Below are 461373 nucleotides of genomic sequence, written 5' to 3'. Positions count from 1 at the left end.
GGCCCGAGGTGAGGACGACGCGGGAGAGTGCCATGGTCGGCACTTTAAGACGCTGGTGCATGCGGGTCTTTCGATTTTCGGGCGCGTGCGCGGGAGGGCGTGGGGGGGGGCGGGGAGAGAGGAAGGGGAGGGCCGGCCGGGCCTCAGCGGGCGGTCAGGCGCGCGGCCGACGCGATCGTCGCGCGTGCCTCGCGTTCGGACAGGCCGGTGGCGCGGGCCGCGTCGACCAGGGGTTCCACCAGTTCGGGGCCGATGCCGTTCTCGTAGGCACGGCAGGCCGCCCAGAACAGGCGGGTGTTGCGCTGGCCCTCGTGCGCCGCGAGGACGAACTGGACCAGGCCCTGGCCGTGGTCACCGGCCGACGGGGGCGTCGGGTGGTGGGCGCGGGGCGGCGGCAGGAGCAGGCGCAGCAGGGTGGGAGGGCAGGGCGCGGGGGCCAGGCCGGCGGTGCCGGGCGCGGCCCGGTACGTGCCGTGCTCCGTACGGGAACCGGGGCCGACGAGGTACCCGCCCGCGCCGCGGATGTCGATGCCGGGGGCGAGGCGGCCGGCGGAGTTGGGGACGACGACGTCGGGCGGGCCGCCGAGCCACAGGTGGCGGCCGCCGCTCGGGGTGAGGACGACCACCGTGGGCGGGACGGTGAAGCCGTGCCGTGAGGCGAGGGCGCGCAGGGCGCCGCCGGGATCGGTGCCGTTCTTGGTGTCGAGGTCGACGCCGACGAGGTGGTGCGGGGGCAGACCGCAGGCGATGCCGTAACCGGTCGCGCGGGGCGCGGCAGCGAACAGGGCGCGGATGCGCGTCGGGTCGGTGGTGGCGTCGTACACGCCGTGGCCGAAGCGGCCGCACTCGCCGCGGCAGGGCGGGTGGGAGGGGTCGTCGCGGTGGGGGGAGCGCAGGGCCGGGAGCTTGGTGCGGGACAGCGGGATGACGGCCAGCCCGCGTTCGGCGGCTGACAGGGCGTGTGCGAGGGCCAGCGTCGTGGCCTGCCGGTCGGTGGTGGCCATGGTCCTATGTTCGTACGTATGTTCGAAGAAGGGAAGGGGGTGAGAGGTGCCACCCAGGGGGTGAGAGGTCCGGCCGGGCGGACGCAGAAACGCTTCCGCCCTTGGGGTGCCGGGATCGTCACCACCCCGGGGCGAACAGGCCCCGAATCAGGGTCGACTCGGGGTTTATCGGCGTCTTCTCACGCTTGCGTGCGAATCACGGCTTCCGAGGTGGTTCCGCGGCGTCCGGTGGGCAATCCTGATCTTGCGACGTCGTGCACAGCGCCAGGGCGGGGGGCCAACTTCCCTGGTGAAAGCCGTAGTTCACGCATGGACGGCCTTGACCCGGTGCGTCCTTGGTTCTGGAGGGAACACAACATGGCAACCATCCGTACCGCCCGTGTCATCGCCGCCGCCGCCGCTCTCCCGCTCGCGGCCGCGCTCTTCGCGGGAGTCGCGACGGCGGACAACGGCGTCGGCGCCCTCGGTACCGGAGTCGGCGGGGACAACTTCGGGAACTCCGCCACCACACAGCAGCAGGCCGTAGGGGCCGGCGCCGAGAACGAGAGCAACACCGCCCAGGTCAACGGCTCCGCGTTCACGACCGTCAACCAGGGCGAGGACAACGTGGCCGTCAGCTTCGCCCCCTTCTGGTGGCCGGCGCTCTGACCGCGTAGGCAGGGGGGAATCCGGGGGGGGAAGGGGGATGCCGGACAGGGGGAGGACGTCGGTCGCGGCGGCGCTTCGGCGCCGCCGTGCCGGACGGCCGGTCATCAAGACGGCGCGCCGTGCGTCAGGGGGGACCCGCAGGACCCCTCATCCGCTCGTCCACCTCTGGGAGGTGAGGCGGGCCCCACCCCTACAACCTGAGGGGGACCCGGCTTCGGGACCTGCGGGCGATCCGCCGGGCGGGCCCCGCTCCTAGCGTGGACGACATGACCACACCCGTCTGCACCAGCGCTTCGAACGCCGCCGCCCCGGCGACGCAGACCCTCCCGTACGCGTCGTTCTCGTCGTACATGAGGGCCCGCCAGCCGGTGCTCCTGCGGACCGCCCGGTCGCTGACCGGAAACCCCAGCGACGCGGAGGACCTGCTGCAGACCGCGCTCGCCAAGACGTACGTCGCCTGGGAGCGGATAGAGGACCACCGGGCGCTGGACGGCTACGTCCGCCGGGCGCTGGTGAACACGCGCACCTCGCAGTGGCGCAAGCGGAAGGTCGACGAGTTCGCCTGCGACGAGCTGCCCGAGCCGGACCCGCTGCCGGCCGGCGACGACCCCGCCGAGCAGCAGGCCCTGCGGGACGCGATGTGGAGAGCGGTCATGCGGCTGCCCGCGCGTCAGCGGGCGATGGTCGTGCTGCGGTACTACGAGGACCTCAGCGAGGCGCAGACGGCAGAGGTGCTCGGTGTATCGGTCGGGACGGTGAAGTCGGCCGTGTCGCGGGCGCTCGGCAAGCTCCGCGAGGACGCTGAGCTGGGACTTGTTCGTGGTTGAGAGGATATGAGCGGGTCCTGACGGAAAATGTCGTCCGCCGGAGGGTGATCGATCATCCGCTCCCCTAGTGACATACCGCGCGGTATGTGCGCAGAATCAGCGCACACCGTACCGACGCCAGGCAATGTCGCCCAGGAGGACGCCGTGCTGAGCACCATGCAGGACGTACCGCTGCTGATCTCGAGGATCCTGACCCACGGGTCGTCGATCCACGGCACTTCGCAGGTGATCACCTGGACCGGCCAGGGGGACCCGCAGCGCCGCTCCTACGCGGAGATCGGCTCCCGGGCCGCCCAGCTGGCGCACGCCCTGCGCGAGGATCTCGGCGTCCGCGGCGACGAGCGGGTCGCCACCCTGATGTGGAACAACGCCGAGCACGTCGAGGCCTACTTCGCGATCCCCTCGATGGGCGCCGTGCTCCACACCCTGAACCTGCGCCTGCCGGCCGAGCAGCTCGCGTGGATCGTCAACCACGCCGCCGACCGCGTGGTCATCGTCAACGGCTCGCTGATCCCGCTGATCGCCCCGCTGCTGCCGCACCTCAAGACCGTCGAGCACGTCGTCGTCTCCGGACCCGGCGACCGCTCCGCCCTGGCCGACACCCACGTCCAGGTGCACGAGTACGAAGAGCTGATCGCCGGACAGCCCGTCGCCTACGACTGGCCGGAGCTGGACGAGCGGGCCGCCGCGGCCATGTGCTACACCTCCGGCACCACGGGTGACCCCAAGGGCGTGGTCTACAGCCACCGTTCGATCTACCTGCACTCGATGCAGGTCAACATGACCCAGTCGATGGGCCTGACCGACCAGGACACCTCCCTGGTCGTCGTCCCGCAGTTCCACGTCAACGCCTGGGGCCTGCCGCACGCCACGTTCATGACCGGCGTCAACATGCTGATGCCGGACCGCTTCCTGCAGCCCGCCCCGCTCGCCGAGATGATCGAGGGCGTGCAGCCGACGCACGCCGCCGCCGTCCCCACCATCTGGCAGGGTCTGCTCGCCGAGCTCACCGCCCGTTCACGGGACGTCTCCTCCCTCACCCAGGTCACCATCGGCGGCTCCGCCTGTCCGCCCTCGCTGATGGAGGCGTTCGACAAGCTGGGCATGCGGGTCTGTCACGCCTGGGGCATGACGGAGACCTCCCCGCTCGGCACGATCGCCCGCCCGCCGGCCCACGCCGTCGGCACCGACGAGGAGTTCGCCTACCGGCTGACCCAGGGCCGCTTCCCGGCCGGCGTCGAGGCCCGCCTCACCGGCCCCGGCGGCGAACGCCTTCCCTGGGACGGCGAGTCCGCGGGCGAGCTGGAGGTGCGCGGCCCCTGGATCGCCGGCGCCTACTACAACGGCCCCGACGCCGAACCGCTGCGCCCGGCCGACAAGTTCAGCGCGGACGGCTGGCTCAAGACCGGCGACGTCGGCACCATCAGCGCCGACGGCTTCCTCACCCTGACCGACCGCGCCAAGGACGTCATCAAGTCGGGCGGCGAGTGGATCTCCTCGGTGGAGCTGGAGAACGCGCTGATGGCGCACCCGGACGTCGCCGAGGCCGCCGTGGTCGCCGTCCCCGACGACAAGTGGGGCGAGCGCCCGCTCGCCACGGTCGTCCTCAAGGAGGGCGCCGCCGCCGACTTCGGCACGCTGCGCGCCTTCCTCCAGGAGGAGCGGAAGATCGCCAAGTGGCAGCTGCCGGAGCGCTGGACGGTGATCGAGGCGGTGCCCAAGACCAGCGTCGGCAAGTTCGACAAGAAGGTGCTGCGCCGCCAGTACGCCGAGGGCGCGCTGGACGTCACGCAGCTCTGACCGACGCCCGGTCCCGGACACGCGCCGGGCGGTGAGCGCGACACCCGCGCCCACCGCCCGGCGCGGTGCTGTCCGTGCTGTCCGTGCTGTCCGTGCCCACGGCCCGTACCCGGACCGTCAGTTGGTTCCGATCCGCGAGAGCAGGTCGACGATCCGCTCCTGCACCTCGGCGCTGGTGGACCGCTCCGCGAGGAACAGCACCGTCTCGCCCGAGGCCAGCCGCGGCAGGTCCGCCGCGTCGACGGCGGCCGTGTAGACGACGAGCGGGGTGCGGGTGAGCTGACCGTTCGCCCGCAGCCAGTCGATGATCCCGGCCTGTCCGGCCTGGCGGTGCACCTGCATCAGGTCCATCACCACCAGGTTCGGCCGGAACTGACCTGCCAGCGTCACCGCGTCGGCGTCGCTCGCGGCCCGTGCGACCTGCATCCCGCGCCGCTCCAGCGTGCCGGTCAGGGCCAGCGCGATCTCCGCGTGCTCCTCGATCAGCAGGACGCGCGGCGGGTGCTGCTCGCTGTCACGCGGCGCGAGCGCCTTCAGCAACACCGCCGGGTCGGCGCCGTAGGCGGCGTCGCGGGAGGCCTGGCCGAGTCCGGCCGTGACCATCACCGGCACCTCCGCCACGCCCGCCGCCTGACGCAGCGACTGCAGGGCGGTACGGGTGATCGGCCCCGTCAGCGGGTCGACGAACAGCGCCGCCGGGAAGGCCGCGATCTGCGCGTCGACCTCCTCACGGGAGTGCACGATCACCGGCCGGTAGCCGCGGTCGCTCAGCGCCTGCTGCGTCGACACGTCCGGCGCGGGCCACACCAGCAGCCGGCGCGGGTTGTCCAGCGGCTCCGGCGGCAGTTCGTCGTCCATCGGCTGCGGACGCGGCGTGTCCGCGACCTCCACGGCCCCGCCCGGACCGTCCAGCGGCTCGGGACCCTCGGCGGCGTCCGCGTCCGGGGCCCCTATCGCGTACGAGCGTCCGGCGGCCTCCGTGGCCGGCGCGAGCCGGGACTGCCCGGCCGGCGTCGCCGTCGGCTGAGCCGCGGGCTGGGCGAGGGCGGCGGCCGGGGTGAGGTCCTGCTGCGGCGCGGGAGCCTGACCGGCGGGCGGTACGGGCTCGGCCTGCTGCGGGTGCGGGCGGGCCCCCTGGACGGCGCCGGGAGTCTGCCCGCCGGAGGTCTGGCCGTTCGCCGCGGCCTGGTCGTTGCGGGTGCCGAGCTTGCGACGGCGTCCGGAACCGCCCGGCTGGTGCGGGGGCGGCGTGGCCGACGCCGACGGCTGCTGGACCTGGGCGGCCTGCCGGTTGAACGGCACACCCTGCCCCAGCGTCCGCACGCTGATCGCACGGCCCTGCGTCGAGTTCGGGTCCACCGGCGCGGCGGCCTCGGCGGGCAGCGGCTGGGCGGCGGGCCTGGCCGACGCGGGCGCGCCCTCGGGCGGCAGCGGGGTGCCGCCGGACGGCGTGGGCTGCGGCGCGTTCGGTACGGGCGCCGCACCGGCGCCGGAGGTGTCACCTGCGGCGGGCCACTGCTGCGGGGCCGGCGTCCCGGCGGGCGGGGCGGCAGCGCCCGGCGAGGGCTGGGCGGGCTGCGCCGTGCCCTGGGCGGTCGGGGCCTCGGCGGGCAGCGGCTGGGCCGGAGGGAGCGGGGCCGCGGTGCCTTGCGGGGGCGGCGCCCCCCACTGTTCGGGAGCACCCGGCGCCTGCGCGGCATCGGCCGGCGGGGCGACCGCACGCCGACGGCGTCCGGTGGGCGCGCTGGTGGGGTGCGGCTGCGGCGGGGTGTGGTCCTCGGACTGGTCCACCGGCACGGCGTCGTGCTGCCCGGCATCGGCGGCGGGTCCGCCCTGCGGCGCGGGAGCGGGGGCGGGGTGCGCGGCCGCCTGCGGCGCGGGAGCGGGTGCGGGGTGCGCACTCGCCTGCGGCGCGGCTGCACCAGGCTGCTGCGGCTGTGCGGTGGCGTCGGCGGGCTGCGGGGCCGGCGGGTTCGGGTTCGGGTCAGGCGGTACGACCGGCGGAGCCTGCGCGGCGGCGGCCGGCTGGGGACCGGGCGCGGCGGGCTGGGGTGCGGGCTGGGCATGAGGACCGACGGGCTGAAGTCCCGGTCCGGCCGGCTGGTGCGCGGCCGGCTGCGGTGCCTGCGGGTTCGGCGGGACCGGCTGCGCGTTGGGGCCGACGGGCTGGAGGTTCGGCCCGGCTGCCTGGGGCGCGGCCTGCTGGTTCGGCGGTACGGGCTGCGGAGCCTGCGGATTCGGGCCCACGGGCTGGAGGCCCGGCGCTGCGGGCTGAGGCGCGGGCCCGGCGGCGGGTGCGTTCTGCGGCACGGGCTGCGCGTCGGGCTGAGGCGCGGTCTGCTGGTTGGGCAGCACGGGCTGCCGCCCGTCGGGCGCGGCGGGCTGGAGGTTCCAACCGGCGGGCTGGGGCGCGGCCGGCTGCGGTGCATGCCGGTTCGGCGGCACCGGCTGCCCGTCGGGCCCGGCCGGCTGAGGCGCGCCCGCAGCCGGGGCGTTAGGCCCGGCGGCCTGCTGGTGCGGAGGTACGGCCTGACCCGCGACGGGAGCCACAGGATGCGGAGCCGGACCGGCAGCCACGCCGTTCGGCGCGGCACCCGGAGCCACCGGAACGCCCCCCTGGGCACCCGGAAGCTCCTGGGCCCCCGGCACCTGACCCGGAGCCACCGGCGCGCCCCCCTGGGCACCCGGAGGCTCCTGACCGGCCGGCACCTGACCCGGCGCCACAGGTGCCTGCCCCGAGACCTCGGCCTGCGCGGGCTGCCCGGCGGTCTGCCCCGCCTGTTCGTCCTGGTCCGCCCCGGCCGGAGCCGCCGGCGGCAGCGCGAACACCGTGCGCGGCGCGGCCTCCTGCGCCGCCGCCCGCTCGTTCGCGGCGGCCAGCGCACGCCGGCGCCGTCCGGTCGGCTGCGGCTGCTGGTCCGGTCCCGCGCCCTGGGCGGGCACGTGCACGGCGACCGCGCCGGGCGCGCCGTTCGCCTCGCCCCCCGCGGGCAGCGCCGGCGCGAGCGCCTGCTGCTCACCGGCCGCGCGCCGGGCCCGGCGTCCGGACGGCGCGGGCACACCCTGCGGCGGTACGGTGCCGCCCAGCGCGGTGTTGGAGGCCGCGGCGCCCGCCGCGTGCTCGGCCGCGGTGACGACGGCGCCCTCGGACACCCCCGCCCCTGCCGCCGCACCGGCGAGTTCGACCTCGGCGCCCGCCGCGGGGGCCGCGCCCTCGGCGGGACGGCCACGTCGCCGCCCGGTCCCGCCGGACGCGGCCGCGCCCTCACCGGACGCCTGCGCCGGAAGCTGTGCCTGCGGCGCCTGCGCGGGCTCGGCCGGAGCCGCCCGCCGCCTGCGCCGCCCGGTGGGCTGGGGCGCCTCCGCGGCCGGAGCAGCCGGGGCCTCGCCGTCACCGCCGGACGCGTCGCTCTCCAGGAACGCGTCGACGGAAGCGCGCCGCGCCCGTCGCCGGCCTCCGCCCGTCGCGGGCTCGACGGGAGCGGAGGCCTCCTCGGCCTGCGGAGCCGCCGCCTGCGGTACGGATCCCGCCCCGCCGCCGATCGGCACCTCGAGGACGAACGCGCTGCCGCTCATCCCCGGCACCTCGTGCGTCTGGAGCACCCCGCCGTGCGCCCGGACGATCCCGCGCACGACCGGCTCGTGCACCGGGTCGCCGCCGCCGTACGGGCCGCGTACCTCGATGCGGACGACCTCGCCGCGCTGGGCCGCCGCGACGACGACCGTGTTGTCCAGGTAACCGCCTGCCGACAGGGGCGTGTTGCCGGTCGCGTCGACGCCCGCGACGTCCGCGACGAGATGGGCGAGGGCGGTCGCGAGCAGACGCGGGTCCACCTCGGCCTCGATGGGCGGCGCGTGCACCGCGAACTGCACCCGGCCGGGGCCGATCAGCTCCACGGCGCCGTCGACGCCGGCCGCGACGACCGCGTCGAGCATCACCTTCGTACGGGCGATCTCCTCGGTGCCGGCGTCGAGCCGCTGGTAGCCGAGGACGTTGTCGATGAGGGTGGTGATGCGGGAGTAGCCGGCCGACAGGTGGTGGAGCACCTGGTTGGCCTCGGGCCACAGCTGGCCCGCGTCGTCCGCGGCCAGCGCGGCCAGTTCACGGCGCAGTTCGTCGAGCGGGCCGCGCAGGGAGCGGCCGAGGAGGGTGAGCAGCTGCTCGTGGCGAGCGGCGAGGGCCTCGTAGCGGTCCTTCTCGCGCTCGCCGAGGGCCGCGTACCGCTCCTCGTGCGCGGCGAGTTCCTCCGCGTGCTTCTCGCGGAGCTCCTCCACCTCGGTGACATGGCTCTGGCGCAGGGCGGTCAGCTCGGAGCCGTGCTCCTCGGCGAGCCGCTCCAGCTCCTCGGCGTGCTCCCGCTCGGCGTCCTCCTTCTCCTTCAGGAGGGCGTCGTAGGGGCGGCGGTCGAGGAACGTCATCACGGCGCCGACGAGCTGGTCGCCGTCGCGCACCGGGGCGGTGGTGAGGTCGACCGGCAGCTTGTCGCCGTTCTTGGCGTAGAGGACCTGGCCGCGCACGCGGTGCTTGCGGCCGGAGCGCAGGGTGTCGGCGAGCGGGGACTCGGAGTACGGGAAGGGGGAGCCGTCGGCGCGTGAGTGCAGCACCAGGGTGTGCAGCTCGCGGCCGCCGAGTTCACCGGCCCGGTAGCCGAGGATCTGGGCGGCGGCCGGGTTGACCAGGACGATCCGTCCGTCGGTGTCGGTGCCGACGACGCCCTCGGAGGCGGCCCGCAGGATCATCTCCGTCTGCCGCTGCGAACGGGCGAGCTCGGCCTCGGTGTCGACGGTGCCGGAGAGGTCCCGGACGACGAGCATCAGCAGCTCGTCGCCGGTGTAGCCGTAACTGTCGTAGGTGTGCTGCGTGTTCTCGAGGCTGGCGCTGGTGACCTCGACGGGGAACTCGGTGCCGTCGGTCCGCCGGGCGGTCATCCGGGTCGGCTTGGTGCGTCCGCGGGGGTCGATGTGGTCGGGTCGCCGCATGGAACCGGGGATGAGCTTGCTGTCGAACTCCGGCAGCAGGTCCAGCAGCCCGCGCCCCACCAGGGCGGTGCCCGGCGCCTCGAACGCCTCGAGCGCGATGGTGTTGGCGTTGACGACCGTCCCGTTGGCGTTGACCAGCACCAGGGCGTCGGGAAGCGCGTCCAGTATGGCTGCGAGGCGAGCAGCGCCTCGGGATGGCCTGCTGCTCACGAGACGCTTCCTCCCTGTTACCGCGACGTGCCGACCGATCGGGCCATCTTGCCAACGGGCCCGCAACGTGTCACGGGAGGGAGTCTAAGGGCTGGGGGTGCGCCGGGGACGCCGGATGGGACGCACATCGCACCCCGAGGTGACGGTGATGTGACGCCCGGTACGTCCGGAACCGCGCCTGCCTGGGCCGACGCACCACGAACCTTCGCGGGACTTTTACGCCCCGGGTGCACCCGGGGCCCGGCCCACCTCGGGCAGCAGCGGCACCAGCCGGTCCCACCGCTCGATCGCGCACCCGTTGGCCCGGTCGTACGCCGCGTCGACGCGGCGGCCCGCCCAGGTGCCGGTGATGCGGGCGGTGGCGGGGCCGCCGTACTGCATGGTGCACACGGCGTCCCGCGGCGCCGGCGCGAAGGCGTCCTGCCCCCACCGCGTCCGCCGCTCGACGGCCGCGCAGGCGCCGTCCGGATCGGGGTGCGTCCCGCCGCTCGGCCGGCACCGCACCTCGTACGTCCCGTCCGCCCCGCCGCCCGCGTCCCTCACGGTGACGGTGAGCCGGTCGCCCTCCGGCGCCGGTTCCCCGGCCCGGGCCGGGGAGGGCGACGCGGCGAGCGAGGCGAGGACGGCGACGAGCGCGACGAGGCCGCGTCGCCCGGGCAGGGAGGAGAGGGAGGAGCACAGGGCAGTCATGCCGTGACCAACGCGCCGGAAGGCGGGACGTTGCGCCACGACGGCGTGCCGGTCGTCCGGGCTTTGCCCTGCGGGCTCCCCGCCTAGTACCGTGGGGACCGATTGGTGACACGCCACACGGTTGTGTCATCATCGGCACGCACCACCCACTCGCGCCCGCGCGCAGCAGGTTGTGCATGGAGGCGTCGCCTAGTCCGGTCTATGGCGCCGCACTGCTAATGCGGTTTGGGCCTTAAAGCCCATCGAGGGTTCAAATCCCTCCGCCTCCGCCTCGAACACGAAGCCCCGGCCCCAGCGGCCGGGGCTTCGTCGTTCCCCCGCCGTTCGTGCCTCACGCCGTGTTTCCGCAGGTCACAAGGGGTAGGGCAATCGGATTTCACATGGCGGCGGCAGTCATGTAATGTTCTTCCTGTCGCCGCGAGCGGGCCGAAAGGGCCGGGAGCGGCGAGACAAATGAAGAGACAAGCACTCGTAGCTTAACGGATAGAGCATCTGACTACGGATCAGAAGGTTGCAGGTTCGAATCCTGCCGAGTGCACACAGATCAGAGGCCCCGGAGAGATCCGGGGCCTTCGGCGTTCCATGGGCCGCGTGGGCTCCGGAGGTCGCGTCCGTCGCGTCGGCCTCATGGATAGGGTGCCCGCACATCGTGCGACGACCGGGGGTCGGGCTTCCGTGCGGTGCGGGAGGGGAAACCATGAGGATCACGACGGCCGGGGCGGGGATCGCCGCCGTGGCGTTGGTCGCCACACTCGCGGGATGCGGCGGCAGGGCGGCCACGGCCGAAGGACGGCTCTCGTCCGAGGAACTGCAGGGCCGGTGGTGGACCTGGGCGTCGACGGAGCCCGCACCGACCAACCCGGTCGGCGACGAGGACGGGAGCGCGTGCGGGCGGAACCAGCCGGAGGACGTGTGGTTCCTGGCCGGCACGTTCGGCACCCAGGCTAAGCGGACGTGCGCCGTCCCTGAGGGGGTGCCCCTGGCCTTCCCCCTGGTGAACATGTTCGGCACACCGGCGGACTGCGCGGACTTCATGTCAACCGCCGAGGGGTCCGCCGTTCTGGACGGCGAGAAGGTCGACGCGGACGCCCATCAGGCGGAGTCGATCGAGATCCGCAGCGGTGCCGGCAACCCCGTCACGGGCACGGACGGGTCCTTCACCGCTCACGGGTGCGGACTGTGGGTCCAACTGCCCGCGCCGGAGCCCGGCGAGCACTCGCTGGAGATCCGCGGCCGGTCGGGCGGCTTCTCGGTCGGGGTGGACTACACCCTGACCGTGGACGCGGCCTAGACGTGCTGAGCCGCGACGCCGGGATCAGGGCCGCACGGCGGCGCCGGTCCCCTCGACCTGCCCGTCCGGGAGCCGCGTCACCGCCAAGGCCGCGGCGTCGTCGTCGAGTTCGTCGGTGTGCCGGAACAGGGCGGTCAGCATGGTGTCCAGCACGGCCCCGGGGTCCGGTGGCAGGGGGCAGGTGAGCGGGGGGACGGGGTCGAAGAAGGCGCCGGTGCGGTCGCGGGCCTCGATGATGCCGTCGGTGAACAGCACCAGCGTGGCACCCGGAGGCAGGTCGTACCGGTCCACCGGGACGACGGGACCGGCCAGGTCGCCCAGGCCCAGCGGCAGCGACGGCTCCTTCGGCTCCAGCGTCGTCACCCGGCCCCCGTGGACCAGCAGCGGCGCCGGGTGCCCCCGGTTCGCCATGCGGAACGCCGACCGGTCGGGGAGGATCTCGACGAAGACGGCGGTGACGAAGTCCTCGTAGGGCGCGTCCGCCTCGCGGGCCTTCAGGTCCTGCACCTGGATCTCCGCGGCCTGGACGACCGACGGCAGGTCCGGCGTCTGCAGGGCAGCCGCGTGGAAGACGCCCAGCAGGGTGTTGACCAGGGTGGCCGACTGGGTGCCCTTGCCGCGGACGTCGCCGATCACCATACGCAGCCCGTGGGACGTGTCGTGGACCGCGTACAGGTCGCCGCCGATCAGGGCCTCCACCTGCGCGGCCTGGTACCGGGTGGCCATGGCCAGCCCCCGGACCCGCTCGGGCACGGTGGGCAGCATCGCGCGCTGGACCGCCTCCGCCACCTGGCGCGACGTCCTCAGCTGCTCGCGTTCGCGCGCGAACATCCGGTTGAGGAACGCAGCGACGACGGTCAGCGTGACGAGGGTCGTGAAGCCGATGACGTTCGGCCGGGAGATCACCTCCCCGCTCTCACGGAAGGACAGGAGCCAGCCCGTCAGGAGGGCCACCGCACCGCTGGTGACCGTCCAGGCCAGGGAGTACAGGGGCGCCGCCGTCACCGACACGGTCGCCAGCAGCGGGAAGGTGTTGAACGGCGGCCAGACGAGGTCGATGACGACCGCGACGGCCACCACGGCGGGCGGCAGCGCATGGGGCCAGACGATCCGCCTGAAGCGCCGCTCGCGCTGGTACCGCTCCATCCGCAGGGCCCCCGGTCGATCCGTAGCGTCCTGCGCCCCAGTCTTCGGCATGCCCTCCCGCGCAGCCACCGGGCGGGTCCGTCCGCGACCCGCCCGGCGCGGCGCGGCTCAGGCCGCCGGCGGGATGTTCTGGTTGGCGTGGAAGAAGTTGTCCGGGTCGTAGGTGTGCTTGACGGCCGCGAGGCGGGCGTAGTTGTCGCGGTAGGTGGCGCGGACGCTGTCGGCGTCGCCGGTCTCGCCGAGGAAGTTGACGTAGGCGCCGCCCATGGAGTGGGGGTGGAGCGCCGTCGAGTAGTCGACGCACCACCGGCGGATCAGGTCGGCGTTGGCCGGGTCGGGGTCGATGCCGGCGATGACACCGGACCAGGTCGCGTCCCGGTACGCCCAGGCCGTCTCGCCCGGGGCGACGTCGTGGGCCGCCCCGTCCACCGGGTACAGGTGCATGGTCGACAGGCCGGTCGGCAGCTCCCGCCCGAACCGCTCGTGCACCGCGAGGGCCTCGTCGGTGACCGTGTCGAAGAAGTCGCCGCGCCAGTACCACTGGAGCCCCTTGGGGACGAGGTCGTCGAACATCGTCTGGAGCATCGGGTACGGCATCGGCGTGGCGAAGTGGAAGGCCGGCGGGGCCGGGTCGTTCACCACGGACAGCACGTCGTCCAGGCGTCCGCCCTCCAGGTCGCCGGTGTAGCACCAGATGACGCCGCACACCTTCCGCCCGTGGAGCGGCTCGGGGAAGGGCGGTGCGGGCGGGACGGCCATGACGGCGAAGAAGCCGTTGAGGTCCTCGGGTGCCGACGGCAGGAACTCCCGGTACCAGCGCAGCACCTCCTGGGTCTGCTCGACCGGCCACACGGTGACCGCCACGCCGACCGTGTGCACCGGGTGCAGCCGGAAGGTGAAGGACGTGACCACGCCGAAGTTGCCGCCGCCGCCCCGCAGGGCCCACAACAGGTCCGGGTGTTCCTTCTCGCTGGTGGTGACGACGCTGCCGTCGGCCAGGACCACGTCCGCTGCGACCAGGCTGTCGATCGTCAGTCCGTACTTACGGGTGAGGTGGCCGTGGCCGCCGCCCAGCGTGAGACCGCCCACGCCGGTGGTGGAGTTGATGCCGGCGGGCACGCCGAGCCCGAAGGTGTGCGTCTCGTGGTCCAGGTCGCCGAGTTGACTGCCCCCGCCGACCTGGGCCGTCCTGTTCACCGGGTCGACCCGCACCCAGCGCATCAGGGACAGATCGAGGGTGAGCCCGCCGTCGACCAGACACAGGCCGGGCCCGCTGTGCCCGCCGCCGCGCACGGCCAGCTCGACGCCCGTCTGCCGGGCGAAGGCGATCGTGGAGCGCACGTCCGCCGTGCCGCTGCAGCGGGCGATGGCGGCCGGACGGCGGTCGATCATGGCGTTGTAGACGGAGCGGGTCTCGTCGTACTCGGCGTCCTGCGGCGTCACGAGCGGGCCTCGCAGGGCCTCGCGCAGATTGTCCAGTGCGGTTGCGTCCATGCCGCTCATGTGCGGACACCCCTTGGAGCAGTGCGGAACCGGATGCGGGCCCGCGGGCGGACGAACCGGCGTGATGCGCCTCGGCGGCGTCCCGGCCCCGCGAGGCGTCCGGCCGGTGTTCGTCCGGGGTCCTGGGGCGCGGTCCCCGGGTGTCCCGGGGAGCACCCCGCTCCTTTCAGTGTGACGCCGGTCACATGACTGCGCGACGTGGGCGCGGGGTCAACGCGGCGGGTCCGCACTCCGGTCGCGGCGCACGGCGTTGCGCAGATGGGTGGTCAGGGCGGTGGCCGCCGCCGTGAGGAAGATGAAGCTGTAGAGGATCTGCAGGATCGTGACCAGGCGCGCGGACTGTCCGCGCGGGGTGATGTCCCCGTACCCGACGGTCGCGAGCGTGACGATCGTGAAGTAGAGGGCGTCCAGGCGCGTGGTCAAGCCGTCCAGTTCGCCGGGCCGCTGGGCGAGCCCCTGGTAGGCGGTCGCGAAGACCAGCACGGACAGGCACATCAGCGGCGGGATCGCCATCCCCGGACGGACGCCCGGGACGTTCAGCAGCACCCGGGCGACCTGGATCAGCAGCAGGACGGCGATCAGTGCGAGAGCCGCCCCGAAGAGCACCCAGCTCAGCACCGGCCGGTGCGGGCCCAGCCGGTCCAGCGGCAGCAGGAAGAACGCGGTGACCATCGCCGTCAGCCCGGTCACCTGGGTCACCCAGGGCCAGGCACCGGACCGGCCGCCGGGCGCGCGCTCTACGCCGGGGACTCGCGGCGGGGTGCGCACAGGGCCCAGATGATGAAGCCGTCGATGACGATGAGGACGATCGACCACACCGGCTGGTAGGGCAGCCACACGAAGTGGGCGATCATGCTCAGCCCGGCCAGGCCGACGCCCACGGCGCGGGCCCAGGTGGCCCCCTTGAACAACGCCAGGCCGGCGGCGACCACCAGGGCGCCGAGGATCAGATGCACCCAGCCCCAGCCGGTCAGGCTGAACGAGTACGTGAAGTTGGGTGTGGTGACGAAGACGTCGTCCCGGGCGATGGCGGCGATGCCCTCGAAGACGGCCATGACGCCGCCGAACACCATCAGGAACGCGGCGGCCACCGTCCAGCTCGCCGCCCAGGGGCTCTCGGCCTCCCGGCCCGCCCCGCGAAAGCCCGTACCGCTGACATTGCTGGCCATGTTTCCCGACCTTCCGGATGTCCCCGAGCGGTTCGATCCCCTTCAGACTGGCACCGCATGCCTTGCCCGGCACCTCGGGCGGTGATCCCGGGTCAGTTCCCGTACCGGTTCCTGTGCGGGTCAGCTCTTGCTGCGGCTCTCCTCGCGGAAGGCGTCCGCGAGCGCGGTGGCGCGCCGGAACCAGTCGTTCGGTACGGCGGGGCCGCTGCTCGCCGCCGGAGCGGCGGTCGACGTGCTCGCCCTGCTCGTCACCTGGGCCCTCCACCTCGCCGGATGGGGCAAGCCGTCGGGGCCCCGGCCGCGGGAGGAGTGGAGCCGGCGGGTGCGGGACAGCGGGGCTCGCACGGGGCATGCCGAGTGCCTGGGGTGCCGGATGGCGGGACGGAGGGGCGGTACGGCCGTGGTGCCCGCACGTCCGGTTCCAGCCACGCCGGCCACCCCCGTCGAGACGGACGCGGTGCGCGTGGGCAGCTGAGCCGGGCCGTTGTCAGTGGTCCCCTCTATTCTCGGCCGGGATGGCACAGGCATGGCGGTGCGCGGGGCTGAGCTGGACGGCGGGCGGTCCCGTGCTGATCTGGGACGGGGGTCGGCGCTCCACGCTGGCCTGGGGGAAGACGGTGGCCTTCGGGGTCGCGGAGGGGGGAGCGCGGACCTGTGTGGGGGCACGGGGGAACATGTGTCCGCTCGCCGCGCGGGTGTCCGCGCGGAGCACCGGGCCGCGCTGCGAGGAGTGCGCCCGCCTGGACCGGGCGCACTCGGTGGCCGCCGACACGCTCGCGGACGACCCGCGGCCCTACCGGGTCTACCTGGCGTGGTTCGGGCCCGGGATGACCAAGGTCGGGATCACCGCCGAGCGGCGGGGACCGGCCCGGCTGCTGGAACAGGGCGCGATCTGCTTCAGCTGGCTGGGCACGGGGCCGCTGATGGCGGCGCGCCGCACCGAGGAGCTGCTGCGTGCCGCCCTGCGGGTGCCCGACCGCATCCCCTACGCCGCCAAGCGCGCGGCGCGGGCGGCGCTCCCGTCGGCCGGGGAGGAGCGGGCCGCCGAGATCGCCGGGCTGCACGCGCGGGCGCTGGTCCTCACCGGCTGGCCGGAGTCGCTCGAACCCGCCCCTTTCCGTCCCGTCGACCATGTGGAGGCGTTCGGACTGGCGGAGGCGCCGGAGCCGGTGGGCGTGGTGGGGGAGTTGGCCGCCGGAGGTGCGGTGAGCGGTGAGCTGGTGGCGGCCGCCGGCCCCGATTTGCATCTGGCGACGGACCGGGGCGTCCTCGTGCTGGACACCCGCCTGCTGCCCGGCTGGGAGCTGCTCCCGGGCGGGGGACGCCGGGTCGAGGTGCCGGTGCGGGCACTGAAGGAGCGGCCGACCGCGCAGGACGGGCTGTTCTGAGGCGGAGGAAGGGAACGAGGACTGGACCGCCCTCGCCCCCTCGGGTGATCGTGTCCGGCATGAGCGCGCACCCTCCGACCCGGCCGACCCTGCCGACCCGGCCGGCCGAGACCGACGAGCCCCCGGCGACCGACGAGCCGGCCGAGGCCGACGAGCCGGCCGAGGCCGACGGGCTCCCGGCGACCTACGAGCCGCCGGCGACCGACGAGCCGCCCGCGACCGCTGAGGCCGCCGCGACTGCCGGGGCTGCCGGAATCGCCGCGTCCCCCGGGACCCATAGGACTGGCGGAACTTCTGGGACCCCCAAGGGCGACAGAACTGCTGGGGCTGCCGTGACCGACGGAACGGGCAGGACCGCCGCGATCGCCGGGACCGCCGCGACCGCCGGGGCTGCCGGAATCGCCGCGTCCCCCGGGACCCATAGGACTGGCGGAACTTCTGGGACCCCCAAGGGCGACAGAACTGCCGGGGCTGCCGTGACCGACGGAACGGGCAGGACCGCCGCGATCGCCGGGACCGCCGGAACTGCCGCGACCGTCGCGACCGCCGGAACTGCCGAGGCCACCGAAACCACCGACACTGCCGCGACCGCCGGATCCGACGAAGCCGCCGAGGTCCGCCGCTTCTGGCAGGACCTCGGCCTGCCCGGCCTCGTCGACGTGCACACGCACTTCATGCCGGAGCGCGTGCTCCACAAGGTGTGGGCGTACTTCGACGGACTCGGGCCGCTCACCGGCGGTATCGAGTGGCCGATCACGTACCGCGAGGAGGAGGCCGAACGGGCCGCGCTGCTGCGGGCGTTCGGCGTGCGTGCCTTCACGGCGATGCTCTACCCGCACAAGCCGGGCATGGCCCGCTGGCTCAACGGCTGGGCCGCCGGCTTCGCCCGCCGCACCCCCGACTGCCTGCACACCTCCACCCTCTTCCCCGAGCCCGGCGCCGCCGCCTACGTCCGCGAGGCCCTCGAGCACGGGACGCGCGTCTTCAAGGCGCACGTGCAGGTAGGCGGGTACGACCCCGCCGACGAGGCGCTCGACGCCTGCTGGGGCCTGCTCGCCGAGGCGGGCACACCGGTGGTGGTCCACTGCGGCTCGGGCCCCGCCCCCGGCCGGCACACCGGACCCGGACCGATGGCGCGCGTACTGGCCCGCCACCCCCGGCTGCGGCTGATCGTCGCCCACCTGGGCATGCCCGAGTACGAGGACTTCCTCGACCTGGCCGAGCGGTACGCGGAGGTCCGCCTCGACACCACCATGGCGTTCACCGGCTTCAGCGAGCGGATGGCGCCGTTCCCCCGGAGGGCGCTCCCCCGCCTCGCCGCCCTCGGCGACCGTGTCCTGCTGGGCACCGACTTCCCCAACATCCCCTACCCGTACGCCCATCAGCTCGACGCCCTCGCGGAGCTCGCGCTCGGCGACGACTGGCTGCGGGCGGTGTGCCACGACAACGCGGCCCGGCTGTTCGGCCTGCCTCACACACCGGAGCCGCCTCCCTGAGAAACGCCTGTGGATTTCTCAGGGAAAACACAGACAGACGCAAGGGTGCTCTCAGGGGACGCCCCGATCGTGTCCGGTATGACCACGATCTCGCCCCAGGGGCGCACCGAACTGCTGAGGCCGGACGGGAGCTCCGTCCGGGTGCTGGTGGTGGACGACGAGCAGTCGATCACCGAGCTGCTCTCCATGGCCCTGCGCTACGAGGGCTGGCAGATCCGCAGCGCGGCCGACGGCCAGGGCGCCCTCCGCGCGGCGCGCGAGTTCCGGCCCGACGCCGTCGTCCTGGACATGATGCTGCCCGACATGGACGGGCTCACCGTCCTCGGCCGGCTTCGACGCGAACTGCCGGACGTGCCGGTGCTGTTCCTCACCGCGAAGGACGCCGTCGAGGACCGGATCGCGGGGCTGACGGCGGGCGGCGACGACTACGTGACCAAGCCGTTCAGCCTGGAGGAGGTCGTCGCGCGGCTGCGCGGGCTGATCCGCCGCTCCTGTGCGACCGACCGCCGCTCCGACGCCCTGCTGGTGGTCGGCGACCTCACCCTGGACGAGGACAGCCACGAGGTGACCCGCGGCGGGCGGAGCATCCACCTGACCGCCACCGAGTTCGAGCTGCTGCGCTTCCTGATGCGCAACCCGCGCCGGGTGCTCAGCAAGGCGCAGATCCTCGACCGCGTCTGGTCCTACGACTTCGGCGGCCAGGCGAACGTCGTCGAGCTGTACATCTCCTACCTGCGCCGGAAGATCGACGCGGGCCGGGAGCCGATGATCCACACCCGGCGCGGCGCCGGTTACCTGCTGAAGCCCGCGGTGTCGTGAGCGAACCGGGGCGTCCGCGCACGCTGCGGACGCGGCTCGTCGTCACGTCCGTCACGCTGATCGCGGTGGTGTGCGCGGTGATCGGCACGGTGACCGCGCTGGCCCTCCGCTCCCATCTGTACGAGCAGCTCGACGGACAACTGCGCGAGGTGGCGATGCGGGCCACGGGCGGCCCGCTCGGCGACGGACCGCGCCCCGGCCCGCCCAGGGACCCGCTCGACTTCGTGACGAGGGGCCCGCAGATGTTCGGCACCGTCGGCGCCACCGCCGTGAACGGCACGGTGACCGACGGGGTGGTCAGCACGTCACGCGAGGTGAACGGCGTCCGCACGCCCGAGGCCGGCCGCCTCACCGACGCCCAGCTCGCCGTCCTGGAGGGCGTGCCGCGTGACCGGCGGGAGCACACCGCCGACCTCCCCGGCCTCGGCGGCTACCGCGTCCTCTACGCGGAAGGGCCCAACGGCGCCTTCTACGTCGCCGTCCCCACCGCCGACGTAGACGCCACCGTCACCACGCTGATCCTGGTGGAGATCAGCGTCACCACCGCCGGGCTGGTCGCCGCGTCCCTGGCCGGGGCCGTCATCGTCGGCGTCGCCACCCGCCCGCTGCGCCGGGTCGCCGCCACCGCCACCCGCGTCGCCGAACTCCCCCTCCACCGCGGCGAGGTGACGCTGAAGGAGCGCGTCCCCGAGTCCGAGTGCGATCCGCACACCGAGGTCGGCCGTGTCGGCGCCGCCCTCAACCGCATGCTCGACCACGTCCACGGAGCCCTGCACGCCCGCCAGCTCAGCGAGACCCGGGTACGGCAGTTCGTCGCGGACGCCTCCCACGAACTGCGCACCCCGCTCGCCTCCATCCGCGGCTACGCCGAACTCACCCGGCGCGGCCGGGAGGAGACCGGCCCCGACACCCGGCACGCGCTGCGCCGCATCGAGTCCGAGGCCGGCCGGATGACCCTGCTGGTGGAAGACCTGCTGCTGCTCGCACGCCTGGACGCCGGACGGCCCCTGCGGTTCGAGGAGACCGACCTGCTGCCGCTGGTCGTGGACGCCGTCGGTGACGCCCGCGCCGCCGGCCCCGGCCACCACTGGCGCCTGGACCTGCCCGACGCGCCCGCGCCGGTCACCGCCGACGCGGCCCGGCTTCAGCAGGTCCTCGTCAACCTGCTCGCCAACGCCCGCACCCACACCCCGCCGGGCACCACCGTCACCGCCCGGGTGCGTCACGAGGGCCCCTGGCTGCGGGTGGACGTCGCCGACGACGGGCCCGGCATCCCGCCCGAGCTGCTCCCCCACGTCTTCGAACGGTTCGCGCGCGGCGACTCGGCCCGCACGCGGGCCACCGGATCGACGGGGCTGGGGCTGGCGATCGTGCGGGCGGTGACGGCCGCGCACGGCGGCTCCGTGACGGTCGGGAGCGTCCCCGGGCGGACGGTGTTCACCCTGCGTCTGCCCGCCGCCGTGCCGGCCGCGCCGGACTCACAGCTGCGGCACAGCCTCACCACAGAGGTACGACAGGGCAGTTGACCAGGGTCGCTCCCATGCGAAGCGACCTCTGTTCCGGCACGCTGCCGGCTCGGAAGCACCTCCCGGCCGCCTGGGCCGGCACACCGGTCCTGGACGTCGTCGTCCCCGTCTTCAACGAGGAGGATGACCTCCGGCCCTGCGTCCGCCGGCTCCACGAACACCTCACCCGGACCTTCCCGTACGCGTTCCGCATCACGATCGCCGACAACGCCTCCACCGACGGCACCCCGGCCGTCGCCACCGACCTGGCGCGGCGGATCGAGGAGGTGCGGTCCGTCCGACTGGAGCGGAAGGGCCGCGGGCGGGCGCTGCGGACCGTCTGGTCCGCCTCGGACGCGCCCGTCCTCGCCTACATGGACGTGGACCTGTCCACCGACCTCAACGCCCTGCTGCCGCTGGTCGCCCCGCTGATCTCCGGGCACTCCGACCTCGCCATCGGCTCCCGGCTGAGCCGCGGCGCGCGGGTGGTGCGGGGCGCCAAGCGGGAGGTCATCAGCCGCGGCTACAACCTGATCCTGCGCGGCTCGCTCCAGGCGCGCTTCTCCGACGCGCAGTGCGGGTTCAAGGCGATCCGCCGTGACGTGGCGCAGGTGCTGCTGCCGCTGGTGGAGGACAGCGGCTGGTTCTTCGACACGGAGCTGCTGGTGCTCGCCGAGCGGGCGGGGCTGCGCATCCACGAGGTGCCGGTCGACTGGGTCGACGACCCCGACTCCACCGTCCACATCGTGCGAACGGCCGCGGAGGACCTGAAGGGCGTCTGGCGGGTCGGCAGGGCGCTGGCCACCGGTGCGCTGCCGCTGGACCGGCTCGCCCGGCCCTTCGGCGACGACCCGCGCGACCGGGGGCTCGCGGACGTGCCGCGCGGACTGGCCCGCCAGCTCGTCGGCTTCTGCGCCGTCGGCGTCCTGTCCACGGTGTTCTACCTGCTCCTCTACAGCGCCTTCCGCGCCGTCACCGGCGCCCAGCTCGCGAACGGGCTCGCCCTGCTCGTATCGGCGGTCGCCAACACGGCAGCCAACCGCCGGCTCACGTTCCGGGTGCGGGGGCGCGGCGGGATGGTCCGCCACCAGGCGCAGGGCCTGGTCGTCCTCGCCATCGGCCTCGCCCTGACCAGCGGCTCGCTGGCCGCCCTCGACACGGCGAGCAGTGACCCGGCCCGCTCCACGGAACTGGCGGTCCTGGTGGCGGCCAACCTGGCGGCGACGGTCCTGCGGTTCCTGCTGTTCAGGGCCTGGGTCTTCGCTGACCGGGGGCAGGCCCGCGCCGGTGACACGGATCCCCGGCAGACCGGGGTGACGCCCGCGCGGACGGCGACGGGGTACGGCGCCACGGCACCCGCGCCCGGCCCGCCGGGGGCCTCGTCGGCCACGCAGGCGGCGCCGCCCCGGCGAGGTGCCGCGTCCGCCGCGCCGCCGGGGCGGGCGGCTCCCTGGACCGCCTCGGAAGCCGGACCCGCTCCCCGGCCGGACACGCCAGCCGTCACCCCGGCCCGCCCGCCACTCCCCTCCCGGCCCGCCCCGCAGGCCGACGACGACCCGAGGACCACCCGATGACCACCCCACCCGACCCGCAGCCGAGCCCCGCCGCCGAGGCACCCCACCCCGCGCCCGCACCGCACGACGGGCGAGCCGCGGTCGATGCCGCTGACGGCGGCCGAGAGCCCGGGGTGCGGGGTGTGCGAATTCGAGCGGAGGCCGCCGCCGACGGTGCCCGCCCGGCGTCCGCACCGCACGGCACGGGTGCCGAAGCCGGTGCCGCCACCGGTGATCGTCGGCTCACGCCCCCGCCGCACGGCGGTCAGGCCGCCGCGAGCGGCCCTCAGTCCGCGCCGCACGGCCCGCACGCCGGAGTGGATGCCCTCGTCGGTGACCCCCGACCCGCACCGCCCCGCGGGCAAGCCGGTGCCGAGACGGCCGGCCCCGCATCCCCGTCCGGCCCGGCGGCCGGTGTCCCACCGCACGGCCCGCACGCCGCACCCGTCCCCGGTGACCAGCCCCCCGCGCGCACCTCGGCGGCCGCCGGAAACCTCGCCGCCACGACCGACGGCACCCCCGTCACCCCCCGCTGGGCCCGTCCCGCCTTCTTCGCGCTGCTCCTCTCCACCGGCCTGCTGTACCTGTACAACCTCAACGCCTCCGGCTACGCCAACTCCTTCTACTCCGCGGCCGTGCAGGCGGGCAGCCAGTCCTGGAAGGCCTTCTTCTTCGGCTCGCTGGACGCCGCGAACGCCATCACCGTCGACAAGCCCCCGGCCGCGCTCTGGCCGATGGCCCTCTCCGTACGCATGTTCGGGCTCAACTCGTGGGCGATCCTCGTGCCCGAGGTGCTCATGGGCGTCGGCGCCGTCGCCGTCGTGCACGCGTCCGTGCGCCGACGTGCCGGACACGGCGCCGCCCTCCTCGCGGGCGCGGTCCTCGCGCTCACGCCGGTCGCGGCGCTGATGTTCCGCTTCAACAACCCGGACGCGCTGCTCGCGCTGCTGATGGCCGTCGCCTGCCATCTCGTCGTCCGCGCCCTGGAGGACGGCCGCACCAAGTGGCTGGTGTGGGCGGGCGTCGCCATCGGTTTCGCGTTCCTCACCAAGACGCTCCAGGCGTTCCTGATCCTCCCGGCGCTGGCCGCGGTGTACGCGGTCTGCGCCCCCGTCCGCCCGCGCAAGAGGTTCGTCCAGCTCGCGCTCGCGACCGTCGCGCTCGTGGTGTCCGGCGGCTGGTGGGTCGCGGTGGTCGAACTGTGGCCGGCGTCCTCACGGCCGTACATCGGCGGCTCGCAGAACAACAGTTTCCTGGAGCTGACCTTCGGCTACAACGGACTCGGCCGGCTCAGCGGCGACGAGACCGGCAGCGTCGGCGGCGGGGGCGGCCCGGGCGGCGGCGGACGCTGGGGCGAGACCGGCTGGGACCGGATGTTCAACGACGACATCGGCGGCCAGATCTCCTGGCTGCTGCCCGCCGCGCTGGTCCTTCTCGTCGCCGCCCTGGTCCTGACCCGTAAGGCGGGCAGGACCGACGTCACCCGCGCCGCGTTCCTCGTGTGGGGCGGCTCGCTGCTGACGACCGCTGTCGTCTTCAGCTTCATGGCCGGCATCTTCCACCAGTACTACACGGTGGCCCTGGCCCCCTATCTGGCCGCCGTGACCGGCATGGGCGCTGCGGTCCTGTGGCAGAGGCGACGGGAGACCTGGGCCGCCCTCACCCTGGCGGCGGCCGTCACGGCGACGGCGGCCTGGGGCTACGTCCTGCTCCAGCGCACGCCCGACCACCTGCCGTGGCTGCGGTGGCTCGTCCTGGTGGGCGGGCTGACCGCCGCGCTCGGGCTGGTCTTCGCGGGCCGGGCGGGGCGCCGGGTGGTACTCGCGGCGGCCGGGCTGGGCGTCGCGGCCTCCCTGGCCGGCCCGACGGCGTACACCCTGAGCACCGTGCGGGAGGGCCACTCCGGCTCCATCGTCACGGCCGGTCCCGCGGCGACGGGCATGGGAGGCGGCGGCCGTCCCCCGGGCGGCGCCCAGGACGCAGGCCCGGGCGGCGGTCCCGGCGGAGGGGGAACACCCGGCCAGGGCGGCGGCCCCGGTGGGGGCGGAGGCCCGCAGAACGGCACCCCGCCGGGCGGCGCCCCGCCGAACCCGGACGGCACCGACGGCACAGGCGGCTTCCCCGGCGGCGGCCCGACGGGCCGGAACGGCACGGGCTCCCCGCCCGGCGCAGCCGGAACCACCACGGAAGCCCCCGGCCGGGGCTCGGGCGCAGGCCCCGGCATGAGCGGTCTCCTCGGCGGCACCGACGTCGACGCCGAGGCACGCGAGCTGCTGGAGAGCGACGCCGGCGACCACACCTGGGCCGCCGCGGCGGTCGGCGCGCAGAACGCCGCGAGTTACCAGCTCGCCACCGGCGAACCGGTCATGGCGATCGGCGGCTTCAACGGCACCGACCCGTCCCCGACCCTCGCCCAGTTCCAGCGGTACGTGAAGGACGGCCGCATCCACTACTTCGTCTCCGGCGGAGGCGGCGGCCGAGGAGAGGGCACCGCCTCGCGGATCACCGCCTGGGTCGAGGCCAACTTCACCCAGGTCACCGCCGGCACCGCCACCTTCTACGACCTCACCCGCCCCGCGTCCGAAAGCTGACCCCGCCCCACGGCCCCGCCCCACGACCCCGTGCCGTACGCCGTAAGAGAGGTGTTCTACGGTGTACGGCATGACCACGTCCTCGCGGGAGCAGCCCGCCGCGGCCCCCGACCCGTCCCCGGACTCCGCACCGGCGGACGGGGCTCCCCGGGGGCACGCGCGGCGCTGGCTGATTCTCGGAGTCATCTGCCTCGCCCAGCTCACCGTGCTGCTGGACAACACGGTGCTGAACGTGGCGATCCCCTCCCTCACCCGGGAGATGGACGCCTCGACCGCCGACATCCAGTGGATGATCAACGCCTACTCGCTGGTGCAGTCGGGCCTGCTGCTCAGCGCGGGCAACGCGGCCGACCGCTACGGCCGCAGGAAGATGCTGATCGTGGCCCTCGCCCTGTTCGGCGCGGGGTCACTGGCGGCGGGGCTGGCCCAGTCCTCAGGGCAGCTGATCGCCGCGCGGGCGGGCATGGGCGTCGGCGGGGCGCTGCTGCTCACCACCACCCTCGCCGTGGTCATGCAGATCTTCACGCCCGAGGAGCAGCCCAAGGCCATCGGCATCTGGAGTGCCGTCAACTCCCTGGGCTTCGCGGCCGGTCCGCTGGTCGGCGGGTTCATGCTGAACCACTTCTGGTGGGGCTCGATCTTCCTGATCAACCTGCCGGTCGCGGCCCTGGCGCTGGCCGCCGTCGCCGCGTACGTCCCGGAGTCGCGGAACCGTCAGGGCGACCGTCCCGACCTGGTCGGCGCGGTGCTCTCCACCATCGGCATGACGGCCCTGGTCTACGCGATCATCTCCGGCCCCGAGCACGGCTGGACGTCCGGCACGGTGGTCACCAGCGCGGGCACGGCGGCCGTGGTGCTCGGCGTCTTCGCGTACTGGGAGAGCCGGATCCCGTACCCGATGCTCGACCCGCACTTCTTCCGCAACCGGCGTTTCACCGGCGCGGTCGGCGGCCTGGTGCTGATCACCTTCGGGATGGGCGGCGCGCTCTTCCTGCTCACCCAGTACCTGCAGTTCGTCCTGGGCTACGGCCCGTTGGAGGCGGGCCTGCGCACCGCGCCGATGGCGCTGACCGTGGTCGCGCTGAACTTCACCGGCGTCGGCACCAAGTGGTCGGCGAAGATGGGCACTCCGCTGTCCATCGCGGTCGGCATGGGACTGATGGCGGCCGGGCTGGTGTCGATCGCCACGCTCACCGGCCACGGCTACAGCGGCACGCTGCTCGGCCTGGTGCTGATCGGCGCCGGCACCGCCATCGGCAGCCCGGTGATGGCGCACGCCGTGATGAGTTCCGTGCCGCGCGAGAAGGCGGGCGTCGGCGCCGGCATCAACGGCACCCTGGCCGAGTTCGGCAACGGACTCGGCGTGGCCGTCCTCGGCGCCGTGCTCAACGCGCGCTTCGCCGCGCTGGTGCCGGTCGCGGCGGCCTCGCTGCCGGCGGCGCTGGCAGCGGCCGGCTCGGACCGCGAGCGCGCCGAGATCACCGGGGCGTTCTCCTCCGGACTGGAGACGAGCCTGCTCGTCGGCTCGGTCGCGGTGCTGCTCGGCGGACTGCTCGCGGCGTCGCTGCTGCGCCGTGCCGACCGCGCCGACGCGCGGGCCGCGCGGGGACGGGCGGACGCCTAGCATGAACCGGCGTCGGCGAGTCGAGGAAGGTGCGCCATGGTGAGGGCAGACCAGCGGTCCGGGAAGACACCGCGGCCCAGTGTCTGGCTGGAGGACCGGGAGCGGGGCGGCAGACGCGGCGGAGGCCAGCCCTCCGGCCTCGACCGGGACCGGATCACCGGAGCCACCGTGCGGCTGCTGGACGCCGAGGGCCTGGAGAGGTTCTCCATGCGCCGCCTCGCCGCCGAGCTGGACGTCACCGCGATGTCCGTCTACTGGTACGTCGACACCAAGGACGACCTGCTCGAACTGGCCCTGGACCGCGCCTTCGGCGAACTCGCCCTGCCCGAACCGGACTCCGGCGCGGACTGGCACGACGAGCTGCGCGCCCTGGCCCGCGAGTACCGGGCGCTGCTGGTGCGGCACTCCTGGCTGCCGGCGCTCGTCGGACGCTTCCTCAACATCGGCCCCCATGCGCTGCGGTTCTCCGGCGCCGTCCAGCGGGTCCTCGGCCGCACCGGCCTGCCCGAGCACGAGGTGACCGGGGCGATCGCCGCCGTGTTCCAGTTCGTGTACGGACACGGCACGGTGGAGGGCCACTTCCGTGACCGGGTCGCCTCGACAGGCCTGACCGCCGACGAGTACCACCACCGCGCCATGACCGAGGTGCTGCGCGACCCGGACGCCTCCGACGTCATCGGCCGGTCGGCACGGATCATGGAGGCGCGGGGCGGCGACACGGTCGAGGAGATGCTCGAACGGGACTTCACCTTCGCCCTGGACCTGCTGATCGCCGGCATCGAGGCGATGGTCGCCCGCAGCCGCCGCTAGCCGCGCGCGAGCCCGGCCGGATCCAAACGCAAGACCCTTAATCGCCTTCCGCCAGCCGTGCCGGGAAACCGCCCGTCGCCACCGGCCCCCAGCGCTCCGGGGTGATCCGGATCAGCGACTTGCCCTGCTTCACCATCGCCGCGCGGTACTCGTCCCAGTCGGGGTGCTCACCGGCGATGTTGCGGTAGTACTCCACCAGCGGCTCCACCGAGTCGGGCACGTCCAGCACCTCGGCGGTGCCGTCGATCTGCACCCAGGGGCCGTTCCAGTCGTCGCTGAGGACGATGAGGCTCACCCGCGGGTCCCGCCTGGCGTTCCGGGTCTTGGCGCGCTCCGGGTAGGTGGACACCACGATCCGCCCGGAGTCGTCGACGCCGCAGGTCAGCGGCGACCCCTGCGGCCCGCCGTCGGCACGGCGGGTGAGCAGGACCGCGCGGTGCCGGGGGCGTACGAAGTCGAGCAACTCGTCCAGGGAGACGCGGGTGTTGGTCGCGATGTCGGGTGCCATGGCGTCAGCTTAGGCGGCCATCGCCTCGGGGAGGTTGTCGTACACGGGCACGTCGCGGCGCAGCCCGGTCACCTCCAGGACGCGGCCCGCGACGCTCTCCGGGAGGGCCACCAGGTGCACCCGGGTGTGGGGGAGCAGCAGCCTGCGGGCGTCGTTGATCAGACGGATGCCCTGGGAGTCCATGAAGCGCGTCCCGGACAGGTCGAGGACCATCACCCGGGCAGGTCCCTCGGAGCCGGAGCGGGCCTGGTACATGATCAGCGGCAGCAGGCCGTCGGCGTTGCGGAAGTCGATCTCCGACGGCAGCGGGAGCATCACGCGCTCGGAGGAAAAGGGCGGAGGGGTCACGGGATTCACCTGGAATCGGTCGTCCGGCATCGGCAAGGCCGCTTCCTGACCCTCCGCCCATTGCACCACGTCGGGGACGAGACCGGTAGCGGTGCAGGTCCGGGCGTCGCGCTCAGTCCTCCGGGAGCTTCTCGCCCTGCACGGCCTGGACGTCCAGCTCCACCCGGAGCGTGGTGCCGACGGCGGCGATGCCGGCCTGGACGACCTGGTTGTAGTTCATCGCGAAGTCCTCGCGGTGCAGCTCGGTGGTGGCCCGGAAGGCCGCCCGGGTGCCGCCCCACGGGTCGGCGCCGGTGCCGAGGTACGCCAGGTCCAGGTCGACCGGGCGGACCACGCCGCGCATGGTCAGCTCGCCGTGCACGGTCCAGCGGTCGGTGCCCGCCTGGGTGAGCCCCGTGGACCGGTAGGTGATCTCGGGGTGCCGCGCGACGTCCAGGAAGTCCGGGGACCGCAGGTGGGTGTCGCGCATCCTGTTGCCGGTGTCGATGGACCCGGCCCGGATCACCGCCTCCACTCGGGACTTGGTGACGTCGTCGGGCGCGATCTCCACCAGGGCGGTGAAGTCGGTGAACCTGCCCCGCACGCTGGAGATGCCCAGGTGCTGGGCGACGGCGGCCACGCTGGAGTGCGCCGGGTCGACGGCCCACGGGCCGGGCGGCGGCAGCTCCGTGCCCCCGGCCCTGGCCAGCGTCACCGTCCCGACCTCCGCGCGCCCGCTCGCGGTGACGAGGGCGCTGGCGGCGGCGGGCGCGTACCCGACCGCGGTCACGACGACGGTGTACGCGCCCGGTGCCAGCTCGGTGGCGTCCCGGACGGCGCCCTCGGCGTCCGCCTCGGCGCGCAGCACCTGGCTGCCGGTTCCGTCGGTCAGCGTGACGACCGCGTGCGACACGGCCCATCCGTCCCGGGTGCGGATCCTCGCGGTCAGTGGCATCCCGTCTTCTCCCTGCGAAGGCTCATGAAAAGGTCGTGATACGACCGGCCCGCGGCGGGGCGCGTCTCCGCTACAGGACGCGCGAACCCGCCACGGGCCGGGACTCGGGTTACTCGCCCGGGTGGGCGAGCTCGATGTCGTGGTCGTCGACACCGGGGCCTGCGACCGTCAGGGCGCTCGCCACCGGCGGGTAGCCCGTGGCGATGACGGTGTACTCGCCGCCGTCCAGGTCGGCGAAGGCGTACGCCCCGTCGTCGCCGGTCGTGGCCGTGCCGACCACGTTGCCCGCGGCGTCGACCAGGGTGACCCGGGCGTCGGCCAGCGGCCCGTGCGGGGCGCGGACCACGCCCCGGACGTGGGCGCCGGTCTCCAGGTCGGCCTCGACCCGGGTGACGCCCGTGGCGCCGATCTCGACCGGCAGGGCACGCGGCCGGTACCCGGCGGCGTTCACCGCCACGGTCACAGCCCCCGGCACCAGCTCGGCGAAGGAGAACTCGCCCTGCTCACCGGTGGTCCCGGTGGCCAGCAGGTCCCCGCGTACGTCGGTGACGATCACCATCGCGTCCTTCACCGGCTGCCCGGTGTCCGCCGCGCGGACCGCACCGGTCATGCCGCTGGTGCCGCTGAGCAGGACGTCGTAGGACACCGGCTCGCCGTTCACCACGACTGTCGACGCCTGCGGCTGGTGCCCGTCGGCGGCGGCGATCAGGACGTACGACCCCGCCGAGGGCGCGTCCACCGCGTAGGAGCCGTCGTCCTGGGCCACGGAGCGGCCCAGCTGGCGGCCGCCCAGGGAGATCAGCGTGACGGCGGCGCGGGGCACCGGGGTGCTGTCGGCGCCCCGGACGAAGCCGCGCACCGGGATGCCGGAGGAGGCGGACCCCTCGGGCCGGACCGCGGTGGCGACGGCGGACACCGGCTGGGCGAAGGTGTCCTCCGCGGCGGCCTGCGTCTCCGCGGCGGCGGAGCCCGCGGGGGCGGCGTCCCCGACGGGGACGGACGCGGCCTCGGCGGCGGTCGGGGCGACCGGGTCGCCGGCCGCGGCGGCCTGCTCCTGCGCGGCCTGGGCCAGCGCGCCGGTGGTCCGCAGCGGGACCTCCTTGATGAAGACCGTCACCAGGAAGCCGAGCAGGGCGATCGGCGCGACGTACAGGAAGATGTCGGCGATGCCGTGGCCGTAGGCGCTCTCCAGCCAGGTGCGGATGCCCGGGGGCAGCAGGTCCATGTCGGGGATGGTGCCGCTGCCGGAGGCCTTGGCGGCCGCCGCCTGCTCCTGCGGGCTGAGCGTGCCGATGGTGTCCGCCGCGTAGTGGCTGATCCGGGACGACATCACCGAGCCGAGCACGGAGACGCCCACCGCGCCGCCGAGCGAGCGGAAGAACGTGACCACGGAGGAGGCCGCGCCCAGATCGCTCGGGGCCACCTGGTTCTGCGTGCAGAGCACCAGGTTCTGCATCATCATGCCGACGCCCAGACCCATCAGCGCCATGAAGACGCCGACGTGCCAGTACGGGGTGTCGTAGCGAATGGTGCTCAGCAGGCCGATACCCGCCGTGAGCAGCACGCCGCCCGCCAGCAGCCAGGCCTTCCAGCGGCCGGTCCTGGTGATGACGATGCCGGAGACGGTCGACGATATGAACAGACCGCCGATCATCGGGATGGTCATGACGCCCGACATGGTCGGGGACTTGTCCCGGGCGAGCTGGAAGTACTGGCTGAAGTAGACGGTGCCCGCGAACATCGCGATACCGACGAACAGCGAGGCCAGCGACGCCAGCGTGATGGTCCGGTTGCGGAACAGGCGCAGCGGGATGATCGGCTCGCTCGCCTTGGACTCGACGAGCAGGAAGATCAGCGTCAGCACGAGCGCGCCGCCGACCATCACACCCGTCTGCCACGACATCCAGTCGTACTTGTCGTCGGCGAAGGTGACCCAGACGAGCAGCAGGGAGACGGCCGCGGTGACGAAGAAGGCGCCGGCCCAGTCGACCTTGACCTCCCGCTTCACCAGGGGCAGGTTCAGCGTCTTCTGCAGCACGACCAGCGCGATGAGCGCGAAGGGGACGCCGACGTAGAGGCACCAGCGCCAGCCGAGCCAGCTGGTGTCGGTGATGACGCCGCCGAGCAGCGGGCCGCCGACGGTCGCGACCGCGAAGGTCGCGCCCAGGTAGCCGGAGTACCGCCCGCGCTCACGCGGGGAGATCATCGCGGCCATGATGATCTGGGCCAGCGCGGCGAGACCGCCGCCGCCGAGGCCCTGGATGGCGCGCGCGGTGATCAGCATGCCCGGGTTCTGCGCCGTGCCGGCCACGATCGAGCCGATCACGAAGATCACCAGGGCCGTCTGGACCAGGGCCTTCTTGCTGATGAGGTCGGCGAGCTTGCCCCACAGGGGGGTGGAGGCGGTCATCGTCAGCAGCGAGGCGGTGACGACCCAGGTGTAGGCGCTCTGGCCGCCGCCGAGGTCGGAGACGATCTCGGGCAGGGCGTTGGTGACGATGGTCGACGACAGGATGGCGCAGAACATGCCGAGCAGCAGCCCGGACAGCGCCTCCATGATCTGCCGATGGGTCATCGGAGCGTCCGTGGAGGAGCCTCCCCCGTGCTTGGCATGAGCCCGCACACCGTTCGGTGTGGTCGTTGCCATGGACTTCCTTCTCTTAGGTGCTTGCGGGTGTACGGGTGGTCTGTTCGAGTGACGGAGACGCCTGCCGGGGCACGGTGCGCGGGTCGCCGAAGCTGTCCCTGAGCCGGGCCATCAGCCGGGTGAGGTCGTCGACCTCCTCGTCCGACCAGTCGCCCAGCCGCTCCGCGAGCAGCTGGCTCGTGCGCCGGAACAGCTCGTCGAGCCGGGTCTGGCCGGCCGGGGTGAGGCGCAGGATGCGGGACCGCTTGTCGGCGGGGTCGGGGGAGCGCTCGATCCAGCCGCGCTCCGCCAGATGGGTGACGTGCCGGCTGGTGACGGACATGTCCACGGACAGCAGCTCGGCGAGTCTGCTCATGCGCATGTCGCCATGGCGGCCCAGCACGGTCAGCGCGGCCGCTGAGCCGCTGGGGCAGTCCGACGGCATCAGCCGGCTCATCTCCCGTTTGACGGCGCCGAAGGCGCTGAACTGCCGGACCAGCTCCTCGTACTGTGCCGACTCGGCCATGGCACCTCCGTTTCGTTGCTTAAAGCAACCGTAAGTATCGATGGTTGCTGAAGGCAAATAAAACCGGACTGTCCGAGCCAAAAACTTGGCAAAGGCAAGTAATCGCGTCAGTAAACACGCAGGTGGGAGCGGCCTACCCCGTCGATCCCGCCCCGCTTGGGGCGCCGGACGCTGATTCGCTAGGGTCTCGGTCCATGGCTAACACCCAGGGCCCGCAGGGCCATCACGACCCCGCCGGCAGCACCCAGATGTTCCGCGCGTTCGTCGACGAGGCTCCCCAGGCCGGTCAGCCGGCGGCCACGGGCGGCGGCCCGCGGATCGGCCTGATCATCGGCATCGTCGCCGCGGTCGCCGTCGTCGCCGCGGTGGCCTGGCTCGCACTGAAGTAGAGAGTGAGCCGCCGGGGCGACCCCTCGGCGGCCACACCCTTGGGGGCGCGGGGAACTGCGCCACCGGCCCGCACGGGCACGTGGCCGTACCGGTCCGCTCTCCCGGCACGGCGACGACCACACCCTCAAGGGGCGCGGGGAGCCGCGCGACCGGCCCCCACCGGCCCGCACCCGCGAAGCGACCGTCACCCGCCCCGCCCGGAGGCGCGCCGAAGCGGTGCGCGGCGCTGCCCGCAACGAAAGAGCGCGAAGGCACCCGGCCCCGAAGGAGCCGAGCGCCTCCGCGCTCACAGTCAGGTCCGCGGACGTCAGTCCGAGATGAGCCCCTCCCGCAGCTGGGCCAGGGTGCGCGTCAGCAGACGAGAGACATGCATCTGCGAGATGCCCACCTCCTCCCCGATCTGCGACTGCGTCATGTTCGCGAAGAACCGCAGCATGATGATCCGCCGCTCACGCGGCGGCAGCTTCGCCAGCAGGGGCTTCAGCGACTCCCGGTACTCCACGCCCTCCAGTGCCGTGTCCTCGTAGCCGAGGCGGTCCGCCAGCGAGCCCTCGCCGCCGTCGTCCTCCGGGGCGGGGGAGTCCAGCGAGGATGCCGTGTAGGCGTTCCCCACCGCGAGGCCGTCGACGACGTCCTCCTCGGACACGCCCAGCACGGCGGCGAGTTCGCTCACCGTCGGGGAGCGGTCCAGCTTCTGTGAGAGCTCGTCGCCGGCCTTGGTCAGCGCCAGCCGCAGCTCCTGGAGCCGGCGCGGCACCCGCACCGACCACGACGTGTCGCGGAAGAACCGCTTGATCTCCCCGACCACCGTCGGCATCGCGAACGTCGGGAACTCCACGCCCCGTTCGCAGTCGAAGCGGTCGATCGCCTTGATCAGCCCGATGGTGCCGACCTGGACGATGTCCTCCATCGGCTCGTTGCGCGAGCGGAACCGCGCCGCCGCGTACCGCACGAGGGGGAGGTTGAGCTCGATCAGCGTGTCCCGGACGTAGGCGCGCTCCGGGCTGTCCTCGTCGAGCACGGCGAGCCGCAGGAACAGGGAGCGGGACAAGGTGCGGGTGTCGAGGGCCGCCGTCTCCGGGACCTCCGGAGCGGGTGTGGCGACGAGGGCCGGGCCCTCGTCGATGGGGCCGAGTGCGTCGAGAGCATGGGGAGCTGACTCGCTCTCCGCGAGCGTGAGCACCTTCGAGCTGCCCTGTTCTGCGGACATGCCACCCCCTTTGGGTCGCGGGACGGTCGCGGCGAACGCTCCCGAACCGGGGAACGCAGCCTTCACCTGAATACCGGCGCCGAGGCTCCGGCAAACGCGCTTCCGGCAGAATGTCACATGTCGGCAACGCGCTGTAGTGACATGTCGACATGCGAGACGCGAATCAGCCCTGGAAACAAGGGGTCTGACGGAGTATCGGCCGGAAAGAACGCAGATTCACACCCTCGGGTGATTCGCTCTTCACGGTTACGCGTCGATCCTGTTTGCGGACCTCAGCCGCTGGAAGCTGCGGGCCAGCAGCCGGGACACGTGCATCTGCGAGACGCCCAGCTCGGCGCTGATCTGGGACTGCGTCAGGTTGCTGTAGTAACGCAGCAGCAGGATGCGCTGCTCGCGCTCCGGCAGCTGCACGAGGAGGTGCCGGACGAGGTCGCGGTGCTCCACGCCGTCCAGGGCGGGGTCCTCGTAGCCGAGCCGGTCCAGCAGGCCGGGCATCCCGTCGCCCTCCTGCGCGGCCTCCAGCGAGGTGGCGTGGTACGACCGGCCGGCCTCGATGCAGGACAGCACCTCCTCCTCGGAGATGCGCAGCCGCTCGGCGATCTCGGCGGTGGTCGGGGTGCGCCCGAAGGCGGTGGTGAGGTCCTCCGTCGCGCTGTTCACCTGAACCCACAGCTCGTGCAGCCGGCGCGGTACGTGGACGGTGCGGACGTTGTCGCGGAAGTACCGCTTGATCTCGCCGACGACGGTCGGCATCGCGAAGGTCGGGAACTGTACGCCCCGCTCGGGGTCGAAGCGGTCGATGGCGTTGATGAGGCCGATGGTGCCGACCTGGACGACGTCCTCCATCGGCTCGTTCCGGGAGCGGAAGCGGGCGGCCGCGTAGCGCACGAGCGGGAGGTTCGCCTCGATGAGCGCCGCCCGCACGCGGGCGTGCTCCGGCGTGCCCGGCTCCAGGTTCTTGAGCTGACCGAACAACACCTGGGTCAGGGCCCTGGTGTCCGCGCCGCGGCGCTTGGCGGGGGTCTGGACCGCGTCGGGGGACACCTCGTCCTGGGGCGGCGCGGAACTGGCCGACACGGTCAACGCCACCTCTTCATTCGCTTACATCGTCCGTCAACTCATCCGTCAAAAGCGGTCATAGCATCACAAGACTGACTCACTGTGTGCAAGCACCGCATATTCCGTGTTGAGGGCGGGAGGGGGCGCCTGACGCGGCGAGGCCCCCTGCAGCGGCAGGGGGCCTCGGCGCACGGAGTGCGGAGGGTGCGTCAGAACTCGTAGTCGGCGATCACCCACGTGGCGAACTCGCGCCACAGTCCGACCCCCGTCCGGTGGTCCGGGTGCTCGACGTAGCGGCGCAGCGCCTCGGCGTCGTCGAACGCGGAGTTGATCGCGAAGTCGTAGGCGATGGGGCGGTCGCTGATGTTCCAGGCGCATTCCCAGAAGCGGATCTCCGGGATCTTCCCCTCCAGCGCGCGGAAGGCCTCCACGCCTTCGACGACCTTCGGGTCGTCGCGGCGGACGCCCTCGTTCAGCTTGAAGAGCACCAGGTGCCGGATCATCACTCGCCTCCTGCGGCCAGCCAGGTCATGAAGTCGCCGATCGCCTTCGCGGCGTCCGAGATGCCCTGGAACCCGATGGTGACGTAGTCGCCGGCGGTCTCGGGATCCGTGATGATCACGTACAGCACGAAGACCACCACCAGATAGACGGCGGCCTTCTTCGCGTTCACCGCCATCGCGGCCCTCCCCTGTCACGGATCCCACTGCTGTCACGCGTGCATCGAGCGGGCCCATGATCGCACGAAGGGCCCCGCCTGACGACGGGGCGCTTCTGGGGCGGTGGCGGGGGAGTGGAGGGGCGTTCCGGAGCGACCCGGTGCGGCGCGCGTCACCGAGGGGCGGACCTCTCGACGGCGCGGTCAGGCGCGGCGGGCGCGGATCGCGATCACTGTGCCCGCGGCGACGGCGAGCACCGCCGTGCCGCCGAGGACCGCCGTCCGGCCGCTCGTGCCGGTCTTGGCGAGACTGGGCCGGGAGTCGCCCGCGGCACGCAGGATCAGGTGGGTGACGTCGTCCGGGTTGGTCTCCATGACGGCGTGCGGCGCGTCGACCTCGACGGTGGTGGCCTTGGCCCGCTCGGCCATGAAACGCAGGTTGTCGGTGCCGATGGTGCGGTCGTCGGTGGGGACGAGGTACCAGGACGGGACGGTCTTCCACGCGACTGCCTGCGTCGGCTCGTTGCCGGAGGCGGCGGTGGCGGGCCGCTGGGTGGCGGCCAGGACCCGGGTGCGGCTCGCACCGAGCCGGTCGCTCAGGAAGACGTCGCCGAACCTCTCCGGCTTGAGGTACAGATCCACGTTGGTCGCGTCGCCGCCGAGCGGTACGGCGTTCAGCGCGGTGGGCACCGGTGCGCTCGGGTCGTCCGTCACCCGGCTGCCCGGGTACTTGGCCGCGAGCTGGAAGGCGGTCTCGCCCTTGTCGGGCGCGAACCCGGCGATGTAGACGAGGGACTCCACGTTCGGGATGTCGGCGGCGGCGTTGGTGATGACGGCTCCGCCGTAGGAGTGCCCGACCAGGACGATGGGACCCTCGATCGACCTGAGCCGGGCAGCGAGGTGGTCGGCGTCGCCGGACAGGCTGCGCAGCGGGTTCGCGGTGGCCACCACGGGATGGCCCTGCGCCTGCAGGCTCTCGACGATCCGGTCCCAGCCGGAGGCGTCCGCCCAGTACCCGTGCACCAGCACGATCGTCGGTTTGGCGCTCCCTGATGTCCCGTCAGTGGGCGGGGCACTGCCTCCGCCCTCCGACGCCAGGGAGGGGCCTGCGGCCATCACGGCGGCGGCCGGAAGGAGGACGGCCAGGGGAAGTGACCGCCGGGCGAGGATGCGTCGTATGTGTGCCATGACCCTTCTTCCTCGAGGGAGAACCTGCCGGCAACACTGCGTTCGGATGACGGACGCGGCACCCCGGCTTGGCCATGGGAGTGAAGATCGGTCACGGAGCGTACCGGGCGGAGAGGGACCGGACGACGACGAGGGGCCCGGTCCATCGGACCGGGCCCCTCGTTCACCAGCGGTAGCGGAGGGATTTGAACCCTCGGTGACTTGCGCCACACTCGCTTTCGAGGCGAGCTCCTTCGGCCGCTCGGACACGCTACCGAGGGAGACCTTACAGCACGGTGGCGCGTGGATCGAAATCGGTATTCAGCGCCCCCGGAAGAACTCCGTGAGCAGCCTCGAGCACTCCTCGGCGAGCACGCCCTCGATCACCTCGGGCCGGTGGTTGAGGCGCCGGTCCCGGACCAGATCCCACTGGGATCCCGCCGCACCGGCCTTCTCGTCCCGGGCGCCGTAGACCACCCGGTCCACCCGGGACTGCTGGACGGCGCCCGCGCACATCGTGCACGGCTCCAGTGTGACCACCAGGGTGCAGCCGGCCAGCCGCCACTCCCCGGCCCGCTCGGCGGCCCGGCGCAGCGCGAGGACCTCCGCATGCGCCGTGGGGTCGCCGACCGCCTCGCGCTCGTTGTGCGCGCGGGACAGCACGGTGACCCCGTCCGCGGCCAGCACGAGGGCGCCGACGGGGACGTCCCCGCCCGGGACGGCCCGGCGGGCCTCGTCCAGGGCGAGTCGCATCGGTTCCCGCCAGCGGTCGCGCACCGGGTCGGGGAGGCCGGGCGCGGGGGTGGTGGTCGGCACGGTCAGCGGACGGTCTCCAGCACCTCGGAGGCGCCCAGCGCCTCGGCGATCTCGGAGACCGCGTCCTGCGTCATCGAGCGCAGCTCCTTCTCGGTCACGCCCAGATCCTCCAGAACCTGCGCGTCCCCGACGGGGCCGTGCGGTACGGACTCGCCGGACGCGGTGTACGGGGCGCCGTCGGCGTCCTCGTCGTCCGGCTCACCGTCCTCCGTGCCGTCGAGGTCGAGGGCGTCCAGGTCGGGGCCGTCGTCCCCGGGCTCCCGGCCGAGCAGTTCGTCGGTGAGCAGGATCTCCCCGTAGCTGCTGCGGGCGGCCGCCGCGGCGTCGGAGACGTAGATCCTGGGATCCTCCTCACCGTCCACGCGGACGACGCCGAACCAGCCGTCCTCCTGCTCGATCAGCACGAGCACCGTGTCCTCGTCAGGGGAGGCTTCCCGGGCCAGGTCGGCCAGATCCGACAGGGTTTCCACATCGTCGAGCTCTGTGTCGCTCGCTTCCCACCCGTCTTCGGTGCGCGCGAGCAGTGCGGCGAAGTACACCGTGACTCTCCCACTGGTCATAGGCGTGCCGGTTGGGGGTCCCCCCGGCGGAGGTGTGCGGGCGGGTGTGCGGAGCTGAGACCCCGCCCACTGGGAATCGTGGCAGAAACAAGGCCGTCAGGGGATGTCTTCGGGTCCCTGTGTCCGGCAGTTTCGATCGCGGTCCAGCGCGCTTGTCGCCGCCACGACCGGATCGTACGCGCCCAACCCCGCCACGGGAGCGCGGCACGTCAAAGGGACCCGCGGGCCCTTTCCCCCACGGGCCACCCCGCGTGTCGCGCCCATGCGACGGCAACCGGCCTGCCGCCGACGGCAACCCGCCGGCCGCAGGACACGGCTCACGCGATCCGCGGGCACGGCTCCCGCCATCCGCCGGCGTAGGTGTCCCCCGGTGCCTCAAGAGCCTGGGAGGTTTCACCAGGGCGGTGGGGGCGCCTCCCGCCCGTGGGGGCCCAGCTGGAGCGGAGTCGGAAGTAGGGGGAGAAGCCGAGAGCGGGGGAGGGTGGGCGCGACGGCACCCTGCGGGCGCCAGGTGCGCAGACACTCCCCGTCCGCACAGGCGAAGCACCTGGAAAGGCCGGCACCGGGGGCCAAGCACGCGGACGCCCCGCCCCGCACAGGCACAGGCGCCTGACGAACCGCTACCAGCGAAACGTCCGCATCCGCATCGCGTGCCGCAACCGCGCCGCCTTCGCCCGCCGGGGCTGCACCCGGTCCCGCAACGCCCGAGCCTCAGCCAGCTCCCTCAGAAACCGCGCCCGCCGCCGCCGGCGCTCGGCCTCCCAGTCCACCTCGCCCCCGGCGCCTTCGGCGTCCCGGGACGCCCGGGACGCCCCGGCCGACGGATCGCGATCCTCCTGCTCAGGCATTGCTTCATCACCCCAATCCGTCCCTCCCACCTTCCCCCGACCGGGCGGTTTGACGCCAGCGAAGGGGTGACGGGCGCCCCATACCCTTGCCACGCACGGGGACGCCGACCCTCCGTGTCCCGGTTAGGGTTGAGGCCATGCGTCTCCACGTCGTCGACCACCCCCTGGTCGCCCACAAGCTCACCACGCTGCGCGACCAGCGCACCGACTCCGCGACCTTCCGCCGTCTCGCCGACGAGCTGGTCACCCTGCTCGCCTACGAGGCCACGCGCGACGTGCGCACCGAACAGGTGGACATCCAGACGCCGGTGGCGCGGACCACGGGCGTGAAGCTGTCCCACCCCCGCCCCCTGGTGGTGCCGATCCTGCGGGCCGGCCTCGGCATGCTGGACGGCATGGTCCGGCTGCTGCCGACCGCCGAGGTGGGCTTCCTGGGCATGGTGCGCAACGAGGAGACGCTCCAGGCCTCCACGTACGCCACGCGCATGCCGGACGACCTCTCCGGGCGTCAGGTGTACGTCCTGGACCCGATGCTGGCGACCGGCGGCACGCTCGTCGCGGCCATCCAGGAGCTGATCAAGCGCGGCGCCGACGACGTGACCGCCGTGGTGCTGCTGGCGGCGCCGGAGGGCGTCGAGGTCATGGAGCGCGAGCTGGCCGGCACACCGGTGACGGTCGTGACGGCGTCCGTCGACGAGCGCCTCAACGAGCTGGGCTACATCGTCCCGGGCCTCGGCGACGCGGGCGACCGCATGTACGGAGCCGCGGAGTAACCCCGAGGCTCACACCCCGCGCGCCCGACGGCCCGGAGGTTCAGCAGTTCTTCTTCGAGGCGGGCGCCGGCTCGGGGTTGGCCAGTGCGGTCAGCGCCTTGTCGGCGTCCGTCTTCGCCGTGAGCCCACGGAACGCGTCGCCGATGATCAGATCGAGTTCGACGCCCTTGCGCGCCGGGTCCGTGCGGCGCTCGGCGCCGGCCAGCTGGGTGCCCAGCACCGGCAGCGCCGTGTCCAGCGCGGTCGCCGGGCCGAGCAGCACGCCGGTGCCCTTGACCTTCTTGTCGAACGTCTCGGGTGCGTTGGCGACCTCGCCGATCCTGAAGCCGCGCTTCTTCAGCTCGTCGGCGGTCTTCTGGGCGAGCCCGCTGCGCGTCGTGGCGTTGAGCACGTTGACGGTGATCGTGCCGGGGAGGGGCAGCGGCTTGGCGGCCCCCGCTGGACTCGCCGAGGGCTTCACCGTGGTGCCGCAGGCGGCCTTCGTGCCGGCCGCGGAGGCGGAGTCGCCCCCGCCGGTGAACACGTCGATGAGTTGCAGCGTGCCCCAGCCGCCCACGCCGAGCACGGCGACGGAGGCGACGGTCAGCACGACGAGCTTGCCGCGCCGCCGGGGCCGGCGCATCCGCGGGTACTTGTCACCCGTGATGCGGTACTGGCCGCCCATGCCGGGTGGAGTGAGCATGCTCATGAGCGCAGCGTAGTGCGCCCGGGCTGCTATGCCTACTAGATGATCATTCGACTGGGTGCAGTCCAACCCGAAAGGGCCAAACCGGGCCGTCAGAGGGTTCGACGGGTGTCAGTCGAGTTCGAGGACGCGCGCGTGGAGCACCTGGCGCTGCTGGAGCGCCGCGCGCACCGCGCGGTGCAGTCCGTCCTCGAGATACAGGTCGCCCTGCCACTTCACGACGTGCGCGAAGAGGTCGCCGTAGAAGGTCGAGTCCTCGGCGAGGAGGGTTTCGAGGTCGAGCTGCTGCTTCGTCGTCACGAGCTGATCGAGGCGGACCGGGCGCGGCGCCACGTCCGCCCACTGCCGGGTGCTTTCCCGGCCGTGGTCGGGGTACGGCCGGCCGTTTCCGATGCGCTTGAAGATCACACGGAAAGCCTACCGGTCGAGACGTTCCGGGCGCAGCCATGGCGACGCAGTACGCCGCCGTAAAAGATGCCGGAAACCATCAGAAAACGGTCCGCGCGCCCGTCGCGCGCCCTGACGGGCCGCCCCGTACGCCACCCCCGGCTCACATACCCGCCCCCGGTACGCCTCGGAAGCGGGCCCGCGGCGCCCGTCACGCCCCCGTCTTCTTCGCGGCCTTCGCCGCCGCCTTCATCTCCTGCTTGTGCGCCCGCACCTTCGCCAGCGACTCCGGGCCCGTGATGTCCGCGACCGAGCGGAAGGACTCGGGCTCGCCGTACGCCCCGGCCGCCTCCCGCCAGCCGGACGGGCGGACGCCGAGCTGCTTGCCCAGCAGGGCGAGGAAGATCTGCGCCTTCTGCTTGCCGAACCCGGGCAGGTCCTGGAGCCGCTTCAGCAGCTCGCGCCCGTCCTCCACGCCCCGCCAGACCGCCTCGGCGTCACCGTCGTAGTGCTCCACGAGGTACCGGCACAGCTGCTGGACGCGGCCCGCCATCGACCCCGGGTAGCGGTGCACCGCGGGCTTCTCGGAGAGCAGCGCGGTGAACGCCTCGGGGTCGTACGCGGCGATCTCGTGCGCGTCGAGGTCGTCCGCGCCGAGCCGACGCGCGATCGTCGCCGGGCCCTTGAACGCCCACTCCATGGGGATCTGCTGGTCCAGCAGCATCCCGGTCAGCGCGGCGAGCGGGCTGCGGCCCAGCAGCCGGTCGGCGTCGGGGTCCTGGGCGAGGTGCAGTGTGACGTCCATGCTCCCGATGATCGCGCGTCCCCCAGTTGATCGCGCGTCGCGGGTCAGCTCGCGCGCCAGTACCCCAGCGCCTGCACCCGCTGCTTGGGCAGGCCCAGCTCCTTGCGGACGAAGGCGCCCAGCGCGCGGGTGGTCGCGGTGTCGCAGGCGATCCACACGTACGGGTCGGGGCCGGACGCCAGCAGGTCCGGCAGTTCGGCGCGGACGCGCTCCACCAGGGCCGCGCCCGCGTCCCGCCGGGGCACCTCGCGCACCTCGTGCCGCGCGGGGTCGGCCGCGCAGGGCAGCCCGTCGAGGGAGCCCTCGAACCAGATGGTCGCCGGGGCGTCACCCAGCGCGCCCAGCAGGGAGTTGACGGCCGGCAGCGAGGCCGGGTCGCCGACCACGCAGACGTGGGACGGGGAGGGGTCGGGGTGCTCGAATCCCGTGCCCTGCACGGTCGCCTCGACGGTGTCCCCGGCCTTCGCCGCCCGCGCCCAGTCACTGGCGCAGCCCTCGTGCAGCGCGAACTCCAGCGCGAAGGTGCCGGTCTCCGGGTCGGGGTCGACCAGGGTGTACGCGCGCTGGTGGGGCTTGCCCGCGTCGTCGAACCACAGCCGTACCCACATCGTGGGGTGGACGCCGGTCGTCGCCAGCATCCCGCCGTCGGTGAAGGTCAGCCGCCGGTAGTCGACGGTGACGTCCTCGGCGCCCGTCACCGTGAACGTGAAATCCTTCGCGCGCAGCAGTTTGAGGACCGCGCCCTCCCAACCCCGCCCCTGCCCCATCGCGTTCTCACCCTTCGCGTACGATCCCGTCACGTCACGGGTTAACTTAGGGGAGCCTAACCTAAAGTGAAGTGGGGGCACAGTGTCCGGTGCGATCTTCCGGGATGCCTGGGGGATTCCCCATCTGCGGGCGGACGGCCCGCGTGAACTCGCACGCCTCCAGGGCCTGGTGACCGCCCGCGACCGAGGCTGGCAGATCGAGGTGGAGCGTCACCGCGCCCAGGGCGCCTCGGCCTCCTTCCTCGGCGCCGGCGAGCTGTCCTGGGACGTGCTGGTCCGGCGCGCCCGGATCGCCGACACCGCCCGCCGCTGCTTCGCCCGCCTGGAGGAGCGCGACCCGGAGACCGCCGACTGGATCCGGGCGTACGTCACCGGCGTGAACGAGGGCCTGCACGGGCACAGCGCCCCGGAGTTCGCCCGCGCCGGTGTCCTCCCCGGCCGCTGGGAGCCGTGGACGCCGCTGGCCGTGTGGCTGTCCACGCACCTCCTCTTCGCCGGCTTCCCCGCCAAGCTGTGGCGCGACCATGCCGCCGCGCGCCTCGGGGCGGACGCCGTGGGCCTGTTCGCCACCGACGGCCCCGGCACCTCCGGCAGCAACGGCTGGCTTGTCGCGGGGGAGCGCACGGTCACCGGGCAGGGGGTGATCGCCGGCGACCCGCACCGGTTCATCGAGGACCCCGGTGTCTACCAGCAGATACGTCTGTCCTGCCCGGAGTTCGACGTCGTCGGCCTCGCCGTGCCGGGCGTCCCCGGCATCGCCCACTTCGGTCACACCGGCACGGTCGCCTGGGCCATCACCAACGCCATGGCCGACTACCAGGACCTCTACCGCGAGCGGCTGCGCCGCACCGGCGCCGGGATGGAGGCGCTCGGCCCGGACGGCGTCTGGCGGCGGGCCGCACGGCACACCGAGACCGTCGAGGTCGCGGGCGAGGACCCCGTCGAGGTGGAGGTCGTCGAGACCGAGCGCGGGCCCGTCGTCATCGGCGGCCCCGAGGGCCTCGACGGCGGGGTGCCCGAGTCCGGCGGACCCCCGCTCGCCGTCGCCCTCCGTTACCCGCCCCGCGTCACCGGCGACCTGGGCTTCGGCGCCCTGCTGCCGCTGCTGCGGGCCCGCAGCGTGGCCGACGTGGACCGTGCCGCCGACCTGTGGGCCGAGCCCGTCAACGTCGTCCTCGCCGCCGACACCGAGGGCGGCACCCTGCACCGGGTGGCCGGCCGCGTCCCCGTACGCGCCGACGCCAACCGCGTCCGCCTCGTGCCGGCGTGGGAGCCCGGCCACGAGTGGCGGGGCTGGCACGAGCCGCCGCGCGCCGGTCTCGACGACGGCGTCGCCGTGATGGCCAACCAGCGCGGCCCCGCAGCCCCGCTCGGCGTGGAGTTCGCGCCGCCGCACCGCGCCCGCCGCATCGCCGCCCTGCTCGCCCGGCGCGACCGCTGGTCCGCCGCCGACATGGCCGCGATCCACACCGACACCCATCTCGCCTCCGCCGCACCCCTCCTGGACCACCTGGCCGCGCTGAACGCCCCGGACCTCACCGGACCCGCGTCCGCCCTGCGCGCGCGGCTGCTGGCCTGGGACCGGCACATGGACGCCGGCAGCGCGGACGCCGCCGCCTTCGCGGCCCTGCGCGGTGCGGTCGTCCGCCGTCTGGCCGCCGAGCCCGCCCTCGCCGCCGCCGCGACCCCGCCGCCGTACCCGGACGTCTTCCGCCCCTGGCTCGCGCTGGTCCCGCGCATCGGGTTCGCCCTGGAGCACCTGCTCGCGGCGAAGGACCTGTTCGGCATCGACCGCCCCGCCGTCGTCCGGGCGGCCCTGGAGGAGGTGGCCGCCGCGCCGCCCTCCGGCGCCTGGGGCGACACCCACCGCCTCGCGCCCTGGCGCGCCCTGCCGCCCGAGGACCCGCGGGAGGAGCCCGGCCTGTCCGGCGACCACGACTGCGTGCTGTGCACCTCCGCCGTGCCCGGCATCACCGACTTCGCCGCCCGCGGCCCCGCCGCCCGCTACGTCTGGGACCTGGCCCGGCGCGAGGACAGCCGCTGGGTCGTGCCGCACGGCGCCTCGGGCCGCCCCGGCTCCCCCCACCACCGAGACCAGCAGCCCCTGTGGCTCGCCGGAGACCTGGCCCCGGTCGTCACCGACTGGGCGCAGCTGACGAAGGAGACCGATGTCTGACCCGTACGCCTCCCGCCCGGCCGTCCACGAGCAGAAGGTCGACGGCTTCGGCACCGTACGCGTCCTGCCGCTGGACCCGGCCGCCGACGCGCCCCTGCTGCACCGCTGGGTGAGCGAGGAACGCGCCGTGTTCTGGGGCATGAACGGCCTCACCGAGCAGCGGGTCCGCGAGATCTACGCGCACATGGAGACCCTCGGCACCCACCACGCGTACCTCCTCGTCAAGGACGGCGCCCCGGCCGGGCTGCTCCAGACGTACGAGCCGGAGGCCGACCGGGTGGGCGCGTGCTACCCCGTCGAGCCGGGTGACATCGGCATGCACCTGCTGCTCGCGCCCGCGGAGCCGGGCGAGACCCGCTCCGGCTGGACCGCGGGCCTGGCGGTCGCCGTCTCCGCGTACGTCCTGCTGGGCCTGGACAGACGGCGGATCGTCGTCGACCCGGACGTCGCCAACGAGAAGGCGATCGCCCGGTTCGCGCGGCAGGGCTTCACCACCGGACCCCGGGTCGTGCTCCCCGAGGTGGACCTGCCGGACGTGTACCTCCCCCAGAAGCACGCACAACTCGCGTTCCTCACGCGCGAGGTAGCCTTCGGAAGGTGACCCCCGACGACCTCGTCGCCCACTTCCGACTGGAGCCGATCCCCCGGGAGGGAGGCCGGTTCCGGCAGACCTGGGCCGGTCCCGCCGGGCCCGACGGCCGCCCCGAGGGCACCGCCATCGTCGCCCTGCTCACCGACGGGCCCGGCGACTTCTCCGCCCTGCACCGCCTGCCCGCCGACGAGACCTGGCACCACTACCTCGGCGACCCGCTGCGGATGCTGCTGCTCGCCCCCGACGGCACCAGCAGCACGCCGGTGCTCGGCCCCGACGTGCTCGGCGGCCAGCACGTCCAGCTCACCGTCCCCGCCGGCACCTGGATGGGCGCCCGTGTCGCGGACGGCGGTGCCTGGACCCTGTTCGGCTGCACGATGGCCCCCGGCTTCACCTACGAGGGCTACGAGCACGGCGACCCGGCCGAGCTGGCCGCGCGGTACCCGGACCGGGCCGCTCTCGTCGCGGAGCTGGGCCGCGCATGAGCGGGCGGGGACTGCTGCACGGCCAGGTCGCCCTGGTCACCGGCGCCGGCGGCGGCATCGGCCGGGGCGTCGCCCGCCGGCTCGCCGAGGAGGGCGCGGCCGTCGCCCTGCACTGCCGCACCTCGGTCGCGTCCGCCCAGGAGACGGCGGTCGCCATCCGGGAGGCGGGCGGCCGGGCCGTCGTCCTGCGGGCCGACCTCACCGACGAGGACGCCTGCCACCGGCTCGTCGCGGAGGCCGCCGAACGGTTCGGGGGCCGGCTCACCGCGCTGGTCAACAACGCCGGGGTCCAGCCCGTCCAGGAGCTCGCCGGGATGACGGCGGCCGAGTGGCGCGCGGTCGTGGACACCAACCTCACCGCCGTCTTCGCCTGCACCCAGGCGGCGGCGGCGCTGATGCGGGACCAGGGCGGCGGCTCCGTCACCCACGTCGCCTCCGTCGAGGCCCGCTTCCCCGCCCCCGGCCACGCGCACTACGGCGCCTCCAAGGCCGCGGTGGTGATGCACGCCCGCACGGCTGCCCTGGAGTACGGCCCCTGGGGCGTGCGCGTCAACACGGTGTCGCCCGGCCTGATCGACCGGGAGGGCCTGGAGGACGCCTGGCCGGAGGGCGTGCGCCGCTGGCGTGAGGCGTCCGCCGTGGGCCGCCTCGGCCGCCCGGAGGACGTCGGCGACGCCTGCGTGTTCCTGGCGTCCCCGCTCGCGTCCTGGGTGACCGGCCACGATCTGGTGGTCGACGGAGGGTCGACCTCCCGCCCCACGTGGTGAAGACGTCCCCGCCGCGTTGAGCGGACCGGGCGTCCCGTCCGTACTCCACGGGAGGCGAACGGCCGGGAGGCGGGTACGACGTGGAGCGACGGCGCGACGGGGCGGCGGGCGGCGGGTCGCCGGTCCTGCGGGCATGGGTGCTGCTGGGCACGCTGCTGGTGCTCCTCCTCGCGGGCGCGGCTCCGGCGAGCGCCCACGCGGCCCTGCGCGCCAGCGACCCCGAGGACGGAAGCGTCGTCAGGACGGCGCCCACCCACGTCACCCTGACGTTCACCGAGTCCGTGGGCCTGCTCGAGGACTCCTTCCGGATCTACGGCCCCGACAACCGCCGCGTCCACATGGAGGAACCCGAACACGCGGCCGGCGCCGCCGACACGGCCCGCGCCGCCCTGCCCCAAGACCTTGACGAAGGCACCTACACGGTGGCGTGGCGGGTGGTCTCGGCGGACAGCCACCCGGTGTCGGGCGCGTTCACCTTCTCCATCGGCAAGCCGTCCCCCACCCCGCCGGCGGCCCCCCAGGACCACGCCGAACACCCGGTCACCAAGAGCCTCTACGACACCGGCCGCTACCTCGCCTACATCGCGGCCGCGCTGCTCATCGGCACGGCGGCGTTCGCGGCCCTGTGCCGCCCGCCGGACACGGGCCCGCTGCGGGCGCCGCTGCTGTTCGGCTGGTGGACGCTGCTGGTGACGACGGCGGGGCTGCTGGTGCTGCGCGCGCCCTACGAGAAGGGCGCGTCGCCGTTGACGGCGCTGGACGTGTCGACGTTCCCGGACACGCTGAGCGGCCGTCCGGGCATGGCGCTCCTGGCCCGCGTGCTGCTCCTCCTGACGGCGGCCCTGCTCCTCCCGGTCCTGCGCCACCGGACCCTCCGCACGCGCGTGACGGCGGGCGCGGCCTTCTCCGTGGCTCTGGCCCTCACATGGGCGTCGGCGGAACACGCCTCGGCCGGCATCCAGGTCCCGGTCGCCATGACGTCGTCGGTGCTGCACCTGCTGGCGACGGCGGCCTGGCTCGGCGGCCTCACCGCCCTCCTGCTCACCCTCCACCGGGCGAAGACCCCGCCCCCGTACGACACGGTGGCCCGCTTCTCCCGCCTGGCGTTCACATCGGTGACGGTCCTCGTCCTCACCGGCGCCTACCAGTCCTGGCGCGGCCTCGGCTCCTGGTCCGCCCTCACCGGGACGGCGTACGGCCGCACGCTCGCCGTGAAGCTGGCGGCGACGGTGTTCCTGCTGCTCGCGGCGGCCCTGTCCCGCCGCTGGACGGCCCTGCTGGCCCGCCCGGCCGTGGCCGAGGAACGCGTACCGGCGCTGGTGGGCGCGGCGGGCCCGCCCCCCGAACCGAGGACCACGCACGTGACCACCGCCCCGCCGGAAGCCGTCGAACCGGAAGCCGTCCACCGCCGCGCCCTGCGCCGTTCCGTCCTGGCGGAGGTGGTGGTCGCGGTGGCCGTCCTGCTGGTCACCACGGTGCTGACCGGAACCCTGCCCTCCCGGGCGGAGGCCGAGGCCGCGAAGGCGCCCGCGCCGCAGGTGGCGGGCCTGCCCGGCGCCCAGGCCCTGACGGTCCCCTACGACACGGGGACGCCCGGTGGCAGCGGCACGGTCCAGCTCACGATGGACCCGGGCCGCGTCGGCGAGAACGGCCTCCAGGCGGTCGTCTTCGGCCCCCAGGGCGCCCTGTCCTCCGTCCCGGAGCTCCGCGTCACCTTCACCCTCCCGTCCAAGGACGTGGGTCCCATCGACGCCGGCCTCACCGACCGGGGCGGCTACTGGGCCACCAACGACCTCACCCTCCCACTGGAGGGCGCCTGGACGATGAAACTGACGGTCCGCGTCTCGGACATCGACCAGGTGACGGTGGAGCGGGGGGTGCGGATCGGGCGGTGAAGGGGCACGCACATCGCCGCGACGACGGTGATCTCACCGGCGGCGGGGAAGTGCTCGCGCCACACGTGCTCCTCGCCGACAACCTCCCGCACCTGACCACGCCGGACCGTGAGGTGGACACGGGCGCCCGCCTCGAACCCCTGGGAGCACCCAGCCGTCGGGAAGCCCACCCGTGATCACGAGGCGGGCCACCACCAGGATCAGTCCGGCCGCACCGGTGCCGACGAAGAGCCACGGAAGCCGCTTCGGCCGGGTACGGCACGTCACTTCGGCCACGCCGCTCATGCGGGGAGCGTGCCATCGCCTCACCTAGGCGGGCTTGTCCCGACCACGGCAGTTCCTCCGTGCGCGGCGCCGCCGGTTCGGCACAGTCGCTAGGCGGACTCGGGCCGCCGCGCGTGGGTGTCCGGGGCGGCCTGCTGCGCGTCCTCGGTCCAGAGGGTCTCGTCCTCGCCGAAGTCCGGAGCCTGGAACGGCTGCGTCGTCGGACGCGGCGATCCGGTGGAGCTGCGTGTCTGCCCGGTCGGGGCCGAGAACAGCGATGTGGAGTCGATGAGAGGTCTGCCTTTCGTCACAGGCCGCTGAGCGGGCCTGGCGTGCCCGGAGCGGGCACGGTGGTCCTAGAGCTTGGTCATCTTGGGGTACGGGCTCAGGATCCGCATCTGCGCCGAGCCGAAGTCCACGAGTGCCGCGACTCCGTCCTCGATGCCGACCACCCGGCCGAGGCCGTACACGTCGTGGGTGACCTGATCACCGGTGTCGAAGTGCTTGGGCGCCGGCGCGACCGGGGCCTTGAAGGGGCTGGTGGGCAGATGACGCTTCGGCGTCGAGGGCTTGGTCATGGCTCAGTATGCGCCTTCGCGCGCCGCGCCCGCTGTGTCCATGGGCACAGACCCGGACGACAGAGACCGCGGCACGCCGCTGACCTGGGAAGGCGCGGAACCGGGCCCCCTCCGTACACGTGACGGGGGTCACGCTCTGCGGGCCGGGGGTGGGCAACGCCGGACAACGTCGAAGGGCCCCACCGCGAACGGTGGGGCCCTTCGACATCGTGCCCGGTGAGGCACTGGCGGAGGATACGAGATTCGAACTCGTGAGGGGTTGCCCCCAACACGCTTTCCAAATGTTCGCCTGGGTGTTCGGGAGTGATCAGGAACGTCCTGACCTGCGGCGGCGCGGGACTGAGGGTAGGCGGCGAACGGCGCTGGACGGGGGTGAATGCAACCAAAACTGCAACCATTGATCGACGAGGACGGCGGAGGTTCGGGTGGTCGTCATCGACCAGCTCGGCGTTGGCCAGCACCGCAGGCAGGGTCTCGCTCATTTACGTTGCGGGCAGTCATTCAGGCAAGCTGCAGGGCGTTCGCGGAGGTCGAAAATGCGGAGCGCGCCGGGTGGTCGGGCCATCACTATGGCTCCGTGGATGATGCGCTTTTGGATGACGTGGACGCCGCCGGGGGTGACCCGGTTGATCTGACCCGCCTGCCTCCGCGCCGGTCGGAGTGGAACAGCATCGCTGTTCTCGGAGGTGCCCACGAGGACGATCTCGACCTGGCTCTCGGTTACCTGGAGGCGGGTGCCATCCTGGTGAGCCACTGGATCCGGACGGGCACGAACGACGCTCTGCCCGTGCCGATCTACTACCAGTACCGGCATGCCATCGAACTCGGCTTGAAGTGGAACATCCGGTCGGCCGCGACTTGTCTGCGCCGCGACGGAGTGTCGGTGCCGCCCGACGAGCTCGACAACTTCCTGACGAGGTCCCACGTGATCGCGCACTTGGCGGACCGATTGAACCAGTACCTCGGCCGGCTGATGCCGGCCCCGAACGACCGGATCGATCCGCCCACTCAAGACACCCTGGACTGGCTCCACCATCTCGACGAGAACGGGCAGACCTTTCGGTACAGCACGGTGAAGGGAGGCAAGGGGCAGGGGTTGGTGCGGGCGCGGCCGGACCAGCAGAGGGTCGACTTCGACGCGGACGTCCGGCGTCTCCACGATGCTGCCTGGGTGCTGTTCGCAGGCTTGTCCGGTGTCCTTGACACGCACGCGGAGAACCAAGCCGAGTACTACGCCGAATGCGAGGCCGAGTACTACGCCGAGATGCGGCAGGACATGGAGTACTGAGCGCGCCAGCTGTGTCTGCTCCGGTGGTCAGCTCCGGGACCACTATCCGCGCAGCCGGGTCCTCGGCGAGGCGATCACGTCCGTGTAAAGGATCCCGGAAAGTGCGGGCGATGCGGAAGGCGGTGGCTCTCTTTCGGAGAGAGGCCCCACCCACTGCCGACGACTGCCCCTGGGCGGGACCAAGACTTGTGGCGGATGTCTCGTGTACCCAATTATGAAAAGAAACTGACCTTACATCACCTCTGGCGCTAACGTCACAGTTGTCTCTGTGGCCCCACGGGCCCGTACCTTTGCATCCCCAGGACGCTCGTGAAGATCAAGCGCGTATGTATCGAGAACTTCTGTTGCCTGCGCTCGCTGGATGTCTCCTTCGACGCCATCACTTCCCTCATCGGCCCCACGGGCGTCGGTAAGTCCACCGTGCTGCGTGCCCTTGACTGGTTCTTCAACGGAGACAAGGGAGGAGTGCTCGGGGAAGAGGACGTTCACTCGGCAGCGGAAGGCAAGCGAATCCGTGTGGAAGTGGAGTTCGACGGACTGACGGCCTTCGACCGCGCCGCGTTGGGGTACTACGCGCCCGACGGAGTTGACTCCGTACGGATCTGGCGCACATGGGAGGACGGGGACGACCGGATCACCGGAAAGGCTTTGGCATACCCACCGTTCGACGAGATCAGGCGGCTTGAGGGGAAACGCGAGAAGCACAACGCGTACAAGGCGCTGAGGGCAAGCGACCCTGGGCTGGATCTGCCTGCTGCTAAGGGATCGGATGATGCAGAGGCCGCCATGCGTGTCTGGGAGTCGCAGAACCGCGATCGGCTCGCCGAAACGGATGTCGAGGGCACTCAGTTCTTTGGGTTCGCTGGCCAAGGGCTGCTCGCCAAGCTGATCGACTTCGTGTTCATCTCCGCCGACCTGCGCGCGTATGAGGAGGCGGACGACGGCAAGGCGACGGCGGTGGGCAGGATTCTTGAGCACGCGGTCGACCGTTCTGAGGCCGATGCGCGGTTCACCGCGATCGAGGACGACGCGCAGACAGCTCGTGAGAAGGTGCACAAGGAGGTCTACGGGCCGGTGCTCAAGAAGCTGTCCGGCTCGCTATCCGACGAGGTCGCCAAATTCAGCACGGGGCGGCACATCGTCGTGAAACCTGTGGCGCAGATCCCGAAGCCGGCCAAGACAACGTTCGCGGTCAGCATCAAGGACGGGGCAGCCATGACCTTGGTGCGTCGCCAGGGCCACGGCTTCCAACGAGCGCTGATCATCGCTGCATTGAAGTACCTCGCGGAAACTCGGCGACCCGAGGACGGAACCCGGTCGCTGTGTCTGGCGATCGAGGAGCCGGAGCTCTTCCAGCACCCTGCGCAGACAAGGGTCTTCGCCCAGGTTCTGCGCGGCCTTGTCGCCTCGGCGGTGGACCGAACTCAGGTGATGTATGCAACTCACAGCCCGGTGTTCATCGACCCTCGCAACTACGAACAGATCCGTCGGCTGGCCAGGGTGGGCAGCGGGGAACATCCCGATGTCAGGGTGCGGCAGCTCTCCGAACTGGATCTTGTTCAGTCTCTCAACGGTCGAGTGTCGGAGAAGTCCATCCGGCGTCATGCGACAACGCGCTACGTGAAGGACCTGGCAGAGGGGCTGTTCGTCGCGGCCGCTGTGCTCGTTGAAGGAGAGGCAGACGAGGCGGTCATCCTCGGTTTCGCCGAGCAGCAGGGCTTGAGTCTCGGCGCGAACGGCATCAGCGTGATCAATGTGGAAGGCAAGGACAACCTCATCCTCGCCCACGCCATCCTGAGTGGATTCGGTGTGAGGTGCTACGTAGTCTTCGACGGCGACACGGGGCCCAAAGCGCTGGCCGGGAAGGCAGAGACAGTCCGTGTAGCAGGGGAGAAGAACATCAATATCCTTGGCTACCTGGGTGCTTCGGTGAACGCTCGGCCAGCCACCGCGTGCGAAGCGACTCATACCGTCTTCGAGGATGACTTGGAGGCGTATCTCGCCGAGCACTGGCCGGCGTGGACTGAGCGTCGTAAGGAACTGGCCAAACAGGGCGATGGCTACGTCGCCGACTGTAAGCATGCTCCGACGTACGCCGAGGCCGCTCGTACCGCCGGGGGAGAGCCGAAGCTCCTGTACGCGCTGCTGGAGAACGTGATGGCGCTGGCCAGATAGCACCTGTGCTTGAGAGGACCCTTCTCTTCCGGTGGCGATCTCCCTGGCACCTTGGAGTACTCGCGCTCATTGCCAGCGGTCTCGCATTGATCTGGTCGGACTCTCGTAACGGTCACGATCTCAGGAGAAGCGGGCGCGGGGGAGTTGGAATGAACCGAGTCCGTACATCTCCGCTTGATGGTCCTCCCCTGAGCGGGTGTGGAGCCCCCTGTGCAGCGGGTGGCCGGTTTCGTTCGTGGACCCTTCTTCCCGCCGCCACTCGTAATTACCGGCGAGGGGCACCCTCGTGGTGGGGCCTGCGGTGACGTCGACCGGAGTTCGGGCAGGTCGAAGATGCCCCAGGCGTATGCGGCACATAGGGCCGGGGGTGGGCCGGTTTCATCCGGTCAACACGCCAGCAGCGCGTCACTGAGAACGTCGAAGCGAAGGGCCTCCTGCGGCACCGCTTGTCCGGTGACCAGCAGGTCGCGTGCCTGATCGCGGACTGAGGCGGGGAGCCATGCGACCAGCTCCCGGGCCTTGGCCTCCGAGGTAGGAGGCGCTGGGCGCGGGGGCTGGATGACGAGCAGAGTCCAGAGTCGCTCGGCCGGCCATGCCGGAATACCGGCACGCTCGGCCGTGGCGCAGGCCGTGGTGGCGATCTGAAGACCGGCGGCATCCAGGTCACCGAGGTAATCCAGACGTGTGACCGGGAAGGGCAACGCCGCAAGGGACTCCAGGGGCGCGGTGTTGCGGCCCTGGACCCAGGCGACGGCGGCCCAGGGCGGGACAGTGCGGGTACGCAGGACGCGGAGGAGCGTGCGGAAGGTGGCGTGGTTCTCGACGCATACGACGGCGCCCGACTGGCCGATCTCAGAGGTGACCGGTTCCCAGACGAGGGGAGTCGGCAGCCGCTCGCAGCGCAGCAGCTCGAACGTCAGCCGACCGGGCGCCCACAGGGTGCTTCCTCCGCGCGGCGGGTTGCTGTCGAACGCCTTCTCGTCACGGAGGAGCTCGTATGCGCGTTCGGCTGCGGAGGCAACTGGGACGTGTCCGCCGTCGGTACGCCGGAGCCAGTCGTTGACGGCCAGGAGGAGCTGTCGCTGTGTCGCGGCAAGACGAAGCGTGGCTGCCCAGCCGGCGAGTTCACTTCGCAGGGGTACGCCGACAGGAAGCAGCTTGTCGGCGGGGCGGGCTGTTCCCAGCAGGGTTACGGCTTTGGGCAGGACCGTTCGTCCCCGGCGTACGGTCGTGGTCCGGCTCGCCGACCACAGTCCTTCCTGTTCCCCGCGCTTGATCGTGTCGTGGACGACTTCGGGCAGCGCGGACGCCTCGATCCCGAGGTTCTGCGCGCCGATGGCGGCGGCGATGTCGTCGGTGTGGCGGCGGCCACCGCGCCCGTCAGGGTCAAGCGCGGCGATCAACGCGGCCAGGTCGACAGAACTCATTCTCCAAGTACCGCCCTGACGTCGCGCTGTACGAGAACCAGGTCGACCAGCTCGCGGGATCCGTCGTCCACGACCACGACCTTCTCACCCGAGGACGGGCGGGAGCGCCGGCCGAGCATGATGGTGCGGTCGAACATCGACAATGCTCCTTTGTCCTTGGGTGCGGCGGTGAACAGCAGCTGCAGGCCGAGTTGGTCGGCGGCGCGTCGCATCGTCCGGACGAACTGGTCCGCGGACGCCTGTCCGAAGGGGTTGTCCAGCCAGAGCCAGCCGACCGAGGTGGTGTCTGAGAGGGCGCGGACTTTCGTCATCGTCGCGTACAGAAGGACGCCGGCGGTCACCCGCTGCCCGCCGGAGAAGTTCTTCAGTTCGGCGACGTCGACGCGGTCGAGGGAGAGGTCGATGTGTGGTTTGAGCAGGCGCACCCTGAAGGGCGCGTCGACCAGCGCCCGGGCGGCGGCGAACAGTAGGGACTGTGCGTCCGACCGGCCGGCGCCGGGTGTCAGGAGGGAGTGGACGACGCGGGCGACCCGGTCGATGGCGACAGATTCGTCGGCTGGAACCTTTTCGTGTTCGATGACGACGAAGCGTCGCTGGGACCACGCGCCCAGGCCGTCGGGCAGCCGTGACTGGTTCTGGTAGGCGCGGAGCCGGTCGAGTGCCCGCGATGCCTGTACGTGCAGCATGACCGCGCAGGTGTGGACGTCGCGGTCATGTCGGTCGAGGTCGTCCCGCAGTGAGACAGCTCGTTGTTCGAGTTCTCCCGCGATGCGTTCGGCCTCCGCGGGAAGTTGCTCGTCGCCGCGCAGCCGTGAGATCAGGTCGATGACGCGGGTATCCTCCGCGGCCTCGACCTTGCGTGCCTGCGGACTGTTGGCGTGTGCGCGGACAGTGCTGGCCTCCTTCTGTCGGGCGTGCTCGCTGTCCGTGAGGTGCTTCCGTGACTCGCGGACGCGTTCGGAGACGTCCGCAATCTGGGTGGTGAGTGCGGTGATGTCATCTGCACGGCGGCCGGTCAGTGCCGGGTCGGCGAGGTAGCGCAGCGCGCCCACGCTTGCTTCGACCAGTTGGGCTGACTGGCGGGCCGCCGTCGCGGCGCTCTCCGCGTTCCGGGCGAGCTGTTCCTCGGAGCGCTGGATGAGCAGCGACTGGCCTGCCAGTTCGTCGAGTTGGTCGGCGAACCCCTCGGCTTCGTCGGCTTCGGCGACGAGATCGGCTGACGGAAATCCCTCGATGTCCGGGGAGGAGCGGTCTGCCCGGTCCTCGGCCTGCCGCTGGTGTTCCCGCCTGGCCGTTTCGGCGGCCTGCCATGCCTTCGCGTACTCCTCGCGCGCTTCCGCCTCGCGATCCTCGGCCTGGCGGGTCGCCGTGCCGAGTGCAACGGGATGCCGCGCATCATCGGCGTCGGCGAACCGCTCGGCCAGACGCCGCAGGGCGATATCGGCGTCCAGTTTTGCGTCCAGGTCTGCGACGTGTTGCCTGGTGTCGATGATCCGCTGGCGCAGTTCCGGGTCGACCGCTGAGTCCTCCAAGGCCGATGTGACGCTCTGAAGACGTGTTCGGATGGTGGGCGCGTCATCGTTGGGGACAGGGCCGTCGGTGGTGGCTGACAGCCCTGCGCTGCGTAGTTCGTCGGCTGCGTCGTCTCGGCGGCGTGTGTGGCTGCGTACAAGGTCGCGTGCCTGTTCGACATCGACGGCGAGGTCCGGTATCTCCTCGTTGAGCTGGTCGACACGGCGGCGGTGCTCGGCCTCGGCCGTGCGTAGGCCCGGTAGCTTCTCGCGGGCACTGGAGAGGGCGTCGGCAGCGCTGATCAGGGGGATAAGGAGTCGCCGCATCTCGGTCGCGCGGTCGATGACTTCCTGCGCGGCGTCGCGTGTGGCCTCGTGCTCCTGCTTGAGCCGGGTGAGGTCCTGGAGTGCGTCCGCCGCGGCTTGTTCATCGCTTTGGGCTGCTTCCAGCCGTTCCTGAGCTGATCGGATCTTCTCCTGGATGTCGGTACGCGGATCCCCAGGGAAGTCCTTCCAGAACTGGGTCAGGGCCGCGAGGGCGCTGCGGGCGTCGGTGGCACGCTGACCGGCTTCCTGGAGGCGCAGAGTCGCCGAGGTCAGCGCGTTCTCGGCCGTGGCGAGCATGTCTCGCGCCGCCTCCCGGTCGTAGGTCCCCGGGTGCGGGAGCAGGACTCGGGCGAGTGTTCCGTCGGCGTGGTCGGCCGCACTCGGTGATACGGCGGCTTCTGGGCCGAGGACGGCACCGACCCAGACCGCCGTGTCGGTCTCGAGATCACCGATAGCGTCGAGGGCGCGATGGAAGTGGTCAGGGTGGGAGACCACCACGCCGGACGCGATGTCGGGACGTGCCGTCGCGAAGGATTGGGCGGCCTGAGAGGTCATCGTGTCTGCCAGCCACCGCCATCCGGGCCAAGCCGGCACATCGGCGTCCTGGCAGCGCCGGACGGCTTCTTCGACCAGAGCAGATGCCGGAAGCAGACCGTCAGCGCCGACCGCGTCGAGGGTGCGTTGGGCCTCGGCGGCTGCGGCGCGTGCTTCGGCGGCGTCTCTGTCGGCTGTCTCGGCGCGTTGGCTCAGTGCGTCTGTGAGTGCAGTGCGGGCGGTCCACAGCTCGATGCCACTGTCGCCGACGGCGTCCCGTATGCGTTCGTCGTCCTCCAGCGCGCGGACCCTGTCCTTCACGTGCCGTAGCTGGCGTTCTGCGCTCTCCACGTCGTGCCGGGCGGCGACGACCGCGTTTTGGGCCTTCGCCATGGCCTTCCGCTGGGCATCGGCCTGTTTGTCGACGGCTTTGAGCGCTTCACCAGCCGCCTCGCGGCCGCTCAGCGCCGAAGCTGCTTTCCCCGCCCATTCGGCTTCCACCACCGCCGGATCGGCACCTTCGCGAACCAGACCGGCGGTGACCGCCTCGGAGAGGATCCGTTCGGACTCGCTGATCTGATCACCCACGCGCCGGACCTGCTCGGCGGCTGTCGCGTGTGCCGCCACGGCCTTCTGCTGTTGGTCCTGGGCTGTCGCCAGGGCAGTGAGGGCCCGGTCCCGTTGCTCCTCGGCGGCACGGAGGTCGGCGGCGGCACGGTCGCGGTGGTCGGTGAGGAGCCGGGCGAGGGCATGCAGATGCTGCTGTTCCTCCTTGCGAAGGTCCGAGCTGTGCTTCTCGGCAGCCTCAAGGCGGGCCGTGAGCCCGGCCAGCTGGGTCTTTGCCGTGTTGGCGGCGAGTACATCCTGGACGAGTCGCCAGGCGGCCAGTTCGCGAACCGCCCGGTCGCGGTCCCCGCGGCGCTTGTCGGCGAGGGCTGCGGCGGCGTTGGCCCTGAGTTCAGCCGCTCTCAGCCGCATCCGCAAGCGGTGCGCTTGAGCCCTGCGTGCGGTCGCGCCAGCCTCCCGGCGCAGGCGTTCGTGCTCCTCGTGTTTCTCTCCGGCACTGGCCTCCTCGGCGGCCAGCTCGGCTAGGGTCGCCTCGGAGTCGGCCACAACAGCCGCGGCGTTCGCCTCGGCGGTGGCCACCGCACGTCGGTGAGTGGCGACCTGATCATGCGCGATCGCGAGGCGGAGCAACGGTTCGGTGAGACTCTCCCACAGGGAGAGCTCGTCGGACCACTGGGGACGGGCGGCGGCGTTCGCCCGCAGGACCTCGATGCTCTTGCCGATCTGCTCAACGGTCGTGGTCGGGGTGGTCGCGCCGATGAGCCACCGGACGCAGGCGTCGGAATCAGGAAACCGCATCACGTGGTCGACGCCGCCTTCGGAGGCGTTCATGTCGGACTGGAACCGCAGCTGCTCCACATCGACTCCGGCAGCCGCCAGCCAGTCGCCCCAGGCGCGTTGGTGGTCTGAGGGACGATGCGGCGGCAGCGCACCGCCGTTGGGCAGCATCCCACGCACCGCCTCTACGAACTGCGCATGGGTTGCCCGTCGGCCGGCGCTGGTACGGAATGGCAGGTCTTCGATGGTTGGCCCGGAGCCGTAGGTCACCCATCCGTAGAAGTCGCGTTGCAGTTTGCGCGGGTTGTCGAGGTCTTGAGTGCCACCGTCTGCCCAGTCGGCGACCATGCCCATGACGATGCGCTGGAGTTCGCCGTCCACGACTCGGGTGGCCTGCTCGACGACGTGACAGACATCGCCCGAACGCACCAGCTTCGCCAGGGACCGGTCGGATTCACCGCGGATGAAGTCCCGCGCGTGCGGCAGGTACAGCCCGAAACGCAGAGCCGTGATCGTCGTCTTTCCTGTGCCGTTGTCGGCCCACAGCGCAGCGTGTCCGGTCGGCTCGAAGGGATCGGACCAGTTGATACTGAGTCCCTCCAGCCGTGACTCGGGGAAGCCCGCGCCTGCCAGGTAGGTGCGCTCGAGGCGCCAGCCCGTCTGCATCACTCCTCCCTCGCGTCGAAGGGCTCAACGTAGCTGGTGGGCACCGGCGAACCGATGATCGTCTGCCACACGAGAGGGCCGCCGGCGGTCGCGACGTGGGCGCGGAAGCGGTCCGTGGACCGCCACACCTTCAGCTCAGCTCGCGGAGGTGGAACCGTCCTGTCGACCACGACCAGTCCGAAGGACGCCAGCATCACCAGCACGTCCTCGCACATCCGTACTGTGCAGTCCCGCTTCAGGCGGCCACTCGATGTCAGAGCGACCTGTTTACGGTTGGTGGCGTACTCGCGCCATGCCTCGCCGAGCCCACCGCCGATCGTGATCTCTTCCGCCTCGATGGCCGCCGCATGTTCTCTTACGAGACGGTCGACATCCAGGGCAGTGACGCGCCGCGTACCCGGCTCGCGCACTGCTCGAGCGGTCGGATAGCACCAAGCCGTCGCGCCCCCGAGGGCCAGCCCGTACACCAGCCGATCAGCCGTTCCCCGGATACGAAGCCAGGGGCTGACGTCCGTCACCGCCAGCGGCGAGGTGGGTTCGGCGATCAACACGAGCCCTGCAGAACGATCGGCGCTCAGCACCCGCAGGCCGAGGCCGTCTGCCGTCTCGTCGAAGGCGGTGCGCAGATCGGGATCGGTGTGGAAGCGGTCCAGCAGTCGGCTGTAGACGTCATGGCGGGCAGGGGACATGGTGGGGTCGAGGCCGTACCTGAGGAGGAGGCCGACATCCCGCGCGTCGTCACGTGCCGTCATCTTCGTCCCCTTTCCGGCAGACGAGCAGATCAGGAACGTCCAGATCGGAGAGCACTCCTCGTATCCCGTCGTCCAGCGCCCACCACTCGTCCGAAGCATCGGGCCGGCCGTCGGGCCGCCAGAGCATCATCGCGTCGAGCGCGAGCAGCAGCCTCAGCCTGCGGCGAGCGGTCTCCCGCGAACCCCCGACGACGGCCACGAGCCCGTCGACGACGGCGGACGGCTCGTCGGCGGCGAACAGCCTGTCGACGTCGGCCAGCAAGTCGGTCAGCCGCGCCTTGGTGCCGGGCATGATCCGGTGGGCACGCAGCACGTGGGATACATCGTGGAACTGCTCCGGGAACTGCTCGTACACCCCGTCAGCGTCTTCGAGCGGCTCCTCCGCAATGGGCGTCGCCTCCGGGTACGGCATCTGCTGCGGCGGTACGGCAAGCCGGTTCGCGAGCGCCGCGACATCCAGCAGCACGCGTGGGGCCGGTGGGGACAGCTCGGCGCCGCGGGGCAGCGGCAGTCCGCTCAGCAGCGCCGTCAGCACATCCGCTGTCGGGTCGATCTCACTCACGGGCACAGCACTGAACGCCTGCGCGGCCTGGGCCTCACGCCAGCGCGGGGTGGCTCCGATCACATCGGTCTGCAGCGCAGCCAGGGTTTCCACCGCGTCACCGAGCCGCGACGCGGCCACAGACAGCTGCCGGACCGCCACAGGGTCCTGCTCCTCGGAGGCGTCCGCCCGCAAGTTCTCCAGGTGCCGCAGCAACGTACCGTCGACGCTGATCCGCCGCTCCAGATGGGCCGCCGCGGCCACCAGCTCGGGCCGCAGAACCCGCAGGTAGTCGACGCGGGTCACGTCACGCTCGGCGTCAGCGATCATACGCCGGACGTTCGCCGCGTAGGTTCGCGACAGCGTCAGGGCGTCCTCCGCCGAGTCGATCGCCGCGTCCAGACGCCCACTCTCGGCCTGCGCCCGCATGACCGCGATCACTGCCTCGTGCTCGTCCTCCAACGACCGGTTGGTCGCGATGAGCAGCAGGGTCACGGCGGTGTTGTCGGCGTTGACATGCAGGGTGCGCCCATCAGCGGCCAGCGTCTCGTAGAGCACGCGTACCTGAAGAGGCACCGGCTGCCAGCTGGAGTCCGGATCCGCGTACTCGACAGTGAAGTACGGGGTCGGCTCGTTGTGGCGGAGAAGGTGGTCGAGGAGATGCCGGGCAACGTGCGCGTGTTCCTCAGCAGGGCGGTGCGGGGCCATGCTCCCAGCGACACGGGCCATGCCGGCGAGCACCTCGTCACGCGGCGCGCCAAGATTGCCCTCCAATCCGGAGGACAGAGCGATCATGTCCACGCACGACTGGATCAAGGCGACGAAATCGTACGCCTCCCATTGCACGCTCGACGGGTTCCTTGCCCGGTTCAGGTGCACGTCGAATATCGGCGACAGGTGCGCAAGCGTTCGACGACGGCGGGCGGCAGTGCTCGTCAGCGGAGAACTGGTGCTCTTCACGTGCACCTCCTCAGCCGGTCGGGCTACGCCGTCGACTCCCTGATGCAAAAGAGTATGTCCAGCCGCCGACACCACGACTCCTCCGGCGTGCGGGGCTCCCAGCCTGGCAGGTGCAGAGCAAACGAGAAGAGCTTTTCCGACTATATGCAGCGCCGTGAGCCTTACCGCCGAAGACTGGCTTTGCTCGGTTTTCCGACGGAAGGAAGTATCGTGGTACCCAATTCGGATCGTATGGCCTCGACCAGCGCCCGAGTCTGCGAGAAACAGACCGGCGCCGGTGCGCGGCACCCGTCGACTCACGGGTCACAGCAGGCCGAGCTCACGCTGCGGGCGCATGACGCCTGGGCTCTACCGGTCGAGGTCCTGGGGAACGCCCTGGGCGTGACGTTCTCCGAGAAAGAGCTGACCGACGACCACCAGGCATGGCTCATCGCCCTCCGCGGCCGGATCGCTCTCATCACAGTCCCCGGACTGTCTGAGAAGGCGAGGGAGCACTACATCCGGCGGCTCTTCTGTGAGCACATCAGTCACGGATGGGCTGCCATCACAGTGGACTCGGAGGACGGGGTGACCTTCGCCGAAACCTTCCTGGAGGAGGTCGACCCGGCCGAGACCTTCCTGGGGGAGGGCGACCCGAAGGATGGTCCGGCAGACGATCCACCCGACGTGCGCCCGAAGCAGACGACGGATGTGCACGACCTCTACGAAGGATCCGCCTACGCGCCACTGCATGGCTGGCGCAGCGACGAAGAAGTGATCGCGGCACTGCGTACGCTGGTCACCGATGCACTCGCCGGCACGGCCGAGGACATGCCGGAGGAGGTCTATCCACTTCCCGAGGGCGTGGGGGCCACGGTCGCGATCGGCTACGACGACGAGGGAGAGCTGCATCCTCTTGTCTGGGTCCGCACGGACATCCCCAGTGGGCTGCGAGCGGACCTGTGGGGGTACTGTGCTGCGTTGTCGGTCAGTCTCGACCGCGTGGATGTAGAGCCCGACGAGAACGGGATCTTCTACGTGGGGATGGAACGCTCGCAGGTGACCGGACCGGGCATAGCGCTGCTCGCGGCGGTCACTGTGCAGCGGATGGGCCGGCGCCCAGAGGACTGCGCCTTCCCCCTCCTCGCGCCCCCCACTCAGGCGGAGGAAGCACCGCCGCTGGCTGCATGACAGGGGAGACCGCCGCTCAACAGCCAGAGAGACGGTCTGCCTGACTCCAGGCCACGGTCACTTCCATCGTCTGTCAGCGCCCCCTGGATCCGGCCCAATCACCGGGTACAGGGGGCGCACTGCGGCCCGCGGCAGTGGCGCTGCGACGGTTCGTCTCAAGCACTCTTGCAGGCAGCCTCTGCGGCGTGCGTGACGCACGTGGCTGGATCTGTCCAGGAGGATTCGCATACCGGTGCGGTATGAGTGCGACAAAATAGGCTGCGTCACCTTCAACCTGCAAGGGAACGCTGCATGACCTCGAACTCGACGCCCCGACACCAGGGGCGCCTCGAACTCACCTGGACCGACAAAGACAAGACGCTCCTGTCGACCGGAGACGGCAGGTACGACTACACGTTCGTCGACCCGTCGGACTACCGGGTCTCCGAGGTCCGGCTCCTCCACGAGGTTGATCGAGTCGAGGCACCGACACTCGAAGGCCGTCCGGCAGACCTGCCGGCGCCGACTCACGACAACCTCCTCATCACCGGCGATGCGATGCACGTACTCGACGCGCTCGCCAAGATTCCGGCATACGCCGAGAAGTACCTAGGTCGGGTCAAGCTGGTCTATATCGACCCGCCCTTCAATACTGGTCAGGCGTTCACGCACTACGAAGACAACATCGAGCACTCAATCTGGCTTACCCTCCTGCGGGACCGGATCCGCCAGATCAGGCCATTGCTGGCGGACGATGGGTCGGTGTGGGTGCACCTCGACCACGTCGAGTCGCATAGGTGCCGCGTTGTTCTGGACGAAGAGCTGGGGGAGCGTAACTTCGTCGCCGAGGTCGCCTGGCAGAAGGCGGACTCGCCCCGGAACGACTCCAAACTGCTTTCGACTTCCCAGGACACGATCCTGGTCTATCGGAAGTCCGAGTCCTGGGCCCCAAACAGAATGCCCAGGCTCGCCGCGTCGAACACGAGCCGCTACCAGTCGCGTGACGGGGACCCCGTGCCGTGGCGAGACGGAGACGCAACTGCAGCCAACGCTGCTACGCACCAATCGATGGTGTATGCGATCCAGCACCCCGTCACCGGCACACTGATGTACCCGGGCGCGGGCCGCTGCTGGGGAAAGGCCCAGTCGTGGATGCTGGAGCAGATGTCGGAGTACGCGCCGTACGAGCTGCGTGACATCGGCGACGAGGCGGAGCGAGCACGTATCTGTGGAACAACGCCTGACAAGGTCAGGGCAGGCGTGCCGGCCATGATGCTGTCGGTGCCTGTGGACGAGGCGGCTAAGCTCGCCCAAGCCCGCTACGACGCTGGTCACTGGCCTGAGATCGTCATGCTGGGCCTCCGGGAACGCATCCAGCGCAAGAAGCACCTGGAGGACAACGGTCGCGTTCCCGAAACGCTCTGGCTGGGAAGTGAGGTGGGAGGAAACCTTCGCGGGAAGATCGAGATCAAGGCTCTGTTCCCCGACGAGCACCCGTTCGCGACGCCGAAACCGGAAGCGTTGTTGGCCCGCATCATCCACATCGCCTCGAACCCCGGCGACATCGTCCTGGATTGTTTCGCCGGTTCAGGTACTACTGCGGCTGTCGCCCACAAGATGGGCCGCCGATGGGTGACCAGCGAACTGCTGCCCGACACGGTGGCTCGTTATGCGCTGCCCCGGCTCACCAAGGTCCTCAACGGCCAGGACGCCGGGGGCATCACCGCCGTCACCGAGCGAGTCTCGGCAGTTGGCGACGATGAGGACGGCGATCGCGGTCTTCCCGATGGAATGACGCCGGACGAGGCACACGAGTTCAACCGGCTGCTCACCAAGGTGACCAAGGCTGTCGGGCCGGAGCTCGACGCCGCCACTATCAAAGCCCTCAAGGCAGCCACCAAGACCAAGAACGTCAAGAACGTCAACTGGCACGGCGGAGGAAGCTTCACGCATCTCCAGGTCGGCGAGTCCATGTTCGTGGAGATGAGTGGCATGGTCCTCTTGGCCGACTGGGCCGTCCAAGGCGCACTGGCCGAGGCGATGTGCGCCCAGCTGTCCGTCCCTTACAAGCCCGACGGCATCTTCGCAGCCAAGCAGGGCCGCTCCCGTTACGTCGTCATCGACGGCATGGTCGGCACGGGCACCGTCGCGTCCATCGTCGACAGGCTCGCAGAGGACGAGGTCGTGGAAGTGTGGGCCACTCAAATCCAGGACGGTGCCGCCGAGGCGCTGAAGCAGGCCCGCCGCGGTTCCCGGCTCGAACTTATTCCCGACAAGGTTCTTGATAACTACCGGCGCAAGTCAGCCCGCAAGTCTCCGTTTGGCGCAGGTCGCTCCGTGGTGCCATCACCCCGGGCCACAGATGAACCGGCTGAGACCGCCACCGTTGACGCCGCGACTGAAAGGGAGACCGCCTGATGGGGGAGTTGCAGTTCCAGTCCGACCTCCTGGCCGAGGTTGCCCACCGTCTCGACCTGCGTGAGCCGAACCGCAAGGCCATCGAGTCGGTGATTCTCCGCACGTCCGACCACTACGACGTGCAGGAGAAGACTGAGCCGTACGAGTGCATCGTGGACTCGGCCACCGGCGTGGGAAAGACCTACGTCATGGCCGGACTGATGGAGTACCTGGCCGGAGCTGCGACGCCGGTACGCAACTTCCTGCTGTTGGCGCCCGGACGGACAATCCGAGACAAGTCGATCCTCAACTTCACCGCCGGCAATTCAAAGTCGCTGCGGCATATGCTGCGATCCGCCCCGTACGTCATCACGGCCGACAACTTCAACGCGCAGTCCACCCGAGTCGCGATCGATGATCCGACGGTCACGAAGCTGTACATTTTCACGGTTCAGGCCCTGACGTCAGCTACAGGCGAGGGGCGTACTACACACGTGCCCCTGGAAAACTTGGGCATGTCCTTCTTCGACCACCTTGCGCGGCTCGATGACCTCGTCATTCTGGCGGACGAGCACCACTGCTATCGAGGACCGGCTTTCTCCCGAACCATCCGGGACTTGAAGCCCGAGCTCGTAGTCGGTATGACTGCTACGCCCGTAAGAGCGGACGAGTCCCTCGTTGCATTCCGTTACCCGCTAGCCGCCGCTATCGCGGACAAGCTCGTGAAGACCCCCGTGATGGTGGCTCGCCGTGACGACCGCTCTGACGTCGAGACGAAGCTGCTCGACGGCGTCAATCTGCTGCGCTACAAGGGCCAAGCCGTCGACGCCTACTGCGACGAGAATGGTCTGCCCCCGGTGAAGCCGGTAATGCTGGTCATCGCCCGGAACATTGAGGAGGCCGAAGAATTTCAGGCCGTCCTCGACTCGGGCAGCTTTGATGGAGGTGCGTGGGTTGGAAAGACGCTCCTGATTCACTCGAAGTTGACCGGCGATGCCAAAGAGAAGGCCCTGGCTGATCTTCAAGCCGTCGAGAATCCTGACTCGCCGGTCCGCATCATCATCAGCGTCGGAATGCTGAAGGAAGGCTGGGACGTCAAGAACGTCTACGTGATCGCCTCCATGCGGGCTTCTGTCTCGGAAGTCATGACCGAACAGACCCTCGGCCGCGGTATGCGGCTCCCGTTCGGCAAGTACACGGATGTCGAGATCCTCGACACGCTCGAAATCCTGGCCCATGAGAAGTACAGCGAGCTACTGGAGAAGCGGAAGGTCCTCAACGAGGCTTTCATCGACTACAGCACCTACGCAGAAGTACGGCGCCTCGCCGATGGCAGCTCCGTGGTCCGCCAGAAGACTGTCGAGAGTGATGGGGAGGTCATCGGTCTTCCCGGAGGTGGTCGACCTCAGGCCGGCGATACCAGCCAGCCAGAGGGAGGCAACATCAGCCAGAGCGGTGCGCCGGCTACTGGGCAGGGATTGACCTCGGGAGTCACTCCAGGAGGCCCCACGCCGGCTGCCCCCGATGGGCGCGGGGTTGTGGACGTGGAAACCCGTACGCGCGAGGCAGCGGAGGCTGCCAAGAAGACCTCCACGGTGGTCCACTACGACCCGCTGCCTGATCGAGAACCTATCCTGATCCCTAAGTTGATCTCAGTGCCGCAGTTCGTCCAGGTCAGCCTTAACGACATCGTCGACTATGGCCCGTTTGAGCGGCTCGGCCGCACCCTCACCGCCGACTATTCCGATGAGTTGAAGCGGACGAAGATCGTCGCCAGTCACGACGGCCGCAAGGTCATGACAGCGACCGAGACGGCTAACGACAAAATAGTTTCCGCGTTGCCGCTCGACATCCCTCTCTCGGTTACGCGTGAGGCGCTCGTTCGCCGAGTCATGTCCGTCAAGGGCGTGCCGAACCGTGCATTGGAGCTTGGAGCTGCCCAACGGATCGTCGACCGCCTCATTGAGGCGATGGGGGAGAAGGCAGCCGACCATCTCTCCGCCTTCGTCGACCGGTGTGGCCAGCGTCTCGCCACCGAGGTGGCCAAAACCCTCCGAGATGTAACCCAGGCCCAGGTCACCTATGACGACGACGTGCAGCTCGTCGCGCTCACCAAGACTCGCGAGACGCGTAAGCGCCAGGTGGCCGGCCACGCCGACGGTTCGTTCGACAAGGCGATTGCCTTCAACGGCTGGAGCAAGAACCTCTACAGCCACGCCTGGTTTGACACCGCGCCGGAGTTCAAGGCAGCCAACGCTATCGACAGCGGCAAGAACGTTGTCGTGTGGGCGCGTCTGCACATCAACGATGTGCCCATCAAATGGACCTCAGAGGGGCGAGAGTACAACCCTGACTTCGTCGTCATCGAAAAGGTGGACGGGCAGCGCATCGGCTGGCTGGTTGAGACGAAGGCAGACAAGGACATGACCTCTGCCGAGGTGGTTGGCAAGCGAAAGGCAGCCCGGAGGTGGGCCAACACCGCGAACTCCTCACCAGACGTCGATATCACCTGGAAGTACCTCCTTGTGGGCGAGCAGGACGTCGAGGACGCGCAAGGGTCCTGGGAGTTCCTGAAGGGCTTCGGCCAGTAGGTTGAACGCCATGAAGCCGGGCGACGGACACTCGTCGCCCGGCTTCTAAGGCCGCATTTCGCTAATGCACGTAGGCGTCCCCGTACTTCTCGGGGTTCCTGGCCCTATCCACAGCCTGTGCACAAGCATCGGCGAACGCTGTGGTCACAGCCTCGCGATCCGTGCCCCGGACCTGGGCCTCGACCTCCTGGCCAGGCCGACGGGTGGTGTGCCAGCGCACCGGCAGGTCCGTGTAGAGGTCGGTCTCGAACTCCCAGGCTGGCGTGGACCATTGCTCATCGTGGCCGACGTTGAGCCGCTCCCCACCGGGCAGGAACAGGGCGTGGGCATGGTGGACAATCCGGCGGTCCGGCATGCGGTCGCGGATAGCTTGCACGCTGCCAGGGCCCTCGTGCTCCCACTGCGGCCGGTCCCACATTTCCACATGCGCAGGCTTGCCAGGGTGATCGGCGCCCCACTGGGAGACCACGGCCTGGGCATGCTCGTTGTGCAGGAACGGAACATACCGCTCGCCGAGACAGGCCACGTACACATCCGGCCCTGCTGGTACGGGGCCCTGACTCAAACCCGGCATGGGACCTCCAGGTGTCGACGGGAACTGGTGCGGTGTTGAGCCCCAGATCAGGGCGCCGACCTTCGCTGCCGTCTGCTGGAGCACCTGGCCGGTGAGGTGCTGGTAGCGGCGACGCATCCGGGCGGACTTTCCGGGCTCCCAGCCCATGATCCTGTCGACGACCGCTTCGGGGACGCCGAGGATGAGAAGCACAGTGGCGGCTGTGTGACGGGCGTCGTGGAGGCGCCCGTCGCGGACGTTCGCCGCCTTCAACAGGTCCTTCCACCTGTGGAAGTCCGTGTTGGGGTTGAGCGGCTCGCCGATCGGCGAGGTGAACACGTACCCCTTCTCCTCCCACAGGTCACGGGCAAGCATCCGCTCGCGGTCTTGTGCCTCCTTGTGCCGACGTAGCAGCTTCAGCAGCTCCTCGGGCATGCCGATCGGACGCTTGCCGGCGCGGGTCTTGGTGTCCTTCGTTTCACGCCGGATATTGATCTTTTGCGGGCAGTAGCCGGGCTTGTTCCGTCCGCACTTGTCGCCGCAGCCGTGCTTGTAGCGGGGCCGCAGGCGCCCTCGGCGTACGAGGATTATTCCGTTCTCGAAGTCGACGTCCTCCCACTTCAGGCCAAGAACCTCGCCCTGGCGCAGGCCGAGCGCGAGTGCGATGACCCAGCGGGCGGTGTTGCGGTGCTTGCCTGCCTCGAGAAGGAGGCGCTGGACCTCCTCGACCGTGTACGGCTCGACCTCCTCCTCTTCGACCTTGGGGGCCTTGGCGATGGAGGCCGGGTTGATGGTGAGGTGGCGTCGGCGCACGGCTTCGTTGAGCGCGGTGCGGATCGTGCGGTGCGCCTGGTGGACGGTGCCGGCGGCGCTGCCGTTGGCCTGCATCTTCCGGTAGAAGCGCTCCAGGTGCTCGGGCTCCAGTTTCTCCAGGCGGTGGGCGCCCAGACCGGGGATGAGGTGGTGGTAGACCGCCACACGGTATCCGTCGATGGTGTTCTCGCTGACGCTGGGCGCGGCGATGTTCTCGACCCAGTGGGTCAGCCAAGTCGCAACCGTCCAGGTCTGACCGGCCTTGCGGACGCCAGTGGAGTCGCGCTGCTTCTCCAACTCGCGCACGAGTTTGGTGACCTCGGGACGAGTCTTGCGGCTGATGTGGCGGCGGTCAGGGGTGCCGTCGTCCTTGACGCCGACGGTGACATAGCCGTGCCAGCGGCCGTCCTTCCCGAGGAAGATCGAGGAGGCGCCGTTGGGCTGGCGGGATGCGCTGGGCTTCTTGGGCTTTGCCATGCGTGCCCGCCTCAGGCCGCGGTGTCGAAGTCCGTGGCCCGGTAGCGGCGGGCTAGGAATTCGCCGAGTGCCTCAGCGGGTATGCGGCGCAGGCTGCCGATCTTGGCGGAACGTATCTCCCCGGAGGAGACGTACTCGTACATCTTCGTCCGGCCGATGCCGAGCCGGCGGGCGGCCTCCTCGACGGTGAGCCCGACGAGGGTGGGGTCGCCGGGTTCGTCACCTCTCTCGGCCATCAGGGCGCGCAGGGCGTCCTCGGGGACGCCGAGCAGCTGGGCGATCTGGGTGACGGGCAGGGGGAACTGAGGCAAGAGGGCTCCTCACACCTGGTCGCGGACGGAGCGCCAACTCCGAGCGGACCGGTCGTGGTGGTGGGTGGTTGGGCGGTTGCGCAGACGCGCGTGAGGATGTGCCGCAGGGGAGGGCGCTCGGTGTTCGCAGCACCGAGGCGCCAGCGGCAGGCGGCTATTCGTCACCGTGTTGGGGTCTTTGGCCGCCGGAAAGTAGTCGCCGAGCCAGCGGATCAGTCGGCCGCGGACGCGGCCATGCCGCTGGGGCGCTGCGGGTTCCGGGCCGGGCGCTCTTCGTGCATGCGGATGATCTCGGCGAGGTGATCGTCCGAGAAGCGGTAGGCGCGTCCGACGCGGGTGAACGGGATGAGCCGTCGGCGGGCGCGGTCCTTCACCCACCAGGCGGAGCAGCCGAGGACGGCGGCGACTTCCTCGGGGAGTAGAGGCGCGGGAAGGCGGCCTCGGCGTGCGGAGTCGGTGCGGCGGGCGGCAGGGGGTATTGCGGGTTGGGGCAAGGGGTGAGTCCTCTTCTGGCAGGCGTGGGTGCGGCAACACCGGCCTGCCGGTCGATCGCTAGGGATGAGGGTGAGATGCCCGTACTGGGGGTTTGCGGGTCCAGGACGGGAGTGAGAGCCGGCGGTTACACCTCGTCTTCGGCATCGGCATCGCGATGCTCGCCGGGCGGCGGTCCGTACGTCTCCAGCAGATGCTTGGTGGACGCCTCGGCCATGGCATTGGAGACCATCGCTTCTGCCTCCTCACGGATGTCCGGGTGCTCGGCGAGGTACGCGTCCAGGTCGTCGCGCGCCTTGGTGTAGGCGGCGTTGGCCCGCTGGGTCTCGCGGAACGAGTCCACGACGGCGTCGATGAGTTCCATGGCGCGGGCCTGGGCGGCGAGCTGTGGGGGTCCTACTAGGTTGCGTAGGTCGATGCCGAAGACCTCGGCGAAGCCAATGGCCTCGTCGAGGTTGATGCGGCGTTTGCCGTTCTCGATGCGCCAGACCGCGGACGGGTTCATCTCGAAGCCGGCCTCGTTCAGGCGGTCGGACAGGGCGTTGGTGCTCCAGCCGCGCGCCTCGCGCTCCAGCTTGATGCGCACTGCGACGTTGCCCTCGCCGCTGAGCAAGACGCCCTGCTGGGGGCCTTCATCGACCATTGCCCACCTCCTTCCGTTCGTAGCAGCCTCCTGCCAATCGCAGTGACCCCATAACAGTAGCATGCTTCCTGCGAGATGCAGAACACTTCTGCGATCTGCAATTCATATGGCATACTGGTGGTCCCCACCACGCCAACCCGAGGAGTCCGCGCGACCGCACGTCACATGAATGAAGCCCCCGGCGATGCCGGGGGCTCAAGCGCAAACCTCTCAACCGCCATCCCTAGCGATCGACCCGCGGAGTCCGGGATTGCCGTCCCATATGGCCCGCGAGCAGAGGAGCTGATGCCCAGTATGGCCGATCCCCAACCGAATACGCCATCCCGCTTCGGGGAAGGCCCCGCGCCGGCGCTGGACGCGGCGGAGCCTCCGTACAACGTGGACGCCGAGCGCGCGGTCCTCGGCGCCTGCATGCATAACGGTGACATCATCGACGCGGTCCGGCCGGTTCTGGGCGAGGGCGCGTTCTACCGGCCGGCGCACGAGACCATCTGGCGTGCGCTGCTTGCCCAGCACCGTGAGGACAAGCCGACCGACCCGATCGTCCTGACCGAGCTGCTCCAGCAGCAGGGCGACCTGGAGCGCGTCGGTGGCCGTCCCTACCTGCACCAGCTCGCCGACGTGCACTACGGCACGGGCAGCGCGGAGCACCACGCGGAGATCATCCGCGAAAAGGCCAACCTGCGCCGCCTGCTCGCCTCCGCGATACGCACCGTCCAGCGCGCCCAGGAGCCGGGCGCCGACCCCGAGGCGATACGCAGCGAGGTCGAAGCGGAGATGCGGGCCGAGCGCGAGCGGGCACTCGCCTCAGGCCAGGGACGGCTGAACCGCTTCGCCACCGACGGGTGGTCCTTCGTCAAGGAGACCGGCGCGGACGCCGAACCTTTGTGGGGCACCCGCGAGAAGACCGTCTGGGCGCCAGGCGAGAGCCTGATGATCGTCGGCGCACCGGGGGTCGGCAAGACCACCCTGGCCCACCAGGTGGTCTTCGCCCGCCTCGGCCTGTCGGAGACGGTCCTGGAGATGCCGGTCGCCCCCAGCAGGCGGGTGCTCTACCTGGCCATGGACCGGCCCAGGCAGATCGCCAGGGCGATGGACCGCCGCGTCTTCCCCACCGACGAGAAGATCCTGCGCGAGCGGCTCGTGGTCTGGGAGGGCCCGCTGCCCGCCACCCTCGACAAGGAGCCCGACCTTCTCGCCGACCTCGCCGCCGCCCATCGCGCCGACACCATCGTGATCGACAGCCTCAAGGACGCGGTCAGCACGATGGTCGACGACAGCCTCGCGGTCGCCTTCCACAACGCCCGCATGCGCGCCCTGCGAGGCGGCGTGGAGATCCTGGAGCTGCACCACCAGCGCAAGGCCACCGCCGACGCCCCGCGCGGCCAGCGCCCCGCCCTGGACCAGGTCTACGGCTCCACCTGGATCACCGCCGGTGCGGGCAGCGTCCTCTTCATCACCGGCCGGGCAGGCGACCCCGCAGTCACACTGCACCACCTCAAGACCCCCACCGGGGAGATCGGCCCGCTCGACGTCACTCACGACCACGTGCGCGGCACCACCACGGTCGACCCCAGCAAGGACCCCGCCGTCCTGCTGCGCAACGCCCCCAGCGGGCTGACCGCCCGCGACTTGGCGGCCATCCTGATCGGCGGCGGCGACCCCGAGCGCGCCGACGTGGAGAAGGCACGCCGCCACCTCGCCCGCCTCGTCGACAGCGGCCTGGCGACCAAGGCCGACGGCATCGCCGGAGGAGCCGGAGGCGGACAGCAGACCCGCTACTACGCCTCCGCACGCCACCTCACCGCCGTCGGCTGACCCGCACCGGTACCGGCGCGAAGCGATCACGCGACCGTACACGCGGCCCTCACGCGAAAACCCCGCCGTGAACCGCTCACAGCGTCCACGCTCACCGCAAAACCGCAGGTAGAACGATCACGCGAGCGTCCACGCCGTACACGCGGCCAAGCGATCACGCGCGGGGCCCCCTTTAGGAGGGGGCCCGCGTGAACGCCCCCTCCGTGAACGCTCCCCCTCCCTGCACCACAGGCCCCACCGCACCGCCCTGGAGTCCTTCGCCTTGCACTCGCCCACTCCCGATAACCCTGGCCGACGTACTCGGCAGCCGCGCCGGCATCGCCCTGCTCCCGCTCGCCCCGGCCGCCGAGTACTCGCACCCGCCGGGGGGCGTCGCCTGCGCCGCAACGGACGCATCACCCTCGTCATCGGCCTGGTGGCCGTCGTCCTCATGGCCTTCCGGGTCTCGTGGAACGCGCTGTCCGACATAGCCCGCGCCATCGGCGCCGACCCCACCGCCGCTCTGCTCTACCCAATCGTCGTCGACGGGCTGATGGCCCTCGCGCTGGTCGCCACGCTCGCGCTGACCGGTAACGACCGGAAGTTCGCCCTGCGGGTCCTGGCCACCTACACGATCGCCAGCCTCCTGCTGAACTACGTGCACGGCCTCATTCCGGCCCTGCACACCACGTCGCAGTGGGGCCGACTGGCCGACTGGGAACCTGCGAACTGGGCCCTCGTACTGCTGGCGACCTCGCTCCCGGTCGGGTCGATCTACTTCGGGTCGGACCTCGTGGCGAAGGTGCTGCACCACAACCCCGAGTCGGCTGACTCTGCCGCCGTAGCCCCTGCCGAGTCGGCTACTCAGGTAGCTGACGAGCAGGCCGGACGGTCGAGGTCTGACCAGGACGAATCGGCCCCAGAGCAGCCGACCGAGTCGACCCCCGTGAAGGCCGCCGAGGCACCCGTGACGAGGCCGACCGAGGCCGACGAGTCGGCCCCCGCTACCCGACCGCCCCGGCCGGCCACCGCGGTGGAGTCGACCGGATCCGCCCCGCGTCGGTCGACCGGTCGGGTCCGCGCCACCGCCAAGTCGACCGCCGGACGTACCCGCACCGACGCCGAAATCCTCGACGAGGCCCGACTCCTGACCGCCGACTGGAGCGACGACCGGCTGACCGCCGAGCGTCTGCGCAGCGAACTACGGATCGGCCAGCAGCGCGCCCGCGCCCTGCGCGACCAGCTGCAGGACGAGCGCACCGGCCAGGCCGAGCCCATGGCGTACGACGGCTTCGAGGCCGAGTCTCTCGAGGGACTCGACGAAGTCGCCTCCCAGCGGCAGACGAACCTCGACGCAGCCCCCGTCGGCTCCGTCTGACCCCCGCAAGCGCACCGATCGCCGCACCCCCTCCGGCTCACGCCGTGTCCCGGGCAGACAAACGCGGACATGGGTGCCGCCCACAGCGAAGCCCCCGGAACCAACACCCCACGGAGAACCGACCCATGCACGACCCGAACCACGAACCCCCCACCCCGCAGAAGGAGATAGCCACGGGCCTGAACAGCGCAGCAAGTTGTCCGGTAAGGACTCCTTACCCGGCCCCCGCCCCGGGGGAGGCGGGGGCAACCGGCGCAGGGGCGCCGGAGTCGGCCGGCCCAGGGGGGCCGACCGGGACAGGGGGTACCGAGTCGTCTCCGAACGTGCCGCTCCAGTCTGCGTCACGTCGCCGTCTGCGTGACAAGCAGCTGCGCGAGCGCCGTGTCCATCCTCGTTACAACGACAACGAGTTCGACCTCGTCCAGAAAGCCGCTGCCCTGAGCCGCATGAAGCCCGGCGGCTACGTCGCCGAGTGCGCGCTCGCCGCCGCCCGCGCCGACGACCCCACTGCGGCCGTCGCCGACTACCGCGCCATGGTGAAGGCGCTGATGGCCGCCAACGGGCAGCTAGGCAAGATCGGCAGCAACCTCAACCAGCTCGCTCGCCACCTCAACCAGGACGGCGCCTGGCCCCACCCCGACACCGTCCAACGGCTCCTGGAGAGCGTCGAGGCATCCATCGCCGGCCTGGACACCGCCGTAGCCCAGATCACAGAGGCGCGGTGAGCTCTTGATACCGAAGATCATCCTCGGCAAGGGGCCACAGGCCACGCGCCGCACGATCGGCTACCTCTTCGGCAAGGGCCGGGCCAACGAGCACATCGACCCGCACCTGGTGGCCTCCTGGAACGGCTTCGCCCCCGACCCGGGCCGCAGCCCGCACCGCGACCCGAAGGAAGTGGAGGCCCAGCTCGCCGCGCAGCTCGACCAGCCCGTGAAGATGCTGGGCGACAAGGCACCCAAGTACACCGTCTGGCACTGCCCCGTCCGTGCCGCACCCGAAGACCCGATCCTCACCGACGCCCAATGGGCCGACATCGCCCGCCGGATCGTGGCCGCCGCCGGCATCGCCCTCGAAGGCGACGATGAAGCCTGCCGCTGGGTGGCCGTCCGCCACGCCGACGACCACATCCACATCGCCGCCACCCTCGTCCGCCAGGACGGCCGCCGCCCCCGACGCGACTACGACATCCGCGCCGTGCAGAGGGAAGCCCGTCAGATCGAAATCGACTACGGGCTCAGGCGGTTGAAGCCGGGCGACGGCACCGCCGCCAAACGCCCCACCAGCAAGGAGCACTTCAAGGCCAAGCGCCTGGGCCAAGACGCCACCTCCCGCGAGATCCTTCGCCTGCGCGTGCGCCGTGCGATGGCCGCCGCCTCCACCGAGGCAGAGTTCTTCGCCCTACTGGAGGCGACCGGCGTGACCGTGCGCCTGAAGTGCGGCCCGTCCGGCGACGCCCTCGGCTGCAACTTCGCCCTGCCCGGCGACACCACCGACAAGGGCGAGCCCGTCTTCTACGCAGGCTCCACCCTCGCCGCCGACCTCTCCCTGCCCAAGATCCGCCAACGCCTCACCACCACCAGCCCCGAACCCGTGGCCGTCCGGCCGGGCAACCCCTGGCACCAGGCCACCGCCGCCACCGAACGCATCCCCCACCACCTCACCCGCAGCGACGACCAAGTGGCCCAGGGCCAGCTGGCCGCACTCAGCGGAGCACTCGACCTGCTCCCGCTCACCGCCCCGCCCGCAGCGCGTGCAGAACTCGAACACGCCGCCGTCGCCTTCGAGCGCGCCACCCGCTCCCGCATCGCCGCCGACCACGCCAGCGCCCGCGTCCTGCGCCGCAGCGTCCAGGCGATCTGGAAGGACCCCGCACGGCATGGGGACGGTGCCGGGCTGGCGATGCTGCTGGACGTCGCGCTCACCGCGGTCGCCTACGCGATGCACTGGCACCGCACCCGCCAGCACGCCCAACAGCAGGCAGCAGCCGAGCAGACCCTCATCCACTTGCAGGCCGCGTACGTCCAGATCACCGGACCGGTCCTGGCCGGCCTCGCCAGCAGGGCACCCAGCCCACAGACCCAGCGCCGCTACGCCCACCACCTCCAGCAGACGGTCCCCGAACACGCCGAACGCATCCTGGCCGACCCCGCCTGGGAGGCCCTCGCCGCCGTGCTCGCCGAGGCGGAAGCAGCCGGCCACAACGCGACCACGGTCCTCGACCAGGCCCTCAACCAGCGCACGCTCGACGACGCCCACAGCCCCGCACGAGCACTGACCTGGCGCATCCGCCGCCTCGGCGAACGCCACGCACCCGGCCCACGAGCCCAGGCAGCCAACATCAGCCACGCCGCAGCACACCCCGCCGCTCCGCGCCCGCAGGAACCCCAGACGCGGCGGCGCTGAACACCCCTACGCCCGGCCGCCACCCTCACCGACACCGATCACACGACACCACACAAGGAACCGCCCATGCCCCAGCTCTCCGTCCGCCCCAACGTCGTCGTCCTCCTCACCGAAGTGGACAGCACGCGCCCCGATGACCCATCGCTCCTGTATCGCCGCAATGGGACCCCATTCACCACCGCCGAACACGACCTGATCTGCACCGCCACCCCGGCAAAGATAACCGCCGCGAACGGGCAGCGACGGCTTGAGAACGAGTGGGCGCGGGAAACCCACGCGATGCAGAAGGCCCTCGTCAATCTATTCATGAAGTACGTCGACCAACTCCCCGATGGCTCCTGCAGCAACATCTACGCCACCATGACCGACGAGGACTACGCGGAATACGAGCGCCTAGTCAAGATCGTCGCCGCACGAACCGGCCTCGAATACCTCGCCGAGCACGAAGACAACTGACTGGACACACACCAACGGCGGCCCACCCAGTGGGCCGCCGTTGCGGCAGGACTGAAGCGGCTGCCTGTTCACCCCGCAGACCTGACCACCGTGGCCTTGGCGACCGCCTCGCGCACGTGGGCATCGACAAGGCCGGGGCTGCCGGAGACCACGACGACCACCGTCCCCGTGCGGACGGCCGTTTGCTTGACGATGCTGCTCCGCCCGCCGGCGGCGAAGGTCAGCAGTTGGCTCCACTGCTCGTCTCCCAGCCGGGCGACGAGCACCTTCTGAGTCGTGACCGTGACGGCCGTACTGCCGGTGAGGACCTGGTAGGTGGGGCAGGACGTCATCGCCTCGAAGACCCGATCCACGCTCCGGGAGAGCTTGTCCTCGGTGTCGCTGTACAACTCCTCGCCCACCTCGGAGTCGCTGCCGTCGGCATAGGTGAAGGACGCCTTCGCCTTGTTCGGGAAGTCGAAGCTGCCGCCGATCGCGGTCTCGCTGCCGAGCTTCTCCAACGCCGGACAGCCGAGGACCGTGACGTCATCGTGCTGCGCGGGGCGCTGCGGCGTGCGGGTGTAGCCCTCGCCCAGATCACTCTCGTCCAGGAGCCGCTTGGCCAGTGCGGCGGAAGACAGCGGAGCGGACGCCGGACTCTTGCCGTCCGGGCGCACCGAGACGGTCGCCGAGGGTGTCGGGTCGAATGAGTCTGCACTGTCCGTCGAACAGCCCGCCAGGGCAAGGACGATGAGGACGCTGAGGCTGAGGACGGTCGTGGTGCGAAGGCGCATGCGAACCCCTTGGTGGTCTGCGAAGCGGACAGGTTGACCAGGCCGGTCCTCCGGGCGCCGGCAATGCGAAGGGATCGAGGGTTTCGGGGGTTCAGTGGCCGAGGTGGCGCAGGCCCTCTTCGAGGGTGGGGTGGAACCGGTCAACGAGACCGGAGTGGCGGTTGAACCAGGCCGCATCCAGGCCGGGCTCCTTCGTCTCGTGGCCAGCCCTGCAACGCAGCCATATCGAGTCGTCGCGCAGGCAGAAGATGATCCAGTCCCGGTACATGCCGCATCCGGGGCATGTACGGACCTCGCCACCGATGACGAGCGGCTGCTGCCAGCGCATCATCACCCCGGCCACCTCCTGCCGGGACGGCACCCGCAGGTCCGGCGGCAGGAAGTCGGGCACCACCGCTTCCCCTGCAGCCGGAGCCGATGCAGTCGACTCGGATGCAGCGGGCCACGGCTGCGTGGCCTGTAGTTGCCGTAGCAGCGCGAAGCCCGCACGCTGGGCCTCACGGAATGCGCGGTCCTCGCGAGCGCGTCGAAAGAACAAGGTCTCTTCCTCTCTGTCATCTGGCGGGCACGGGAAACGTGCCTCTGCTCGGTGAGACTGGCGACGAGCCGTACACCAGCGGCTCCAACGGGGCAGGGGCCGTCAGCTGCGGCGAACGACGGTGAGCCGGCCCTCGGCGCTCTCGGGCACGGTGCGGCGGGGCACCGGAACCGGCGAGGCGAGAGAGGAGGCGAACGCGGCGACCAGGTCATGGGGGACGCTGGCGCTGAAGCTGGCGCACCACAGGTACGGGGCGCCGGGAACGGGATCCGCCCACGCCTGCCAGCCCACCAGGTCGGGGCGCGGGTCGGCATCCTCGATGAGCGGCGGCAGCATCTCCAGGGAGACGCAGGCGGAGAACCCGGGGTCCGTGGCGGTTGTGCGGGGGCAGTCCAGGTCGCGGATCCAGCCGCGGGCACAGAGCGCGTTGAGGACGGTCTCGGGCCCTGCGAAGCCGACGTCGGGCGTCTTACGGCTGTCGATCTCCACGAGGAGATCGGCGAGCGCCTCGTACGGAACGCCGGCGGTGAAGTACGCGTTCCACTCCGCCATCACGGACGCGGCATGCGCGCGGGTGCTCAACTGCCAGGCCACCGGCAGCCCACCCAGCTCGAACGGGTAGGCCGCGAGGACCCATTCAGCGCCGCACAACCCGTTGGGGCTCAGGTACAGCAGGGTGTGGCGGGCGGTGGGCCACATGCGCCAGCCCAGATCCGCCAAGGTGTCGCCGATCCGCTCGGCGAGCGCGTGGTCGTCTCCGGCCAAGTGGCGCGGGGTGACCCAGTACACCGGGTCAGGCGAGTCAAGGCGGGAGGGTTCGCTGGGGTGGTGCGGATGCAGGGGCGCCTCCGTGGGCTCGGGGGTGGTGTCCAGCAGGGCGTTGTACGTTGACATGGCTTGCCGCCCGTGCACCAGCCTTTCAGGGGGTCTTTCCTGTCTGCCCCCGGCGAACTTGTCTGTTGTCAGCGAAGCCAACCGCTTTGCCATCCAACCCAGTCGAATAGCGGTGATCTCTCGGTGTCGCCGCAACGGACACCGCGGCCATGCCGTTACCCGTGAGCTGCGCACTCGCGGATGGGACACTTGTACACATGAAAGAGGTGCGCTGCGAGCGATGCGACAACATCATCGGCATGGGGTGCGCCTGCCCTCCTGATGGCAGCGTCCCCAAGGCACACCCGGAGGAAAGGCGTGTTCGACAGGAGTGGCGGCGGTTCCCCGGCAACGCCATCTTGATCAAACAGAATGGTAAGGCGCACGTTCCAGGCGCCTGCGATCACATGACAGAAGACGAGGTGCGGCCTCCGAAGTGGGGTTGGATCCTCGATCCGTCCCCCGGAGATTGGGACCGCATCAGCGAAAGCAGCCCAGCCATCGCCACTGGAGGAAACCCGCAGCTGCGGGCGACGAGCCGGTGCATGACGTGCATGGGGACTCTCGGCGGCTGATGAGCTGCAGGGCGCGCTGTGCTGTGGGATAGCTGACCAGAGGGCCGACAGCTTGCCGTCGGCCCTCGTTCGTTTCATGGTTCTTGTCGGAGAGCGGCCGTAGGCTTCCCGCATGAGTTCGGTGCGCGCCCGGGTGTGGCGCTTCACGGTCGAGAAGGGAAAGGCTGGCGCTGAGGCCGTCCAGGCTGTCGAGATCGGGCAAGGCCCTCTGCCGGTGTCGTTGGCCGCAGTGGTCAACATCAACGCCCTTGCCTGCGACTTGCGCAAGACGGTCGACCAGCGTGTGCGCGACCACGAAATCAGCCTCCTCCTCAGCTACATCGCCGGCAGCCCGGGCGCTGGTTCGCTCGGGGTCGACTGCCCCGCCCTCGACTCCAGCTCCGGTCATATCCGACGCTTCGTCAGCGAGTGCACCGGGCTCGGGGTGATGACCGCTGCCAGCGAGGCCCTCTTCGACTGGAAGCCCGGGGCTAACGGGCTCAGCAGCTTCGACGTCCTGCCCGGGAAACTTGTCGGGACCTACGCGAAGAAGGGTGTGCGGCCCGACCTGCTGTATGACCTGGCGACCGGTCCGCTTGCTGGGGAGGCGCGGGGTCGGCGTCGCGATCACAAGCAGATGTTCCCGGCTGGCAAAGGTACCCAGGCGCAGAAGGCGCGCTTGGAGAAGCTCGCGCAGTGGTCCGTCGACCACGGTGATCACGCCTACTTCATGAGCTGGGTCTGGCTCGGCACGGGCGGCATCTACGTCGACATCTTCCTGCCCGACGACGCCCCAGCCACGGCCGGACTCAAGACCGGGTGGATCGACATGCCGGGCAGCGGACAGCCCTGGCGATTCCGCGTTCCCCGGCCTGATCCCCGTCGGCGCGAGGACCTGGAGCCGGAGGGAACCCTCGGGGTTCGGGCTGATTCCGCGCCGTCCGATGTGGAGGGCTCAGCCGACGTAACCGGGGCCCACGTCAGGACAGCGATCAGCCTGGCCGAGCCGGTGGTCGAGGCGGCGATGAACCGGTCCTTCAGCCGCGAGGACACACTCGGCACGTTCTCTGGCGTGGAGGTCCGCGGCCGTTGGATTCGCGGCGATGCTGTCGGCCAAGCACGCCATGAGGTGCTGCTCGGTGTCCTAGGAGAGCGCGTGCCGGTGGACCACCGGGCTCAGCGCCGCCAACTAGCCTCTCGGACGGACGACCGGCTCGATGTGTTCCTCGAAGGCCGCCTGCTCACCATCGTGCACCCGGTCGACAGCCCGCGACCGAGCTGGGACCGGATCCAATCAGAGCTGCTGGGGTAGGGAGACGCCGGTCAGCTGCGACCCGGATCGCCTCCAACCGGGCCGGCCGATCGATTGGGACCAGTTCCCGCCGCGCGCACATGCGCCGATGAGCAACGACAACGAGATGGTCACTGTCCTCTACGGCGACCACGACGTCTATTTCGTCGAATTGGGCCGACTGACCGACTCTGCCGCCCTTGCTCGCACAGAGCGAGCAAGGGCCGCGCGTCCCGCGCTGTGCTCGGAGTCAGCGGCCACCGTCTACGGCGAGGGCGGCGAGTTTGGGCCCGCTTCCCCTGCCCGGAGAAGCCCGCGACTGATCTGCCCACATTAGAGTGCGGCGTGTGCAGCGCCTCGTCTTCTTCGACCTCGACAACACCCTCGTGGACCGGCACGGCACGCTCGCGGACTGGGCCACGGACTTCACCATCCGCCACCGATTGGGTGAGGAAGTGCGGCAGGAACTGCTCGACCTGCTCCATGAACGCACCTACCCGTCGAGCTTCGAGGAGATCCGCACTCGGTACCGGCTGACCAGCACGGCGGACGACTTGTGGCGGTCGTACTGCGCCGACATCGCCGCTATGGTGTCCTGCCCAGCCGACGTCCTCACCGGCTTGGACGAGCTGCGGAGGCACGGTTGGCGCATCGGCATTGCGACCAACGGCGCCACGGACATCCAGACGGCCAAGCTGCGGGCCACCGGCATTCACTGCCGTGTGGAGGGCATCTGCATCTCTGAGGAGGTCGGCGCCCGCAAGCCGGAGCAAGAGCACTTCGCCCAGGCCGCCGCGCGCTGCGGCACCACATTGAGCACGGGCGGCTGGATGATCGGCGACAACCCGGTCAACGACATCGGCGGCGCCCGGGCTGCAGGGCTCAGCACCATTTGGATCGCCAATGGTTCTCCCTGGCCGAGGGACCTTCCCGAGCCTGATCACCGGGTCCAGCACACCCGTGCGGCCATTGAACTGCTCCTGTCCGACAGCGCCACGAGGAGTACGACGTGACAGCCACAGTTGGGTTGCTGCACCCCGGCAGCATGGGAGCCGCGTTCGGCGCCCAGCTGCGTGACCGCGGCATCACTGTGCTGTGGTGCCCGCACGGCCGGAGCAACGCTTCCGCCCGGCGGGCTGAGCGGGCGGGACTCGAAGCCGACACCCTTCCCTCGCTCGTGGCCCGCGCTGATCTCCTCCTGGCCTTGTGTCCTCCGGCTGCGGCAGAGGACGTCGCAGCGCAGGTCTCGGAACAGGGCTTCGCAGGCAAGACGTACCTGGAGGCGAACGCCATCGCGCCGGAGCGCATGCGTCGCATCGCCGGATGCCTCCCACAGAGCGTGGTTCTCGACGCCGCCGTGGTCGGCTCGCCGCCCGTCGACGGGAAGTCTCCGACGCTGTACCTGTCCGGCCCAGGAGAGCAAGCCGCCGAGGTCGAGGCCCTGTTCACGGACACCGCCGTGCGAACGAAGTTCCTCGGCGAGGAGATCGGCAAAGCCTCCGCGCTCAAGCTGGCGTACTCCAGCTACCAGAAGGTCTCTCGTGTCCTGGCTGCCGTGGCGTACGGAGCGGCCGACGCGTACGGCGTCTCCGACGAGCTGCTGACGATTGCGGCCAAGCGCACCCGGAGCTACCTCGTGGAGACCGACTACATCCCCAAGACTGCGGCTCGCGCCTGGCGTTGGGGACCCGAGCTGGAAGACGCGGCAGCGCTGCTCGCCGACGCCGGGCTGCCGGACGCCCTCATGCACGCCGCCGCTGAAACGCTCGCCCGATGGGACGCCAGCAGGGACACGAACCTGGATATCGCCCAAGCCCTGAATGCCCTGCGCGTGGAGGAGGATCCGGATCAGGTGGGCTGACCGATTTCCGTCCACGGCACCTGCTGCGTCCGGCTCTCAGGAGGAACGCCCCGCAGCGCGCACCACATCATGGATCCTCTGCGCTGCCTCAGGGGGCGCCGTCTCCTCCGTATCCACGCGCAGCTCCCACTCGGAGTGCGGATGGGCTGCAAGGTCGGCCTGTGTGGCGTCCCAGGCAACCAGCCGGGCATGGGTGTCGGTGTCGCCTCGCAGGGGTGAGCGCCGAGCGGTGGTGTCTTTGGAGCACCACAGCAGCACGCGCGTCCAGTGCGCCGGAAAACGGGCGGTGACCTGCTCGATCCCCGCCATCTGGCCGAGGTGCACGACGGGAACCATGCCGCCTCCCATTGCGTGCTCCAGGCCGGCCCGGTCGACCACGTAGATGTTGCCGTACCGGTCGTTGCGGTAGATGACGTCGCCGCGTGCCTCCAGTTCGGCCAGCTGCTCCTGGCTGCCCATTCGGTAGCCCTTCGTCCGGCCGCTTCCGATCTTGAGGCGAATGAAAGGGGTGTATCGGGGGTCGAGTTCGGTGAGTGCGGCGGTGACCGTGTCCTTGCCCGAGGCGGGTGGCCCGTACAGCAAGATCCCGTGAGTCTGGGAGAGGGGCTTGGCGGGCTTCACTGGAACACCGTCCCGAAGACTTGGCGTACCTGGTCGGTGAGGGATATGGCCGCGCCGAGCCGGTTGTCGACGACCAGGTGCGGCACTACGGGACGCACGTCGAGGTCGATGGTGGCCGCGTACGTGTCCCAGTTCTGCAGCTTCCAGCTGTCGCGGGCGGCGGAGCGGAAGCTGATGTGCTCGTGCATGGTGTCGAGGTCACAGAGCACCCACACCACCACGACGGTGACCCCGCGTGCTTCGCACCGGTTGATCAGGCGCCGCATCCACCGCTCGTCGGTCGCCTCAGCGACGAACGGCGCCGAGAGGACGGTGCTGATGGCGCAGTCGACGTTCGCATACGCAGTTTCCAGGAGGCACTGGTATTCCAGTGGGCGCACCTTCTCCCGGTACAGGTCCGTGTGGCGGTCGTTGGGGTCGCTGCCCATCTCCACGAGGAGACGCTCGACGAGCGGCCTCGTGATCGGGTCCTTGTCGAGCACCGGCCATCCGGTGAGCTGCGAGATGAAGCGGGCGAACTCCGACTTACCGCTTCCTGCATAGCCTCCGACCATCATCAGCGTCGGCCGGTTCGGGTCACCACCGGTATGTCGACGCTTCCAGGCATCGAGAATGCGCTGCTGTATGCCCAGGCCGTCAACCTGCTCCGTCGCGGGCGTGAGCTGGCTCAGTGCGCGCTCGACGGCCAGGACGTGAGTCCCGTTGTGCTGCTCGCTGGACGCAGTGAACGCGAGCTCCGTCGCCTCGCCGGGCAGCGGGGCACGGAATCCAAGCTCGGGCTCGGTGGCGCGGTACAGCAGGCAGTAGGCGCGGCGGTAGTGCGGTCCGGGATACACCTCGCCCTGCTCGTGTTGCCACAGCGTCTGGAAGTTGGCCGCCGGCACGGCGAGCCCAGCAGCCGCAGCGACCTCGCGCAGCCGCTCACCCGCGCCTTCGAGCGTCAGGCCGTGTGCCTCCCGTTGCTCCCTCAGCTTCTCCGGCCGCCACCCCGGACGGTTCCTGCCCACGTGTGCTACCGCCTGCCCATCTCTAGTCATGATCCGGAGGCTAAGTCTGCCCCTCATGAGCCCATGTGTAAGCGGATGTTGAAAAGTCAGCTCGCCAGCCGATGAGCAGCAACGACAACTGCTTGTGATACTCCCCACCCTGCTCTGCCGGTGTCATGGACGCACCCCGAAGCGGTGATTGTCCGGCCACCTCGGACCCTCATTGTCCCCACGAGATCGGACCGCGTTCTTCCGCATCTCGATCACGCCATGCGTGCGCCCGAAGCGGCTGACCACGTGACAGCACCGCGCCAATGGAATGAGAGGCCACCGTGCACGACGCGACAGAGCAGGTCTCGGACCAACCCGACTGGTCCCATCGCCAGATCGCTTACTACCGAGCAAGGGCCGCCGAGTACGACAGCGCATACGACGAACGCCTGCCCATGCCCCAGCTCGCGAAAGCCCTTGATGAGCTCCCCATCAGCGGCGACGTCCTTGAGTTCGCGTGCGGAACGGGTCAGTGGACCCAGCTGCTCGTCGGCCGCGCGCGCACCCTGACCGCGCTGGACTCCGCCCCGGAAATGCTCCGTATCGCCCGGGCCCGGATGCGGGGTACGGCGACGCGCTTCATCGAAGCGGACATCTTCAGCTGGGAGCCGGACCGCCCGTACGACACCGTCTTCTTCGCCTTCTGGCTCAGCCACGTTCCGCCCGTGGAGATGGAAGCCTTCTGGGCCCTGTCGAGGTGGGCGCTGGCTCCCGGTGGCTGCGTGGTCTTCCTCGACGACTCGCTCGCGAAAGCCGAGTTCGAAGAACCGGTCGCCGAGGCACAGGTGCCGACAGTGCGCCGTCGTCTCGCTGACGGATCCCAGCACCTCACCGTGAAGGTGCTGCACGACGCCCCCAGTCTCACCTCGCAGCTGAACGACCTGGGGTGGGAAGCCCACATCGAACCGATCGACGCCTATCACCTCGCTGGCATCGCACGTCCTCGGGAGAGCGAATGACCAGCATCAACGGCTACCCCGTTCGCCCGAGCGTCCGCGCCGGCGAAGTACTCCGACTGCACATCGCCACATCGGCCCCTCGGTTCCGCGTCGACTTCTATCGCTGGGGGGCGACTCCTCAGCACGCAGGGCACGCCGAGTGGCCGGGCCGCACCACCACCCCTGGCACATTCGACAGAGACTGGCAGTGGCCTGCGTATGAGTTTCCCGTACCGTCCGACTGGAGGTCCGGGGTCTACATCGCGCTCCTGAGCACGGAGCCGAGCTCCTGCACGCCGCCGATGGATTCTCGCGAGGCGCGGATCCTGCTGGTCGTCACACCCTCCGCTCCTTCGGGCCGCAAGATCCTCTACAAGATCCCGACCTTCACCTACCACGCGTATAACACGGCCGGCGGCGGCAGCCTGTACAGCGCCTCTCAGGTGACCATGCGCCGCCCCGGATGCGGTATCGGAGGCCCAGTCAAAGGGCTGCCCGACCCGTACGACTCCACCTCTCCCCGGCAGACGTTCGCGCACTGGGACGCCCCCTTCATCGCGTGGATGGAGGAGAACGGGGTGGAGAGCGACTTCTGCACCGACCTGGATCTTCACGAAGGCCGGCACCTCAACGACGGATACCGCCTCCTGGTCTCCGCCGGACATGACGAGTACTGGAGCAGCGACACCCGCCGGAACGTCACTGCCTTCCGGGACGCCGGCGGCAACATCGCCAACTTCGGTGCCAACACCTGCTGGTGGCGGGTGGCTGTCTCCCCGAACGGTGCCGGGCTGAGCTGCGCCAAGTTTCCTCCCGGAGCACCGGCAGGGACCGACCCGGACAGCTCCTACGGCTGCCCCGACCACTGGTGGGAGACGGAGCCCGAGAACGTCCTGCTCGGCGTGAGTTACCGCAACGGCGGTGGCCACTGGGACGGCCTGCGTGCACCACTCGGGTTCACCGTGACGGATGGGAACCACTGGATCTTCTCAGGCACCGGATTGAAGACCGGCGACGTCCTCGGACGCGAGGGTGCTCTCATCGGCTACGAATGCGACGGGGCGGCGTACGAGCTCGACGCGGCCGGTCGCCCGCGTCCGACGGGCCAGGACGGTACGCCGAAGGACTTCGAGATCCTCGGCATCGCGCCGCTGCCCTCGGACTGGAACTTCGCCGCCCGGGAACCGACGACCAGCCCCCGCGCGGCCACCCTCGGCCTCTACACCGTGGCCGGCACGGTCTTCACCGCCGCGACCACCGACTGGGCTCGCCTGCTGGCCACCGACCCCCAGGTGGCTTCCATCACCCGCAACGTCATCACTCGACTCTCCTGACGAAGGGATCAACGTGTCTGGATACACACGTCCGCTCAGCGTGGTCATCGGCGTCAACGGCATCGGCATGGGGCACTCCGTCAGGCAGAGCGTGATCGCCCAGTACCTCCGCGACCGCGGACACCAGGTGCGGATCGTCACCAACGGCTCGGCCCGCGTGGAGTACTTCCGCGACCTCGGTTTCCCCGCGTGGGACGGGTGGATGCCGACGCTCCTGGCCCGGGGTGACCGCATACACGCAAGCGACGCCGTACGCGCCAACATCTGGCAGGTGCCCACCGGCGTCACCAAACACCTGCATCTGCGTCGGATCATTCGGGAGACCGGCGTCCCGGATGTGTTCATCACCGACTACGAGCCCAACACCCCTCGCCTGGCCTACCACTTCGGCAAGCCGCTGATCTCTGTCGACCAGCAGAGCAAGTACCGGCACCTCGACCTGCCCACTGTCGGCCAATACGCCCGCACCGCTGATGAGCAGCGGCTGCGCTACTTCGCGCCCCACGTCGACCGGTCGTTCATCTGCTCCTTCGTCCCTCTGGATGCCGACGACCAAAAGCTGGAGTTAGTCGCCCCTGTCGTCCCCGACGTGATCCGCTCCGCCCCGGTCACAATCGAGCCCCTCGCCACGGCCTACTTCTCGCGCTACTTCGACCACGGCCCGGAAGAGCCCGTGCGGGCCCTCGCCGAGGTCTTCCGTCAGCACGTGCCGGACCGCGCGCTGCGCATCTATGCGCAGGCGGCAGAGACCAGCAGCCTTCGCCAGTACGCCAGCGACAGGGTCGAGATCTGCACATTCGACCGCGAGGCTTTCATCGCGGACATGGCACGGTCCGAGGCGGTCTTCTCCAACGCCGGCTTCAACCTCATCAGTGAAGCCTTCGTCCTCGGCAAACCGGTCCACCTGATCCCCCTGCCCACCTACGACCAGCACTGGTGCGCCAAGGTCGCCCACGAAGCGGAACTGGGCACTTCAGCACCGCACATCACCCGCGAAGCGGTGCTCGACTTCCTCAACCGAAGCCGGGAACTGCGCAACAACGTCGAGCAGCACCGGGACGAGCACCTCCTGGCCGATCCGCGGGAACGGATCGCCTCCTATCTGGAGAGCCTCCCCGCAGCCAGTCAGCAGCCCCTCACACCATCCGCGCGGTAGGCGGCCATGGCGTCTTCCTCGCTTTCGGCCCACCTCGACATCGGCGTGTCAGTGGCCGCAGTCGTGGCCTGCTATCGCTTCGCGGTCTCGCCAGCAGTGCGAGCCCTCGCTCGCCGTCGCCGGGTCTTGCTGGCCGTGGTCATCGCGCTCGCGCTCGCGGTGCTGGCCGCTTTCCGGCCATCACCCGAGCCAGGCCCGCTGCGCTGGTTCGTCATCACCGTGATCGTTTTGCTTACCTGGCAGGGGGCGACCAGCGACTACGACGTCACAGAGCCCATCGGGCCCCAGCGCGGCGACAAACGGCTGCTACTCGTCTTCGCAGCCGCCTCGTGCCTGTGGCCGGCGGCCCTGCTGCCGTGGATGGCCGTGTACTGCGGCAAGCTGCACGGCTGGAAGCACCACGCGATGATGCCCACGCGTCTACTCAAGGCGTACCTGGCCTGGTTCCTCGTGGCGATGCTCTTCGGCGCCGCATGTTCCGCAGCGGCACTGCTGCTGGTCCTCGGCTGCGTCTCGCTCTCCCACTATGTCAAACCGGCTTGGAGCAAGGCGCGCCTCGGGCCCTACCCCTGGTCATGGGCTTGGCACAACCGCACCCACTACCTCATGGCCGCCGCATACTCCTGGGGTTGGGCGCGCTTCCTCCGTGCCGAGACCGCATCCCGCGTGCTGCGCCGTGCGCGCGTCTTCGATCGTCCGCTCAACTTCCTCACGATGGCCATCGAGACTGCCGGCCTCGTCGCGTTCCTCGATCGCCGACTGCTGATCGCGGCGCTGTTGGCGACCGCCCTCTTCAACGTCGTCGTGGCCCTCGCCTCCGGCATCCTCTTCTGGGAGAACATCGGCACCAACATCGCCCTCGCCGTCACGCTGCTTCCCGGTGCGGAGTACGACGCGGCGTTCGGCTGGCCCGCCGCACTGATCGCACTCGCCGTACTCCTGCTCAGCACCGCCGACCTGCTGTGGCAACCCTGGCACCTGGGCTGGTGGGATTCCCCCTTCACGGCACGCGTCCATTGGCAGGTGGAGACCGCTTCAGGGGCGAGGCTCGGGCTCTACAACGACTTCATGTGCCCGTACGAGCGCGAGTACGGCCGCGTCCTGGGCTACTTCCTCACCGACGAGCCCGTCCTCCACGGCCACCTCGGCATCGTCTGGGACCGGGAACTACGTGACCTTCTCGTCCGGGCGGACGGCGACCGGGATCAACTGCGCGCGCTCAAGCAGACCTACGGCCACGTACAGGCGGACAAGCAACAGGCACGCGAGCACATCGCCTTCCTCACCAGGATGTTCACCCAGCTCAACGCCGGCGCGCCGAAGAGCCCCCTGCCCCGATCACTGCGCCGCCTCAAGGCCCCGGGCGGCCAGCTCTACAGGTGGGGCGACCTTCCTCCCTACCGCGGTGAGGAACCGGTCCGCCGCATCACGATCCGCTACGAGGAGCGCTGCTACCGCCCCGCTACCGGCGACTTCCTCCTGCTCACCAACCGCACCGTGCAGGAGATCGACCTCCTGCTACCCAGCGCCGACCAAGGGAGTACCTCATGCGCAAAGTCTTCGTCGACTGCGGCACGAACCTCGGAATCGTGCTGAACCGCTTCATCCACGAGCTTCCCGACCACGACTTCTACGCGTTCGAGCCCAACGAGGACCTGATCCCTTCCATCCACCAGCAGGTCGAGCAGGCCCCTGTCTCCCCGCGCGTCGAGATCTCCAACAGCGCGGTATGGACCCACGACGGGACGATCGACCTCTTCCTCGGCCACCACGAGAGCTCGACCGTGATGCCCGGCAAGCGCGTGCCGCCGATGTACGACCAGCAGATCGACTACAGCTCACCGGTCCCCGTCGCCGCGACCGACTTCAGTTCCTGGCTGCGCCGGACTGTCGCCGCAGACGATCACGTCGTCGTGAAGATGGACATCGAGGGCGCCGAGTATCCCGTGCTCAGCAAGCTGCTCACCGACGGGACGATCAACCTGATTTCCATCCTCTACATCGAGTGGCACCACGACCGCTTCCCCGCCATGAGCCGAGCCGACCACGACCAGGTCGCCAACGCCGTATCCACCTGCGTCGACGTCCGCGACTGGGACTGACTCGAAGAAGGGGACACCACGCCATGCACTCGAAGCACATCTACCTGATCAAGCACGGTGAGACAGAGGAAAACCGGCAGGGCATCCACCAGGGCCAGGCTGTCGGCGGCAGCCTCAGCAAGCGCGGGAGCGACGACATCCGCAAGGTCGGCGACAGCCTCGCCGCAGCCGGCGTCACGGTGGACCAGATGCTCGTCAGCCCGATGTCCCGCTGCCGTCAGTCCGCCGCTTTGCTGACCGCCGCGCTCACTCCCGCCGACGTGCGAGTGGACGAGCGCCTGGCCGCCAAGAACAGCGGCTACCTCGGAGGCCGCCCCAGGGAGCTCGCAGCAGCCGAAGCCAGCCGCCGAGGCGTCCCGATCCACCAACTCCGCACACCAGGCGGTGAGTCGTCCGAGGACGTCCAAGCCCGCTACGTGCAGCTCTGGGACGAAGTCTGTTCAGGGCCACACCGTACGACCATCCTGATCGGGCACGGCGGAGGAATCGCCTGCCTGCTGCTGCGGCTGACGGGGAACGGCTTCGACCGATACCTGGATCACGTTCCTGGATCCGCTGGCGTCACCTGGGTCGAGGTCGACGGCATCACGCCTCGAATCCGGCTGATGAACGTCCCGGCCGCAGACCTGCCCAGCCGTCTCTGCCCCCGTACCGACCGATGAGAGCGCAGGCGGTACGGGGGCGAGAGATACGGTCAGGCGTCCTCGGCGCCACCGAAGCGAGCCTTGTAGGACTCCAGGTCCTCCTCGGTGATCTTCGTAAAGAGCACCGGCGGAACGGTGAACGCGGTCCCGGCCGGCACGGCGTTCAGGGCCTTGGCCTGCTCGGCGGTCACCCAGGTCGCGGTGTCACCCTCCAGCGCAAAGGCTCCCCGCATGGCAGCCGCAGTGGACGGAATGAACGGCTCGGAGACCACCGCGTACAGGTGGATCAGGTTCATCGCGGTGCGCAGGGTCAGCGCGGCACAGTCCGGGTCGGTCTTGATCTCCAGCCAGGGCGCCTTCTCCTCCAGGTAGGAGTTGCCCGCAGACCACAGGGCGCGCAGCGCAGCGGCGGCCTTGCGGAACTGGAGAGCCTCCATCTGCTCCTCGTACTCGGCGAGGAGCCGAGCGATCTCCTCGCCCAGCTTCGCCTCCGCCTCACCGGCCGGGTGGCCGGCCGGGACCTCGTCGCCGAACCGCTTGCGGGAGAAGGACAGCACGCGGTTGACGAAGTTCCCCAGGGTGTCGGCCAGGTCCTTGTTGACCGTGGCGGTGAAGTGCTCCCAGGTGAACGACGAGTCGTCGGACTCCGGGGCATTGGCGATCAGGAAGTAGCGCCAGTAGTCGCCGGGAAGGATCTCCAGGGCGGCGTCCGTGAAGACGCCACGCTTCTGGGACGTGGAGAACTTGCCGCCGTAGTACGTCAGCCAGTTGAAGCCTTTGACGAAGTCGACCTTCTTCCACGGCTCGCGCACACCCAGCTCGGTGGCCGGGAACATCACCGTGTGGAAGGGGACGTTGTCCTTGGCCATGAATTGGGTGTAGCGGACGGTGTCGTCGGCCTCGTACCACCACGACTTCCAGTCGCGGATCTCGCCGTCCGGGGCGGCGTCCGCCCACTCCTTCGTCGCGCCGATGTACTCGATCGGAGCGTCGAACCAGACGTAGAAGACCTTGCCCTCGGCCGCGAGGTCGGGCCAGGTGTCGGCCGGCACTGGGACACCCCAGTCCAGGTCGCGGGTGATCGCGCGGTCGTGCAGGCCCTCGGTCAGCCACTTGCGTGCGATGGCCGAGGACAGGTGCGGCCACTCTTCACTGACCGCGTCGATCCACGCCTCGACCTCGTGCTGGAGCTTGGACTGCAGCAGGAAGAGGTGCTTGGTCTCGCGGACCTCCAGGTCCGTGGAGCCGCTGATCGCCGAGCGCGGGTTGAGCAGGTCGGTCGGGTCGAGGACGCGGGTGCAGTTCTCGCACTGGTCGCCGCGGGCCTTGTCGTAGCCGCAGTGCGGGCAGGTGCCCTCGACGTACCGGTCCGGCAGGAAGCGGCCGTCGACGGGCGAGTACACCTGACGGATCGCCCGCTCCTCGATGAACCCGTTCTCGTTCAGCTTCCGCGCGAAGTGCTGGGTGATCTCGACGTTCTGCTGCGACGAGCTGCGCCCGAAGTAGTCGAAGGCCAGCTCGAACCCGTCGTAGACGGCCTTCTGCGCGTCGTGGGCCTGGGCGCAGAACTCCTCGACCGAGAGCCCGGCCTCCTTGGCGGCCAGCTCGGCCGGCGTGCCGTGCTCGTCGGTGGCGCAGATGTAGAGGACGTCGTGGCCGCGCTGGCGGAGGTACCGGGAGTACACATCCGCCGGAAGCATCGACCCGACCATGTTGCCCAGGTGCTTGATCCCGTTGATGTAGGGAAGCGCGCTGGTGACCAGGTGTCGAGCCATCCTCGGATGCTCCATTTCGTACGTACGGCGCCGGCGGCGGTGCCACGGCGGGCCCAAGTCGGGAAGCTGCAGCCCTTGCGATCACTCAGCTTGCGGCTTTGCGTCACGCACTGTGACGGTACGGGTCTGCAGGCCACCGCCATCGTATCGAACCAGCGGTTTGCCCTTCTCGCAGGTTTTGTGACCTGCCCGAGCCGGGCCAAGAAGGCGCTCGGCCGTCCGAGACAGGCGGCCAAGCGAGTCCCGTACGGCCGAGGCACCTCCCATCTTAGAGCGCCCGCCGCGCCGCCGATCCGCATGCACCGCCCATACCCCCGCCCGAAGCCGAAGAGGTGGCCAGCATGATCAAGAATCGCGCGCTCCAACAGCTCCGCGTCGTCGTGGTCGGGCAGGGATACGTCGGACTCCCACTCGCCGTCAGGGCCGCCGAGGTCGGGCACCAGGTCATTGGCTTCGACGTGGACGCCCAGCGCGTCAAGCGGCTCGTACGCGGTGAGTCCTACGTCGAGGACATCCCGGACTCACGTCTTGCCCCGCTCCTCGCCGCCGGCGCCTATCGCCCGACCATCGACGCGTCCGACTGCGCGGACTTCGACGTAGCGATCGTCACGGTCCCCACGCCCCTCCGAGACGGGGCGCCTGACCTCTCCCACGTCGAGGACGCGGCGCGGATGCTCGGCCGCCACCTCACACATGGGGCGACCGTCGTCCTGGAGTCCACCACGTACCCCGGCACGACCGAGGAAGTCTTCGGCCCGCTCCTCGAACGCACCTCCGGCCTGGCCGCCGGCCAGGACTTCCGCCTCGGCTACAGCCCCGAGCGCATAGACCCAGGAAACGCCACGTGGACGCTGGAGAACACGCCCAAGGTCATCTCCGGCATCGACCCCGCCTCCAAGGAAGCCGTCCACTCCTTCTACGCGTCCCTCGTCGAGACGGTCGTCCCGGTCGCCAGCTGCAAGGAGGCCGAGCTGGCCAAACTGCTGGAGAACACCTTCCGGCACGTGAACATCGCCCTCGCCAACGAGCTGGCGATCTTCGCCCACGAACTGGACATCGACGTCTGGTCGGCGATCGACGCGGCCTCCACCAAGCCGTTCGGGTTCATGCGCTTCACCCCGGGACCGGGCGTCGGAGGCCACTGCCTGCCCATAGACCCGTCGTACCTGTCCTGGCGCGTCCAGCGGACCCTGGGCCGCAACTTCCGCTTCGTCGAGCTGGCGAACGACGTCAACAACCACATGCCTGACTACGTGGTCCGGCGCCTCGTCGACGGCCTCAACAAGCGCAGGAAGTCCCTCAACGGCTCCCGGATTCTGCTGCTCGGCCTCGCGTATAAGGCCAACACCGGCGACGCCCGCGAGACCCCGGCAGCCCGCATCGCCGAGCTGCTCATACGCATGGGCGCCGAGGTCGAGGTGGCTGACCCTCACGTCAGCGACGACGCTCACCCCCGCGCGGCCGACTTGGAAAACCTCCAGCGAGTTGAGGTAACCCCCGAGTGTCTCGGGGCAGCCGACGCCGTCGTCCTGCTCGCCGACCACGATGCCTTCGACTACCCCCTGATCACCGCCCACGCCCCGTACATCCTCGACTGCCGCCGCCGACTTGCTGGCGCCCACGTCGACTCTCTCTGAAGGGAAGCCACGTGAAGATCGTGATTACCGGCGGCGCCGGATTCATCGGCAGCAACCTGGCCCGGGCATTGATGGAGCGCCGCGAAATCAGCCAGATCCGAGTGATCGACAACCTCTCCACCGGCAACAAGGAGAACATCGCGGGACTGGACGTCCACTTCTTCGAGGGCGACATCCAGGACGCCGCTCTCCTGAAACAGGCATTCCACGGCACGGACGCCATCGTCCACCTGGCCGCCCTGCCGTCCGTGCCTCGCTCCGTGAAAGACCCCCTGGCGAGCCACCACGCCAACGCAACCGGAACCCTCCAGGTCCTCGAAGCAGCCCGCCGGGCTGGCAACCTGCACGTGATCGCCGCTTCCTCGTCCTCGGTCTACGGTGCGAACCCGCGCCTCCCGAAGCACGAACACCTCACCACTGCCCCGATGAGCCCGTACGCGGTCACCAAACTCGCCACGGAGGCGTACCTGGGCGCGTACCACTACAGCTTCGGCCTGCCGGTACTGCCCTTCCGCTTCTTCAACGTCTACGGGCCCGGCCAGCACGCCGACCACCCCTACGCCGCGGTCATCCCGAAGTGGATCAGCGCCACGCTCAACGGACGCCCTCTGACCGTGCACGGTGACGGCACCCAGACACGCGACTTCACGTACGTGGGCACGGTCTGCCAGGTTCTGACCGATGCCCTCCTGCGCCGAGTCGTCGACCCTTGGCCAACAAACCTCGCCTTCGGCACGCGGACATCCCTTCTCGACCTGATCCCCGAGATCGAGGCCGCAACCGGGCTCCGCACTCTCCGGGAACACACAGCCACCCGAGTGGGCGACGTCCCCCACTCGCAGGCTGACGGCACCCGCCTGCGAGCGCTCTTCCCGACGATCACGCCCACATCGCTGCAGGAAGGGATATCGGTTACAACCAAATGGTTCCGTGCTTGATCACGTGAACGGCCAGACGCGCCGCCTCCGCGACTACCCAAGGGATCCGACAGCAGCATCGCGACGCCGGCAGGCGGACTCCAAGCCGTGACGCGAAGGGCAGCAGACGACCGACGGCGACCGAGATGCAGAGCCCTAGCCTTCGCGAGTCCAGGTCGGCCGTCCGCGAAGTCGGCGTACTCGGCTTCCGTGTGCCAGCCGAAGCTGTCGTAGTACATGGCCGTCTGTATGAGGTCCCACTCACGGGGACCGGTTACGGAACCGTCCAGGTCGATGACCTGCGGGTGGCCTTCCGCGTCTCGCAGGACATTGCCGACGTTGAAGTCACCGTGCAGATGCCCCGGCGGAAGCACGAACTCCAGCTCCTGGTACTCGGCCGCCAACTCCTTGGCGCGGCCGGCTAGATAGGCGCGAGTCTCCGCACGGATCTCAGCGCGCCCCAGACGCTGCCTGACCTTGTCGAAGGGACGGAGCTCGGGCAGCGGAAAGTGCGGCGGTTCCAGACCATGGAGCCGCCTCAGGAGTTCACCCATCTCACGCGTGCTGGCGTATTTCTCGCCGTCGGCCAGCCCTTCCCAGAAGGTCACCGGATGCCCTTCGACGACGACAGGCTGTTCAGCCTCCGCGACGAGTCGCGCCGACGGATAGTCCTCAGCTTCGAGCCATCGCGCCACAGCAACCTCTCGGCGCACCGACGGCAGGCGGTCAGCGTGCCGACCGACTCGCGAAACGACTCGTCCGCCGTCGACGCGGAACACCGCGTGATCACCGAGCCGCACCATCTCGATCCCGTTGGGGTCCAAACCGGCCAGCTCGCAGGCTCTACGCAAGATGTTCTCTGCCGTTGCGGAGTCGAACGCGGTTCGTTCGTCGTCACGCCGTCTGACCTCCCTGTGTCACAGGCAGAACGAGTATGACCCGCGCCCACCATGGACCGTATCTGCGAAGCCCAGCGCACACGTGTCCCGGACAGCACGAGCGATGCGTCCAGGACCTCGCTGATCGTCTCTAACGATTGGGCACGAAGGTCAGCGCCCTCCCCATGCCAAGTACCGGCAGCAGGCGAGGAGGTTCGTGGCCCGAGGAAATCGATCGTGGAAGGCGTCTTGCTGCTGGCACCCTGGCGCCATGCTGTTCAAGCTCACCGGGTCAAGTTGCTCAGGCAAGACGACCCTCGCCCTCGCGGCGGCCGGTCGGCTCGAGAGGATCGCCGCGCACGACGTCGATGAGGTCGGTGCACCAGAGGGCGCCGACCGGCACTGGCGCCAGCGCATGACCGAGATGTGGGTGCGACGCGCATTGGACTACCAGGACCGCGGCATCGACCTTCTCCTCAGCGGGCAGTCCCCCTTGGGCGAATTGCTGGCCGCGCCCTCCGCCCCGCTGCTGGATGGCATCGCCGTGTGCCTGGTCGATGTCGCTGACCCGGTTCGACGCGCTCGCCTCGCTGAGCGTGACCCCGGACGATGGGACCCCAAGGCGATCGATGCTTACATCGGCTGGGCTGCATGGCACCGCAAGCACGCCCTCGACCCGTCTCACCGGCCCGATGTCATCATCGACAACGGCTGGCCCGAGATGGTCTGGCGCTGGACCGGTTGGAGTGCTGGTGATCCCCGATGGCGCACGCAGGTGCTCGATACGACGGACCGGATAGTCACAGACTCTGTGGATCAGGTCGAGCAGTGGATCACCGAGCAACGCGACGCACACCAGGCCGGCCGCCTCCCCCTCAGCCACGGCTGGGCTTCATGATCCGCCCGATCGGGTCGGTCCAGTGATGCTTTACCTCGGAGGACAGAGCTCCCGCCTGCACTTCTTCGCGTCGACCAACAGGGCCGCTGGCCAGGTAAAGCCGGGAACGCTCCCTTCGGGCAGAGGGCCCATCCCGTTGACGAGGCGTCACCTTTAGCAGCATTAGTCGCAAACACGCCTTGAGCGGCTGATGGAAACACTCCATGGGATGCAGGTCACCCTGGAGTACTACATGGGGCAGAGGCCACCCGGCGGAGCCGCCGCTTAGAGATTCCCGACAAGCGCTACCCACATGGGCAACCATCGTCACGACGGCAACCACATCGCGACCGAACTCGAGGTCCTGTGCAAAGGCATGGGCTTCCCTGTCGCGGAGAGGGACGACCGCACTCGAGCCGTCGGCGTCCTGATCGCGTCATCCGGTACGAGGGCCGCGTCACTGGAGTGGTTCGTCTCCACCACCGAGCGCTCAGCTGCGGCACGTGAACAGACCGAAGGGCTGGCCGACGGACGCGCCGGCCTCCTGCACCGCAGTACACGTGCCTACGTGCATCACGCACTCACCGGCGTACTCCAGGAACTGGGTTACTCGGTAGCCCACACCACCTCCGGCCTGCGTATCGAGGGCCTACCCGGTGCCTCGGCCGGAGCAGAGACCGCCAGCACCCTCGCGGATTTCCAGCGAGGAAGCCTGGACAGCCTCGACGGAGCACGCGACCGCAAGAACCGCGGGGAAGACGGCGAGGACGGTGACGAGGGCCTGGCCGGCGTACCCGCTCGCGTGTAACCGCGCCGCCGTTGACGAGCGAGGGCGGCGCAACCTGAGCCCACCCTGCGAGCATCCTGCAGGACCCGGCCTCGCGCACCCGCGAGGCCGGTCATCTCCCGTATGCCCGCTTCCAGCGCGCCCGGTGCCGGGAGTCTCCCTGACCGTGGCCGTTCACTTCGGTCAGGGACAGCAGGGAGGCACCGTTGTTCCACAGGCCGAGGTGGTCGCGGTGCACCGCGAGGATGCCGTGCTGCACCGCGAACCTCTCGGAGGGTCGGCTGAAGCGCGTGGTCGTCACGAACACCGCCAGGTCGGCCCCGAAGTGCACCTTGGCACCCAGCAGATCCCGTAACTCGCGACTGGCGATCGTGCTGCTCGGCGCGTAGCGCTTGCACTGGATCACCATGGTCCGCCCGTCCGGGAGGCGGCCGACGACGTCGGCGCCGTTGTCGTTCGCACCGCCCACTCGCCGCACCTGCGTGCAGCCGTCCCGTCGGCACAGGCTTGCGACCAGGTCCTCGAACTCGGTGCCGGTCATCGCGTCCACCTCGGCGAGAGTCCGGTGCCCGGCCTTCACCGCCTCTTCCTGCCGCCACAGACGGTCCCGCCCTCGCACGAGCCGGTCCGTACGCCACAGCCACCAGCCCACCGCACTGACGCCGCCAAGGACCAACGCGCCCGTGACGTATGGCCACACGGCCGACCAGAGCACCACCAGCGGGACCAGTACCAGGCCACCGCCGGCCGCCACCGCCTTTAGCCGCGCCGCCCGCCGCCTGCGAGCAGCCGCACCCCGTCTACGCCCAGCCACGATCGAAGCCTCCCCCCACAGGTCCGTGTACGGCAGTCTGAGCAGGCCGAGGCAGCGCGAGAAGGGCGCAAGTTGGCCATGTCCGGATCCCGATTGCCCGACAGGGCCACGTGGGCCCGGTACCGGTGGACGACACGACCACCTCGGACGTCAACGACAGCGACGTCCGCCGCTCTTTCCGGTGGTCACCGGCCCGATCGCCTCCGTAGAGGCCGATGCGCCGCGACACTCGCCGGGTGGCCGACTCGACATCGCACGCACCGGGCGGACCCGACCCCTCCTCGGTGAGTGGCCGCATGCCGACAGGAAGGACGGCAGTCGGCACCGGCTGCGTACGCTTCCCGCTCGTGCGCTGGGTGTTAGCACCTCGGACGACGTGGCAGGCCCGCCGCCTGGCCGCCGAGTCCGGGCCAGGCATGGACGCTCGCACTGCCTGGGGGATGGCGCGGCTGGCACGGCACCCCGAGGAACAGGTTTACGCGATGCGACTCCTGAACGATGAGGAGAACGCCGGCTGATCTCCGTGCGAGGGCCCGTCGCCGATGCCTCACACCGCGCTGCAGGGCCGTGCAAAAGGGCTGGCCTGCCCCCGCCATCTTCCCCTGGTGCGCGCCCTGTTGAGTGTCAGTGGACGTTCCTATCGTGGAGGAATGGCTAACGGGGTGTGGCACACCGGATATGGCATAGAGATCAATCTGTCGTTACCCGATCTTGGGCATCCGGGCCGTCCGGAGCTGCTCGGCGAGATCACCGCGAGCATCACCGACCGCGACCCGCAACTGCTGGAATGCCTGGCGCACCACGAGGGGCGGGAGTGCCAGTCGGAGGCAGGGGGAAAGTCTCCGTGGATGTTCATCCGCCGAGGCCGGGTGGGTGGCCGAAGGCCCTTGGTTGCCTCTCACCTACCGGTCACACACAAGCCGACCCCGGCGGAGAGCGCACAGCACAAGGCCACGAAGGAACGGGTCGTCGAGACCGCCGCGCGGTATGGGCTGGACTCCGAGGCTGAGGTCCCCGTAGCCAACCGGCGGAGCGTCACCGACGCCGTCGTCACCGGACCCAGCGGTATACGGATCGGCTGGGAGATCCAGTACCACCACGTCAGCCCCAGCAGCGTGCACCGGCGCTCGGTCAATGCTGTGGAGCACGGCATCACGCCCTTGTGGGTAGCGAAGGACCGGACGGCGTCCCTTATCGACCGAGCCCCGTGGGCACGCGTCGACGACATGCCGTGGAAGGACATCGCTGACGGCAAGGAGATGGTGATCCGCGGCGGGTACCGCCACCTGGAGGTCTGGAAGTGCGTGCCGAGCAGCGACCGCCATTGCCTCGTCAGCGAGGGTGCTGGTCACTGTGGCGCGATTCACGCCGACTGGTTCGTGCCCGCGCTGTGCGTGCCTGAGAAGAAGCCGGTCTACATCGAAGATCTGGTCTTGCAGAGCGCCACGGGGGAGAGCGTCCCGGCCTGTGTGCCCAGCCGCGGCAACGGCCGGGCTGGTCGGCACATGTGGGTGTCGGCGGGCGACCGCATGCTGTGGGAGGAGATCGTCGGTGAACGGACCCCTCTACCCCGAGCCTCTGCCGAAGAGGACGACGACGTGATCACCTTCGCCGAGCAGGAGATCGACCGCACCTGCCGGGCAGGAGAAGAAGGCTGGTTCGTCAGCGACGCCCGGCCCATCCGTGACCTCGGCCAGCCGACTGGTGGCCTCACTCTTCCCCGCATGCCCGAGCAGGGCTCTCGTGATCCGATGCGGATCACCCCAGTCGAGCGGGCCGCCGCCTCCGCCGCGCTGGGATGCCCGACGTGGGAGCTGGGGCCGTGCGCCGGGTGCGGTCAGCTGATGCGCAGGTACGGGCGGTACGCAGCGATGTACTGCCGCGTGTGCCGGGCCGTCCTCAACGGGCGGTAACCGGTAACTGCAACCAAAACTGCAACCACGGAACGACGAAGGCTCCGACCGAGATCCGGTCGGAGCCTTCGTTTGCCCAGGTGGGCGGCTGCGGAGGATACGAGATTCGAACTCGTGAGGGGTTGCCCCCAACACGCTTTCCAAGCGTGCGCCCTAGGCCTCTAGGCGAATCCTCCGCCGGAAACATTACATGACCGAGAGGAGTGCTCGCGAACTCGTTCCCGGCCCGGGGGATGAGGTAGCCTCTGCGTAGCCCCTCACGCGGCGCTATCTGACTGAACTCCCCCAGGGCCGGAAGGCAGCAAGGGTAGGTTGGCTCTGGCGGGTGCGTGGGGGGCGCTTGCGTTCCCCGGCGGGCCGGTCCGGTTGTCGGTGCGCGCCTATAACCTCGTAGACGTGTCGTCTCTCGCGCTGTACCGCCGCTACCGACCCGAGTCCTTCGCCGAGGTCATCGGGCAGGAGCATGTCACCGACCCGCTGCAGCAGGCGCTGCGGAACAACCGGGTCAATCACGCGTACCTGTTCAGCGGACCCCGCGGCTGCGGCAAGACGACCAGTGCGCGGATCCTCGCGCGATGCCTGAACTGCGAGCAGGGACCCACCCCCACCCCGTGCGGCACCTGCCAGTCCTGCCGCGACCTCGCGCGCAACGGGCCCGGTTCGATCGACGTCATCGAGATCGACGCCGCGTCCCACGGCGGTGTGGACGACGCCCGTGACCTGCGGGAGAAGGCGTTCTTCGGGCCCGCGTCCAGCCGGTACAAGATCTACATCATCGACGAGGCCCACATGGTCACGTCGGCCGGCTTCAACGCGCTGCTCAAGGTCGTCGAGGAGCCCCCGGAGCATCTGAAGTTCATCTTCGCGACCACCGAGCCCGAGAAGGTCATCGGGACGATCCGGTCGCGTACGCACCACTACCCGTTCCGGCTGGTGCCGCCCGGCACGCTCCGCGAGTACCTCGGCGAGGTGTGCGAGAAGGAGGGCATCGCCGTCGAGGAGGGCGTGCTGCCGCTGGTGGTGCGGGCCGGCGCCGGTTCCGTGCGTGACTCCATGTCCGTCATGGACCAGCTGCTCGCCGGCGCCGGGGCGGAGGGTGTGACGTACGCCATGGCCACCTCCCTGCTCGGCTACACGGACGGCTCGCTGCTCGACTCCGTCGTCGAGGCCTTCGCCACCGGTGACGGCGCCGCCGCCTTCGAGGTCGTCGACCGGGTGATCGAGGGCGGCAACGACCCGCGCCGTTTCGTCGCCGACCTGCTGGAGCGGCTGCGCGACCTCGTCATCCTCGCCGCCGTTCCCGACGCCGCGGACAAGGGCCTCATCGACGCCCCCGCCGACGTCCTCGAGCGCATGCAGGCGCAGGCCGGCACGTTCGGGCCCGCCGAGCTCGGCCGCGCCGCCGACATCGTCAACGAGGGCCTCACCGAGATGCGCGGCGCCACCTCGCCCCGGCTCCAGCTGGAGCTGATCTGCGCGCGCGTGCTGCTGCCCGCCGCGTACGGTGACGAGCGCTCGCTGATGGCCCGGCTCGACCGCATCGAGCGCGGGGTGCAGTTCTCCGCGGGCGGTGCCGCCGCCGGCGTGCCCCCCATGGGGTACGTCCCCGGTCCGGAGGCCCACCAGGGGGCGGCCGCTCCGGCTCCGCACGACGTCGTCGAGCCCGGCGGCGGCCCCGCCGCGGCCCGCGCCGCCGTACGGGCACAGGGTCAGCCGACGCCCCCGTCCCCCCCGGCTCCGGCTCCTCCGGCCCGGACGCAGCCCCAGCCTCAGGCGCAGGCTCCCGCGCCGACCCCGCCCCCCGCCGCCCCTCAGGCGCCCCCGGCCTCCGCACCGGCGCCCGCTCCGTCGGCGTCCGCCACCCCCGCCCCCGGCGCCTGGCCCACCTCCGCCCCCGCGGGCGGCGGCGGCGCGGGCCGGCGGCCAGGCGGCTGGCCCACGGCCGCCTCCGCGGGCGGCGGCGCGAGCAGGCCCCAGGCGCCGCAGCCCACCCCTGCGGCGGCCCCCGCGGCCCCGTCCGCGCCCTCGGCGCCCGCCACGCCCTCCGGCGGCGGAGGCGGCGGCCTCGACCCCCGCATGCTCTGGCCGAACATCCTGGAGACGGTCAAGAACCGCCGCCGCTTCACCTGGATCCTGCTCAGCCAGAACGCCCAGGTGACCGGCTTCGACGGCACGACGCTCCAGCTCGGTTTCGTGAACGCGGGCGCCCGCGACAACTTCCTCAGCAGCGGCAGTGAGGACGTGCTGCGGCAGGCGCTGACCGAGCAGTTCAACGTGCAGTGGAAGATCGAGGCGGTCGTCGACCCGTCCGGCGGTGGCGCCCCGGCCCCGTCCGGTCCCGCGGGCGGCCCGTCCGGCGGCCGCAGCGGTGCCGGTGGCTACGGAGCACCGAGCGGCGGTGGTTACGGAGCGGCGAGCGGCGGCGGCCCCGGCGACGCCCGACGCCCCGCCACCCCGCAGGCGTCGGCCCCGGCGTCTCCGCCCCCCGCGTCCTCGGCGCCCGCCCCGGCGGCTCCCTCCCGGCCTGCCGCCCCGGAGCCGCCCCCTCCGATCTCGCCCGAGGACGACATCCCGGAGGACGACGACCCCGACCTCGACGAGTCCGCCCTCTCCGGGAAGGAGCTCCTCGTCCGCGAGCTGGGCGCGACGGTCGTCGAGGAGATCACGAACGAGTAGTACGGGAAGTACGAGGAGCACGAGCAGTACGGGAAGCACGACGGGCCGGGCACAGCCGTCCGGCTCCGGTCCCGGCGTCGCCCTGGCCGGCGCGTTCGGAGGAACACACAACAGCACGCTCCCCGCCCGTTCGGAAGCCCGCACAAAGAGCGTCCGCCGGCTGCCGTTAGGCTGACCCCCGTGAAGGTCCTCGTCATCGGCAGCGGCGCCCGCGAACACGCCCTGTGCCACTCCCTGTCCCTCGACCCCGATGTCACCGCGCTGCACTGCGCGCCCGGCAACGCCGGCATCACCGAGGTCGCCGAGCTGCACCAGGTCGACGCCCTCGACGGCGCCGCCGTGTCCGCGCTGGCCGTGCGGCTGGGCGCGGACCTCGTGGTGGTCGGCCCCGAGGCGCCCCTGGTCGCCGGGGTCGCCGACGCCGTGCGCGAGGCGGGCATCCCCGTCTTCGGCCCCTCCAAGGAGGCCGCGCGGCTCGAGGGCTCCAAGGCCTTCGCGAAGGACGTGATGGCGGCGGCCGGCGTGCCCACCGCCCGCTCCTACGTCTGCACCACCCCGGACGAGGCCGACGAGGCTTTCAAGGCCTTCGGCGCCCCGTACGTCGTGAAGGACGACGGGCTCGCGGCCGGCAAGGGCGTCGTCGTGACCGACGACCTGGAGGCGGCCCGCGCGCATGCCGCCGCCTGTCTGGGGGCATCTCCCGCGCCGTCCGGGCAGCGGGGGAGCGTCGTCGTCGAGGAGTTCCTCGACGGCCCCGAGGTCTCCCTGTTCGCGATCACCGACGGCGAGACGGTCGTTCCCCTCCAGCCCGCGCAGGACTTCAAGCGCGCGCTGGACGGCGACGAGGGCCCGAACACCGGCGGCATGGGGGCGTACTCCCCGTTGCCCTGGGCCGACCCCAAGCTGGTCGACGAGGTCGTCCAGACCGTGCTGCAGCCGACCGTGGACGAGATGCGCCGTCGCGGCACGCCGTTCTCCGGTCTGCTCTACGCCGGCCTGGCGATCACCTCGCGCGGTGTGCGCGTGATCGAGTTCAACGCCCGGTTCGGCGACCCCGAGACCCAGGTGGTCCTGGCCCGGTTGAAGACCCCGCTGGCCGGGCTGCTGATGGCCGCCGCCACCGGCAACCTCGCCCACCTGGAGCCGGTCCGCTGGAGCGACGAGGCCGCGGTCACCGTGGTCGTCGCCTCGCACAACTACCCCGGCACCCCGCGTACCGGCGACCCGGTCACCGGCCTCGACGAGGTCGCCGCCCAGGACGCCCCGCACGCGTACGTCCTGCATGCCGGGACCCGGCTAGAGGGCGACACGGTCGTCAGCGCGGGCGGGCGCGTGCTGTCCGTGACGGCGACCGGCAAGGACCTCACCGAGGCCCGCGACCGCGCCTACCGTGCCGTGTCCCGTGTCCGCCTCGACGGCTCCCAGCACCGCACCGACATCGCGCGGAAGGCGGCGCGGGGCGAGTAACCGACGCGCACGACGCCCAGGTCACCACAGGCTCCGGATCCCTCCAGGATCCGGGGCCTGACCCTTGCCGTCCGTCGACCACCTCTCCCCAAAGCCATTCCATCGAGTGAGCGATGTGCCATCCGGCTGACGGGGGCCGGGGCCCCAACTAGGGTGCCGCGCAAGCGCTCCGGCACTTGGCCCACCGGCATTGCGATGTCGGTGGCGGGTGCCACAGTGGGGGCATGGGCAAGCCAGGGACCGTGTCAGGCGCCGGGAGGGGGTGAGGGCGGGCCATGAGCATGAGCGGTGCGGGAAGGGAACAGGGTGCTCCGGGCGCCAGAGCCCGTGCGCTGGCCGTCCTGCGCGTCCGCAGCCGGGCGCTGGCCGTCGCGCTGCTGCCCGCCGCCGCCGCGGTGATCCTCCTGGTCGGCGGGTCCACCGGCCATCTGACCGGCCCCGGCTGGGACCTGGCCCGCCGGGTCGTCACGCCCCTCGCCGTGCTGGTGCTGCTGCTCGCCGCCGGTGTCGCCCTGGTCGTCGCCCGCGCCCGGCCCGCCGTCACCCCCACCGTGCCGATCGCCGAGGAGTCGGCGCCCGACCTGTACCGGATGGTGCGGGACCTCGCCGACCGCCTCGGCGTCCCCGCGCCGTCCGCGATAGCGCTCACCCCGGACTGCGACAGCTGGCTGGAGGACCGTACGCATCCGGCGCACGCGCCCCCGCCGCCCGAGGAGCACGACGACGTGGCCCACGCGGGCCGGCCGTCCCGCCGCGCGCCCGCCGCGCCCGTGCTGGTCATCGGCTCGCCGTTCCTGTGGTGGATGCGGGTGGCCGAGCTGCGCGCCCTGCTCGCCCCGGTCGTCGCCGGCACGGGACCGTCGGCGCACCCGGACATAGCCGCCGCCCGGCGCTTCGTCCGGGGCCTGGACGCCGCGGTCGCCGTCACGTCGGCGCCGGACCGCGGGCCGGTCTCCCGCGCGGTGCTCGCCGGGGTCGGCCGGGTGGCCCGCCTGCTGCTGCACGGCAGCCGGGTGCACGCCGCCGAGATGGAGCGTGGGGTCGCCGCCGCCGCCGCCGAGCGCGCCAAGGCCGTGGACTACGGGCTGCGGATCGTCGCCCAGGAGCAGGTCGGCCTCGCCTACGCGGGCTGGGACCGGCTGCTGACCCGGGTGGCGCTGCCCGCCTGGCGGATGGGCCGCTGGCCCGCCCGGCTCAACGCGGGCGTGGTCGCCGCCCTGACCGAGCTGTCCCGCCGGGACCGGCTGGCCGAGGGGTTCGCCTCCCGGCTCGGGGAGCGCCCCGCCTGCGACCTGCTGGAGGAGCCCGGCGCGGTCGACGAGGCCACCTCCCTGCTCGCCGCCCGCCTTTTCCACGGCGGCCCGGCGGAGACCGGCCCCGACTGGTCGCCGGTCCACTGGGGCGACTATCCGGAGGAGGTCGTCGACCGCAAGTGGCGCGCCGACGCCGCCCGCCTGCACCGGATACTCGACGCCCTGCGCGTGCCGCCCGCGGACGAGGAGACCCGGGTCGCCGACGGCCCCACCCTCGCCCGTGTCCTGACCCATCTGACCACCGCGCCCGACCTGCCCCCGGCGCCCGTCCCGGCCGTCGCCCCGGACGAGGACGACCTCGGCGGCGGCACCGCCCGCAGCGCCGCCCTCGCCGCGCGCCTCACGGCCGAACTGGCCCGCGAGGAGTCCGCCGCGGCCGCCGTCCCCGCCGGTCCCCAGGGCACCGCGGCGTCCGATCCCGACCCCCTCCGCGACGACCGCGCGCTGCCCCTCTTCCCCCTGCAGCCGCCCCGCACCGGACGGGAGCTGCTCGCCGACCACATCACCGCGATGGTCTGCTGTGCGGCGATGGACACCGTGGGCGCCGTCCCGGGTCTCGACTGGCTCGACGGACCCACCCTCCTCGTCGGCGGCGCCCGTGCCACGGACCTCCCGCCCCAGGTGCTGACCCTCATCGAGGACGGCGACCCCGCGGGCCTCGGGAACTGGCTCACCCGGCAGGGCATACGCCCGGAGAAGCCCGTACGCCTCGCCTGAGCCGCGCCCGGCCCACCCGCCGGAGCGCGTTCCTCCACTTCAACGCACGCACGACGAACGGTGACGACACCCGTGCGGAATGTGATGTGCTGGGGCCGTTCACGCTCAGGGGAGGGGGAACGGCATGCGACCGGAGCGGACCCGGCACGAAGCGACAGGGGCACCGGCACCCGACGGCGGCGACCCCTTCGCACCCGTCGCCTTCCCCTGGCCGGCCCCGTCGCCTCACGACGCCGACGGCCGCATCGAGGGCTTCGCCTCCCCTTCCGCCGTCGCCCCCGGCGACTCCGTCGACTTCCACGTCACCGTCGAACCGCCCCGCCCGTTCCGCGTCACGGTCCACCGCGTCGGCCACTACGACGGCCGGGGCGCCACCGAGATCACCACGAGCCCCCGCCTCCACGGCACGGCGCAGCTCCCACCGCTCACCGCCGGACGCACCGTCTCCTGCCACCACTGGTGGCTGTCCTGGCGGCTGCCGGTCCCGACGTACTGGAGCACCGGCGCGTACGTCGCCGTGCTGGCCACGGAGGACGGCCGGCACCGGGCGCACGTCCCGTTCACCGTGCGGGACGACCGCCCGGCGGACCTGCTGCTGGTGCTGCCGGACCTCACCTGGCAGGCGTACAACGCGTACCCGGCGGCGGACGGCCGCGCCGGCGCGAGGCTCGCCCCCGCCCACGAGGAGGACGAGGCGGACGACCCGGTCACCACCGTCACCTTCGACCGTCCCTACGCGGGCGACGGGCTCCCGCCGCACGCCGGGCACGCCTACGACGTGATCCGCTGGGCGGAGCGCTACGGCTTCGACCTCGCCCACGCCACCGCCCGCGACCTGCACGCGGGGCGCGTCGACCCGGCCCGCCACCGGGGGCTCGTCTTCCCCGGCCGGGACGAGTACTGGACGGCGGAGATGCGCACGGCCGTGGAGCGCGCCCGCGAGCACGGCACCTCGCTGGTGTTCCTCTCCGCTCGCACCCTGCACCGGCAGATCGAGCTGGCCCCTTCCCCGTCCGGCGCCGACGGCCTGCTGACCTGCGGCAGACGCCGGGGCCGGTCCGGGCCCGCGCTGTGGCGGGAGAACGACCGGGCCGAGCAGCTGCTGCTCGGCATCCAGTACGCGGGTCCCGTGCCGGGACCGCGCCCGCTGATCGTCCGCAACGCCGGCCACTGGCTCTGGGAGGGGACCGGCGCGCACGAGGGCGACGTCCTCGACGGCCTGGTCGCGGGCGGGGCCGACCGCTACTACCCGCGCACCCCGCTGCCCGCCCACGAGGAGCGGATCCTGCTCGCGCACTCCCCGTACGGCGACCGGCAGGGCGCCCGGCGCCATCAGGAGACGTCCCTGTACCGCGCGCCGTCAGGGGCGTGGGTGTTCGCCTCGGGCACGCTCGCCTGGTCGCCGGCGCTGGACCGGCCGGGGCACGCCGACCCGCGCATCCAGCGGGCCACCGCGAACCTGCTCGACCGCATCTGCAAACGCGACTGACGGGGTGCACGGGACCTTGCCCGTCGAACCCGGCCGCACCACCCCGACCGCCGTCCCGTCCGCACATACGGGAGAATCGACGTACCGTCCGGCCCCCTCCCGCCACCGCCCTCCGGGAGCTCACGCGGGAGCCGGGAGCGCTGCGGGCGTCCCTTCTGTTCAACCACGCGGAGGAACCGTGTCCGGATTCGTCGAAAAGCCCGAGCCGATCCAGGTTCCGGGCCTGGTGCATCTGCACACCGGCAAGGTGCGCGAGCTGTACCGGAACGAGGCGGGCGACCTCGTGATGGTCGCCAGCGACCGCATCTCCGCCTACGACTGGGTGCTGCCCACTGAGATCCCGGACAAGGGCCGGGTGCTCACCCAGCTCTCCGTGTGGTGGTTCGACCAGCTCGCCGATCTGCTCCCCAACCACGTCCTGAGCACCGACCTCCCCGAGGGCGCCCCCGCCGACTGGGCGGGCCGCACCCTGGTGTGCAAGTCGCTCAACATGGTCCCGGTGGAGTGCGTGGCCCGCGGCTACCTCACCGGCTCGGGCCTCGCCGAGTACAACGAGAGCCGGACGGTCTGCGGGCTCGCCCTGCCCCACGGTCTGGTCGACGGCTCCGAGCTGCCCGCCCCGATCTTCACCCCGGCCACCAAGGCCGCCGTCGGCGAGCACGACGAGAACGTCTCCTACGAGGAGGTCGCCCGCCAGGTCGGCGCGGAGACCGCCGCCCAGCTGCGCCAGGCCACCCTCGCCGCCTACTCCCGCGCCCGCGACATCGCCCGGGACCGGGGCATCATCCTCGCGGACACCAAGTTCGAGTTCGGGTACGACGGGGACAGCCTGGTCATCGCGGACGAGGTGCTCACCCCCGACTCGTCCCGCTTCTGGCCGGCCGACCAGTGGGAGCCGGGCCGCGCGCAGCCGTCGTACGACAAGCAGTTCGTCCGGGACTGGCTGACCTCGGCGGAGTCGGGCTGGGACCGCAGGAGCGAGCAGCCTCCGCCTGCGCTGCCGCAGCAGGTCGTGGACGCCACCCGGGCGAAGTACGTAGAGGCCTACGAGCGCCTGACAGGCATCCCCTGGAGCTGACGCCGGGGCCGGGGCCGGGGCGCACTCCCGGTCCCGGGGCCGCACGGTGGCACGCACGACGAAGGCCCCGGTCATCGACCGGGGCCTTCGTCCTCTGAGCGAACGACGAGGTTCGAACTCGCGACCTCAACCTTGGCAAGGTTGCGCTCTACCAACTGAGCTACGTTCGCCTGCTGCGCCGTGGCGCGAGCACCACTATACCCAACCGCGCTCGCGGGCGAGACGCACCGCGGTGTGGCGGTTCTCCGCGCCGAGCTTCGAGACGGCGGAGGAGAGATAGTTCCGCACGGTCCCCTGCGACAGCCGGGCCCGCTCCGCGATCTCCGCCACGGGCGCCCCGTCCGCCGCCAGCTCCAGCACCTCCGCCTCGCGCGCGGTCAGCGGCGAGTCGCCGGCGGCGATCGCGTCGGCGGCCAACTCGGGGTCGACGTAGCGGTTTCCCGCGTGCACCGTGCGGATGATCTCCGCGAGCCGCTGGGCGCTGACGGTCTTGGGGACGAACCCCCGCACCCCCGCCGCGAGCGCCCGCTTGAGATGGCCCGGGCGCCCGTGCCCGGTCACGATCAGCACCTGGCAGTCGGGCAGCTCCGCCCGCAGGGTTGTGGCGACCTTCACACCGTCCGCGCCGGGCATCTGGAGATCGAGGACGGCGACGTCCGGGACGTGCGCCCGCGCCATCGCCAGGGCCTCCGGGCCGGACGCGGCCTCGGCGACCACCAGCAGGTCGTCCTCCAGGGACAGCAGGGCGGCCAGCGCCCCGCGGATCAGATGCTCGTCGTCGGCGAGCAGCAGCCGCACCACACCGGTCACGAGACGACCTCCAGCGCGGGTCGCGCGGTGAGCGGGACCTCCGCGACGAGCCGGAACTCGCCGTCCCCGGCCTCCCCGGCGTCCAGCGTGCCGCCCACGGCGGACAGCCGCTCCCGCAGCCCGGCCAGCCCCGTTCCGCCCGTGCGGGACGACCCGTGCGGGGCGGTCGCCCCGTCGTTCCGCACCGTCAGCACCACACGCCCCTCCGGCCTCCGCACCGTGACGGTGCACTTCTTCGCGTCCCCGTGCCGCAGCACGTTGGTGGTCGCCTCCCGCACCACCCAGCCCAGCGCCGACTGCACCTCGGCGGGCAGCCCACCCGTTTCGCCGCCGACCTCGCAGTCGATCCCGGCCGCGCGCAGCACGCCACGGGCGCCGTGGAGCTCGGCCTCCAGGTCGGCCCGGCGGTAGCCGCGCACCACCTCGCGCACCTCCCGCTGGGACTCTTGGGCGATGCGCTGCACCTCGATCATCTGCTCGACCGCCTCGGGCCGTTCACGCCGGGCGAGCTGGACGGCCAGCTCGCTCTTGAGGGCGATCACGGCGAGGTTCCTGCCCATCACGTCGTGCAGGTCGCGTCCGAACCGCAGCCGCTCCTCGGCGACCGCGAGCCGGGTCCGCGTCTCCCGCGCCTCGTCGAGGGCGTAGACGGCGTTGAGCAGCCAGATGGAGAAGGCGGAGGTGGCGGCGAAGAAGCCGCTCGCGGCCGTCACGAACGCGGCCGTGGCCAGCGCGGCCAGTCCGGGCATGCCGACCGCCCAGGCCACCAGGCCCGCGCCCGTCCCGAACCCGAGGACGAGCCAGACGACGCGCCGCCGGTCCTTCAGGCCGAGTGCCGTCAGACCCACTCCGTAGCAGAGTGTGGCGCCGAAGACGGAGCCCAGGACGGTGCCGGTGTCCTCCGCGGCCCCGCCGGGTCCGTGCCGGCCGAGGGCGACGGCCGCGACCGCGACCACGGCGGTCGCGGCGCCGAGCGCCCACAGCAGCCGCAGTGGCTGGGGACGCCGGCCGACCGTCCAGTCCAGGGCGCGGGAGGCGGTCACCATGGCCAGCGCGACGTGCGCCGTGACCGGCGCCATCACGAGCAGCGCGAACCGCGCCTCCATGTGCCCGAAGGCCGTCACCCCGACCACCGTCGGCTCGGACAGCGCGATGAAGTGGAACGACCACCGCGTGTACGTCTCGACCTTCGCGGGTGTGCTCTTGCGCCCCCACCAGCTGCCCGGGCCCGCCATCCGCCGCTCCTGTTCCCGCCGATCTCCGACGCCGCACCGGTCACAGCCGTGCGGGCGTCCTTCGCCCCTGGTCAGCGCCTCAGCGCCGCGGCTCCCAGCGGAACCGCCGCCGTACAGCAAACACCGCCACCGCGGTCCAGGCCAGCGCCACCGCGAGCGCACCGAGGGCGTCCCCGGCCGAGAGGCCGCCGGTCCAGCCGCCGCGCACCAGGGTGACGACCGGGGTCAGCGGCAGCAGCTCGCAGACGGACGCCAGACGGTCCGGGAACAGCTCCAGCGGGACGAACATTCCGGAGCCCAGCATCGAGGCGAACATCAGCGGCATGGGCGTGACCTGGGCGCTCTCGCCGGTCCGGGTCCAGCTCGCGGTGGCGGCGGCGAGCGCCGCGCTCATCACGAGACCCAGCAGAAGGCCGAGCACGGCCAGGTGCGGCGCGGAGGGCGCGGACAGGTCGAGCAGCACCGCGCAGCCCGCGATCAGCAGCAAGCACTGCAGCAGCCCGGTGAGGACGGCGGGAAGCGCGGCCCCGGAGAGGATCTCCGCGTCCCGCAGCTCGCCCGTGCGCAGCCGCTTCAGCACCAGCTCCTCGCGCCGGACGACGTAGACGCCGACGAGGGTGGAGTACACGGCGAAGAGCAGCGAGAAGCCGACGGCGGCGGGCAGGACGAGCTCACCGGGGGTGAGCCCGGCCTTCGCTAGGTCCATCTCCTCGGCGGCGGAGCGCACGCTGAGCGGCAGGACCAGCGGCACGAAGAGCCCGGCGACCAGGGCGCCCTTGTTGCGTCCCAGCAGTGTCAGTTCGGCCCGGGCCAGGGAGGCCATCCGGCCGGCCGGGGTGGTGGTGGCGATGCTCATGCCGCGTACTCCTCCGTGGTCACGCCGTTGCCCGCCGGGGCCGATGCGTCCTTGGCAATGGTGAGGAAGGCCTCTTCCAGGGAGGCCGAGCGCACGTCGAGCCGGCCCAGCTCCACGCCCGCGTCCCGCGCCCACAGCAGCAGCTCGGTGGCCGAGCGCTGCAGGTCGCGGGTGCCCAGCCGGACGGTGCGGCCGTCCACGGTGTGGTCGCCCACGCCCATCGGGCCGAGCGGCGGGAGGTCGCCCAGGTGGTAGCCGTCGGGCAGGTCGAAGGTGATCCGGGACGGCTCGTTCGCGGTGACCTCGGCCGGGGTGCCGGTGACGGCGATCCGGCCCTCGTGCATGATCGCGAGCCGGTCGGCGAGGTTCTCGGCCTCCTCCAGGTAGTGCGTGGTGAGCAGCACGGTGGTGCCGGAGTCGCGCAGGGCGCTCACCAACTCCCAGGTGTCGCGGCGGCCTTCGGCGTCGAGTCCGGTGGTCGGCTCGTCGAGGAACAGCACCTCGGGGTCGCCGAGCAGCGCGAGCGCCAGGTCCAGACGCCGCCGCTGTCCGCCGGACAGCTGCTTGACCCGGACGTCGGTCCTGGAGCCGAGGCCCACCATGGCCAGCACCTCCCGCTCGGGGCGTGCGCCGCTGACGGAGCCGGCCCACATGCGGGCGGTCTCGGCGACGGTCAGCTCGGAGGGGAAGCCACCCTCCTGGAGCATCACGCCGGTGCGGTGCCGTACGGCGGCCCGCTCGGTGTAGGGGTCGTGTCCGAGCACCCGGACCTGTCCGCCGGCCGGCGGGGCCAGTCCTTCGAGGAGTTCGACGGTGGAGGTCTTCCCGGCGCCGTTGGTGCCCAGCAGGGCGAAGATCTCCCCGCGCCGCACGGTGAAGTCGACCCCGCGCACCGCTTCGAACCCGCCCCCGTAGACGCGTCGCAGGCCTGTGACCTCGATCACGTGCTCAAGTCCGTTCGTTTCCATGACTCGAGCATCGCGGCGGACGGAGGAGCTCGGCAGTGCGCGGTGTCATCACCGGACATGACAAATGTCAGACCCGGCAGGCCTGTTGGACCGGACCACGAAAAGACCCCGGTCCGAGGGACCGGGGTCTTCTTCCCGAGCGGACGACGAGGCTCGAACTCGCGACCTCAACCTTGGCAAGGTTGCGCTCTACCAACTGAGCTACGTCCGCATTGCCTCCGACCGGCTCTCACCGATCGGCGCGGGCACCAGCTTACCTGATCCACAAGCGTGGTCGGAGAGGTGGTGCAGAGCGGGTGACAGGAATTGCACACTGCGCCTTCCCCCTGGAAGGGGGATGTTCTACTACTGAACTACACCCGCATGTCCTTGGACCGGGCCTTTCGGCCTCGCCCCTCGGCGTGCTCCAGACTTTAGCTGATCAGCAGGGGGGCTGCGCAAGTCGGTTGCCCGCAGCGCCCGGTGACCGCCCGTCGGCGGGGTCACCCGGCCGGGGCCGGCTCCGCACGCGGGTGCGGTTCCGGGCGCCGGGCCGGGTGCGGTTCAGCGGGCGGCGGCGAACGCCTCGTAGACCTTCTTGGGGATGCGGCCGCGGGCCGGGACGTCCATCCGGTGCGCCTGCGCCCAGGCGCGCACGGCCGCCGGGTCCGGGGCGACCTCGGTCTGCCGGTAGGCCTTGCCGGAGCGGGCGCGCTTGCGGCCGGCGTCCACGTAGGGCTCGAGCGCCTCGCGCAGTTTCCTGGCATTGGTTTCGTTCAGGTCGATCTCGTACGACGTGCCGTCGATCCCGAAGGCGATCGTTTCCGCCGCTTCCGAGCCGTCGATGTCGTCGAAGAGAGTGACCACGACCTTCTGCGCCACGAATATCGGTCCCTTCGTGCGGCACCTCTTCCGTCCGGCCGTCCGTGATGACGTGCCGGTACGGTCGCCGAGATGTCGGCTGTCCGCCTGTAATCGGGCAAAGTATCTGCTAATGACAATTCATTTGTACAGTGCCCGGCAATGCAATGGGAAGCCCGACTAAATCTGCCCGCGTGTCCGGGCGCAATAGCGATGTGCGAGAGATCGCGAATCTTTCCCGGATCTTTTCCGGCGCGTCTCCCGCCGATGCCGAATCGTGACGGCGCTCACGTAGTTTCCTACAACTCTACTCGCGTAGAAATTTTGTGCGGGTAGTCTGAAGGGACCTGCTCAGCACCACACACCGGGAGTGCCAGTGGCACGCGTCGTAGTCGACGTCATGCTCAAGCCGGAGATCCTCGACCCCCAGGGCCAGGCGGTGCAGCGCGCACTGCCGCGTCTGGGTTTCGAAGGGATCTCGGACGTCCGTCAGGGAAAGCGATTCGAACTGGAAGTTGACGGGCCGGTCGACGAGGCCGCGCTCGCCCGTATCCACGATCTTGCGGAATCCTTCCTCGCCAACACCGTGATCGAGGACTTCACCGTCCGGGTCGAGGAAGTCGCGGAGGCGGCCAAGTGACCGCTCGTATTGGCGTCGTCACTTTCCCGGGCAGCCTCGACGACCGGGACACCCAGCGCGCGATCCGCGTCGCCGGCGCCGAACCCGTCGCCCTCTGGCACAAGGACAAGGACCTCAAGCAGGTCGACGCCGTGGTGCTCTGCGGCGGTTTCAGTTACGGCGACTATCTGCGTGCCGGCGCCATCGCGCGCTTCTCGCCGGTCATGGACACCGTCATCGACCAGGCCAAGGCCGGTCTTCCGGTGCTCGGCATCTGCAACGGCTTCCAGATCCTCACCGAGGCGCACCTGCTCCCCGGCGGCATGCTGGGCAACGACCACCTGCACTTCATCTGCCGCGACCAGAAGCTGCGGGTGGAGAACGCGGACACCGCCTGGACCACGGACTACGAGGCCGGCCAGGAGATCCACATCCCGCTGAAGAACATGGACGGCCGCTACGTCGCCGATCGGCGGACGCTGGACGAGCTGGAGGCCGAGGGCCGCGTCGCCTTCCGCTACCTCGACTTCAACCCGAACGGCTCGCTCAACGACATCGCCGGCATCACCAACGCCGCCGGGAACGTCGTCGGCCTGATGCCGCACCCCGAGCACGCCGTCGAGCCGCTGATCGGTACGGGCCGTACCGACGGCCTGCCCTTCTTCACGTCGATCCTCAAGAAGCTGGTCAACGCATGAGCAAGACGCCCCTGGACACGGTCGACAACGCGGCCGCGACCCCCGACGTCGAGCTGCCCTGGGCCGAGCTGGGCCTGAAGAAGGACGAGTACGAGCGGGTCGTGGAGATCCTCGGCCGCCGCCCGACCGGCGCCGAGCTCGCCATGTACTCCGTGATGTGGTCCGAGCACTGCTCGTACAAGTCCTCCAAGGTGCACCTGCGCCAGTTCGGCGAGAAGGCCCCCGAGTCCGACGCCCTGCTCGTCGGTATCGGCGAGAACGCGGGCGTCGTGGACGTCGGCCAGGGCTACGCCGTCACCTTCAAGGTCGAGTCGCACAACCACCCCTCCTACGTCGAGCCCTACCAGGGCGCGGCCACGGGCGTCGGCGGCATCGTGCGCGACATCATCGCGATGGGCGCCCGCCCGGTGGCCGTGGTCGACCCGCTGCGCTTCGGCGCGGCCGACCACCCCGACACCAAGCGCGTGCTGCCCGGCGTGGTCGCCGGCATCGGCGGCTACGGCAACTGCCTGGGCCTGCCCAACATCGGCGGCGAGGTCGTCTTCGACGCCTGCTACCAGGGCAACCCGCTGGTCAACGCGGGCGCCATCGGCGTCATGCGGCACGAGGACATCCACCTGGCCAAGGCGTCCGGCGCGGGCAACAAGGTCATCCTCTACGGGGCCCGGACCGGCGGCGACGGCATCGGCGGCGCCTCGATCCTCGCCTCGGAGACCTTCGACGACGCCAAGCCGTCGAAGCGCCCCGCGGTGCAGGTCGGCGACCCCTTCCAGGAGAAGCTCCTCATCGAGTGCACCCTGGAGGCGTTCGCCGAGAAGCTGGTCGTCGGCATCCAGGACCTCGGCGCGGCCGGCCTGTCCTGCGCCACGTCCGAGCTGGCCTCCAACGGCTCCGGCGGTATGCGCGTCACCCTCGACGACGTGCCGCTGCGCGACTCCACGCTCTCGCCCGAGGAGATCCTCATGAGCGAGTCGCAGGAGCGCATGTGCGCGGTCGTGGAGCCCGACAAGGTCGACCGGTTCCTGGAGATCTGCGACAAGTGGGACGTCATCGCCACCGTCATCGGCGAGGTGACCGACGGCGACCGCCTGGAGATCTTCTGGCACGGCGAGAAGATCGTCGACGTCGACCCGCGCACGGTCGCCCACGAGGGCCCCACCTACGAGCGCCCCTACGCCCGCCCGTCCTGGCAGGACGAGCTCCAGGCGGACGACGCGAACAAGCTGCCGCGCCCGGCGACGGGCGAGGAGCTGAAGGACCAGGTCCTGAAGCTGGTCGCCTCGCCCAACCAGGCGTCCAAGCGGTGGATCACCCAGCAGTACGACCACTTCGTGCAGGGCAACACCGTCCTCGCCCAGCCCGAGGACTCCGGCATGATCCGTATCGACGAGGCGTCCGGCCTCGGCGTCGCGATCGCCACCGACGGCAACGGCCGGTACGCCAAGCTCGACCCCTACACGGGCGCGCAGCTGGCCCTCGCGGAGGCCTACCGCAACGTGGCGACGACCGGCGCCAAGCCGCTCGCCGTCTCCGACTGCCTGAACTTCGGCTCGCCGGAGGACCCGGCGGTCATGTGGCAGTTCGCGGAGGCCGTGCGCGGCCTGGCGGACGGCTGCAAGCAGCTCGGCACGCCGGTGACCGGCGGCAACGTCTCGCTCTACAACCAGACGGGCGAGGCGGCCATCCACCCGACGCCGGTGGTCGCCGTCCTCGGCGTCATCGACGACGTGGCCCGCCGCACCCCGGTCGCCTTCCAGGAGGAGGGCCAGCTGCTGTACCTCCTCGGCGACACGCGCGAGGAGTTCGGCGGCTCGGCCTGGTCCCAGGTCGTCCACGACCATCTCGGCGGCCTGCCCCCGAAGGTGGACCTGGAGCGTGAGCGGCTGCTCGGCGAGATCCTGATCTCCGCCTCCCGCGACGGCATGATCGACTCCGCGCACGACCTGTCGGACGGCGGTCTGATCCAGGCCGTGGTGGAGTCGGCGCTGCTCGGTGGCAAGGGCGCGCGTCTGGTCGTCCCGGACGGGCTGGACGCGTTCACCTTCCTGTTCTCCGAGTCGGCCGGCCGCGCGGTCGTCTCCGTACCGCGCTCGGAGGAGGTCCGCTTCAACGACATGTGCGGTGCGCGCGGCCTGCCGGCCACCCGCATCGGCGTCGTGGACGGCGACACGGTCGAGGTCCAGGGCGAGTTCTCCCTCCCTCTGACCGACCTGCGCGAGGCCCACGAGGGGACGATCCCGGCGCTGCTGGCCTGAGCCCCGGCACCCCTTTCACGCGAAGCCCCCGCCCTCTGCGGCGGGGGCTTCGTCATGTCCGGCCGCCGGGCCGGGTCCGGCTGTCCACAGGGCCGGTTGTCCACAGGGCCGGTTGTCGGTCCGGTTGTCCACAGGTGTGCACCGGCCCTTGCGTAGAATTACGTAGTTACGTAATCTCGACATCGTGGAACTGGAAGAGCGCATGACCGAGCTCGAGCGCCGCATCGCTGCGCTCGAAGCGGCCGACCGCACGGCTGCCCCCATGGGGGAGGGCGACTTCTGGGCTCTGGAGGGGCTCAAGGAGCAGCTCGCCGAGTTGAAGGCCGCCGACGGAGGCGTGCTGTTCACCGGCGCGGTGCGGTTGCCGACCGGCGAGCGGTACGACTGGCAGCACGGCGCGCTCACCTCGGACCTGCTCACCTACGAGTGGCCGGACGCCGCGGAGTCCTTCGCGGCCCTCGGCCACCCGGTCCGGCTCCGGCTGCTCCGCGAGATAACGGGCGGCCGCCGCACCGCCGCCGAGCTGGCGGAGCTGGACGACATCGGCACGACCGGGCAGATCTACCACCACCTGCGCCAGCTGACCGCCGCCGGCTGGCTGCACAGCACCGGCCGGGGCCGGCACGAGGTCCCGGCGGGCCGGGTGGTGCCGCTGCTGGTGGCACTGGCAGCGGCGCGGCCCTGACCGCACCGACGAGCACTGGGGGAAGCATGTCCGCACGCAAACTCGCCAAGACCGTCTACCGCGCGCTCCTGATCGCCTTCTTCGCGTTGGTGACCGCCCACGTGGCCCTGGACCTCGGCCATCCGGTGTGGTGGGACTTCCTGCCGCTGCTGCTCGCGTACGCCGTGCTGGTCGTCGCCAACCGGTGGGGCGGAGCCCCGGACAGCCCCCGGGCCGCCCGGCCGTCCGTCGAGGTCGAGCCCCCGGTCGCCGGCCGCTGGATCGCGCTGAACAGCCCGGCGGACCACACCCCGAGCCACCACACCCACGCCTACGGCCAGACCTTCGCCATCGACGTGGTCGCCGAGCCCGAGCCGGGCTCCCGTCCACCGTTCCGCGCGCTGTGGCCCGTGGCCCGGCGCAACGCCGACTTCCCCGCTCACGGCGCCCCGCTGCACGCGGTGGCCGACGCCACCGTCGTCCGGGCCACCGACACGGCCCGCGACCACCTCAGCCGCGGTTCGCTGCCCGCCCTCGCGTACCTGATGCTCCTCGAGGCGAACGTCCGCGACCTGCTCGGCGCCGGAAGAATCCTCGGCAACCACGTGGTCCTCGACCTCGGTGGCGGCGCCTACGCCCTCTACGCCCACCTCCGCCGAGGCTCCCTGACCGTCCGTGAGGGCGACCGCGTCCACGCCGGCCAGGTGCTCGCCCAGGTCGGCAACTCGGGCAACTCCACCGAGCCTCACCTGCACTTCCAGCTCATGGACGGCCCCGACCCGGACACCGCGCGCGGCATACCGTTCACCTGGCGCGGCATCGGTGTCCCCCGTAACAACGAGGTGTTCGAGGTCCCGGCCCGGTCTGTCGGCGCCCGCGCATAGGCTTCCGCCATGCCACCGGTCAGGAAACGCCCCCGCTCCTACGACCCCGCCAAGACCCGAGCCGCCGTCCTGGCCCAGTTCGGGCACGTGCGCACCGCGGTCGGCACCCTCACCCCGGAGCAGCTCGCCGCGCCGACCCGGCTCGGCGACTGGACCGTCCGGGAACTGGTCGCCCACATCGGCGTCGCGCTGCTGGCCGTCGACCGCCTGCTGGACGAGCCGGAGCCCGCGAAGCAGGACGCCCGGCTGACCGACTGGCCCGCCGCCATCGCAGCCGACGCCGGAGCCATCGCGGACACCGCGCACCGGCTCGCGGCCGGCCACGCCGATCTCGACGCCTACCTGGCGGACGCCGAGCGGCGCTTCACCGCCCGCCTCGACGCCCACCCGAGCGGCAGGCTGCTCCCGACCAGCGCGGGCGCCCTGCCCCTCACCGACTACGTGGTCACCCGCGCCGTGGAGCTGGTCGTCCACACCGACGACCTGAACGCCGCGCTCCCCGGCCTGGACGTCCCGTACGACCGGCAGGCGCTGGCCACCTGCGTCCGGCTGCTGGCCGACGCGCTCGCCGCGAAGGCGCCCGGCGGCTCCACGGAGGTGCGCGTCCCGCCGTTCGCGGTGGTGCAGTGCGTCGAGGGGCCCCGGCACACGCGCGGCACCCCGGCGAACGTGGTGGAGACCGACCCGCTCACGTGGATCCGGCTGGCCGGCGGGCGGCTCTCCTGGACGGACGCCGTGGCCTCCGCCGAGGTCGGCGCGAGCGGCGAGCGCGCCGACCTCGGGCCGTACCTGCCGCTGCTCGGCTGAGGGAGGGGCGCCGAGGGACGGGCGCCGACACCGGGAGGAACCGCTCGCTCCGCGCTTCCGTCGAAGCGGCATGGACCGACAGAAGCACACCTCGCGCAGGACCCTGGCGGCCGTCGCCGTGCTCGTCGTCCCGTTCGCCGCGGCCTGCGGCAGCGAGAAGGCGGGCGCCGGCAGCGGCGCCGCCGAGGCGGAGCGGCCGGTCACCGGCGTCCGCTGGACCGTCGACAGCGTCACCTCGGACGGCGCCACCCACCGCGCCCCCGACGGCGCCCACCTCACCCTCGGCGAGGACGGCCGCGCCACCGGCAGCTACGGCTGCAACCTCTTCGAGGCCCGCGTCCGCACCGACGGCGACCGGGTGCGCCTGACCGCCGCCGAGACCACCCTGCGAGCCTGCGACGACCGGATCATGGCGGGCGAGAGCGCCGTCGCCCGTGCCCTGGCCGCCGGAGAGCTGAAGGCGGACGTCGAAGGAGACCGCCTCACGCTGACCACCGCGTCCGGCGACACCGTGCGCCTCAGCGAGGCCCAGGACAGTCCGCTGCACGGCACCCGCTGGAACGTCACCACCCCGGACGGCGCCGGCCGCGCCCACCTCACGTTCGACCGGGAGCGCGGCGCGGTCTCCGGAAACCTGGGCTGCAACCAGGTCCGTGCGAAGGCCACCGTGCGCGACAGCCATATCACCCTCGGCGTCCCGTCCCTGACCCGAATGATGTGCGAAGACTCACTCATGGACGCCGAGAAGGCCTTGACGAAGCTCTTCAACGGCGCCGCCCGGTACGCGGTCGACGGCGACATCCTCACGCTGACCAGCGAGAACGGCACCGAGGTACGGGCCGTCGCGGCCCGCTGACCCACCCGCGCGGCCACATCCCGCATTCGGACCAGTGGTCGATCTCGCCTACACTCGGAGGCGTGCCACGTGGTGACGGACGACTCAACCACGACCTGCTCCCCGGTGAGAAAGGCCCCCAGGACGCTTGCGGCGTCTTCGGTGTCTGGGCTCCGGGCGAAGAGGTCGCCAAGCTCACGTACTTCGGGCTCTACGCCCTCCAGCATCGGGGCCAGGAATCCGCGGGAATCGCGGTCAGCAACGGCTCCCAGATCCTCGTCTTCAAGGACATGGGCCTCGTGTCCCAGGTCTTCGACGAGACCTCTCTCGGCTCCCTGCAGGGTCACATCGCGGTCGGTCACGCCCGCTACTCGACCACTGGTGCGTCCGTGTGGGAGAACGCCCAGCCGACGTTCCGCGCCACCGCGCACGGATCGATCGCGCTCGGCCACAACGGCAACCTGGTCAACACGGCGCAGCTCGCCGACATGGTCGCCGAGCTCCCCAAGGAGAACGGCCGCGCGCCCAAGGTGGCCGCGACCAACGACACCGACCTGATCACCGCCCTGCTGGCCGGCCAGCGCGCCGCCGACGGCGAGCCGGTCACGGTGGAGCAGGCCGCGCACGTGGTCCTGCCGAAGGTCAAGGGTGCCTTCAGCCTCGTCTTCATGGACGAGAACACCCTCTACGCGGCCCGTGACCCGCAGGGCATCCGTCCGCTGGTCCTCGGCCGGCTGGAGCGCGGCTGGGTGGTCGCCTCCGAGTCCGCCGCCCTCGACATCTGCGGCGCGAGCTACGTCCGGGAGATCGAGCCGGGCGAGTTCGTCGCCATCGACCAGAACGGACTGCGAACGTCCCGATTCGCGGAAGCGAAGCCCAAGGGATGCGTCTTCGAGTACGTGTACCTGGCCCGCCCCGACACCGACATCGCCGGGCGGAACGTCTACCTCTCGCGCGTCGAGATGGGCCGGAAGCTCGCCGAGGAGGCCCCGGTCGAGGCCGACCTGGTGATACCGACCCCGGAGTCCGGCACCCCCGCCGCCATCGGCTACGCGGAGGCCTCCGGCATCCCCTTCGGCGCCGGCCTGGTCAAGAACGCGTACGTCGGCCGTACGTTCATCCAGCCCTCGCAGACCATCCGGCAGCTCGGCATCCGGCTGAAGCTGAACCCGCTCAAGGAAGTCATCAAGGGCAAGCGCCTGGTCGTCGTCGACGACTCGATCGTGCGCGGCAACACCCAGCGGGCCCTGGTCCGCATGCTCCGTGAGGCGGGCGCCGCCGAGGTCCACATCCGGATCTCCTCGCCGCCCGTGAAGTGGCCCTGCTTCTTCGGCATCGACTTCGCCACCCGCGCCGAGCTGATCGCCAACGGCATGACCATCGAGGAGATCGGCACCTCGCTCGGCGCCGACTCCCTGGCGTACATCTCCCTCGACGGCATGATCGAGGCGACCACCATCGCCAAGCCCAACCTGTGCCGCGCCTGCTTCGACGGCGAATACCCGATGGAGCTGCCCGACCCCGAGCTCCTCGGCAAGCAGCTGTTGGAGACCGAGCTGGCCGCCGGCACCGCCGCCCCGGCCGCGGTCGACGCGATCCGCCGCCCGTAAGCCCTGACGGACGACACGAAAGCTCTCACAGCCATGTCCCAGAACACTGGTGCCAGCTACGCAGCGGCGGGCGTCGACATCGAAGCGGGCGACCGCGCGGTCGAACTGATGAAGGAGTGGGTGAAGAAGACGCAGCGCCCCGAGGTCCTCGGCGGCCTCGGCGGATTCGCCGGCCTCTTCGACGCCTCCGCCCTGAAGAACTACGAGCGCCCGCTGCTCGCCTCCGCCACCGACGGCGTCGGCACCAAGGTCGACATCGCCCGCCGGATGGGCGTGTACGACTCCATCGGGCACGACCTGGTCGCGATGGTCATGGACGACATCGTGGTGTGCGGCGCCGAGCCGCTGTTCATGACCGACTACATCTGCGTCGGCAAGGTCCACCCCGAGCGTGTCGCGGCGATCGTCAAGGGCATCGCGGAAGGCTGTGTGCTGGCCGGATGCGCCCTGGTGGGCGGCGAGACGGCCGAGCACCCGGGTCTGCTGGGTCCGGACGACTTCGACGTCGCCGGCGCCGGTACGGGCGTCGTGGAGGCCGACCGGCTGCTGGGCGCGGACCGCATCCGTCCGGGTGACGCGGTGATCGCCATGGCGTCCTCCGGACTTCACTCCAACGGCTACTCGCTCGTCCGCCACGTGCTGCTGGAGCGGGCGGGGCTGTCGCTGGACGCCCGGATCGACGAGCTGGGCCGCACCCTCGGCGAGGAGCTGCTGGAGCCCACCAAGATCTACTCGCTGGACTGTCTGTCGCTGATCCACACCACCGAGGTGCACGCGTTCAGCCATGTCACCGGCGGCGGACTGGCGGCCAACCTGGCCCGGGTGATCCCGGACGGGCTGCACGCCACGGTGGACCGCTCCACCTGGACGCCCGCCCCGGTGTTCGACCTGGTCGGACGGACCGGCTCGGTCGAGCGGCTGGAGCTGGAGAAGACGCTGAACATGGGCGTCGGCATGATCGCGATCGTGCCGCAGGAGTCCGTCGACGTGGCGCTGAGCACGCTGGCCGACCGCGGCGTGGACGCCTGGGTGGCCGGCGAGATCACCGAGCGCGGTGACAACGCCACGGGTGCCGCTCTTGTCGGTGACTACGCGAACTGAGCACGGAGGTGGCGCCCGCCCGGTGAACGGGCGGGCGGCGCACCGGCCGACGTGGCCGGCCCGGGCAGCACTGAACCCGGCGGGTGACCTAGGTCACCGACCGGGCTCATGCACCACGCAAGGTCAAGCGCCGCGACGCTGTTGCGAGGACGGGCCGTCCTCGTCCTCCTCGTCGTCCTCGTAGAGGTCGGCGTACTTTGCGTACAGGTCGTCGTCTTGCTCATCGTCCTCGAAACGATCACCGTTCGGTGACTGATTCGACGTCGATGCGCCCAGCTCCTCGGCCAGGCGTGAGAGGTCAGTCCCACCGCTGTTGTACTTCAGCTGGCGGGCGACCTTCGTCTGCTTGGCCTTGGCCCGGCCGCGCCCCATGGCTCGACCCCCTCAACGACGGGGCTCGACGGCCCCAGAGTCTTGACACGCGTTCATGGTCCAGAACGGGCTCTCCATGGAGAGACCGGTCCGTAGGGCTTCCACGGTACCTGAGCCCGCGCCCATACGGTACGTCGCCCGCATGACGTGCCCGCGCCCGGGACCGTCGAGGCGCCCTGTCCTCGCTGGTCAATCGCGATTTTAACCACTTATCGACGGTCGACCCGCCGGGAGAAGTGAGAGTTCTCTCCAAGTGCCCCCCGGCGGGTACCGCTCAGGTGTGCGAAGCGCCCCGATCGGGGGCGCCGCGCACGGACCTCATCGCAGCGGACGCGCCTCCGCCATCCGCTGCTCGGCGATCCGGTCGGCCGCTGCGGCCGGCGGAATACCGTCCTCCTTCGCACGTGCGAATATGGCGAGCGTGGTGTCGAAGATCTTCGACGCCTTCGCCTTGCACCGGTCGAAGTCAAAGCCGCGAAGCTCGTCCGCCACCTGGATCACGCCGCCGGCGTTCACCACGTAGTCCGGCGCGTAGAGGATCCCGCGGTCCGCGAGGTCCTTCTCCACGCCCGGGTGGGCGAGCTGGTTGTTGGCCGCGCCGCAGACCACCCTGGCGGTCAGCACCGGCACGGTGTCGTCGTCCAGGGCGCCGCCGAGCGCGCACGGGGCGTAGATGTCCAGGCCCTCGGTGCGGATCAGCGTCTCGGTGTCGGCCACGGCCGACACGCCCTCGGGATGCCGGTCGAGGATCCGGCGGACGGCGTCCTCGCGCACGTCGGTGATCACGACCTCGGCGCCCTCGGCCCGCAGGTGCTCCACCAGGTGGTGTCCGACCTTGCCCACGCCCGCGATGCCGACCTTGCGGTCGCGCAGCGACGGGTCGCCCCACAGGTGCTGGGCGGCGGCCCGCATGCCCTGGTAGACGCCGTAGGAGGTGAGTACCGACGAGTCGCCCGCGCCGCCGTTCTCGGGGGAGCGGCCGGTGGTCCAGCGGCACTCCCGGGCCACCACGTCCATGTCGGCGACGTAGGTGCCGACGTCGCACGCGGTGACGTAGCGGCCGCCGAGGGAGGCGACGAACCGGCCGTAGGCCAGCAGCAGCTCCTCGGTCTTGATCCGCTCCGGGTCGCCGATGATCACGGCCTTGCCGCCGCCGTGGTCGAGACCGGCCATGGCGTTCTTGTACGACATCCCGCGCGCGAGGTTGAGCGCGTCGGCGACGGCCTCCTCCTCGGAGGCGTACGGGTAGAAACGCGTGCCGCCCAGGGCGGGGCCCAGAGCGGTGGAGTGGATGGCGATGACGGCCTTGAGGCCGCTGGCACGGTCCTGGCAGAGCACGACTTGTTCGTGGCCGCCCTGGTCCGAACGGAACAGGGTGTGCAGGACGCCGTCAGATACGTCGGTCACTGTGGTGACTCCTGAGTAAGTAGCGGCGGGTGGGACGGGCTCCCGTACGGGTGGCGGGGGCTGTGGCACGAGAGTAGATCCTTACTTGCCGGTCGGCGGCACTGTGTCCCGGATCACCTCCGTCCGGAGTACCGCGTGCGACGATTTGCCGGGGTTTCCCACCCGTCCGGGCGGAGGCCGGGCAGGTTTTCGCGGCGGTCCGCGGGGGAGGGAGCAGAGCGTGACCAAGGTGTCCTCGGTGATCGTCCCCTACGCCGCCTACCTGCGCGTGTACGAACCGCTGGCCGCCTTCCCCGAGCCGGAGCGCGGCCACTGGGAGCGGTACGCCCGGCGGGACGACCTCCCGTCCTACCAGGAGGAGCTGCGCCGGTCGCTGGCCGACCTCGCGGCGGTCCCGCCTGCGCCGGTTCCGGTGCACGAGAGCGACGACGCCTTCGTGCTGGAGACGGACGGCGAGGTCCGCGTCTGCCCGTGGCGCACCAGGCTGCGCGGCTGGCAGGCACTGGAAGGGCTCGCGGAGGAGTACCCGCTGCCGGTCCTGGACGCCCTGCTGCCTCCGGTCGTGCGGAACGAGACGAGCCGGGACTACGAGCGCTGGCTGGCCGAGCACCCCGACGCCCGTCCGTGGATCCGCACGTCCACCTGGCAGGTGCCGATCAACTGGTTCGTGCTCTTCGCCGACGAGGAGCGCGAGTACGCCAAGGGCTCCGCGGGCGAGGTTCCGGTCCTGCGCTACCGCACGCCCATGGTCCAGGCGCGGCGTCGGGTGGCGCGGGGGCTGCGGGCGCTGCGGGACTCCGTGGACGAGAGCCTGCTGATCGACGGCCTGGTGGACGTCGGCCGCTGGCTGGAGGAGTTCCACCCGCGCTCGCTGGTCGAGCTGGACTACGGGGGACTCGTGCACGCCCTGCCGGCCGGCGCCCTGGAGGACGACCACTCGGCGGCCGACGTGGGCGAGGGGATCGCGGCGCTGCGGCGGGGCGACGAAGGGGGCGCCGCGGAGGCGTACGGGCGCCTCATCGAGCGCTGGCGCGCGGTCCGTGACCTGCGCTCGGCGAACTGACGTTTGACCAAACGCCTTTCTTGGGGTTTTGTCTTCGCCCTGAGGTTGGTTGAAGTCGCGTCAATCCGGATGCGACATCGGACGTAGCGACCGTTCCGGGCGTACGTCTCAAGTGTGTCAAGCGTGATGGACCGCACGTACAAGGCCCTTGCGCCCCTTGCCCCTCCTCATGCCAAAATAGGACAAGGAGTCCGGGGAGGGCTCCTCCGTCCTGTTGTGCTCCACTATGGGCGGTATCTCAGCATTGCACGCTATGGGGGGTCCGGTGACTCCTGCGCGCTGCTGTGACTGATCGTCACAGGGGCGTGACTGTCCGCTATGGCATGGTCCATCGGCTTCCGCGGCTGATGAACACCTGGGAGGGCAATTCCATCGGTTTGGCCGACGTGGCTGGACAGATGGTGTAGTTGTAGTGCCGAGGACAAGCCGTTCGTCCTATAACCGACTCGACTCGCGTCCGCCATTTCGGGCAACGCGGGTCAAGGTGCAGAATTTAGAGGAAAGAACCGAGAAGGTTCGGTTCTCCCGAGGAGGCCGCTCATGACCGCTCGCACCCCTGATGCCGAGCCGCTGCTGACCCCCGCTGAGGTTGCCACCATGTTCCGCGTCGACCCGAAGACGGTCACGCGCTGGGCGAAGGCCGGCAAGCTCACGTCGATCCGCACGCTCGGCGGGCACCGCCGCTACCGCGAGGCCGAGGTCCGCGCGCTGCTCGCGGGCATCCCGCAGCAGCGCAGCGAGGCCTGAACCTGCATGAACCGGGCAGAACCGGCTGGTCCCCCACCGGCCGCGACGCCCGGGACTTTTAGCTCCAAGCGACGCGGGGACTGCCCCAACAGCCCTCTCGCCCAACCGAATCAGAGCTTCACCGCCAACTGAACACCGGGTGCGTCGTTGATCGCGCTGGACTCCGCCGGGTCCAGCGCGATCTTTTTTGTGCGTCGGCGGTGGATCCGTGCGCGGGGCCGGGCGGCCTCAACGGCCTTCTGTGCGCGGGCTTGTCGGACCCTGAGGAGGCCTGTGGGATCGGCTCCGAAGGGGCCGGGGCGGAGCACTCGGGGGAGTGCAATTGCACATATTAAATTGACCTGTTGTAGGTGAGGCGTAAGTTCCGCCCCGGTGAAAACTCATGCAGTGACACCCGTCACATACCAGCTGGGTTGTTGGGCCGACGGCATATGCGCTAGACGGAACGCGCGTCGGCGGCGGCTTGTTCCTGAGGATCCGTGACGGGCTCGGACGGCTCCACGCGCGTGGTGTCGTCGGCGGGCGCCGAGTCCATCGCCAGGCGCTGGAGACGGCGGCAGACCGGGCAGTGACGGGTGAGATGCCGGTACGACGACGCGGCAGCCAGATGCGCGCGGAGCAGTGCCCTTGTCTCATGCCTGGCCGATGCCGTCATGCGCCACCTCCGGTCCCCCCGCGGACACGTGCCCTGTTCCTGGAGTACCGAGGGACCGTGAGGCCGTCAAGACGGCGCAGGAGCCCCGGACTGGGCCGTGGGGCCCTTCCCGGGCCTACAGGCCTGCGGAGGGGCCCTTACGGCGCCTCCGGGGCGCCCGCACAGATCCGCACGGGTCCGCACATGCGGAAGGCCCGCCATCCCTTACGGGGGGCGGGCCTTCCGGTATGCGGTCCTGACGGGATTTGAACCCGCGGCCTCCACCTTGACAGGGTGGCGAGCACTCCAAACTGCTCCACAGGACCAGAATCGCGGCGCCTTCCTGCGTTGCGCTGCGAGAAGGACTGTACAGGAGCGGGAGCCCCCTGGTCGAACTCACCCTGCGTGCGGGGCCCGTCACGGTGCCACGGCGTCGATCGCCTTCACGATCCGCTTGTCCGACACGGGGTACGCCGTGCCCAGCGCGTGGGCGAAGTAGCTGACCCGCAGCTCCTCGATCATCCAGCGGATGTCCCGCACCTGCTGCGGCACCGGCCGGCCCTGCGGCATCTGCTCCAGGAGCCAGGCGTACTCGTCCCGCATCTCGTGGACCTTCGCCATGCGCGTGGTGTCCCGCTGGACGTTCGTCGGCATCTGCTGGAGCCGGCGGTCGGCGGCCACCAGGTACCGCATCAGGTCCGGCATCCTGCGCAGCCCCGCCTCGGTCACGAAACCCGGCTTCACGAGCCCGTCCAGCTGCGTGCGGACGTCCTGGAGGTTCGGCAGCAGCGCGGGGCTGCGGACGCCCTTCAGACGGCGCTCACAGGCCTGCCAGGCGGCCAGTACCTGCTGCACCTGCCCGACCGCGCGGACCGTCGTGTCGACGATCTCCGCCCGCACTTTGTCGAACAGCTTCCGGTACGACTCCTCGTCCCACACCGGGCCGCCGAAGTCCGCGATCAGCTTGTCCGCCGCGGCCATGGCGCAGTCGTCGAACAGCGCCTGCACCGAGCCGTGCGGATTGGCGGACAGGGCGAGCTTCTGAGGGTTGGTCAGCTTCTCGGAAGCGAACTTCGCCGGGTTGACCGGGATCCCCAGCAGGATCAGCCGCCGGGTGCCCTTCCACATCGCCTCCGCCTGCTCGGCCTCCGAGTCGAACAGCCGCACCGACACCGAGTCGCCGTCGTCCACCAGCGCCGGGTACGCCTTCACCGGCTGGCCGGCCCGGCGCGTCTCGAACACCCGGGTGAGCGAACCGATCGTCCAGTCCGTCAGCCCCTTGCGCTCCAGCGACTCCCCGCCCTGACGCTGCGCCGTGGCGGCGGCCGCCTGCGACAGCGCCTTGCGCGCCTTGGGACGCAGCGTGAGCTTCAGCGCCTCCAGGTCCTTGTCCTCGGCGAGCGTGCGGCGCCGCTCGTCGACGATCCGGAACGTCACCTTCAAGTGGTCGGGGACGCGCGACCAGTCGAAGTCCTCCGCCTCGAACGGCACCCCTACCATCCGCTTCAGCTCGCGGGCCATGGTGACGGTGAGCGGCTCCTGCAGCGGCACGGCGCGCTCCAGGAACGCCTTCGCGTAGTTCGGCGCCGGCACGTAGTTGCGCCGGATCGGCTTGGGCAGGGAGCGGATCAGCTCCGTGACGACCTCTTCGCGCAGACCCGGGATCTGCCAGTCGAAGCCCTCGTCCGTGACCTGGTTCAGCACCTGGAGCGGGATGTGGACGGTCACGCCGTCCGCGTCCGCCCCGGGCTCGAACTGGTACGTCACACGGAACTTGAGCGGGCCCTGCCGCCAGGTGTCGGGGTAGTCGGCCTTGGTGACCGCGTCCGCCGACTCACGAATCAGCATCTCCCGCTCGAAGTCGAGGAAGTCGGGCTGCTCGCGCCGCTTGTGCTTCCACCACGAGTCGAAGTGCGCACCCGAGACCACATGGTCGGGGATCCGCTGGTCGTAGAAGTCGAAGAGGGTCTCGTCGTCGACCAGGATGTCCCGGCGCCGCGCCCGGTGCTCCAGCTCCTCGACCTCTGTCAGCAGCTTGCGGTTGTCCGCGAAGAACTTGTGGTGCGTGCGCCAGTCGCCCTCCACCAGGGCGTTGCGGATGAACAGCTCCCTGGACAGCTCCGCGTCGATCCGCCCGTAGTTCACCTTCCGCTGCGCCACGATCGGCACGCCGTACAGCGTGACCTTCTCGTACGCCATCACGGCCGCCTGGTCCTTCTCCCAGTGCGGCTCGCTGTAGGTGCGCTTGAGCAGGTGCTCGGCGAGCGGCTCGACCCACTCCGGCTCGATCTTCGCGTTGACCCGCGCCCAGAGCCGGGACGTTTCCACCAGCTCCGCCGACATCACGAACCGCGGCGGCTTCTTGAACAGCGCGGAGCCCGGGAAGACGGCGAACTTGGCGTTGCGCGCGCCGAGGTACTCGTTGCGCCCGCCGTCGCGCCGGCCGCCGCCCTGCCCGGAGTCCTTGGACTCCTTCACGTCCTTCATGCCGATGTGTGAGAGCAGACCAGCCAGCAGGGAGACATGGACGCGGTCGGCGGGGGCGTCCTGTTCGTTGAGGTGGATGCCCATCTGCTTGGCGACGGTCCGCAGCTGGGCGTAGATGTCCTGCCACTCGCGGATGCGCAGGAAGTTCAGGTACTCCTGCTTGCACATCCGCCGGAACGACGACGAGCCGCGCTCCTTCTGCTGCTCGCGGATGTACCGCCACAGGTTGAGGAAGGCGAGGAAGTCGCTGGTCTCGTCGCGGAAGCGGGCGTGCTGCTGGTCGGCCTGCGCCTGCTTGTCGGCGGGACGTTCACGCGGGTCCTGGATGGACAGGGCGGCGGCGATGACCATGACTTCGCGGACGCAGCCGTTGCGGTCGGCCTCCAGCACCATGCGCGCCAGACGCGGGTCCACCGGTAGCTGGGCCAGCTTCCGGCCGGTCTGGGTGAGGCGCTTGCGCGGGTCCTTCTGCGTGGGGTCCAGCGCGCCGAGCTCCTGGAGCAGCTGGACGCCGTCGCGGATGTTGCGGTGGTCCGGCGGGTCGATGAAGGGGAACTTCTCGATCTCGCCCAGGCCGGCCGCCGTCATCTGGAGGATGACCGAGGCGAGGTTGGTCCGCAGGATCTCCGCGTCGGTGAACTCGGGACGGGAGAGGAAGTCGTCCTCGCTGTACAGCCGGATGCAGATGCCGTCCGAGGTACGGCCGCAGCGGCCCTTGCGCTGGTTGGCGCTGGCCTGAGAGACCGGCTCGATCGGCAGCCGCTGCACCTTGGTGCGGTGGCTGTACCGCGAGATGCGGGCGAAGCCGGGGTCGATGACGTACTTGATGCCGGGGACGGTGAGGGAGGTCTCGGCCACGTTGGTCGCCAGCACGATCCGGCGCCCGCCGTGCTGTTGGAAAACCCGGTGCTGCTCGGCGTGCGACAGCCGGGCGTAGAGCGGCAGCACCTCGGTGGAGCGGTAGCGCTTCTTGTTCAGCGCGTCCGCCGTGTCCCGGATCTCGCGCTCGCCGGAGAGGAACACCAGGATGTCGCCGGGGCCCTCGGCCATCAGTTCCTCGACGGCGTCGGTGATCGCGGTGATCTGGTCCCGGTCGGCGTCGTCAGCGTCGTCGGGGTTCTCCTCCAGCAGCGGCCGGTACCGCACCTCCACCGGGTACGTCCGCCCGCTGACCTCGATGATCGGGGCGTCGTCGAAGTGCCGGGAGAAGCGCTCGGGGTCGATGGTCGCCGAGGTGATGACGACCTTGAGGTCGGGACGCTTCGGCAGCAGCTGCGCGAGATAGCCGAGCAGGAAGTCGATGTTCAGGGACCGTTCGTGCGCCTCGTCGATGATGATCGTGTCGTAGGCGCGCAGTTCGCGGTCGGTCTGGATCTCCGCGAGGAGGATGCCGTCCGTCATCAGCTTGACGAACGTGGCCTCCGGGTCCACCTGGTCGGTGAATCGGACCTTCCAGCCGACGGCCTCGCCGAGCGGGGTGTCCAGCTCCTCGGCGACCCGCTCGGCCACCGTGCGGGCCGCGATCCGGCGGGGCTGGGTGTGCCCGATCATGCCGCGGACGCCGCGTCCCAGCTCCATGCAGATCTTCGGGATCTGCGTGGTCTTGCCCGAGCCCGTCTCACCGGCCACGATCACCACCTGGTGGTCACGGATGGCCTCGGCGATGGCGTCCTTCTTCTGGCTGACGGGCAGCTGCTCGGGATACCTGACCTCCGGCACCCTGGCCCGGCGCGCCGCCATCCGTTCCCCGGCCGCGGCGACCTCCGCCTCGATCTCACCGAGCACGGCGGCGCGCGCCTCCGGTTTACGGATCTTGCGGGCGCCCTCGAGACGCCGCCCGAGCCGGTGCGCATCGCGCAGCGACAGTTCGGAGAGGCGGGAGGCGAGGGAGCCGAGGGCGGGGGCAGAGTGCGTAGACATACGGACTCCAGGATCTCAGACCGCGGAAAAACGCGGCGAGCCATTTTGCCGGGGCGCACAACAAGGCCCCGATCTGAGATCGGGGCCTTCGCTGTGGCTGGGGCCGGGGTCGAACCGGCGACCTTCCGCTTTTCAGGCGGACGCTCGTACCAACTGAGCTACCCAGCCGCGATGTTTCACGTGAAACATCAGCGGTCCTGACGGGATTTGAACCCGCGGCCTCCACCTTGACAGGGTGGCGAGCACTCCAAACTGCTCCACAGGACCAAGCTTGTGTCGTACGACAGTGTCGCACAGGGTGGTGCGTGCCCCCAACGGGATTCGAACCCGTGCTACCGCCTTGAAAGGGCGGCGTCCTAGGCCGCTAGACGATGAGGGCTATCGGCCCGCCTGGGCGCTTCTCAGCGCGTCGGGGACGTGAGAAGCATATGGGATGGCGGGATGGTTCGCCAAAACGGTTCAGGAACGGGGTCGCGACGGCGTGGCGGAGGGGGACGAGGGGGCCGTCCCCGACGGGCTGCCGGACGAGGCGCCGGGGGAGCTGCCCGAGGGGGACGGGGAGCTGTCCGCGCCCGGCTGGTTCTCCTCGGGCAGGTGCCGGCTGACCTCCGCCGTGGTGAGCCCGAGACCGCCCAGCTCGATCGAGTCCCAGGCCTGGAGGCGCTTGGTGTCCCGGTCGAAGTAGAGGATCGACGTCTCGATCGGGTCGGGGTACTTGCCCTCGATCGCGCGCAGGCCGCTGCCCCCGGTGGAACCCTCGACGCGCAGCCGGGTGCCGTACCGCATGACCTCGGTGTCCTCACGGTGCAGATGGCCGGAGAGGACCAGCGGCACGGTGCCGTCCACCTCGCGGGCCGCCGAGGGCTCGTGGACGACCGCCACGTCCACCGGGGTGCCGGCCCGCTTCTGGTCCCGCATCGCGGAGGCGAGCCGGGCGCCCGCCAGCTCCTGGGACTGCTCGGCGCCGGTCCTCTGCGTGCGGTCGGGGGTGAACTGCGGATCGCCGATGCCGGCGAAACGCAGGCCCGCGATGGTCCTCGCCCGGCCGTCGTCCAGGACGTGCACGTTCCTCATCCGGTCGAGGTAGCGCTGGGTGACGAGCGAGTCGTGGTTGCCGCGCACCCACACGTACGGGGCGCCCAGGTCCTCGACCGGGTCCAGGAAGCCGTTCTCGGCGGCCGTGCCGTGGTCCATCGTGTCGCCGGAGTCGACGATCACGTCCACCTGGTACTGCTCCACCAGCGAGGCGATGATCTTCCAGCTCGCGGGGTTGAGGTGGATGTCGGAGACGTGCAGGACGCGGATGGTGGTCGGGTCCGGCTGGTAGACGGGGAGCGTGGACGTGGCGTCGTAGAGCTTGGTCACGTTGGTGACCAGACGGGCCAACTCCTGCTGGTAGACGTCGAACTCGGTGACGATGCTGCGCGCGTCGCCGACCAGCGAGGGCGCGGAGGAGAGCAGGCCGGAGAACTTCGGCTCCAGCACCGAGTCCGGGTTCCAGCTCGCGTACGCCGAGCCGCCGGACGCGGCCAGCAGGCCGAGGGCGAGCCCTCCTGCGGCCAGGGCGCGGCGCGGGCGGCGGTAGACGAGGAGCCCGAGCGTGGTCGCGCCGGTGACGACGGCGACAACGGAACGCACGGCGAGGTCCGCGGTGCCGCGGGCGACGTCGTCGGTGACCTCGTCCTGGAGCCCTGAGAGGCGCTCGGGGTGGTCGACGAGGGCCCGGGAGCGCTCGGGGTCGAGCTGGTCGACGTTGACGTCGAGGCGTACCGGGGCGATGTGGCTGTCGAGCTGCAGCGCGCCCAGGGGGGACACGTTGATCTTCGTGCCGCCGGTGAAGGACGGGCGCAGGGCCATGGTGGTGTCCATCGGGCCGACCGGCACACGGACGTTGCCGACGACGAGAAGGCCGAGCCAGGCGCCGAGCAGCACCACCGCGACCAGACCGAGGGCGGGTACCCAGGGGCGCGGCCGTGCGCCGGGGCCGAGGGCCGGTCCGGCCGGGGGCCGTGCGCCGGCGCGTTGGCGGCGGGTCGGGGCCTGCGGGAGCCGTGGGAAGCGGTGGATCAGGTTCATGACGGCAGTCGGGACGCGGGCCATTGATCCCCTATGCCCGTACAGGCGGCCGGATATGCGGGTGTCGCCCGCCTCTCGTACGGACCGATCGTCCCCGACAATGGCTTCGTGCTGGAGATGACGCGCGAGGAGTTCGAGGAGCTGGTCGCCGAGGCGCTCGACCGGATCCCCCCGGAGCTGACGCGGCTCATGGACAACGTCGCGGTGTTCGTGGAGGACGAGCCGCCGGCGGACGACCCGGAGCTGCTCGGGCTCTACGAGGGGACGCCGCTGACCGAGCGGGGGGAGTGGTACGCCGGGGTGCTGCCCGACCGGATCACGATCTACCGGGGGCCGACCCTGCGGATGTGCGAGTCCCGGGAGGACGTGGTCACGGAGACCGAGATCACGGTGGTGCACGAGATCGCGCACCACTTCGGGATCGACGACGCCCGGCTGCACGCGCTCGGCTACGGGTAGGCCGTCCGCGTGTCCTCTTGCGGGTGAGGGGAGTTGGGGTTGTCGACCCTGTACTCCGACCGGAGGTGGCCCCGTGCGCCGCTTGTACGTACCCGTCCGCCTGGCCGCCACGGTCGTGGCCGTCGCCGCTGCCGCCGGATGCGTGAGCGTGGGTGACGACGACGCCGGAGGGAAGGCCGCGCCGTCCCACTCCGCGGGACGCTCGGGCGGCGAGGCCCCGGACGGCGGCACCGACCGGGTGGGCGGCAAGGCCGGCCACGGGGCGGCCGGGGTCGACGGCGGGCGCGACGAGAAGGACGGCAAGGACGAGGACGGGAAGGACGGGAAGAAGAAGCGCAAGGGCGAGCGCCCGTCCCCGTCCGGCGACCGGCCGTCCGCCGAGGAGAGCCGCCCCGCGTCCGACGGCGGCGGCCCGGACGAGCCCGCGCGTCCGACCCCCGACGACCGCCCCGACCCGCCCGAGCCCAGCCGGACTCCGGACCAGCAGCCCTCGGACCCGCCGGGGGACCCGGGGCCGACGTCCGAGCCGACCCAGGCCGAGCCCTCCTCGTCCGCCCACCAGCCGCCCGACACCCAGCTCGCCCAGCGGGAGCCCGCGCCACGGGCGGGGGCGCCGGCCTAGCGTCGCCGCGGCCCCGTCCCACGCTTCTCACCTGCTGATTTGCATCCGAGGGGACGGGGTGCGTATGGTGGCAGATCGTTTGATCCTATTTGCCCGGCGCCACAACAGAGCGCGCCGTGTGGCGCGTACTCTCTCCCTTGCCGTGGTGGACCGCATTGAGGCGGTCGTAATTGCGAACTGCGAATCACGGAGTTGACGGGCGCGTGCCGAAGAGACTCCGGAAGGTTTCGCATTCGTATGCCCATCGCCAGTACTGATCACGTCGTCGTGCCCGAGAACACCGAGGACACCGACACCACCGCCGCCGGGACGGCGGCCCCCGAGACCACCTTCGCCGACCTCGGTCTGCCCGAGGGCGTCGTGCGCAAGCTCGCGCAGAACGGCGTGACCAGCCCCTTCCCGATCCAGGCCGCGACCATCCCGGACGCCCTGGCCGGCAAGGACATCCTCGGCCGCGGCCGCACCGGCTCCGGCAAGACCCTCTCCTTCGGTCTGCCGACCCTGGCGCAGCTCGCCGGCGGCCGCACCGAGAAGCACAAGCCGCGCGCCGTCATCCTGACGCCGACCCGCGAGCTGGCCATGCAGGTGGCCGACGCCCTCCAGCCCTACGGCGACGTCCTCGGCCTGAAGATGAAGGTCGTCTGCGGCGGCACCTCCATGGGCAACCAGATCTACGCCCTCGAGCGCGGCGTCGACGTCCTCGTCGCCACCCCGGGCCGGCTGCGCGACATCATCAACCGCGGCGCCTGCTCCCTCGAGAACGTGGAGATCGCGGTCCTCGACGAGGCCGACCAGATGTCCGACCTCGGCTTCATGCCCGAGGTGACGGAGCTGCTCGACCAGGTCCCGGCGGGCGGTCAGCGCATGCTCTTCTCCGCCACCATGGAGAACGAGATCAAGACCCTCGTCGACCGCTACCTCGACTCCCCGGTGTCGCACGAGGTGGACGCGGCGCAGGGCGCGGTGACGACCATGTCGCACCACATCCTCGTCGTGAAGCCCAAGGACAAGGCGCCGGTCACCGCGGCCATCGCCTCCCGCAAGGGCCGCACCATCATCTTCGTCCGCACCCAGCTCGGCGCCGACCGCGTCGCCGAGCAGCTGCGCGACTCCGGCGTGAAGGCCGAGGCGCTGCACGGCGGCATGACCCAGGGCGCCCGTACCCGCACCCTCGCCGACTTCAAGGACGGCTACGTCAACGTCCTGGTCGCCACCGACGTCGCCGCCCGCGGCATCCACGTCGACGGCATCGACCTGGTGCTGAACGTCGACCCGGCCGGCGACCACAAGGACTACCTGCACCGCGCCGGCCGCACCGCGCGCGCCGGCCGCACCGGCACGGTCGTCTCCCTGTCGCTGCCGCACCAGCGGCGCCAGATCTTCCGCCTGATGGAGGACGCGGGCGTCGACGCCACGCGCCACATCATCCAGGGCGGCGCGGCCTTCGACCCGGAGGTCGCCGAGATCACCGGCGCCCGCTCGATGACCGAGGTGCAGGCCGAGTCCGCCGGCAACGCCGCGCAGCAGGCGGAGCGCGAGGTCGCCCAGCTCACCAAGGAGCTGGAGCGCGCCCAGCGCCGCGCCACCGAGCTGCGCGAGGAGGCCGACCGGCTGCTCGCCCGCGCCGCGCGCGAGCGGGGCGAGGACCCGCAGGCCGTGATCGCCGAGGCGGCCGCCGTGGTGGCCGAGGCCGAGGCCGAGGTGACGCTGCCGGAGCAGCCGACCGCGCGGGACGTCGAGCGGACCGAGCACGCCGAGCGCCCGGCGGCCTCGGCCCCGTACGAGCGGCGTGAGCGCCGGGACGACCGGGACGACCGCGGCGGCTTCCGCCGTGACGACCGTGGCGGGCGTTCCTTCGAGCGTCGTGACGACCGGGGCGACCGTGGTGGCCGTTCCTTCGAGCGCCGTGACGACCGCGGTGACCGCGGTGACCGTGGCGGCTTCAACCGTGACCGCGGTGACCGTGGCGGCTTCCGTCGTGACGACCGTCGTGACGACCGTGGCGGGCGTTCTTTCGACCGGCGGGATGACCGGGGCGACCGTGGTGGCCGTTCCTTCGAGCGCCGTGACGACCGCGGTGACCGGGGCGACCGTGGCGGCTTCAACCGTGACCGCGGTGACCGTGGCGGCTTCCGTCGTGACGACCGTCGTGACGACCGTGGCGGGCGTTCTTTCGACCGGCGGGATGACCGGGGCGACCGTGGTGGCCGTTCCTTCGAGCGCCGTGACGACCGCGGCGGCTTCCGCCGTGACGACCGTCCCGGCCACCGGGGCAGCGACCGCCCGTTCAACCGCGACCGTCAGGGCGACCGCCCGGGCTTCCGCTCCGGCGGCCACGACCGCCCCTACGGCCGTCGTGACGACCACCGCGGCGGTGGCTCGTTCCAGCGCCGCGAGGACAAGCCGCGCTGGAAGCGCAACGGCTGACACCGCCTCACCGGAATGACCGCCGAGGGCCCGCGCGACACCCGTCGCGCGGGCCCTCGCGCATGTGTGCCCCCTCCGGCCGCAACGCGCCTGCCGATACCCGATCGGCTCTCCGGCCACGTCCGGCTATGCTCGGGGAGGCAACATCGCCAGGGGCCCTTAGCTCAATTGGCAGAGCAGTGGACTTTTAATCCATTGGTTGTGGGTTCGAGTCCCACAGGGCCTACCTCCCGCGGGAGGGGGAGCCCCCCGACGCGGCGAACGGCGCTCGTACCGGCCCGGCCGGTACGAGCGCCGTTCGCGTTCTTCGGAAAGGGCGGGTCAGCGAGGTGACGGGCGCCGGACGTCGTCGTCGCCCGGCCGCTCCTAGGGGTCGATGAGCTGCACGCCGATGCCGCTGGTCACCAGGCCGGCCGCGATCAGCAGCCCGTCGGGGACGACGATGCCCGCGACCAGCATGCCCAGCCCCACGATCAGCACCCACCAGGCGCTGGTCCGCCGGTACTCGCGCGGGCGGGTCGGGCGGCCGGTGGCGAGGGAGCGGGCGAAACGGGGGTCCTCGTGCTCGAGTCGGGCCGCGAGATCGACCAGGCGGTCGTCGTCGGACTGGGGCACGGCTCCTCCTTCCCAGGGGGTGGCCGTCCGGTCACACCGTCGACGACCGTCGCTCCGAGCACCGGGACGTGTGCGAACCGCCGGCATGCCGCGAACTCGGGCCGATATCCAGGAGTTTGCCCGTGCGCCGAGGTCGTCACCCGCCCGGTACGAAGACTCCAGGGTCGCCCGGGGCGCACGGCCTGAGCCATCCGTCGCGCCCCCCAACATCAGGGGAGACCGGCACGCACACAAGCGTGGGCGGAGGTCCGCCCACGCCGGGAAAATGGGGACTGTCACCGATGGCGCCCGCCCGGTCCGGAGCGGAGGCTGGACGGTGACGGCCCGCGCCGCGCCCCCGGCCGCGGGCCGTCGGCGGCCTTGAGCGTACCGACGGCGAGGAGGCGGAACCGAGTGCCTCTGTTCTGGCGCATCTTCCTGCTGAACGCCGTCGTGCTGATCGTCGCCACCGCCCTCCTCCTCGGACCCGTCACCGTGTCGACGCCGGTGCTGCTCACCGAGGCCGCGGTGCTCACCGTGGGCCTGGCCGCCATGCTCGTCGCCAACGCTCTGCTGCTGCGCGTCGGACTCGCCCCGCTGCAGCGCCTCACCCGCGCCATGAACACCACCGACCTGCTCCGCCCGGGGCACCGGACCGCGGTCGGCGGGCGCGGCGAGATCGCCGAGCTGATCACCACGTACAACACGATGCTGGACCGGCTGGAGGACGAGCGGGCCACCAGCAGTGCGCGGGCCCTGTCCGCGCAGGAGGCGGAGCGCCGCCGCATCGCCCGTGAGCTGCACGACGAGGTCGGCCAGTCGCTGACCGCCGTGCTGCTCCAGCTCAAGCGGGCCGCCGACCACGCCCCGGCCGAGCTCGGCGACGAGCTGCGCCAGGTGCAGGAGACCACCCGCGCCTCCCTGGAGGAGATCCGGCGGATCGCCCGCCGGCTGCGCCCCGGCGTGCTGGACGAGCTGGGCCTGGCCAGCGCCCTCAAGGCGCTCGCCACCGAGTTCGGCGGGCCCGGGCTGACCGTCCAGCACTGCCTCGACCCCGGCCTGCCCGAGCTGGACCGCGAGTCGGAGCTGGTGCTCTACCGGGTCGCCCAGGAGGGCCTCACCAACGTCGCGCGGCACGCGGGGGCGCGCCGCGCCGAGCTGGCGCTGCGCCGCACGCCCGGCGGGGTCGAGCTGCGGGTCCGCGACGACGGCCGCGGCATCGTCGGCGCCGCCGAGGGCGCCGGCATCCGCGGCATGCGGGAGCGGGCGCTGCTGGTGGGCGCCGAGCTGACCGTGGAGCCCCGCGCGGAGGGCGGCACCGAGCTGCGGCTCGCGGTGCCCGTCCCGGCGCGCTTCCCCGCGCACGTCCTCGTCCCCGTACGACCCGGGCGGAAGTCCGTCCCCTCGACCGCCCCGGCCGTGGTGCGCCGTTCCGCGCGAGCGCACGCGCCGCCCCCGTGACCGACGTCCCCCGACCGGAAACGCTGAACCATGACAGACGCCTCCCCCACCCGCATCCTCCTCGCCGACGACCACGCGCTGGTCCGTCGGGGGGTCCGTCTCATCCTGGACGGCGAACCGGACCTGACCGTGGTGGCGGAGGCCGCCGACGGCGCCGAGGCCCTCGAACTGGCCCGGGAGCACCGCCCCGACCTGGCCGTCCTCGACATCGCCATGCCGCGCCTGACCGGTCTGCAGGCGGCCCGTGAGCTCTCCCGCACCCTGCCGGAGACCCGGATCCTCGTGCTGACCATGTACGACAACGAGCAGTTCTTCTTCGAGGCGCTGGCCGCCGGAGCCTCCGGCTACGTCCTCAAGTCGGTCGCCGACCGCGACCTCGTGGAGGCCTGCCACGCCACCATGCGGGGCGAGCCCTTCCTCTACCCGGGGGCGGTCAACGCGCTCATCCACAACTACCTCGACCTCGCGCGGGAGGGCCGGTCCCTGCCCGCGAAGGCCATCACCGACCGTGAGGAGCAGATCCTCAAGCTCGTCGCCGAGGGCCACACCTCGCAGCAGATCGCGGACATGCTGGTGATCAGCCCCAAGACGGTGGAGCGGCACCGGGCCAACCTGCTCGCCAAGCTGGGCCTGAAGGACCGGCTCGAGCTCACCCGGTACGCCATCCGGGTCGGCCTGATCGAGCCCTGACCTCCGTCCCCGGCCGCACGGGTTGCCAGACTGGAGCCGGACCGCGCAGCGGTCCCGCCGCCGCCCGCACCCGGGAGAGCCCGCCGATGCCGTACCCGTACGTCCTGCTGTCCGCCGCCGTCTCCCTCGACGGCTACCTGGACGACACCGGCCCGGAGCGGCTGCTGCTGTCGGGCCCGGCCGACTTCGACCGGGTCGACGAGGTACGGGCGTCCGTGGACGCCATCCTGGTCGGCGCCGGCACGATCCGCGCCGACAACCCCCGGCTGCTGGTCAACTCGCCCGAGCGGCGCGCCGCCCGGGTCGCCGACGGTCTGCCCGAGTACCCGCTGAAGGTCACGGTGAGCGGCTCCGGCGACCTGGACCCGGCGGCCCGCTTCTGGCACACCGGAGGCGAGAAGGTCCTCTACACCACCGACAAGGGCGCCGAACGGGCCCGCGCCCTCGGCATCGCCGCCGACGTCGTGCCGCTCGGCGACGCCCTGGACTGGCGGCGGCTGCTGGAGCACCTGCACGAGGTGCGCGGGGTGCGGCGGCTGATGGTGGAGGGCGGCGGCCGGATCCACACCCAGCTGGTCACCCAAGGGCTCGCCGACGAGCTCCAAGTCGTCCTCGCTCCGCTGTTCGTCGGTGACCCGGACGCCCCCCGCCTGTTCGGCCCCGGCTCCTACCAGGGCGGGCGGTTGCGCCTGGTCGAGACCCGGCCCGTCGGTGACGTCGTCCTGACGCGCTACGAGCCCACCGCGCCCGGCACCGGCGCGCTGCCGTCGGCCGCCGACCGCCACTGGCTCGCCCTCGCCTGCAATCTGGCCGGACAGTGCCCGCCCTCCGAAACGGCGTTCAGCGTCGGCGCGGTCGTGGTCGCCGCCGACGGCACCGAGCTGGCGCGGGGTCACTCGCGGGAGGGCGACGACCCGGTGGTGCACGCGGAGGAGGCTGCGCTCGCCAAGGCCGACCCCACCGACCCGCGGCTGGCCGGCGCCACCGTCTACTCCAGCCTGGAGCCGTGCGCCCGCCGCGCGTCCCGTCCGGCGCCCTGTGCGCGGCTGATCCTGGACGCGGGGGTGCGCCGCGTGGTCACGGCCTGGCGGGAGCCGGACACCTTCGTGACGGACGCCGACGGCAGCGCCGTACTGGCGGACGGGGGTGCCACGGTGCTGGTGCTGCCGGAGTTCGAGCAGCGCGCGAAGGCGCCGAACGCGCACCTGCTGGGCGGCTGATCGCGCCCGCCGGGGAAGTGATGTGCATCGGGCCCCGTGGATGCCGTACACTTGTGTTCACCGACGCGGGGTGGAGCAGCTCGGTAGCTCGCTGGGCTCATAACCCAGAGGTCGCAGGTTCAAATCCTGTCCCCGCTACTGAAGGCCGAGGGCCGGAATCCGAAAGGGTTCCGGCCCTCGGTGTTTCTCCGAGAGGGTGCTCGTTACCCGCCCCTCACCCCGCCTTTCACGCACAGTGAGCGAACGGCGTCGCAGCGCATAACAACTGACGAACCGTCAGGTTCGGCCGGTCGTCCGAGACGCAGTCAACTCGCCCGTTTTCGCCCGCTCATGGCGCTTAAGTCCACGCAAAAATCGTTAATGATCAAGAGGAACGGCTTGGAATACGGACCCCGCGTCTATTAACGTTCGATAACGCAGCGCGGTCGTCCCAGCCGTCACAGAAGTCGGCTCCGTGCGCACGCGCCGAATCCCGCAAGGGAACCGGGGAACCACCACCATGGGGTGAATCGGGCGGATACCGCCGTGGAAGCACGGTTCGTATACGCGCGTAGGAGACCTTCCCGCTCCGAACCCGTCAGCTAACCCGGTAGGCGAAGACGGAAGGAAAGGAGCGCGCCCACGTGGCGTCCAACCCGCCTGCCCCCGAGGCCCCGTTCAGGCCGAACGACACCTTCGCGTACGGCGCCCCCGGCGCCGACGAGGGCCCCTTCGAGGAGTGGAACCCCACCGCGGAGTCCGTGCGGCCCGTGCGTGGCCGGCACCGCGTCGCCAAGCAGCGCGGAGGCGGACTGGCCCGCAGCTCCACCGTCCTCGGCGTCGGCGTCATAGCCGCAGTCGGCGCCGGCGGCATGGCCAGTGCCCAGACCGGCAAGCCGCCCGTCTCCATCTCCATGCCCGACCTTCCCAACGTGGGTTCCCTCATCTCCGACGAGGAAACGCCCAAGGGATCCAGCACCCCCCTCAGCGACATCGGCAGGATGGCCGCCGCCGACACCGGCGCCGAGGAGGGCGCCGACGCCGGTGAGGCGCTGCGCGCCCGCATCATGGCCCAGGTCGAGCAGCAGCAGGGACAGGCGCAGAGCAAGGCGCAGGCCGCCGCCCTCGCCGCCGCCGAGAAGGAGGCCGCCGAGGCCGCGGCCAAGGCGGAGAAGGAGGCCAAGGAGAAGGCCGAGGCCGCCAAGAAGAAGGCGGAGGAGGAGGCCGCGAAGAAGGCCGAGGCCGAGCGCCTCGCCGAGCTCGCCAAGCAGTACGCGCTGCCGACGTCCTCGTACACCGTCACCTCGACCTTCGGTCAGGCCGGCGCCTACTGGTCCTCCGGCTACCACACCGGCCTCGACTTCGCCGCGCCCACCGGCACCCTGATCAAGGCGGTCCACACCGGCACGATCACCTCCGCAGGCTGGGACGGCTCGTACGGCTACAAGACCGTGCTCACCCTCGACGACGGCACCGAGGTCTGGTACGCCCACCAGTCGTCGATCAACGTCAGCGTCGGCCAGAAGGTCGCCACCGGCGACGTGATCGGCCGCGTCGGCGCGACGGGCAACGTGACCGGCGCCCACCTCCACCTCGAGGTCCACACCGGCTCCGGCAGCGTCGACCCGGCCGCCTGGCTGGCCGGCAAGGGCCTCAGCATCTGAACCACCCCGGCGGCCCCCTCCCGGCCGCCGACGCCGTGAACGCCGGCAGCCCCGACGACGACCCCCCGACGTCAGGGCTGCCGGTTCCGCATGTCCGGTGCCTTCTCAGCGCCGGTAGGGGTTCTCCCCGTACGCCGGATACGGCGGCTGCCCCTGCGGCGGCCACGCCGCCGGGACGGGCCCGTACGCCCATCCCGCGCCGTACGGCACCCGGGGCGCGGTGAGCCGGGCCGCGTGCTCCAGCGCCGGGCGGGCCGCCGCACGCCGGTGCCACAGCTCCAGCAGCAGCTCCCGCTCCCGCGTCACGAAGTCCGCCCCCGCCTTCCCCGCGCGGCCCCGGTGGCGCAGGAACGCAAGCTGCGTCGCGTACGCCTCGTACTGGGCGACCGCCCGCGCGGCCGGCCTGCCCCCGCGCTCGCGGGCGAACTTCCGGGCGAGGCGCCGCGCCCGCATCGAGCCCAGCGCGAACGGCTCCGACGGGCGCAGCCAGCCCGCCACCGCGTACGCGGGCAGCTCCGTGCGCACGGTCCGCAGCTCCCGCTGCCGCGTCCACACCACCAGCCAGGTCAGCAGCCCGAACGTCGGCACCATGAACGCCCCGTACACCGCGATGAAGCCGAACTGGCCGAGCGTGGCGGAGCCGTTCCACAGGGCGTGCATGCCCATCGCGAGGAGCAGCCCGGCGAGGGGAAGGAGGACGCGGCGCACCCGCTGGCGGTCGGCGGCCAGCGCGGCCGCGCCGAACCCGATGCCGGTGAGCACGGTGAACAGGGGGTGCGCGAAGGGCGACATGACGATGCGGACGAAGAAGGTCGCCGCGGTGACGGAGGCGATGCCGCTGCCGCCGGTGAGCTGATCGGTGCCGAAGGCGTTGCCCAGGTAGAGGATGTTCTCGGTGAACGCGAATCCGGTCGCGGTGAACCCGGCCGCCACCACGCCGTCGAGGATCCCGTGGAAGTCGCGTCTGCGGAACAGGAAGAGCAGCAGCACCGCCGCCGCCTTCGCCGTCTCCTCCACGACCGGCGCTATGACCGTCGCGCCCAGGGTGTCGGCGCCGGCCGGGTCGGCGGTGGTCGTGGCTATCCACCGGGTGGCGAAGCTGTTCGCCACGATCGCGATGAGCGCCGCCGCGCACGCGCCCCAGGCGAACGCGAACAGCAGGTTCCGCCAGGGGCCCGGCTCCACCCGGCCCAGCCACCGGAACGCCGCCAGCAGCAGCGGCACCGGCAGCACGGCCAGCCCCAGACCGACGAGGAAGCCCTGTGTGCCCGTCTGCTCCCGCACCAGCGCGAGGATCACCAGACCGGACAGGGCCAGCAGGGCGACCATCGCTCCGTAGCGGACAGCCGGGCGCTGCCACCAGTGCGGGTGCCGCAGCGTGCTGCCGGAGGCTGCGCCGGGGCACGGCGGGTACGGAGGGCTGCTGGCCACGGAATCGACCCTAACGAGGAAGGGGCAGGGCTGCGTGCCGGCGCGGGGTCCCGGGGGAGGTCAGACGGTGTCCCCGTCCGGGCGGCCGGCGCGGTCGTCGTGCGGTACGCGGCGGAAGAGCAGGTCGTTCACCACATGACCCTTGTCCAGCCCCTGCCGCTCGAAACGGGTGAGCGGCCGGAACGCGGGACGCGGCGCGAAACCGCCGTCCTCCCGGGTGTTCCCGAAGGCGGGGTGCGCGGTCAGCACCTCGAGCATCTGCTCCGCGTACGGCTCCCAGTCGGTGGCGCAGTGCACGATCGCGCCCGGCGCGAGGCGGGACGCGGCCAGGGTCAGGAACTCCGGCTGGATCAGCCGCCGCTTGTGGTGCCGCTTCTTCGGCCAGGGGTCCGGGAAGAAGACGCGCAGCCCGCTCAGCGCGTCCGGGGCGAGCATCTCGCGCAGGAGGATGATCGCGTCGCCGTTCGCCACGCGCACGTTGGCCAGGCCGCGCTCCTCGGCGAGGTGCAGCAGATGCCCCTGGCCGGGGGTGTGCACGTCCACGGCGAGGATGTTCGTGTCCGGGTCGGCGGCGGCCATCTCCGCGGTGGCCTCTCCCATGCCGAAGCCGATCTCCAGGACGACCGGCCGGCCGTTCCCGAACAGCTCGGCCAGGTCCAGTCGGCGGCTGCCGTCGATGTCGAGCCCCCACACCGGCCACAGCCGCTGCAGCGCGTCCGCCTGACCCGCGGTGACGCGGCTGCGGCGGGGCTGGAAGCTGCGGATCCGGCGCTCGAAGTGCGACCCGGCGGGGTCGGCCTTCGGGCCGTCGGGGAAGCGCGGCTCCCCCTTCGCGCGGGTGCGGGGGGCCGGCTCGCCGGCGGTCCGCTCGGCGTGCGGTGCTTCGGGGGTGCTCATCACGGAATCAGACACAGTGCCCTCGATTTTACGGGGACGGCGCGCAGGGCCGCCCGGCCGCGCACGACCGCTCCCGCCCGACGCCCGCTCCCGCCACGCGCGCTCACCGCTCGCTCTCGGCGAGGCACGCCAGCGCCCGGCGGGCGACCTCCCGGCCGATCGGCAGCGAGGCGGTCGCGGCGGGCGAGGGGGCGTTCAGCACGTGGACCGCGCGGGGCGCCTCCCGGATCAGGAAGTCGTCGACCAGCGTGCCGTCGCGCAGCACCGCCTGCGCCCGCACCCCGGCCGCCGTCGGCACCAGGTCCTCGTCCCGGACGGCGGGCAGCAGCCGGCGCACGGCCCGCGCGAAGGCCGGCTTGGACAGCGAGCGGTGCAGCTCCCCGGCGCCGTACCGCCAGTGGCGGCGGGCCAGCTGCCAGGAGCCCGGCCAGGCCAGGGTCGCCCCCAGCTCGCGCGGCCGCACCGTCCGCCAGTCGTACCCCTCGCGGGCCAGCGCCGGGACCGCGTTCGGCCCCACGTGGACCCCGTCGTCCGTGCCCCGGGTGAGGTGGACGCCGAGGAACGGGAACGCCGGGTCCGGCACCGGGTAGACCAGGCCGCGCACCAGCTCGGGGCGGGCCAGCTCGTAGTACTCCCCGCGGAACGGCACGATGCGGGCGCCCGGCTCGTCTCCCGTGAGCAGCGCGATCCGGTCGCAGTGCAGCCCCGCGCAGTTCACCAGCGTGCGGGCGCGCACGATGTCGCCGGCCGCCGTCAGCACGGCCACGCCCCGGTCGGGGCGGCGGTCGATCCGGACCACCTCCGCGCCGTGCCGCACGTCCGCACCGGACGCCTCCGCGAGCCGGCGGGCCACCGCCCCGTAGTCGCAGATGCCGGTGGTGCCGACATGGATCGCGGCGAGGCCCTCGGCCTCCGGCTCGTACTCCGCGATCTGCGCGCCGCACAGCTCGCGCACCGACAGGCCGTTCTCCCGGCCGCGCTGCACCAGGGCGTGCAGCCGGGGCAGCTCCTCGCGCTCGGTGGCGACGATCAGCTTGCCCGTCACCGCGTGCGGGATGTCGTACTCGGCGCAGAACTTGACCATCTCGGCCGCGCCCGACACCGCGTACCGCGCCTTCAGGGAGCCGGGGCGGTAGTAGATGCCGCTGTGGATCACCCCGCTGTTGCGTCCCGTCTGGTGCCGGGCCGTGTCCTGCTCCTTCTCCAGCACGGTCACCCGCGTGCCCGGGGCGGCCCGCCCGATGGCATACGCCGTCGACAGGCCGACGATCCCGCCGCCGATCACCACCACGTCACAGTCGTACGACCCCGCCGCCACCTGCGCCACCTCCCGCGTCGATAGTGCACTGCGCCACTGACAACGGCTTCAAACCAAGGGCGGGGCGGGACAGGGTCAGGCCGTGGTCATCAGCAGCGGGCGGGCGCGCTCGCGCAGCTCGACCACGCGCGGCTCGTCGCCGTACGGCTCCAGCCGGTGCAGCAGGTCCCTGACGTACTCCGTGGTGCGCGCGGAGGAGATGCGGCCGGCCACCTCCACGGCGCGTACGCCCTGCTCACAGGCGGCGTCCAGGTTTCCGGACTCCAGTTCGGCGACCGCGGAGACCACCAGGCGCAGTCCGTGCGAGCGCACGAACTCCTCCGTGGGCTTCGACAGCGCCTGCTCGGTGAAGCGGCGCACCTGCCGGGGCGCCTTCAGGTCCCGGTAGCACTCGGCCGCGTCGGCGGCGAACCGGTCGTAGGAGTAGAAGCCGAGCCAGGTCGGGTCGCTGTCGCCGGGGCGGGACCGCTCCAGCCAGCTCTCCGCCGACTTCAGCGCGGCGCCGGCCGCCTGCGCGTCCCCGGCGCGTGCGTGCGCGCGCGCCTCGACCAGACGGAAGAAGCTCAGGGTGCGGGCGGTGGCGAGGCCGCGGTTGCGCTCCAGGGCGGCCTGGGCGAGGTCCACTCCCTCGTCGCCGAAGCCGCGGTACGTCGCCTGGAGCGACATCGAGGCGAGGACGTACCCGCCGAGGGGCACGTCGGCCGCCGCGCGGGCCAGGCGCAGGGCCTGGATGTAGTAGCGCTGCGCCGCCTCCTGCTGGCCCGTGTCGAACGCCATCCAGCCCGCGAGACGGGTGAGTTCGGCGGCCGCGCCGAAGAGGGAGCGGCCCACGTCGTCGGAGTAGGAGCCGAGCAGCAGCGGGGCCGCCTCGACCCTCAGGCACTCGGGGACCATCGACGAACGCCAGTCGCCGCCGCCGTACTTGGAGTCCCAGCGGCGGGCGTCCTCCGCGGCCTCCCGGAGTTTCTGCACATCGCTGTGGCCGACTTTGAGCGGTGCGCCGGAGCCTTCGGACGGGCTCACCTCGCGCGCGACCGAGCTGTCGGCCGGGGTTATCAGCCATCGTGAGGCGGGCGTGGCGTACGCGCTCACCGCGAACGACCCGGCGAGGGACTGCCAGATGCCGCCGGAGCCGGCGCGGCGGCCGGCGAGGTCCAGCCGGTACAGCTCGGTCGCGGACTTCACCGCCTGGCCGACGTCACGGGGGAAGGCGAGCCCCACCTCGGGCGCGGGATCGGCGTCCGCCAGGCCGATCTCGTGCAGCGGCACGGGGCGGCCCAGCTTCTGGCCGATGGCGGCGGCGATCAGGTGCGGGGCGGCGCCCTGCGGCACCATGCCCTTCGACACCCAGCGCGCCACCGACGTCTTGTCGTAGCGAAGCGTCAGTCCCCGCTGGGCGCCGAGATCGTTGACGCGCCGCGCGAGGCCGGCGTTGCTGATTCCCGCGAGGGCGAGAACGGCGCCGAGCTTTTCGTTCGGCCCGCGTTGCTCCCTGGACATGCGCCACCCCTCGACACAGACGGCTGCCGCTCTGGCATAACCACGCGGCATTCGTAAACCCAGCGTAGTTCGCCGCATCCCAAGCGTTAAGGGGCATTCTTCCGGATGGCGGGATTGTGGTCCGTACTGAAGTACGGGTCCGATACGCGCAGTTGCGGCGTGCTCCCGGTGTGTGGCCGTGCGCCTGTCCGTGCGCTCTTCTCCGGCCATCCCGGGAGCGGTTCCATGGTCCGTGCGTGGGTCGGCCCGCTGTACTGGATCCAGTGGGCTGGGGGAACACCGCCGCCTTCATCCCCGCGGGCGGCGGAACGGTCCGGGAGGCGTGCTCCGTCTCCCGGACCGTACGCCCCGCGGTGGTGCGCAAAGCCTGTACGGAGCGTGTTCGAGTGTGATCTCACCGCTTCGATTTGGCCGAAAATCGACGCCACTCGTTTCGGCGTAACCGCCCTTCTATCCAGGTAGTTGAGGGCGCGTTGGTGGTCTTGGGGGCGCGTAGCGGGGGCGCATTCGCGTCGAAGTGGCCTGGTGGGCGGCGACCGCCCGGATGTCGGTCTCCCTGTCTCGGGCGGGTGTTCGGGTGCGCGCCGGGTCAACCTCCGCCGAGGGTAGGTGTATCCGCCGGGGCGCATTCGACGGAGCACACACCGCTCCGGCGGCGTTGCCGAGCGCCTCCTTCATGGCAGCATGGGGAACCGGTTCGTACGGTGCACTGGTTGTCCACAGCTTGTGGAGGCGGCGATGCGGTGGTTGGTGGGATGGAGCAGCACCGCCGCGGCGGCCGGGGGATACGGTCCCGTCGGCTCCGCCGGCGCCACCGGCGTCGACGGTGAGACCTTGCAGCCCGTCGGCTCCCACCTGTTGTGGGGCGACCCCGACCCCCTGTGGGCGGTCGGCGACTGGCGCCCCGACGAGGTGCGGGTGGTCTCCGCCGACGAACAGACCCGCATCGCCGTCCTCGGCACCTGCGGCGCCTCCGACGAACAGCTGCGCGTCGCCCTCTTCGCCGCCCGCGGCGGTGCGCTGCGGCACCTGACCGCCTGGCCCGGCAGCTACACGGCCGTCGTCCAGGTCGGACGCCGCATCACGGTGTGCGGGGACCTCGCCGGCGCCCGGCCCGTCTTCCACACCTCCTTCGAACGGGGCGTCGCCTACGCCACGGCCGCCCTGCCGCTCGCCGACCTCGTCGAGGCCAATCTCGACTTCGGACACCTCGCCGCGCTGCTCGCGGCGCCCGACGTGCCCGCCGCGCTCCAGGACTCCACCCCGTACGAGGGCGTGAAGCGCGTTCCGCCGGGGCACGCGCTGATCCTGCGCGCCGGAGCCCGGGAGATCGCCGGGTACGAACCCGTCGCCTCCCTCGCCGTCGCCGCCCCGCCCGCCGACCCCGGCCACGCGGTGGACGCCGTGCGGGACGCGCTGGTGGAGGCGGTGCGGACGCGGCTGGCCGCGCCTCGTCATGTGCCCGGCGCCGACATAGACCCCGGACCGGTGCCGGGCATGGGCCCCGCGGAGCGGCGGGCGGCGCGGGGGACGCCGGTGGCGGGGATCGGGGCGGACCTGTCCGGGGGGCCGGCGTCGGGCGCCCTGGCGCTGTTGGCCGCCGGGCTGCCGGGGAGACCGGGGACCGTGCTGGGGCACGGCACCGGCGCGGGGGAGCGGTTGCTGGCCGTCACCTTCAACGACCTGGCCGCCGGGGACGCAGGGGGACGCGACGAGGACGAACTGGAGCGGGCGGGTGCCCTCGCCGCGAATCCCCGGCTGCACCATGTGGTGGTCGCCGGGGAGGAGTCGACGCTTCCCTACGTCGAGCTGGACCTGCCGCTGACGGACGAGCCGGGGCCGTCGCTGGTCGCCGCGGCGCGGCACCGGGCGCGGCTGGCGGCGGGCAGCGCGGACCACTTCACGGGGTACGGCGCCAAGCAGGTGCTGGACGCTCACCCGGCGCGGCTCGCAGATCTGCTGATGGACCGTAAGCGGCGGCATCTGGTGCGGCCGGTCGCCGCTCTGGCCAAGGCGGACGGGTCCGTGATGGTGCCGGCGCGGGTGTACGCGGCGGCCAGGCGGCTGGCGCGAACGCCTTACCGGGCCGGGCTGGAGTCGCTCGCGCAGCGGCTGCTGCACAAGAAGCTGGACGACGACGGTCCCGGGGGTGCCGCGGACGCCTCGCTGGCCGCGCTGACCTGGGGTCGGCCCGGGCCCGCGGCGCGGTGGCTGACCGGGGAGGCGCTGGCTGAAGTATCGGTTCGCCTCCAGGCGTCGACGTGGCGGTCGGAGGTGGGCCCTGGGCAGCGGCCGGGGGACTTCCGGGCGCGTGCGGCGCTGGCGCGGTACGCGGCGGACGTGCGGGTGCTGGAACAGGCGGCGGAGATCCGGTCGCAACGGCTGCACGCGCCGTTCCTCGACAACCAGGTGGTGCGGGCGTGCAGGGCCCTGCCGGAGGCGCTGCGGGTACGGCCGGGCGCGCGGGCGGCGATCCTGCGGTCCGTGCTGGAGGGCGCGGGGGTGCGGGATCTGCCGGCGGGGTGGGGGGCGCCGGCGGTCCCCACGTCGGCGGTGGCCGCGCGGACGGGGCTGCGGGTGGCGGCGGGGTCGCTGATCGCGCTGTTCGACACGCCGCTGCTGGCGCAGGCGGGGCTGGTGGAGGCACGGGTCGTGCGGAAGGCGTTGCGGGGGGCGGCGGAGGGGGAGCCGCTGCCGCTGGACGGGCTGGCGGACCTGGTGGCGCTGGAGGTGTGGCTGCGGAGGCTGCTGGCGCGGCGGGGAACGTGCTGGACGGGGACGCCGGCGAGGCAGAGGGCGGTGCCTGCTGGGATCGTGCCGCAGCGGGGGGCGTTGGGGGCGGGGGCCGCGGGGTCGCGCTGAGCGCGGCGGGGTCTTCGCATTGCGGCTCTCGGCCTCGCAGGGCTGTTGTCCACGCCTGCGGCGCAGGGTCGCGGTCCGGTGAGGGCTGAGGTGCGATGCCTGCGGCGCAGGGTCGCTGTCCGGTGGGGGCTGATGTAGCGCCCACGGCCGGTGGGTGGCACGGGGTCGCGCTGGGGGCGGACGTCCTCGGTCTGGCGCGATCGTGCGGGTTGCAGAGGCGGAGGGCGTTGACGCGCCGGCCGCTGCGGGCGCCCACCCCCACCCCGCCCCCTCCCCGCCGTGGGCGGCTGGACCGACACCGGTGGCGGGCGGCGGCCGCACGTGTCGCCATCCGCGGGCATTCGTGCCTCCCCCAGTGGCTCAAGGGCCTGGGAGGTGCCCCCAGGGCGATGGGGGTACCTCCCGCTCATGGGGGTCTCCCCGCTCGAGCGGAGTCGAGAGTGGGGGAGAAGCCGAGAGTGGGGGAGGGTGGGCGCGGCGGCACCTCGTTGGCGCCGAGGTGCGCCGACTCCCCCCGGCCCGCACCGACTCAGGGTGCGACTCGGTACACCGATGCGTGCGATTCCCCCGCTGCCCGACAAGCACCCCGCACGGGTAAGGCCGGCACCCGTGGCGTACGGGTGCCGGCGCCCGCCGTTGACAGGTGACCGCAGGTCAGGAAGGCCTGCTGCGGAGGCCCTCCAGGAGGATGTCCAGGAGGCGGGCGGACGCGGCCGCCTGCTGAGCCGCGTCCGGAAGGGAGGGCGCGGCCGTGGCTATCACGAGCAGCACGTCGGACACGGACACGTCCGCCCGCAACTCCCCCGCCGCCCGGGCCCGCTCCACCAACTGCCCGACCACGTCGAGCAGCTCCGCCGCACCGCCGTCGTCCTCCGCCCGCTCCTCGGGCACGAGCCGCAGCTCCCCCGCCGGCTGCGTCCGCTGCTGCGGCAGCCGCGCGTGCTCCGACAGCCCCCGCTCCTCCGCGACGCCGACCCGCAGCACCTGCGGCGGCAGCAGCCGCCCCGCGCCGGAGGCGACCGACGTGCGCAGGAAGCGCGACAGCGCCGACCACGGCTCGTCCTCCTGCCCCAGAGCGGCACGCGCCTGCTCCGTCAGCCGGGACGTCTCCTCCTCGGCGATCCGCCGTACGAGCACGTCCTTGCTCGGGAACCGCCGGTACACCGTGCCGACGCCGACCCGTGCCCGGCGCGCCACGTCCTCCATCGGCGCGCCGTACCCCAGCTCGCCGAAGACCTCACGCGCCGCACGCAGCACGTGCTCCAGGTTGCGCTGGGCGTCGACGCGCAGCGGTGTGGTGCGTGTGCCGTCCGGGCGCCCGCCGGAGACGGCGCTCATCGTCGCTCCAGAGGCGACAGCGGACGACCATCGAGAGTCCTGAACATGCATGTGTATCCCCCGGTAATGACGTCTCCCCCCGGAGACTCTCCCCGCCATTGACGTCCGGGGCGTGAAAACGGGACCGGCCTGTCGGTCCCGCCCGTCGCGGACCCGATGAGCACATCCCCCTGCACCCCGTCGACACATGAACATAGTTGAGAGGGGGTCAATTCAGAAGGGGCACGTTCCGCACGGAGCGCCCCTCGATCGGAGCACGAGTCGTATACGTCCCGAATGTTCCGTGACGGTAGAGCCGATCATGCGGTGTGACCTGCGGTGACCGGGACCATGTCGGTAATTCGGCCAACCACCGGCAGGGGCGTCCTCCGGTCACACAATTCGTCGGGGCTGTGGACAAACGGAAGCGACGGGTGCGTCATGGGAGGGTGAAGGAACGTGCGCGCATTCTCGTTGTCGGCGGCGGCTACGTCGGGATGTACACGGCCCTGCGCCTGCAGCGGAGACTGAAACGCGAGCTCGGAAGGGGAGAGGCCGAGATCACGGTCGTCACGCCGGAACCGTACATGACGTACCAGCCGTTCCTGCCCGAAGCGGCCGCCGGTGCCATTTCCCCTCGTCACGTCGTCGTACCGCTGCGTCGTGTTCTCGACCGGTGCCGCGTCGTCATCGGGGAGGCCACGGCCGTCGACCACGCCGCGCGCACGGCCACCGTCCGCACCCCGGCCACCGAGGAGGAGGGGACGGACGGCAGGCGGATCGAGTACGACGAGCTGGTTCTGGCACCCGGGTCGGTCGCGCGCACCTTGCCGATTCCGGGACTCGCCGATCACGCCATCGGCTTCAAGACCGTGGAGGAGGCCATCGGGCTGCGCAACCACGTCCTCGAGCAGATGGACATCGCCTCGTCGACGCGTGACCCGGGGGTGAGGGACGCCGCCCTGACGTTCGTCTTCGTCGGCGGCGGCTACGCGGGCGTGGAGGCGCTCGGCGAGCTGGAGGACATGGCCCGCTACGCCACGCGGTACTACCACAACGTCCGCCCCGAGGACATGAAGTGGATCCTGGTGGAGGCGTCGGACCGGATCCTCCCCGAGGTGGGTGAGGAGATGGGGCGCTACACCGTGACGGAACTGCGGCGGCGCAACATCGACGTGCGCCTCGAGACGCGGCTGGACTCCTGCGCCGACCGGGTGGCCGTGCTGAGCGACGGCTCGCGCTTCCCGACGCGGACCGTCGTGTGGACCGCCGGAGTGAAACCGCATCCCGTGCTGGCCGCCACCGACCTGCCCCTGAACGAGCGCGGCCGGCTGCGCTGCACCGCCGAGCTGGCTGTCGAGGGCGCCCCCCACGCCTGGGCCGCCGGTGACGCCGCAGCCGTACCCGACGTCACCGCGGGGGAGGCGGGGCGGGAATGCGCGCCCAACGCGCAGCACGCCCTGCGCCAGGCCCGGGTGCTCGGTGACAACGTCGTCCACTCCCTGCGCGGCGAACCTCTGGAGACGTACGCCCACAAGTACGCCGGGTCCGTGGCCTCCCTGGGGCTGCACAAAGGGGTCGCCCAGGTCTACGGGCGCAAGCTGAAGGGCTACCCCGCCTGGCTGATGCACCGGACGTACCACCTCAGCCGGGTTCCGACCTTCAATCGCAAGGCGCGCGTGGCCGCGGAGTGGACCCTCGCGGGCCTCTTCAAGCGGGAGATCGTCTCCCTCGGATCACTCGAACATCCTCGAGCGGAGTTCGAACTGGCGGCCGGTGGAAAGCCTTCCCACGACCCACCGCACAACCCGAAGGGGTCGTCCTGACCGGACCCAGGAACTCCTGGGACCGGACCGGCGTCTAGCGGATGTCGGCCCGGCCGGACCCTGCCACACTGGTCCACCACCGCGGGCGGGAGGGCCCGCCCCGGTGCGGCCCCCGGGCCCCGGCCGGTTCCGGTATCCGGCCGCCGACAACTACACGAGGCAAGGATTCGTGAACTTCACGCGCTGGAGCGCCCGGCTCCCCGGAACGCAGCGCCGCGCCGCAGCGCGGACCGAGCAGACGGCACCCCCGGACCGGCGGGGGGAGGGCTCCGTGCCCGCGGCCCGCGCGGAGAGGCTCACCGACGGGGACCGGCCGCTGCCGGCCGTCGACGAACTGGGGGTCCGCGGGGTCCTCGACCGGGTCCCCTGCCTCGTCGCCCTGGTCCACGGCCCGGACCACCGCATCGCCTACCTCAACGACGCCTACACGGCCGCCTTCGGCCTCCGCCCCGTCGGCGCGCCCGCCAGGGGAGCCCTTCCGGAGCTCGACGAGCTGGGCCTGCTGCCCCTCCTCGACCAGGTCCTGCGCAGCGGCAAGCCCCGGACGGTCAAGTCCCGCAAGGCGCCTGACGGCCGCTCGTACACGTTCACCTGCACGCCGGCCGGGGAGGGTGACGGCCGCGGCGTGCTGGTCTTCGCCACCGACGTCACCGACCACGCCGAGGCCGCCGAGCGGCTGCGCGCCAGCGAGCGCCGGCAGCGCGAGACCGCCGTCACCCTCCAGCGCTCCCTGCTCCCGCAGGAGCTGGAGGAGCCCGACGACCTGCGCGTCGCCGCCACCTACCACCCCGGCGGCACCGAGGCGGCCGTCGGCGGCGACTGGTACGACGTCATCACCCTCGGCGGCGGACGCACCGCCCTGGTCATCGGCGACGTGATGGGACGAGGGGTGCGCGCGGCGGCGGTCATGGGACAGCTCCGCACCGCCGTCCGGGCGTACGCGCGCCTGGACCTCCCGCCCCACGAGGTGCTCCAGCTGCTCGACGGCCTCGCCATGGAGATCGACGCCAACCAGATCGCCACCTGCGTCTACGCCATCCACGACCCGAACGAGGGCCGCCTGGTGTACGCCTCCGCGGGGCATCTCCCCATCCTGGTGCGCGACGAGAACGGCACCGTCCGGCGCGCCGACGAACCGACCGGCCCCCCGCTGGGCACCGGCGGCTGGATGCACGCCTCCGGCTCCGTGCCGCTCGGCCCGGGATCCACCGCCGTCCTCTACACCGACGGACTGGTCGAGCGCCGCGACGAGGACCTCGACGAGGGCATCGCCTCCCTGGAGCGCGCCCTGGCCGGAGCGACCGGCGGCCCCCAGGTCGTCTGCGACCGCCTGGTCCGCTCGGCCGGCGTCACTCCGGAGCACGACGACGACGTCGCCGTCCTGGTCCTGCAGCATCCGGCGCGCTCCGGCCCGGACCGCGAGCTGTTCCGCAACGCCGCGCTGGAACTGCTCGGCGGGGTCGAGGCGGCGCCCCGCGCGCGTGCCTTCGCGTCCGGAGTCCTGACCAGCTGGCGCTTCCCCGCCGAGCTGCACGACCTCGGCGTGCTGGCGACCAGCGAACTGGTCGCCAACTCCCTCCAGCACGGCACACCCCCGATGCGCCTGCGCCTGCGCCGCACCGACCGCCGCCTGATCATCGAGGTGACCGACGGCGACGACCATCTGCCCAGGCGCCGCCGCGCGGAGCCCGGCGACGAGTCCGGCCGGGGCATCGCCATCGTCGCGACGATCGCCTCCGCCTGGGGCAGCAGACGCACCCCGGGCGGCGGCAAGGCCGTCTGGTGCGAGTTCCTGCTGCCGAAGACCGCCGACGTCGGCCTCTGACGCGCGCGGTCAGGCCGGAGCCGGCGCCTGTTCGGTACCGCCCTGCGCCACGACCCGGCTGCCCGCGGCCGACGGCTGGTCCTGCACGGCGGTGAGCCGGCGCCCGAGCCGCAGGGCCAGCACGGTGATCCCCAGCGAGAACAGCAGGAACACCACGATGTACGGCGCGTGCAGCGAGGCCGCCATCGGCCCGCCCACCGCCGGACCCACGGCCAGCGCGAGCTGCTTCACCAGGGCGAACGCCGAGTTGTACTGACCGGCCATCCCGGCCGGCGCCAGGTCGGCGACCAGCGGCGCCAGCGTCGGCGACAGCATCGCCTCCCCGAGCCCGAACAGCGCGTACGTCGAGACGAACGCCGCCGTCGCCATCTCCTGACTGGCACCACCCAGCCCCGCGTACCCGGCCACGGCCCACGCCACGGCCCAGATCAGACCCACGGACGCGATCACACGCGACCGCTTCCGCCGCTCCACGAAGCGGAGCACCGCGAACTGCGCGACGACGATCACCAGCGTGTTCGCCGCCAGCGCCGTCCCCAGCGTGGAGGTGGAGATCCCGGCGGCCTCCACGCCGTACGCGCTCAGGCCCGACTCGAACTGGCCGTAGCAGGCGAAGAACAGCACGAAGCCCAGCACGCACAGCTGCACCATGGCCCGGTTGCCCAGCAGCTGCTTCCAGCTGCCCTTGGCCGATTGCGCGGGCGTGCCGTCGATCCGCGGCGAGCGCGGCATCCGCACCGTGGACATCACCACGACCAGCAGCAGGAACATCACCGCCTGGATGGCGAAGAGAAGGGTGAACGAGCCCGCTTTCCTCGGGTCGACGAGGTGGCCGCCGATGAGGCCGCCGACGCCGAGCCCGAGGTTCTGCAGGAAGAACTGCATGGCGAACGCGCGCGACCGGGTCTCCGGACCGGAGCAGTCCACGATCATCGTGGCCAGGGCCGGCTGCATGACCGCCTGTCCCGCGCCGAGCGCCGCCGCGGACAGCAGCACGGTCGTGGCGCTCGCCGACAGCCCCAGGCTGAGCGAGCCGATCGCGGCGGTGAGCAGGGCGGAGAGCAGCACCGGCAGGGCACCGCGCCGGACGATCGCCCGTCCGGCCAGCGGCAGCACGATCAGCGCGGCCACGGCGAAGACGGCCAGGACCATCCCCGCCGTCATCGGCCCCAGCCCGCGCACCTGCGCCACATAGACGTACAGGTACGGGACCGTGAAGCCCAGCCCGAAAGCGCTGAGTGCGTTGCCCACGTGGATCCGGCGCATCGCTGCGCCCATCGCCCTGGTCACGTTCACCTCTCTCACTAGTTAGGAGTGAAGACTTAGAAGCTAAAGTTCGAAGCTAAAGAGTACACAGAGAAGGACTTCAAGGCAAAGAAGGGGCGTGCCATACTGCGGGCATGGCCGACACCCCCGGCGTGGAAGAGCCGACCCTCGAAGAGCAGATCGCCGCGTACCAGCGCGAGTTCCAGGACCTCGACCCCCAGGTCGAGAAGATCGTCAACGCGCTGTCCCGGCTCAACCGCCGCATGAACGTCGCCTACGGCCGCCAGACCGCCGAGCTCGGCATCACCAACGCCGACTGGGAGGTCCTCAAGGCGCTCGTCCTCTCCGGCGCCCCTTATCGGATGGGCCCCAGCGACCTCGCCAAGCGCCTGGGTCTGACCCCGGCCGCCATGACCCACCGGATCGACCGGATGGTCGCCGAGGGTCTGGTCACCAGGGAGCGGGACGAGAACAACCGGGTACGCGTCATCGTCGAGCTCACCCCGGCCGGCCGGGAGAAGTGGCAGGAGGCCATGCGGATGGCCACCGTCTTCGAGGCGGACCTCCTCCAGGACCTCAGCGCGGAGGAGCGGACCGCCCTCGGGGAGGTGCTGACGCGCCTGCTCCGCAGGGTGGAGGACGCCCAGCCCGACGCCGGCGGACGCCTGACCGACCTGGACTGAAAGATCTTGGGCTGGGGGACTTGACGCGGCCTCGCGCGATCCGTAAAGTTCTTCGGGTTGCCACGGGGCCGTAACGGTTCTCCGGCAGCACTTCCGCCGCGAAAGCGGCAACCAAACCCGAGCACGACCTCCCAGTGGGACCGATTTCGGCGTGTCCGCATGCCTGAATTCAATTCCACACCCTCGATTTGGGAAACAGGGAGAGAGTCCGCTAAGGTTTGAGACGTCGGAACGGCCCGCAACGGCCGGAAAGACAGACCCCGCTGACTGGGGGTCAGGTCGAGAAAACGATCTGATAGAGTCGGAAACGCAAGACCGAAGGGAAGCGCCCGGAGGAAAGCCCGAGAGGGTGAGTACGAAGGAAGCGTCCGTTCCTTGAGAACTCAACAGCGTGCCAAAAGTCAACGCCAGATATGTTGATACCCCGTCCATCCGGTTTCGGATGGTCGAGGTTCCTTTGAAAAAACACAGCGAGGACGCTGTGAACGTCGGGACTATTCCTCCCGATGTTCCGCTCTCGTGATGTGTGCACCCGCGCTTTTAATTAAGCACTGTCGGGTAAACATTCACGGAGAGTTTGATCCTGGCTCAGGACGAACGCTGGCGGCGTGCTTAACACATGCAAGTCGAACGATGAACCTCCTTCGGGAGGGGATTAGTGGCGAACGGGTGAGTAACACGTGGGCAATCTGCCCTGCACTCTGGGACAAGCCCTGGAAACGGGGTCTAATACCGGATACTGACCCGCTTGGGCATCCAAGCGGTTCGAAAGCTCCGGCGGTGCAGGATGAGCCCGCGGCCTATCAGCTTGTTGGTGAGGTAATGGCTCACCAAGGCGACGACGGGTAGCCGGCCTGAGAGGGCGACCGGCCACACTGGGACTGAGACACGGCCCAGACTCCTACGGGAGGCAGCAGTGGGGAATATTGCACAATGGGCGAAAGCCTGATGCAGCGACGCCGCGTGAGGGATGACGGCCTTCGGGTTGTAAACCTCTTTCAGCAGGGAAGAAGCGAAAGTGACGGTACCTGCAGAAGAAGCGCCGGCTAACTACGTGCCAGCAGCCGCGGTAATACGTAGGGCGCGAGCGTTGTCCGGAATTATTGGGCGTAAAGAGCTCGTAGGCGGCTTGTCACGTCGGTTGTGAAAGCCCGGGGCTTAACCCCGGGTCTGCAGTCGATACGGGCAGGCTAGAGTTCGGTAGGGGAGATCGGAATTCCTGGTGTAGCGGTGAAATGCGCAGATATCAGGAGGAACACCGGTGGCGAAGGCGGATCTCTGGGCCGATACTGACGCTGAGGAGCGAAAGCGTGGGGAGCGAACAGGATTAGATACCCTGGTAGTCCACGCCGTAAACGGTGGGCACTAGGTGTGGGCGACATTCCACGTCGTCCGTGCCGCAGCTAACGCATTAAGTGCCCCGCCTGGGGAGTACGGCCGCAAGGCTAAAACTCAAAGGAATTGACGGGGGCCCGCACAAGCGGCGGAGCATGTGGCTTAATTCGACGCAACGCGAAGAACCTTACCAAGGCTTGACATACACCGGAAAGCATCAGAGATGGTGCCCCCCTTGTGGTCGGTGTACAGGTGGTGCATGGCTGTCGTCAGCTCGTGTCGTGAGATGTTGGGTTAAGTCCCGCAACGAGCGCAACCCTTGTCCCGTGTTGCCAGCAGGCCCTTGTGGTGCTGGGGACTCACGGGAGACCGCCGGGGTCAACTCGGAGGAAGGTGGGGACGACGTCAAGTCATCATGCCCCTTATGTCTTGGGCTGCACACGTGCTACAATGGCCGGTACAATGAGCTGCGATACCGCGAGGTGGAGCGAATCTCAAAAAGCCGGTCTCAGTTCGGATTGGGGTCTGCAACTCGACCCCATGAAGTCGGAGTCGCTAGTAATCGCAGATCAGCATTGCTGCGGTGAATACGTTCCCGGGCCTTGTACACACCGCCCGTCACGTCACGAAAGTCGGTAACACCCGAAGCCGGTGGCCCAACCCCTTGTGGGAGGGAGCTGTCGAAGGTGGGACTGGCGATTGGGACGAAGTCGTAACAAGGTAGCCGTACCGGAAGGTGCGGCTGGATCACCTCCTTTCTAAGGAGCACTTCTCACCAACTCCGGTTGGTCAGAGACCAGTTCATCAGCGAACGTCTGATGCTGGTTGCTCATGGGTGGAACGTTGACTACTCGGCATCGTCAGCCAACTCGGGCTGCCAGTACTGCTCTTCGGAGCGTGGAACGCAGGTCACGAGGGGCGAGGGTGTCGGGCACGCTGTTGGGTGTCTGAGGGTACGGCCGTGTGGTCGCCTTCAGTGCCGGCCCCAGTGCACTCCGGGTTTGCCCCGGGGGTGATGGGTGGTTGGTCGTTGTTTGAGAACTGCACAGTGGACGCGAGCATCTGTGGCCAAGTTTTTAAGGGCGCACGGTGGATGCCTTGGCACCAGGAACCGATGAAGGACGTGGGAGGCCACGATAGGCCCCGGGGAGTCGTCAACCAGGCTTTGATCCGGGGGTGTCCGAATGGGGAAACCCGGCAGTCGTCATGGGCTGTCACCCTTGCCTGAACACATAGGGCAAGTGGAGGGAACGCGGGGAAGTGAAACATCTCAGTACCCGCAGGAAGAGAAAACAACCGTGATTCCGGGAGTAGTGGCGAGCGAAACCGGATGAGGCCAAACCGTATGCGTGTGAGACCCGGCAGGGGTTGCGCATTCGGGGTTGTGGGATCTCTCTTTCATGGTCTGCCGGCCATGAGGCGAGTCAGAAACCGTTGATGTAGGCGAAGGACATGCGAAAGGTCCGGCGTAGAGGGTAAGACCCCCGTAGTCGAAACGTCAGCGGCTCGTTTGAGAGACACCCAAGTAGCACGGGGCCCGAGAAATCCCGTGTGAATCTGGCGGGACCACCCGCTAAGCCTAAATATTCCCTGGTGACCGATAGCGGATAGTACCGTGAGGGAATGGTGAAAAGTACCGCGGGAGCGGAGTGAAATAGTACCTGAAACCGTGTGCCTACAAGCCGTGGGAGCGTCGCGTTGAGTGCTTGCACTCAACGTCGTGACTGCGTGCCTTTTGAAGAATGAGCCTGCGAGTTTGCGGTGTGTTGCGAGGTTAACCCGGGTGGGGAAGCCGTAGCGAAAGCGAGTCCGAACAGGGCGCTGTAGTAGCACGCTCAAGACCCGAAGCGGAGTGATCTAGCCATGGGCAGGTTGAAGCGGAGGTAAGACTTCGTGGAGGACCGAACCCACCAGGGTTGAAAACCTGGGGGATGACCTGTGGTTAGGGGTGAAAGGCCAATCAAACTCCGTGATAGCTGGTTCTCCCCGAAATGCATTTAGGTGCAGCGTCGTGTGTTTCTTGCCGGAGGTAGAGCACTGGATAGGCGATGGGCCCTACCGGGTTACTGACCTTAGCCAAACTCCGAATGCCGGTAAGTGAGAGCGCGGCAGTGAGACTGTGGGGGATAAGCTCCATGGTCGAGAGGGAAACAGCCCAGAGCATCGACTAAGGCCCCTAAGCGTACGCTAAGTGGGAAAGGATGTGGAGTCGCACAGACAACCAGGAGGTTGGCTTAGAAGCAGCCACCCTTGAAAGAGTGCGTAATAGCTCACTGGTCTAGTGATTCCGCGCCGACAATGTAGCGGGGCTCAAGCGTACCGCCGAAGTCGTGTCATTGCGATATGTACCCCCAACGGGGATCGTGATGGGTAGGGGAGCGTCGTCTGCCGGGTGAAGCAGCCGCGTAAGCGAGTTGTGGACGGTTGACGAGTGAGAATGCAGGCATGAGTAGCGATTCACACGTGAGAAACGTGTGCGCCGATTGACTAAGGGTTCCTGGGTCAAGCTGATCTGCCCAGGGTAAGTCGGGACCTAAGGCGAGGCCGACAGGCGTAGTCGATGGATAACCGGTTGATATTCCGGTACCCGCTGTGAAGCGTCAAACATCGAATCCAGTGATGCTAAGCCCGTGAAGCCGCCGGCTGAGTCTTCGGACGAGGTCGGAGTGGTGGAGCCGGTGACCCGAGCTGGTAGTAGGTGAGTGATGGGGTGACGCAGGAAGGTAGTCCATCCCGGGCGGTGGTTGTCCCGGGGTAAGGGTGTAGGACGTCAGGTAGGTAAATCCGCCTGGCATGTGTCTGAGACCTGATGCCGAGCCGATTGTGGTGAAGTGGATGATCCTATGCTGTCGAGAAAAGCCTCTAGCGAGTTTCATGGCGGCCCGTACCCTAAACCGACTCAGGTGGTCAGGTAGAGAATACCGAGGCGTTCGGGTGAACTATGGTTAAGGAACTCGGCAAAATGCCCCCGTAACTTCGGGAGAAGGGGGGCCACATCCGGTGATGAGCTTCGCGCTCTGAGCTGGGGGTGGCCGCAGAGACCAGCGAGAAGCGACTGTTTACTAAAAACACAGGTCCGTGCGAAGCCGTAAGGCGATGTATACGGACTGACGCCTGCCCGGTGCTGGAACGTTAAGGGGACCGGTTAGCTTGGATTCGTCCAGGCGAAGCTGAGAACTTAAGCGCCAGTAAACGGCGGTGGTAACTATAACCATCCTAAGGTAGCGAAATTCCTTGTCGGGTAAGTTCCGACCTGCACGAATGGCGTAACGACTTCTCGACTGTCTCAACCATAGGCCCGGTGAAATTGCACTACGAGTAAAGATGCTCGTTTCGCGCAGCAGGACGGAAAGACCCCGGGACCTTTACTACAGTTTGATATTGGTGTTCGGTTCGGCTTGTGTAGGATAGCTGGGAGACTTTGAGCATCGGACGCCAGTTCGGTGGGAGTCGTCGTTGAAATACCAGTCTGGTCGTGCTGGATGTCTAACCTGGGTCCGTGATCCGGATCAGGGACAGTGTCTGATGGGTAGTTTAACTGGGGCGGTTGCCTCCTAAAGGGTAACGGAGGCGCCCAAAGGTTCCCTCAGCCTGGTTGGTAATCAGGTGTTGAGTGTAAGTGCACAAGGGAGCTTGACTGTGAGACCGACGGGTCGAGCAGGGACGAAAGTCGGGACTAGTGATCCGGCGGTGGCTTGTGGAAGCGCCGTCGCTCAACGGATAAAAGGTACCCCGGGGATAACAGGCTGATCTTCCCCAAGAGTCCATATCGACGGGATGGTTTGGCACCTCGATGTCGGCTCGTCGCATCCTGGGGCTGGAGTCGGTCCCAAGGGTTGGGCTGTTCGCCCATTAAAGCGGTACGCGAGCTGGGTTTAGAACGTCGTGAGACAGTTCGGTCCCTATCCGCTGTGCGCGTAGGAGTCTTGAGAAGGGCTGTCCCTAGTACGAGAGGACCGGGACGGACGAACCTCTGGTGTGCCAGTTGTTCTGCCAAGGGCATGGCTGGTTGGCTACGTTCGGGAGGGATAACCGCTGAAAGCATCTAAGCGGGAAGCCTGCTTCGAGATGAGGACTCCCACCTCCTAGAGAGGGTAAGGCTCCCAGTAGACGACTGGGTTGATAGGCCGGATATGGAAGCACGGTAACGTGTGGAGTTGACCGGTACTAATAGGCCGAGGGCTTGTCCTCAGTTGCTCGCGTCCACTGTGTTGGTTCTGAAACCACGAACAACCCCATGCCATGGTCACGGCATGCCGGTGGTTGTCAGTTTCATAGTGTTTCGGTGGTCATAGCGTAGGGGAAACGCCCGGTTACATTCCGAACCCGGAAGCTAAGCCTTACAGCGCCGATGGTACTGCAGGGGGGACCCTGTGGGAGAGTAGGACGCCGCCGAACAATTCTTGTATGAGAGCCCCCGTGCCATCCGGCACGGGGGCTTTCTGCGTTCTACGGCCTCACCAGTCCCGTTTCGTACGCGCAGATCACCGCCTGGACCCGGTCCCGTGAAGCCGTCTTCGCGAGGACGCGGCTCACATGGGTCTTCACGGTGGACTCGGCGAGGTGGAGGCGCTCGGCGATCTCCGTGTTCGTCCAGCCTTTTCCGATGACCGTCAGGATCTCGCGTTCGCGGTCCGTCAGCGCGGCCAGACGGGGGTCGGCAGCAGAAGGTTCGGTCGTGCCGGCGGGGAGATGGTGGACGTAGGCGTCCAGAAGCCGGCGGGTCAGGCCGGGGGCCACCACGGCGTCTCCGGAGGCAACCGCGCGGATGCCGGAGAGGAGGTCCTCCGGCTCGGCGTCCTTGACGAGGAAGCCGGAAGCTCCCGCGCGGAGTCCCGCGTACGCGTACTCGTCCACGTCGAACGTGGTGAGGATCAGGACGCGGGTGCGGTCCCCCGAGGCGGTGATGCGGCGGGTGGCCTCGATGCCGTCCAGGCCGGGCATGCGGACGTCCATCAGGACGACGTCCGGTCTGAGGTGGGCCGCCTTGCGGATCGCCTCCGTGCCGTTGGCGGCCTCGTCCAGGACCGTCATGTCGTCCTGGCTCTCCAGCAGCATGCGGAAGCCGAAGCGCTGGAGCGGCTGGTCGTCGACGATGAGGACGGTGGTCACTGAGAGGTCTCCTCCGGGAGATACAGCCTGACGCGCCAGCCCCGCTCCGGGTGGGGGCGTGGACCGGCCTCAAGTGTGCCGCCGTACAAGGTTGTTCGCTCGCGCATTCCGCCTATGCCGCGGCCGTCCGACGGTGCGGAAGGCGGTGTTCCCGTGCCCGTGTCGGTGACGTCGACGGTCACGGCGCCCCGCTCCCCGTGCGTGATGGTGATGTCGGCGGTCGCTCCGGGGCCGGCGTGCTTGAGGGTGTTGGTGAGGGCTTCCTGCACCACTCGGTACACGGTGAGCTGCCGCCCAGGGGGACACGTGGCCCGTCCTTCGGTGTGGACGTGGACCGGGAGGCCCGCTGTGCGGACGCTGTCGACTAGCTGGTCCAGGTCGGTGAGGCCCGGCTGCGGGGTCCGTTGGGCGGGGGTCGCGGTGTCGTCGTCGCGGAGGACGTCCAGGAGCCGGCGGAGGTCGGCGAGGGCCTGTCGGCTGACGGTACCGATGGCGTCCAGGGCCTGACCGGCACGTTCCGGGGACGCGCCGGCCGCGTATTTCCCGCCGTCGGCGAGCCCGGTGATGACGGACAGGTTGTGGCCGACGATGTCGTGCATCTCGCGGGCGATACGGGCGCGTTCGGCGGCTGTGGCGAGCTGGGCCTGCTGGTCGCGTTCGACGGCCAGCCGCCGTGCCCGTTCCTCGAGGGACGCCAGGTGGTCCCTGCGGGAACGGACCGCGATGCCGAACAGCGCCGTGAGGGCGAAGCCCCAGAGCGCGGGGCCCATGGCGGCGTCCCAGGCCGCGAGCGGATAACGCAAGGCGCCCGGGACGAGCGGCAGGACGACGACGAGGAAGGCCGGGCCCAGCTGCTTCAGCGGACGGTGCAGGGCGAGGCTGAACACCGGGACGAGCTGGAGGAGATGAGCCTGGAGGACCGCCCCCGACCAGCTGTTGACGAGCGCGAACGGCGCGGTGGCCAGGAGGACCGGCATCGGGTGGCTGCGGCGCCACAGGAGCGGCAGCGTGAAACCCAGACTGAGGACGACCAGATGTGTGTCCGGCACGTCGAGGTTCTGGGCGGTCCTGCGCCATCCGCTGCTGGCGTAGTCCGTCAGTGCGGCCGCCACCCAGAACACGGTGGCCGTCACGTCCCACACGTACGGCTTGCGCCGGTCGAAGAGGCGCACCGATGCCAGCAGGCGGTGCAGGCGGTCCGTGAGCGCGGGGCGTCGTCCCGGCGTCTCCCTCACACTCAGACGTCCCTTCGCTTCAGCAACGCCGCGGCCACCGCCGTCGTCCCCAAGGCCCACAGGCTCAGGGCGAGCAGGGAGAGGCCGGGGGAGGGCGCTCCGGCGACGGCGTCCAGGGCCGAGACGTTGCCCACGGCCTGGGCAGGGAAGTATTCGACGGCCTTGTCCACGGCGTCAACCGGGAGCAGCCCGACGACCTCCGGCGCCACCATGACGCCGCCGACGAACGCCCCGATGCCGCCGGCCACGGAGCGCAGCAGCCCGCCGAGCGCCATGGCGAAGACGGTCAGCGCGGTGATGCCGACGGCCGAGCCGGCCAGTGCCGCGAGGACGCCCGGGTCGGTGAGGGAGGCTTCCTGGTCGGTGCCGGCCAGGAACGTCTGCGCCAGCGCATGGCCGGCGACGCAGGTGACCAGGGTGAGCGGGAGCACGACGGCGGTCAGCACACCGGCCTTCGCCCACAGCACGGGCGCCCGTCGGGGAACGGCCGTCAGCGTGGCGCGGATGGTGCCGGTCGTGTACTCGCCCGCGGTGAAGAGGACACCGAGCACGGGCAGCGAGATCGTCGCGATCTGCGTCCCGGCCAGGCCGAGCTCGATCGGGTCGACGAACTCCCTGTTCCCGGTCTCGTAGTGGGCGGAGACGACCAGACCGAGGCCGACGATGGAGACGGCGGAGAACAGCAAGGTGATCCAGGTGGAGCGGAGCGTCGCCAGCTTGTGCCACTCGGAGCGCAGGACGCGGGACGGGGTGACCCGGTAGGGGGCGGTGGTGGTCATGCGGCTGCTCCCTGCGCGCCGGTGTACTCGACGGTGTCGTGGGTGAGGGTCATGAAGGCGTCCTCCAGCGAGGCCGTGGACGGGGTGAGTTCGAAGAGGGGGACACCGTGGGCGGCGGCGGTGCGGCCGATGTGCTCGGCCGTGGTGCCGCGGATCTCCAGAGCGCCGGCGGTGGCGGTGATGTCGACGCCTGGGGCCCGGAGCAGGCCGGTGAGGGTGTCCGGGTCGGGGGTGACCACGCGGACCGTCGCCGCGCCCGAGTCCCGTACGAAGTCGGTGACCGTGGTGTCCGCCAGGAGGCGGCCGCGGCCGATGACGATCAGGTGGTCAACGGTGAGGGCCATTTCGCTCATCAGGTGGGAGGAGACCAGGACGGTGCGGCCCTCGGCGGCGAGGGACTTGAGAAGGGTGCGGATCCACCGGACGCCCTCGGGGTCGAGACCGTTGACCGGCTCGTCGAGGACGAGGGTGGCCGGGTCGCCGAGCAACGCGGCGGCGATGCCGAGGCGTTGTCCCATGCCGAGGGAGAAGCCCTTGACCCGGCGGTCCGCCACCTCGGTGAGGCCGGTGAGATCCAGGACCTCGTCGACCCGCCTTCTCGGGAGGCCGTGCGTCAGGGCCAGTCCGCGCAAGTGGTGGCGGGCGGTGCGGCCGGGGTGGACGGAGCGGGCCTCCAGGAGGGCGCCGACCTCGGTGAGGGGCGCGGGGTGGGCGGCGTAGGCGCGGCCGCCGACGGTGGCCCGGCCGGACGTCGGGGCGTCCAGTCCGAGGATCATCCGCATGGTGGTGGACTTGCCGGCGCCGTTCGGACCGAGGAAGCCGGTCACGGTGCCGGGGCGGACGGTGAAGGACAGGTCGGTGACGGCCGTCCTGCCGTTCCTGCCGCCGTAGCGTTTCGTGAGGTGCTGCGCCGTAATCATGGGTCGATGCTCGTCGGCGCGGGGGCGGCGGGCGTCGGACGGCGGCCCTATTCCTTGGAAGGCCGTGGTACCCCGGTACTACCGTGGCCGCATGAGCTACAAGGTCCGTTCCCTGCGCGTCGACGAGTGGCCCCTGGCCAAGGCTCTGCGGCTGGAGGCGCTGCGGGATCCCGTGGCGTCCATCGCCTTCATGGAGACCTACGAGTCCGCCGTCGCCCGGCCGGAGTCCTTCTGGCGGGAGCGGGCCGAGCGGAGTGCCGAAGGGGCGTCCGGGGCGCAGCAGATCATCGCCGAGGGGCCGGACGGGGAGTGGGTCGGCACGGTCACCGTGCTGATGGAGGAGGCCGGGACCAGGGACTGGGCCGGGATGCCCGTCGAGCGGCTCCAGGGGCATCTGGTCGCGGTGTACGTGCAGCCGGAGCACCGGGGCATCGGGCTCACCGAGGTGCTCTTCGACGCCGGTCTCGAGTGGGCGTGGGCGCGGGGCGCCGAGCGGGTGCGGCTGCTCGTGCACGAGGACAACGCGCGGGCGCTGCGGGCCTACCGGAGGGCCGGGTTCACCGAGACCGGGCTGATCACGACGCTGGGTTCCGACCCGGGCGGGCGAGAGCTGGAGCTGGCCGTGGAGCGGCCGGACCCGGAGTCAGACGGGTAGTTCCGCGTGCGGCCAGCGGGCGCGGGCCTGCTCGCGGGAGCGCAGGAGGGCCACCGTGGGCATGCCGCGCTCGGGCCCGGCGGTGAGGAGCTCCGGGAGCTGGGGGAGAGGGGCCACCGCCGCCACGTCGTCCAGGACGAGGGTGAGTGGTGGGTCGAGCCGACCGGAGGATGACCGTTCGGCCATGCGCCGGCCGTGCTCGACCACGTACGAGACGAGCGCCGTGAGCAGGGGCATGGCGCCCGGACCGGTGCGCGGATCCTCGATGGATGCGCCCACGACGTAAAGCGTTCCCCCTTCGTGGATGAAGGAATCCAAGGCGAGGGCATCACTTCGGTGCGGATTGCAGGCTTCCCGGACGTTGACCGTGGAGAGAGCCGCCAGCGCACGCGCCGTCAGCTGCTGGGCCATGTCCCGGCGTTCGGGGTGCGCGGTGAGCGCCGCCTCGAGCTCGCCCGCCGAGCCGGACGCCGCCCTGGGATGCGTGCGCAGGACCCGTACGGCGTCCTGGACCTGGAGGCCCTGTGCCCAGCGGTGCACGTGGCGGACGGTGCGGCCGTCGACGGCGGCCGCGTGCAGGTAGCTGCGGAGCAGCAGTTCGGCGGTGTCGCCGAGCTGCTGGTCGAGCCGTGAGGTGGGGCGGACGGGGGCGAGGAGCGCCGCCGCGCGTGCGGTCGCCGTGTCCTTGTCCTCGCAGCCGGCGGTGGGCGACCAGTGGAGGCGGGCCGGGGTGTCGCAGAGGTGCGTCGGGTCGTAGAGGTGGGCGGGGCCGAGCTTGGCGCGGGCGTCCTTGGTGTCGTACCAGAGGTTCGGGTTGGACGTGAGGACGAGGGCGGGCCCCTCGGCGTCGCGTACGGCCTGTGCGGCCGTGGTGTGGCGGGTGGCCGGGGGACCGTAGTGGAGGCCGGGGGTCGTCACCTCCGCGGTGGGCCGAGGGGCCGGCTCGGGGGGTCTCGGGGCGGGGACCTCGTGCACCGGCGTGGGCTGCGGCTCCGGCTGCCGTTCGAGCACTGGGTCCGGCTGCCCTCCGAGCGCCGGCTCGGGCGCCGGCTCCGGCATCGGCTTCCGCGCCGGAAGCGCGGGCGCCTGCGTCACCGTTCCCTCCGCGCGCCGTCGCGCCCGTACCGCCCGCCAGCGGGCCACCGTGCCGAGGACGAACACGGTGAGGACCACCAGGATCATCAGCTGGCCGATGAGCAGGCCCCAGAACAAGCCGTAGCCGGAGAGTTGGGCGGGCGGGGTGTCGGGCCAGGCGCCGGGGACGTCGTGCGGTGCGGCGACCAGATGGCGCATGGCGAGCGGGGTGCGGGCGAAGGAGAGGCCGGACGGCCAGCGGCCGTGGGCGAAGAGGCCCGCGAGGCCGGTGGCCGTCCACACCATCACCGTCATGCCGAGGAGGAACGCGAGCACTCCGAGCAGCAGTCCGTCCGGGATGCCGCCGTCCTGCCCGCGCCGCTCGTCCGGTCTCACGCGTCCCCCTCCCGCCGTTCCTACGCCACCGTCGACTCGGAGTCCCCGACGTGCTGCTCCACGAAGGCCGCCGCCCGCTCCTCGGCCTCCAGCTCGGCGGCGCGCAGGGCGTCGTCGGCGAGGTCGGCGGACGACTCGGTCATCGCTCGGTCGGTGAAGACCAGTGGGCGTTCCGTCTCGGTGACCAGGTGTTTGACCACCTGGACGTTGCCGTTGACGTCCCAGACCGCGATGCCCGGGGTGAGCGTCGGGATGATCTCCACGGCCCACCTGGGCAGGCCCAGCACCCGGCCCGTGGCCCGCGCCTCGTCCGCCTTCTGGGCGTAGATGGTGCGGGTGGACGCCATCTTCAGGATCGCCGCGGCCTCCTTCGCCGCCGCTCCGTCGACCACGTCGGACAGGTGGTGGACGACCGCGACGAAGGACAGGCCGAGGCGTCGGCCGAACTTCAGCAGCCGCTGGAAGAGCTGCGCCACGAACGGGCTGTTGATGATGTGCCAGGCCTCCTCGACGAGGAAGATGCGCTTCTTCCGGTCGGGGCGGATCCAGGTGTGCTCCAGCCACACGCCGACGATCGCCATGAGGATCGGCATGGCGATGGAGTTGCGGTCGATGTGGGACAGGTCGAAGACGATGAGCGGGGCGTCCAGGTCGATGCCGACGGTCGTCGGGCCGTCGAACATGCCGCGCAGGTCACCGTCGACCAGGCGGTCGAGGACCAGCGCGACGTCCAGGCCCCACGCGCGGACGTCGTCTATGGCGACGTTCATCGCTTCCGCCGACTCCGGCTCCGGGTGGCGGAGCTGCTCGACGATGTCGGTCAGCACCGGCTGGCGTTCGACGATGGTCTCGTTGACGTAGGCGTGCGCGACCTTCAGGGCGAAGCCGGAGCGCTCGTCGAGGCCGTGCCCCATGGCGACCTCGATGATGGTCCGCAGCAGGGCGAGCTGGCCCGTGGTGGTGATCGCCGGGTCGAGCGGGTTGAGGCGGATGCCCTGGTCGAGCGCGGCCCTCGGGTCCAGGCGGATGGGTGTTATGCCCAGCTCCTGGGCGATGAGGTTCCACTCGCCGGCGCCGTCCTCGCCCTGCGCGTCCAGGACGACGACCTGGCGGTCGCGGAAGCGGAGCTGGCGCAGGACGTACGTCTTCTCCAGCGCCGACTTGCCGTTGCCGGACTCGCCGAGGACCAGCCAGTGGGGGGCCGGGAGCTGCTGGCCGTAGAGCTGGAAGGGGTCGTAGATGTAGCCCTTCCCGGAGTAGACCTCGCGGCCGATGATGACGCCGGAGTCGCCGAGGCCGGGCGCGGCGGTCGGCAGGTAGACCGCCTGCGCCTGGCCCGTGGACGTGCGCACCGGCAGCCGGGTCGTCTCGACCTTCCCGAACAGGAAGGACGTGAAGGCGTCGGTGACGACGGACAGCGGATCCCGCATCTTCAGCTCAGCCCCTACCTACGAATGCCGGTGGCGAACGGGAGAGTGTTCACGAACGCGCGGTGGTGCTCGCGGTCGCACCACTCCAGCTTCAGGTACGACTTGCCGGCCGACGCCCGTATCGTCCGCTTGTCGCGGGCCAGGGCCTCGGGTGTGCGGGAGGAGACGGTGATGAAGCCGACCAGGTTGACGCCCGCGGCACCGCTGGCGAGGTCCTCGCCGCGCTGGTCGAGACGGCTGTGCGCGGCGATGTCGCGGGGGTCGACGGTGCGGTTCATCTTGGCGGCGCGGGACGCCTCCGCGGCGTCGTTGGTCTTCTCGGTCAGCATGCGCTCGATGGCGACCTCGGTGGGTTCGAGGTCCATCGTGACGGCGACCGTGCGGATCACGTCCGGGGTGTGGACGAGCAGCGGCGCGAGGAAGTTCACGCCGACCGGGGTCATCGGCCACTCCTTCACCCAGGCCGTGGCGTGGCACCAGGGGGCGCGGGTGGCGGACTCGCGGGTCTTGGCCTGCAGGTACGTGGGCTCCGTGGCGTCCAGCTCGGCCGGCCAGGCGTTGCGCTGGGACATCGCCTGGAGGTGGTCGATCGGGTGGTCCGGGTCGTACATGGAGTGGATCAGCGAGGACAGCCTGCTCTGGCCGAGCGGCTGGCGTACGCGGATGTCGGCCTCCTGGAGCCGGGAGCAGATGTCGGTCAGCTCACGGGCCATGACGACGGCGAGGCCCGCGTCCCGGTCGACGCGGCCGCCGCCCTGGCTGCGCATGGCGCGGGCCATCGTGACGGCCTCGGCGGCCAGCTCGCGGTTGTAGTGCATGCAGGCGACCAGGTATGCGCGGTGCTGCTCGCTGCTGGTCGACACCATCGACTGGAGCTGGTCGTACGACTGCTGGAGCCAGACGGGCGCCTTGTCGTCGCCCCGGACGGTGACGTCCTTGGCGTGCGCGTCCGGGTCGGCGGGCAGGGTGCGGGCGAGCATCTGGATGCGGGTGACGAAGCCGTCGCCGTTGGCCACGTGCTTGAGCAGCGTGCCGAAGCGGTCGACGAGGGCCTCCTGGTCCTCGGAGTCGCGCAGGCCGACGCCGGGGCCCTCGATCTCGATGGCGGCGGTGACGGTCTTGCGGTCCGCGTGCAGCAGCACGGCGATCTCGTCCGGGCCGAACGGCGCGGACAGCCAGGTGATGCGGCCGATGCCGGGCGGCGGCCCGACCTCCACCTCGCGGCCGTCGAGCCGGGTGCCGGCCTCGATGACGCCGGAACGGTAGGTGGCGCCGCGGCGCACGGTGCGCTTGTAACTGCGGTCGATCTCGAACCACTTGTAGAACGTGCGGTGCTTGTACGGCACGTACACGGCGGCCAGGGCGAGCATCGGCAGGCCCACCAGCAGCACGATCCGCACGGACAGGACGGGGACGAGGAGCCCGCACATCATGCCGAGGAACGCGCCGATGACGATGAGCGCGATCTCACCGGTCTCGCGATTGCGGCCGACGATCGCGTTCGGCCGGGCGCGGCCGATCAGATACGTACGGCGGGGCGTGACCGTGGGGGACAGATGGGACTCGGTCGTCAACGCCCTTCACCTCCCGTGCGGTTGTTGCTGCTGTTGCGGGTGCCGGCGTGCGGGGTGTTCACCGGGCTGCCCGTCCGGGGCGGGGGCGCGGCGGCGGATCCCCCGCCGGAGGGGCGGGAGCTGTGCGCGGCGACTCCCCCGGACGCGGGGTTGGAGGGGCGGGGCGCGGAGGACTGGCCGCCGCCGTGGTTGTCGGCGCGGGTGCTGTGGGTCTTGATGCCCTGCGCGACGAGGGTGGCCGGGGAGCTGATGACGGCGGCCGCCTTGCCCTCGGCGCCCTGCATGATGCGGTTGCTGCGGGAGCCGGCGATCTCGTCGCCGAAGCCGGGGACGAAGCGGTAGATCATCGCCGAGGCGAAGATGGCGAGCAGGATGATCGCCAGTCCGGAGACGACGGCGGAGAAGGCGTCAGGGCCGTCGTCGGCGGAGAGCGCGCCGGCCAGGCCGAGCACGATGACGATGACCGGCTTCACCATGATCACGGCGATCATGATGCCCGCCCAGCGGCGGACGTGGCCCCACAGGTTCTTGTCGACCAGGCCGGCGTAGACGACGGTGCCGAGGAGGGCGCCGACGTAGAGCAGGGCGGCGCGGATGACCAGCTCCAGCCAGAGGACGCCTGCGGCGAGGATGGAGACCAAGGAGACGACGATCAGCATGATCGGGCCGCCGCCGATGTCGTCGCCCTTCTCCAGGGCGCCGGAGAACGTCCCGAAGAACGTGTCCGTCTGGTCGCCGGTCGCCTTCGCCAGCACGTCGGTGACGCCGTCGGTCGCGGAGACGACGGTGTAAAGGATCAGCGGGGTGAAGGCGGAGGCGAGGACGGTCAGCCAGAGGAAGCCGATCGCCTCGGACAGGGCGGTGGTCAGCGGCACGCCGCGGACTGCCCGCTTGGCGACCGCCAGCAGCCAGAGGAGCAGGGTGAGGATCGTCGACGCGGCGAAGACGACGGCGTACTGCTGGAGGAAGGTGTCGTTGGTGAAGTCCACCTTCGCGGTGTCCTCGACGGCGGCGCTGAGCTGCTTGACCGTCCAGGACGCGGCGTCGGCGCAGCCGCGGGCGAGGGAGGCGAGGGGGTCGAGGGCGGAGGTGGGGTCGCTGAACGTGCTCGGCCCACCTCCTCCGGAGGAGCCGCCCTCACCGCGCTCGCAGTAGTCCTTGGCGGGGCCGACGATCAGGTCGCAGTTGTCGTCCGACGGGGTCGGCGAAGGTGTGGGCGCCGCCGTGGCGCGGGTGGCCGTGATGAGCAGCGCGGCCTGCACGGCTGTGACGGCCGTGGCCAGCTTGAGTACGCGGCGCGGGCTACCGGGCATAGGTGAAGCCTCCGTACTCCTGGACGGCCTTGGCCATCTCCTCGGCGGTGGACGCCTTGTCGTCCCCGGGGACGGGGGCGGGGCCGTCCTTCTGCGCGAAACTGTCGACCTTCCAGTCGCCGTCGGCCCAGCGCAGCTGCAGCGTCATGGTGAACCAGTCGCTGGTGACCGGGCTGGTCGTCTTCTCCCCTGCCGTGCCGAACACGCCGGAGCACCAGACGTCGACGCTGGCCTCCGCGTCCGAGTAGCCGGTGACCTTGGTGCCGATCGGCATGGTGCGGGACACGTACGTCTCGCCCGGAGCGGCGTTGCCGTTCTCGTCCAGGCCGATGGTGCTCAGGAACTCCTTGGAGTAGGCCTTGTCGAACCGGTCCGCGAGGGATGTCTGCTTGTCGGCCACGAAGACCTGGCGGACGATCTCGGCGCGCCGGTCCGGCTTGAGGATGTCGGCGGAGACGAGCGCCACCGCGTAATTCGCCGCCGCGCTCTCCGCCCCCTGCCTGTCGTGGGCGAAGCCCGCCGGGATACCGGCCGCACCCGCCGGGACGGGCTTCTCGCCCGTCGGGGCCGTCGCCGCCGCCTTCGGCGAATTGCCGCCCTCCTCCGCGTCGGAGTCCCCGCCTCCACGGTTCGCGAAGGCGATGGCCGCGATGAGGAGGACCACCACGCCGACGACCGTGACCAGGCTGCGCGACGACGACCGGCCGTTTCTGCGCGCGCCGCCGTACGGGTCGCCGCTCGCCTCGGGCAGGCGGGTGCGGGTCCGGCCCGTGTCGTCTCCGAGACTCATGCCGCGTACGTCCCCTCAGCGTCGTGCGGGAACACCTCGTACTCCGTGTACTCCACGTACGACGGTAGCCGTACCGGCCGCCGCTCGGGCGTGGTGTGGTGACTGGACATCAGGGAAACGCAACCTCAGCCGGTGGGCACGACGGGCGGGTGGGATGGAGGGGCCGGGCGTGCCCGGTCGGGACCGATGGTGCGGGATCAGACGGCCATGCCGTACACGATGGTGAACAGGGTGCCGAGCGATCCGATGATGAAGACGCCCGTGAGCCCCGCGATGATGAGGCCCTTGCCCTGTTCGGCGCTGAAGGTGTCCCTCAACGCGGTGGCGCCGATGCGCTGTTTGGCCGCCCCCCAGATGGCGATGCCGAGGCAGATGAGGATGGCGACGGCCATGACCACTTCGATCATCACCTTGGCCTCGTTGCCCAGGCTGCCGAAGGGGCCCCAGTCCGGAGCGATCCCGCCGATGATGGTGTTGATGTCTCCCTCGTCGGCCGCAAAGAGCATGTAAGTCACCGCCCCTGTATGGGTAGTTCCGCATCCTCTGCGGGGGTGCAGAGGTCAGGCCTCATTGTCGCCGACGATGACGCCGTCGTATGTCGACTTGGCGTCATCAGTTGGCAGGTTTCGTGGGAATAGCTTGCCACCGGCGCGCGCCGGGCTCCGGGAGGGGCGCGCTCCGAAGGGTGAAGAGTCGTATCGTCACTCTGTGTATCACGCTGTGTGACGCCGGGCAATGAAGCAGGGCTCGCTCCCGGTGGCGCGGACCGTGCATGTCGTCGTATCTGATCACTTCCGTTGGGCCGTCGCGCCTCTACACTGTCGGGCGGCGGCGGACTGCCGGACGGTGAGGGGTGGTTGACGGTGCGTAAGGTGTGGGTCGGTGCGACTGTTGCCGTCGGATCCGCGCTCGCGGTCGTGTTGCTGCTCGTCGTCGGGGTGTACGTCGTCGCCGGGAACCTGGTGAACGGGGTGGGCGGCGGCGCCACGAAGACCTTGGCCAAGGGCAGTGTGCCGGCGGCCTATCAGCAGCTCGTCTCCCGCTGGGGCAATCTCTGTCCCGCCATCAACCCCGCGCTGCTCGCAGCGCAGCTCTACCAGGAGAGCGGGTTCAACCCGCGGGCGCAGAGCCATGCCGCCGCGCAGGGCATCGCGCAGTTCATCCCCGGCACCTGGGCCGCTCACGGGATCGACGGGGACGGGGACGGGGACCGTGACGTGTGGGACCCGGCGGACGCGATCCCGTCCGCGGCGACCTACGACTGCACGCTCGCGTCCTACGTGAAGGACGTCGGCGGGGATCTGACCGAAAACATGCTCGCCTCGTACAACGCGGGGGCGTACGCGGTCATCAAGTACGGGGGCGTGCCGCCGTACAAGGAGACGCAGAACTACGTGAAGCGCATCCGCGCGCTGGAGGAGAGCTTCGCGGCGCCCGTGGGGCGGGTGGATCCCTCGCGGCAGGCCGCCGGGGCGATCGCCTTCGCGCAGAAGAAGCTCGGCACTCCCTATCTCTGGGGCGGCAACGGCACCGCTGACCAGGGCGGACGCTTCGACTGCTCGGGTCTGACGAAGGCCGCGTACGAGAGTGTGGGGATCACGCTGCCGCGGGTGGCGAACGACCAGTACAACGCGGGTCCGCATCCGGACCGGGACGAGCTGCTGCCGGGTGATCTGGTGTTCTTCTCGGACGACCTGACCGATTCGCGGGCCATCCGGCATGTGGGCATTTATGTCGGCGGCGGGTACATGATCGACGCGCCGCGCACGGGTGCCGTGATCCGATTCGACCCGATCGACACTCCTGACTACTTTGGTGCCACCCGGGTCACGGAAGATGGCGCGAAAGCGCTCCCCACGACGGTGTGAGCGGAGCGACAAACGCCCCCCTGAGCTGCGACGACGCATCTCTCTTCGATAACGTCTGCGTGATCTTTCGGTGGAGTGTGGAACGTATCAGCGGGGACCGTGCGTTCCTGTTCTCGTAGCCGAGCGGACGAGCGGATCTACAGACCACGGGGGTGGCAGACACGGCGCGCGTCCGCGCGCCGGACGACATGACGAAGGGGCCGCAGCACCATGGCTGGACTCGCCGATTCCGGGTCGAACCCCGACGTCGACCTGCTCTACGACATCAACGGCCTCGCGAAGGCCGCCCCGCCGTGGTTCGACCACGTCATGGAGTTCGTCGGTGAGTACGGGGTGCTCTTCGGCCTTCTCGCGATGGTGCTGTGGTGCTGGTGGGGTGTGCGCAGGCGCGGCGGTCCTGACGCCGCGTCATCGGTGGCGGCCCTGGTGTGGGCCCCGCTCGCGGCGGGCGTCGCCGTCCTGGTGAACGTGCCGATCCGTGGATTCGTCGAGCGGCCACGGCCGTTCAACGACCACGAGGGGCTCGAGGTGCTCGTCGACGGCAAGGACGACTTCTCCTTCGTGAGCGACCACGCGACGCTCTGCATGGCGCTGGCGGTGGGGCTGTTCCTGGCCAACCGGCGTTTCGGCCTGGTCGCCCTGGTGCTGGGTCTGCTCGGCGGGTTCATCCGCGTGTACATGGGCGTGCACTACCCGACGGACGTGGTGGGCGGACTGGCGCTGGGCACCGCGGTCGCGCTGTTGCTGGCGCCGCTCGCGATGGCGCTGCTGACGCCGCTGATGCGGGCGGTGGAGCGGTCGCCGAAGGCCGGCTGGCTGGTCGCCGCCCGGCCGCAGGGCCAGCGGCGGAAGGTGGCCGAGCGCAGCCGGGGCAGGGCCGCGGGCACCGGCCCCGAGGAGCGGGACCTGGCGGCCTGACGACGTCGTACGAGGGCCCGTGACCTTCGTCCCCCTGAGGGGCGTGCGGTCACGGGCCCTTCGTGTGGCCGGCGCGCTCAGAGGGCCTGCGGGTAGGTGAAGACGCGGTCCGGGTCGTACCGCCGCTTCAGGCGGGACAGGCGCGGGGCTGCGTCGCCGTAGTAGGCGCGGCGCCAGTCGGTGAGGCCGGGGTCGGTGTAGTTCTGGTAGGCGGCGCCGGACGCGTGCGGACGCAGCGCCTGGTGAGTGGCCGTCAGCCATTGCCGGACCGCCGTGCCGTCGGAGCGGTCGGGGTGCCAGGACGCGAGGTACTGGGCGAGCACGCGGGAGCGGCGGTGCACGAACGCCGTCGCGGTGGGCGCGACCCGGTTGACGGCGCCGCCGAGGGCGGTGAGCGCGATGCTCGCCGAGCCGCCGCGGGCCGCCCGTGTCCGGTCCAGCAGGATGCCGATCCCCGCGTCGTCGAGGGGGCGGTCGTAGAAGTCGGAGCGGGCCGCGTACGTCTCGCGGGACAGGGCGCCCTCGGGGCTGCGGCCGGGCGTCCCGCCGGGCAGACCGCACCGGTCGTCGGCGAACGAGGTGCAGCCGGCGTACAGCTCCATCGACTCCTGGTACGAGCGGCGGCGCAGCAGGACGCTGCTCGCGGAGGCGCCGACGCGGTCGGCCAGCCGGTCGACGGCGTTCTGCAGCTCGCCGTAGGTGCCGAGGGAGAAGACGGTGACGGAGACGGAGGGGCCGGCCCCGGTGTTCTCCAGGTGGAGCGCGGACCAGATCTCGTCGGGCTGGCCGGGACCCCACTCCTGCCAGGCCGCGACCACGGCGGCCGCCCGTTCCCACGGCCAGGTGAGGTGGCCGGTGACGCTCCGGGGGGCGGGGTGGGTACGGAAGCGGAACTCGGTGACGACGCCGAACTGGGCGTTCCCCGCGCCGCGCAGTGCCCAGAACAGGTCCGGGTGCTCGGAGCCGGAGGCGGTGAGCTCGCTGCCGTCGGCGGTGACCAGGGTGACCTCGGTGAGGCTGTCGCAGGTCAGGCCGTAGGCGCGGGAGGTGACGCCGTGGCCGCCGCCGAGGGTGAGGCCGGAGATGCCGACGGTGGGGCAGGAGCCGCCGGGGACGGTGAGCCCGCGGGCGGCGAGGGCGCGGTAGACGTCGATCAGCCTGGCGCCGGCGCCGACGACGGCCGTGTCGCCCTCGACGCGTATGCCCGCCATGCCGGACACGTCGACGATCAGGCGGCCGTCGCCGGAGGACCAGCCCGCGTACGAGTGGCCGCCGCCCCGCACGGCGAGCGGGACGGCGTGCTCGCGGGCGTGGGTGAGGGCGGTGCGGATGTCGTCGGTGTGCCGGACGTAGGCGACGGCGGCGGGTCTGAGGGTGTCGAAGCGCGTGTTGTAGAGGCGGTGCGCGGTGGACCAGTCGGCGTCGCCGGGGCGCACCAGGCGGCCGTCGAGGTGCCCGGCCAGGGTGGTCCAGTCGGCGGGCGTCGCGGGGCGCGGGGTGCGGGAGGGCGTGGGGGAGGACGGGGCGCGCGAGGTGGGCGGCGCGGGCCGGGGCTCGGAGGGCGTGCACGCGGAGGCGGTGAGCGCGGCGGCGCCGGCGACGAAGGTGCGGCGGTTCACGGGCGGCCTTCCGTACGTCGGGTGGGGGACGGCCTGTCACGGCACCCGGGGCGGCGGTCCCTGGGTGGGAGCTTCGCAGGGGGACGCGGGGCGGTCCGTCGGGGACCCGGTGCCGGCCCATTCTCGGCACCCTGCCGGGGCCGCGTCACTCCCCCGTGTGGTTTTCGGCGTCCCTGCGGGCCAGGCTCCTGGCTCTGCGGGCCGGTCCGCGCCATCCGCAGCTGCAGCGGGCCGTGCAGAAGGGCCCCTGCTCGGTGGTGGTCGTGAGGTGGGGCCGGGGCTCCGGCGCGTCGTCCTGGTGCGGCACGCCGCCCACGGTATCGCCCGCGGGTCGCGTGACGGGGCCCCTGACCGGTCGTTAACGCCACTGACAGCGGCCCGTGTCGGACGGAGCGGGGGTAGGCAGGGATGGCGCGAGGGCGACAGCACAGGCGGACGCACGGCGTGACGGCCGTGGCCGGGGTCGTCTGCTGTCTCGGGCTCGGCGCCGCCGGGTGCGCGCGCAGCGACGCCGTCGCGCAGGGGCCGCCCGCCGGGGATCCGGTGCAGGTGCTGCGCACGGCCGCCGACGCGCTGGTGGAGGCCGGCAGCTCCCGGACGCGCACCTCGCTGGAGATGGCCACCGGAGGCACCCGGGTGACGATCCTGGGCGAGGGGGTCTACGACTACCGCAAGCGGCTCGGGCGGCTCGAGGTGCGGCTGCCGCAGGACCCCGCGGGCGCAGCCGACCGCCGGCCGATCACCGAACTGCTCGCCCCCGGCGCGCTGTACATGAAGAACCGGGGCGCCGGTGTGCCCTCCGACAAGTGGGTGCGCGTGGACACCGCGACGCTGTCCGACGGGAACCTGGTCACCGGCGGGGCGACCGATCCGTTCGCCGCGGCCGAGGTGCTGCGCGGGACGAGCTCGGCGGCGTTCGTCGGACGGACCGAGGTGGCGGGGGCGCGGGTGCGGCACTACCGGGGCACCGCGGACCTGGAGGCGGCCTCGCAGGCGGCGTCGGAGGTCAACCGGGGGCCGCTGGGCGCGGCGGCGAAAGGGTTCGCCACCGTGCGGGTGCCGTTCGACGTGTACCTCGACGACGAGGGGCGGATCCGCAAGATCCGGCACCGGTTCAGCTTCCTGAACGGCGAGCGCCGCGAGCCCGTCGCGGTCGCCTCCACCACCCTGCTGTACGGCTTCGGCGCCCCCGCCGACGTGCGGCTCCCGGCGGACGAGGACATCTACGCCGGGCGGATCGCCCAGGAGTGAGGGGCCCCGGCGGGCCGGGGACGGGCCCGTGGTGGCCGGGCCGAACTAGCCCTTCCGTGCCATGCGCGGTCCGTAGGGCGCTCCCTACTCTAGGAAGTCGGTGACGACAGAGTGAGGTGAGGCGCGTGGCTCCGCTCGGGAGGGGGACGGTTCCGGTCCAGGATCACGTGGCGCTCGCCGAGATCGAGCTGTGCGGTGAGCTGATCATCGCCGCGTCCAACGCCGAGGACCGGCTGAGCCTGGAGAGCATCGACGAGGTGCTGCGGGTGGCCGAGGCGCGGACGGACGCCGCCGGATCCTGAAGGCCCCGGCCCCCCGCCGGACCGGTCAGGTCCGCAGCATGCGGGCGATGGCCTGGGTGGCCTCCTTGACCTTCGCGTCGATCTCGTCGCCGCCCTTGACGGCCGCGTCCGCGACGCAGTGACGCAGGTGCTCCTCCAGCAACTGCAGCGCGAACGACTGCAGCGCCTTCGTGGAGGCGGACACCTGGGTGAGTATGTCGATGCAGTAGACGTCCTCGTCGACCATCCGCTGCAGTCCGCGGATCTGGCCCTCGATGCGGCGCAGCCGCTTGAGGTGCTCCTGCTTCTGGTGGTGGTAGCCGTGGATCCCGCGGTCGTGATCGGTCACGATGTCCGTTACGTCCGTCACATCCGCCGTCTCCGGGGTGCCCGTGGCGGGCGCGGTGTCCACGGTGCCGTCCGCGTCCGGCGAGGAGGGCGCGTGCGCGCCGGTTCCGGTGGTGGTCATCGCGTCCTCCTGGTGTCCTGATGGGCGCTATATACCCCTGGTGGGTATATGTTACCGAACTTCGCCGGTCCGTGGACGGCCGGTCGGCGCCGCCCGCCGGATCCCGCGAGCCGCACGTGCCGCCCCCGTACTCATCACTCTGCCCGATGGGCGACACTGGGGGGCGGCCGTTATTGGTGGCCGGATGATGCGCCTAGCATCAGCCTGACCGAAACCGACGCATACCGAGGACCCCACGTGCGCTTTCGTCTGACCCCCAGGGAGACGAGCTTCTACGACATGTTCGCCGCGTCCGCGGACAACATCGTCACGGGCTCCAAGCTCCTGATGGAACTGCTCGGGGCGGACACCTCCGCCCGGGCCGAGATCGCAGAGCGTATGCGGGCCGCGGAACACGCAGGTGACGACGCCACGCACGCGATCTTCCACCAGCTGAACTCCTCGTTCATCACGCCGTTCGACCGCGAGGACATCTACAACCTGGCGTCCTCCCTCGACGACATCATGGACTTCATGGAGGAGGCCGTCGACCTGGTCGTCCTCTACAACATCGAGGAACTGCCCAAGGGCGTCGAGCAGCAGATCGAGGTCCTGGCGCGGGCCGCGGAGCTCACCGCGGAGGCCATGCCGCACCTGCGCACCATGGAGAACCTCACCGAGTACTGGATCGAGGTCAACCGGCTGGAGAACCAGGCCGACCAGATCCACCGCAAGCTGCTCGCCCACCTCTTCAACGGCAAGTACGACGCGATCGAGGTGCTGAAGCTCAAGCAGATCGTGGACGTACTGGAGGAGGCGGCGGACGCCTTCGAGCACGTCGCGAACACGGTGGAGACCATCGCGGTCAAGGAGTCCTGAGCCTTTCATGGACACCTTCGCTCTGATCCTGACCATCGGGGTCGCGCTCTTCTTCACCTACACCAACGGGTTCCACGACTCGGCCAACGCCATCGCCACGTCCGTCTCCACGCGGGCGCTGACGCCCCGCGCGGCGCTCGCGATGGCGGCCGTGATGAACCTGGCCGGCGCCTTCCTGGGGTCCGGGGTCGCCAAGACCGTCAGTGAGGGGCTGATCGAGACGCCCGAAGGGTCGACGGGGATGGGAATCCTCTTCGCGGCCCTGATCGGCGCCATCGTCTGGAACCTGATCACCTGGTACTTCGGTCTGCCCTCGTCGTCGTCCCACGCCCTGTTCGGCGGCATGGTCGGCGCCGCGCTGGCCGGCGGGACGACCGTCTACTGGCACGGCGTCGTCGACAAGATCGTCATCCCGATGTTCGTGTCGCCGGTCGTCGGCCTGATCGCCGGTTACCTGGTGATGACGACGATCATGTGGATGTTCCGGCGCGCCAACCCGCACAAGGCCAAGCGCGGCTTCCGCATCGCCCAGACGGTCTCCGCGGCCGGCATGGCCCTCGGCCACGGCCTCCAGGACGCCCAGAAGACGATGGGCATCGTGGTGATGGCCCTGGTCATCGCCGACGTCGAGGACTACGGCGACCCGATCCCGGTGTGGGTGAAGATCGCCTGTGCCGTGATGCTCTCGCTCGGCACCTACGCGGGCGGCTGGCGCATCATGCGCACCCTGGGCCGGAAGATCATCGAGCTGGACCCGCCGCAGGGCTTCGCCGCCGAGACCACCGGCGCGTCGATCATGTTCGGCTCGGCGTTCATCTTCCACGCCCCGATCTCCACCACGCATGTGATCACCTCCGCGATCATGGGCGTGGGCGCCACCAAGCGTGTCAACGCCGTGCGCTGGGGCGTCGCCAAGAACATCGTCCTCGGCTGGTTCATCACCATGCCGGCCGCCGCCCTGGTGGCCGCGGCCTGCTTCGGACTGGTGCATCTGATCGCGCTGTAGACCCGCGCGCCGGCACGTACGTGGAAGGGCCCGCCCCCCGTTGAGTGGGGGCGGGCCCTTCGTGCCTCGCGGCGGCACCGCCATGCAGCGTCGCGAGGAGCCGAATCAGCCGAAGCGGCCGGAGATGTAGTCCTCGGTGGCCTGGACCGACGGGTTGGAGAAGATCCGTTCCGTCTCGTCGATCTCGATCAGCTTGCCGGGCTTGCCGACGGCCGCCAGGTTGAAGAACGCCGTGCGGTCCGAGACGCGCGCCGCCTGCTGCATGTTGTGCGTCACGATGACGATCGTGAAGCGCTCCTTCAGCTCGCCGATCAGGTCCTCGATGGCGAGGGTGGAGATCGGGTCCAGGGCGGAGCAGGGCTCGTCCATCAGCAGCACGTTCGGCTCGACCGCGATGGCCCGCGCGATGCACAGGCGCTGCTGCTGGCCGCCGGAGAGGCCCGAGCCGGGCTTGTTCAGCCGGTCCTTGACCTCGTTCCACAGGTTCGCGCCCCGCAGGGACTTCTCGACGACGTCGTCCAGCTGGGACTTCCGGTACTTGCCGTTCAGGCGCAGGCCCGCCGCCACGTTGTCGTAGACCGACATCGTGGGGAACGGGTTCGGGCGCTGGAAGACCATGCCGACCTCGCGCCGCACGGCCACCGGGTCGATGCCCGCGCCGTACAGGTTCTCGTCGTCGAGCATGACCTTGCCGTCGACCCGGCCGCCCGGGGTCACCTCGTGCATGCGGTTGAGGGTGCGCAGGAAGGTCGACTTGCCGCAGCCGGAGGGGCCGATGAAGGCCGTCACGGAGCGGGGCTCGATGGTCATCGAGATGTCCTCGATGGCCAGGAAGGATCCGTAGTAGGCGTTGAGGCCGCTGACGTCGATGCGCTTGGCCATGGGTATCACTGCTTCTTTCGGGTCGCCGACGACTGTGTGGGGAGCCGGTCAGCGACCGGTCTTCGGGGCCTTCCAGCGGGCGATGCCGCGGGCCACCAGGTTCAGGATCATGATGAACGCGATGAGCGTCAGGGCCGCCGCCCAGGCACGGTCGTACGCCGCCTCGGAGCCGTTGGTGTACTGGAGGTAGATGTACATCGGCAGGGAGGCCTGCGGGTCCTGGAACGGGTTGGCGTTGATGAAGTTCGTGCCCCACACCAGGAGCAGCACGGGGGCCGTCTCGCCGGTGATGCGGGCGATCGCGAGCATCACGCCGGTGGTGATGCCGCCGACGGACGTCGGCAGGACCACCTTGAGGATGGTGCGCCACTTGGGGACGCCGAGGGCGAGGGACGCCTCGCGCAGCTCGTTGGGGACGAGCTTGAGCATCTCCTCCGTGGAGCGCACCACCACCGGGATCATCAGGATGGACAGCGCCATCGCGCCGGCGAAGCCGGAGTAGCCCATGCCGAGGATCAGGATCCACAGGCTGAGGACGAACAGGCCCGCGACGATCGACGGGATGCCCGTCATCACGTCGACGAAGAAGGTCACGGCCTTCGCCAGCCGGCCCCGGCCGTACTCGACGAGGTAGATCGCGGTGAGCACGCCGACCGGCACGGAGATCGCGGTGGCGAGGCCGACCTGCTCCAGCGTGCCCAGCAGGGCGTGGTAGATGCCGCCGCCCGGCTCGGTGTCGGCGACCACGCCCATGGAGTGGGTGAGGAAGTAGCCGTCGAGGACCTCGATGCCCCGCTTGACGGTCTCCCAGGTCAGCGAGGCCAGCGGGATGACCGCCAGCAGGAACGCCACCCACACCAGGCTGGTCGCGGTGCGGTCCCGGGCCTGGCGGCGCCCCTCGACCTTGGCGGACAGGGCGTACGAGCCGCCGATGAACAGCAGCGCCGCGATCAGCGCCCACTGGATGTCGCTGTGCAGCCCGGCCGCGGCGCTGATCCCGTACCCGAGCGCGGCGGAGGCGCCGGCGACGGCCCAGGGGAACCACTTCGGCAGGGTCGCCCCGCGCAGGGAGCCGGACGGGCGGGTGTCGTGAGTCGCGTGCGTCATGCGTTGGCCCCCGAGTACTCCTTGCGGCGGGCGATGATCAGCCGGGCCGCGCCGTTGACCAGCAGCGTGATGACGAACAGCACGAGACCGGAGGCGATCAGCGCGTCCCGGCCCATCTCGGTGGCCTCGTTGAACTTGCTGGCGATGTTCTGCGCGAAGGTGCCGCCGCCCGGGTCGAGCAGGCTGGCGTTGATCGTGAAGCTCGGGGAGAGCACCATGGCGACGGCCATCGTCTCGCCGAGGGCGCGGCCGAGGCCCAGCATCGACGCGGAGATCACGCCGGAGCGGCCGAACGGCAGCACCGACATGCGGATGACCTCCCAGCGGGTCGCGCCGAGGGCCAGGGCGGCCTCCTCGTGCATCCGCGGGACCTGGCGGAACACCTCACGGCTGACGTTGGTGATGATCGGCAGGATCATCACCGCCAGCAGGATGCCGACGGTGAACAGCGAGCGCGGGGCGCCGTCGTTCCACTCGAGGATCCCGGTCCAGCCGAGGTAGTCGTCGAGCCAGCCGTACAGGCCGTCCAGGTGCGGCACCAGGACGAGCGCGCCCCACAGGCCGTAGACGATGGACGGGACGGCGGCGAGCAGGTCGATCACGTAGCCGATGGGGCCGCCGAGGCGGCGCGGGGCGTAGTGCGTGATGAACAGGGCGATCGCGACGGCGACCGGCACGGCGATGACCATGGCGATGACCGACGAGACGACGGTGCCGAAGGCCAGGACCGCGATGCCGAACTCCGGCGGGGAGCCGCTGGGGTTCCACTCGAAGGTGGTGAAGAAGTTGGCCTCGTCCTTGGATATCGCGAGCGAGGCGCGGTAGGTGAGGAAGGCCGCGATGGCGGCCATCAGGACCAGGACGAAGATGCCGGATCCCCGGGACAGCCCGAGGAAGATCCGGTCGCCGGGGCGGGTGACGCCGCGCGCGGTACGGGTGTCGGGGGGCGCGGCCGGGCCGGGTGCCGGCGGGGCCGCGGGTTTCTGCGTGGTGGTGTCCATCGGGTTCTCCGGTCTGCGGAGCCGCCGGGCCGGAAGGCTCCTCAGGAGCCGTCCGGAACCCTCGGGGCTCCTGTTGGCGGTGCACCGGACGGTGCGGCCCGCCCCGGGACCGGGCGCGGGCCGCACACTCGGGTCAGCTGAGGCTCGAGACGGTCTCGCGGACCTTGGTGATGATCTCCTGCGGCATCGGGGCGTAGCCCGCGTCGGCGAGCTGGCCCTGACCCTCCTCGGAGGCCATGTAGTTCAGGAAGGACTTGGTGGCGGGCAGGGTGTCGGCCTTGTTGCCCTTGTCGCAGACGATCTCGTACGTGACCAGGACGATCGGGTACGCGCCCTCGGCGGACGGGGTGTAGTCCAGCTCGAGCGCGAGGTCCTTGCCGGTGCCGACCACCTTGGCGGCGCCGATGGCGGCGGTGGCGTTCTCGATGGTCGCCTTCACCGGCTCGGTGGCCTCGGTCTTGATGTCGACGGTCTTGATGCCGTCCGAGGCGTAGGACAGCTCGAAGTACGAGATGGCGCCGGAGGTCTGCTTCACCTGCTGGGCGACGCCGGAGGAGCCCTGCGCGGACTGGCCGCCCTCGGCCTCCCAGGACTTGCCCGGCTCGTACTTCCAGTCCTGGGGCGCGGCGGCCTTCAGGTACTTGGTGAAGTTGTCCGTGGTGCCGGACTCGTCGGAACGGTGGAACGCCTGGATCTTCAGGTCGGGGAGCTCGACGCCGGAGTTGAGCTTGGCGATCGCCGTGTCGTTCCACTTGGTGATCTTGTTGTCGAAGATCTTCGCGAGGGTCGGGGCGTCCAGGGCGAGGGTGTCCACGCCGGGCACGTTGAAGCCGACCGCGATCGGGCCGCCGACCATGGGCAGGTCGATGCCCTGGCCGTCGGTGCACACCTTCTTCGACGCCTCGACCTCCTCCGGCTTCAGCGCGGAGTCCGAGCCGGCGAACGCGGTCTGGCCCTGCGTGAAGGCGGTGATGCCGGCGCCCGAACCGGTCGGGTTGTAGTTGATCTGAACGTCCTTGCAGGCCGCGGTGTACTGCTTCACCCAGGCGTCGATGGCGTTCTTCTGGGCGGAGGAGCCGGACGCCTGGAGCTGGCCCTTGGCGTCGCCGCAGTCGATGTTCCCGGCCTGCGCGGTCGCCGAGGCGTCGCCGCCGTCGCTGTTGCCGGTGTCGTCGGAGCCGCACGCCGTGAGGGCCAGGGCGCCGGTGACGGCGAGAGCACCGAGAGCGAGGGCCCGCCGGTTCATGCGCTGAAGCTTCACTTGTGTTCCTTCCAGTGGCCGCCGGCCTGAATTCGGCGGCGTGCGAAGTGTGTGAGGCGCGACGCCTCGTCCTGTAAGGGTGCGGGTACGGGCGATCCGCACCGCGTAAGGCCGAAATTAGGCAGAAGAGGTGAAGCTGCCGATGGGCGTACATGAACGGGGGGTGAACCCCTGAGGACGGTGCGGTGAGGCAGCGGCGCGGGCGGTTTCAGGGCGCCGGGCGGAGGGTGGGGAGGAGGGCGTCGACGAGGCCGGCGTCCATCGGCGAGGTGAGGTGACGGCGGGCCGCGTCCGGGGGGAGCCAGAGGAGGCGGTCGACCTCGTCGTTCGGGGTGAACGTGCCGGAGACCGCCTCGGCCGCCCAGTAGCGGACCCGCTTGGGGCGGCCCTGCGCGAGGTAGCGGGTGCTGGGCAGCTCGGCGGCCGGCACGGCGGTGTACCCGGTCTCCTCGGCGACCTCGCGCAGGGCGCCCGCGAGCGGGTCCTCGCCGCGCTTCAGCTTGCCCTTCGGCCAGGACCAGTCGTCGTACTTGGGCCGGTGGACCAGGCACAGCTCCAGCTCGCCGGTGACGGGCGAGCGGCGCCACAGGACGCAGCCGGCCGCCTCGACGGTGAGGGCGCCGTTCCTGCCGGGTCGGGTGGTGCGCACCGGGACCTCCCTGTCGCAGGGCGTTCTACGGGGTGCCGGCGGGCGGCTGCTGCCAGGCACGCTGGAACGCGTACCGCGCGGCCTCCACCTCATGCCGCTGACCGGCGTGGAGCACGCCCAGCGCGTACGCCGTGGCCGGCGCGATCCTCGGCGTGCGGCCCGCCTGCGCGGCGGCGGCCGCGGCCTCGGCGGCGTCCCGGTGCCGGTCCAGCGCCTCTCCCGCCGCACGCAGCCGGGGGTCGTCGCCCGCGGCGGGGTCCAGCACCTCCTGTGCGTACCGGTGCAGCCGGAGCAGGAGCCGCACCTGGTGCCAGGGGGCGTCCTGCGGGTGCGGGGAGGGGTCCGGCGACAGGCCGTGCACCAGCGCCTCGGCGTTGTACGGACTGCCCGCGGTGAGCAACGGCAATGCGGCGACGGCGTCCTCGAGCCGCTCCCGCGCGGCGTCCGCGAGCGGACGCAGATCGATGTGCCTGGCCTCGCCGGCCAGCGGGACCTCACTCGCCAGTACGGCCACCTGATCGGCGACGGCATGGAACCGCGCGGACCCCAGCGCCTGCAGGGCGGCGGAGTGCGCCCGGGTCCGGGCCAAGGTGAGCTGCCGCTCGAGCAGGGCGGCGGCCTTGGCGGCACCTACGGCGAGGTGGCTCCGGTCGGGGTTGGGACCGGCGGCACGGGCGCGGCTCACCGTAGGCGGGTCGACCGCCGCGGGCCCGCGTCCCGGGCCGCGGTCGGGAAGACGCGCGTCGTCCCCCGGGCGCCGGACGGCGGCGGCACCGGGCTCGCCCTCGGGACGCCGGTCGGCCGGAGCCGGGACGGTGGCGGTCACGGTCGGGGCGCGGCGGGCCGAGGCCGGCAGGGGCCCGGTCGCGTGGACGGTGCGGGTGGAGGGCTGCGCGCCGGTCGCCGGGGCGGCAGGCCGGGGTACGTCCGGCGGGGCGCCGTCGGCGGGTGTGGGCGCGCCGGGGGTGCGCGATGCGGGCCGGGTGGCGCCCGCGCCGGGGTCGCGGGTGGAGGACGTGCCGTCCGCGGCGCGAACCGCGGCGCGCGCGGGGCCGGCGACGTGTGCTCCGCCGGCGCGGGCGGGGGACGGGTGCTTCGGGGAGCCCTCCGCGGGTGCCGCGGACGGCCCGTCGGCGACTGCCGGTGCGTCGCCGTCGCGGGCGGTCGAACCGCGTTCGCGGGTCACGGACGCGGGCCCGCCGCCGTCGCGGACAGGGGGCGCGCCCCGCGGGCCGTCCTCGGCCGAGTCCGCGCGTGCGTCTGCGGCGGCCCTCGTGGGGTTGGTGGCGCGGTCGGGGGCGGGTGTCCGCCGCGCGGGAGGCCGGGCCGAGGGTGTCGGCGGGACCGGCGGGCCCGAGAGGTGGTGGAGGGCCTCCAGGAGGCGGGCCAGGCGCGTGGTGCAGGCGTCCTCCTGGGACAGCGTGCCCGAGACCCAGGCGAGTTCCGGGCCCAGGGCCCGGGACCAGGACGGGTCCAGAGCGGGCCGGAAGGTGTAGAGGCCCGCGCTGATGCGGCGGGCCGCGCGTCTCAGGGCGCGGGCCGCCTCCGCGGAGTCCTCCGGTGTCGCCGCGCCCCGGTGGAGACGCAGCGCACGCAGGAACTCGGTCGCCCTGGCCCGCAGATGGCGGGCCAGGACGTCCGCGGGGTCAGGGTGCTGCTGTGCCACGCCGGCGCCTCCGGGCGTCAATGAGCATCTCCTGGATGTTGCGCAGGGGCTGGCCGTCCGGGTCCGTGGAGTGCCGGGTCCACTCGCCGTCCGGACCGAGGTGCCAGGACGCGGTGGTGTCGGACATCCCCGTCTCCAGCAGCCGGTTGAGGGCGGCCCGGTGCGCCGGGTCGGTGACCCGCACCAGCGCCTCGATCCGCCGGTCGAGGTTGCGGTGCATCATGTCGGCGCTGCCGATCCACACCTCGGGCTCGCCGCCGTTGCCGAAGGCGAACACCCGCGAGTGTTCGAGGAAGCGGCCGAGGATGGACCGCACCCGCACGTTCTCCGAGAGCCCCGGCACGCCGGGCCGGATCGCGCAGATGCCGCGCACCCAGATGTCGACGGGCACGCCCGCCTGTGACGCCCGGTAGCAGGCGTCGATGACGGCCTCGTCGACCATCGAGTTGACCTTGATGCGCACGTACGCGGGCCGTCCGGCGCGGTGGTGCTGCGCCTCCTTGTCGATGCGTGAGATCAGCCCGTCACGCAGGGACTTGGGGGCGACCAGCAGCCGCCGGTAGGTCTCGCGCCGGGAGTAGCCGGAGAGGCGGTTGAACAGGTCGGAGAGGTCCGCGCCGACCTGCGGGTCCGCGGTGAGCAGCCCGAGGTCCTCGTACAGCCGGGCGGTCTTCGGGTGGTAGTTGCCGGTGCCGACGTGGCTGTACCGCCGGAGGGTCTCGCCCTCCTGACGGACCACCAGCGACAGCTTGCAGTGGGTCTTCAGGCCGACCAGGCCGTAGACGACGTGGCAGCCGGCCTCCTCCAGCTTGCGCGCCCACTTGATGTTGGCGTGCTCGTCGAAGCGGGCCTTGATCTCGACCAGGACGAGGACCTGCTTGCCGGACTCGGCGGCGTCGATGAGCGCGTCGACTATCGGGGAGTCGCCGGAGGTCCGGTACAGCGTCTGCTTGATGGCCAGCACGTCCGGGTCGGCCGCCGCCTGCTCCAGGAAGGCCTGGACGGAGGTCGAGAAGGAGTCGTACGGGTGGTGCAGCAGCACGTCCCGGCTGCGCAGCGCGGCGAAGATGTCCGGCGCGGACGCCGACTCCACCTCCGCCAGGTCGCGGTGGGTGCCGGCGACGAACTTCGGGTACTTCAGCTCGGGCCGGTCCAGGCTGTGGATGCGGAACAGGCCGGTCAGGTCGAGCGGGCCGGGCAGCGGGTACACCTCGGCCTCGGAGATCTTCAGCTCGCGCACGAGGAGGTCCAGCACCTCGCGGTCGACGGACTCCTCCACCTCCAGCCGCACCGGCGGCCCGAAGCGGCGCCGCATCAGCTCCTTCTCCAGGGCCTGGAGAAGGTTCTCGGCGTCGTCCTCCTCCACCTCCAGGTCCTCGTTGCGGGTGAGCCGGAAGGCGTGGTGCTCCAGCACCTCCATGCCCGGGAACAGCTCCTCCAGATGCGCGGCGATGACGTCCTCGACGGGGACGTAACGGCCGGGGGAGGACTCCAGGAAGCGCGACAGCAGCGGCGGCACCTTCACCCGGGCGAAGTGCTTGTGCCCGGTCACCGGGTTGCGCACCACCACGGCCAGGTTGAGCGAAAGACCCGAGATGTACGGGAAGGGGTGCGCCGGGTCCACCGCGAGCGGGGTCAGCACGGGGAAGATCTGGTGCCGGAACAGGGTGAAGAGGCGGGCCTGCTCCTTCTCCGTGAGCTCGTTCCAGCGGACCAGGTGGATGCCCTCCTCCGCGAGGGCGGGGGCGACGTCCTCGTGGTAGCAGGCGGCGTGCCGCGCCATGAGCTCCCGGGAGCGGGCCCAGATCATCTCCAGCACCTCGCGCGGCTGGAGGCCGGAGGCGGAGCGGGTGGCCACGCCGGTGGCTATGCGCCGCTTGAGTCCCGCGACCCGGACCATGAAGAACTCGTCCAGGTTGCTGGCGAAGATCGCGAGGAAGTTCGCCCGCTCCAGCAGTGGCGTCTCGGGATCCTCGGCCAGTTCGAGCACCCGCTCGTTGAACGCCAGCCAACTGCGCTCGCGGTCGAGGAAACGGCCCTGCGGCAGCGGGGCGGCGCCTTCGATGTGCGCCTCCTCGTAGCCGTCCAGGTCGGCGTCGATGTCGGGTTCCAGATCGGACACCGTCCCGGCCACGGTGTGCGGCCGGTGCGCGGCGATGGAGCCCACGGAGGGCTGCGAGTGCTGGACCTGTGCCTGGGTGTTGGGCTGGCTCATGACCCCATTCTTCCGCGCTGAGGGCGTCACGGGCGCGTCGGAAAGCGCGGGTGGGAGCGGTGGTGGCCCTGAGGCGCTCCCGTACCTCCCGTTCACCCGGCGGGGTGAGGGCTCTGCCGCGGCGGGATGCATTCACCGAGCGTCGCAAGGCTGTCTGAATCCGTGGTTACGGCGACATGACGTCCAGGGCAGCGGGGGGTGGCCCGCGGGGGTGCGCGACAAGGGGGCGTGCCCCCACGGGCACGCCCCCTCGAGAACGCGGACGCGTCAGCCGCGCGCCGTCCCGGTCGTGCGGCGCAGTACCCGGAACGCCGCGTACGTCAGCAGACCGGCCACGGCGAGCAGGATGCCCGTGGCGACCAGCTGGAGCGGCCAGTAGTGGGAGGCGGGGTGCAGGTCGCGGTAGAAGGCGGTGGCGCCCATGTCGGTCAGGGTGTCGCGGCAGCTGTCCAGTCCGCCGCTGACGCACGGGGCCTCCGCCCGGCCCTTTGGGGTCAGCACCCCTTGGCCGGCGAGCAGCCCCCGCCCCAGCGGCCCTTCCTCCAGGCTGCTGACCCGGGTCACGGACGGCCACAGGTACGGCACGGCCGCGTGCACGGCGGCCCACAGCACGCCCACGGTGACCGCGGCGGTGGCCAGCGCGGCCATCGCGCGGCGCAGCAGCAGTCCGGCCAGGGCGCCCGCCGCGAGACCGGCCAGCGCCAGGCCCACGGGGACGGTGCCGTTGGCGTGGAAGGTGGCCATGTCGTGCCAGAACTTGGTGGTGTCGATGCGGTCCCTGCCCACCGCCCATGCCCAGTGGTGCAGTGCCGTCAGCAGACCGGTCACGGCGACGGTGAGCACGGCCGGGGCGACCAGCCGGGAGGCCAGCCAGCGGGCAGGGGAGACACCCTGGGTCCAGGCCAGGCGGGCCGTGCCGGACTCCGTCTCGCGGCCGACGAGCGCACCCCCGGCCCAGGCGGCCACCAGGAACGGCACGGTCAGCACGGCGATGGTCGTCCAGTTGTAGACGTCTTTGTAGAGCAGGATCGAGCTCTGGTCGTAGGAACAGCGCGGGGTGAACCCGCAGGCGTTGTACGCCTTCCACGCCGCCGCCGACGCGTCGGTCAGCGGCCCGCCGAGCCACACCAGGGCCGCCGCGACGAGCAGGAACAGTGCGCCGCCGGAGATCAGGGCCGGGCGGTGCAGCCGGGCCAGCCAGCGCCACTGGCGGGGCGCACCGGAGGCGCGGCCGGCGGCGGGAGGGGCCGGGGTGGTGAGGGCGGCGGTCATGCGGCGGCCTCCAGGGTCTCGGGCGCGGGGGTCAGGGCCGGGGCCGCGGGATTGCGCAGGTAGGACAGGACGAGGTCCTCGAGGGACGGCGCGGCGGTGCGCCAGTCGTCGGGCAGCGGGCCGGACGGGCGGATCACCGCGCTGAGCTGGCGGCCGGTGGTGCGGGACTCGACGACCTCGTGCGGGGAGAGGTCCGCCGCGGCCGGGGCGGTCACCCGGGTGTGGGCGGCCAGCAGGTCGTCGATCTCGCCGGAGAGCCGGATCGTGCCGCCGCCGACCAGCAGCAGGTGGTCGCAGGAGTCCTCCAGCTCGGCGACGACGTGCGAGGACATCACGACGGTGGTGCCGTGGGCGGCCTCGCCCATCAGCAGGCCCATCAGCTCGTGCCGCGCGAGCGGATCGAGGTCGGCCATCGGCTCGTCCAGGAGCAGCAGTTCGGGCCGCTTGCCCAGGGCGAGGGCGAGCGCGACCCGGGTGCGCTGGCCGCCGGAGAGGGCGCGGATCCGCCGGTCCGGGTCCAGGTCGCCGCCGGCCACGACCCGGCGCGCGGTGTCCGCGTCCCAGTGGCCGGGGTTGAGGTCGGCGCCCATGCGCAGCGTCTCGGCGACCGTGAGCTGCTGGTACAGAGGCTTGTCCTGGTCGACGAAGCCGACCCGGGGGCGGGCGGCGGCCGGGTGGGCGCCGAGCACGCGGACCGTGCCCTCGGTGGGTGCGAGCAGTCCGGCGGCGAGCGCGAGGAGCGTGGACTTGCCGGCGCCGTTGGGTCCGACGACGGCGCACACGCGTCCGGCGGGCAGCCGGAAGGAACAGTCGCGCAGCGCCCAGGAGCGGCGGCCGAAGCGCTTGCCGAGGGCGTCCGCCTCGAGGGCCGGGACGGTCATGACGGGTCTCCCTGGGGGGTGTGCGCAGGCGCGCTGTGCGCGGCCTGCTCCGGGTAGTGCGTCTCGAGTACGGCGGTGAACAGCGCGGCGACGTCCTCCCGTTCCAGGCCGGCCTCCCGCGCGCGGGCGGCCCAGTCCTCCAGCTCCGCGCGCAGCGGGGAGTCGGCGGGGGCCGCGCCGAGGGTGCGGCGCACGAAGGTGCCGAGGCCACGCCGGGCCTCGACCAGGCCCTCGCGTTCCAGCTCCCGGTACGCCTTGAGCACGGTGTTCGGGTTGACGGCGGTGGCCTCCACGACCTCGCGGGCCGTGGGCAGTTTGTCACCGGGGGCCAGCAGGCCCAGGCGGATCGCCTGCTTCGTCTGCTGGACGATCTGGACATAGGTGGCCACGCCGCTGCGCCGGTCGATGCGGTAGTCGACCACTCGACAACCACCCTTTCACTAATTGAGTAGTGAAAGGGTGGTGCAAGCGTGGTGCGAAAGTCAAGCGAGGATCCGTGAACCGATCCGTGGGGCCCGTCCGATGAGGGGACGTGAGCGAGATGAGAAGCGACGGCGAGCTGCTGCGCGCCGTCACGGCCGACGGCGACCGGGGCGCCTTCGAGGAGCTGTACCGGCGGTACGCGCCGTGGCTGACCGCGCGCATGCGCACCCGGTGCGCCGACGCGGCCCTCGTCGACGACGTCGTGCAGGAGACCTTCCTCGCGGTGTGGCGCGGCACGGCCCGCTGGCGTGAGGACGCGGCGGGCGCGGACGCCGCCGGCTGGCTGTGGCGGATCGCCTCACGCCGGCTGGTCGACGCGCTGCGCGGGGCCGGGGCACGGGGGCGGCTGCGGCAGGCGCTGGCGCGGCTGCGGCACCGGGACGAGGTGTCGGCGGAGGAGCGCGTGCTCGCGGGGGTCGAGCACGGGGACCTCGCCGGCGCCCTGGTACGGCTGGCGCCGGAACTGCGCGCGGTGCTCCAGGCGACCGTGGTCGACGGGCTGACCACCCGTGAGGCCGCGGTCCTGCTCGGCATCCCGCCGGGCACGGTCAAGACGCGGGCCATGCGCGCCCGCAGGCAACTCCGGGAGGCGCTGGCATGACGTACGAGGACAGGCGCTGGCACGTGCCGGAGGACGACCTGCGGGCCTACGCGCGGGGCGGTCTCGAGGCGCCCGCGCTGTGGTCGGCCGACACCCACCTCACGGCGTGCGCCCACTGCCGTGCCGTCCTGGCGGACCTCGGCGACCCCGTCGCCCTGGACGCCGGCTGGGAGCGGCTGGACACCGAGCTCGACGCGCCCCGGCCCGGCCTGCTGGAGTCGCTGCTGCTGCGGCTCGGCGTCCGGGACCACACCGCCCGGCTGCTCGCGGCCACCCCGGCGCTGCGCCGCTCCTGGCTGGGCGCGGTGACGGCGGTGCTGCTGCTCACCGTGGCCGTCACCGTCGGCCGCACCGAGAGCGGCCGGCTCACCTTCTTCCTCGCGCTCGCCCCGCTGCTGCCGCTCGCGGGTGTGGCGCTGTCCTACGGGCCGCGGATGGACCCGACGTACGAGATGGCCGTGGTCGCGCCGATGCACGGGTTCCGGCTGCTGATGATCCGCACGGTCGCCGTGCTGGCCGCCGGGCTCGGACTGAACGGGCTGGCCACGCTCGCCCTGCCCGGGTACGGACTGCTCGCCCTGAGCTGGCTGCTGCCCGCGCTCGCCCTCACCGCCACGGCGCTCGCGCTGTCGGCCCGGCTCGGTCCCGTCCTGGCGCCCGCGCTGACCGGCGGCGGCTGGGTCGCGCTGCTGGTCACGGCGGACGCGGTCCGCTCCGGCGGACAGGAGACGCTCGCCCCGTTCACCGCGGCCGGACAGGGCGTGTCGGCGGCCGTCGCCGTGCTCGCCGCCGGCCTGCTGGTCCTGCTCCGGGACCGCTTCGACCTGAGCCGGGACCCCGCGGTCTGACCGCGCCCGGCCTCCCACAGGCCGGGGCGCACCACCGCCCCGGACCCCACCACCTGCCACGGGAGTTCCCCATGTCCCCCACCGTCTCGGCCTCCGGGCTGAGCCTCCAGTACGGCGCGACCCGCGCCCTGGACAATGTGTCGCTGCGGCTGTCCCCCGGCGTCACCGGGCTGCTCGGCCCCAACGGCGCGGGCAAGACCACGCTGCTGCGGGTCCTCGCCACCGCCGTGCCGGCCGACCGGGGCGCGTTCACCGTGCTCGGTCACGACCCGTCCGGCGCGCGCGGCCGCCAGGAGGTGCGCCGCCGTCTCGGCTACCTGCCGCAGACGCCCGGCTTCCACCCGGACTTCACCGCCTTCGAGTTCGTCGACTACGTGGCGATCCTCAAGGAGCTGACCGACCGCGCCGCCCGCCACCGCGAGGTGCGGCGGGTCCTCGACGAGGTCGGCCTGGCCGACGTGCGCGGCAAGCGGATCCGCAAGCTGTCCGGCGGCATGCGGCAGCGGGTGGCGCTGGCGGCGGCGCTGGCCGGTGACCCGGCGTTCCTCGTCCTCGACGAGCCCACCGTCGGACTCGACCCGGAACAGCGCATGCGGTTCCGGGAGCTGATCGCCACCGCCGGCGAGGGGCGGACGGTGCTGCTGTCCACCCACCAGACCGAGGACGTGGCGATGCTCTGCCACCGGGTCGTCGTCCTGGCGGGCGGCACCGTCCGCTTCGACGGCACCCCCGCCGAGCTGACCGCACGGGCCGCGGGACGGGTGTGGAGCAGTGAGGGCCGCGACCCCGGCGCCCTGGCCGGCTGGCGCACCGGACTGGGCACCTTCCGCAACGTGGGCGACCCGCCGCCCGGCGCCGACCTCCTCGAACCCACCCTCGAGGACGGCTACCTGCTCACCCTGGACGGCGCGGCCGCGGAGGTGACCGCATGACGACGACCACCACCACGGCGCCGGCCCCGCCCCCCGTGACGACCCCGCCCGGCGCCTCCGGGGCCGCCGTGTCCGCCCTCGCCCGCTTCGAGACGCGCAGGCTCCTCACCCGCGTGCCGGTGGTCGTCGCGTTCGCGGTGTACGTCGCCTGGACCGTGTGGCGCACCCGCGTCTCCTTCGACGGCTTCCCCGCGCTGCAGGACGCCGACCGCGCCACCCAGGACGGGCCGCTGCTCGTCGGCCTCGCGGTGCTGCTGAGCGCCAACCACGCCGTGCTGCGCTCCCGGCGCCACGACACCGAGCGGCACCTGGACGTGCTGGTGCTCCCGCGGTGGGGGCGCACGGTCGCGCACCTGCTGTCCGTCGTGGCGGCGGCCCTCCTGGTCGCGGTGTGCGTCGGCGGGCAGTTCGCCTGGGAGGCGCTCAAGCCGGGCGCGGTCGGGCACGGCTCACCCGCCGAACTCCTCGTCGGTCCCCTGTCCGTGCTGCTCCTCGGCGGACTCGGGGTACTGCTGGCCCGCCTGGTCACCGCGCCCTTCGCGGCACCGCTGCTGATCGTCCTGCTCCTCTTCCTCGCCACCTTCCTCGGCTTCTCCGACGACGACTGGACGCGGTGGCTGATGCCGTCCGTCGGCACGTACAGCGCCGTCACCCTGCCCTCCGACCTGATCGGACGCCCCGCCGCGTGGCACGCCCTCTACCTGGGCGGGTTCGCGCTGACCCTGATGGTGGCGTCCGTGCTGCTGTCCGGCGGCGCCCGGCTGCGGACCGCGCAGGCGGCGGTCGCCGGCGCGGTGGCGCTGACCCTGGCCGGCGCGGTGGGCCAGTCCCGAGGCGTGCCGGAGACCGTCACCGAGGCGCGCGTACGGGCCTCGGTCACCCCGGAGAAGGTCCACACCTGCGTCGAACGGGACGCCACCACGTACTGCGTGTTCCCCGAGTGGGAGCAGCGCACCGGCGACTGGGCCCGGACCGTCGACGACGTCCGCGCCCTGGCCGGCGGTGACGCGCAGGACCGCCCCCTGGTCGTGCGGCAGCGGGTCGAGGCGCGCTACGGCCTGGACGCCGACTCGACCCTCGCCTCGCTCACCCGCCCCGGCGAGGTGACCGTGGGGACGGCCTGGGGCGGCAACCGGGTGCCCGAGTTCGCGGTCTCGGTGGCCGGTGTGCTGGTCACCGGCTCGGAGGCCAGGACGGGCGAGATGTGCGACGGCCGGACGGTCACCGTGATGTGGCTGGCCCTCGCCGGCCGGCCCGACCCGGTCGCCGACCTGCGCCGGGTGCGGATCGACGACAGCGACACCGGCTCGGCGATCGTCGTCTCGCGGACGGAGCCGCTGCAGATGACCTCCGCCCAGACGGAACTGCTGCGCGAGCTGCTGGAGCTGCCCCGCGACGAGGCCGCCGCCAAGGTGAAGGCCGGCTGGGCCGAGCTGACCGCCCCGAAGGTGACGACGGACCGCGTCGCGCGGGTGCTGGGCCTGGAGAAGCCCGAGGGGGAGGACGGGTGTCTGTGACCGGAACCCGGGCGGCCGGGAACACCCCGGTGCGCGAGGCCGCCCGGCGGGGCGCCCTCCTCCAGCTGGTCCGCCCGGTCGCCCGCACGGTGCCCTGGTGGGCGCTCGCGGCGGGCGGCGGGCTCGGACTGCTGGCGGCGGCGCTGCCCCGGCTGTCCGGCGGCGAGGTCGCCCCGTGGGCCGGGGTGAACGCCCTGCGGGCCGCCGCCCTGTGCTTCGCGCTGGGCGCCGCGTTCCTGCTGGACGACCCTGCCCGGCAGACCACCGCCGCCGTGCCCGTCCGCCGCGTCCTGCGGCACGCGCTGCGGTGCGCGCTCGTACTGCCGCCCGCAGCCGCGTGGTGGTCGGCGGCCGTGCTGCTCGTCCCGGAGGAGGCGCGGCCCCCGGTCGGGGACATCACCCTCGAGGCGGCGACGGCCCTCGCACTCGCCCTGGCCGGCGCGGCCTTCGCGGTGCGCCGCCGGGGCGCCGAGCGGCCGGGTCAGGCGGTCGCCGCGTTCCTGCTGGTGACCGCGGTCCTGGCGCCGCTGCTCAGCCCTTCGGAGTGGGCGCTGTTCACCGCGCCCGGCGACCCGCGCTGGGCGGACGCCCACGGCCACTGGACGCTGCTGCTGGGCGCGGCGCTCGTGGCGGTCGCGGTGTGCTGTGTCGAACCGGTCCGGCGGCGCACGCTCCGGACGCTCAGGTCCCCGTCCCGTACCTGAGTACGCCGGTCCGCCAACTCCAGCCCGTCCGGCGTGTGAGGACGGGGCCCGCCAGGGCCGAAGGGGGGTCTGGGGGCGCAGCCCCCGGGGAGGGACGGGAAGGGGCGGCGGGGGCGGAACCCCCGGCGCCCGTGCGGCCGCCGGCGTTCAGGCCCGGCGTGATCGACGAAGTGCCGGCCCCGGCCGCCCCTCAGGTCTCCGTCCGGTACATCAGGTCCGTCTCGTGGGTGACGAAGCCGAGCCGCTCGTAGACGGACACCGCCGCCTCGTTGTCGGCGTCGACGTACAGCATGGCGGTGGGCAGGCCCTGGTCCGCCAGGTGGCGCAGGCCGATCGTCGTCAGCGCCTTGCCGAGCCCGCCGCCCTGCGCGTCGGGGGCGACCCCGAGGACGTACACCTCGCCGAGGCCCTGCTCGGCGTGCACCTTCGTCCAGTGGAAGCCGACCAGCCGTCCGTCGCTCTCCGCCAGGAAGAAACCCGCGGGGTCGAACCACGGTTCGGCCTTGCGGTCGTCGAGGTCCCGCTGCGTGAGGGAGCCCTGCTCGGGGTGGTGGGCGAACGCCGCGGCGTTCAGCGCGAGCCACGCCGCGTCGTCCCGGCCCGGCTCGAAGGCGCGCACGGTGACGCCCTCCGGCAGCACCGGGTCGGGCAGGTCCAGGCCCGCCAACGGGCGCCGCATCTGCCGCAGTTCACGGAACAGCGTCAGCCCGAGCACCTGCGCCAGGTGCCGGGCCGCGGAGCGCCCGCCGTGCGCCCACACCCGCAGCCGCTTGCCCGACGCGGCGAGCAGCGCCGTGCCGAGCGCCCGCCCGTGCCCCTGCCCGCGGTACGAGGGGTGCACCACCAGCTCCGCGGCGGGCGGCTCCACCGGGTCGGTGTCCTCCAACTGGGCGTACCCGACGAGCTCTTCGTCGACGGTCAGCAGCAGGTGCGAGACGCCCTCCCGCTCCCCGCCGCGCAGTTGCAGCCGGCCCTGCTCGGACACGGCCTGCTGGCCGTCGGCGCGCGCCGCCTCGTCGAGCAGCGCGAGCACCGCGTCGACCTGCGCCTGGTCGAGCGCGGTGTACGTCTGGAGCGAACGGGGGCGGCCGGGCCGGGAGAACGCGTCGCTGGTCATGCGTACGAGGGTAAGGGGACGGCGCGACGAGGGGGCGTCAGCCGGGCGCGTAGGGCCCGCGGCGGGGCGGGACGGCCGCGTGGCGGGGCCCGGTGGCGACGGCGCGGCGGTGGCCCGGCGCAAAGATAAACCAGGCTGTAACCCGGAAGCCCCTGTCGCGCTACGCGCGTTGACTCTAGGCTGCGCCGGTACCCACTCGCACCGACAGGGGGGCGTATGCCAGCCACATCCCCGGCGCACCCGCGCCGCAGACGCCGTACGAACCGTCTCCTCGCGACCGCCGCCGGTGTCCTCACCGTCGGTGCCCTGGCCGCCGCGGCCCTGCCGGGGTCCGCGAGCGCGGGCGAGCAGCACGGCAAGGGCAAGGGCCACGGCCACGGGCCGGGCCGCTACCAGGACGTGCAGCTGCTGTCCTTCAACGACCTGCACGGCAACCTGGAGCCGCCCACCGGTTCCTCCGGCCGGGTCACCGAACTCCAGCCGGACGGCACGACGAAGACCATCGACGCGGGCGGCGCCGAGTACCTGGCGACGCATCTGCGCCAGGCCCGCAAGGGCAACGCGTACTCCATCACCGCGGCCGGCGGCGACATGGTCGGCGCCTCCCCGCTGCTCTCGGGGCTGTTCCACGACGAGCCCACCATCGAGGCGCTGAACAAGCTCGAACTGGACGTCACCTCCGTCGGCAACCACGAGTTCGACGAGGGCGCCAAGGAGCTGTCCCGCCTGCAGAACGGCGGCTGCCACCCGACGGACGGCTGCTACACCGACAAGAAGTTCAAGGGCGCCGACTTCCCGTACCTGGCGGCCAACGTCCTGAACGAGAAGACCAGGAAGCCCCTCCTCAAGCCCTACTGGGTGTGGCAGAAGAAGGGCGTCAAGGTCGGCTTCATCGGCGTGACCCTCGAAGGCACCCCGAACATCGTGTCCGCCGAGGGCGTCAAGGGCCTCGTCTTCAAGGACGAGGTCGAGACGATCAACAAGTACGCCAAGGAGCTGCGCCGCAAGGGCGTGAAGTCCATCGTGGCGCTGATCCACGAGGGCGGCTTCCCGGCCTCGCAGAACTACAACTACGACTGCGACGCCCCGGGCGCCGGCGACGGCATCTCCGGCCCCATCGCGGACATCGCGCAGAACGTCTCGCCCGAGGTGGACGCGCTGGTCACCGGCCACACCCACAGCGCGTACGTCTGCACGATCCCCGACCCGGCGGGCAACCCCCGCATGGTCACCTCCGCCGCGTCCTTCGGCCGGCTCTACACCGACACCACGCTGACCTACGACCGCAAGACCGGCGACATCGCCCGTACGGCCGTGAAGTCCGCGAACCACGTGGTGTCCCGGGACGTCCCCAAGGCGCCCGACATGACCCGCCTGATCGACAGGTGGAACACCCTCGCCGCCCCGATCGGCAACCGCGCCATCGGCCATATCTCCGGTGACGTCGTGAAGGACGGCACCGAGTCCCCGCTGGGCGACCTGATCGCCGACGCGCAGCTGGAGTACGCCCGCACGCTGGACCCGGAGACCGACCTCGCCCTGATGAACCCGGGCGGCATCCGCGCCTCCCTCACCTACGCGGCGAGCGGCGCCGAGGGCGACGGCGTGGTCACCTTCGCCGAGGCGTTCACGGTCCAGCCGTTCGCGAACACGGTCAACCTGCAGACCTTCACCGGCGAGCAGCTGATCCAGGCGCTCAAGGAGCAGGTCAGCGGCTCCAACGCGGCGGCCCCGAAGATCCTGCAGGTGTCCGAGGGACTCACCTACACGCTGGACCTGACGAAGTCCGGCGCCGACCGGGTCGTCACGGACTCCGTCCGGCTGAACGGTGAGGCGATCGACCCGTCGGCGAGCTACCGCGTCGCGATGAACAGCTTCCTCGCGGGCGGCGGCGACGGCTTCGCCACCCTGGGCCAGGGCGCCGACGCCCTGGTCGGCGACGACGACCTGAAGGCGCTGGAGCAGTACCTGACGGCCAACTCCTCGGCCGGCGCCCCGATCGACCCGCCGGCGGCGGACCGCATCACGATCGTGCAGTAACCACGGCAAGAGAACCTGTACGACGCGGAGGGCCGGTGCCGAGCACCGGCCCTCTCCGCGTTCTCTCCGCGTGCTAGCCCTCGACGTCCCACACGACGGCCTGCGCGACGATCACGCGCTCCCCGTCGAAGGTCACGGCCGGCCCCTCGTGCAGCCGGTATCCCAGCTCCAGCGCCTCGCTGACCCGCCGGCAGAAGGCGGAGTCGTCGGGGCCGGTCAGTACGCGGTAGACGGGCAGTCCGTCGGGGGGATTCGCCATGCGGCCCAGCGTGTCACGGGACGCCGGGCACGTCCGGCGGAGGGGTCGGGGCGCCCGGCAGACGGACGGTGGCGGTGGTGCCGCCGCCCTCGGCCGGGGTGAGCGCGACCGTGCCGCCCGCCTGCTGCACCGTGCGCGCCACGATCGACAGCCCGAGGCCGGAGCCGGGCAGGGCGCGGGCGCCGGGGGAGCGCCAGAAGCGGTCGAAGACGTGCGGGAGTTCGTCGGCCGCGATGCCGGGGCCGTGGTCCCGGACGGTGAGCACGCCGTCGGCGAGCCGCACCTCGACCGTGCCGCCCGGCGGGCTGAACTTCACGGCGTTGTCCAGCACGTTGACCACCGCCCGCTCCAGTGCCGCCGGTTCCGCCCGCACGTACCAGGGATGCAGGTCGGCGGTGACCGTCAGCTCCGGGCCGCGCAGCCGGGCCCGGCGCAGGGCCGCCTCCACCACGTCCTGCCAGGCGACGATCTCCACGCGGCCCGCCTGATGGCCCGGGTCCGGGCGGGACAGCTCCTGAAGGTCGCCGATCAGCGCGGCCAGCTCCGTCATCTGCGCCTTCACCGAGTCGAGCAGCGCCTTGCGGTCGGCCGGCGGGAGGGGCCGCCCGGTGTCCTCGCTACGGGTCAGCAGCTCGATGTTGGTGCGCAGCGAGGTCAGCGGGGTGCGCAGTTCGTGCCCGGCGTCCGCGATCAGCTGCTGCTGGAGGTCGCGGGAGCTGGCCAGCGCGGACGTCATGGAGTTGAAGGAGCGCGACAGCCGCGCGATCTCGTCCTCCGACTCCTCCTCCACCGGGATGCGGACGCCCAGGTCCTCGGTGCGCGCCACGTGCTCCACGGCCTCGGTGAGCTTGTCGACCGGGCGCAGTCCGGTGCGGGCCACGGCGAGACCCGCGGCGGCCGAGCCGAGCACCCCGATGCCGGACACCAGCAGCAGGATCAGCGCCAGGTCGTTCAGCGTCGACTGCGTGCCCTTCAGCGGGACCGCAACGATGACGGCCGCGTGGGTGCTGGTCAGCGTGGACGGGTCGTTGATGACGAGCGGCAGGGTCAGCACCCGGACGTCGTCGCCGTCCTCGTCGGTGCCGTCGCGGAAGATGCCCCTGGACCCGGCGCCCGCGTTCTCGATCACCTTGCGGTCCGACGCGGTGACCTCCACGTTCCCCACCGAGCTGGGGAACAGGCAGACCGTGCCGTCCTCCTTGACCACCTGCGAGTACGTGTACTGGAAACCGCCCGCGCTGTCGCGGGGTGTGTCCGTGCAGTCGGTGAGGGCGCTGCGGATCTCGTCCACCCGCTGCGGCCCCTGCAGCACGGTCGCCTTCTTCAGGTCCTCGTCGACCTGCTCGTACAGCTTGCCCTGCACGATGAACCAGCAGGTCACCGACACCGCCGCCACCGCGAACGCCACAGCGGCGGCGACCAGCAGCGACAGCCGCGCCCGGATCGGCAGGGCGCGGAAGCGGCGCACCGGTCCGGTCACTCCGCGCCGCCCTGCCGCAGCACGTACCCCACCCCCCGCACCGTGTGCACCAGGCGCGGCTCGCCGCCCGCCTCGGTCTTGCGGCGCAGGTACATGACGTACACGTCCAGCGAGTTGGACGACGGTTCGAAGTCGAAGCCCCAGACCGCCTTCAGGATCTGCTCACGGGTGAGCACCTGGCGCGGGTGCGCCATGAACATCTCCAGCAGGGTGAACTCCGTGCGGGTCAGCTCCACCGGGCGCCCGGCGCGGGTCACCTCCCGCGTGGCCAGGTTCATCGTCAGGTCGGCGAAGGTGAGGACGTCGTCGGTCTCGGCGGACGCGGCCACCGCCGCCGCGTACGAGCTGCGCCGCAGCAGGGCCCGGATCCGTGCGAACAGCTCGTCCAGCTCGAACGGCTTCACCAGGTAGTCGTCCGCCCCCGCGTCCAGTCCCGTCACCCGGTCGCCCACGGTGTCCCGGGCCGTCAGCATCAGGATCGGCGTGGTGTCGCCGGTGGCGCGGATACGGCGGGCGGCGGTCAGGCCGTCCATGCGGGGCATCTGGATGTCGAGCACGAGGAGGTCGGGCTGGCGGGCCGCCGTCTTCTCCAGGGCGTCCACGCCGTCGACGGCCTCCTCGGTGTCGTAACCCTCGAAGGCCAGGCTGCGCCGGAGTGCTTCGCGCACCGCCGGCTCGTCGTCGACGATCAGGATGCGCTGCGGGGCACGGTCGCCGTCTGCGGGGCTCATCGGGTGGCGGATCCTTCGGCTGCGCGCCGCGCGGCGGGCGCGGCGGGGGAGGGGACGGGCTGTCGGATCTTCAGCGTCGCACGTTTCCCGGCCCGCGCGTCAGCTGCCCGCACCGGCCCGCAGATCCGGCAGGTCCGCCTTGAGCGTGTTCACCGGGATGGCGAAGCCGAGGCCCACGCTGCCCGCCGTGGACGACTCCGCGCCGCTCGGCGCGTACATCGCGGAGTTGATGCCGATGATGTTGCCGTTCATGTCGATCAGCGCGCCGCCGGAGTTGCCCGGGTTCAGCGAGGCGTCGGTCTGGATCGCCTTGTACGTGGTCGTGGAGCCGCCGGTGTCGCCGTTGAACTGCCGGCCGCCGAACTCGAACGGCCAGCCGCCGCCGCGCTGCTGCTGCCCCTGGCTCTCGTCCGTGGACACGGTGACGTCCCGGTCGAGTGCGGAGACGATGCCGCTGGTCACCGTGCCGGTAAGGCCCTCGGGCGAGCCGATCGCGACGACCTGGTCGCCGACCTGCACGCCGTCCGAGTCGCCCAGGGTGGCGGCCTTCAGACCGGAGGCGTCCTCCAGCTTGATCAGCGCCAGGTCCTTGCTGCTGTCGGTGCCGACGACGCGGGCGTCGTAGGTCTTGCCGTCGTGCGTGCGCACCTGGACCCGGGAGGCGCCGGCCACGACGTGGTTGTTCGTGACGACCTCGCCGTCCTCGGTGACGATCACGCCGGACCCGGTGGCCGAACCGGACGACGACGCGGCCTTGATCTCCACGATGCTGGGGCTGACGCTCTTGGCGACCCCGGCGACCGTGCCCTTCAGGGACGCCGGCACCACGTCGGTCTCGGCGGCGGAGGACGCGGTGACGCCCGTGGAGGAACCGCCGGTCAGCTCCTGCACCCCGTAGGCGGTGGTCCCGCCGACGGCGGCGGCCACGATCGCCACGGCGACGAGCAGCCTGGCCGGGCCGCGGCTCCGGCGGTGCGCGGGGGCGGTGGGTCCGGCGCCGGCGGGCTCGGCAGCCGCGGGAGCGTGGGCCGGCGGGGGCGGCCACTCGGGGTTCACCTGGTGCGGACCGTACTCGGGGAAGCCACTCGGGCGGGGGTTCTCGCTCATGCATCTGAGCGTCCCGCCCGACGATGAGAGCTTCCTGAGGGATGGCTGAGAAGCCCGGCAGAAGTGCGTATGCCCGATATAAAGTCAGCCTTGGGCGGGACGCCGCGCCCTGGGGTGCCGGCTGCCGCGCCGCGGGGAACATCTTCCGCGACCGTGGCGGCAGCACCCTTCAGGTGCGCGGGGAACTGCGCGAATCAGCCACGGAGGTCCCGCACCCGGCGTCGACGGGGTGCCGCTGCGCCCACCTGTGCCGCCCTGGCGCCACGACTGCCCGCAGCTGGGGCGGGACGCCCCTCAGGGGCGCGGGGAACTGCGCGATCGGCCGCACACGACCCGCACCCGGCGCACGGCGGCTAGGAGCAGCCGCAGGACTGGCGGAGGACCAGCCGGGACGGGAAGACCTTCAGCCGCTCCCGGCGGGAGCCGTTGACGCGGAGACCGTCGTCCAGGACCAGATCGACCGCCGCGCGGGCCATCGCCGGCCGGTCCGACGCGACCGTGGTCAGCGGCGGATCGGCGAGCGCCGCCTCCTTGATGTCGTCGAACCCGACGACCGCCAGCTCGCCCGGCACGTCGATGCGCAGCTCACGCGCGGCACGCAGCACACCGATGGCCTGGTCGTCCGTGGAGCAGAAGATCGCGGGCGGCCGCCGCGGCCCCGACAGGATGTCCAGCGCGACCCGGTAGGCGTCGTAACGGTTGTACGGGGCCTCGAAGAGGCGCCCCTCCGTGGCTATCCCGGCCTCGTCCATCGCGCGCCGCCAGCCCTCGACGTGGTCGGAGACCGGGTCGCCGACGGCGGGCGTCTCCGCCGTACCGCCGACACAGGCGACGTACTCGTAGCCGTGCTCCAGCAGATGGCGCACGGCGAGCTGCGCGCCGCCGAGGTCGTCGGTGACGACGGCGACGTCGTCGATCGCCTCCGGCCGCTCGTGCAGCAGCACCACCCGGGCGTCCCACGCCTCGATCTCCGCCGCGGCCAGGTCGTTCAGCGCGTGACTGACGAGGATCAGACCGGAGACCCGCATGCCGAGGAAGGCGCGCAGATAGTGGACCTCGCGCTCGCCGATGTAGTCGGAGTTCCCGACCAGCACCATCTTCCCGCGCTCGGACGCGGCCTGTTCCACCGCGTGCGCCATCTCGCCGAAAAACGGCTGGCGGGCGTCCGGCACGATCAGACCTATGAGATCCGTGCGCCGGGACGCCATCGCCTGGGCGACGCGGTCGGGCCGGTACCCCAGCTCCTTGATCGCTGCGAGCACCCGCTCGCGCGTGGCCGGGGCGACCGGCCGGGGTCCGTTGTTGATGACATAGCTGACGACCGCGGTCGACGTCCCCGCCAGTCGCGCCACGTCATCCCTGGTTACCTTGGCCACGCGCGGAGTCTACGCGGATATATCGCCCACGGGCAGGGCGTGCCGGAGGTGGTGAACAGCGGAAAAGCGGCTCGTCTGCGCGAACGCGCCGCTCATGCGTGCGACCCTCAGGCCTTCGCCCGCACACCGTCGGCGTCCTGCGCGGCCGTCTCGTCCGCTTCCGCCGCCTTTTGCCGGGCGCCCTTCGCCTTCGCCTCCTCGGCCGCGCGCTCCACCTTCTCCGGCGTAACGAATCGATAACCGACGTTCCGGACGGTGCCGATCAGCGACTCGTGCTCCGGGCCGAGCTTGGCGCGCAGACGGCGTACGTGCACGTCGACCGTCCGGGTACCGCCGAAGTAGTCGTAGCCCCAGACCTCCTGCAGCAGCTGGGCGCGGGTGAACACCCGGCCGGGGTGCTGCGCGAGGTACTTCAGCAGCTCGAACTCCTTGAAGGTCAGGTCCAGGACCCGGCCCTTCAGCTTCGCGGAGTACGTCGCCTCGTCCACGGAGAGGTCGCCGTTGCGGATCTCCATCGGGGAGTCGTCGTTGACGATCTGCTGGCGGCCCATCGCCAGCCGCAGCCGCGCCTCGACCTCCGCGGGGCCGGCCGTGTCCAGCAGTACGTCGTCGATGCCCCAGTCCGCGGTGACCGCGGCGAGGCCGCCCTCGGTCACGACCAGGACGAGGGGGCAGCCGGGGCCCGTGGAGCGCAGCAGCTGACACAGGCTGCGGACCTGGGGAAGGTCGCGGCGCCCGTCGATGAGGATCACGTCGGCGCCGGGGGTGTCCACCAGCGCCGGGCCCTCCGCGGGCGCCACCCGGACGTTGTGCAGGAGCAGACCGAGGGCGGGGAGCACCTCCGTCGACGGCTGGAGCGCGTTGGTCAGGAGCAGCAGGGAACTCATCGGGTCGCCTCACCTGCTCGGATCGTGGCCGCCCGGAACGCGGCCGTCCTGCTTTCGTGCACGGTTCGCTCGCCCATAACGTCTGGTTCCTCCTCGGTCCCTGCGAGGACGTTTATGGCATTGCTGCGTGCGATCGACGGCCCGTACATCCGGCGGTTTCCCGCCTTCGTATACAACGCTTCCGAAAGCACAAAAGGACCCGGGGGCTTCGCTGCCCGAGTCCTCTTCGCAGCAGAATAGCCGACATGGGCACCGATGCGGCAGGTCATGTGGCGCGATCCACCATTCGTCCATATTCCGAGACGCTGAATGTGACACGGGACGGCGCGCCGATGCGGACGTTCCTGCACACGGCGGACGGTGTGGCGATCGATTCCGTATACGAGCCGGGAGGCGTTGTATACGACTCGGGGAAGGTCGTATACGAACGGGTGGACGAGGGGGCGCGGAACGGTTCCGGGAATGCGCTCTCCGGTGTTTCCCAGGGGCTCGTTCTCGTGATCGCGCACGGTTTCACCGGGGACGCCGATCGTCCCCACGTGCGGCGCGTCGCCCGCGTGTTCGCGCGGTACGGCGCCGTCGTCACCTTCTCCTTCCGCGGGCACGGGCGGTCCGGCGGACGCTCCACCGTCGGGGACCGCGAGGTGCTCGACCTCGCCGCGGCGGTCGCGTGGGCGCGGGAGCTGGGGCACACGCGGGTGGTCACCGTGGGGTTCTCCATGGGCGGGTCGGTGGCGCTGCGGCACGCGGCGCTGGACGCCGGTGGCGTCGATGCCGTCGTTTCCGTGAGCGCGCCGGCGCGCTGGTTCTACCGGGGGACCGCGCCCATGCGGCGGCTGCACTGGCTGGTGACGCGGCCCTCCGGGCGGCTGGTGGGCCGGTACGGGCTGCGCACCCGCATCCACCACCGGCAGTGGGACCCCGTGCCGCTGTCCCCCGTCGAGGCCGTGCCCCGCATCGCGCCGACACCGCTGCTGGTCGTGCACGGGGACCAGGACGCCTACTTCCCGCTCGACCACCCCCGGATGCTCGCGGACGCCGCCGGGGAGCACGGGGAGCTGTGGGTCGAGCACGGCATGGGGCACGCGGAGAACGCGGCGCCCGAACCGCTGTTGAGGAGGATCGGGGACTGGGCGGTCGCCCGGGCGGGCTAGCCTGACCGTGTTCACCGTCAACCGATCGAGGAACCAGCAGATGGCAAAGGTCACGGTGCGGTACTGGGCCGCCGCCAAGGCCGCGGCGGGGGTGGCCGAGGAGCCGTACGAGGCGGACACGCTCGCCGACGCGCTCGCAGCCGTGCGCGCACGGCATCCCGGCGAGCTGGCGCGCGTGCTGCTGAGGTGCTCGTTCCTGGTCGACGGCGATCCCGTGGGCAAGCGCGCGCATGAGACGGTACGGCTGGCCGACGGCGGCACGGTCGAGGTGCTTCCGCCGTTCGCAGGAGGGTGAGGATGACGAACCAGCCGTACGGCGGGGGGTACGGGTACGGGGCGCAGGAGCCGCCGGCCACGCCGTACCAGGAGCCGCCGGTCACGCCGTACCAGCAGCCGCCGGTCACGCCGTATCAGGAGCCGCCGGTCACGCCGTACCAGCAGCCGCAGTCCCAACCACATGCCCAGCCGCAGGCGTGGCCGGGGCAGGGGTACGACGATCCGTACGATCCGTACGCGGATCAGCAGGACACGCAGCAGTGGCAGGGGCAGACGTGGGAGACGCAGATGCAGCCGCCGGTGCCGCCGGTGGCGGCGGCCGAGGAGACGTCGTACCTGCCGCCGCAGGGGGTGGCGCCTGTTCAGGCCGCGGAGCCCGCTCCTGTGGGAAGGGCTGAGCCGGCGCCGGAGTACGGTCCGGCCACCCTCGCCGGGAACTCGCGCGTCACCGATGCGCAGCGGGCCCGGGCCGAGGGGCGGTCGCCGGTCATCGAGCCCGGGATGCAGCCCGCGCTGCTGACGGCGGTGCTGGGTCTGCTGCTGGCGGGCGGCGCCGCGCTGGGTACGTACGCGCTGCTCGTGCCGCTGGTGGTGCTCCAGGGCGTGACCGCGGCGGGGTGGTTCCGGCTCAACGGGATGTGGCCGGCGCGGCAGGGCATCGCGCTGGGGTTCCTCGGGGCGCTGGTCGCGGACGCGGCGATGCTGGTCTCGGACCGGTCGCCCGGGGTGATCCTCGGGGCGCTGGGCGTGTGGGTGCTGCTGTCGCTGGTGCTGCAGCTGCGGTCGCACGCGGATCCGGACGAGCGGATGTACGGCCTGATGGCGACGGTGGTCGCGGCGGCGCTGGCGATCGCGGCGGGCGGCTACCTCGCGGCGGACGCGGACGCGGTGGTCGTCGGGGCGGTGGCGGTGGCGGCGGCGATGGTCGTGCGGGCGCTGCCGGTGACGACGGCGGCGTCGGTGGTGATCGCGGTGGCGGCGGCGGCCGGTGCGGGGTACGCCGTCGGCGGGATGTCGTCGGACGGGGCGCTGACGGGGGTCGGGGCGGCGGTCTGCGCACTGATCGGCCACCGGGTGGCCAGCTACGACTACCCGTCCCGCTTCGTCCACTTCACGGCGGGGGTCGCCCTGCCGCTGGCGGCGGCGGGCCCGGTCGTGTACACGCTGGGGCGGGTGTTCGGCTGAGACCGTGTGCCTGCGGTGCGTCGCCTGTGCGGTGGGGGCCGCCGAGGTCGTGTGCCTGCGGCGCAGGGGTCTGTCCGGTGGGGGTTGCCGTTTGATGCCTGCGGCGCAGGGTTCTGTGCGGTGGGGGTTGATGTAGCGCCTACGGCGGGTGGGTGGTGCGGGGCCGCGGTGGGGGCGGTCGTCCTCGGTCTGGCGCGAGAGTGCGTGCTGGAGAGGTTCGGGGCGTGGACGCGCCAGCCGCTGCGGGCGCCCACCCCCACCCCGTCCCCTCCCCGCCGTGGGCGGCTGCACCGACACCGGTGGCGGAGGCTGCCACCTGCCGCCCCCGGGCGCGCGGCGGCGGCCGCAAGTTGTCGCCAACCGCGGGCATTCGTGCCGCTGGGGCGGCACGGGTGGGCGCGGCGGCACCCTGTCGGCGCCAGGTGCGCGAACACCCCCCGGCCCGCACCGACGCCGGCGCCTGTTGCCCCTGCCCATTGTGGGCTTGAGGGCCTGGGAGGTACCCCCAGGGCGATGGGGGTACCTCCCGCTCATGGGGGTCCCCCCGCTCGAGCGGAGTCGAGAGTGGGGGGAGAAGCCGAGAGTGGGCGCGGCGGCACCTCGTTGGCGCCGAGGTGCGCGAACACCCCCGGCCCGCACCGACGCCGGTGCCTGTTGTCCCTGCCCATTGTGGGCAGTCGTGCCTTGAGGGCCTGGGAGGTGCCCCATGCGATGGGGGTACCTCCCGCTCAAGAAGGTCCGCTCGCACGAGCGCGTTGGCGCCGATCCACCCCCCGGCCCGCTGGCGCCCTACGTCGAGCGTCTCTGAGGCGTCCCTGTCACAGGTGATCCACAATCCCCGGCTCCCCCGCCACCCCCGCATTACGCTCGCGTGAGGGCGGCCGCCGGTCGTCGGGCACTCGTCAGGTGGGGACTCCGCATGCGCGCACTGCGAATACTGCTCGTCATCGCCGTGGTACTCGGCGGCATCTTCGTCATCGTCGACCGCGTCGCCGTCCACTTCGCCGAGGGCGAGGCCGCCGACCGCGTCCGGGCCTCCGAGGGGCTGGCCTCCACCCCCGACGTGGACATCCAGGGCTTCCCCTTCCTCACCCAGGTGCTGGGCGGCTCGTTCGACGAGGTGCGGGTCGGCATCTCGGACTACGAGGCCGGCGCCGGCGAGGGCGGCAAGACCATCCGCATCGCCGACCTCCGCGCGGACCTGCGCGGCGTCGAGTTCTCCGGCGACTTCGGCTCCGCCGTCGCCGACAGCGCCACCGGCACGGCCACCATCGCCTACGACGAGCTGCTGCGGAACGCCAAGGCGGAGCCCACGCAGGTGGCGCCCGGCATCACCGCCGAGGTGGTGGCGCTGTCCGACGGGGGCAACGGGAAGATCAAGGTCGCGCTGGAGACCACCGTGCTCGGCACGAAGCTGCCCGAGCCGGTGACCGTGCTCAGCTCGGTGACCGTCGTCGACGGGAACACCGTGCGGGTGCGGGCGGACGCGCTGCCGGTGCTGGGCGGGGTGGAGATCGCGGAGTCGCGGGTGCGGCGGATCACCGACTTCGAGCAGAAGATCGACGGCCTGCCCGGCGGGATCAGCCTGGAGAAGGTCCAGGCGGCCGAGGACGGTGTGGACGTGACGGTGTCCGGGAAGGACGTACGCCTGGCCGGGTAGACGGAGCGGGTGTCCGGTGGGCGAGACGACCGCGTCCGCTGGACAGATGTGACGGCTCCGGGAGTGGGGGCGCGGGCGCTCGGGCGGACGGTTTTTCCGGCCGTCGTATCGGTGGATGGACGATCTCGTCTCAGTATGCGACACGCCGGTGACAGGGCCCCTCGTCCGTCCCTACGATCGTCCCCATGCAGTGTCAGACGAGCGTCCTCCGTTCGAGGGGACAGGCGGATCTCACGAAGCGGCGGGCAGTGGACCTGTGCCGTGTCGCCGCCATGCTCTGTCGCACGTTCTGAGCGGACGCGTCCTCCGTCCGCATTCCCGTTCCGTTCCCTGATCAGGGGACCCGTGCGCCGCCCGGCCCTGGGCGCTGCGCACCCCCGTACCCGCACGCCCCCCGCAACTGCCCCGGAGGAGAACAGCATGGCTCGCAGCGACGTCCTGGTCGACGCCGATTGGCTCCAGGAACACCTGGACGACCCGACCATCGCGATCGTCGAGGTGGACGAGGACACGTCCGCCTACGACAAGAACCACATCAAGAACGCCGTCCGGATCGACTGGACGCAGGACCTGCAGGACCCGGTCCGCCGTGACTTCGTCGACCAGGCCGGCTTCGAGAAGCTCCTGTCCGACAAGGGCATCGCCAACGACCACACGGTCGTCCTGTACGGCGGCAACAACAACTGGTTCGCCTCGTACGCCTACTGGTACTTCAAGCTGTACGGCCACGAGAACGTCAAGCTCCTCGACGGCGGCCGCAAGAAGTGGGAGCTCGACGCCCGCGAGCTGGTCCCCGGCGACGAGGTGCCGGAGCGCCCGAAGACGGACTACAAGGCCAAGCCGCAGGACACGTCCATCCGCGCCTTCCGCGACGACGTCGTGAACGCCATCGGCGCGCAGAACCTGGTCGACGTGCGCTCGCCCGACGAGTTCTCCGGCAAGCTGCTCGCCCCGGCCCACCTGCCGCAGGAGCAGTCGCAGCGCCCCGGCCACGTGCCGAGCGCGAAGAACATCCCGTGGTCGAAGAACGCCAACGACGACGGCACGTTCAAGTCCGACGAGGAGCTCAAGGAGCTCTACACCGAGGAGAACGTCGACCTCGCCACGGACACCATCGCCTACTGCCGCATCGGTGAGCGCTCCGCGCTGACCTGGTTCGTGCTGCACGAGCTGCTCGGCGTGGAGAACGTCAAGAACTACGACGGCTCCTGGACCGAGTACGGCTCCCTCGTCGGCGTGCCGATCGAGCTCGGCTCCGGCAAGTAATCCCCCCCCCGACCGACCTCTCAGGAGTAAGACATGTGCGGTGCGAAGGCCGGCGGCCCGGACGCCTCGACGATCAAGCCCGGTGAGACCACCATCCAGGGTCAGGTGACCCGTGACGGCGAGCCGGTGACGGGATACGTCCGTCTCCTCGACTCGACCGGCGAGTTCACCGCGGAGGTCCCCACCTCCGCGACCGGACAGTTCCGCTTCTACGCGGCGGAAGGCACCTGGACCGTCCGCGCCCTGGTGCCCGGCGGCACCGCCGACCGCACGGTCGTCGCCCAGCAGGGCGGCCTGGCCGAGGTCGCGATCGCGGTCTGAGCAGGCTCCGTACGGAGGGCCGCGTCCGTCCGGACGCGGCCCTCCGGCATGTCCGGACCTACGCTGGAGACATGTACGCGCGCAGGCGGCACGTCTACCTCGCGATGATGGGCGGCTGCATCGGGCTGTTCGTCCTGGCGTGGGGCGTCGTACGCCTCTGGTCGGTGCCCGCCGCCGTGGCGATGTGCCTGGTCGCCATGGTGATCCCGCCGGTCGCCGCGGTCGTCGCCAACCGGCGTGGCCCCGACGACCGCTGGTGGGACGATCCCACCGGCGACCCGCAGTCCGACGAGTGGTGGGACGAGCTGGACGGCAGGAAGGGGCCCCGGTAGCCCGGTCAGTACACGAGGGCCTGCGTGCCGTCCGCCATGGCCTCCTGCACGAAGACCTGCGCGCCCGCGATTCGTACGCCCTCGATCACGTCCTTCTCCGTGATGTCCCGGCGCGCGGCGCACTGCGTGCACAGCGTGACCTTGCCGGCCGCCAGCACCGAGTCCAGCAGGTCCGGCAACGGAGCGGCGTGCGGCAGTTCGAACTCCGCGGCCTTCCCCGGCAGCGCGAACCACGCCGACTCCCCGGTGAGCCACAACGACACCTCGACCCCACTGGCCGCCGCCACCGCGGCCACCGTGAACGCCTGCGAACAGCGCTCGGGTGCGTCGGCCCCGGCGGTCACCTTGATCACGAGCTTCTTCGCCATGACCGAATCGTAATCATGATCGCCACAACCCCCGTCGCCGGCTGTGGGTCTCCTGTGCGCGCGGACCGAACGCGCGTTCACTTGTTGTGGGGGACGTCTTGGAACGAACCGAGGAAGAAGCCGGCCGGCGGCGGAGAGGGCGGACCGCCGCGCTGATCGGCACCGCTCTGGTGCTGGGCCTGGTCGCCGGTACCTGCACCGGCTATCTCGTCCAGGCCGGCCGTACGCCCACTCCGCTGCCGCCGCTGTCCCAGCCGGTGCTCGCACAGGCCCGGGGCCAGGCGCCGGCGCCGCTGCCCGCCTCCCAGGACCGGCGGGTCAGGACCGACGGAGACCTGCGCGAGCTGCTGCTGAAGAAGCCGCGTGGGGCGAAGCACACGGAGTGGCTGAAGGACGGCGTCCGCTGGCTGGACCTGACCGCCCTCGCCGAGACCTGGACCGAGCCCGGCGAGGCGTTCGGCGACCTCGTGCGGGACGAGCTCCGCCGGGCGGTGATGACCGTCTGGGAGGAGGACGGATACACCGTGGAGATCCGGCTCACCCAGTTCCGTCAGGAGGAGTACACGGCGGCCACCGACGCCGCCGACGACGCGCAGCGCTGGGCCGAGGAGCTACCCAACAAGAACTGGGCGATACCCGGCACCGGCAACGGCCGGGCCTACGTGATGACCGAGCCCGAGGCCGAACCCGGCTTCGAGGACCAGTACACCGCCGAGGCGCACGCCTGGCGCGGGGACATCGCGATGAACGTGTGGGTGACGGGGCTCAAGCCCGTCCCCAAGAAGAAGATCATGGACGTGGCCGAGCGGCAGATGGAGCGGCTGTGAGCGAGACCCCCGACGAGTCCGTCCGGCCGGAAGAGCCGGACCTCCCTGCCGTGTCACGCCGCCGCCGGGTCGTCGCGGTGGCCGTGGGCGTGCTGCTGACCGGCGCGGTCGCCGCCGGCACGGGCGTCACCGCCGTGACCGTGGCGAACGCCGACCGCGATCCCGGCGCGCCCTCGTGGCAGTTCCCCAGGACCGTACCCGCGGACGGGGAGCCGCCCGAGTCGCAGAGTCTCGCCTCGCTGCTCCTCCCTTACGGGGAGGACGGCCGGATGCGAGGGCCCGACATGGGCGAGTTCGGCGCGGACGCGCAGCTCAGCGGCGCCCGCGCGACCGCACTGCAGAAGGAGGCGCTTCAAGGGCTGCCGCGGTCCGAGCGCAAGCAGCTGGAGAAGGCAATCGACCGGCGCCGCATCACCGGCATGGCGATGCGCAGCTACGTCAGCGGGGCGGACAGCCTCTACCAGGACGACGTCTACACGGCGAGCGTCGTGCTCTCGCAGATGGACAACCGGTCGGCCGTGCGCGATCTGGCCCGCTCCCAGGCGGAGTTCTTGGAGGCCCTGGACGTCCTGCGCAAAGGGCCGAGGATCGAGGGCCACAAGGGCGCGGCCTGCTTCCTGCCGCCCAAGGACCGGAAGCGGGACATCGAGGCGATGTTCTGCAGCGCACACGTCGGTGACGTCCTGGTCACCGTCACCGCGCGCGCCGTGGCGCCGATCGACGCCAGGAGCGTCGCCGGCCTGGTCCGCGAACAGCTCGACCGCATCGAGGCACCGGGGAAGGCCGTATGACCGAGCAGCAGCAGACCTCCGTCGCGGCCCTGCCCGCCGAGCCGCCGGAAGTCTCCGCCGAACCGGCCGGGCCGCCCGCGGTGCGCAAGGACCGCCGGAAGCTCCGCGCGGCCCTGCGCTGGACCGCCGCCGTCGTCGTGTTCGCCGTGGCCGGAGCCGGCACGGCGTACGGGATCACGCGCATGGAACGCACGGACGTGCCCGGTCTGGCGACGGAGTCCGACGGCCGCTGGGACTACCCGCTGCTGACGAAGCCGCCGCTGCCCTCCGGCAGCCCGGGCCCGCAGGCCGAGTCCAACCCGGCCGGCACCCACCACGCCGACCTGCGCGCCCTGCTGCTGCCCGCGCCGAAGGGGGCGGAGGAGAACAGGGCGCTGCGCGGTACGCAGGGGTGGCTGCCGGCGGACGCCTTCCTGAAGGAGATCGCGGAGAAGGAGGACCGGGACGAGTTCGGGCAGCGCCTCGTCGACTGGGGTCTGCGGCACATCGCCGCACGCGGCTGGACCACCGAGGACGGCACCCGCACCCGCATCTACCTGCTGCGGTTCGACACCGCGGCCGTGGCGGACGACAGGTTCCACGGCGTGCTCTTCCCCTACACCGGCCCCGCCCACCGGATGACCGGGACGGAGAACGTGGTCGGCGACGAGACGTTCCCGGAGGCGGCGACGGTCGCCGGCGTGCAGCGCACCGTGTACGACGAGGCGGAGCCGCGCGGCGCGGAGCACGACCGGCAGGCGTACCTCGTCTCCGGCGACGTCCTCGCGGTGGTGCTCCAGTCGCGGAAGGGGACCGCGCACGCGGTGCCGTTCCGGCAGACGGTCGTGCTGCAGAGCCAGCTGCTGGGCTGAGCCGCGCGGGGGCGGCACCTCGCACGACGGGTGCCGCCCCCGGCCGCGTAAGCTGGGGGCCGGCCCTGTGCACACCCTCGCACCCGCTCAAGGAGCACCCCGTGATCGCCTTCTTCGAAATCCTGCTGGTCCTGGTCTGCGTCGGCGTCCTCGCCTTCGCCGGACTGACCGTGAAGAAGCTGTTCCAGGGCCAGCGCTGACCGCGACCAGGAAGTACCCCTCATGATCGAGATCCCGTCCGACCTGCACAAGGACCTCGTCCCGCTCGCGTTCCTGCTCGGCAACTGGGCAGGTGCGGGCGTGCACGACTTCCCCGGTGCCGAGAAGTGCAACTTCGGCCAGGAGGTCACCTTCACCCACGACGGGCGGGACTTCCTGGAGTACGCCTCGCGCACCTGGGTGCTCGACGGCGACGGCAACAAGGTCCGCCCGCTGGAGTCGGAGCACGGCTACTGGCGCATCGACGCCGACCGCAAGATCGAGGTGACCATGGTCCGCGACGACGGCGTCGTCGAGATCTGGTACGGCGAGATGGCCGAGAAGAAGCCGCAGATCGACCTGGTCACGGACGCCGTCGCGCGCACCGCCGCCTCCGGCCCGTACACCGGCGGCAAGCGGCTCTACGGCTACGTCAAGAGCGACCTGATGTGGGTCGGCGAGAAGCAGACCCCCGAGGTCGAGCTGCGCCCCTACATGTCGGCGCACCTGAAGAAGGTCGTCACCCCGGAGGAGGTCGAGCGCTGGGCCAAGGCCCTGCCCGACGACATGCCGGACGACGGGATCGCCTTCTTCAAGTAGGCCGTCCGGCCCCGGGGCGCTCCGGGGGCCAGGCCCTAGACTCGTGGGTGTGGTGAGCACCGACTGGAAGAGCGACCTCAGGCAGCGCGGCTACCGGCTGACGCCCCAGCGCCAGCTCGTGCTCGAAGCCGTCGACACCCTGGAGCACGCGACCCCCGACGACATCCTCGTGGAAGTGAGGAAGACGGCGTCGGGGGTCAACATCTCCACCGTGTACCGCACGCTGGAGCTCCTCGAGGAGCTGGGCCTGGTCAGCCACGCCCACCTCGGGCACGGCGCGCCGACCTACCACCTCGCCGACCGCCACCACCATCTGCACCTGGTCTGCCGTGACTGCACCAAGGTGATCGAGGCGGACGTGGAGGTGGCCGCCGAGTTCACGGAGAAGCTGAGGCACACCTTCGGCTTCGACACCGACATGAAGCACTTCGCGATCTTCGGCCGGTGCCAGGACTGTGCCCTGAAGACTTCAACTACCGAGTCGTAGGCTAGGCGTATGAAAAGCCCCCTGCTGACCCTGCCCGGCGCCGTCCCCGCCGAGGGCGTGGACGAAGGCGTGGCCGCCCACTACGGCGACCTGTTCCGTGAGCAGCGCGCCCTCGCCGACGGCACCGGCTTCGTCGACCTGTCCCACCGCGGGGTCGTCACCGTCTCCGGCCCCGAGCGGCTCGGCTGGCTCCACCTGCTGCTCACCCAGCACGTCCAGGAGCTGCCCCCGCACGAGGCCACCGAGGCGCTGATCCTGTCCGCCAACGGCCACATCGAGCACGCGCTCTACCTGGTCGACGACGGGGAGACGACCTGGGCGCACGTCGAGCCCGGCACCCAGGAGGCGCTGGTCGCGTACCTGGAGTCGATGAAGTTCTTCTACCGGGTCGAGGTCGCCGACCGCACCGAGGACATCGCGGTGGTGCACCTGCCCGCCGGGTCCATCGCCGAGGTGCCCGAGGGCGCGGCGGTGCGCGAGACGCCGTACGGCAGGGACCTCTTCCTGCCCCGCGGCGAACTGGAGGAGTTCGCGCGCACGGCGGGGCCCGCCGCCGGTCTCCTCGCCTACGAGGCGCTGCGCGTCGAGCAGCACCGCCCCCGGCTCGGCTTCGAGACCGACCACCGCACCATCCCGCACGAGCTGGGCTGGATCGGCTCCGCCGTGCATCTGCAGAAGGGCTGCTACCGCGGCCAGGAGACCGTCGCCCGCGTCCAGAACCTGGGCAAGCCGCCGCGCCGGCTGGTCTTCCTGCACCTGGACGGCAGCGAGGTGCACCTGCCCGCGCCGGGCACCGAGCTGCGTCTCGCCGACGACGGGCCCGACGGCCGGAAGATCGGCTTCATCACCACCTCCGTACGCCACCACGAGTTGGGCCCGGTCGCCCTCGCCCTGGTGAAGCGGAACGTCCCGGTCGACGCCCGGCTGCTGGCCGGGGACACGGCCGCCGCGCAGGAGACCGTCGTCGAGCCCTGAGTTCCCGGTCCGTAGGCCCGGTGCCGGTGCGGCTCACATCTCCAGCAGCACGGTGAACGGGCCGTCGTTCGTCAGCGACACCCGCATCTGCGCGCCGAACCGGCCCGTCGCCACCGTCGCGCCCAGCGCGCGCAGCTGCGCCACCACCTCGTCGACCAGCGGCTCGGCGAGGTCACCGGGGGCAGCCGCGTTCCAGGTGGGGCGGCGGCCCTTCCGGGCGTCCCCGTAGAGGGTGAACTGGCTGATCACCAGGAGCGGGGCGCCGATGTCGCTGCAGGATCTCTCGTCCTTCAGCATCCGGATCGACCACAGCTTGCGGGCGAGCTGCGCCGCCTTCTCCTCGGTGTCCTCGTGGGTGACGCCGACCAGGACGCACAGGCCCTCGCCCTCGATCGCCCCCACGGTCTCGCCGTCCACGACGACGCTCGCGCCGTCCACCCTCTGCACCACCGCACGCATACGCCCATGATGCCGGTCCGCGAACAGACGCCCGACGGCGGCCCGCGATCCACCCCGGTCGGGCTATTTTTACTCCTTAGCGCCCATCTGGGGCGGATCTGGGTCACTCGCTCACATTGCGGCCGCCAGGGGTGGCACGATGCTGGCACATGCCGGTCGAGGGGACGGTTGAGGCACATGAGCACATCGGGGATCGGGCAGTCGTCCGCGGCTGTCGCGTTGGCCCAGGAGTTGACGCAAGGGGGCGCCGGGGAACGGGAGTTCCGCCGGCCGCCCGTGCAGCGCACGGACAGCCCTGCGCTGTTCGGGGACAGAGCGGAGGACGAACTGACCGGGCTGAGCCTGGCCGAGCTGCGCACGATGCGGCGGGACGCGCAGCGCGACGAGGCCGACCTCAGCTACGTACGGAGACTGCTGCAGGGGCGGATCGACATCCTGCGCGCGGAGCTGGCCCGGCGGGAGCTGCCGGCAGGGGTGCCGGCGGCCGTCGCGCCGGGGGAGGCCTCCGTCGTGGAGCGGCTGCCGGAGATCCTGCGGGACACCCCCGCGCGCCACCGTTCCTCCGCCCGCCATTTGACGCTGGGCACACCGCGGAGCGAGGAGTACCGGCGGCTGGCCTCCGAGATGCTCGCCGAGGTGGAGCTCTCCGACCTGGGCGCGCGCACGGACGGCGAGCTGCACACCGCGATGGGCCGGCTGGTGGGGTACGAGCAGCAGGTGTCGCGCCGCCGGCAGCGGCTGCAGCGCACCGCCGACGCGTGCGGGGCGGAGATCACCCGGCGCTACCGGGAGGGGGAGGCGCAGGTCGACGACCTGCTCGTATGAGGTCCGGGTCGCGGTGAAACCACGTCGACACCTGCCGGGAGGCCGACTTACCGTGACCCCATGACCTCCCGTGCCGACATCGACGTACGCCCCATCGACGCATCCGAGTTCCCCGACTGGCAGCGGGCCATGAACATCGGGTTCCTGCATCAGCCGGCCCTGAGTGAGGAGGTCCTCGACGCGCGCCGGGCGCAGTTCACGCCCGGCCGGTCGACGGGGGCCTTCGACGGAGGGCGGTGCGTCGCGACGTTCCGCTCCTTCGCCCAGGAGCTCACGGCGGTCGGCGGGGCGGCCGTCCCGGCCGACGCGGTCACCAACGTCACCGTCTCCCCGACCCACCGCCGGCGCGGCCTCCTGACGCGGATGATGGCGCAGGACCTGGCGGCGGCCAAGGAGCGCGGGGACGTCGTCGCCACGCTGATCGCCGCCGAGTACCCGATCTACGGACGGTACGGCTTCGGCCCCGCCACCTGGGCCACCGAGTGGACGATCGACGTGCCGCGCGCCGGGCTCGACCCCCGCTGGGCGGGCCCGGAGGACGGCGGCCGGATCGACCTGGTGGACGCCGAGGACATCCGCAAGCACGGCCCCGAGCTGTACGAGCGACTGCGCCGGTCCCAGCCGGGCGCCGTGAGCCGCGACGCGTTGTGGTGGAAGGCCACCACGGGCGCCGTGCGCTTCCACGCGACGTTCCACGAGCCGTACTACGTGATCCACCGTTCGGCCTCCGGCGAGGTCGAGGGCATCGCCGCCTACACCGCGGACGACAAGTGGGGCGACGGCAAGCAGCCGCTGAACACGGTCCGGGTGAAGTGGCTGACCGGAGTGACCCCCGCCGCCGAGCGGACGCTGTGGCGCTACCTGTGCTCGATCGACTGGGTGGTCGCCGTGAAGACCGGCTACCGCGCGCCGGACGACCTCCTTCCGCACTTTCTGCCCGACCCGCGCGCCGCCGCCGTCACCACCCAGGCCGACTGGCTGTGGGTGCGCATCCTCGACGTCGAACGGGCCCTGGAGGCGCGGACGTACGGGGCGTCGGGGGCGCTGGTGCTGGAGGTGGCCGACGCGGGCGGCCTGGCCGGCGGGCGGTACCGGCTGGAGGTGTCGGCGGACGGCGCCGGGACCTGCGCGCCGACGACGGAGAACCCGGATCTCTTGCTGGACGTCGCGGATCTGGCGACACTGTGGCTCGGCGACGAGTCGGCGGTGCGGCTCGCGGCACTGGGCCGGGTCCGGGAAGAACGAGCGGGCGCCGCCCGTCAGGCCGACGCCCTGCTGCGTACGTCCAGGCGACCGTGGTGCCCGGACATCTTCTGAGCGCGGACGCTTCCGCGCCTTCGGTGCCGCTTCCTCCTTCCGCCGGTGACGGGTGGGCGTGATCTGCATCCGTAGCGAGCTGTTCAGTTGTGGTTGTGGGTGTGGTGCTCCGTCGGCGGGCTCCCGGCTCCCCTCCGGAAGGGAGCCCGGCCGGCGGTCCGTGCGGAGTGCCGTCAGCCGGACTGGGCGAACAGCATCACGAGGATGACCGCGCCGATGCCGCCGATCATGGTGTTGCGCGCCTTGATGCCCACCGTGAGGGCGACGAAGGCGATGATCCCCATCGGGCCGTACTTCCACTGGACGAGCTGCTCGAAGCCGATGGCCAGGGCGGCGACGACGACGGCGATGAGCGGCATGGCGGTCCCCCTTTGTCCGGCGGCCTCCTCACCGCCCTCCTGATGAGCCAACCCCTGTATGGGTCTGCCAGGTTGGGCGAGTTGGTGACCAACTTGTTCTTAGTTATCTCCACTTGGAAGAGTCCTATAACCACCCTTCGTTGAACTGCCGCAAGATGGCGAGAAGTTGTAGTGTTTGGCCGTGGAGCCGGAACACGCCTCCGTCAATGGACGGAAGAAGCCACAGCGGCCACAGCGGACGCATCGTGAGGTGGCCGACGAGCTGCGCGCCCGGATCCGGTCCGGAGTGCTGCGGCCGGGGCAGCGCATGCCCACGCAGGCGCAGCTGGCCGCCGAGTTCGGCGTCGAGCGGCAGGCCGTGCGGGGCGCGTTGCGCATCCTGCAGTCGGAGCATCTGCTGACGAACATCTCCAAAGGGGCGCCCGCGACGGTCGCGGAGCGGGCCGACCGTGCTCCGGCGGGCCCAGCGGCCCCGCCGCAGCCCACCACGGTGGCGCTCGCACCCCGGATAGCCTCCGCCTTCGAGGCCGAGCACGTGCACATCGACGCCGTCTGCCTCACCGCCGTCTCCCTCACGCTCGCCATGGGCGAGCCGCTGCGGCAGATCTACGCCGGGCGGCTGAAACCGGCCAAGGTCGACGTCCGCGTGCTGCTGCCCAGCCGGAGCATCGACCTGGCCTTCCCGGTGCCGGTCGGCGGGCGGCAGGGCCACGACGACCCGGTGCACGAGCGCTGGCTGGCCCAGCGCAACGCCCAGGGGCAGGTACTCCGCCACAACCTGCTCGCCCTGCGCGCGACGCACGGGATCGACGTGCGCGTGACCTTCCGGGCGCTGCCCTTCACCCCGCCGGTGAAGCTGTATCTGCTCAACAACACCGAGGCGCTGTTCGCCTACTACACGGTGACCCGCAGCGAGGCGCAGATCGGCCAGGAGAGCCTGCCGACGTACGACGCGCAGGGCGTACGGTCGATGCTGTTCGCCTTCGAGCAGGGCGACGGCCTGCGCGACACGACCTTCGTGGAACAGTCCCACCTGTGGTTCAACGCACTGTGGGAGACGATCAGTTCGGAGCTGGAGCTCACGGACTGACGTCTCCCACAGGGGTCGCATCGGGCCGGCCACGGTCCCGTGGCGGGCGGGGCGGGCCGGTCACAGGGCGGGGCGGGCCACGAGCAGCGCCAGCAGCACCGCTCCGGCGGAGCTGACGCCCGGCCGCTTCGCGTGGATGCCCACGGTGACCAGCAGCAGGCCGAGGAGGCCGGCCGCGCCGTACTTCCACTGGACGAGCTGCTCGACGGTGACGACGACGACGGCGGAGATCAGGGCGATGACGGGCATGGTGTACCCCCTTCGGGCGGAGACGGTGAGACGGGGCGATGGCGCCGGCGGCCCTGAGCGGTGGGGGTCTGACGAGCGGAACGCTAACTTCCGCCAACTCCATCAAGTTGGCAACCAACTTCATTAGAGTTGTCCCCACTTGGGTCCTACTCATAAACAACTTCCAAGCAACTGCCTTTAGATGGATCAAAGTTGTAGCGTTTGGTCGTGGCCCAGGAGAACGTGTCAGTGAACGGCAGCAGCAGGCTCTCGGCCCAGGAGATCGCCGACATCCTGCGGGAACGCATCCGCGGCGGTGCGCTGAAGGCGGGCGACCGGCTGCCCACGCAGGCCGAGCTGGCCGAGGAGTTCGGCGTGGAGCGCGGCACCGTCCGCCAAGCCCTGCGCGCCCTCCAGGACGACGGGCTCCTCAGCAACGTCAGCAAGGGCAGCCCGCCCCGGATCGCCGCGCCCGCCCCGGCCCGGGAGGAGCCCCAGCCGACGATGGTGGGGCTGGCGCCCCGGCTGACGGAGGCGTTCTCCGCGCCCCGCGTGCGGATCGACGCCGTGTGCCTCACCGCGGAGAGCTTCATGCTGGCGGTCGGCGAGCCGGTCCGGCACATCCACGAGAGCCGCATCCGCCCGGAGGCGATCGACGTCCGCATCATGCTGCCGTCCCGGCGGATCAACCTCGCCTTCCCGGTGCCGGTCGAGGGCCGCGACGCGCGCGACGAGGACCCGGTGCACGAACGGTGGCTGGCCCAGCGCAACTCCCAGGCCCGCGTGCTCCAGCACAACCTCCAGGCGCTGCGTGCCACGCACGGCATCGACGTGCACGTGTCCTTCCGGGCGCTGCCCTTCACCCCGCCGGTGAAGCTGTACCTGCTCAACGGCGAGGAGGCGCTGATCGGCTACTACATGCTGACCCGCCGCGAGGAGGAGTGGGAGAGCCAGACCCTGGAGATGTACGACGCCCTCGGCTCCGCCTCCCTCCTCTTCTCCTTCGCCAAGCGGGCCGGGCGGCGGGACCAGGCGTTCGTGGAGGAATCCCAGAAGTGGTTCGACGCCCTCTGGGAAACCATCACGACGGACCTGACACTCTCCTAGTGACTTCTGAGACGCAGCAGACTGAATCGGTGACAACCGAGACCGAGACGGAACCGAACGACCTGCGGAACCTGATCGAAGGCGCCCGAGTCGTGCTGTGGGACTTCGACGGCCCCGTCTGCCGGCTGTTCGCGGGCCACTCCGCCGAGCGGGTGGCCCGGGACCTGGTGGACTGGCTGGAGGGGCGGGGGCTGCACGGGCTGCTGGACGAGCCCGCGCGCGAGTCCCTCGACCCGCACGTCGTCCTGCGCGCGGTGGACCGCCGGCACCCCGGCAGCGACCTCGTCGCGGAACTCGAGGAACGTCTCACCCAGGAGGAGCTGAAGGCCGCGGCCTCCGCCCGGCCGACGCCGTACGCCGACCCCCTGGTCCGCACCTGGACGGCGGTGGGCGCCCGCCTGGCCATCACCACGAACAACTCGCCGCGGGTGGTGAAGGAGTACCTGACGTCCAGGGGTCTGCTGCCGTGCTTCGCCCCGCACCTCTACGGGCGCACCCAGGAACTCAGTTACCTGAAGCCGCATCCGCACTGCGTCCAGCGGGCGTTGAACGCGATGGGCGCGGCTCCGTCGACTGCTCTGATGATCGGGGACACCCCGTCCGACTTCCTCGCGGCGCGTGCGGCGGGGGTGCCGTTCCTGGGGTACGCCCGGAACGAGCGGAAGACCAAGGTACTGGAGGAGGCGGGGGCGGAGATGATCGTGGGCTCGCTGGAGCCGGTGCTGAAGGCGGTGCGGGAGGCCGGTCAGGCCTGAATCATCAGCGCGGTGAGCAGTACGGCCGCCCCGACGGCGAGGCCCTCACGGCGGGCGCGCATGCCCACGCCTACGAGAAGGAGCAGAAGCAGGCCGAGCACGCCCAGCCGCGTCTCGGCCAGCAGACTCACCAGCATCTCGCCGAGCGCGGTGATCAACTGAAGGCGGTACATGAGCCGACCATCTCCCCTCCACTTCCCGGCACCGTCCGGAAGCACTCAACTCGCGGTCCAATTGGACTGGTTGGCCTGGAATCTGTCTGCCCGGACCGGTTGATCCCTTAACCAACAGTCCGCCCCGCTGAGGGACTTGTGGACGGTTGGTTTGCCGGTGGGCCGAAAGCGGTACGTTCCGGTCGTGGCCGGGAGGGGTGACGAGTCAAGCGGCGGCGGTGGGCGGGAGGCTCAGCGGGTCGCCGACGAGTTGCGCGCGCGGATCGGGCATCTCTATCCCCTGCACTCCTTCCTGCCCGCGCAGCGCGCCCTTGCCACGGAACTGGGAGTGTCCCGCGACACGCTGCAGCGGGCGCTGCGTGAGCTGGCGAACGAGGGCTGGATCGAGTCCCGCCGGGGCAGCGGCTCGCGGGTGGTCAAGGTCCAGCGCATACAGTCCTCGACGGCCAAGGCGACCCGCGTGCGCGGCCAGGTGACGCTGGCGCCCTTCATCAGCGAGGCCTTCGAGCAGCCGGAGGTGACGCTCGACGTCTACACGCTGACGTCGGAGTCCCTCGACGCCCACATCCGGCTCCAGTCGGAACGCATCCGCGGTGGCTTCATCTCGCCCCAGCGCATCACGCTCCGTATGCTCCTTCCGGACCCGTCACTTCCGCTGCCGTATCCGCGGGTGAAGGCGAATGAGGACGACGCTCGGATGCGGGCACGGCTGCGGGCCATTACCGAGACACACACCGCCTCGCTGGTCGGCGCGCTGAGGGACCTGCAGATCGAGGGGCTGGTTCCCTCCGTCACCGTGCGGGTCCAGCACACGCCCCTCACCCCGACCTTCAAGCTCTACCTGCTCAACGAGGTCGAGGCGCTGCACGGGATGTACGAGATCATCGAGCGCCAGCTGGAGCTGGCGGACGGTGAGGTGGTGACCGCGCTGGACGTGCTGGGGCTGGGTGCGACCCTCACCCACCATGTGAAGAATCCGGCCGATGCCGGCGCTCCCGGAACCGTGTTCGTGGACAGCATGCAGCAGTGGTTCACGTCCGTGTGGAAACACCTCGCCCAGTGACCGTGGTGCTGTACGATTCCGGCCACCGATTGAGCAAAAGCTCTCCCCCCGTTCGTACCAGGGAGCACATCAGCGACTGGGACGGGCTTCCGTGACTCGGGCATTCGGGTGACACCCTGCTGCCCGGGTGTCAGACGCCGTGCGGTTGACTTCCGCATGCGGAAACGGAGGTCGCATGCCTACCGTCATTTGTGTCTCCCTCGTACGTCACGGAGCGGCCAGTGGGCGCACCACCTCTTCCCCGACCGGCCCTCGGGGTGCCCACTTCACCGGACGACCGGCTCGGCGACCTCGTGGAACGCGCCACCCTGTGCGGTACGGCAGCCAGCGGTCACCACAACCAGAACTACGTGCTGGCACTGAACGAACCTGAGGCGCGGTTACTCGGCCGTGAGCCGGGGACATCGGTGACGGTGCGCATCCGCCGGGCCGAAGCGCTGTCGGTGGTGATCAGAACCTGGGACAACGAGGAAGAGATCCTCGGGGCGGTCAAAGACGTACTGCCGCACGTGCCGCAGTGCCTTGCCAAGGGACCGGACTTCGCCGTCCACAGCTATGTGGAAGGCGTTCCGCTGTCGAGCATCTGCGCCAACGGGAAGCCCTTGGACACCCTGCTCGTGCGGGCACTGACCGGACTGCTGGCCCAGATGACCCGGGTCAGACGCAGCTCTCTGCCGCCCCTGCCGCCCCACTGGCCGAGCAACGACACCGACAGTCAGGCGTTCCTGCGCACCCTCGCCCACCTCGCGGACGAGCAGATCCGCCGGGCCAATTGGACCGCCTTCGGTGGGCTGTTCGCGGCGCTGGGCATCCCCGAGGACGCCCTGGTCCGGCTGGCCGAGCGCACCCCCGCCATGGCGCGGCGGCCGTACAGCCTGCTCCACGCCGACCTGCACCGTGACAATGTGATCGTCTCCTACGGCGAATCGCTTCCTCTCATCTGTGTCGACTGGGAGCTGGCAACGTACGGAGACCCCCTCCACGACCTGGCGACCCATCTGGTGCGCATGCAGTACCCGGATCACCAGTGGCCCGAGGTGATCGGCGCCTGGGAGTCCGCCATGCGCCGCGTCCGTCCGGCGGCCGTCAACGGGCTGGGCAAGGATCTGAAGCATTACCTCGAATTCGAGCGCGCGCAGTCCGTTTTCCCGGACGTCATGCGGGCGGCGCAGTCCCTCGAGCAGGCGTACTCGCAGAAGAACCTGGACGAGGCGACGGCGGAGGTGGACCGGGCTCTGCGGGCGGCCGCGCGACCGCTGGGACTGCGGAGCGTGCCCGGGCCGAAGGAGATCGAGCGGGCGCTGTTCCGCTGGCTGCTGTCCCGCGGTGTGAGCAGCGCCCACGTCGTCGAGTGGTCGCCGGACCGGCGCCTCGCACCGGCCGGCCACTTCGGTGACAGGGAAGTCCGCGACGCCCTGTCGGTTGAGGGCGCGGCACCGGCCAGCCGTGTCTTCAAGGGCACGGTCCACCTCAACACCGTGGTCCGGGTGCCCGGGGTCTGCCACCCGGTCGTCGTACGGCGCAGGCTGCCCGACGTCACCCGGCGCGAGCCGCACTTCCTCAGCGAGCACGCCGTGCTGCGCGGCATCGAGGAGGCGGGCGTCGCCGTGAACGCGCCCAAGGCCCTGGCGCTGGGCGAGACGTACCCGAACGATCACTTCGCGATCCACACCTACATGGGTCCGGAGGACGTCGACCGCCCCCCGAACCACCCGGTGCACGGCCTTCTGCCCCACGAGGCGGACACGTTGGTGGACCAGCTGTGCGCCCTGACCCAGGTGGACTACAAGCAGATCGACCCGGTGGCCGACGAGCCGGGCTTCCACTACTGGCTCAAGGACGAGCTGGTCCGCCTCGTCCAGGCGCTGCCGAGGAAGACCCAGCAGCTCGCCCGGCAGCTCGGTCTCCCGGACGCCGGCCGGCTCGACCAGATCCTGTCCCGGCAGGAGGTCAGCCACCGGGAGCACTCCCTCCTCCACGGCGACCTCAACCCCTGGAACCTGGTGCGCCGGGACGGCGGGCTGAGCATCATCGACTGGGAGATGGCCCTCATCGGCGACCCTCTGTACGACCTGGTCCGGCACATGCACCTCACCCCGACCCGCCCGGAGATCCGGGACCGCATGTTCCGCCGCTGGGAGCGCAGCCTCCCGCCCGAGTACACGCGCGGCTGGCGGAAGGACTGGCAGGTGTACCGACGCCTGGAGGTCGTCCGCTCCGCCTACATCGACCTCGACCGCATCGTCACCGGAGCGAGCCTCGACGCCCCCAACGTCCGCCGCGCGGTCGCCTCCTACGCGGTGACCCTGACGGTCGCCACGGGAGCCCTGGGGCTGCCGGTGCGGGCGACGGCGAACCCCTACCTCGCCCGCGCCCTGGTCTGAGGCCGGCGCGACCTGGCCGGGTGCGTAGGCTCGCCCGTATGAGCGAGATCGGGCTGCGGGAGCGCAAGAAGCGGCGGATGTACCGGACGGTGTCGGACATCGCGATCGGGATGTTCCTCGAGCGTGGGTTCGACGCGGTGTCCGTCGCTGAGGTGGCCGCCGCGGCCGAGATCTCCAAGCCGACGCTCTTCCGGTACTTCCCCGCCAAGGAGGACCTCGTCCTGTACCGGATCGCGGACCACGAGGAGGAGCCCGCGCGCGTCGTGCGGGAGGGGCCGACCCCCGTCGAGGCTCTGAAGCGCCACTTCCTGGAGGGCCTGGAACGCCACGACCCGGTGACGGGGCTCAACGACGATTCCGACGTGCTCGCCTTCCACACCCTGCTCTACGGCACGCCCTCCCTGGTCGCCCGGCTGTACGGCCATCTGGAGCGGACCGAGGAGGCGCTGGCCGAGGCACTCGGGGGCGGGCTCGACGCCCGGCTGGCCGCCGGACAGATCATCGCCGTGCGACGGATCCTGGCGCAGGAGAACTGGCGGCGGATCGCGGCAGGGGAGGCCCTCGCCGCCGTGGGCGAGGACGCGGCGGCCGCGGCGGAGAGGGCGTTCGGGGTGCTGGCACGGAGCTTGCCACCGATCGTTACCGAGTAAGAAACATTACTGAGTTTCATTTCTTGCTACGCTCGGGGGAATGACGTCCGACGCCCCCGTGTCCCAGCGCGACCTCGACCAGGAACGCGCCCACCACGACCGCTGCCGTGAAGCGCTCGCCGCCACAACCGCTGGTGCCGACGAGGAGGTGATCACCGGGGAGGACGTCTCCGCGTCCGGCGCCGACGCCGAGGTCCTGGGATACAGGCTGCGCAGCCGGGCCAAGGAACTGCGGGAACTGCCGCCCGGTCCGCTGTTCTTCGGGCGGCTGGACTTCGGTCAGGACGAGCCCGACCACGCGGGCCAGAGCTACCACGTCGGGCGCCTTCGGATCACCGAGCACACGGCCGCCCCGCCCCTGGTCGTCGACTGGCGGGCGCCCGTTTCCCGCACCTTCTACCAGGCGTCCGCCCGTGACCCGCGAGGCGTGAACGTGCGCCGAAGGTTCGGCTGGGCGCCCGGCAGCAAGGGCGACTCCCGTGATCTGACCGGCCTGGAGGACGAGCACCTGGCACGGGGCGAGGACCGGATCAGCGGGATCGTCGCCCAGGAGATCGAGCGGCCCCGTATCGGCCCGATGCGGGACATCGCCGCCACCATCCAGCCCGAGCAGGACGACCTCGTCCGCGGCGACCTGGGCCTCACCGTGTGCGTGCAGGGTGCTCCCGGCACCGGCAAGACCGCCGTCGGCCTGCACCGGGCGGCCTATCTGCTCTACGCCCATCCGCAGCGCATGCGGCGCGGCGGCCTGCTCGTCCTCGGGCCGAACCGGACCTTCCTCACCTACATCGCGGAGGTCCTGCCCTCCCTCGGTGAGACCGGCGTACGGCAGTCGACCCTCGCCGAGGAGATCACCCGGTACCCGGTGACCGGCGAGGACGACGAACCGACCGCCCTCCTCAAGCACGACGCCCGCACGGCGGAGGTACTGCGCCGGGCGCTGTACGCACGGGTGCGCACCGATCACGGTGACTCCCTCGCCGTCCCCGACGGTTCCTACCGGTGGCGGGTCGACGGGGAGGCGTTGGCGCGGATCGTCGCCGACGTGCTGGACGGGGAACCGCCGTACGCCGTGGGGCGGGAGAGGGTGAGAACCCGGATCGTGCGGGCCGTCCAGGACCAGGCCGAGCGGCGCAGCGGTCCGCGGGGCGCCGCCTGGGTGCGCCGGATCGAGAGGGCACGGCCGGTGTCGGTGTACGTGGACGCCGTCTGGCCGGCCGTGCGGCCGGAACAGGTGGTGGCGGAACTGCTGACCGACGGTGGCCGGCTGGCGCGCGCGGCCGACGGGATCCTGGATGCGGAGGAGCAGCGCGCCCTGCTGTGGGCGCGCCCGCCGCGGTCGTGGCGGTCGGCACGCTGGTCCGCCGGGGACCTGTTGTTGCTCGACGAGGTGGCCGGGCTGATCGAGCACCTCGAGGGTTACGGGCACGTCGTCGTCGACGAGGCGCAGGATCTGTCCCCGATGGAGTGCAGGGCCATCGCCCGCAGGGCCGCCTTCGGGTCGCTCACGGTGCTGGGCGACCTGGCGCAGGGGACGGCACCCTGGGCGTCCCGCTCCTGGCCCGTGACGCTGCGCCACCTCGGCCGCCCTGAGGCGACCGTCGTGCCCTTGACCACCGGTTTCCGGGTGCCTCAGGCGGTGGTGGAGCTGACCAACCGGTTGCTGGTACGGCTGGACGTCGAGGTGCCGGAGGCGCGATCCCTGCGCCCGGACGGTGAGCTCCGCAGCCGGGTCGTCGATGCCCCTGACGACGTGCCGGGCGCGGTCGTGGCCGCCGTCCGGGACGCCCTGGAGCTCGAAGGATCCGTCGGTGTCGTCGCGGCCGACGCCGATGTCCCCTTGCTTCGGGACACGCTGGCGGAGGCCGGAGTCGAGGCCGCAGGGCCGGAGTCGCTGGAAGGCCGGGTCGGCGTGGTGCCCGCGAGCCTCGTCAAGGGCCTGGAGTACGACCACGTGGTGGCGGTGGAGCCGGCCGCGATCGCCGAGGCGGAGGAGCGCGGACTGCACCGGCTCTACGTGGTGCTCACCCGGGCGGTGTCGCGCCTGGAGGTGGTGCGGGCGCGGCTCCTGCCGTTCTGACGCGGGGCGCTGCCGCTCACGCCCCCTCGTCCTCCACCGGCGGTTCCAGCGCCCTCAACCACCGCTCCGTCTGCGCCACATGCGCCTCCGCCGCGCCCGCCGCCGCGCCCGGGTCGTGGGCGGCGATGGCCGTCGCGAGGACGCGGTGGTCGGCGTCGCTCTTGCGGCGGAGGTCGGGGCCCTCGGGGAGGGTGAAGACCTGGTACTTGCGGGAGCGGGCGCGGAAGACCGCGAGGAGGGACGCCAGGGTGGGGTTGCCGGCCGCGCGGGCGATCTCCGCGTGGAAGCGGTGGTCCAGGTCCGACGCCTCCGTCGGGTCCTCCGTGGCCTCCATCGCCTCGATGAGGGAGAACAGCGTCCCGACCGTCTCCGGGGTCGCACGGGCCGCCGCCTGCGCCGCCACGTGCGCCTCCAGGACGCGGCGGATCTCGTAGACCTCCAGCAGACCCGGCAGGGGCAGGAGTTGCAGGGTCAGGGAGAGGCTGCCGATCAGGTCCTCGGGGCGGAGCTGCGAGACGTACGTGCCCGAGCCGTGGCGCGGCTCGATCACGCCCAGAGCCGCCAGCATCCGTACCGCCTCGCGCAACGAGCCGCGGGAGACGCCGAGTTCCGCGCAGAGGTCCGCCTCGGGCGGAATCCGCTCCCCGGCGCCCAGCCGCCCCGTGGCGATCATGTGGCGCAGGCCGTGGAACGCCTTGTCGACTGCCGACATCCGTTGCCTCCCCTGACGGGCCGCGTCCGCCGCATCCCCGCCCGAGTGAAGCGTAGCGGGACGAGAGATCAGATGTCTTGCGCGAAACATTCCCGAGTCATCTGATTTCTGGTGGCTCACAGGTCTTGTCATGGCGGAAAACACCATGCCAACATCCCGAGTCATCATACGTCTTGGCCTTCGGGTCTCCCGATGGTCCGATGTCCCTCGCGGATGGGAGTCATGTGAGCGAGACCGACGTCAGCACCGCGCCCCGCCCCCTGCTGCTGGCCGACGGACGGCCCGCGGCGGACGCGTGGTCGCTGGACCCCGCCCTGCGTCACCTCAACCACGGCTCCTTCGGCGCCGTCCCGCTGGTCGCCCAGGAGCGGCAGGACGCGCTGCGGGCCCAGATGGAGCGGGCGCCGGTCGTGTGGTTCCCCGAGCTGCCGGGGCGGATCGCGAAGGCCCGGACCGGCCTCGCCGCGTTCCTCGGCGTGGACGCGGGCGACCTCGCCCTGGTGCCCAACGCCAGCGCCGGCGTCAGCGTCGTCTACGCCAACCTGGAGAAGCGGGCCGGCGGCGAGATCGTCGTCACCGACCACGGCTACGGCGCCGTCACCATGGGCGCCGAACGCCTCGCCCGCCGCTGGGGCGGCCGGGTGCGCACCGCGCGGGTGCCGCTGGACGCGGACGAGGAGCAGGCGTACGAGGCGGTCATGGCGGAGGTCGGCGACGCCACCGGTCTGCTGGTCGTCGACCAGATCACCTCCGCGACCGCCCGCCGGTTCCCCGTGGAGCGGATCGGCGCGGAGGCGGCCCGGCGCGGTGTGCCGTTCCTCGTCGACGGCGCCCACGCGCCCGCCCTGCTCGCCGCCCCTCTCGCAGGCCTGACCTGTGACTTCTGGGCGGGGAACCTCCACAAGTGGGCCTGCGCCCCGCGCGGCACCGCCGCCCTGGTCGCCCGGGGCCCGCTCCGCGACGGCCTCCACCCCCTGATCGACTCCTGGGGCGCGCCCGACCCGTACCCGGACCGCTTCGACCAGCAGGGCACGCTCGACGCCACCAACTACCTCGCCGCGCAGACCGCGCTGGACTTCGTCGACAGCACCTGGGGCTGGGACGCGGCCCGCCGCTACATGGACGAGCTGGCCGGGTACGGCGAGCGGATCGTGGCCGCCGCCGTCACCGCGCTGACCGGCGAGGACGCGCGCGTGGACGTCGGGATGCCGGTGCCCGGCATGCGGCTGGTGCGGCTGCCGGACGGCCTGGCCGACCGCCGGGAGGCCGCGGACGCCCTACGCGACCGGGCCGCCGCGGAGCTGGGCGTCGAGGCCGCGTTCACCGCCTTCGGCGGCATCGGTTACGTACGGCTGTCCGCGCATCTCTACAACACCCCTGAGGACTACGAGTACTTCGCCGAGCGGTGCGTGCCCGTGCTCGGCGAGTGGGCCCGCGCCGCCCGCCCCTGACCCCCCTGTCCTCCGCACCCCCATCCTCCGTATCCCCATCCTCCGCACCCCCCCATCCTCTGCACCTCCCCCCGCCCCGTCACCCCGTTCACCCAAGGAAGAGGTCAGCACGATGAGAAGAAGGACGGCAGCTCTCGCGCTCGGCACCGCCGCCGCGATGGTCCTGACCGGCTGCTCCACCATGAGCCCGGGTGAGAGCGGAACGGTCACCCTCAACATGGTGGAGAGCCTGACCAACCCCGCCCGCACCGACCTGCTCGAGGAACTGATAGCCGACTTCGAGAAGCAGAACCCGAAGATCAAGGTCAAGCTGGTCTCGCCGCCCACCGAGCAGGCCGACCAGAAGCTCCAGCAGATGCTCCAGTCGGGCAGCGGCGTCGACGTCCTGGAGGTCCGCGACATCACCGTCGGACCCTGGTCGAACAACGGCTGGCTGTACGACATGAAGAAGGACCTGGCCGGCTGGAAGGGCTGGGACGCGCTCACCGACAACGCTGTCGCCGCCTCCGAGGACGACAAGGGCAGCACCTACTTCGTGCCGTACGGCTTCTACGGGCTGAGCCTCTTCCACCGCACCGACCTCATCAAGGAGGCCGGCTTCGACAAGCCCCCGGCCACCTGGGAGGAGCTGCTGGAGCAGGCGTCGAAGATCCACGACCCGTCCTCGCGCCGGTACGGCTACGCCTTCCGCGGCGGCGCCAACGCGCACAGCAACGCCACGGCCGCCATCGAGGCGTACGTCGCCGACAAGATCGACCCGGCCAACGGCTACCTGCTGAAGGACGGGAAGACCATCTTCTCGGCGCCCGAGGCGCTGGACGCGATGGAGCTCTACCTGAAGCTGTTCCAGCAGGCGTCGCCGAAGTCGTCCGTGGCCTGGGGCTACCCGGAGATGGTGGAGGGCTTCTCCAACGGCTCGACCGCGTTCCTGCTCCAGGACCCCGAGGTCATCGCCACCGTCTCCGAGTCGAAGTCGATCGACGCGAACCAGTGGAGCACCGCGCCGCTGGTGGCCGGGCCGAGCGGCAAGACCGTGCAGCCGCTGGCGACCGCCGGATGGGGTGTCGCGGAGGGCAGCGAGCACAAGGCCGAGGCCGTGAAGCTGGTGGAGTTCCTCTCCGAGGGTGAGGCGTCGACGCGGTTCTCCAAGGGGAACAGCCTGGTGCCGATCCTGAAGGCGGCGGCCGAGGACGAGTTCTACCGCACCGGCCCGTGGGCCAGCTACGTCACCATGACGGAGAACCCGGACACGTACCTGGTCGTCACCCAGCCGCGCGGGGTCGCGTGGTGGACGGAGTGGCAGCAGCGCGCCGACACGGACGTGCAGAAGATGATCCTCGGCAAGCTGACGCCGAAGGAGCTGCTGGCCGGCTGGGACGCCTACTGGACCGAGAAGTGGAAGAAGTGACCATGTCCGGTACGTCCACGCCCACGTCCGGCGTGACCGCGGCGCCCTCCGTACGCAAGGAGGGCGCCCCGCCCCGCGGCGGAGGCGCCGGGGGCCGCCGGCGGCGGGAGTTCACCACCCGGCGCGGTCTGGTCATCGCCGCGTTCATGGCGCCGGCGGCGGTCTTCGTGGCGCTCTTCACGTACTACCCGATGATCGCCGGCAGCCAGATGGCGTTCCGGAACTGGAACCTGACCGACCTCACGGACACCTCGTGGGTGGGGATCAAGAACTTCCAGGAGGTCTTCACCGACCCCGCGTGGGGCACGGTGCTGGGCAACACCGCACTGTGGGTGGTCGGTTCGATCGTGCCGCAGCTGGTGATCGGGTTCGCGCTGGCGCTGTGGCTGCGCCGCAGGTTCCGCCTCCGCGGGCTCTACCAGGCGCTGATCTTCTTCCCGTGGGCGATCTCCGGGTTCCTCATCGGCATCCTCTTCCGCTGGATGTTCAACAGCGAGTTCGGCGTCGTCAACGACCTGCTGCAGAAAGCCGGCCTGATCGACGAACCGGTCGCCTGGCTCGCCGACCCCGACACCGCGATGACCGCCGTGCTGGTCGCCAACGTCTGGTACGGGGTCACCTTCTTCGCGATCATGATCCTGGCCGCGCTCCAGTCGATCCCGGACGAGCTGTACGAGGCTGCGGCGCTGGACGGGGCGGGCAAGGCGCGGACGCTGTTCCGGATCACCATCCCGTACATCCGCGTGACGCTGGTGCTCACGGTGCTGCTGCGGGTCATCTGGATCTTCAACTTCCCCGACCTGATCTTCGGCATGACCGGGGGCGGGCCGAACGACGAGACGCACATCGTGACCACCTGGATGATCAAGATCACGCAGCAGGGCGACTACGGCAAGGCCTCCGCGCTCGGCCTGCTGGTGGTGGCGGTGCTGCTGGTGTTCGCGATGTTCTTCCTGACGGCGACACGGGAGCGGGGCAACAGCCGCGGGGGCGCCGGCAGGGGCGGAAAGCGAGGGGTGCGGGCGTGATCGGCAAGGAAACCACGGCCGGCCGGGCCGCGAAGTTCACCTTCCTGGGGCTCTGGCTCGTCTTCTCCCTCTTCCCGCTGTACTGGATCACCGTCACGTCCCTGAAGGACCCCGGTGACATCTTCTCCTTCCCGATCGCCTACTGGCCCGAGCGGTTCTCCCTGGAGAACTACCAAGGCCTCTTCGGCAAGGCGGACTTCGGCACGTACCTGGTGAACAGCCTGGTCGTGTCGACCGTCGCGGGCGCGGTGGCCACCGCCATCTCGACGCTCTCGGCGTACGTCCTCGCCCGGTTCGAGTTCCGCAGCAAGTCCGCGCTGCTGATGGCGTTCCTCGTCACACAGATGATCCCGTCGTTCATCGCGCTGGGCCCGCTGTACCTGCTGATGACCGACCTCCGGCTGGTCGACAACCGGCTCGGGCTGATGCTCGTCTACATCGCCGTGTGCATCCCCTTCTGCACGGTGATGCTGCGCGGCTTCTTCGAGAACGTCCCGGACGCGCTGGAGGAGGCCGCGATGATCGACGGCCTGTCCCGGCTCGGGGCGCTGGTGCGGGTGCTGCTGCCGGTGATGCGGCCGGGGATCGTCGCCGCGTTCATCTTCAACTTCGTCAACTGCTGGAACGAGCTGTTCCTGTCGGTGACGCTGATGAACAGCGACGAGAACAAGACCGTGCCGACCGCGCTCAACGGCTTCATCTCCAGCTTCAACATCGACTGGGGCTCGATGTCCGCGGCGGCGGTCCTGACGATCCTGCCGACGATGGTGCTGTTCGCCTTCGCCAGCCGGCACATCGTGCAGGGGCTGACGGCGGGGGCGGTGAAGGGCTGATCAGGAGGTGGCGCGGGTCCCGGGACCGTCGGTGGTGTCCCTTCCGGCGGCTTCCCGCGCCGCCCGCTCCAGCCGGTCGCGGTGGGCCGCCCACCAGGCCGGGTCGGCCGAGGGCAGGCTGGTCGCGCCAGGCCGCTCACCCGTCGCGCCGTCCAGCTGCTCGCGCAGGATGTCGGCGTGGCCCGCGTGCCGGCTGGTGTCGGCGATGACCCGGACCACGGCATGGTGCAGGGTCAGCTCGGCGCGGTCCGCCGGCCACCACGGCACCGTGCCGGTCGTGTCCAGGTGCAGCGCCTCGACCGTCGCGTCGGCATGGGCCCAGGCCCGCCGGTACAGGGCCACGATGTCGTCACGCGTCTCGTCGGGCGCGGCCCACATGTCCGCGTTGACCTCGGCGCCCTCCGCGAGCCACGGCAGCGGCTCGCCGGACGGACGCCCGAACGTGTCGCCGAGGTAGCCGAGTTCGACCCCGGCGGCGTGCTTCACCAGCCCGAGCAGATTGGTCCCGGTCGGCGTCAGCGGCCGGCGGACGTCGTACGCGGACAGTCCTTCGAGCTTCCAGACCAGCGCGTCACGCGCCTCCTGGAGGTAGCGGTGCAGGTCGGCCTTGGCGGAATCCGAGTACGTCATGGGAATCAGTGTGACGGTGACGGGTGCTTGCGTCCGCCTCATGTCTTCGCCACGGGGCGCGGCGTACCCTCGGGGCGTGATCACGGACCACCGGCGGACCATCCGCGAGCGCTACCGGATCTATCTCGCAGGGCGCCGGGCTTCAGCCTGGTGGTGAAGCGAATCTGCGGTTTGCTCTGACCTCAGCTGTGGGCGCGGATCTGCACTGTTCACCTCAGTCCGGGTCGGAGCGGCCGGTTCTGCTGCTCGATGTAGTGGCTCACGATGCTGAGTGGTGCGCCGCCGACGGACCCGGCGAAGTACGAGCCGGACCAGAGGCGTTGTGCCCGCCAGTAGTGGCGGACGAGGTCGGGGAACTCCTGGCGCAGCCGCCGGGAAGAGACGCCCTTGAGGCTGTTGACCAGCTTGGACACGGCGACCTTTGGCGGGAAGTTCACGAGCAGGTGGACGTGGTTGTTCCCGCCGTTGAACTCGACCAGCTCGGCCTCGAAGTCCTCGCACACGGCCCGCATGATCTCCTCGCACCGCGTCAGGTGTCGGTCGGCGAAGACCTTGTGCCGGTACTTCGTCACGAAAACCAAGTGGACGTGCATGCGGAAGACACAGTGGCGACCAGTACGAATGTTCTCATCGATACCCATAAACCAACTGTGTACCGTGATCCGTGTGCAGCTCAGGTACTCGTTCCGGGTGTACCCGAGCGCCGGTCAGCGCACGGCGCTGGTGAGGGCGTTCGGGTGCGCGCGGGTGGTCTACAACGACGCGCTGCGCGCTCGGGAGACCGCCCGCAGCGAGGGGCTGCCGTTCCCGAAGACCGGCGACCTGTCCAAGACGCTGATCACCGAGGCCAAGCAGACGCCCGAGCGGGCGTGGCTCGGCGAGGTGTCGGCGGTCGTGCTCCAGCAGTCCCTCCGAGACCTGGACACCGCGTACCGGAACTTTTTCGACTGCCTGAAGGGCAAGCGCCCGCGGATGGGCGCGCCCCGGTACAAATCCCGCAAGGACACCCGGCAGGCCGTCCGGTTCACGGCGAACGCCCGCTGGTCGATCACGGCCGGCGGGGAGCTGCGCCTGCCGAAGATCGGCGACCTGAAGGTGAAGTGGTCGCGCGCGCTGCCCTGCGTTCCGTCCACGGTGACCGTGGTCAAGGACTCGGCGGGCCGGTACTTCGCCAGCTTCGCCGTCGAGACCGGCCCCGGGGAACCGCTGCCGCAGACGACGCCCGAAATCGGTATCGATCTTGGCCTCGGGCACTTCGCCGTCCTTTCCGACGGCCGGAAGGTCGACAGCCCGCGCTTCCTGCGCCGGGCCGAGAAGCGCCTGAAGAAGGCGCAACGCGCCCTCTCCCGCAAGGAGAAGGGCTCCAGCAACCGGAACAAGGCCCGGCTGAAGGTCGCCCGCGCACACGCGAAGGTGACCGACGCGCGCCGCGAGTTCCACCACCAGCTCTCCACGAAGCTGATCCGCGAGAACCAAGCGGTCGCCGTGGAGGACCTGGCGGTGAAGGGACTCGCCCGCACGCGCCTGGCCAAGTCCGTCCACGACGCCGGATGGTCGGCGTTCGTGAGCATGCTGGAGTACAAGGCCGCCCGGTACGGGCGCGCATTCCACCGGATCGGCTGCTTCGAGCCCACCAGTCAGGTGTGCTCGCAGTGCGGCGTCAAGGACGGCCCCAAGCCGCTGAACGTCCGCGTGTGGACGTGTCAGGCGTGCGGGGCGGTCCTTGACCGGGACATCAACGCGGCGGTCAACGTCGCCAAGGCCGCCGGACTGGTGGTATCAGCCTGTGGAGCGCAGGTAAGACCGGGACTCCTCCCGGCACCGCGCAGCGAAGCAGGAACCCACCCGACACCGCAGCCTTCAACGGCGCGGTAGGCGGGAATCGCCGTCCTTCAGGGCGGCGAGGATGTCAACTCTCCGCCCCCGTCATGGCGGCACCCGAGCCGTGGCGGAAGCTGCTCGACCGGCCCGTCGGCGGCCTGCTGGGCATCGGCTTCGCCGTCCACCCCGACACCGGTCAGGACCTGGTGATGACCGTGTCGACGGCGGGTCACGGCCTCTTCGACGCGGTGACGGGCGAGATCGTCGCCCGCGACCGTGACCCCGACCCGGACACGAGCACCCCCGATGCGGAGCCCGACCTCGCCTGCCCCGGGCTCGGTCCGGTCGAGGGCGTGCCGGTACGGATCGCGGGCCTCTTCGGCGGCGGTCCGCACCGCACCACACCCGACGGCTGGACTCTGGACGTCGTCGCTCCCGACTGGCCCGACCACCGCGTGATCCTCTCCGCGGACGGGGGAGGACACCGTGGCGAGCCGGGCGGCAGCTGGTGGCACATCCACCACGCGTCCTGGTCGGAGTTCCGGACCGCCGGCTTCTCCCCGTCCGGCCGCACCCTCGCGGTCGCCACCAGCAGCGACCTCACCCTCTGGACGCGGGAGTCCGTGCGAGCGTTCAGCTGAGGATCGCCTCCAGGCGGCCGCGGCACTCCGCCGCGAACGCCGGGAACGTGTCCCAGTAGTACGGGATGCCGGCGACGGCGACCGCGATGGCCCAGGCGCGGGCGCGCAGCCAGGTCGGGGTGTCGAGGGACAGGGCGTCCCGGTAGGCGTGGCGGGCCTCGGGCGGGAGGTCCCAGATGGGGGCGTGCTCGGCGTCGGGGAAGCCGATCGAGAGCGCGCCGAAGTCGATCACGGCGTGGAGCCTCCCGTCGCGGGCCAGGAGGTTGGCCGGTCTGAGGTCGCCGTGCAGCCAGACATGCGGTCCTGCGGGGTCGGGCAGCGCGAGCGCCTCCCGCCACAGCCGTTCCAGCGTGTCGATGTCGAGGTCCAGCCCTTCGACGGCCCGGCACGCGTCGAAGCCCGGCCCGACCCACTCGTCGCACGCCGCCAGGGTGCCTCCGCGGTACCAGGACAGCCCGTCCTCCCGCGTGGCTCCCATCAGGTCGGCCCGGTGCAACTCCCGTACGAACTCCGCCAGGTCGGTGCCGAAGGCGGCCCAGTCGCGGACCGTGTCCGGGCCCACGTCCTCGCCTTCGATCCAGCGGTGGACGGCCCAGGGGACCGGGTAGGCGTCGGTGGGCGTCCCGGCGTGCACGGGCTCCGGCACACGGCGGGGGAGGAGGGGCGCGAGACGGGGCAGCCACTGCTGCTCCTTGCGCAGCGACGGGCCGCCGTCCGGCTTGCGGGGCAGGCGGACCAGCAGGTCGTCGCCCAGCCGGTACATGGTGTTGTCCGTGCCCGCGCCCGCGGTCCGCAGCGGCAGTTCCGCCCACTGCGGGCACTGGGCCCGCAGCAGCGACCGTACGAGGGCCTCGTCGACGGTGATCTCGTTCTCGTGCAGCGACGTCACCCGGGAAGTGTGGTCCCCGGATGCCACGGAGGCCACCGGGTTTCCGCCCGTCTCACACGGGGCCGTCGTACGTGAAGCGGTAGCCGGCGCAGTCGGTGAGGCGGACGTAACCGAGACGCTGGTACAGGGCGTTGCTGGTCGGGTTGGCCGGGTCCGCGAACAGGACGACGTCCGTGGCGCCCGCCCTGAGCGCGGCCCGGCTCACCGCGGCCGTGACCGCGCCCGCGTAGCCGTGGCCGCGGAAGCGGGGCGGGGTGTGGACGGGGTCGACGCGGACCATGCCCCCGGTCACCGAGGTGACGGCCGCCATGGAGACGGGGGTGCCGTCCGGGGTCCGCCAGAAGGTGAAGTGCCGGTCGCCGAACCGTGATCGGTCCCAGGAGCCCGCGTCGATCAGGTCGATGGACGGCTGCTCGCCGACCTCGACGCAGAACTCCCTGCACCTGCGCACCACCAGCTCGCGGTCCTCCGCCCCCGCGAGGTGGGCGCGGCCCTCCGGGTGCGGCCGGGGCGGGGTGAGGGTGCCGAGGCGGTAGAGGTGCGTGTGCCAGAACAGCTTCGGCGTCGCGCCGGTGTGTCCCTGCCAGGCGGAGGCGAAGACGCCGGCGGTGTCCTGGTCGGCGACGACCTGGGCGGGGGTGTGGCCGAGGGCGGCCAGGCGGGCGGCGAGGGCGTCGGCGTCGTCGGCGTTCAGCGGGGTGAGGCCGAGACGGCCGCGTGGGGTGAGGTAGCAGACCGCGCGGACCTCGCCGTCGGTCTCCAGCCGGCCGAGGACGTGGTCGCCCGAGCCGGCGAGGCGCAGCTTCTCGACGTCCGTGAGCGGGGTGGTGTGCAGGGCGGGGCGTGAGCGCAGGAAGGCGCCGGCCCGCGCGAGGAAGTCCTCGACGTCGGTGGTGAGATGCCAGTGGTCCGGGAGCATGCCTCATCGTGCCGGACGCGGGACCGGGCGGGCGGGGGTTCGCACCGATCCCGCCGAGGGCCGGCCGGAACGCCTACGCCGGTGCCGACACGTCCGCGACCACGCAGCTCACGTTGTCCGGACCGCCCGACGCGTTGGCCAGGTCCACGAGTTCACGGACGGCATCCTCGGGCCCGGGTGTGTCCGCGAGCACGCGGTGGACGTCCTCGGCGGGCACGACCGTGGACAGGCCGTCCGAGCAGAGGAGGTAGCGGTCGCCGGCGCGGGCGTCGTGCAGCCGCAGGTCGGGCGTGGAGTCGGCGCCCCGGCCCAGGGCGCGCATCAGCAGGGACCGCTGCGGGTGCGAGGCGGCCTCCTCGGGAGTGAGACGCCCTTCGTCGATCAGCGACTGCACCACCGTGTGGTCGTGGGTGATCTGGAACAGCTCCCCGTCGCGCAGGAGATGGACGCGGGAGTCGCCGATGTGGACGAGGGCGAGCTGTGAGCCCGTCCACAGCATCGCGGTGAGCGTGGTGCCGGCGTCGGCGTCGGCGCCGTCGTCGCCGGGTGAGGTGACGCCCTGCACGGCCTGCTCGGCGCGGCCGAGGGCGTCCTCCAGGGCGCCCAGCAGGTCGCCCGCCGGGACGGTCTCCGACTCAAGGCTTCGCAGGGCGTCGACGGCGGCCGCGCCGGCGAGGGCGCCCCCGGTGCCGTAGCCGTCGGCGACGGCGAGCAGGCGGGAGCCCGCGTAGGCGGTGTCCTGGTTGCTCGGGCGGACCCGGCCGGTGTCGGAGAGGGCGGCGTAGCGGAGGGTGAGAGGCGCGGTGGTGCGGGACATGGCGGGGTCCTTCCCGGTCAGATGGTCGACGAGGAAGGCCGCCAGGTCCCGCCGCGCGGCCGTGTCGGCCTCGACCCGCGCCCAGTACGCGCGGATCTCGCCGGCCGCCTCGCCCGGCTCCATGGCGCACACCCGCCGGATGCGGGCGAGCGGCATGCCCAGCCGCCGGAGCCAGGCGACCAGCCGGGCCTGCTCCAGCTGCCCGGGCGCGTAACGGCGGTAGCCGGTGTCCGGGTCGACGCGGGCGGGAGTCAGCAGACCGAGCTCGTCGTACAGCCGCAGCGCCTTCGGCGACAGCCGGGACGCCTTCGCGAACGCCCCGATGGTCAGCAGCTCCATGCGTGTCCCTCCTCGTACCGGGCCCGTCGCCCGGCACCGTCGATGCTGGGCGCTCCCCTTGGGTGAAGGTCAACAGTCGCCCCGCGGACGGCGAGCGCACTCTTGCAAGCGGGTTGCTTGCAATTGTTAGCAGGGTGCGTCATGGTGGAAGACATGGCATCCCTGAACGTCGGCGGACTCGGTGAGTATCTGCGCGAGCAGCGGCGCAACGCGCAGTTGTCGCTGCGGCAGCTCGCCGATGCCGCCGGGGTGTCCAATCCGTACCTGAGCCAGATCGAGCGCGGACTGCGCAAGCCCAGCGCGGAGGTGCTCCAGCAGGTCGCCAAGGCGCTGCGCATCTCCGCCGAGACCCTGTACGTCCGCGCCGGGATCCTCGACGCCGAGCGCGACCGGGACGAGGTCGAGACGCGCGCCGTGATCCTCGCCGACCCCACGCTGAACGAGCGCCAGAAGCAGGTGCTCCTCCAGATCTACGAGTCCTTCCGCAAGGAGAACGGATTCGGGGGCACCGAGGACGGTGAGGTGGGAGCCGTCGGGCCCGAGCCGGGCACGGAGGCCTCCGCCGGCACGGGCGGCAGACCCGCCGAGCGCCCCGGCCACGAGGCCGGCGGCGACGACAACGGTCCGCGGCGGACGGCCGGCTGAGCCGGCCAGGGCGCCGGACGCCCGCCACGGACCACACAGACCCTCAGCCGAACACGACATCCGGGAGGACCATCACCATGGCCATCACCGACGACCTGCGCAAGACCCTCAGCGACCCCAAGCCGCTCTACTTCGCCGCCGGCACCGCCGATCTGGCGATGCAGCAGGCCAGGAAGGTGCCGGCCCTGGTGGAGCAGCTGCGCACCGAGGCCCCGGCCCGCATCGACGCCGTGCGCAACACCGACCCCAAGGCCGTCCAGGAGCGGGTGACCGTCCGGGTCCGGGAGACGCAGGAGACCCTGCAGGCGAAGGCCAACGAGCTGTTCGGGACGATCGACACCGACCTGAAGAAGCTCGGCGAGACCGCCCAGGACCTGGCGCTGCGCAGCGTGGGCGTCGCCGCCGAGTACGCGGTCAAGGCCCGCGAGACCTACGAGAAGCTCGCCGAGCACGGTGAGCAGGCCGTGAAGACCTGGCGCGGTGACGCCGCCGAGGGCATCGAGGACATCGCGGTGGCCGTCGAGCCGCCGGCCCGGCCGAAGCCCGCGCCCGCCCCGGCCGAGGCCGGGACGGCCGAGAAGCCTGTCGAGGCCAGGCCGGCCGAGGCGAAGGTGACGGAGGCCGCCCCGGCCGAGGCCGCCGTGAAGAAGCCCGCCGCCCCGAAGAAGGCCCCGGCGGCCCGCAAGGCCCCGGCGAAGAAGACGACGCCGCCCGCCAAGTGAGCGGCGTCGCACCCCGCTGAAGCGGGACGGAACGGCACGGGCCGGGCACTTACGCGGTGCCCGGCCCGTTCATCGGGTAGCCGACCGGCGGATGCGGGTACGGTGACGGCGGGAAGACGACGTGGCGCCCGTCGGCGGCGCGGCAAGGACGACGGCGCGGTGGACGAGCCGATTACGGGTGGTGGACGTAGTGCTGATGCAGGGCTTCGCTAACTTCTTGTGGCTGCTGAGCATGGCTCTGATCGTGTTCAGCGGCTTCGCGCTGATCGACGCCGCCACGCGCCGTGAGGACGCCTACCGCGCCGCGGACAAGAAGACCAAGCCGTTCTGGCTGATCGTCCTGGGTCTCGCCTTCGTGGTGAACCTGATCTTCAACATCCTGTCGTTCCTGCCGATCATCGGCCTGATCGCGACGATCGTGTACATGGTCGACGTCCGCCCGGCCCTGAGGTCGCTCCCCGGCGGCGGCCGAGCCCGCAGGGGCTCCAGCAGTGACGGGCCGTACGGGCCGTACAACGGCGGTCGCTGACCGGACCCCGGCACGCCGAAGGGCGGGCGCCCCTGAGTCGTGTCCGCAGGTGCGTCGTGGTTTCTCGCGCAGTTCCCCGCGCCCCTAAAAGGGCGCGGGGAACTGCGCGAACGGCCCAGGACGGCCCGCGGCCGACCCGAAACCTCAGCCGACGCCCGTCACCGGGTGCGGTCCAGCAGCAGTACCGCCACGTCGTCCGTGAGCTCGCCCCCGTTGAGGTCACGCACCTCGTTGACCGCCGTGCGCAGCAGCTCCTCCCCGCTCAGACCCTCGGAGAGCCTGCGGCGGATCAGGTCCACCATGCCGTCCTGGCCCAGCCGCTCCCCGGTGTCGCCGACGCGGCCCTCGATCAGGCCGTCGGTGTAGAGCATCAGGCTCCACTCGGCGCCCAGCTCCACCTGCATCCGCGGCCAGCGGGCGCCGGGCAGCAGCCCGAGGGCGGGGCCGTTGTTGTCGTACGGCAGGAGCCGTGCGGGCATGCCGGGGCGGGCCAGCAGCGGCGAGGGGTGGCCGGCCAGGCAGAGGCCGGCGCGGCGGCCGTCCGGCGCGATGTCCACCGTGCACAGCGTCGCGAAGATCTCGTCGTCCGGACGCTCGTGCTCCAGCACCTGCTGCAGCGTGCTCAGCAGCTGGTCCCCGCACAGCCCGGCCAGGGTCAGCGCCCGCCAGGCGATGCGCAGCTCCACGCCGAGCGCCGCCTCGTCCGGGCCGTGCCCGCAGACGTCGCCGATCATGGCGTGCACGGTCCCGTCGGGCGTGCGGACCACGTCGTAGAAGTCGCCGCCGAGCAGGGCGCGCGAGCGGCCGGGCCGGTAGCGGGCGGCGAACCGCAGCGGGGAGCCGTCCAGCAGGGGCGTCGGCAGCAGGCCGCGCTCGAGCCGGCGGTTCTCCTGGGCGCGCAGCCGGCCCTCGGCGAGGCGCCGCTCCGCGTAGTCGGACCGCTTGCGCTCCACCGCGTAGCGGATGGCGCGGCTCAGCAGCCGCCCGTCCAGCTCGTCGCGGATCAGGTAGTCCTGCGCGCCGACCCGTACGGCCTCGGCGCCTCGCTCGGTGTCGTCCGCGCCGGTGAGGGCGAGGACGGCGTGCCGGGGCGCCAGCTCCAGGACGTGCCGGAGGACGGCCAGCTCGTCGCCGTCGTCCGCCCGGCCGGGCGCGGGCAGCGCCAGGTCCAGCAGGATGCAGTGGACGTCGTCGGTCAGCAGCCGCTCGGCCTCCGTGAGGTTGCGGGCGGTGCGGATGCGAATCGGCCGCCCGGCCTGGTCGAGCAGGTCGGGCACGATCGGCGTGCCGCCGGGGTCGTCCTCGATGAGCAGCAGGGTGAGCTGTGCGGGTGTCGTGGTGGTCGCGGTCTTCGCCGGTTCGGTGGCGGACGGGGTGGCCGCCTCGGCGGCCGCCGTCCGGTTCTCGGGCAACTCCTGGGCGGACTCGTTCGGTGCGGCGACCGTTCCCTGACCACCTTCCGCGGCCGGGATCGCTCTCTGCCGCGGTACGGGTGCGGGCATTGTTCCGGGTTCCTTCCCTCCCCCCGAGGGCATGGCGGGGGCGACGGATCTCGGCCCCGTCCCCCGCGAGCGTCTGACGTGAGCGGGCAGGGGATGCCCCTTCGAACGGGGACCATAGCGGGTGACCGCGCCGCAGCGGAATGGTGTGAACCACGCCGCCCGGCCAACGGCCGCTGTCATATGCCGCGTTTGCTACCGCAGTTGGACAGGCCGGAGATGCTGTGGGGATGACGAACGTCACGTCCACGGGGCGTTGGCCACGAGATCCACGTGCGGTGGGTCACGTGGCCGGTGTCACCGGGCCGTTGGGGCCGCGGAGCTCTGCCCCCGGACGTCACTCCGCGGCCGGATCGGGCCGTACGACGCCGAGGATGGGCATCGAACCGGCCCCGGCGAGCGTCACGGTCCGGCCGGGGCGGGGCGCGTGGACCATGACCCCGTCGCCCACGTACATCCCGACGTGGCTGGCGTCGGCCCAGTAGATGATGAGGTCGCCCGGCCGCATGTCCTCGACGTCGACGCGCTTCAGATGCTGCCACTGCATCTGCGACGTGCGCGGGATGGTCTTCCCCGCGGCCAGCCACGCCTGCGAGGTGAGCCCGGAGCAGTCGAACGTGTTCGGACCCTCCGCTCCCCACTGGTAGGGCTTGCCGATCTGCGCCGTGGCGTACGCCACGGCCTCGCGGCCCTGCGCGGTCGCCTTCGAGGTGAGCTCGTCGAGCACGCCGGAGCTCAGCCAGGTGGCCTGGGCGCGGGCGGCGGCCTGCCGCTCCAGCCGGGCCAGCCGCTCCTTCTCCTCCTGCTCCAGCTCGGCCTCCAGCTTCTCGGCCGCCTCGATCTGCCTCTCGACCCGCTTCTGCGCGGCGGCCTTGACCTTGCGGCCCGCCTCCAGCTTCCGCATCTGCTCCCGGGCGTCCTCGGCGTACTCCTCCAAGTCCCGCTGGGTGCGCGTCATCTCGCCGAGCATGCCCTTGGCCGCGTGCTGTTCCTGCCGGACCCGGCCGGCGCCGTCGAGGAAGTCCTGCGGGTCGTCGCTCAGCACCAGGCGCGCCTCGGGCGGCAGCCCGCCGCCCCGGTACTGCGCGGCCGCCGCGGCGCCCGCGCGGTCCTTGAGGTCGTCCAGCTTCTCCCGGCCCTCGACGATCTTCTTCGCCAGCCGCACGACCTGCGCGGTCTGCTGCCGGGCCTTCTCCTCGGCCGCGTTGTACTCGTCGGTGGCCTTGGCCGCCGCGCGGTAGAGCTTGTCGAGCTTCTTGCGGACGGCCTCGAGCTCCACGTCGCTGGTGACCACGGTGACGCTGGCCGTCGTGCCCGGGTCGGGCGGGGGAGTGGGCGCCGCGAACGCCGTACCGGGCACGGCCAGTACGGTGACCGCGCAGACCACGGTCACGGCCGCCGTCAGCACTCCGCGCTTGCCTGCCCCCATGCGTGCACCCCCGCCTGGTTAATCGTCAGTAACTACACGTGTCCGGGGGGATGCTGCCATCAATGAGCGAGAAACGACAGGGGGTGTGGACAACGCCCCTTCCGCCCCGCCGGTCCTCCTGCGACCGCCGTCCCGGTCGGTGTGACGAACAGGCAGGGGAGATCGTTCCCGGCCGGTACGAACGGAGGCAGAGCCTCCGCCGGCCTCACCACCCACGCGGCGCCAACGCCCCCCACCGTACGGTGACTTCGCCCTGCCGCCACCGCGCCGGGCCGTCCGTCACCGGCCAGTCGGCCGTGAGGTCCCGCACGGTACGGATCCAGCGCTGGCGCGCGCCGTACGAGGCGTAGGGCGCGGCGGCGGCCCAGGCGCGGTCGAAGTCGCGCAGGAAGGCGTGCACCGGCTCGCCGGGGACGTTGCGGTGGATGAGCGCCTTGGGGAGCCGTTCCGCCAGGTCGGAGGGGCGTTCCAGGGAGCCGAGCCGGGTCGCGAAGGTGACCGTGCGCGGCCCTTCGGGGCCGAGCGCGACCCACACGTGCCGGCGTCCGATCTCGTCGCAGGTCCCCTCGACCAGCAGCCCGCCGCGCGATCCGGTCGCCGGGTCGGCCGGGGCGAGCCGCGCGCACAGCCGCCGCCAGACGCCGGCGACCTCCCCCTCGTCGTACTGGCGCAGCACGTTCGCCGCGCGGACCAGCACCGGGCTGCCCGGCACCGGGATCTCGAAGCCGCCGCGCAGGAACACCAGCCCTTCCCGCTCGTACGGCCGTGCCGAGGCGACCCGGGCCGGGTCGATCTCCACGCCCGCCACCCGGGTGCGGGGCGCCGCCGTGCGCAGCCGGTGCAGCAGTTCGAGCGCGGTCCAGGGCGCCGCGCCGTAGCCGAGGTCGACGGCGAGGGGGTCGGCGGCGCGGCGCAGCTCGGCGCCGTGCGCGGCCGCGATCCAGCGGTCCATGCGGCGCAGCCGGTTGGGGTTGGTGGTGCCGCGCGTCACCGTGCCCACGGGGGCGGAGGCGGGACGCGGTGTCATGAGGACGAGGGTACGGGGGTACCCGCCCCCGGATCGCGGCGCGTGCGCCGCCACGGGCACGCATCCCGCAGTCGAACGGTTGAGCTAGTCCAGGCCAAGATTCGGTAAAGACTGCCGTCGGCGGCGTCCCGCGGAAATGGGAACGCAATCTTCCGGCGTTGACGCCGCCGAGGGCCGTACGCCCTCTCCCAGCCGTGCCCGCAGCGAGGAGGAACGCCACGTGAGCCAGTACATCGCGAGGCTCGGGCGGCGCTCCCCCGCCGTACCGCCGCGGCTGCGGCTGCACCGCAGGCCACGCCGCGTGGCGATGCTCTCCGTGCACACCTCACCGCTGCACCAGCCGGGCACCGGCGACGCGGGCGGCATGAACGTCTACATCGTGGAGCTGGCCCAGCGGCTCGCCGCGATCAACATCGAGGTGGAGATCTTCACCCGGGCCACCACGGCCGCCCTTCCGCCCGTCGTCGAGCTCGCGCCCGGCGTCCTCGTCCGGCACGTCGACGCCGGCCCTTACGAGGGACTGGCCAAGGAGGACCTGCCCGCCCAGCTGTGCGCCTTCACCCACGGCGTGATGCAGGCCTGGGCCGGGCACCGTCCCGGCCACTACGACCTGGTCCACTCCCACTACTGGCTCTCCGGCCACGTCGGCTGGCTGGCCGCCCAGCGCTGGGGCGTCCCCCTGGTGCACGCCATGCACACCATGGCCAAGGTCAAGAACGCCAACCTCGCCGACGGCGACACACCCGAGCCCGCCGCCCGCGTGATCGGCGAGACCCAGATCGTCGCCGCCGCGGACCGGCTGATCGCCAACACCACCGAGGAGGCCGGCGAACTCGTCCACCACTACGCCGCCGACCCCGCCAAGGTCGCCGTCGTCCACCCCGGCGTGAACCTCGGCCGCTTCCGCCCCGCCGACGGCCGCGCCGCCGCCCGCGCCCGCCTGGGGCTGCCGAGGGACGCGCTGATCCCGCTCTTCGCCGGCCGTATCCAGCCCCTCAAGGCACCCGACGTGCTGCTGCGCGCGGTGGCCGTGCTGCTCGCCGACCGGCCCGAGCTGCGCTCCCGCGTCTGCGTGCCCGTCGTCGGAGGCCCCAGCGGCAGCGGCCTCGCCAAGCCGGAAGGGCTGCAGAAGCTCGCCGCCCGGCTCGGCATCGCCGACGTCGTCCACTTCCACCCGCCGGTCGGGCAGGAGGAGCTCGCGGACTGGTTCCGCGCCGCGTCCGTGCTGGTCATGCCGTCGTACAGCGAGTCGTTCGGGCTGGTCGCCATAGAGGCGCAGGCGTCCGGCACCCCGGTGCTCGCCGCGGCCGTCGGCGGCCTCCCGGTCGCCGTGCGCGACGAGGAGACCGGCTTCCTGATCCAGGGCCACGACCCGGCCGCCTACGCGCGCGTCCTGCGCGACCTCGCCGACCGGCCGGAGCTCGCCGCACGCATGGGCGAGGCCGCCGCCCGGCACGCCCAGTCCTTCGGCTGGGACACCGCGGCCGCCGCCACGGCCGACGTGTACACGGCCGCGACCCACGCCCACCGCCGTCACGTACGCTCCCACCATGGCTGACACGGAAGCGGAGCAGCGGGCGGCACGGATCGTCGAGGGCGTGCTGAAGGACGCCGAGCTGGAGTGGGAGAGCCCGGCGCCCGGGAACTACGTGGTGAAACTCCCCGGCACCCGCAAGCTGTCCACGACGGTCTCCCTGATCGTCGGCCGGCACACCCTGTCCCTCAACGCCTTCGTCATCCGCCACCCCGACGAGAACGAGACCGGCGTCCACCGCTGGCTCCTGGAGCGCAACCTCAAGCTGTTCGGCGTGAGTTACGCCGTCGACCCGCTCGGCGACATCTACGTCACCGGCCGCCTGCCGCTGCCCGCGATCACCCCCGAGGAACTCGACCGGCTGCTCGGGCAGGTCCTGGAGGCCGCCGACGGCAGCTTCAACACCCTGCTGGAGCTGGGCTTCGCCTCCGCGATCCGCAAGGAGTACGCCTGGCGCGTCTCGCGAGGCGAGTCGACCCGCAACCTGGACGCGTTCACGCATCTGCTGGAGCGGCCCTCGGAGGGCTGACTCCCCGGGACGTGTGCGCCCGAGCTGTGGTGGGGGTCCGAACTGGCGTGCGAGGGCGGGCTGTTAGCCTGCCGCGATCCGGGCCCCGGACACAGGGGTCCCATGCATGAAGAGGACGTGCATGCGCACTGGCAGATCCGCCCTGGCGGCGGTGCTCGGCGGAACGATCGCCCTCGGGGCGCTGACCGCTCAGCCCGCCCAGGCCGCCGACACCGGCATCAGGGTGTCGAAGGTGGTCGTGAACAAGGGCAAGCCCATCGTGGTGGGTACCACCGAGACGAAGTACCCGACGGTCAGCTTCCGGGTGACCTGGCCCGCCGGGCACACCATCAGCACCGCGTCGGCCATGCCGTTCATGTATCACGGCACGACGGCGGTCAGGGCCTACGAGGGACCGGGCAACCAGGTCTTCCTCCATGACATGATCACGTGCAACGAGGACGGTTCGCGCGCCGCGAACTGCGAGGGGACACTGCGCATCCGGCCCCGCGAGAACCTCGACTCGGCCGCGGACGCCGCGACATGGAAGCTGGCGTTCGTCGCCCTCCTGGACGTGAAGGGAAAGACCAGGCACGAGTACCTGAACAGCTCGGCCACCCTCCAGGTCAAGCGGGCCGCCCGGGCCACGGTCAACGCCTCGCCGGAGCCGGTGGTCAAGAACAGGACGCTCACCGTCACGGGCAAGCTGACGCGCGCCGACTGGGCGAGGCGCGCCTACTCCGCCTACGGCGGCAAGGCGGCCCGGCTCGAGTTCCGCAAGGCGGGCACCACCGCATGGACGGCGGTCAGGACGGTGCGGGCGAACTCCGCCGGGTCCTTGAAGACCACGGTGAAGGCGACCGCGGACGGCTACTGGCGCTGGATGTTCGGCCAGACGACCACGACGGGCGGAGCGACGTCGGCGGCGGACTACGTCGACGTGAGGTGACGCCTACGCCGTCGGGGGTTCGCGTGTGAGGACCCCCGACGGCGTGTTTTCTCAGGGGCGTTCCGCGCTCCGGTACCGTCCCGGAGTGACCCCCACGAGCCGGCGGAAGTGCCGGGTCAGGTGGGCCTGGTCGTAGAAGCCGGCGGCGGCCGCGACGTCGCTCGGCGGCCGCCCCTCCAGCAGCAGCCGCCGCGCCCGCCCGACCCGCCTGGACGTCAGGTACTGGTGCGGCGGGATGCCGTACGCGGTGCTGAACGCCCGTACCAGATGCGCGGGATGGGCCGACAGCTCGGCGCCCGCCTCCGCCAGCGTGAGCCCGTCGGCCACCCGCGCGTCGAGCAACTCCCGCAGCCGCCGCGCCAGTACGGGGTCGGGGCGGCGGGGCGCGGGCGGCTCCCGCGACTCCAGGTGCTCCCGCAGCCGCTCCCCGACCAGCGTCAGCCGGCTCTCCGCCTCCAGCTCGTCCCCCGGCCGCACCAGCGCGGAGTGCACCTGCCCGACGCGCCGGCGCAGCAGCGGATCGCGCAGGTCGGGGCGGTCCACGGCGGCCCCGATGAGGTCGTCGCCGAGCCGGCTGGAGTCCAGGTACAGCACGCGCTTGCGGAAGCCCTCGGCCGTGGCCGGTTCACCGTTGTGCGGGACGTGCGGCGGCAGCAGGGTCACGGTGTCGTCCGGGGTGCCGTGCTCGTGCCGGTCCAGGTCGTACCGCACGGCGCCGGAGTCGACGATCAGCAGCGTCCAGGCGTCGTGGACGTGCATCGGATAGGCGTACTCGGTGAACCGGGCGTGGAACACCTCGACGACACCGGGGACGGGGGGCCGCCAGGCGGTGACGCTCGCGGGGGCCGGTTCCGGGGGCGGGGATGCCGGGGGGGATGCCGGGGCAGGCATGCAAACAACGTACAAGACCGGGGACGGCCCCGGACGGCAGTCTCACGGCATGAGCACGAGCACCCGTTTCGACACGAAGATCGCCGTCCTGCTGCGCGAGGACCTGGAGCCCTGGCAGCGCCTCAACGTCACCGCGTTCCTGGTCAGCGGCCTCGGCACACAGCTCCCCGAACTGATCGGGCAGCCGTACGAGGACGCGGACGGCGTGCCGTACCTGCCGATGTTCCGCCAGCCGGTGCTGGTCTTCCAGGGCGCCAAGGAGGTCCTGAGGGCGGCCCACGAACGCGCCCTCTCCCGCGCCCTGCCGCGCGCGGTCTTCACCTCCGACCTCTTCGCCACCGGCCACGACGACGCCAACCGCGCGGCGGTCCGCGCCGTCCCCACCACCGACCTGGACCTGGTCGGCCTCGCCGTCCACGGCCCGCGCAACGCGGTGGACAAGGTGCTGAAGGGGGCGCGGATGCATCCGTGAGGGCGGATGCGTGACGCAGTGAGGGCGGGCGCGACGCCGTCGGGGCGGATGCGTGACGCCGTGAAGGCGGATGCGTGACGACGGACGTGAGGACGCGCACGTGAGGACGCGCACGTGAGGATGGGCGCGGGGATGCGCCGCGTACGCTCTTTCCGTGCCCGCACCCCGTCTCCACCGCGTCGCCGTCCTGGTGCTCGAGGGCGCGAAGCCGCTCGACGTCGGGATCCCCGCGCAGGTCTTCACGACCCGCGCGAGCATGCCGTACGAGGTGCGGGTGTGCGGGGCGGCGCCCGGCCCGGTGACCGGCGGGGACGGTCTCGCGTACGCCGTCTCGCACGGCCTCGACGCACTGGAGTGGGCCGACATCGTCTTCGTCCCCGGGTACCGCTTCCCGGACCGGGAGGATCCGCCGGCGGCCGTCGTCGACGCGCTGGTCGCCGCGCACGAGCGGGGCGCGCGGCTCGCCGCGATCTCGACGGGCGCGTTCGCGCTGGCCGCCACCGGCCTGCTGGACGGGCGGCGCGCCACCACGCACTGGCACTACACGCGCGCCCTGATGGCCCGGTACCCGCGGATCAAGGTCGACGAGAACGTGCTGTTCGTCGACGAGGGCAGCGTGCTCACCTCGGCGGGCGCCGCCTCCGGGATCGACCTGTGCCTGCACATCCTGCGCGGCGACCTCGGGGTGGCCGCGTCCAACCACGCGGCCCGGCGGCTGGTCGCGGCGCCGTACCGCAGCGGGGGCCAGGCCCAGTACGTGCCGCGCAGCGTGCCCGAGCCGCTGGGGGAGCGGTTCGCGGCGACGCGGGAGTGGGCGCTGCACCGGCTGGGCGATCCGCTCACCCTGGAGGTGCTGGCGCGGCAGGCGGGGGTGTCGCCGCGGACGTTCTCCCGGCGGTTCGTGGAGGAGACCGGCTACACGCCGATGCAGTGGGTGATGCGCGCCCGCGTCGACCTGGCCCGCGAGCTGCTGGAACGCTCGCAGCGCAGTGTCGAGCAGATCGCCGCCGACACGGGGCTCGGCACCGGGGCGAATCTGCGGCTGCACTTCCAGCGGATCCTCGGGACGACGCCTAGCGAGTACCGGCGCACCTTCACGCGGGGCGAGTGATCACCAGCGAGCCGGGGCCGCAGGGCGTCGGGGGCCATTGGCAGGATCCTTGTGAACCATGGCGATCCCGCCACTGTCACCGGCGCCCCCGGCGCGCGAGCCTGGACGGCGAGAGGAAGGGACACCACTCATGACTCGCATCGCCATCAACGGATTCGGCCGCATCGGACGCAACGTGCTGCGCGCCCTGCTGGAGCGGGACACCGCCCTGGAGGTCGTCGCCGTCAACGACCTGACCGAGCCGGCCGCCCTCGCCCGGCTGGTCGCCTTCGACAGCACCGCCGGCCGCCTCGGACGCCCGGTGAGCGTCGACGGCGACACCCTCGTCGTGGACGGCCGCCGGATCAAGGTGCTGGCCGAACGCGAACCGGCCGAGCTGCCCTGGGCCGAGCTGGACGTCGACCTCGTGCTGGAGGCCACCGGCCGCTTCACCTCGGCCAAGGCCGCCCGCGCCCACCTCGACGCGGGCGCGCGGAAGGTACTCGTGAGCGCGCCCTCGGACGGCGCGGACGTGACGCTGGCGTACGGCGTGAACACGGACGCGTACGACGCGGAGCTGCACACGATCGTCTCCAACGCGTCCTGCACCACCAACGCGCTCGCGCCGCTGGCGGCCGTCCTCGACGACCTGGCCGGCATCGAGCACGGGTTCATGACGACCGTGCACGCCTACACGCAGGAGCAGAACCTCCAGGACGGCCCGCACCGCGACCCGCGCCGCGCCCGCGCCGCCGGCGTCAACATCGTGCCGACCACGACCGGCGCCGCGAAGGCGATCGGCCTGGTGCTGCCGAACCTCGACGGCAAGCTGTCCGGCGACTCGATCCGCGTGCCGGTGCCGGTGGGGTCGATCGTCGAGCTCAACACGACGGTCTCCCGTGACGTGATGCGCGACGAGGTGCTGGCCGCGTACCGCACGGCCGCGGAGGGCCCGCTGGCCGGTGTCCTCGAGTACTCGGAGGACCCGCTGGTGTCGTCGGACATCACCGGGAACCCGGCGTCGTCCATCTTCGACTCGGCCCTCACCCGCGTCGACGGCCGCCACATCAAGGTGGTGGCCTGGTACGACAACGAGTGGGGCTTCTCCAACCGGGTCATCGACACGCTGGAGCTGCTGGCACGGGGCTGAGCCGCAGTCCGCGGCAAGGTGGCAAGGCGTGGCACCCGGTGGCACGCCTTGCTACCGTTGTCGGTATGAGCGCTCAGCCGGAAATCACCCAGCGGGATCTGCGGAACCGGTCCCGGGAGATCATGGACGCCGTACAGAGCGGTCAGTCGTTCACCGTCACCCGCGACGGTCACCCGATCGGGCAGCTCGTCCCGCTGCGCAGGCGCCGTCGCTTCGTCTCACGCCGGGAGTTCGCCGCGATGTCCAAGGCGGCTCCGGACATCGACATCGACACCTTCCGCGCCGACCAGGACGCCACGGCGGACACCTACCTGGACGACCCGTATGCCCGCTGAGCGCACGACGTACGAGCAAGGGCTCCTCGACACCGACATCGTGATCCTGCGGCGCTGGGTCGATCCCGAGGAGCTGCCGGACGAGATGGCGATCACCGCCGTCACTCTGGCGGAACTGTCGGCCGGCCCGCACGAGGTCCGCCGCAACGACGAGCAGAGCGTCTACGACGAGCACGTCGAACGCGCCCGCAGGCTGGACGTCCTCCAGCGCGCCGAGAACGAGTTCGACCCCATCCCCTTCGGCGCCGAGGCCGCCCGCATCTACGGCCGCATCTGCGCGGCGGTGATCAGCGCGGGCCGCAAGCCGCGCCGTCGGATCGCCGACCTGATGATCGCCTCGATCGCCGTGGCCGAGGACCTGCCGCTGTTCACCACGAACCCCGACGACTTCAAGGAGCTGGACGACCTCCTCACCGTCGTTCCGGTCGGCCGCCCGCGAGTGCCGCACGAGCGCTGAGGCGGACGGTACAGCCTGCTGTACCGCGAACAGGGGTGCCTCCCGGCGCGACGCCGGACCTCGCGCTTCCTAGCGTGGAGAACACGGAAACGACATCCCAACTCCCGGCAGGAGCAGGCATCATGACCACCACCCACCCCAAGGCGTCCGACAGCCCCGCGACCAACTCCGCGACCCACACGGCCCTGTGGGCCCTCGTGGCCGTGAGCGGCGTGGCGAACCTCGTCTCGTCCGTCGCCCAGGCGCCCCTCGTCGTGAACCTGGCCACCGGCCTGGTCACCCTCGCCGCCCTGACGGCCCTCGGCGCCCGCCACCTCCGCGCCCGGCGCACGCGCGTCTGGCTCCGCCGCGCGGAAGTTGATCAAGATGGCATGATGAAAACGTTCACGAAACCCAGCTGAACGAGTACGACCGCCGTCAGAACCTCAGCCCTGCGGGCAGCCTGCTGGTGCTGCTCTTCCTGGGCCGGACCCTGATCGCCCCGCTGATCTCGTTCCACAACACCGGCAAGGCCATCGCCAACGGGCAGCGCGCGGCCGGTCTCCAGGTGACGTGCAGCCCCGCCGCGAGCACCTGGCCGGCCTTCGCCTTCGGCATCAACGTCTGGTACATGCAGCGCGAACTGAACCGCGTGACCCAGGCGTACCCGGGCGCGACCCCGGGCGCCCAGGTCCCCCTGGCGGTCTGACCCCGCTCCCCTGCACGGCCCACGGCATCCGTCCCCCCCCCCGGACGCCGTGGGCGGTGGTGTCTCAGGGCCCGGCATGATGCCCCCATGCTCAACCTGATCCACCTGGCCGACGACAGCGGCCGAAGCGTCTCGGTACGCATCCTGGGCCGTGCCCAGCCCGGCATCCTGACCGGCCACGACTTCCTCGACGCCGAGATCGTCGTGACGGCCGGCGAGAACCTCGGCGCGACCTTCCCGGTGACCCTCCTCCCCGAAGACCTGGAGGACTGGGAGGAGACCTTGGCGCGCCTGGAAGCCGGCGAACCCACCAGGTGGCTCGACTCCGGCAGAACCCCGTCCGTGGAGTTCGACTCCCCGACGACCGGCGCCCTCCTCGTCTCCGTCCGCGACGAACCGGCAACAGGAGCTGCCGTCACCGTCCCGTTGACGCCTCTGCCGCCGACCTGGACCGCCGACCAACGGCGTCGTCTCGCCGGGGTACGCGAGGCGTACCCCCAAGAGGTGGTCGAGACGTCACTCGGCGCGTACGAGTGGCGGCACGGCCACCCGACGGCGGAACCGGAGGCGACCGGCCGAAGCGGGCTGTCCTGACGACTGTCAGGACGGGCGGTGAGCCGGGCCGATCGATGGGCGGCTACTACCCGAACTTCGCCCATCGCCCCTCGGAGATGACGTCGACGGTACCGTCGACGACCCTGACGGCTGTCTGCTCGTCGATGGCGTAGGCCGGGACGCCGATGTCGGCGGCCCAGCGCTCCGCGTCGGCCATGGTGTTCTGCGGGAACGCGTCCAGGTGCGGGAAGACCGAGAAGTCGACGACTCCCAGGGTGCGGTCGTCCGGTGCGGACGGCCACTCGACGAAGTACGCCCCGATCCGCGGCGTCATCACCATGCTTCCGGCGCTCACTCCCACCCAGACCGTGTCGGGCAGCGAGGGCAGCAGATCCGCCAGCCCGGATTCCCGCATCCAGTGGCACAGGTAGGTCGCGTCGCCGCCGTCGACCAGCAGTACGTCGGCGTCCCGGACCCAGGGGACCCATCGGTCCGTGCCGATGGTCGGCAGTGCGGTGAGTTCGAGGATGCCGAGCGTCCCCCACCCCAGACCGGTCAGGTGCTGCCACAACGGCTCCGCGGCCGCGAGGCCCCGCACCGATGCCGGACCGCACATCGGGTGACCCCACTGTGCCGTCGGGACGCAGAGCGCACGGCACTCGTCGATCGGCTTGCCAAGAAGCTGCACGAGTGCCGACCGGATGCTCGGATTCGTGACGCCGCCCGACGTGAGCAAGAGCTTCAAGGTGCCTCCAGATGCGCGCGGAAGGTGGACACACCTGAGGACTCCGGACCGTGCCCAAACTCATCGGGCCACTGCGGATCAAGGCGGCATGGGGAATGTCGCGGCTGCTCGACTCGGGGGCTAGGGTGCTCGCCATGGCTTTGGACCGAGAAGGCGTGAGGCTGCCCCGACTGAGGTCGGCCCACGTCGCACGGCGAGGGGTCGTCTTCGGCCTGCTGGGCGTGGTGCCGCTCGTGGTGGTGACTCTGAGCATCAGCGGCCACAGCGATCGAGAGCAATTTCTGGCTGTCTTCAGTCTGTTGGGGTTCCTCGGTGGGCTCTTCCTTATGGTGGGTGTTGGCTTCTGGTGGCTCAGCAAGGAGGACATCCGACGCCTGCGGGACTGGGGTACCATCACGACGCAGGCTGCCTCGGTCACAGTCATCGGCCCGGTGTTCGTACGCTCCGGGTTGTGTCTCCTCGTCACGGGGGCTGCCGCTTTCGGGCTGTACCACCTCGTGGACGCCGCGTCGTACGGCAGTTGGCTGTACGGCTAGAACGCGCGCTGGCCCCACGGAGGGCCCAAGCTTCCGCTCATCGGGCCTCTTCGGAGGCGGTTTCCCCGACCGTCGTAACTCACTGGGCGAGCGTAGGCACTCGACCACCGCGAGCCTAGGCGAATGGTCGAGGCGCGGCCTCGGCGGCTCGACTGCTTCCCCCGCTGTTCCCCGCCAGATCTGGTGCGGTGATGGTGCATGCCGCTCGTCACCAACCTGTTCGGTCAGCACATCTAGGCCACCTAACGCTTCTGCGCCCGGTAGCGCTTCATCAGCGCAGTGATGCGTGCGTGGTCGGCCTGGGCGTTGAGCTCGGCCACAGGATCGTCAGGACACAACTCGTAGAGATCGCTCCATTGTCGACGTCCCCGGTCGCCCCAGATCCGGTAACCACCCGGCACGCCCTGGGCGACGTAGCGTCTTCTGCTCACGGTTCCCCGTTTCCGGCCGACCCTCGTACCGTCCTTTACGAGTCATCCCTGAACAGTCGTGGGCGGCGCCGAACGGGACGGAAACTGAGACGGCGGGGGACAGGCCGAGTCCTCCCGTGTGTTGCTCATCCTGCCTGTGTTTCGTCCACCTGTGCGCCGAGGTCAACGGTGTCTGCGGACGGTGGTGCCTTGATGGTCGCCGGCTGGTTAACGTCGAGGAAGGTGAAGGTCAAGTCGAGGGGTTCGCCGTCGACGATCTCCAGCGGCTTGCCCTCGCCGCTCCGCGCGGCGTATGTATCGCCCCGCATGCGGAACTGCCTGGTGTGGTTGTCGTCGCCGATCCACAGATCCATGGTGAGCGTGCCCTCGATGCGTAGCGCAGCGAACTGATCAAGGCTGTTGATCTGGCGCTCCCGAGCCGCCTCGCTGGCGGCAGCGTCACGGGCGGCGCCGATGCCGCTACTGGTGACGGTTCCTCTGTAGTGAGTGGTCCGGGTCCCGTCGATCGTCTCCATCCCGATGCTTCGCACGTCCTTGGACGCGGTCAGGATCGTGGACTGCACGGCTGGGTTGCCTTCGATCTGACGCGGCAGTATGCCGTAGGACTGGTTGTCCCCCGCGCTGCGTCCCCATACAGCAGGGTCGGCGCTGAACCAGCTCTTGCCGTCCAGCTTCTCGAAGTCGATCGCACTCCCGCTCACGTACATCACTTCGTCGACGAACCGGACCTCCAGATGGCGGTCTCTACCCTGGTCGGTCGCGTTCATCTTCATACTCATGGTCAGGGGTTCCGTGTTCATGGATGCCTCGGCCTCCAGCCGGCCCATATCCGGCACGGTCCCGGTGACCCGGTAGTGGAGCGACGTGATGCGCTCGGAGTTCGTCGCCGCCTTCGCCACGGCCGTAGCGGGCGTCACCCTGGGCGAGCCCTGATGCGGAGAGTTGCTCGCCGGGCCCTCTCCGCAGGCACTCGTTCCCCCAGCGAGCAACACAACGGCGAAGGTCGCGCTCGTCACTCTGATTGGTACACAACCGTGCGATGACATCGTCAAATTCCCCCGGAATTGAGGTGGCTGACCCAAGCCAAGGCTGTGAGCGTATCCCGGCGCCTGCCCGGTGATCCTCGCAACCTGTGTGCCTCCCGGTCCGTCCGGCCACCGACGGTCGACAAGAAGCGCATCGTGCCCTGGACGCCCGAGCGGGTCTTCGCCGTCCGGGCCGCCATGCCCGAGCGCTACACCGACCGGGCCGGCCGTATGCGGAGTCCCGAGAGAACGGCATGCACGCGCTGCGCCGCTTCTACGCCTCAGTGCTCCTGGACGCGGGCGAGAACATCAAGGCCCTCGCCGAGTACCTCGGCCACTCGGACCCGGGCCTGACGCTCCGCGTGTACGCGCACCTGATGCCGTCCAGTCAGGAGCGGACCCGCAAAGCCGTGGCCGCTGTCTTCGACGCTATCCAAACCGTGCGACTGGACGGCTGAGGGCTCGTAGGCTTTGAAGCGGATAAGGGCGGGGAGAGGCAGGGTGGACAAGTACTTCTTGCTGGTGTGCGACGACGTGCCCCACGACGTGGTGCTCTCCGACCCCGGCGTCCGCGTGATGGACGTCGTCCAGGTCGTGCGTCGGCTGACGGGACTGAGCCTCTGGCGCAGCAAGGTCCTGGCTACGCAGGTTCCCGCGGTCCTTCTCGCCGGCGTGCCCGAAGAAGAGGCAGCGGCAGCCGTCTCGGCCCTGTGTGATGCGGGAGCCCGGGCGGAGACGCGAGAACGGCCGGAGCCGCCCCCCCCCCCGAAACACTGAGCACGGCCCGATCAACTGGCTGACGGCCCAGAGGCAGCGAAAAGCCCCCTACCGGCGGAGAACCCGCAGGTAGGGGGCTTACGCATAAGTCCTAACAGCCCTTACTTCTTGCCCTGGTTCTTCACAGCCTCGATCGCCGCCGCCGCGGCCTCCGGGTCGAGGTACTTGCCGCCCGGGGTGACCGGCTTGAAGTCGGCGTCGAGTTCGTAGTACAGGGGGATGCCCGTCGGGATGTTGAGGCCCGCGATGTCGGCGTCCGAGATACCGTCCAGGTGCTTGACCAGCGCGCGGAGGCTGTTGCCGTGGGCGGCGATCAGGACCGTGCGGCCGGACAGGAGGTCCGGGACGACCGAGTCGAACCAGTACGGCAGCATGCGGACGACGACGTCCTTCAGGCACTCCGTCTGCGGACGCAGCTCCGGCGGGAGGGTCGCGTAGCGCGGGTCGGAGAACTGGGAGTACTCGGCGTCGCGGTCGAGCGCCGGCGGCGGGGTGTCGTAGGAGCGGCGCCACAGCATGAACTGCTCCTCGCCGAACTCCGCGAGCGTCTGCGCCTTGTCCTTGCCCTGGAGGGCGCCGTAGTGACGCTCGTTCAGGCGCCAGCTGCGGCTGACCGGGATCCACAGGCGGTCCGCGGCCTCCAGCGCGAGCTGGGCCGTGCGGATCGCGCGCTTCTGGAGCGAGGTGTGGAGCACGTCGGGCAGCAGGCCGGCTTCCTTGAGCAGCTCGCCGCCGCGCGTCGCCTCCTTCTCGCCCTTCGCGGTGAGGTTGACGTCCACCCAGCCGGTGAACAGGTTCTTCTCGTTCCACTCGCTCTCGCCGTGGCGGAGGAGGATCAGCTTGTACGGTGCGTCGGCCATGTGCCCGAGCGTAATCGACGCCCCGCACGGCCCGCGCGCCCTGCCCGCCTGGCGGACGGTTGACGGGATCTGTTAATCGGGTGGCCACCGGCAGGCCCGGCTTCGTAAGTTGTGCTAGCTGCTTCAGCCACTTACACGTCATCCCGGGCCGTGCCCGGGCGCCAGGGGGAGCCACCCATGTCAGTCACCGGAGTCAGACGTGCCCTGAGCGAGTCCGTCTCAGGGCTTCCCCGCGCCTTCTGGTGGCTGTGGGCCAGCACCCTGGTCAACCGGCTCGGCGCCTTCGTCGCCACCTTCATGGCGATCTACCTCACCCTCGACCGCGGCTACTCCGCCTCCTACGCCGGTCTCGTCGTCGCGCTGCACGGGCTCGGCGGGGTGATCTCCTCCCTCGGCGCCGGCGTCATGACCGACCGGCTCGGGCGGCGGCCCACCCTGCTCGTCGCCCAGACCGCGACCGCGCTGTCCGTCGCCCTGCTCGGCTTCGTCCACGACCCCGTCGCCATCGCGGCCGTCGCCTTCCTCGTCGGCATGGCGTCCAGCGCCTCCCGGCCCGCCGTGCAGGCGATGATGGCGGACATCGTGCGGCCGGAGGACCGTATCCGGGCCTTCTCCCTCAACTACTGGGCGATCAACCTCGGTTTCGCGATCTCCTCCGTGGGCGCCGGCTTCATCGCCGAGGTCAGCTACCTCGCCGGCTTCCTCATCGAGGCCGGGATGACCCTCCTCTGCGCGGTGCTGGTCTTCGTGAAGCTGCCGGAATCCCGGCCCGGGCAGCCGGCCGCCGGTCCCGCCGCGACGGGCGAGGACTCCGTCTCCCTCGGGACCGTGCTGCGCGACGGCCGGTTCATGGGCGTCGTCGGGCTGTCCTTCCTCGTCGCCCTCATCTTCCAGCAGGGCTACCTGGGACTCCCGGTCGCCATGGGCGAGGCCGGCTTCACGCCCGCCGACTTCGGCATGGCCATCGCCGTCAACGGCGTCCTGATCGTCGTCCTCCAGCTGCCCGTGACCCGCCTGATCGAGCACCGCGACCCGCGCCGGATGCTCGTCGTCTCCTCACTGCTCGCCGGGTACGGCTTCGGGCTCACCGCCTTCGCCGGGTCGGTCGGCGTCTTCGCCCTCACCGTCTGCGTGTGGACGCTCGCCGAGATCGTCAACGCGCCCGTCCAGACCGGCCTGGTCGTGCGGCTCTCCCCGGTGCACGGACGCGGGCGCTACCAGGGCGTCTACACCTCGTCCTGGGCGGTCGCCGCGCTCGTCGCCCCGCTGCTGTCCGGCTTCGTCATCGACCGCTGGGGCGCCGCCTGGCTGTGGGGGACCTGCGCCGTCGTCGGCACGGTCGCCGCCCTCGGGTACGGGCTGCTCATGCGGCGGCTGCCGGAGGACGCGGACGCGGGCATCGGAGGCGGCACCGAGCCCGTGAAGCCGTCCCCCCGGTCCGCACAGCCCGCCGAGCAGACCGCTTAGGACGCCCGTACGCCGCGGGCCCGCCCGCCGTCACCGGCGGGCGGGGCCGTGTACGTCCGTCATCTCACCCGCACTGGCACGGGCTGCCCGACTGGCAGCCGCAGCCGCAGCCCGAACCGCAGCCGCAGGCGGCGATCAGGGTGAGGTTCCTCACCTCGGCGGGTTGCTCGGTCTCGCGCTCCTGCGTGGGGTCGGGCGTCGTGCCGGGGGATTCGGCCATGGGTCCCTCCTCGGGCTGGGGCCTGCGCACACCTGCTCCCCATTGCACGCCCGGTCGGCCGGGCGCATCAACGGCGCATCGGGGGCGGCGGAAGCTCACCCACGCCTCCGGCCGACCCCCGCACGCCGTACGGACCCGGTACGCCGTGCGGACCCGGTAGGCCGTACCGGAGGCCTCAGCTGCCCTCCGCCCCCTGCACCGGCGCGATCTCCGGCTGCAGGTCCGCCTGGATCTCGTCCGCGTGCTCGCCGGTGACCAGGTACACCACCCGCTTGGCCACCGACACCGCGTGGTCCGCGAACCGCTCGTAGTAGCGGCCCAGCAGGGTGACGTCCACCGCCGTCTCGATGCCGTGCTTCCAGCGGTCGTCCATCAGGTGCTGGAAGAGGGTGCGGTGCAGCAGGTCCATCGCGTCGTCGTCCTGCTCCAGCTGGAGTGCCAGGTCGACGTCCTTGGTGATGATCACCTCCGCCGCCTTCGCCATCAGACGCTGGGCGAGCTGGCCCATCTCCAGGATCGTGGCGTGCAGGTCCCGCGGCACCCCGCGCTCGGGGTAGCGCAGCCGCGCCAGCTTCGCCACGTGCTGGGCGAGGTCGCCCGAGCGCTCCAGGTCCGCGGACATGCGCAGCGAGGTGACGACGATCCGCAGGTCGGTCGCCACCGGCTGCTGCCGGGCCAGCAGGGCGATCGCCCGCGCCTCCAGGTCGTGCTGCAGTTCGTCGACCTTCTGGTCGGCCTCGATCACGCTCTCCGCGAGCTTCAGATCGGCGTCGAGGATGGCGGTCGTGGCGCGCCCGATCGCCGATCCGACCAGCCGGGCCATCTCCACCAGACCGTCGCCGATCGAATCCAGTTCCTCGTGGTACGCGTCCCGCATCGGAATTCCTCTCGTGCGTCTCTGTCCGGTCGTGCGTCCCTGTCCGGGCTGTCCGGGTCCGGGCTCTGAGGGCCTTGGGCCCCACCCACGCTCCCACGTTCCGTCCGCCACGCGTCCGGTTCCGTCACCTCGCGTGAACCGGCCCTGGCCTGTAGGTGAACTCTGGGCGACGAGTGTCCGAGGTCGCCCACCGAGCGCTGTGGGCAGCGCTCGCGCCATGCCTAACCTTGACGCATGGACGTGAACGCGGCGGTCGCCGCAGCGGCTGCGATCGCCGGACTGCTCACCGGCGTCATCGCCATGCTGGCGTTCCGCGTCAGTGAACGCGAACAGCGGCGCCCCACCCGCACCTCGCTGCACACCGACGCCGTGCTCCCGCCCGGCGTCGACACCGTGCTCTCCGTGCTGCGCTCGTCCGCCGTGGTCCTCGACGAACACGACGGCGTGGTGAAGGCCAGCTCCGCCGCGTACGCCCTCGGCCTGGTCCGCGGCGGCAAGCTCGCCGTGGAGCCGATGCTGAAGATGGCCCGTGACACCCGGCGGGACGGCGAGATACGGCAGGTCGAGCTGGACCTGCCGCGCCGGGGGACCGGGCGCGGCGAGGCCCTCGCGGTGTCCGCGCGGGTGGCGCCGCTCGGCTCCCGGCTGGTGCTGCTGCTGGTGGAGGACCTCACCGAGGCCCGCCGCATCGAGGCCGTACGGCGCGACTTCGTCGCCAACGTCAGCCATGAGCTCAAGACCCCCGTCGGGGCGCTGTCCCTGCTGTCCGAGGCCGTGATGGACGCCTCCGACGACCCCGAGGCCGTGGAGCGGTTCGCGGGGCGTATGCAGATCGAGGCGACCCGGCTGACCAACCTGGTGCAGGAGCTGATCGACCTCTCCCGGGTGCAGAACGACGACCCGCTGGAGGACGCCGAGCCGGTCCCGGTCCGGGAACTGGTCGCCGAGGCCGTCGACCGGTGCCGGCACCAGGCGGGCACCAAGGAGATCACCATGGCCGCCGCGGGCGCCGCCGACCTGCGGGTCTGGGGCAACCGCGGCCAGCTCGCCGCCGCGCTCGGCAACCTCGTCGAGAACGCGGTCAACTACTCGCCCGCCCGCACCCGCGTGGGCATCGCGGTCCGTTCGGTCGCGCAGCCCGGCGGGGACCTGATCGAGATCGCCGTGACCGACCAGGGCATCGGCATCTCCGACAAGGACAAGGAGCGCATCTTCGAGCGCTTCTACCGCGTCGACCCCGCCCGCTCCCGTGCCACCGGCGGCACGGGGCTGGGCCTCGCGATCGTGAAACACGTGGCCGCCTCGCACGGCGGTGAGGTCACGGTGTGGAGCGCCGAGGGCCAGGGCTCCACCTTCACCCTGCGGCTTCCGGAGGCCCGTGCGGCCCGCGGCCGCCGGGCGTCCGAGCGGGACGACTCCGAGGGCCTCGACGGCGAGGCCGGAGGGACGTCCCACCCCTCCCCCCACTCGTCCGATCCATCCGCGTACGCAACGCTTCCCTCCCCGGAGGTCCTTCCGTGACCCGAGTGCTCGTCGTCGAGGACGAGGAGTCCTTCTCCGACGCCCTGTCGTACATGCTCCGCAAGGAGGGCTTCGAGGTCGCCGTGGCGACCACCGGGCCCGACGGACTCGACGAGTTCGACCGCAACGGGGCCGACCTCGTCCTGCTCGACCTGATGCTGCCCGGGCTGCCGGGCACCGAGGTGTGCCGTCAGCTGCGCGGCCGCTCCAACGTCCCCGTGATCATGGTGACCGCCAAGGACAGCGAGATCGACAAGGTGGTCGGCCTCGAGATAGGCGCCGACGACTACGTCACCAAGCCGTTCTCCTCGCGTGAGCTGGTCGCGCGGATCCGCGCGGTGCTGCGCCGGCGCGGCGAGCCCGAGGAGACCGCCCCGGCGGCCCTGGAGGCGGGCCCGGTGCGGATGGACGTCGACCGGCATGTGGTGACCGTCGGCGGCACCAAGATCGACCTGCCGCTGAAGGAGTTCGACCTGCTGGAGATGCTGCTGCGCAACGCGGGCCGGGTGCTGACCCGGATGCAGCTCATCGACCGGGTGTGGGGCGCGGACTACGTGGGGGACACCAAGACCCTCGACGTCCATGTGAAGCGTCTGCGCGCCAAGATCGAGCCGGACCCGGGCGCGCCCCGCTATCTGGTGACCGTGCGCGGCCTGGGCTACAAGTTCGAGCCGTAGACCGCGGGCCTTGGGCAGCGGGCCGGTGCGACGGCCGTACGACGCGAAGGGCGGGACCCCCCGGTGGGGTCCCGCCCTTCGGCGTGCGGTGCGGTGTCCGGTCAGTTGCCGGACGCCTCCTGGCTCGCGGAGGCCGCGTCCGAGGGGGTGCCCGACGGGGCGCCCGTGCTGGTGGGCTCGTCGCCGGAGGTCTCCTCGCCCGACGCGCCTTCACCGTCCTCACCCGTGGCCTCCTCGCCCGGCTCGCCGGAGGCGTCCGCCGACGGCGACGTGGAGGCGCCCGCGGCGGGGGCCTCGCTCGGGCCCCAGCTCTCGAAGAAGTGCTCGGCCGGGAAGACGATCGCGCGCAGGCTCACCTCGCCGGTCTCGCTGAAGGTGAAGGTGATCTTCTGGGCGTTGCCGTCCTGGACGGCCTCGCGGCTGCTGGGCAGCACGGCGGAGGCGTTGCCCTCGCCGCCGAGGATCAGGCTGCCGCCGGCCGGGACGACCAGGTCGCCGCCCTCGGCGGGGGACAGCTCGGCGGACTTGCCGGTGCCGGGGACGGTGACCGACTCCAGGGTCTGGTCCTCGGCGCCCGAGTTGAACAGGGTGGCGGAGATGACGGCGGGGCCGGTCGACTCCAGGTCGGGCTGGGTGATGACGGTGGCGTTCTGCACCTGGATGTCGCCGACCGTCGTCGACGCGTTGTCCGGCTGGATCTGCAGGGTCTGGGCGTTGTTGCCGGCCGCGCACGCGGAGAGCGAGGCGATGGAGATAGCGATGGCGGCGGCGGCGAGGGCGCCGCGTCGAAGGCTGCTGCTCACGGCGGCGGCAACTCCTTGACTCGAGCGTGTGTGGCGACCGGGTAAAGCCGCCCTAAGTGTCTGTCAGCGGCCTCAGGTTACCGAGCCTCCCGCAGGCTGCCGCACCCGACCCTCCCCACGCCTACCCAGGTCGTGTCCGTGAGGCGTGCCCGCGCCGGGGATGTCACCCGATCACCACCCGACTCCCGCGTCCCGCGCCACACGGTCACAGAGACCACAGAGACCACAGGTGACCCGCCGGTAAACATCCGCCACTTCTGTCCGTGGCGTCCCTTCATTCACGCGGGCGCGCATTTCGGTGAAGGAATGAGGGGGTCCCGGTAATTGATCACCGGCCGCCGATCCTCACACCGTGTGATCAATTCCGGATTCGGCCGGAACCGGCTCGGCTCACCGAACGGAGTAGCGGAAGTCGCCCTTCTGGAACCGGACATTTGGGGATGTTCGACCGTTCGTGAGGGGCTCCGGGAGGGTGTAACGTGCGCGTTTCGCTTGCCCCGGAGAGCCGCTCCGACCTGCGAATACCCGCTTCCGTCAGCCGTCCGAAGCACGTTCCTGTTGTGCTTGTCAAGCCCCGAGAATGGCCCTGACCTGCGAAAACGCCATTCAGAAGACGCCGTATCCGTGTTACCCTGGATAGCCACGGAAGGGGTACCTGTCACATGACGTTCAAGGTTGGCGACACCGTGGTCTATCCCCATCATGGGGCCGCGCTGATCGAGGCAATCGAAACTCGCCAGATCAAAGGCGTGGACAAGACCTACTTGGTGCTGAAGGTCGCCCAGGGTGACCTGACGGTACGTGTGCCAGCGGACAATGCGGAGTTCGTCGGCGTGCGTGATGTGGTCGGTCAGGACGGGCTGGACCGGGTCTTCGAGGTGCTGCGCGCGCCGTACGCCGAGGAGCCCACGAACTGGTCCCGTCGGTACAAGGCAAATCTCGAGAAGCTCGCCTCGGGCGATGTCATCAAGGTCGCGGAAGTCGTGCGTGACCTGTGGCGTCGGGAGCGGGAGCGCGGTCTCTCCGCCGGTGAGAAGCGCATGCTCGCGAAGGCGCGTCAGATCCTGGTCAGCGAGCTGGCCCTCGCCGAGAACACCAACGAGGACAAGGCCGAGGCCCTGCTCGACGAGGTTCTCGCCTCCTGAGTTCTCCGAGTCGTGGCTCCGCCCGTCGCGTGCCGTCACGCCGGCCGTCGGAGCAGCACTCAGAGCACTCAGCGCATCGAAATGCCGCGGTGCCCGATGACGTCCAGGACGTCGCCGGGCGCTGCGGCATGTTCGTACCCGGACGCCCTACGTAAGCTGCACTTGCGCCGAGACGGGGAATGTGTCATGAGTCACGTCCCCACCCCTGGCGTGCCGGGCCCGGGCGGTCGGCTCGACCAGAGTCACGGAAGGGGCTGGTCAAGGCGGAACGCCCGGCACTTCCCCCGCTCATGGGAGCGGGGCACGCCCAGGCCATACCCACGTAGGCCGAGCCCACAAACCTGACAGGAACCGATGTCTGACGATCCGCTCCCGCCGTCCTCGCCGACCCCCGCACCCGGCCGTCCGACGGTCCGGACAGCGGCCGTCATCCCGGCCGCCGGCCGGGGTGTGCGGCTCGGCCCCGGCGCCCCGAAGGCGCTGCGTGCGCTCGGCGGCACGCCCATGCTCGTGCACGCCGTGCGGGCGATGGCCGATTCCCGGGCCGTCTCCCTGGTCGTCGTCGTGGCGCCGCCCGACGATGCCGGCGAGGTCAAGTCGCTGCTCGACGCGCACGCGCTGCCCGAGAGGACCGACGTCCTCGTCGTCCCCGGCGGGGACAGCCGCCAGGAGTCCGTGAAGCGGGGCCTGGACGCGCTGCCCGAGGGCTACGACATCGTCCTGGTGCACGACGCGGCCCGTCCGCTGGTCCCGGTGGACACGGTGGACGCGGTCGTCGAGGCCGTACGCGACGGAGCGGCCGCCGTCGTCCCCGCGCTGCCGCTCGCCGACACCGTCAAGCAGGTCGAGCCCGCCGCCGCCCCCGGTGAGCCCGAGCCCGTGGTCGCCACGCCCGACCGGTCCAGGCTGCGCGCCGTCCAGACCCCGCAGGGCTTCGAGCGGGCCACCCTGGTCCGCGCCCACGAGACCGTGACGGACGACGTCACCGACGACGCCGGCATGGTCGAGCGGCTCGGCCTCGCCGTCGTCACCGTCCCCGGGCACGAGGAGGCCTTCAAGGTCACCCGCCCCCTCGACCTGGTCCTCGCCGAGGCGGTCCTGGCGCGCAGGAGGCTGAACGATGGCTTCTGAGGCGTACCCCCTGCCGCAGGTCGGCATCGGCACCGACGTCCACGCCTTCGAGGACGGCCGCGAGCTGTGGTGCGCCGGTCTGAAGTGGGAGGGCGAGGGCCCCGGGCTCGCGGGACACTCCGACGCGGACGTCGTCGCGCACGCCGCCTGCAACGCCCTGTTCTCCGCCGCCGGCCTCGGCGACCTCGGTCAGCACTTCGGCACGAGCCGCCCCGAGTGGTCCGGCGCCTCGGGCGTCACCCTCCTCACCGAGGCCGCGCGCATCGTCCGGGAGGCCGGCTTCCGCATCGGCAACGTCGCCGTCCAGGTCGTCGGCCCCCGCCCGAAGATCGGCACACGCCGCGAGGAGGCGCAGAAGATCCTCTCCGAGGCGGCGGGCGCCCCGGTCTCGGTCTCGGGCGCCACCACGGACGGCCTGGGCTTCCCGGGCAGGAACGAGGGCCTGATGGCGGTGGCGACGGCGCTGGTGGTCCGACAAGGGTGAGCGTCTTCGCCTGAGGGGCGCGGGGCTGTGCCGGCCTGCCGCTCCGCCGCGTGGGCGCGATCGGCCCCCACCGGGCCCGCACGTGACATGTGTCCCCGAAACAAAGCGGCGCGCACCGCGCACGCCTCCGCGCCTACTACCCTGGTCCCGTGACTATTCGCCTGTACGACACCAGCGCCCGGCAGATCCGTGACTTCACCCCGCTCCGGCAGGGCTGCGTCTCGATCTACCTGTGTGGTGCCACCGTGCAGGCGGCGCCCCACATCGGCCACATCCGCTCGGGCCTGAACTTCGACATCATGCGCCGCTGGTTCGAGTACCGCGGCCTGGACGTGACGTTCGTCCGCAACGTCACGGACATCGACGACAAGATCATCGCCAAGTCCGCCGAGCAGGGCCGCCCCTGGTGGGCCATCGGGTACGAGAACGAGCGCGCCTTCGGCGACGGCTACCGCGCGCTCGGCTGCCTGCCCCCGACGTACGAGCCGCGCGCCACCGGCCACATCACCGAGATGGTCGAGATGATGCGCGGCCTGATCGAGCGCGGGTACGCCTACGAGGCCGACGGCAACGTGTACTTCGCCGTCACCTCGTTCCCGGACTACCTCCAGCTGTCCAACCAGGAGCTCGACAACCTGCTCCAGCCGTCCGGCGAGGGCGAGACCGGCAAGCGGGACCCGCGGGACTTCGCGATGTGGAAGGCGGCCAAGCCGGGCGAGCCGAGCTGGGAGACGCCGTGGGGACGCGGGCGCCCGGGCTGGCACCTGGAGTGCTCGGCGATGGCGCACAAGTACCTCGGCACCGTCTTCGACATCCACGGCGGCGGCCTGGACCTGATCTTCCCGCACCACGAGAACGAGATCGCCCAGGCCAAGGCCTACGGCGACGAGTTCGCCCGGTACTGGGTGCACAACGCCTGGGTCACCATGAGCGGCGAGAAGATGTCGAAGTCGCTCGGCAACTCGGTGCTCGTCAGCGAGATGGTCAAGCGCTGGCGGCCCATCGTGCTCCGCTACTACCTGGGCACCCCGCACTACCGGTCGATGATCGAGTACAGCGAGGAGGCCCTGCGCGAGGCCGAGTCCGCGTTCGCGCGGATCGAAGGCTTCGTGCAGCGCGTGGTGGAGAAGGCCGGCGGGGTCGTCGAGCCCGCCGCCGAGGTGCCGCCCGCGTTCGCGGAGGCGATGGACGACGACCTGGGCGTCCCGCAGGCGCTCGCCGTCGTGCACACCGCGGTCCGGCAGGGCAACAGCGCGCTGGCCGCCGACGACAAGGAGGAGGCGGTCGCCCGCCTCGCCGAGGTCCGCGCCATGCTCGGCGTGCTCGGACTCGACCCGCTGGACCCGCACTGGGCCGACGACGGCGACCGCGAGGGCGACCTGCACGGCGTCGTCGACACCCTGGTCCGCATGGTCCTCGACCAGCGCGAGGCCGCCCGGGCCCGCAAGGACTGGCCGACCGCGGACGCCATCCGCGACCAGCTCAACCAGTCCGGGCTGGCCATCGAGGACGGCCCGCAGGGACCGCGCTGGAGCCTCGGCCCCCGCTGAGGCACCGCCGCGGGACGGACGCGGGCGGCCGCGGAACCGCCGTGGACCGGCCGCGGACCCGGTCCGGGACCCTCCCGGTCCCGGCCGCGCGCAAGATCGAGTGTGCCGTCCGGGCCGCCGGGCGGCACACTGCACAGGCACACCCACGAACACGGGAGCGCCCACCCATGTGGGCGCACCCCCACGACTTCACGGAGACGGATACCTCATGGCCGCGAACAACCGCCGCATGTCCGGCAAGAAGGGCGCGCAGGTCGGCAGTGGCGGCCAGCGACGCCGGGGCCTGGAAGGCAAGGGCCCGACCCCGCCCGCCGAGATGCGCAAGGGGCACGCCAAGCAGCGCGCCGCCCAGGCGAAGGCCCGGCGTGCCCAGGGCCGCACCACCCAGCGGCGCGGCGGCCGGTCCGCCTCCGAGCTGGTCGTCGGCCGCAACCCGGTCGTCGAGGCGCTGCGCGGGGGCGTGCCCGCCTCCACGCTGTACGTCCAGCAGTTCATCGACAACGACGAGCGAGTGCGCGAGGCGCTCCAGCTCGCGGCCGACCGCGGCGGCATCAACCTCATGGAGGCGCCCCGCCCCGAGCTGGACCGCATGACGAACGGCCTCAACCACCAGGGCCTGGTCCTCCAGGTCCCGCCGTACGAGTACGCGCACCCCGAGGACCTGGTCGCCGCCGCGCACGACGAGGGCGAGGACCCGCTGATCGTCGCGCTCGACGGGGTCACCGACCCGCGCAATCTCGGCGCGGTCGTCCGGTCCGTCTCCGCGTTCGGCGGGCACGGCGTGCTCGTGCCGGAGCGGCGGGCGGCCGGGATGACCGCCGGCGCCTGGAAGACGTCCGCGGGCACCGCCGCGCGGACGCCCGTCGCCCGCGCGACGAACCTGACGCGGGCGCTGGAGGCGTACAAGAAGGCGGGTGTCCTCGTCGTCGGTCTCGCCGCCGACGGGGAGGCCGAGCTGGGCGACGTCGAGGCGCTGAACGGGCCGGTCGTGATCGTCGTCGGCAGTGAGGGCAAGGGCCTGTCCCGGCTGGTCGGCGAGACCTGCGACGTGCGGGTGCGGATCCCGATGCCGGGCGGGGCGGAGTCGCTCAACGCCGGTGTGGCGGCGGGCATCGTGCTGTACGAGGCGGCGCGCCGCCGCAGCTGAACGGGTGTACGACTTCGTCACCCACTTGGTGGATTCCGGAGGGTCCGGACCGGCTTGACGCGGTCCGGACACATCTGGCCGGTCAAGGCAGTGTCCTAACGCCTTGTCACTCGGTTAGATGAGTGTGGACACCAGAACACCACCCCGCACACCCACGGGGGCCCGCTCGTCGGGACTCGACGACGCTCCCGCGCTGAGCATGGTGAAGGTGCCGAGCGATCCGGCGCAGGTCATCGTGAACCACGCCAGCTTCCGCGTGCAGCTGGCCGGCCCGGCGCGAGGCGTCCGGTCGCCGCGGATCGCACGGCATTCGACCGCCGCCGAGCACACCGCGCGGATTCCCGTCGTCACCACCGTGGGCGCGGGCCCGGCCGCCCCGCGCCGCCGTCCCGTCGTGTGGAGCGGCAGGTCCGCCCCCGACGACACCGGCGCCCACCGCCTCCTCCAGGCCGTACGGCACGGAGGCCTGCGCCACGCCGACGAGCCGCTCACCGACTCCGGGAGCACCCGGATCCTGCCGCAGCAGGGCGCCGGGTACGGGTACGACGACGACACCCAGCCGCTGGAGAGCCCGTTCGTCGGCGCCCGGCGCGGCCACTCCGACGGGCCGCTGCTGCCCCCGATGCGCACGGTCGGCAGCGCCTACGACGAGGACGGGTACACGCCCCCCGACGAGGACACGTACGAGCCCGCGTACGAGGTCGAGGAGCGGCACGAGGGCGGCCGGCGCGCCCGGCGGCACGGCGACGACCCGGCGCGCCACGCGTACTATCCCGGGCGCCGGATGAACCTGGGCGTGGTGCTGCTCCCGCTGCGCGTCTTCCTCGGCGGCATCTCCGTCTACGCCGGGATGAGCAAGCTGTGCGACCCGCTCCACTTCGACGGCGGGCCGCGCGGGTCCATGGTCAAGTGGCTGCACAGCCTGCACCCGTGGGACGTCGCCGAGCCGCTGCGGCAGTTCGCGCTCGCCCACCCCGTCGGCACGGGGCTCGCCATCGCCTTCGCCCAGGTCGTCGTCGGCGTCCTCACCGTCGTCGGCTGCTGGCAGCGGGTGGCCGCCGGCATCGGGGCGATGCTGTCGGCGGCGCTGCTGGTGAGCGTGAGCTGGAAGAGCGCCCCCGTCTACGAGACGCCCGACATCATCTACCTCGCCGCCTGGTCGCCGCTGATCATCGCGGGCGCGCCCGTCTACTCCGTCGACGGCAGCCTCGCGGGCCGCGCCTGGCGGCGGCTCGGGCCGCGCGCCGACATCTGGGACCTGCGGCGCTACGTGCTGCGCCGCGGGGCGCTCGTCACGTTCGTGGTGTGCGGGTTCAGCATGCTCGTGGGCGCGCTGCTCGGTGGCGCCGTCCGGGACGCGGACCGGGTGGTCGTGCCCGGCCCCGGCGAGGCGCCGCGCAACAACCTGCCGGGGTCCCCGCTGCCGGAGGAGTCCGGTGAGCGGACGGAGAAGGGCGAGAAGAGGGCGCCGTCCGCGTCCGACGCGCCCACGCAGGGTGCGACGTCCGGCTCGGCCGGCCCGTCCGCCGGGACGAGCAGCACTCCCGGCGCCACCCAGGGCGCGGGCGCCGTCACCGGGGCGCCCACCCAGACGCAGGGCAGCACCGGGCAGGCCCCGCCGCAGCAGTCCTCCCCGGAGGGCCAGGCGCCGAGCACCACCGCGGGCCCGACCTCGGGCGGCGGCGAAGGCTCCGGCGGCAGCGGGGGCGGCACGCCCGGCGACGACGGCGGCTCCTCGGACCGGCCCGGGCTGGTGGGCGGCCTGCTGGGGTAGCGGACGCCCGCCGGTACGACGGCGGGGTCCCGTACGCGATGGCGTACGGGACCCCGCTGCTCTTGGCTCCGGAGGCCTCAACGGCCGTGGGAGGCAAGCTCCTTGGCGGCCTCGGTGAGGTCCTTGGCGGTGTCGATGGCACGCCAGTAGGAGCCCTGCGGGATCGTGAACCCGGCGAGCCGGCGCTCGCGCGCGAGGTGCGGGAACGTGGTGCGCTCGTGATCACCGCGCTCCGGGAGCAGGCCGGCGAACTCGGGGGAGAAGACGTAGACGCCCGCGTTGATCTCGAAGGTGGACGGCGGGGCCTCGATGAAGTCGGTGATCAGACCGAACCCGTCGGTGCGGACCGCTCCCCACGGCAGGCGCGGGCGGGCCAGCGCGACGGTGGCGACGGCGTCCCGCTCGGCGTGGAAGTCGGCCATGTCGCGCAGCGAGAACCGGGTCCAGATGTCGCCGTTGGTGGCGAACCAGGGCCGGTCCGGGTGCGGCAGGCGGGCGGCGGCGTACTTCAGCCCGCCGCCGCGGCCGAGGGGTTCCGGCTCGACGACGGTGGTGACGGAGACGGGCAGGTCGGTGCTCTCCAGCCACTTCTGGAGCACCTCGGCGAGATGGCCGCAGGAGACGACGACGTCGGTCACGCCCTCCTCGGCGAGCCAGGTCAACTGGTGGCCGATGATCGGGGTTCCCGTGCCGGGGATCTCGACCATCGGCTTGGGCCGGTCGTCGGTGTACGGACGGAGCCGGGATCCCTGGCCGCCGGCCAGGACTACGGCTTGCGTGGGGCGGGACACGGCACGCGGATCGGTCATGCCCGCACTGTACGCGGCCGGGGGCCGCGGGCTATGGGCGGACCGGGACGCGGGGCGGTGTCACAGGGGGCCGCCCCGAACGCCCCGGTGGGCGAGCAACGTCGCCGCGTCCCACCCGAGCACCGCGGGCCGCGGTGACAGATGCGCCGGGTGCCCCGCCGTCGTGCGGGCACCTGGTTGGCAGCGGTGCGCGGCATCGGGCCCGCAGACCGGCTGAGGCGCCAGTCCCCGGGCTGCCGCCGCGAGTTGTGAGGGGCTGTTGCCCGCAGCGGAACAGGCGGGGTGCGACGGGGTCCGGGAGGGTGTCATGGGGCCCGGTGTCGGTGGTGACGGCTAACGGGTCTGTCCTCGGCGCGCGTTGAGGCGCTGCGCGGCCGACCGGGCCCAGGCGTCAGAGGGCCGGCGCGTGGTGGGGCGGTGCCCGGGACCGGGGTCGGCTGTCGGCCCCGGGTGGGACGCGGGCCGGATGCGCCTGGTTGTCGGCCCGGGGCGGGTGGGTGCGGTCGGACGTGCCCGGCTTTCGAGCCGGGTGGGGCGCGGGTGCGGCCGGATGCGCCTGGTTGTCGGCCCGGGGTGGGTGTGGGTGCGGTTGGGTGTGCCTGGTTGTCGGCCCGGGGCGGGTGGGTGCGGTCGGACGTGCCCGGCTGTCGAGCCGGGTGGGGCGCGGGTGCGGCCGGATGCGCCCGGTTATCGGCCCGGGGTGGGATGTAGTGCGTCCGGACGTGCCTGATTGTCGACCCGGGGTGCGGCCGGATGCGCCCGGCTGTCGGCCCGGGGTGGGGCGCGGGTGCGGTCGAGTGCGCCCCGGTTGTCGATCCGGGGTGCCGCGCGGCCGTGCGCCTGGGGGCGTCAGCCGTTCGCTGCGACCACTCCCGAGGCGAACGACGTGTCGCAGACCGGGCGGGCGTAGGACTGGGCCTTGGTGGGGCCGTAGACACGGACGGCGGCCTTGCCGAGGGAGCGGGCGATGGAGGCGCAGTGCTCGGCGAGGGACGGGCGGTCGTCCACCGCCTGCTGGAGCTGGGTCAGGGCGGCGCCCGGGTCCTTCTTCTGGAGCTCCATCAGGAGCTGGTCCCGCAGCACGTCCTGGGGGGCGCGGGCGGCGGTCCGCGACGAGGCGCCGGCGGCGGACGTGTCCGCGGCGGTGAGCACCGGACTCTGAGGTGTCCCGGACCAGTTGACCGACGCGACCGCGAGGGTCCCGGAGAGCACCAGGACGACGGGCAGGACGAGGGCGAGGGAGCGGCCGATCCGGCGGGCGGGGCCCCGGCCGCGTCGCGTCTGAGGGTGAATGGAGTGCGTCACGCGTGTGAGGGTAGCGTCCGGTAGCCGAGGTGAAACATTCCGTCACCGTTACGGGGGACAGCGAACGTCGAGTTCCGTAACGCGTGTTGACGAGTTGGGGTACATTGCCCGGATTGCCGGGGTATTTGTCGACAACGCAAGGGGCCCCGCAGCACCGCTGCGGGGCCCCTCGGACGTCGACTCGCTCAGTCGGACAGGCGCGCGCCCGTCGACGTGGAGAACACGTGGGTCTCGCCGGGGCGCGGCACGACGTGCAGCGTGCTGCCCTTCTCCGGGACGTCACGGCCGCCGACGCGGACCACCAGGTCCTTCGCCTCGCCGCCGATCTGCGCCGTGCCGTAGACGAAGGCGTCGGAGCCCAGTTCCTCCACGACGTTCACGACGACCGCGACGCCCTGGTCGGAGTCGGCGCCGGCGACGTCGAAGTGCTCGGGGCGGACGCCCACGGTGACGTTCTTGTCGCTGGTCGAGGAGAGCGCGTCACGCTCCACCGGCACCACCGAGTTGCCGAACTTCACACCGCCGTCGGCGACCGGGACCTCGACCAGGTTCATGGCCGGGGAGCCGATGAAGCCGGCGACGAAGAGGTTCGCGGGCTTGTCGTACATGTTGCGCGGGGTGTCGACCTGCTGGAGCAGACCGTCCTTGAGCACCGCGACGCGGTCGCCCATGGTGAGGGCCTCGACCTGGTCGTGGGTGACGTAGACGGTGGTGATGCCCAGACGGCGCTGGAGCGACGCGATCTGCGTACGGGTGGACACACGGAGCTTGGCGTCCAGGTTGGACAGCGGCTCGTCCATGAGGAACACCTGCGGCTCACGCACGATGGCGCGGCCCATCGCCACACGCTGGCGCTGACCGCCGGAGAGCGCCTTCGGCTTGCGGTCCAGGTACTCGGTGAGGTCGAGGATCTTCGCGGCCTCCTCGACCTTCTTGCGGATCTCCGCCTTGTTGACGCCGGCGATCTTGAGCGCGAAGCCCATGTTGTCGGCGACCGTCATGTGCGGGTAGAGCGCGTAGTTCTGGAACACCATGGCGATGTCCCGGTCCTTCGGCGGCAGGTGCGTGACGTCGCGGTCGCCGATGCGGATGGCGCCGCCGTTGACGTCCTCGAGGCCCGCGAGCATGCGGAGGGAGGTGGACTTGCCGCAACCGGACGGGCCGACCAGGACGAGGAACTCGCCGTCCGCGATCTCGATGTCCAGGGCGTCGACGGCGGGCTTGGTCGAACCGGGGTAGATCCGGGTCGCCTTGTCGAACGTGACAGTGGCCATGTGAATGGTCCCCTTCTACCGGCAGGAACGTGCCGGACGATCCGAGTAGGAAGGTGATGCCACGACGGGTGTTCCGTTGTGGTGTGTGGTCCACACGAGTGAACTGGCTCAGGACGGTACCTGGCGTTCACCTGCTTGTCAGCATGTTCCGGGCTGTGAATTTCGCGGAAACTTTCGAGTGTGTTCGTGTGGGTCGGCCGGGTGTCGGCCGGCTTCGCGTCCGGTGGGCGCGCCTGTATCAAGTGCGTGGCTCGGCGAAACCGGCACTGTGTACAGTGGACCGCGCTTCGCGCGCGATGCGCGCGCTGCCTCCTTAGCTCAGATGGTCAGAGCAGCTGTCTTGTAAACAGCAGGTCGTCGGTTCGAATCCGACAGGGGGCTCCATCGACCTCCCCGGGCCGGACTTCCTCCGGCCCGGGTTTTTCGTGCGTTGAGGCGCTTCATCGAGGCGCTTCACCGCTACCGCCGCGCAGGCGCCGGGCGATCTCCAGGTCCGCCTCGCCCAGAGGGCGGCCCTCCTCCGTCTCCCACAGGCAGTTCTGCAGCACCCGCCCGTACGTCCACGCCCGGGCCCGCGCGCGGTCAAGGCCGAGGACCTCGGTCATCGCGTCGAAGCGCCACACGACGTCGCCGGGGTCGAAGTTGTTGGCGAGGGCGGGCCACAGGTCGAAGCCGGGGTCGCCGGCGAGCGGCTTGGGGTCGATGGCGAGCCAGGGCGCGCGGTCGGCGGCGAGGACGTTCTCGTCGTGCAGGTCCCAGTGGAGCAGCCGGTCGCCGGGCTCGTCCGCGACCTCGCGCACGGCGGCCGCGCAGTCGGCGACGAGACGCCGGGCCTCGGGATCGGGGATGCGGTCGAGGACGGCGGGGGTGCGCTCCAGCATGGACGCGGCGATGTCGCCGAGGTGGCGCATCCCCGGGGGCGCCGGGGTGGCGTGGAGGTGGGCCAGGAGGCGCGCGACGACCAGGACGCCCTCGTGGACGTCCGGCGTGTGGGCGAGCATCCGGGAGGAGTCCAGGCGCTCCAGCAGCATGGTGCCGGTCGGCTCGTCGTGGTCGAGGAGGCGGACCGCCCCGTCGCCGTTCCACAGGCGCAGGGCGATCGGCTCGCCCTCGCTCTCGTGGTCGCGCAGTTGAAGCTTGAGCACCGCCGGGGTGCCGTCGGCGCGGTCGACCGGGAGGACCAGGGCGCTGACGCCGTGCATGGGCGTCCCGGCGGGGCGCAGGTCCCAGCGGGCCATGAAGTCCGCGGCGAGGTCCGGGAGGGCGGCGATGAAGGCCCGCCCGGCCTCCTTGTTGAACTTGATCTGGGCCTCGGCGAGTTTCGCGGGGATGTCGATCACGCCTCGCACGGTAGTGGGGCACGGGGCGGGACGCGCCCGGTTTCCCGCGCCCGGGCACGGGTGTTCAGGGCTCCAGGACGACCTTGCCGGTGGTGCCCCGGTTCTCCAGGGCCCGGTGGGCCTCGGCTGCCCGGGACAGGGGGAAGCGCTGCACGGCGGGGGTGAGCCGGCCCGCGGCCGCCTCGGCGAGCGAGCGCAGTTCCAGCGTGCGCATCGGGTCGTCGCCGCCGGCCCTGCGCAGCATCTCCGGCCCGAGGACGCCGACCGAGACGCCGTCGACGAGGTACGGCCGGTCGCTGCCGATGCCCTGCGAGGTCCAGCCGAACACCACGTGCCGACCGCCCGGCGCGAGCAGGCCGACCAAGGTACGGGCGACGTCCCCGCCCACGCCGTCGTACACGACGGTGAGCTTGCCCCGGTACTCCTCCAGCCGTTCGGCCCAGCTCGGGTCGGTGTAGTCCACGGCGAGGCCGGCGCCTGCCCGCGTGGCCAGGGCGGTCTTCGCGGGGCCTCCGGCGAGGCCGATCACGGTCGCGCCCCAGTTCCGGGCGTACTGCACGAGGAGGGTGCCGATGCCGCCCGCCGCGGCCGGGACGGCGACCACGTCACCGGGGCCCGGCTCGGCGAACTGCACGATCCCCATCGTCGTCCGGCCCGTGCCGATCATGGCGACGGCCTCGGCGAAGTCAAGGCGCCCCGGGATCTCGTGCAGCCGTGCGGCGTCGGCGACGGCCAGTTCCGCGTAACCGCCGGGAGCGAAGCCGAGGTGGGCGACGACCCGCTTGCCGAGCCAGTCGGCCGGGGTGTCCGGGCCGAGCGCGTCGACCACTCCGGCGATCTCACGGCCGGGGATCGTCGGCAGTTCGGCCGGGGCCGGGGCGGGCCCGCGCAGGCCCTCGCGCAGGGCGGTGTCGAGGAGGTGGACCCCGGCTGCCCGGACGGCGACCCGGACCTGGCCGGGACCCGGCACCGGGTCCTCGACCTGCTCGTACGTGAGGTTGTCGGCGGGGCCGAAGGCGTGCAGTCGGACGGCGTGCATGGTGCTCCCCCTGGGACGGTCGCGGGGCGCCCCGTGCGCCCGCCACCCACCGTGTGACCTCAAGCGCGCTTGAGGTCAAGTGCGTCCCGGCCGAGGGCGAGGGAGACGGCCGTCATGGCGCTGGTGAAGGACACCTCCGACAGCACGCCCGGCGCGGCGACCCGGTCCCCGGCCAGGTAGACCCCGTCCCCGCGGTCCACGGCGGGCCGGTCGCGCCAGGTGGCGCCGGGCGGGTCGACGGCGCCGGTACGGCCGTCCGCCAGTGCCTCGCGCCGCCAGGTGAGCCGCTCCCGCCAGCCGGGGAAGCCCAGGTCCAGCAGCTCGTCCGCGCGGGCGGCGCCCTCGGCCTTCGACGCGCCGGGACCGACCGGGACCTGACTCTGGATCAGCTGTTCGCCGGCCGGGGCGAGGGTGCGGTCCTGCGCGGTGAACCGTTCCAGCCAGCCGGGGGCGTCCAGGTCGGACACCGCGAACGGGTCGCCGCGCCGGGTGCGCAGCGCCAGGTCGACCAGGACGGTCCGGCCGCTCGGCCAGGTCAGCGAGGGGTCGCCGAGGAGGCGGCGGGCGGACTCCAGGGAGGTGGCGACGACCACCGGGGCGTCGGTGGGGAGGGTGTCGACGCGGGACAGCGTCTCGACCCGCACGCCCAGGTTCCAGGCATGGGCGGCCATCCGGTCGATCAGCGCGCCCCAGCCGCCCCGCGCGTAGTGCGCCTCCGGCGGCAGCTTCGTGGCCCGGCGCAGCCGCTCGTGCACGAACGCGGCGGACAGCGAGCCGGGGTCGTGGTGGAACAGCGCGACGGCCGAGAAGTGCGCGGCGGCCCGTGCGCCCTCCGCCCCGGCGACGCCGGTGGCCCAGGTGAGGAAGTCGGCGTCGACGGGCGCCCGCAGGCCGGGGCGCAGCAGCTTCAGCAGCGCGGGCGGAGGGGTGCGGCGCAGGGCGCCCCGGTGGCGCAGCCGCAGCCGGGCCGCCTCCCGCAGCGGCAGCGGGGCGAGCGGGCCGAGCAGGCCGCGTTCGCGCAGCCAGGTCCAGTGCGGTCCGCCGCTGTAGAGGGCGTGCGGGCCCTCGTTGGTGCGGTAGGGGGCGTCGGCGGTGCGGGCTCGGCCGCCCAGGGTGTGGTGGGCCTCGTACAGGGTGACCTTGACGCCCGCCTCGGCGGCGGAGACGGCCGCGGTGAGTCCGGCGAATCCGCCGCCGACGACGGTGATGCGGTGCATGACTGGGCTTCTCCCTCGGTCGGGCTCGGTCGGGCGCCGGAGACGCTGTCCGGCGGTGTACAACCAGGACGGCCGACGGCGCCGGGATGTGACATGCGGGGTGTTTCCGCAGGCCGGGCGGGATGTCAGAGGCGGGGTGCACCATGGGCGCATGGTGCGTGGAGCGGCAGGGAGACCGGGTGTGCGGGCGGCGCGGCGGCCGGAGCTGCGGCTCGCCCCGCTCGAGGCGTTCGAGGGAGGTGGTCTGGAGCCGGACGGGGACTACGACGGCCTGGAGTTCGACGGCACGGACCTCGCCGGGCAGGACGGGGCGGGTGCGCGCTTCATGGACTGCGCGCTGCGGGGGTGCGCGCTGGACGGGACGCGGCTGCCCAGGGCGCGGCTGCTGGACTCGGCGCTCGACGGGGTGCGGGGCGTGGGCACGGACCTGGCGGGCGCGACCCTCCGTGACGTGGAGCTGACCGACGCCCGGCTGGGCGGCACCCAGCTGCACGGGGCGGCGCTGGAGCGGGTGCGGATCCGGGGCGGGAAGATCGACTTCCTGAACCTGCGCGGGGCAGCGCTCAAGGACGTCGTCTTCGAGGGCTGCGTCCTGGTGGAGCCGGACTTCGGCGGTGCGCGTCTGGAGCGCGTGGAGTTCGTCGACTGCACGCTGAAGGGCGTGGACCTGTCCGGCGCCACGCTCAAGGACGTGGACCTGCGCCGTGCGGCCTCCCTGGAGATCGCCCGCGGGGTGGACCGCCTGTCCGGCGCGGTGATCAGCACGGCCCAGCTGCTGGACCTGGCGCCGGTGCTGGCGGGGGAGCTGGGGATCACAGTCGAGGGGTGAGGGCCGGGGCGGTCAGCTCACGCGGGGGTAGCGGGCCTGGAGGGTCCAGATCGCCGGGTTCTCGCCGAGGTCGTCGTGCAGGTCGATCAGGTCGGCCAGCAGGTCGTGCAGGAAGTCGCGGGCCTCGCGGCGCAGTGCGGTGTGGGAGAACGTCAGCGGGGGCTCGGAGACGGGGCGCCACTCCGCCTCGATGTCCACCCAGCCGAAGCGCCGTTCGAACAGCAGCCGGTCGGTGGACTCGGTGAAGTCCAGCTCGGCGTGCTGCGGCCGTGAGGCGCGTGAGCCCGCCGGGTCCCGGTCGACGCGTTCCACGATGTCGCACAGCGCCCACGCGAAGTCGAGCACCGGCACCCATCCCCAGGCTGTGGAGATCTCGCGGTCCGACTCGGTGTCGGCGAGATGGACGTCTCCGCAGAACAGGTCGTGCCGCAGGGCGTGGACGTCCGCGCGGCGGTAGTCGGTCTGCGGGGGGTCGGGGAAGCGGTTGGAGAGGGCGTAACCGATGTCGAGCACGTGGGTGATGGTGTCACGCTCCGGCGTCCCCGCGGCCATAGGATCCCGGCGTGCGCACCCCCCGCCCCCTGAGCCGCGGAACCGCCGCCCTGTTCGCGGTGGTGCTCGCCGCGTGCGGGCCCGGCTCCGGCGCCGAGGGCGCCGGTGACGACGGCGCCGGTGACCCGTACTTCCCGAAGGCGGGCAACGGCGGCTACGACGTCACCCACTACGCCCTCGCCCTCGCCTACGACCCCGACGGCCGCCGGCTCAGCGGCACCGCGACGATCGACGCCCGCGCCACCGAGGACCTCACCACCCTGAACCTCGACCTCCAGGGCCTCGCCGTGGACGCCGTCACCGTCGACGGCACCGGCGCCCGCTTCGCCCGTGAGGGGCAGGAGCTGACCGTGCGGCCGCGCCACGCCCTCGACCGGGACGCGCACCTCCGGGTCGTCGTCCGCTACGCGGGACGCCCGGAGACGGTCACCGACCCCGACGGCTCCGAGGAGGGCTGGCTGCGCACCGCCGACGGGGCGCTGGCGCTGGGCCAGCCGGTCGGCTCCATGGCCTGGTTCCCCGGCAACCACCACCCCTCCGACAAGGCCACCTACACCGTCTCCGTCACCGTGCCGGAGGACCTGCGGGCGGTCTCCAACGGCGAACCGGCCGGGGAGGAGACGAAGGACGGCCGTACGACGTACCGCTGGCACACCCCCGAACCCATGGCGAGCTACCTCGCGACGGTCGCGATCGGCCGCTACGACGTCCACCGCGGGGAGACCGCCGGCGGGCTGCCGCTGTTCACCGCCGTCGACCCGGAGCAGGCGGGTGCGAGCCGCGCGACGGTGAAAGCGCTCCCGGAGGTCGTGGAGTGGGGGGAGCGGCGGTTCGGGCCGTACCCCTTCTCCTCCGCGGGCGCGATCGTCGAGCGCCCCGGGGACGCCGGGTACGCCCTGGAGACGCAGAACCGCCCCGTCTTCCCCGGCGCCCCCGACACGGCGCTGCTGGTCCACGAGATCGCCCACCAGTGGTACGGCGACTCCGTCACCCCGCGGACCTGGCGGGACATGTGGCTGAACGAGGGGTTCGCCACGTACGCGCAGTGGCTGTGGGAGGAGGACCACGGCGAGGGCAGCGCGCAGAGCACCTTCGACCGCCTGTACTCCGGCTCCTACTTCCCGGACGCGGGGACCAACGCGGCGCTGTGGTCCTTCCCGCCCGCCGACCCGCCGGACGCGGCGCACATCTCCGCCACGCCCGTGTACTGGCGCGGCGCGATGGTCCTCCACATGGTCCGCAGGACGGCCGGCGACGAGGCCTTCGGCCGCCTGCTGCGCGGCTGGGCGGCGGAGCACCGGCACTCCACCGCGAGCACGGACGACTTCACCGCGTACGTCGAGCGCGAGGTGCCGGACAAGGACTTCTCCCGGGTCTGGGAGGACTGGCTGTACGGGGAGGGACGGCCGGCGACCGCTCCCTAGGCGGGGTCCGGGCCGGTGAGGGGCTTGCGCAGGACCCGGCACGGGCGGCCGAGGCCGTGGTCGCGGCGGCGGTCGATCTCCGTCCAGCCGAGGGCCGTCCAGAAGGCGAGGCCCTGGGCGTTGTCCTCCAGCACGGCGAGCCGTGCGGCGGTGTGGCCGGCCGCGCGCAGACGGTCCTCGACGAGTGCGGCGAGGCGGCGGCCGTGACCCCGGCCGTGCAGGCTCGCGTCCACCATCAGCAGGCCGATCCACGGGTCGGGGTCGGCGGGGTCGGGGTGTTCGGAGAGCGTGACGGCGATGCCCACGAGGAGACCCGCCTCGCGGGCCAGCAGCACCTCCGTGTGCGGGCCGGACAGCTCGCGGGCGAGCTCGGCCGCGACCTGCTCGGGCCGGATGGCGTACGGGTCCGGGAATTCGCCGCTGAGGGCGTGGAACGCGTGGTTGGAGACGTACAGGGCGGTGACCTCGGTCAGCACGGGGCCGGGGAGGTCGCCGTCCGGGGAGAGGCGCAGCGGGTCGAGGAACACGGGGGCACCGTAGCGCGCGGCCGCCGGGCGGGCGCGGCGGAGCCCCCGCCCGGCGAACGCGGGCGGGGGCTCCGCCGGACCGGTCGCGGTGCGTCCGTCAGACGTTCACGCCGAAGTCCTGGGCGATACCCACGAGGCCCGAGGCGTAGCCCTGGCCGACCGCGCGGAACTTCCACTCCGCGCCGTTGCGGTACAGCTCGCCGAAGACCATCGCGGTCTCGGTCGCGGCGTCCTCCGACAGGTCGTAGCGGGCGATCTCGGCGCCGCCGGCCTGGTTGACGATGCGGATGTACGCGTTGCGCACCTGGCCGAAGTTCTGGCTGCGGTTCTCGGCGTCGTAGATCGAGACCGGGAAGACGATCTTGTCGATGTCGGCCGGGAGGGCCGCCAGGTTGACGTTGATCGCCTCGTCGTCGCCCTCGCCCTCACCGGTGCGGTTGTCACCGGTGTGGACGATGGTGTTGTCCGGGGTCTGCTTGTTGTTGAAGAACACGAAGTGGGCGTCCGAGTAGACCTTGCCCTGCGTGTTGACCGCGATCGCCGACGCGTCGAGGTCGAAGTCCGTTCCCGTGGTGGTGCGGACGTCCCAGCCGAGGCCCACGGTGACGGCGGTCAGGCCCGGAGCCTCCTTGGTGAGCGAGACGTTGCCACCCTTGGACAGGCTTACAGCCATTGTTGGGAGTCCCTTCCCTTGTTTGCGTACGGCTATGAAGCTACAGCTACCACCTTGAACGCCGAGAGGGGTGCGCGAGGTTCCAGGTCTCTTTACTTTCTTTACCCAGGTACGGATATTCGGGTGACGTGACCGGTGCGGGCGCGGGAACCTGTATGTCATGTCCGGTCCCCTTGTCGTGCGCGGCTCCGTCTCCCTGCCCGAGGCCGAGCTCATGTGGCGTTTCTCGCGCTCGTCCGGGCCGGGCGGGCAGCACGTCAACACCAGCGACACCCAGGTCGAGCTGCGCTTCGACCTGGCCAGGACCGAGGCGCTGCCCGAGGTGTGGAAGCGGCGCGCGCTCGAGCGGCTCGCGGGGCGGCTGACCGACGGGGTCGTCACGGTGCGGGCGTCCGAGCACCGGTCGCAGTGGCGCAACCGGGAGGCGGCGGCGGTACGGCTGGCGGCGCTGCTCGCGGAGGCCACGGCGCCTCCGCCCGCGCCGCGGAGGCCCACCCGGGTGCCGCGGGGGATCAACGAGCGGCGGCTCAGGGAGAAGAAGCGGCGGTCCGAGACCAAGCGGGGTCGCTCCGCGCGGGACTGGTGAGACGCGGGTGGGCCACGCCCTTGTTCTTCACCGGCGGGCCGGTAGGGGTCGTTCGCGCAGTTCCCCGCGCCCTTGAGGGTGTTCTTACAGACGTAGGACTCCTACGTGCTCCTCGTTCACCCTTTCGTCCGTCTTCTCGAAGCCCAGGGTGAGGTAGAAGTTCTCCGGGCCGTGCTCGCCGGGGTGCCAGGTGACGTGGAGGGTCCTCGTGCCGCGGCGGCGCAGTTCTTCCGCCACCGCGTTCACCGCGAAGCGGCCGTAGCCCTTGCCCTGTTCGTCCGCCGCGATGGTGAGGCGCCACAGACCCGAGCGGATGTCGGTGCCGTCGTCGTGCCAGTCGAAGTCGAGGAACGCCATCACGAAGCCGACCACGCGGCCGTCGTCAACGATCACGCGCGGCCACGCCTTGCCGGGACGGACGTACGCCTCCGCGAGGGAGTGGGCCACCGGGTCGACGGCGAATTCCTGTTCCGCGCGGACCCGCAGGGCGAGGGCGGCCTCGAGATTCGCGGGTGTGATCTTTTCGAGGCGCGGGGCCCTGGCGGTCGTCATGCCGGGAGGGTAGGCGGGTGAAGCGGCGGCGGTAAAAGGGATTTCGGGAGTGCTCAGCCCAACTGGCGGTAGCGGCCCCGGAAATAGGTGAGCGGACCGCCTTCCGCGCTCGGCACTGCGGCCGTCGTCACGCGGCCGATCACCAGGGTGTGGTCCCCCGCCTCCACGCGTTGTTCGGTGCGGCATTCCAGGGTCGCCAGCGCGCCGCCGACCAGAGGCGCTCCCGTGTACTCGCCGCGCCGGTAGGGAATGTCCGCGAACAGCAAACGGTCGCTGACCCGGCCCTTCATCGAGAAGCGGCCCGCGATGTGGCGCTGGCTCTCGGACAGCACGGACACCGCCCACAGCGGCTGCTCCTCGAGCAGCTCGTCCATGCGGGAGCCGGTGCGCAGGCTGACCAGCACCAACGGCGGGTCCAGGGAGACGGACAGGAACGCGGTCGCGGTCATGCCGACGTCCTCGCCGGCCGGCGCCCCCGGGTCGTCCGGGTCCAGCGGCGGCTCCACCGCGGTCACCAGGACCACACCGGCGGCCAGACGGGACATGGCGGCACGGAACTCGTCGTTGCTCACCCCCTCAGCATGCCGGGCGGCGGGCGTAACGGTGATCGAGGCCGGGGCGGCGGGAGTGTTCAGCACATCGGAAACGCTAATCTCCGCGGCACGGACATCGCATCGGACCGTGGCCCGAACCGGGACCTAGGACCATCGGCCGATCTGAGCACGATTCATGCACAATCACCACACGATCCGCATGACGGAAATAGGCCGGGATGCCGCGCGTAAACCACGCAATTGGTCATGTTTGGCTGTGACTTGAGTCACAAGGGGCAATAATTGTTGACCCTGTGTACCGGGTGAGCAGCGCGCTGTGATTCAGTGGCGGGGAAGCCGCTGCGACGATACGCCGATGATGACCCTTGATGCGCTGCGAGGTCTCGGGGGGAGGGCGAGGATGGAGACCGAGTCGGAACCCTACGTCCGTCTTGCATCGCTGCGACAACTCCACCGGGCCATGGCCGACATGAACACGGCGCGCAGTCTGGCGGACACGTTGCAGACGGTCGCCGACGGCGTCGTGGGCGCCCTCGGGTACGAGCTGGCCTGCGTCAATCTCGTACGCCCCGACGGCGACCTCGTGGTCGCCGCCCTCTCCGGGAACACGGCGGCGGAGGCCCTCATCACCGGCCGGGTCGGCTCCCGCGATTCCTGGGACCGCCGGCTCACCATGGGCGAGCGCTGGGGCGACCTGGTGTTCATACCGCACACCGAGGGCTGGGTCCTCGACGACGACGACGTCCCGCAGTGGTACACCGACGGGCCCGCTCCCCGCTTCGAGGACGAGTGGCACCCCTCCGACCGGCTCTTCGCCCCCATGTACGCGCCCGGGCCGCAGGGCGGCGGCACCTCCGGCGAACTGGTCGGCGTGCTCTCCGTCGACCGCCCGCGCAACGGCCGCCGGCCCGGCGCCTGGGGCCGCGAGGCCCTCCAGATGTACGCCTTCCAGGCCGCCATCGCGATCAGCAACGCCCGGCTGCGCTCCAACATGCAGCGCGCCCTGGTCCGCCTGGAGCGCGAGCAGCAGGCGCTGCGGGCCAGCGAGGAGAGCTTCCGGCAGGCCTTCGAGTACGCGCCCTCCGGCATGGCCATCGCCGAGATGGGCGGCGACCAGCACGGCAGGATCCTGCGCACCAACGACGCCCTGTGCCGGCTGCTCGGGCGGCCCGCCTCCGCGATGCGCCGCTACTCCTTCTCCGACCTCGTCCACCCCGAGGACATAGGCACCCTGCTGCGCACCTCCGCCGAGGGCGGCCGGGCGGAGCTGCGGCTGTGCCGCCGCGACGGCACCTACGTGTGGGTCTCCCTGCGCAACTCGGTCGTCGCAGACGCCGCCGACGGGCCGCGCTTCCTGCTCACCCACGTCGAGGACATCGAGGAGCGCAAGCGCCGCGAGCTCCAGCTCGCCCACCGTGCCTCCCACGACTCGCTCACCGGGCTGCCGAACTCCGCCGAGCTCCGCTCCCGGCTCTCCGCCCGGCTGTGCAGCCAGCAGCCGCAGACGCTGCCGACGGCCGTGGACTCCATGGAGCCCTACGAGTCGTTCGACTCCCACGACGCCGCCTTCGGCCCGCCCGTCTTCGACCGCGGCCACGACTTCGACTTCCCGCCCGGCCGTGACGCGTACGACGGCTACGACCACCATGTGCACACCGTCGCGCCCGCCGCGGGCGCCGACGACGGCACCAAGGGGCTCGCGGTGCTCTTCTGCGACCTCGACGGCTTCAAGTCGATCAACGACCGGTTCGGGCACAACGCGGGCGACGCGGTCCTCATCGAGGTCGCCCGGCGGCTCAGCAACGGCGTGCGGGACGGCGACACCGTGGCCCGGCTCGGGGGTGACGAATTCGTCATCCTCGCCGACGGACTCGGCCGGGCCGACGCGCAGGACCTCGCCGTGCGGCTGCGCAACGAGATCATCCAGCCCATCCGGGCCGAGGGACGGGCCGTGCGGGTCGGCGCCAGCTTCGGCATCGGATGGGCCCACTGCGGGATGACGGCCGACGAAGTGTTGAAATCGGCTGACGAACGGATGTACGTCGAGAAACGATCTCGTCCCAAACAGCACCGGCGCGCCGGATGACGTGCAGGTCGGCCCGTTGATGCGGTCCGGGTCACCCTTTCGGGTCAGAGGAACCGGGTAGGCTCGGCTTCTCCGCACACGTACGCACCCGATCCGCAGCTAGGAGCACAGGGGATGACGCCCGGCAACAACGGCGCGAGCACGCCCGAGGACGACGACCCGTTCGGCTACCTGTACGCCGACGGGCAGGCCAACGGAGCCCAGCCGCCGTCCGGGGGTTACGGCTACCCGAACTCGGTGAACCGGGTGCGGCCGGTCGGTTCCCGCCAGTACGGCCAGCAGGGGCCCGCCCCGCAGGCACCGCCCCAGCAGGGCGCCTTCGGCCAGCCCAGCGCGCACTACGCCGCACCCGAGACGCTGCCCGGGGGCGCGCCCACCGCGCGCACCCCGCAGCCCTCCCGGGGCGGCCGCGGCGGCGGCCCCAACACCAAGGGTCTGCTCATCGGTGCGATCGCCGTGGTCGCGGCGGTCGTCATCGGCATCGGCGTCGCCATGATCAGCGGTGACGACGACGACAAGGGCGGCAACGAGGCGGGCGCCACACCGACCGCCACCCAGGGCAGCGGCGAGCCGAGCCCGTCCTCCTCGGAGGAGGACAAGGACAAGGACGAGGTGGAGCTGCCGACCGTGGACGCGAAGGCGCTCCGCCTCGACGGCGGCGCGGCGCTCGCGTCGGAGTTCAAGGGCGCGAAGGCCGACGGCGGCGTCTACGTCACCGGCTTCAACCAGGTCGGCTCGAAGGTCACCTGGACCGTCAACGGCGTGAAGGCCGGCAACTACCGCTTCTACGTGCAGTACGGCATCCCCGGCGAGGACGCCGACGCGACGATCGTCGTCAACGGCAAGCCCGAGAGCCGCCCGCTGAACATGAAGAACTTCGGCAACACCCCTAAGGGCGACTGGGAGAAGGGCTGGAAGGAGACCTGGGCCAACGTGAACCTCAACGACGGCACCAACACCATCGAGCTGGTCTGCAACGAGGGCAACAAGTGCAACGCCGTCCTCGACCAGCTCTGGCTCGCGGAGCCGGAGTAAGAACCAGCCGGCCTCTCAGGCCGCCGTCGCCACGCCCGTGACCGTGACCGTGGTCAGGAGCCGCTCGTAGGTCTCCCGGTCGAAGTCGCCGGCCGTGGGGGAGAGGACCGTGGCCGCGGAGAGGGCCGTGGCGCGGATCAGGCGTTCCGGCCACGGGCGGTGTTCCACCAGGGCGGACAGCAGGCCCGCGACGGCCGCGTCGCCCGCGCCCGTGGGGTTGCCGGTCAGCGGGGCCGGCGGGGTCGCGCGCCAGCGGCCCTCCGGGGTCACCGCGAGCAGGCCGTCCGCCCCCAGGGAGGCGACCACCGTGCCCGCGCCGCGGCGGCGGGCGTCCTGGGTGGCGCGCAACGGCTCGTGGGAGCCGGTGAGTTCGGCCAGTTCCTCCGTGTTGGGCTTCAGGAGGTCCGGCCGGCCCGCCACGCCGCGCCGCAGCGCCGCCCCGCTCGTGTCGAGCAGCACCGGGACCCGGGCCGCGCGGGCCGTGCGGACGAGGTTCGCGTACGCGCCGACGGGGACGCCCGGGGGCAGGCTGCCGCACAGGGCGACCGCCGAGGCGGACGGCAGCAGGTCCTCGTAGACCTCCTGGAAGGCGGACCACTCGGCGTGGGCGATGTGCGGGCCGGGCTCGTTCAGATGCGTCGTGACGCCGGTGCGGTCGTCGACGAGGGTCACCGTGCGGCGGGTGGCGCCGGAGACCGGGACCAACGCGTCGGTGACGCGCGGCACTTCGGTGAGGCGGTCGCGCAGGACGCGTCCCGTGGGGCCGCCCGAGAAGCCCGTGACGGTCACCTCGTGGCCGAGCGCGGCCAGCACCCGCGCCACGTTGACGCCCTTGCCGCCGGGGCGTTCCAGCACCTCGGAGACCCGGTGGGAGGCTCCCGCCCGCAGGGACGGGACGCGATAGGTGATGTCGAGAGCGGTGTTCAGCGTGACCGTGAGAATCACCGGGCCGACCTCCCCCTCTTGCCTGCCTTCCATGGCCCCGGGGTCACGATCATGCCAAAAGGAAGGCGGTCGGCCCACCCCCGGGACCGGCCACCGTGGACCGGTCCGGGGGACGGATCAGGCCAGTTGGGGAGCGACCGCCCATTCTCCCTTGCGCATGACGCCCACCAGCTCGAAGGCGTCGTCGAGGACCACGAGGTCGGCGTCCTTGCCGGGCTCCAGGGAGCCGATGCGGTCGGACAGGCCGAGCAGGCGCGCCGGGTTGGCGGACACCGCCGCGACGACGTCCTCGACGGGGAGCCCGTCCACCGTCACCGCCCGTTTGAAGGCGCGGTCCAGGGTGAGTGTGGAGCCGGCGATCGAGTTGCCCTCCACCAGGCGGGCCACGCCGTCCGCGACCTCGACCTCCAGGGGGCCGAGCATGTAGCGGCCGTCGCCGAAGCCGGCCGCGTCCATCGCGTCGGTGATGAAGGCGACCCGGTCGCGGCCCGCGTGGTGGAACGCGAACTGCAGGGCGGCCGGGTGGAGATGCGTGCCGTCGTTGATCAGCTCGACGGTGACCCGCTCGTCCTCCAGCAGCGCCGCGACCGGGCCGGGGGCGCGGTGGCCGAGCTGCGGCATCGCGTTGAACAGGTGGGTGGCGACGGTCGCGCCCGCGTCGACGGCGGCCACCGTCTGCTCGTACGTGGCGTCGGTGTGGCCGACGGCGGCGATCACGCCGTGCTCGACGAGCAGCCGTACCGAGTCCAGACCGCCGGGGAGTTCGGTGGCGAGCGTCATCATCCGGGCGTGGCCGTGGGCCGCGTCGATCAGCTTGCGCACCTCCGCCGGGTCGGGGTCGCGCAGCAGCGTCTCGTCGTGCGCGCCCTTGCGGCAGGGGGAGATGAACGGTCCCTCGAAGTGGATGCCGGCGATGTCGCCCTGCTGGGCCAGCTCCGCCAGCATCCCCGCGTGCCGGGCGAGGAAGTCGAGGTCGCCGGTGACGGCGGAGGCGACCACCGTGGTGGTGCCGTGGTGCAGATGCGTACGGACGCCCTGGAGGACGTCCTCGGCGGTGCCGCCCGCGAAGGACACCCCGCCGCCGCCGTGGTTGTGGATGTCGACGAAGCCGGGCACCAGCCAGTGGCCGCGCAGGTCGACCGTCTCGGCCGTCCCCTCCGCGGGGGACGGGCCGGGGGCCGTGGCCGCGATGCGCGTGCCCTCGACGGTCACGCGGGCGTCGTCCACGGTCCCGGTGGGCAGGACCACCCGGGCACCGGTGAGAACCTTGGTGGGGGCCATCAGGTGGTTACCTCCGAGGGGTCAGTGGTCTCGACGGACGGGTCGGCGGTCTCGATCAGGTCCCACGCGAGCAGGCCCGCGCCGAGGCATCCCGCGGTGTCGCCGAGGGCCGCGGGGACCAGCGACGGCAGCTTCTGGAAGGTGACCCGCCGCCGGACGGCCTCCCGCAGCGGTGTGAACAAGGTTTCCCCCGCCTCGGCGAGCCCGCCACCGATGATCAGCGTGCGCGGGTCCAGCAGGGTGAGCGCGGTGACCAGCCCGTCGGCGAGCGCGTCCACGGCCTCCTGCCACACCCGCGCGGCCCTCTCGTCACCCGAGGCGACGGCCTTGGCGCAGTCCGCCGCGTCCGCGTCCGGGTCGCCGCTCGCCTCGGCCCACGCCCGGCTCACGGCCGACGCGGACGCGAACCGCTCCAGGCAGCCGCGCTGACCGCAGGGACATTCCGCGCCACCGGGCCGTACGACGATGTGGCCGATCTCGCCCGCGAAGCCGTGCGCTCCGGCCTCGACCTTGCCGTCGATGCCGATGGCGCCCGCGATGCCGGTGCCGAGCGGGACGAAGAGGAAGCGGTCGGCGCCCCGCCCGGCCCCGATGCGGCCCTCGGCCAGACCGCCGGTGCGCACGTCGTGGCCGAGCGCCACGGGCACGCCGCCGAGCCGCCCGGCGAGCAGGGCGCGCAGGGGCACGTCGTGCCAGCCGAGGTTGGCGGCGTAGGCGGCGACGCCCTCCGCCTCGTCGACGATGCCGGGGACGGCGACGCCGGCGGCCGAGGCCGGTTCGCCGTGGGCGCGGATGCCGTGGGCGCGGAGCTCCGCCGCGAAGTCGAGGATGCCCTCGACCACCGCGTCCGGGCCGCGCTCACGGCCGGTGGGACGGCGGGCCTGGTGCAGCAGCTCGCCGTCCGCCCCGACCAGGGCGGCCTTCATCCCGGTGCCGCCCACGTCGAGGGCGATGACATGTTTCACGGGGAACAGTGTGGCCCGTGGACCCGCAAGAGGTCTAGTCCACTCACGTGGTGTAGACCTTAATCCGATATTCGGATCATCGATCGGCGCTGGGCGCCGGACCAGGGGAGAGCACGTGCGAGGGCGGGTCAGGACAAGGACGATCGCGACGGTGTCCGTGCTGGGACTGGCAGCGGTCCTGAGCGGATGCGGGGTCGGCGGCGGCGATTCCTCCGACGTGACCCTCACACTGGTCGCCGCCGACTACGGCAACGGCGCGGCCGACAGCAGCAAGAAGTACTGGGCCGACCTGGTCGAGCGGTACGAGTCCGACCACCCCGACGTGGACATCGACGTCAGCGTGTACTCGTGGAACGACGTCGACCGCAAGGTCAAGGAGATGGTCGACGCCGGGAACCCGCCGGACATGGCCCAGATCGGCGCGTACGCCGACTACGCCTCCCAGGGCCTGCTCCACCGCGTCGGCGACCTGCTCTCCATCCCCGTCCAGGCGGACTTCCTCTCGCAGCTCTCCGAAGCGGGCGAGGTCAACAGCGTCCAGTACGGCATGCCGTTCGCCGCCTCCACGCGGCTGCTGTTCTACAACAAGTCCCTCTTCGCCGAGGCCGGGCTCACCCCGCCCGAGACCTGGGACGAACTGGTCGAGTGCGCCGAGGCGCTCGAGGCGGACGGGGTGAAGTACCCCTACGCGCTGCCGCTCGGCCCCGAGGAGGCCCAGGCCGAGACCCTCCAGTGGCTGCTGAGCGGCGACGGCGGCTACACCGACATCGGCGGCACCTACGCCATCGACTCCACGGAGAACGTCGAGACCCTCAGCTGGCTGCGGGACGAACTCGTCGGCAAGGGGCTCACCGGACCCGTCGCGCCCGGCGAGCTCGACCGGGCGGAGGCGTTCGAGGCGTTCGCCGCCGGGGACGTCGGCATGCTCAACGGGCATCCCTCCCTGATGGAGATGGCGCGGAAGAAGGGCGTGAAGTACGGCATGGTGCCGATCCCCGGCGCCGAGGGCGAGACGCCGTCCGCGCTGGGCGTCGCCGACTGGATGATGGCGTTCGAGAAGAACGGGCACCGCGACGAGATCGGGGACTTCCTCGACTTCGTCTACAGCGAGGAGAACGTGCTGGACTTCTCCCGCGAGTACGACCTGCTGCCGGTCACCAACTCCGCGTCGCGGGCGATGGCGGCGTCGGGGCAGGACAAGGAGATCAAGCCGTTCCTCGACCAGTTGCCGTTGTCGGAGCAGTACCCGGTGGGCAAGACGTCGTGGGCCGCGGTGAACGCGGAGATCAAGCGGAAGATCGGCAACGCCGTGGAACCGGGCGGCAGCCCGGCGGGCGTCCTCGGCGAGCTGCAGGCGGCGGCGGTGCGGGCGGACAGCGCGGGGTAGCCTGCCCGGCATGGGTGAGGCTGAGGATCTGGGGCGCCTCGAGCGGGAGGTGCTCGCGCTGGAGCGGCGGGGGGCCGTGTCGCCGGGGGCGAAGGAGCGGGTGATCCGGGAGGAGCTGGGGTTGGTACCGGTGCGGTACTACCAGCTCCTCAACGCGTTGCTCGACGATCCGCGGGCGTTGGCCCACGACCCCGTGACGGTGAACCGCCTGCGGCGGGTACGGGACGCGCGGCGCGCGGAGCGGTGAGGGCGCCACCGGGACGCGGCACGGTGGGTTCGCCCCCGCCGCCCCTTCCCGTCCCGCCCCTGGGACTGCGCCCCAGCCCCCTGTCGGTCCTTCGGGCCTCCTCGAACGCCGGACGGGCTGAAGTCAGCCCCTCCGGCGCTTGAGGAGCGGTTCCGGGGCGGGGTCCGGGGCGGAGCCCCGGGTCAGGGGAGTCGTTCCGCCAGCGCGCGCAGCAGGTGCACCACCCCAGACGGGCCGTCGACCACCAGGTCGGCGCGGTCCCGCAGTTCCGTGACCTCCTCGCTGCCGCTGCACACCAGCACCCCCGGCGTCCCGGACGCGCGGAGCTTGTCCACCGCCGTGAACGCCGCCAGGTCGCCCAGGTCGTCCCCCGCGTACAGCACCGACCCCGCCCCGATCTCCCGCGCGTACTCCAGCAGCGCGACCCCCTTGTCCATCCCCGGCGGCCGCAGCTCCAGCACCATCCGCCCCGGCTCCACGACGAGACCGTGCCGCGTCGCGAGGTCCGTCAGCGGCTCGCGCAGGGCCTCGAAGGCGGCCTGCGGGTCGGACGCCCTGCGGGTGTGGACGGCGACCGCCCGCCCCTTCTCCTCGATCCACGTGCCCTGCCACGCCCCCACCCGGTCCAGCAGCCCCGGCAGCTCGGCGCGTGCGGCGGCGACGCCGGGGTGCGGGGCGGGCGCGGTGACGGAACCGGTGACCGCGTCCCAGCGCTCGGCGCCGTAGTGGCCGAGCACCACCAGGTGCTCGAGACCGGGCACACCCGCGAAACCGCCGTGGCGGACCGCGACACCCGGCGGGCGGCCGGTGACGACGGCCACCGCCGCGACCTTCGGGGCGAGCGCGGCGAGCGCGGGCACCGCGTCCGGGTGGGCGCGGGCCTGCTCGGGGTCGGCGACGATCGGCGCGAGCGTGCCGTCGAAGTCAAGCCCGATCAGCGCCTTGCCCGGGTGGGCCAGGAGCGCGTCGAGCCCGTCCCGCCCGGCCTGCGTGGCGGGCGTCGGCAGCGCTGCGGGGTCCGTGGAATCCGTATGACTGGCCATGTGCCCCAACCTATCCACGCCTGCCGGATGTCACGCCTGCGCGAGGGGCCGTTCCGGTCGCGGCCGGATCCGCCGGGCCGCGCCCGGGCACGTCGGCCGCACGGCGTCAGGGCCCGTGGAGAGCCCGCCGGCGGGTCCGCGGGTCAGCGTCCGGTTCCGCCACGCAGCGCTTCCAGCTGGTCCAGGAACCACCGTGCCGGTGGCAGCGCGGTCGCCGCCGCGGCCAGCCGCTTGCCGCGCTCCGTGCGGTCCTCGGGGCGCATGGACAGCGCCTCGTGCAGGGCCTCGGCCGTCTGCACGACGTCGTACGGGTTCACGGTGATCGCGTCCTCGCCCAGCTCCTCGTGGGCGCCGGCCTCGCGGGACAGCACCAGGGCGCAGCCCGCGTCGGAGACCACCGGGACCTCCTTCGCGACCAGGTTCATGCCGTCGCGGATCGGGTTGACGAGGGCCACGTCGGCCAGCCGGTACGCGGCCAGGGAGCGGGCGAAGTCGTCCTTGACGTGCAGGACGACCGGGCGCCAGCCGGGCGTGCCGTACCGGTCGTTGATCTCCTCGGCGAGCCGCTGCACCTCGGCCGTGTAGTCGCGGTAGACGGCGAGGTCCTGCCGGGACGGGTAGGCGAAGGCGACGTGCACCACGCGCTCGCGCCACTCGGGCCGGTCGTCCAGCAGCTGCCGGTACGCCAGCAGGCCGCGCACGATGTTCTTGGACAGCTCGGTGCGGTCGACGCGGACGATCGTCCGGCGCCCCTCGCCGATCTCCTCCTTCAGCGCGGCCATCCGCTCGTGGACGTCCGCCTCGTGCGAGCGGGCGCGCAGGAAGTCCGCGTCGGCGCCCAGGCCGTGCACCCCGACGCGGGTGTCGCCGAGCCCGCCGGCGAACCGCTCGCAGCACGCGGTGAACGCGTCCGCCCAGCGGTGGGTGAGGAAGCCGAGCCGGTCGGCGCCGAGCATGCCGCGCAGCACCTGCCGCGCGATGTCGTCGGGAAGCATCGCGAAGTACTCGGGCGGCGCCCACGGCGTGTGCGAGAAGTGCCCGATGCGCAGGTCGGGGCGCAGCTCGCGGAGCATGCCGGGGACCAGGGTCAGGTGGTAGTCCTGCACCAGGACGGCCGCGCCCTCGGCGGCCTCCTCGGCCAGCGCCTCGGCGAACGCGCGGTTGTACGTCTCGTAGGACGCCCACTTGCTGCGGAACTCCGCGTCGAACACCGGCTCCAGCGGCGTCTGGTACAGCATGTGGTGGACGAACCACAGCACCGAGTTCGCGATGCCGTTGTACGCGTCCGCGTGCACGCCCGCCGGGATGTCCAGCATCCGCACGCCGTCCTCTCCGACCCCGCGCCGCACGGCCTCGCGGTCGTCGTCGGACAGCGCCGAGCACACCCACAGCGCGCCCGACTCGGGGCCGATGGCCGAGAGGCCGGAGACCAGTCCCCCACCGCCCCGTTTGCTCCTCAGCGAACCGTCGTCCGCCACCGCGTACGACACCGGCCCCCGGTTGGAGGCGACCAGCACCTGAGCTGCACCGAAGCTTGAAGCCATACGCCTCAACCTAGCCCGGCCCCCGGGGCCTCAAACGTGCCGGTGCGTCACACCGGCCGGCGGGCGACGAGGTCGCGCCACGCGGCTGCGTCGGGCCGGCCGGCGGGCTCAGGCCACCCGGCGCGCCATGTACTCCGCGATGTCCCTCATCGGCGGCCGCTCCTCCGTGTCCACCGAGTGCGTGCAGGGCTCGAAGGCGTCCCCGGCGCGCTCGAACTGGGTCAGCGACGGCCGCAGCAGATGCGCGCGGGCCAGCCGCAGCTGTGCGGTGCGGTAGATCGCGGCGGCCATCCGGCCGAGCGCCTGCCCGTCCTGGTGCCGGTGCTTGCGCACTCCCACGTCAACCTGGGCCAGCGCGTCCAGGCCCACCAGGTGCAGGGCGTCGACCAGCATGCCCAGCTCGACGCCGTACCCGACGGGGAACGGAAGCTGTTCCAGGAGGCCGCGGCGGGCCGCGTACTCGCCGCCCAGCGGCTGCACGAACCCGGCGAGCTGCGGCCAGTGCATGTTGAGCAGCGGGCGGGCCATCAGCTCCGTGACCCGGCCGCCCTGCCCGGCGCCCGCGCCGGTGGCGCTGCCGCCGGCCACGGTCAGCGGCCGGTCGTACATGGCCTTGACGAGCTGGAGGTCCGGATCGGTGAGCAGCGGGCCGACGATCCCGGTGACGAAGTCCGAGGAGAACTCCCTCAGGTCCGCGTCGACGAAGCACACGATGTCGCCGCGCGTGACCAGCAGGGACCGCCACAGCACCTCGCCCTTGCCGGGTACGGCCGGCAGACGGGGCAGAATGGCGTCCCGGTGGACGACGGTCGCGCCCGCCGCCGCGGCCACCTCGGAGGTGCGGTCGGTGGAGCCGGAGTCGATCACCACGACCTCGTCGACCAGGGGCGCCTGGAGCACCAGGTCGTGTCGGATGACGGAGACGATGTCACCGACCGTGGCCTCCTCGTTCAGCGCGGGCAGCACCACGCTCACGGTCTGTCCCGAGGCGCGTTTCGCCGCCAGGATCCGGTGCAGAGGGCGGTCGGACACCGACCAGGAGCGCTCGATCAGCCAGCGCTCGACTTCTTCCAGCACGGCGGACTCCTCACTGACCGGGGTGATCCATCTCGGTGTTCGGACGGCTCTCTCCGCCGTCAGGGCCTTCGGTTACAGTCTTGAACAGCGCCGACGGACCCCGCATCCCGGGGGGTGTCGGGGCGCACAACTGAACACCGCTCATCCAGAGGGGCAGAGGGATACGGCCCGATGAAGCCCCGGCAACCCTCCAGTCGGTTCCTGTCACGCGGACGTGGCGAGGCTCCCGGCTAGGGAAGGTGCCAAATCCGTCTCACGGCGAAGTGCGTCGTGAGGAAGATGAGGAGAAAGGGCCTCGCCTCCATGGCTGTGCAGACTGTTGCAAGCACCACCGACACCGCGAACTCCGTAGACCTGGGTCCCGCCGCCGCGCTGTCCTGCCGCGAGTGCGGCCACCGCGTGCCCCTCGGCCCGGTCTTCGCCTGCGAGGAGTGTTTCGGCCCGCTGGAGATCGCCTACGACTTCTCGGGCTACGACACCGAAGAGCTCCGCAAGCGCATCGAGGCGGGTCCCGCGAACATCTGGCGCTACGCGCCGCTGCTGCCCGTCCCCGCGGACGTGGCGACCAAGCCCAACCTGAACCCCGGCTGGACCAAGCTCGTCCAGGCGGACAACCTCGCCCGCGAGCTGGGCGTCACCGGCGGCCTCTACGTCAAGGACGACTCCGGCAACCCCACGCACTCCTTCAAGGACCGGGTCGTCGCCCAGGCCCTGGAGGCCGCGCGCGCCTTCGGTTTCACCACGCTGTCCTGCTCCTCCACCGGCAACCTGGCCGGCGCGGTCGGCGCCGCCGCCGCCCGGGCCGGCTTCCGCTCCTGCGTGTTCATCCCGCACGACCTGGAGCAGGGCAAGATCGTCATGGCCGCCGTCTACGGCGGGGAACTCGTCGGCATCGAGGGCAACTACGACGACGTGAACCGCTTCTGCTCCGAGCTGATCGGCGACCCGGCCGGCGAGGGCTGGGGCTTCGTCAACGTCAACCTGCGGCCGTACTACGCCGAGGGCTCCAAGACCCTCGCGTACGAGGTCTGCGAGCAGCTCGGCTGGCGGCTCCCGGACCAGATCGTCGTCCCGATCGCCTCCGGCTCGCAGCTCACGAAGATCGACAAGGGGCTCCAGGAGCTGATCAAGCTCGGGCTCGTCGAGGACAAGCCGTACAAGATCTTCGGTGCGCAGGCCGAGGGGTGCTCGCCGGTCTCCACGGCGTACAAGGCCGGGCACGACGTCGTCCGCCCGCAGAAGCCGGACACGATCGCCAAGTCGCTGGCGATCGGCAACCCGGCGGACGGGCCGTACGTCCTGGACATCGCGCGTCGTACGGGCGGCGCGGTGGAGGACGTCACGGACGCGCAGGTGGTCGAGGCGATCAAGCTGCTGGCGCGGACCGAGGGGATCTTCGCGGAGACCGCGGGCGGGGTCACGGTCGGCGTGACGAAGAAGCTGATCGAGGACGGGGTGCTGGATCCGTCCCTCACCACGGTGGTGTTGAACACCGGGGACGGGCTCAAGACGCTGGACGCCGTGGCGGGGACGGGACTGACGGCGACGATTCGTCCCAGCCTGGAGTCGTTCCGTGAGGCCGGGCTTGTCTGAGACTCGTTTCGTCATCGTCCGCGGGCCGGTGGGGGTTGTTCGCGCAGTTCCCCGCGCCCCTGGGTGTTCTACCTGACCGGAGGTTCAAAGTGAGCGTTACCGTCCGCATCCCCACCATCCTGCGCACCTACACGGGGGGCAAGGCCGAGGTGCCCGCCGAGGGGGCCACCCTCGGGGAGGTCATCCAGGACCTCGAGAAGAACCACACCGGCATCGCCGCGCGGGTGCTGGACGACCAGGGCAAGCTGCGCCGGTTCGTGAACGTGTACGTCAACGACGACGACGTGCGCTTCGAGCAGGGGCTGGAGACGGCCACCCCGGAGGGCGCCGGCGTCTCGATCATCCCGGCGGTCGCCGGAGGCTGATCATTACCTTCGGTAATGACCGTTACCGAGCGTTTGGGACTTTGCCCCCTCCGTGAGAGATCCGGAGGGGGTAATTCCATGAGGTTGAGCGCGGTAGAGTTGGGGAACGCGCTCCCGATCCATAGATCGGGAACCCTGAATTCCTGCCGCAGACCCGACTGGATGTAGCCAAAGTGCGGGCTCCTTTCGCGGCTTTTGTCTCCTTTGCCCGGCCCGACTTGCCCTGAATTCTGGCGAATTCATGTCACATTCCGGACCGGTGGCGTCCAGATTTCTCGTCCGATTGACCTGTTGCAGACGGCAGTTGGACAGATACATTCAGCCGCGGTCGACGCGTTCCGGCGCACGCCCCCAACCGTTGGGGGGTGAGGTCTGACCCGGGTCCGCGAAGTGTGGATCTGTGCAAGGGCCAGTAATAGGGGAGTTAGGCATGGCTCAGGGCACCGTCAAGTGGTTCAACGCGGAGAAGGGGTACGGCTTCATCGCGGTCGACGGTGGTGCGGATGTTTTCGTCCACTACAGCGCGATCCAGATGGACGGCTACCGCACCCTTGAAGAGGGCCAGCGGGTCGAGTTCGAGATCTCGCAGGGTCAGAAGGGCCCGCAGGCCGACATGGTTCGCGTCACCGCCTGAACGCGCTACCAGCAGCACGCGACATCTTCTGCCGGCGACAGGGCCCGCACCCTCCGGGGTGCGGGCCCTTCGTCATGCCCGGACGCGCCGTGTTCGCCCGGGGCTGATCGGGGCGCGAACCCTTGGTGCATCCGGTGCGCGCGCCTACGCGCCAGCGAAGCGTCTTGCACTCTCGGGGGTCGAGTGCTAATCATTGGCGTTAGCACTCTGAAGGTGAGAGTGACAACGAAGGACCGGGTCGGTGAGGCCCGCCAGGTCACGTGGGGCAAGGAACCACACGGCCGGCGAGCCGTCCGTCGCGGGCGCGGGCGCGGTCCGAAGGAATCACCCCCAGTCCTGGAGGGACCACTTCACATGGCCAAGATCATCGCGTTCGACGAGGAGGCGCGGCGCGGCCTCGAGCGCGGCATGAACCAGCTCGCGGACGCCGTGAAGGTGACGCTCGGCCCCAAGGGCCGCAACGTCGTCCTCGAGAAGAAGTGGGGCGCCCCCACGATCACCAACGATGGTGTCTCCATCGCCAAGGAGATCGAGCTCGAGGACCCGTACGAGAAGATCGGCGCCGAGCTGGTCAAGGAAGTCGCCAAGAAGACGGACGACGTCGCCGGTGACGGTACGACCACGGCGACCGTTCTCGCCCAGGCCCTGGTCAAGGAGGGCCTGCGCAACGTCGCCGCCGGCGCCAACCCGATGGCCCTGAAGCGCGGCATCGAGAAGGCCGTCGAGGCCGTCTCCGCCGCCCTGCTGGAGCAGGCGAAGGACGTGGAGACCAAGGAGCAGATCGCCTCCACCGCCTCCATCTCCGCCGCCGACACCCAGATCGGCGAGCTCATCGCCGAGGCCATGGACAAGGTCGGCAAGGAAGGCGTCATCACCGTCGAGGAGTCCCAGACCTTCGGTCTGGAGCTGGAGCTCACCGAGGGTATGCGCTTCGACAAGGGCTACATCTCGGCGTACTTCGCCACCGACATGGAGCGTATGGAGGCCGTCCTCGACGACCCGTACATCCTGATCGCGAACTCCAAGATCTCCAACGTCAAGGACCTGCTCCCGCTCCTGGAGAAGGTCATGCAGTCGGGCAAGCCGCTGCTGATCATCGCCGAGGACGTCGAGGGCGAGGCCCTGTCGACCCTGGTCGTCAACAAGATCCGCGGCACCTTCAAGTCCGTCGCCGTCAAGGCCCCGGGCTTCGGTGACCGCCGCAAGGCCATGCTCGGCGACATCGCCATCCTCACGGGCGGCGAGGTCATCTCCGAGGAGGTCGGCCTCAAGCTGGAGAACGCGACGATCGACCTGCTGGGCAAGGCCCGCAAGGTCGTCATCACCAAGGACGAGACCACCATCGTCGACGGTGCCGGCTCGGCCGACCAGGTCCAGGGCCGCGTGAACCAGATCCGCGCCGAGATCGAGAACAGCGACTCGGACTACGACCGCGAGAAGCTGCAGGAGCGCCTGGCGAAGCTCGCCGGCGGTGTCGCGGTCATCAAGGCCGGCGCCGCCACCGAGGTGGAGCTCAAGGAGCGCAAGCACCGCATCGAGGACGCCGTGCGCAACGCCAAGGCGGCCGTCGAGGAGGGCATCGTCGCCGGTGGTGGCGTGGCCCTGCTCCAGGCCTCCCAGGTGTTCGAGAAGCTGGAGCTCGAGGGTGACGAGGCGACCGGCGCCAACGCCGTGAAGCTCGCCCTGGAGGCCCCGCTGAAGCAGATCGCCGTCAACGGTGGTCTCGAGGGCGGCGTCGTCGTGGAGAAGGTCCGCAACCTCACGGTCGGCCACGGCCTGAACGCCGCGACCGGCGAGTACGTCGACATGATCGCCGAGGGCATCATCGACCCGGCCAAGGTGACGCGCTCCGCGCTGCAGAACGCCGCGTCGATCGCCGCGCTGTTCCTCACCACCGAGGCCGTCATCGCCGACAAGCCGGAGAAGGCCGCGGCCCCGGCCGGCGGCGGCATGCCGGGCGGTGACATGGACTTCTGAGCCTGACCCGTCAGGTTCGGACCCGTCCGAGATCCGGAGGGCGGCACTCCCCGCTCAGGGGGTGCCGCCCTTCGGCGTGTCCGGGCGCCGCACAGGGTGACCGGCGTCACGGACGTGGACGGGGGAGGGCGGGAATGCTCACCTCCGCATGCGGGTTCGACGAGGAGTGCGTTATATGCACGTACACATACCGTCGAGTATCCGCGAGGAGTTCTCCTGATGACCGTCGCCGCCTCCGCGACCACCGGACGAGCCGCCGAGACCCTGGCCCGGCCGGTCGCCCTCAACGGGCTGACCGTGCCCAACCGCATCGTCATGGCGCCCATGACCCGTCAGTTCTCGCCGGGCGGCGTGCCGGGGGAGGACGTCGCGTCCTACTACGCCCGCCGGGCCGCCGCCGGGGTCGGGCTGATCGTCACCGAGGGCACGTACGTCGACCACCCGTCCGCCGGCATCAGCGACCGCGTCCCCCGGTTCCACGGGGAGGAGCAGCTGGCCGGCTGGGCGAAGGTCGCGGAGGCGGTGCACGCGGCCGGAGGTCGCATCATGCCGCAGCTGTGGCACGTCGGCATGGTGCGCGAGCAGGGGAAGCCGCCCTTCCCGGAGGCGCCGGCGGTCGGCCCGTCGGGGCTGCGCCTGGACGGCACCGAGGGCGGCAAGGAGATGACCCGGGCCGACATCGACGACGTCGTGGCGGCGTTCGCGAAGGCGGCGGCCGACGCCGAGCGCATCGGTTTCGACGGCGTGGAGCTGCACGGCGCCCACGGCTACCTCATCGACCAGTTCCTGTGGGCGGGCACCAACCGCCGTACCGACGCCTACGGAGGCGACCCGGTGGCCCGCACCCGGTTCGCCGTGGAGATCGTGCAGGCCGTGCGCTCGGCCGTGTCGCCCGGCTTCCCCGTCGTCTTCCGCTTCTCGCAGTGGAAGGCCGACCACTACGGCGCCCGGCTCGCCGAGACCCCGCAGGAGCTGGAGGCGATCCTCACCCCGCTCGCCACGGCCGGCGTCGACGCCTTCCACGCGTCCACCCGCCGCTACTGGCTCCCCGAGTTCGACGGCTCCGACCTCAACCTGGCCGGCTGGACCCGCAAGCTGACCGGCCGTCCCGCGATCACGGTGGGATCGGTCGGCCTGGACGGTGAGTTCGGGCGCGCCTTCCTCGGTGAGGGCGCCGAGCTGCGGGGCATCGACGACCTTCTCGACCGCCTGGAGCGCGACGAGTTCGACATGGTCGCGGTGGGGCGCGCGGTCCTCCAGGACCCGGAGTGGGCGGCGAAGGTGCTGGCCGGCCGCTTCGACGAGCTGACCTCGTACGACGCGTCGTCGCTGAAGTCGCTGAGCTGAGTCCGGGCCCTGTGCGGGCCCTGTGCGGGCCCTGTGCGGGCCCGGCGCGGGCCGAGGCGCGGCGTCCCCGGTCAGGGGGCGCCGCGCCTTTGTGCCGCACGGAGTTCGCGCGGCTCAGATGTTCCCCATCGGTTCGATGTCCACGTGGACCGGGTTGCCCCAGACGCGGAGGACCTCGTAGTCGGTGAACTCGTGGACGACGCGGTAGGCCGTCGCCGGGCGGGCCATGCGGAGCTGGGCCTTGACGAAGAGTTCCGCCTCGCGGCGGTCGCGGCGCGGGGTGCCGCACAGCTGCCACGCCTGGCCGTTCCACATCTCCGGCAGCCAGCGCTGCTGCGGCTGCGGGCGGTCGCCGCGCACCCCGTAGCGGGAGGGAGCAGGACCGGCGGGGCGGGCCTGCGGGGCCGGGCCGTTGAACTCGGCGCGGCGGGCGGCGCGGCGCCGGGTCTCGCAGAGCAGGCACAGGTCAGGGGCGCTCTCGTCGACCGGCCCCGTGGGGTGCTCGGCGCAGCGCGTGCTGGGCGGCGCCGTGGTCACGGTGTCCTCCAGCAGGTCCAGGGCCCGCCGCAGGTCGTCGCGCACCTCGTGCAGCCGGGCGTCCGGCGTGTCGGCGGAGAGCGCCTCGCCGTGCTCACCGAGCACACGCAGCGCCCGGCCGAGGGCGGTGAGCTGTGCGTGGTTCATGGTGGTCTCCGTGTGGGTGGGGCCGGTGCTCCCAGCGTGCACCACGAAGCGCGGCCAGGGCGCCTCGGGGGCCGGGACGGCCAGCCCCTACGGTGCCTCGTCGGACGGACGGCTGTCGAAGGGGGCGGGGGGAGAGACGAGGACCGGTGCCGGCGGGGCCGGTGCTCCCAGCGTGCACCACGAAGCGCGGCCAGGGCGCCTCGGGGGCCGGGACGGCCAGCCCTTACGGTGCCTCGTCGGACGGACGGCTGTCGAAGGGGGCGGGGGGAGAGACGAGGACCGGTGCCGGCGGGGCCGGTGCTCCCAGCGTGCACCACGAAGCGCGGCCAGGGCGCCTCGGGGGCCGGGACGGCCGGCCCTTACGGTGCCTCGTCGGACGGACGGCTGTCGAAGGGGGCGGGGGAGAGACGAGGGCCGGTGCCGGCCGGGTCGCCGAGGAGGCCCGCCCGCGGTGTCGCGCCGCAGGGTCGAGGACGCCCGCCCGCGGTGTCGCGCCGCAGGTCGAGGACGACCGGGCGCGCTCGTCGAGGACCCGCTGGGCCTCCTTGGCCAGGGACGCCGGACGGGCTGGTGCAGGAGGACAGCGGGCGGATCGGCCTCGCCGCCGGCCTGACCGTGCTCGTCCTCGGTACCCCGGCGTACGCCGACCTGCGGCGCCGGGGCGGGACCCTCACCGTCGGGGCGGGGCCGCCCCTCACCCGCCCGCGCGGGACAGCGCCGCCCGCAGATGCCCGTCGGCCTCGTCCAGGAGCCGGGCCGCCGTCGGTCCGTCCACCCCGGCCAACAGCACGAGGATCGCGTTCTTGACCTCGCCGTCCGTGGCCGCGAGGGCGCGCTCCACGGCCTCGCCGTCGGCGCCCGTCACCTGGGCGACGATCCGGCGGGAGCGGGCACGCAGCTTCTCGTTGGAGGCGCGCACGTCGACCATCAGGTTCCCGTACGTCTTGCCGAGCCGGATCATCGTGATCGTCGAGATCATGTTCAGCACGAGCTTCTGCGCCGTGCCGGCCTTGAGGCGGGTGGAGCCGGTGAGGAACTCCGGGCCCACGACCACCTCGATGCCGTGCTCGGCCGCCGCCGCCAGCGCGCTGCCCCGGTTGCACGACAGTCCCACGGTGAGCGCCCCGTGCCGCCGGGCGTACGCGACCGCGCCGACCGCGTACGGGGTGCGGCCGGAGGCGGAGACGCCGACCACCGTGTCGTCGGGGGTGAGGCCGAGCGCGGCGAGGTCGGACTCGGCCAGCTCGGGGGAGTCCTCGGCGCCCTCGACCGAAGTCACCATGGCCTCGGGACCGCCCGCGATCAGGCCGACGACCCGCGCCGGGTCCGTGTTGAAGGTGGGCGGGCACTCGGAGGCGTCCAGCACGCCCAGCCGCCCCGCCGTGCCCGCGCCCGCGTAGACCAGCCGGCCGCCGCGCGCCATCCGCTCCGCCACGGCGTCGATCGCGGCGGCGATGGCGGGCACCTGCTCGGCGACCGCGCCCGCGACCGTGGCGTCCTCGGCATTCATCAGCCGTGCGATCTCCGGCGTGGGCAGCCGGTCGACGTCCGCCAGCTCCGGCCGGTACGCCTCGGTGGTCAGGGTCTCGAGCTGGGAGCGCAGATCACGGTCGCGGGAGGTGGAGGTCATGGGCGGTGTTCTTTCGGTCGGGGCCGGCGGCTCGGAAGGGGGTACGGCGGGGGCGCGCACGCGGCCGGTGCGCCGCGGGGCCCGCTCTCAGGGGCCCTTGCGGACCGCCCGGTGCCGGTGCGCCAGCGCCTCGTACGACGCCGACAGGGCGGGCGCCGCGGCGTCGTAGGTGCGCTGGGCGACACCCACGAACAGGCAGTCCACGACGAGCAGTTGGCCCGTACGGGAGGACATTGCGGCCGGGCGCAGCTCGCTCTCGCGGGCCGTGGACGTGGTCAGGACGTGGTCGGCGTACTGCGTGACGGGGCTGTCGGGGCGGCCGGTGACCGCGACCGTCGTGGCGCCGCGCTCGAAGGCCACCCGGAGCGGCTCGATGACGTCGCCGGTGGTGCCGGAGTGGGTGATGGCGATCGCCACGTCCCCGGAGCGCAGCTGCACGGCGTTGGTCACGGCGAGGTGCGGGTCGCTGTGGGCGTGCGCCATCAGACCTATGCGCAGCAGCTTCTGGGTGAGATCCTGGGCGACCAGTCCCGACGCGCCGACGCCGTACACATCGGTGCGGCGGGCGCCCGCGAGAGCGGTCACGGCGGCGGCGAGCTGGACGGTGTCCAGTCCGGCGGCGGTGTCGGCGAGGGTCTGCTGCTCGTCGTAGGCGAGCTTGGCGACGACGTCGGCGATGGGATCGTCCACGGCGATGTCCGTGGTGATCGCGGGGGCGCGCCCGGACTGCTGCTGGGCGGCCAGGCCGGCCAGGGCGAGCCGCAGGTCGCGGTAGCCCGGGTAGCCGAGCAGGCGGGCCGTGCGGACGACGGTGGCCTCGCTGGTGCCGGTCAGCTCGGCGAGGCCGGTGACCGTGAGGGCGGCACAGCCGGCCGGGTCGTCGGCGACGGCCTCGGCGACGCGCTGCATGGAACGCGTCATCGACGGGGCCAGCGTGCGCACCTTGGCCGCGAGGGCGGCGGGCGCGGGCGGTGCGGGTGGGGCGCCGGCGCTCCCGAAAATTTCCTTCACGTCATTGGTCACGAAATGAAAGATATTTTCGTCCCGGGCTCCGGGTCAAGAGTGCGCACAATGGGGACATGGACCCCCAGCATGCACCCGGCCCTCCTCCGCCCCTGGAACAAGCGTTGCACGCGGCACGCGCCCTCGTGCTGGCCGACCTCATGTCGCGCGGGGTCGCCGAGGCGGACGTGGTGTCGCTGGTGGAGGACTCCGTCGCGCACCGCCGCTGGTGGGTCGAGCAGTGGCCGGAGGGCGCGGGCTTCCTGGCCGGTCTCGTCGCGCAGGACGTGCAGGACGCCCTGCTGGAGCGGTACGGACGCTGGCCGCTGTGCCCGGTGTGCGGCAGCGGCGACCCGCACGCGCTGGAGGTCGAGCCGGAGCTGGGCCCCGACCCGCACTGGGTGTGCCACAAGGCGGGCGTGAAGGTCGCGGCGGTCGGCGGACTCGGCGGGACGGACGCCTCGTGACGGTGTACATCGACCCGCCCGCCTGGCCGGGCCACGGCCGCTTCTGGTCCCACCTGGTGAGCGACGTCTCCTACGCCGAGCTGCACCTCTTCGCCGCCGGCCTGGGCGTGCCCCGCCGCGCCTTCGAACGCGACCACTACGACATCCCCGCCCACCGGTACGCGGACGCGGTGCGCGCGGGCGCGGTCGAGGTCAGCAGCCGCGAGGTGGTGCGGCTGCTGCACGGGGCGGGGCTGCGGCGGCGCAAGGGAGCCGGGCGGACGGGCCGTCAGGTGTGAGTCAGGCGCGCAGCTCGTAGGTGATCCGGCCCTCCTGCCGGGACACCTCGGTGAAGCCGGCGCGGGTCACGACCTTCTGCGACGGCACGTTCGACTCCTCCACGACGGCCACCACGGTGTGCACGGCGTCCTGCTCGAGCGCCCACGCCGACAGGGTGCGCAGCGCCTCCGTCGCGTAGCCGTTCCCGCGCGCCTCCACGACGAGGTCGTAGCCGATCTCGACCCGGCCGTCGGCGGGCGCGCCGTGGAAGCCCATCGCGCCCACCGCGCGGTCGTCCTCCCGGCGGACCAGCACGTACATGCCCCACTCCGGGAGGTACGCGCCCTCCTCGTACTGCTTGACGCCGATGCCGGCCCCCACGCGCGTGCCCTCGGCCGGAGCGCCGCCCGCCCAGGTGAAGCCGCCGTCACCCGCGACGGACAGGCTCGCGGCGACCGCCGGGGTGACGCCCTCCAGGCCGAGCCGCTCGGAGCGCAGCACCGGGTTGTTGTACCAGCGCCAGGCGGTGACCGGCTCCCGCCCCTCCAGCCCGCCGCGTCCGGTCGCCCACAGCAGTGTGGGCCAGGGCGACGGGCCCGGCCGGACGTGCGGGAAGATCCGCGTCAGCACGAACTCGCAGAGCTCGGCGGGCGGTTCGTACGCGATGCCCAGGCCCTCGGCGATGTCGTGCGTGTGCAGCAGCACCTCGGCGACGCCCATCGCGGCGAAGCCCTCACGGCCCGCGTGCCGGAAGGGGTACGGGTGGAAGGCGCGCACGGAGCGGGGGGTGGTGCGGACGGCGGCGGCGAGCAGGACGCCGGTGGTGGTGATCACGTGGAGGACGCCGGAGTTGTCGGTGCCGTCGTCCAGCGCGATGTCGAAGGGCACGTACGCGCCTCGGGCCCGTCCCGCGAGCTGCCCCGCGTACGCGATCAGATCACTCGCGACGTGCACCGCCGTCCCGCGGCAGTCCCACTCCAGCCGTCCCGCCCGGACCCCCGTCCAGTCGCGGTCGGTGACCGCCCCCAGGGCCGCCACGCCGTGCGCGACGGCCGCCTCCACCTGATCCGCTCCCGATGCATGCATGCCGGGCAGGCTAGGCGGAGCGCGGCGGCGGGGGCGACAGCATTTCCAGCTCGGCGCGCAGGTTGTACCGGGCGGTGGCCTCCCAGTGCTCGTGCCCGTACGGGGTGCGGAACAGGCGTCGCAGGCCGAGAAGTTGGCGCAGGATGCCGGCGCGGGCCTCGCGGAAGGCGTCGTTCGGGACGAAGCGGTACTCCTCGCGGACGGCAGCGGTGTAGGCGGCGTACGCGGACGGCGCGGCGGCGAGGATCGCGAGGTCGGCGTCGCAGAGCACCTGGCCGTCGCGGTCGCCGTCGGCCGGGTCGTGCGTCACGGTGAGCCGCACCAGCCGGGCGACCTCCTCGGTCTTCGCCGCGGACACCCCGGCCTCCGGCAGCGCGCGCTCGACGAGCCGGGCGGACCGCTCCTCGTTCTCCGACCGGTCCGGCAGATAGACGGCGTCGTGGAACCACGCGGCGAGCCGTACGACGTCGGGATCGTCGGCGTGGTCCGCCAGCTCGTCGACGCGGTCGAGGACCGCGGTGAGGTGATCGACCGTGTGGTACCGCCGCTGCGGCTCCTGCCAGCGGGCGATCAGACGCTCCGCGTACGGCACGGGGTCAGGACCCTCCGAGGATCCCCGGGCCCCTTCGAGGGCACGGACGAAACGGTCACGGAGATCTTGGGTGTCGGCCATGCTCCCATTGTTTCCGGTCGCGCCCGGTGCGTCACAGCGTCAGCTCAGCGCGCACCGTTTTCCCGGGGCCGCCGTCCCTGCGCGGTACGACGCACACCCGGCTCGCGAGCTGCGACACCAGCCACAGTCCGCGGCCGGTCTCCGCCTCCAGGTCGGCAGGCGGGCGGGACGCGTCCGAGGGCGGGCGGTCGTCCCGGGTGTCGGTCACCTCGACACGAACGAGGTCACGGGCGGCGCTCAGCACCAGGGCCAGACGGAAGTCGCGGCCCGGCACCCGGCCGTGGGTCACCGCGTTCGCGGCGAGTTCCGCCACGACGAGCGTCACGGTCTCGTTCACCTCGGACGCGTAGGGAAAGCCCCAGGCGTCCAGCCGGTGCGAGGTGAGACGCCTGGCCAGGCGGGCGCCTCGGGGCGTGGAGGTGAGGCAGAGGGAGAAGGACTCCTCGCCGGAGGGGGTGTGGCCGTCGGTGCGCTCGAAGGGGGGAATCTCGGTCGTCATGACTGTGAGCGTGCCGCTCTGTACCTACGGTGACCAGTAAGAAGGCCCCTACGCAACGCCGTTGTAGGGGTGCCGGGTCCATCTGTCGGTGGGAGAGAGGGGCAGCCATGGTGCAGGGCGTGGAGCGTGCGGGGGCGGTACGGAACGAGGACTCCGCCGACGAGTTGCTGCGATGCTTCGGCCGGCAGGTCAAGCTCCTCCGGGAGCGTGCCGGGCTGACCCAGGCGCAACTCGCCCCACGCCTCGGGTACAGCGAGGCACAGGTCGCGGCCATCGAGCAGGGCCGGCGGATCCCACGTCCGGAAACCATCGACAGCCTCGACACCCTGCTGGAGGGCGGCGGACTGCTCCTGGCGATGAAGAGGGCCGTGGCCCTCACGCGCTACCCGGCCTTCTTCAGGGACGCGGCGCGCATCGAGGAGGAAGCCGTCGAGTTCCACGCGTACGCGGTGCTGGCCGTGCCTGGTCTGCTCCAGACCGAGGAGTACGCGCGGACCATGTTCACGGTATGGCGCCCTCGGCGACGCGAGGAAGAGATCGAGCAGATGGTGACGGCGCGAATGGCACGCCACAAGCTGTACGAACGCAAGCCGGCACCGACACTCAGCTTCGTCATCGAGGAGTCCGTGCTGGAGCGGCCGGTCGGCGGACGGGACATCTTGCGCGGCCAGTTGGAACACATCCTGCGGGTCGCGGAAAGCCCTCACGTCGAGATCCAGGTCATGCCGACCCGGGTTGTCGACCACGCTGGGACGGACGGGCCGTTCACGATGATGACCCCGGAGGGAGGGGAGCAGGTGGCCTACGTGGAGAGCCAGGCCAACGGGCGCGTGATCACCAAGCGGGAAAGCGTAAGGGGCTTCGCCGTGCGGTATGGAATCCTGCGAGCACAGGCGCTGTCCCCTGCCGAATCCGTGTGTCACATCGAGAAGTTGCTGCAAGGAGACCTATGAACACCGAGCAGTCCCGGGCCCAGCTTCACTGGTTCAAGTCCAGCTACAGCGGAGGCGCGGGGGGTGAGTGTCTGGAGGTAGCCGCCTCCCTCACCTCCGTTCGCGTCCGCGACTCGAAGGACCTCGGCCGGGGCGCCTTCGCGGTGGCGCCGGACGCGTGGTCCGCGTTCGTCGCACACGCGCGACACCCTCACTGAGCGGGACCGACGTCGACATAACGTGACGGTCGGCTTGGCCGGCTTCCGCAGGGCTGCACCAGGTTCTCGGGCCGCTCCTTCGGGAGCGGCCCGAGTGTTCTCCGCGAGGGACCGAGGCGCACCTCGGCGGCCGCGCTTCACCGAGCCGGGCCGGATCCTCGACGTACCCGTCACGGCACTGACCGCTCCACCCGGGCGACGCCGCCCGTCTCCAGGGCCGACCACAGGGCGCCGTCCGGGCCCACCGTGATGCCGTGGGGTTCGGAGGACGGGTCGGGGAGGGTGTGTTCGGTGATCTCGCCGGTCTCCGTGATGCGGCCCACGCGGCCCGTGCCCCATTCCGTGAACCAGTACTCGCCGTCGGCCGCGGCGACGATCGCGTGCGGTTTGGCCGAGCGGTCGGGGAGGGGGTACTCCGTGATCCGGCCGTCGGGCGCGATCCTGCCGATCTGGCCCGCCAGGATCTCGGTGAACCAGACCGCATGGCCGTCGGCGGCGATGCCGACCGGTCCTGCGGCGTCGGTGGGCAGGGGGTGCACGGCGGTGTCGCCGTCGACGGCGATGCGGCCGATCGCGTTCGCGCCGTTCAGCGTGAACCACAGTGCGCCGTCCGGGCCCGTGGTGATCGCGGAGGGGAAGCCGCCCGCGACCGGCAGCGCGAACTCCGTGACCTCCCCGTCCAGGGTGATGCGGCCGATGCGGTCGCCGGTCGTCTCCGTGAACCACATCGCGCCGTCGGGACCGGACGTGATGCCGTACGGCCCGCCGTCGGCGGTCGGCAGCGGGAAGGACGTCACCTCGCCGTCCGTGGTGACGCGACCGATGCGGTGGTCCTGGAAGCGGGTGAACCACAGCGCGCCGTCCGGGCCGGCCGCGATGACCGTCGGACGGCAGTCGGCCGCGTCCAGGGCGTACTCCTCGAACGCGCCGTCGAGGGTGAGGCGGGCGACGCTGCCGCGGTGCACGAGCGTGAGCCAGAGCGCGCCGTCGGGACCGGCCGTGATGCCGTAGGGCCCGGCCTTGTCGTCCGTGAGGCGGAACTGCGTGACGGAGGGGGTGTGGGAAAACGGCACATCAACTCCCGTGGGGGACGGTCACCCCGGCACCCTCTCGGGGCGTGAGACCCGGCGCAACCGCATTACGTCCACCGGCGCGCCGCGGACGCCCGTCACGGGGCACGCACACAAACGGAAGGGCGGATAACGGCTGGTGCCGGTGATCTTCCGCTGAGTAGTGTGACCGCCGGAGCGTGAACTGCCGTGCGTACGCCACCTCGCAGGCTCCCGACCCGAAGGAGACCGGAAGCAGTGAGCAGCCAGCCGACGTTCGTCCTGGTCCACGGGGCCTTCGCCAACTCGTTCTCCTTCGCGCCGCTCCAGGCCGAGCTCGGTCTCCTCGGACACCGCTCGGTCGCCGTCGACCTGCCAGGTCACGGCTTCGGCGCCACCTACACCCGCGCCTACCAGGCGCCGCAGGACCCCGAAGGGCTCGCCACCGCGCCCGGCGCGATCAAGGGCGTCACGCTCGCCGACAACGCCGCGCACCTGATCGGCGTCCTGGAGCGCGCGAAGCGGAACGGCCCGGTGATCCTCGTCTCGCACAGCCGGGGCGGCATCACGGCCACCGCCGCGGCCAACGCGCGGCCCGACCTGATCGACCGCATCGTCTACGTCTCGGCGTGGTGCCCGGTCGCGCTCGACGTCAACGATTACTACGCCGAACCGGAGATGGCCACGGTCGACGTTGCCTCCCTGGGCCTGGCCGCTGCCGGGAATCCCGCCGAACTCGGCCTGCTCCGCGTCAACTTCCGCACCGCGGACCCGGCCGCCCTGGCGGCGTTCAGGGCGGCCTTCCTCGCCGACGGCACCGACGAGGAGTTGCTGACCTTCCTCAACACCTTCCAGCCGGACGAGAACCTGGACGTCGGCACCTCCGCCGACCGGGCACAGGCCGCGACCTGGGGCACGATTCCGAAGACCTACGTCCGCCTCGCCGACGACGCGAGCATGCCGCTCCCCCTCCAGGACCGGCTGATCCGCGAGGGCGACGCGCTGACGCCGGACAACCCCTACGACGTCCGCACCCTCCCGGGCAGCCACCTGAAGTGGCTGGTCGACCCGGCGCCGGCGGCCAGGGTCCTGAGCGAACTCGCGCAGCTCACGGACCCGTCCGCCCGCCCGTGACCGGCACCCGCCCGGGAACGACTCCCGTCGGCCGTTCCGCAGCGATGTCCGTGCCGGCGGCGGCGCCGCCACTAGCGTGGACGTATGACGACTCCTGCGGATGTGTACGAGGTACGTGACCCCGAGCTGCCAGGACGGCTGCTGAGCGTCGAACGGGACGCGCTGCTCCCGCTGCTGCGGGCGCGCGACGACGGCGACTTCGCACTGCCGGTGACGGCGTGTCCGGGCTGGACGGTGCGGGACGTGCTGGCGCACTGCGCGGCGGCGCTGTCGCGGGTGGTGGAGAGCCGGTACGAGAAGGACGTGTTCTCGCCCGAGAGCAACCAGCGGGACATCGACGAGCGGTCCGGCCGGACCCACGCCGAGATCCTCGACGAACTGGACCGCGGGATGACCGGGGCCGGGCCGGTCATCGCGAAGTCGAGCGGGCGGCTGGACGCGGTGGCGCTCGGCGAGTGGGTGCACGCCGGGGACGTGCGCGTCGCGCTCGGGGAGCCGGGGGCGTACGCGGGCTCGGGCCTGCCGTTCGCGCTCGCCCTGCTGGTGCAGGTCACCGGCGCGCGGGGGCATGTGCCGCTGCACGCCGACCTCGACGACGCGGACGAGCCGGTGCGGCTGGGCGACGCGTCCGGGGCACGGCCCCCGGCCCGCTTCATCGGCGACGGGCCCACGCTGGTGCGGCTGTACGCGGGCCGCCCGGTGGACGAGGCGTCGTACGAGCTGGCGGGTGTGGACGCGGCGGAGCTGAACATCTTCGGCTGAGCGGCGGGTGGGGCGGCCTCGGGTCGGGGGCCGGGCGTAGGCTTGGATTGGACTAGACCTGTAGGAGCCGTTCCGAGCCGACGAATGGGGCCCCATGAGCAAGCGTGCAGTCCTGGAGGTGATCGCCCTCGACGTCGAGGACGCCGTCGCCGCCCAGGCGGGAGGTGCGGACCGCCTCGAGCTGGTCACCGACATGGCCGCCGACGGGCTGACCCCCGCGGCGGCGACGGTGACGGCGATCCGCGCGGCCGTGGACATCCCGGTCCGGGTCATGCTGCGGCTCGCGGACGGCTTCGCGGCGGGCGCGGTGGAACGGCTGGCCGCCGCGGCGTGCGAGATGCGGGAGGCGGGGGCGGAGGAGTTCGTCCTCGGCTTCCTCGACGGGGACGGCCAGGTGGACCTGGCGGCGGTGGAGCGGGTCGCGGGCGAGCTGGAGGGGTGCCGGTGGACGTTCCACCGCGCGATCGACCACGCGGCGGACCGTGACGCTCTGCGCAAGCAGCTCGCGGACTTTCCGGGGCTGGACACGTACCTGACCGCCGGCTCGGCGCGGGGCGTCGACGCGGGCGTCCCTGTGCTGTGCGCGGAGGCGGGGCGCCGTGGTGAGCCGGGGTACGGGCAGCAGCTGCTGGTGGGGGGCGGGCTGCGGTTGGAGCATGTGCCGGCTCTGCGGGAGGCGGGCGTGGACGCCTTCCACATCGGCGGCGCGGCCCGGCCGGAGGGATGGACCCGTCCGGTGTCGGCGGAGGCGGTGGCGGAGTGGCGCCGCGGACTGGACGGCTGACCAGGTCTCAACGGCGCCGGCCCGCTCGCCCTCCCCGGCGGCCCGAGTCGAAGGCGTCGTCGATGTCCGGGACCCAGAAGCACATCTCCAGCGTCTTGAGGCGGTCCCAGTGCCGCACCCGCCGCCCATGTCCGATCGCGGCGGCAAGACCGGCGAGCAACAGTGCTGCGCAGCCTCCCGACAGCACGCGATGGGGGCCCGCCACGGCTTCGGCCACAGCGACGAGGAACGCGAACGCCAGGGCGAGGGCTGAGTTCCGCAGCATCAGTCCGGCACCCTGCAGCCGGGTGATCTCGCCCGCCGCCTCCTTGTCGTGGAGTTCCACGGCGGCCAGCAGCACCGACGTGTCGGCGTGCACGAAGGGCCGGTCCCGGGAGGCGGGCACTCTGGCGACGAACTCGTGACGGGCGTCGTCGGCGGTCCAGTTCCGCCGCGGGGCCAGCTTGTCCAGGGAGGCGCTCACCGGATAGGTGAGATGCCCCAGCAGGTAACTGACGACGGCGGCCCCGATCACCAGCAGCACCGACGGAGCCGACGTCAGGCTCGCCGGCTCGATGACATCCAGGCGTACGAGTACGTACACGATGAGCGAGAGGTGCAGCGCTCCGGGTATCCCGTAGGTGGCCAGATCGAAGAGTCCCACGGCCAACGTCACGATGCTCCCCCTCACCTGCCGAGTTCTTCGACCTTAATCGGCCTTCGCGGGGCCGGACAGGCCGACCCGTACGTCGTTCCCGGACCGCGTGAGCTGGGAGGGCAGCGGTGCCGAATGCGTGATGATCAGACCCGACACCGCTCGGGTCAGCGTCACGTACAGGCGGCGCAGTCCCGTGCGTTCGTCCGGTTCCGCGTCGACGATCGCGCGGGGTTCGTTTAGGAGCACGTAGTCGTACTCCAGGCCCTTCGCCAGCGAGGCCGGGACCAGGGTGAGGCGGGTGGACTCCGTCGTCTCCTCGCCGGGGGACACGTGCGGCAGGCCCGCCGAGGCCAGGGCTGCCGTCAGGTCCGGGATGCGGGGGTCCGCCGCGACGAGGCCCACCGAGCCTTCGCGCGTGAGCAGTTCGCGGCACGCCGCGACGACGTCGTCCGGGCCCGACGCGCCGCGTACCTCGAAGAAGCCCGGGTTCTCACGGATCGACGCGACCGGGGTGAGTCCCGGCGCGATGTGCGGCAGCAGGCGGGAGGCGTACGTGATGACGTCCGTGGGGACACGGAAACCGGCCGTCAGCTCCTCCACCACCGCGTCCGGCTTCCCCAGGTGGGACAGCGCCTCCTCCCACCCGCGCGTCGCCCACGGCGTGGTGCCCTGCGCCAGGTCGCCGAGGACGGTCGCCGAGCCGGTCGAGCAGCGGCGGCCCACCGCCCGGTACTGCATCGGGGAGAGGTCCTGCGCCTCGTCCAGCACCACATGGCCGAGCGACGGCGTCCGCCGGATCAGGTCCGCCGCCTCGTCGATCAGCACCGTGTCCGCCGCCGACCACTTCGCCGACTTCACCGAGCGCGCCGGCTTCGCCCAGAGGACCGCCTTCTGCTCCTGCTCGTCGAGCAGCCCCTCCGCGTGCTCCGCCAGGAACTCCGCGTCGCCCAGCAGCCGCAGCACCAGCTTCACCGGGTCGGCGGCCGGCCACACCGCCTTGACCGCGGCCTTCACCGCCGCGTTGCGCGCCACCGCGTCCTGCACCCGGTCGTCCGGCGCCTCGCCCGCCCGCTCCATCTGCACCAGCACCGCGTGCGCGATCCGCTGCGGCAGCGCCTCGTGGGCGGCCCCGTAACGGATGTCCCGGTCGAGCAACTGCCGCACGATCTCCTCGAGTTCGTACGCCGGGACGCGCCACCGGCGGCTGCCGCGCACCACCACGACCGGCTCCGTCGGCATCGCCACATGGGAGTACAACGCCCTCCGCAGCACCTCCGCCATGCGCGCGTCGCCCTTGACCGTGGCCGCCGTCGCGTCGTCCGTGCCCCGCACCTCCACGTGCGCCACCAGGTCGTCCACCGTGGCCTGGGCGACGGCGAGTTCGCCCAGGGCCGGGAGCACCTGCTCGATGTAGTGGAGGAAGGAGCGGTTCGGGCCGACGATTAGTGTGCCCGTGCGGGCCAGCCGCTCGCGGTGGGCGTAGAGCAGGTAGGCGACCCGGTGCAGGCCGACGGCCGTCTTTCCGGTGCCGGGACCGCCCTGCACGCACACGCTGCCCGACAGCCCCGACCGTACGATCTCGTCCTGCTCGGGCTGGATCGTGGCGACGATGTCGCGCATCGGGCCGACGCGCGGCCGCTCGATCTCCTGCTGGAGCAGCTTGCTGGTGGCCGCCGCCTCGGCCGGGTCGGAGAGGTGCTCGTCCTCGTACGCGGTGAGGTCGCCGCCGGTGTAGCCGAAGCGGCGGCGCAGGCCGACGTCCATCGGGTCCTTCTTGGACGCCCGGTAGAACGGCTGCGACACCGGCGCACGCCAGTCGATCACCATCGGGTCGCCGTCCGCGTCGTGCACGTGCCGGCGCCCGATGTAGAACTGCTCCCCCTCCGCGCCCTCCGCCTGCTCCGCGCCCGGCGCGCGCAGATAGTCGAGGCGCCCGAAGAACAACGGGGTGTCGCTGAGGTCGGCCAGCGCCTTGATCCGCTCGTCGATCTGGCGCTGGAGCACCTCCGCGTTCACCCAGTTGGCGGTGACGTCGCGGATGTCGAGCGCCTCCACGTCCTCCCGCATGGCGCGCAGGGCTGCGCGGGACGCGGTGAGGTGGGAGCGTTCACGGGCGAGGGGGTCGTCGGCCGGGGCGGCGGGACCGTCCACGGGGTCGTTCACGGGCTCGTCTACGGGCGTGGACGCGGACAAGGGGGTGCCTCCGAAGGACCTGCTGCGGGTGTGCCGCGAGGAAGGAATGCCGGCCGGTTTCCGTCCGGACGGCGGCGCTCCGTGAGGGAGGCGGGAAGAGAGCGGAGATTCTAGGTCGTGGGGCGGGGGTGGTCCAAACGGTTTTCCCCCGGCCGCGGAGAGCGGTCCGCGTCGGCCCCTCCCCTCCGCGCCGGCCCCCTCGTCAGGGACGCCAGCAGCGCCAGCCGCTCCGCGTCCTCGCTGCCCGGCTCCGCGTGGTACACCGCGAGCGCCAGCCCGGCCGGGCCGTCGACGTCCAGCTTGGACAGGGTGAGGCTCAGCTCGCCGACCTGCGGGTGGTTCATCCGGATCGGCTTGTCCACGACCGGCCGCACGTCGTGCCGGGCCCACACCTTCCGGAACTCGGCGCTCTGCAGCGACAGTTCGCCGACCAGCCGCACCACTCGCGGGTCGTCCACGTCGGTGCCCAGCCGCCGCCGGAACACGGCGACGCACTGCGCGGCCGTGGCCTGCCAGTCCGCGTGCAGATCCCGCTCGGCGGGGTCGAGGAAGAACGACCGCAGCCGGTTCTCACCCACCCGCACGGTCGGCATCAGGGCCGCGGCCCACGGGTTCACCGCGATCACGTCGAGGGTCCGGTCCGTCACGAACGCGGGCAGCCCGATCGACTCCAGCAGCCGCGCCGTGGCCGGCGGGACGGCGGGCCGCCGCGACGGCCGGCGCCGGGTGCGGGGCCGGGGCGCGGCGAGCTGGTGCAGGTACGCCGTGGCGGTGTCGTCGAGCAGCAGCACCCGGGCGAGCGCGTCGAGGACCTGCGCCGACGGATTGCGGTCGCGGCCCTGCTCCAGCCGCAGGTAGTAGTCGGAGCTGATGCCGGCGAGCAGCGCGACCTCCTCGCGGCGCAGTCCGGGCACCCGGCGCACACCGTGGGACGGCAGCCCCAGGTCGTCCGGCGTCACCACCTCCCGGCGCGCCCGGAGGTAGTCGCCGAGCCGGTTCTCCTCAGACATGCCTTCCAGCGTAGGCGCGCGAGGCGTTCCGTCCCTGGTCCTGTCACTCCCAGGAACGGCGGGGGACTGGGCGGACCGCCGTCCCCGGCGGACGGTGGGCACATGACGACCACGCGAACGACCACGACGGCTTCGACCGGTCTCCCCGGCGGCACCTGGACGCTGGGCGACCTGACCGTCACCCGCTTCGGGTACGGCGCCATGCAGCTCGCGGGACCCGGCGTGACGGGGCCGCCCGCCGACCGCGACGGCGCCCTCGCCGTGCTGCGCGAGGCCGTACGCCTCGGCATCACCCACGTCGACACCGCCGACGCCTACGGCCCGCACGTCACCAACGAACTCATCCGCGAGGCCCTGCACCCCTACCCGGACGGCCTGCACATCGTCACCAAGGTCGGCGCCCGCCGTGACGCCGACGGCGGCTGGCCCCCGGCCCGCGAACCGGACGACCTGCGCCGCGCCGTCCACGACAACCTGGAGACCCTCGGTGTCGACACCCTCGACCTGGTCAACCTGCGTCTCGGCGACGCCACGGGACCCCGGCCCGGCTCACTGGCGACGGCGTACGAGACGCTCGTCGAGCTTCAGCGGCAGGGGCTGATCCGGCACCTCGGTCTCAGCAACGCGACCCCCGAGCAGATCGCCGAGGCGGAGACCATCGCCCCGTTCGTCTGCGTCCAGAACCTCTACAACCTCGCCCACCGCCAGGACGACGCCCTGATCGACCGGCTCGCCGCCCGGGGCGTCGCGTACGTGCCGTACTTCCCGCTCGGCGGGTTCACGCCGCTCCAGTCCGCCACGCTGTCGCAGGTGGCCGAGCGGCACGGCGTCCGGCCGACGGCGGTCGCCCTCGCCTGGCTGCTGCACCGCTCGCCGAACATCCTGCTGATCCCGGGCACGTCGTCGGCGGCGCACCTGCGGGAGAACGTCGCCGGTGCGGGCCTCGCCCTGCGCGAGGAGGACCTGGCCGCGCTCGACACGATCGGCGGAACCCGTAGGACCCCTCAGACCCCCTAGGGGTGACCCCGTCCTGCTGGAGAGGGACGGCTCGTCCCGCAGGTGTACGCGGCGGCCCCGCGGTTCGGTCCCGTGGGCCGATGCCCGCGCCGGGGTCACGGAGCGACCATGAACGCATGAGCGCAGCCACCGTCCACCCCGCCAGTCCGCCGGTCCGCCCGAGCGGCGCCGCCCCGGCCGAGAGCAGTCACCCGCACCGCGTCGGCGACGCCCTGCGCGCCGTGAGGGTGTTCCTCGGCGCGGCCCTCGACGTGATCCTTCTCGGCGAGTACGGCGCCGAGGCCGGCGTCCGCCGCCGTTAGGTCCCGTCCGGCGTCCGCCGCCGGACAGGACCTGACCTTCCCCTCGTTCTCCTCCGGTTTCGCGGACAGCACGTCGCGTGCTTCCTCCGCCGCCCGGATCATGGCCCCGGAGACGAGGTCCAGGAACCGTGCGGCGTTCTCCAGCCGTGTCGCGGCCGGCGTGCCGGGCCCCGCGACCCGAAGTGAGCACGCGCACGAGTGAGTACGAGTACGCCCGCACATTGAGTAGCGGCCCCGGTGCGCCCGTCGCACCGGGGCAGCTTCACTGGCCGTATGAACCACGACAGCACGCCGGAGCGGCGGTACGGGGACGAGCGGGACCCCCGTGCGTACGTGGCGCCGGCCGTCGCCACCGTGCTCGGGGTGATGCTCGCCCCGCTCGCGCTGCTGTTCGGCGCGCTGTCCGTCATGGCGACGGACAGCTGCGGTCCCGACGACTGCTCGGCGGCGCTGACGACCGCCCTCGACGTCGTGTACGGCACCCTGTTCCTCGGCGGGCTCCTCGGGGTGGCCACCTGCGTCGCCGCGTGGCTGCTGCCCCGCACGCGCCGCTGGGCGGTGCCGCGCGTCTGGCTGGCCGGGCTGTCGCTGCTGCCCTGGTCGGCCGTGATCGCGCTGGTGTTCAACCTGCCCGAGGGGTGAGCCCTCCCGCAGGGGCCTCAGCTCTCCGTGAGGAGCTCGTCCGCGTCGACGATCCGGTACGCGTACCCCTGCTCGGCCAGGAACCGCTGGCGGTGCGCCGCGAAGTCCTGGTCGATGGTGTCGCGGGCGACCACGGAGTAGAAGTGCGCCTGATGGCCGTCCGCCTTCGGCCGCAGGACGCGGCCGAGCCGCTGGGCCTCCTCCTGGCGGGAGCCGAAGGTGCCGGACACCTGGATGGCGACCGTCGCCTCCGGCAGGTCGATCGAGAAGTTGGCGACCTTCGACACCACCAGCACGCTCAGCTCGCCCTGCCGGAAGGCCTCGAACAGCTTCTCCCGCTGGGCGTTGGACGTCTCACCCTTGATGACCGGCGCGTCCAGGTGCTCGCCCAGTTCGTCGAGCTGGTCGATGTACTGGCCGATGACGAGGATCTGCTGGCCCTCGAAGCGGCGGACGATCGCCTCCGTCACCTTCTGCTTGGTGGCGGTCGTCGAGCAGAAGCGGTACTTCTCCTCCTGCTCGGCCGTCGCGTACGCCAGCCGCTCGGAGTCGGTGAGGTTCACGCGGACCTCGACGCAGTCGGCGGGCGCGATGTAGCCCTGCGCCTCGATCTCCTTCCACGGCGCGTCGAACCGCTTCGGGCCGATCAGCGAGAAGACGTCGGACTCGCGGCCGTCCTCGCGCACCAGGGTCGCCGTCAGACCGAGGCGGCGCCGGGCCTGGAGGTCGGCGGTGAACTTGAAGACGGGCGCGGGCAACAGGTGCACCTCGTCGTAGAGGATCAGGCCCCAGTCGCGGGAGTCGAACAGCTCCAGGTGGGGGTAGACGCCCTTCCGCTTCGTCGTCAGCACCTGGTACGTGGCGATGGTGACGGGGCGGATCTCCTTCTTGGTGCCGCTGTACTCGCCGATCTCGTCCTCGGTCAGCGACGTCCGCCGCACCAGCTCGTGCTTCCACTGCCGGGCCGAGACCGTGTTGGTGACCAGGATCAGGGTGGTCGACTTCGCCTGCGCCATCGCGCCCGCGCCGACCAGCGTCTTGCCGGCGCCGCAGGGGAGGACGACGACGCCGGAGCCGCCGTGCCAGAAGTTCTCCACGGCCTGCTTCTGGTACGGACGCAGCGCCCAGCCGTCCTCGTGCAGCTCGATCGGGTGCGCCTCGCCGTCCACGTACCCCGCGAGGTCCTCGGCGGGCCAGCCCAGTTTCAGCAGGGTCTGCTTGATCTGGCCGCGCTCGGAGGGGTGCACCTGGACGGTGTCCGGGTCGATGCGGGCGCCGACGAGGGGGGCGACGCGCTTGGAGCGCAGCACCTCTTCGAGGACGGGACGGTCGGTGGTGGTGAGGACGAGTCCGTGCGCGGGGTGCTTGACCAGGCTGAGCCGGCCGTAGCGGTCCATGGTCTCGGCGATGTCGACGAGCAGCGCGTGCGGCACGGGGTAGCGGCTGTACTGCACCAGCGCGTCGACGACCTGCTCGGCGTCGTGCCCGGCGGCGCGGGCGTTCCACAGGCCGAGCGGGGTCACCCGGTAGGTGTGGATGTGCTCGGGGGCCCGTTCCAGTTCGGCGAACGGCGCGATGGCGCGACGGCAGTCGTCGGCCTGCTCGTGGTCGACCTCGAGGAGCAGGGTCTTGTCGGACTGGACGATGAGCGGACCATTCACGCGCGGCTGCCTTTCTGCGACGGGCTCGGCACGGGCACTGCACGGCCAAACGTCCAGTTTGCCTGATCGCATTCCACACCGTTCCCGATGCGCCCCTCAGGGGCGCGGGGAACTGCGCGAGAGACCACGACGAACCCGCACGTACCCCACCCCGCGCTCCCCCCCCGCATCACTCCGCGAGTTCCGCGACACCCGTGATCCGGTGGAGGGGATAGGTGCGGACCTCGTCCGCAGTGTGGTCGTAGGCCGTCACGAACCCACCCTCGACCCGGATCGGAGCGATGACCCGCTGACTGGCGCCACCCTCGGCATTGACGTACCCGATCCACAACGTGTCGTTGGTGAGAACCGCGGCCTGCAGGCCGGCCAGGGTCTCCGCGGCGGTGGTGCGCGGCAGCTCCCCCGGCGTCGCACCCGCCTCCCCGCCGACCGGCTTCCGCGGCGCCGTGAAGGCGAGGTCCCCCGCCCGCACCGCCCGGATCGCGGCAGCGAGCAACGTGTCGTCCGGCACGGGCGGCCCGTCCGGCACCGGCTCGGGAGGCGTCCGCGGAGGCGTGCGGTACGCGTCCGCGCGGGCGATCAGCACATCGCCCTCCGCGGACTCCGCGGCCGGCGCGAACCCCATCGCCCGCAGCCCTTCCAGCAGCGCCGCCGGGTCGGTCCGCGCCGCCAGCACCGTCGGGGCGAGCCGCCGCAGCCCCAGCCCGGCGGCGCGCTTGTCGGCGAGGATCTCGTTCAGCACCGCGTCGTCGTCGCACCGCACGTAGGACGAGGCGGCGCCCACCCGGAGGTGCCCGTGCCGGCGGGCCACGTCGTCGATGAGGTACGCCAGCGGCTGCGGCACCGGCGTACGGGAGTGCGCGGCGAGGAAGGCGTGCAGGTCGGCGGCCGACTGCCCGGCGTCCAGGGCGCGCCGCACCGAGGCGGGCGTGAACCGGTAGACGGTCGCCCCGCCCTTCGACTCCACGTCCGCGAGCACGCCCAGCACGTCGGCGAGCGGCCGCTCCAGCGGGCCGGGCGCGACCGCCGTCAGGTCGGCCTGGAGCAGTACGTGGTCCAGCGGCTCGGGCAGCAGGGGGTCGAGCAGCCGGGCGGCGGCCGCGGCGGCGGTCGCCTGCTCGGCGGGGGAGAGGGCGGGCGGCAAAGGGGTCTGCCGGTGGTGCACGGGCAGCTTGTCGCCCGGCCCCCTCGGCTCGGTCCGCGTGTCCGCGCGCCGGGGCGCGGGCGGCGCGCCGATCAGCGCCCGCCCGTGCGAGGAGAGCGCGCCGCGTCCCGTGACGCCGAGCATCTCGGCCTCCGCCAGCGTCCAGCGGGCCAGCCGCGACCGCAGGTCGTCCTCCCCGCCCGCCCCGCTCGCCCCGTCGGCCGGATACCCCGGCGCCCCGGACCCGCCCGCGCGGGCCGCGACACCCCGCGTCCCCTCGGCGGGCTGCGCCGGCGTCCGGCGGGCGTACGGGGAGGGCGCGCCGCCCCCGGTGCGGTCAGCGCGCGGGGGCCGCTCCCAGCGCAGCCGCGCCAACAGCGACCCGGCGTCCGGAGCGGCGCCCTCCGGGAGTCCCGCCAGCAGGGCCAGCACCCGGTGCCGCACCTCCGGGGCGGCCGAACGGTCCAGCCCAGGACCCAGCGCGGACAGCGTGCGGTCCTTCGCGTCCCGCTCCCCGACCAGCCCCGGCGTCCGGGTCGCCGCCAGCCACGCCGTGGCGAGCCGCGCCCACCGCTCGCCGGCCGGCCCCTCCCGCCACTCGTCGTACGCCGGCGTCGCCGCGTACCGCTCGTCGGCCTCACCGTCGGACGCCAGCAGCCCGGCCGCGTAGGCCAGTTCGACCCAGAACGCGGCCACCGGCTCGGGGACGTCCAGCGCCACCGCGGTCCGCTTGAGGTCCCGTACGCTCAGCCCGCCCGCCCGCAGCACCGCCGGGCCGCCCTCGTGCCAGTCCTTCAGCAGCTCCTCGACGGTCGCCAGCGCCGTGTACGCCTGCCCGGCCGCCGTCGCGTCCACCATCTGCGGCCGGTGTGCGGCGGCCGCCTCCACGGGCGGCGGTACCGGCTCCGTCGTCCGGTGCGCCCGTCCGGCGCGCAGCCGCAGCGCCACCTCGCGGGGCAGGACGACCGTGCCGGGCGCCGTCGGCAGCAGCAGCCCCCGGTCGAGCAGCCAGCGCAGCCGGGGCGCCGGATCGGCGGTGACCTGCCCGTACGGCGGACCCCACACCAGCCGCTCCAGCACCTCCACCGACTCGCTCGGCGCCTGGTCGAGCAGGGCGGACATCCGCTCGGGGTCGTCGAAAAGGCCGGCCAGCGCGTTCAGCGCGGAAACGGAGTCGTGCGTCGACGGCAGCCCGGCCGTCGCCAGGATCTCCTGGACACGGCCCGGCGAGATCCCCGCCCCGGCCTCCCGCACGGTCGGGCCGAGTCCGGTCGGCGACGGGTGCTGTGGCGACGGCGCCAGCAGCTCGCGGGCGGTGCGCACCAGACGCAGCCGATCGTCGCCGCCCCACACCAGGGCCTGCGCGCGGAGCGTGCCGAGGGCGTGCGGCAGCGCGGCGGACACAGCCGGGTCGCCGTCGTCGCCCGCCATCAGACCGAGCAGCTCGGCGTACGTCGCCGGGTCGGACGCGATCGCCAGCGCCTGCGCCGTCTGGAGCGTGAACCGGTCGAGCCGCTCCAGCGCGCGGACCACCGAGGCGCGCGTGCCCGCGCGGGTGGCGAGCTGGGTCAGGTCCGTGGGCACGGGCGTGATGAGATCCGGCCGGCTGCGCAGGAGCGCGGCCAGGGAGACGTCGTCCCGCCCCCGGAGCGCCTCGGCGAGGGATCGGGGGGCCGCCGCGGGATTCTCCTCGGTGCTCATCCGCATCACGTTAGCCGGTGGGTACGTCCGTGGCGTGCCGGCAGTTGGGCCGGGTCGCCGCACTCGCGGTACCGTCGGGCGACGGTGTCCCGACGCATCCGTCCCGGAGGGGACTTCGTGGGTATCGAGAGCGACCAGGTCGTCTACGAGTATCTGAGCCGCGTCGGCGACGTGGCCCAACAGCGGCAGTTGCCGTCGGCGGCGCGGATGCGGCTGGTCGCGGAGCTGCGTGACGAGATCGACCGGCGCCGTGCCAAGGCCGTGGTGGACTCGCCGGCGGCGGTGCGGCGCATCGTCGCGCGGATGGGGACGCCGACGGAGGTGGTCTCCAAGGCGGAGGGCTCGACGGGCGGTTCCGCGTCGCGACCCGCATCCGGATCCGCGCCGGGCGCGTCGGAGGAGCGGCCGGCGGGTGTTCCCGTGCAGCCGGTGGGCAAGGCGGGCGGGGTGTTCCGGAAGGTCGTTCCCCGGCCTCGGTCGTCCACGCCCGAGCCCGCGGCTCCGCCCGCCGCCCCGGCCGACGTGCCGTCGCCCCCGCACCGGGCCGGTCTCGACGAGGTCGGCGACAGCGGGAGTCAGCCCGACTGGTGGCGGGTGGACAGCAGTCCCTTCGGGGTGGGGGACGAGGTGCCGGGCTTTGTGGGCGGGGTGGAGATCCCCGAGCTTCTGAAGCGGCCGGCGTCGAAGGAGGAGCCGACGGCCGAGACGCCGCCCGCTGCCGAGGCGGTGGAGGCGGCCGAGGAGGTTCCCGCCCCCGGGCGGCGGAGGTTGATGCGGCTGCCGTCCCGGCGGTGGAGCAATCCGCTGCTGCTGATCGCTGCTGCGTCGCTGGTCGTGGGTGCTGTGCTGGGGAACTGGTTCGCGCTGATCCTGGGGTGGCTGATCGCGTACGCCTCGCGCCGGCTGACGCCGGGGGAGGTCAAGGCGGCGGTGGTCGTCCTGCCAGGGCTGTCGCTGATCGGGGGGATGGTCTGGCTGTGGGGGCGCGCGGTGGGGAGATGGGGCGCCCCCATCGCCGAGGGACAGATGAACGTGGCTCTCACGGAGACATGGCCGTGGGTGATCCGCACGGCGGCGGTGACGTCGTCGCTGTTCTTGGTGTGGCGGTCACAGCGGCAACGCTGAGAGGTGTTCCGGAGTGCTGGGGCATCCGCGCATCCGGCGCAGCGGCTGCGCCCTCCAGGGGCGCGGGGAACTGCGCGACCGGCCACAGCCCGCCCGCACCGGCGCTGCGGGGGTGTCGCTGTGCCCACCCGTGCCGCCCTGGGGGCACCTCCCAGGCCCTTGAGGCGCTTGAGGGGCACGGATGCCCGCGGTTGGCGGTGGGGCGCTTTCAGCGGCGGTGACGAAAGCACCCTCAGGGGCGCGGGGAACTGCGCGACCAGCCACGGACCGCCCGCACCCGCCGCTGCGGGGGTGCCGCACGCGTCCTCCTGCCCCCATCGCTCCCGGGGACCTCTCAGCGGCCGTGGCGGCTGCGCCCTCAGGGGCGCGGGGAACTGCGCGACCAGCCACGGACCGCCCGCACCCGCCGCTGCAAAGGCGCCGCGCGCCGGTCGCGATGCTGGTCGGCGGGCCGGACCCGGAGAGGCGTGGCGCACAATGGCGCGCATGGCCAACGTGACCCCGCCCGCCCCGCCCGCCCCGTCCGGCAGGACCGCCGCTCCTACCGTCGGCTTCGATCTCGACATGACGCTCATCGACTCGCGGCCCGGGATCCGGGCCTGTTACGTGGCTCTGGCCGAGCGGACCGGGACCTACGTCGATGCCGATCTCGCCGTCAGCCGGCTGGGGCCTCCGCTGGTGGACGAGCTGGTGAACTGGTTCCCGCCGGAGCGGGTCGAGGAGGTCGCGGAGCTGTACCGGGCGATGTACCCCGAGTACGCGATCACGCCGACGCTCGCCCTGCCCGGAGCGCGGGACGCGATAGCCGCCGTGCGGGCGCGGGGCGGGCGGGCGATCGTGGTGACCGCGAAGTACGAGCCCAACGCCAAGCTGCACCTCGCGCACCTCGGCATCGAGCCGGACGCGGTGATCGGCGACCTGTGGGCCGAGCAGAAGGCGCTGGCGCTGCGCGAGCACGGCGCGTCCGTGTACGTCGGCGACCACACCGGCGACGTGCGCGGGGCGCGCACCGCGGGCGCGGTGTCGGTCGCGGTGGCCACCGGACCGTGCGACGCGGCGGAACTCCGGGAGGCCGGCGCGGACACGGTCCTCACCGATCTGACGGAATTCCCCCGCTGGTTTTCGGACTACTGCTCGGACAACTGACCGGAAACCGCACGAGCGGCCCGGTCCCGCCGTCGCCCCGCGGCGGCGGAACGCAGTACGCCCGCACCGGCGATGACGAATCCGACGCCCATGAGCATGCTCAATCCGAACATGTACGTCGGAAAGGGCGTCGTTCCGAGGAACAGCGGGGCGACCGTGACCAGAGTGGCCACGGCGCCGGCGAAGAAGACGAGAGCGCCGGCACGGACCAGACCGTCACCGGGCTGGGCGGAATTCGCTTGGGTTTTGTCACGCACCGGACCAGGGTAGTTCCCTGCGCGAGGGAACGACGCGGTGACGTCTTGTCACCGGCCCGAAGACCATTAGCCTTGGTACCGGCGGGTCATCGGGCCCGCCCGAGTGCTATCAAGAGCCGTTTTCCATGCAGTTTTCCCGACGAGTACGAGGGCGAGGACAGACGTGCCTACCGGCAAGGTCAAGTGGTTCAACGGGGAGAAGGGCTTCGGCTTTCTCTCCCGTGACGACGGCGGTGACGTCTTCGTGCATTCCTCGGTCCTCCCCGCCGGAGTCGAGGCCCTGAAGCCGGGCCAGCGCGTGGAGTTCGGCGTGGTCGCCGGGCAGCGAGGCGACCAGGCCCTCTCCCTGACCATCCTGGATCCGACCCCGTCGGTCGCGGCCGCCCAGCGCAAGAAGCCCGACGAGCTGGCCTCGATCGTGCAGGACCTCACGACAGTGCTGGAGAACATCACGCCGTCGCTGGAGCGGGGCCGTTACCCGGACCGCGCGGCCGGCAAGAAGATCGCCGGACTGCTCCGCGCGGTCGCCGACCAGCTCGACGTCTAGACCCCCGTCACGGGAGGGACCCCGCACGGGAGGACCCCGGCACGGGCCGGACCCCCGTCACGGGAACCGCAGCGCGTCCGGGCCGAGGGGAGGCACGAGCCCCTCGGCCGCCGCGCGCGTGAGCAGCCCGCGCACGGCCGCGTAGCCGTCGTCGCCGAGGTTGGCGGTGAACTCGTTGACGTACAGCCCGATGTGCTGGTCGGCGACGGCCGGGTCCATCTCCTGGGCGTGCTCCATCACGTACGGGCGGGAGGCCTCCGGGTCGTCCCAGGCCGCCCGCACGGACGCGCGGACCGAGTCCGCGAGCCGGGTCAGCGTCTCCTCGCCGAGCGCGCGCCGCGCGAGGATCGCGCCGAGCGGGATCGGCAGCCCGGTGGTGTTCTCCCAGTGCTCGCCCATGTCCGCGAGCTTGTGCAGCCCGTAGTTCCGGTACGTGAAGCGCGCCTCGTGGATGACGAGACCGGCGTCGACCTTCCCGTCCCGTACGGCGGGCATGATCTCGTGGAACGGCATCACCACGATCTCGCCCACACCTCCGGGGACGACGTCCGCCGCCCAGAGCCGGAACAACAGGTACGCGGTCGACTTCTCGCTCGGCACCGCGACCGTGCGGCCCGTGAGGTCCACGCCCGGCTCCCGGGTCAGCACCAGCGGCCCGCAGCCCCGCCCCAGGGCGCCCCCGCAGGGCAGCAGCGCGTACTCGTCGAGGACGTACGGCAGCACCGCGTACGACACCTTCAGCACGTCCAGCTCGCCGCGCTCGGCCATGCCGTTGGTGATGTCGATGTCGGCGAAGGTGACGTCGAGGGCGGGCGCGCCCGGCACGCGGCCGTGGGCGAGGGCGTCGAAGACGAAGGTGTCGTTCGGGCAGGGCGAGTAGGCGATGCGCAGCCGCTGCTGCTCACTGGTGGTCATGCCGTGTTCCAACTCTCCAGTACGGGCGCGAGCTTCCCGAAGCCCTCGGTGAGGGCGTTCAGGGCGTCGCCGATGCGCCAGGCGGCGCGGTCGCGCGGGCCGACAGGGTTCGAGACCGCCCGTACCTCCAGGACGGGCACGCCCTGCGCGGCGGCGGCCTCGGCGACGCCGAAGCCCTCCATGCCCTCGGCGAGGGCGCGGGGATGGCGGGCGCGCAGGGCGTCCGCGCGGGCGGCGGTGCCGGTCACCGTGGACACGGTGAGGACGGTGCCGGTGCGCGCGCCGGACGCGGCGGCGACCGCCTCGGCGAGGGACGCGGGCGGGTGGTGGGTGACGGTGCCGAAGCCGAGCTCGGTCACCGGCAGGAATCCCTCTGCCGTCTCGGCGCCCAGGTCCGCCGCGGTGATCGCGTCGGCGACGACGAGGGACCCGAGGGGCGCGTGCGGCGCGAAGCCGCCGCCGATCCCCGCGCAGACGACGAGGCCGTAGGGACGGCCCTCCAGGGCGGCGGCGGTCAGTGCGACGGCCGTGGACGCGGCGGCGAGCGCCGGGCCGACCCCGGCGGCGAGCAGGGCGGGTCCGCCGGCGGTCTCGTGCACGACCGCGCCGGGCAGTTCCCGCTCCCGCACCGGCCCCGGGAACGCCTCGGCCACCGCGTCCCGCTCGGCGGGGACCGCGGTGGCCACGAGAACGCGTGCGAGGGACGTGATCAGCCCTCGTCCTTCTTCAGCCGGAAGGACCACAGACCGGTGGCCTCGTTCTCGCCACCCTCCTTGATCGACACCAGGGTCGAGTCGCCCTGGGCGCCGTACTGGGCGTTGAAGAACACGCTGCCCGGGATGGACTGGTAGGTGTTGTTCTTCATGGGATCGACCAGCGGCTGACCGTTCAGCAGGATCGTCCAGCTGTTGTCGGCGATCTCCGGGTCGACGCCGAAGCGGACGGTCTCCAGCGGATCGACCTCGATCTCGTCGATGTCCTTGTCCTGGAGGCACTTGTTGAGAACCTCGGTGGTGAGGGCCTTGCCCTCGCCACCGCAGGTCGCCTCGGAACTCACCGAGTCGCTGCCCACCGTGACGGTGGCCATCGCCGTGGGCTTGTCGCAGGCGGACAGGACGAGCAGTCCGGCGGATACGGCGCCGGCGGCGGCGACGGCGCGGCGGCGTCGCACAGCGGATTGCAACGTGGTCATGGCGGAAGGCTATCGGGCAGGTGTGCACCGTCCGCCACGTGGGGTACGGCGTGGCCCCCGGTTACGCCACTCGCGGGCGTCCCGTGTGCCCCTGACGGGCCGAACGGAGCAGCCCGCGGATCGTCGTCAGCCAGCCCGTGCCGACGATCGCGGCGCCCACCGCGAGCCCCAGACCGCCGATCAGCGGCATCGCGATGCCGATCGCGCCGCCCAGCACCCACGACATCTGGAGCAGCGTCTCCGACCGGGCGAACGCGGACGTCCGCACGTGTTCCGGCACGTCCCGCTGGATCAGCGCGTCCAGCGACAGCTTGGCCAGCGCCTGCGCGAACCCGGCGACCGCCGCGAGACACGCCACCAGCACCGCGCTGAAGAACACCGCCGCCGTGACCGCGGCCCCCAGCACCACCGCCACCACCGTCACGATGATGATCTCCGGTGCGCGGGACCGCAGCCCCGCCCCGACCGCCGTGCCCAGCGCGTTGCCCGCGCCCGCCGCCACGCCGACGATGCCCAGCGACACCGCCGCGCTCTGGCCCGTCATCGGGTGCTCGCGCAGCAGGAACGCCAGGAAGAAGATGAGGAAGCCGGTGAGGCAGCGGATGGAGGCGTTGGCGGCCAGCGCGTGGGTGACCGCAGGGCCGACCGTGCGCAGTCCCGGCTTTTCGACCTTGCGGTGCGGGCCGTGCAGATGCCGCTCGTCGGCGGCGAGCAGCGCCACGGCCTCGCCCTTGGCGGAGTCCACCTTCGCCGGCAGCCGGAACGACAGCAGCATGCCCGTCACGAACAGCACGAACGCCCCGTACAGCGGCCAGCGCGGCCCGATCTGCTGGAGCCCCGCGCCGATCGGCGCGGCGATGCCGGTGGCGAGCAGCCCGCCGAGGGTCACCCGCGAGTTCGCCTTCACCAGGGAGAAGGCGGGCGGCAGCAGTCGCGGCACGACGGCGCTTCTGACCACCCCGTACGCCTTGGACGCCACCAGGACGCCCAGCGCCGCCGGGTACAGCTCCAGGCCGCCGCTGACCACCGCGCCGGTCAGCACCAGCGCGAGCAGCGCACGTGCGAGCATCGCGCCCGCCATGGCGGCCCTGCGGCCGTGCGGCAGCCTGTCCAGCAGCGGGCCGACGACCGGGGCGAGCAGCGTGAACGGCGCCATCGTGATGGCCAGGTAGAGGGCGACGCGCCCGCGCGCCTCGTCGGTGGGGACGGAGAAGAACACGGTGGAGGCCAGCGCCACGGTGATCATCACGTCGCCCGCGCCGTTCACCCCGTGCAGTTCGATCAGCTTGCCGAGGCCGGACTCGCCCGCGCCGTGCGCGTGGGTCGCCTTGCGGATGCCGCGGGCGGTTCCGGTCACGGGGAAGCGAAGTGCCCGGCCGAGCGCACCGAGACGGCCGCCCGCCCGGACCGAGCCGAGGCGCCGGCCGCGTCCCTTCTCCCCCGAGGGCCCACCGGTACCGGTGGCGCCCTGGGGTGTCCTCGCGGTAGCCACGACGTCATAGTGCCCCGAGATGGCGGTACGTAGTGCCGTTACACCGGGGACGGGGCCTCCGGTGCCGCTGTACGGCCGAACGCGCCGGGGTGCGGACGAAGGGTCCGCGGACGTCCGCCGTCGCCCGCCCGCCGCCGCCCGTCGGCGCCCGACAAACCGGCGCGCGCCGTTCCGTAACAACCGTCGGTGTAGGCCCAGCGCACGCGAGCAGGTAGCGTGCGTATCTCAGCCATCCCGCAGAATGGATGGTGGGCGCGCCCGAGCACGATGCGGCGCGGACGTCGACGCGGTCCCCCGGTCCGCTCCGTCCGCCCCCCGCGCTGGGAGTGGCGCACTTGTGAGACGGCGTAGGAGAGAAGCGATACCTGTGAGCGCAGCGACAACGCGAAGCCGCACCCCCGACCGTCTGTGCGCCGAGGCCGTCGACCTCGCCCGCGCCGCAGCCGAGGAGGCCGCCGCGCCCGGGGTCCTGGGCGAGCACGAGGGGATGGTCTCCGAGGGCGACCGCGTCGTCACGCACTTCTTCGGGTGCCGCGAGCTCGGCTACCGCGGCTGGCGCTGGGCCGTCACCGTCGCCCGCGCCTCCCGCGCCAAGATCGTCACGGTGGACGAGGTCGTCCTGCTGCCCGGCCCCGACGCCGTCCTGGCACCCGAGTGGGTGCCGTGGAGCGAGCGGCTGCGCCCCGGCGACATGGGTCCCGGCGACCTGCTGCCCACCGAGGCCGACGACCTGCGCCTGGAGCCCGGTTACACCGGCGCGGAGGAGCCGCCGCCGAACTCGGCGCTCACCGAGGACCTGGCGGACCTCGCGGACGCCGAGGACGCCGAGGTCACCGGCGGCACCCCCGCAGAGCAGACCGTCACCCCGTCCCGCGGCACGATCGCCGCGGTCGCCGAGGAACTGGGCATGCGCCGCGCCCGCGTCCTCTCCCGCTACGGTCTGCACGCCGCGGCCGACCGCTGGGAGGAGGCGTTCGGCCCGAAGACCCCGATGGCGCAGGCGGCCCCCGCCTCCTGCATGTCCTGCGGCTTCCTCGCCCCGATCGGCGGCTCGCTGGGCCAGGCGTTCGGCGTGTGCGCCAACGAGTTCTCCCCGGCCGACGGCCGGGTCGTCTCCCTCGCCTACGGCTGCGGCGGGCACTCGGAGGCCGCGGTCATGCCGAAGCCCCCGCAGCCGGCTCCGCCGGTCATCGACGAGACCCGCGTCGACCCCTTCCCCCTCCGCCCGTCCCCCGACTCCGGCTCGGTCCCGGCCACGGAGGACGCGTCGTCGGCGGATCTGGGGCATTCCTGAGCACACCGGCAGCGTGATGAGGTGGGTGGTGTCGGGGGCCTTCGCCTCCTTCTGCCTGGCCCTGGTGTGGGGTGGGGTCGCCGGGCTGCGCACCGGGTGGATCCATCTGGGAGCGGGCCGGCGTCCTGCGGCCCGTGCCGCATGGGCTGGGCCTCGTGTTCACCGGGAGCGGCCTGCTCTGTCTCACGGGCGTGCTCGCTTTCGTCCCGGTGGGTGACGCGTTGGCGTACCTCCTCACCATCGGCGTCTGCCTGTTCCTGACCGGGACCCTCCTGCTCGGCGTGTCACGCTTTCCGGACCGGGGGTAGCACTCCACCGGCTCCACCGGTGGAGCGAGTTCAGGCGCGTACCGCCTTCATGGCCTCGTCCAGGACGGCGCTCAGTTCGCGCAAGGCTTCCCGAGCGGTCGCCGCGTCCTCGTGTTCCAGGTTGCTCCTGGCGCGGGCGTGACGGGCGGCGAGGTCGGGACGGCGGGCGATCTCGATGTCCCGCGCCCAGGCCAGTACCCAGCTCCGTACCGGGCTGAGGGACCGCCACTCCACGGCCTTGGCGAAGGCGTCGTCCTTCGTCCGTTGCATCTCGGGCAGGCGCTTGGGGGTTACGACGGCGAGGGCGGCCCGCAGGGCGTCGGGGGTCTGCTCGGGATGGGGAACCAGCTCGTGCCCGTGCTCGGACCGAGTGCCCATGAGCGTCCTTCTCCTAGTTCAAGGGGGGTGCACAGAGGCCCGGTCAGGGATCCAGTGGCAGCGGGACCTGCTCCGCAGCCGGTCCCAGGTACGTGTACTCGGTGGCCCGCGCGATGCCGACGGCGTCCAGGCGCTGCCTGAATCGGACCCGGAAGTGGACGTTGTCCCCGAGGCCGGGACGCATGCGGAGCAAGGTTTCGGGTTCCTCGAAGTGGACGTCGTAGGCGGGAGCGTTCTTCGCCGTGCCCGTTTTCACCTTGACCCAGCCGCTCTCCCGCAGTTCCGTGATGCGGCCGGAAATGGTCATCTCCTGGTCGCGGGACCGGGTCTCGCGGAGACGGTGGACGTATCGCCGGCCGCGTTCGCCGAGCCGGGCGCTGCGCACGCCGCCGTCCGCGTCGTACCAGGTCACGTTCAGTTCCAGCGTGTACTTGTCCAGCGCGCGGGCCACGGTGTCCACCGAGTCGAAGAGTCGGGACCACTCTCGGACGTCTTCCTCGGACTCCAGCGCGTCCAGGAGCCTGGTGAAGGTCTGCATGCCGGTGTTGGTGGCGGAGGTGGCGGGAGCGTCCAGGACCGGCTCGTCAGGCCCGTACGCCGCGGCGACGGGGCGGGCGTGGATCACGGTGCTGCCCGCGGAGAGGCCGGTGAGCTCCAGCTGCACTGGGGTCCCCGCCGCGGCGGAGACGGCTTTCTCCACGGGATCGAGGAGAGCGTCACCCCACTGGAAGCGCAGGGCGCCGCCCTCGGTGTCCGGCCCGGTGAGCCGAAGCCGCAACTCTTCGTCGAGGTGCGCGTTCGGCTCGTACTCCCGTGCTGCGGCGAGTCGGCTCGCCCGGTGATCGGCCTCGACCTCGTCGTCGCTGCGATCCTCCGTTCCCATCTCCTCCAGCAGCCGACGAGCGTTCCAGTCGGCGTTCGGATCATCCTCGCGGAGGGCGCGCCAGTGCTCGCGCCAGCTGTCGCCGGTAGTCACAGTCGCACCTCCAGGTATCCACGTGCCGGAATGGCACTGGCCTCGGACGGGGAGCGATCCGCCTGGCCGGGCAGCCGGCAGCGCTGCCACCAGTCGTCCCACACCCCTCTTTGCATGAAGTATGTCCGTTCCTCGGCGGTCATGTGCTCAGGCCGGAAGACGTGGCCGACCGGCTGGTAGCCGACTCTGACCGGCGAGACCCCGTACTTCCGCTTGATGCTGTCGCGGCTCTTGAACGCGTCGGTCAGCCATCTTGAGCCCGGCCTGCCGCGTACCGCCCGCTCGGCCCGGATGTCGATCAGGAGGGTGGCGTCGATGTTGCGAGGGTCGAGTTTCGTACTGATGAAGCTGCCGCCGAGCCACAGCCTGTGGATGAGGGGGAGGCCGTTGAGATCGTCTCGGTATGCCTCCTCCAGGGTGAGGAATCGGTTGAGATAGCGGTGCAGTCCGGCCCATAGATCCCACCGGGTGCTGGAGTCTCTGAACTCCGGAGCACTGACCAGCATGGACTGCGCGGCTTGGAAGGAAACCGAGTAGCGGCCCTGGGGGAGGAACCCGGAGGCGGTGAAGGATGGCAGCACGTGAGTCCTGAGGCAGCGGCGGGCGCGGAAGCGCCCGTGTTCGAGGTTAGAGGCGACCTGGATCTGTTGTACGGCAGTTGCCGCAGTGGGTCTCGGTTTCGGGGGCGCGGAAGGCGTGGTCGCAGCCGTCGCAGTTACGCAGCCGGTGGCGGGGCGGTGGTGGGGGACCGGCCGGGGTGCGGTACGGGGGTGGGGGTGGCAGCTGGGCTGTGAGGCGGTGGGCGAGGAGGGCGGCGGGACGGCGGAGGGGGTCGTCGGGGAGGTCGGTGGTGAGGGCGTGGCGGACGGTGGTGGGGGTGACCTCGCGTTCGAGCCAGGCGATGACGCCGGGGGCGAGGTGTGCGGTGTCGGTGGCGGAGAGGAGGAGGCGGGGGTCGTGGCGGCGCAGGCCGGTGAGGAGGTCGGTGGCCTGCTGGTGGAGGGCGGTGGCGGCGGCCTGGGTGGGCTGAGGGACGGCGGGGAGGGCTTTGCGGGGGCGGGGTTCCGGCCTGTGCGCGGTCCGGGGCGGTGTGGGGCAGCCGGTGTCGGCCGGCTCGCGCCGGTGGCCGGGTTGGTTGCAGGAGATGGTGCGGGTGATGATCCGGCCGGTGGCGGTGCGGACGCGTTCGCGGCGGAGGTAGCCGTGGGTCTCCAGCTCCCGCAGGGCGGCGGCGATGCGCGTGGTGCCTTCCTTGAAGCGGGAGGCGAGGCTCTTGATGTCCGCGGGGGTGCCGGTGGGGAGCGACTGGATGTGGCAGCCGAGGCCGATCGCGAGAAGCGAGAGCTCTTTGTGCTGGGTGAGGTGGTTGCCGATCACCACGAAGCGGGTGGTGTGGCGGGTGTTCTCGTGGATGACGCCGCCGGTGTGGTGGCGCGATCGGGCCGGATTGCCGGTGAGGGCTGACTGGGCGCGCGGGGGCGCGCTAGGGTTTTGGGTACCCATCGGGAAGCCTCATTCTTCCTTGGTGGTCAGGCCCTCGCACCGGGATGCCAGTCCCGGCGGGGGCCGAAGTCTTTTCGGGGTGTGTGCGCTGAGCGTAGAGGCGTCCGGGGCTCGAAAATCCAGTTGAGCGGGTGATGTTCACCCGCCCGAGTGATCGCGCGCCTCGGGCGGGAGGGGTGGGGCTTGGTGGGGTGATTTCCCCCAAGTTCTTGTTTGGTAAGGCGCCGACGGCACCGGAGCATCAAGTCCCGGGTTCCGGTGGCTCAGCGGTGGTCGGGCCGGTCCGATGGGCGTATGCCGCTAGGCGGGCGGCGAAGTCGCGCATCAGGGCGCGGAGTTCGGCCGGGTGGTCGATGACGAACGGGCGATCCAGGGCGGCCAGGACGGACGGCAGCCAGTCCAGGCGTTCCGCGCGCACCTCCACCCGCAGCCACCCCGGCTCGGTTTCCTCCAGGGTGGCGACCGTCGCGGGCAGGTGGGCGCGGAGATGCTCGGGCGTCGCCTGCACGCGCAGGGCCACCTCGTACCGGTACGCGGCCGTCGCGAAGCCCGTCACCACGCGCTCCGCCGGGTCCGGACCCTCAGGCGCCTCGAACGAGCCGGGCAGGGAGCGTGCGCCGGCGATCCTGTCGAGCCGGAACGTACGGTCCTCGTCGCGGTCCGCGTCCCTGCCCGTGACGTACCACCGGCCCCCGTGCACCACGATCCCGTACGGGTGCAGGGTGCGGTCGCCGTGCCGCCCCTCGCGGTCGGCGTAGCGGACCGAGACCGGCCGGTGGTGGTGCACCGCGTCGGCCAGGGTGAGTAGCACTCCCGCGTCCGGGCTCGCGGACTCCCCGGGCCCCTCCGTGAAGGACAGGGACTCCAGCAGGGCATCCAGTCGCCGGGTCAGGTGCCGGGGCAGCACCCGCCGGATCTTCGCCGCCGCCGTCTCGTTCGCCGTGCGCTGCGCCGCCGTCAGCCCCGCCCCACGCCCGGCGACCAGGCCGAGCAGCACCGCCAGCGCCTCCTCGTCGCCGAACATCAGCGGCGGCACCCGGTAGCCCGGTCCCAGCCGGTAGCCGCCGTAGCGTCCGCGTACCGACTCCACCGGTACGTCCAGGTCGATCAACTGGCCCACGTACCGCCGCACGGTGCGTCCGTCCACACCCAGTCGGTCGGCCAGTTCGGCCACCGTGCGGGTGCCGCCCGACTGCAACAGCTCCAGCAGGGTCAGCACACGGGCGGCGGGTCGGGGCACGGGCACCAAGCTAGTGCGGATACCGGGCGGATTCTGTCCGCTATTGCTCCTACGGTCGGCCGAGCACGCCATCCGTACGGCCGAGGAGTCTCCCCATGCAGTTCGCATCCGTCCGTGTCATCACCGCCGACGTGGCCCGCCTCGTCGCCTTCTACGAACGCGTCCTGGGCGTGTCTGCGACCTGGGCCACGGAGCATTTCGCCGAGGTGAGGACCGACGGCGCCACCCTCGCGATCGCCGGCACCGCCACCGTCCGGATGTTCGCCCCCGGCTCCGCCCGCCCGGCGGACAACCACAGCGCGATCGTCGAGTTCGTCGTCGACGACGTGGACCGCGTCCACAAGGAACTGGCCGACGTCCTCACCGACGTCGTCAACGGCCCCGCCACCATGCCGTGGGGCAACCGCTCGCTGCTGTTCCGCGACCCCGACGGCAACCTCCTCAACTTCTTCTCCCGCTGACGGAACGTGTGTGTCCGGTCACTGTCCGGGAGTTGTCCGTAGCCGTCGGGACCGTATCCGCCGTTGGTGCCGGTAGGCGCGTGTGCGTCACGGACGGTTCCGAGGGAGAGGTGCGGGATGACGGCGGTGGAGGCGGAGTCGGGCCGGGTCGAGGGCGAGGCGGACGAGCCGGGCTGGGAGGTCGATCCCGACGACGAGTGGGGCGTCGCGGTCATCACGACCGTGGGCCGCCAGATCAAGCTGCGCCGTGAGGCGGCGGGCCTGCGGGTGCCCGACTTCGGGCGGGCCGTCGGCTACGGCGAGGACATGATCTACAAGATCGAGAGCGGCAAGCGGATTCCGCGCCAGGAGTTCCTGGACCGGGCGGACGAGGTGCTGGAGGCAGGGGGCCTCCTGTCGGCCGCGTGGGAGGACGTCAAGAAGGTCCGCTATCCGAAAAAGGTGCGTGCGCTAGCGAAGCTCGAGGCGCAGGCGGTGGAGATCGGCATCTACGAGAGCCACAGCATCCACGGCTTGTTGCAGACGCCCGAGCATGCGAAAGCCCTGTTCGAGGCCATGCAGCCGCCGTACTCACCGGACGAGGTCGAACGCATGGTTGCGGCGCGCGTCGCCCGGGCGTCGGTCTTCGACCGCTCGCCCGCGCCCGCGCTGAGCTTCGTCCTCGAAGAGGCGGCGCTGAGGCGACCCATCGGCGGCAGAATGGTGCAACGACGGCAGTTGGAGCGGCTGTTGGAGGTGGCGCGCCTGCACAGCGTGATGCTTCAAGTCATGCCGTTGGACTGCGAGTCGCACTCCGGCATGGACGGCAGGATCGAGCTGCTGAAGTTCGCGGACGGGACAGCGGTCGGCCGCTCCGACGGCGCGTTCTGTGGTCGGCCGACAACTGAGCTGAAACACCTACGTGTTCTCGAACTGCGGTATGCAACCATCCGAGCCCAAGCGCTGTCTCCGCGCGAAACGCTGACCTTCATCGGACAACTGCTGGGAGAAACATGAGCAGCGAGCTCAACTGGTTCAAGAGCAGCTACAGCAGCGGCAACGACGGCAACTCCTGCGTCGAACTTGCCCTCACCCCTCGTACCGTCCACGTCCGCGACTCGAAGGACCCCGCCGGCCCTCGGCTGGCCTTCGCCCCGGCTGCGTGGGCGCGTTTCCTGCCGTACGTGTCCGGCGACTGACCGCGCTCCGGTCCGCCCGCTCCAGCAGCAGGCGGACCGGGTCGTCCAGGCCGGGGGCCGCCTTCCAGGTCTGTCGGCTTGGTCAGCACCCGATGGCGTGAACCTGGGTGAGTTCCGACCCTGGGATGGCCGGTCGGCCGGTTGTGTGGATGCCGTATGCATCACCAACCGCCCTGCTCCCCGAACGGAACGGCCATGTCGGCATCGCCGGAACAGGATCTCTACGTCATCGAAGTCGAGCCGGAGGTCCGGGCATGGCTGGAGACTCTTCCGCTCCCGGACTACCGAGCCGCCGAACGGTTCGCGGACCGGCTGGCCACAGAGGGGCCCGCGCTGCCGTTCCCGCTGGCCAGTCACCTCGGTGACGGGCTCAGAGAGCTGCGGATCGGGCCGGTGCGCGTCACCTACTGGTTCGCCCCCGGCCGACGAGCCGTCCTCCTCACCGTCTTCCGTAAGACCAGAATGCGTGAGAGAGACGAAGTGCTGAGAGCCCAGCGAGCGAGGAAACTGTGCGAGGCGGAGCACTCTCCGGCCGGTGAGCACGCCGTCTACGGTAGGGACGAGGAGGCGCGATGAGCAGCGGGTACCACACGAGCTGGAAAGTGCCGTCGGAGCACCGTGAGGACCCGGCGTACCGCGCTGCGGGCCGGCGCATGGACTTCGCCCAGGCCGTGTACGACCGGCGATCCGTCCTCGGCTGGTCCACCGCGGAGCTCGCCCGGCGTGCTGAGCTCTCCGAGGAGGACGTCGAGGCCATCGAGGAGAGCAGTGTCGAGCCCACGCTGGAACTGATCGAACGACTGGCCACGGCACTGGAAGCCGGTGCCCGGATCGACCCTCGCAGCAGTCCCGAGTTCCGGTTCGAGGGATACGCGGCCTGATCCGGCGCTACGACGAACCCCCGAGGCGGCCGGGGGCCGCCTCGGGGGCGCGTGCGGGGGGTTGCGGGGCCCGGTGTCAGAGAGAGACGCCGTTGGCGCGCAGGAACTTCGCCGGGTCGACGGCGGAGCCGTAGTTCGGGGTGGTGCGGATCTCGAAGTGCAGGTGGGGGCCGCTGGAGTTGCCGGTGTTGCCGGACAGGGCGATCTTCTGGCCGGTCTTGACGACCTGGCCGACCTTCACGTTCACGGACGACAGGTGGGCGTACTGGGAGTACGTCTTGTTGCCGTGCTTGATCACGACGGCGTTGCCGTAGGCGGGGCCGTCACCGGCGCCGTTGCCGCCGGCCTTGACGACCGTGCCGCCGTGGGCGGCGACGACCGGGGTGCCGGTCGGGACGGCGTAGTCCTGGCCGGAGTGCTTGGAGGCCCACATGCCGCCGTTCTGGGCGAAGCTCGCGGACAGCTTGTAGCTCTTGACCGGGGAGACCCAGGACGCGGTGGACTTCTTGGCGGCCTCGGTCGCCTTCTTCACCGCGGAGGACTTCACGGCCTGCGTCTTCGCGGCCTCGGCCTGTGCGGCGGCCTGCGCCTGGACCGACGTGGCGGTGCCGGACGCGGCGGAGTTGCCGGAGGCGGCGACCGCGACCCCGGCTCCCAGGACGGCCGTGGAGCCCAGACCGGCTGCCATGACGGCGGCGCGGGTGCGGGTGACGGTCATGCGGGGGAAACGGGACGTGACGCGCTCGAACATCGAAACCTCATGGGGGAGGGGACGGGGGGATGCCATCGGCGGAACGGGGTCCGTGCCGTGATGGCTGTTCCTTGGTAACCGCCCCCGGCCAAATGCCGCAAAGGTGTGACCTACGACGAAACGTCGTACATAGGGCATGAGATGCACGTCTCTTGACGGAGCCCCTCAGAAGGGGCAAAACCGCCATTTCAAGCCGATCGGTCAGGCTAATGCCCTTTATGTCCGATTTGAAATCGGGCATTTCTTCACTATTCCGGGTAGTACACCCGTCGGGCCCTGTGGAGCATGTCACCGAGGGCCTTACGTGAATGTGGCGTGGGTCTCCGTATTCGGCGCCGCAGGGCCGCTGCTCAGGTGCCGAACAGTTCCAGCGACAGCCAGAGGGCGGCCGTGGACACCACGAGCGCGGCCGGGACCGTGGCCAGCCCGAGCAGGGTGAAGCGCGCCAGGCTCACCTCGTGCTCGTGGTGGTGGACGATGCGCCGCCACAGCAGGGTGGCGAGCGAGCCCGCGTAGGTGAGGTTCGGGCCGATGTTCACGCCGAGCAGGACCGCGAGGACCGCGCCGGGGCCGGACGGCGCGGCCATCGGGACCAGGGCGAGCACGGCGGGCAGGTTGTTGATCAGGTTGGCCAGCAGGGCCGCCAGCGCGGCGACCGCCAGCAGGGACAGCAGCCCGGTGCCGTCGGGCAGGACCGCGTCCAGCGCGTCGCCGAGACCCTGGTCCAGCACCGCCCGCACGACCACGCCCAGCGCCAGCACGAACGCCAGGAACGGCAGGTCCACGGCACGCAGCAGCCGGACGACGCTGGTACGGCGGCGCGTCAGGGCCCGTACCGCCATCACGCCCGCCCCGGCCGCCGCCGCCCACGCCGGGTCGATCCCGACGGCGGACGTCACCGCGAACCCGGCGAGCGTCGCCGCCACCGTGACCAGCGCGAACAGCGGCATCTCCACCGGGTCGTCCGCCGTGTCCGGCGCGGTGGGTCCCGCCGCGAGGTCGGCGGCGAAGAAGCGGCGGAAGACGACGTACTCCACGGCGATCGCCGCCAGCCACGGCAGCAGCATCAGCAGCGCGAACCGCGTGAAGGTCAGGCCGGTCGCGGTGAACGCGAGCAGGTTCGTCAGGTTGGACACCGGCAGCAGCAGGGACGCCGTGTTGGACAGGTGCGCGCCCGCGTACACGTGCGGGGCGGGGCGGGCGCCCATGCGGGTCGCGGTGGCGAACACGACCGGCGTCAGCAGCACCACCGTCGCGTCGAGGCTGAGCACCGCCGTGATCAGCGACGCCAGCGCGAACACCGCGCCCAGCAGCCGGCGCGGGCGGTGGCGCGACCAGCGGGCCATCCAGGTGCCGCACGCGTGGAAGAGGCCCTCCTCGTCGCACAGCTTGGCCAGCACCAGGACGGCGGCGAGGAATCCGATCACCGGGCCGAGCCGCTCCGCCTCCTCCCACACGGCGTCCGTGGTGATCGCGCCCGTCGCGACCACCACCCCGGCGGCGGGCACCGCGAACGCCGCCTCCGGCCAGCGGAAGGGACGGACGACGGCACACACCAGCACCACGGCCAGCGCGGCGACGGACAGCGACTCGAGCAGCACAGTGCTGATCATCCACTCGACGGGCGGCCTCCCGGACACCGCGTCCCCGGGGTGTCGCGGAGCGGTACCTTCGACCTCACGCAGATCAGGGCCCGATGAGGAGAGTCAACGTGAGCAAGTTCGTGCGGCCCGCCGCCGAGGGTGCCGACCCGTTCGGTACGGCGCGTCTGCGGCGCGGGGTCCTGGACGCCTGGGCCACCAGTCCCGCCCGGTTCCGCGAGGACGCCAACGCCGAGGAGGACCTCGTCCTCGGCGGCTACCGGGACCGGCTCGTCGTCGAGCTGGCGCAGAACGCCGCCGACGCCGCCGCCCGGGCCGGCGTGCCCGGCCGCCTCCGGCTCACCCTCCGCGACGGCGTCCTCGTCGCCGCGAACACCGGCGCCCCGCTGGACGCGGCCGGTGTCGAGTCGCTGTCCACGCTGCGCGCCTCCGCCAAGCGGGACGCCCCCGACCGGGCCGTGGGACGGTTCGGCGTCGGCTTCGCCGCCGTGCTCGCCGTCACCGACGAGCCCGCCGTCGTCGGCCGGCACGGCGGGGTGCGCTGGTCGCTCGCCGAGGCGCGGGACCTCGCGCGGGACACCGCCCGGCACAGCCCCGGCCTCGGCGACGAGATCCGCCGCCGCGACGGGCACGTACCGCTGCTGCGGCTCCCCTTTGCCGCCGAGGGCACCGCCCCCGACCCGTACGACACGGCCGTCATCCTGCCCCTGCGCGACACCGCCGCCGCCGACCTCGCCGAGCGGCTGCTGCACGCCGTCGACGACGCGCTGCTGCTCGCCCTGCCCGGTCTTGAGGAGGTCGTCGTCGAGACCGGCGACGACGCGCCCCGCACGCTGAGCCGGAGCACCGACGGCGACCTGACCGTGGTGACCGACTCCCGCGACGGCGTCACCCGCTGGCGCACCGCCGCCGCGCACGGCGCCCTCACCCCCGAGCTGCTCGCCGACCGGCCCGTCGAGGAGCGGCTGCGCCCGCACTGGTCGGTCACCTGGGCCGTCCCCGTCGGCCCCGACGGCGCACCCGCCCGGCCGCGTACCGCCCCCGTCGTGCACGCGCCCACCCCCAGCGACGAGCCGCTCGGCGTCCCCGCCCTGCTCATCGCCTCCCTGCCGCTGGACTCCACCCGCCGGCACGCCGCTCCCGGCGCCCTCACCGACTTCCTCGTGCAGCGCGCCGCCGACGCCTACGCCGGACTCCTCGCCGACTGGCGCCCGGTGACCGCCGGCGCCATCGATCTCGTGCCCGGTCCGCTCGGCAAGGGCGAGCTGGACGGCGCCCTGCGCGCGGCGATCCTGGAGCGGCTGCCGCGTACCGCCTTCCTGCCGCCCGCCGCCGTGCCCGTCGCCGACGACGACTCCGAGCTGCCCGAGGCGCTGCGCCCGCGCGACGCCGAGATCGTCGAGGGCGCGGGCGCCGACACCGTACGGGTGCTGGCGGAGGTGCTGCCCACGCTGCTGCCCGCCGGTCTGGAACGGCGCGCCGAGCTGCGCGGTCTCGGGGTCGCGCGGGTGCCGCTGACCGACGCGGTCGACCGGCTCGCCGGCCTGGAGAAGTCCCCCGACTGGTGGCGGCGGCTCTACGACAGCCTCGCCGGCGTCGACCCCGACCGGCTCACCGGACTCCCGGTGCCGCTGGCCGACCGCAGGACGACCATCGGCCCCCGGCAGGTGCTGCTGCCCACCCCGGACGCCACCCTCGACGCCGAGCTGCTGGCCCGGCTCGGCCTGAAGGTCGCCCACCCGGACGCCGCGCACCCGCTGCTGGAGAAGCTGGGCGCGCTGCCCGCGACCCCCCGCGCCGTGCTCACCACGCCGCAGGTGCGGGCCGCCGTCGCCGCGTCCCTCGACGACGAGGGCGGGGTGAACTGGGAGGAGGACGTCCTCGACGCCGACGAACTCGCCGAGGCCGTCCTGACGCTGGCACGGGACGCGGGCCTGGAACCCGGCGACGAGCCCTGGCTGGGCGCGCTCGCCCTGCCCGACGAGGACGGCGAACTCTCCCCGGCCTGCGAACTCGTCTTCCCCGGCGGCCCCTTCGCACGGGTCATGCGGGAGGGCGAGCTGGCCGCCGTGGACGCGGACCTCGCCGGGAAGTGGGGCGAGCAGCCGCTGGCCGCGTGCGGGGTGCTGGTCGACTTCGCGCTGGTGCGGGCCACCGACGTCGTCCTCGACCCGGACGAGCTGGAGCCGCGCGAGAGCGACTACGCGGAGCCGGACGACCCGGGGCTGCTGGACGCCGTCGACGTGTGGGCCGAGGACATCCTCGACCGCTTCCCCGACGCCCCTGTCCCGCCCGTCGCCACCGAGATCGTCGCCGTACGCGATCTGGACCTGGTGGACGACGACCGCTGGCCGCAGGCGCTCGCCCTGCTCTCCCGGCCCCCGCTGCGGGACGCGCTGGTGGAACCGGTGCGGATCCTGCTCCACGACGGCACCCACGAGACCGTACGGCCCTACTCGGCTTGGTGGTTGCGAGGCCACCCCGTGCTCGGCGGGCGCCGCCCGGCCGGACTGCGCGCGGCGGGCGGCGACCCGCTGCTGCGCGGCCTGTACGACGAGGCCGACGCGACCGGCTTCGACGACGAGCAGGTGCTGCGGGCGCTCGGCGTGCGCACGTCGGTCGCGGCGCTGCTCGACGAGCCGGGCGGGGCGGCCGAACTGCTGGAACGCCTCGCCGACCCGGACCGGCCGGTCACGGCGGCGCAGCTGCACGGGCTGTACGGGGCGCTGGCGGAGCTGGACCCCGAGCAGGTGACCCTGCCGGACGAGCTGCGCGCGGTCGTCGACGGGCGGGTGGAGGTGGTGGACGCCTCCGAGGCGGTGGTCGTCGACTCGCCGGACCTGCTGCCGTTCACCTCCGGGGTACCGCTGCTCCCGGTCCGCCCGGCCCGGGCCGCCGAACTCGCGGAACTGTTCCAGGTGCGCCGCCTCAGCGAGTCCGTCACCGGCCGGGTGGACTCCGAGGGCACGGAGCACGAGGTGCCGGAGCCGGTACGGGTCCTGCTGGGCCCGCGGACCCCGGAGTCCTACGTCGAGCACGACGAACTCGTCGTGGACGGCGTGGAGATCGACTGGCGCCTCACCGACGACGGGGTGCTGCACGCGGCGACCCTGGAGGGCGTCGCCGCGGGCCTCGCCTGGGCGGCGGGGCAGTGGCCGCGGCGGTTCGAGGTGGCGGCGCTGCTGGAGGACCCGTCGCGGACGGAGGAACTGGCCAGGGACCGCTGGTTCGACTGACCCACCCGGGGCTCCGCCCCGGACCCCGCTCCTCAAGCGCCGGAGGGGCTACTTGTAGCCCGTCCGGCGCTTGAGGACGAGGCCCGCCAGGGCCGACAAGGGGGGGTGCGGGGGCGCAGCCCCAGGAGCGGGAGCGCGTCACGGCTCCGTGGGCGTCGCCCCCGACCCCTCGTACTCCAACTGCTCCAGCTCCCGCGCGAGCGTCTCCGCGTCGTACGGGCCCGTGTGCCGGCGGTTGCCGATGAAGAACGTCGGGGCGCCCTGGACGCCGCTCGCCTCCGCGCTGCGGGCGTCGCGGCGGACCCGTTCGGCCACCCGGTCGGACTCGAGGTCCTTGAGGAACTTCTCCATGTCGAGGCCCAGGTCGATGGCGTAGACGACGGTGTCCTCGTACTCCATCTCGTCCTGGTGCTGGTAGAGCAGGTCGTGCATGTCCCAGAAGCGGCCCTGGGCGTCCGCGGCGACCGCCGCCCGCGCGGCCAGCTCGGCGTGCGGGTGGACGTCGGGGAGCGGGAGGTGCCGGAAGACGTAGCGGAACCGGTCGCCGAAGCGGTTGCGCAGCTCCTTGGTGACGCCGGTGGCGCGGGCGCAGAAGGGGCACTCGAAGTCGCCGTACTCCACCAGCGTCAGCGGCGCGTCGACCGGGCCGAGGATGTGGTCCGTCTCCGGGTCGACCAGCCGGTCCAGGTAGCGGGGCAGGTCCGCGTCCGTCTTGCCGCCGAACATCGTGGAGAGCCGGAACGCCAGCCAGCCCGTAAGGGTGGCGATCACCGCCGCGAGCAGCACGCCGACGGTCGCCCGGGCGAGCAGTTCCGGTTCGCCCTCGAAGGCGAGCCCGGCGATCAGCAAGGAGACGGTGAACCCGATGCCGGCCAGGGCCGCGCCGCCCAGCACATGGCCCTGTCCCACCCCGCCGGGCAGCTCGCCCAGCCCGAAGCGGGTGCCGAGCCGCGCGCCGCCCCAGATGCCGATGAACTTGCCGCCGACGAGACCTACCACCACGGCCCAGGTGAGCGCCGAGCCCAACGCGTCGGTGAGGACGCCGTCGCGCAGGTCGACGCCGGCGTTGGCCAGGGCGAACAGCGGGACGACGACATAGCTGGACCAGGGGTGCAGATACATCTGGAGGCGCTCGTTGACCGAGACGGCCTGCTGGAGGCCCATGCGTGCGGTCTTCCCCACGTCCGCGCGGGGCGACTGACGGAAGGCCCGGAACAGCCGCGCCGCCTGTTCGACGCCCTCGCGGGACGGTTCGCGCGCGGGGACGAGCAGGCCTCCGAGCATGCCCGCGATCGACGCGTGCAGCCCGGCGTTCAGCGTCAGGTACCACATCACCAGCACGATCAGCACGTACGGGACGGCCCGCCACACGTCGAACCGGGACAGCGACGACAGGACCGCGCCCAGCACCAGCGCGGCGATCAGTTCCGGCAGCCGGATCGTCCCGGAGTAGACGACACCGATGACGGTGACCGCGACGAAGTCGTCGATGACGGTGATGGCCAGCAGGAAGATCCGCAGCTGGGTGACGAAGCGGGGGCCGACCACGGCGAGCGCGCCCAGCAGGAACGCCGTGTCGGTGCCGATGACGATGCCCCAGCCGCTCGCGGCCTCCGAACCGGGCGCGATCAGCAGGTAGAACAGCACCGGCACGAGCATGCCGCCGACGCCCGCGATTCCCGGGATCATGATCCGGCGGCGGTCGTCCAGCGAGCCGACGGACAGCTCGTAGCGGACTTCCAGCCCGATGACGAAGAAGAACAGCGCCATCAGCCCGTCGTTGACCCAGTGCCCCAGGTCCATCGCCAGTTCCGTGTCGCCCACCGCGACGGACGCCTCGGTGTGCCACAGCGAGAAGTACGACTCGGACCAGGGCGAGTTCGCCCAGGCCAGGGCGACCACCACCGCCAGCAGCATCAGCCCGGAGCTGCCCGCCTCGGTCGCCATGAACCTGCGCACCGGCGCGGCCAGCTGAGCCGCGAGCTCACCCCTGCTCGACCGCGACTGCGACTCGTCCGACTTCTTCCGGGGCAGCGGCTTCATGAGGTCTTCCGTCTCCGATCACCTGCGGCGGCAGACTCCCATGGTCACCCACATATCGGGCATAACGCCCGATCGACCCGTTCAGACGGGGAACCTGCGGTCCACCCAGCGCCAGAGGAACTCCAAAATCACCGCCGTGACCGCCGCGATGCCGACCGCCAGCCACGGCATCGTCATGCCGACCAGGCGCAGGGCGAAGAAGTCCTGGAGCCAGGGGACCGCCAGGACCAGGAGGAAGGCGCCGGCCATGGTGGCGACCAGGGCGATGCGCCACCAGGTGTACGGGCGGGCGATGATCGCCAGGACCCAGATGGAGATCAGGAACAGCGTCAGCGTCGCCGCACTGGTCTCCGCGCCCAGCGCGCCCGCGCCGCTGTAGTGACTGCGGGCCAGGAGGTACGTGGCGAAGGTGGCCAGTGCCGCCAGCACCCCGCCCGGGACCGCGTACCGCATGACCCGGCGGACGAAGTTCGGTTTCGCCCGCTCCTTGTTGGGGGCGAGGGCGAGGAAGAAGGCGGGGACGCCGATGGTCAGCGTGGACAGCAGGGTCAGATGGCGCGGCAGGAACGGGTACTCCACCTGCGTCACCACCACCAGCACCGCCAGCAGCACCGAGTACACCGTCTTCACCAGGAACAGCGTGGCGACCCGCGTGATGTTGCCGATCACCCGCCGGCCCTCGGCCACCACCGACGGCAGCGTGGCGAAGCTGTTGTTCAGCAGCACGATCTGCGCGACCGCCCGGGTGGCCTCCGAGCCGGAGCCCATCGCCACGCCGATGTCCGCGTCCTTCAGCGCCAGCACGTCGTTCACGCCGTCACCGGTCATCGCGACCGTGTGGCCCTTCGCCTGGAGCGCGCCCACCATGGTCCGCTTCTGCTGGGGCGTGACCCGCCCGAACACCGTGCCGGCCTCCAGCTCGTCGGCCATGGCCCGCGGCTCGGCGGGCAGTCGGCGCGCGTCCACCGTCGTGCCGGACAGGCCGAGCTTGCCGGCGACCGCCCCGACCGACACCGCGTTGTCGCCGGAGATCACCTTCGCGCTGACGTCCTGCTCCTCGAAGTAGCGCAGGGTGTCGGCGGCGTCGGGCCGCAGCCGCTGCTCCAGCACCACCAGCGCCACCGCCCGCACGCCGTCCACGGCGGCCGGGTCGGCCAGGTCGTCGGCGTTCACCCCGTCGAGGGCGCGCGCCAGCAGCAGCACCCGCAGGCCCTCGCGGTTCATCCGCTCTGTCTCGGCCAGCGCCGGGTCGTCGTGGGGGAGGAGCACGTCCGGGGCGCCCAGCAGCCAGGTGACGAGCCGGCCGTCGCCCTCGTCGAGGGTCGCGCCGCTGTACTTGCGGGCGGAGGAGAAGGGCAGCGTGTCGGCGAGCCGCCACTCGGTGGTGTCCGGATACGCCTCGATGATCGCCTTCAGGGAGGCGTTCGGCCGCGGGTCCGCCGAACCCAGCTCGCCCAGCACCTTCCGTACGTACGTCTCGTCGGCGTCACCCAGCACCCGCAGATCGGTGACGTCCATACCGCCCTCGGTGAGCGTGCCGGTCTTGTCCAGGCAGACCGTGTCCACCCGGGCCAGACCCTCGATCGCGGGCAACTCCTGCACCAGGCACTGCCGGCGGCCCAGCCGGATCACGCCGATCGCGAAGGCGACCGAGGTGAGCAGGACCAGCCCCTCGGGCACCATCGGCACGATCCCGCCGACCGTGCGGGCGATCGAGTTCTTCAGCTCGTTGTCCTTGACCACCAGCTGGCTGATGACCAGGCCGATCGCGGTCGGCACCATCATCCACGTGACGTACTTGAGGATCGTGGAGATGCCGCTGCGCAGCTCGGAGTGGACCAGGGTGAAGCGGGACGCCTCCTCGGCGAGCTGCGCCGCGTAGGCCTCGCGGCCCACCCGGGTCGCCTGGAAGGAGCCGCCGCCCGCGACGACGAAGCTGCCGGACATCACCTGGTCGCCGGGCTGCTTCACCACCGGGTCGGCCTCACCGGTGAGCAGCGACTCGTCGATCTCCAGGCCGTCCGCCTCGACGACCGCCCCGTCGACGACGACCTTGTCCCCCGGTCCGATCTCGATGAGGTCGTCCAGCACGATCTCGGAGGTGCCGATCTCGGCGGCCACCCCGTCCCGGCGCACCGTGGGCCGCACCTCGCCGATCAGCGCGAGCGAGTCGAGCGTCTTCTTCGCCCGCCACTCCTGGATGATCCCGATGCCGGTGTTGGCGAGGATGACGTAGCCGAACAGGCTGTCCTGGAACGGCGCGACGACGAGCATGATCACCCAGAGCACGCCGATGATCGCGTTGAACCGGGTGAAGACGTTCGCGCGGACGATCTCCGTGATCGACCGGCTGCTGCGCACGGGTATGTCGTTGACCTGTCCGCGCGCCACCCGCTCGGCCACTTCCGCCGAGGTCAGACCGGTCGCCGGTGACGTGGCCGTGGCGGGCCGGACGGCATCGGTCCGGTCGTCCGCATCGAGATGCGTCATGCAGTCGACAGTACGTGCGGATCCGGTGCTTCACCCGATGGAGCGGGGAAGTTCCGACCAGGGGAGGACGCGCCGTCCCACCGGGGTCCTACCGCGGGGGTAGTCCGTCCAACTCACGCCTCACGGTGCCGGGTTGGCGTGATTCAGTCGGTGTGCGCCGACGAGGCGCGGCCCGCCTCCGCGTCGGTCTCCTCGGCCTGCGTCCGCTTGATCGCGGCGTCGCGCCTGCGGACGTACCAGATGCCGATGAAGCCGAGACCGCCGCCGGCCAGGCAGGTCCACACCCACCAGGTGTGCCCGTGCTCGTCGAACCAGCCGTAGAACGGCAGCTGCACCAGGAAGAGGACGAACCAGACGATCGTGCCGCCGGTGATGGTGGCGACCACGGGGCCCTCCAGGGGCTCCGGCGCCTCGTGCTTGGGGGTCCACTTCGCCATGCGGACAGCTTACGAGGAGCGCCGACGGCGTGGCGCCCCGCACCGGACGGCCCGGCGATGGAGCGGGAATCACACCGGCCACCGGCGGTCTACGCGCGGAGATGGTGTCGCCGACGTTATATGTTCATACTGAATCCGTTTGCCTCTGACCGCTTTTATTCGTAGAAAACACCAAAGGCTCGGCTCCGGGGGGAGCCCGCCGGTGATGAGGTCCCTGCACATGTCCACGTCGGCCCCCGCCAAGGCGCCCACCCCCGAGCAGCCGGGGTCCGGTGCCGCGAACGGCGCCCTCGACCGCTACTTCCGGATCACCGAGCGCGGCAGCACCCTCCCGCGCGAGATCCGGGGCGGTTTCGCCACCTTCTTCGCGATGGCCTACATCATCGTGCTGAACCCGATCATCCTGGGCAGCGCGAAGGACGTGTACGGCAACCAGCTGGACAACGGCCAGCTGGTCACCGCGACCGCCCTGACCGCCGCGTTCACCACGCTGCTCATGGGCGTCATCGGCAACGTCCCCATCGCCCTGGCCGCCGGCCTCGGCGTGAACTCGGTCGTCGCGCTCCAGCTCGCGCCCCGCATGTCCTGGCCGGACGCCATGGGCATGGTGGTGCTGGCCGGATTCGTGGTGATGCTCCTGGTCGCCACCGGCCTGCGCGAGCGCGTGATGAACGCCGTGCCCTACGGGCTGCGCAAGGCCATCGCCATCGGCATCGGCCTGTTCATCATGCTGATCGGGCTCGTCGACTCCGGCTTCGTCTCCCGCATCCCGGACACCGCCCAGACCACCGTGCCGCTCCAGCTCGGCGCCGACGGCCACCTCAACGGCTGGCCGGTGCTGGTCTTCGTGCTCGGCGCGCTGCTCACGCTGGCGCTGATCGTGCGCAAGGTGCCCGGCGCGATCCTCATCTCGATCGTCGTGATGACCGTCGTCGCCGTCGCGATCAACGCCGTCGCCGACGTGCCCTCCTGGGGTCTGACCTCGCCCGAGTGGCCCGGTAACCCGGTCGCCACCCCCGACTTCGGCCTGATCGGCCAGGTCAGCCTGTTCGGCGGATTCTCCCAGGTCGGCGTGTTGACCGGCGTGCTGTTCGTCTTCACCGTGCTGCTGTCGTGCTTCTTCGACGCGATGGGCACGATCATGGGTGTCTCCGACGAGGCCAAGCTCACGGACGGCGAGGGCCAGATGCCCGGCATCAACAAGGTGCTGTTCATCGACGGCGTCGCGGTCGCCGCGGGCGGCGCCAGCTCCGCCTCCGCCACCACCGCGTTCGTGGAGTCCACCGCGGGGGTCGGCGAGGGTGCCCGCACCGGCTTCGCCAATGTCGTCACCGGCGGTCTGTTCGCCGCGGCGCTGTTCCTCACGCCGGTCGCCACCATGGTCCCGTCGCAGGCGGCCACCCCGGCGCTGCTCGCGGTGGGCTTCCTGATCCTGGCCAACGGGATCCGGGAGATCGACTGGGCGGACCACACCATCGCCATCCCCGCCTTCGTGACGATGGTGATGATGCCGTTCACCTACTCGATCACCAACGGCATCGGGATGGGCTTCCTCACCTTCGTGGCGCTGCGCCTCGCGGCGGGCCGCGGCAAGGAGGTCCCGACGGCGCTGTACGTGGTGGCGGCGGTCTTCGCCTTCTACTACCTGATGCCGGCGCTGGGCCTGACCTGACCGCCGCCGGCGGAGCGCGGGGTCAGGTGACTCCGTAGAACTTCTCCGTCTCCTCGACGGCGGTGCGGAACCGCTGGTCGAAGTCATCGCGCATGAGCGTCCGGACGACATAGTCCTGGACGCTCATGCCGCGTTTGGCGGCATGGTCGCGGAGCCGTTCGAGCAGTTCGTGGTCTATCCGCAGGCTGAGCACGTCGGTCCCCATGGGCATGAGAGTCGCCGCACCTCACGGTGCGGCGCGTGGCATTTCGTGCATCGATCACTCATATGGGTGATCTCGGCCGGGTGCTGTCTTGATTTCGGCTCGCCGGTCGGTTTCCCGTGCGGGGCGGCATGTGGGGCGGCTCATGGGACGGGAGTGGCACGACTCACGGGCGGGGCGCGGCATACCGAGTGGTCCTTAGCGAAGGTAATGAGTTACGCTAAGAAACATGCCGGACCTCAGCCATGGCGACGACGCCGCCGCCGTGAACGCCCTCCGCTCCGCCGTGATGCGGCTGTCCCGCCGTCTCAAGCACCAGCGGGTCGACGAGTCGCTCAGCCCCACCGAGATGTCGGTGCTCGGCACCCTGGCCCGCTGCGGCACCGCCACCCCGGGCGAGCTCGCCCGCAAGGAACACGTCCAGCCGCCGTCGATGACCCGCATCGTCGCGCTGCTGGAGGCCAAGGGCCTGGTCAGGCTGGAGCCGCACCCCGACGACCGGCGTCAGAAGGTCGTCACCCAGACCGAGCGGGCCGAGGCGATGCTCGAGGAGAGCCGGCGCAAGCGCAACGCGTTCCTCGCCACGCTGGTCGAGGAGCTCGACGAGGACGAGTGGGCGACCCTGCGCGCCGCCGCCCCCGTGCTGGAGAAACTGGCGCACATCTGAACCACCCCCGGCAGCCACAGGAGGCGAACCTTTTGAGTACGGGATCCGGAGCAGCTTCCGCCCCCGCACCTGACCCCTACGACACCAAGACCGCTCTCGACGCCCCCGCCCGCAAGAACTCCATGTTCTCCTCGCTGAGGATCAGGAACTACCGCCTGTTCTTCCTCGGCCAGGTCGTCTCGAACATCGGCACCTGGATGCAGCGCATCGCCCAGGACTGGCTGGTGCTCAGCCTCACCGGCTCCTCCGCCGCCGTCGGCATCACCACGGCGCTGCAGTTCCTGCCGATGCTGCTGTTCGGGCTCTACGGAGGGGTCCTCGTCGACCGGCTGCGCAAGCGGCCCACCCTGCTGGTCACCCAGTCCGCGATGGCGCTCACGTCGATCGCGCTCGCCGTCCTCACCCTGACCGGCCTCGTCGAGGTGTGGCACATCTACGTCGCCGCCCTCGCCCTCGGCCTCGCGACCGTCGTCGACAACCCCGCCCGCCAGTCCTTCGTGTCCGAGCTGGTCGGCCCCGGACAGCTGCAGAACGCGGTCAGCCTGAACTCCGCGAACTTCCAGTCCGCCCGGCTGGTCGGTCCCGCCGTCGCGGGCCTGCTGATCACCGGTGTCGGCACCGGATGGGCGTTCCTGCTGAACGGGCTGTCCTTCGTCGCGCCGCTGACCGGCCTGATGCTGATGCGCACCCGCGAGCTGCACCCCGTGGAGCGCGCCCCGCGCGGCAAGGGACAGCTCCGTGAGGGCCTGCGCTACGTGGCCGGACGGCCCGACCTGCTCTGGCCGATCGTGCTGGTCGGCTTCATGGGGACGTTCGCCTTCAACTTCCCGGTGTACCTGTCGGCCTTCGCCGACGACGTGTTCCACGGGGACGCGGGCGTCTACAGCATGTTCAACACGCTGATGGCGGTCGGCTCCGTCTCCGGCGCCCTGCTCGCCGCCCGGCGCGGCACCGCCCGGCTGCGGCTGCTGATCGTGGCCGCGATGGCCTTCGGAGCGCTGGAGATCCTCGCCGCCGCGTCGCCCGAGCTGTGGATGTTCGCGCTGATCATGGTGCCGCTGGGCCTGGTGTCGATGACGGTCAACGTCACCACCAACACGAGCCTGCAGATGTCCACCGACCCGTCGGTGCGGGGCCGCGTCATGGCCCTGTACATGATGGTGTTCCTCGGCGGCGCCCCCGTCGGCGCGCCCATCGTCGGCTGGGTCACCGACACCTACGGCGCCCGCGTCGGCTTCGCGGCCGGCGGTGCGATCGCGATGACCGCGGCGGCCGTCATCGGCCTGGTCCTGGCCCGCGCCGGCGGCCTCCGCCTCGCGGTCGGCTGGCACCACGGCCACCCCAGCGTCCGCTTCGTCCCGCGGGACCGCGTGAAGGCCCTGGCCCCGGCGGCGTGAGCCGCCGGGCCGGGCGCCCGGCTGCCCGTCAGTCCCGGGGGAACTCGTCGGTCCTCAGCACCAGTCCGACGGACGTCCCGGTCAGGTCGATCTCCTCGCCGAAGGGGAAGCCGACGGCAGCGTGGTAGGCACCGTCCTTGGGGAGCGTGTGCAGATGCCACTCGGCGGTGTACGGATCGACGATCAGGTACACCGGCACGCCGGCGGCGGCGTAGGTGTCCTTCTTCGGCCCGTAGTCGTTGGCGGCGGTGTCCCGGGAGATGACCTCGGTGACGAACTCGACGTCCCGGTACTGCCAGTGGCCCCTGGCGTCCTTCACCGAGCGCTCGGCGAACGCCGCGACGTCACAGGCGAAGCCGTTCAGCCGCCCGGGAAAGTCGATCCGTACGTCCGAGGCCAGGCGCTTGCGCGGGTACGCGGCGCGCAACTGTTCCAGGATGTCGAAGATGATCTGGAAGTGGGTGTCCCGCTGCGGAGTCATGAAGACGTGCCCCCCGACGATCTCGGCCTTGTAACCCTCGGGGACGGGCATTTTGTCCAGCCACTCGAACATCATGTCGAGCGTGAGCTCATCGCCGCTCTCGGCCATCTCGATCCTGTCTTCGAGGACGGTCATCGTGGCGCTCCTCCCCGGCCGACGCTCGATGCGTACAGCCGCGCGGTACAACGATACGCACGGTGACCGGGACACGCGGGACACTGGAGGCATGAGACTCTTCGCCGCCGTGCTGCCGCCCGAGGACGTGATCGGGGCGCTGGCCGACGAGGTGGACGCGCTGCGGGCACTGGACGGGGCCGACGGGATGCGGTGGACCGAGCGGGCCGGGTGGCACTTCACGCTCGCGTTCTACGGCGAGGTGGACGAGGACACCGTGCCCGAGCTGACCGCGCGGCTGGGGCGGGCCGCGGCGCGGACCGAGCCGTTCCCGCTGGCGCTGTCCGGCGGCGGCCAGTTCGGCCGCGGGCGGGCCCTGTGGGCCGGGGCGTCGGGCGACCTGCACACCATGCGGCTGCTGGCCGAGCGCTCCGAGGCGGCCGGCCGCAAGGCGGGCGTCGAGATGGACGAGCACCGGCGCTACCAGGCCCACCTGACCGTGGCGCGCAGCCGGGACGCCGTGGACGTACGGCCGTACCTCGCGGCGCTCGAGGACTTCCGCAGCCGGACCTGGATCGTGGAGGAGCTGGTGCTGGTGCGCAGCCACCTGCCCCGGTCGGGCGTCCCGGGCGAGCAGCCCCGTTACGAGGCGGTCGCCCGCCGGGCGCTCGGCGCGGCCGGTTAGGCTCGATGCGTGGACCCGAAGACCCGGAACCGGATCATGGCCGGTGCGCTCGTGCTGATGTTCGTCGTGGTGGCCCTGGCGGCGGCGCTCGGTAGGTAGGGCCTTTCGTTCGGGCCGGACCGGCCGTGAGGCGCGGTGCGTCTTCGGCCGGCCCCGGACCCCGCGACGCCGGGGCGATCCGAACGGAAGGCCCTGGCGCCGCCGCCGGGCCGTCACGCCTTGTCCGCCGTCACCAGGCGAAGGCCTCCGGGGACGGGCCGGGGCCCGGGAAGATCTCGTCCAGCGAGGCCAGCAGCTCCTCGCCCAGCTCCAGCTCCAGCGCGCGCAGCGCCGAGTCGAGCTGCTCGCGCGTGCGCGGGCCGACGATCGGGCCGGTCACGCCGGGGCGGGTGAGCAGCCAGGCCAGCGCCGTCTCGCCCGGCTCCAGGCCGTGCTTCTCCAGCAGGTCCTCGTACGCCTGGATCTGCTTGCGCGCCACCGGGTCGGCCAGGGTGTCCGCGGCCCGCCCGGAGGCGCGGCGGCCGCCCTCGGCCTCCTTCTTGATGACCCCGCCCAGCAGACCGCCGTGCAGCGGCGACCAGGGGATGACCCCCAGCCCGTAATCCTGCGCGGCCGGGATCACCTCCATCTCCGCGCGCCGCTCGGCGAGGTTGTACAGGCACTGCTCGCTGACCAGCCCGATGGTCCCGCCGCGCCGGGCGGCGGTCTCGTTGGCCTGGGCGATCTTGTAACCGGGGAAGTTCGACGACCCGACGTAGAGGATCTTGCCCTGCTGGATCAGGACGTCGACCGCCTGCCAGATCTCGTCGAACGGGGTGGCCCGGTCGACGTGGTGGAACTGGTAGAGGTCGATGTGGTCGGTCCCCAGGCGCTTCAGCGAGGCGTCCACCGCGCGCCGGATGTTCACCGCGGACAGCTTGTCGTGGTTGGGCCACGCCTCGCCGTCCGGGCCCATGTTGCCGTACACCTTCGTCGCGAGGACGACCTTGTCACGGCGGCCGCCGCCCTGGGCGAACCAGCTGCCGATGATCTCCTCGGTGCGGCCCTTGTTCTCACCCCAGCCGTAGACGTTGGCGGTGTCGAAGAAATTCAGACCCGCGTCCAGAGCGGCGTCCATGATGGCGTGGCTGGTCGATTCGTCCGTCTGCGGACCGAAGTTCATCGTCCCGAGGACGAGCCGGCTGACCTTGAGTCCTGTGCGTCCGAGCTGCGTGTACTTCATGGTCTCCAAGCCAACGTCTTGGAGCGCGCTCTATGCAAGGGGAGGAGGCTCAGTCGCGGGGGAAGGCGCTGGTGCTCACGGTCAGGTCGGCCGCGGTGCCCGTCAGATCGATGTCGTCGCCGAAGTCCACCCGCGTCCGCGTGACGTAGTCGCCGTTCTTGGGGTCGGTGTAGACGAAGCAGCGGCCCTGGTAGGGGTCGACGATGACGTAGAGAGGGAGCTCGGCGGTCGCGTAGGCGGCCTTCTTCGGGCCGTAGTCGTTGGCGGCGGTGCCCTCGGAGATGACCTCGAAGACGAACTGGACGTCCTCGTAGCGCCAGTGGCCTCCTTCGTCCTTCTCGGCGGAATCCCGGAGCACGGCCACGTCGGGGCAGAGACCGTTTTCGTGGCCCGGGAAGTCGATGCGGACGTCCGAGAACACCTTGACGTCCATCCCGAACCTGTCCTCGACGGCCCGCACGATGCGACGGATGATGGCCCAATGCGTGTCCCGCTGCGGTGTCATGAAGACGCTGCCCCCGACGATCTCGACCCTGAATCCTTCGGGGACGGGCATCCGCTCCAGCCGCTCGAACCACTCGTCCAAGCGCTGCGTGTTGACGTCGGCCATGGCGATCCTGTCTTCAAGGACGGTCATCGTGGCGCTCCTCCCCGGCCGCCCACGGACGAGTGCGGCCGCGCGGTACAACGATACGCACGGCGAGCAGGACACAGGGCTCGTGCGCAGGCCTCCGGCGGTTACGCCTCCTCGTACGGCCCGCCCAGGTCCCACTCCCGCCACAGCGCCTCCGCGAACGCCGCCGCGATTTTGTGTTCGCCTGTTTCGTTGGGGTGCGTGCCGTCGTAGGTGTCCGTGTGGAAGTCGTACGACGGTGGGGGCGGGACCAGGAGGAGGGGGGAGGTCGGGTCGTCCAGGTCGGCGGCCGTCTTCGCCAGCAGTTCGTTGAAGTGGGCGACCTGGTCGGCGAAGGTCGGGTCGGCCTCCACGCGGATGTTGCGGATCACCGGCAGGACGGCCGTGCGGATGCGAGGCCTCGCCGCCCGCGCCTCGGCGACGAACGCGCGCACGTTGTCCGCGGTCTGCTCGGCGTTGGTGTAGAAGCCGAGGTCGATCAGGCCGAGCGACACCAGCAGCACGTCCGCGCGGCAGGAGCGCACGGCGTCGCCGATCAGCGGGGCCATGTGGTACCAGCCCTCGCCCCAGCCGGCCAGGTGCGCCCGCGGGAAGTCCGGGTCGGCGTACGCGTACGAGGTGGGGGCGTCCGTGGACGGGTCGCGCAGCGTCTCGCGCGGGCCGACCAGCGTGAAGGGGCCGCCGTACGCGGCGCACAGGTGCTGCCACAGGCGGTAGCGCCAGGTGTGTTCACCCGCGCTCCCGATCGTCATCGAGTCACCTACGGGCATGAACCTGAGCACCCGATCATCATGGTGGATCAGCGCGTTCGCCGCGATGTGAGACCCGACACCCGCACCGGGGGGCCCGCGCTGATGGCAGGCTTGGCCCATGCGCAGACCCTTCGCCCTGCTCGCCGCGACCCTGCTGACGGCCGCGCTCGCCGTGCCCGCCTCCGCCGCCGACAACGACGACGGGGACGAGGGGTTCACCATCAACGACCCGCGCATCACCGAGTCCAGCGGGCTCGCCGCCTCCCGGCAGCACCCCGGCGTCCACTGGACCCACAACGACAGCGACGACGGCCCCTACCTCTACGCCGTCGACAGCAGCACCGGCGACACGGTCGCCCGCCTCACCCTCACGGGCATCGGCACGCCCCGGGACGTCGAGGCGATCTCCGTCGGCCCCGGCAACCGTCTCTTCGTCGCCGACGTCGGCGACAACCTCGGCGGCACCTGGCCGTACGTGTGGATCTACGAACTCCCCGAGCCGAAGCGGCTCCAGGACGCGACCGTGCAGGCCACCCAGTACGTGGTGAAGTACGCCGACGGCCCGCGCGACGCCGAGGCGATGGTCGTCCACCCGAAGACGGGGCGGGTGTACCTCATCGACAAGCACGAGGACGGCGGGCACCTCTACGAGGGACCGGAGAAGCTCTCGCCGGAAGGCGACAACGTGTTCCGGCCGATCGCCCCCGTCGAGCTGTGGACCACCGACGCGGCGCTCTCCCCGGACGGCGAGGACCTCGCCGTGCGCGGCTACTTCGGCGGCATCCACTACGCCTGGAACGGCGGCGAGCTGCAGCGCAAGGGGCGGCTGAGCGTGCCGCTCCAGGGGCAGGGCGAGTCGGTGACCTACTCCGCCGACGGCTCCCGGCTGCTGTTCGGCAGCGAGGGGGAGCAGAGCGGCGTGGTGAGCCGCCCGGCGCCCGGCGCGGACGAGGGCGGCTCCAGCGGCGGCCCCGGCTCCCGCGCGGACGGCGGCGACGGCGCCTCGGGGGACGGGAAGGACGACTCCGTGAAGGTCGGGGGAGCCGTGGTGGTCGCCGTGCTCGTCGCGGCCCTGTTCGGGCTGAGCAGGCGCCGGCGCAAGGGCTGAACGGCGCCGTCAGCGCCCCGGCTCGGCCGCGCGCCGGGCGACGTGCACCTCCAGGCCGTCCAGGATGCGCTGGAGCCCGAACTCGAAGTGGTCGAAGCCGGAGTCGAAGGTGTCCTCCGAGAGCGCGGCCATGACGGGATAGCGGCCGCTGTCCATCGCCTTCTCCAGGGCGGGCCGCTGGGCCTCCCAGAACTCCGCGTCCGTCAGCCCGGAACTGTGCTCCGCCTGCTCCTGGTACAGCTGCGTCCGGGCGGCCCCGACCACGTATCCGTCGATCATGACGATCACCGACAGCAGCTCGGGGTCGGACAGGCCCATCGGCTTGATCCGGGAGAACACCCTCTCCATGCCGTCCAGCGCGCTCGGGCCGAGGATCGGGCGGGACTGGTTGACCTCCAGCAGCCAGGGGTGGCGCCGGTAGAGGGCGAGGGTGGCCCGGGCCAGCGCCTCCAGGGCCGGGCGCCAGCCGCCGTCGCCGAGGTCCGCGGGGTTGCGCGACGGGCGCTGCACCCGGTCCAGCATCAGGTCGAGCAGCTCGGCCTTGCCGGGGACGTAGCGGTACAGGGACATCGTGCCGGTGCCCAGCTCCGTGGCGATCCTGCGCATCGACAGCGCGCCGATGCCGTCCCGGTCGGCGACCTCGACCGCCGCCTCCACGATCCGCTCCAGGGTCAGCCCCGGCTTCGGGCCCCGGCTGGGCCGCTGCCCGGTGCCCCAGAGCAGGTCGAGGGTGCGCGCGATGTCGCCGCTGCCGCTGGTCTCCGTACCGCCTCCGCCGCTGCTCATGCGGGCAGTCTAGATCCGCGCCAAAAAACTGGGTACGTTGTACGCGCAATCGGGTACGGTGTACCCGGTTTCTGGAAGGGGGACCCATGAAGGACGACGGGTACGCGGTGCGTGCCGAGGGGCTGGAGAAGCGGTACGGCGAGAAGCGCGCCCTGGACGGCTTCGACCTCACCGTGCGGGCGGGCACGGTGCACGGACTGCTGGGACCGAACGGCGCGGGCAAGACCACCGCCGTGCGGATCCTGTCGACGCTGATCCGGCTCGACGGGGGGCGGGCGACCGTGGCCGGGCTGGACGTGGCGCGGCAGGCCCGCGAGGTGCGGGCGCGGATCGGGCTCACCGGGCAGTACGCGGCGGTGGACGAGGTGCTCACCGGGCGGCAGAACCTGGAGATGTTCGGCAGGCTGTTCCATCTCGGCGGGCGGCGCGCCAAGGCGCGAGCGGCGGAGCTGCTGGAACAGTTCGACCTGACCGACGCCGCCGACAAAGGCGTCGGTGACTACAGCGGCGGCATGCGGCGCCGGCTGGACCTGGCGGCGTCGATGATCCTGACGCCGGCCGTGCTGTTCCTGGACGAGCCGACGACGGGGCTCGACCCGCGCAGCCGCGGCGAAGTCTGGGACTCGGTACGGGCGTTGGTGGCCGGCGGCACGACCGTGCTGCTGACCACCCAGTATCTGGAGGAGGCCGACCGGCTGGCCTCCCGCATCACCGTCATCGACCGGGGCCGGGCCATCGCCGACGACACCCCGGACGGGCTGAAGAACCGCGTCGGCGGTGACCGCGTCGAGGTCGTCGTGGCCGAACGGTCCGACATCCCGCGGGTGGTGAAGGTCGTCGCCCGGGTCTCCGACGGCGAACCCGAGGCGGACGAGACCGAGTTGCGGGTGCACGCGCCCGTCACCGACCGGGTGGCCGCGCTGACGGACGTGGCCCGCACCCTCCAGGACGAGGGCGTACGGGTCGAGGACATCGGGCTGCGCAGGCCCAGTCTCGACGACGTGTTCCTGCGCCTGACCGGACACCGCACGGAGAAGGAGGCGGCGGCATGAGTGCGCTCGACCTGACCGGAGCGGCCGGGCGCGGCCGCGTGCACTGGGCGCTCGCGGACTGCTGGAACGTCGTCCGCCGCGGCCTCACCCACTACCAGCGTCAGCCGGTCAACATCGCCTGGCAGCTGGGCTTCCCCATCCTCTCCGTGCTGCTGTACGGCTATGTCTTCGGCAGCGCGATGCGGGTGCCGGGCGGCGGGGACTACAAGGACTTCCTGATGCCGGGCATGTTCGTGATGACCATGGCCTTCGGCTTCATCAACACCGCGACCGTCGTGGTGTACGACTCCACCAAGGGCGTCATCGACCGCTTCCGCTCGATGCCGATGGCGTCGTCGGCGGTGGTGGCCGGGCGCGGGGTGACCGATCTGATCGTCGCGTGCGCGGAGCTGGCCATCCTGATGCTGACGGCCCTGGCCATGGGCTGGCGCCCGGACGGCGGCTGGGGGTTCGTCGCCGCGTTCGGACTGCTGCTGTGGCTGCGGTTCGCACTGATCTGGCTGGGCGTCTGGCTGGGACTCCTCGTCCCCAACCCGGAGGCGGCGGGCGGCCTCTTCGCGGTGGCCTTCCCCCTGACGATGATCTCCAGCATCTTCGTCGCCCCGCAGCTGATGCCCGACTGGCTCGGCTGGGTGGCCGCCTGGAACCCGATCTCCTCCACGGCCGCGGCGACCCGCGAACTGTTCGGCACCCCGGTCGGCGGCGGCGACTCGTGGGTCGAACAGCACGCGCTGCTGATGGCGGGCGTGTGGCCGGTGGTCCTGACGGCGCTCTTCCTGCCGCTGGCGGTCCGGAGGTTCCAGCGTTTGAGCAGGTGAGACGACGTGACAGGGCGCCCGGTGGGAGATCCACCGGGCGCCCTGTCCGTGTCGGGGGGGGGGGGACTACAGCTGCTCGATCACGTGGTCGACGCACTTCGTCAGGGCCTCGACGTCCGACGGGTCGATCGCCGGGAACATCGCGACGCGGAGCTGGTTGCGGCCCAGCTTGCGGTACGGCTCGGTGTCGACGATGCCGTTGGCGCGGAGCACCTTGGCGACGGCGGCCGCGTCCACCTCGTCGGTGAAGTCGATCGTGCCGATGACGGCCGAGCGCTTCGCCGGGTCGGTGACGAACGGGTTGGCGTACTTGATGTCCTCGGCCCAGCCGTACAGCGTGCGCGCGGAGGCCGCGGTGCGGCGGACCGCCCAGTCCAGGCCGCCCTGGCCGTTGATCCACTCCAGCTGCTGGTTGAGCAGGAACAGGGTGGCGAGCGCCGGGGTGTTGTACGTCTGGTTCTTGCGGGAGTTGTCGATCGCCGTCGGCAGCGAGAAGAACTCCGGCACGTGCCGGCCGCTCGCGTGGATCCGCTCGGCCCGCTCGATCGCGGCCGGGGAGAACACGCCGATCCACAGGCCGCCGTCGGAGGCGAAGGACTTCTGCGGGGCGAAGTAGTAGACGTCCGTCTCGGCGATGTCGACCGGGAGGCCGCCCGCGCCGGAGGTGGCGTCCACCAGGACGAGGGAGCCCTCGTCGGCGCCGGCCACGCGCTTGATCGGCATGGCGACGCCGGTGGAGGTCTCGTTGTGGGTGAGGGCGTACACGTCCACGCCCGCCTCGGCGGCCGCCTCCGGGTGGGTGCCCGGGTCGGCGGAGATGACGTCGGGGTCGGCCAGCCACGGGGCGAGCTTCGCGGCCTTGGCGAACTTGGAGCTGAACTCGCCGAAGCTGAGGTGCTGCGACTTGTTCTCGATCAGGCCGTGGGTCGCGATGTCCCAGAACGCGGTGGACCCGCCGTTGCCGAGGATCACCTCGTAGCCGTCGGGGAGCTGGAACAGCTCGCGGACGCCCTCGCGCACCTGGCCGACCAGGTTCTTCACCGGGGCCTGGCGGTGGGAGGTGCCCAGCAGGGACGTGCCGGTCGCGGCCAGCGCGTCCAGCGCTTCCGTCCGCACCTTGGAGGGACCCGCACCGAAACGACCGTCGGCGGGCTTGATGTCAGCAGGAATCCGGATCTCAGCCACGACCGGAGCCTAGCGGCTGGGGGAAACACGGGCGCAACATCGTCCGTCCGCTGAGACGCGCCGCTGAGACACGTCACCGGTACGGGTGGCGGACGGTCCGGGGGGAGGGCCGTCCGCCACCCGCGTCACTCACCCGCCGAGCGTCACCGGCAGCTCGTACAGGTCGTTCTGGGTCACCACCGGCTTGTTGCGCAGCTCACTCGCCGGCACCGCCAGGTCCAGCTTCGGGAAGCGCGCGTACAGCGCCGGGAGGGCGACGCCCGCCTCCAGGCGGGACAGTGCCGCGCCGGGGCAGACGTGCGGGCCGTGCCCGAAGGAGATGTGCCGGTTCGGACTCTCCCTGGTGATGTCGAAGACCCCCGCCGTCGGCCCGTGCGCCTGCTCGTCCCGCCCGATCGCCGCGTACGACACGATCAGCGCGTCCCCGGCGGGCAGCACCTTGTCCCCGACGGGCACGTCCTCGGTGGCGAACCGGATCAGCACGTGCGAGGTCGGCGTGGACCAGCGCAGCGTCTCCTCGACCACCGCCGACCAGTCCGCCTTCCCGGAGAGCACAAGGTCGCGCTGGTCCGGGTGGGTGGAGAGGTTGACCACCGCGTTGACGATGAGGGAGATCGTGGTCTCGTGCCCGGCCGCCACCATCAGCTGGAGGGTGGCGACGATCTCCTCGTCGGTGAGCCGGTCACCGTCCTCCGACGCCTGGATCAGCGCCGACGTCAGGTCGTCGCCCGGGTTCTCCCGCTTCGACGCCACCGTCTGGGCCATGATCCCGGCCAGCTCGGTGAGCGTCGCGACGACCTCCTCCGGCGGGGTCTGCGTGGAGAAGAACTTCTCGAACAGCTCCTTCAGCCGCGGCAGCCGCTCCTCCGCCAGCCCCATCAGGTCGGCGATCACGTACATCGGCAGCGGGTAGGCGAACACCGCCTTCAGGTCGACGCTCTCGCCGGGCTGCGCGGCCACCTGGTCCAGCAGGGACTCCGTCAGTTCTGTGATCCGCTCCCGCATCCGCTCCACCCGTCTCGGGGTGAGCGCCTGGGCGACCAGGGTGCGCAGCCGCCGGTGGTCGGCGCCGTCCACGGTGAGCATGGAGCGCGGCGGGTTCGCCAGCCCGATCAGCGGCCAGTCCGGGGCTATCTCCCCGCGCTGCCAGGCGCCCCAGACGTTGATGTCCTTCACCAGCCGCGGGTCGGTCAGCAGCTTCTTCGCCTCGGCGTGGTGGGTCACCGCCCACACGGGCACGTCACCCGGCAGGGTCACGGCGGCCAGCGGCCCCGCGGCGCGCAGCGCCGCGCTCTCGGCGTCCAGGTCGGAGACGAACGGGTCGAGGGGGATGCGGGTCTGTTCCGTGTCGGTCGCGGTGAGGTCCGTACCAGCCGTCATGCGAGCGAGCCTCCAAGGGCGGGGGTGGGTGTGAAGGTGACCGGGAGCTCGGACAGGCCGCGCAGCCAGGGCGACGGGCGGCGGGTCAGGGAGGAGGCCGGGACGGCCAGGTCGATGTCCGGCAGCCGGTCCAGGACCACCTCGATGCCGGTCCGGGCGATCACCTCGGCGATCTCCTGCGCCGGGAACGGGCAGCGGTGCTCCCCGTGACCGAAGGAGAAGTGCGCGCCGTTGCCGCCGGTGAGCGAGCCGTCGGTGCGCACCTGCGGGTCGGAGTTGGCGCCCTGCAGACCCAGCAGCACCATGTCGCCGGCCCGGATGCGGCGCCCGCCGAGCTGCGTGTCGCGCGACGCCCACCGCGCGGCCACGTTCTGCGTCGGGGTGTCCTCCCACAGCACCTCGTTCATCGCCTCCGCGACGCTGTTGCGGCCGCCGAACAGGGAGGCCGCGAACCGGGAGTCGGTGAGCATCAGGTGCAGCGAGTTGCCGATCCAGTCGGCGGTCGGCTGGTGCCCGGCCGCCATCATCACCATCAGGTCCTGGAGGATCTCCTCGTCGGTGAAGCCCGAGGCGTCGGCGAGCATCCGGGAGGCGACGTCCTGCGCGGGCTCCTTGCGCCGCTGGGCCACCAGCTCCGTCATCGACGTGAACAGGTGCGTCTGCCCGGCGAGCGCCCGCTCCCGCCCGTCGATCATGTCGTTGAGCGCGGTGACCAGCGCGGGGCCCTGGTCGTCGGGGAACCCGTACAGCCGGGCCAGCACCCGCACCGGCAGCAGCATCGCGAACTCGCCGATGACGTCGGCGGACCCGCGCGGGCAGATCGCGTCGATCAGCTCGTCCGCGAACCGCTCGGAGTGGCCGCGCAGTTCGGTCGGGTCGACCGCCTCCAGCGCGTTCCCCAGCATCGCGGCCCGCTCCCGGTGCCGCTCGCCGACGGTGTAGAGGATGGACGGCTGACGGCGGCCGATCATCGGCAGCAGCGGCCAGTCGTCGGGGATGTTCTCCCACTGGTTCCACAGCTCGGAGTCACGGCTGAACAGCACCGGGTCGCCGGTGACCTGGTGCAGCTCGCGGTAGCCGAGGACCAGCCAGGCGGGGGCGTCGCCGTCGAGCACGACCGGCACCACACTGCCGTGTTCGCGGCGCAGCTCGCGGTAGACGCGGGCCGGGTCGTCCTGCAGCAGGGGGCCGCTGAACGGGACGGCCTGGGGGACGGAGGCGGGACTCACACCAGCTCCTGACGGGGGGCTCGGGCCTGGTCGGCGTACAGCTCCTTGATGTGCTCCACCAGCGTGATCAGCACGATCTTGCTGGACTCCCGGGACCGCGCGTCGCAGTTCACCAGCGGCACGTGCGGGTCCAGGTCGAGCGCCTCACGGATCTGCTGCGGGGTGAACGTGGGCCCGCCGAAGTCGTTGCACGCCACGATGAACGGCGTGCCGTGCCGCTCCAGTCGGTCGATCGCGTACCAGGAGTCGTCGATGCGCCGGGTGTCGACCAGCACGACCGCGCCGAGCGTGCCGGAGAACAGCCGGTCCCACAGGAACCAGAACCGCTCCTGGCCCGGCGCGCCGAACAGGTAGAGCACGTTGCGCTCGTCCAGCGTGATGCGGCCGAAGTCGAAGGCGACGGTGGTGGCGGTCTTGCCGCGCACCCCGTTCAGGTCGTCGACGCCCTCGCCGGCCTGGGTCATCGTCTCCTCGGTGTTGAGGGGACGGATCTCGCTGACGGAGCGGACCATCGTCGTCTTGCCGGCGCCGAAGCCGCCCACGACCACGAGCTTCAGGCCGTTGTCGGCCGACGCGCCCAGCGGGGTGCGCGTCTCGGACGCCGTGTGCGTCTCAGAGGTTGCGGAGTCCAACGAGCACCTGCTCCAGGATGTCGGGGTCGGGTACGGCGGCTCTTCGGGGGTGCCGGGCGCTGACCCGGCCCGCCGCGAGGAGGTCGGACAGCAGGATCCGGGTGATGCTCACCGGCAGCTTCAGCTCGGCCGCGATCTCCACGACCGCGGTGGGCCGTCCGGTGAGGCGCAGGATCGCCGCGTGCTCGGACTGCATGCCGGGCACCGGGTCGCACTCGGCGACGACCAGGGTCACCAGGTCGAAGGGGTTGTCGGGCCCGGACCGGCTGCGCCCCCCGGTGAGGGTGTACAGCCGGTCGGGCGCGTCGTCCCTGCCGGGCCGGCTCATGAGCTGCGCGGCAGCGCGGTCAGGTGCTCGCCGAGCTGCTCCACCAGCTCGCTCATGTTGTGCCCGACGAGCCCGGCGTCCGCGTCCTCGGTGGTGACGACGGCCAGGTGCGCGCCCTCGCCGGCCTCCACGATGAACAGCACACCGCCGTAGAACTCGGTCATCGCCGAGCGCACCCCGCCGGTGCCGTCGCCGAACTCCACGGACGCGCCGTGCGACAGCGACTGGATGCCGGCCGCGATGGCGGCGAGCTGGTCGGCCTGGTCGTTGGAAAGCTCGGTCGTACGGCACAGTTTCAGGCCGTCACGGGACAGCACGAGCGCGTGCCGCGCGCCCGGGGTGCGCTCCAACAGGCCCTCGATGAGCCAGGTGAGCTTCTCGTCCGCTGTGGTCGTGCCGGTCATGAGGTGGTGTCGCCTTCCGAAGTCACGGGGGTGGGCTGAGCTGCGGTCTCGGGGTCGGGGGTGGTGTCGCGGGCCGGGGTGACGCCCGCGTCCGGGGCGGCCGTGTCGTCCGGAGCAGGGGCCCGCACGGCCTGGCGGAAGCTGCTGAAGCGGGCGGTGCGGGCGCGGGTCTCCTCGGCCGTGGGCGCGGGCCGGGACTCCGCGGCACGGCTTCCTCCGCCCGCCCGGCGCTCCGCCTCGGCGAGGGTGCGGCCGCGGCGCCGGCGGGGCAGCACCAGGGGCGGGGCGTCTCCGTCTCCGGACGCGGCCGCGTGGGCCGGCACCGGGTCGGCGTCCACGTCGCCGCCGGAACGGGCGGCGGCGTAGGAAGGCGCGGGGAGGACGGCTGCGGGGGAGGCCGGGCGCTCCGTCTCCGTGGAGGCGGGGGAGAGGGTGTCGCCGGTGGCGCCGTGACGGGGCTCGGGCTCGGCGCCTCTGCCGGTCACGGAGCGGCGCCGGGGCAGGACCAACGGTGCGTCCTCGGCGGCGGAGGGCAGGTCGCCCTGCGCGCCGGCCGGCTCCGCGTCGCGCGCGCCGGAGGGCACCCGGTCCCGCGTGCCGGAGGGCGTCCGGTCGCGGGTGTCGGAGGGTTCGGCGTCCGTCGGGGCGGAGGGTTCGGCGTCCGTGTGGGCGGCGGGTTCCGCCTTCTGCGCGTGGGAGGGCTCCGGGGCTTTCGTGGCGGACGGTGTCCGGTCCCGCGTGTCGGAGGTCTCTGCGTCCGTCGGGGCGGAGGGTTCGGCGTCCGTCGGGGTGGCAGGTTCTGCCTTCTGCGCGTGGGAGGGCTCCGGGGCCTCCCCGGCGGACTGCGTCCGGTCCTTCTCGTCCGCGACCTTCACCGCCGCTGTCAGGGTGCGGGTGGGCGTCCCGTTCGTCGTCGGGGCCGTGACCGGCCGCAGGGGCGCCGCGTCCGCCGGTACGAGGAGGTCCTGCGGCAGCAGCACCAGCACGCCCGTCCCGCCGCGCGCGGAGGGCCGGTACGACACCCGCAGTCCGTACCGCCGGGCCAGCCGGCCGACGACCGCGAGACCCAGCCGGGTGCCGGTGAGACCGCCCAGCTCGGTGGACTCGCCGGAGACGGCCCGCTCGGCGCGCCGCAGCTGCGCCTCGCCCATCACCAGACCGCTGTCCTCGACGGACACGATGACACCGGCCGGGACCTCCTCCACGTAGACGTGGACCTCCGCGGTCGGGGGCGAGAAGTTCGCGGCGTTGTCGAGGAGTTCGGCGAGCGCGTGCATCACGCCCTCGGCGGCGTGCCCGGCGACGGAGGTGTCGCTGGCGGAGTGGACGCGGACCCGCTGGTAACCGGCGATGCGGCCCATCGCGCCGCGCAGGATCGACTCCATCGGGATGGGCCGGGCCCAGCGACGGCCGGATCGGGCGCCGGTGAGGACGGCGACGGAGTCGGCGAGGCGGCCCGCCTGGGCGGTGCGGTGGTCGAGGTGGAGCAGGTCGGCGAGGACCTCCTCGTCGTGGTGCTTCTCCTCCATCGCGCGCAGGTCGGCGAGCATGCCGGTGGCCAGCGCCTGCATCCGTCCGGCCGCGTTGGCGGTGGCGGCCAGGGCGGCCGCGCGGGCGCCCTCCGCCTCCCGCAGCCGGGTGGTGAGCCGTGCGTTCTCCCCGGCCAGGCGGATCCGCTCGCGCGCCAGGCGGTCGCGTTCCTCCTCCAGCCGCTCCCGCTCCTCGGTGTACTCCCCGGTCAGCTTGGCGAGTTCGTCCGTGTGCTGGGCGGTGAGCCGGTCCAGTTCGGCGGTGTGCCGTTCGGCGGACCGGGCCAGCTCCGCCGTGTGCGCGTCGTCGGCCCGGGTGCGCTCCTCGGCCCGCTCGTGCGCCAGCCGGGCGAGCTCGGCCGCGTGCTGCTCGGCGAGCCGGTCCCGCTCGCCGGCCAGCGCCTCGGCGACATGGGCCCGCTCCTGGTCCAGCTCGGCCGACAACCGGGCGCGTTCACGGGTGAGTTCGCCGGTGAGCAGCTCGTGCTGGCGGCGGGCGTCCTCGGTCAGCCGGGACCGCTCCTGGAGCAGCCGTCCGACGTCCTGGGTGACGGCCTCCAGCCGCTCCCGGGCGGAGCGCGCCGTCAGACGGGCGTACGCGGCGGCCGTGACGGCGGCGCACAGCAGCACGGACGCGACCACGCCGGTCACCAGGACCGCGCCGATCACGGCGTCCGGGACGAGGAAGAAGGCGGCCACGACGGCGACCGCGCAGAACGCGGCGGTGAGCACGGGGGCGGGCAGCAGGCTGCGGGGGGTGGGGCGGTCGCCGGGGAGCAGGGGGGAGGTCATCAATCAGGTCCTCGGTCAGGTCCTCGGTCGGGTCCGCGGGCGTGCGCCGTCGTGGCTGCGCGGCCCTCGGGCGGTTCGATGGGACGCCGGACCTGATGCAGGGGTCGCTTCGCGAACGAGGTCCGACAACTGCGCGCAACTCGCGGTCACTATATGGGAGTTCGTGATCGGCTTGGGAAGATTCTGCTTCCATTTCTGGTTAAACAGTCGTGGCCGCGCGTCCCGGGACGGTTCGACGGAGGGTGTGCCGCCGCCCGCGCCGCGCCCCCGCGGAGGCATCCTGAGGGCATGACGGATCAGCGGGAACTGGCGGCGGCGCTGCGCGGGGCGGTAGGCGGCGAGGTGGACCTCGGCGTCACCGCGCGGGCGCTGACCACGATGGACGCCTCCAACTACCGCAGAATTCCGCTCGGCGTGGTCGCGCCCAGGGACGCCGACGACGTCGCGGCGGCGCTCGCGGTGTGCCGGGAGCACGGGGTGCCCGTGGTGCCGCGCGGCGGCGGGACGTCCATCGCGGGACAGGCGACCGGCACGGGCATCGTGCTCGACTTCACACGCCACATGAACCGTCTGCTGTCCCTCGACCCGGAGGCGGGCACCGCCGTCGTGCAGCCGGGTCTGGTCCTCGACCGGCTCCAGGAGGCCGCCGCCCCGCACGGCCTCCGCTTCGGCCCCGACCCGTCCACCCACGGCCGCTGCACCCTCGGCGGCATGATCGGCAACAACTCCTGCGGCTCCCACTCGGTCGCCTGGGGCACGACCGCCGACAACGTGCGCACCCTGTCGGTGATCACCGCGCGCGGCGAACGGCTGCGCCCCGGACCCGGCTGGGCGGGCGCCCCGACGGGCCTGCGTCCGCTGGTGGAGGGGGAGTTGTCACGTCTGCGCACGGGCTTCCCCGACCTGCCGCGCCGAATCTCCGGGTACGCGGTCGACGCCCTGCTCCCCGAGAACCGCGCCGACGTCGCCCGCTCCCTGTGCGGTTCGGAAGGCACCCTCGCCGTGCTCACCGAGGCGGAGCTGACCCTCGTACGGGCGCCCCGCGCGCGGGCGCTCGCCGTGCTGGCGTACGCGGACGAGAGCGGGGCCGCGCAGGCCGCGTCGGGGCTGCTGCCGTACCGGCCGCTGACGGTGGAGGGCATGGCGGCCGACCTGGTGCCGTCCGCCGCCGACCTGCCACGCGGAGGGGCGTGGCTGTTCGTCGAGGCCGGCGGGGACACCGAGGCGGAGGCCCGCGCGGCGGCCGAGGCGATCGTGCGGGCGGCGGACGTCGTGGACGCGCTGGTGGTCACCGACCCGGCCCGGCAGCGCACGCTGTGGCGCATCCGGGAGGATGCGAGCGGCACCGCCACTCGCATGCCGGACGGGAGCGAGGCGTGGCCCGGCTGGGAGGACTGCGCCGTGCCGCCCGCCCGGCTCGGCGACTATCTGCGGGACTTCCGGGCGCTGCTCGCCGAGCACGGCCTGCGCGGCACCCCGTACGGGCACTTCGGGGACGGCTGCATCCACGTCCGCATCGACTTCGACCTGTTGACCGGGCCGGGCGTGGCCCGCTTCCGGCGCTTCTCGGAGGAGCTGGCGGACCTCGTCGTCGCCCACGGCGGCTCCCTCTCCGGCGAGCACGGCGACGGGCAGGCGCGCGCCGAGCTGCTGCCGCGTATGTACGGCGCGGAGACGGTCGCCCTCTTCGAGCGGGTCAAGGGCGTGTGGGACCCGGACGGCCTGCTCAACCCCGGCATGCTGGTCCGCCCCGCGCCCCTGGACGCGGACCTCCGCTTCACCGCCCTCCCCCGCGAACCGGTCGACGTCGCCTTCGGCTACCCCGCCGACGCCGGCGACTTCTCGGCCGCGGTGCGGCGCTGCGTGGGCGTCGCCAAGTGCCGTACGACGTCCGTGTCGGGGTCCGCCGTGATGTGCCCGTCGTTCCGGGCGACGGGGGAGGAGGAGCACTCCACGCGGGGGCGCGCCCGGCTGCTGCACGAGATGCTCGCGGGCGAGGTGGTGACGGACGGCTGGCGCTCCACGGAGGTGCGGGACGCGCTCGATCTGTGCCTGTCCTGCAAGGGGTGCAGGTCCGACTGCCCGGTGGGCGTCGACATGGCCACGTACAAGGCGGAGTTCCTGCACCACCACTACGCGGGCCGCCGCCGCCCCGCCGCGCACTACACGATGGGACGGCTGCCGGTGTGGCTGTCCTGGGCGGCCCGGACCCGGACGGCGGGCGTGGCGAACGCACTGGCGTCGCTGGGGCCGCTCGCGCGGCTGGCGAAGCGGGTGGGTGGGATCGCCCGGGAGCGGGAGATCCCGTCCCTGGCGACGGAGCCTTTCAGCCGCTGGTGGCGGAGGAGGCAGACGCCTGCCGAGGACGGTGGCCCGCTGGTGGTGCTGTGGCCGGACACCTTCACCGAGCATCTGTCGCCGTCGGTCGGCCGGGCGGCCGTACGGGTGCTGGAGGCGGCGGGGATGCGGGTGGTGCTGCCGCCGACGCTGCGGCTGGGATCCGGCGGGCGCGTGGGCGACGGCCGGTCACGTTCTCCCTTCTCCCTGCTGACGGCACGGCGCGGGCGGGTCTGCTGCGGCCTGACGTACATCTCCACGGGCCAACTGGACCGCGCACGCACGGTGCTGCGGCGCACGCTCGACCTTCTGGAGCCGGTCCTCGCGACGGACGCGCCCCTGGTGGTGCTGGAGCCGAGCTGTGCGGCCGCGTTGCGCACGGACGCCCCGGAGCTGCTCCACGACGACCCGCGCGCGGCCCGACTCGCCTCGCGCGTCCTGACGTTCGCGGAGGCGCTGGAGCGGCACGCGCCCGACTGGACCCCGCCCGCGGTGAACCGCCCGGTCACCGGCCAGACCCACTGCCACCAGCACGCGGTCCTGGGCGACGGCCCCGACCGCAGACTCCGGGAGACGGCGGGCCTGACGGGCGAACTGGCGGGCGGCTGCTGCGGACTGGCAGGCAACTTCGGCTTCGAGAAGGGCCACTACGACGTCTCGCGCACCTGTGCGGAGGAGCAGTTGCTGCCCTCCGTACGGGAGGCGCCGGAGGACGCGGTGGTCCAGGCGGACGGCTTCTCCTGCCGGACGCAGCTGGAGCAGGTGGGAGGTGTGCGGGGCCGCCACCTCGCGGAGATCCTGGCGGAGGCGCTGGAGGAGAAGGGACGGTGACGTCCTGGACGTTCTGCCTCAGTCGAGGCAGAACTCGTTCCCCTCGACGTCCTGCATGACGATGCACGAGTCGGTGCCGTCGTAGAGCAGCCGCTGCCGGGTGGCACCGAGGGGGACCAGCCGGGCGCACTCGGCCTCCAGCGCGGCCAGCCGCTCCTCACCGGTCAGCCCGGTGCCGACGCGGACGTCGAGGTGGACGCGGTTCTTGACGGTCTTGCCCTCGGGCACCCGCTGGAAGAACAGCCGTGGCCCGGCGCCGGTCGGGTCGCTCGCCGAACACCAGGCGCCGTCCCCGTCGGGGAACCGCTCCCGGTTGAACGCGTCCCAGGAGCCGTACCCCTCGGGCGGCACGACGGTGTACCCGAGCACTTCGCACCAGAACCGGGCCACCCGCTCGGGCTCCGCACAGTCGAACGTGACTTGCACCTGCCTGATCTCTGCCACGGGGCGCACCCTAACAAGGGGCCGGCCGGCCGCCACCGCATTTTCCGCGAGCCGCGCCGGGCCGTCGGAACGGCCTCTGTCAAGTTGATGTGCGGGGCAGCCGTTGCTGGTTAGAGTCGTGCGTCATACCTGGTTGTGGGGACAACCGGAGTGCCTTGGGGGAGGGCCCGCAGCACATGAGTCGTCGTTCCACCGGTTTTGTCGGCGTCTGGGCCGAAATGCAGCGGCAGCAGCAGCGTCAGCGGGAGGCCGACGCCAGGCGGCTGCGGCAGGAGGAGCAGCGGGCGCGGGCCCATCGGCGGCGGGTCGAGCGGGACCACCGTGAGTACCGGAAGGCGGAGGCCCTCCGGCGTACGGAGGAACTGGACGCGCGGGTCGCGTCGTTGCGGGCGCTGCTCGCGTCGGGGTGCCGCGCGGCGCCGTTCCGGGCCACGACGCTGGTGCGGGCGGAGACCGTGCAGCCGTTCGCGCCCGGCCCGCTCGCCCAGCCGGTGCCCATGCCGGACGCCCGCGCCTACCAGCCGCAGGGCGGCGGCTGGACCGCGAACCGCAGGGCCCAGGCGCAGGCGGAGGCCCGGGCGCGGTTCGAGCGGGACTGGCACGCGGCGCAGGCCGCCGAGGCGGCGCGGCAGCAGCAACTCGCCTCCTACCAGCGGCAGTACCAGGAGTGGGCCGACGCCCAGCTGGCCGAGGTGCGCCGGCACAACGCCGGGGTCACCGCGACCGTCGAGGGCGTGCGCCGCCGCGAGCCCGACGCCGTGATCGAGTACTTCTCGGCCGCCCTGTACTCCTCGACGGCCTGGCCGGAGGGGTTCCCGCGCCAGGTGGCGGCGGCCTACGACCCGGCGGCGGGACAGCTCGTCCTGGACTGGGAGCTGCCCGCGTACGACGTGGTGCCGGAGACCAAGGCGGTCCGGTACATGGCGAGCGTCGACCAGGACAAGGAGACGCCCCGCCCCGTGGGCCGGCGGCGTGCGCTGTACAAGGAGGTTCTGGCCCAGTGCATGCTGCTCGTGCTGCACGAGCTGTTCGCCGCGGACGAGCAGGGCGCCCTGGAATCGGTGGCGCTGAACGGCTTCGTCGACGGCCACGACCCGACGACGGGCCGCCCCGGGCGGATCCACCTGGCCACCGTCATGGCCGAGCGCGCCGCGTTCCAGGAGCTGCACCTGGCGCAGGTGGACCCGGAGAGCTGCTTCGTCGACGCGCTGCGCGGGCAGATCTCGGCACGCCCCGACCAGCTCGCGGCCGTACGGCCGGGCAGGCGGCCGCAGGACGTCGGCGACCGGGTCGTCGCCCACGGCGGCGACGAGGACCCCGACCTGTTCGCGATGGACCCGGTGGCCTTCGAGAACCTGGTCGCCGACCTCTTCCGAGCCATGGGCATGCAGGCGGTGACCACCCAGCGCTCCAACGACGGCGGCGTGGACGTCGACGCGCTGGACCCGACGCCGATCCGCGGCGGCAAGATCGTCGTCCAGGTGAAGCGCTACCGGAACACGGTGCCGCCCACTGCCGTACGCGACCTCTACGGCACCGTGCAGGACGCCGGCGCCAACAAGGGCGTCCTCGTGACGACGTCCGGCTTCGGCCCCGGCTCGCACACCTTCGCGAGCGGCAAGCCGCTGGAGCTCATCGCGGGCCCCGAGCTGGTCGACCTCCTCCACCGGCACGGACTGCGGGGACGGCTGGGCGACGGGGCGACCGGGGACACGGCCCGTCCGGCGGACCCGGACGAGGACCGGCTGCCGGACGACTACAACGTCCTGGGCATGGGCTGGACCGGCGGCGTCGCGCTGGACGTGTGCGCGCTCGTGTGCCGCGGCAGCCGGGTGCTCAGCGACGACCACTTCGTCTTCTTCAACAACCCGGGCACCCCGGACGGCGCCGTCCGCGCCCTGGAGGCCACCGCACCCGACAAGGCCGCGATCCGCGTCGCCTTCGACGGCCTGCCCGACGAGGCCGACCGCTTCGTGCTGGTCGCGGCCGTCGACCCGGAGGTCAACCCGGACGCGGACCTCGCGGGCTTCACGGACGCCCGCATCCGCCTCCTCGACCCGGGGCTCACCGAGCTGGGCCGGCTAGAGGTGTCCGACGGCCGGGCAGGAGAGACGGCCCTGGTCCTCGGCTCGTTCCGCCGCCGCGCGAACGGCGACTGGGACTTCGTCCTCGGCGGCAAGGGCTACCGGGGCGGGCTCGAAGAACTGGTGCAGGACTTCGGGATCGAGGTGCGGTAGCCCCGCGGGACGGGGGTGCGGCGTACGCGCGTGCGGGTCGCGGGTGTGATCATCGACGGTGACCTGCATCGCCCAGGTGGGCAGGATCGGCGGGTGCGGGTGCGGGTGCGGGTGCGGGTGCGGGTCGGGGCCGGTGCAGTGGGGCGACGGGTTGATGTTCGACCGGCGTAGTAATGCGGGTCTCAGGGCGTCGTCTCGCCCCGCACCAGCGGGTGGCACACCGGCTGGACGCCCTCGGGGAGGGCGTCCGGTTCGCACCAGCGGGCCTCCAGGATCTCGAACGGGTCCAGGCGCAGTTCGCCGCCGAGGAGGCGGGCCTCGAAGGCCACCTCCACGCGGGTGCGCAGGCCGCTGTTCAGCATGACCAGGCGGCCGACCTCCACGTCGAGGCCGGTCTCCTCCTTGACCTCGCGCACCACGGTCGCCCGGAAGTCCTCGCCCTTGCGCGCGAAGCCGCTCGGCAGGCCCCACTGGCGGCCGGGCGGCCACATCCGGTGTCTCAGCAGCAGCACCCGTCCCTCGTCGTCGCGCACCACTCCCGTCACGCCGACCACGAACTTGGCGTGCAGCAGCCACACGATGCGGCTCTGCAACGGGCGCAGGAGTCGCCAGACACGGACCAGGAGTCGTCGCACGGAACCTCAGTCGAAGGGGGGGAGCGGACGGGGTGTCACCAGGGGGAACCGTACCGGGTAGGACGTCCGCACCGTGGACGGAGTTGACCCGGACGGTACGCGGGTCGCATCGTCAGGCATATAAACACTTCACGGTGCTGACGTAGTCCAATACGCTGGACCTGCGAGTACATCGAGCTGCACGCTCGATGCAGTCGCGCGTCACCCCGCACCGCTCGCGTCTCCTACGTCCCTGGAAGGCACCGTGACCACCCCCAGCGCCGCCACCCCGTCCACCGCCTCCGGGCAGGCCCACGGCCCCGCCGCCCCCGCGCAGCCCGACGCCCCGGGCGGCCGCCGCGGCTCCCTCGGGCCGGTCGGACTGGTGCTGGCCGGCGGGATCTCCGTGCAGTTCGGCGGGGCGCTCGCGGTCACGCTGATGCCGCGCGCCGGCGCGCTCGGGGTGGTGACCCTGCGGCTGCTGGTCGCGGCGGTGGTGCTGATGGTGCTGTGCCGGCCGCGGCTGCGCGGTCACTCGCGCGCGGACTGGGGCACGGTGATCGTCTTCGGCCTCGCCATGGCCGCGATGAACGGCCTCTTCTACCAGTCCGTCGCCCGCATCCCGCTCGGCCCCGCGGTCACCCTGGAGGTGCTGGGCCCGCTCGCCCTCTCCGTGCTGGCCTCCCGGCGTGCGGTCAACCTCGTGTGGGCCGCGCTCGCCCTCGCCGGCGTGTTCCTCCTGGGCGGCGGAGGCTTCAGCGGCCTCGACCCGCTGGGCGTCGCGTTCGCCCTGGCCGCCGGGGCGATGTGGGCTGCGTACATCGTCTTCAGCGCGCGGACCGGACGCCGCTTCCCGCAGGCCGACGGGCTCGCGCTCGCCATGGCGGTGGCGGCGGTGCTGTTCCTGCCGCTGGGGGTGCTGGAGTCCGGCACGAAGCTGCTGGACCCGACGACCTTCGCGCTGGGCGCGGCGGTCGCGGTGCTGTCGTCCGTCCTGCCCTACACCCTCGAACTCCTCGCGCTGCGACGCCTGCCCGCGTCGACGTTCGCGATCCTGATGAGCCTGGAACCGGCCCTCGCGGCCGCCGCCGGCTTCCTCGTCCTCGACCAGGCCCTCGCCGCGACGGAGGCCGCGGCCATCGCGCTGGTCATCGCGGCGAGCATGGGGGCGGTGCGGACACAGGTGGGGCGGGGGAGGGCGAGGAAGGCCGCGGGCGGCTCCTGACGATCGCCGGGCGCGTCGAGCCGCGGCGGGACTAGAGTCGCTCTCGTCTCTCCCAGCAACCGGTCCTCTCGCGTGACCGGTCCGTCCCGGAGACACACGAAGGGAACAGCGCCATGAGCGTGCAGCACAGTGAGACCGCCGGTGACCGTCCTCTGATCCCCCGTCCGGAGCGGACGCCGGGCGCCCTGCGGGCTGCCTGCACGGTCGTCGCACCCGATCTCCTTGCGGCCTACGACCAGGCCAAGGACCAGGCGCTCGCGGAGGCGGTGGAACTCAGGTCGCTCAAGCCGATCCATGCCTACCTCAGCCACTGGGCCGCCCTCTTGGAAATCGAGCGTCACCCGGCCATGGCGCGGGAGTACCACCGCGTGGAGTACCTTGCCCAGATCGCCACCACGGCGGAGGAGGCGCGTGAGCACCTGAGGGCGGCCAGTTCGCTCTACCGTGCAGCCGCCGAGGCGGTGCGCGCCGAGTGACGTGGCGCTGGGAGTACGAGCCCGACCGGGAGACGGTGGCGGGCGGCGCCCCGGCCGATTTCCTCGCCGAGGTGGAGAAGATGGCCGCTGAACTGGTGCGGGCGGCCGAAGTGCTGCACCTCCACGGGCCTTCGTACCAGGGCGCGGACGAGGGCGCCAAGCACGCCTTCGTCGCCGGCGGCTTCTTCGTTTACATGATCACACCGCGCTCGGAACTCCTCACCATCTGGCAGGTGACGCCCGACCCTCTTCCTTGACGGTTCGCGCCGGTCAGGAGCCGCCGTCGCCCGTGTCAAGGGGACGATCGCCGGTCGGCGACCGGCACGCCCCGGAGACGAACCGAGAGTTGCCGGCCGTGACCATGATCGCCAGCTCGCCGCTGATGGCGTGCCGGTACGCCGCCGTCGGTGATGTGTCGAGGCGGGGCGCGCCCCGCTCGGTCTGACGACCCACCCCGGGGGTGACGTGCCCCCTCGCCTCGGCCGCCTGGGCCTCGGTGAAGCCCCGCGCCGTCCGGAGCGAGGCAGGCTCGTGCCCTCGCTCCGCGTCGATCGTCTCGACCTTGAGGCGTCGATCCGCTCACGCTCCTCGGAGGCGCTGCCGGCACCGCCGCGGCCCTCGTCGACAATGCGCCCCGGCATTCGCCCGCCCATGGAGCCGAGGGCCGTCTGCCCGCCCTTCTGGCCGGGTGCAACCACACGCGCCCGCAACGGCTGGTCCCGGGCCGCCTCCGCGGTGCACCGCGTCGGGTGACGGCGGTGAAAATCCATGCAAGCACGCTTGCTTGTTTTCCTCCCCCCTGTCATGCTCCCCCCACCGCCCCGCACACCGCCGTGTCCGTGTCCCGAGGGGAGCGACCTCGTGTCCGATCCGACGCCTGTCATCGACGATCTGCGTGAGGAGAGTGAGGAGCTCGACCGGCTGGTGGCCGGACTGGAGCCGGAGCGGTGGGCGTTGCCCACGCCCGCCGCCGGATGGACCGTCGCCCACCAGATCGGGCACCTCGCCTGGACCGACCACCGCGCCCGGACCGCCGTCACCGATCCCGACGGTTTCCGCGCGCTCGTCGAGCAGGCCCTCGCGGCCCCGCACACCTACGTCGACGACGGCGCCGAGGAGTACGCCCGCGCCGAGCCCGCCGCGCTGCTCGCCCGCTGGCGGGAGGGGCGCGCGGAGTTGGAGAAGGCGCTGCGGGAGGCGCCCGACGGGGCGCGGTTCCCGTGGTTCGGGCCGCCGATGTCCGCCGCCTCCGTGGCCACCGCGCGGCTGATGGAGACCTGGGCGCACGCCCAGGACGTGGCCGACACGCTCGGCGTGACCCGCGCGCCCACCGGCCGCCTCCGCCACATCGCCTGGCTCGGCGTCCGCACCCGCGACTTCGCCCACGGCGTGCACGGCCTCACCCCGCCCGCCGGCCCCTTCCGCGTCGAGCTGACCGCGCCGGACGGCGGTGACGTCTGGGCGTACGGGCCCGAGGACGCCCCGCAGCGTGTCACCGGCCCCGCCCTCGACTTCTGCCTCCTGGTCACCCGGCGCGCCCACCGCGCCGACCTGGACCTCACCGCCGACGGCCCCGACGCCGACCGCTGGCTGGACATCGCGCAGGCCTTCGCCGGGCCGCCCGGCGGCGGGCGGGAACCGAAGGGGGACGGCGCGCGGTGACGGCAGAGCCCCTGCGCGTCGGCAACTTCTCCGGCTTCTACGGCGACCGCTTCGACGCGCTGCGCGAGATGCTGAGCGGCGGCGACCTCGACGTCCTCACCGGTGACTACCTCGCCGAGCTGACCATGCTCATCCTGGCCCGCGACCGGCTGAAGGACCCCTCCGCCGGATACGCGCGCACCTTCCTGCGCCAGCTCGAGGACACCCTGGGCCTCGCCCACGAGAAGGGCGTCCGGATCGTCACCAACGCGGGCGGGCTCAACCCGGCGGGGCTGGCCGGCGCCGTACGGCAGCTGGCGGGACGTCTGGACATCCCCGTGCGGGTCGCGCACGTCGAGGGCGACGACCTCACCGCCCGCCACCCCGGCAGCCTCGCCGCCCACGCGTACCTGGGCGGCTTCGGCATCGCGGAGTGCCTGCGGGCCGGCGCCGACGTGGTCGTCACCGGCCGGGTCACCGACGCCGCCCTCGTCACGGGGCCCGCCGCCGCGCACTTCGGCTGGAAGCCGTCGGACCACGACCGGCTGGCCGGCGCGGTCGTCGCCGGGCACGTGCTGGAGTGCGGGACGCAGGCGACCGGCGGCAACTACGCCTTCTTCGCCGAGCGCGACCCCCGCGAACTGCGGCGGCCCGGCTTCCCGCTCGCGGAGATCCACCCCGACGGCTCCTGCGTGGTCACCAAGCACCCCGGCACCGGCGGGTTCGTCGACGTCGGCACGGTCACCGCGCAGCTGCTGTACGAGACGGGCGGCGCCCGGTACGCCGGGCCGGACGTCACCGCGCGCCTGGACACCGTCACGCTCACCCAGGACGGGCCCGGCCGGGTGCGGATCGAGGGGGTGCGCGGGGAGGCCCCGCCGCCCACGCTCAAGGTCGGCCGCAACCGGCTCGGCGGGTTCCGCAACGAGGTCGTCTTCGTGCTCACCGGACTCGACATCGAGGCCAAGGCCGCGCTGGTCCGCGAGCAGATGGGCGACGCCCTCGCCGCGTCCCCGCCCTCGGAGGTGCGGTGGGACCTCGCCCGCACCGACAAGCCCGACGCCGACACCGAGGAGACCGCCAGCGCGCTGCTGCGGCTCGTCGTACGGGACCCGGACCAGCGGAAGGTCGGACGGGTGCTCAGCGGGGCCGCCATCGAGCTGGCGCTGGCCGGCTACCCCGGGTTCCATGTGGGGGCGCCACCGGGGAAGGGCTCGCCCTATGGGGTGTTCGAGGACGTGTACGTGCCCCATGGGGACGTCGGCCATGTGGCCGTCCTCCATGACGGGAGGCGGATCACCGTGGACCCGCCCCTGGACACCGCCGACCTCGACGCCGTACCGCCGCCCGCGCTTCCCGAGCCGCTGCCGCCGGGGCCGGCCATCCGCGCGCCGCTCGGCCGGGTCGTCGGCGCCCGCAGCGGCGACAAGGGCGGGGACGCCAACGTCGGCGTGTGGGCGCGGACGGACGAAGCCTGGCGGTGGGTCGCGCACGAGCTGACCGTCGAGCGGTTCCGGGAGCTGATCCCCGAGGCCCGCGAGCTGCCCGTCACCCGGCACGCGCTGCCGAACCTGCGCGCCCTGAACTTCGTCGTCGAGGGCATCCTCGGCGAGGGCGTCGCCGCGCAGGCCCGTTTCGATCCGCAGGCCAAGGCGCTGGGGGAGTGGCTGCGCTCCCGGCACGCCGACATCCCGGAGGTGCTCCTGTGACGGTCCTCGCGTCCGCCCTGAACCCGTCCGACCCTGACCACCGGGAGAACCGGCAGGCGATGCTCGCCAAGCTGGCCGAACTCGACGCCGAGCACGCCAAGGCCCTCGCGGGCGGCGGCGAGAAGTACGTCGAGCGGCACCGGAAGCGAGGCAAGCTGCTCGCCCGCGAACGCGTCGAGCTGCTGCTCGACCCGGACACCCCGTTCCTGGAGCTGTCCCCGCTGGCCGGCTGGGGCAGCGACTGGACCGTCGGCGCCTCCATGGTCACCGGCATCGGCGTCGTCGAGGGCGTGGAGTGCGTGATCACCGCCAACGACCCGACGGTGCGCGGCGGCGCCAGCAACCCCTGGTCGCTGAAGAAGGCGCTGCGCGCCAACGACATCGCGCTCGCCAACCGGCTGCCGCTGATCAGCCTGGTCGAGTCCGGCGGCGCCGACCTGCCGTCGCAGAAGGAGATCTTCATCCCGGGCGGCGCGGTCTTCCGCGACCTCACCCGGCTGTCGGCGGCCGGCATCCCCACGATCGCCGTCGTCTTCGGCAACTCCACGGCGGGCGGTGCGTACGTGCCCGGCATGTCGGACCACACGATCATGGTCAAGGAGCGGGCGAAGGTGTTCCTCGGCGGCCCGCCGCTGGTGAGGATGGCGACCGGCGAGGAGAGCGACGACGAGTCCCTGGGCGGCGCCGACATGCACGCCCGCGTCTCCGGTCTCGCCGACCACTTCGCCGTCGACGAACCGGACGCGTTGCGCCAGGCCCGCAGGGTCGTCGCCCGTCTCAACCACCGCAAGGCACACCCCGATCCGGGGCCCGCCGAGCCGCCCAAGTACGACCCGGAGGAACTGCTCGGCGTCGTCCCCGGCGACCTGAAGACCCCCTTCGACCCGCGCGAGGTCATCGCGAGGATCGTCGACGCCTCCGACTTCGACGCGTTCAAGCCGTTGTACGGCACCAGCCTCGTCACCGGCTGGGCGAGCCTGCACGGCTACCCGGTCGGCATCCTCGCCAACGCGCGGGGCGTCCTCTTCAGCGAGGAGTCCCAGAAGGCCGCGCAGTTCATCCAGCTGGCCAACCAGCGCGACATCCCGCTGCTGTTCCTGCACAACACCACCGGCTACATGGTCGGCAAGGAGTACGAGCAGGGCGGCATCATCAAGCACGGCGCCATGATGATCAACGCGGTCTCCAACTCCCGCGTCCCGCACCTGTCCGTCCTCATGGGCGCCTCCTACGGCGCCGGTCACTACGGCATGTGCGGACGCGCCTACGACCCCCGCTTCCTGTTCGCCTGGCCCAGTGCCAAGTCCGCCGTCATGGGCCCGCAGCAGCTCGCCGGCGTGCTGTCCATCGTCGCCCGCCAGTCCGCCGCCGCGAAGGGACGGCCGTACGACGACGAGGCGGACGCGGCGCTGCGCGCCATGGTGGAGCAGCAGATCGAGTCCGAGTCCCTGCCGATGTTCCTGTCCGGGCGGCTGTACGACGACGGCGTCATCGACCCGCGCGACACCCGCACCGTCCTCGGCCTGTGCCTGTCCGCCGTCCACACCGCGCCCTACGAGGGCGCGCGCGGCGGCTTCGGCGTCTTCCGGATGTGAGGCAACCCGTGATTACTTCCGTCCTTGTCGCGAACCGCGGTGAGATCGCCTGCCGCATCGCCCGCACCTGCCGCGACCTCGGCATCCGGACCGTCGCCGTGCACTCCGACGCCGACGCGGACGCCCTCCACACCCGCGTCGCCGACACGGCCGTACGGCTCCCCGGCTCCGCGCCCGCCGACACGTATCTGCGCGGCGACCTGATCGTGAAGGCCGCCCTCGCGGCCGGAGCGGACGCCGTGCACCCCGGCTACGGCTTCCTCTCCGAGAACGCGGACTTCGCGCGCGCCGTCCAGGACGCCGGCCTGGTGTGGATCGGGCCGCCGCCGGAGGCGATCGAGGCGATGGCGTCCAAGACGCGCGCCAAGCGGCTCATGGGCGTGGCACCGTTCACCGAGGTCACCGAGGGCGACCTGCCGGTGCTGGTGAAGGCCTCGGCGGGCGGCGGCGGACGCGGCATGCGGGTCGTGCGCGCCCTCGCCGACCTGGACGCCGAACTCGACGCGGCCCGCGCGGAGGCGGCGAGCGCCTTCGGGGACGGGGAGGTGTTCGTCGAGCCGTACCTGGAGAACGGCCGCCATGTCGAGGTGCAGGTCCTCGCCGACACCCGCGGCACGGTGTGGGCGCTGGGCACCCGCGACTGCTCCCTCCAGCGCCGCCACCAGAAGGTGATCGAGGAGGCCCCGGCGCCCGGCCTCACCGACGCGCTCACCGAGGAACTCCACACCCTCGCCGTACGCGCCGCCCGCGCGGTCGGCTACGTCGGCGCCGGCACCGTCGAGTTCCTCGTCGCGGGCGAGCGGGCGCACTTCCTGGAGATGAACACCCGGCTCCAGGTCGAACACCCCGTCACCGAAGAGGTGTTCGGCGTGGACCTCGTCGCCGAGCAGATCCGGGTCGCCGAGGGCCACGCGCTGGACCCCGAGCCGCCGGCCCCGCGCGGCCACGCCGTGGAGGCCCGCCTCTACGCCGAGGACCCCGCCCGCGGCTGGGCGCCCCAGACCGGCCGCCTGCACCGCCTCGCCGTCCCCGGCGCCGTACGCCTCGACACCGGTTACACCGACGGCGACGACATCGGCGTCCACTACGACCCGATGCTCGCCAAGGTCGTCGCCCACGCCCCCACCCGTGCGGAGGCGGTCCGCAAACTCGCGGCCGCCCTGGAACGCGCCGTGATTCACGGCCCCGTCACCAACCGCGATCTCCTCGTCCGCTCCCTGCGCCACGAGGAGTTCACCCAGGGCCGCATGGACACCGGCTTCTACGAGCGTCACCTGCCCGCCCTCACCGCGCCCGCCGCCGACCCCTACGCCCCGCTCGCCGCCGCCCTCGCCGACGCGCACGGCCGCTCCCGCTTCGGCGGCTGGCGCAACGTGCCCTCGCAGCCGCAGGTCAAGCGGTACGCGGTGAACGGCCAGGAGCACGAGGTCCGTTACCGCCACACCCGCACCGGCCCGGCGGCCGACGGCGTGACGGTCGTCCACGCGGACGCGCGCCTGGTGGTCCTCGAAGCCGACGGCGTACGCCGCCGTTACGAGGTCAGCCGCTACGGCGACCGCGTGTACGTCGGCCCCACGGCCCTCACCGTCCTGCCCCGCTTCCCCGACCCCGAGGCCGACCACGCCCCGGGCTCCCTCCTGGCCCCGATGCCGGGCACGGTCGTCCGCATCGCCGAGGGCGTCACCGAGGGCGCGCCGGTGGAGGCGGGCCGGCCCCTGCTCTGGCTGGAGGCGATGAAGATGCAGCACAAGATCACGGCCCCCACCACGGGAACCCTGACCACCCTCCACGCGACCGAGGGCCAACAGGTGGAGCCCGGCACCTTGTTGGCGGTCGTGGAGGAAGCCCCTTAAGGGGCGCGGGGAACTGCGCGAGCGACCCCCACGAACCCGCAGGCACCGCACGACCGAACCACTCCGAAGGGGCGCGGGGAACTGCGCGAAGACCGAAGACAACCCGCACCCACCCGACGACTCAAGCCCCCTCCTCCCAAGGAGCCCACATGCCGGTGATCGAGTCAGAAGAACACAAGGCCCTCCGCGCGGCGGTATCCGCCCTCGGCCACAAGTACGGCCGCGCCTACTTCACCCGCACCGTGGAAGAGGGCAGGCCCGCCACGGAACTCTGGGCGGAGGCCGCCAAGCTCGGCTATCTCGGCGTCAACCTCCCGGAGGAACACGGCGGCGGAGGCGGCGGCATCTCCGAACTCTCCATCGTCCTCGAGGAACTCGGCGCCGCAGGCTGCCCCCTCCTCCTCATGGTGGTCTCCCCGGCCATCTGCGGCACGGTGATCGCCCGCTTCGGCACCGAGGAGCAGAAGCGGGACTGGCTGCCCGCCCTCGCCGACGGCACCCGCACCATGGCCTTCGGCATCACCGAACCCGACGCCGGCTCCAACTCCCACCGCATCACCACGACCGCCCGCCGCGACACCGCCACCGGCGACTGGGTCCTCACCGGCCGCAAGGTGTTCGTCAGCGGCGTGGACATCGCCGACGCCACCCTGATCGTGAGCCGCACCGAGGACGCCCGCACCGGGCGTCTGAAGCCCTGCCTGTTCATCGTCCCGCGCGACACCCCGGGCTTCCAGCGGCACAAGATCGACATGGAACTCAGCGCGGCGGAGAAGCAGTTCGAACTGGTCCTCGAGGATGTGCGGCTGCCCGCCGACGCGCTCGTGGGCGGAGGGGAGGGAGAGGACGCCGGTCTGCTCCAGCTGTTCGCCGGGCTGAACCCCGAGCGCATCATGACGGCCGCGTTCGCGATCGGCATGGGCCGCTTCGCGCTGGCCCGCGCCGTCGAGTACGCCCGCGACCGGACCGTCTGGAAGGCGCCCATCGGCTCGCACCAGGCGATCGCGCACCCCCTCGCGCAGGCGCACATCGACCTCGAACTGGCCCGCCTGATGATGCAGAAGGCGGCCCACCTCTACGACGCCGGGGACGACATCGGCGCCGGGGAGGCCGCCAACATGGCCAAGTACGCGGCGGCCGAGGCCTGTGTGAAGGCCGTCGACCAGGCCGTGCACACCCTCGGCGGCAACGGCCTCACCCGTGAGTTCGGGCTCGCCTCGCTGATAACGGCCGCGCGCGTGTCTCGTATCGCGCCGGTCAGCCGGGAGATGATTCTCAACTACGTCTCCCACCAGACCCTGGGCCTGCCCAAGTCGTACTAGGCGACCGGCAAGCCTCCCGGCCGTCTTGGAGGAACCATGTTCCGCAGCGCGTACGCAGACGTCACGCCGGTCGACCTCCCCATCCACGAGGCGGTGCTCGCCCGCGCCGCCGAGTTCGGGAGCATCCCGGCCCTGATCGACGGCACCGACGGCACCACCCTCACCTACGAGCAGCTCGACCGGTTCCACCGGCGGGTCGCCGCCGGGCTCGCCGAGGCGGGCGTGCGCAAGGGGGACGTGCTCGCCCTGCACAGCCCCAACACGATCGCCTTCCCCACCGCCTTCTACGCGGCGACCCGCGCGGGCGCCTCCGTCACCACCGTGCACCCGCTCGCCACGCCCGAGGAGTTCGCCAAGCAGCTGAAGGACTGCGCGGCCCGCTGGATCGTCACCGTGTCACCCCTGCTGGACAGCGCGCGCAGAGCCGCCGAACTCGCGGGCGGCGTCGAGGAGATCTTCGTCTGCGACAGCGCGCCCGGACACCGCTCGCTGATCGACATGCTCGCCTCCACGGCCCCCGAGCCGGTCGTCGGCATCGACCCCGGCGAGGACGTCGCCGCGCTGCCGTACTCCTCCGGGACCACCGGCGTCCCCAAGGGCGTGATGCTCACCCACCGGCAGATCGCCACCAACCTCGCCCAGCTCCAGCCGGCCATCACGGCCGGCCCCGGCGACCGCGTCCTCGCCGTGCTGCCGTTCTTCCACATCTACGGCCTCACCGCGCTGATGAACGCCCCGCTGCGGCACGGCGCGACCGTCGTCGTGCTGCCGCGCTTCGACCTGGAGCAGTTCCTCGCCGCCATCCAGAACCACCGCATCACCGCCCTGTACGTCGCCCCGCCGATCGTGCTGGCCCTCGCCAAGCACCCGCTGGTCTCCGAGTACGACCTGTCCTCCCTGCAGCACGTCATCAGCGCCGCCGCGCCCCTGGACGCGAAGCTCGCCGCCGCCTGCGCGCAGCGGCTCGGCCTGCCGCCGGTCGGCCAGGCGTACGGCATGACGGAGCTGTCGCCCGGCACCCACGTCGTCCCGCTGGACCTCATGGACCAGGCCCCGCCCGGAACCGTCGGCAAGCTCATCGCCGGCACCGAGATGCGGATCGTCTCCCTCGACGACCCGGGCAAGGACCTCGGTCCCGGCGAGTCCGGGGAGATCCTCATCCGCGGCCCGCAGGTGATGAAGGGCTACCTCGGACGCCCCGACGCCACCGCCGCGATGATCGACGAGGACGGGTGGCTGCACACCGGGGACGTGGGCCACGTCGACGACGCATGCTGGCTGTTCGTCGTCGACCGGGTGAAGGAGCTCATCAAGTACAAGGGCTTCCAGGTCGCGCCCGCCGAGCTGGAGGCGCTGCTGCTCACCCACCCCGGTGTCGCCGACGCGGCCGTCATCGGCGTCTACGACGACGACGGCAACGAGGTCCCGCACGCCTTCGTCGTCCGCCACCCCTCCGCCCCGGACCTCACCGACGGCGAGGTCATGATGTACGTCGCCGAGCGCGTCGCCCCGTACAAGCGGGTCCGGCACGTCACCTTCATCGACGGCGTGCCCCGCGCCGCCTCCGGCAAGATCCTGCGCCGCGAACTCCGGGCGGCGCACAAGGAGCGCTCGTGACCCTGATCGGCCGCAGTCGCACCCGGGGCGTCGAGACCCTGTCCCTCGACGCCCCGGAGCGCCGCAACGCCCTGTCCGCCGCCCTCGTCGGCGACCTCGCCGCCGCGCTCTCCGCCGCCGGGGAGGACCCCGGCGTCCGCGCGGTGGTCCTCACCCACACCGGCAGCACGTTCAGCGCGGGCGCCGACCTCAAGGACCCGCCCGGCCCCTCAGCGCTGGTCGGTCTGCTCCGGCAGATCGTCGAGCTGCCCAAACCGGTCGTCGCGCGCGTCACCGGGCACGTCCGCGCGGGCGGCCTCGGGCTGCTCGCCGCCTGCGACATCGGCGTCGCCTCCCGCGCGGCGACGTTCGCCTTCACCGAGGTGCGCATCGGGGTCGCCCCGGCGGTGATCTCCCTGCCGCTGCTGCCCCGCACCGACCCGCGCGCCCTCGCCCGCTACTACCTCACCGGGGAACGCTTCGACGCCGACGAGGCCGCCCGCATCGGCCTGCTCACGGCGGCCGGTGAGGACGCCGACCACACCCTCGAGCCGATCCTCGACGGTGTGCGCCGGTCCGCCCCCGAGGCCCTCGCCGAGACGAAACGGCTGCTCACGGCTAAGGTTCTGGAGACCTTCGACCGGGACGCGGACGCCCTGACCGCGCTCTCGGCACGCCTCTTCGCCTCCGCGCCCGCGCGCGAGGGCATGACGGCGTTCCTCGAACGACGGGATCCGGAATGGGCGGTGTGAGCGCGGCATGGGTGAGGTGAGCACGGCCGACCGTGCGGCACGCGTCCCCAAGCAGGACCGCAGCCGGGCCACCCGGCAGCGGCTGCTGGAGGCCGCCGTGGCCTGCCTCGCCGAACACGGCTGGGCGGGCTCCACGGTCTCCGTCGTCGCCGAACGGGCCGGCGTCTCCCGGGGCGCCGCCCAGCACCACTTCCCCACGCGGGAGGACCTGTTCACGGCCGCCGTGGAGTACGTCGCCGAGGAACGCTCCACCGCCCTGCGCGCCCTCTTCCCCGAAGGGGCAGCGGCCTCCGACCGCCGCGCGGTGGTCGCCGCGCTCGTCGACCTCTACACCGGCCCGCTGTTCCGTGCCGCCCTGCACCTGTGGGTGGCCGCCTCCAACGAGGAGCAGCTGCGGCCGCGGGTGACCGAGCTGGAGCTGCGGGTCGGACGCGACTCGCACCGGATCGCGGTGGAACTCCTCGGCGCGGACGAGTCCCGCCCCGGGGTGCGGGAGACGGTCCAAGGGCTCCTCGACATGGCCCGCGGCCTGGGCCTCGCCAACCTCCTCACCGACGACACGGCCCGCCGCGACCGGGTCGTCGCCCAGTGGGCGGACCTCCTGGACGAGGCGCTGCGCTGAGGGGGACCGGCTCAGCCCAGCCGGAGATTGGTCACCTGACAGCGAAGCTGCTGAATGCCGGCGAACTTGGCATCCACGGTGACGAGCTCGGCGTCCAGTGCTTCGGCAAGCGCGGCGTACGCGGCGTCGTAGGGCCACATGTTGTGGCGGAGCTGCCAGATGCGGGGAAGCAGGGGAGCGTGGTCGTAGCGTCTCAGCTGCATACGCCGCAGGAGGTCGAGGGCGCGTTCCGCTTCGCTTTCGGGCAGCTTGCCGCCCCGGACGAGGCCGCGCAGCACCGAGGCTGTCTCCAGGTCGACGGCGTGAGGTGCGGCCAGCCGTCGGCCGCGCGTGCAGTCCCGGACCCTGTCGGCGAGAGCGTCGCCGCCGACGAGGAACTCCACGACCGCTGAGGTGTCGAAGACGAGAACGCTCACCAGCGGGCCTCTCGCATCTCGCGGACCGCTTCGGAAATGTCGTCCGCCGTGACATCGGCACGCGCCGCGATGGCGCGAGCCTCTCGCGCCGCCTCCTCGAGCGACAGCAGAGCGGCTTCACCGGTGAGCAGCTGCAGTACGTAGTTCTGAAGCGACTGCCCGCTTCTCGCCGCCCGCGTCTTCAGTATCCGTAGGGTGTCCTCCGGGACGTCGCGTACATGAATGGTGGCCATGTAAGCATCGTAGCCCCGCTGCAAGCAGATTGCTTGCAGTTAGGGGGCCAGCCGCTCCACCCTCCAGCCGCCGCCCGGCACGGCCACGTACCGCAGGCGGTCGTGGAGGCGGTTCTCCCGGCCCTGCCAGAACTCCACCGTGTCCGGGACGACCCGGAAGCCGCCCCAGTGCGGGGGGACCGGGACCCGCTCGTGTTCCGGATAGCGCGCCGCCAGGTCGGCGTACGCCGTGTCCAGCTCCGCACGGGTCGCGATCACCGTCGACTGGCCGCTGACCCACGCGCCCAGCTGTGAGCCGTGCGGCCGGGTGCGGAAGTACGCGGCCGTCTCGTCGCGTCCGGTGCGGCGGGCCGTGCCGGTGACGACGACCTGCCGGGCGACCGGGTGCCAGGGGAACAGCAGCGAGACGTGCGGGTTCTCGGCCAGGTCACGGCCCTTGCGGGACTCGTAGTTCGTGTAGAAGACGAACCCGCCCGCGTCGAAGTGCTTCAGCAGCACCGTGCGCGAGCTGGGCCTGCCCGCCGCGTCCGCGGTCGACACGATCATGGCGTTCGGCTCGAACAGCCCGCCCTCCCGAGCGGCCTGCGCGAACCAGCGCGCGAACTGCTCGACGGGGGTGGCGGCGAGGTCGGTCTCGGAGAGCCCCTCGGTCCGGTAGTGCTTGCGCATCGAGGCGAGATCGAGGGGAACGGCGTCTCGGTCGGTCACGCCGTCATCCTGCCGTATCCGCCCAGGCCCCGAGGGCGTGGTGGCCCACGTCACAGACAGCCGGTGCCCAACCTCACCGGTGGCACTCAGTGCCGCGAACCCTCCCCAAAACTGGCACTCAGGGATATCGTGCTGGCACTGATCCGGTTGGGTGACCGCCAGCCGGGCATCACAGGTGTGACGTCCAGACCGCGAGTTTCACCGAGCCGACCGCGGATCCCTCGGACCCACACCGATCGCGCCACGACACATGGTCGTCCCACCCACAACACCATCTGTCACCCACCTATCGAGGGAGCCGCCTGATGTCCGACTTCGTACCCGGGCTCGAAGGAGTCGTCGCGTTCGAGACGGAGATCGCCGAACCGGACAAGGAGGGCGGCGCCCTCCGCTACCGGGGCGTCGACATCGAGGACCTGGTCGGTCACGTCTCCTTCGGCAACGTCTGGGGGCTGCTCGTCGACGGGGCGTTCGCGCCCGGACTGCCGCCCGCCGAGCCGTTCCCCATACCCGTGCACTCCGGCGACATCCGCGTCGACGTGCAGTCCGCGCTCGCCATGCTCGCCCCGGTGTGGGGCCTGAAACCGCTCCTCGACATCGATGCCGGGCAGGCCCGCGAGGACCTCGCCCGCGCCGCCGTCATGGCCTTGTCGTACGTCGCCCAGTCGGCGCGCGGCCAGGGGCTGCCGATGGTGCCGCAGAGCGAGATCGACAAGGCCGAGTCGGTCGTCGAGCGCTTCATGATCCGCTGGCGCGGCGAGCCCGACCCCAAGCACGTCGCCGCCGTCGACGCGTACTGGACGTCGGCCGCCGAGCACGGCATGAACGCCTCCACGTTCACCGCCCGCGTCATCGCCTCCACCGGCGCGGACGTCGCGGCGGCGCTGTCCGGGGCCGTCGGCGCCATGTCCGGCCCGCTGCACGGCGGCGCGCCCTCCCGCGTGCTGCACATGATCGAGGAGATCGAGCGCACCGGGGACGCCGAGGCGTACGTCCGCAAGACCCTCGACAAGGGCGAGCGCCTGATGGGATTCGGCCACCGCGTCTACCGCGCGGAGGACCCCCGCGCCCGCGTGCTGCGCCGTACCGCCCGTGAGCTGGGCGCCCCGCGCTACGAGGTCGCCGAGGCGCTGGAGAAGGCCGCGCTGGCCGAGCTGCACGCCCGCCGCCCGGACCGGGTGCTGGCCACGAACGTGGAGTTCTGGGCCGCGATCGTGCTGGACTTCGCGGAGGTGCCGGCGCACATGTTCACGTCGATGTTCACCTGCGCCCGCACCGCGGGCTGGTCGGCGCACATCCTGGAGCAGAAGCGCACGGGCCGGCTGGTCCGCCCGTCGGCCCGCTATGTGGGCCCGGGCCCGCGCGACCCGCGCGAGATCGAGGGCTACGCGTCCCTCGCGCACTGAGCCCCACCTGGGAGGAAGAACCTTCAAGACAGCAGGCGACCCGCGAGTCTGGTTCCCCCTCGGGGGAGCCGGCCGGACGTTACCGGCGACTCGCGGGTCGGGTGACTGCGTTGGATTGGGCCGGTTGCGTGCATCACTCGCACGCCGGTCCGGCGCCGAACCGAGTACGGCGGCGGGCCACTAGCCCGCAGCCACCTCTTCCGTCCGGTTGTCATACATCTGCCGAACCACCTCCTTTCCGAAGTACCGCCACCCTAAGAACCGCCCGCCGCAGGATCAACCACTTTTTTGTGCCGACCTTCCGGAGCGGGTCGCGGCCTTCCCGTCGAGCCGGGCGCCCTCGGCCGACCCCTCGCTCCGAGCTCATGGCGCGGCTCGAACCCGCACCGCCGCACGAGGTCTTTTGCCTCGTGGAAGCGTGGGTACCAGTGAGCGGACAACAATTCCCACAATCTTGTCGGGAACTCGATGTGCGCTGGGTCACGTTCAAGTTGAATGATTGTTGGTGAGCGAATCGTCGTGCCGTACGTGCGGACACAGCCTGCAGGGGGTTCAGGTGAGTGCATCCCGGCGTAGTGGGGCCACCGACGAGCTCGGGCCCGAGGGGTCCGAGCCCGAGCGGGAGGGGCCGGCCGGCTCCGACCTGCTCGCGGCGTTGCTCGACGGCATGGATGCCGCCCTGTGCGCCTTCGACGCGGACGGTGTGGTGACCCACTGGAACCGTGAGGCCGAGCGCATCCTCGGCTGGACCGCCGAGGAGGCGGTCGGACGCGCCGGGTTCGCCGGGTGGGCCGTGCGCAGCGCGGACGCCGAGGAGGTCGAGGCGCGGCTGATGTCGGCCATGGACGCGCCCGGCCGGCAGGTGAACGAGTTCGCGCTCCTCACCAAGGACGGCCGCCGGGTCCTGGTGCGCACCCAGTCCGCCGCCGTGCGCGGTCCCGACCGCGAGCCCGCCGGGGTCTACTGCGCGTTCAGCGAGGTCCACGCGCAGATCGACCTGGAGCGCTCCATCGCGCTGAGCGAGGCGCTGCTGGAGGACGCCGGCTGGGGCGTCGTCCTCGTCGACGCCGACCTGCGGCCCGCCGTCGTCAACGCGTACGCGGCGCGCGCGCTCGGCGCGGGCCGTACGTCGGTGCTGGGGCGGCCGCTGGGGGAGCTGCTGTCGCAGGGTGTGGAGGAGCTGGAGAGCGCGCTCACCCATGTGCTCGCCGAGGGCGCCCCGCCCGCGCCGGCCGAGCTGTGGGTGACGGTGCGGACGCCCGAGGGCGAGCGCCGGCGCTGCTGGCGGAGCGGGTTCGTGCGGCTCTCGTCCCCGCTCGCCGAGGAGCCGGTGCCGCTCGGGGTGGGCTGGCTGTTCCAGGACGTGACCGAGGCACGGCAGGGCGAGCAGGAGGCGTCGCTGCTGCGGTTCCGCACCCAGCAGCTGCACCGGGCCGCCCGTGCGGCGGCGGAGTGCGAGAACCCGGCCGAGGCGGTCACCGTCCACCTGGACTTCGCGCTCGCCGGCTTCGCCGACCACGCGGTGATCGACCGGGTCGCCGAGGGCGGCGCGGAGACCGACCGGGTCCGCCTGGTGCGGATCGCCGAGACCCCCTCCGGCGCCCCGGGTCCCTGCCGCCTCGACGGCCGGGCGGGCCTCCCGGTGCTGTACGCCGACGGGCACCCTGCCCTGCAGTGCGTGGAGCGCGCCGGGACGGTGCGGGCGGGAGCGGGCTCGCTCAAGGGGGACGCGGCTCGCGAGTGGGCGCCGGCCCGCCAGTGGCCTCAGGGCACGGTCCACGCCCTGTGCACGGTCCTGCGCAGCCGTGGCCGCACGCTCGGTGCCGTGACGTTTCTGCGCACGTCCCACCGCACGGCCTTCGAACGCGCGGACGCGATGTACGCGGAGGACGTGGCGGCACACATCGCCACGGCGCTGGACCTGGCGGCGCTGCTGCCCGAGGAGGGGTGAGGGCCGGCCGTCCCGGGGCGCGGGTGTCCGGAGGCGTCGCCCTCCTCGAAGCGATCGCGTGAGCCGTGGCTGCTGCCCGAGGAGGGGTGAAGGCCGGCCGTGCCGGGGCGCGGGTGTCCGGAGGCGTCGCCCTCCTCGAATCGATCGCGTGAGCTGTGGCTGCTTCCCGAGAAGGGGTGAGGGGCCGGCCGTGCCGAAGCGCGGGTGTCCGGAGGCGTCGCCCTCCTCGAACCGATCGCGTGAGTCGTGCTCTCGGTGCCGGGTGCGGACGCCGGCTGCGGGGCCGTGGTGGTCGTTCGCGCAGTTCCCCGCGCCCCTTGAGGCTGACGGTGGGGCCGCGTCCCCAGGGGCGCCGGGAACCGCGCGCCCCGCCCCCGCCGGGCCGCGGACGAAGGCACGCCGCCGCCGCGGGGAGCGACTGCCGGGTGCCCGGGGCGACCCGCGGTCGTACCGCGCTCAGTGCTGGTAGAAGATCCGGTCGCCGTACTCCGTCATCACACGGGTGTTCCAGGCGCGGCCGCCGTCGACGTTGCCCGAGCGGAGCAGGGGCGGTTCGACGCCGCGGTCGGCGAGGGTGGCCGCGGCGGTGGCCATCACCGCCTGGAGCAGGGCCGAGGTGACGACCGTGGACGCGGGCGCGAACGGCGCCGACACGCCCTCCCACGTCAGCTCCGCGTCGCCGACCGCGATCCCTGAGTCCAGCACCACGTCGCAGTGGTCCTTGAGGAACGTCCCGGAGGGGTTCCGCGGCGACGTCTCCGCCGCGTATCCCACCGACGTCACGCCGATCACCTTCACGCCCTTGGCGCGCGCCCTCGTCGCCATCTCCACCGGCATCACGTTGCGCCCGGACAGGGAGATGATCACCAGGAGGTCGCCCTCCCGCAGCGGGGAGGAGTCCAGCACCGTGCCCGCGAGCCCCTCCACCCGCTCCAGCGCGGACCCCAGCGTCGCCGGCCGGACGTCGACGCCGACGACCCCTGGCACGGTGAGCAGGTTCATCAGGGCGAGCCCGCCCGCGCGGTAGACGAGGTCCTGCGCGGCGAGCGAGGAGTGGCCCGCGCCGAACGCGAAGAGCCGTCCGCCGTCGGCGACCGTGTCCGCGATCATCGTGCCCGCCGCCGCCATGGGCCCGGCCTCCTCGTCGCGCAGCCGCCGCAGCAGCCCGATCGCGGCGTCGAGGAACTGACCGGCGGGCGTGCGGTGGCTCATGCGGCTCCCTTCGGGGCGGACATGTCGCGGATCACCGTGCGGTCTGGACCACTGCCGTGTCAATACGGTGTCCGGACGTCCCGTCCGCCGCCGTGCCTCAGCCGCGCGTTTCCGGGGCACGGCCCGGTTGTCCGTCGTATGCGTAAGAATTGAGTCTCGGGCCAGCGCACACGCCGGTGAGCCGTCCAGCCTTCCGGCAGAGCCAATCCGCAGATCTCATCGAGGGGCAAGTATGTCCGGACTGATCGACACCACGGAGATGTATCTCCGCACCATCCTCGAGCTGGAGGAGGAAGGTGTGGTCCCCATGCGCGCCCGGATCGCCGAGCGGCTCGACCAGAGCGGGCCGACGGTCAGCCAGACGGTGGCCCGGATGGAGCGCGACGGCCTGGTGTCCGTCGCCCCGGACCGCCATCTGGAGCTCACGGAGGAGGGCCGCCGGCTGGCCACCCGCGTGATGCGCAAGCACCGTCTCGCCGAGTGTCTCCTGGTCGACGTGATCGGCCTGGAGTGGGAGCAGGTGCACGCCGAGGCCTGCCGCTGGGAGCACGTGATGAGCGAGGCCGTCGAGCGCCGCGTCCTGGAGCTGCTGCGGCACCCCACCGAGTCGCCGTACGGCAACCCGATCCCGGGGCTCGAAGAGCTGGGCGAGACGGACGGCACGGTGCCGTTCCTCGACGAGGGCATGGTGTCGCTGGCCGACCTGGACCCGGGCTCCGAGGGCAAGACGGTCGTGGTGCGCCGGATCGGCGAGCCGATCCAGACGGACGCGCAGCTGATGTACTCGCTGCGCCGGGCGGGCGTGCAGCCCGGCTCGGTGGTGAGCGTGACGGAGTCCGCGGGCGGTGTGCTGGTGGGCAGCAGCGGCGAGGCGGCGGAGCTGGAGTCGGAGGTCGCCTCGCACGTGTTCGTCGCGAAGCCCTGATGCCCGGGGCGGGCGGGACTGCCGGGCCCCAGGGGACGGACGGCCCTCGCCCGCCGGACGTGAACGCGCCGAATCACCCGCCGGATCCGGCTCCGCCGCGTCCGCGTCGCGCCGAATCGCAGCGTTCGCCCGGCGGGCGTGCGAGGCTGTCGCGTGAGGCATATGACCTGAGGGGTTCTTGGCCCGGTGGCGCGGAGGCCGCCCGGGCCGGGGAGGGGCGGGACGATGTGCCGTGACCACGTGAGGAGCCCCGGCGCCGCACGGCGCCGGGGCCTGTCCTCCCCTGTGCTGACCCGGAGCCCCGAGCTCTCAGGGTCATTCCCCTCGGACCGGTTTCCCCGAGCGGTCCGCCTCCCGCTGAAGATCTCCCCCGGCCCGCGCCGGTCAATCCCCGCGCGGGGTCACTCGAAAGAGGGGTGTTGCCGGAGAGAGGAGCATTTTCGAATACCCATTCGATAGCGTGCGGCAGTGGCAACAGGCAGAGTCCGGTGACCGGCGGGGGCCGGAGCACCGGCGACGGACAGGGTCAGTGGGCAGGCAGCGAGCGTGGGGGGTGCCAGACCGTGGCGCGACGCATCGACGTGACGGGGGCGGACGGCGTACGCCTGGCCGCCTGGGAGTTCGGCGACCCGGCCAAGGCCGGAGCCGGTCCGGAGGAGGGAACCGCGCCGGACGCGCCCGGCGTGCTCTTACTGCACGGCCTGATGGGCCGCGCCTCGCACTGGGCGTCCACCGCCCGCCGCCTCTCCGCGCGGCACCGTGCGGTCGCCCTCGACCAGCGCGGCCACGGCCGCAGCGAGAAGCCCCCGGAGGGCGCCTTCACCCGCGACGCCTACGTCGACGACGCGGAGGCCGCCCTGGAGCAGCTCGGCCTCGGCCCCGCCGTCCTGATCGGCCACGCGATGGGCGCCCTCACCGCCTGGCAGCTGGCCGCCAAACGCCCCGACCTGGTCCGCGGCCTGGTCATCTGCGACATGCGTGCCTCCTCCCTCGGGGGCGCCTCGCAGCGCGAGTGGGCGGAGTGGTTCGCGTCCTGGCCCGTCCCCTTCGCCACCCTCGCCGACGTACGGAAGTGGTTCGGCGAGGACGACCCCTGGGTGGAGCGCCCCAACCCGGCCCGCGGCGAGTTCTACGCCGAGGTGATGGCCGAGTCCCCCGACGGCTGGCGCCCCGTCTTCGACCCCGACCAGATGCTCCGCTCCCGCGAGACGTGGGTCTACGACGCCCACTGGGAGGAACTCGCCCAGGTCCGCTGCCCCGCCCTGGTCGTCCGCGGCCTCGACGGCGAACTGGGCCGCGCCGAGGCCCAGGAGATGGTTCGCGTCCTCCCCCGAGGCCAGTACGCCGAGGTCTCCGACGCCGGCCACCTCGTCCACTACGACCAGCCCGAAGCCTGGCTCGCCGCGATCGAGCCGTTCCTGGACTCGCTCGACGGGGAGTAGCCCGGGGCCCCGGACGCCGCCGGGCCCCGGGCCTTGGATCACGCCTGCTTCAGATGCCGTCGGAAGAACCCCGCCGCCGCCTCCGCCGCCGCGGCCGGGACGCCTGTGTGGCCGCCCAGGTGGGCGTGGAGGGACTTGTCCCGGGAGGCGAAGGCGTCGAAGAGGGCCAGGGCCGACGCGCGGTCGTTGCCCTCGTCGTCCCACTGGAGGAGGACGTGCAGCGGGACCGTGACCCGGCGGGCCTCCTCGAACATCACGCGGGGGACGAAGCTCCCCGCGAAGAGCACCGCGGCCGCGATGCGCGGGTCCGTCGCCGTCAGCCGGACGCCGAGGGAGATCAGGCCGCCCGAGACGCCGACCGGGCCGGTGATCCCGGGGAGCGAGAGCAGGGCGTCCAGTGCCGCCCGCCATTCCGGGGCCGCCGCGTCGACCAAGGGGAGGACGAGGGCGTCCACGAGGTCGTCGCCGACCGGTTCTCCCGCCCGCATCGCGCGGCGGAGGTCCTCGCGAGCCTGGTTCAAGGCGGGCCGGGCCGGGCGGTCGCCGCTGCCGGGCAGTTCGATCGTGGCGGCCGCGAAGCCGTCCGCCGCCGCGTGCCGGGCGCGCGCCACCAGGCGGGGGTACATCGCGCCGAGACCGAGCGGCGGGTGGCCCAGCAGGATCAGCGGAGCCGGCGTGGAAGCGGACGCGTCCGCGGGCGTCCACAGGAGGCCCGGGATGCCGTCGAGGGTGAAGCGGCGTTCGAGGACGCCGTCGTCGAGGAGGAGTTCCGAGGTGAAGTGCATGGTCGTGCCTTCCGGGAGTGCGCTGCTACGGCGCTCCCGGGCGACCTGCCTGTCACCCGACCGTGACCCCGGAGGGGAGCACCCATGTCGTTGCTGCTGCGGTCACGGGTACCACCTCCTCGGTCCAGGCACGGTCCGGGCGGACGCTAGCAGGGTCCCGGTCCGGCTTCCACGGGATTTCGCCCGGCACCGGGCAAGGCCCCTCACCCCTTGCTCACCGCCGTCACGATCTCCGGCAGCCGCGCCGCCGTCCGCGGGGCGGCCAGGCGGAGGCCGCCGAAGGTGAGGAGGGCGCCGTAGGCCGTGCCGGCCAGGAGGAGGAGCAGGCGCAGGTCCTGGCCCGCGTCGCTGAGATTCAGCCAGATGGTCGCGGCGATGACCGGGAGGCAGAGGAGGGCCGCCGCCATCATGCCGCCGAAGATGGAGATCCACGCCAGGCCCACCTGCCCGGGGGCCACGTTCTTGTAGCCCTCCTGCGGCACGGAGTACGGGAACCGCGCCGACGTCCAGGCGCCGGTGGCGAGCATCGCGCCGAGCAGCGCGAAGGACAGGCCCAGCGCCTCAGGCAGCCGTGCCCAGTCGTCCAGCATCGCCGTCGTCAGCACCGTGACGAGCGTGGCGTACGGGAGGGTGATCAGCAGCAGCGCCAGGGCGCGGGCCCGCAGTTCCGCGTAGGCGTCGCGGGCGGAGGAGATCGTCATCGCGACCATCCAGAACGCGGACGTGTCCTGCCCGAACTGGTTGTACATCTGGATGCCGAGCATCCCGGCCGCGAAGCAGGCGAAGTACACCGAGCCGGTGCCCTGCCAGGCGTTGAACACCGGCACGATCAGGCCGATCGCCAGCGACGTCACCCACGCGGCCTTCGTCTTCGGGTCGCGCCAGATGTACCGCAGGCTGCGCTCCATCACCGTGCCGGTCCTGCCCGACGGCAGCAGGCGCGCGAGCCCCGTGGAGGGGCGGTCGCGGACCGCGGAGTCGCCCGCCTGGAGGGTGGAGCCGTCCGGCGCGGTCATCAGCCGGGTCAGGATGCGCGACCACAGCGCGAGGAGCATCACGAGCGCCGCCGCGCTCACCGCCAGCTGCGCCACGGCGACCCCGTACGCCCCCTCGCCGGCCGTGTGCACCGCGCCGATCGCCGACGCGCCCGGCAGCCAGCGCAGGACCGCCGCGACCGGGTCGAGCTGCTCCAGGCCCCCCGAACCCAGCCGCTGTGCCCCGAAGTTGACGACCTGCGCGCCGATCGCGACGACCAGACCGCTGAGCACCGCCAGGTCCCGCCCCTTGCGGCTGGTCAGCAGCCGTACGTTCGCCGCGGCCACCGCCCGCGCCAGCGCCACGCACACCAACAGCGCCAGCGGCACGGCGACGACGCCCACCGCCCACGCCGCCGCGCCACGGGCGACGGTGATCACCGAGCCGACCAGCAGGCACACCGTGAACAGCGGCCCGATGCCCACCAAGGACGCGGTCAGCAGGGCCCGCACCAGCGGCCGCGGGCGCAGCGGCAGCATCACCAGACGGGTCGGGTCGAGCGTCTCGTCGCCGCCGGGGAAGAACAGCGGCATCACCGCCCAGCCCAGCGCCAGCACCGCCACCAGCAGCACCACCAGCGACTCCGCGCCGCCGACGCCGCGCAGCGCCACGAGACCGAGCAGCTGGAGCGCGGCGAACAGCAGCGCGACGACGGCGGAGGCGATCCAGGCGGCGCGGCGCCCGCCGGACTGGCGCAGGCCGTTGCGCAGCAGCGACAGCTTCAGCCGGACGACGACCGGGGTGAGGGCGGGCGCGCTCACCGGGCGCCACCGCCCAGCCAGTCGAGGTCGGACCCGGCGTCGCGGCTGTCCGCGCCGACGAGTTCGAGGAACGCCCGCTGCAGGGACGGCGCGTCGCCGCGCACCTCGGCGAGCGGACCGTGGGCGCGGATCCGGCCGGCGGCCATCACGGCCACCCAGTCGCACAGCGACTCCACCAGCTCCATCACGTGGGAGGAGAACACCACCGTCGCGCCGGAGGCGGTGTAGCGCTCCAGGACGCCCCGGATGGTCTGCGCGGACACCGGGTCGACGCCCTCGAACGGCTCGTCCAGGAACAGCACTTCGGGGTTGTGCAGCAGCGCTGCCGCGAGGCCGATCTTCTTGCGCATGCCGGTGGAGTAGTCGACGACGAGCTTGTGCTGGGCGCCCGCCAGGTCGAGGACGTCGAGCAGCTGGGTGGCCCGCTTGTCGACCTCTTCGCCGGGCAGCCCCCGCAACCGACCCGTATAGGCGAGCAGTTCACGCCCGGACAGCCGCTCGAACAGGCGAAGTCCCTCCGGCAGCACGCCGATCCGGGCCTTCACCTGCGCCGGGTCGCGCCACACGTCGTGCCCGGCGATCTCGACGGTGCCCTGGTCCGGGCGGAGCAGCCCCGTCACCATGGACAGGGTGGTGGTCTTCCCGGCGCCGTTCGGCCCGACCAGACCGATGAACCGCCCCGCGGGCAGCTCCAGGTCGATCCCGCCGACGGCGACCTGCTCCCCGAACCGCTTCCACAGCCCCTGCACGTGTACGGCAACAGCGCCCACCACGTCTCCCTCCGTCGACTCCCGAGCCTACGGGGAGCGGACCACGGCACGCGGGCCGGGGGAGCGGGGCGGCGCCCCCGTCACCGGTCCCGGCCGCAGGCGTACGCCAGCGACGGCAGCAGCTCCTCCGCGTCCGGCAGCCAGCGGTTCTCCTGGGTGGGTCGGCGGGCCCACTGCACGGCCCCGTGACGCCCGACCCGGGTCGGCGGCGCGGCTACGTACGCCCCCTCGCCCAGCACGGCCAGGTCGAGCGACGACGCCGTCCAGCCCAGCGTGCGCAGCAGATGCGGAAGCTTCGCCGCCGCACCGGGCAGGACGAAGAACTCCGTGCGCCGGTACGGCGTCAGGGTCACCGGGCCCGGCGTGAGCCCCATCCGCTCCATGCGCGCCAGCGCCAGCAGACCGGCCGTCTCCGGCACCGAGAGCGCGTCGAACGCCCGCCCCGTGGGCAGCAGGACCGAGGCGCAGGGCTGCTTCTGCCACATCCGCCGCGCGGCGCCGGCGCTCCCGGTCGCCAGGTCCGCCCAGCCGGGCTCCGCCGGGTGCGCGCCGGGTGCCGGGCACGACGCGTCACCGCACGAGCAGACGTGCACCCCGTCGACGACCTCGGTCCAGGTGCCCGGCACCACGTCCCAGTGGCGCTCCTCGGCATAGCGCACGGCGGTGTCCAGCAGCGATTCCCCGCGCTGCTTCGGGATCTGTACGGCGTCGGCGCCCACGATCGTCTCTTCCACGATGAACACAACTTCACCCGTCACCAGGGGTTACGCCCTGCCGTATGCGCGGGGGAGGGGCATCGGGCCCGTCCCCGGGGCGCATGGGTGCATCCATGGGGGCGCGCGGGAGGATCCGCCACCGCGTCGGGGTAACCAGGAGGGGGGTCGGCAACCGTCGATACCCCGGCAATTCTCACATGTCCCGCATTGTCGGTATGTCGACGGGGCATTGATCCTCCCGGCCGGATGTCTCGCCGGGACGACGTGAGACGTACGGCCGCGGACAACACGTCAACCCGGTGCGTGGGCAGGCACCGCAGCCTCAGGGGGTACGCCATGGCCGCAAGGCCGCTCGTCGCCCGGCAGCCGAACGAACGGCTGCAGGCGCTCATCCAGGAAGCCGGATGCTCCAACGCCGGACTGGCCCGCAGGGTCAACATGTGCGGCGCGGAGCACGGCCTCGACCTGCGCTACGACAAGACGTCGGTGGCCCGCTGGCTGCGGGGACAGCAGCCGCGGGGCCGGGCGCCGGCCGTCATCGCGGAGGCGCTGGGCCGCAAGCTGGGCCGCACGGTCACGATCGACGAGATCGGCATGGCCAACGGCAAGAACCTCGCGTCCGGGGTCGGGCTCCAGTTCTCGCCGACGGTGCTGGGAGCCATCGAGCAGGTCTGCGAGCTCTGGCGCAGCGACGTGGGGCGGCGGGACTTCCTGTCCGGCTCGTCCGTCGCCGCGTCCGCGCTGGTGGAGCCCAGCCGGGACTGGCTGATCTCCGCACCCGACGGTCAGGTCGCGCGCAACACCGGCCCGCGCGTGGGCCAGTCGGACGTGGCGGCGGTGCGCTCCATGACGGAGGCGCTGGTCGCGCTGGACCACCAGTACGGCAGCGGGCACGTCCGCCCGGTCGTCGTGCACTACCTCAACAGCGTGGTCTCGGGGATGCTGGCCGGCTCGTACCGCGAGGCGGTGGGGCGGGACCTGTTCGCCGCCGTCGCCCGACTCACGGAGCTGGCCGGGTACATGGCCGTCGACACCGGTCAACCGGGCCTGGCTCAGCGCTACTACATCCAGGCGCTGCGGCTCGCGCAGGCCGCCGGTGACCGCGGCTACGGCGGGTACGTGCTCGCCGCGTCCATGAGCCACCTCGCCGCGGAGCTCGGAAATCCGCGCGAGATCGCCCAGTTGGCACGCGCCGCCCAGGAAGGCGCACGGGGGCGCGTGACACCGCGCGCGGAGGCCATGTTCCTCGCCGCGGAGGCCCGCGGTCACGCGCTGATGGGCGACGCCCCGGCCGCGCACGCCGCCGCGGGCCGCGCGGTGAGTGCCCTGGAGGCGGCCGACCCGGGCTCGGGCGACGACCCGCCGTGGATCGCGCACTTCGACGAGGCCTACCTGGCGGACGAGTTGGCGCACTGCCACCGCGACCTCGGCCAGGCGGAGGCCGCCGCGCGGTGCGCGCGGGAGTCGCTGGACGGCCACCCGCCCACCCGCGCACGGCGCCGGGCCATCGGCTATGTGCTGCTCGCCACCGCCCAGGTGCAGCAGCGCGAGATCGAACAGGCCTGCGCCACCGGTCTGAAGGCCGCCGAGCTGCTGGGCGGGCTGCGCTCCAACCGGGGCGCGGAGTATCTGGAGGACCTCCAGCAGCGCCTCGAGCCGTACCGGGAGGAGCCGGTGGTGCGGGAGTTCGGGGCGCGGATGGAGCTCCGGACGGCTGCGTGACGTACGCGACATTCCCTTGCGGCACCGGAGGCGGACGGGAAGGAGGGGACGCAAGCAGCGTGCGGTGACCTGGTTTTGTTACCGCGCTCACAGGGCAGGAGGTCCGGTTCTGTGCTGCGTGGCACCGGGCTCCGGGGACCCGGTAGCGTGAGCCCGATTCACAAGGTCCCCCATTGGTAGGAGTCCCGGTGACGCAGAGTGGACAGGGCGAGGAGCCCTCGGCGCGCCCCGCGCGCGAAGGCATCGTGCTGCCCTCGGACGGTGGTGAGCCCCTGCTGCCGGGCATGACGTCCGGTCCGGTCGCGCCCGGCGGTGCGGACGGACCGTCCGCCGGCGGGTTCCCCGCCTCGGCGCCGCCCGGCGGCCAGACCTGGGGGAACCCCTGGGGCCCCGACCAGCAGGCAGCGGCCCCGTCCACGGGCCAGGAATGGCCGTCGGCGAACGACGGGCAGTGGCAGCAGCAGCCGCCGTCCGGATGGGACGCCGGCCATCAGCAGCAGGGTGGCCCGCCGCAGCACGGCCGGCACGGCGGTCAGCCCGCCCAGCAGCCGTACGCTCAGGGCGGTCAGCCCTCCTGGGACGCCGGGGCGCAGGCCCAGGGCGGCCCCGGGCCGCTGCCGCCCGAGGGCACCCCGTCCCAGGGCGGCTACCCGCCCGCGCACGGCGGACAGGACGCGTACGGCCAGGTCGGCGGGTACGCCGCCATGGACGGTTACGCCCAGGCCGCCGGAGGCGCCGCCTACGGCGGGCACACCGCGGGCGGCCAGCTGCCCCCGCAGAACGGTGCCGCCTATGCCGCGCCCGGCGGCGGGTACGGCTACCCGCCCGCCCACGGCGCCCCGCTCCCGCCTCCCGTACCCGGCGCCGACGAGGGTGCCACGCAGGTCATACCGCCGGTCCCGGCGGGCGGCGCCGACGAGGGTGCGACCCAGTACATACCCCCGGTCGCCCCGGGCGCGCTGCCGCCCGAGATGCCCGCCGCGGAGCACACCCGCGACCTCGGCGTCCCCCATGCGCAGGGCGCCCCCGGCCCGCTGCCGCAGCCGGGCAACCCGGACGCCGAGGCCACCCAGTTCATCGCCCCGGTCACCGACCAGGGGCCGCCTCAGCCGTACGGCGCCGCGCAGGGCGACGCGAACCGGCAGCCGCCCGCCGAGTTCGACAACCTCTTCCGCAACGACGACGGCGCGGCCGGCGCCACACAGCAGATGCCGCGCATGGACTACGGCCGTCCCGCCCGGGCCGACCGCACTCCGCCCGGACCGCCCGCCCCGCCCGTCTCGGGCCACGGCGGCGGACGCGGCGGTGGCGGTGGCAACGGCGGCCCGCGCTGGCCGCTGATCGCCGCGGTCGGCGTCGGCCTCGCCGTCGTCGGCGTCGGTGCCGGCGCCCTGCTCGGCAGCGGCAGCAAGGACGACGACGCCAACACCAACCAGCCCGTCTCCGCCACCGCGCCCGCGAGCACCGAGGCCTCGCCGTCGCCGACCGTGGACCCCGCCCGCGAGCAGGCCGTCGAGCTGGACAAGCTGCTCGCGCACAGCGGCGACAGCCGCAGCAGCGTGATCAACGCGGTCGAGGACGTCAAGGCGTGCCGTGACCTCGGCAGGGCCGCGTCCGACCTGCGGGAGGCCGCCAAGCAGCGGAAGCAGCTCGTGACCGACCTGTCCGAGCTCTCCGTGGACAAGCTGCCCCAGCACGAGGCGCTCAGCGAGGCGCTGCGGAAGGCGTGGCAGGCGTCCGCCTCGGCCGACGACCACTACGCGAAGTGGGCGGACCAGACCAAGGGGAAGAAGGGGTGCAAGAAGGGGTCTGCCCGGAACACCGAGCAGACCGCCGCGGGAAACCGGGAGAGCGGGACCGCGACCGAGCAGAAGAAGAAGGCCTCGGACCTGTGGAACGTGATCGCTCGTCAGTACGGACTGACCGAGCGGGCTCCTACGCAGTTGTGAGGTCGCGCCCGGCTGCGGGTGCGGGTGCGTGGGGGCTGGGCGCGCAGTTCCCCGCGCCCCCTCTCACAGCGCCGCGTCCCGCAAGGTGGACGTCACGTCCGTGAAGCCGTCCGCCGCCGCGGTGAGGCGGCCCTTCTCCACCACGTGGAGCGTGACGTTCGCGTTGACCAGGCGGGGGAGGCCGATGGAGGCCAGGGTGTCCTGGAACTTCCAGCGGAGGGTGGGGGTGACGTTGCCCGTGGTGACCTTGAGGCCGCCGTCCAGGGCGGCGGTCACCGTGTCCGCGGTGACCTCGCCGTCCCCGAGCGACTCCACGGCCTGGCGGAGCACCGTGTAGGCGATCCATGTCGTCTGCACGCCCGCGTCCGCCGGGTCGATGCGGTTGTCGCCGAAGGCCTCCGCCCGGACGACCTCCTTCATCGGGTCCCAGCGCGCGTCACCCGCCTCCGGGTACCAGCCGGTGACGTACGCCCCCTCGTACGGTCCCGACGCGCCCCCGGAGGCGTCCAGCACCGTCTGGTCGACGCTGCCGAGCACGGTCGCGGTGCGCACCTCGGGGTGCTCGGCGCGGGCGCGCCGGAAGGAGTCCATGAAGATGCCGGTGCGGTCGCCGAGCGCGGGCACCACACAGCCCCGCTCCCCGGTGCCGGCGGCCGCGTGTTCCAGCGCACGCTCGGCGGTGTCGCCGTAGGAGGTCGCGGCCTCGGCGGCGCGCAGGTCGCCGGACGGGTCGTGGCCGCCCGCCGCGAGGCCGGAGTCCAGCAGCGGCGGCAGCTGGTCGCCCGCGATGGTGTCGGGCCGCACCAGGGCGACCGGTCCGCACGCGTCGGCGAGGGTGCGGCCGAGCCCGGCGAGCAGCGCGGGCTGTCCGCCGTTGACGGGGTAGGACAGAGGGCTGGTGAACTCGTCGTGGGTGAGGCCGTAACCGCCGATGTACGGGATGCCGGCGGTCTCCAGCGTGGGCAGGAAGGCGTCGCCGTGCTGGCTGTACGAGCCGACCACGGCGACGGCGTTCTCCGCGACCGCGCGCCGGGCGCAGCGCGCCGCGGCCACCGCGTCGTCGCGTTCGTCGCAGGTCAGCACCCTCAGCGGGCGGCCGCCGATGCCGCCGTGGGCGTTCACCCAGCGGCCGTAGGCCTCGGCGAACGCGGGCATGCCGGGCTTGGTGGTCGCGCCGGCGTTCTCGGGCGCCCAGGTCATCACGGTGATCGTGTCGTCCCCCGGGCCCTCCGTGACTCCGGGGACGATCCCGCAGCCGGCGACCAGCGCGGCGCACGCCGCCAGCGCGCCCGCGGACAGGGCGCCGGCGCGCGCGGGCCGGACGAGGGAGCGGGGGAGGACGGTGCTGCGGATGCGTCGCCTGCCGGTCATGTCCCCGCACCATTCCCTCACACGGCGAACCGCTCCGTGACGCTCGGTCGACGGGAGGTGACGCGGAGGTGAATTGCGGGGGCCCGTCCGGCGCGTACGGAGCGGAAACGTACGATCGACGACCGTGCAAGGTTCGGAGAACTCTTCCCGTCGTGGCCGTCGCTCCTCCACCATGGGCGGCATGCCACTCAACGACATGCCGTGGTGGCGCTGGCGCAGCAATGTGCGCTCCGCGCTGCACATGCTCTCCGACCCCGCCTTCCAGCGGGACGTCTGGCTGGCCGGCGTGCCCGGCTACGGGGACGTCACCGACGCCGTGTACCGGCTGGTCGAGGACACCTGGCTGGACAACTGGTCCGCCGAGAAGTACGTCGGCACGATCTTCCGCGACTCGCAGGAGGCCGCGCTCGTCGACACCGCCGTGCTGCGCGTGCTGCGGATCATGCACCAGGTCGGGCCGGACGCCCCGGTCACCGCGTACCTGGAGCACGAGGGCTGGCCGGAGGCGGTGCGCGCCGCGCGGGACGCGCACGTACGGATGGCGGCGAGCGACGGCGACGATCCGGACGCCGTGCCCAGCACGCTCGAGGTGCTGCGCATCATGACGCGTTCCGCGTAGCGGGACGACCGGCCGGGCGCCGGTGCGGGTGTGCGACCCTTTTCCCCATGAGCGAGCAGTCCACCCGAGCCGCGGCACCTGCCGACCAGTACGTCCTCACGCTGTCCTGCCCCGACAAGCAGGGCATCGTGCACGCCGTGTCCAGCTACCTGTTCATGACCGGCTGCAACATCGAGGACAGTCAGCAGTTCGGCGACCACGACACGGGCCTGTTCTTCATGCGCGTCCACTTCTCCGCCGAGGCCCCGGTCACGGTGGAGAAGCTGCGGGCGAGCTTCGCGGCGATCGGCGACTCCTTCCAGATGGACTGGCAGATCAACCGGGCCGACGAGAAGATGCGCATCCTGCTGATGGTGAGCAAGTTCGGGCACTGCCTGAACGACCTGCTGTTCCGTGCGCGGACCGGGGCACTGCCCGTGGAGATCGCCGGGGTGGTGTCCAACCACACCGACTTCGCCGAGCTCGTCGCCTCCTACAACATCCCCTTCCACCACATCCCGGTGACGAGGGACACCAAGGCGGAGGCCGAGGCGCGGCTGCTGGAGATCGTGCGGGAGGACGAGGTCGAACTCGTCGTGCTGGCCCGCTACATGCAGGTGCTGTCGGACGACCTGTGCAAGCAGTTGTCGGGGCGGATCATCAACATCCACCACTCCTTCCTGCCGAGCTTCAAGGGTGCGAAGCCGTATCACCAGGCGCATGCGCGGGGTGTGAAGCTGATCGGCGCGACCGCCCACTACGTCACCGCGGATCTGGACGAGGGGCCGATCATCGAGCAGGAGGTCGAGCGGGTGTCGCACGACGTCACGCCCGAGGGGCTCGTCGCCATCGGGCGGGACGTGGAGTGCCAGGCGCTGGCGCGGGCGGTGAAGTGGCATGCGGAGCGGAGGATTCTGCTGAACGGCCGCCGTACGGTCGTGTTCGCCTGAGAGGCGGGGCTTTCGGGTCTCGTCGGCGACTGCGGTTGCTGGCGCAGTTCCCCGCGCCCCCTCAGGGGGCGCGGGGAACTGCGCGAACGCCCCCTGCGGCCCGCACCCGCCGACGAAACGCAACGCGCCCTTACATCCTGCTCAAGCTAGCGGCGGCGAGCAGCACGTCCCTGATCGCCTCCCGGTCACCCTCCTGCCCGGCGGCAGCCTCCCGCGGCGGCACATGACCGGCCGCCAGCCGGCAGAACTCCGCCCCGTCCAGCGCGACATGAGCCACCTCGTGCTCCGCGGACCCCTTCGCCGACGGCGAGTCCAGCGGGATCAGCCACTCCCCGCCGCCCGACCCCTCGATCTCCAGCCGCAGGCTGCGCCCCGGCTCGCCCGCGGCCACCAGCCGGCGCTCCACGGGGGCCGCCAGTCCGTGGTGGCGGCGTTGCTCCAGCACCACCGGCAGCAGCCGGGCCGCGAGGTCCACCATGTCGTGCAGATGGCGTCCGGCGGGCGGGTCGTACGGATAGTCCACCGCCTCGGCGATGTCCTCCGCGTGGACCCAGCACTCGAAGGCCCGGTCCAGCATCGCGTCGTGCAGCGGCAGCGCGAAGTCGCCGTAGGGGACGGTCATGCGGCCGGTGTCGCTGCCGGTGAAGGAGACCGTGCGGATCAGCCGGTGGCTCTGCTCCCGCCAGGGGCCGCGGACGGACCGGGTGGGCGGGAAGCGGGCGGCCCGCCAGTACGCCTCGGTGCGGCCGGAGGGCGTGGGCCGCTCGGGCCGGACCTCGCCGAGCGGGTCCTCCAGGCCGAGGGCGACCGCGACCAGCCCGTCGACGGTCATGAGGTGGGCGATGACCCCCGCGACGGTGGTGCGACGGCTGCTCGCCTCGTCGCCCTCGTACCAGCGCAGCCGCACCGGGGCGTGCCACTCGTTGTCGCCGAAGTCCTGGAGCAGCGCGTCGAGCCGGGCGGTCTCGGCGTCGTAGGCGGCGGCCCAGTCGGGGACCGGGATGCGCGGCGGGCGCCGCTCCAGGCAGGCTTCCAGGACGCGGGTGCGCAGCGCGGGTTTCAGGTCGAGGCTCTCGGGCCGCTGGAGCAGGCCCACGGCTTCACGCAGCCGCAGCGCCTCGTCCGCGCAGGGACCGCAGACGCCGAGGTGTTCCTCGACGGCGTCGGCCTCGGCGGGCGCGCAGGCGGCCAGCGCCCAGGCGCCCAGCAGCGACTTCAGCACCTGGTGCTCCGGCTCCGGAAGCAGCTCGTCCGGCCCGGCGGCGAGGGATCCGCGGTCGTCGTACGGCCCGGGGCCGCGCCCGCTCACGCGGCACCTCCGATCCCGGGCGGTGCGCCCGGCGCGCCTGCGTCGTGGGCGGTGGCCAGCAGCTGGAGGCCGAGGCGCAGCCGACGGCGGGCCTCCTCGTCGGTGACGCCGAGGTCGGCGGCGGTCTGCCGGTAGTCCCGGCGCTGGAAGTAGGCCAGTTCCAGCGCGGCCCGCAGGGGTGCCGGCATGGACTGGACGATGTAGTCGGCGCGGGCGGCCACCGAGGCGTGCCGGACCTTGCGCTCCAGGTCCTCGGCGGTGCCGGGGCCGCCCCGGGCGAGCGCGGCGGTCCCGGTGGTGCGCAGCCGCTCCACGGCCAGCCGGTTGGTCAGGGCGGCGAGCCAGCTGCGCAGGGGGCCCTGCCGGGGGTCGTAGGCGTCGGGGTGCTGCCAGACAAGGGCGAAGACGTCGCGGGTGACGGTGTCGGCCGCGTGTTCGTCCCCGAGGACGCGGTGGGCGAGGCCGTGCACCAGGGACGCGAAGCGGTCGTAGAGCTCGCCCAGGGCGGCCGCCTCCCCGCGGGCGAGCCGCTGCTGCATCCCGCGGTCCCAGCGGGGCGGCGCGTCCTTCTTCCGCATGCGGTCCCTCACCCCCTGTTCGTCCCGCGGGCCCCGGGGTGGTCGGTTCCCGGGTCCGGCGTGTGACCGGCGACGCCACGAATGTAGTCGCCATGGACGTGCGTGCACGCCCCTTTGTGGCAATGTGCGCCCCTCGCGGCGCCTTCCGTGGTACAGGGTCGCCCGCGCAGATGGCACGGCGTGCGGGTCATGTCTGCCCCGTCGTCCGTCGATCGGAACCGATCGAATCGGATCGATCGCGACCAAAACAAGCCTCTTCTGTTCGGTAACCGTTTCTGGGGCCGTGTTTCAGGGAACGGCCGGTGGGCAGCCGCGCAGCAAGGAAGCGTAGGCATTGCTTCCGTTTCGGCGAGCGAGGGGCGTGGTGGTGACCTTCAAAGTGACCGACCAGGAGAACGGCGAATGGGCCGTCCTCCGGGTCTCCGGCGAGCTGGACCTGGTGACGTCCCCGGTGCTGCGGCAGCGGGTGCACGACGTCGTGGCGGAAGGACGGCACCGGCTCGTCCTCGACCTCTCCGAGGTGTGGTTCTGCGACTCCAGCGGGGTGGGTGTGCTCATCGCGTCCCGGCGGCTGCTGCGCTCCTGCCAGGGCCGGCTGCGGCTGATCCTGCCCGCGCGCGGCGCCGCCGACGGCAGCCACGTCAACAAGGTGCTCGGCGCCCTCGGGGTGCGCCGGCTGTTCGAGGTCCACCCGGACGTGCCGTCCGCCGTCGACGAGGACGCCCGCCCGCTCTCGGCCTGAGGCCCCGCCTCCCCACCCCACGGCCCGCGCGTGGCCGCTCACACGTGTCACACGTGTGTCCCGGTGTTCCCCCGGTCCTGGTCCAAGCGCCTCTTTCCGGCTCCCCCGCGCCCTCTCACCCCGTACGCTCCCAGCGAGACGACCCCTCCGACCTAAGGCGGCCTGAACAAGACATGGTCACCAGCGAGTACGAGCGCAGGATCGCGGCCCGCTTCGCCGGCTTCGACCAGGACGGCAACGGCTACATCGACCGCGAGGACTTCATGGCGGCGGCCAAGGCGCTGCTCGCCGAGTTCGGCACGGCGGCCCGCTCCGACCGGGGCCAGGCCCTGTACGTCGGCGCCGAGGCGTTCTGGCAGGGCATGGCCGGCATCGCAGACCGGGACGGCGACCAGCGCATCACCCGCGAGGAATTCGTGACCGGCGCGCTCAAGCGGCTGCGGGACAACCCGGAGCGCTTCGCCGAGATCGCCCGCCCCTTCCTGCACGCGGCGCTCGCCGTCGCGGACACCACCGGCGACTCAGCCGTCGGCGTGGAGAACACCGCGCGCGTGCTCCAGGTGCTGGGTGTCGAGGGGGACCTCGCCGCGGAGACCGCCGCACAGCTGGACACCGACGGGGACGGGCGGATCGGCGAGGAGGACATCGTCTCCGCGTTCGCCCGTTATTTCACCGTCCCCGAGTGACGCGCCGGGCGTCCGCCCCCCGTCCGTGTCGCCGATCGTGGCATTTTCCTGATCACGCAGCGTCCGTACGGCCCCGGGTCGGGTGAGTTCCATCGTCACGGCCCGGAGTCGGGCGGCGAGTCCGGTACGTTGTGCGGGATGCGAGTCGTCGTGAGCGTCCGCCGCGGCAGGGCCGCCCTCGAGGCCGTTGCCCGAGGCGCCGTCCCTCCGGGTGTTCGTGGGGTCAACGGGCCGTGCGCCGCGCTCCGTTCGAGTCCGCGCCGCAAGCGTCGCACAGTATGCCGCACGGGTACTCCTTCGCGCTGGAATATGCCCGAAGCGCTTGTTGAGGTGACTGTACGTCAACCATGCTGTCCCGCAAGGGAGTCACGGTCCGTGATCCCGGTCCTGGCCATTGTTCTGGGCATGCAGAAAATGGCTAGGATCGTGGCCCTCGTGAGGCGCGAGTCCAAGTGTCCGCCGGTTCGGATGGTGTGAGCGGTGCAGGTGCTTCAAGTGCAGCTGGAGATCCGGCCCGACCCCGCTGAGGTGGGGCGGGCCCGGCGCTGGGCCCGCTCACGGCTGGCCGGGTCCGGCATAGGGGCCGACGAACCGCTGGCCGAGACGCTGATCCTGCTCGTCTCCGAGCTGGTCACCAACGCCGTGGTGCACACGGGCTGCCCGGCCGTCCTGAGGCTCTCGCTGCCCGGCGCGGACGCGGCCGAGGAGGTCACCGTCCGCCTGGAGGTCGCCGACCGCAGCGGCAGGGCGCCGGTGCCGCGCTGCGCGGGCGACGAGGCGACCGGCGGGCGCGGGCTCGCCCTCGTCGACGGGCTGGCCGACCGCTGGGGCTGGAGCACCGAGGGCGCCGGCAAGCGCATCTGGTGCGAACTCGACCGCTGCGGCACGGCGTCCGACGCCGCCCGCGCCTCCTGCGGCGGCGGCGCGGTGACGTACGACGGGCTGGCGTACGAGGCGGTGTGAGCGCTCCGCGCCCCGACGGTTGCCGCTCCTTCGGGGAGGCACGGGGGCACGGCGGGACGGCGTTCCGGTGCCGTGCGTGATCCGGTGCGCCGGGCGTGCTCCCGTGCGCCGACCCGACTGAACGGGCAATTGCCGCGAACGCCGCATCACTGATCGAAACGGTATTGACGTGCCGTCACCGGGTGATCACGCTGGTCGTCAGCGATTCGCCGCGAGGGGACGGCGAGGGCACCGCGACGGGGGTCCTCGGCGAGTGTGGGTCGTGATCCGGCGCATGCCTCCCGGAGGTGGGGGACCTTGGCGGGGCCGCCGGAGCCGCAGGGCGGTGCGGGGCTGTCGTGCTCGGGGTGAGCGGCGCCGCACCGCCGCGGGGCCGTTCCTCGTCCACAGCCTGTGGACGAGCGGGCGCGTGCGGGACTCGGACCGCGACCGCCGCCCCTTCCCCGCGCTCCGAGGCCGCCCGGAAGGTACGCCGGTAGGCCGTGGGGGTCACACCGAGGGCCGCCTGGAGGTGGGCCCGCATGGACTGGGCCGTCCCGAACCCGGAGTCCCTCGCCACCTGGTCCACGGTCAGCTCGGTGGTCTCCAGCAGGTACCGCGCCCGCTCCACCCGTTGCCGGGTGAGCCACTGCCCCGGGCTGACCCCGGTCTCCTCCCGGAAGCGCCGGGTGAAGGTGCGCACCGACATCGACTCACGCGCAGCCATGTCGCGCAGCTGGACCGGCTCGTGCAGCCGGCCCAGCGCCCAGGCGCGGGCACCGCTCGTGGACGCCTGCTGCGGGTCCGGCACCGGAAGCCGGATGTACTGCGCCTGGCCGCCGTCCCGGTGCGGCGGCACCACCGTGCGCCGGGCCACGTCGTTGGCCACGGCGGCGCCGTGGTCGCGCCGCACCATGTGCAGGCACAGGTCGATCCCGGCCGCCACGCCCGCCGAGGTGAGGATGTCGCCGTCGTCGACGAACAGCACGTCCGGGTCCACGTCGATCTTCGGGAACAGCCGCTGGAGCCGCTCCGCATCCGCCCAGTGCGTGGTGGCACGACGGCCGTCGAGGCGGCCGGAGGCGGCGAGGACGTAGACGCCCGTGCAGATGGAGGCGATGCGCGCGGTCGGCGGGATGCGGCCGAGCGCGTCGGCCAGTTCGTCCGTCAGCTCGCCCCGCTCGAAGACCGGGCCCAGCTCGTAGGAGGCCGGTACGACCACCGTGTCGGCGGTGGCCAGGGCCTCCGGGCCGTGCGGCACGTGGATGGTGAAGTCGGCGTCCGTCTCCACCGGTCCCGGCGGCCGGACCGAGCAGGTGACCACCTCGTACAGCGGGCGCCCCCGCTCGTCCCGGGGGCGGCCGAACACACGGTGCGGGATGCCCAGTTCGAACGGCAGCAGGCCGTCGAGGGCGAGGACGACCACGCGGTGGGGCCGGTGGCCGGCGGGGGAGCGGGGTGGCTCGACCGGATGCGAAGGCATGGCCCGATCCTAGCGAATGCTGTCCCTCGGGCCACTCGTTGAAGCGGACATGCTTGCCCGACGCTGTACGGCGTGACCACGACCAGCAAGACCGCCGCCGTCGGGCCGCCCGCGAGCGGCCGCACGCCGACCCGCCGCCGGGTGCACCGCGCCTGGTTCGTCGCCGCCGTCACCTTCGTGACGATCATCGGCGCCGCCGCCTTCCGCGCCGTGCCCGGACTGTTCATCGACCCGCTGAACGAGGAGTTCGGCTGGTCGCGGGGCACCATCGGCGCCGCGGTCTCCCTCAACCTGGCGCTGTACGGCCTCACCGCCCCGTTCGCGGCGGCTCTGATGGACCGCTACGGCATCCGCCGGGTCGTCGCCGTCGCGCTGACCGTGATCGCGGCCGGGTCCGGCGCCACCGTGTGGATGAACGCCGCCTGGCAGCTGATGCTCTGCTGGGGCCTGCTGGTGGGCCTCGGCTCCGGCTCCATGGCGCTGGCCTTCGCCGCCACCGTCACCAACCGCTGGTTCACCGAGCGGCGCGGCCTGGTCAGCGGCATCCTCACCGCCGCGTCCGCCTCCGGACAGCTGATCTTCCTGCCGCTGCTGTCGTGGATCGTCGACCGGTACTCCTGGCGGCCCGCGGCGGTGACGGTGGCGCTCGCCGCGCTCGCGGTGGTGCCGTTCGTCTGGCTGCTGCTGCACGACCACCCCGCGGACGTCGGCCAGAAGCCGTACGGGGCGAAGGAGTTCGTGCCCAAGCCGGCGCCCGTGCCCGGGGCCGCCCGGCGCGCGCTGACCGTGCTCGGCTCGGCCGCCCGCACCGGCCCGTTCTGGCTGCTCGCGGGCACGTTCGCGATCTGCGGCGCCTCCACCAACGGGCTGATCCAGACCCACTTCGTGCCCGCCTCGCACGACCACGGCATGCCCATCACCACCGCCGCGTCCCTGCTCGCCGTCATCGGCGTCTTCGACGTCGTCGGCACGGTGGCGTCCGGCTGGTTCACCGACCGCTTCGACGCGCGCCGGCTGCTGGCCGTCTACTACGCGCTGCGCGGCGTCTCCCTGCTCTTCCTGCCCCTGCTGCTCGCGCCCTCCGTGCACCCGCCGATGCTGTTGTTCATCGTCTTCTACGGTCTCGACTGGGTCGCCACCGTGCCGCCCACCCTCGCGCTGTGCCGGGAGCACTACGGCGACGACAGCCCCATCGTCTTCGGCTGGGTGCTGGCGTCGCACCAGGTGGGCGCGGCGATCGTGGCCTTCGCCGGGGGCCTCGCGCGGGACGCGTTCGGCTCGTACGACGTGGTGTGGCTCGCGTCGGGCGCGCTGTGCGCGGCGGCGGCGCTGATGGCGCTGGTGATCCGCAAGCGGCCTGCGGTTCTCACGGCGAGCTGAGGCGTTCCGAGGGGCGGACGCCCTGACGGTCAGGCGCCCGGCAGCCGGGACGCCTGGCCGCTGCGGGCGACCGCGCGGGCGATGCGCCGGGCGTCCAGGGCCATCTCGCGGAGGTTGCCGCTGATCGGGTTGGTGAAGCCGGTGAAGTACAGGTCCGGGGCGCCGTCCGGGGTACGGGCGCCGTGGACCACGGGTCTGCCCCGCTCGTCCAGCACCCCGAGGCCGCCGACCAGACCCTCCAGGCCGCGCTCGTATCCGGTGGCCGCGACCACCGCGTCCGGCGCGATCCGCTCGCCGTCGGCCAGCAGCACCTCGCCCTCCTCGAAGCCCTTCACGGCGGCGACCACCTCCACCTCGCCCTTGCGTACGGCGTCGATCAGACCGACGTCCTGCACGGGGATCGCGCCCTCCAGGACGCGGCTGTAGAGCCCGGTCTCCGGGCGGGGCAGACCGTGCTCGGACAGGTCCGGCACCGCGATCCGCGCCTGGAGGCGGCTGATCCGGTCGACCAGCGGCACCGGCAGCCGGCGCACCAGGATCCCGGAGTACTGCGCGGGCCAGCCGGCCGTCGAGCGGCGCACGATGTGCGGAGGGGTCCGCACCGCCAGCCGCACCCGGGAGGCGCCGCCCTCCACCAGGTCCACGGCGATCTCGGCACCCGTGTTGCCGACGCCCACCACCAGCACGTCCCGCCCGGCGAACGGCTTGGCGTCGCGGTACCGGGACGCGTGCAGCAACTCCCCGGTGTACGTGTCCCGTCCGGGCCAGCCGGGGACGCGCGGCGTGTGGTTGAAGCCGGTGGCGACGACGACCGCCGCGCCGGTCAGCTCGCGTCCGCCGGTGGCGCGCAGCAGCCAGCCGGTGCCGTCCTCGGTGCGCTCGACGCGGGACACCTCGACGCCGGTGACGATCTCCAGACGATGGTGCTCGGCGTACTTCTCCAGGTAGCGGACCACGTCGTCGCGGGACGGCCAGCGTCCGAAGCGGCGGGGCATCGGCAGGCCGGGCAGCGCGGACCGGCGCCGGGTGGTGTGCAGGTGCAGCCGGTCGTAGTGACGGCGCCAGGAGTCGCCGACCCGTTCGGAACGCTCCAGGACGACGGCCCGCACCCCGTGGGCGCGCAGGGCGTACGCGACGGACAGTCCACCGGGGCCGCCGCCGACGACGTAGACGGGGCGGTCCGCCCGGAGGGGCGCGGCGGGCTGCGCGGAGGTGGTGGAGTCGGCCATGACCGCGAGCGTAATCCGGCACACGGTTGATGGGTCTCGGTCAAGACCGGAATTGGTTGCGGAATGATCACATGATGTCGTGATCGCGTGTTCACCGTCCCCCTGTCTTCTCCGCGGCGCCCCCGCCCGCCACGACGCGTTCCGCGACACCCGCCTCCACGCCCGCCTGGCGGCGGACCCGGCCCCGCAGGAGCCGTGATCCACGCCGGCGGTGGGACGCCTCCCCTCAGGCGCGTGGCGATCCCCTCACGGCCACAGCAGCTCCCTCACCCACCCCTCCCCCTGCTTGCGGTACCGCAGCCGCACATGGCGGCGGTCCGCGTCACCCTGGAAGAACTCCGTTTCCTCCGGAACGAGGTGGTACAGGGTCCACGAGGGGGCCGGCGTGTCAGGGGCCCGGCGGGCCTCCTCCCAGGCGGCCTCCGAGGCGAGGGCGAGTTCCTCGGGTGAGGCGAGCACCGCGCTCTGGCGGCCGGTCAGGGCGGAGGCCAGCGCGCCCGTGGAGCGGGCGTGGAGGTCCGCCTGGGCCTCCTCGGGCGGGGCGGCCGTGACGGGACCCCGTACCCGCACCTGGCGGCCCAGGACCGGCCAGTAGAAGGTGAGGGCCGCGTACGGGCGGGCGGCGAGGTGCCCGCCCTTGCGGCTGTGCGCGTGCGTGGCGAACGACCAGCCCCGCTCGTCCGCGCCGTGCAGCATCACGATCCGTACGTCCGGCAGGCCGTCCGCGTCCGCCGTCGCCAGGGACATGGTGTGCGGCTCGGGCTGACCGGCCGCCGCGGCGTCCCGGAGCCACCGCGCGAACAGCGGCAGGGGCTCGGCGGGAGCCCGCTCGGCGGCGAAGGGGCGCAGATCGGTGACGGCCGGGTCCCACACCCGCAGGGACCGCAGCAGTGCGTGAAGGTCGGATTCCATGCGGCCGATTGTCGGCCCTCAGATCGACCCCAGGTCCGACGACACCCACCGCTCCGGCCGCATCCGCACGAGGACCTGCTCCCCGTGGTTCTTCCACGCGAAGTCGACGTACCCCTCGACCTTCTCGGCGGGCAGGTAGCGCGCGGAGATCTCCCGCAGCTTCTCGACCGTGGCGGGGGAGGTGTCGACGACCGGGCCCTCGGCGGAGACGTAGCGGATGGTCGGCTCGACGCGCTCCACCAGGAGGGAGAAGCGTCCCGCCGCCTGGAGCAGCCGGTTCTTGCGGGAGTGCAGCCCGGTGAGGATCCACACGTCCTCGCCGGGCGCGTACTGGTACCAGATCGGCACGGTCAGCGGGGCACGGCCCTCGCCGGCGTCCACCGCGAACGCGGCCACGCGCGGTTCGGACAGGAACTGTTCGCGCTCTTCACGGGACAGGGCCATGGCGGTTCCTCCAGCATCGTCGACGTCGGGGTGTGCACTCGGGCCTGCGGCCGGGCGGTACAACACCGGCCTGGCCGGGAGGTGTTCCGCGCGTCGTGCCCCCACCATCGGAACCGGACCGCCCCCGGGAACGCGACAGGCGGCGGTCCACCGGAGTGAACCGCCGCCCGGATGACAGGAACGACGAGGTCGCGGGGGAGGAGCGGGGACGCGCGCGGCTACTTGGTCGGCTTGCGCCCGGTGACGCCCAGGTGCACCAGCAGCGCCAGATTCGGCTTGATCTCGGCCTGCTTGACGCCCCAGGAGGAGAAACCTTTCTGGTGCGAGGCCACGGCCGCCAGCATGGCGACCAGGGACCCGGCGACCGCGCCGGGGTTGACGTCCTTGTCGATCCGCCCCTTCGCCTGGAGCTCGGAGACCGCCTCGGCGAGGGAGGCCTCCACGGCGTTGAGGACCTTCAGACGGATCTTGGAGAAACGTTTGTCCCCTTCGGCGGCGCCGAGATCCACCACACGCAGGATCGCGTCGTTCCTCCGCCAGAACTCCAGGAAGCCGTCCACCAGTTCCTGTGCCGTCTGCCAGCCGGCCCGCCCGCTCCAGGAGCGTCCCTCGACCAGCTCGCTCAGGGAGCCGCTCTCCCCCGCCATGGTCTCGGCGAGCTCCAGCACGGCGCCCTCGACGTCCGGGAAGTACTGGTAGAAGGTGGCCGGCGAGGTCCCCGCACGGCGGGCGACGTCGATGACCTTGACATCCCGGTACGGGGACGAGCTGAGCATCTCGCTGAGGCAGTCGAGCAGCTTCTGCCGGGTCTCCTGCCCACGCCGGCCGGCCACCCGGCCGTCGACGGTACGCACTTGTCCTGTCATGCCGTCAGCTTACCGACGGGGTTCGGGAGCGCGATTCGGCCGACTGCAAATGGGGTGCGGGGCCCGAAGATCCCTGGTGTGCCTGGTCGGCGCGGTGCGGGCGGCGCGGCTACGTTGTCGGCATGGCCGAAAACAGGGCGTCGGAGTACACGGAGGGCACCCCCTGCTGGGTGGACGCGCAGCTGCCCGATCTGGAGGCGGGCAAGCGGTTCTACGGCGAGCTGTTCGGCTGGACCTTCGAGGGCCGGCCCACCGGGGCGGTCCGGGCGCTGAAGGACGGCGACCCCGTCGCCTCCCTCGCGCGCAAGACGGACGGACGGCTGCCGACGGTGTGGACGGTGTCCTTCTCCACCCCGGACGCCGACGGCCTGTGCGCGCGCATCCGCGCGGCCGGGGGACAGGTGGTCGCGCCCCCGGCGCCGCTCGGCGACCTCGGCCGCACCGCGCTCGTCACCGACCCCGAGGGCGCGGTGTTCTCGCTCTGGCAGCCCGGGACCGCGACCGGCTTCGGCCGCCGTCACGAGCCGGGCACCTTCGCCTGGGTCCAGCTGTACACACGGGACACGGAGACGGCCAACACCTTCTACGGAGACCTCTTCCACGACGCCCTGTTCGGCGAGGGCGCCGACCCCGGCTTCGGACGCGCGCCCGTCTCCGAGGTCTTCGCCCCCGAGATGCCGCCGCACCTCCTCGTCCACTTCGCCGTGACGGAGCTGGAGCCCGCCCTGGAGCAGGTCGCCCGGCTCGGCGGCCGTACGCAGGTTCCGCCCTTCGAGACGTCGTACGGGACGGCGGCCGTCGTCACCGACAATCAGGGGGCGTCCTTCGCGCTGCTGCGGCGCTGACCGTACGCTCGGTGCGCCGCCGCGGTCCGTCTCCTGTGCGCCGTCCGACCGTCCATTCGAGTCATATGTACACCTGAACACCCGATTTGTCGGCCGGTTCGCACCAGGGGGCCCGGACAGGAAGAATCGGGGTGCGTGCCGCCACGGCGGTGCGGTGGTGAGACGCTGCACTACGGTCGCGCACAGGTGGTGGCGCGACGCGTACGGGGAGGTGGCAGGCAAGTGGTGGATCAGCTGACGCAGCACGATCCGCGGCGTATCGGGCCGTTCGAGGTGCTGGGACGGCTGGGAGCCGGCGGCATGGGGCTGGTCTATCTCGCGCGCTCGGCGTCCGGTCGGCGGGTGGCGATCAAGACGGTCCGGACCGAGCTGGCCGAGGACCAGCTGTTCCGGGTGCGCTTCACGCGTGAGGTGGAGGCGGCTCGCGCGGTCTCCGGTTTCTACACGGCGGCCGTCGTGGACGCCGACCCGCGCGCCGCCGTGCCGTGGCTGGCCACCGCCTACGTCCCCGCCCCCTCGCTCGAGGAGATAGTGAACGAGTGCGGGCCGCTGCCCGCGCAGGCCGTGCGCTGGCTCGCCGCCGGCGTCGCCGAGGCGCTCCAGTCGATCCACGGTGCGGGCCTGGTCCACCGCGACCTCAAGCCGTCCAACGTGCTGGTCGTCGAGGACGGCCCCCGGGTGATCGACTTCGGCATCGCCTCCGGGGTGTCCAACACCCGGCTGACGATGACCAACGTCGCCGTCGGCACCCCCGCCTACATGTCCCCGGAGCAGGCCAAGGACTCCCGCAGCGTCACCGGCGCGAGCGACGTGTTCTCCCTCGGCTCCATGCTGGTCTTCGCCGCCACCGGCCACCCCCCGTTCCACGGCGCCAACCCCGTCGAGACGGTCTTCATGCTGCTGCGCGAGGGCCCGGACCTCGAGGGCCTGCCGGACGAGCTGCGGCCGCTCATCGAGTCGTGCATGCAGATGGACCCCACGGCCCGGCCCAACCCCGCCGACCTCCAGGCGCAGCTCGCCCCGCACCTGTTCGGCTCCGGCTCCGACGACAGCGGCACGGCGTCCGCGTGGCTGCCCGAGCGGGCGGTCGCCCTGATCGAGACCCGCCGCGGCGGCCGCCCCGCCAGACCGCCGCAGAACAGCGGCCGCAGCGGGGGAGGCGCGCGTCCCCACGTCCCGCCTCCGCCCCCGCACGACCCGGTCGTCCCGCCGCCCCCGTCCCGGCCGGCCCCCGTGGGCGCGTCCGGCACCGGCCCCGTCCGGCTGGCGGGCGCCGCGGTGCCCATCGGTCCCGGCCCGCGCGTCGCCGACACGCGCGCGGCCGCCGTGCAGGCGCCCCCGCCCGCCGCCGCCCTGGCCGCGACCTGGACCAAGCCCCGCCCCGGCGTGAACGGCGCCGAGCCCGCCGCGCCCGTGCCCCCGGCGCCCGCCGCGCAGCCGGAGCCGCCCGGTGGCTGGCGCCCCTGGCGGTTCCGCATGTCCAACGACGTGTGGGGCACGCCCGCCGTGGCCGGCGACCTGGTGTACGTCACCTCCTTCGAGGTGCACGCCCTGGACGTGGCCACCGGCCGGCGCCGCTTCAAGACGCGGGACGTCGCCTGGTCGATGGCGGTCGCCGACGGCCGCATCCACGCCTCCGACGGGCCCACCCTCTACGCGCTCGACGCCCGCGAGGGCGGCGACCTGTGGCGGCTGAACACGGACGCCTGGGTGTACTCCCTCAAGGCCGACCGTGGCACCGTCCTCACCGGCACCCGCGGCGGCGGCGTCCAGGGCTGGGAGGCGTCCACCGGGCAGAAGCTGTGGGAGATCACCGGCTGCCAGACCGACTTCGAGTCCCCGGAGGCCGGGCCCGCCCTCTTCGACGGCACCGCCTACGTCTGGCAGGACGCGCGGCTGCGCGCCCTGGACGCCCGCACCGGCGAGGAGCGCTGGTCGTACCCGATCGGCGACGCGGCCTCCTGCGGCGGCGTCCCGGTCCGCCTCACCGCCGCGCCCGACGGCTACGTCTATGTCTGCGCAGGCACCCGGGTGCTCGCCCTGGAGGCCGCCTCCGGACACGTCCGCTGGCACTTCGAGGCCCCGGCCGTCTTCCTGTGCCCGCCCGCCTTCGTGCCCGGCCCCGCGGTCACCGGCGGCGGGGTGTACCTCGCCGACTACCTCGGCACGGTGTACGCCTTGGACGCCACCGACGGCCGCGACCGCTGGCGCATCGCCACCGAGGCCCGCTCCTCGGTCGAGCCGGTGCTGGTCGCCGCGGGCCATGTCCACGTGGGCAGCGGCAAGGGCCTCTACACGCTGGACGCGGTCACCGGCACGCCCAAGTGGCGCTTCCAGTCCGGCGGCGAGATCGTGGGCGCGCCCGCGGTCGCCGAGGGGCGGATCCACTTCGGCTCCAGCGACCACCTGCTGTACACGCTGAAGGCCGACGACGGCCGGCTGCGCTGGAAGCTCGCGACCGGCGGCGAGATCACCGGCTCCCCGGTGGTGCGGGACGGCGTGGTGTACGCGTGCAGCAAGGACCGCTGTGTGTACGCGCTGGACGCGGAGAAGGGCACGGGCACGGCACGGACGGCGTGAGACGCGGGCGTCCCCGGCGTCCCCGCGGGACGGCCGTCGTGCCGACTCCACGGAAGGGGCCCGGACGGCGGCCGCCGCTGCGGGGCGGCGGTGTCCGCCGTCCTGGGGGCCGACGCTACGCCGCGTACGGGACGGTCGCCAGGCAGTGACATGGCCGTGACACAAAGATCGCTAGCCTGAAGGTCATGACTTCTCGGGGGAAGACTCTCAAACTCACCGCCGTCTCGACGCTTGTCGTCCTCGCGCTCACCGGCTTCTCCACCGGCCGCGGACACGGGGGCAGCGGCGATGGCGGGGGCGGCGGGTGCAGCAGCTCCGGCCAGAACCACGACTCGTCGAGCGGCGGCTCGCACCGCGACTACGACGATGACGACTACGACGACGACTACGGCAGCAGCGGCGGCTCCGGCGGCTCGGAGGCGTCGATGTCCCCGGACGCGGCCACGGTGACGCTGGTCGACTGCGCGTCCGAGGAGACGCCGTACGCCACCGTCGAGGTCACCAACACCGACACGGTGGACGGCACCTTCTCGGTGACGGTGGTCTTCAGGGACGCGGCCGGCGAGGAACTGGCCCGCGGCACCGAGGAGGTCTCCGTCCCGGCGGGCGGGACCACGCCGGTGAGGATCTCGGTGAACGACGCGGAGAGCGTGCCGCTGATCGAGGAGTGCGACCTCTCCTACGCCTAGGTTCTGCCACTTCGGTCAGCGTCGGGTCCGGATGAGGATGCCTGGCGAGCTGCCTGGCTCAGTACGTGAGAGTGATGCGACTCCCGGGCTTGGTGATCACGTGGCCTGCCGTGGAGGCATAGCCGGCGGGTGTGACGGTCATCCGCGGCACGGCCAGACGGTCGGAGCCCCAGGCGTCGATGTGCGCGACGAGGTCCCGTGCAAGTTCCTCGGCCTGCGGACCGTAGGCGGCTGCGCCGAGCCGGAACGGGCGCTCAGCGTGGGTGCCCTCTCGGGTGATGGTCAGGTAGGCGAGGGAGTTGCCCTCGACGATGGCGGGGCTACGGACGGGAATGGCGGGCCTGCGGAGCAGTTCCTGCTGCAGGGCCTGCGGGGTGACTTCCAGTCGGCACACGCGGTCGTCGCCGGCCGTGGCGCGCAGCCACACCCCGTCGAACGGCTCCTCGCCGCCGACCCGCTGGGCGGACGGTACTTCGAGGGCGGGCTTGCCCGTCTGCAGGGTGGCGGCCAGGCCGTCGGGGTCGACGTCCTGGTCCTCGTCGTAGTGCACGCGGATGGTGTCGTCCACGTTGAGGGGTGAGGTCTTCTCGCCGTCCTGCCCGATGATCGGGACGAACCCGCACAGCTCCATGCCCTGTGAGACCAGTGCGTTGCCGTGGCGGGTCAGCGCGACCGATCGGGTCTGTCCGCGCCAGCGCAGCGGCAGGACCAGGCGGCCGCCGTCCTTCAGCTGGTCCCACCAGGTGGCGGGGATGTCCCAGACGCCGACCGTGGCGATGATCCCGTCGTACGGGGCGTTCTCCGGTGCGCCGAGCAGTCCGTCGCGTTCGATCACGGTGACGTGTTCGTACCCTGTGGCGTTGAGGCGGGTGCGGGCGTGCAGGGCGACGTCGGGGTCGATGTCGACGGTCGTGACGCTGCCGTGAGCGACGAGTTCGGCCAGGAGGGCGGCGTTGTAGCCGGTTCCGGCCCCGATCTCGAGGACGTCGTCGGCAGTGCGGGCGCCGAGCTGCTCGAGCATCATGGCCACGACGGAGGGCACGGACGCGCAGGACAGTGGCAGGGGCTTGCCGGGGTTGTCCTTGATGGTCACGGCCTGGTCCGTGTAGGCGCTTTCGAGGTCGAGGCCGGGCAGGAAGACGTCCCGGGGCACGGTGCGCATGGCCCGTTCCACGGTGGCGGGTACGCGCCGCTCGGCGAGGATTGCGTCGACGAGCCGGTTGCGGAGCTGGTCGGCCGTAGGGGTCTGGCTCACTGTCACATCGCTTTCAAGGGGTGAGGAGTAGGCAGGTCTCCCACTCCGGATCAACGGGGCGGGCGGTGGTCAGGGTGTGCAGGGTGAGGAGCACGCCGGGGGCGCCGGTGAGCAGTCCGGTGTGCTCGGGCCCGGGGTGGTGCTGTGTCTCGGTGGTGAAGCGGTCGCGGAGCGCGGGCAGGGCGTCGTGGAGGTCCGGCCGTGCGGCGTCGGCGGCGATGCGTTCGGTGGTGAGGACGAGTCCCGCCCACCCGTGGCAGAGCGACGTGTCGGTGATCTGCCTGGTGTGCCGGGGGTCGGTGACGGCCTGCAGAGCTGTGTGCTCGGCGAGTCGGAGCGCGGTGTCATCGTCGAGGACGAGGGCGGCGAGTTGCAGGGCGCGTGCGATGCCGGGGGTGCCGTAGCACCACGAGGCGCGGGTGGGGGCTGCGTCGGGCTGGGGGCCTTGCCGGTAGGCGTCCAGTGGCAGGCATTCGGGCCAGCCGGTGCCTCCTCCTTTGAGGGGCTGTGCCCAGGTCGTGAGGTGGGTGATGCCTGCGGCGATGGCGTCGTCCTGCCCGGCGACGGTGTGGCCGGCGCGGCGGGCCAGGGCGAGCAGAGCAAGCGGTCCGGCCACACCGTGCGCAAGGCCGAAGTTGGCGTGGCCGTGGGTGAACTCTCCGGCGTCGGGGGCGTCGCTCGGGCTGGTGGCCGCCCACCAGCCGGGGACCTGGTGGCCGTCGACGACGAGGGGTTCGGTGAGCAGCCTTACCAGGTACTGCAGGACAGTGGCGAGGGCTTGGTCGAGTTCGCAGTGCAGGAGGTAGGCGCCGAGCCCTGTCAGGCCGCTGATCAGGTCGTACTCGCGCAGGCGTGGCGGGAGGCCTTTGTCCATGCGGCGGTGAGCGGCGCCCAGACGGTGGGCGACGAAGGCGATGACTTCGGCGTTGAGCTCGGCGAGGGCCCGCGCGTAGGGCCCGGTGCCCTGCGGTGTGCAGGATGTACGCGACTGCGGGAGCGCCGCGATACAGGTTCGCGGACGCCGGGTGCCCGGTGATGGGCTGCGCGGCCATGGCCTTGGCCGCGGCGTGGGCCTTCGTCCAGTCGCCGGTTTCGCGGGCGACGACCATTTCGTACAGGGCGGTTGCGGCCGGTCCGGTGCCGAGGTCGTCCTGCGTCACGAGGTCCTCCTCAGCAGCAGGGACCGGCAGGCCTGCCGTGCTGCGTGGCGGGCCGCTGCCTCACTGTCCCGGTCGGGCCCGGCCATCCTGTTGTGGTGCATGTGCAGCAGGGACACCAGGATCTGCGTTCGTCGGCTGTCGTCCGTGTGCGCCCGGTACGCCTCGAGGGCAGCCCGCCTTCGAACTGTGGCCTTGATGAGGCGTGGTGTGGCGGTGCGAAGGGGCTGGGCGGTGACGACCTGGTCGACGGTCTGCCGGGTGATGTCGAGGCGGCCGGCGCCGTGCACGGGGGTGTGCGCCACCCAGGCCCGACCGTCGTGAGTGCCGAGGAAGCCCTCCGCGATGTCGACCATGTTGACGGCGCACAGCGTTTCCCGCTCCAGGACGGGCAGGTCGGTGAGCGCGTAGCGAGTGACGAGGCTGTCGGCGACGAAGACGTCCTCGGCGGCGACCATGGCCGCCCCGGTGCCGTAGCGGCCGGTCTCGGGCCGGTAGCCGTCGAGGATGAGCTGGGAGGCGAGTCCGTCCTCGGTGAGCTGGCGCATCCACGCGGACAAAGCCCGTAGCGTGGCCGCCTGGCAGTCCGGGGTGTCAGTGGGCACGCGGATGCGGAGATGGTCGGTCTCCCGCAGGGACCTGTACCGCGCGAACCACGCCCGCTCGGTGCCGAGGTCCTCGAGCAGCCGGGGGAGCCGGGCGGTGATGATCTGGTCCATGGCGGTGGGGTGGGTGAACACCTTCGCCTGCGTCCACCGCTGCGTGGGGTCCGCGGGCTGGGACAGGTCCCGGTTGGTCACGACGGGGGCGTGCGTCAGGTCCGGGTGCGGGGCCGGCGGCCGGGTGGTGGCGAGCGGGGCCGTCAGCTCGTGGGCGTGGCCCAACCAGCCCAGTTCCTCATCGCTGACGTCCTCGGTGAGGACCGCCTGGGGGTGGTGGCGAAGGTGCTGGTGGATGAGACGGGCGTGCAGCGGTTCGGCCAGGTCCAGGGGCATGGTGCGGTCGTCGTCCTGCAGCTGCACTCGGGAGGGACAGTGCCAGATGTCCGCCCAATCCCTCAGCGCCTTGTGCCAGGCAGGACCGAACAGCCCTACGGGTAAGTCCGCGGTCGTCAGTTTCCATCGGGCTGGGCTGAGCACCGTGCGGCTGTAGCGGATCCGGGGCAGGTAGGGCAGCGCTGCGGCGGCCGGCCCCCAGTCGAACTCGGTCCACGCCGTGGCGAAGCCGCGCCCGAGCTGGGCCAGGAACCGAGCGAGGGGTGGGACCTGCTTCTCCAGGGCGAGGGGGTGCAGCACGTGCGGCTCCACGATGCGCCGCCGGGACACGCTGACCAGGTGCAGAGCTTGGCCGGTGGAGTACACAGCGAGGTCGTCGATGTCGATGAGGTTGTCTGCCGGTGTCCTGGTCTCGCCCACGGGGATGATGTAGGGCAGCAGAGCGGGGATGCGGGAAACGTTTTGAGCGTGCGGGAAGTCAGGCATGACCGAGAGCTGCGCGCGCAGGGCTCCCTCGGTCATGGTGGGCAGTGTCCGGTACAGGTCGGACAGCCCGGTCCCCAGCACGGCGGTGAACCGCCCGGACAGGACGCCCGCCGTCCACGCGGGCCGTACATCCACAACGAAATCACCGCTGCTCACAGCCTGTTCACTGGCGGCACGGACCCTGAACCCGATCTCCACGTGCGGGACGGTGGGTCCGTCCGGCGCGTCCTCGGCGAGGTCGTCGATGTCCTGCTCGGTGAGCACAATCTCGCGGGCGCCGCTCACGGCCGCCCGCATCGCCCGCGCCGCGAGCTGCTCGTCGCGCGGCAGCACCGTGAGCGTCGGCAGGCTCCACCCGGACATCGGATAGTCGGCCGGCAGCCCGACCCCTGCGGCGAGGTCGGCGGCCTCCCGGACCGGGACCAGGACCCCAGCGCCGTAGCGCTCCCAGAAATGCGCCTGGAAGTCGGCCCACGCGGGCGACGTTCCCTGAGCCCGGGTCAGGCGGGACAGCGCGAACGCCGCACGTTCCACCTCATCCAGGACCTGCCGCGGCACGGACACGTGCGCATCGAGCCGCAGGTCGAGGCTGATCCTGTTCCGGCAGTCCGCGGTATGGATCTTCTCCATCGCGGCGTCCATCTGGTCCCGTAGTCGACGGGCCTCCGCCGGGCCGGGTGCCCGGTTGTGCTCGGCGAAGGCGAGCTCTGTCTCCTCCAGGCGGTCGAGGATCTGCACCGTGTCCGCTTCCAGCATGTCCGTGTGGGGCCGCAGCAGGCGCACCATGTGCCCGGCGGGATCCACGACGGTCATGGGCGCGGCGAGGTCGCTCGTGAGGTAGCTGTCTTCCAGGGCCTGCCCGATCAGGCGGGTGGCCTGCTCCGCAGTGCCGCCCATGTCGGTCAGGACGTCCAGCAGACGGCGGCCGGTGGTCGGTGCGGCAGCCGCCTTCAAGAGGGCAACCAGGGGGAGGGTGAGAGGCGCGCTCGCCAGACGTCCCCCCGAGCGGGGCATGCCGATGGCGTCACCGCGCTGGAAGGCGAGCGTGCTGACCTGGATCGTCAGATGCGGCAGCACGTCGGCGCGGCGCTCCAACACTCGGCGCACGTGATCGACCCACAGCGTGTCGGGCCGGGCGACGGCTCGGTGTGCTCGGCCTATGTCCGAGGTCACCGGGCCGACCTCGGCGAGGGCTACGCCGGCGAAGAGACCGAACGGCGTCGGCCGGGACGTTGCCCGCAGGAGGTAACCGGCGACGGACAGAGTCGCGCTCCGCACACGCTTCGGTGTGACGCTGTGGTCGTCCAGAAGCTGCTCGACGAAGGTGACCAGCCCGGTGGACGCCGCCCTCAGTGCCTCAGCGAAGGAGCCGTCCGCCAAAACGCGGGCCAGCCACCGACGGCAGTCCTCCGGGCACTCCACGTCAGGCCACTTATCCGGACGGGCCCCAACGGGTAGAGCGGCGGCGCGCAGGACCAGCACGTCGCCGTGCCTGCGGAAAATGCTTCGGCTCATCAGCCGGTGTTCCCTCCGGGAGGTACGCGGTGGTGCGGACACGGCCCTGCGTGCCCGCACCACCGCAGGTCGGGTCAGCTCGAGATGCAGGACGATGCGCAGGTGCTCTTGCAGCCGTCACCCGACGTGCAGGCCTCGACGATCGGGACCGGCGAGGTGGTGACGGTGGTGGTCAGCTCCCAGTCGACGGGGAATCCCTCGTCCAGCTCGGTCGTTTGCTGGGGCTGAGAGAGCGTGTTCAACACGGATTGCTCCATCGGTAGTTGGACCACCCCCGAGAGAGGGTGGAGAGGCCCAGGACCCCCGCTGAGGACTGCTGCTCTTCGGCGCAGCCGACAGCGCAGGTCCCGCGCAGGAATGGCCTGCGGCCCATGCGGGGACCGCCGAGTCCGACTCCGGAGGCCGCCACAGACGCGGCCGGCGTGCCTTCCCCGTCAACGCGCCACGTACGGTGCTATCGGTCGGCCTGGACACACGGGCCGCTGAGCACAGGCTTCATGCAGCGCGCTCCAGCTCGGTGAAAAGCTCGGCCAGACTGAGCAGCCGGAAAGCGCCGATCCTGCGAACCATCCGCGACGCGAGAACGGTCGGCACCAGCGGATGCCCGTACGGGACCGGCCCAGCGGGACGCTCCGCGACCTGCACGTTTCCGTCGCGGACGCCGTAGGCAACGCCGTTCACCCCATACAAGGGGGCGCTGCGGGCAAGGAACACCACCGGCTCGATCGTGAGGTGCGGGCACAGCTCCGCGGCGGTGCGGAGGTGCTCCGGGCACACGGGCGGCTGGTTGGTGAGCACCGGCTCGTGGTTCGGGTCCACGGTGCCCGGGCCCGCGAGGAAGATCCAGCCGAGCGGGGTCCGAGCGGGCCCGGCGCAGATCTGGCAGCGCAGCATCTGCATGCACCCGCGCTGCCGCAGGGGGTGCATCATCCGCCACTGCGGTCGGCCCGTCGGCTGCTCCTGGTCGTCGATCGGGCCGAAGCCGCAGCGGGCCCACAGCACGCCCCGCAGGTCACGGTCGCGGGGGTCTTCGTCGGCGTAGCGCAGCCGGTAACGGCCGCCTCCGGTCGGGGTGAGGCGCAGGTTGTCCGGTGCGGCTTCCTCACCCTCACGCTGGATGACGAACGGGATCACGTGGGAGTAGGAGTGCACGGTGGTCTTCCTCGAACGGGGCAGGTGGATTCGGGTGGTGGTCACGCGGCCTCCTTGAGGCAGCGGATGGCGGCGAGCCGGTCGTGAAGTTCGTTGGCGGTCCACCCCAGCCGGCGCAGGTGCGCTATCGCCTCCTGGCGGCCGCACGGCAGGGGATCGGCGTGCAGAGTGCGCGCGCGCAGGACGAGCTGCGCCGCGGTCGGGTCCTGTTCGGCCTCGCTCGCCACAGAAATGGTGACCAGCCGGGCAAGGTGCCCACGGAGCCGCTCGGCAAGCTGGGCAGTGTCCCCTTCGGACGGGGGGACGTCGTCCAGGACGGCCGCGACGTCGTCCAGGAGGGCGCAGCCGTCGAAGGGCTGCCAGTCCCGGACTCGCTCTAGCAAGTCGTGTAACGCCGTGCTGTCCAAGGGCGGGGTCCACGCCGGGACGGGGCGCGTCCAACGCTGTGCGGTGGGGGTCACCGGGCGGTCTCGGGAGCAGGCAATACGCACCAGACGCGTGCGCCATCGGCGCTGAACCCCCAGGTGCCGCCCAGCTCGCGGACCAGAGCGTCCACCAGGAGGAGGCCGCGCCCGCTTTCCGCGTCGGTGTCCGGGCTACCGGGGGTCGGGGACACTGATGGCGTTTTGTCATCGACCTCAAGCCGCAGCTCGCCCTTGGCCGGCACCCATGCGCGCACATCGAAAGCGTCGGTGTGGCCGTGCAGCACGGCGTTCGTACACAGCTCCGAAAGCACGACCAGCAGGGTGTCCACCTGATCGGCCGGGAGTTGGCAGTGACAGCGAGTCCACGCCCGGACGACCCGCCGCACGACCTGCACGCTGGACGGAGCCGACGGGACCACGATCTCGAAGGAAGGGCACGCCGGCCCCGCGGCTTCAGCTAAGGACGCCTCTAACACGCTGATGGGTTCAGCGATTCTGGGGGGCATAGGACAGAACTCCTGGTTCGCGATTGTGCACGCCTGGGCACTCAGAGTGAGTTTTCTAAGAGCGTGGCAATCACCCCCGGACGGCTCCACCCCCAAACCGACCTCGGGATCTGGCACGAAGTTGACCCACCTCCTCGGAAGTTCCTCGGCTCAACCCCGGAACCACTAAGTAGCGTCGAAAGAGGGCAATTTGCCGAGGACGGCGTTCTACGGTCGGGCAGTGACGCGCTCGGCACAGGGATGGGAGAGACCGTGTTGTTCTTCCGGCGCACCTGCGAAGCCCGGGGTATCCGCCACCCCGACGACTTCCTGACGCAGTACCGGGAAGCCGCCGCACGGCTTGGGCTGCAGAACGCGGACGAACCGGCGCCCAAGACCGTCGAGGGGTGGATCTACGAGGGCCGCAAGCCCCAACGGGTATTCCGGCCGGTCATCGTCGAGATGCTCGGCTACAGCATCGAGACGTTATGGACGGAGGCGCCCGACGGCGCAACGCCCACGTTCGTTCCGCTCACGGACGCGTCACCAAGTACATCCCCCACTGGCTCCACTTTGGGCCTGGACGACATGAAAAGGACGGGCGCGATGGCTGTGCGACGAGCGAAGGACTTCCTCCTGGGAGCCGACCGCGAGCGAGTCGGCGAGGACACGCTCGGGCTGCTCGATGAGGAGGTGCAGCGGCTCGTCGCCGCATACCCGCGCGAACCGCTGTCGGCGATCTGGGACGACCTGCTGGAAACCCAAGAACAGGTCTTCCGCCTCCTGGAAGGAGGCCGGGTCCGGCCCTCGCAACTGCGGGACCTCAACGTCAAGGGCGCTGTCCTGTCGTTCATGGTCGCCAAGGGCTTCAACGACATGGAGGTCCCCCACCAGGCCCTCACCATGACCCGCGTCGCAGCCGCGTGCGCCCGCGACGCCGAGCATGCCGGACTGATCGCCGCCACCGAAGGGCTCAAGTCCCTGATCGCCTACTGGGCGGACAAGCCCACCGACGCCTACCACTACGCCAGCCAGGGTGCAGCCGTGGCCGAGCACCAGCGCGGCACCGTCGCCCTGTGGCTCCTCGGTCTGCAGGCGCGCGCCGCAGCAGTGCTGGGTGACGAGGAGACGGTGCGCACCGCGAACCAGCAGGCCGCCGACCGGCGGGAACGTGTCGTCCCCGACGACCTGGACTCCCTCGGCGGGCTGTTCACCTACGCCCCGGAGAAGCAGCTCTACTACGCCGTGGAGGCAGAGGCCGTCCTCGGCCATGGCGGCGCCCAGCTCGCCCAGCAGGCAGAGCAGGCCGTGCAGGGTTTCAGCGACCCCACCGCCCCGAACTGGGCCTTCGGTGATCTCGCCGGCTCCCAGTGCGACCTGGCGCTCGTCCGCCTCTACGGCGGGGACCTGGACGGTGCGGCCGCCGCCATCCGCCCGGTGCTCGACCTGCCCGCCTCGCACCGCAACAACGGCATCGTCATGTCGGCGATGCGCGTCCGGCAGGCCCTGACCAGCGGTCCAGCCCGCGAGGCCGTCGTCGCCCGGGACTTGCGCGCGGAGATCGAGGCCTTCCCCGCCCGGCCCGCTCTGCCCCACAGGTAAAGTCCGGGCATGCACCCGGTAGAACGTTCCAGTACCCGCCTTGAGCTGCGGGAACTCGCTCCTGACGACGTCGACGCCGTGTTCGCCGTCTACGGCAGCGCCGAGGCGACGGAGCACCTGAGCTTCGAGCCACGCAGCCGCGACCAGGTCGAACAGATCGTGTCGCGCTCCATCGCCGCAGCCACCGCAACGCCCCGCACCGAGTACGCCCTTGCCGTCATCGAGCGGGAGACGGCAGAGCTGATCGGGTTCGGCCGCTTGGCCACCGACCCGCACCAGCAGCGCGGCGCCACCATGGGCTTCGCCCTGCGCCCCGCCTCCTGGGGCGTCGGCTACGGGGTGGAAACGGTGAAGCTGCTCCTCGACATCGCGTTCGGCGATCTGGACCTTCACCGCGTCTGGGGTGCACGGTCCCCTCTCAACACCGCCTCCGCCCGCACGATGGAAGCCGCGGGCATGGTCAAGGAGGGGACCATCCGGGAGCACGTGTTCAAGGCCGGGAAGTGGCGTGACTCCGTCGTGCACGCCATCCTCGATCGAGAGTGGAACGCCGCCCGCTGAACTGGAGGCGGGCGACGCCCTGTTGGCCGACCGTGCTGCGTGAGAGCGGACGGGCTACACAACCGTACTGTGCAGCCCGTCGCCGCCAGGCACCGGGACAAGGCGGATGCCTGCCGGTCTTCCCCTCCGAGATCCTCCGGGCCCGGTCGGGGGTCCAGGGCGGGCCGTCGGCCAGACGCTCACCAGGGCGACAGGATGGAACCGGTGCGCGGCTTGAACCATTGCGATCGCCCGCTCGTAGGTCCCGAACGAGGGAGATCACTGACGCGCATGTGGCCGAGCTGGGCCTGGATGTGGTGACAGTTAGTGGATGTTCCGTCGATGGGCCTCGCGCCGGATCCGTGTAGCCAACCTCTGCGCCCTGAGAGCCCGGTCGTGCTGCTTCTCCGTCAGGTGGCCCGGTAGTGGCCGCGGCTCACCGTTGAACTCTAGGAACAGGTCAGCCTTCAACGTCAGGGGCAACATGTCGGCACCCCCGTAGCAATCGCTCCAGCTGATGCGATGCCCCATCGGTGGGCAGCAGATGTCGGCGTGGGCAGCGTTGAAGAGCTGATGGGCCTCCTCGCCGCCGAAGTCACTGTCGTGCGGTTCGCCGAGGGAGCGCGAGGTGAACTTGGCTGCGTTTACGCGGTCTATGGTCATGAGTCCTCCCAGACTCGCGTGCGGTCGACCCTCGACCGCGTAAGGCCCCGCGCCTGCATCGACGGTAACCCGAGAAGCGAGACTTGTCCGAGGCGCCTTCCCTGATCCCCCGCAGGTGCGAGGAGCAGAGACGGGGGCGGTGACAGCGCGGGTGAGGGGCCATCCCCCGCGGGTGCGGGGAGCAGTGCTGCCCGGGCGAGGAGCTGGGCCCAGAGAAGGGACCATCCCCGCGGGAGCAGGGAGCAGGGAGCAGGGAGCAGGGAGCAGGGAGCAGGGAGCAGGGAGCAGGGAGCAGGGCGGCCCTCGGTCCGCTGCGCTCCCCGAGGGGGGAATATCCCCGCGGGGTGCGGGGAGCAGTACGGCCGCCACTCCTCGCGGTAGCCGGGCCGGGGATGGTCCCAGGTGCGTCGCCTGGTCGTACATCTCCAGCGGCTGCTCCCCGCACCCGCGGGGATGGTCCCAAGGGCCTCATCCGGCAGATCCTGTAGATGGGCTGCTCCCCGCACCTGCGGGCATGGCCCCGACCGCGCCCCCCTCTGCCTCGCCGGTCAGGCAACCATCCACGGCGCAGCTCAGGACCGCACCGGCACCCGCCGCACGTTCGACCAGGCGCAGGAAGCGATGCAGCGCGCCGCCCCCGACGACTACCGGTTCCAGCGACAGGTGGGCGGACCTGGAACACGAGTGGGGCCGTTCCCGGTGTCCTGCGACACCCGGAACGGCCCCACTCGACGACCCGGCCGCGGTGGCTCCCCCTCCGTGCCGCCGCGGCCGTCCCCGTGCGGGAAGAAGGCTCAGCGGCCGTCCCGGTCCAAGGCGGGCGGCGCCGGGGCGTGCTGGTCCAGCGTGGTGACCTCGCCGATGCTCGGCGGGGCCGGCGCGTGCTGGTCGAGCGTGGTGACCTCCGGGTCGTCCTTGCTCGGCGGCGTCGGCGCGTGCTGGTCCTGCGTGGTGAACTCCGGCTCGTTCGTGGCTTCGGTCATGACGTGTACAACCCCCAACAGGTGGACTGGGACGTGCGGTTGAACGACCCGTTCGGCGACTCCCCCGAAGTGCCGCCGAACGGGTGTTCCAGCGGGTCTCAGAGTAGAGATGAGCCCCTCGGATCCGCCTGCCCCCCGACGCGACGCATCCGTTCCATGAGAGTGGCAGCCCGCCATAAACGTTCGATGAACGCCTCCGGCGGGGCCGCCCTCAGGCCACCGACAGCGGGGCGAGCAGCCGGCGTACCTGGACGGCCTCGGCGGAGCCCGTCTCGTCGTACAGGGTCAGCGCCTCGCGCCAGCAGGCGCGCGCCCGGTCGCCCTGGCCGAGGGTGTCCAGCGCCCGGCCGAGCAGGGTGAGGGCGTTGGCCCGCATCCAGTCGCCGCCGATGCAGCCCATCGCCAGGGCCTGTTCGGCGTGCCGGGCGGCCCGTGCCGGGCGTCCGGCCCGCAGGTGCACCTCGGCGATGCGGTAGTGGGTCGTGCCCTCCCACAGCGACTGACGGTTCTCCGCGAAGATGCACAGCGCCTCGTCGAGCTGGGCCAGCGCCTCCGAGGAACGCCCCGCCTGGCTGAGCACGATCCCGGACGCGTACCGGGCGTTCGCCAGCCGCATCGACATCCCCAGCTCGTCGTAGATCTCCACGCCCCGCCGGGCGAGCTCCACGGCTTCGCCGCTGCGGCCCATGGAGGCGAGGGTGCGGGAGAGGTTGCAGACCGCGCTGGCCTCCCCGGGCCGGTTGCCGTCGGCGCGGAAGGCGTCGATCGCGCGCAGGAAGTAGCCCTCGGCGTCCGCGTAACGGGCGGTGCACAGGGCGATGATGCCGAGCTGGTTCGGGGCGGTGCCGTTCGCCCACGGGTCGTCCGCCTCCCGCAGCAGCGCGTCCGCCCGCCGTGTCTCCTCCTCGGCGGCCTCGAACCGGCCCGCCTGGCTGAGCACCTGGGCGACGGTGACACGGGCCCGCACCTCGGCGCGGGCGTCCCCGAGGGCGGCCGCCGCCTCGCACGCGGCCCGCGCGGTCTTGCGGTACTGGCGCGAGTCCGCCCCGGACTCGGCGAGGTCGATGGCCGCGACCAGCAGGTCCACGGCCCGGCGCACCATGGCCGCGTCCAGCGACTGCTGCACGCACGCCAGCAGCGGCCCGGCCTCGCTGTGCAGCCAGTCCAGCGCCTTCGCCGCGCCGCCGAACTCCTCGCCCTCGGAACGGCCCTTCTCCAGGTGCGCCACGGTCCGGTCGCCCGGCCGCTCGATGGCGTACACCCGCACCGCCGTCGCGAGGTAGTGGTCCAGCAGCCGCGACCGGGCGGCCTCCCGCTCGGCGGGCGGCTGCTCGTCCCGCTCGGCGCACGCACGCGCGTAGAGCCGGACGAGATCGTGGAAGCGGTAGCGGCCGGGGGCCGCCGACTCCAGCAGGGACGTGTCGACGAGGGACTCCAGCAGGTCCTCCGTCGCCTCCGCCTCCAGGTCCAGCAGGGCGGAGGCGGCGGCCAGTGAGATGTCGGGCCCGTCGGCCAGTCCCAGCAGCCGGAACGCGCGGGCCTGCGCCGCGTCCAGCGCGCCGTAGCCCAGCTCGAAGGTGGCAGCGACCGCCAGGTCGCCCGCCTGGAGCTCGTCCAGACGGCGGCGCTCGTCGGCGAGCTTCGCCGCGAGGAACGACACCGTCCAGGTGCGGCGGGCGGCCAGCCGCGACGCGGCGACCCGGATGGCCAGCGGCAGGAAGCCGCAGGCGGCCACCACGTCCAGGGCGGCCTCCCGCTCGGAGCGCACCCGCTCCTCGCCGACGATCCTCGTGAAGAGCGCCAGCGCCTCCTCCGGGGACATCACGTCCAGGTCGACCAGGTGCGCCCCGGCCAGGCCCGCCATCCGCACCCGGGACGTCACCAGCGCCGCGCAGCCCGCCGTGCCCGGCAGCAGCGGCCGTACCTGGGCCGCGTCGCGCGCGTTGTCCAGCAGCACCAGCACCCGGCGGCCGTCCAGCACCGAGCGGTACAGCGCCGCCCGCTCCTCCAGCGAGTCCGGGATGGCCGAGTCGGCCGTGCCCAGCGCCCGCAGGAAGGAGCCGAGGACCGTCTCAGGTTCCGCGGCGCGCGCGCCGGCGCCCTGGAGGTCCACGTAGAGCTGGCCGTCGGGGAACGCGTCCCGGGCGGTGTGCGCCACGTGCACGGCGAGGGTGGTCTTGCCGACGCCGCCGATGCCGGCGACGGCGGACACCGCCATCACCCGCGCCTGATCGCCGGTGGCCGACGCGAGGACCTCGCCCAGCTCCCGCACGAACGCCGCACGGCCCGTGAAGTCCGGTACCGACGCCGGAAGCTGCGCCGGGCGGACGGGCGCGGGCTCCGCGGTGGGCGGTCGGGCGGGCGGTTCGACGAGGGCCGGGTCGGCCTCCAGGATGCGCCGCTGCAGCTCGCTCAGGTCCGGGCGCGGGTCGACGCCCAGCTCGTCGGCGAGCAGCCGGCGGGTGTCGGCGTACACCGCGAGCGCCTCCGCCTGGCGGCCGCTGCGGTACAGCGCCAGCATCAGCAGCTCGCGCAGCCGCTCCCGCAGCGGGTGGGCCGCGGTCAGCGCGGTCAGCTCGGAGACGGACTCCGCGTGGCAGCCCTGCTCCAGGTCCATGTCCAGCCGTGTCTCGAGGAGTTGGAGCCGCCACTCCTCCAGGCGGACGCGCTGCGCCTCCGCGTACGGTCCCGGCACGCCGGCCAGCGTCTCGCCGTCCCACAGCGCCAGCGCCTGGTTGAGCAGGTCGCGGGCGCGGCTCAGGTCGCCGGTGGCGCGGGCCTTCTCCGCCTCCGCCGCCAGCTCCTGCGCGGCCGCTAGGTCCAGCGCGCCCTCGCCGAGCCCGCGCACGGCGTAGCCGCCGGACTCGCTGACCAGGACGCCGGGGTCCAGCACCTTCCGCAGCCGGGACGCGTACGTGCGCACCGCGGCCAGCGCCTGCGAGGGCGGTTCCTCGCCCCACAGGGCGTCGATCAGCTCGGCGGCCGTCGCGGTGCGGCCCTCACGCAGCAACAGCGCTGCCAGCAGCGCGCGTTGCTGCGGACTGCCGGTGGCGACCGGTACGTCGTCACGCCAGGCGCGCACCGGACCCAGCACCCCGAACCGCAGCGCCGCCGGCTCCGGGGAGGAGCCGGGACCCCGCTGCGCGGGTCCTCGCGGCACACCGTCCATGCAGTCCCCCTATGCATTCCGAGCAACTACGCCAGTCTGCCTTCTCCTGACGCATGAGTCAGCCTCGCGAGACACCGATCACACGGGGAGCGACGGGCCGCCACGGACTCCACACATGTGCGACCTCATCCGTCCAGATCCACCCGTACGGTGAGCAGTTCGGCCCCGATCGCCCGGACGGCGGCGCTGTTGAGGCGGGGGAGCGAGCGCAGCCGGGCCACGGGGTCGTCGTCGGGCATCAGGTGGGCGGTGCCGGTGTGCCAGCGGCCCCGGACGCGCACCCGCACCCGGGGGTCCGCCTTGATGTTCCGCACGTACTGCGAGCGTTCGCCGAACTCCGACACCAGCCAGAAGGTGTCGCCGTCGCGCCGCCCGCCCACCGGTGTGGTGCGGGGCAGACCCGACACGCGGCCGGTGGTCTCCAGCAAAGTCTGGAACGGCATCCGGCGCAGCAGGGGGTTCCCGACACGGCGCTGGAAGGCCGTGGCGACGCGGTACTTGCGTTCGGCGCGAGAAGTCATCGTGCCGCCGAGCCTACCGGCGGCCCAGGAAGACGGGGTTGGTGAAAGCGGCCAAGCTTCCGGGCAGGGGCGGGACGGTGGCCTCGTGCCGCACCTCCGCGCGCACGTACGCGGCGTACGCCGGGGTGGTCCGCCACTCCACGGCCCCTTCCCCGCTCTCCGGAAGCGGCGCGGAGGTGTGCAGCACGCCCTGGTCGGTGACGAGCCGGACGGTGCAGCCGGGGGCGCCGGTGACCTCGGCGCGGACCACGACGGGGGAGTCGTCCGCCACCCGCAGCCGTTCGCCGATCCCCGCGTGTTCGCCGCGCGGGCCGAACGCGGTCAGGGCGAGGGAGACGGCCGCGGACTCGGCGACGTAGCAGCGGCCGGCGCGGATGCCGTCCTGGATCGCGCGGCGGCTGAGGTCGTCGGCGAGGACGACGGTCTGCGGCAGGCCGACCACGTCCGGGTCGCGGTGCGCGTCGCTGCTGCCCATGGCCGGGATCCAGGCGCGGCCGTCCCGCACGGACGCGACGAGCATGCCGTCCCAGTCGGCCAGCGCCACCTCGTCGTCGGGCGTCCAGGGGCCGTTCCACACCTCGACCGCGTCCGCCTCGCCGAAGCCGAACTTCCAGGTGCAGCCGATGCAGGTGGCGTGCGGATGCGCGGGCACGACCAGGCCGCCCGCGCGGCGGATCTGCCGGGCGAACCGGCCGAAGCGGTTGTCGCGGGCCCGGTAGCGCCAGTCGACGAACGTGCCGGGGTCGGTGCCGAGCGCCACCACGTGCCCGTTGCGGGTGGTGACCTCCTCGCCGAGCAGCACCAGCAGGTCGTCACCGGCCGCCTCGGCCCAGTGGGCGTGCGCGGAATGGGTGTTGTGGTCGCTGGAGTTGACGAAGTCCAGCCCGGCCGCGCGGGCGAGCGCGGCGATCTCCCCGGGAGTGCGGCGGCCGTCGGAGTGCCAGGAGTGCAGATGGCAGTCGCCCCGGTACCAGGCCCGCCCCCGCCCCTTCGCCCGCTCCGGCGGATGGACCGGCCGGGGTGTCCGGCCCGGCTCGCCGAACGTCAACGTCACGGTGATCTCGTACGACAGGCCCTGCGGGGCGACCGTGTACGGGCCGAGCGCGATGTGCCAGGTGCCCGCGCGGACCGGGCCCGGGACGTAGCCGGGGGTGGCCTCGTCGGCGCGCACGAAGAACTCGGTGCGCGCCCCGCCGGACCAGCCGCGGAACCCCTCGCCGCCGAGGCCGGTGCCGCGCTCGTCGAAGACGCCGATGTCCAGCGCGTTGCCCGCGGTGCCGACCGGGACCTGGGGTCTGTCGTAGGTGTACGCGACCTTGATCTCCCGTACACCGTGCGGCACTTCGACGGGGACGTAGACGAAGTCGGGGGCGCCGGGCTCCAGGGTGCCCCGCACGGTCCTGGTCCGGGTGCGGCCGCCCTCGGCCGCGGAGGCGAAGCTCACGCTCCCCAACGTAACCGCGGCGGCGGCGCCCGTCAGGAAGACGGCGCGCCGTCCGACGCCGGCCTGATGCTCCTCGCACATGCTGCTGCTCCCGGGTGTCGGTGAGGACAGGGCTGGGTGACGCAGGGGTGGTGCGGTGCAACCCTTGTATCGAGCGGTGAACTGCCGTGGAAGGGAGGGGGATCGGCGGATTTCGGGACGGGTTCATGTGGCCGGGACCGGTGTGATGCCGACCGGTCGGTATGGACAGGAGGGGAGCGGGCGGGTATGCATGGGGCGTCGTCCGCGTACGAAAGGCCGCCCATGCGCATCGCCGTCACGATCTTCCTCACCGACGAGACGATCACCCCGGTCCGGCTGGCCCGGGAGCTGGAACAGCGCGGCTTCGCCGGGCTGTACCTGCCGGAGCACACGCACATCCCCGTCGAGCGCACCACCCCCTACCCGGCGGGCGGCGAGCTGCCCCGCGAGTACGGCCGCACCCTCGACCCCTTCGTCGCGCTCGGCCAGGCCGCGGCCGTCACCGAGCGGCTCGGGCTCGGCACCGGCATCACGCTCGCCGCGCAGCACGACCCGATCGACCTGGCCAAGCAGATCGCGACCCTGGACCACCTCTCCCGCGGCCGGTTCACCCTGGGCCTCGGCTTCGGGTGGAACGTGGAGGAGGCCGCCGACCACGGGGTGGAGTGGCGCACCCGACGTGCTCTGGTCCGCGACCGGATGGGCCTGATGCGCGCCCTGTGGGCCGACGAACCCACCGCCTACGAGGGCGAGTTCGCGAGCGTCCGGGCGAGCACCGCGTACCCCAAGCCGGTGCAGAAGCCGCGCGGCCCGGTGACCGGCCCGCGCACCCTCGTCGGCGGTGCGGCGGGACCGAAGCTGTTCGCCGACATCTGCGCCTACGCCGACGGCTGGCTGCCGATCGGCGGGCGGGGGCTGACCGAGGCGCTGCCCGCGCTGCGTGCCGCCTGGGCCGACGCCGGCCGCGACCCGGCCGCACTCCAGGTCGTGCCGTACGCGGTCCGACCCAGCGAGGGCAAGCTGGCGCACTTCGCGGAGCTGGGCGTCGAGGAGGTCGTGGCGCAGCTTCCTCCGGAGGGGGAGACGGAGGTGCTCCGCGCGCTGGACGCGCTCCAGCCGTTCGTGGACGGGCAGGGCTCCTGATCACACCGAACGTATGCTCACAGCATGACGACTTCCGCGACGTCCGGAACCGGCGGCCCGACCGAGAACAGCCTGCGCCGCGCGCTCAGGCGCGCCCGCGACGGCGTCTCCCTGGACGTCTCCGAGGCCGCGGTCCTGCTCCAGGCCCGCGGTGAGCATCTGACGGACCTCTCCGCCTCGGCCGCCCGGGTCCGCGACGCGGGCCTGGACGCGGCGGGGCGGCCCGGCGTCATCACGTACTCCAAGAGCGTGTTCGTCCCGCTGACGCGGCTGTGCCGGGACAAGTGCCACTACTGCACGTTCGTCACCGTGCCCGGCAAGCTGCGCCGGGCCGGGCACGGAATGTTCATGTCGCCGGACGAGGTGCTGGACATCGCCCGCAAGGGAGCCGCGCTCGGCTGCAAGGAAGCGCTCATCACCCTCGGCGACAAGCCCGAGGACCGCTGGCCCGAGGCCCGTGAATGGCTCGACGCGCACGGCTACGACGACACGATCGCCTACGTCCGCGCCATCTCCATCCGCATCCTGGAGGAGACCGGCCTCCTCCCGCACCTCAACCCGGGCGTCCTGTCCTGGACCGACTTCCAGCGCCTCAAGCCGGTCGCGCCGTCGATGGGCATGATGCTGGAGACCACCGCGACCCGCCTGTGGTCCGAGCCCGGCGGCCCCCACCACGGCTCCCCCGACAAGGAGCCGGCGGTGCGGCTGCGGGTCCTGGAGGACGCCGGCCGCTCCTCCGTCCCCTTCACCTCGGGTCTTCTCATCGGCATCGGCGAGACCTACGAGGAGCGCGCGGAGTCGTTGTTCGCGCTGCGGAAGGTGGCCCGCGCCCACCACGGCATCCAGGAACTGATCATCCAGAACTTCCGCGCCAAGCCGGACACCGCGATGCGCGGCATGCCCGACGCGGAGCTGGACGAACTGGTCGCCACCGTCGCCGTCGCCCGCCTCGTGCTCGGCCCCAGCGCCTGCCTCCAGGCCCCGCCCAACCTGGTGGACGCCGAGTACGGGCGGCTGATCGCGGCCGGCGTCGACGACTGGGGCGGGGTCTCCCCGCTCACCATCGACCACGTCAACCCCGAGCGGCCCTGGCCGCAGATCGAGGAGCTGGCCGAGCAGTCCCGCGCGGCCGGCTTCGAGCTGCGCGAACGCCTCTGCGTCTACCCGGAGTTCGTACGGCGCGGGGAGCCCTGGCTGGACCCGCGGCTGCGCCCGCACGTCGCCGCCCTCGCCGACCCGGAGACGGGGCTGGCCCGCCCGGACGCCCTGCCCCGGGGTCTTCCGTGGCAGGAGCCGGACGAGGCGTTCACCGCGTCCGGCCGCACCGACCTGCACCGCACCGTCGACACCGAGGGCCGCACCGGTGACCGCCGCGGGGACTTCGACGAGGTGTACGGCGACTGGGAGGCGCTGCGCGAGGCCGCCGCGCCCGGCATGGTCCCCGAGCGGATCGACACCGACGTGCGCGAGGCGCTGCGCACGGCCGCCGACGACCCGACGAAGCTGACGGACGCGCAGGCGCTGGCCCTGCTGCACGCCGACGGGCCCGCCCTGGACGCGCTGTGCCGGGTCGCGGACGACGTGCGCAAGTCGGCGGTCGGCGACGACGTGACGTACATCGTCACGCGCAACATCAACTTCACCAACGTCTGCTACACCGGCTGCCGCTTCTGCGCCTTCGCCCAGCGCCGCACGGACGCCGACGCGTACACGCTCTCCCTGGAGCAGGTCGCGGACCGTGCCGCCCAGGCGTGGGACGTCGGCGCGGTGGAGGTGTGCATGCAGGGCGGCATCCACCCCGACCTGCCCGGCACCGCCTACTTCGACATCGCGCGGGCCGTGAAGGAACGCGTCCCCGGCATGCACGTCCACGCCTTCTCCCCGATGGAGGTGGTGAACGGCGCGACCCGCACCGGCCTGTCCGTCCGCGAGTGGCTCACCGCCGCCAAGGAGGCGGGCCTGGACACCATCCCGGGCACGGCGGCGGAGATCCTCGACGACGAGGTCCGCTGGATCCTCACCAAGGGCAAGCTTCCGGCGGCCACCTGGATCGAGGTCGTCGAGACGGCCCACGAGCTGGGCATCCGCTCCTCGTCCACGATGATGTACGGCCACGTCGACCAGCCCCGCCACTGGCTCGGCCACCTGCGCACCCTGGCCTCCGTCCAGCAGCGGACCGGCGGCTTCACCGAGTTCGTGACGCTGCCCTTCGTGCACACCAACGCCCCCGTCTACCTGGCCGGCATCGCCCGCCCCGGCCCCACGGTCCGCGACAACCGCGCGGTCACGGCGATGGCCCGCCTGCTGCTCCACCCCTGGATCCCCAACATCCAGACGAGCTGGGTCAAACTCGGCGCGGAGGGCGCGGCGGAGATGCTTCGTTCCGGCGCGAACGACCTCGGCGGGACCCTGATGGAGGAGACCATCTCCCGCATGGCGGGCTCCTCCTACGGCTCCTACAAGTCGGTCAAGGACCTCGTCGAGGTCGCGGAGGCGGCCGGCCGCCCGGCCAAGCCGCGCACGACCCTGTACGGCGAGGTCCCCGAGGAGCGGCGGCGCGCCGCGGAGGCGTCGGACGGCCATCTGCCGGAGCTTCTCCCGGTGCTCGACTGACTCCGGGACCGTTGCCGGCTGGCAGTAGGATGATCCGACCCGCTTTCGGTAGCTGAGGAGTGCGTACCGGTGTCTGCCCGTCTTCCTTCGTGGGCCTGGGTGACCGGGCTGACCACGGGGGCGATAGCCGTGGTGGCGGTCCTGGGCGTCCAGGCGGACCAGGGCACCAAGCCCGTCGCCGCGACCACTGGGCCGAAGGCCACGGCGACGGCGGACCCCAAGCCGTCCGCCGCCCCGTCGAAGAAGCCGACGACGCCGGCCGTCCCGGCCGACTCCGGCACCGGCCGCCGCATCGTCTACTCCCTCGGCCAGAAGCGCGTCTGGCTGGTCGACGCCAGCGACGCCGCCCGCCACTCCTTCCCGGTGTGGCCCGGCACGGTCGCCCCGGACCCCGGCTCCTACGCGATCGGCACCCGCACGGAGGCCACCACCGGCAGCGACGGCGTCCCGGTGGAGCACATCATGTACTTCGCCCAGAAGTCCGGCGTCTTCGTGGCCTTCTCCAACGCGGTCGACGGCTCCTCACCCCCACCCGCCGACCCGGGCGCCCAGACCGGCGGCATCCGCGTCGCCAAACAGGACGGCAAGGCCCTCTGGACCTTCGGCACGGCGGGGACGACGGTCCACGTGGTGGAATAGTCGAACCGTTCGGCCCGTCCCGGCTACTCGGTGTCCTTCGGATGTCGCGGCGACGCGTACACGAAGTACACCGTGCGCCGCGCCTCGTCCACGAGGTGACGCACCCGGCCGCCCGCTGTGACCGCGTGCTCCCACTGCGGACAGTCCCGGCCGCCGCGGTTCCCCGTGGCGAGCCGGCCTCGCAGGCGGTGCTGACGGTCCGGGTCCGAGCGGGACGCCGGATCCCCGCGCAGGGCCTCGAAGCAGCGGCGCGTGTTGCCCGGTGTCTCCGCGCCCAGTTCACCCCGCTTCTTCGCGGCCTCGTTCGTCGCGAAGCGCAGACGCCATTCGCCGTCCACCGGCGGGGGTGCGACGTCGTCGCCGCGCTCGGGGCTCACGGCGCCGTCCCCTCGCCGTGGTCCTAGGGTCTCGGCGACACGCTTCGAGTTCTTCGAGAGTTCGGAGAGGGCGACCGTTGGTGAGGACACCCACCGACCGTACTTCGGAACGTATTCCGAAGTCAGGAGGAAGGTCACTCAGAGTGATCAGTCGGCTGTCGTCGCCCTGCCGGATCGAGCCGAGCTGCGACAGAATGAGGCCGTCGTGACACGGGGGAAGGGACGTACGCATGGCGCGCGGGCGGGTTTCGCTTCAGGAGCGGGTGCGGCGGCGGACGCGGGCGGGGCTCGTCGCGCGCAGTGCCGAACGGGAGCTGTTCCGAGGCAACTTCGACACCACACCCGAGGACGGGCGGCACCGCTTCCTGTTCCACGTGCACGGCACCGCGGGCGTCGGAAAGACCCGCCTGGTCAGGGAGTTCGAGCATCTCGCGGGCGAACAGGGCGCGTTGACGGCGTACGTCAACGAGACCTCCGGCTCCGTCCCCGAGGTGCTGGAATCGGTGTGCCGTCAGTTCGCCTCAGGGGGTCACCGGTTGAAGGACCTGGAGCGGATGCTCGCGACGCACCGCGAGCGCCGCCACGAGGCGGAGACCGCCGCCCTCGCCGCCCTCGACCCCGCCCCGGACGGCACCCCCTCCACGGGCGGCATGGCGCTCGCCCGCGCCGGACTCGCCGGACTCGGACTCGTCCCAGGCGTCGCCCCGTTCGCGGCCGTCCTCGACCCCGCGCAGCTCGCCCACGGAGCCGACCGGCTGCGCTCGGTCCTCGCCGCCCGCTTCCGCAGCCACGAGGACGTCCGCCTGGTCCTCGACCCGGCGAGCGTCCTCACCCCCGTCCTCGCGGACGAACTGGAAGCGGTCGCCGCCGACGTCCCCTGGATCGTCCTCCTCCTCGACACCTACGAGCGCACCGGCCCCTTCCTCGACGCCTGGCTCCACGACCTGCTCACCACCGACCGCTACGGAGCCCTGCCCGACACGGTCGTCGTCGTCACCGCGGGACAGCACCCCGCCGACCCGGCCCGCTGGGGCACGTTCGCCGACTTCATGACCTCCCTGCCGCTCCAGCCGTTCACCGAGGCGGAGGCGCGCGGACTGCTCGCCGAGCGGGGCGTCACCGCCGAACCCGTCGTCGCCGAGGCGCTCCGCCTGACCGGCGGCCTCCCCGTGCTGCTGTCCACGATCGCCGGCACCCGCCCCGCAGGACCCGAGGACGTCACCGACCCCAGCGCCACCGCCGTCGAGCGTTTCTTGAAGTGGGAGCAGGACCCCGGCCGCCGGTTCGCCGCCCTCGCGGGCGCGTTGCCCCGGCTGCTGGACGCGGACGTCTTCGCGGTCGCCGCCGACTGCGACCGCGACCGCGCCGAGGAGCTCTACGCCTGGGTGGAGACCCTGCCGTTCGCCGACCGGCTCGGCGGCCGCCTCCGCTACCACGACATCGTCCGCGCCCCCATGCTGCGGCTCCAGCGCGGCCGCTCCCCGCGCGGCTGGGCCGACGGCCACGGCAGGCTCGCGCACGCTTTCGGCCGCTGGCGCGAGCAGACGGAGAGCGGCCGGGACACCGGCACGCTGTGGTTGGACGACACCTGGTGCGAGCTGCGGCTCGGGGAGCTGTACCACCGCCTGTGCGCCGACGACCGCGCGGCGGTCTCCGACACGTTGCAGGACCTGGTGGAGGCGTGCGACCAGGGGGAGGCGGTCGCCGGACGCTGGATCCGGGTGCTGGAGGACGCGGGGCGGGACGCGGGTGTGCCGGGCGTGATCGCGTGGGGCGACCGGCTGGCCCGGGCGCTCGCCTCGGGCGGCACCCACGCGGTCCTCGACTCCCTCCTCCATTGGGCGGGGCACACCGCGCCGCCCGTCCGACGCGGCGACCACGGCCCGTCGACCGCGCCGGGCGGTGCCGTGCCGGCCGGTACCGGCTTTCTCGGTGCCCCCGTGGGGGCAGGCCCCATGCCGTGGGACGAGGACCGGGACGTCGCGGGGGAGCCGGCGGACACCGACTGGATGTCGCAGGAGCAGGCCCGCCTGATGACGCCCGCGGACATCACCCTCCCCGCCCCTCTCCTCGCCCGCATCCACCGCGACCGCGCCCTTGCCCACGCCGCGCGGGGTGACCACACCACAGCCGTCACCGAGCTGAGCTGGGCCCTCGCCCTCACCCCCGACGACCCGCGCACCCTCGCCCTGCGCGGCGAGTACCTCCGCGCCCTCGGGCGCCACGCCGAAGCGGCCGGCGACCTGGAGCGGGCCACCGCTGACGACCCCGCCGACGCCTACGCCTGGGCCTCCCTCGGCGCCACCCGCCTCACCCTCGGCCACCCGGAGGGAGCCCGTACCGCCCTGGACCACGCCCTCGCCCTGAAGCCCGACTACACCTGGGCGCTGGTCCGCCGCGCCCGGGTGGCCCGGGAGCTGGGCGACCCGGAGGGCCGCCTCGCCGCCCTCGACCGCGCCGTCGCCGCCGAGCCCGGCTCCGCGTGGGCGCACTGCGAACGCGGGGACGCCCTCCGCGCCGCCGGCCGCGACCGGGAGGCCCTGGCCGCCTACGACCGGGCCCTCGCCCTCGACCCCGGGTACGCGTCGGCGTACGCGAGCCGGGGCGTGGCCCGCCACCGCCTGGGCCATCTCGACGAGGCGCTCGCCGACCTGGACCGCGCCCTGGAGCTGAACCCGTCGTACGCCTGGGCGCGCGAGCGGCGCGATGCGGTCGTACGGGACCGCGACGGGTGAAAACAGGCGACTCCCGGCCGCTCGGGTCACACTCCCCATAGCGATCGGGAAGGCGATCCGGCCTCGCAGCCCACCGTCCCCGTTCGATTACAGTGCTGGGCGTCGCACGTACGGACGGTCCCGGGGAGGTCGTGGTGGCTGGTACTGCCGGGCCCGTGTGGGGGCGCCGTGAGCAGCAGGATTTCCGCAGCCGGGTGCGCGGAACGCTGCTCGGGGCGGCCGTCGGCGACGCGCTGGGCGCGCCCGTGGACACCCTGGACCTCGACACGATCCGCCGGACCCACGGCGCGGAGGGCCTGACCGACCTCACCCCCGCCTACGGCCGGCGCGGCGCCGTCACGCACCACACCCAGCTCACCCTCTTCACCGTGGACGGCCTGATCCGTGCCCAGGTGCGGCGCGACACCGGCGCCTGGCACCCGCCGACCGATCTGCACCGGGCGTATCTGCGCTGGGCCACGACGCAGCGCGACTGGGGCCCGGACGAGCGGCGGAAGGAGGACGGCTGGCTGGCCCGGGAGGAGTGGCTGTACGCCCGCCGTGACCCGGCCCGCACGCTGCTCCTCGGCCTGGGGGACGCGACGATGGGCACGCTGGACGCGCCCAAGAACCCCGGCGAGGCCGGCCCGGAGGCTGCGGCCCGCTCGGCGCCGTTCGGGCTGTTGGTCGGCTGGGACCCGCAGCTGGTGGCGCAGCTCGCCGTGGAGTGCGCGGCGCAGACCCACGGCCATCCGGTCGCCTACCTCGCTGCGGGCGCGTACGCGGTGCTGGTGCACGCGCTGGCCCGGGGCGACAGCCTGGACACGGCGGTGCAGCGCACGCTCGCCCTGCTGGCCGCGCGGCCGGGCCACCAGCCGGTGACGGACGCCCTCCAGCGTGCGCTGGGCGCGGTGCGGCAGGGGATGCCCGGCGCGGAGCGGGTCACGGAACTGGTCGGTGATGCCACCGCCACCGGCCTGCTGTCCGCGGCCGTGTACTGCGCGCTGGTGGGGGAGGACGTACGGCAGGGGCTGTGCCTCGCCGTGAACCACGGCGGCCCCAGCGCGGCGGCCGGGGCGCTGACGGGCGGCCTGCTGGGCGCCCTGCACGGCGAGACGGCCCTCCCGCCGGCCTGGCTGGCCGAACTGGAGGGCCGCCCCACGGTCCTGGAACTGGCCGACGACTTCGCGATGGAGATGACCCAGGGCCCCGCCCTCCACACCCCGGCCACATCCTCCCCGGCCTGGCTGACCCGCTACCCGAGAGGCGCCTGACTTTCCAGCGGTGCGGGACCGCACCCCCCAGGGGCGCGGGGAACTGCGCAACGGGGGTCCGGGGGCGAAGCCCCCGAGGGACGGGGAGGGGAGGGGCGGAGGGGCGAAAGAACCCCTAGTCCTTCACCGGAGCCCCGGCGACCTCCCCCGCGGGCGCGGGAACAGCCACCGCTTCCCCGCCCCCGTCGGAGTTGACCCGCTCGATGATCGCGAGCCTCTCCTCCGTGTCCTCGGGCTTGACGAACCCGACAACGACGTACAGCACCAGCGACACGGCCAACGGAATCGACACCTGGTACTCCAGCGGCACCCCACCCTCCACGGCCCAGTGGACCGGGTAGTTCACCAGCCAGAACGCCACCAGCCCCATCCCCCAGCTGACCAGCGCCGCCGTAGGCCCGGACCGCCGGAAGGGCCGCAGCAGCCCCAGCATCATGGGAATGGCGATCGGTCCCATCAGCCCGGCCACCCACTTGATCACCACGGTGATGATGTCCTTGAACGTCGGCGAGTCGACCTGCGTGGCCACGGCCATGGACAGTCCGAGGAACACCACGGTCGTGACCCGCGCCGCGACGAGACCCGACCGCTCGCCCCACGCCCGCGCCCGGGCGGACAGCACCGGCGCCACGTCCCGCGTGAACACGGCCGCGATCGCGTTGGCGTCCGAGGAGCACATGGCCATCGTGTGCGAGAAGAACCCGACGATGACCAGCCCCAGCAGCCCGTGCGGCAGCAGCTGCTCGGTCATCAGGGCGTAGGAGTCGGACCCGTCCGCCTTCTGCGACTCGACCAGCAGCGGCGACATCCACATCGGGAAGAACAGCACCAGCGGCCAGACCAGCCACAGCACCGCGGACAGCCGCGCGGAGCGCGCCGCCTCACGGGCGTCGCGGGTGGCCATGTACCGCTGGGCCTGGTTGAGCATCCCGCCGTTGTACTCGAACAGCTTGATGAAGAGGAACGCCAGCAGGAACACCGTGCCGTACGGCCCGACCAGCGGCTCCCCGTGCCCCTTCAGCTCCGGCTGGTCCCACGCGCCGAGGAAACCGCCGTGGTCGCCGAGCTCCAGCACCACCGCGACGAACATCGCGATGCCGGCCAGCAGCTGGATGACGAACTGCCCGAGTTCCGTCAGCGCGTCCGCCCACAGGCCGCCGATGGTGCAGTAGACGGCGGTGACCGCGCCGGTGACGAGGATGCCCTGGTTCAGGGAGACCCCGGTGAACACCGACAGCAGGGTGGCGATGGCCGCCCACTTCGCGCCCACGTCCACGATCTTCAGCAGTATCCCGGACCAGGCGAGCGCCTGCTGGGTGCGCAGGTCGTAGCGGTTCTTGAGGTACTCCAGCGGTGAGGCCACGTGGAGCCGGGAGCGCAGCCGGTTGATGCGCGGGGCGAACAGCCGGGAGCCGATGGCGATGCCGAGGGCGATGGGGAAGGACCAGGTGACGAACGAGGTGACGCCGTAGGTGTAGGCGATGCCGGCGTAGCCGGTGAACATCACCGCGCTGTAGCCCGACATGTGGTGGGAGATCCCGGAGAGCCACCACGGCATCTTGCCGCCGGCGGTGAAGAAGTCGCTGACGTTGTCCACCCGCTTGTGCGACCAGACACCGATGGCGACCATCACGGCGAAGTAGCCGATGAGCACCGCCCAGTCGAGACCGTTCATGTCCCCCCTTCCAGGGTCCGCCTTGTGAACACCGCTCAGCTGGTTGACACTTCGCCTGAGCGGAGCAGGAACACGGAAGGGCGCGAAGTGCCCGCTCATCGTGGGCGCTGTGGCGGGAGCACGACAAGAAAACGTCAGGTCAAGACCGAGCAAAAATGTTCGCCTTACTGACCGCTGTTCAGAGGGATGAACATGGCGGTGACATGGGAAAGCCCCGGGGAACCCTCCCCGGGGCCTGTCTCAGCGCAGTTCCTCGGGGCACGGCGTGCCCCGCTCACCCCACTTGTACGGGGCCGCCAGCCGGTACGTCCCCGCCTCGGGCGCCAGCAACACCGTCCACTGGTCGCCGTTGGCGTCCTCCTCCGTCTCCATCAGACAGCCGTGCACGTTCTCGAACGTCTTCGGCTCGCCCTCGGGGCGGCTCTCGGACTCCTCCGTCTCCTGCGGCGGGTCCAGCGCCTTGCCCTCGGGGTCGACCAGGCCCAGCCACGGCGAGTACGGCACCCGGATCAGGATCCGGCCCGGCTTCTCCACCCGCAGCGTCCACTCGCCCTGCTCGGCGCGCTCCACGACCGTGTTCGGCTCCGCCAGCGGGGTCGGCTCCTGCACCTCGAACAGCTGCCAGTTCGCGTCGCCCCAGACCTGCTTCAGGTACGGCAGCCCGCCCTGCACCAGCTCCCGCTCGCGCTGGCCGCCGTCACCGTCCGGCTCGTCCTTCGGCAGCACCACGTAGTGCACGCCCCAGCGCTTCAGCCACTCGCGGTAGTTGGCCGCGTTGAGGGTGTCGTCGTAGAAGAGCGGGTTGCGCTCCATGTCGGCCTGGCGGTTCCAGCCGCGCGCCAGGTTCACGTACGGCGCCAGCGCGGACGCCTCGCGGTGCGAGCGGGCCGGGACGACCTCCACCCGGCCCTGCCCGGCGCCGACCTCCTGCAGCTCGTTCACCAGCGGCGCCAGCTCACGCGCCCAGGACGCGGCGGGCGTCGTGTTCACCACGTCGTTGACCGACTTCACGCCGATCCAGCAGTTGAAGCCGACCACGGCGACGACCAGCGCGTACCACCTGCGGGACCGGGGCTCGGCGAACGGCAGCGCCGCCACCAGCACCACACCGCCGAACAGCATCGCGAGTCGCGTCATGTTCGACCCGATCTGGGAGCTGATCAGCCAGACCAGCACCACCCCGAGCCCGTACACCGCGGCCGTGATCCGGACCGTCCTCCAGTCCTTCGGCACCAACACGTAGACCAGCACCGAGTACACGAATGGCAGCACGACCGAGCCGAAGCCCATCGGCTGCGTACCGGAGAACGGGAACAGCCACGCCGACACCGCGACCACCGCGCTCGGCGCGAGCCCCAGCGCCCAGGCGCCCGGCCTGCGCTTCTGCAGGAACAGCGCCACCGCCACCAGGCCCACGAACAGGCCGGCGACCGGCGAGGCCATCGTCGCGAGCGCCGCCAGCGGGGCCGCGCACAGCGCCTTCGCCCAGCGCTTGTACCGCCACCGGTACGGCCAGCAGAAGACGACCGCGACGGCACCGAGCCCGAACATCGTGCCCAGCCCGTAGGTCACCCGGCCGGAGGCGGCGTTGCACAGCAGCGCGAACACGCCCGCCAGCGCCGCCCACAGGGGGTTGCGCACCGACCGGCTGCGCATCAGCACCAGCGTGAGCAGGCCCGCCGACACCGTGCCGGCGATCATCATGGTGGTCCGCACGCCGAGCACCGACATCAGGTACGGCGACACCACGCTGTACGACACCGGGTGCATCCCGCCGTACCAGGCGAGGTTGTACGCGGAGTCGGGGTGCCGGCCCACGAACTCGGCCCACGCGTCCTGCGCGGCCAGGTCGCCGCCGCTGTTCGCGAAGGTGAAGAACCAGGCGACGTGCAGCAGCCCGGACAGCGCGGTGACGGACAGCACCGGGTGGCGCAGCATGCGGGCGCGCACGGCGAGGACGGCGGCCTTCGTCCGGCCGTTCCGGCCCGGGGGGTCGCCACCCGGAGGAGCACCTGGAGGGGCCTCCCCGTCCGGCGTCCCTTTCGGAGCGCGCTCAGGCTCGTGCTCCGATGCGGGTATTCGCGGGCCGGCTCCCGGGCCCGGGTGCGCGTCGTCGGCGCGTGTCGGCTCCGCTGTCGCCACCTTCGGCACTCCCCGTGTTCCCGTTCATCGCCCGTTCACTGCCCGTTTCGTGACGCTAGCACGCACCCCGCGGACCGTCCGCCCGGGTGGGCGGCGGCCCGCGGGGTGCGGCCCTCGTCGATCGGCTGCCGGGTCAGGCGACGCGGGTCAGCTTGTCCGTGAAGCCGGGCTCCACGAGGTCCGCCTTCAGCGCGACCGGCACCTTGACGGCCCCGTTCTCGCCGTCGCCCACGGTGAGCGTGCCGACCTTCGTCCCGGCCTTCGCCGTGTGCGGCAGCTCCGCCCCGGCGAACGTCAGCTCCACCTCGAGCCCCGCCCAGCCGACGGCCTTGACGTCCTCGGTGACGGCGACGGGCGTACGGCCGCCGAGACCGTCGTCCACGTACCCGACGACCGTGCCCTTCTTCAGGATGTTCGCCGAGGTCAGGGCATCCTGGGCGGCGCGCAGCGCGGGCTTGCTGACCTCGTTGACCGTGTCCAGGATCGACGGGCCCTTGTGCTGGCCGAGGATCGCGCCGACGACGGTGACCTCCTCGCCGCCCACCTTCTTGCGGGCGGCGAAGAGCAGGTTGCCGCCGGCCTTGGTGGTGGAGCCGGTCTTGATGCCGATCGCGCCCATCGTGTAAGGCAGCTCGTTGTAGTTGCTCCAGTACTGCCCGCTCGGGTCCGTCCAGCTGGCCGCGCTGGTGATGGCCACCATGGCCGGGTTCCTCATGGCGGCGATGCCGAGTTTCGTCTGGTCCTCGGCGGTGGAGACGGTGGTCTCCTTCAGCCCCGAGGGGTCGGTGTACGTCGTGTTGGTCATCCCGAGCTCCTTGGCGGTGTCGTTCATCTTCTTGACGAACGCCTCCTCGGAGCCCGCGTCCCAACGCGCCAGCAGACGCGCGATGTTGTTCGCGGAGGGGATCATGACGGCCGACAGCGCCTGCTTCTCGGTGAGGAAGTCGCCGGCCTCGACGGTGTTGAGCGTGGACTCGCCGGCCTTGTCGTAGCCGCCCTCCTCCTCCGCCTTCGCGTCGACCTCGATCTTCGGGCCTTCCTCACCGGGCTTCAGCGGGTGGTCGCGCAGGATGATGTACGCCGTCATCGTCTTGGCGACCGAGCCGATGGCGACCGGCTTCTGCTCACCGAAGCGGTCCATCGTGCCGATGCCGTCGCCGCTCATCCACCCCTGTCCCTCGTCCGGCCAGGGCAGCTTCACCTGGTCACCGTCGAAGGTGTAGGTGTCTTCCGCGGTCAGCGCCAGGGTGGGGGCGGGCAGCGGCCGGACGTTCTGCACGATCGCGAAGACGATCACCAGCAGGATCACCAGCGGCGTCCAGATCTTGATCCGCCGCACGGCCGTCCGCAGCGGGGTCTGCGGGGGCGGCGGTGTGTTGGTCAGCTCGGCCAGCAGGTCCAGCGGCGGCTTCGGCGGCAACGGCTGCTGCGTCGTCCGCTCCGGACCGACCTGCGGCAGGAACGTCGTCGACTCGGCCGGGGCGGGGCCGCCCTGACGCGGGGGCTGCCCTATGGCGGGGTCGGGCTTCAGCGCGACGAACTTGCTGGTCCGCTCGGCCTCGGCGGTACGGCCGCCCGTGCGGTCGGCCGCGTCGCCCAGCTTGAGCATGGTGGTCGGCTGATCGACCTCCGGCCCGGCAGGCCGGGGCGCCCGGAACACGGCGGTGGGCTGATCGACGGGGGCGTCGGTGCCGGCGGTCTCACCCGTGTCCTTGGCGCCGTCGGTCTCGCCGTCGCGCTCGGCGTCGGGGGTCTTGGGGTCGGGGGTCTTGGGGTCCCGCTCGCCACCGTCGGTCGTGGCGTCACCGGTGCCGGCGTCGCCGTCCTTCGCCGCGGTTGCCGCACCGGCGGCGGTCTCACCGGTGCTCTTGGCGTCGGCGGTCTTGGCGTCACCGGTGGCGGCGGTGGCGGTCTTGCCGGTGCCCTTGCCGCCGTCGGTCTTGCCATCGCCGTCCCGGGCGTTGCCCTTGCCGGCCTCCACCTCCGCCTCGGTCTCGGCATCGGTGTCGGTCTTGGCCGCGGCCGCGGTGCCGGCGGCGGTCCTGCCGGTGCCCTCGCCACCGCCGCTCCTGCCGTCGACGCCGCTCTCGTCGCGCTTGCCGCCGTCGGTCAGGGCGGCGCCCTCCTCGCGCTTGCCGTCGTCGGCCTCGGCGTCGCCCTTGCCACCGTCGGTCCGGGTGTCGGACTTGGCGTCATCGGCCTTGCCCGTCTCCTCGGCGTCAGCCTCGCCACCGTCGGCGCCCCCGCGGCCCCAGGTCGTGCCCGCCTCGCCGGCACCGCCGTCGCGGTCGCTCTTCGGCGCAGCAGTCACGCCGGCGCGGGCCTTGGGCCCGGAGGCCTTGTCCGCAGCACCCTTGCTCTCGCCGGCCCGGCTCTCGGTGTCCTCGTCCTCGGAGACCGCGCCCTTACCGGTCGCCCCCTCGGAGACCGCGCCCTTACCGGTCGCGCCCTCAGAGGCCTCGCCCTTCGACGCGTCCCTCTCCGGGCCGCCCCTCTCCGGGCCGTCCCCCTGCTCGCCGTCCTCGGCGGTGGCGGCGGTGGCGGCATCGACGGACGGGGCGTCGTCCCCGGCCGCGTCGCCGGACGAACGCGCGTCCTCACGGGAGGAACCGCCCTCGCGAGGGCTCTCGTCGCTCGCGGCGGCCTCGACGTCCCGTTCGTCCCCGTCGGCGCCGGAGGCGTCCGAGGCGCCGCCCGAGGCGCCCTCGGACTTCGGGTCGGCCGACCGCACCCACGCCGCGACAGCCTCCCGCAGACGCCCGTCACCGCCCTGCGCGCCCTCGTCACGCCTCTCGGCGGCATCGGCGCCGGCGTCCTCGGCAGTGGAAGCCGAGACCTCCCGCACCGACAGCACCCGCGTGGACGTGTCGGCCTTCCGGCCGCTCCCGGAACCGCCCGCCCCACGGGCGACCGCAAGGCGGGGATCCTGCTTCTCGGGAACCGGCCCGGCGCTCCCCGACGTCTGTTCTGCCGACGACTCGCGCTGCTTCGACCTGTCGGGGGACTCGCCCGCCACCGATGCCTCCTCCATGTGCCGCACGCCCCGCGTGCGCCAACCGAACCGTGAACCGCCCGCCCGTGACAACGCTCCGAGGCGCTGTCCGAACCATGTACCAGTGTCCTGTGTGCGGGCCTACCCCACGCGGTAGACGAGAACGACATACCTACCGGTTCCACTACGAACCGGTCACGCACCCTCGACAGACCAATGTGAGAGGGGTCACCCTGTCATTCATCCACGCGGGGAGGCATGGATGGGCAGGAGCCGCAGAACACTTCCGGAGGAGCTTCTGCTGCTGGCACTGGACCCGGCCACGGGTACCACTGCACAGCCGCAGTCGCTCGACCTCGGTCTGGCCGGAGCGCAGCTAGTGGAGCTGGCGCTGGCCGGACGGATAGCCCCAGACGGGGATCGTATCGCCGTGGTGGTGCCACGGCCGACTGGAGACCCAACACTGGACTGCGCACTTGAGTTGCTGCGAAGGCGTGGCGCTCCGGTGCGGGCGGTCCACTGGATCGGCGGGCCGCGTCTCGGGCTCCGCCAGACCTACCTCTCGCATCTGGAGCGGTGCGGCATGGTGCACGCCGTGGCCGGCCAGATGTGCGGGGTCTTGCCGACGACCCGGTACCAGGCGACGGACACCGAGATCAGCCGGGAGATCAGGGCCCGGCTGGACTCCGCGATCCGCACCGGCGTGCCGCCGGACCCGCGGACCGCGGCGCTCGCCGCGCTGGCGCACGCGGTCGGCCTCGGCAAGCACCTGTACCCGGGGAACGAGGGCCGGTCCTCGCGTTCCCGGTTGCGGGACCTGATCCGGCACGACCCCATGGGCGGACTCGTCGCACACGCGGTGATGGACGTCCAGAACGGCGCCGCGGCACAGCCGCGCCGCAACTCCGCACCGGCGGGCCGGCAGGCCCCCGGCGGCAGGGGCGCACCGGAGCCCGCCCGCGGCGTTCCGGCGCAACCACGCCGCGGATCCATGGCACGCGCCGCCGCCCACTGAGCCGTACGTCCCCCGGGCTCGGCAGGGCACACCGTCGGATCCACGGCACCGCAGACCCGGTCACGGGAGCCGCTGTCCGAGCGGGGCGGAGAGAACACACGGGCTCTCTCCGCCCCGCTCGGCGTGCCCGCGGGCACGCCGAAGCGCGGCCGCACGGCCGTGAACTGGCGTGTACCGGTCGTATATCCACCATTTCCCAGCGGTAGTACGCACGTTGGTGGCAGTCTGCTCAACAGGTCGTCGAGTCATCGAGCAGACACACAAAGTGGCAGTACGAAGTCCAGGTACACAGCGCAAGTACGAGGCACGCAGCCGGAGGTGCACGTCCCGTGGCGTCCAATGTCAATCCCACCGTCCGGCGGCGCCGGCTCGGCCAGGAGCTGCGCCGGCTCCGTGAGCTGAAGGGCATGACGGCCGAGGAGGTCGCGGAGCGCCTGCTGGTGTCGCAGTCGAAGATCAGCCGGCTGGAGAACGGCCGTCGCAGCATCAGCCAGCGCGACGTGCGCGACCTGTGCGGGGTCTACGAGGTCGAGGACCAGCGGATCGTCGACTCGCTGATGCAGATGGCCAAGGACTCCCGCCAGCAGGGCTGGTGGCACGCGTTCGGCGACATCCCGTACAGCGTCTACATCGGTCTGGAGACCGACGCGGAGTCGCTGCGGGTGTACGAGCCGCAGATCATCACCGGCCTGCTGCAGACCCGCGCGTACGCCGAGGCGATCGTGCAGGGCGGCTCGCCGGAGTCCAGCGAGCAGGAGAACGACAAGCGGGTGGAGGTGCGGTTGCGCCGGCAGAGCCGGATCACCGCCGAACAGGACCCGCTGCGCCTGTGGGTGGTGCTCGACGAGGCCGCGCTGCACCGGGTCGTCGGCAGCCGCCAGGTCATGCGCGAGCAGCTCGAACACGTCCTGGAGCTGAGCCAGCTGCCGCACATCACCGTGCAGGTGCTGCCGTTCGAGGTCGGCGCGCACGCGGGCATCAACGGGCAGTACTCCATCCTGGAGTTCGCCGACGCGGCCGACTCCAGCGTGGTCTACATCGAGGGCGTCACCAGCGACCTGTACCTGGAGAAGCCGCACGACGTGCAGAAGTACACGGTGATGTACGAGCACCTGAGGGCGCAGTCGCTGAACGTGGAGCAGTCGCGGCGGCTGGTGGAGCGGCTCGTCAAGGAGTACGCACGCTGAACTGCCGTTGCCGAAGCGGCGGATGGTACACCGACGACACGTACGACTGGAAGTCCCGCTCGGAATATGCCATCCGGTCGAGTGAACGACACCTCCGGACGCCGAGGGTGACGAGTAGCGTCGATCACGCCAACCAGCACCGACGGTTGGCGCAATCCGTTCTGCGGTCCACGCCGGAATGCGCAGGCCGGTGACAGCAACTCAGCATCTGGCTACGGAGCGAACATGGCAATTCGTCTGGGCGCCACGGAAACGTGGACGACGTCCTCCTACACCAACAACAACGGCGCGTGCGTGATGGTCAGGTCGACCACCGAGGAGGCGCTGGAGCTCGGGGACACCAAGATCCCCGAGGGTCCGAAGCTGGCGTTCCCGGCCGACGCGTGGAACGCCTTCGTGGCCTCGGTCAAGTAGCCCCGGCGCCCTCCGGCGCAGGCAGCAGCACCACCGACAGGCCCTCTCGACGAGTCCGCCGTCCTTGCCGAGAGGGCCGGCCCGCGCCCCAGGGCGCCTCCGGCCCGCCCCGCCGGGAGACGGCAGACCGGCCGCGGGACCCCGCGACCGGCCGCACGTGACGGGGCCCGGCGCTCAGCCCGCCGCTGGGTCCGTCGTCAGCCGGCGGTCGCCTTCGCCTCCGCGACCGGGAAGGCGACGTCGCACACCGGGTCCTCCGGGCCGGCCGCGTCCCAGTCCGCGAAGTAGATCTCACGGCACGGACCCGCGTACGTCAGCCCCTGCTCCCGCATCCACGCCTCCACCGCCTCGAACGCGGCCAGGATCTGCGGGTGCGCGACCTGCGCCTTGGTGATCCGGGTGCGGGCCAGCCGCATCGCCGGTTCCACCCGCACCGTCGTGCCCCGGGCCCGGCCCCGCTCCGCGGCCCAGGCGCGGGCCGCCGCCTCGTCGGCGACCGGCACGCACGCCTCCGCGGGCCCGTCGCTCTCCACCGACACCTCCGAGTGGTAGACGACGAACGGCGACCCGGTCACCCCGCCGCAGGCGCGGGCGCCCTCCTCCAGCCGTCCCAGCGACGCGCCGATCCACGCCGGCAGCTCGTCCGCAAGGATGTGCCGCGACTCGGTGATCAGCACCTGCTCCGGCACGTCCACCGTCTCCACCGTGAACTTCCCGTACATCTCGAGGCTCCTCCCCGACAACCGTCCACGGAGATAGTCGGCGAGCGTCCGCTGCGAGGCGTGACGCGCCTCGACCTCGGCCCAGTACGCGTCCAGCCGGCGCGCCCGCGCCGCCGCGTCGCCGGCGTCCACCACTTCGGCGATCCGCGCCAGCGGCATGTCCAGCTGCCGCAACAGCGCCACCAGCCGGGCCTGTTCGACCTGGCCCGGCCCGTAGTACCGGTAGCCGGTGTCCGCGTCGACCCGCGCCGGCGCCAGCAGCCCCAGCCGGTCGTACAGGCGCAGGGCCTTCGCCGACAGGCGGCTGCGGGCCGCGAACGCCCCGATGGAGAGCAGTTCCTCGTCCACGTCGACATTCTCCGTCACCGGGCGGTCCCTCCGCCCGGTGACGCAGACCCTCGCCCTTGTCCCAAGGGCAAGGTCAACGGTGAGGCCGACGAGCAGGCCGGTCAGCCGAGAGCCTTCTCCACGGCCGCCACGACCTGCGCCGACTCCGGCTCCGTCTGCGGGGAGAAACGGGCCACGACGGCGCCGTCCCGGCCGACGAGGAACTTCTCGAAGTTCCAGCGGACGTCACCGCTGTGCCCCTCGGCGTCGGCGAAGCCCACCAGCCGCTGGTACAGCGGGTGCCGTCCGTCCCCGTTCACCTCGACCTTCTCGGTCATCGGGAACGTCACCCCGTACGTCGCCGAGCAGAACTCCGCGATCTCCTCCGCGGAGCCCGGCTCCTGCCCGAGGAACTGGTTGCAGGGCACGCCGAGCACGGTGAACCCGCGCTCCGTGTACCGCTCGTGCAGCCGCTCCAGGCCCTCGTACTGCGGGGTGAGACCGCACTTGGAGGCCACGTTCACGACGAGCACGGCACGGCCCGCGTACTGGGACAGGTCGGCCGGACCGCCGGTGAGGGCGCCGATCTCGACGGTGAGCGGCGAGGCGCTGTTGTTCTCGGTAGTCGTCATGGGGCCGACCCTAGCCCGGTCCCCCTGACGTCCTCCTGACCGCCCTGACGAGATCCCGCCCCCGGTGCGAGGCCCCCTGCGCCCTACTCCTCGGGGTCCTCGCCCTCCACCAGCCGCTCCGCGATGTCGTCCGCCCAGGCCAGCGCCCAGCGCCGCAGCTCCTCGACCTCCGGCGCGTCCAGCCCCTGCGCACGGAACCCGCGGTCGTCGAGCCACTCCGTGCCGGTCAGCCGGGACTGCAGCTCGGTGAGGTCGAAGGTGTCGGGCGCGTGCCGGCGCCCCAGCTCCTCCAGTTCGGCCGGACTCCACCGGTCCGCGGCCGCGTGGACGTCCACCAGGTCACGCGGCAGCCCCCGGTCCGCCAGCGCCCGCACCCGCGTACCGACCAGGTCCTCCAGCGACAGCGCCGGACCGGCCGCGGTCGTCACCGGCGGCCGCCACAGCACCTCCTTGCGGAGGTCCACCCGCCACCGCGCCCCGGTCTCCTCGTCCCCGACGACCAGCCGCGCCGCCAGCGGATCGACCACCGGCGCCTCGACGGGCCACCCGCGCCCCTCCAGCCCCGCACGCACCGCCCCGGCGATCTCGGCCATGTCCGCGGGATGCTCGGTGGCCAGATCCACCCCTTCGCTCACCCGGGCCTCCACCAGCCCGTGCGCCCGCACGGCCTCGCCGCCGGCCAGCACCAGACCGTACGGCGCCCCGACGGCGAGCAGATCGCCCGCCAGCCGTTCGTGCACGGCGTCCACGCCGAGGGGAGGTGAGGTCATGCCCCGATTATCGCGGCGGGGACGCTCCGCCACGATCGGGTGAATCCGTCCGGTAGAGGGCAACGGGTCGCATTCCTCGCAGGTCACCTACGCGCACGTACTGGAACGACCTGGAGGGACGCAGCACCGTGACCCAGCCGAACGACCCGAACCAGCAGCCGCCCCACGCGAACCAGCAGCCCTACCCGGGCGGGCAGCAGCCGTACCCGCAGCCTTCGGGGTACGGCTTCCCCGGCACCCCGCCCCCGCCGCCCGCGAAGAAGCGCCGCTTCCTGAAGTTCGCGGGCTTCGGCTGCGCGGGCGTCCTCGGCCTCGTCGTGTTGACCGCCGCCCTGTCGGCGAGCGGCGACGGCTCCGACGACGGCGGGAACACGGCGGCCGACACCTCCGTCAGCGCCTCGGCCGGGGCGAAGGAGAAGGGTCCGGACGCGAAGAGGAAGGAGTCCGAGCAGGGCGGCGGCCCGGTGAAGGTCACCGCGGAGCGCGCGGAGTTCAGCAAGAGCATCCTGGCCGACGGCAGCGACTACACCAGCGTGCGGGTCACCGTCGTCAACGACGGCGACGACGAGGTGAGCGTGAACCCGCTGTACTTCACGATCACCGACACCGACGGCACCAAGCACACGGTCGAACTGGGCGTGGACGAGGAGCAGATCGACACGGTGGACCTCGCCCCCGGCGAGAACATCTCCGGCACCGTCACCGGCAAGGGCACCTTCACGCCGAAGTACGTGACCTACACCGACGGCCTGCTGGGCGACCCGGTGCGCGTGGACGTGTCCTGAGGCGTCGGTCCGGGCACGGCGACCTACCGGTCCGGGGAGGGCGACCTGCCCCGGGCAGCGGTCACCTTGTCCGGGCAGGTCAGAGGCGTGCCGTAGTCGTGTCCAGGACAGCGGGCGGCACGCCGGGGAGCGCCCCGCATAGAATTCGGGCCATGGTGAAGCCCGACGAGCTGATCGTAGACATCGCCGCCCGCGTGGAATCCGGGCAGAGCAGCCAGATGTCTCTGACCGTGGTCACCGGTGGTGCCGTCATCACCGGCCGGCTGGCTCCCGAATCCGTGTGGCGGAAGAGGGTCGCGGAGGTGCTGAAGGACTCGGACCAGCTCGCCGAGTTCGCCTCCGTCTTCGACGCCCCGGTGAAGCGGGAAGGCCCGCCCACCCACCTCCACTTCCACGTGGCCCGGATCATCCAGGGCACGGTCGGCGTCCCGGAGACGGGCGGCATGTACCGGGTGGCGATCGAGGACGTCAGCGCCTGGACGGTGGGCGACTTCAGCTACTCCTGACGCACACGGGCGCTCGGCGGCGTCTTGCGTTCCCTGCACCGGCCCCTTAAGTTACCGACCAGTAGGCCACAGGTGAACGGAGCGCCGCCATGCCCACGCTGGACCGCCACGAGAACGTCTTCGTCCTCGACCTGGGAGACGGCGAGAACCGCTTCCACCCCGACTGGATCACCGCGGCCGGAGCCGCGCTCGACGAGGTGGAGAAGGCGGAGGGCCCGCGCGCCCTGGTGACCACGGCGACGGGCAAGTTCTGGTCCAA

At 72.0% G+C, this 461373-nt stretch carries 421 protein-coding genes, 14 tRNA genes, 3 rRNA genes, 1 other RNA gene, 6 pseudogenes and 2 riboswitches (2 of these 447 running past the window's edge); of the genes and pseudogenes, 229 read left to right on the top strand and 216 right to left on the bottom strand.

Translation table 11 applies throughout. From position 1 onward, the window contains the following. Positions 1–34 carry the 5' end (the start) of a hypothetical protein gene (locus MTR79_RS32905; RefSeq protein ID WP_244792922.1) on the bottom strand. It extends 398 nt beyond the left edge of the window, so the window shows 34 of its 432 coding nt (coding positions 1–34); it begins with the start codon at positions 32–34; its stop codon lies off the left edge, out of view. Between the two features lie 109 nt (positions 35–143). Continuing rightward, complete coding sequence (locus MTR79_RS32900) at positions 144–1004, bottom strand: bifunctional DNA primase/polymerase (protein ID WP_189363710.1); 861 nt, start codon at positions 1002–1004, stop codon at positions 144–146. A 357-nt stretch (positions 1005–1361) separates the two neighbouring features. Between MTR79_RS32900 and MTR79_RS32895 the strand changes: the two genes are divergently transcribed. From MTR79_RS32895 to MTR79_RS32885, 3 genes are all read left to right on the top strand, one after another. Further along, complete coding sequence (locus tag MTR79_RS32895) at positions 1362–1652, top strand: hypothetical protein (RefSeq protein WP_086704652.1); 291 nt, start codon at positions 1362–1364, stop codon at positions 1650–1652. A gap of 266 nt (positions 1653–1918) precedes the next feature. Beyond that, positions 1919–2479: a SigE family RNA polymerase sigma factor gene (locus tag MTR79_RS32890; RefSeq protein ID WP_048460222.1), complete on the top strand. Its 561-nt coding sequence runs from the start codon at positions 1919–1921 to the stop codon at positions 2477–2479. Positions 2480–2563: 84 nt separating this feature from the next. After that, the gene (locus MTR79_RS32885) at positions 2564–4279 is read left to right on the top strand and encodes a long-chain fatty acid--CoA ligase (protein ID WP_244792920.1); all 1716 of its coding nucleotides are present in this window, start codon (positions 2564–2566) and stop codon (positions 4277–4279) included. 117 nt (positions 4280–4396) lie between these two features. Here MTR79_RS32885 and MTR79_RS32880 read toward each other — a convergent pair whose 3' ends face one another. Beyond that, on the bottom strand, positions 4397–9469 hold the full coding sequence (locus MTR79_RS32880) for a PAS domain-containing protein (protein ID WP_244792918.1): 5073 nt from the start codon (positions 9467–9469) through the stop codon (positions 4397–4399). Between the two features lie 216 nt (positions 9470–9685). Next, positions 9686–10159, bottom strand: a complete 474-nt coding sequence (locus MTR79_RS32875; protein ID WP_086705128.1) for an SSI family serine proteinase inhibitor — start codon at positions 10157–10159, stop codon at positions 9686–9688. 178 nt (positions 10160–10337) lie between these two features. On the opposite strand from MTR79_RS32875, the gene MTR79_RS32870 reads away from it, so the two are divergent. The 3 genes from MTR79_RS32870 to MTR79_RS32860 all read left to right on the top strand — a co-directional run bounded on the left by MTR79_RS32870 (position 10338) and on the right by MTR79_RS32860 (position 11450). Beyond that, positions 10338–10428 (top strand) — tRNA-Ser (locus MTR79_RS32870). 196 nt (positions 10429–10624) lie between these two features. Further along, positions 10625–10697: transfer RNA gene (locus MTR79_RS32865), tRNA-Arg, on the top strand. Between the two features lie 159 nt (positions 10698–10856). Next, positions 10857–11450 (top strand): signal protein, encoded by a 594-nt coding sequence (locus MTR79_RS32860; protein ID WP_189363707.1) that lies wholly within the window; start codon positions 10857–10859, stop codon positions 11448–11450. Positions 11451–11474: 24 nt separating this feature from the next. Here MTR79_RS32860 and MTR79_RS32855 read toward each other — a convergent pair whose 3' ends face one another. The 5 genes from MTR79_RS32855 to MTR79_RS33665 all read right to left on the bottom strand — a co-directional run bounded on the left by MTR79_RS32855 (position 11475) and on the right by MTR79_RS33665 (position 15520). Further along, complete coding sequence (locus MTR79_RS32855) at positions 11475–12647, bottom strand: PP2C family protein-serine/threonine phosphatase (RefSeq protein ID WP_244792916.1); 1173 nt, start codon at positions 12645–12647, stop codon at positions 11475–11477. Positions 12648–12704: 57 nt separating this feature from the next. Then, positions 12705–14090 carry an FAD-binding oxidoreductase gene (locus MTR79_RS32850; protein ID WP_244792914.1) on the bottom strand — a complete coding sequence of 462 codons (1386 nt, stop codon included), beginning with the start codon at positions 14088–14090 and terminating at the stop codon, positions 12705–12707. A gap of 219 nt (positions 14091–14309) precedes the next feature. Then, on the bottom strand, positions 14310–14798 hold the full coding sequence (locus tag MTR79_RS32845; protein WP_086705131.1) for a potassium channel family protein: 489 nt from the start codon (positions 14796–14798) through the stop codon (positions 14310–14312). Positions 14799–14836: 38 nt separating this feature from the next. Continuing rightward, positions 14837–15268 carry a hypothetical protein gene (locus tag MTR79_RS32840; protein ID WP_048460215.1) on the bottom strand — a complete coding sequence of 144 codons (432 nt, stop codon included), beginning with the start codon at positions 15266–15268 and terminating at the stop codon, positions 14837–14839. Between the two features lie 120 nt (positions 15269–15388). Continuing rightward, positions 15389–15520, bottom strand: a complete 132-nt coding sequence (locus MTR79_RS33665) for a hypothetical protein (RefSeq protein ID WP_279953338.1) — start codon at positions 15518–15520, stop codon at positions 15389–15391. Between MTR79_RS33665 and MTR79_RS32835 the strand changes: the two are divergent. The 9 genes and pseudogenes from MTR79_RS32835 to MTR79_RS32795 form a co-directional block, all read left to right on the top strand. Continuing rightward, positions 15471–15743 (top strand): annotated as a pseudogene (locus MTR79_RS32835) (HGxxPAAW family protein); the annotation flags it as partial. The gene MTR79_RS33665 and the pseudogene MTR79_RS32835 overlap by 50 nt on opposite strands. A 40-nt stretch (positions 15744–15783) precedes the next feature. Continuing rightward, on the top strand, positions 15784–16656 hold the full coding sequence (locus MTR79_RS32830; RefSeq protein ID WP_189363705.1) for a DUF2797 domain-containing protein: 873 nt from the start codon (positions 15784–15786) through the stop codon (positions 16654–16656). 641 nt (positions 16657–17297) lie between these two features. Next, positions 17298–18152 carry an amidohydrolase family protein gene (locus tag MTR79_RS32825; protein ID WP_189363904.1) on the top strand — a complete coding sequence of 285 codons (855 nt, stop codon included), beginning with the start codon at positions 17298–17300 and terminating at the stop codon, positions 18150–18152. Between the two features lie 78 nt (positions 18153–18230). Next, the gene (locus MTR79_RS32820) at positions 18231–18971 is read left to right on the top strand and encodes a response regulator transcription factor (protein WP_048460262.1); all 741 of its coding nucleotides are present in this window, start codon (positions 18231–18233) and stop codon (positions 18969–18971) included. Continuing rightward, positions 18968–20497, top strand: a complete 1530-nt coding sequence (locus MTR79_RS32815) for a HAMP domain-containing sensor histidine kinase (RefSeq protein ID WP_244792911.1) — start codon at positions 18968–18970, stop codon at positions 20495–20497. The genes MTR79_RS32820 and MTR79_RS32815 overlap by 4 nt, the downstream gene beginning before the upstream one ends. Positions 20498–20511: 14 nt before the next feature. After that, positions 20512–22050, top strand: coding sequence for a bifunctional glycosyltransferase family 2/GtrA family protein (locus tag MTR79_RS32810; RefSeq protein WP_189363703.1), 1539 nt, complete (start codon positions 20512–20514; stop codon positions 22048–22050). 122 nt (positions 22051–22172) lie between these two features. Continuing rightward, positions 22173–24620 (top strand): glycosyltransferase family 39 protein, encoded by a 2448-nt coding sequence (locus MTR79_RS32805; RefSeq protein WP_244792909.1) that lies wholly within the window; start codon positions 22173–22175, stop codon positions 24618–24620. 70 nt (positions 24621–24690) lie between these two features. After that, entirely contained in the window at positions 24691–26244 is a 1554-nt protein-coding gene (locus MTR79_RS32800; RefSeq protein ID WP_244792907.1) for an MFS transporter, read from the top strand. Between the two features lie 36 nt (positions 26245–26280). After that, positions 26281–27054: a TetR/AcrR family transcriptional regulator gene (locus MTR79_RS32795; protein ID WP_244792905.1), complete on the top strand. Its 774-nt coding sequence runs from the start codon at positions 26281–26283 to the stop codon at positions 27052–27054. A gap of 37 nt (positions 27055–27091) precedes the next feature. On the opposite strand, the gene MTR79_RS32790 is transcribed toward MTR79_RS32795, so the two are convergent. The 5 genes from MTR79_RS32790 to MTR79_RS32770 all read right to left on the bottom strand — a co-directional run bounded on the left by MTR79_RS32790 (position 27092) and on the right by MTR79_RS32770 (position 31996). Then, positions 27092–27562, bottom strand: a complete 471-nt coding sequence (locus MTR79_RS32790) for a PPOX class F420-dependent oxidoreductase (protein WP_086702773.1) — start codon at positions 27560–27562, stop codon at positions 27092–27094. Between the two features lie 9 nt (positions 27563–27571). Then, a complete protein-coding gene (locus tag MTR79_RS32785) occupies positions 27572–27877 on the bottom strand; it encodes an STAS domain-containing protein (protein ID WP_086702788.1) in 306 nt (101 codons plus the stop codon). 145 nt (positions 27878–28022) lie between these two features. After that, positions 28023–28844 (bottom strand): YceI family protein, encoded by an 822-nt coding sequence (locus MTR79_RS32780; protein WP_086702775.1) that lies wholly within the window; start codon positions 28842–28844, stop codon positions 28023–28025. Between the two features lie 109 nt (positions 28845–28953). Then, positions 28954–31491 carry an MFS transporter gene (locus tag MTR79_RS32775; RefSeq protein WP_189363700.1) on the bottom strand — a complete coding sequence of 846 codons (2538 nt, stop codon included), beginning with the start codon at positions 31489–31491 and terminating at the stop codon, positions 28954–28956. A 13-nt stretch (positions 31492–31504) separates the two neighbouring features. Continuing rightward, entirely contained in the window at positions 31505–31996 is a 492-nt protein-coding gene (locus MTR79_RS32770; protein ID WP_086702778.1) for a MarR family transcriptional regulator, read from the bottom strand. 194 nt (positions 31997–32190) lie between these two features. On the opposite strand from MTR79_RS32770, the gene MTR79_RS32765 reads away from it, so the two are divergent. Further along, the gene (locus MTR79_RS32765; RefSeq protein ID WP_121719317.1) at positions 32191–32385 is read left to right on the top strand and encodes a hypothetical protein; all 195 of its coding nucleotides are present in this window, start codon (positions 32191–32193) and stop codon (positions 32383–32385) included. Between the two features lie 308 nt (positions 32386–32693). Here MTR79_RS32765 and MTR79_RS32760 read toward each other — a convergent pair whose 3' ends face one another. The 9 genes from MTR79_RS32760 to MTR79_RS32720 all read right to left on the bottom strand — a co-directional run bounded on the left by MTR79_RS32760 (position 32694) and on the right by MTR79_RS32720 (position 38704). Further along, the gene (locus tag MTR79_RS32760; protein WP_086702781.1) at positions 32694–33596 is read right to left on the bottom strand and encodes an RNA polymerase sigma factor SigF; all 903 of its coding nucleotides are present in this window, start codon (positions 33594–33596) and stop codon (positions 32694–32696) included. 246 nt (positions 33597–33842) lie between these two features. Beyond that, positions 33843–34679: an RNA polymerase sigma factor SigF gene (locus MTR79_RS32755; protein ID WP_006132791.1), complete on the bottom strand. Its 837-nt coding sequence runs from the start codon at positions 34677–34679 to the stop codon at positions 33843–33845. Positions 34680–34864: 185 nt separating this feature from the next. Continuing rightward, positions 34865–35158, bottom strand: a complete 294-nt coding sequence (locus MTR79_RS32750) for a Dabb family protein (RefSeq protein ID WP_086702784.1) — start codon at positions 35156–35158, stop codon at positions 34865–34867. Further along, positions 35158–35334 carry a hypothetical protein gene (locus MTR79_RS32745; RefSeq protein WP_028960538.1) on the bottom strand — a complete coding sequence of 59 codons (177 nt, stop codon included), beginning with the start codon at positions 35332–35334 and terminating at the stop codon, positions 35158–35160. Before MTR79_RS32745 ends, MTR79_RS32750 begins: the two co-directional genes overlap by 1 nt. A gap of 183 nt (positions 35335–35517) precedes the next feature. After that, on the bottom strand, positions 35518–36501 hold the full coding sequence (locus MTR79_RS32740) for an alpha/beta hydrolase (protein ID WP_244792903.1): 984 nt from the start codon (positions 36499–36501) through the stop codon (positions 35518–35520). A 170-nt stretch (positions 36502–36671) separates the two neighbouring features. Continuing rightward, positions 36672–36756: transfer RNA gene (locus MTR79_RS32735), tRNA-Ser, on the bottom strand. 45 nt (positions 36757–36801) lie between these two features. Continuing rightward, the gene (gene tadA / locus MTR79_RS32730) at positions 36802–37233 is read right to left on the bottom strand and encodes a tRNA adenosine(34) deaminase TadA (RefSeq protein WP_225252622.1); all 432 of its coding nucleotides are present in this window, start codon (positions 37231–37233) and stop codon (positions 36802–36804) included. Positions 37234–37298: 65 nt separating this feature from the next. Continuing rightward, positions 37299–37835 carry a hypothetical protein gene (locus tag MTR79_RS32725; protein ID WP_086702785.1) on the bottom strand — a complete coding sequence of 179 codons (537 nt, stop codon included), beginning with the start codon at positions 37833–37835 and terminating at the stop codon, positions 37299–37301. Positions 37836–38476: 641 nt separating this feature from the next. After that, complete coding sequence (locus MTR79_RS32720; protein WP_086701355.1) at positions 38477–38704, bottom strand: hypothetical protein; 228 nt, start codon at positions 38702–38704, stop codon at positions 38477–38479. A gap of 137 nt (positions 38705–38841) precedes the next feature. On the opposite strand from MTR79_RS32720, the gene upp reads away from it, so the two are divergent. Continuing rightward, complete coding sequence (gene upp, locus MTR79_RS32715) at positions 38842–39477, top strand: uracil phosphoribosyltransferase (protein ID WP_033273349.1); 636 nt, start codon at positions 38842–38844, stop codon at positions 39475–39477. Positions 39478–39517: 40 nt separating this feature from the next. On the opposite strand, the gene MTR79_RS32710 is transcribed toward upp, so the two are convergent. From MTR79_RS32710 to MTR79_RS32695, 4 genes are all read right to left on the bottom strand, one after another. Then, positions 39518–40141, bottom strand: a complete 624-nt coding sequence (locus MTR79_RS32710; RefSeq protein ID WP_086701357.1) for a LytR C-terminal domain-containing protein — start codon at positions 40139–40141, stop codon at positions 39518–39520. Positions 40142–40273: 132 nt separating this feature from the next. Next, the gene (locus MTR79_RS32705) at positions 40274–40570 is read right to left on the bottom strand and encodes a type II toxin-antitoxin system VapB family antitoxin (protein ID WP_004943146.1); all 297 of its coding nucleotides are present in this window, start codon (positions 40568–40570) and stop codon (positions 40274–40276) included. A 190-nt stretch (positions 40571–40760) separates the two neighbouring features. Next, positions 40761–41354: an HhH-GPD-type base excision DNA repair protein gene (locus tag MTR79_RS32700; protein ID WP_086701358.1), complete on the bottom strand. Its 594-nt coding sequence runs from the start codon at positions 41352–41354 to the stop codon at positions 40761–40763. A 44-nt stretch (positions 41355–41398) separates the two neighbouring features. Then, on the bottom strand, positions 41399–42121 hold the full coding sequence (locus tag MTR79_RS32695) for a siderophore-interacting protein (RefSeq protein WP_244793374.1): 723 nt from the start codon (positions 42119–42121) through the stop codon (positions 41399–41401). A gap of 82 nt (positions 42122–42203) precedes the next feature. Between MTR79_RS32695 and MTR79_RS32690 the strand changes: the two genes are divergently transcribed. The 5 genes from MTR79_RS32690 to MTR79_RS32670 all read left to right on the top strand — a co-directional run bounded on the left by MTR79_RS32690 (position 42204) and on the right by MTR79_RS32670 (position 48036). Next, a complete protein-coding gene (locus MTR79_RS32690) occupies positions 42204–44297 on the top strand; it encodes a penicillin acylase family protein (RefSeq protein WP_244792901.1) in 2094 nt (697 codons plus the stop codon). Beyond that, positions 44290–44898 carry a GNAT family N-acetyltransferase gene (locus MTR79_RS32685; protein ID WP_086701363.1) on the top strand — a complete coding sequence of 203 codons (609 nt, stop codon included), beginning with the start codon at positions 44290–44292 and terminating at the stop codon, positions 44896–44898. Before MTR79_RS32690 ends, MTR79_RS32685 begins: the two co-directional genes overlap by 8 nt. Further along, the gene (locus MTR79_RS32680; RefSeq protein ID WP_086701364.1) at positions 44895–45374 is read left to right on the top strand and encodes a cupin domain-containing protein; all 480 of its coding nucleotides are present in this window, start codon (positions 44895–44897) and stop codon (positions 45372–45374) included. The genes MTR79_RS32685 and MTR79_RS32680 overlap by 4 nt, the downstream gene beginning before the upstream one ends. Further along, positions 45371–46141: a glucose 1-dehydrogenase gene (locus MTR79_RS32675; RefSeq protein WP_189363695.1), complete on the top strand. Its 771-nt coding sequence runs from the start codon at positions 45371–45373 to the stop codon at positions 46139–46141. The genes MTR79_RS32680 and MTR79_RS32675 overlap by 4 nt, the downstream gene beginning before the upstream one ends. Before the next feature lie 137 nt (positions 46142–46278). Next, positions 46279–48036: a copper resistance protein CopC gene (locus tag MTR79_RS32670; RefSeq protein ID WP_189363902.1), complete on the top strand. Its 1758-nt coding sequence runs from the start codon at positions 46279–46281 to the stop codon at positions 48034–48036. Positions 48037–48410: 374 nt separating this feature from the next. On the opposite strand, the gene MTR79_RS32665 is transcribed toward MTR79_RS32670, so the two are convergent. Continuing rightward, positions 48411–48611 carry a hypothetical protein gene (locus MTR79_RS32665; protein ID WP_086701369.1) on the bottom strand — a complete coding sequence of 67 codons (201 nt, stop codon included), beginning with the start codon at positions 48609–48611 and terminating at the stop codon, positions 48411–48413. Between the two features lie 45 nt (positions 48612–48656). Further along, positions 48657–48878, bottom strand: a complete 222-nt coding sequence (locus MTR79_RS32660) for a hypothetical protein (RefSeq protein WP_048460412.1) — start codon at positions 48876–48878, stop codon at positions 48657–48659. Positions 48879–49455: 577 nt separating this feature from the next. On the opposite strand from MTR79_RS32660, the gene MTR79_RS32655 reads away from it, so the two are divergent. After that, positions 49456–50166 carry a hypothetical protein gene (locus MTR79_RS32655; RefSeq protein WP_244792899.1) on the top strand — a complete coding sequence of 237 codons (711 nt, stop codon included), beginning with the start codon at positions 49456–49458 and terminating at the stop codon, positions 50164–50166. Positions 50167–50475: 309 nt separating this feature from the next. Continuing rightward, positions 50476–52341 (top strand): AAA family ATPase, encoded by a 1866-nt coding sequence (locus tag MTR79_RS32650; protein WP_244792897.1) that lies wholly within the window; start codon positions 50476–50478, stop codon positions 52339–52341. 386 nt (positions 52342–52727) lie between these two features. Here MTR79_RS32650 and MTR79_RS32645 read toward each other — a convergent pair whose 3' ends face one another. From MTR79_RS32645 to MTR79_RS32630, 4 genes are read right to left on the bottom strand one after another with little or no spacing between them, the layout of a single operon-like run. Beyond that, positions 52728–53768, bottom strand: a complete 1041-nt coding sequence (locus MTR79_RS32645; protein WP_244792895.1) for a hypothetical protein — start codon at positions 53766–53768, stop codon at positions 52728–52730. Beyond that, positions 53765–58150, bottom strand: coding sequence for a hypothetical protein (locus tag MTR79_RS32640; RefSeq protein WP_244792893.1), 4386 nt, complete (start codon positions 58148–58150; stop codon positions 53765–53767). Before MTR79_RS32640 ends, MTR79_RS32645 begins: the two co-directional genes overlap by 4 nt. Next, on the bottom strand, positions 58150–58902 hold the full coding sequence (locus MTR79_RS32635; protein WP_244792891.1) for a hypothetical protein: 753 nt from the start codon (positions 58900–58902) through the stop codon (positions 58150–58152). The genes MTR79_RS32640 and MTR79_RS32635 overlap by 1 nt, the downstream gene beginning before the upstream one ends. After that, positions 58889–60403: a hypothetical protein gene (locus MTR79_RS32630; RefSeq protein ID WP_244792889.1), complete on the bottom strand. Its 1515-nt coding sequence runs from the start codon at positions 60401–60403 to the stop codon at positions 58889–58891. Before MTR79_RS32630 ends, MTR79_RS32635 begins: the two co-directional genes overlap by 14 nt. A 381-nt stretch (positions 60404–60784) precedes the next feature. On the opposite strand from MTR79_RS32630, the gene MTR79_RS32625 reads away from it, so the two are divergent. The 3 genes from MTR79_RS32625 to MTR79_RS32615 all read left to right on the top strand — a co-directional run bounded on the left by MTR79_RS32625 (position 60785) and on the right by MTR79_RS32615 (position 66540). Next, positions 60785–61573 (top strand): hypothetical protein, encoded by a 789-nt coding sequence (locus tag MTR79_RS32625; protein ID WP_244792887.1) that lies wholly within the window; start codon positions 60785–60787, stop codon positions 61571–61573. Positions 61574–61864: 291 nt separating this feature from the next. Then, positions 61865–63970, top strand: a complete 2106-nt coding sequence (locus MTR79_RS32620; RefSeq protein WP_244792885.1) for a site-specific DNA-methyltransferase — start codon at positions 61865–61867, stop codon at positions 63968–63970. Then, the gene (locus MTR79_RS32615; protein ID WP_244792883.1) at positions 63970–66540 is read left to right on the top strand and encodes a DEAD/DEAH box helicase family protein; all 2571 of its coding nucleotides are present in this window, start codon (positions 63970–63972) and stop codon (positions 66538–66540) included. The genes MTR79_RS32620 and MTR79_RS32615 overlap by 1 nt, the downstream gene beginning before the upstream one ends. A gap of 61 nt (positions 66541–66601) precedes the next feature. Here MTR79_RS32615 and MTR79_RS32610 read toward each other — a convergent pair whose 3' ends face one another. The 4 genes and pseudogenes from MTR79_RS32610 to MTR79_RS32595 all read right to left on the bottom strand — a co-directional run bounded on the left by MTR79_RS32610 (position 66602) and on the right by MTR79_RS32595 (position 69829). Continuing rightward, positions 66602–68383 (bottom strand): site-specific integrase, encoded by a 1782-nt coding sequence (locus MTR79_RS32610; RefSeq protein WP_244792880.1) that lies wholly within the window; start codon positions 68381–68383, stop codon positions 66602–66604. 11 nt (positions 68384–68394) lie between these two features. Then, positions 68395–68694, bottom strand: coding sequence for a helix-turn-helix domain-containing protein (locus MTR79_RS32605; RefSeq protein WP_244792878.1), 300 nt, complete (start codon positions 68692–68694; stop codon positions 68395–68397). A gap of 260 nt (positions 68695–68954) precedes the next feature. Then, positions 68955–69188, bottom strand: a pseudogene (locus MTR79_RS32600) (helix-turn-helix domain-containing protein); the annotation flags it as partial. 125 nt (positions 69189–69313) lie between these two features. Then, positions 69314–69829, bottom strand: coding sequence for a helix-turn-helix domain-containing protein (locus MTR79_RS32595; RefSeq protein WP_244792876.1), 516 nt, complete (start codon positions 69827–69829; stop codon positions 69314–69316). 294 nt (positions 69830–70123) lie between these two features. On the opposite strand from MTR79_RS32595, the gene MTR79_RS32590 reads away from it, so the two are divergent. The 5 genes from MTR79_RS32590 to MTR79_RS32570 all read left to right on the top strand — a co-directional run bounded on the left by MTR79_RS32590 (position 70124) and on the right by MTR79_RS32570 (position 75866). Continuing rightward, positions 70124–71647, top strand: coding sequence for a DnaB-like helicase N-terminal domain-containing protein (locus MTR79_RS32590; protein ID WP_244792874.1), 1524 nt, complete (start codon positions 70124–70126; stop codon positions 71645–71647). 376 nt (positions 71648–72023) lie between these two features. Continuing rightward, on the top strand, positions 72024–73004 hold the full coding sequence (locus MTR79_RS32585) for a DUF2637 domain-containing protein (protein ID WP_280518395.1): 981 nt from the start codon (positions 72024–72026) through the stop codon (positions 73002–73004). A 323-nt stretch (positions 73005–73327) separates the two neighbouring features. After that, complete coding sequence (gene mobC / locus MTR79_RS32580) at positions 73328–73729, top strand: plasmid mobilization relaxosome protein MobC (protein ID WP_244792872.1); 402 nt, start codon at positions 73328–73330, stop codon at positions 73727–73729. A gap of 4 nt (positions 73730–73733) precedes the next feature. Continuing rightward, on the top strand, positions 73734–75410 hold the full coding sequence (locus tag MTR79_RS32575) for a relaxase/mobilization nuclease domain-containing protein (protein ID WP_244792870.1): 1677 nt from the start codon (positions 73734–73736) through the stop codon (positions 75408–75410). Positions 75411–75476: 66 nt separating this feature from the next. Continuing rightward, the gene (locus MTR79_RS32570; protein ID WP_244792868.1) at positions 75477–75866 is read left to right on the top strand and encodes a hypothetical protein; all 390 of its coding nucleotides are present in this window, start codon (positions 75477–75479) and stop codon (positions 75864–75866) included. Positions 75867–75934: 68 nt separating this feature from the next. Here MTR79_RS32570 and MTR79_RS32565 read toward each other — a convergent pair whose 3' ends face one another. The 3 genes from MTR79_RS32565 to MTR79_RS32555 form a co-directional block, all read right to left on the bottom strand. Beyond that, positions 75935–76639 (bottom strand): hypothetical protein, encoded by a 705-nt coding sequence (locus MTR79_RS32565; protein WP_244792866.1) that lies wholly within the window; start codon positions 76637–76639, stop codon positions 75935–75937. Positions 76640–76730: 91 nt separating this feature from the next. Continuing rightward, complete coding sequence (locus MTR79_RS32560; RefSeq protein ID WP_244792864.1) at positions 76731–77030, bottom strand: hypothetical protein; 300 nt, start codon at positions 77028–77030, stop codon at positions 76731–76733. A 249-nt stretch (positions 77031–77279) separates the two neighbouring features. Beyond that, positions 77280–77966 carry a DUF317 domain-containing protein gene (locus MTR79_RS32555; RefSeq protein WP_244793370.1) on the bottom strand — a complete coding sequence of 229 codons (687 nt, stop codon included), beginning with the start codon at positions 77964–77966 and terminating at the stop codon, positions 77280–77282. 771 nt (positions 77967–78737) lie between these two features. On the opposite strand from MTR79_RS32555, the gene MTR79_RS32550 reads away from it, so the two are divergent. The 3 genes from MTR79_RS32550 (at position 78738) to MTR79_RS32540 (ending at position 81756) form a co-directional block, all read left to right on the top strand. Then, complete coding sequence (locus MTR79_RS32550; RefSeq protein ID WP_244792862.1) at positions 78738–79916, top strand: hypothetical protein; 1179 nt, start codon at positions 78738–78740, stop codon at positions 79914–79916. A gap of 326 nt (positions 79917–80242) precedes the next feature. Beyond that, the gene (locus tag MTR79_RS32545; RefSeq protein ID WP_244792860.1) at positions 80243–80908 is read left to right on the top strand and encodes an HAD family hydrolase; all 666 of its coding nucleotides are present in this window, start codon (positions 80243–80245) and stop codon (positions 80906–80908) included. Then, positions 80905–81756 carry an NAD(P)-dependent oxidoreductase gene (locus tag MTR79_RS32540; RefSeq protein WP_244792858.1) on the top strand — a complete coding sequence of 284 codons (852 nt, stop codon included), beginning with the start codon at positions 80905–80907 and terminating at the stop codon, positions 81754–81756. Before MTR79_RS32545 ends, MTR79_RS32540 begins: the two co-directional genes overlap by 4 nt. Positions 81757–81792: 36 nt before the next feature. Here the strand turns inward: MTR79_RS32540 and MTR79_RS32535 are convergent, their stop codons facing one another. Beyond that, complete coding sequence (locus tag MTR79_RS32535; RefSeq protein ID WP_244792856.1) at positions 81793–82377, bottom strand: guanylate kinase; 585 nt, start codon at positions 82375–82377, stop codon at positions 81793–81795. Further along, positions 82374–83414 (bottom strand): AAA family ATPase, encoded by a 1041-nt coding sequence (locus tag MTR79_RS32530; protein WP_244793355.1) that lies wholly within the window; start codon positions 83412–83414, stop codon positions 82374–82376. Before MTR79_RS32530 ends, MTR79_RS32535 begins: the two co-directional genes overlap by 4 nt. A 281-nt stretch (positions 83415–83695) precedes the next feature. Here MTR79_RS32530 and MTR79_RS32525 point away from each other — a divergent pair, with 281 nt between their 5' ends. From MTR79_RS32525 to MTR79_RS32500, 6 genes are read left to right on the top strand one after another with little or no spacing between them, the layout of a single operon-like run. Next, positions 83696–84373, top strand: a complete 678-nt coding sequence (locus tag MTR79_RS32525) for a class I SAM-dependent methyltransferase (protein ID WP_244792854.1) — start codon at positions 83696–83698, stop codon at positions 84371–84373. 5 nt (positions 84374–84378) lie between these two features. After that, positions 84379–85686, top strand: a complete 1308-nt coding sequence (locus MTR79_RS32520) for a N,N-dimethylformamidase beta subunit family domain-containing protein (RefSeq protein ID WP_348538765.1) — start codon at positions 84379–84381, stop codon at positions 85684–85686. Between the two features lie 13 nt (positions 85687–85699). Next, positions 85700–86842: a glycosyltransferase family protein gene (locus tag MTR79_RS32515; protein WP_244792851.1), complete on the top strand. Its 1143-nt coding sequence runs from the start codon at positions 85700–85702 to the stop codon at positions 86840–86842. Positions 86843–86848: 6 nt separating this feature from the next. Continuing rightward, on the top strand, positions 86849–88438 hold the full coding sequence (locus tag MTR79_RS32510) for a hypothetical protein (RefSeq protein ID WP_244792849.1): 1590 nt from the start codon (positions 86849–86851) through the stop codon (positions 88436–88438). Then, positions 88390–88944, top strand: coding sequence for an FkbM family methyltransferase (locus MTR79_RS32505; RefSeq protein ID WP_244792846.1), 555 nt, complete (start codon positions 88390–88392; stop codon positions 88942–88944). Before MTR79_RS32510 ends, MTR79_RS32505 begins: the two co-directional genes overlap by 49 nt. A gap of 23 nt (positions 88945–88967) precedes the next feature. Beyond that, positions 88968–89606 (top strand): histidine phosphatase family protein, encoded by a 639-nt coding sequence (locus MTR79_RS32500; RefSeq protein WP_244792844.1) that lies wholly within the window; start codon positions 88968–88970, stop codon positions 89604–89606. Positions 89607–89638: 32 nt separating this feature from the next. Here the strand turns inward: MTR79_RS32500 and metG are convergent, their stop codons facing one another. After that, positions 89639–91363, bottom strand: a complete 1725-nt coding sequence (gene metG / locus MTR79_RS32495) for a methionine--tRNA ligase (protein ID WP_244792842.1) — start codon at positions 91361–91363, stop codon at positions 89639–89641. 341 nt (positions 91364–91704) lie between these two features. Between metG and MTR79_RS32490 the strand changes: the two genes are divergently transcribed. Together MTR79_RS32490 and MTR79_RS32485 are read left to right on the top strand one after the other, a co-directional pair. Then, positions 91705–93000 carry a nucleotide sugar dehydrogenase gene (locus MTR79_RS32490; RefSeq protein ID WP_244792840.1) on the top strand — a complete coding sequence of 432 codons (1296 nt, stop codon included), beginning with the start codon at positions 91705–91707 and terminating at the stop codon, positions 92998–93000. Positions 93001–93011: 11 nt separating this feature from the next. Then, a complete protein-coding gene (locus MTR79_RS32485) occupies positions 93012–93938 on the top strand; it encodes an NAD-dependent epimerase/dehydratase family protein (RefSeq protein ID WP_244792838.1) in 927 nt (308 codons plus the stop codon). A 188-nt stretch (positions 93939–94126) separates the two neighbouring features. Here MTR79_RS32485 and MTR79_RS32480 read toward each other — a convergent pair. Next, positions 94127–94639 (bottom strand): annotated as a pseudogene (locus MTR79_RS32480) (aminoglycoside phosphotransferase family protein); the annotation flags it as partial. Between MTR79_RS32480 and MTR79_RS32475 the strand changes: the two are divergent. From MTR79_RS32475 to MTR79_RS32465, 3 genes are all read left to right on the top strand, one after another. After that, a complete protein-coding gene (locus MTR79_RS32475; protein ID WP_244793390.1) occupies positions 94529–94855 on the top strand; it encodes a hypothetical protein in 327 nt (108 codons plus the stop codon). The pseudogene MTR79_RS32480 and the gene MTR79_RS32475 overlap by 111 nt on opposite strands. 211 nt (positions 94856–95066) lie before the next feature. After that, positions 95067–95693 (top strand): hypothetical protein, encoded by a 627-nt coding sequence (locus MTR79_RS32470; RefSeq protein ID WP_244792836.1) that lies wholly within the window; start codon positions 95067–95069, stop codon positions 95691–95693. A 292-nt stretch (positions 95694–95985) separates the two neighbouring features. Continuing rightward, positions 95986–96480 (top strand): hypothetical protein, encoded by a 495-nt coding sequence (locus MTR79_RS32465; protein ID WP_244792834.1) that lies wholly within the window; start codon positions 95986–95988, stop codon positions 96478–96480. Between the two features lie 91 nt (positions 96481–96571). Here the strand turns inward: MTR79_RS32465 and MTR79_RS32460 are convergent, their stop codons facing one another. Then, the gene (locus MTR79_RS32460) at positions 96572–97213 is read right to left on the bottom strand and encodes a restriction endonuclease (RefSeq protein WP_244792832.1); all 642 of its coding nucleotides are present in this window, start codon (positions 97211–97213) and stop codon (positions 96572–96574) included. A 710-nt stretch (positions 97214–97923) separates the two neighbouring features. On the opposite strand from MTR79_RS32460, the gene MTR79_RS32455 reads away from it, so the two are divergent. Further along, positions 97924–99186 carry a hypothetical protein gene (locus tag MTR79_RS32455; RefSeq protein ID WP_244792830.1) on the top strand — a complete coding sequence of 421 codons (1263 nt, stop codon included), beginning with the start codon at positions 97924–97926 and terminating at the stop codon, positions 99184–99186. A 91-nt stretch (positions 99187–99277) separates the two neighbouring features. Here MTR79_RS32455 and MTR79_RS32450 read toward each other — a convergent pair. Beyond that, positions 99278–99362: transfer RNA gene (locus MTR79_RS32450), tRNA-Ser, on the bottom strand. 72 nt (positions 99363–99434) lie between these two features. Between MTR79_RS32450 and ffs the strand changes: the two genes are divergently transcribed. The 6 genes from ffs (at position 99435) to MTR79_RS32420 (ending at position 107926) form a co-directional block, all read left to right on the top strand. Further along, an RNA gene (gene ffs / locus MTR79_RS32445) (signal recognition particle sRNA small type) lies at positions 99435–99533 on the top strand. A gap of 49 nt (positions 99534–99582) precedes the next feature. Then, on the top strand, positions 99583–101862 hold the full coding sequence (locus tag MTR79_RS32440) for a DNA polymerase III subunit gamma and tau (RefSeq protein WP_244792828.1): 2280 nt from the start codon (positions 99583–99585) through the stop codon (positions 101860–101862). Between the two features lie 180 nt (positions 101863–102042). Continuing rightward, entirely contained in the window at positions 102043–103329 is a 1287-nt protein-coding gene (purD, locus tag MTR79_RS32435) for a phosphoribosylamine--glycine ligase (RefSeq protein ID WP_048460410.1), read from the top strand. A 275-nt stretch (positions 103330–103604) separates the two neighbouring features. Then, complete coding sequence (locus MTR79_RS32430; RefSeq protein WP_189363693.1) at positions 103605–105359, top strand: hypothetical protein; 1755 nt, start codon at positions 103605–103607, stop codon at positions 105357–105359. Positions 105360–105483: 124 nt separating this feature from the next. Further along, entirely contained in the window at positions 105484–106848 is a 1365-nt protein-coding gene (locus MTR79_RS32425) for a N,N-dimethylformamidase beta subunit family domain-containing protein (protein ID WP_189363692.1), read from the top strand. Positions 106849–107026: 178 nt separating this feature from the next. After that, positions 107027–107926: a phosphoribosylaminoimidazolesuccinocarboxamide synthase gene (locus MTR79_RS32420; protein WP_086704088.1), complete on the top strand. Its 900-nt coding sequence runs from the start codon at positions 107027–107029 to the stop codon at positions 107924–107926. A gap of 97 nt (positions 107927–108023) precedes the next feature. On the opposite strand, the gene MTR79_RS32415 is transcribed toward MTR79_RS32420, so the two are convergent. The 8 genes from MTR79_RS32415 to MTR79_RS32380 form a co-directional block, all read right to left on the bottom strand. Beyond that, positions 108024–108096, bottom strand: a tRNA-Gly gene (locus MTR79_RS32415). A 25-nt stretch (positions 108097–108121) separates the two neighbouring features. Next, entirely contained in the window at positions 108122–108736 is a 615-nt protein-coding gene (locus MTR79_RS32410; RefSeq protein ID WP_102639502.1) for a response regulator transcription factor, read from the bottom strand. Then, positions 108733–109971 (bottom strand): sensor histidine kinase, encoded by a 1239-nt coding sequence (locus MTR79_RS32405; RefSeq protein WP_244792826.1) that lies wholly within the window; start codon positions 109969–109971, stop codon positions 108733–108735. Before MTR79_RS32405 ends, MTR79_RS32410 begins: the two co-directional genes overlap by 4 nt. 79 nt (positions 109972–110050) lie before the next feature. Continuing rightward, on the bottom strand, positions 110051–110827 hold the full coding sequence (locus tag MTR79_RS32400) for an ABC transporter permease (RefSeq protein ID WP_086704091.1): 777 nt from the start codon (positions 110825–110827) through the stop codon (positions 110051–110053). Further along, complete coding sequence (locus MTR79_RS32395; RefSeq protein ID WP_199205993.1) at positions 110824–111795, bottom strand: ABC transporter ATP-binding protein; 972 nt, start codon at positions 111793–111795, stop codon at positions 110824–110826. Before MTR79_RS32395 ends, MTR79_RS32400 begins: the two co-directional genes overlap by 4 nt. Positions 111796–111933: 138 nt before the next feature. Then, positions 111934–112006: transfer RNA gene (locus MTR79_RS32390), tRNA-Gly, on the bottom strand. An 80-nt stretch (positions 112007–112086) separates the two neighbouring features. Continuing rightward, a tRNA-Gly gene (locus tag MTR79_RS32385) sits at positions 112087–112158 on the bottom strand. A gap of 180 nt (positions 112159–112338) precedes the next feature. Further along, positions 112339–112656 carry an Lsr2 family protein gene (locus MTR79_RS32380; protein ID WP_048460404.1) on the bottom strand — a complete coding sequence of 106 codons (318 nt, stop codon included), beginning with the start codon at positions 112654–112656 and terminating at the stop codon, positions 112339–112341. Between the two features lie 355 nt (positions 112657–113011). On the opposite strand from MTR79_RS32380, the gene purS reads away from it, so the two are divergent. The 9 genes from purS (at position 113012) to purM (ending at position 122108) form a co-directional block, all read left to right on the top strand. Then, positions 113012–113275 carry a phosphoribosylformylglycinamidine synthase subunit PurS gene (gene purS / locus MTR79_RS32375; protein WP_006133353.1) on the top strand — a complete coding sequence of 88 codons (264 nt, stop codon included), beginning with the start codon at positions 113012–113014 and terminating at the stop codon, positions 113273–113275. Then, entirely contained in the window at positions 113272–113952 is a 681-nt protein-coding gene (gene purQ / locus MTR79_RS32370) for a phosphoribosylformylglycinamidine synthase subunit PurQ (RefSeq protein WP_244792824.1), read from the top strand. The genes purS and purQ overlap by 4 nt, the downstream gene beginning before the upstream one ends. Then, positions 113949–116207 (top strand): phosphoribosylformylglycinamidine synthase subunit PurL, encoded by a 2259-nt coding sequence (gene purL, locus MTR79_RS32365; protein WP_244792822.1) that lies wholly within the window; start codon positions 113949–113951, stop codon positions 116205–116207. The genes purQ and purL overlap by 4 nt, the downstream gene beginning before the upstream one ends. 202 nt (positions 116208–116409) lie before the next feature. Next, on the top strand, positions 116410–116892 hold the full coding sequence (locus MTR79_RS32360) for a helix-turn-helix domain-containing protein (protein ID WP_086704095.1): 483 nt from the start codon (positions 116410–116412) through the stop codon (positions 116890–116892). Positions 116893–116918: 26 nt separating this feature from the next. Further along, positions 116919–117755, top strand: a complete 837-nt coding sequence (locus tag MTR79_RS32355; protein WP_244792820.1) for a M23 family metallopeptidase — start codon at positions 116919–116921, stop codon at positions 117753–117755. Positions 117756–117764: 9 nt separating this feature from the next. Beyond that, positions 117765–118562, top strand: coding sequence for a maleylpyruvate isomerase family mycothiol-dependent enzyme (locus tag MTR79_RS32350; RefSeq protein ID WP_244792818.1), 798 nt, complete (start codon positions 117765–117767; stop codon positions 118560–118562). 70 nt (positions 118563–118632) lie between these two features. Further along, positions 118633–119418: an META domain-containing protein gene (locus MTR79_RS32345; RefSeq protein ID WP_244792816.1), complete on the top strand. Its 786-nt coding sequence runs from the start codon at positions 118633–118635 to the stop codon at positions 119416–119418. Between the two features lie 62 nt (positions 119419–119480). Then, positions 119481–121007 (top strand): amidophosphoribosyltransferase, encoded by a 1527-nt coding sequence (gene purF, locus MTR79_RS32340; RefSeq protein WP_048460397.1) that lies wholly within the window; start codon positions 119481–119483, stop codon positions 121005–121007. A gap of 33 nt (positions 121008–121040) precedes the next feature. After that, positions 121041–122108, top strand: coding sequence for a phosphoribosylformylglycinamidine cyclo-ligase (gene purM, locus MTR79_RS32335; protein ID WP_244792814.1), 1068 nt, complete (start codon positions 121041–121043; stop codon positions 122106–122108). A gap of 123 nt (positions 122109–122231) precedes the next feature. Here purM and MTR79_RS32330 read toward each other — a convergent pair whose 3' ends face one another. Then, a complete protein-coding gene (locus MTR79_RS32330; RefSeq protein WP_006133346.1) occupies positions 122232–122480 on the bottom strand; it encodes a DUF3073 domain-containing protein in 249 nt (82 codons plus the stop codon). Positions 122481–122798: 318 nt separating this feature from the next. Then, complete coding sequence (locus MTR79_RS32325) at positions 122799–123887, bottom strand: Glu/Leu/Phe/Val dehydrogenase dimerization domain-containing protein (protein WP_244792812.1); 1089 nt, start codon at positions 123885–123887, stop codon at positions 122799–122801. Positions 123888–124107: 220 nt separating this feature from the next. Between MTR79_RS32325 and MTR79_RS32320 the strand changes: the two genes are divergently transcribed. Continuing rightward, positions 124108–124950 (top strand): hypothetical protein, encoded by an 843-nt coding sequence (locus MTR79_RS32320; protein ID WP_244792810.1) that lies wholly within the window; start codon positions 124108–124110, stop codon positions 124948–124950. 540 nt (positions 124951–125490) lie between these two features. Then, complete coding sequence (bldC, locus tag MTR79_RS32315) at positions 125491–125697, top strand: developmental transcriptional regulator BldC (protein ID WP_003949541.1); 207 nt, start codon at positions 125491–125493, stop codon at positions 125695–125697. A gap of 436 nt (positions 125698–126133) precedes the next feature. Here bldC and MTR79_RS32310 read toward each other — a convergent pair whose 3' ends face one another. From MTR79_RS32310 to MTR79_RS32280, 7 genes are all read right to left on the bottom strand, one after another. After that, entirely contained in the window at positions 126134–126352 is a 219-nt protein-coding gene (locus MTR79_RS32310) for a DUF6274 family protein (RefSeq protein WP_086701990.1), read from the bottom strand. 230 nt (positions 126353–126582) lie between these two features. Continuing rightward, positions 126583–126657, bottom strand: a tRNA-Asp gene (locus tag MTR79_RS32305). A gap of 91 nt (positions 126658–126748) precedes the next feature. After that, on the bottom strand, positions 126749–130738 hold the full coding sequence (gene hrpA, locus MTR79_RS32300; protein ID WP_244792808.1) for an ATP-dependent RNA helicase HrpA: 3990 nt from the start codon (positions 130736–130738) through the stop codon (positions 126749–126751). A gap of 94 nt (positions 130739–130832) precedes the next feature. Then, positions 130833–130906: transfer RNA gene (locus MTR79_RS32295), tRNA-Phe, on the bottom strand. Between the two features lie 24 nt (positions 130907–130930). Then, positions 130931–131005 (bottom strand) — tRNA-Asp (locus tag MTR79_RS32290). A gap of 39 nt (positions 131006–131044) precedes the next feature. Further along, positions 131045–131117 (bottom strand) — tRNA-Glu (locus MTR79_RS32285). 80 nt (positions 131118–131197) lie between these two features. After that, entirely contained in the window at positions 131198–132838 is a 1641-nt protein-coding gene (locus MTR79_RS32280; RefSeq protein WP_086701983.1) for a metallophosphoesterase, read from the bottom strand. 84 nt (positions 132839–132922) lie between these two features. Between MTR79_RS32280 and MTR79_RS32275 the strand changes: the two genes are divergently transcribed. From MTR79_RS32275 to MTR79_RS32260, 4 genes are all read left to right on the top strand, one after another. Then, positions 132923–133273, top strand: a complete 351-nt coding sequence (locus tag MTR79_RS32275) for a metallopeptidase family protein (protein WP_033273422.1) — start codon at positions 132923–132925, stop codon at positions 133271–133273. A gap of 73 nt (positions 133274–133346) precedes the next feature. Further along, complete coding sequence (locus MTR79_RS32270) at positions 133347–133895, top strand: hypothetical protein (RefSeq protein WP_086701984.1); 549 nt, start codon at positions 133347–133349, stop codon at positions 133893–133895. Between the two features lie 237 nt (positions 133896–134132). After that, the gene (locus tag MTR79_RS32265; RefSeq protein ID WP_086701986.1) at positions 134133–136322 is read left to right on the top strand and encodes a DEAD/DEAH box helicase; all 2190 of its coding nucleotides are present in this window, start codon (positions 134133–134135) and stop codon (positions 136320–136322) included. Positions 136323–136475: 153 nt separating this feature from the next. Beyond that, positions 136476–136548 (top strand) — tRNA-Lys (locus MTR79_RS32260). A gap of 140 nt (positions 136549–136688) precedes the next feature. Here the strand turns inward: MTR79_RS32260 and MTR79_RS32255 are convergent. After that, positions 136689–136937 carry a DUF3040 domain-containing protein gene (locus MTR79_RS32255; RefSeq protein WP_086701987.1) on the bottom strand — a complete coding sequence of 83 codons (249 nt, stop codon included), beginning with the start codon at positions 136935–136937 and terminating at the stop codon, positions 136689–136691. Between the two features lie 393 nt (positions 136938–137330). Here MTR79_RS32255 and MTR79_RS32250 point away from each other — a divergent pair, with 393 nt between their 5' ends. The 5 genes from MTR79_RS32250 (at position 137331) to MTR79_RS32230 (ending at position 141930) form a co-directional block, all read left to right on the top strand. Then, a complete protein-coding gene (locus MTR79_RS32250) occupies positions 137331–138377 on the top strand; it encodes a histidine kinase (protein ID WP_086701989.1) in 1047 nt (348 codons plus the stop codon). A gap of 30 nt (positions 138378–138407) precedes the next feature. Further along, on the top strand, positions 138408–139067 hold the full coding sequence (locus MTR79_RS32245; RefSeq protein WP_122213796.1) for a response regulator transcription factor: 660 nt from the start codon (positions 138408–138410) through the stop codon (positions 139065–139067). Between the two features lie 86 nt (positions 139068–139153). Then, positions 139154–140287: a dihydrofolate reductase family protein gene (locus tag MTR79_RS32240; RefSeq protein ID WP_244792806.1), complete on the top strand. Its 1134-nt coding sequence runs from the start codon at positions 139154–139156 to the stop codon at positions 140285–140287. A 64-nt stretch (positions 140288–140351) separates the two neighbouring features. Further along, a tRNA-Met gene (locus tag MTR79_RS32235) sits at positions 140352–140425 on the top strand. 315 nt (positions 140426–140740) lie between these two features. Next, positions 140741–140898, top strand: a riboswitch (cyclic di-AMP (ydaO/yuaA leader). Between the two features lie 12 nt (positions 140899–140910). Beyond that, complete coding sequence (locus MTR79_RS32230) at positions 140911–141930, top strand: M23 family metallopeptidase (protein ID WP_048460384.1); 1020 nt, start codon at positions 140911–140913, stop codon at positions 141928–141930. Between the two features lie 105 nt (positions 141931–142035). On the opposite strand, the gene MTR79_RS32225 is transcribed toward MTR79_RS32230, so the two are convergent. The 4 genes from MTR79_RS32225 to MTR79_RS32210 form a co-directional block, all read right to left on the bottom strand. Further along, positions 142036–143361, bottom strand: a complete 1326-nt coding sequence (locus MTR79_RS32225; protein ID WP_086705302.1) for a PrsW family intramembrane metalloprotease — start codon at positions 143359–143361, stop codon at positions 142036–142038. A 60-nt stretch (positions 143362–143421) separates the two neighbouring features. Continuing rightward, positions 143422–144258 carry a tRNA (guanosine(46)-N7)-methyltransferase TrmB gene (trmB, locus tag MTR79_RS32220; protein WP_086705301.1) on the bottom strand — a complete coding sequence of 279 codons (837 nt, stop codon included), beginning with the start codon at positions 144256–144258 and terminating at the stop codon, positions 143422–143424. 103 nt (positions 144259–144361) lie between these two features. After that, positions 144362–145585: an L-2-hydroxyglutarate oxidase gene (gene lhgO / locus MTR79_RS32215; protein ID WP_086700756.1), complete on the bottom strand. Its 1224-nt coding sequence runs from the start codon at positions 145583–145585 to the stop codon at positions 144362–144364. Positions 145586–145651: 66 nt separating this feature from the next. Further along, positions 145652–147076, bottom strand: coding sequence for a hypothetical protein (locus MTR79_RS32210; RefSeq protein WP_048460380.1), 1425 nt, complete (start codon positions 147074–147076; stop codon positions 145652–145654). A 738-nt stretch (positions 147077–147814) separates the two neighbouring features. Here MTR79_RS32210 and MTR79_RS32205 point away from each other — a divergent pair. Further along, positions 147815–149938, top strand: coding sequence for an asparagine synthase-related protein (locus MTR79_RS32205; RefSeq protein ID WP_244792804.1), 2124 nt, complete (start codon positions 147815–147817; stop codon positions 149936–149938). Between the two features lie 654 nt (positions 149939–150592). Here the strand turns inward: MTR79_RS32205 and MTR79_RS32200 are convergent. After that, positions 150593–151327 carry a TetR/AcrR family transcriptional regulator gene (locus MTR79_RS32200; protein ID WP_244792802.1) on the bottom strand — a complete coding sequence of 245 codons (735 nt, stop codon included), beginning with the start codon at positions 151325–151327 and terminating at the stop codon, positions 150593–150595. Positions 151328–151704: 377 nt separating this feature from the next. Between MTR79_RS32200 and MTR79_RS32195 the strand changes: the two genes are divergently transcribed. Beyond that, the gene (locus tag MTR79_RS32195) at positions 151705–153081 is read left to right on the top strand and encodes an NAD(P)/FAD-dependent oxidoreductase (RefSeq protein ID WP_280518384.1); all 1377 of its coding nucleotides are present in this window, start codon (positions 151705–151707) and stop codon (positions 153079–153081) included. A gap of 169 nt (positions 153082–153250) precedes the next feature. Next, positions 153251–154906 (top strand): SpoIIE family protein phosphatase, encoded by a 1656-nt coding sequence (locus tag MTR79_RS32190; protein ID WP_244792800.1) that lies wholly within the window; start codon positions 153251–153253, stop codon positions 154904–154906. A gap of 9 nt (positions 154907–154915) precedes the next feature. Here MTR79_RS32190 and MTR79_RS32185 read toward each other — a convergent pair whose 3' ends face one another. After that, the gene (locus tag MTR79_RS32185) at positions 154916–156184 is read right to left on the bottom strand and encodes an MFS transporter (RefSeq protein ID WP_244793350.1); all 1269 of its coding nucleotides are present in this window, start codon (positions 156182–156184) and stop codon (positions 154916–154918) included. Between the two features lie 122 nt (positions 156185–156306). Here MTR79_RS32185 and MTR79_RS32180 point away from each other — a divergent pair, with 122 nt between their 5' ends. The 4 genes from MTR79_RS32180 (at position 156307) to rrf (ending at position 162588) form a co-directional block, all read left to right on the top strand. After that, positions 156307–156855: a MarR family transcriptional regulator gene (locus MTR79_RS32180; protein ID WP_102641984.1), complete on the top strand. Its 549-nt coding sequence runs from the start codon at positions 156307–156309 to the stop codon at positions 156853–156855. Positions 156856–157420: 565 nt separating this feature from the next. Continuing rightward, positions 157421–158948 (top strand): 16S ribosomal RNA (locus MTR79_RS32175). Positions 158949–159256: 308 nt separating this feature from the next. Next, positions 159257–162381, top strand: a 23S ribosomal RNA gene (locus MTR79_RS32170). Between the two features lie 90 nt (positions 162382–162471). After that, a 5S ribosomal RNA gene (rrf, locus tag MTR79_RS32165) occupies positions 162472–162588 on the top strand. The 16S, 23S and 5S rRNA genes sit together here, the layout of an rRNA operon. Positions 162589–162639: 51 nt before the next feature. Here the strand turns inward: rrf and MTR79_RS32160 are convergent. The 4 genes from MTR79_RS32160 to MTR79_RS32145 are packed head-to-tail and all read right to left on the bottom strand — an operon-like array spanning position 162640 to position 166236. Further along, the gene (locus tag MTR79_RS32160; RefSeq protein ID WP_086702532.1) at positions 162640–163302 is read right to left on the bottom strand and encodes a response regulator transcription factor; all 663 of its coding nucleotides are present in this window, start codon (positions 163300–163302) and stop codon (positions 162640–162642) included. Then, positions 163299–164495, bottom strand: coding sequence for a histidine kinase (locus tag MTR79_RS32155; protein ID WP_244793348.1), 1197 nt, complete (start codon positions 164493–164495; stop codon positions 163299–163301). Before MTR79_RS32155 ends, MTR79_RS32160 begins: the two co-directional genes overlap by 4 nt. Before the next feature lie 44 nt (positions 164496–164539). Beyond that, positions 164540–165316 carry an ABC transporter permease gene (locus MTR79_RS32150; protein ID WP_244792798.1) on the bottom strand — a complete coding sequence of 259 codons (777 nt, stop codon included), beginning with the start codon at positions 165314–165316 and terminating at the stop codon, positions 164540–164542. Further along, complete coding sequence (locus MTR79_RS32145) at positions 165313–166236, bottom strand: ABC transporter ATP-binding protein (RefSeq protein WP_244792796.1); 924 nt, start codon at positions 166234–166236, stop codon at positions 165313–165315. Before MTR79_RS32145 ends, MTR79_RS32150 begins: the two co-directional genes overlap by 4 nt. 91 nt (positions 166237–166327) lie before the next feature. Between MTR79_RS32145 and MTR79_RS32140 the strand changes: the two genes are divergently transcribed. Then, positions 166328–166891 (top strand): GNAT family N-acetyltransferase, encoded by a 564-nt coding sequence (locus MTR79_RS32140; protein WP_189366548.1) that lies wholly within the window; start codon positions 166328–166330, stop codon positions 166889–166891. On the opposite strand, the gene MTR79_RS32135 is transcribed toward MTR79_RS32140, so the two are convergent. The 6 genes from MTR79_RS32135 to MTR79_RS32110 form a co-directional block, all read right to left on the bottom strand. After that, positions 166880–168361 (bottom strand): type IV secretory system conjugative DNA transfer family protein, encoded by a 1482-nt coding sequence (locus MTR79_RS32135; RefSeq protein ID WP_244792794.1) that lies wholly within the window; start codon positions 168359–168361, stop codon positions 166880–166882. The genes MTR79_RS32140 and MTR79_RS32135 overlap by 12 nt on opposite strands. Before the next feature lie 20 nt (positions 168362–168381). After that, positions 168382–169791, bottom strand: a complete 1410-nt coding sequence (locus tag MTR79_RS32130) for an ATP-binding protein (protein ID WP_086704619.1) — start codon at positions 169789–169791, stop codon at positions 168382–168384. Between the two features lie 14 nt (positions 169792–169805). Then, positions 169806–171365 carry an SCO6880 family protein gene (locus tag MTR79_RS32125; protein WP_244792792.1) on the bottom strand — a complete coding sequence of 520 codons (1560 nt, stop codon included), beginning with the start codon at positions 171363–171365 and terminating at the stop codon, positions 169806–169808. After that, positions 171362–172678 (bottom strand): hypothetical protein, encoded by a 1317-nt coding sequence (locus MTR79_RS32120; RefSeq protein WP_189366550.1) that lies wholly within the window; start codon positions 172676–172678, stop codon positions 171362–171364. The genes MTR79_RS32125 and MTR79_RS32120 overlap by 4 nt, the downstream gene beginning before the upstream one ends. Further along, the gene (locus MTR79_RS32115; RefSeq protein ID WP_244792790.1) at positions 172668–173468 is read right to left on the bottom strand and encodes a hypothetical protein; all 801 of its coding nucleotides are present in this window, start codon (positions 173466–173468) and stop codon (positions 172668–172670) included. The genes MTR79_RS32120 and MTR79_RS32115 overlap by 11 nt, the downstream gene beginning before the upstream one ends. Before the next feature lie 197 nt (positions 173469–173665). Beyond that, complete coding sequence (locus MTR79_RS32110; protein ID WP_006136301.1) at positions 173666–173974, bottom strand: hypothetical protein; 309 nt, start codon at positions 173972–173974, stop codon at positions 173666–173668. Between the two features lie 351 nt (positions 173975–174325). Here MTR79_RS32110 and MTR79_RS32105 point away from each other — a divergent pair, with 351 nt between their 5' ends. Both MTR79_RS32105 and MTR79_RS32100 read left to right on the top strand, forming a co-directional pair. Continuing rightward, positions 174326–175336: an NlpC/P60 family protein gene (locus MTR79_RS32105; RefSeq protein WP_244793346.1), complete on the top strand. Its 1011-nt coding sequence runs from the start codon at positions 174326–174328 to the stop codon at positions 175334–175336. Positions 175337–175546: 210 nt separating this feature from the next. Further along, a complete protein-coding gene (locus MTR79_RS32100; protein ID WP_048458930.1) occupies positions 175547–176254 on the top strand; it encodes a phosphatase PAP2 family protein in 708 nt (235 codons plus the stop codon). A 77-nt stretch (positions 176255–176331) separates the two neighbouring features. Here the strand turns inward: MTR79_RS32100 and MTR79_RS32095 are convergent, their stop codons facing one another. Then, a complete protein-coding gene (locus tag MTR79_RS32095; RefSeq protein ID WP_244792789.1) occupies positions 176332–177873 on the bottom strand; it encodes an FAD-binding oxidoreductase in 1542 nt (513 codons plus the stop codon). Between the two features lie 408 nt (positions 177874–178281). Between MTR79_RS32095 and MTR79_RS32090 the strand changes: the two genes are divergently transcribed. Continuing rightward, positions 178282–179124, top strand: coding sequence for a hypothetical protein (locus tag MTR79_RS32090; RefSeq protein ID WP_244792787.1), 843 nt, complete (start codon positions 178282–178284; stop codon positions 179122–179124). Between the two features lie 116 nt (positions 179125–179240). Next, on the top strand, positions 179241–179426 hold the full coding sequence (locus MTR79_RS32085; RefSeq protein ID WP_121719283.1) for a hypothetical protein: 186 nt from the start codon (positions 179241–179243) through the stop codon (positions 179424–179426). Positions 179427–179451: 25 nt separating this feature from the next. On the opposite strand, the gene MTR79_RS32080 is transcribed toward MTR79_RS32085, so the two are convergent. Then, on the bottom strand, positions 179452–179874 hold the full coding sequence (locus tag MTR79_RS32080) for a metal-sensitive transcriptional regulator (protein ID WP_244792785.1): 423 nt from the start codon (positions 179872–179874) through the stop codon (positions 179452–179454). Between the two features lie 237 nt (positions 179875–180111). On the opposite strand from MTR79_RS32080, the gene MTR79_RS32075 reads away from it, so the two are divergent. Both MTR79_RS32075 and MTR79_RS32070 read left to right on the top strand, forming a co-directional pair. Beyond that, complete coding sequence (locus tag MTR79_RS32075; RefSeq protein WP_048458934.1) at positions 180112–180732, top strand: DUF47 family protein; 621 nt, start codon at positions 180112–180114, stop codon at positions 180730–180732. A 7-nt stretch (positions 180733–180739) separates the two neighbouring features. Then, entirely contained in the window at positions 180740–181738 is a 999-nt protein-coding gene (locus MTR79_RS32070) for an inorganic phosphate transporter (RefSeq protein WP_244792783.1), read from the top strand. Positions 181739–181843: 105 nt separating this feature from the next. On the opposite strand, the gene pstB is transcribed toward MTR79_RS32070, so the two are convergent. From pstB to MTR79_RS32020, 10 genes are all read right to left on the bottom strand, one after another. Next, entirely contained in the window at positions 181844–182620 is a 777-nt protein-coding gene (gene pstB, locus MTR79_RS32065; protein ID WP_048458936.1) for a phosphate ABC transporter ATP-binding protein PstB, read from the bottom strand. A gap of 48 nt (positions 182621–182668) precedes the next feature. After that, positions 182669–183727 (bottom strand): phosphate ABC transporter permease PstA, encoded by a 1059-nt coding sequence (gene pstA, locus MTR79_RS32060; RefSeq protein ID WP_122214830.1) that lies wholly within the window; start codon positions 183725–183727, stop codon positions 182669–182671. Further along, positions 183724–184728, bottom strand: coding sequence for a phosphate ABC transporter permease subunit PstC (pstC, locus tag MTR79_RS32055; protein WP_189366556.1), 1005 nt, complete (start codon positions 184726–184728; stop codon positions 183724–183726). The genes pstA and pstC overlap by 4 nt, the downstream gene beginning before the upstream one ends. 133 nt (positions 184729–184861) lie before the next feature. Further along, positions 184862–185989, bottom strand: coding sequence for a phosphate ABC transporter substrate-binding protein PstS (pstS, locus tag MTR79_RS32050; RefSeq protein ID WP_189366557.1), 1128 nt, complete (start codon positions 185987–185989; stop codon positions 184862–184864). 208 nt (positions 185990–186197) lie between these two features. Then, on the bottom strand, positions 186198–186638 hold the full coding sequence (locus MTR79_RS32045) for an NUDIX hydrolase (RefSeq protein WP_122214828.1): 441 nt from the start codon (positions 186636–186638) through the stop codon (positions 186198–186200). A gap of 25 nt (positions 186639–186663) precedes the next feature. Next, entirely contained in the window at positions 186664–188325 is a 1662-nt protein-coding gene (locus tag MTR79_RS32040; protein WP_244792781.1) for a CHAD domain-containing protein, read from the bottom strand. Then, complete coding sequence (locus MTR79_RS32035) at positions 188285–190519, bottom strand: RNA degradosome polyphosphate kinase (protein WP_189366560.1); 2235 nt, start codon at positions 190517–190519, stop codon at positions 188285–188287. The genes MTR79_RS32040 and MTR79_RS32035 overlap by 41 nt, the downstream gene beginning before the upstream one ends. Before the next feature lie 267 nt (positions 190520–190786). Beyond that, on the bottom strand, positions 190787–191791 hold the full coding sequence (locus tag MTR79_RS32030) for an ABC transporter permease (RefSeq protein ID WP_244792779.1): 1005 nt from the start codon (positions 191789–191791) through the stop codon (positions 190787–190789). Continuing rightward, positions 191788–192672 carry an ABC transporter ATP-binding protein gene (locus MTR79_RS32025; protein WP_244792777.1) on the bottom strand — a complete coding sequence of 295 codons (885 nt, stop codon included), beginning with the start codon at positions 192670–192672 and terminating at the stop codon, positions 191788–191790. Before MTR79_RS32025 ends, MTR79_RS32030 begins: the two co-directional genes overlap by 4 nt. Further along, the gene (locus MTR79_RS32020) at positions 192669–193094 is read right to left on the bottom strand and encodes a GntR family transcriptional regulator (RefSeq protein ID WP_086705338.1); all 426 of its coding nucleotides are present in this window, start codon (positions 193092–193094) and stop codon (positions 192669–192671) included. The genes MTR79_RS32025 and MTR79_RS32020 overlap by 4 nt, the downstream gene beginning before the upstream one ends. Positions 193095–193204: 110 nt before the next feature. Between MTR79_RS32020 and MTR79_RS32015 the strand changes: the two genes are divergently transcribed. The 5 genes from MTR79_RS32015 (at position 193205) to MTR79_RS31995 (ending at position 197757) form a co-directional block, all read left to right on the top strand. Next, complete coding sequence (locus MTR79_RS32015; RefSeq protein ID WP_189366561.1) at positions 193205–193756, top strand: RNA polymerase sigma factor; 552 nt, start codon at positions 193205–193207, stop codon at positions 193754–193756. Next, positions 193753–194604, top strand: a complete 852-nt coding sequence (locus MTR79_RS32010; RefSeq protein WP_048458945.1) for a hypothetical protein — start codon at positions 193753–193755, stop codon at positions 194602–194604. The genes MTR79_RS32015 and MTR79_RS32010 overlap by 4 nt, the downstream gene beginning before the upstream one ends. A 71-nt stretch (positions 194605–194675) precedes the next feature. Continuing rightward, positions 194676–195536, top strand: a complete 861-nt coding sequence (locus MTR79_RS32005) for an ABC transporter ATP-binding protein (RefSeq protein ID WP_244792775.1) — start codon at positions 194676–194678, stop codon at positions 195534–195536. Then, positions 195533–197053 (top strand): ABC transporter permease, encoded by a 1521-nt coding sequence (locus MTR79_RS32000; protein ID WP_244792773.1) that lies wholly within the window; start codon positions 195533–195535, stop codon positions 197051–197053. Before MTR79_RS32005 ends, MTR79_RS32000 begins: the two co-directional genes overlap by 4 nt. Further along, entirely contained in the window at positions 197044–197757 is a 714-nt protein-coding gene (locus MTR79_RS31995) for an ABC transporter (protein WP_308430285.1), read from the top strand. Before MTR79_RS32000 ends, MTR79_RS31995 begins: the two co-directional genes overlap by 10 nt. A gap of 190 nt (positions 197758–197947) precedes the next feature. Here the strand turns inward: MTR79_RS31995 and mshD are convergent, their stop codons facing one another. Continuing rightward, on the bottom strand, positions 197948–198874 hold the full coding sequence (gene mshD, locus MTR79_RS31990) for a mycothiol synthase (RefSeq protein ID WP_086704317.1): 927 nt from the start codon (positions 198872–198874) through the stop codon (positions 197948–197950). A gap of 216 nt (positions 198875–199090) precedes the next feature. On the opposite strand from mshD, the gene MTR79_RS31985 reads away from it, so the two are divergent. After that, positions 199091–200914: a bifunctional metallophosphatase/5'-nucleotidase gene (locus MTR79_RS31985; RefSeq protein WP_086704319.1), complete on the top strand. Its 1824-nt coding sequence runs from the start codon at positions 199091–199093 to the stop codon at positions 200912–200914. A 73-nt stretch (positions 200915–200987) separates the two neighbouring features. Here the strand turns inward: MTR79_RS31985 and MTR79_RS31980 are convergent, their stop codons facing one another. From MTR79_RS31980 to MTR79_RS31955, 6 genes are all read right to left on the bottom strand, one after another. After that, the gene (locus MTR79_RS31980; protein ID WP_048458949.1) at positions 200988–201173 is read right to left on the bottom strand and encodes a DUF1737 domain-containing protein; all 186 of its coding nucleotides are present in this window, start codon (positions 201171–201173) and stop codon (positions 200988–200990) included. 13 nt (positions 201174–201186) lie between these two features. Further along, the gene (locus MTR79_RS31975; protein ID WP_086704320.1) at positions 201187–202653 is read right to left on the bottom strand and encodes a HAMP domain-containing sensor histidine kinase; all 1467 of its coding nucleotides are present in this window, start codon (positions 202651–202653) and stop codon (positions 201187–201189) included. Then, positions 202650–203384 carry a response regulator transcription factor gene (locus MTR79_RS31970; protein WP_086704322.1) on the bottom strand — a complete coding sequence of 245 codons (735 nt, stop codon included), beginning with the start codon at positions 203382–203384 and terminating at the stop codon, positions 202650–202652. Before MTR79_RS31970 ends, MTR79_RS31975 begins: the two co-directional genes overlap by 4 nt. A 99-nt stretch (positions 203385–203483) precedes the next feature. Continuing rightward, entirely contained in the window at positions 203484–204491 is a 1008-nt protein-coding gene (locus MTR79_RS31965) for a trypsin-like peptidase domain-containing protein (protein ID WP_244792771.1), read from the bottom strand. 353 nt (positions 204492–204844) lie between these two features. After that, entirely contained in the window at positions 204845–205867 is a 1023-nt protein-coding gene (locus MTR79_RS31960; protein ID WP_086703262.1) for a LacI family DNA-binding transcriptional regulator, read from the bottom strand. A 107-nt stretch (positions 205868–205974) separates the two neighbouring features. Further along, a complete protein-coding gene (locus tag MTR79_RS31955) occupies positions 205975–206754 on the bottom strand; it encodes a response regulator transcription factor (RefSeq protein ID WP_019527477.1) in 780 nt (259 codons plus the stop codon). Positions 206755–206999: 245 nt separating this feature from the next. On the opposite strand from MTR79_RS31955, the gene MTR79_RS31950 reads away from it, so the two are divergent. The 7 genes from MTR79_RS31950 (at position 207000) to MTR79_RS31920 (ending at position 212948) form a co-directional block, all read left to right on the top strand. After that, positions 207000–207908: an alpha/beta fold hydrolase gene (locus tag MTR79_RS31950; protein WP_244792769.1), complete on the top strand. Its 909-nt coding sequence runs from the start codon at positions 207000–207002 to the stop codon at positions 207906–207908. Between the two features lie 40 nt (positions 207909–207948). Continuing rightward, entirely contained in the window at positions 207949–208203 is a 255-nt protein-coding gene (locus tag MTR79_RS31945) for a MoaD/ThiS family protein (protein WP_048458955.1), read from the top strand. A gap of 2 nt (positions 208204–208205) precedes the next feature. Continuing rightward, positions 208206–209369: a hypothetical protein gene (locus MTR79_RS31940; RefSeq protein WP_244792767.1), complete on the top strand. Its 1164-nt coding sequence runs from the start codon at positions 208206–208208 to the stop codon at positions 209367–209369. A 919-nt stretch (positions 209370–210288) separates the two neighbouring features. Then, entirely contained in the window at positions 210289–211029 is a 741-nt protein-coding gene (locus MTR79_RS31935) for a DUF2993 domain-containing protein (RefSeq protein WP_086703862.1), read from the top strand. Between the two features lie 420 nt (positions 211030–211449). Further along, positions 211450–212295 (top strand): sulfurtransferase, encoded by an 846-nt coding sequence (locus MTR79_RS31930; RefSeq protein WP_048458958.1) that lies wholly within the window; start codon positions 211450–211452, stop codon positions 212293–212295. A 33-nt stretch (positions 212296–212328) separates the two neighbouring features. Next, positions 212329–212616, top strand: coding sequence for a DUF1416 domain-containing protein (locus MTR79_RS31925; RefSeq protein ID WP_004986406.1), 288 nt, complete (start codon positions 212329–212331; stop codon positions 212614–212616). Positions 212617–212687: 71 nt separating this feature from the next. Next, the gene (locus tag MTR79_RS31920) at positions 212688–212948 is read left to right on the top strand and encodes a DUF3099 domain-containing protein (RefSeq protein WP_086703860.1); all 261 of its coding nucleotides are present in this window, start codon (positions 212688–212690) and stop codon (positions 212946–212948) included. Positions 212949–212953: 5 nt separating this feature from the next. Here the strand turns inward: MTR79_RS31920 and MTR79_RS31915 are convergent, their stop codons facing one another. Continuing rightward, on the bottom strand, positions 212954–213316 hold the full coding sequence (locus MTR79_RS31915) for a DsrE family protein (RefSeq protein ID WP_086703859.1): 363 nt from the start codon (positions 213314–213316) through the stop codon (positions 212954–212956). 98 nt (positions 213317–213414) lie between these two features. Here MTR79_RS31915 and MTR79_RS31910 point away from each other — a divergent pair, with 98 nt between their 5' ends. The 6 genes from MTR79_RS31910 to MTR79_RS31885 all read left to right on the top strand — a co-directional run bounded on the left by MTR79_RS31910 (position 213415) and on the right by MTR79_RS31885 (position 218045). After that, on the top strand, positions 213415–214143 hold the full coding sequence (locus MTR79_RS31910; RefSeq protein ID WP_189366569.1) for a hypothetical protein: 729 nt from the start codon (positions 213415–213417) through the stop codon (positions 214141–214143). Next, positions 214140–214934 carry a hypothetical protein gene (locus MTR79_RS31905; RefSeq protein WP_244792765.1) on the top strand — a complete coding sequence of 265 codons (795 nt, stop codon included), beginning with the start codon at positions 214140–214142 and terminating at the stop codon, positions 214932–214934. The genes MTR79_RS31910 and MTR79_RS31905 overlap by 4 nt, the downstream gene beginning before the upstream one ends. Then, positions 214931–215785: a hypothetical protein gene (locus tag MTR79_RS31900; RefSeq protein WP_189366571.1), complete on the top strand. Its 855-nt coding sequence runs from the start codon at positions 214931–214933 to the stop codon at positions 215783–215785. Before MTR79_RS31905 ends, MTR79_RS31900 begins: the two co-directional genes overlap by 4 nt. Before the next feature lie 222 nt (positions 215786–216007). Beyond that, entirely contained in the window at positions 216008–216583 is a 576-nt protein-coding gene (locus MTR79_RS31895) for an FABP family protein (RefSeq protein WP_048458962.1), read from the top strand. A gap of 49 nt (positions 216584–216632) precedes the next feature. Further along, positions 216633–217070: a transcriptional repressor gene (locus MTR79_RS31890; RefSeq protein WP_189366572.1), complete on the top strand. Its 438-nt coding sequence runs from the start codon at positions 216633–216635 to the stop codon at positions 217068–217070. Between the two features lie 9 nt (positions 217071–217079). Further along, positions 217080–218045: a folate-binding protein gene (locus MTR79_RS31885; RefSeq protein ID WP_244792763.1), complete on the top strand. Its 966-nt coding sequence runs from the start codon at positions 217080–217082 to the stop codon at positions 218043–218045. Positions 218046–218078: 33 nt separating this feature from the next. Here the strand turns inward: MTR79_RS31885 and dtd are convergent, their stop codons facing one another. Then, the gene (gene dtd / locus MTR79_RS31880) at positions 218079–218504 is read right to left on the bottom strand and encodes a D-aminoacyl-tRNA deacylase (protein ID WP_086703852.1); all 426 of its coding nucleotides are present in this window, start codon (positions 218502–218504) and stop codon (positions 218079–218081) included. A gap of 177 nt (positions 218505–218681) precedes the next feature. On the opposite strand from dtd, the gene MTR79_RS31875 reads away from it, so the two are divergent. Together MTR79_RS31875 and MTR79_RS31870 are read left to right on the top strand one after the other, a co-directional pair. Continuing rightward, complete coding sequence (locus MTR79_RS31875) at positions 218682–219329, top strand: aerial mycelium formation protein (protein WP_107500477.1); 648 nt, start codon at positions 218682–218684, stop codon at positions 219327–219329. 60 nt (positions 219330–219389) lie between these two features. After that, complete coding sequence (locus tag MTR79_RS31870; protein ID WP_244792761.1) at positions 219390–220646, top strand: GNAT family N-acetyltransferase; 1257 nt, start codon at positions 219390–219392, stop codon at positions 220644–220646. Between the two features lie 173 nt (positions 220647–220819). Here MTR79_RS31870 and MTR79_RS31865 read toward each other — a convergent pair whose 3' ends face one another. Then, the gene (locus MTR79_RS31865) at positions 220820–221005 is read right to left on the bottom strand and encodes a hypothetical protein (RefSeq protein WP_048458968.1); all 186 of its coding nucleotides are present in this window, start codon (positions 221003–221005) and stop codon (positions 220820–220822) included. A 175-nt stretch (positions 221006–221180) separates the two neighbouring features. Here MTR79_RS31865 and MTR79_RS31860 point away from each other — a divergent pair, with 175 nt between their 5' ends. Further along, positions 221181–222095 (top strand): GntR family transcriptional regulator, encoded by a 915-nt coding sequence (locus tag MTR79_RS31860; protein WP_244792759.1) that lies wholly within the window; start codon positions 221181–221183, stop codon positions 222093–222095. A gap of 60 nt (positions 222096–222155) precedes the next feature. On the opposite strand, the gene MTR79_RS31855 is transcribed toward MTR79_RS31860, so the two are convergent. Next, on the bottom strand, positions 222156–222344 hold the full coding sequence (locus tag MTR79_RS31855) for a hypothetical protein (RefSeq protein ID WP_048458970.1): 189 nt from the start codon (positions 222342–222344) through the stop codon (positions 222156–222158). Between the two features lie 201 nt (positions 222345–222545). Here MTR79_RS31855 and MTR79_RS31850 point away from each other — a divergent pair, with 201 nt between their 5' ends. Both MTR79_RS31850 and MTR79_RS31845 read left to right on the top strand, forming a co-directional pair. Then, a complete protein-coding gene (locus MTR79_RS31850) occupies positions 222546–223430 on the top strand; it encodes a winged helix-turn-helix domain-containing protein (RefSeq protein ID WP_078895213.1) in 885 nt (294 codons plus the stop codon). A 29-nt stretch (positions 223431–223459) separates the two neighbouring features. After that, positions 223460–224185 (top strand): HAD-IA family hydrolase, encoded by a 726-nt coding sequence (locus tag MTR79_RS31845; RefSeq protein ID WP_086701749.1) that lies wholly within the window; start codon positions 223460–223462, stop codon positions 224183–224185. Here the strand turns inward: MTR79_RS31845 and MTR79_RS31840 are convergent. Next, positions 224176–224358 carry a hypothetical protein gene (locus MTR79_RS31840; RefSeq protein ID WP_086701750.1) on the bottom strand — a complete coding sequence of 61 codons (183 nt, stop codon included), beginning with the start codon at positions 224356–224358 and terminating at the stop codon, positions 224176–224178. The two genes, MTR79_RS31845 and MTR79_RS31840, sit on opposite strands and share 10 nt — an antisense overlap. A gap of 184 nt (positions 224359–224542) precedes the next feature. On the opposite strand from MTR79_RS31840, the gene MTR79_RS31835 reads away from it, so the two are divergent. The 4 genes from MTR79_RS31835 (at position 224543) to MTR79_RS31820 (ending at position 230535) form a co-directional block, all read left to right on the top strand. Beyond that, positions 224543–225421 (top strand): winged helix-turn-helix domain-containing protein, encoded by an 879-nt coding sequence (locus tag MTR79_RS31835; RefSeq protein ID WP_086701752.1) that lies wholly within the window; start codon positions 224543–224545, stop codon positions 225419–225421. A 257-nt stretch (positions 225422–225678) separates the two neighbouring features. After that, positions 225679–227805 (top strand): aminoglycoside phosphotransferase family protein, encoded by a 2127-nt coding sequence (locus tag MTR79_RS31830; RefSeq protein WP_244792756.1) that lies wholly within the window; start codon positions 225679–225681, stop codon positions 227803–227805. A gap of 38 nt (positions 227806–227843) precedes the next feature. Beyond that, a complete protein-coding gene (locus MTR79_RS31825; protein WP_086701753.1) occupies positions 227844–228455 on the top strand; it encodes a TetR family transcriptional regulator in 612 nt (203 codons plus the stop codon). A gap of 40 nt (positions 228456–228495) precedes the next feature. Continuing rightward, positions 228496–230535 carry an AAA family ATPase gene (locus MTR79_RS31820; RefSeq protein ID WP_244792754.1) on the top strand — a complete coding sequence of 680 codons (2040 nt, stop codon included), beginning with the start codon at positions 228496–228498 and terminating at the stop codon, positions 230533–230535. 16 nt (positions 230536–230551) lie between these two features. Here the strand turns inward: MTR79_RS31820 and MTR79_RS31815 are convergent, their stop codons facing one another. Next, positions 230552–231247: an FCD domain-containing protein gene (locus MTR79_RS31815; protein ID WP_086701755.1), complete on the bottom strand. Its 696-nt coding sequence runs from the start codon at positions 231245–231247 to the stop codon at positions 230552–230554. A 224-nt stretch (positions 231248–231471) separates the two neighbouring features. Here MTR79_RS31815 and MTR79_RS31810 point away from each other — a divergent pair, with 224 nt between their 5' ends. The 4 genes from MTR79_RS31810 to MTR79_RS31795 all read left to right on the top strand — a co-directional run bounded on the left by MTR79_RS31810 (position 231472) and on the right by MTR79_RS31795 (position 235967). Then, positions 231472–232698, top strand: a complete 1227-nt coding sequence (locus MTR79_RS31810) for an aminotransferase class V-fold PLP-dependent enzyme (RefSeq protein ID WP_244792752.1) — start codon at positions 231472–231474, stop codon at positions 232696–232698. Positions 232699–232810: 112 nt separating this feature from the next. Beyond that, entirely contained in the window at positions 232811–234106 is a 1296-nt protein-coding gene (locus MTR79_RS31805) for a sugar ABC transporter substrate-binding protein (protein WP_244792750.1), read from the top strand. Then, a complete protein-coding gene (locus MTR79_RS31800; protein ID WP_086700846.1) occupies positions 234103–235134 on the top strand; it encodes a sugar ABC transporter permease in 1032 nt (343 codons plus the stop codon). Before MTR79_RS31805 ends, MTR79_RS31800 begins: the two co-directional genes overlap by 4 nt. After that, complete coding sequence (locus tag MTR79_RS31795) at positions 235131–235967, top strand: carbohydrate ABC transporter permease (protein ID WP_048458980.1); 837 nt, start codon at positions 235131–235133, stop codon at positions 235965–235967. The genes MTR79_RS31800 and MTR79_RS31795 overlap by 4 nt, the downstream gene beginning before the upstream one ends. Here the strand turns inward: MTR79_RS31795 and MTR79_RS31790 are convergent, their stop codons facing one another. Then, positions 235968–236597, bottom strand: coding sequence for a DinB family protein (locus tag MTR79_RS31790; protein ID WP_244792746.1), 630 nt, complete (start codon positions 236595–236597; stop codon positions 235968–235970). 209 nt (positions 236598–236806) lie between these two features. Beyond that, on the bottom strand, positions 236807–237238 hold the full coding sequence (gene tnpA, locus MTR79_RS31785) for an IS200/IS605 family transposase (protein ID WP_244792744.1): 432 nt from the start codon (positions 237236–237238) through the stop codon (positions 236807–236809). A 25-nt stretch (positions 237239–237263) separates the two neighbouring features. Here tnpA and MTR79_RS31780 point away from each other — a divergent pair, with 25 nt between their 5' ends. Both MTR79_RS31780 and MTR79_RS31775 read left to right on the top strand, forming a co-directional pair. Further along, positions 237264–238472 (top strand): transposase, encoded by a 1209-nt coding sequence (locus MTR79_RS31780; RefSeq protein ID WP_244792742.1) that lies wholly within the window; start codon positions 237264–237266, stop codon positions 238470–238472. Between the two features lie 53 nt (positions 238473–238525). After that, entirely contained in the window at positions 238526–239059 is a 534-nt protein-coding gene (locus MTR79_RS31775; RefSeq protein ID WP_244792740.1) for a hypothetical protein, read from the top strand. On the opposite strand, the gene MTR79_RS31770 is transcribed toward MTR79_RS31775, so the two are convergent. From MTR79_RS31770 to MTR79_RS31760, 3 genes are all read right to left on the bottom strand, one after another. Further along, positions 239052–239948 carry an aminoglycoside phosphotransferase family protein gene (locus MTR79_RS31770; RefSeq protein ID WP_244792738.1) on the bottom strand — a complete coding sequence of 299 codons (897 nt, stop codon included), beginning with the start codon at positions 239946–239948 and terminating at the stop codon, positions 239052–239054. The genes MTR79_RS31775 and MTR79_RS31770 overlap by 8 nt on opposite strands. Before the next feature lie 52 nt (positions 239949–240000). Further along, entirely contained in the window at positions 240001–240867 is an 867-nt protein-coding gene (locus MTR79_RS31765) for a GNAT family N-acetyltransferase (RefSeq protein WP_086700841.1), read from the bottom strand. Between the two features lie 73 nt (positions 240868–240940). After that, a complete protein-coding gene (locus MTR79_RS31760; protein WP_244792736.1) occupies positions 240941–242023 on the bottom strand; it encodes a MerR family transcriptional regulator in 1083 nt (360 codons plus the stop codon). A gap of 153 nt (positions 242024–242176) precedes the next feature. On the opposite strand from MTR79_RS31760, the gene MTR79_RS31755 reads away from it, so the two are divergent. The 3 genes from MTR79_RS31755 (at position 242177) to MTR79_RS31745 (ending at position 243919) form a co-directional block, all read left to right on the top strand. Further along, complete coding sequence (locus MTR79_RS31755) at positions 242177–242668, top strand: helix-turn-helix transcriptional regulator (RefSeq protein ID WP_048458985.1); 492 nt, start codon at positions 242177–242179, stop codon at positions 242666–242668. Positions 242669–242745: 77 nt separating this feature from the next. Continuing rightward, positions 242746–243390, top strand: coding sequence for a hypothetical protein (locus MTR79_RS31750; protein ID WP_244792734.1), 645 nt, complete (start codon positions 242746–242748; stop codon positions 243388–243390). A gap of 196 nt (positions 243391–243586) precedes the next feature. Then, positions 243587–243919 carry a DUF2516 family protein gene (locus tag MTR79_RS31745; protein WP_078493156.1) on the top strand — a complete coding sequence of 111 codons (333 nt, stop codon included), beginning with the start codon at positions 243587–243589 and terminating at the stop codon, positions 243917–243919. 158 nt (positions 243920–244077) lie between these two features. On the opposite strand, the gene MTR79_RS31740 is transcribed toward MTR79_RS31745, so the two are convergent. From MTR79_RS31740 to MTR79_RS31730, 3 genes are all read right to left on the bottom strand, one after another. After that, entirely contained in the window at positions 244078–245421 is a 1344-nt protein-coding gene (locus MTR79_RS31740) for a fused response regulator/phosphatase (RefSeq protein ID WP_244792731.1), read from the bottom strand. 334 nt (positions 245422–245755) lie between these two features. After that, a complete protein-coding gene (locus MTR79_RS31735) occupies positions 245756–246847 on the bottom strand; it encodes a C40 family peptidase (protein WP_086700835.1) in 1092 nt (363 codons plus the stop codon). Between the two features lie 205 nt (positions 246848–247052). Then, positions 247053–247874, bottom strand: a complete 822-nt coding sequence (locus tag MTR79_RS31730; RefSeq protein WP_244792729.1) for a class I SAM-dependent methyltransferase — start codon at positions 247872–247874, stop codon at positions 247053–247055. Positions 247875–248094: 220 nt separating this feature from the next. Here MTR79_RS31730 and mshA point away from each other — a divergent pair, with 220 nt between their 5' ends. The 3 genes from mshA to MTR79_RS31715 all read left to right on the top strand — a co-directional run bounded on the left by mshA (position 248095) and on the right by MTR79_RS31715 (position 250865). After that, positions 248095–249432: a D-inositol-3-phosphate glycosyltransferase gene (gene mshA, locus MTR79_RS31725; protein ID WP_048458990.1), complete on the top strand. Its 1338-nt coding sequence runs from the start codon at positions 248095–248097 to the stop codon at positions 249430–249432. Then, positions 249425–249937, top strand: coding sequence for a YbjN domain-containing protein (locus MTR79_RS31720; protein ID WP_086700832.1), 513 nt, complete (start codon positions 249425–249427; stop codon positions 249935–249937). The genes mshA and MTR79_RS31720 overlap by 8 nt, the downstream gene beginning before the upstream one ends. A gap of 121 nt (positions 249938–250058) precedes the next feature. Beyond that, a complete protein-coding gene (locus tag MTR79_RS31715; protein ID WP_244792727.1) occupies positions 250059–250865 on the top strand; it encodes a hypothetical protein in 807 nt (268 codons plus the stop codon). Between the two features lie 51 nt (positions 250866–250916). On the opposite strand, the gene MTR79_RS31710 is transcribed toward MTR79_RS31715, so the two are convergent. Next, a complete protein-coding gene (locus tag MTR79_RS31710) occupies positions 250917–251756 on the bottom strand; it encodes an AraC family transcriptional regulator (RefSeq protein WP_244792725.1) in 840 nt (279 codons plus the stop codon). A 49-nt stretch (positions 251757–251805) separates the two neighbouring features. On the opposite strand from MTR79_RS31710, the gene MTR79_RS31705 reads away from it, so the two are divergent. The 8 genes from MTR79_RS31705 to MTR79_RS31670 all read left to right on the top strand — a co-directional run bounded on the left by MTR79_RS31705 (position 251806) and on the right by MTR79_RS31670 (position 256542). After that, positions 251806–252228, top strand: coding sequence for a DUF2000 domain-containing protein (locus MTR79_RS31705; protein ID WP_048458993.1), 423 nt, complete (start codon positions 251806–251808; stop codon positions 252226–252228). A gap of 154 nt (positions 252229–252382) precedes the next feature. Further along, entirely contained in the window at positions 252383–253339 is a 957-nt protein-coding gene (locus MTR79_RS31700) for a helix-turn-helix domain-containing protein (RefSeq protein ID WP_244792723.1), read from the top strand. Between the two features lie 130 nt (positions 253340–253469). Then, entirely contained in the window at positions 253470–254468 is a 999-nt protein-coding gene (gene gap / locus MTR79_RS31695) for a type I glyceraldehyde-3-phosphate dehydrogenase (protein WP_244792721.1), read from the top strand. Positions 254469–254533: 65 nt separating this feature from the next. Beyond that, entirely contained in the window at positions 254534–254803 is a 270-nt protein-coding gene (locus MTR79_RS31690) for a type II toxin-antitoxin system prevent-host-death family antitoxin (RefSeq protein ID WP_244792719.1), read from the top strand. Then, positions 254793–255260, top strand: coding sequence for a type II toxin-antitoxin system VapC family toxin (locus MTR79_RS31685; protein WP_189366276.1), 468 nt, complete (start codon positions 254793–254795; stop codon positions 255258–255260). The genes MTR79_RS31690 and MTR79_RS31685 overlap by 11 nt, the downstream gene beginning before the upstream one ends. Positions 255261–255382: 122 nt before the next feature. Further along, positions 255383–255661: a hypothetical protein gene (locus MTR79_RS31680; RefSeq protein ID WP_244792717.1), complete on the top strand. Its 279-nt coding sequence runs from the start codon at positions 255383–255385 to the stop codon at positions 255659–255661. Positions 255662–255708: 47 nt separating this feature from the next. Then, positions 255709–255948 carry a hypothetical protein gene (locus tag MTR79_RS31675; RefSeq protein ID WP_244792715.1) on the top strand — a complete coding sequence of 80 codons (240 nt, stop codon included), beginning with the start codon at positions 255709–255711 and terminating at the stop codon, positions 255946–255948. A gap of 87 nt (positions 255949–256035) precedes the next feature. Next, complete coding sequence (locus tag MTR79_RS31670) at positions 256036–256542, top strand: DUF5959 family protein (protein WP_086701345.1); 507 nt, start codon at positions 256036–256038, stop codon at positions 256540–256542. A gap of 46 nt (positions 256543–256588) precedes the next feature. Here the strand turns inward: MTR79_RS31670 and MTR79_RS31665 are convergent, their stop codons facing one another. Further along, positions 256589–257248 (bottom strand): Type 1 glutamine amidotransferase-like domain-containing protein, encoded by a 660-nt coding sequence (locus MTR79_RS31665; RefSeq protein ID WP_244792712.1) that lies wholly within the window; start codon positions 257246–257248, stop codon positions 256589–256591. 50 nt (positions 257249–257298) lie between these two features. Between MTR79_RS31665 and MTR79_RS31660 the strand changes: the two genes are divergently transcribed. Then, complete coding sequence (locus MTR79_RS31660; protein ID WP_244792710.1) at positions 257299–257784, top strand: DUF6336 family protein; 486 nt, start codon at positions 257299–257301, stop codon at positions 257782–257784. Between the two features lie 242 nt (positions 257785–258026). Here the strand turns inward: MTR79_RS31660 and MTR79_RS31655 are convergent, their stop codons facing one another. Then, positions 258027–258215, bottom strand: coding sequence for a hypothetical protein (locus MTR79_RS31655; RefSeq protein WP_244792708.1), 189 nt, complete (start codon positions 258213–258215; stop codon positions 258027–258029). Between the two features lie 125 nt (positions 258216–258340). Beyond that, positions 258341–259114: a hypothetical protein gene (locus MTR79_RS31650; protein ID WP_348538749.1), complete on the bottom strand. Its 774-nt coding sequence runs from the start codon at positions 259112–259114 to the stop codon at positions 258341–258343. 222 nt (positions 259115–259336) lie between these two features. Here MTR79_RS31650 and MTR79_RS31645 point away from each other — a divergent pair. After that, positions 259337–259698: pseudogene (locus tag MTR79_RS31645) on the top strand (tyrosine-type recombinase/integrase); the annotation flags it as partial. 43 nt (positions 259699–259741) lie between these two features. Beyond that, positions 259742–260017 carry a ribosomal protein L7/L12 gene (locus MTR79_RS31640; protein WP_244792704.1) on the top strand — a complete coding sequence of 92 codons (276 nt, stop codon included), beginning with the start codon at positions 259742–259744 and terminating at the stop codon, positions 260015–260017. A 101-nt stretch (positions 260018–260118) separates the two neighbouring features. Here the strand turns inward: MTR79_RS31640 and MTR79_RS31635 are convergent, their stop codons facing one another. After that, complete coding sequence (locus MTR79_RS31635) at positions 260119–260877, bottom strand: phosphoglyceromutase (RefSeq protein ID WP_244792702.1); 759 nt, start codon at positions 260875–260877, stop codon at positions 260119–260121. A gap of 177 nt (positions 260878–261054) precedes the next feature. On the opposite strand from MTR79_RS31635, the gene MTR79_RS31630 reads away from it, so the two are divergent. Beyond that, a complete protein-coding gene (locus MTR79_RS31630) occupies positions 261055–262344 on the top strand; it encodes an MFS transporter (protein WP_244792700.1) in 1290 nt (429 codons plus the stop codon). 64 nt (positions 262345–262408) lie between these two features. Here MTR79_RS31630 and MTR79_RS31625 read toward each other — a convergent pair whose 3' ends face one another. Both MTR79_RS31625 and phoU read right to left on the bottom strand, forming a co-directional pair. Further along, positions 262409–262564, bottom strand: a complete 156-nt coding sequence (locus MTR79_RS31625; protein WP_006133908.1) for a hypothetical protein — start codon at positions 262562–262564, stop codon at positions 262409–262411. Between the two features lie 175 nt (positions 262565–262739). Next, entirely contained in the window at positions 262740–263441 is a 702-nt protein-coding gene (phoU, locus tag MTR79_RS31620; protein WP_048459013.1) for a phosphate signaling complex protein PhoU, read from the bottom strand. A 234-nt stretch (positions 263442–263675) separates the two neighbouring features. Here phoU and MTR79_RS31615 point away from each other — a divergent pair, with 234 nt between their 5' ends. Then, positions 263676–264962, top strand: a complete 1287-nt coding sequence (locus MTR79_RS31615; protein ID WP_048459014.1) for an ATP-binding protein — start codon at positions 263676–263678, stop codon at positions 264960–264962. After that, complete coding sequence (locus MTR79_RS31610; protein WP_026243695.1) at positions 264959–265639, top strand: response regulator transcription factor; 681 nt, start codon at positions 264959–264961, stop codon at positions 265637–265639. Before MTR79_RS31615 ends, MTR79_RS31610 begins: the two co-directional genes overlap by 4 nt. Positions 265640–265740: 101 nt before the next feature. Here MTR79_RS31610 and MTR79_RS31605 read toward each other — a convergent pair whose 3' ends face one another. Next, positions 265741–266442 carry a DUF461 domain-containing protein gene (locus tag MTR79_RS31605; RefSeq protein WP_244792698.1) on the bottom strand — a complete coding sequence of 234 codons (702 nt, stop codon included), beginning with the start codon at positions 266440–266442 and terminating at the stop codon, positions 265741–265743. A gap of 662 nt (positions 266443–267104) precedes the next feature. On the opposite strand from MTR79_RS31605, the gene MTR79_RS31600 reads away from it, so the two are divergent. The 6 genes from MTR79_RS31600 (at position 267105) to MTR79_RS31575 (ending at position 273673) form a co-directional block, all read left to right on the top strand. Beyond that, complete coding sequence (locus MTR79_RS31600; RefSeq protein ID WP_003953493.1) at positions 267105–267587, top strand: CarD family transcriptional regulator; 483 nt, start codon at positions 267105–267107, stop codon at positions 267585–267587. A 354-nt stretch (positions 267588–267941) separates the two neighbouring features. Next, positions 267942–268718, top strand: a complete 777-nt coding sequence (gene ispD / locus MTR79_RS31595) for a 2-C-methyl-D-erythritol 4-phosphate cytidylyltransferase (protein WP_244792696.1) — start codon at positions 267942–267944, stop codon at positions 268716–268718. Continuing rightward, entirely contained in the window at positions 268708–269202 is a 495-nt protein-coding gene (ispF, locus tag MTR79_RS31590) for a 2-C-methyl-D-erythritol 2,4-cyclodiphosphate synthase (RefSeq protein WP_086701335.1), read from the top strand. The genes ispD and ispF overlap by 11 nt, the downstream gene beginning before the upstream one ends. Before the next feature lie 149 nt (positions 269203–269351). Continuing rightward, positions 269352–270752, top strand: coding sequence for a cysteine--tRNA ligase (cysS, locus tag MTR79_RS31585; protein ID WP_086701333.1), 1401 nt, complete (start codon positions 269352–269354; stop codon positions 270750–270752). Positions 270753–270960: 208 nt separating this feature from the next. After that, positions 270961–271899: a 23S rRNA (guanosine(2251)-2'-O)-methyltransferase RlmB gene (rlmB, locus tag MTR79_RS31580; RefSeq protein WP_244792694.1), complete on the top strand. Its 939-nt coding sequence runs from the start codon at positions 270961–270963 to the stop codon at positions 271897–271899. Between the two features lie 118 nt (positions 271900–272017). Then, positions 272018–273673, top strand: coding sequence for a DoxX family membrane protein (locus MTR79_RS31575; protein WP_244792692.1), 1656 nt, complete (start codon positions 272018–272020; stop codon positions 273671–273673). Positions 273674–273750: 77 nt separating this feature from the next. Here MTR79_RS31575 and MTR79_RS31570 read toward each other — a convergent pair whose 3' ends face one another. The 3 genes from MTR79_RS31570 to ugpC form a co-directional block, all read right to left on the bottom strand. After that, the gene (locus MTR79_RS31570) at positions 273751–274482 is read right to left on the bottom strand and encodes a nucleotidyltransferase family protein (protein WP_086701329.1); all 732 of its coding nucleotides are present in this window, start codon (positions 274480–274482) and stop codon (positions 273751–273753) included. 849 nt (positions 274483–275331) lie between these two features. Next, entirely contained in the window at positions 275332–275787 is a 456-nt protein-coding gene (locus MTR79_RS31565; protein ID WP_244792690.1) for a hypothetical protein, read from the bottom strand. 185 nt (positions 275788–275972) lie between these two features. After that, positions 275973–277061, bottom strand: coding sequence for a sn-glycerol-3-phosphate ABC transporter ATP-binding protein UgpC (ugpC, locus tag MTR79_RS31560; protein ID WP_122214757.1), 1089 nt, complete (start codon positions 277059–277061; stop codon positions 275973–275975). 307 nt (positions 277062–277368) lie between these two features. Between ugpC and MTR79_RS31555 the strand changes: the two genes are divergently transcribed. Continuing rightward, positions 277369–277445: transfer RNA gene (locus tag MTR79_RS31555), tRNA-Thr, on the top strand. A gap of 56 nt (positions 277446–277501) precedes the next feature. On the opposite strand, the gene MTR79_RS31550 is transcribed toward MTR79_RS31555, so the two are convergent. The 3 genes from MTR79_RS31550 to MTR79_RS31540 all read right to left on the bottom strand — a co-directional run bounded on the left by MTR79_RS31550 (position 277502) and on the right by MTR79_RS31540 (position 280657). Beyond that, positions 277502–278401 (bottom strand): aminoglycoside phosphotransferase family protein, encoded by a 900-nt coding sequence (locus MTR79_RS31550; protein ID WP_189366253.1) that lies wholly within the window; start codon positions 278399–278401, stop codon positions 277502–277504. A gap of 64 nt (positions 278402–278465) precedes the next feature. After that, positions 278466–279440, bottom strand: coding sequence for a zinc-binding dehydrogenase (locus MTR79_RS31545; protein WP_086703254.1), 975 nt, complete (start codon positions 279438–279440; stop codon positions 278466–278468). A 59-nt stretch (positions 279441–279499) separates the two neighbouring features. Further along, positions 279500–280657 carry an NAD(P)-binding protein gene (locus MTR79_RS31540; RefSeq protein ID WP_244792688.1) on the bottom strand — a complete coding sequence of 386 codons (1158 nt, stop codon included), beginning with the start codon at positions 280655–280657 and terminating at the stop codon, positions 279500–279502. Between the two features lie 151 nt (positions 280658–280808). Between MTR79_RS31540 and MTR79_RS31535 the strand changes: the two genes are divergently transcribed. Then, positions 280809–281486 carry a pentapeptide repeat-containing protein gene (locus MTR79_RS31535; RefSeq protein ID WP_189366247.1) on the top strand — a complete coding sequence of 226 codons (678 nt, stop codon included), beginning with the start codon at positions 280809–280811 and terminating at the stop codon, positions 281484–281486. Between the two features lie 12 nt (positions 281487–281498). On the opposite strand, the gene MTR79_RS31530 is transcribed toward MTR79_RS31535, so the two are convergent. Beyond that, positions 281499–282038 (bottom strand): hypothetical protein, encoded by a 540-nt coding sequence (locus MTR79_RS31530; protein ID WP_244792686.1) that lies wholly within the window; start codon positions 282036–282038, stop codon positions 281499–281501. 11 nt (positions 282039–282049) lie between these two features. Here MTR79_RS31530 and MTR79_RS31525 point away from each other — a divergent pair, with 11 nt between their 5' ends. Continuing rightward, positions 282050–283462: a M1 family metallopeptidase gene (locus MTR79_RS31525; protein ID WP_244792684.1), complete on the top strand. Its 1413-nt coding sequence runs from the start codon at positions 282050–282052 to the stop codon at positions 283460–283462. On the opposite strand, the gene MTR79_RS31520 is transcribed toward MTR79_RS31525, so the two are convergent. Together MTR79_RS31520 and MTR79_RS31515 are read right to left on the bottom strand one after the other, a co-directional pair. Continuing rightward, a complete protein-coding gene (locus MTR79_RS31520; protein ID WP_244792682.1) occupies positions 283459–283989 on the bottom strand; it encodes a GNAT family N-acetyltransferase in 531 nt (176 codons plus the stop codon). The two genes, MTR79_RS31525 and MTR79_RS31520, sit on opposite strands and share 4 nt — an antisense overlap. Positions 283990–284086: 97 nt before the next feature. Further along, positions 284087–284662 carry a TerD family protein gene (locus MTR79_RS31515; protein WP_048459028.1) on the bottom strand — a complete coding sequence of 192 codons (576 nt, stop codon included), beginning with the start codon at positions 284660–284662 and terminating at the stop codon, positions 284087–284089. Positions 284663–284813: 151 nt separating this feature from the next. Here MTR79_RS31515 and arfB point away from each other — a divergent pair, with 151 nt between their 5' ends. Next, a complete protein-coding gene (gene arfB / locus MTR79_RS31510; protein WP_086703247.1) occupies positions 284814–285248 on the top strand; it encodes an alternative ribosome rescue aminoacyl-tRNA hydrolase ArfB in 435 nt (144 codons plus the stop codon). 84 nt (positions 285249–285332) lie between these two features. Here arfB and MTR79_RS31505 read toward each other — a convergent pair whose 3' ends face one another. Beyond that, positions 285333–285800, bottom strand: coding sequence for a GNAT family N-acetyltransferase (locus tag MTR79_RS31505; protein WP_189366243.1), 468 nt, complete (start codon positions 285798–285800; stop codon positions 285333–285335). A 53-nt stretch (positions 285801–285853) separates the two neighbouring features. After that, a complete protein-coding gene (locus MTR79_RS31500) occupies positions 285854–286438 on the bottom strand; it encodes a flavin reductase family protein (RefSeq protein WP_078895219.1) in 585 nt (194 codons plus the stop codon). 316 nt (positions 286439–286754) lie between these two features. Here MTR79_RS31500 and cdgB point away from each other — a divergent pair, with 316 nt between their 5' ends. Beyond that, complete coding sequence (cdgB, locus tag MTR79_RS31495; protein WP_048459032.1) at positions 286755–288440, top strand: diguanylate cyclase CdgB; 1686 nt, start codon at positions 286755–286757, stop codon at positions 288438–288440. 114 nt (positions 288441–288554) lie between these two features. Then, on the top strand, positions 288555–289475 hold the full coding sequence (locus MTR79_RS31490; protein WP_086703243.1) for a carbohydrate-binding protein: 921 nt from the start codon (positions 288555–288557) through the stop codon (positions 289473–289475). Between the two features lie 15 nt (positions 289476–289490). Here the strand turns inward: MTR79_RS31490 and MTR79_RS31485 are convergent, their stop codons facing one another. The 3 genes from MTR79_RS31485 to MTR79_RS31475 form a co-directional block, all read right to left on the bottom strand. Next, positions 289491–290420 (bottom strand): 1-phosphofructokinase family hexose kinase, encoded by a 930-nt coding sequence (locus tag MTR79_RS31485; RefSeq protein WP_244793342.1) that lies wholly within the window; start codon positions 290418–290420, stop codon positions 289491–289493. Between the two features lie 117 nt (positions 290421–290537). Beyond that, positions 290538–291701, bottom strand: coding sequence for an N-acetylglucosamine-6-phosphate deacetylase (gene nagA / locus MTR79_RS31480; protein WP_086703241.1), 1164 nt, complete (start codon positions 291699–291701; stop codon positions 290538–290540). Continuing rightward, positions 291701–292666 (bottom strand): ROK family protein, encoded by a 966-nt coding sequence (locus MTR79_RS31475; RefSeq protein ID WP_244792679.1) that lies wholly within the window; start codon positions 292664–292666, stop codon positions 291701–291703. Before MTR79_RS31475 ends, nagA begins: the two co-directional genes overlap by 1 nt. 151 nt (positions 292667–292817) lie before the next feature. Between MTR79_RS31475 and MTR79_RS31470 the strand changes: the two genes are divergently transcribed. Then, positions 292818–294053: an extracellular solute-binding protein gene (locus MTR79_RS31470; RefSeq protein WP_244792677.1), complete on the top strand. Its 1236-nt coding sequence runs from the start codon at positions 292818–292820 to the stop codon at positions 294051–294053. A 10-nt stretch (positions 294054–294063) separates the two neighbouring features. Continuing rightward, positions 294064–294300, top strand: a complete 237-nt coding sequence (locus MTR79_RS31465) for a DUF3263 domain-containing protein (protein ID WP_086703236.1) — start codon at positions 294064–294066, stop codon at positions 294298–294300. A 182-nt stretch (positions 294301–294482) separates the two neighbouring features. On the opposite strand, the gene otsB is transcribed toward MTR79_RS31465, so the two are convergent. From otsB to MTR79_RS31450, 3 genes are all read right to left on the bottom strand, one after another. After that, the gene (gene otsB / locus MTR79_RS31460) at positions 294483–295343 is read right to left on the bottom strand and encodes a trehalose-phosphatase (RefSeq protein WP_122214744.1); all 861 of its coding nucleotides are present in this window, start codon (positions 295341–295343) and stop codon (positions 294483–294485) included. Positions 295344–295486: 143 nt separating this feature from the next. Continuing rightward, positions 295487–296887 carry a trehalose-6-phosphate synthase gene (locus MTR79_RS31455; protein WP_086701806.1) on the bottom strand — a complete coding sequence of 467 codons (1401 nt, stop codon included), beginning with the start codon at positions 296885–296887 and terminating at the stop codon, positions 295487–295489. Positions 296888–296995: 108 nt separating this feature from the next. Next, the gene (locus tag MTR79_RS31450; protein ID WP_244792675.1) at positions 296996–297964 is read right to left on the bottom strand and encodes a glucosyl-3-phosphoglycerate synthase; all 969 of its coding nucleotides are present in this window, start codon (positions 297962–297964) and stop codon (positions 296996–296998) included. A gap of 138 nt (positions 297965–298102) precedes the next feature. Next, positions 298103–298250: riboswitch (SAM riboswitch) on the top strand. Between the two features lie 17 nt (positions 298251–298267). Here MTR79_RS31450 and thrC point away from each other — a divergent pair. The 5 genes from thrC (at position 298268) to MTR79_RS31425 (ending at position 303880) form a co-directional block, all read left to right on the top strand. After that, positions 298268–299557, top strand: coding sequence for a threonine synthase (gene thrC, locus MTR79_RS31445; RefSeq protein WP_048459042.1), 1290 nt, complete (start codon positions 298268–298270; stop codon positions 299555–299557). Between the two features lie 89 nt (positions 299558–299646). After that, complete coding sequence (locus tag MTR79_RS31440; RefSeq protein WP_048459043.1) at positions 299647–299922, top strand: MoaD/ThiS family protein; 276 nt, start codon at positions 299647–299649, stop codon at positions 299920–299922. A 430-nt stretch (positions 299923–300352) separates the two neighbouring features. Beyond that, positions 300353–300556 (top strand): cold-shock protein, encoded by a 204-nt coding sequence (locus MTR79_RS31435; protein WP_004986573.1) that lies wholly within the window; start codon positions 300353–300355, stop codon positions 300554–300556. Between the two features lie 354 nt (positions 300557–300910). Further along, entirely contained in the window at positions 300911–302533 is a 1623-nt protein-coding gene (gene groL / locus MTR79_RS31430; protein WP_048459044.1) for a chaperonin GroEL, read from the top strand. A gap of 219 nt (positions 302534–302752) precedes the next feature. Next, on the top strand, positions 302753–303880 hold the full coding sequence (locus tag MTR79_RS31425; RefSeq protein ID WP_086701803.1) for an NADH:flavin oxidoreductase: 1128 nt from the start codon (positions 302753–302755) through the stop codon (positions 303878–303880). Between the two features lie 114 nt (positions 303881–303994). Here MTR79_RS31425 and MTR79_RS31420 read toward each other — a convergent pair whose 3' ends face one another. The 3 genes from MTR79_RS31420 to MTR79_RS31410 form a co-directional block, all read right to left on the bottom strand. After that, a complete protein-coding gene (locus MTR79_RS31420; protein ID WP_244792673.1) occupies positions 303995–304564 on the bottom strand; it encodes a hypothetical protein in 570 nt (189 codons plus the stop codon). 694 nt (positions 304565–305258) lie between these two features. Then, positions 305259–306194 carry an N-acetylmuramic acid 6-phosphate etherase gene (murQ, locus tag MTR79_RS31415; protein ID WP_086705488.1) on the bottom strand — a complete coding sequence of 312 codons (936 nt, stop codon included), beginning with the start codon at positions 306192–306194 and terminating at the stop codon, positions 305259–305261. An 87-nt stretch (positions 306195–306281) separates the two neighbouring features. Next, the gene (locus MTR79_RS31410) at positions 306282–307217 is read right to left on the bottom strand and encodes a MurR/RpiR family transcriptional regulator (RefSeq protein WP_048460053.1); all 936 of its coding nucleotides are present in this window, start codon (positions 307215–307217) and stop codon (positions 306282–306284) included. Positions 307218–307273: 56 nt separating this feature from the next. On the opposite strand from MTR79_RS31410, the gene MTR79_RS31405 reads away from it, so the two are divergent. Beyond that, positions 307274–307663: a hypothetical protein gene (locus tag MTR79_RS31405; RefSeq protein WP_048460054.1), complete on the top strand. Its 390-nt coding sequence runs from the start codon at positions 307274–307276 to the stop codon at positions 307661–307663. After that, positions 307660–307941, top strand: coding sequence for a DUF4031 domain-containing protein (locus MTR79_RS31400; RefSeq protein WP_048460055.1), 282 nt, complete (start codon positions 307660–307662; stop codon positions 307939–307941). The genes MTR79_RS31405 and MTR79_RS31400 overlap by 4 nt, the downstream gene beginning before the upstream one ends. Before the next feature lies 1 nt (position 307942). Here MTR79_RS31400 and MTR79_RS31395 read toward each other — a convergent pair whose 3' ends face one another. From MTR79_RS31395 to MTR79_RS31385, 3 genes are read right to left on the bottom strand one after another with little or no spacing between them, the layout of a single operon-like run. Further along, positions 307943–308983 (bottom strand): GNAT family N-acetyltransferase, encoded by a 1041-nt coding sequence (locus tag MTR79_RS31395; RefSeq protein WP_086703064.1) that lies wholly within the window; start codon positions 308981–308983, stop codon positions 307943–307945. Positions 308984–309017: 34 nt separating this feature from the next. Continuing rightward, a complete protein-coding gene (locus MTR79_RS31390) occupies positions 309018–309680 on the bottom strand; it encodes a hypothetical protein (protein ID WP_244792671.1) in 663 nt (220 codons plus the stop codon). 31 nt (positions 309681–309711) lie between these two features. Then, positions 309712–310179 carry an ATP-binding protein gene (locus MTR79_RS31385; RefSeq protein ID WP_244792669.1) on the bottom strand — a complete coding sequence of 156 codons (468 nt, stop codon included), beginning with the start codon at positions 310177–310179 and terminating at the stop codon, positions 309712–309714. A gap of 107 nt (positions 310180–310286) precedes the next feature. Between MTR79_RS31385 and MTR79_RS31380 the strand changes: the two genes are divergently transcribed. Next, positions 310287–311132: a helix-turn-helix transcriptional regulator gene (locus tag MTR79_RS31380; RefSeq protein WP_086703069.1), complete on the top strand. Its 846-nt coding sequence runs from the start codon at positions 310287–310289 to the stop codon at positions 311130–311132. After that, entirely contained in the window at positions 311129–311329 is a 201-nt protein-coding gene (locus MTR79_RS31375) for a DUF397 domain-containing protein (RefSeq protein WP_244792667.1), read from the top strand. The genes MTR79_RS31380 and MTR79_RS31375 overlap by 4 nt, the downstream gene beginning before the upstream one ends. A gap of 170 nt (positions 311330–311499) precedes the next feature. Here the strand turns inward: MTR79_RS31375 and MTR79_RS31370 are convergent, their stop codons facing one another. Continuing rightward, positions 311500–312402: a virginiamycin B lyase gene (locus MTR79_RS31370; RefSeq protein ID WP_244792665.1), complete on the bottom strand. Its 903-nt coding sequence runs from the start codon at positions 312400–312402 to the stop codon at positions 311500–311502. A 234-nt stretch (positions 312403–312636) separates the two neighbouring features. On the opposite strand from MTR79_RS31370, the gene MTR79_RS31365 reads away from it, so the two are divergent. From MTR79_RS31365 to MTR79_RS31355, 3 genes are all read left to right on the top strand, one after another. Then, positions 312637–313512 carry an alpha/beta fold hydrolase gene (locus MTR79_RS31365; protein ID WP_086703072.1) on the top strand — a complete coding sequence of 292 codons (876 nt, stop codon included), beginning with the start codon at positions 312637–312639 and terminating at the stop codon, positions 313510–313512. An 84-nt stretch (positions 313513–313596) separates the two neighbouring features. Then, positions 313597–314274, top strand: a complete 678-nt coding sequence (locus tag MTR79_RS31360; RefSeq protein ID WP_244792663.1) for a maleylpyruvate isomerase family mycothiol-dependent enzyme — start codon at positions 313597–313599, stop codon at positions 314272–314274. A 94-nt stretch (positions 314275–314368) separates the two neighbouring features. Continuing rightward, the gene (locus tag MTR79_RS31355; RefSeq protein WP_189366222.1) at positions 314369–315058 is read left to right on the top strand and encodes a copper homeostasis protein CutC; all 690 of its coding nucleotides are present in this window, start codon (positions 314369–314371) and stop codon (positions 315056–315058) included. A 7-nt stretch (positions 315059–315065) separates the two neighbouring features. On the opposite strand, the gene MTR79_RS31350 is transcribed toward MTR79_RS31355, so the two are convergent. The 3 genes from MTR79_RS31350 to MTR79_RS31340 all read right to left on the bottom strand — a co-directional run bounded on the left by MTR79_RS31350 (position 315066) and on the right by MTR79_RS31340 (position 318898). Beyond that, the gene (locus MTR79_RS31350) at positions 315066–315713 is read right to left on the bottom strand and encodes a hypothetical protein (RefSeq protein WP_189366221.1); all 648 of its coding nucleotides are present in this window, start codon (positions 315711–315713) and stop codon (positions 315066–315068) included. A gap of 33 nt (positions 315714–315746) precedes the next feature. Beyond that, complete coding sequence (locus MTR79_RS31345) at positions 315747–317858, bottom strand: AAA family ATPase (RefSeq protein ID WP_244792661.1); 2112 nt, start codon at positions 317856–317858, stop codon at positions 315747–315749. Between the two features lie 140 nt (positions 317859–317998). Further along, entirely contained in the window at positions 317999–318898 is a 900-nt protein-coding gene (locus tag MTR79_RS31340) for a helix-turn-helix transcriptional regulator (protein WP_086702027.1), read from the bottom strand. Between the two features lie 102 nt (positions 318899–319000). On the opposite strand from MTR79_RS31340, the gene MTR79_RS31335 reads away from it, so the two are divergent. After that, positions 319001–319915 (top strand): aldo/keto reductase family oxidoreductase, encoded by a 915-nt coding sequence (locus tag MTR79_RS31335; RefSeq protein WP_244792659.1) that lies wholly within the window; start codon positions 319001–319003, stop codon positions 319913–319915. 116 nt (positions 319916–320031) lie between these two features. After that, positions 320032–320217 (top strand): hypothetical protein, encoded by a 186-nt coding sequence (locus MTR79_RS31330; protein WP_244792657.1) that lies wholly within the window; start codon positions 320032–320034, stop codon positions 320215–320217. 66 nt (positions 320218–320283) lie between these two features. Here MTR79_RS31330 and MTR79_RS31325 read toward each other — a convergent pair. Beyond that, a pseudogene (locus MTR79_RS31325) lies at positions 320284–320400 on the bottom strand (MarR family transcriptional regulator); the annotation flags it as partial. A gap of 90 nt (positions 320401–320490) precedes the next feature. On the opposite strand from MTR79_RS31325, the gene MTR79_RS31320 reads away from it, so the two are divergent. Next, positions 320491–320859 (top strand): hypothetical protein, encoded by a 369-nt coding sequence (locus MTR79_RS31320; RefSeq protein ID WP_244792655.1) that lies wholly within the window; start codon positions 320491–320493, stop codon positions 320857–320859. A gap of 17 nt (positions 320860–320876) precedes the next feature. On the opposite strand, the gene MTR79_RS31315 is transcribed toward MTR79_RS31320, so the two are convergent. Next, positions 320877–322520, bottom strand: a complete 1644-nt coding sequence (locus MTR79_RS31315) for a DNA repair helicase XPB (RefSeq protein ID WP_048460069.1) — start codon at positions 322518–322520, stop codon at positions 320877–320879. Between the two features lie 169 nt (positions 322521–322689). Beyond that, on the bottom strand, positions 322690–325365 hold the full coding sequence (locus MTR79_RS31310) for a helicase-associated domain-containing protein (RefSeq protein ID WP_244792653.1): 2676 nt from the start codon (positions 325363–325365) through the stop codon (positions 322690–322692). Between the two features lie 117 nt (positions 325366–325482). Between MTR79_RS31310 and MTR79_RS31305 the strand changes: the two genes are divergently transcribed. After that, positions 325483–326490: a hypothetical protein gene (locus MTR79_RS31305; protein ID WP_244792651.1), complete on the top strand. Its 1008-nt coding sequence runs from the start codon at positions 325483–325485 to the stop codon at positions 326488–326490. Positions 326491–326976: 486 nt separating this feature from the next. Next, positions 326977–327636: a haloacid dehalogenase-like hydrolase gene (locus MTR79_RS31300; protein ID WP_189366855.1), complete on the top strand. Its 660-nt coding sequence runs from the start codon at positions 326977–326979 to the stop codon at positions 327634–327636. Here the strand turns inward: MTR79_RS31300 and MTR79_RS31295 are convergent. Beyond that, positions 327618–327893, bottom strand: coding sequence for a hypothetical protein (locus MTR79_RS31295; RefSeq protein ID WP_086705019.1), 276 nt, complete (start codon positions 327891–327893; stop codon positions 327618–327620). The two genes, MTR79_RS31300 and MTR79_RS31295, sit on opposite strands and share 19 nt — an antisense overlap. A 163-nt stretch (positions 327894–328056) precedes the next feature. On the opposite strand from MTR79_RS31295, the gene MTR79_RS33660 reads away from it, so the two are divergent. Then, on the top strand, positions 328057–328440 hold the full coding sequence (locus MTR79_RS33660; RefSeq protein ID WP_048460072.1) for a cold-shock protein: 384 nt from the start codon (positions 328057–328059) through the stop codon (positions 328438–328440). Between the two features lie 57 nt (positions 328441–328497). Here MTR79_RS33660 and MTR79_RS31285 read toward each other — a convergent pair whose 3' ends face one another. The 4 genes from MTR79_RS31285 to MTR79_RS31270 all read right to left on the bottom strand — a co-directional run bounded on the left by MTR79_RS31285 (position 328498) and on the right by MTR79_RS31270 (position 332039). Then, entirely contained in the window at positions 328498–329355 is an 858-nt protein-coding gene (locus MTR79_RS31285; protein ID WP_244792649.1) for a 1,4-dihydroxy-6-naphthoate synthase, read from the bottom strand. Continuing rightward, a complete protein-coding gene (locus tag MTR79_RS31280) occupies positions 329352–330041 on the bottom strand; it encodes a futalosine hydrolase (RefSeq protein ID WP_244792647.1) in 690 nt (229 codons plus the stop codon). The genes MTR79_RS31285 and MTR79_RS31280 overlap by 4 nt, the downstream gene beginning before the upstream one ends. Positions 330042–330064: 23 nt before the next feature. Continuing rightward, entirely contained in the window at positions 330065–330526 is a 462-nt protein-coding gene (locus tag MTR79_RS31275; protein WP_086705021.1) for a DUF2771 domain-containing protein, read from the bottom strand. An 82-nt stretch (positions 330527–330608) separates the two neighbouring features. Continuing rightward, positions 330609–332039, bottom strand: coding sequence for an MFS transporter (locus MTR79_RS31270; RefSeq protein ID WP_086705022.1), 1431 nt, complete (start codon positions 332037–332039; stop codon positions 330609–330611). Positions 332040–332406: 367 nt separating this feature from the next. Here MTR79_RS31270 and MTR79_RS31265 point away from each other — a divergent pair, with 367 nt between their 5' ends. Both MTR79_RS31265 and MTR79_RS31260 read left to right on the top strand, forming a co-directional pair. Then, a complete protein-coding gene (locus MTR79_RS31265) occupies positions 332407–333333 on the top strand; it encodes a DUF3027 domain-containing protein (protein ID WP_086705023.1) in 927 nt (308 codons plus the stop codon). Positions 333334–333488: 155 nt separating this feature from the next. Then, a complete protein-coding gene (locus tag MTR79_RS31260; protein WP_244792645.1) occupies positions 333489–333641 on the top strand; it encodes a hypothetical protein in 153 nt (50 codons plus the stop codon). Between the two features lie 30 nt (positions 333642–333671). Here MTR79_RS31260 and MTR79_RS31255 read toward each other — a convergent pair whose 3' ends face one another. The 5 genes from MTR79_RS31255 to MTR79_RS31235 form a co-directional block, all read right to left on the bottom strand. Further along, a complete protein-coding gene (locus tag MTR79_RS31255) occupies positions 333672–334019 on the bottom strand; it encodes a hypothetical protein (protein ID WP_086705025.1) in 348 nt (115 codons plus the stop codon). A gap of 43 nt (positions 334020–334062) precedes the next feature. Next, complete coding sequence (locus MTR79_RS31250) at positions 334063–334995, bottom strand: hypothetical protein (RefSeq protein ID WP_086705026.1); 933 nt, start codon at positions 334993–334995, stop codon at positions 334063–334065. Continuing rightward, positions 334992–335576, bottom strand: coding sequence for a hypothetical protein (locus tag MTR79_RS31245; protein WP_086705027.1), 585 nt, complete (start codon positions 335574–335576; stop codon positions 334992–334994). The genes MTR79_RS31250 and MTR79_RS31245 overlap by 4 nt, the downstream gene beginning before the upstream one ends. A 46-nt stretch (positions 335577–335622) precedes the next feature. Continuing rightward, on the bottom strand, positions 335623–336498 hold the full coding sequence (locus tag MTR79_RS31240) for a helix-turn-helix domain-containing protein (protein WP_244792643.1): 876 nt from the start codon (positions 336496–336498) through the stop codon (positions 335623–335625). Between the two features lie 241 nt (positions 336499–336739). Then, positions 336740–337738: a YafY family protein gene (locus MTR79_RS31235; RefSeq protein ID WP_086699609.1), complete on the bottom strand. Its 999-nt coding sequence runs from the start codon at positions 337736–337738 to the stop codon at positions 336740–336742. A 95-nt stretch (positions 337739–337833) separates the two neighbouring features. Between MTR79_RS31235 and MTR79_RS31230 the strand changes: the two genes are divergently transcribed. The 5 genes from MTR79_RS31230 (at position 337834) to MTR79_RS31210 (ending at position 340258) form a co-directional block, all read left to right on the top strand. Further along, the gene (locus MTR79_RS31230; RefSeq protein WP_086699601.1) at positions 337834–338199 is read left to right on the top strand and encodes a VOC family protein; all 366 of its coding nucleotides are present in this window, start codon (positions 337834–337836) and stop codon (positions 338197–338199) included. A gap of 117 nt (positions 338200–338316) precedes the next feature. Continuing rightward, positions 338317–339195 (top strand): helix-turn-helix transcriptional regulator, encoded by an 879-nt coding sequence (locus tag MTR79_RS31225; protein ID WP_093768703.1) that lies wholly within the window; start codon positions 338317–338319, stop codon positions 339193–339195. Beyond that, positions 339192–339377 carry a DUF397 domain-containing protein gene (locus MTR79_RS31220; RefSeq protein WP_086699604.1) on the top strand — a complete coding sequence of 62 codons (186 nt, stop codon included), beginning with the start codon at positions 339192–339194 and terminating at the stop codon, positions 339375–339377. Before MTR79_RS31225 ends, MTR79_RS31220 begins: the two co-directional genes overlap by 4 nt. Positions 339378–339572: 195 nt before the next feature. Further along, positions 339573–339953, top strand: a complete 381-nt coding sequence (locus MTR79_RS31215; protein ID WP_128126835.1) for a type II toxin-antitoxin system RelE/ParE family toxin — start codon at positions 339573–339575, stop codon at positions 339951–339953. Next, positions 339950–340258, top strand: coding sequence for an XRE family transcriptional regulator (locus MTR79_RS31210; RefSeq protein WP_143636928.1), 309 nt, complete (start codon positions 339950–339952; stop codon positions 340256–340258). Before MTR79_RS31215 ends, MTR79_RS31210 begins: the two co-directional genes overlap by 4 nt. 76 nt (positions 340259–340334) lie before the next feature. Here the strand turns inward: MTR79_RS31210 and MTR79_RS31205 are convergent, their stop codons facing one another. Together MTR79_RS31205 and MTR79_RS31200 are read right to left on the bottom strand one after the other, a co-directional pair. Further along, positions 340335–341009, bottom strand: a complete 675-nt coding sequence (locus MTR79_RS31205) for a M23 family metallopeptidase (RefSeq protein WP_244792641.1) — start codon at positions 341007–341009, stop codon at positions 340335–340337. Positions 341010–341359: 350 nt separating this feature from the next. After that, positions 341360–342622, bottom strand: coding sequence for an SLC13 family permease (locus MTR79_RS31200; RefSeq protein WP_244792639.1), 1263 nt, complete (start codon positions 342620–342622; stop codon positions 341360–341362). A gap of 98 nt (positions 342623–342720) precedes the next feature. Between MTR79_RS31200 and MTR79_RS31195 the strand changes: the two genes are divergently transcribed. Continuing rightward, entirely contained in the window at positions 342721–345846 is a 3126-nt protein-coding gene (locus MTR79_RS31195) for a molecular chaperone Hsp90 (RefSeq protein ID WP_244792637.1), read from the top strand. A 138-nt stretch (positions 345847–345984) separates the two neighbouring features. Here MTR79_RS31195 and nhaA read toward each other — a convergent pair whose 3' ends face one another. The 3 genes from nhaA to MTR79_RS31180 all read right to left on the bottom strand — a co-directional run bounded on the left by nhaA (position 345985) and on the right by MTR79_RS31180 (position 350816). After that, a complete protein-coding gene (nhaA, locus tag MTR79_RS31190; RefSeq protein WP_244792635.1) occupies positions 345985–347889 on the bottom strand; it encodes a Na+/H+ antiporter NhaA in 1905 nt (634 codons plus the stop codon). An 81-nt stretch (positions 347890–347970) separates the two neighbouring features. After that, positions 347971–350379, bottom strand: a complete 2409-nt coding sequence (locus MTR79_RS31185) for a cation-translocating P-type ATPase (protein ID WP_244792633.1) — start codon at positions 350377–350379, stop codon at positions 347971–347973. A gap of 143 nt (positions 350380–350522) precedes the next feature. After that, positions 350523–350816 carry a DUF2530 domain-containing protein gene (locus MTR79_RS31180; RefSeq protein ID WP_086699879.1) on the bottom strand — a complete coding sequence of 98 codons (294 nt, stop codon included), beginning with the start codon at positions 350814–350816 and terminating at the stop codon, positions 350523–350525. A gap of 220 nt (positions 350817–351036) precedes the next feature. On the opposite strand from MTR79_RS31180, the gene MTR79_RS31175 reads away from it, so the two are divergent. Beyond that, on the top strand, positions 351037–352488 hold the full coding sequence (locus tag MTR79_RS31175; protein ID WP_086699880.1) for an NCS2 family permease: 1452 nt from the start codon (positions 351037–351039) through the stop codon (positions 352486–352488). Positions 352489–352510: 22 nt separating this feature from the next. Here the strand turns inward: MTR79_RS31175 and MTR79_RS31170 are convergent, their stop codons facing one another. After that, positions 352511–352693 (bottom strand): hypothetical protein, encoded by a 183-nt coding sequence (locus MTR79_RS31170; RefSeq protein ID WP_033276586.1) that lies wholly within the window; start codon positions 352691–352693, stop codon positions 352511–352513. A gap of 226 nt (positions 352694–352919) precedes the next feature. Between MTR79_RS31170 and MTR79_RS31165 the strand changes: the two genes are divergently transcribed. Both MTR79_RS31165 and MTR79_RS31160 read left to right on the top strand, forming a co-directional pair. Next, positions 352920–353357: a MarR family transcriptional regulator gene (locus MTR79_RS31165; protein ID WP_086699881.1), complete on the top strand. Its 438-nt coding sequence runs from the start codon at positions 352920–352922 to the stop codon at positions 353355–353357. 32 nt (positions 353358–353389) lie between these two features. Then, a complete protein-coding gene (locus tag MTR79_RS31160; protein ID WP_048460092.1) occupies positions 353390–354754 on the top strand; it encodes an MFS transporter in 1365 nt (454 codons plus the stop codon). A 28-nt stretch (positions 354755–354782) separates the two neighbouring features. Here MTR79_RS31160 and MTR79_RS31155 read toward each other — a convergent pair whose 3' ends face one another. Then, positions 354783–355370: a Uma2 family endonuclease gene (locus tag MTR79_RS31155; RefSeq protein WP_122214711.1), complete on the bottom strand. Its 588-nt coding sequence runs from the start codon at positions 355368–355370 to the stop codon at positions 354783–354785. A gap of 91 nt (positions 355371–355461) precedes the next feature. On the opposite strand from MTR79_RS31155, the gene thpR reads away from it, so the two are divergent. After that, entirely contained in the window at positions 355462–356034 is a 573-nt protein-coding gene (gene thpR, locus MTR79_RS31150; protein ID WP_086699884.1) for an RNA 2',3'-cyclic phosphodiesterase, read from the top strand. Positions 356035–356263: 229 nt separating this feature from the next. Here the strand turns inward: thpR and MTR79_RS31145 are convergent, their stop codons facing one another. From MTR79_RS31145 to MTR79_RS31135, 3 genes are all read right to left on the bottom strand, one after another. After that, a complete protein-coding gene (locus tag MTR79_RS31145) occupies positions 356264–357256 on the bottom strand; it encodes an aldo/keto reductase (RefSeq protein WP_086699886.1) in 993 nt (330 codons plus the stop codon). A 49-nt stretch (positions 357257–357305) separates the two neighbouring features. Continuing rightward, complete coding sequence (locus MTR79_RS31140) at positions 357306–357893, bottom strand: Uma2 family endonuclease (protein ID WP_048460095.1); 588 nt, start codon at positions 357891–357893, stop codon at positions 357306–357308. Between the two features lie 101 nt (positions 357894–357994). Beyond that, on the bottom strand, positions 357995–358672 hold the full coding sequence (locus MTR79_RS31135) for a GDSL-type esterase/lipase family protein (RefSeq protein ID WP_086699887.1): 678 nt from the start codon (positions 358670–358672) through the stop codon (positions 357995–357997). Between the two features lie 88 nt (positions 358673–358760). Between MTR79_RS31135 and MTR79_RS31130 the strand changes: the two genes are divergently transcribed. After that, entirely contained in the window at positions 358761–359750 is a 990-nt protein-coding gene (locus tag MTR79_RS31130) for a hypothetical protein (protein ID WP_086699889.1), read from the top strand. A gap of 9 nt (positions 359751–359759) precedes the next feature. On the opposite strand, the gene MTR79_RS31125 is transcribed toward MTR79_RS31130, so the two are convergent. Then, positions 359760–360536: a TetR/AcrR family transcriptional regulator gene (locus tag MTR79_RS31125; protein WP_086699890.1), complete on the bottom strand. Its 777-nt coding sequence runs from the start codon at positions 360534–360536 to the stop codon at positions 359760–359762. 86 nt (positions 360537–360622) lie between these two features. On the opposite strand from MTR79_RS31125, the gene MTR79_RS31120 reads away from it, so the two are divergent. Both MTR79_RS31120 and MTR79_RS31115 read left to right on the top strand, forming a co-directional pair. Further along, positions 360623–361588 (top strand): ATP-binding cassette domain-containing protein, encoded by a 966-nt coding sequence (locus MTR79_RS31120; RefSeq protein WP_048460099.1) that lies wholly within the window; start codon positions 360623–360625, stop codon positions 361586–361588. Continuing rightward, on the top strand, positions 361585–362406 hold the full coding sequence (locus tag MTR79_RS31115; RefSeq protein ID WP_086699893.1) for an ABC transporter permease: 822 nt from the start codon (positions 361585–361587) through the stop codon (positions 362404–362406). Before MTR79_RS31120 ends, MTR79_RS31115 begins: the two co-directional genes overlap by 4 nt. Positions 362407–362472: 66 nt before the next feature. Here MTR79_RS31115 and serC read toward each other — a convergent pair whose 3' ends face one another. The 7 genes from serC to MTR79_RS31080 all read right to left on the bottom strand — a co-directional run bounded on the left by serC (position 362473) and on the right by MTR79_RS31080 (position 369885). Continuing rightward, positions 362473–363591, bottom strand: a complete 1119-nt coding sequence (gene serC / locus MTR79_RS31110) for a phosphoserine transaminase (protein ID WP_189364916.1) — start codon at positions 363589–363591, stop codon at positions 362473–362475. Between the two features lie 129 nt (positions 363592–363720). Further along, a complete protein-coding gene (locus tag MTR79_RS31105; RefSeq protein WP_244792631.1) occupies positions 363721–364971 on the bottom strand; it encodes a cytochrome P450 in 1251 nt (416 codons plus the stop codon). Next, a complete protein-coding gene (locus MTR79_RS31100; protein ID WP_048460103.1) occupies positions 364968–366200 on the bottom strand; it encodes a cytochrome P450 in 1233 nt (410 codons plus the stop codon). The genes MTR79_RS31105 and MTR79_RS31100 overlap by 4 nt, the downstream gene beginning before the upstream one ends. Then, entirely contained in the window at positions 366197–366832 is a 636-nt protein-coding gene (locus MTR79_RS31095; protein WP_086699897.1) for an ATP/GTP-binding protein, read from the bottom strand. Before MTR79_RS31095 ends, MTR79_RS31100 begins: the two co-directional genes overlap by 4 nt. Further along, positions 366813–367160, bottom strand: a complete 348-nt coding sequence (locus MTR79_RS31090) for a DUF742 domain-containing protein (RefSeq protein WP_048460105.1) — start codon at positions 367158–367160, stop codon at positions 366813–366815. Before MTR79_RS31090 ends, MTR79_RS31095 begins: the two co-directional genes overlap by 20 nt. Next, positions 367157–367564 (bottom strand): roadblock/LC7 domain-containing protein, encoded by a 408-nt coding sequence (locus tag MTR79_RS31085; protein ID WP_048460106.1) that lies wholly within the window; start codon positions 367562–367564, stop codon positions 367157–367159. Before MTR79_RS31085 ends, MTR79_RS31090 begins: the two co-directional genes overlap by 4 nt. Then, on the bottom strand, positions 367561–369885 hold the full coding sequence (locus tag MTR79_RS31080; RefSeq protein WP_244792629.1) for an ATP-binding protein: 2325 nt from the start codon (positions 369883–369885) through the stop codon (positions 367561–367563). The genes MTR79_RS31085 and MTR79_RS31080 overlap by 4 nt, the downstream gene beginning before the upstream one ends. A 288-nt stretch (positions 369886–370173) precedes the next feature. On the opposite strand from MTR79_RS31080, the gene MTR79_RS31075 reads away from it, so the two are divergent. Then, positions 370174–373053, top strand: a complete 2880-nt coding sequence (locus tag MTR79_RS31075; RefSeq protein WP_244792626.1) for an FAD-binding and (Fe-S)-binding domain-containing protein — start codon at positions 370174–370176, stop codon at positions 373051–373053. Between the two features lie 18 nt (positions 373054–373071). Here the strand turns inward: MTR79_RS31075 and MTR79_RS31070 are convergent, their stop codons facing one another. Then, positions 373072–373497: a VOC family protein gene (locus tag MTR79_RS31070; protein ID WP_048460131.1), complete on the bottom strand. Its 426-nt coding sequence runs from the start codon at positions 373495–373497 to the stop codon at positions 373072–373074. 176 nt (positions 373498–373673) lie between these two features. Here MTR79_RS31070 and MTR79_RS31065 point away from each other — a divergent pair, with 176 nt between their 5' ends. Beyond that, complete coding sequence (locus MTR79_RS31065; protein WP_189364922.1) at positions 373674–375734, top strand: restriction endonuclease; 2061 nt, start codon at positions 373674–373676, stop codon at positions 375732–375734. A 182-nt stretch (positions 375735–375916) separates the two neighbouring features. Here the strand turns inward: MTR79_RS31065 and MTR79_RS31060 are convergent, their stop codons facing one another. Continuing rightward, a complete protein-coding gene (locus tag MTR79_RS31060) occupies positions 375917–376369 on the bottom strand; it encodes an NUDIX domain-containing protein (protein WP_086705360.1) in 453 nt (150 codons plus the stop codon). 244 nt (positions 376370–376613) lie between these two features. On the opposite strand from MTR79_RS31060, the gene MTR79_RS31055 reads away from it, so the two are divergent. From MTR79_RS31055 to MTR79_RS31005, 11 genes are all read left to right on the top strand, one after another. Next, positions 376614–377573 carry an EamA family transporter gene (locus MTR79_RS31055; protein WP_189364923.1) on the top strand — a complete coding sequence of 320 codons (960 nt, stop codon included), beginning with the start codon at positions 376614–376616 and terminating at the stop codon, positions 377571–377573. Positions 377574–377686: 113 nt separating this feature from the next. Continuing rightward, positions 377687–378049, top strand: a complete 363-nt coding sequence (locus tag MTR79_RS31050) for a DUF6247 family protein (protein WP_086702945.1) — start codon at positions 377687–377689, stop codon at positions 378047–378049. Then, entirely contained in the window at positions 378046–378306 is a 261-nt protein-coding gene (locus MTR79_RS31045) for a hypothetical protein (RefSeq protein ID WP_102638204.1), read from the top strand. Before MTR79_RS31050 ends, MTR79_RS31045 begins: the two co-directional genes overlap by 4 nt. Positions 378307–378910: 604 nt before the next feature. Continuing rightward, complete coding sequence (locus tag MTR79_RS31040; protein ID WP_175449472.1) at positions 378911–379711, top strand: TIGR03084 family metal-binding protein; 801 nt, start codon at positions 378911–378913, stop codon at positions 379709–379711. Continuing rightward, positions 379708–381399, top strand: coding sequence for an acyclic terpene utilization AtuA family protein (locus tag MTR79_RS31035; protein ID WP_244792624.1), 1692 nt, complete (start codon positions 379708–379710; stop codon positions 381397–381399). Before MTR79_RS31040 ends, MTR79_RS31035 begins: the two co-directional genes overlap by 4 nt. Continuing rightward, positions 381396–382994: a carboxyl transferase domain-containing protein gene (locus MTR79_RS31030; RefSeq protein ID WP_086705436.1), complete on the top strand. Its 1599-nt coding sequence runs from the start codon at positions 381396–381398 to the stop codon at positions 382992–382994. The genes MTR79_RS31035 and MTR79_RS31030 overlap by 4 nt, the downstream gene beginning before the upstream one ends. 8 nt (positions 382995–383002) lie before the next feature. Beyond that, positions 383003–384847: a biotin carboxylase N-terminal domain-containing protein gene (locus tag MTR79_RS31025; protein WP_244792622.1), complete on the top strand. Its 1845-nt coding sequence runs from the start codon at positions 383003–383005 to the stop codon at positions 384845–384847. Positions 384848–384996: 149 nt separating this feature from the next. Then, positions 384997–386169: an acyl-CoA dehydrogenase family protein gene (locus MTR79_RS31020; RefSeq protein ID WP_189364928.1), complete on the top strand. Its 1173-nt coding sequence runs from the start codon at positions 384997–384999 to the stop codon at positions 386167–386169. Positions 386170–386205: 36 nt separating this feature from the next. Further along, on the top strand, positions 386206–387786 hold the full coding sequence (locus tag MTR79_RS31015) for a 4-coumarate--CoA ligase family protein (RefSeq protein ID WP_189364929.1): 1581 nt from the start codon (positions 386206–386208) through the stop codon (positions 387784–387786). Next, positions 387783–388517, top strand: a complete 735-nt coding sequence (locus MTR79_RS31010) for an enoyl-CoA hydratase family protein (protein WP_086702618.1) — start codon at positions 387783–387785, stop codon at positions 388515–388517. The genes MTR79_RS31015 and MTR79_RS31010 overlap by 4 nt, the downstream gene beginning before the upstream one ends. A 7-nt stretch (positions 388518–388524) precedes the next feature. After that, a complete protein-coding gene (locus MTR79_RS31005) occupies positions 388525–389139 on the top strand; it encodes a TetR/AcrR family transcriptional regulator (protein ID WP_189364930.1) in 615 nt (204 codons plus the stop codon). Positions 389140–389150: 11 nt separating this feature from the next. On the opposite strand, the gene MTR79_RS31000 is transcribed toward MTR79_RS31005, so the two are convergent. From MTR79_RS31000 to pdxH, 3 genes are read right to left on the bottom strand one after another with little or no spacing between them, the layout of a single operon-like run. Next, positions 389151–389555, bottom strand: coding sequence for a type II toxin-antitoxin system VapC family toxin (locus MTR79_RS31000; protein WP_189364931.1), 405 nt, complete (start codon positions 389553–389555; stop codon positions 389151–389153). Beyond that, positions 389552–389788 carry a hypothetical protein gene (locus MTR79_RS30995; protein ID WP_086702636.1) on the bottom strand — a complete coding sequence of 79 codons (237 nt, stop codon included), beginning with the start codon at positions 389786–389788 and terminating at the stop codon, positions 389552–389554. The genes MTR79_RS31000 and MTR79_RS30995 overlap by 4 nt, the downstream gene beginning before the upstream one ends. A 39-nt stretch (positions 389789–389827) precedes the next feature. Continuing rightward, positions 389828–390496, bottom strand: a complete 669-nt coding sequence (pdxH, locus tag MTR79_RS30990) for a pyridoxamine 5'-phosphate oxidase (RefSeq protein WP_189364932.1) — start codon at positions 390494–390496, stop codon at positions 389828–389830. A 305-nt stretch (positions 390497–390801) separates the two neighbouring features. On the opposite strand from pdxH, the gene MTR79_RS30985 reads away from it, so the two are divergent. After that, a complete protein-coding gene (locus tag MTR79_RS30985; RefSeq protein ID WP_086702622.1) occupies positions 390802–391902 on the top strand; it encodes a citrate synthase 2 in 1101 nt (366 codons plus the stop codon). A gap of 556 nt (positions 391903–392458) precedes the next feature. Further along, the gene (locus tag MTR79_RS30980) at positions 392459–393853 is read left to right on the top strand and encodes a PAS domain-containing protein (protein ID WP_086702624.1); all 1395 of its coding nucleotides are present in this window, start codon (positions 392459–392461) and stop codon (positions 393851–393853) included. 456 nt (positions 393854–394309) lie between these two features. Here the strand turns inward: MTR79_RS30980 and MTR79_RS30975 are convergent, their stop codons facing one another. Continuing rightward, complete coding sequence (locus tag MTR79_RS30975; RefSeq protein ID WP_244792620.1) at positions 394310–395065, bottom strand: SIS domain-containing protein; 756 nt, start codon at positions 395063–395065, stop codon at positions 394310–394312. Positions 395066–395297: 232 nt separating this feature from the next. Here MTR79_RS30975 and MTR79_RS30970 point away from each other — a divergent pair, with 232 nt between their 5' ends. Beyond that, on the top strand, positions 395298–395990 hold the full coding sequence (locus MTR79_RS30970) for a metal-dependent transcriptional regulator (protein ID WP_086702627.1): 693 nt from the start codon (positions 395298–395300) through the stop codon (positions 395988–395990). Positions 395991–396553: 563 nt separating this feature from the next. Then, positions 396554–397432, top strand: coding sequence for an alpha/beta hydrolase (locus MTR79_RS30965; RefSeq protein WP_189364934.1), 879 nt, complete (start codon positions 396554–396556; stop codon positions 397430–397432). Positions 397433–397470: 38 nt separating this feature from the next. Here MTR79_RS30965 and MTR79_RS30960 read toward each other — a convergent pair whose 3' ends face one another. The 4 genes from MTR79_RS30960 to MTR79_RS30945 form a co-directional block, all read right to left on the bottom strand. Then, positions 397471–398217 carry an alpha/beta hydrolase gene (locus MTR79_RS30960; RefSeq protein WP_086702630.1) on the bottom strand — a complete coding sequence of 249 codons (747 nt, stop codon included), beginning with the start codon at positions 398215–398217 and terminating at the stop codon, positions 397471–397473. 203 nt (positions 398218–398420) lie between these two features. After that, a complete protein-coding gene (locus MTR79_RS30955) occupies positions 398421–400013 on the bottom strand; it encodes a transporter (RefSeq protein WP_244792618.1) in 1593 nt (530 codons plus the stop codon). Continuing rightward, positions 400010–400786, bottom strand: a complete 777-nt coding sequence (locus MTR79_RS30950) for an ABC transporter ATP-binding protein (protein WP_244792617.1) — start codon at positions 400784–400786, stop codon at positions 400010–400012. The genes MTR79_RS30955 and MTR79_RS30950 overlap by 4 nt, the downstream gene beginning before the upstream one ends. A gap of 77 nt (positions 400787–400863) precedes the next feature. Then, a complete protein-coding gene (locus tag MTR79_RS30945; RefSeq protein WP_189365027.1) occupies positions 400864–401526 on the bottom strand; it encodes a bifunctional DNA primase/polymerase in 663 nt (220 codons plus the stop codon). Between the two features lie 309 nt (positions 401527–401835). Here MTR79_RS30945 and MTR79_RS30940 point away from each other — a divergent pair, with 309 nt between their 5' ends. Then, entirely contained in the window at positions 401836–403221 is a 1386-nt protein-coding gene (locus tag MTR79_RS30940) for a transcriptional regulator (protein ID WP_244792615.1), read from the top strand. Between the two features lie 188 nt (positions 403222–403409). After that, complete coding sequence (locus MTR79_RS30935; RefSeq protein ID WP_244792613.1) at positions 403410–405170, top strand: hypothetical protein; 1761 nt, start codon at positions 403410–403412, stop codon at positions 405168–405170. A gap of 63 nt (positions 405171–405233) precedes the next feature. Here MTR79_RS30935 and MTR79_RS30930 read toward each other — a convergent pair whose 3' ends face one another. Further along, positions 405234–406541, bottom strand: a complete 1308-nt coding sequence (locus tag MTR79_RS30930) for an ABC transporter substrate-binding protein (RefSeq protein WP_086703524.1) — start codon at positions 406539–406541, stop codon at positions 405234–405236. Between the two features lie 172 nt (positions 406542–406713). Here MTR79_RS30930 and MTR79_RS30925 point away from each other — a divergent pair, with 172 nt between their 5' ends. After that, the gene (locus MTR79_RS30925; RefSeq protein ID WP_051724593.1) at positions 406714–407160 is read left to right on the top strand and encodes a hypothetical protein; all 447 of its coding nucleotides are present in this window, start codon (positions 406714–406716) and stop codon (positions 407158–407160) included. Between the two features lie 47 nt (positions 407161–407207). Beyond that, on the top strand, positions 407208–408089 hold the full coding sequence (purU, locus tag MTR79_RS30920) for a formyltetrahydrofolate deformylase (RefSeq protein ID WP_048457475.1): 882 nt from the start codon (positions 407208–407210) through the stop codon (positions 408087–408089). Between the two features lie 130 nt (positions 408090–408219). Here the strand turns inward: purU and MTR79_RS30915 are convergent, their stop codons facing one another. Both MTR79_RS30915 and MTR79_RS30910 read right to left on the bottom strand, forming a co-directional pair. Then, the gene (locus MTR79_RS30915; protein WP_086703528.1) at positions 408220–409398 is read right to left on the bottom strand and encodes a maleylpyruvate isomerase N-terminal domain-containing protein; all 1179 of its coding nucleotides are present in this window, start codon (positions 409396–409398) and stop codon (positions 408220–408222) included. Continuing rightward, positions 409395–409976, bottom strand: a complete 582-nt coding sequence (locus MTR79_RS30910; RefSeq protein WP_189364936.1) for a sigma-70 family RNA polymerase sigma factor — start codon at positions 409974–409976, stop codon at positions 409395–409397. The genes MTR79_RS30915 and MTR79_RS30910 overlap by 4 nt, the downstream gene beginning before the upstream one ends. Before the next feature lie 361 nt (positions 409977–410337). On the opposite strand from MTR79_RS30910, the gene MTR79_RS30905 reads away from it, so the two are divergent. The 3 genes from MTR79_RS30905 (at position 410338) to MTR79_RS30895 (ending at position 412367) form a co-directional block, all read left to right on the top strand. Beyond that, entirely contained in the window at positions 410338–410718 is a 381-nt protein-coding gene (locus tag MTR79_RS30905) for an STAS domain-containing protein (RefSeq protein ID WP_048457472.1), read from the top strand. A 173-nt stretch (positions 410719–410891) separates the two neighbouring features. Beyond that, on the top strand, positions 410892–411404 hold the full coding sequence (locus MTR79_RS30900; protein ID WP_048457471.1) for an EF-hand domain-containing protein: 513 nt from the start codon (positions 410892–410894) through the stop codon (positions 411402–411404). Positions 411405–411899: 495 nt separating this feature from the next. Then, the gene (locus tag MTR79_RS30895) at positions 411900–412367 is read left to right on the top strand and encodes an ATP-binding protein (RefSeq protein ID WP_048457470.1); all 468 of its coding nucleotides are present in this window, start codon (positions 411900–411902) and stop codon (positions 412365–412367) included. Between the two features lie 457 nt (positions 412368–412824). On the opposite strand, the pseudogene MTR79_RS30890 reads toward MTR79_RS30895, so the two are convergent. After that, a pseudogene (locus MTR79_RS30890) lies at positions 412825–413829 on the bottom strand (helix-turn-helix domain-containing protein); the annotation flags it as partial. Between the two features lie 72 nt (positions 413830–413901). On the opposite strand from MTR79_RS30890, the gene MTR79_RS30885 reads away from it, so the two are divergent. Then, positions 413902–415209 carry an MFS transporter gene (locus MTR79_RS30885; RefSeq protein ID WP_244792611.1) on the top strand — a complete coding sequence of 436 codons (1308 nt, stop codon included), beginning with the start codon at positions 413902–413904 and terminating at the stop codon, positions 415207–415209. A 29-nt stretch (positions 415210–415238) separates the two neighbouring features. Here the strand turns inward: MTR79_RS30885 and MTR79_RS30880 are convergent, their stop codons facing one another. From MTR79_RS30880 to MTR79_RS30865, 4 genes are all read right to left on the bottom strand, one after another. Beyond that, positions 415239–416438 (bottom strand): NAD(P)/FAD-dependent oxidoreductase, encoded by a 1200-nt coding sequence (locus MTR79_RS30880; RefSeq protein WP_244792609.1) that lies wholly within the window; start codon positions 416436–416438, stop codon positions 415239–415241. Positions 416439–416684: 246 nt separating this feature from the next. Continuing rightward, positions 416685–417350, bottom strand: coding sequence for a pyridoxal 5'-phosphate synthase (locus MTR79_RS30875; protein ID WP_086703541.1), 666 nt, complete (start codon positions 417348–417350; stop codon positions 416685–416687). 18 nt (positions 417351–417368) lie between these two features. After that, positions 417369–417794 (bottom strand): pyridoxamine 5'-phosphate oxidase family protein, encoded by a 426-nt coding sequence (locus MTR79_RS30870; protein WP_244792607.1) that lies wholly within the window; start codon positions 417792–417794, stop codon positions 417369–417371. Positions 417795–418012: 218 nt separating this feature from the next. Then, positions 418013–418648 carry a TetR family transcriptional regulator gene (locus MTR79_RS30865; RefSeq protein ID WP_102640660.1) on the bottom strand — a complete coding sequence of 212 codons (636 nt, stop codon included), beginning with the start codon at positions 418646–418648 and terminating at the stop codon, positions 418013–418015. Positions 418649–418782: 134 nt separating this feature from the next. Here MTR79_RS30865 and MTR79_RS30860 point away from each other — a divergent pair, with 134 nt between their 5' ends. The 3 genes from MTR79_RS30860 to MTR79_RS30850 all read left to right on the top strand — a co-directional run bounded on the left by MTR79_RS30860 (position 418783) and on the right by MTR79_RS30850 (position 422774). Then, positions 418783–419505: a VOC family protein gene (locus tag MTR79_RS30860; protein ID WP_189364938.1), complete on the top strand. Its 723-nt coding sequence runs from the start codon at positions 418783–418785 to the stop codon at positions 419503–419505. A 222-nt stretch (positions 419506–419727) separates the two neighbouring features. After that, a complete protein-coding gene (locus MTR79_RS30855) occupies positions 419728–422085 on the top strand; it encodes a PQQ-binding-like beta-propeller repeat protein (RefSeq protein ID WP_244792605.1) in 2358 nt (785 codons plus the stop codon). Between the two features lie 185 nt (positions 422086–422270). After that, positions 422271–422774: a hypothetical protein gene (locus tag MTR79_RS30850; protein WP_086701372.1), complete on the top strand. Its 504-nt coding sequence runs from the start codon at positions 422271–422273 to the stop codon at positions 422772–422774. A 58-nt stretch (positions 422775–422832) separates the two neighbouring features. On the opposite strand, the gene fxlM is transcribed toward MTR79_RS30850, so the two are convergent. The 7 genes from fxlM to MTR79_RS30815 all read right to left on the bottom strand — a co-directional run bounded on the left by fxlM (position 422833) and on the right by MTR79_RS30815 (position 430265). Beyond that, positions 422833–424029 (bottom strand): methyltransferase, FxLD system, encoded by a 1197-nt coding sequence (gene fxlM / locus MTR79_RS30845; protein ID WP_244792603.1) that lies wholly within the window; start codon positions 424027–424029, stop codon positions 422833–422835. A 13-nt stretch (positions 424030–424042) separates the two neighbouring features. Then, entirely contained in the window at positions 424043–424903 is an 861-nt protein-coding gene (locus MTR79_RS30840) for a lanthionine synthetase C family protein (protein WP_244792601.1), read from the bottom strand. Between the two features lie 282 nt (positions 424904–425185). Further along, complete coding sequence (locus tag MTR79_RS30835; protein WP_244792599.1) at positions 425186–428182, bottom strand: lantibiotic dehydratase; 2997 nt, start codon at positions 428180–428182, stop codon at positions 425186–425188. 74 nt (positions 428183–428256) lie between these two features. After that, complete coding sequence (locus MTR79_RS30830) at positions 428257–428424, bottom strand: FxLD family lantipeptide (RefSeq protein ID WP_244792597.1); 168 nt, start codon at positions 428422–428424, stop codon at positions 428257–428259. Between the two features lie 253 nt (positions 428425–428677). Then, the gene (locus tag MTR79_RS30825) at positions 428678–429379 is read right to left on the bottom strand and encodes a hypothetical protein (protein ID WP_244792595.1); all 702 of its coding nucleotides are present in this window, start codon (positions 429377–429379) and stop codon (positions 428678–428680) included. Further along, the gene (locus MTR79_RS30820; protein ID WP_244792593.1) at positions 429376–429717 is read right to left on the bottom strand and encodes a DUF6415 family natural product biosynthesis protein; all 342 of its coding nucleotides are present in this window, start codon (positions 429715–429717) and stop codon (positions 429376–429378) included. The genes MTR79_RS30825 and MTR79_RS30820 overlap by 4 nt, the downstream gene beginning before the upstream one ends. A gap of 74 nt (positions 429718–429791) precedes the next feature. Beyond that, positions 429792–430265 (bottom strand): ATP-binding protein, encoded by a 474-nt coding sequence (locus MTR79_RS30815; protein WP_244792591.1) that lies wholly within the window; start codon positions 430263–430265, stop codon positions 429792–429794. A gap of 252 nt (positions 430266–430517) precedes the next feature. On the opposite strand from MTR79_RS30815, the gene MTR79_RS30810 reads away from it, so the two are divergent. Next, a complete protein-coding gene (locus MTR79_RS30810) occupies positions 430518–431846 on the top strand; it encodes a hypothetical protein (protein WP_244792589.1) in 1329 nt (442 codons plus the stop codon). Between the two features lie 9 nt (positions 431847–431855). Beyond that, a complete protein-coding gene (locus MTR79_RS30805) occupies positions 431856–432407 on the top strand; it encodes a GNAT family protein (RefSeq protein WP_244792587.1) in 552 nt (183 codons plus the stop codon). A gap of 303 nt (positions 432408–432710) precedes the next feature. Here the strand turns inward: MTR79_RS30805 and MTR79_RS30800 are convergent, their stop codons facing one another. The 5 genes from MTR79_RS30800 to MTR79_RS30780 form a co-directional block, all read right to left on the bottom strand. Next, positions 432711–433049 (bottom strand): hypothetical protein, encoded by a 339-nt coding sequence (locus tag MTR79_RS30800; RefSeq protein WP_244792585.1) that lies wholly within the window; start codon positions 433047–433049, stop codon positions 432711–432713. Between the two features lie 794 nt (positions 433050–433843). Continuing rightward, complete coding sequence (locus tag MTR79_RS30795; protein WP_086701378.1) at positions 433844–434032, bottom strand: sigma-like protein; 189 nt, start codon at positions 434030–434032, stop codon at positions 433844–433846. Between the two features lie 211 nt (positions 434033–434243). Beyond that, complete coding sequence (locus tag MTR79_RS30790; RefSeq protein ID WP_189364942.1) at positions 434244–437201, bottom strand: BTAD domain-containing putative transcriptional regulator; 2958 nt, start codon at positions 437199–437201, stop codon at positions 434244–434246. A gap of 125 nt (positions 437202–437326) precedes the next feature. Continuing rightward, positions 437327–437722, bottom strand: coding sequence for a nitroreductase/quinone reductase family protein (locus MTR79_RS30785; RefSeq protein WP_048457457.1), 396 nt, complete (start codon positions 437720–437722; stop codon positions 437327–437329). Between the two features lie 13 nt (positions 437723–437735). After that, a complete protein-coding gene (locus tag MTR79_RS30780; RefSeq protein WP_244792583.1) occupies positions 437736–439247 on the bottom strand; it encodes a CehA/McbA family metallohydrolase in 1512 nt (503 codons plus the stop codon). Between the two features lie 222 nt (positions 439248–439469). Here MTR79_RS30780 and MTR79_RS30775 point away from each other — a divergent pair, with 222 nt between their 5' ends. The 3 genes from MTR79_RS30775 to MTR79_RS30765 all read left to right on the top strand — a co-directional run bounded on the left by MTR79_RS30775 (position 439470) and on the right by MTR79_RS30765 (position 443582). Beyond that, entirely contained in the window at positions 439470–440330 is an 861-nt protein-coding gene (locus MTR79_RS30775; RefSeq protein WP_244792581.1) for an LLM class F420-dependent oxidoreductase, read from the top strand. A gap of 24 nt (positions 440331–440354) precedes the next feature. Next, entirely contained in the window at positions 440355–442943 is a 2589-nt protein-coding gene (locus tag MTR79_RS30770) for a bifunctional FO biosynthesis protein CofGH (protein ID WP_244792579.1), read from the top strand. A gap of 69 nt (positions 442944–443012) precedes the next feature. Further along, positions 443013–443582 carry a hypothetical protein gene (locus MTR79_RS30765; protein WP_244792576.1) on the top strand — a complete coding sequence of 190 codons (570 nt, stop codon included), beginning with the start codon at positions 443013–443015 and terminating at the stop codon, positions 443580–443582. A 23-nt stretch (positions 443583–443605) separates the two neighbouring features. Here the strand turns inward: MTR79_RS30765 and MTR79_RS30760 are convergent, their stop codons facing one another. After that, positions 443606–443959 (bottom strand): hypothetical protein, encoded by a 354-nt coding sequence (locus MTR79_RS30760; RefSeq protein ID WP_244792575.1) that lies wholly within the window; start codon positions 443957–443959, stop codon positions 443606–443608. Between the two features lie 230 nt (positions 443960–444189). On the opposite strand from MTR79_RS30760, the gene MTR79_RS30755 reads away from it, so the two are divergent. Both MTR79_RS30755 and MTR79_RS30750 read left to right on the top strand, forming a co-directional pair. Beyond that, the gene (locus tag MTR79_RS30755; RefSeq protein ID WP_244792573.1) at positions 444190–446694 is read left to right on the top strand and encodes a tetratricopeptide repeat protein; all 2505 of its coding nucleotides are present in this window, start codon (positions 444190–444192) and stop codon (positions 446692–446694) included. A gap of 134 nt (positions 446695–446828) precedes the next feature. Then, positions 446829–447947: an ADP-ribosylglycohydrolase family protein gene (locus MTR79_RS30750; RefSeq protein ID WP_189364949.1), complete on the top strand. Its 1119-nt coding sequence runs from the start codon at positions 446829–446831 to the stop codon at positions 447945–447947. 115 nt (positions 447948–448062) lie between these two features. On the opposite strand, the gene MTR79_RS30745 is transcribed toward MTR79_RS30750, so the two are convergent. The 3 genes from MTR79_RS30745 to MTR79_RS30735 all read right to left on the bottom strand — a co-directional run bounded on the left by MTR79_RS30745 (position 448063) and on the right by MTR79_RS30735 (position 454780). Next, entirely contained in the window at positions 448063–449622 is a 1560-nt protein-coding gene (locus tag MTR79_RS30745) for a sodium:solute symporter family protein (RefSeq protein WP_189364950.1), read from the bottom strand. A 240-nt stretch (positions 449623–449862) separates the two neighbouring features. Then, positions 449863–451764 carry an MFS transporter gene (locus MTR79_RS30740; protein ID WP_189364951.1) on the bottom strand — a complete coding sequence of 634 codons (1902 nt, stop codon included), beginning with the start codon at positions 451762–451764 and terminating at the stop codon, positions 449863–449865. A 133-nt stretch (positions 451765–451897) separates the two neighbouring features. Beyond that, entirely contained in the window at positions 451898–454780 is a 2883-nt protein-coding gene (locus tag MTR79_RS30735; RefSeq protein WP_244792570.1) for a D-alanyl-D-alanine carboxypeptidase, read from the bottom strand. Positions 454781–455018: 238 nt separating this feature from the next. On the opposite strand from MTR79_RS30735, the gene MTR79_RS30730 reads away from it, so the two are divergent. From MTR79_RS30730 to MTR79_RS30720, 3 genes are all read left to right on the top strand, one after another. Next, positions 455019–455771 (top strand): GPP34 family phosphoprotein, encoded by a 753-nt coding sequence (locus MTR79_RS30730; protein ID WP_048457449.1) that lies wholly within the window; start codon positions 455019–455021, stop codon positions 455769–455771. 329 nt (positions 455772–456100) lie between these two features. Further along, positions 456101–456958, top strand: a complete 858-nt coding sequence (locus tag MTR79_RS30725) for a helix-turn-helix transcriptional regulator (RefSeq protein WP_086703466.1) — start codon at positions 456101–456103, stop codon at positions 456956–456958. Between the two features lie 225 nt (positions 456959–457183). Continuing rightward, positions 457184–457372, top strand: a complete 189-nt coding sequence (locus MTR79_RS30720) for a DUF397 domain-containing protein (protein WP_019524127.1) — start codon at positions 457184–457186, stop codon at positions 457370–457372. Between the two features lie 197 nt (positions 457373–457569). Here MTR79_RS30720 and MTR79_RS30715 read toward each other — a convergent pair whose 3' ends face one another. From MTR79_RS30715 to MTR79_RS30705, 3 genes are all read right to left on the bottom strand, one after another. Continuing rightward, the gene (locus MTR79_RS30715) at positions 457570–458460 is read right to left on the bottom strand and encodes a MerR family transcriptional regulator (RefSeq protein WP_244792568.1); all 891 of its coding nucleotides are present in this window, start codon (positions 458458–458460) and stop codon (positions 457570–457572) included. Positions 458461–458543: 83 nt separating this feature from the next. After that, entirely contained in the window at positions 458544–459053 is a 510-nt protein-coding gene (locus MTR79_RS30710) for a glutathione peroxidase (protein ID WP_244792566.1), read from the bottom strand. An 83-nt stretch (positions 459054–459136) separates the two neighbouring features. Then, complete coding sequence (locus MTR79_RS30705; RefSeq protein ID WP_086703463.1) at positions 459137–459823, bottom strand: nucleotidyl transferase AbiEii/AbiGii toxin family protein; 687 nt, start codon at positions 459821–459823, stop codon at positions 459137–459139. 128 nt (positions 459824–459951) lie between these two features. On the opposite strand from MTR79_RS30705, the gene MTR79_RS30700 reads away from it, so the two are divergent. The 3 genes from MTR79_RS30700 to MTR79_RS30690 form a co-directional block, all read left to right on the top strand. Further along, a complete protein-coding gene (locus MTR79_RS30700) occupies positions 459952–460608 on the top strand; it encodes a DUF4352 domain-containing protein (protein WP_244792564.1) in 657 nt (218 codons plus the stop codon). Positions 460609–460760: 152 nt separating this feature from the next. Continuing rightward, positions 460761–461114, top strand: coding sequence for a hypothetical protein (locus tag MTR79_RS30695; RefSeq protein WP_086703460.1), 354 nt, complete (start codon positions 460761–460763; stop codon positions 461112–461114). A gap of 89 nt (positions 461115–461203) precedes the next feature. Then, a protein-coding gene (locus tag MTR79_RS30690) for an enoyl-CoA hydratase-related protein (protein ID WP_189364957.1) crosses the window boundary here: on the top strand, positions 461204–461373 show its 5' end (the start). The gene runs 502 nt beyond the window's last position; the window shows 170 of its 672 coding nt (coding positions 1–170); the start codon lies at positions 461204–461206; its stop codon lies off the right edge, out of view.

The organism is Streptomyces sp. BJ20 (assembly GCF_022869105.1).
In the GTDB taxonomy this organism is placed as follows: Bacteria; Actinomycetota; Actinomycetes; order Streptomycetales; family Streptomycetaceae; genus Streptomyces; species Streptomyces griseoincarnatus.
This window is presented reverse-complemented; position numbering and strand designations above follow the sequence as displayed.

Coding starts and splice junctions, on each gene's coding strand:
- MTR79_RS31145 (WP_086699886.1), bottom strand. CDS start 357,256: ATGAAGTACACGCAGCTCGGACGCACAGGACTCAAGGTCAGCCGGCTC.
- MTR79_RS31965 (WP_244792771.1), bottom strand. CDS start 204,491: ATGAGCGAGAACCCCCGCCCGAGTGGCTTCCCCGAGTACGGTCCGCAC.
- MTR79_RS31635 (WP_244792702.1), bottom strand. CDS start 260,877: ATGGCCGACGCACCGTACAAGCTGATCCTCCTCCGCCACGGCGAGAGC.
- MTR79_RS30745 (WP_189364950.1), bottom strand. CDS start 449,622: ATGAACGGTCTCGACTGGGCGGTGCTCATCGGCTACTTCGCCGTGATG.
- MTR79_RS32500 (WP_244792844.1), top strand. CDS start 88,968: ATGCACTCGAAGCACATCTACCTGATCAAGCACGGTGAGACAGAGGAA.
- MTR79_RS32240 (WP_244792806.1), top strand. CDS start 139,154: ATGCCGTACCCGTACGTCCTGCTGTCCGCCGCCGTCTCCCTCGACGGC.
- MTR79_RS31535 (WP_189366247.1), top strand. CDS start 280,809: ATGGTGCGTGGAGCGGCAGGGAGACCGGGTGTGCGGGCGGCGCGGCGG.
- MTR79_RS30780 (WP_244792583.1), bottom strand. CDS start 439,247: ATGTGCGAGGAGCATCAGGCCGGCGTCGGACGGCGCGCCGTCTTCCTG.
- MTR79_RS30900 (WP_048457471.1), top strand. CDS start 410,892: ATGGTCACCAGCGAGTACGAGCGCAGGATCGCGGCCCGCTTCGCCGGC.
- MTR79_RS31875 (WP_107500477.1), top strand. CDS start 218,682: ATGAGCACATCGGGGATCGGGCAGTCGTCCGCGGCTGTCGCGTTGGCC.
- MTR79_RS31005 (WP_189364930.1), top strand. CDS start 388,525: ATGGGTGAGGTGAGCACGGCCGACCGTGCGGCACGCGTCCCCAAGCAG.
- MTR79_RS30930 (WP_086703524.1), bottom strand. CDS start 406,541: ATGACCGGCAGGCGACGCATCCGCAGCACCGTCCTCCCCCGCTCCCTC.
- MTR79_RS32635 (WP_244792891.1), bottom strand. CDS start 58,902: ATGACGGCACGTGACGACGCGCGGGATGTCGGCCTCCTCCTCAGGTAC.
- MTR79_RS31225 (WP_093768703.1), top strand. CDS start 338,317: ATGACGGCGGTGGAGGCGGAGTCGGGCCGGGTCGAGGGCGAGGCGGAC.
- MTR79_RS32700 (WP_086701358.1), bottom strand. CDS start 41,354: ATGGACGTCACACTGCACCTCGCCCAGGACCCCGACGCCGACCGGCTG.
- MTR79_RS32110 (WP_006136301.1), bottom strand. CDS start 173,974: ATGCTCTTTGCGGCCGACGAGGGAGACATCAACACCATCATCGGCGGG.
- MTR79_RS31540 (WP_244792688.1), bottom strand. CDS start 280,657: ATGCACCGCATCACCGTCGTCGGCGGCGGATTCGCCGGACTCACCGCG.
- MTR79_RS32280 (WP_086701983.1), bottom strand. CDS start 132,838: ATGGCCCGCGTCCCGACTGCCGTCATGAACCTGATCCACCGCTTCCCA.
- MTR79_RS31940 (WP_244792767.1), top strand. CDS start 208,206: ATGACGAACCAGCCGTACGGCGGGGGGTACGGGTACGGGGCGCAGGAG.
- MTR79_RS32265 (WP_086701986.1), top strand. CDS start 134,133: ATGCCCATCGCCAGTACTGATCACGTCGTCGTGCCCGAGAACACCGAG.
- MTR79_RS32115 (WP_244792790.1), bottom strand. CDS start 173,468: ATGAGTCTCGGAGACGACACGGGCCGGACCCGCACCCGCCTGCCCGAG.
- MTR79_RS31420 (WP_244792673.1), bottom strand. CDS start 304,564: ATGAACCACGCACAGCTCACCGCCCTCGGCCGGGCGCTGCGTGTGCTC.
- MTR79_RS30790 (WP_189364942.1), bottom strand. CDS start 437,201: ATGGACGGTGTGCCGCGAGGACCCGCGCAGCGGGGTCCCGGCTCCTCC.
- MTR79_RS31570 (WP_086701329.1), bottom strand. CDS start 274,482: ATGACCGATCCGCGTGCCGTGTCCCGCCCCACGCAAGCCGTAGTCCTG.
- dtd (WP_086703852.1), bottom strand. CDS start 218,504: ATGCGTGCGGTGGTGCAGAGGGTGGACGGCGCGAGCGTCGTCGTGGAC.
- MTR79_RS32800 (WP_244792907.1), top strand. CDS start 24,691: ATGACCACGTCCTCGCGGGAGCAGCCCGCCGCGGCCCCCGACCCGTCC.
- MTR79_RS30720 (WP_019524127.1), top strand. CDS start 457,184: ATGGCAATTCGTCTGGGCGCCACGGAAACGTGGACGACGTCCTCCTAC.
- MTR79_RS31155 (WP_122214711.1), bottom strand. CDS start 355,370: ATGACCGTCCTCGAAGACAGGATCGAGATGGCCGAGAGCGGCGATGAG.
- MTR79_RS32010 (WP_048458945.1), top strand. CDS start 193,753: ATGACGTACGAGGACAGGCGCTGGCACGTGCCGGAGGACGACCTGCGG.
- MTR79_RS32360 (WP_086704095.1), top strand. CDS start 116,410: ATGACCGAGCTCGAGCGCCGCATCGCTGCGCTCGAAGCGGCCGACCGC.
- MTR79_RS31950 (WP_244792769.1), top strand. CDS start 207,000: ATGGGCACCGATGCGGCAGGTCATGTGGCGCGATCCACCATTCGTCCA.
- MTR79_RS32130 (WP_086704619.1), bottom strand. CDS start 169,791: ATGCGGGATCCGCTGTCCGTCGTCACCGACGCCTTCACGTCCTTCCTG.
- MTR79_RS30835 (WP_244792599.1), bottom strand. CDS start 428,182: ATGAGCCGAAGCATTTTCCGCAGGCACGGCGACGTGCTGGTCCTGCGC.
- MTR79_RS31255 (WP_086705025.1), bottom strand. CDS start 334,019: ATGGGCACTCGGTCCGAGCACGGGCACGAGCTGGTTCCCCATCCCGAG.
- MTR79_RS30710 (WP_244792566.1), bottom strand. CDS start 459,053: ATGACGACTACCGAGAACAACAGCGCCTCGCCGCTCACCGTCGAGATC.
- MTR79_RS31185 (WP_244792633.1), bottom strand. CDS start 350,379: ATGACGCATCTCGATGCGGACGACCGGACCGATGCCGTCCGGCCCGCC.
- MTR79_RS32330 (WP_006133346.1), bottom strand. CDS start 122,480: ATGGGGCGCGGCCGGGCCAAGGCCAAGCAGACGAAGGTCGCCCGCCAG.
- MTR79_RS31515 (WP_048459028.1), bottom strand. CDS start 284,662: ATGGCTGTAAGCCTGTCCAAGGGTGGCAACGTCTCGCTCACCAAGGAG.
- MTR79_RS30870 (WP_244792607.1), bottom strand. CDS start 417,794: ATGGCCCTGTCCCGTGAAGAGCGCGAACAGTTCCTGTCCGAACCGCGC.
- MTR79_RS30880 (WP_244792609.1), bottom strand. CDS start 416,438: ATGGCCGACTCCACCACCTCCGCGCAGCCCGCCGCGCCCCTCCGGGCG.
- MTR79_RS32660 (WP_048460412.1), bottom strand. CDS start 48,878: ATGACCAAGCCCTCGACGCCGAAGCGTCATCTGCCCACCAGCCCCTTC.
- MTR79_RS30775 (WP_244792581.1), top strand. CDS start 439,470: ATGCGCATCGCCGTCACGATCTTCCTCACCGACGAGACGATCACCCCG.
- MTR79_RS32490 (WP_244792840.1), top strand. CDS start 91,705: ATGATCAAGAATCGCGCGCTCCAACAGCTCCGCGTCGTCGTGGTCGGG.
- MTR79_RS31600 (WP_003953493.1), top strand. CDS start 267,105: ATGACGTTCAAGGTTGGCGACACCGTGGTCTATCCCCATCATGGGGCC.
- MTR79_RS31690 (WP_244792719.1), top strand. CDS start 254,534: ATGAGCGCTCAGCCGGAAATCACCCAGCGGGATCTGCGGAACCGGTCC.
- MTR79_RS31930 (WP_048458958.1), top strand. CDS start 211,450: ATGGCTCGCAGCGACGTCCTGGTCGACGCCGATTGGCTCCAGGAACAC.
- MTR79_RS31310 (WP_244792653.1), bottom strand. CDS start 325,365: ATGAGCACCGAGGAGAATCCCGCGGCGGCCCCCCGATCCCTCGCCGAG.
- phoU (WP_048459013.1), bottom strand. CDS start 263,441: ATGCGGGACGCGTACCACGAGGAACTGGATTCGATCGGCGACGGTCTG.
- MTR79_RS30795 (WP_086701378.1), bottom strand. CDS start 434,032: ATGACCGAAGCCACGAACGAGCCGGAGTTCACCACGCAGGACCAGCAC.
- MTR79_RS31050 (WP_086702945.1), top strand. CDS start 377,687: ATGAGCGTGCAGCACAGTGAGACCGCCGGTGACCGTCCTCTGATCCCC.
- MTR79_RS30730 (WP_048457449.1), top strand. CDS start 455,019: ATGGGCAGGAGCCGCAGAACACTTCCGGAGGAGCTTCTGCTGCTGGCA.
- MTR79_RS32615 (WP_244792883.1), top strand. CDS start 63,970: ATGGGGGAGTTGCAGTTCCAGTCCGACCTCCTGGCCGAGGTTGCCCAC.
- MTR79_RS32185 (WP_244793350.1), bottom strand. CDS start 156,184: ATGGGCGCAGCGATGCGCCGGATCCACGTGGGCAACGCACTCAGCGCT.
- MTR79_RS32620 (WP_244792885.1), top strand. CDS start 61,865: ATGACCTCGAACTCGACGCCCCGACACCAGGGGCGCCTCGAACTCACC.
- MTR79_RS32890 (WP_048460222.1), top strand. CDS start 1,919: ATGACCACACCCGTCTGCACCAGCGCTTCGAACGCCGCCGCCCCGGCG.
- MTR79_RS32090 (WP_244792787.1), top strand. CDS start 178,282: ATGGCGCGAGGGCGACAGCACAGGCGGACGCACGGCGTGACGGCCGTG.
- MTR79_RS31020 (WP_189364928.1), top strand. CDS start 384,997: ATGCCGGTGATCGAGTCAGAAGAACACAAGGCCCTCCGCGCGGCGGTA.
- MTR79_RS32855 (WP_244792916.1), bottom strand. CDS start 12,647: ATGCCGAAGACTGGGGCGCAGGACGCTACGGATCGACCGGGGGCCCTG.
- MTR79_RS32200 (WP_244792802.1), bottom strand. CDS start 151,327: ATGCATGTTCAGGACTCTCGATGGTCGTCCGCTGTCGCCTCTGGAGCG.
- MTR79_RS32395 (WP_199205993.1), bottom strand. CDS start 111,795: ATGGAAACGAACGGACTTGAGCACGTGATCGAGGTCACAGGCCTGCGA.
- MTR79_RS31615 (WP_048459014.1), top strand. CDS start 263,676: ATGGACGTGAACGCGGCGGTCGCCGCAGCGGCTGCGATCGCCGGACTG.
- MTR79_RS31855 (WP_048458970.1), bottom strand. CDS start 222,344: ATGCCCGTCATCGCCCTGATCTCCGCCGTCGTCGTCGTCACCGTCGAG.
- MTR79_RS32895 (WP_086704652.1), top strand. CDS start 1,362: ATGGCAACCATCCGTACCGCCCGTGTCATCGCCGCCGCCGCCGCTCTC.
- MTR79_RS31870 (WP_244792761.1), top strand. CDS start 219,390: ATGACCTCCCGTGCCGACATCGACGTACGCCCCATCGACGCATCCGAG.
- MTR79_RS31220 (WP_086699604.1), top strand. CDS start 339,192: ATGAGCAGCGAGCTCAACTGGTTCAAGAGCAGCTACAGCAGCGGCAAC.
- MTR79_RS32860 (WP_189363707.1), top strand. CDS start 10,857: ATGAGGATCACGACGGCCGGGGCGGGGATCGCCGCCGTGGCGTTGGTC.
- MTR79_RS31915 (WP_086703859.1), bottom strand. CDS start 213,316: ATGGCGAAGAAGCTCGTGATCAAGGTGACCGCCGGGGCCGACGCACCC.
- MTR79_RS32820 (WP_048460262.1), top strand. CDS start 18,231: ATGACCACGATCTCGCCCCAGGGGCGCACCGAACTGCTGAGGCCGGAC.
- MTR79_RS31130 (WP_086699889.1), top strand. CDS start 358,761: ATGCGCAGACCCTTCGCCCTGCTCGCCGCGACCCTGCTGACGGCCGCG.
- MTR79_RS31330 (WP_244792657.1), top strand. CDS start 320,032: ATGAGCGCAGCCACCGTCCACCCCGCCAGTCCGCCGGTCCGCCCGAGC.
- MTR79_RS31320 (WP_244792655.1), top strand. CDS start 320,491: ATGAACCACGACAGCACGCCGGAGCGGCGGTACGGGGACGAGCGGGAC.
- MTR79_RS32150 (WP_244792798.1), bottom strand. CDS start 165,316: ATGACCACCACCGCCCCCTACCGGGTCACCCCGTCCCGCGTCCTGCGC.
- MTR79_RS31705 (WP_048458993.1), top strand. CDS start 251,806: ATGAGCACGAGCACCCGTTTCGACACGAAGATCGCCGTCCTGCTGCGC.
- MTR79_RS32550 (WP_244792862.1), top strand. CDS start 78,738: ATGAGTTCGGTGCGCGCCCGGGTGTGGCGCTTCACGGTCGAGAAGGGA.
- MTR79_RS31945 (WP_048458955.1), top strand. CDS start 207,949: ATGGCAAAGGTCACGGTGCGGTACTGGGCCGCCGCCAAGGCCGCGGCG.
- MTR79_RS30910 (WP_189364936.1), bottom strand. CDS start 409,976: ATGCGGAAGAAGGACGCGCCGCCCCGCTGGGACCGCGGGATGCAGCAG.
- upp (WP_033273349.1), top strand. CDS start 38,842: ATGCGTCTCCACGTCGTCGACCACCCCCTGGTCGCCCACAAGCTCACC.
- MTR79_RS32005 (WP_244792775.1), top strand. CDS start 194,676: ATGTCCCCCACCGTCTCGGCCTCCGGGCTGAGCCTCCAGTACGGCGCG.
- MTR79_RS32180 (WP_102641984.1), top strand. CDS start 156,307: ATGGCCGACACCCCCGGCGTGGAAGAGCCGACCCTCGAAGAGCAGATC.
- tadA (WP_225252622.1), bottom strand. CDS start 37,233: ATGCGACTCGCCCTGGACGAGGCCCGCCGGGCCGTCCCGGGCGGGGAC.
- MTR79_RS31465 (WP_086703236.1), top strand. CDS start 294,064: ATGGGTGAGGCTGAGGATCTGGGGCGCCTCGAGCGGGAGGTGCTCGCG.
- MTR79_RS31825 (WP_086701753.1), top strand. CDS start 227,844: ATGAGCGAGATCGGGCTGCGGGAGCGCAAGAAGCGGCGGATGTACCGG.
- thpR (WP_086699884.1), top strand. CDS start 355,462: ATGAGACTCTTCGCCGCCGTGCTGCCGCCCGAGGACGTGATCGGGGCG.
- MTR79_RS32570 (WP_244792868.1), top strand. CDS start 75,477: ATGCCCCAGCTCTCCGTCCGCCCCAACGTCGTCGTCCTCCTCACCGAA.
- MTR79_RS31715 (WP_244792727.1), top strand. CDS start 250,059: ATGCGCACTGGCAGATCCGCCCTGGCGGCGGTGCTCGGCGGAACGATC.
- MTR79_RS31740 (WP_244792731.1), bottom strand. CDS start 245,421: ATGCCCGCACCCGTACCGCGGCAGAGAGCGATCCCGGCCGCGGAAGGT.
- trmB (WP_086705301.1), bottom strand. CDS start 144,258: ATGAGCACCCCCGAAGCACCGCACGCCGAGCGGACCGCCGGCGAGCCG.
- MTR79_RS32885 (WP_244792920.1), top strand. CDS start 2,564: ATGTGCGCAGAATCAGCGCACACCGTACCGACGCCAGGCAATGTCGCC.
- MTR79_RS32850 (WP_244792914.1), bottom strand. CDS start 14,090: ATGGACGCAACCGCACTGGACAATCTGCGCGAGGCCCTGCGAGGCCCG.
- MTR79_RS32595 (WP_244792876.1), bottom strand. CDS start 69,829: ATGGTCGATGAAGGCCCCCAGCAGGGCGTCTTGCTCAGCGGCGAGGGC.
- MTR79_RS31170 (WP_033276586.1), bottom strand. CDS start 352,693: ATGGGGACCGACGTGCTCAGCCTGCGGATAGACCACGAACTGCTCGAA.
- MTR79_RS32245 (WP_122213796.1), top strand. CDS start 138,408: ATGACAGACGCCTCCCCCACCCGCATCCTCCTCGCCGACGACCACGCG.
- MTR79_RS31885 (WP_244792763.1), top strand. CDS start 217,080: ATGAAAAGCCCCCTGCTGACCCTGCCCGGCGCCGTCCCCGCCGAGGGC.
- MTR79_RS31920 (WP_086703860.1), top strand. CDS start 212,688: ATGTACGCGCGCAGGCGGCACGTCTACCTCGCGATGATGGGCGGCTGC.
- MTR79_RS31015 (WP_189364929.1), top strand. CDS start 386,206: ATGTTCCGCAGCGCGTACGCAGACGTCACGCCGGTCGACCTCCCCATC.
- MTR79_RS31240 (WP_244792643.1), bottom strand. CDS start 336,498: ATGGGTACCCAAAACCCTAGCGCGCCCCCGCGCGCCCAGTCAGCCCTC.
- ugpC (WP_122214757.1), bottom strand. CDS start 277,061: ATGGCCACTGTCACGTTCGACAAGGCGACCCGGATCTACCCCGGTTCG.
- murQ (WP_086705488.1), bottom strand. CDS start 306,194: ATGACCTCCACCTCCCGCGACCGTGATCTGCGCTCCCAGCTCGAGACC.
- MTR79_RS30975 (WP_244792620.1), bottom strand. CDS start 395,065: ATGAGCCACCGCACGCCCGCCGGTCAGTTCCTCGACGCCGCGATCGGG.
- MTR79_RS31625 (WP_006133908.1), bottom strand. CDS start 262,564: ATGGCCGAATCCCCCGGCACGACGCCCGACCCCACGCAGGAGCGCGAG.
- mshD (WP_086704317.1), bottom strand. CDS start 198,874: ATGACCAGCGACGCGTTCTCCCGGCCCGGCCGCCCCCGTTCGCTCCAG.
- MTR79_RS31385 (WP_244792669.1), bottom strand. CDS start 310,179: ATGACGACCGAGATTCCCCCCTTCGAGCGCACCGACGGCCACACCCCC.
- purM (WP_244792814.1), top strand. CDS start 121,041: ATGTCCCAGAACACTGGTGCCAGCTACGCAGCGGCGGGCGTCGACATC.
- hrpA (WP_244792808.1), bottom strand. CDS start 130,738: ATGTCTACGCACTCTGCCCCCGCCCTCGGCTCCCTCGCCTCCCGCCTC.
- MTR79_RS31985 (WP_086704319.1), top strand. CDS start 199,091: ATGCCAGCCACATCCCCGGCGCACCCGCGCCGCAGACGCCGTACGAAC.
- pstC (WP_189366556.1), bottom strand. CDS start 184,728: ATGGACACCACCACGCAGAAACCCGCGGCCCCGCCGGCACCCGGCCCG.
- MTR79_RS32675 (WP_189363695.1), top strand. CDS start 45,371: ATGAGCGGGCGGGGACTGCTGCACGGCCAGGTCGCCCTGGTCACCGGC.
- MTR79_RS31925 (WP_004986406.1), top strand. CDS start 212,329: ATGTGCGGTGCGAAGGCCGGCGGCCCGGACGCCTCGACGATCAAGCCC.
- MTR79_RS30875 (WP_086703541.1), bottom strand. CDS start 417,350: ATGGAATCCGACCTTCACGCACTGCTGCGGTCCCTGCGGGTGTGGGAC.
- MTR79_RS31530 (WP_244792686.1), bottom strand. CDS start 282,038: ATGGCCGCGGGGACGCCGGAGCGTGACACCATCACCCACGTGCTCGAC.
- MTR79_RS30860 (WP_189364938.1), top strand. CDS start 418,783: ATGGCCGAAAACAGGGCGTCGGAGTACACGGAGGGCACCCCCTGCTGG.
- MTR79_RS31125 (WP_086699890.1), bottom strand. CDS start 360,536: ATGAGCAGCGGCGGAGGCGGTACGGAGACCAGCGGCAGCGGCGACATC.
- MTR79_RS31080 (WP_244792629.1), bottom strand. CDS start 369,885: ATGACCTCCCCCCTGCTCCCCGGCGACCGCCCCACCCCCCGCAGCCTG.
- MTR79_RS31390 (WP_244792671.1), bottom strand. CDS start 309,680: ATGGCCGACACCCAAGATCTCCGTGACCGTTTCGTCCGTGCCCTCGAA.
- ispF (WP_086701335.1), top strand. CDS start 268,708: ATGGCTTCTGAGGCGTACCCCCTGCCGCAGGTCGGCATCGGCACCGAC.
- tnpA (WP_244792744.1), bottom strand. CDS start 237,238: ATGGGTATCGATGAGAACATTCGTACTGGTCGCCACTGTGTCTTCCGC.
- MTR79_RS32770 (WP_086702778.1), bottom strand. CDS start 31,996: ATGGCCGAGTCGGCACAGTACGAGGAGCTGGTCCGGCAGTTCAGCGCC.
- MTR79_RS31970 (WP_086704322.1), bottom strand. CDS start 203,384: ATGAGCCCCGCAGACGGCGACCGTGCCCCGCAGCGCATCCTGATCGTC.
- MTR79_RS32505 (WP_244792846.1), top strand. CDS start 88,390: ATGCGCAAAGTCTTCGTCGACTGCGGCACGAACCTCGGAATCGTGCTG.
- MTR79_RS30850 (WP_086701372.1), top strand. CDS start 422,271: ATGACTTCTCGGGGGAAGACTCTCAAACTCACCGCCGTCTCGACGCTT.
- MTR79_RS31230 (WP_086699601.1), top strand. CDS start 337,834: ATGCAGTTCGCATCCGTCCGTGTCATCACCGCCGACGTGGCCCGCCTC.
- MTR79_RS31115 (WP_086699893.1), top strand. CDS start 361,585: ATGAGTGCGCTCGACCTGACCGGAGCGGCCGGGCGCGGCCGCGTGCAC.
- MTR79_RS31355 (WP_189366222.1), top strand. CDS start 314,369: ATGAGCAAGCGTGCAGTCCTGGAGGTGATCGCCCTCGACGTCGAGGAC.
- MTR79_RS32510 (WP_244792849.1), top strand. CDS start 86,849: ATGGCGTCTTCCTCGCTTTCGGCCCACCTCGACATCGGCGTGTCAGTG.
- gap (WP_244792721.1), top strand. CDS start 253,470: ATGACTCGCATCGCCATCAACGGATTCGGCCGCATCGGACGCAACGTG.
- MTR79_RS30755 (WP_244792573.1), top strand. CDS start 444,190: ATGGCGCGCGGGCGGGTTTCGCTTCAGGAGCGGGTGCGGCGGCGGACG.
- MTR79_RS30770 (WP_244792579.1), top strand. CDS start 440,355: ATGACGACTTCCGCGACGTCCGGAACCGGCGGCCCGACCGAGAACAGC.
- nhaA (WP_244792635.1), bottom strand. CDS start 347,889: ATGAAGCCGCTGCCCCGGAAGAAGTCGGACGAGTCGCAGTCGCGGTCG.
- MTR79_RS31090 (WP_048460105.1), bottom strand. CDS start 367,160: ATGAGCCGGCCCGGCAGGGACGACGCGCCCGACCGGCTGTACACCCTC.
- MTR79_RS32025 (WP_244792777.1), bottom strand. CDS start 192,672: ATGACCGTCCCGGCCCTCGAGGCGGACGCCCTCGGCAAGCGCTTCGGC.
- MTR79_RS32400 (WP_086704091.1), bottom strand. CDS start 110,827: ATGAGCATCGCCACCACCACCCCGGCCGGCCGGATGGCCTCCCTGGCC.
- MTR79_RS32035 (WP_189366560.1), bottom strand. CDS start 190,519: ATGAGCCAGCCCAACACCCAGGCACAGGTCCAGCACTCGCAGCCCTCC.
- ispD (WP_244792696.1), top strand. CDS start 267,942: ATGTCTGACGATCCGCTCCCGCCGTCCTCGCCGACCCCCGCACCCGGC.
- MTR79_RS30805 (WP_244792587.1), top strand. CDS start 431,856: ATGCACCCGGTAGAACGTTCCAGTACCCGCCTTGAGCTGCGGGAACTC.
- MTR79_RS32475 (WP_244793390.1), top strand. CDS start 94,529: ATGCCCTTCGACGACGACAGGCTGTTCAGCCTCCGCGACGAGTCGCGC.
- MTR79_RS31685 (WP_189366276.1), top strand. CDS start 254,793: ATGCCCGCTGAGCGCACGACGTACGAGCAAGGGCTCCTCGACACCGAC.
- MTR79_RS32210 (WP_048460380.1), bottom strand. CDS start 147,076: ATGTCCAGGGAGCAACGCGGGCCGAACGAAAAGCTCGGCGCCGTTCTC.
- MTR79_RS32750 (WP_086702784.1), bottom strand. CDS start 35,158: ATGATCCGGCACCTGGTGCTCTTCAAGCTGAACGAGGGCGTCCGCCGC.
- MTR79_RS31760 (WP_244792736.1), bottom strand. CDS start 242,023: ATGGAGCTGCTGACCATCGGGGCGTTCGCGAAGGCGTCCCGGCTGTCG.
- MTR79_RS31720 (WP_086700832.1), top strand. CDS start 249,425: ATGGCTGACACGGAAGCGGAGCAGCGGGCGGCACGGATCGTCGAGGGC.
- MTR79_RS32030 (WP_244792779.1), bottom strand. CDS start 191,791: ATGACCGCCGCCCTCACCACCCCGGCCCCTCCCGCCGCCGGCCGCGCC.
- MTR79_RS31980 (WP_048458949.1), bottom strand. CDS start 201,173: ATGGCGAATCCCCCCGACGGACTGCCCGTCTACCGCGTACTGACCGGC.
- pstB (WP_048458936.1), bottom strand. CDS start 182,620: ATGGCCAAGCGCATCGACGTCAGCGGCCTCAACGCCTACTACGGATCC.
- MTR79_RS32590 (WP_244792874.1), top strand. CDS start 70,124: ATGGCCGATCCCCAACCGAATACGCCATCCCGCTTCGGGGAAGGCCCC.
- MTR79_RS31790 (WP_244792746.1), bottom strand. CDS start 236,597: ATGACGTACTCGGATTCCGCCAAGGCCGACCTGCACCGCTACCTCCAG.
- MTR79_RS31545 (WP_086703254.1), bottom strand. CDS start 279,440: ATGCACGCCGTCCGACTGCACGCCTTCGGCCCCGCCGACAACCTCACG.
- MTR79_RS31755 (WP_048458985.1), top strand. CDS start 242,177: ATGGCATCCCTGAACGTCGGCGGACTCGGTGAGTATCTGCGCGAGCAG.
- MTR79_RS32080 (WP_244792785.1), bottom strand. CDS start 179,874: ATGACCACCACCGGAACCGGCGCGCACGCGCCCTCCTCGCCGGACGCG.
- MTR79_RS32645 (WP_244792895.1), bottom strand. CDS start 53,768: ATGAGTTCTGTCGACCTGGCCGCGTTGATCGCCGCGCTTGACCCTGAC.
- MTR79_RS31710 (WP_244792725.1), bottom strand. CDS start 251,756: ATGCCTGCCCCGGCATCCCCCCCGGCATCCCCGCCCCCGGAACCGGCC.
- MTR79_RS31215 (WP_128126835.1), top strand. CDS start 339,573: ATGTCGGCATCGCCGGAACAGGATCTCTACGTCATCGAAGTCGAGCCG.
- purU (WP_048457475.1), top strand. CDS start 407,208: ATGAGCGAGCAGTCCACCCGAGCCGCGGCACCTGCCGACCAGTACGTC.
- MTR79_RS32685 (WP_086701363.1), top strand. CDS start 44,290: ATGTCTGACCCGTACGCCTCCCGCCCGGCCGTCCACGAGCAGAAGGTC.
- MTR79_RS31955 (WP_019527477.1), bottom strand. CDS start 206,754: ATGAGTTCCCTGCTGCTCCTGACCAACGCGCTCCAGCCGTCGACGGAG.
- MTR79_RS32640 (WP_244792893.1), bottom strand. CDS start 58,150: ATGCAGACGGGCTGGCGCCTCGAGCGCACCTACCTGGCAGGCGCGGGC.
- MTR79_RS32775 (WP_189363700.1), bottom strand. CDS start 31,491: ATGGCAACGACCACACCGAACGGTGTGCGGGCTCATGCCAAGCACGGG.
- MTR79_RS32790 (WP_086702773.1), bottom strand. CDS start 27,562: ATGGCACCCGACATCGCGACCAACACCCGCGTCTCCCTGGACGAGTTG.
- MTR79_RS32785 (WP_086702788.1), bottom strand. CDS start 27,877: ATGCTCCCGCTGCCGTCGGAGATCGACTTCCGCAACGCCGACGGCCTG.
- MTR79_RS32760 (WP_086702781.1), bottom strand. CDS start 33,596: ATGTCCGCAGAACAGGGCAGCTCGAAGGTGCTCACGCTCGCGGAGAGC.
- MTR79_RS31340 (WP_086702027.1), bottom strand. CDS start 318,898: ATGTCTGAGGAGAACCGGCTCGGCGACTACCTCCGGGCGCGCCGGGAG.
- MTR79_RS30840 (WP_244792601.1), bottom strand. CDS start 424,903: ATGGACAAAGGCCTCCCGCCACGCCTGCGCGAGTACGACCTGATCAGC.
- MTR79_RS32530 (WP_244793355.1), bottom strand. CDS start 83,414: ATGACTAGAGATGGGCAGGCGGTAGCACACGTGGGCAGGAACCGTCCG.
- MTR79_RS31180 (WP_086699879.1), bottom strand. CDS start 350,816: ATGGCGAAGTGGACCCCCAAGCACGAGGCGCCGGAGCCCCTGGAGGGC.
- rlmB (WP_244792694.1), top strand. CDS start 270,961: ATGGCCGCGAACAACCGCCGCATGTCCGGCAAGAAGGGCGCGCAGGTC.
- groL (WP_048459044.1), top strand. CDS start 300,911: ATGGCCAAGATCATCGCGTTCGACGAGGAGGCGCGGCGCGGCCTCGAG.
- MTR79_RS31895 (WP_048458962.1), top strand. CDS start 216,008: ATGATCGAGATCCCGTCCGACCTGCACAAGGACCTCGTCCCGCTCGCG.
- MTR79_RS31680 (WP_244792717.1), top strand. CDS start 255,383: ATGACCACCACCCACCCCAAGGCGTCCGACAGCCCCGCGACCAACTCC.
- thrC (WP_048459042.1), top strand. CDS start 298,268: ATGGCTGTGCAGACTGTTGCAAGCACCACCGACACCGCGAACTCCGTA.
- MTR79_RS31075 (WP_244792626.1), top strand. CDS start 370,174: ATGACGGATCAGCGGGAACTGGCGGCGGCGCTGCGCGGGGCGGTAGGC.
- MTR79_RS30970 (WP_086702627.1), top strand. CDS start 395,298: ATGTCCGGACTGATCGACACCACGGAGATGTATCTCCGCACCATCCTC.
- MTR79_RS31765 (WP_086700841.1), bottom strand. CDS start 240,867: ATGCTCCCGGACCACTGGCATCTCACCACCGACGTCGAGGACTTCCTC.
- MTR79_RS30695 (WP_086703460.1), top strand. CDS start 460,761: ATGGTGAAGCCCGACGAGCTGATCGTAGACATCGCCGCCCGCGTGGAA.
- MTR79_RS32745 (WP_028960538.1), bottom strand. CDS start 35,334: ATGGCGGTGAACGCGAAGAAGGCCGCCGTCTATCTGGTGGTGGTCTTC.
- MTR79_RS32000 (WP_244792773.1), top strand. CDS start 195,533: ATGACGACGACCACCACCACGGCGCCGGCCCCGCCCCCCGTGACGACC.
- MTR79_RS31375 (WP_244792667.1), top strand. CDS start 311,129: ATGAACACCGAGCAGTCCCGGGCCCAGCTTCACTGGTTCAAGTCCAGC.
- MTR79_RS32840 (WP_048460215.1), bottom strand. CDS start 15,268: ATGGCCAGCAATGTCAGCGGTACGGGCTTTCGCGGGGCGGGCCGGGAG.
- MTR79_RS32765 (WP_121719317.1), top strand. CDS start 32,191: ATGGCTAACACCCAGGGCCCGCAGGGCCATCACGACCCCGCCGGCAGC.
- MTR79_RS31630 (WP_244792700.1), top strand. CDS start 261,055: ATGTCAGTCACCGGAGTCAGACGTGCCCTGAGCGAGTCCGTCTCAGGG.
- MTR79_RS30995 (WP_086702636.1), bottom strand. CDS start 389,788: ATGGCCACCATTCATGTACGCGACGTCCCGGAGGACACCCTACGGATA.
- MTR79_RS32425 (WP_189363692.1), top strand. CDS start 105,484: ATGCGACCGGAGCGGACCCGGCACGAAGCGACAGGGGCACCGGCACCC.
- MTR79_RS31900 (WP_189366571.1), top strand. CDS start 214,931: ATGACCGAGCAGCAGCAGACCTCCGTCGCGGCCCTGCCCGCCGAGCCG.
- MTR79_RS31380 (WP_086703069.1), top strand. CDS start 310,287: ATGGTGCAGGGCGTGGAGCGTGCGGGGGCGGTACGGAACGAGGACTCC.
- MTR79_RS31140 (WP_048460095.1), bottom strand. CDS start 357,893: ATGACCGTCCTTGAAGACAGGATCGCCATGGCCGACGTCAACACGCAG.
- MTR79_RS32120 (WP_189366550.1), bottom strand. CDS start 172,678: ATGCCCGGTAGCCCGCGCCGCGTACTCAAGCTGGCCACGGCCGTCACA.
- MTR79_RS31745 (WP_078493156.1), top strand. CDS start 243,587: ATGCAGGGCTTCGCTAACTTCTTGTGGCTGCTGAGCATGGCTCTGATC.
- MTR79_RS31335 (WP_244792659.1), top strand. CDS start 319,001: ATGACGACCACGCGAACGACCACGACGGCTTCGACCGGTCTCCCCGGC.
- MTR79_RS31085 (WP_048460106.1), bottom strand. CDS start 367,564: ATGACCGGCACGACCACAGCGGACGAGAAGCTCACCTGGCTCATCGAG.
- MTR79_RS32145 (WP_244792796.1), bottom strand. CDS start 166,236: ATGATTACGGCGCAGCACCTCACGAAACGCTACGGCGGCAGGAACGGC.
- purL (WP_244792822.1), top strand. CDS start 113,949: ATGAGCAAGACGCCCCTGGACACGGTCGACAACGCGGCCGCGACCCCC.
- MTR79_RS32455 (WP_244792830.1), top strand. CDS start 97,924: ATGGCTAACGGGGTGTGGCACACCGGATATGGCATAGAGATCAATCTG.
- MTR79_RS31670 (WP_086701345.1), top strand. CDS start 256,036: ATGCTCAACCTGATCCACCTGGCCGACGACAGCGGCCGAAGCGTCTCG.
- MTR79_RS31575 (WP_244792692.1), top strand. CDS start 272,018: ATGAGTGTGGACACCAGAACACCACCCCGCACACCCACGGGGGCCCGC.
- MTR79_RS32310 (WP_086701990.1), bottom strand. CDS start 126,352: ATGACGGCATCGGCCAGGCATGAGACAAGGGCACTGCTCCGCGCGCAT.
- MTR79_RS32610 (WP_244792880.1), bottom strand. CDS start 68,383: ATGGCAAAGCCCAAGAAGCCCAGCGCATCCCGCCAGCCCAACGGCGCC.
- MTR79_RS32740 (WP_244792903.1), bottom strand. CDS start 36,501: ATGGCACACATACGACGCATCCTCGCCCGGCGGTCACTTCCCCTGGCC.
- MTR79_RS31210 (WP_143636928.1), top strand. CDS start 339,950: ATGAGCAGCGGGTACCACACGAGCTGGAAAGTGCCGTCGGAGCACCGT.
- MTR79_RS30800 (WP_244792585.1), bottom strand. CDS start 433,049: ATGACCATAGACCGCGTAAACGCAGCCAAGTTCACCTCGCGCTCCCTC.
- MTR79_RS32345 (WP_244792816.1), top strand. CDS start 118,633: ATGGACCGACAGAAGCACACCTCGCGCAGGACCCTGGCGGCCGTCGCC.
- MTR79_RS32405 (WP_244792826.1), bottom strand. CDS start 109,971: ATGGCGGGCCCGGGCAGCTGGTGGGGGCGCAAGAGCACACCCGCGAAG.
- MTR79_RS31285 (WP_244792649.1), bottom strand. CDS start 329,355: ATGACCACCAGTGAGCAGCAGCGGCTGCGCATCGCCTACTCGCCCTGC.
- MTR79_RS31815 (WP_086701755.1), bottom strand. CDS start 231,247: ATGTCGGCAGTCGACAAGGCGTTCCACGGCCTGCGCCACATGATCGCC.
- MTR79_RS31865 (WP_048458968.1), bottom strand. CDS start 221,005: ATGCCGCTCATCGCCGTCGTCGTCGCCGCCCTGGCCATCGGCTTCGAG.
- MTR79_RS31200 (WP_244792639.1), bottom strand. CDS start 342,622: ATGATCAGCACTGTGCTGCTCGAGTCGCTGTCCGTCGCCGCGCTGGCC.
- MTR79_RS32430 (WP_189363693.1), top strand. CDS start 103,605: ATGAGCATGAGCGGTGCGGGAAGGGAACAGGGTGCTCCGGGCGCCAGA.
- MTR79_RS32205 (WP_244792804.1), top strand. CDS start 147,815: ATGCGGTGGTTGGTGGGATGGAGCAGCACCGCCGCGGCGGCCGGGGGA.
- MTR79_RS32100 (WP_048458930.1), top strand. CDS start 175,547: ATGGCTGGACTCGCCGATTCCGGGTCGAACCCCGACGTCGACCTGCTC.
- MTR79_RS32140 (WP_189366548.1), top strand. CDS start 166,328: ATGAGCTACAAGGTCCGTTCCCTGCGCGTCGACGAGTGGCCCCTGGCC.
- MTR79_RS31750 (WP_244792734.1), top strand. CDS start 242,746: ATGGCCATCACCGACGACCTGCGCAAGACCCTCAGCGACCCCAAGCCG.
- MTR79_RS31120 (WP_048460099.1), top strand. CDS start 360,623: ATGAAGGACGACGGGTACGCGGTGCGTGCCGAGGGGCTGGAGAAGCGG.
- MTR79_RS32830 (WP_189363705.1), top strand. CDS start 15,784: ATGGCACAGGCATGGCGGTGCGCGGGGCTGAGCTGGACGGCGGGCGGT.
- MTR79_RS31730 (WP_244792729.1), bottom strand. CDS start 247,874: ATGACACCGCGTCCCGCCTCCGCCCCCGTGGGCACGGTGACGCGCGGC.
- MTR79_RS32355 (WP_244792820.1), top strand. CDS start 116,919: ATGTCCGCACGCAAACTCGCCAAGACCGTCTACCGCGCGCTCCTGATC.
- MTR79_RS31105 (WP_244792631.1), bottom strand. CDS start 364,971: ATGACGGCTGGTACGGACCTCACCGCGACCGACACGGAACAGACCCGC.
- MTR79_RS31435 (WP_004986573.1), top strand. CDS start 300,353: ATGGCTCAGGGCACCGTCAAGTGGTTCAACGCGGAGAAGGGGTACGGC.
- MTR79_RS32875 (WP_086705128.1), bottom strand. CDS start 10,159: ATGACTGCCCTGTGCTCCTCCCTCTCCTCCCTGCCCGGGCGACGCGGC.
- MTR79_RS31300 (WP_189366855.1), top strand. CDS start 326,977: ATGGCCAACGTGACCCCGCCCGCCCCGCCCGCCCCGTCCGGCAGGACC.
- MTR79_RS31935 (WP_086703862.1), top strand. CDS start 210,289: ATGCGCGCACTGCGAATACTGCTCGTCATCGCCGTGGTACTCGGCGGC.
- MTR79_RS31775 (WP_244792740.1), top strand. CDS start 238,526: ATGGCGGCACCCGAGCCGTGGCGGAAGCTGCTCGACCGGCCCGTCGGC.
- MTR79_RS32710 (WP_086701357.1), bottom strand. CDS start 40,141: ATGGGCGGCCAGTACCGCATCACGGGTGACAAGTACCCGCGGATGCGC.
- MTR79_RS30960 (WP_086702630.1), bottom strand. CDS start 398,217: ATGCACTTCACCTCGGAACTCCTCCTCGACGACGGCGTCCTCGAACGC.
- MTR79_RS30785 (WP_048457457.1), bottom strand. CDS start 437,722: ATGACTTCTCGCGCCGAACGCAAGTACCGCGTCGCCACGGCCTTCCAG.
- MTR79_RS32795 (WP_244792905.1), top strand. CDS start 26,281: ATGGTGAGGGCAGACCAGCGGTCCGGGAAGACACCGCGGCCCAGTGTC.
- bldC (WP_003949541.1), top strand. CDS start 125,491: ATGACCGCTCGCACCCCTGATGCCGAGCCGCTGCTGACCCCCGCTGAG.
- MTR79_RS32070 (WP_244792783.1), top strand. CDS start 180,740: ATGGACACCTTCGCTCTGATCCTGACCATCGGGGTCGCGCTCTTCTTC.
- MTR79_RS32470 (WP_244792836.1), top strand. CDS start 95,067: ATGCTGTTCAAGCTCACCGGGTCAAGTTGCTCAGGCAAGACGACCCTC.
- otsB (WP_122214744.1), bottom strand. CDS start 295,343: ATGGCCAGTCATACGGATTCCACGGACCCCGCAGCGCTGCCGACGCCC.
- MTR79_RS31455 (WP_086701806.1), bottom strand. CDS start 296,887: ATGGCTTCAAGCTTCGGTGCAGCTCAGGTGCTGGTCGCCTCCAACCGG.
- MTR79_RS31405 (WP_048460054.1), top strand. CDS start 307,274: ATGGACCCCCAGCATGCACCCGGCCCTCCTCCGCCCCTGGAACAAGCG.
- nagA (WP_086703241.1), bottom strand. CDS start 291,701: ATGGCCCCCACCAAGGTTCTCACCGGTGCCCGGGTGGTCCTGCCCACC.
- cdgB (WP_048459032.1), top strand. CDS start 286,755: ATGGAGACCGAGTCGGAACCCTACGTCCGTCTTGCATCGCTGCGACAA.
- MTR79_RS31490 (WP_086703243.1), top strand. CDS start 288,555: ATGACGCCCGGCAACAACGGCGCGAGCACGCCCGAGGACGACGACCCG.
- MTR79_RS31165 (WP_086699881.1), top strand. CDS start 352,920: ATGCCGGACCTCAGCCATGGCGACGACGCCGCCGCCGTGAACGCCCTC.
- MTR79_RS31505 (WP_189366243.1), bottom strand. CDS start 285,800: ATGACGACCGCCAGGGCCCCGCGCCTCGAAAAGATCACACCCGCGAAT.
- MTR79_RS31425 (WP_086701803.1), top strand. CDS start 302,753: ATGACCGTCGCCGCCTCCGCGACCACCGGACGAGCCGCCGAGACCCTG.
- MTR79_RS32565 (WP_244792866.1), bottom strand. CDS start 76,639: ATGCGCCTTCGCACCACGACCGTCCTCAGCCTCAGCGTCCTCATCGTC.
- MTR79_RS31805 (WP_244792750.1), top strand. CDS start 232,811: ATGAGAAGAAGGACGGCAGCTCTCGCGCTCGGCACCGCCGCCGCGATG.
- MTR79_RS30940 (WP_244792615.1), top strand. CDS start 401,836: ATGGCCGCAAGGCCGCTCGTCGCCCGGCAGCCGAACGAACGGCTGCAG.
- MTR79_RS32810 (WP_189363703.1), top strand. CDS start 20,512: ATGCGAAGCGACCTCTGTTCCGGCACGCTGCCGGCTCGGAAGCACCTC.
- MTR79_RS30985 (WP_086702622.1), top strand. CDS start 390,802: ATGTCCGACTTCGTACCCGGGCTCGAAGGAGTCGTCGCGTTCGAGACG.
- metG (WP_244792842.1), bottom strand. CDS start 91,363: ATGGCTCGACACCTGGTCACCAGCGCGCTTCCCTACATCAACGGGATC.
- MTR79_RS32720 (WP_086701355.1), bottom strand. CDS start 38,704: ATGCCTGAGCAGGAGGATCGCGATCCGTCGGCCGGGGCGTCCCGGGCG.
- MTR79_RS31065 (WP_189364922.1), top strand. CDS start 373,674: ATGAGTCGTCGTTCCACCGGTTTTGTCGGCGTCTGGGCCGAAATGCAG.
- MTR79_RS31360 (WP_244792663.1), top strand. CDS start 313,597: ATGACGACTCCTGCGGATGTGTACGAGGTACGTGACCCCGAGCTGCCA.
- MTR79_RS31820 (WP_244792754.1), top strand. CDS start 228,496: ATGACGTCCGACGCCCCCGTGTCCCAGCGCGACCTCGACCAGGAACGC.
- MTR79_RS31735 (WP_086700835.1), bottom strand. CDS start 246,847: ATGGGGGCAGGCAAGCGCGGAGTGCTGACGGCGGCCGTGACCGTGGTC.
- MTR79_RS32780 (WP_086702775.1), bottom strand. CDS start 28,844: ATGCCACTGACCGCGAGGATCCGCACCCGGGACGGATGGGCCGTGTCG.
- MTR79_RS31175 (WP_086699880.1), top strand. CDS start 351,037: ATGTCCACGTCGGCCCCCGCCAAGGCGCCCACCCCCGAGCAGCCGGGG.
- MTR79_RS30815 (WP_244792591.1), bottom strand. CDS start 430,265: ATGCCCCCCAGAATCGCTGAACCCATCAGCGTGTTAGAGGCGTCCTTA.
- MTR79_RS31205 (WP_244792641.1), bottom strand. CDS start 341,009: ATGTTCGAGCGCGTCACGTCCCGTTTCCCCCGCATGACCGTCACCCGC.
- MTR79_RS31840 (WP_086701750.1), bottom strand. CDS start 224,358: ATGTACCGCCTTCAGTTGATCACCGCGCTCGGCGAGATGCTGGTGAGT.
- MTR79_RS32465 (WP_244792834.1), top strand. CDS start 95,986: ATGGGCAACCATCGTCACGACGGCAACCACATCGCGACCGAACTCGAG.
- MTR79_RS30925 (WP_051724593.1), top strand. CDS start 406,714: ATGGGCGGCATGCCACTCAACGACATGCCGTGGTGGCGCTGGCGCAGC.
- MTR79_RS30705 (WP_086703463.1), bottom strand. CDS start 459,823: ATGACCTCACCTCCCCTCGGCGTGGACGCCGTGCACGAACGGCTGGCG.
- MTR79_RS32900 (WP_189363710.1), bottom strand. CDS start 1,004: ATGGCCACCACCGACCGGCAGGCCACGACGCTGGCCCTCGCACACGCC.
- pstA (WP_122214830.1), bottom strand. CDS start 183,727: ATGACGCACGCGACTCACGACACCCGCCCGTCCGGCTCCCTGCGCGGG.
- MTR79_RS32695 (WP_244793374.1), bottom strand. CDS start 42,121: ATGGGGCAGGGGCGGGGTTGGGAGGGCGCGGTCCTCAAACTGCTGCGC.
- MTR79_RS32350 (WP_244792818.1), top strand. CDS start 117,765: ATGCCACCGGTCAGGAAACGCCCCCGCTCCTACGACCCCGCCAAGACC.